This is a genomic window from Ruegeria sp. CJ3, from assembly GCF_056536725.1.
This window is the reverse complement of the sequence record NZ_JBQFQE010000001.1, coordinates 279,859-620,765: the sequence shown is the minus strand read 5'-3', so window position 1 is coordinate 620,765 and position 340,907 is coordinate 279,859. Positions and strand designations below refer to the sequence as shown.

The 340,907-nt window shown below is 60.3% G+C and carries 333 protein-coding genes, 7 tRNA genes, 1 other RNA gene and 2 pseudogenes (1 of these 343 running past the window's edge); 169 read left to right on the top strand and 174 right to left on the bottom strand.

The window, feature by feature from the left end; genetic code table 11:
• Positions 1 to 87: pseudogene (locus ACR0J1_RS03095) on the top strand (universal stress protein); the annotation flags it as partial.
• 10 nt (positions 88 to 97) lie between these two features.
• On the opposite strand, the gene ACR0J1_RS03090 reads toward ACR0J1_RS03095, so the two are convergent.
• From ACR0J1_RS03090 to ACR0J1_RS03080, 3 genes are read right to left on the bottom strand one after another with little or no spacing between them, the layout of a single operon-like run.
• A complete protein-coding gene (locus ACR0J1_RS03090; protein ID WP_480729500.1) occupies positions 98 to 1,132 on the bottom strand; it encodes a lipocalin-like domain-containing protein in 1,035 nt (344 codons plus the stop codon).
• Positions 1,122 to 3,536, bottom strand: coding sequence for an FtsX-like permease family protein (locus tag ACR0J1_RS03085; RefSeq protein ID WP_480729501.1), 2,415 nt, complete (start codon positions 3,534 to 3,536; stop codon positions 1,122 to 1,124). The genes ACR0J1_RS03090 and ACR0J1_RS03085 overlap by 11 nt, the downstream gene beginning before the upstream one ends.
• Positions 3,533 to 4,180 (bottom strand): ABC transporter ATP-binding protein, encoded by a 648-nt coding sequence (locus ACR0J1_RS03080; protein WP_480729502.1) that lies wholly within the window; start codon positions 4,178 to 4,180, stop codon positions 3,533 to 3,535. The genes ACR0J1_RS03085 and ACR0J1_RS03080 overlap by 4 nt, the downstream gene beginning before the upstream one ends.
• A 174-nt stretch (positions 4,181 to 4,354) precedes the next feature.
• Between ACR0J1_RS03080 and ACR0J1_RS03075 the strand changes: the two genes are divergently transcribed.
• Positions 4,355 to 4,789, top strand: a complete 435-nt coding sequence (locus ACR0J1_RS03075) for an ion channel (protein WP_480729503.1) — start codon at positions 4,355 to 4,357, stop codon at positions 4,787 to 4,789.
• Here the strand turns inward: ACR0J1_RS03075 and cls are convergent.
• Together cls and ACR0J1_RS03065 are read right to left on the bottom strand one after the other, a co-directional pair.
• Entirely contained in the window at positions 4,786 to 6,198 is a 1,413-nt protein-coding gene (cls, locus tag ACR0J1_RS03070; protein ID WP_480729505.1) for a cardiolipin synthase, read from the bottom strand. The two genes, ACR0J1_RS03075 and cls, sit on opposite strands and share 4 nt — an antisense overlap.
• Before the next feature lie 76 nt (positions 6,199 to 6,274).
• On the bottom strand, positions 6,275 to 7,345 hold the full coding sequence (locus tag ACR0J1_RS03065) for an AI-2E family transporter (protein ID WP_480729506.1): 1,071 nt from the start codon (positions 7,343 to 7,345) through the stop codon (positions 6,275 to 6,277).
• A 159-nt stretch (positions 7,346 to 7,504) separates the two neighbouring features.
• Here ACR0J1_RS03065 and ACR0J1_RS03060 point away from each other — a divergent pair, with 159 nt between their 5' ends.
• Together ACR0J1_RS03060 and ACR0J1_RS03055 are read left to right on the top strand one after the other, a co-directional pair.
• Positions 7,505 to 8,365: a YihY/virulence factor BrkB family protein gene (locus ACR0J1_RS03060; RefSeq protein WP_480729507.1), complete on the top strand. Its 861-nt coding sequence runs from the start codon at positions 7,505 to 7,507 to the stop codon at positions 8,363 to 8,365.
• Positions 8,366 to 8,461: 96 nt separating this feature from the next.
• A complete protein-coding gene (locus ACR0J1_RS03055) occupies positions 8,462 to 8,656 on the top strand; it encodes a hypothetical protein (protein WP_480729509.1) in 195 nt (64 codons plus the stop codon).
• 3 nt (positions 8,657 to 8,659) lie between these two features.
• On the opposite strand, the gene ACR0J1_RS03050 is transcribed toward ACR0J1_RS03055, so the two are convergent.
• The 3 genes from ACR0J1_RS03050 to ACR0J1_RS03040 are packed head-to-tail and all read right to left on the bottom strand — an operon-like array spanning position 8,660 to position 10,891.
• The gene (locus ACR0J1_RS03050; protein WP_480729511.1) at positions 8,660 to 9,376 is read right to left on the bottom strand and encodes an RlmE family RNA methyltransferase; all 717 of its coding nucleotides are present in this window, start codon (positions 9,374 to 9,376) and stop codon (positions 8,660 to 8,662) included.
• A gap of 52 nt (positions 9,377 to 9,428) precedes the next feature.
• Entirely contained in the window at positions 9,429 to 9,764 is a 336-nt protein-coding gene (locus tag ACR0J1_RS03045; RefSeq protein ID WP_480729512.1) for a hypothetical protein, read from the bottom strand.
• Between the two features lie 14 nt (positions 9,765 to 9,778).
• Positions 9,779 to 10,891: a Ppx/GppA phosphatase family protein gene (locus tag ACR0J1_RS03040; protein WP_480729514.1), complete on the bottom strand. Its 1,113-nt coding sequence runs from the start codon at positions 10,889 to 10,891 to the stop codon at positions 9,779 to 9,781.
• Between the two features lie 241 nt (positions 10,892 to 11,132).
• Here ACR0J1_RS03040 and ACR0J1_RS03035 point away from each other — a divergent pair, with 241 nt between their 5' ends.
• From ACR0J1_RS03035 to ACR0J1_RS03015, 5 genes are all read left to right on the top strand, one after another.
• Positions 11,133 to 11,429, top strand: a complete 297-nt coding sequence (locus ACR0J1_RS03035) for a virulence factor (RefSeq protein ID WP_480729515.1) — start codon at positions 11,133 to 11,135, stop codon at positions 11,427 to 11,429.
• A 26-nt stretch (positions 11,430 to 11,455) separates the two neighbouring features.
• The gene (locus ACR0J1_RS03030; RefSeq protein WP_480729516.1) at positions 11,456 to 12,382 is read left to right on the top strand and encodes a methylenetetrahydrofolate reductase; all 927 of its coding nucleotides are present in this window, start codon (positions 11,456 to 11,458) and stop codon (positions 12,380 to 12,382) included.
• Between the two features lie 9 nt (positions 12,383 to 12,391).
• Entirely contained in the window at positions 12,392 to 13,453 is a 1,062-nt protein-coding gene (locus ACR0J1_RS03025) for a methyltetrahydrofolate cobalamin methyltransferase (RefSeq protein ID WP_480729517.1), read from the top strand.
• A gap of 128 nt (positions 13,454 to 13,581) precedes the next feature.
• Positions 13,582 to 14,406: a polyphosphate kinase 2 family protein gene (locus ACR0J1_RS03020; protein WP_480729519.1), complete on the top strand. Its 825-nt coding sequence runs from the start codon at positions 13,582 to 13,584 to the stop codon at positions 14,404 to 14,406.
• Positions 14,407 to 14,463: 57 nt separating this feature from the next.
• Positions 14,464 to 14,537 (top strand) — tRNA-Gly (locus ACR0J1_RS03015).
• Position 14,538: 1 nt separating this feature from the next.
• On the opposite strand, the gene ACR0J1_RS03010 is transcribed toward ACR0J1_RS03015, so the two are convergent.
• Positions 14,539 to 15,393 (bottom strand): class I SAM-dependent methyltransferase, encoded by an 855-nt coding sequence (locus ACR0J1_RS03010; protein WP_480729520.1) that lies wholly within the window; start codon positions 15,391 to 15,393, stop codon positions 14,539 to 14,541.
• A 24-nt stretch (positions 15,394 to 15,417) separates the two neighbouring features.
• Complete coding sequence (locus ACR0J1_RS03005) at positions 15,418 to 17,463, bottom strand: ASKHA domain-containing protein (RefSeq protein ID WP_480729522.1); 2,046 nt, start codon at positions 17,461 to 17,463, stop codon at positions 15,418 to 15,420.
• A 215-nt stretch (positions 17,464 to 17,678) separates the two neighbouring features.
• On the opposite strand from ACR0J1_RS03005, the gene guaB reads away from it, so the two are divergent.
• The 3 genes from guaB (at position 17,679) to ACR0J1_RS02990 (ending at position 22,704) form a co-directional block, all read left to right on the top strand.
• A complete protein-coding gene (guaB, locus tag ACR0J1_RS03000) occupies positions 17,679 to 19,127 on the top strand; it encodes an IMP dehydrogenase (RefSeq protein ID WP_480729524.1) in 1,449 nt (482 codons plus the stop codon).
• Positions 19,128 to 19,149: 22 nt separating this feature from the next.
• Entirely contained in the window at positions 19,150 to 20,313 is a 1,164-nt protein-coding gene (locus ACR0J1_RS02995; RefSeq protein WP_480729525.1) for an RsmB/NOP family class I SAM-dependent RNA methyltransferase, read from the top strand.
• Positions 20,314 to 20,418: 105 nt separating this feature from the next.
• Positions 20,419 to 22,704, top strand: a complete 2,286-nt coding sequence (locus ACR0J1_RS02990) for an ATP-binding protein (protein WP_480729526.1) — start codon at positions 20,419 to 20,421, stop codon at positions 22,702 to 22,704.
• A 5-nt stretch (positions 22,705 to 22,709) separates the two neighbouring features.
• Here the strand turns inward: ACR0J1_RS02990 and ACR0J1_RS02985 are convergent, their stop codons facing one another.
• Positions 22,710 to 23,303 (bottom strand): gamma-glutamyl kinase, encoded by a 594-nt coding sequence (locus tag ACR0J1_RS02985; RefSeq protein WP_480729527.1) that lies wholly within the window; start codon positions 23,301 to 23,303, stop codon positions 22,710 to 22,712.
• A gap of 190 nt (positions 23,304 to 23,493) precedes the next feature.
• Here ACR0J1_RS02985 and recA point away from each other — a divergent pair, with 190 nt between their 5' ends.
• From recA to ACR0J1_RS02965, 4 genes are all read left to right on the top strand, one after another.
• Positions 23,494 to 24,561: a recombinase RecA gene (gene recA / locus ACR0J1_RS02980; RefSeq protein ID WP_480729528.1), complete on the top strand. Its 1,068-nt coding sequence runs from the start codon at positions 23,494 to 23,496 to the stop codon at positions 24,559 to 24,561.
• A gap of 178 nt (positions 24,562 to 24,739) precedes the next feature.
• Positions 24,740 to 27,412 carry an alanine--tRNA ligase gene (gene alaS / locus ACR0J1_RS02975; protein ID WP_480729530.1) on the top strand — a complete coding sequence of 891 codons (2,673 nt, stop codon included), beginning with the start codon at positions 24,740 to 24,742 and terminating at the stop codon, positions 27,410 to 27,412.
• Position 27,413: 1 nt separating this feature from the next.
• Positions 27,414 to 27,701 carry a DUF1330 domain-containing protein gene (locus ACR0J1_RS02970; RefSeq protein WP_480729531.1) on the top strand — a complete coding sequence of 96 codons (288 nt, stop codon included), beginning with the start codon at positions 27,414 to 27,416 and terminating at the stop codon, positions 27,699 to 27,701.
• A gap of 356 nt (positions 27,702 to 28,057) precedes the next feature.
• Positions 28,058 to 28,675 (top strand): transglutaminase-like cysteine peptidase, encoded by a 618-nt coding sequence (locus ACR0J1_RS02965; protein WP_480729533.1) that lies wholly within the window; start codon positions 28,058 to 28,060, stop codon positions 28,673 to 28,675.
• 96 nt (positions 28,676 to 28,771) lie between these two features.
• Here ACR0J1_RS02965 and ACR0J1_RS02960 read toward each other — a convergent pair whose 3' ends face one another.
• The 5 genes from ACR0J1_RS02960 to ACR0J1_RS02940 all read right to left on the bottom strand — a co-directional run bounded on the left by ACR0J1_RS02960 (position 28,772) and on the right by ACR0J1_RS02940 (position 33,020).
• Positions 28,772 to 29,257: a hypothetical protein gene (locus ACR0J1_RS02960; RefSeq protein ID WP_480734474.1), complete on the bottom strand. Its 486-nt coding sequence runs from the start codon at positions 29,255 to 29,257 to the stop codon at positions 28,772 to 28,774.
• Positions 29,258 to 29,536: 279 nt separating this feature from the next.
• Positions 29,537 to 31,354 (bottom strand): translational GTPase TypA, encoded by a 1,818-nt coding sequence (gene typA / locus ACR0J1_RS02955; RefSeq protein ID WP_480729536.1) that lies wholly within the window; start codon positions 31,352 to 31,354, stop codon positions 29,537 to 29,539.
• Between the two features lie 67 nt (positions 31,355 to 31,421).
• Positions 31,422 to 31,757, bottom strand: a complete 336-nt coding sequence (locus ACR0J1_RS02950; protein WP_480729538.1) for an SMR family transporter — start codon at positions 31,755 to 31,757, stop codon at positions 31,422 to 31,424.
• A 364-nt stretch (positions 31,758 to 32,121) separates the two neighbouring features.
• Positions 32,122 to 32,367: a hypothetical protein gene (locus ACR0J1_RS02945; protein WP_480529229.1), complete on the bottom strand. Its 246-nt coding sequence runs from the start codon at positions 32,365 to 32,367 to the stop codon at positions 32,122 to 32,124.
• Positions 32,367 to 33,020 (bottom strand): alpha/beta hydrolase, encoded by a 654-nt coding sequence (locus ACR0J1_RS02940; protein WP_480729540.1) that lies wholly within the window; start codon positions 33,018 to 33,020, stop codon positions 32,367 to 32,369. The genes ACR0J1_RS02945 and ACR0J1_RS02940 overlap by 1 nt, the downstream gene beginning before the upstream one ends.
• Positions 33,021 to 33,199: 179 nt before the next feature.
• Here ACR0J1_RS02940 and iscR point away from each other — a divergent pair, with 179 nt between their 5' ends.
• From iscR to ACR0J1_RS02890, 10 genes are all read left to right on the top strand, one after another.
• Positions 33,200 to 33,658: a Fe-S cluster assembly transcriptional regulator IscR gene (gene iscR / locus ACR0J1_RS02935; protein ID WP_480729541.1), complete on the top strand. Its 459-nt coding sequence runs from the start codon at positions 33,200 to 33,202 to the stop codon at positions 33,656 to 33,658.
• Positions 33,659 to 33,712: 54 nt separating this feature from the next.
• Entirely contained in the window at positions 33,713 to 34,792 is a 1,080-nt protein-coding gene (locus tag ACR0J1_RS02930) for a cysteine desulfurase family protein (protein WP_480729543.1), read from the top strand.
• An 18-nt stretch (positions 34,793 to 34,810) separates the two neighbouring features.
• On the top strand, positions 34,811 to 36,331 hold the full coding sequence (gene sufB / locus ACR0J1_RS02925) for a Fe-S cluster assembly protein SufB (protein WP_480729545.1): 1,521 nt from the start codon (positions 34,811 to 34,813) through the stop codon (positions 36,329 to 36,331).
• Positions 36,331 to 36,534: a hypothetical protein gene (locus ACR0J1_RS02920; RefSeq protein WP_480729546.1), complete on the top strand. Its 204-nt coding sequence runs from the start codon at positions 36,331 to 36,333 to the stop codon at positions 36,532 to 36,534. Before sufB ends, ACR0J1_RS02920 begins: the two co-directional genes overlap by 1 nt.
• Before the next feature lie 49 nt (positions 36,535 to 36,583).
• Positions 36,584 to 37,339, top strand: a complete 756-nt coding sequence (gene sufC / locus ACR0J1_RS02915; RefSeq protein ID WP_480529222.1) for a Fe-S cluster assembly ATPase SufC — start codon at positions 36,584 to 36,586, stop codon at positions 37,337 to 37,339.
• Positions 37,339 to 38,619, top strand: a complete 1,281-nt coding sequence (gene sufD / locus ACR0J1_RS02910; RefSeq protein ID WP_480729548.1) for a Fe-S cluster assembly protein SufD — start codon at positions 37,339 to 37,341, stop codon at positions 38,617 to 38,619. Before sufC ends, sufD begins: the two co-directional genes overlap by 1 nt.
• A complete protein-coding gene (locus ACR0J1_RS02905; protein ID WP_480729550.1) occupies positions 38,619 to 39,104 on the top strand; it encodes a YIP1 family protein in 486 nt (161 codons plus the stop codon). The genes sufD and ACR0J1_RS02905 overlap by 1 nt, the downstream gene beginning before the upstream one ends.
• Complete coding sequence (locus ACR0J1_RS02900) at positions 39,101 to 39,667, top strand: Yip1 family protein (protein ID WP_480729552.1); 567 nt, start codon at positions 39,101 to 39,103, stop codon at positions 39,665 to 39,667. The genes ACR0J1_RS02905 and ACR0J1_RS02900 overlap by 4 nt, the downstream gene beginning before the upstream one ends.
• 13 nt (positions 39,668 to 39,680) lie before the next feature.
• Positions 39,681 to 40,901: a cysteine desulfurase gene (locus tag ACR0J1_RS02895; RefSeq protein WP_480729553.1), complete on the top strand. Its 1,221-nt coding sequence runs from the start codon at positions 39,681 to 39,683 to the stop codon at positions 40,899 to 40,901.
• 57 nt (positions 40,902 to 40,958) lie between these two features.
• Positions 40,959 to 41,035, top strand: a tRNA-Arg gene (locus ACR0J1_RS02890).
• 97 nt (positions 41,036 to 41,132) lie between these two features.
• Here ACR0J1_RS02890 and mepK read toward each other — a convergent pair.
• Entirely contained in the window at positions 41,133 to 41,702 is a 570-nt protein-coding gene (gene mepK / locus ACR0J1_RS02885; RefSeq protein ID WP_480729555.1) for a peptidoglycan L,D-endopeptidase MepK, read from the bottom strand.
• A 347-nt stretch (positions 41,703 to 42,049) separates the two neighbouring features.
• Between mepK and ACR0J1_RS02880 the strand changes: the two genes are divergently transcribed.
• From ACR0J1_RS02880 to ACR0J1_RS02865, 4 genes are read left to right on the top strand one after another with little or no spacing between them, the layout of a single operon-like run.
• Positions 42,050 to 43,645, top strand: coding sequence for a L,D-transpeptidase family protein (locus ACR0J1_RS02880; RefSeq protein ID WP_480729557.1), 1,596 nt, complete (start codon positions 42,050 to 42,052; stop codon positions 43,643 to 43,645).
• A 36-nt stretch (positions 43,646 to 43,681) separates the two neighbouring features.
• On the top strand, positions 43,682 to 44,773 hold the full coding sequence (lpxD, locus tag ACR0J1_RS02875) for a UDP-3-O-(3-hydroxymyristoyl)glucosamine N-acyltransferase (protein WP_480729558.1): 1,092 nt from the start codon (positions 43,682 to 43,684) through the stop codon (positions 44,771 to 44,773).
• Positions 44,774 to 44,805: 32 nt separating this feature from the next.
• On the top strand, positions 44,806 to 45,063 hold the full coding sequence (locus ACR0J1_RS02870) for an acyl carrier protein (RefSeq protein WP_480529173.1): 258 nt from the start codon (positions 44,806 to 44,808) through the stop codon (positions 45,061 to 45,063).
• A gap of 9 nt (positions 45,064 to 45,072) precedes the next feature.
• On the top strand, positions 45,073 to 46,281 hold the full coding sequence (locus ACR0J1_RS02865) for a beta-ketoacyl-[acyl-carrier-protein] synthase family protein (protein ID WP_480729559.1): 1,209 nt from the start codon (positions 45,073 to 45,075) through the stop codon (positions 46,279 to 46,281).
• A 55-nt stretch (positions 46,282 to 46,336) separates the two neighbouring features.
• Here ACR0J1_RS02865 and ACR0J1_RS02860 read toward each other — a convergent pair whose 3' ends face one another.
• Positions 46,337 to 46,918 (bottom strand): invasion associated locus B family protein, encoded by a 582-nt coding sequence (locus tag ACR0J1_RS02860; protein ID WP_480729561.1) that lies wholly within the window; start codon positions 46,916 to 46,918, stop codon positions 46,337 to 46,339.
• 449 nt (positions 46,919 to 47,367) lie between these two features.
• Here ACR0J1_RS02860 and ACR0J1_RS02855 point away from each other — a divergent pair, with 449 nt between their 5' ends.
• Positions 47,368 to 48,915: a helicase HerA-like domain-containing protein gene (locus ACR0J1_RS02855; RefSeq protein ID WP_480729562.1), complete on the top strand. Its 1,548-nt coding sequence runs from the start codon at positions 47,368 to 47,370 to the stop codon at positions 48,913 to 48,915.
• A 37-nt stretch (positions 48,916 to 48,952) separates the two neighbouring features.
• Here the strand turns inward: ACR0J1_RS02855 and ACR0J1_RS02850 are convergent, their stop codons facing one another.
• The 7 genes from ACR0J1_RS02850 to ACR0J1_RS02820 all read right to left on the bottom strand — a co-directional run bounded on the left by ACR0J1_RS02850 (position 48,953) and on the right by ACR0J1_RS02820 (position 55,085).
• A complete protein-coding gene (locus ACR0J1_RS02850) occupies positions 48,953 to 49,165 on the bottom strand; it encodes a hypothetical protein (protein WP_480729563.1) in 213 nt (70 codons plus the stop codon).
• A 229-nt stretch (positions 49,166 to 49,394) separates the two neighbouring features.
• Positions 49,395 to 50,708, bottom strand: a complete 1,314-nt coding sequence (locus tag ACR0J1_RS02845; RefSeq protein WP_480729565.1) for a branched-chain amino acid ABC transporter permease — start codon at positions 50,706 to 50,708, stop codon at positions 49,395 to 49,397.
• Positions 50,705 to 51,715, bottom strand: a complete 1,011-nt coding sequence (locus ACR0J1_RS02840) for a branched-chain amino acid ABC transporter permease (protein ID WP_480729567.1) — start codon at positions 51,713 to 51,715, stop codon at positions 50,705 to 50,707. The genes ACR0J1_RS02845 and ACR0J1_RS02840 overlap by 4 nt, the downstream gene beginning before the upstream one ends.
• Positions 51,715 to 52,158, bottom strand: a complete 444-nt coding sequence (locus ACR0J1_RS02835; RefSeq protein WP_480729568.1) for a hypothetical protein — start codon at positions 52,156 to 52,158, stop codon at positions 51,715 to 51,717. Before ACR0J1_RS02835 ends, ACR0J1_RS02840 begins: the two co-directional genes overlap by 1 nt.
• A 2-nt stretch (positions 52,159 to 52,160) precedes the next feature.
• Positions 52,161 to 52,991, bottom strand: coding sequence for an ABC transporter ATP-binding protein (locus ACR0J1_RS02830; RefSeq protein WP_480729569.1), 831 nt, complete (start codon positions 52,989 to 52,991; stop codon positions 52,161 to 52,163).
• A complete protein-coding gene (locus ACR0J1_RS02825; RefSeq protein ID WP_480729570.1) occupies positions 52,988 to 53,776 on the bottom strand; it encodes an ABC transporter ATP-binding protein in 789 nt (262 codons plus the stop codon). Before ACR0J1_RS02825 ends, ACR0J1_RS02830 begins: the two co-directional genes overlap by 4 nt.
• Positions 53,777 to 53,903: 127 nt before the next feature.
• A complete protein-coding gene (locus tag ACR0J1_RS02820; protein ID WP_480729571.1) occupies positions 53,904 to 55,085 on the bottom strand; it encodes an ABC transporter substrate-binding protein in 1,182 nt (393 codons plus the stop codon).
• A gap of 172 nt (positions 55,086 to 55,257) precedes the next feature.
• Between ACR0J1_RS02820 and ACR0J1_RS02815 the strand changes: the two genes are divergently transcribed.
• Positions 55,258 to 56,352 carry a PQQ-dependent sugar dehydrogenase gene (locus tag ACR0J1_RS02815; protein ID WP_480729572.1) on the top strand — a complete coding sequence of 365 codons (1,095 nt, stop codon included), beginning with the start codon at positions 55,258 to 55,260 and terminating at the stop codon, positions 56,350 to 56,352.
• On the opposite strand, the gene ACR0J1_RS02810 is transcribed toward ACR0J1_RS02815, so the two are convergent.
• The gene (locus ACR0J1_RS02810; protein ID WP_480729574.1) at positions 56,349 to 57,353 is read right to left on the bottom strand and encodes a GlxA family transcriptional regulator; all 1,005 of its coding nucleotides are present in this window, start codon (positions 57,351 to 57,353) and stop codon (positions 56,349 to 56,351) included. The genes ACR0J1_RS02815 and ACR0J1_RS02810 overlap by 4 nt on opposite strands.
• A gap of 169 nt (positions 57,354 to 57,522) precedes the next feature.
• Between ACR0J1_RS02810 and ACR0J1_RS02805 the strand changes: the two genes are divergently transcribed.
• Positions 57,523 to 58,893 carry a class II 3-deoxy-7-phosphoheptulonate synthase gene (locus ACR0J1_RS02805; protein WP_480729576.1) on the top strand — a complete coding sequence of 457 codons (1,371 nt, stop codon included), beginning with the start codon at positions 57,523 to 57,525 and terminating at the stop codon, positions 58,891 to 58,893.
• Between the two features lie 55 nt (positions 58,894 to 58,948).
• Here the strand turns inward: ACR0J1_RS02805 and ACR0J1_RS02800 are convergent, their stop codons facing one another.
• A complete protein-coding gene (locus tag ACR0J1_RS02800) occupies positions 58,949 to 59,569 on the bottom strand; it encodes a PAS domain-containing protein (RefSeq protein ID WP_480729577.1) in 621 nt (206 codons plus the stop codon).
• 286 nt (positions 59,570 to 59,855) lie between these two features.
• Here ACR0J1_RS02800 and ACR0J1_RS02795 point away from each other — a divergent pair, with 286 nt between their 5' ends.
• The 10 genes from ACR0J1_RS02795 to phoB all read left to right on the top strand — a co-directional run bounded on the left by ACR0J1_RS02795 (position 59,856) and on the right by phoB (position 69,309).
• The gene (locus tag ACR0J1_RS02795; protein ID WP_480729579.1) at positions 59,856 to 60,746 is read left to right on the top strand and encodes a YicC/YloC family endoribonuclease; all 891 of its coding nucleotides are present in this window, start codon (positions 59,856 to 59,858) and stop codon (positions 60,744 to 60,746) included.
• A 15-nt stretch (positions 60,747 to 60,761) separates the two neighbouring features.
• Positions 60,762 to 61,403 (top strand): guanylate kinase, encoded by a 642-nt coding sequence (gene gmk / locus ACR0J1_RS02790; RefSeq protein ID WP_480729580.1) that lies wholly within the window; start codon positions 60,762 to 60,764, stop codon positions 61,401 to 61,403.
• The gene (locus tag ACR0J1_RS02785) at positions 61,400 to 61,921 is read left to right on the top strand and encodes a gamma carbonic anhydrase family protein (protein ID WP_480729582.1); all 522 of its coding nucleotides are present in this window, start codon (positions 61,400 to 61,402) and stop codon (positions 61,919 to 61,921) included. Before gmk ends, ACR0J1_RS02785 begins: the two co-directional genes overlap by 4 nt.
• 6 nt (positions 61,922 to 61,927) lie before the next feature.
• Positions 61,928 to 62,959 carry a sensor histidine kinase gene (locus ACR0J1_RS02780; protein WP_480729584.1) on the top strand — a complete coding sequence of 344 codons (1,032 nt, stop codon included), beginning with the start codon at positions 61,928 to 61,930 and terminating at the stop codon, positions 62,957 to 62,959.
• Positions 62,960 to 63,137: 178 nt separating this feature from the next.
• Positions 63,138 to 64,178: a substrate-binding domain-containing protein gene (locus ACR0J1_RS02775; protein WP_480729585.1), complete on the top strand. Its 1,041-nt coding sequence runs from the start codon at positions 63,138 to 63,140 to the stop codon at positions 64,176 to 64,178.
• Between the two features lie 81 nt (positions 64,179 to 64,259).
• Positions 64,260 to 65,732 (top strand): phosphate ABC transporter permease subunit PstC, encoded by a 1,473-nt coding sequence (gene pstC, locus ACR0J1_RS02770; RefSeq protein WP_480729587.1) that lies wholly within the window; start codon positions 64,260 to 64,262, stop codon positions 65,730 to 65,732.
• Entirely contained in the window at positions 65,729 to 67,078 is a 1,350-nt protein-coding gene (gene pstA, locus ACR0J1_RS02765) for a phosphate ABC transporter permease PstA (protein WP_480729588.1), read from the top strand. The genes pstC and pstA overlap by 4 nt, the downstream gene beginning before the upstream one ends.
• 12 nt (positions 67,079 to 67,090) lie before the next feature.
• Positions 67,091 to 67,888 (top strand): phosphate ABC transporter ATP-binding protein PstB, encoded by a 798-nt coding sequence (pstB, locus tag ACR0J1_RS02760; protein WP_480729590.1) that lies wholly within the window; start codon positions 67,091 to 67,093, stop codon positions 67,886 to 67,888.
• A gap of 16 nt (positions 67,889 to 67,904) precedes the next feature.
• The gene (gene phoU / locus ACR0J1_RS02755; protein WP_480529148.1) at positions 67,905 to 68,606 is read left to right on the top strand and encodes a phosphate signaling complex protein PhoU; all 702 of its coding nucleotides are present in this window, start codon (positions 67,905 to 67,907) and stop codon (positions 68,604 to 68,606) included.
• A gap of 13 nt (positions 68,607 to 68,619) precedes the next feature.
• The gene (gene phoB, locus ACR0J1_RS02750) at positions 68,620 to 69,309 is read left to right on the top strand and encodes a phosphate regulon transcriptional regulator PhoB (protein WP_480529147.1); all 690 of its coding nucleotides are present in this window, start codon (positions 68,620 to 68,622) and stop codon (positions 69,307 to 69,309) included.
• A gap of 2 nt (positions 69,310 to 69,311) precedes the next feature.
• Here the strand turns inward: phoB and ACR0J1_RS02745 are convergent, their stop codons facing one another.
• Positions 69,312 to 70,223 (bottom strand): LysR substrate-binding domain-containing protein, encoded by a 912-nt coding sequence (locus ACR0J1_RS02745; RefSeq protein ID WP_480752336.1) that lies wholly within the window; start codon positions 70,221 to 70,223, stop codon positions 69,312 to 69,314.
• 97 nt (positions 70,224 to 70,320) lie between these two features.
• Between ACR0J1_RS02745 and ACR0J1_RS02740 the strand changes: the two genes are divergently transcribed.
• Both ACR0J1_RS02740 and ACR0J1_RS02735 read left to right on the top strand, forming a co-directional pair.
• On the top strand, positions 70,321 to 71,550 hold the full coding sequence (locus ACR0J1_RS02740; RefSeq protein ID WP_480729593.1) for an acyl-CoA dehydrogenase: 1,230 nt from the start codon (positions 70,321 to 70,323) through the stop codon (positions 71,548 to 71,550).
• Positions 71,551 to 71,673: 123 nt separating this feature from the next.
• Positions 71,674 to 72,441 carry an SDR family oxidoreductase gene (locus ACR0J1_RS02735; protein WP_480729594.1) on the top strand — a complete coding sequence of 256 codons (768 nt, stop codon included), beginning with the start codon at positions 71,674 to 71,676 and terminating at the stop codon, positions 72,439 to 72,441.
• On the opposite strand, the gene ACR0J1_RS02730 is transcribed toward ACR0J1_RS02735, so the two are convergent.
• The 4 genes from ACR0J1_RS02730 to ACR0J1_RS02715 are packed head-to-tail and all read right to left on the bottom strand — an operon-like array spanning position 72,438 to position 76,451.
• Positions 72,438 to 73,304 (bottom strand): acyl-CoA thioesterase, encoded by an 867-nt coding sequence (locus ACR0J1_RS02730; RefSeq protein WP_480729596.1) that lies wholly within the window; start codon positions 73,302 to 73,304, stop codon positions 72,438 to 72,440. The two genes, ACR0J1_RS02735 and ACR0J1_RS02730, sit on opposite strands and share 4 nt — an antisense overlap.
• Before the next feature lie 26 nt (positions 73,305 to 73,330).
• Positions 73,331 to 74,548: a serine hydrolase domain-containing protein gene (locus ACR0J1_RS02725; protein ID WP_480729597.1), complete on the bottom strand. Its 1,218-nt coding sequence runs from the start codon at positions 74,546 to 74,548 to the stop codon at positions 73,331 to 73,333.
• 37 nt (positions 74,549 to 74,585) lie between these two features.
• The gene (locus ACR0J1_RS02720) at positions 74,586 to 75,620 is read right to left on the bottom strand and encodes a phosphotransferase family protein (protein ID WP_480729598.1); all 1,035 of its coding nucleotides are present in this window, start codon (positions 75,618 to 75,620) and stop codon (positions 74,586 to 74,588) included.
• A 12-nt stretch (positions 75,621 to 75,632) separates the two neighbouring features.
• Positions 75,633 to 76,451, bottom strand: coding sequence for an SDR family NAD(P)-dependent oxidoreductase (locus tag ACR0J1_RS02715; protein WP_480729599.1), 819 nt, complete (start codon positions 76,449 to 76,451; stop codon positions 75,633 to 75,635).
• Positions 76,452 to 76,580: 129 nt separating this feature from the next.
• Between ACR0J1_RS02715 and ACR0J1_RS02710 the strand changes: the two genes are divergently transcribed.
• The 3 genes from ACR0J1_RS02710 (at position 76,581) to ACR0J1_RS02700 (ending at position 78,911) form a co-directional block, all read left to right on the top strand.
• Positions 76,581 to 77,582: an NADPH:quinone oxidoreductase family protein gene (locus tag ACR0J1_RS02710; protein ID WP_480729601.1), complete on the top strand. Its 1,002-nt coding sequence runs from the start codon at positions 76,581 to 76,583 to the stop codon at positions 77,580 to 77,582.
• Between the two features lie 130 nt (positions 77,583 to 77,712).
• Entirely contained in the window at positions 77,713 to 78,162 is a 450-nt protein-coding gene (gene aroQ / locus ACR0J1_RS02705; RefSeq protein WP_480729603.1) for a type II 3-dehydroquinate dehydratase, read from the top strand.
• Complete coding sequence (locus tag ACR0J1_RS02700) at positions 78,159 to 78,911, top strand: autoinducer binding domain-containing protein (protein WP_480729604.1); 753 nt, start codon at positions 78,159 to 78,161, stop codon at positions 78,909 to 78,911. Before aroQ ends, ACR0J1_RS02700 begins: the two co-directional genes overlap by 4 nt.
• Positions 78,912 to 79,276: 365 nt before the next feature.
• Here the strand turns inward: ACR0J1_RS02700 and tsf are convergent, their stop codons facing one another.
• The 5 genes from tsf to ACR0J1_RS02675 all read right to left on the bottom strand — a co-directional run bounded on the left by tsf (position 79,277) and on the right by ACR0J1_RS02675 (position 83,082).
• Positions 79,277 to 80,152, bottom strand: coding sequence for a translation elongation factor Ts (gene tsf / locus ACR0J1_RS02695; RefSeq protein WP_480729606.1), 876 nt, complete (start codon positions 80,150 to 80,152; stop codon positions 79,277 to 79,279).
• Positions 80,153 to 80,228: 76 nt separating this feature from the next.
• A complete protein-coding gene (rpsB, locus tag ACR0J1_RS02690; RefSeq protein ID WP_480729607.1) occupies positions 80,229 to 81,029 on the bottom strand; it encodes a 30S ribosomal protein S2 in 801 nt (266 codons plus the stop codon).
• 168 nt (positions 81,030 to 81,197) lie between these two features.
• The gene (gene olsA, locus ACR0J1_RS02685; protein WP_480734475.1) at positions 81,198 to 82,034 is read right to left on the bottom strand and encodes a lyso-ornithine lipid O-acyltransferase; all 837 of its coding nucleotides are present in this window, start codon (positions 82,032 to 82,034) and stop codon (positions 81,198 to 81,200) included.
• Between the two features lie 4 nt (positions 82,035 to 82,038).
• Positions 82,039 to 82,794 (bottom strand): L-ornithine N(alpha)-acyltransferase, encoded by a 756-nt coding sequence (gene olsB / locus ACR0J1_RS02680; RefSeq protein ID WP_480729611.1) that lies wholly within the window; start codon positions 82,792 to 82,794, stop codon positions 82,039 to 82,041.
• Positions 82,795 to 82,899: 105 nt separating this feature from the next.
• Positions 82,900 to 83,082 (bottom strand): DUF3553 domain-containing protein, encoded by a 183-nt coding sequence (locus ACR0J1_RS02675; RefSeq protein WP_010440107.1) that lies wholly within the window; start codon positions 83,080 to 83,082, stop codon positions 82,900 to 82,902.
• Between the two features lie 43 nt (positions 83,083 to 83,125).
• Between ACR0J1_RS02675 and ACR0J1_RS02670 the strand changes: the two genes are divergently transcribed.
• Positions 83,126 to 83,722 (top strand): histidine phosphotransferase family protein, encoded by a 597-nt coding sequence (locus tag ACR0J1_RS02670; RefSeq protein WP_480729613.1) that lies wholly within the window; start codon positions 83,126 to 83,128, stop codon positions 83,720 to 83,722.
• Here ACR0J1_RS02670 and ACR0J1_RS02665 read toward each other — a convergent pair.
• From ACR0J1_RS02665 to ACR0J1_RS02620, 10 genes are all read right to left on the bottom strand, one after another.
• Positions 83,719 to 84,981 (bottom strand): glutamate-5-semialdehyde dehydrogenase, encoded by a 1,263-nt coding sequence (locus tag ACR0J1_RS02665; protein ID WP_480729615.1) that lies wholly within the window; start codon positions 84,979 to 84,981, stop codon positions 83,719 to 83,721. The two genes, ACR0J1_RS02670 and ACR0J1_RS02665, sit on opposite strands and share 4 nt — an antisense overlap.
• A 39-nt stretch (positions 84,982 to 85,020) precedes the next feature.
• The gene (gene proB / locus ACR0J1_RS02660; RefSeq protein ID WP_480729617.1) at positions 85,021 to 86,127 is read right to left on the bottom strand and encodes a glutamate 5-kinase; all 1,107 of its coding nucleotides are present in this window, start codon (positions 86,125 to 86,127) and stop codon (positions 85,021 to 85,023) included.
• Positions 86,115 to 87,149 carry a GTPase ObgE gene (gene obgE, locus ACR0J1_RS02655; protein WP_480729618.1) on the bottom strand — a complete coding sequence of 345 codons (1,035 nt, stop codon included), beginning with the start codon at positions 87,147 to 87,149 and terminating at the stop codon, positions 86,115 to 86,117. Before obgE ends, proB begins: the two co-directional genes overlap by 13 nt.
• 38 nt (positions 87,150 to 87,187) lie before the next feature.
• On the bottom strand, positions 87,188 to 87,724 hold the full coding sequence (locus tag ACR0J1_RS02650; protein WP_480729620.1) for a GNAT family N-acetyltransferase: 537 nt from the start codon (positions 87,722 to 87,724) through the stop codon (positions 87,188 to 87,190).
• Positions 87,721 to 88,329, bottom strand: coding sequence for a LysE family translocator (locus ACR0J1_RS02645; protein WP_480729621.1), 609 nt, complete (start codon positions 88,327 to 88,329; stop codon positions 87,721 to 87,723). The genes ACR0J1_RS02650 and ACR0J1_RS02645 overlap by 4 nt, the downstream gene beginning before the upstream one ends.
• On the bottom strand, positions 88,326 to 88,829 hold the full coding sequence (locus tag ACR0J1_RS02640) for a GNAT family N-acetyltransferase (protein ID WP_480729623.1): 504 nt from the start codon (positions 88,827 to 88,829) through the stop codon (positions 88,326 to 88,328). The genes ACR0J1_RS02645 and ACR0J1_RS02640 overlap by 4 nt, the downstream gene beginning before the upstream one ends.
• An 84-nt stretch (positions 88,830 to 88,913) precedes the next feature.
• Positions 88,914 to 89,183: a 50S ribosomal protein L27 gene (gene rpmA / locus ACR0J1_RS02635; protein ID WP_039535512.1), complete on the bottom strand. Its 270-nt coding sequence runs from the start codon at positions 89,181 to 89,183 to the stop codon at positions 88,914 to 88,916.
• A gap of 11 nt (positions 89,184 to 89,194) precedes the next feature.
• Positions 89,195 to 89,812 carry a 50S ribosomal protein L21 gene (locus tag ACR0J1_RS02630; RefSeq protein WP_480729625.1) on the bottom strand — a complete coding sequence of 206 codons (618 nt, stop codon included), beginning with the start codon at positions 89,810 to 89,812 and terminating at the stop codon, positions 89,195 to 89,197.
• Positions 89,813 to 90,033: 221 nt separating this feature from the next.
• Positions 90,034 to 90,840 (bottom strand): DUF2059 domain-containing protein, encoded by an 807-nt coding sequence (locus ACR0J1_RS02625; protein WP_480729627.1) that lies wholly within the window; start codon positions 90,838 to 90,840, stop codon positions 90,034 to 90,036.
• Positions 90,840 to 91,673, bottom strand: coding sequence for a DUF2059 domain-containing protein (locus ACR0J1_RS02620; RefSeq protein ID WP_480729628.1), 834 nt, complete (start codon positions 91,671 to 91,673; stop codon positions 90,840 to 90,842). Before ACR0J1_RS02620 ends, ACR0J1_RS02625 begins: the two co-directional genes overlap by 1 nt.
• Before the next feature lie 124 nt (positions 91,674 to 91,797).
• On the opposite strand from ACR0J1_RS02620, the gene ACR0J1_RS02615 reads away from it, so the two are divergent.
• From ACR0J1_RS02615 to ACR0J1_RS02570, 10 genes are all read left to right on the top strand, one after another.
• Positions 91,798 to 91,887: transfer RNA gene (locus ACR0J1_RS02615), tRNA-Ser, on the top strand.
• Positions 91,888 to 91,925: 38 nt separating this feature from the next.
• Positions 91,926 to 92,849, top strand: coding sequence for an SAM-dependent methyltransferase (locus tag ACR0J1_RS02610; protein ID WP_480729630.1), 924 nt, complete (start codon positions 91,926 to 91,928; stop codon positions 92,847 to 92,849).
• A gap of 236 nt (positions 92,850 to 93,085) precedes the next feature.
• Entirely contained in the window at positions 93,086 to 93,607 is a 522-nt protein-coding gene (locus tag ACR0J1_RS02605) for a hypothetical protein (RefSeq protein ID WP_480729631.1), read from the top strand.
• 187 nt (positions 93,608 to 93,794) lie between these two features.
• Complete coding sequence (locus ACR0J1_RS02600; protein WP_480729633.1) at positions 93,795 to 94,823, top strand: zinc-binding dehydrogenase; 1,029 nt, start codon at positions 93,795 to 93,797, stop codon at positions 94,821 to 94,823.
• A 42-nt stretch (positions 94,824 to 94,865) separates the two neighbouring features.
• Complete coding sequence (locus ACR0J1_RS02595; RefSeq protein ID WP_480729634.1) at positions 94,866 to 95,741, top strand: branched-chain amino acid ABC transporter permease; 876 nt, start codon at positions 94,866 to 94,868, stop codon at positions 95,739 to 95,741.
• 5 nt (positions 95,742 to 95,746) lie between these two features.
• Complete coding sequence (locus tag ACR0J1_RS02590) at positions 95,747 to 96,844, top strand: branched-chain amino acid ABC transporter permease (RefSeq protein ID WP_480729635.1); 1,098 nt, start codon at positions 95,747 to 95,749, stop codon at positions 96,842 to 96,844.
• A complete protein-coding gene (locus tag ACR0J1_RS02585) occupies positions 96,841 to 97,605 on the top strand; it encodes an ABC transporter ATP-binding protein (RefSeq protein ID WP_480729637.1) in 765 nt (254 codons plus the stop codon). Before ACR0J1_RS02590 ends, ACR0J1_RS02585 begins: the two co-directional genes overlap by 4 nt.
• Positions 97,602 to 98,375 (top strand): ABC transporter ATP-binding protein, encoded by a 774-nt coding sequence (locus ACR0J1_RS02580; RefSeq protein WP_480729639.1) that lies wholly within the window; start codon positions 97,602 to 97,604, stop codon positions 98,373 to 98,375. Before ACR0J1_RS02585 ends, ACR0J1_RS02580 begins: the two co-directional genes overlap by 4 nt.
• 5 nt (positions 98,376 to 98,380) lie before the next feature.
• The gene (locus ACR0J1_RS02575) at positions 98,381 to 100,261 is read left to right on the top strand and encodes an AMP-dependent synthetase/ligase (protein WP_480729641.1); all 1,881 of its coding nucleotides are present in this window, start codon (positions 98,381 to 98,383) and stop codon (positions 100,259 to 100,261) included.
• Between the two features lie 30 nt (positions 100,262 to 100,291).
• Positions 100,292 to 101,452, top strand: a complete 1,161-nt coding sequence (locus tag ACR0J1_RS02570; RefSeq protein WP_480729642.1) for an ABC transporter substrate-binding protein — start codon at positions 100,292 to 100,294, stop codon at positions 101,450 to 101,452.
• Between the two features lie 57 nt (positions 101,453 to 101,509).
• Here the strand turns inward: ACR0J1_RS02570 and rpsI are convergent, their stop codons facing one another.
• The 4 genes from rpsI to ACR0J1_RS02550 form a co-directional block, all read right to left on the bottom strand.
• Complete coding sequence (rpsI, locus tag ACR0J1_RS02565; protein WP_480729643.1) at positions 101,510 to 101,995, bottom strand: 30S ribosomal protein S9; 486 nt, start codon at positions 101,993 to 101,995, stop codon at positions 101,510 to 101,512.
• Between the two features lie 6 nt (positions 101,996 to 102,001).
• Positions 102,002 to 102,460 (bottom strand): 50S ribosomal protein L13, encoded by a 459-nt coding sequence (gene rplM / locus ACR0J1_RS02560; RefSeq protein WP_480729645.1) that lies wholly within the window; start codon positions 102,458 to 102,460, stop codon positions 102,002 to 102,004.
• Between the two features lie 147 nt (positions 102,461 to 102,607).
• Positions 102,608 to 103,135, bottom strand: coding sequence for a GNAT family N-acetyltransferase (locus ACR0J1_RS02555; RefSeq protein ID WP_480729647.1), 528 nt, complete (start codon positions 103,133 to 103,135; stop codon positions 102,608 to 102,610).
• Between the two features lie 12 nt (positions 103,136 to 103,147).
• On the bottom strand, positions 103,148 to 104,551 hold the full coding sequence (locus ACR0J1_RS02550) for an aminotransferase-like domain-containing protein (RefSeq protein WP_480729648.1): 1,404 nt from the start codon (positions 104,549 to 104,551) through the stop codon (positions 103,148 to 103,150).
• 99 nt (positions 104,552 to 104,650) lie between these two features.
• Between ACR0J1_RS02550 and ACR0J1_RS02545 the strand changes: the two genes are divergently transcribed.
• A complete protein-coding gene (locus ACR0J1_RS02545) occupies positions 104,651 to 104,878 on the top strand; it encodes a DUF1127 domain-containing protein (protein ID WP_480729650.1) in 228 nt (75 codons plus the stop codon).
• A gap of 60 nt (positions 104,879 to 104,938) precedes the next feature.
• On the opposite strand, the gene ACR0J1_RS02540 is transcribed toward ACR0J1_RS02545, so the two are convergent.
• Positions 104,939 to 105,382, bottom strand: a complete 444-nt coding sequence (locus tag ACR0J1_RS02540; protein ID WP_480729652.1) for a PaaI family thioesterase — start codon at positions 105,380 to 105,382, stop codon at positions 104,939 to 104,941.
• A gap of 49 nt (positions 105,383 to 105,431) precedes the next feature.
• Here ACR0J1_RS02540 and ACR0J1_RS02535 point away from each other — a divergent pair.
• From ACR0J1_RS02535 to gluQRS, 4 genes and pseudogenes are all read left to right on the top strand, one after another.
• Positions 105,432 to 106,226: pseudogene (locus tag ACR0J1_RS02535) on the top strand (enoyl-CoA hydratase); the annotation flags it as partial.
• A gap of 251 nt (positions 106,227 to 106,477) precedes the next feature.
• Positions 106,478 to 107,818 (top strand): methylenetetrahydrofolate--tRNA-(uracil(54)-C(5))-methyltransferase (FADH(2)-oxidizing) TrmFO, encoded by a 1,341-nt coding sequence (trmFO, locus tag ACR0J1_RS02530; RefSeq protein ID WP_480729654.1) that lies wholly within the window; start codon positions 106,478 to 106,480, stop codon positions 107,816 to 107,818.
• 37 nt (positions 107,819 to 107,855) lie between these two features.
• Entirely contained in the window at positions 107,856 to 108,470 is a 615-nt protein-coding gene (locus ACR0J1_RS02525; RefSeq protein ID WP_480729656.1) for a class I SAM-dependent DNA methyltransferase, read from the top strand.
• Entirely contained in the window at positions 108,467 to 109,312 is an 846-nt protein-coding gene (gene gluQRS, locus ACR0J1_RS02520; RefSeq protein ID WP_480729658.1) for a tRNA glutamyl-Q(34) synthetase GluQRS, read from the top strand. Before ACR0J1_RS02525 ends, gluQRS begins: the two co-directional genes overlap by 4 nt.
• Positions 109,313 to 109,371: 59 nt before the next feature.
• On the opposite strand, the gene hisI is transcribed toward gluQRS, so the two are convergent.
• Positions 109,372 to 109,761 (bottom strand): phosphoribosyl-AMP cyclohydrolase, encoded by a 390-nt coding sequence (gene hisI, locus ACR0J1_RS02515; protein WP_480729659.1) that lies wholly within the window; start codon positions 109,759 to 109,761, stop codon positions 109,372 to 109,374.
• Between the two features lie 48 nt (positions 109,762 to 109,809).
• Between hisI and ACR0J1_RS02510 the strand changes: the two genes are divergently transcribed.
• Both ACR0J1_RS02510 and ACR0J1_RS02505 read left to right on the top strand, forming a co-directional pair.
• Positions 109,810 to 110,262 (top strand): iron-sulfur cluster assembly scaffold protein, encoded by a 453-nt coding sequence (locus ACR0J1_RS02510; RefSeq protein WP_480729661.1) that lies wholly within the window; start codon positions 109,810 to 109,812, stop codon positions 110,260 to 110,262.
• Positions 110,263 to 110,321: 59 nt separating this feature from the next.
• A complete protein-coding gene (locus ACR0J1_RS02505; RefSeq protein ID WP_480729663.1) occupies positions 110,322 to 110,960 on the top strand; it encodes a MarC family protein in 639 nt (212 codons plus the stop codon).
• A gap of 185 nt (positions 110,961 to 111,145) precedes the next feature.
• Here the strand turns inward: ACR0J1_RS02505 and ACR0J1_RS02500 are convergent, their stop codons facing one another.
• From ACR0J1_RS02500 to sciP, 5 genes are all read right to left on the bottom strand, one after another.
• On the bottom strand, positions 111,146 to 111,268 hold the full coding sequence (locus ACR0J1_RS02500) for a hypothetical protein (RefSeq protein ID WP_480529074.1): 123 nt from the start codon (positions 111,266 to 111,268) through the stop codon (positions 111,146 to 111,148).
• 111 nt (positions 111,269 to 111,379) lie between these two features.
• Entirely contained in the window at positions 111,380 to 113,470 is a 2,091-nt protein-coding gene (gene recG / locus ACR0J1_RS02495) for an ATP-dependent DNA helicase RecG (RefSeq protein WP_480729664.1), read from the bottom strand.
• Positions 113,467 to 115,719 carry an NAD-dependent DNA ligase LigA gene (ligA, locus tag ACR0J1_RS02490; RefSeq protein ID WP_480729665.1) on the bottom strand — a complete coding sequence of 751 codons (2,253 nt, stop codon included), beginning with the start codon at positions 115,717 to 115,719 and terminating at the stop codon, positions 113,467 to 113,469. The genes recG and ligA overlap by 4 nt, the downstream gene beginning before the upstream one ends.
• 125 nt (positions 115,720 to 115,844) lie before the next feature.
• On the bottom strand, positions 115,845 to 116,561 hold the full coding sequence (gene ctrA / locus ACR0J1_RS02485; protein ID WP_480729667.1) for a response regulator transcription factor CtrA: 717 nt from the start codon (positions 116,559 to 116,561) through the stop codon (positions 115,845 to 115,847).
• Between the two features lie 84 nt (positions 116,562 to 116,645).
• Entirely contained in the window at positions 116,646 to 116,939 is a 294-nt protein-coding gene (gene sciP / locus ACR0J1_RS02480; RefSeq protein ID WP_480729669.1) for a CtrA inhibitor SciP, read from the bottom strand.
• Between the two features lie 129 nt (positions 116,940 to 117,068).
• Between sciP and mnmA the strand changes: the two genes are divergently transcribed.
• Entirely contained in the window at positions 117,069 to 118,214 is a 1,146-nt protein-coding gene (mnmA, locus tag ACR0J1_RS02475; protein ID WP_480729670.1) for a tRNA 2-thiouridine(34) synthase MnmA, read from the top strand.
• On the opposite strand, the gene ACR0J1_RS02470 is transcribed toward mnmA, so the two are convergent.
• From ACR0J1_RS02470 to ACR0J1_RS02390, 17 genes are all read right to left on the bottom strand, one after another.
• Positions 118,211 to 118,792 carry a hypothetical protein gene (locus tag ACR0J1_RS02470; protein ID WP_480729671.1) on the bottom strand — a complete coding sequence of 194 codons (582 nt, stop codon included), beginning with the start codon at positions 118,790 to 118,792 and terminating at the stop codon, positions 118,211 to 118,213. The two genes, mnmA and ACR0J1_RS02470, sit on opposite strands and share 4 nt — an antisense overlap.
• On the bottom strand, positions 118,792 to 119,949 hold the full coding sequence (gene lpxB, locus ACR0J1_RS02465) for a lipid-A-disaccharide synthase (protein WP_480729673.1): 1,158 nt from the start codon (positions 119,947 to 119,949) through the stop codon (positions 118,792 to 118,794). Before lpxB ends, ACR0J1_RS02470 begins: the two co-directional genes overlap by 1 nt.
• Complete coding sequence (locus ACR0J1_RS02460; RefSeq protein ID WP_480729674.1) at positions 119,949 to 120,743, bottom strand: LpxI family protein; 795 nt, start codon at positions 120,741 to 120,743, stop codon at positions 119,949 to 119,951. Before ACR0J1_RS02460 ends, lpxB begins: the two co-directional genes overlap by 1 nt.
• A 3-nt stretch (positions 120,744 to 120,746) precedes the next feature.
• Positions 120,747 to 121,532 carry an acyl-ACP--UDP-N-acetylglucosamine O-acyltransferase gene (lpxA, locus tag ACR0J1_RS02455; protein ID WP_480729676.1) on the bottom strand — a complete coding sequence of 262 codons (786 nt, stop codon included), beginning with the start codon at positions 121,530 to 121,532 and terminating at the stop codon, positions 120,747 to 120,749.
• Complete coding sequence (fabZ, locus tag ACR0J1_RS02450) at positions 121,529 to 122,002, bottom strand: 3-hydroxyacyl-ACP dehydratase FabZ (RefSeq protein WP_480469859.1); 474 nt, start codon at positions 122,000 to 122,002, stop codon at positions 121,529 to 121,531. The genes lpxA and fabZ overlap by 4 nt, the downstream gene beginning before the upstream one ends.
• A 72-nt stretch (positions 122,003 to 122,074) precedes the next feature.
• Entirely contained in the window at positions 122,075 to 122,656 is a 582-nt protein-coding gene (locus ACR0J1_RS02445; protein ID WP_480729678.1) for an OmpH/Skp family outer membrane protein, read from the bottom strand.
• A 6-nt stretch (positions 122,657 to 122,662) separates the two neighbouring features.
• Positions 122,663 to 125,023 (bottom strand): outer membrane protein assembly factor BamA, encoded by a 2,361-nt coding sequence (bamA, locus tag ACR0J1_RS02440; RefSeq protein WP_480729679.1) that lies wholly within the window; start codon positions 125,021 to 125,023, stop codon positions 122,663 to 122,665.
• A gap of 128 nt (positions 125,024 to 125,151) precedes the next feature.
• Complete coding sequence (locus tag ACR0J1_RS02435) at positions 125,152 to 125,280, bottom strand: hypothetical protein (RefSeq protein WP_480529052.1); 129 nt, start codon at positions 125,278 to 125,280, stop codon at positions 125,152 to 125,154.
• Positions 125,281 to 125,370: 90 nt separating this feature from the next.
• Complete coding sequence (gene rseP / locus ACR0J1_RS02430; protein WP_480729681.1) at positions 125,371 to 126,723, bottom strand: RIP metalloprotease RseP; 1,353 nt, start codon at positions 126,721 to 126,723, stop codon at positions 125,371 to 125,373.
• Positions 126,724 to 126,729: 6 nt separating this feature from the next.
• The gene (gene dxr, locus ACR0J1_RS02425) at positions 126,730 to 127,902 is read right to left on the bottom strand and encodes a 1-deoxy-D-xylulose-5-phosphate reductoisomerase (RefSeq protein ID WP_480729682.1); all 1,173 of its coding nucleotides are present in this window, start codon (positions 127,900 to 127,902) and stop codon (positions 126,730 to 126,732) included.
• Complete coding sequence (locus tag ACR0J1_RS02420) at positions 127,902 to 128,684, bottom strand: phosphatidate cytidylyltransferase (RefSeq protein ID WP_480729684.1); 783 nt, start codon at positions 128,682 to 128,684, stop codon at positions 127,902 to 127,904. The genes dxr and ACR0J1_RS02420 overlap by 1 nt, the downstream gene beginning before the upstream one ends.
• Positions 128,681 to 129,412, bottom strand: a complete 732-nt coding sequence (locus ACR0J1_RS02415) for an isoprenyl transferase (RefSeq protein WP_480729685.1) — start codon at positions 129,410 to 129,412, stop codon at positions 128,681 to 128,683. The genes ACR0J1_RS02420 and ACR0J1_RS02415 overlap by 4 nt, the downstream gene beginning before the upstream one ends.
• Before the next feature lie 9 nt (positions 129,413 to 129,421).
• The gene (gene frr, locus ACR0J1_RS02410) at positions 129,422 to 129,985 is read right to left on the bottom strand and encodes a ribosome recycling factor (RefSeq protein ID WP_480729687.1); all 564 of its coding nucleotides are present in this window, start codon (positions 129,983 to 129,985) and stop codon (positions 129,422 to 129,424) included.
• Positions 129,986 to 130,170: 185 nt separating this feature from the next.
• A complete protein-coding gene (gene acuI, locus ACR0J1_RS02405) occupies positions 130,171 to 131,166 on the bottom strand; it encodes an acryloyl-CoA reductase (RefSeq protein ID WP_480729689.1) in 996 nt (331 codons plus the stop codon).
• Between the two features lie 30 nt (positions 131,167 to 131,196).
• Positions 131,197 to 132,291, bottom strand: a complete 1,095-nt coding sequence (locus tag ACR0J1_RS02400; protein WP_480729691.1) for a dimethylsulfoniopropionate demethylase — start codon at positions 132,289 to 132,291, stop codon at positions 131,197 to 131,199.
• Positions 132,292 to 132,411: 120 nt separating this feature from the next.
• The gene (locus ACR0J1_RS02395; protein WP_480729692.1) at positions 132,412 to 133,116 is read right to left on the bottom strand and encodes a DUF1326 domain-containing protein; all 705 of its coding nucleotides are present in this window, start codon (positions 133,114 to 133,116) and stop codon (positions 132,412 to 132,414) included.
• A gap of 4 nt (positions 133,117 to 133,120) precedes the next feature.
• Positions 133,121 to 133,912, bottom strand: a complete 792-nt coding sequence (locus ACR0J1_RS02390) for a DUF2182 domain-containing protein (RefSeq protein WP_480729694.1) — start codon at positions 133,910 to 133,912, stop codon at positions 133,121 to 133,123.
• Positions 133,913 to 134,000: 88 nt separating this feature from the next.
• Here ACR0J1_RS02390 and ACR0J1_RS02385 point away from each other — a divergent pair, with 88 nt between their 5' ends.
• The 8 genes from ACR0J1_RS02385 to ACR0J1_RS02350 all read left to right on the top strand — a co-directional run bounded on the left by ACR0J1_RS02385 (position 134,001) and on the right by ACR0J1_RS02350 (position 139,558).
• Positions 134,001 to 134,732, top strand: a complete 732-nt coding sequence (locus ACR0J1_RS02385; protein WP_480729695.1) for a FadR/GntR family transcriptional regulator — start codon at positions 134,001 to 134,003, stop codon at positions 134,730 to 134,732.
• Positions 134,733 to 134,877: 145 nt separating this feature from the next.
• Positions 134,878 to 135,528, top strand: coding sequence for a TenA family protein (locus tag ACR0J1_RS02380; RefSeq protein ID WP_480729697.1), 651 nt, complete (start codon positions 134,878 to 134,880; stop codon positions 135,526 to 135,528).
• A gap of 17 nt (positions 135,529 to 135,545) precedes the next feature.
• The gene (locus ACR0J1_RS02375; RefSeq protein ID WP_480729699.1) at positions 135,546 to 135,908 is read left to right on the top strand and encodes a DUF4345 family protein; all 363 of its coding nucleotides are present in this window, start codon (positions 135,546 to 135,548) and stop codon (positions 135,906 to 135,908) included.
• 36 nt (positions 135,909 to 135,944) lie between these two features.
• Positions 135,945 to 136,292, top strand: a transfer-messenger RNA (tmRNA) gene (gene ssrA, locus ACR0J1_RS02370).
• A gap of 98 nt (positions 136,293 to 136,390) precedes the next feature.
• The gene (locus ACR0J1_RS02365) at positions 136,391 to 136,822 is read left to right on the top strand and encodes an ester cyclase (protein WP_480729700.1); all 432 of its coding nucleotides are present in this window, start codon (positions 136,391 to 136,393) and stop codon (positions 136,820 to 136,822) included.
• A gap of 129 nt (positions 136,823 to 136,951) precedes the next feature.
• Positions 136,952 to 137,767, top strand: a complete 816-nt coding sequence (locus tag ACR0J1_RS02360) for a chromate resistance protein ChrB domain-containing protein (RefSeq protein WP_480729702.1) — start codon at positions 136,952 to 136,954, stop codon at positions 137,765 to 137,767.
• A complete protein-coding gene (gene chrA, locus ACR0J1_RS02355; protein WP_480729704.1) occupies positions 137,764 to 139,014 on the top strand; it encodes a chromate efflux transporter in 1,251 nt (416 codons plus the stop codon). The genes ACR0J1_RS02360 and chrA overlap by 4 nt, the downstream gene beginning before the upstream one ends.
• A gap of 76 nt (positions 139,015 to 139,090) precedes the next feature.
• The gene (locus ACR0J1_RS02350; RefSeq protein WP_480729706.1) at positions 139,091 to 139,558 is read left to right on the top strand and encodes an SspB family protein; all 468 of its coding nucleotides are present in this window, start codon (positions 139,091 to 139,093) and stop codon (positions 139,556 to 139,558) included.
• A gap of 29 nt (positions 139,559 to 139,587) precedes the next feature.
• On the opposite strand, the gene ACR0J1_RS02345 is transcribed toward ACR0J1_RS02350, so the two are convergent.
• On the bottom strand, positions 139,588 to 140,145 hold the full coding sequence (locus ACR0J1_RS02345) for a hypothetical protein (protein WP_480729708.1): 558 nt from the start codon (positions 140,143 to 140,145) through the stop codon (positions 139,588 to 139,590).
• 206 nt (positions 140,146 to 140,351) lie between these two features.
• Between ACR0J1_RS02345 and fumC the strand changes: the two genes are divergently transcribed.
• The 4 genes from fumC to ACR0J1_RS02325 are packed head-to-tail and all read left to right on the top strand — an operon-like array spanning position 140,352 to position 142,802.
• Positions 140,352 to 141,746, top strand: coding sequence for a class II fumarate hydratase (gene fumC, locus ACR0J1_RS02340; protein ID WP_480729709.1), 1,395 nt, complete (start codon positions 140,352 to 140,354; stop codon positions 141,744 to 141,746).
• A complete protein-coding gene (locus tag ACR0J1_RS02335) occupies positions 141,746 to 141,922 on the top strand; it encodes a DUF4169 family protein (RefSeq protein ID WP_480729711.1) in 177 nt (58 codons plus the stop codon). The genes fumC and ACR0J1_RS02335 overlap by 1 nt, the downstream gene beginning before the upstream one ends.
• A complete protein-coding gene (locus ACR0J1_RS02330) occupies positions 141,919 to 142,140 on the top strand; it encodes a ribbon-helix-helix domain-containing protein (RefSeq protein WP_480729712.1) in 222 nt (73 codons plus the stop codon). Before ACR0J1_RS02335 ends, ACR0J1_RS02330 begins: the two co-directional genes overlap by 4 nt.
• A gap of 59 nt (positions 142,141 to 142,199) precedes the next feature.
• A complete protein-coding gene (locus ACR0J1_RS02325) occupies positions 142,200 to 142,802 on the top strand; it encodes a DNA-3-methyladenine glycosylase I (RefSeq protein ID WP_480729714.1) in 603 nt (200 codons plus the stop codon).
• Between the two features lie 3 nt (positions 142,803 to 142,805).
• On the opposite strand, the gene ACR0J1_RS02320 is transcribed toward ACR0J1_RS02325, so the two are convergent.
• The 4 genes from ACR0J1_RS02320 to ACR0J1_RS02305 all read right to left on the bottom strand — a co-directional run bounded on the left by ACR0J1_RS02320 (position 142,806) and on the right by ACR0J1_RS02305 (position 147,161).
• Complete coding sequence (locus tag ACR0J1_RS02320) at positions 142,806 to 143,687, bottom strand: fructose bisphosphate aldolase (RefSeq protein WP_480729716.1); 882 nt, start codon at positions 143,685 to 143,687, stop codon at positions 142,806 to 142,808.
• A gap of 72 nt (positions 143,688 to 143,759) precedes the next feature.
• The gene (locus tag ACR0J1_RS02315) at positions 143,760 to 145,109 is read right to left on the bottom strand and encodes a cytochrome P450 (RefSeq protein ID WP_480729717.1); all 1,350 of its coding nucleotides are present in this window, start codon (positions 145,107 to 145,109) and stop codon (positions 143,760 to 143,762) included.
• Positions 145,106 to 146,320: a hypothetical protein gene (locus ACR0J1_RS02310; RefSeq protein WP_480729719.1), complete on the bottom strand. Its 1,215-nt coding sequence runs from the start codon at positions 146,318 to 146,320 to the stop codon at positions 145,106 to 145,108. The genes ACR0J1_RS02315 and ACR0J1_RS02310 overlap by 4 nt, the downstream gene beginning before the upstream one ends.
• Positions 146,321 to 146,408: 88 nt before the next feature.
• On the bottom strand, positions 146,409 to 147,161 hold the full coding sequence (locus ACR0J1_RS02305; protein WP_480469888.1) for a cytochrome c biogenesis CcdA family protein: 753 nt from the start codon (positions 147,159 to 147,161) through the stop codon (positions 146,409 to 146,411).
• Between the two features lie 105 nt (positions 147,162 to 147,266).
• On the opposite strand from ACR0J1_RS02305, the gene ACR0J1_RS02300 reads away from it, so the two are divergent.
• Positions 147,267 to 147,500 (top strand): sulfurtransferase TusA family protein, encoded by a 234-nt coding sequence (locus ACR0J1_RS02300; protein WP_480729721.1) that lies wholly within the window; start codon positions 147,267 to 147,269, stop codon positions 147,498 to 147,500.
• Positions 147,501 to 147,532: 32 nt separating this feature from the next.
• On the opposite strand, the gene ACR0J1_RS02295 is transcribed toward ACR0J1_RS02300, so the two are convergent.
• The 7 genes from ACR0J1_RS02295 to purC form a co-directional block, all read right to left on the bottom strand.
• The gene (locus ACR0J1_RS02295; protein WP_480729723.1) at positions 147,533 to 150,259 is read right to left on the bottom strand and encodes an Rne/Rng family ribonuclease; all 2,727 of its coding nucleotides are present in this window, start codon (positions 150,257 to 150,259) and stop codon (positions 147,533 to 147,535) included.
• A gap of 501 nt (positions 150,260 to 150,760) precedes the next feature.
• Complete coding sequence (locus tag ACR0J1_RS02290; protein ID WP_480729724.1) at positions 150,761 to 152,095, bottom strand: sigma-54-dependent transcriptional regulator; 1,335 nt, start codon at positions 152,093 to 152,095, stop codon at positions 150,761 to 150,763.
• An 11-nt stretch (positions 152,096 to 152,106) separates the two neighbouring features.
• Positions 152,107 to 153,885 (bottom strand): sensor histidine kinase, encoded by a 1,779-nt coding sequence (locus ACR0J1_RS02285; protein ID WP_480729725.1) that lies wholly within the window; start codon positions 153,883 to 153,885, stop codon positions 152,107 to 152,109.
• A gap of 36 nt (positions 153,886 to 153,921) precedes the next feature.
• Positions 153,922 to 154,590, bottom strand: coding sequence for a phosphoribosylformylglycinamidine synthase subunit PurQ (purQ, locus tag ACR0J1_RS02280; protein ID WP_480729727.1), 669 nt, complete (start codon positions 154,588 to 154,590; stop codon positions 153,922 to 153,924).
• An 11-nt stretch (positions 154,591 to 154,601) separates the two neighbouring features.
• Complete coding sequence (locus ACR0J1_RS02275) at positions 154,602 to 155,645, bottom strand: zinc-dependent alcohol dehydrogenase family protein (RefSeq protein ID WP_480729728.1); 1,044 nt, start codon at positions 155,643 to 155,645, stop codon at positions 154,602 to 154,604.
• A gap of 5 nt (positions 155,646 to 155,650) precedes the next feature.
• A complete protein-coding gene (gene purS, locus ACR0J1_RS02270; protein WP_480529020.1) occupies positions 155,651 to 155,881 on the bottom strand; it encodes a phosphoribosylformylglycinamidine synthase subunit PurS in 231 nt (76 codons plus the stop codon).
• Between the two features lie 99 nt (positions 155,882 to 155,980).
• On the bottom strand, positions 155,981 to 156,736 hold the full coding sequence (gene purC / locus ACR0J1_RS02265; protein ID WP_480729730.1) for a phosphoribosylaminoimidazolesuccinocarboxamide synthase: 756 nt from the start codon (positions 156,734 to 156,736) through the stop codon (positions 155,981 to 155,983).
• A gap of 186 nt (positions 156,737 to 156,922) precedes the next feature.
• Here purC and ACR0J1_RS02260 point away from each other — a divergent pair, with 186 nt between their 5' ends.
• Together ACR0J1_RS02260 and bmt are read left to right on the top strand one after the other, a co-directional pair.
• Positions 156,923 to 157,243: a DUF1476 domain-containing protein gene (locus tag ACR0J1_RS02260; protein WP_480729732.1), complete on the top strand. Its 321-nt coding sequence runs from the start codon at positions 156,923 to 156,925 to the stop codon at positions 157,241 to 157,243.
• A gap of 121 nt (positions 157,244 to 157,364) precedes the next feature.
• Positions 157,365 to 158,378, top strand: a complete 1,014-nt coding sequence (gene bmt / locus ACR0J1_RS02255; protein ID WP_480729733.1) for a betaine--homocysteine S-methyltransferase — start codon at positions 157,365 to 157,367, stop codon at positions 158,376 to 158,378.
• Between the two features lie 8 nt (positions 158,379 to 158,386).
• On the opposite strand, the gene ACR0J1_RS02250 is transcribed toward bmt, so the two are convergent.
• The 10 genes from ACR0J1_RS02250 to ACR0J1_RS02205 form a co-directional block, all read right to left on the bottom strand.
• Complete coding sequence (locus ACR0J1_RS02250; RefSeq protein WP_480729735.1) at positions 158,387 to 159,163, bottom strand: enoyl-CoA hydratase-related protein; 777 nt, start codon at positions 159,161 to 159,163, stop codon at positions 158,387 to 158,389.
• 74 nt (positions 159,164 to 159,237) lie between these two features.
• Complete coding sequence (locus ACR0J1_RS02245) at positions 159,238 to 159,693, bottom strand: cytochrome c-type biogenesis protein (RefSeq protein WP_480729737.1); 456 nt, start codon at positions 159,691 to 159,693, stop codon at positions 159,238 to 159,240.
• Positions 159,690 to 161,654 (bottom strand): heme lyase CcmF/NrfE family subunit, encoded by a 1,965-nt coding sequence (locus tag ACR0J1_RS02240; RefSeq protein WP_480529294.1) that lies wholly within the window; start codon positions 161,652 to 161,654, stop codon positions 159,690 to 159,692. Before ACR0J1_RS02240 ends, ACR0J1_RS02245 begins: the two co-directional genes overlap by 4 nt.
• A 74-nt stretch (positions 161,655 to 161,728) precedes the next feature.
• Entirely contained in the window at positions 161,729 to 162,268 is a 540-nt protein-coding gene (locus ACR0J1_RS02235) for a holin family protein (protein WP_480729739.1), read from the bottom strand.
• Positions 162,259 to 162,870, bottom strand: a complete 612-nt coding sequence (locus ACR0J1_RS02230) for a holin-associated N-acetylmuramidase (protein ID WP_480729741.1) — start codon at positions 162,868 to 162,870, stop codon at positions 162,259 to 162,261. The genes ACR0J1_RS02235 and ACR0J1_RS02230 overlap by 10 nt, the downstream gene beginning before the upstream one ends.
• A gap of 149 nt (positions 162,871 to 163,019) precedes the next feature.
• The gene (gene ccmE / locus ACR0J1_RS02225) at positions 163,020 to 163,466 is read right to left on the bottom strand and encodes a cytochrome c maturation protein CcmE (protein ID WP_480729743.1); all 447 of its coding nucleotides are present in this window, start codon (positions 163,464 to 163,466) and stop codon (positions 163,020 to 163,022) included.
• A gap of 7 nt (positions 163,467 to 163,473) precedes the next feature.
• A complete protein-coding gene (argC, locus tag ACR0J1_RS02220; protein ID WP_480729745.1) occupies positions 163,474 to 164,502 on the bottom strand; it encodes an N-acetyl-gamma-glutamyl-phosphate reductase in 1,029 nt (342 codons plus the stop codon).
• A 94-nt stretch (positions 164,503 to 164,596) separates the two neighbouring features.
• Positions 164,597 to 165,406, bottom strand: coding sequence for a glutamate racemase (locus ACR0J1_RS02215; RefSeq protein ID WP_480729746.1), 810 nt, complete (start codon positions 165,404 to 165,406; stop codon positions 164,597 to 164,599).
• An 8-nt stretch (positions 165,407 to 165,414) separates the two neighbouring features.
• Positions 165,415 to 166,293, bottom strand: a complete 879-nt coding sequence (locus ACR0J1_RS02210) for a lysophospholipid acyltransferase family protein (RefSeq protein WP_480729748.1) — start codon at positions 166,291 to 166,293, stop codon at positions 165,415 to 165,417.
• Positions 166,294 to 166,371: 78 nt separating this feature from the next.
• Positions 166,372 to 169,791, bottom strand: coding sequence for an indolepyruvate ferredoxin oxidoreductase family protein (locus ACR0J1_RS02205; RefSeq protein ID WP_480729750.1), 3,420 nt, complete (start codon positions 169,789 to 169,791; stop codon positions 166,372 to 166,374).
• 170 nt (positions 169,792 to 169,961) lie between these two features.
• On the opposite strand from ACR0J1_RS02205, the gene ACR0J1_RS02200 reads away from it, so the two are divergent.
• The 5 genes from ACR0J1_RS02200 (at position 169,962) to grxD (ending at position 176,624) form a co-directional block, all read left to right on the top strand.
• A complete protein-coding gene (locus tag ACR0J1_RS02200) occupies positions 169,962 to 170,870 on the top strand; it encodes a LysR family transcriptional regulator (RefSeq protein WP_480729752.1) in 909 nt (302 codons plus the stop codon).
• A 271-nt stretch (positions 170,871 to 171,141) separates the two neighbouring features.
• A complete protein-coding gene (locus ACR0J1_RS02195) occupies positions 171,142 to 173,385 on the top strand; it encodes a mechanosensitive ion channel family protein (RefSeq protein ID WP_480729754.1) in 2,244 nt (747 codons plus the stop codon).
• A 155-nt stretch (positions 173,386 to 173,540) separates the two neighbouring features.
• Positions 173,541 to 175,700 (top strand): phosphoribosylformylglycinamidine synthase subunit PurL, encoded by a 2,160-nt coding sequence (gene purL, locus ACR0J1_RS02190; RefSeq protein ID WP_480729755.1) that lies wholly within the window; start codon positions 173,541 to 173,543, stop codon positions 175,698 to 175,700.
• A 142-nt stretch (positions 175,701 to 175,842) separates the two neighbouring features.
• Entirely contained in the window at positions 175,843 to 176,079 is a 237-nt protein-coding gene (locus tag ACR0J1_RS02185) for a BolA/IbaG family iron-sulfur metabolism protein (protein ID WP_170354080.1), read from the top strand.
• A gap of 182 nt (positions 176,080 to 176,261) precedes the next feature.
• A complete protein-coding gene (grxD, locus tag ACR0J1_RS02180) occupies positions 176,262 to 176,624 on the top strand; it encodes a Grx4 family monothiol glutaredoxin (protein WP_480729757.1) in 363 nt (120 codons plus the stop codon).
• A 1-nt stretch (position 176,625) separates the two neighbouring features.
• Here the strand turns inward: grxD and ACR0J1_RS02175 are convergent, their stop codons facing one another.
• The 3 genes from ACR0J1_RS02175 to ACR0J1_RS02165 are packed head-to-tail and all read right to left on the bottom strand — an operon-like array spanning position 176,626 to position 178,201.
• Entirely contained in the window at positions 176,626 to 176,976 is a 351-nt protein-coding gene (locus tag ACR0J1_RS02175) for an MliC family protein (protein ID WP_480729759.1), read from the bottom strand.
• A complete protein-coding gene (locus ACR0J1_RS02170; RefSeq protein WP_480729761.1) occupies positions 176,976 to 177,368 on the bottom strand; it encodes a cell division protein ZapA in 393 nt (130 codons plus the stop codon). Before ACR0J1_RS02170 ends, ACR0J1_RS02175 begins: the two co-directional genes overlap by 1 nt.
• Positions 177,368 to 178,201 carry a hypothetical protein gene (locus tag ACR0J1_RS02165; protein WP_480729763.1) on the bottom strand — a complete coding sequence of 278 codons (834 nt, stop codon included), beginning with the start codon at positions 178,199 to 178,201 and terminating at the stop codon, positions 177,368 to 177,370. The genes ACR0J1_RS02170 and ACR0J1_RS02165 overlap by 1 nt, the downstream gene beginning before the upstream one ends.
• A gap of 234 nt (positions 178,202 to 178,435) precedes the next feature.
• On the opposite strand from ACR0J1_RS02165, the gene tkt reads away from it, so the two are divergent.
• Positions 178,436 to 180,457, top strand: coding sequence for a transketolase (tkt, locus tag ACR0J1_RS02160; protein ID WP_480729765.1), 2,022 nt, complete (start codon positions 178,436 to 178,438; stop codon positions 180,455 to 180,457).
• 158 nt (positions 180,458 to 180,615) lie between these two features.
• Entirely contained in the window at positions 180,616 to 180,963 is a 348-nt protein-coding gene (locus ACR0J1_RS02155) for a hypothetical protein (protein ID WP_480729767.1), read from the top strand.
• A 61-nt stretch (positions 180,964 to 181,024) separates the two neighbouring features.
• Here the strand turns inward: ACR0J1_RS02155 and ACR0J1_RS02150 are convergent, their stop codons facing one another.
• Together ACR0J1_RS02150 and ACR0J1_RS02145 are read right to left on the bottom strand one after the other, a co-directional pair.
• Entirely contained in the window at positions 181,025 to 181,282 is a 258-nt protein-coding gene (locus ACR0J1_RS02150) for a hypothetical protein (RefSeq protein ID WP_480729768.1), read from the bottom strand.
• A 19-nt stretch (positions 181,283 to 181,301) separates the two neighbouring features.
• Entirely contained in the window at positions 181,302 to 182,273 is a 972-nt protein-coding gene (locus ACR0J1_RS02145; RefSeq protein ID WP_480729770.1) for a DUF808 domain-containing protein, read from the bottom strand.
• A gap of 179 nt (positions 182,274 to 182,452) precedes the next feature.
• Between ACR0J1_RS02145 and gap (ACR0J1_RS02140) the strand changes: the two genes are divergently transcribed.
• The 3 genes from gap (ACR0J1_RS02140) (at position 182,453) to gap (ACR0J1_RS02130) (ending at position 184,759) form a co-directional block, all read left to right on the top strand.
• Entirely contained in the window at positions 182,453 to 183,454 is a 1,002-nt protein-coding gene (gene gap, locus ACR0J1_RS02140) for a type I glyceraldehyde-3-phosphate dehydrogenase (RefSeq protein ID WP_480729771.1), read from the top strand.
• A gap of 74 nt (positions 183,455 to 183,528) precedes the next feature.
• Positions 183,529 to 183,672, top strand: coding sequence for a hypothetical protein (locus ACR0J1_RS02135; protein WP_480729772.1), 144 nt, complete (start codon positions 183,529 to 183,531; stop codon positions 183,670 to 183,672).
• An 82-nt stretch (positions 183,673 to 183,754) separates the two neighbouring features.
• Positions 183,755 to 184,759 carry a type I glyceraldehyde-3-phosphate dehydrogenase gene (gene gap, locus ACR0J1_RS02130; RefSeq protein WP_480729774.1) on the top strand — a complete coding sequence of 335 codons (1,005 nt, stop codon included), beginning with the start codon at positions 183,755 to 183,757 and terminating at the stop codon, positions 184,757 to 184,759.
• Here the strand turns inward: gap (ACR0J1_RS02130) and coaD are convergent.
• The 3 genes from coaD to ACR0J1_RS02115 all read right to left on the bottom strand — a co-directional run bounded on the left by coaD (position 184,751) and on the right by ACR0J1_RS02115 (position 186,726).
• Entirely contained in the window at positions 184,751 to 185,242 is a 492-nt protein-coding gene (gene coaD / locus ACR0J1_RS02125) for a pantetheine-phosphate adenylyltransferase (RefSeq protein ID WP_480729776.1), read from the bottom strand. The genes gap (ACR0J1_RS02130) and coaD overlap by 9 nt on opposite strands.
• A gap of 82 nt (positions 185,243 to 185,324) precedes the next feature.
• Positions 185,325 to 185,762 carry a CBS domain-containing protein gene (locus ACR0J1_RS02120; protein ID WP_480528990.1) on the bottom strand — a complete coding sequence of 146 codons (438 nt, stop codon included), beginning with the start codon at positions 185,760 to 185,762 and terminating at the stop codon, positions 185,325 to 185,327.
• Between the two features lie 61 nt (positions 185,763 to 185,823).
• Positions 185,824 to 186,726, bottom strand: a complete 903-nt coding sequence (locus tag ACR0J1_RS02115) for a LysR family transcriptional regulator (protein ID WP_480729778.1) — start codon at positions 186,724 to 186,726, stop codon at positions 185,824 to 185,826.
• Positions 186,727 to 186,830: 104 nt separating this feature from the next.
• Here ACR0J1_RS02115 and ACR0J1_RS02110 point away from each other — a divergent pair, with 104 nt between their 5' ends.
• Together ACR0J1_RS02110 and ACR0J1_RS02105 are read left to right on the top strand one after the other, a co-directional pair.
• Positions 186,831 to 188,330 carry a CoA-acylating methylmalonate-semialdehyde dehydrogenase gene (locus tag ACR0J1_RS02110; protein WP_480729780.1) on the top strand — a complete coding sequence of 500 codons (1,500 nt, stop codon included), beginning with the start codon at positions 186,831 to 186,833 and terminating at the stop codon, positions 188,328 to 188,330.
• Between the two features lie 198 nt (positions 188,331 to 188,528).
• A complete protein-coding gene (locus ACR0J1_RS02105; protein WP_480730404.1) occupies positions 188,529 to 189,113 on the top strand; it encodes a L,D-transpeptidase in 585 nt (194 codons plus the stop codon).
• 75 nt (positions 189,114 to 189,188) lie between these two features.
• Here ACR0J1_RS02105 and ACR0J1_RS02100 read toward each other — a convergent pair whose 3' ends face one another.
• Entirely contained in the window at positions 189,189 to 189,665 is a 477-nt protein-coding gene (locus ACR0J1_RS02100; RefSeq protein WP_008757666.1) for a fasciclin domain-containing protein, read from the bottom strand.
• 71 nt (positions 189,666 to 189,736) lie between these two features.
• Complete coding sequence (locus ACR0J1_RS02095; protein ID WP_480729782.1) at positions 189,737 to 190,588, bottom strand: class I SAM-dependent methyltransferase; 852 nt, start codon at positions 190,586 to 190,588, stop codon at positions 189,737 to 189,739.
• A gap of 134 nt (positions 190,589 to 190,722) precedes the next feature.
• On the opposite strand from ACR0J1_RS02095, the gene ACR0J1_RS02090 reads away from it, so the two are divergent.
• Positions 190,723 to 191,838, top strand: coding sequence for a carboxylate-amine ligase (locus ACR0J1_RS02090; protein ID WP_480729784.1), 1,116 nt, complete (start codon positions 190,723 to 190,725; stop codon positions 191,836 to 191,838).
• Positions 191,839 to 191,841: 3 nt separating this feature from the next.
• On the opposite strand, the gene ACR0J1_RS02085 is transcribed toward ACR0J1_RS02090, so the two are convergent.
• On the bottom strand, positions 191,842 to 192,702 hold the full coding sequence (locus tag ACR0J1_RS02085) for a hypothetical protein (protein WP_480729785.1): 861 nt from the start codon (positions 192,700 to 192,702) through the stop codon (positions 191,842 to 191,844).
• A gap of 163 nt (positions 192,703 to 192,865) precedes the next feature.
• Here ACR0J1_RS02085 and ACR0J1_RS02080 point away from each other — a divergent pair, with 163 nt between their 5' ends.
• From ACR0J1_RS02080 to mmsB, 3 genes are read left to right on the top strand one after another with little or no spacing between them, the layout of a single operon-like run.
• Positions 192,866 to 194,008: an acyl-CoA dehydrogenase family protein gene (locus ACR0J1_RS02080; protein WP_480729786.1), complete on the top strand. Its 1,143-nt coding sequence runs from the start codon at positions 192,866 to 192,868 to the stop codon at positions 194,006 to 194,008.
• 7 nt (positions 194,009 to 194,015) lie between these two features.
• A complete protein-coding gene (locus ACR0J1_RS02075) occupies positions 194,016 to 195,056 on the top strand; it encodes an enoyl-CoA hydratase/isomerase family protein (RefSeq protein ID WP_480729788.1) in 1,041 nt (346 codons plus the stop codon).
• Positions 195,057 to 195,059: 3 nt separating this feature from the next.
• Positions 195,060 to 195,932 carry a 3-hydroxyisobutyrate dehydrogenase gene (gene mmsB, locus ACR0J1_RS02070; protein ID WP_480729789.1) on the top strand — a complete coding sequence of 291 codons (873 nt, stop codon included), beginning with the start codon at positions 195,060 to 195,062 and terminating at the stop codon, positions 195,930 to 195,932.
• A gap of 368 nt (positions 195,933 to 196,300) precedes the next feature.
• Here the strand turns inward: mmsB and uvrA are convergent, their stop codons facing one another.
• The 4 genes from uvrA to ACR0J1_RS02050 form a co-directional block, all read right to left on the bottom strand.
• Positions 196,301 to 199,159, bottom strand: coding sequence for an excinuclease ABC subunit UvrA (gene uvrA, locus ACR0J1_RS02065; RefSeq protein WP_480729791.1), 2,859 nt, complete (start codon positions 199,157 to 199,159; stop codon positions 196,301 to 196,303).
• A 286-nt stretch (positions 199,160 to 199,445) separates the two neighbouring features.
• Positions 199,446 to 199,832, bottom strand: coding sequence for a methyltransferase (locus tag ACR0J1_RS02060; protein WP_480729793.1), 387 nt, complete (start codon positions 199,830 to 199,832; stop codon positions 199,446 to 199,448).
• Between the two features lie 105 nt (positions 199,833 to 199,937).
• Positions 199,938 to 200,014 (bottom strand) — tRNA-Asp (locus ACR0J1_RS02055).
• 52 nt (positions 200,015 to 200,066) lie between these two features.
• Positions 200,067 to 200,143 (bottom strand) — tRNA-Asp (locus ACR0J1_RS02050).
• 216 nt (positions 200,144 to 200,359) lie between these two features.
• Between ACR0J1_RS02050 and ACR0J1_RS02045 the strand changes: the two genes are divergently transcribed.
• Positions 200,360 to 200,434, top strand: a tRNA-Val gene (locus ACR0J1_RS02045).
• A 76-nt stretch (positions 200,435 to 200,510) separates the two neighbouring features.
• On the opposite strand, the gene ACR0J1_RS02040 is transcribed toward ACR0J1_RS02045, so the two are convergent.
• Positions 200,511 to 200,738: a hypothetical protein gene (locus ACR0J1_RS02040; RefSeq protein ID WP_480729795.1), complete on the bottom strand. Its 228-nt coding sequence runs from the start codon at positions 200,736 to 200,738 to the stop codon at positions 200,511 to 200,513.
• Between the two features lie 202 nt (positions 200,739 to 200,940).
• Between ACR0J1_RS02040 and ACR0J1_RS02035 the strand changes: the two genes are divergently transcribed.
• A complete protein-coding gene (locus tag ACR0J1_RS02035) occupies positions 200,941 to 202,527 on the top strand; it encodes an APC family permease (protein WP_480729797.1) in 1,587 nt (528 codons plus the stop codon).
• A 49-nt stretch (positions 202,528 to 202,576) separates the two neighbouring features.
• Here ACR0J1_RS02035 and lon read toward each other — a convergent pair whose 3' ends face one another.
• Positions 202,577 to 204,985 carry an endopeptidase La gene (lon, locus tag ACR0J1_RS02030; RefSeq protein ID WP_480729799.1) on the bottom strand — a complete coding sequence of 803 codons (2,409 nt, stop codon included), beginning with the start codon at positions 204,983 to 204,985 and terminating at the stop codon, positions 202,577 to 202,579.
• Positions 204,986 to 205,189: 204 nt separating this feature from the next.
• Positions 205,190 to 206,320, bottom strand: coding sequence for a tRNA guanosine(34) transglycosylase Tgt (gene tgt, locus ACR0J1_RS02025; protein ID WP_480729800.1), 1,131 nt, complete (start codon positions 206,318 to 206,320; stop codon positions 205,190 to 205,192).
• Between the two features lie 212 nt (positions 206,321 to 206,532).
• On the opposite strand from tgt, the gene ACR0J1_RS02020 reads away from it, so the two are divergent.
• The 3 genes from ACR0J1_RS02020 (at position 206,533) to ACR0J1_RS02010 (ending at position 208,159) form a co-directional block, all read left to right on the top strand.
• Positions 206,533 to 207,423 (top strand): SPFH domain-containing protein, encoded by an 891-nt coding sequence (locus ACR0J1_RS02020; RefSeq protein ID WP_480729802.1) that lies wholly within the window; start codon positions 206,533 to 206,535, stop codon positions 207,421 to 207,423.
• Positions 207,423 to 207,701: an NfeD family protein gene (locus tag ACR0J1_RS02015; RefSeq protein ID WP_480729803.1), complete on the top strand. Its 279-nt coding sequence runs from the start codon at positions 207,423 to 207,425 to the stop codon at positions 207,699 to 207,701. Before ACR0J1_RS02020 ends, ACR0J1_RS02015 begins: the two co-directional genes overlap by 1 nt.
• Positions 207,702 to 207,796: 95 nt before the next feature.
• Entirely contained in the window at positions 207,797 to 208,159 is a 363-nt protein-coding gene (locus tag ACR0J1_RS02010) for an SUF system Fe-S cluster assembly protein (RefSeq protein WP_480528971.1), read from the top strand.
• Positions 208,160 to 208,375: 216 nt separating this feature from the next.
• On the opposite strand, the gene ACR0J1_RS02005 is transcribed toward ACR0J1_RS02010, so the two are convergent.
• Positions 208,376 to 208,699, bottom strand: coding sequence for a hypothetical protein (locus ACR0J1_RS02005; RefSeq protein ID WP_480729805.1), 324 nt, complete (start codon positions 208,697 to 208,699; stop codon positions 208,376 to 208,378).
• 147 nt (positions 208,700 to 208,846) lie between these two features.
• Here ACR0J1_RS02005 and ACR0J1_RS02000 point away from each other — a divergent pair, with 147 nt between their 5' ends.
• Positions 208,847 to 209,209 carry a HesB/IscA family protein gene (locus ACR0J1_RS02000; RefSeq protein WP_480729807.1) on the top strand — a complete coding sequence of 121 codons (363 nt, stop codon included), beginning with the start codon at positions 208,847 to 208,849 and terminating at the stop codon, positions 209,207 to 209,209.
• On the opposite strand, the gene ACR0J1_RS01995 is transcribed toward ACR0J1_RS02000, so the two are convergent.
• Entirely contained in the window at positions 209,206 to 210,120 is a 915-nt protein-coding gene (locus ACR0J1_RS01995) for an isopenicillin N synthase family dioxygenase (protein ID WP_480729808.1), read from the bottom strand. The genes ACR0J1_RS02000 and ACR0J1_RS01995 overlap by 4 nt on opposite strands.
• A 120-nt stretch (positions 210,121 to 210,240) precedes the next feature.
• On the opposite strand from ACR0J1_RS01995, the gene tpiA reads away from it, so the two are divergent.
• Positions 210,241 to 210,981: a triose-phosphate isomerase gene (gene tpiA, locus ACR0J1_RS01990; RefSeq protein WP_480729810.1), complete on the top strand. Its 741-nt coding sequence runs from the start codon at positions 210,241 to 210,243 to the stop codon at positions 210,979 to 210,981.
• Positions 210,982 to 210,984: 3 nt separating this feature from the next.
• On the opposite strand, the gene ACR0J1_RS01985 is transcribed toward tpiA, so the two are convergent.
• From ACR0J1_RS01985 to ACR0J1_RS01955, 7 genes are all read right to left on the bottom strand, one after another.
• Positions 210,985 to 211,431: a nucleoside deaminase gene (locus ACR0J1_RS01985; RefSeq protein ID WP_480729812.1), complete on the bottom strand. Its 447-nt coding sequence runs from the start codon at positions 211,429 to 211,431 to the stop codon at positions 210,985 to 210,987.
• A gap of 62 nt (positions 211,432 to 211,493) precedes the next feature.
• Positions 211,494 to 211,805, bottom strand: a complete 312-nt coding sequence (locus tag ACR0J1_RS01980) for a DMT family transporter (protein WP_480729814.1) — start codon at positions 211,803 to 211,805, stop codon at positions 211,494 to 211,496.
• Between the two features lie 143 nt (positions 211,806 to 211,948).
• Positions 211,949 to 213,325 carry a TRAP transporter large permease gene (locus ACR0J1_RS01975; RefSeq protein WP_480729816.1) on the bottom strand — a complete coding sequence of 459 codons (1,377 nt, stop codon included), beginning with the start codon at positions 213,323 to 213,325 and terminating at the stop codon, positions 211,949 to 211,951.
• The gene (locus ACR0J1_RS01970) at positions 213,325 to 214,002 is read right to left on the bottom strand and encodes a TRAP transporter small permease (protein ID WP_480729817.1); all 678 of its coding nucleotides are present in this window, start codon (positions 214,000 to 214,002) and stop codon (positions 213,325 to 213,327) included. The genes ACR0J1_RS01975 and ACR0J1_RS01970 overlap by 1 nt, the downstream gene beginning before the upstream one ends.
• Positions 214,003 to 214,116: 114 nt before the next feature.
• Positions 214,117 to 215,118: a DctP family TRAP transporter solute-binding subunit gene (locus tag ACR0J1_RS01965; RefSeq protein WP_480729819.1), complete on the bottom strand. Its 1,002-nt coding sequence runs from the start codon at positions 215,116 to 215,118 to the stop codon at positions 214,117 to 214,119.
• Positions 215,119 to 215,474: 356 nt separating this feature from the next.
• Positions 215,475 to 216,704 carry a sigma-54-dependent transcriptional regulator gene (locus tag ACR0J1_RS01960; RefSeq protein ID WP_480729821.1) on the bottom strand — a complete coding sequence of 410 codons (1,230 nt, stop codon included), beginning with the start codon at positions 216,702 to 216,704 and terminating at the stop codon, positions 215,475 to 215,477.
• Entirely contained in the window at positions 216,701 to 218,434 is a 1,734-nt protein-coding gene (locus ACR0J1_RS01955; protein WP_480729823.1) for a sensor histidine kinase, read from the bottom strand. The genes ACR0J1_RS01960 and ACR0J1_RS01955 overlap by 4 nt, the downstream gene beginning before the upstream one ends.
• A 47-nt stretch (positions 218,435 to 218,481) precedes the next feature.
• Between ACR0J1_RS01955 and ACR0J1_RS01950 the strand changes: the two genes are divergently transcribed.
• A complete protein-coding gene (locus ACR0J1_RS01950) occupies positions 218,482 to 219,663 on the top strand; it encodes a cytochrome P450 (RefSeq protein WP_480729825.1) in 1,182 nt (393 codons plus the stop codon).
• Between the two features lie 150 nt (positions 219,664 to 219,813).
• On the opposite strand, the gene ACR0J1_RS01945 is transcribed toward ACR0J1_RS01950, so the two are convergent.
• Positions 219,814 to 220,293 carry an Lrp/AsnC family transcriptional regulator gene (locus ACR0J1_RS01945; RefSeq protein WP_480729827.1) on the bottom strand — a complete coding sequence of 160 codons (480 nt, stop codon included), beginning with the start codon at positions 220,291 to 220,293 and terminating at the stop codon, positions 219,814 to 219,816.
• Between the two features lie 176 nt (positions 220,294 to 220,469).
• Between ACR0J1_RS01945 and ACR0J1_RS01940 the strand changes: the two genes are divergently transcribed.
• From ACR0J1_RS01940 to infC, 6 genes are all read left to right on the top strand, one after another.
• On the top strand, positions 220,470 to 220,784 hold the full coding sequence (locus ACR0J1_RS01940) for a DUF2849 domain-containing protein (RefSeq protein ID WP_480729828.1): 315 nt from the start codon (positions 220,470 to 220,472) through the stop codon (positions 220,782 to 220,784).
• 63 nt (positions 220,785 to 220,847) lie between these two features.
• Positions 220,848 to 222,512: a nitrite/sulfite reductase gene (locus tag ACR0J1_RS01935; RefSeq protein WP_480729830.1), complete on the top strand. Its 1,665-nt coding sequence runs from the start codon at positions 220,848 to 220,850 to the stop codon at positions 222,510 to 222,512.
• Positions 222,502 to 223,263: a phosphoadenylyl-sulfate reductase gene (locus ACR0J1_RS01930; RefSeq protein WP_480729831.1), complete on the top strand. Its 762-nt coding sequence runs from the start codon at positions 222,502 to 222,504 to the stop codon at positions 223,261 to 223,263. The genes ACR0J1_RS01935 and ACR0J1_RS01930 overlap by 11 nt, the downstream gene beginning before the upstream one ends.
• Entirely contained in the window at positions 223,260 to 223,667 is a 408-nt protein-coding gene (locus ACR0J1_RS01925) for a DUF934 domain-containing protein (RefSeq protein WP_480729833.1), read from the top strand. Before ACR0J1_RS01930 ends, ACR0J1_RS01925 begins: the two co-directional genes overlap by 4 nt.
• Positions 223,668 to 223,774: 107 nt before the next feature.
• The gene (locus ACR0J1_RS01920) at positions 223,775 to 224,608 is read left to right on the top strand and encodes a ferredoxin--NADP reductase (protein WP_480729834.1); all 834 of its coding nucleotides are present in this window, start codon (positions 223,775 to 223,777) and stop codon (positions 224,606 to 224,608) included.
• Between the two features lie 115 nt (positions 224,609 to 224,723).
• On the top strand, positions 224,724 to 225,314 hold the full coding sequence (gene infC / locus ACR0J1_RS01915; protein WP_480752339.1) for a translation initiation factor IF-3: 591 nt from the start codon (positions 224,724 to 224,726) through the stop codon (positions 225,312 to 225,314).
• A 51-nt stretch (positions 225,315 to 225,365) separates the two neighbouring features.
• Here infC and ACR0J1_RS01910 read toward each other — a convergent pair whose 3' ends face one another.
• The 3 genes from ACR0J1_RS01910 to ACR0J1_RS01900 all read right to left on the bottom strand — a co-directional run bounded on the left by ACR0J1_RS01910 (position 225,366) and on the right by ACR0J1_RS01900 (position 227,917).
• Positions 225,366 to 225,752 carry a hypothetical protein gene (locus ACR0J1_RS01910; protein ID WP_480729836.1) on the bottom strand — a complete coding sequence of 129 codons (387 nt, stop codon included), beginning with the start codon at positions 225,750 to 225,752 and terminating at the stop codon, positions 225,366 to 225,368.
• Between the two features lie 78 nt (positions 225,753 to 225,830).
• Positions 225,831 to 227,147: an aspartate aminotransferase family protein gene (locus ACR0J1_RS01905; RefSeq protein ID WP_480729838.1), complete on the bottom strand. Its 1,317-nt coding sequence runs from the start codon at positions 227,145 to 227,147 to the stop codon at positions 225,831 to 225,833.
• On the bottom strand, positions 227,144 to 227,917 hold the full coding sequence (locus ACR0J1_RS01900) for a beta-keto acid cleavage family enzyme (protein WP_480734476.1): 774 nt from the start codon (positions 227,915 to 227,917) through the stop codon (positions 227,144 to 227,146). The genes ACR0J1_RS01905 and ACR0J1_RS01900 overlap by 4 nt, the downstream gene beginning before the upstream one ends.
• Before the next feature lie 89 nt (positions 227,918 to 228,006).
• Between ACR0J1_RS01900 and ACR0J1_RS01895 the strand changes: the two genes are divergently transcribed.
• The gene (locus ACR0J1_RS01895) at positions 228,007 to 228,906 is read left to right on the top strand and encodes a MurR/RpiR family transcriptional regulator (RefSeq protein WP_480729842.1); all 900 of its coding nucleotides are present in this window, start codon (positions 228,007 to 228,009) and stop codon (positions 228,904 to 228,906) included.
• Between the two features lie 48 nt (positions 228,907 to 228,954).
• Here ACR0J1_RS01895 and ACR0J1_RS01890 read toward each other — a convergent pair whose 3' ends face one another.
• The 5 genes from ACR0J1_RS01890 to ACR0J1_RS01870 all read right to left on the bottom strand — a co-directional run bounded on the left by ACR0J1_RS01890 (position 228,955) and on the right by ACR0J1_RS01870 (position 234,862).
• Entirely contained in the window at positions 228,955 to 229,746 is a 792-nt protein-coding gene (locus ACR0J1_RS01890; RefSeq protein ID WP_480729843.1) for an FAD binding domain-containing protein, read from the bottom strand.
• 96 nt (positions 229,747 to 229,842) lie between these two features.
• Positions 229,843 to 232,203: a xanthine dehydrogenase family protein molybdopterin-binding subunit gene (locus tag ACR0J1_RS01885; protein WP_480729845.1), complete on the bottom strand. Its 2,361-nt coding sequence runs from the start codon at positions 232,201 to 232,203 to the stop codon at positions 229,843 to 229,845.
• Between the two features lie 54 nt (positions 232,204 to 232,257).
• On the bottom strand, positions 232,258 to 232,743 hold the full coding sequence (locus ACR0J1_RS01880) for a (2Fe-2S)-binding protein (RefSeq protein WP_480528945.1): 486 nt from the start codon (positions 232,741 to 232,743) through the stop codon (positions 232,258 to 232,260).
• Between the two features lie 152 nt (positions 232,744 to 232,895).
• A complete protein-coding gene (locus tag ACR0J1_RS01875) occupies positions 232,896 to 233,897 on the bottom strand; it encodes a molybdopterin-binding protein (RefSeq protein ID WP_480729846.1) in 1,002 nt (333 codons plus the stop codon).
• Entirely contained in the window at positions 233,894 to 234,862 is a 969-nt protein-coding gene (locus tag ACR0J1_RS01870) for an XdhC family protein (protein WP_480729848.1), read from the bottom strand. Before ACR0J1_RS01870 ends, ACR0J1_RS01875 begins: the two co-directional genes overlap by 4 nt.
• Positions 234,863 to 235,069: 207 nt before the next feature.
• Here ACR0J1_RS01870 and ACR0J1_RS01865 point away from each other — a divergent pair, with 207 nt between their 5' ends.
• Positions 235,070 to 235,570: a hypothetical protein gene (locus ACR0J1_RS01865; RefSeq protein WP_480528942.1), complete on the top strand. Its 501-nt coding sequence runs from the start codon at positions 235,070 to 235,072 to the stop codon at positions 235,568 to 235,570.
• A gap of 3 nt (positions 235,571 to 235,573) precedes the next feature.
• Here ACR0J1_RS01865 and ACR0J1_RS01860 read toward each other — a convergent pair whose 3' ends face one another.
• Positions 235,574 to 236,830, bottom strand: a complete 1,257-nt coding sequence (locus ACR0J1_RS01860; protein ID WP_480729850.1) for a vWA domain-containing protein — start codon at positions 236,828 to 236,830, stop codon at positions 235,574 to 235,576.
• A 58-nt stretch (positions 236,831 to 236,888) separates the two neighbouring features.
• The gene (locus ACR0J1_RS01855; RefSeq protein WP_480729852.1) at positions 236,889 to 237,797 is read right to left on the bottom strand and encodes an AAA family ATPase; all 909 of its coding nucleotides are present in this window, start codon (positions 237,795 to 237,797) and stop codon (positions 236,889 to 236,891) included.
• A 135-nt stretch (positions 237,798 to 237,932) separates the two neighbouring features.
• Between ACR0J1_RS01855 and pyrC the strand changes: the two genes are divergently transcribed.
• Positions 237,933 to 238,970, top strand: coding sequence for a dihydroorotase (pyrC, locus tag ACR0J1_RS01850; RefSeq protein WP_480729853.1), 1,038 nt, complete (start codon positions 237,933 to 237,935; stop codon positions 238,968 to 238,970).
• Here pyrC and ACR0J1_RS01845 read toward each other — a convergent pair.
• Both ACR0J1_RS01845 and ACR0J1_RS01840 read right to left on the bottom strand, forming a co-directional pair.
• Positions 238,967 to 240,262 (bottom strand): MmgE/PrpD family protein, encoded by a 1,296-nt coding sequence (locus ACR0J1_RS01845; protein ID WP_480729855.1) that lies wholly within the window; start codon positions 240,260 to 240,262, stop codon positions 238,967 to 238,969. The two genes, pyrC and ACR0J1_RS01845, sit on opposite strands and share 4 nt — an antisense overlap.
• 38 nt (positions 240,263 to 240,300) lie before the next feature.
• The gene (locus ACR0J1_RS01840) at positions 240,301 to 240,744 is read right to left on the bottom strand and encodes a type II toxin-antitoxin system RatA family toxin (protein WP_480729856.1); all 444 of its coding nucleotides are present in this window, start codon (positions 240,742 to 240,744) and stop codon (positions 240,301 to 240,303) included.
• Positions 240,745 to 240,817: 73 nt separating this feature from the next.
• On the opposite strand from ACR0J1_RS01840, the gene hpt reads away from it, so the two are divergent.
• Together hpt and ACR0J1_RS01830 are read left to right on the top strand one after the other, a co-directional pair.
• A complete protein-coding gene (gene hpt, locus ACR0J1_RS01835; protein WP_480729858.1) occupies positions 240,818 to 241,360 on the top strand; it encodes a hypoxanthine phosphoribosyltransferase in 543 nt (180 codons plus the stop codon).
• A gap of 6 nt (positions 241,361 to 241,366) precedes the next feature.
• Positions 241,367 to 241,540 (top strand): hypothetical protein, encoded by a 174-nt coding sequence (locus ACR0J1_RS01830; RefSeq protein ID WP_480729860.1) that lies wholly within the window; start codon positions 241,367 to 241,369, stop codon positions 241,538 to 241,540.
• Here the strand turns inward: ACR0J1_RS01830 and ACR0J1_RS01825 are convergent.
• Both ACR0J1_RS01825 and lipA read right to left on the bottom strand, forming a co-directional pair.
• Entirely contained in the window at positions 241,530 to 242,681 is a 1,152-nt protein-coding gene (locus ACR0J1_RS01825; protein ID WP_480729861.1) for an amidohydrolase, read from the bottom strand. The two genes, ACR0J1_RS01830 and ACR0J1_RS01825, sit on opposite strands and share 11 nt — an antisense overlap.
• Positions 242,678 to 243,628: a lipoyl synthase gene (gene lipA / locus ACR0J1_RS01820; RefSeq protein WP_480729863.1), complete on the bottom strand. Its 951-nt coding sequence runs from the start codon at positions 243,626 to 243,628 to the stop codon at positions 242,678 to 242,680. Before lipA ends, ACR0J1_RS01825 begins: the two co-directional genes overlap by 4 nt.
• Positions 243,629 to 243,893: 265 nt before the next feature.
• On the opposite strand from lipA, the gene ACR0J1_RS01815 reads away from it, so the two are divergent.
• Entirely contained in the window at positions 243,894 to 244,442 is a 549-nt protein-coding gene (locus ACR0J1_RS01815) for a redoxin family protein (protein ID WP_480729865.1), read from the top strand.
• 53 nt (positions 244,443 to 244,495) lie between these two features.
• On the opposite strand, the gene ACR0J1_RS01810 is transcribed toward ACR0J1_RS01815, so the two are convergent.
• Together ACR0J1_RS01810 and ACR0J1_RS01805 are read right to left on the bottom strand one after the other, a co-directional pair.
• The gene (locus ACR0J1_RS01810) at positions 244,496 to 245,419 is read right to left on the bottom strand and encodes a hydrogen peroxide-inducible genes activator (RefSeq protein ID WP_480729866.1); all 924 of its coding nucleotides are present in this window, start codon (positions 245,417 to 245,419) and stop codon (positions 244,496 to 244,498) included.
• A gap of 36 nt (positions 245,420 to 245,455) precedes the next feature.
• On the bottom strand, positions 245,456 to 246,550 hold the full coding sequence (locus ACR0J1_RS01805; protein WP_480729868.1) for a DUF6456 domain-containing protein: 1,095 nt from the start codon (positions 246,548 to 246,550) through the stop codon (positions 245,456 to 245,458).
• A 240-nt stretch (positions 246,551 to 246,790) separates the two neighbouring features.
• On the opposite strand from ACR0J1_RS01805, the gene ACR0J1_RS01800 reads away from it, so the two are divergent.
• The gene (locus ACR0J1_RS01800) at positions 246,791 to 247,090 is read left to right on the top strand and encodes a DUF6477 family protein (RefSeq protein WP_480729870.1); all 300 of its coding nucleotides are present in this window, start codon (positions 246,791 to 246,793) and stop codon (positions 247,088 to 247,090) included.
• Here the strand turns inward: ACR0J1_RS01800 and ACR0J1_RS01795 are convergent, their stop codons facing one another.
• Entirely contained in the window at positions 247,091 to 248,635 is a 1,545-nt protein-coding gene (locus ACR0J1_RS01795) for a trimethylamine methyltransferase family protein (RefSeq protein WP_480729871.1), read from the bottom strand. It abuts the gene before it with no gap.
• Between the two features lie 135 nt (positions 248,636 to 248,770).
• The gene (locus ACR0J1_RS01790; protein WP_480729873.1) at positions 248,771 to 249,211 is read right to left on the bottom strand and encodes a GNAT family N-acetyltransferase; all 441 of its coding nucleotides are present in this window, start codon (positions 249,209 to 249,211) and stop codon (positions 248,771 to 248,773) included.
• Positions 249,212 to 249,281: 70 nt separating this feature from the next.
• Here ACR0J1_RS01790 and guaA point away from each other — a divergent pair, with 70 nt between their 5' ends.
• The 9 genes from guaA (at position 249,282) to ACR0J1_RS01745 (ending at position 258,504) form a co-directional block, all read left to right on the top strand.
• Positions 249,282 to 250,841: a glutamine-hydrolyzing GMP synthase gene (guaA, locus tag ACR0J1_RS01785; protein WP_480729875.1), complete on the top strand. Its 1,560-nt coding sequence runs from the start codon at positions 249,282 to 249,284 to the stop codon at positions 250,839 to 250,841.
• A gap of 95 nt (positions 250,842 to 250,936) precedes the next feature.
• Positions 250,937 to 251,842 carry a DMT family transporter gene (locus ACR0J1_RS01780; protein ID WP_480729877.1) on the top strand — a complete coding sequence of 302 codons (906 nt, stop codon included), beginning with the start codon at positions 250,937 to 250,939 and terminating at the stop codon, positions 251,840 to 251,842.
• Between the two features lie 117 nt (positions 251,843 to 251,959).
• The gene (locus ACR0J1_RS01775) at positions 251,960 to 253,096 is read left to right on the top strand and encodes an OmpP1/FadL family transporter (protein WP_480729879.1); all 1,137 of its coding nucleotides are present in this window, start codon (positions 251,960 to 251,962) and stop codon (positions 253,094 to 253,096) included.
• Between the two features lie 97 nt (positions 253,097 to 253,193).
• Positions 253,194 to 254,090, top strand: a complete 897-nt coding sequence (locus ACR0J1_RS01770; protein WP_480729881.1) for a DMT family transporter — start codon at positions 253,194 to 253,196, stop codon at positions 254,088 to 254,090.
• A 49-nt stretch (positions 254,091 to 254,139) separates the two neighbouring features.
• Positions 254,140 to 255,012, top strand: coding sequence for an ATPase (locus ACR0J1_RS01765; protein ID WP_480729882.1), 873 nt, complete (start codon positions 254,140 to 254,142; stop codon positions 255,010 to 255,012).
• Positions 255,013 to 255,050: 38 nt separating this feature from the next.
• Complete coding sequence (gene metA / locus ACR0J1_RS01760; RefSeq protein WP_480729884.1) at positions 255,051 to 255,968, top strand: homoserine O-acetyltransferase MetA; 918 nt, start codon at positions 255,051 to 255,053, stop codon at positions 255,966 to 255,968.
• On the top strand, positions 255,958 to 256,911 hold the full coding sequence (locus tag ACR0J1_RS01755; RefSeq protein ID WP_480729885.1) for an alpha/beta fold hydrolase: 954 nt from the start codon (positions 255,958 to 255,960) through the stop codon (positions 256,909 to 256,911). Before metA ends, ACR0J1_RS01755 begins: the two co-directional genes overlap by 11 nt.
• A 49-nt stretch (positions 256,912 to 256,960) precedes the next feature.
• Positions 256,961 to 257,830 carry a polyphosphate kinase 2 gene (gene ppk2, locus ACR0J1_RS01750; protein WP_480729887.1) on the top strand — a complete coding sequence of 290 codons (870 nt, stop codon included), beginning with the start codon at positions 256,961 to 256,963 and terminating at the stop codon, positions 257,828 to 257,830.
• Positions 257,831 to 257,889: 59 nt separating this feature from the next.
• On the top strand, positions 257,890 to 258,504 hold the full coding sequence (locus tag ACR0J1_RS01745) for a TetR/AcrR family transcriptional regulator (protein WP_480729890.1): 615 nt from the start codon (positions 257,890 to 257,892) through the stop codon (positions 258,502 to 258,504).
• A gap of 4 nt (positions 258,505 to 258,508) precedes the next feature.
• Here ACR0J1_RS01745 and ACR0J1_RS01740 read toward each other — a convergent pair whose 3' ends face one another.
• The 15 genes from ACR0J1_RS01740 to pyrH form a co-directional block, all read right to left on the bottom strand.
• Positions 258,509 to 259,567: an adenylate/guanylate cyclase domain-containing protein gene (locus ACR0J1_RS01740; protein ID WP_480729892.1), complete on the bottom strand. Its 1,059-nt coding sequence runs from the start codon at positions 259,565 to 259,567 to the stop codon at positions 258,509 to 258,511.
• Positions 259,564 to 259,932, bottom strand: coding sequence for a group I truncated hemoglobin (locus ACR0J1_RS01735; RefSeq protein WP_480729894.1), 369 nt, complete (start codon positions 259,930 to 259,932; stop codon positions 259,564 to 259,566). The genes ACR0J1_RS01740 and ACR0J1_RS01735 overlap by 4 nt, the downstream gene beginning before the upstream one ends.
• A gap of 194 nt (positions 259,933 to 260,126) precedes the next feature.
• Positions 260,127 to 260,540, bottom strand: a complete 414-nt coding sequence (locus ACR0J1_RS01730; protein WP_480729896.1) for a hypothetical protein — start codon at positions 260,538 to 260,540, stop codon at positions 260,127 to 260,129.
• Complete coding sequence (locus ACR0J1_RS01725; protein WP_480734478.1) at positions 260,540 to 261,928, bottom strand: GMC oxidoreductase; 1,389 nt, start codon at positions 261,926 to 261,928, stop codon at positions 260,540 to 260,542. The genes ACR0J1_RS01730 and ACR0J1_RS01725 overlap by 1 nt, the downstream gene beginning before the upstream one ends.
• Positions 261,929 to 262,006: 78 nt before the next feature.
• A complete protein-coding gene (locus tag ACR0J1_RS01720) occupies positions 262,007 to 262,951 on the bottom strand; it encodes a hypothetical protein (RefSeq protein ID WP_480729900.1) in 945 nt (314 codons plus the stop codon).
• A 151-nt stretch (positions 262,952 to 263,102) separates the two neighbouring features.
• Positions 263,103 to 263,192: transfer RNA gene (locus ACR0J1_RS01715), tRNA-Ser, on the bottom strand.
• A gap of 46 nt (positions 263,193 to 263,238) precedes the next feature.
• Positions 263,239 to 265,662, bottom strand: coding sequence for a DUF3772 domain-containing protein (locus tag ACR0J1_RS01710; RefSeq protein ID WP_480734627.1), 2,424 nt, complete (start codon positions 265,660 to 265,662; stop codon positions 263,239 to 263,241).
• On the bottom strand, positions 265,659 to 266,693 hold the full coding sequence (locus tag ACR0J1_RS01705; RefSeq protein WP_480729904.1) for a cysteine synthase A: 1,035 nt from the start codon (positions 266,691 to 266,693) through the stop codon (positions 265,659 to 265,661). Before ACR0J1_RS01705 ends, ACR0J1_RS01710 begins: the two co-directional genes overlap by 4 nt.
• A 69-nt stretch (positions 266,694 to 266,762) precedes the next feature.
• Positions 266,763 to 267,878, bottom strand: coding sequence for an NUDIX domain-containing protein (locus ACR0J1_RS01700; protein WP_480729905.1), 1,116 nt, complete (start codon positions 267,876 to 267,878; stop codon positions 266,763 to 266,765).
• 18 nt (positions 267,879 to 267,896) lie between these two features.
• On the bottom strand, positions 267,897 to 268,337 hold the full coding sequence (locus ACR0J1_RS01695) for a TrgA family protein (RefSeq protein ID WP_480729907.1): 441 nt from the start codon (positions 268,335 to 268,337) through the stop codon (positions 267,897 to 267,899).
• A 16-nt stretch (positions 268,338 to 268,353) separates the two neighbouring features.
• Complete coding sequence (locus ACR0J1_RS01690) at positions 268,354 to 269,562, bottom strand: class I SAM-dependent methyltransferase (protein WP_480752335.1); 1,209 nt, start codon at positions 269,560 to 269,562, stop codon at positions 268,354 to 268,356.
• A 61-nt stretch (positions 269,563 to 269,623) separates the two neighbouring features.
• Complete coding sequence (locus tag ACR0J1_RS01685) at positions 269,624 to 271,057, bottom strand: cryptochrome/photolyase family protein (protein WP_480729910.1); 1,434 nt, start codon at positions 271,055 to 271,057, stop codon at positions 269,624 to 269,626.
• Between the two features lie 47 nt (positions 271,058 to 271,104).
• Entirely contained in the window at positions 271,105 to 272,331 is a 1,227-nt protein-coding gene (locus ACR0J1_RS01680; protein ID WP_480729912.1) for an aminotransferase class V-fold PLP-dependent enzyme, read from the bottom strand.
• Between the two features lie 155 nt (positions 272,332 to 272,486).
• Entirely contained in the window at positions 272,487 to 274,073 is a 1,587-nt protein-coding gene (locus ACR0J1_RS01675) for a BCCT family transporter (protein WP_480729914.1), read from the bottom strand.
• A gap of 216 nt (positions 274,074 to 274,289) precedes the next feature.
• The gene (gene pyrH / locus ACR0J1_RS01670; RefSeq protein WP_480729915.1) at positions 274,290 to 275,033 is read right to left on the bottom strand and encodes a UMP kinase; all 744 of its coding nucleotides are present in this window, start codon (positions 275,031 to 275,033) and stop codon (positions 274,290 to 274,292) included.
• An 82-nt stretch (positions 275,034 to 275,115) separates the two neighbouring features.
• On the opposite strand from pyrH, the gene miaA reads away from it, so the two are divergent.
• From miaA to ACR0J1_RS01640, 6 genes are all read left to right on the top strand, one after another.
• On the top strand, positions 275,116 to 276,024 hold the full coding sequence (miaA, locus tag ACR0J1_RS01665) for a tRNA (adenosine(37)-N6)-dimethylallyltransferase MiaA (RefSeq protein WP_480729916.1): 909 nt from the start codon (positions 275,116 to 275,118) through the stop codon (positions 276,022 to 276,024).
• 329 nt (positions 276,025 to 276,353) lie between these two features.
• Complete coding sequence (locus tag ACR0J1_RS01660) at positions 276,354 to 278,024, top strand: ABC transporter substrate-binding protein (RefSeq protein ID WP_480729917.1); 1,671 nt, start codon at positions 276,354 to 276,356, stop codon at positions 278,022 to 278,024.
• A 120-nt stretch (positions 278,025 to 278,144) separates the two neighbouring features.
• Entirely contained in the window at positions 278,145 to 279,191 is a 1,047-nt protein-coding gene (locus ACR0J1_RS01655; protein WP_480729919.1) for an ABC transporter permease, read from the top strand.
• A 14-nt stretch (positions 279,192 to 279,205) separates the two neighbouring features.
• Positions 279,206 to 280,669: an ABC transporter permease gene (locus ACR0J1_RS01650; protein WP_480729920.1), complete on the top strand. Its 1,464-nt coding sequence runs from the start codon at positions 279,206 to 279,208 to the stop codon at positions 280,667 to 280,669.
• Positions 280,670 to 280,763: 94 nt separating this feature from the next.
• Complete coding sequence (locus ACR0J1_RS01645; protein WP_480729922.1) at positions 280,764 to 282,851, top strand: dipeptide ABC transporter ATP-binding protein; 2,088 nt, start codon at positions 280,764 to 280,766, stop codon at positions 282,849 to 282,851.
• Between the two features lie 283 nt (positions 282,852 to 283,134).
• Positions 283,135 to 284,424: an MFS transporter gene (locus tag ACR0J1_RS01640; protein ID WP_480729924.1), complete on the top strand. Its 1,290-nt coding sequence runs from the start codon at positions 283,135 to 283,137 to the stop codon at positions 284,422 to 284,424.
• A 19-nt stretch (positions 284,425 to 284,443) separates the two neighbouring features.
• Here the strand turns inward: ACR0J1_RS01640 and ACR0J1_RS01635 are convergent, their stop codons facing one another.
• Complete coding sequence (locus ACR0J1_RS01635) at positions 284,444 to 285,022, bottom strand: lytic transglycosylase domain-containing protein (RefSeq protein ID WP_480729926.1); 579 nt, start codon at positions 285,020 to 285,022, stop codon at positions 284,444 to 284,446.
• 206 nt (positions 285,023 to 285,228) lie between these two features.
• Between ACR0J1_RS01635 and ssb the strand changes: the two genes are divergently transcribed.
• Together ssb and ACR0J1_RS01625 are read left to right on the top strand one after the other, a co-directional pair.
• Positions 285,229 to 285,714: a single-stranded DNA-binding protein gene (gene ssb / locus ACR0J1_RS01630; protein ID WP_480729927.1), complete on the top strand. Its 486-nt coding sequence runs from the start codon at positions 285,229 to 285,231 to the stop codon at positions 285,712 to 285,714.
• Between the two features lie 18 nt (positions 285,715 to 285,732).
• Positions 285,733 to 286,803, top strand: coding sequence for a site-2 protease family protein (locus ACR0J1_RS01625; RefSeq protein ID WP_480729928.1), 1,071 nt, complete (start codon positions 285,733 to 285,735; stop codon positions 286,801 to 286,803).
• 9 nt (positions 286,804 to 286,812) lie between these two features.
• On the opposite strand, the gene aroB is transcribed toward ACR0J1_RS01625, so the two are convergent.
• Complete coding sequence (aroB, locus tag ACR0J1_RS01620; protein ID WP_480729930.1) at positions 286,813 to 287,925, bottom strand: 3-dehydroquinate synthase; 1,113 nt, start codon at positions 287,923 to 287,925, stop codon at positions 286,813 to 286,815.
• Positions 287,925 to 288,512, bottom strand: coding sequence for a shikimate kinase (locus ACR0J1_RS01615; RefSeq protein WP_480729931.1), 588 nt, complete (start codon positions 288,510 to 288,512; stop codon positions 287,925 to 287,927). The genes aroB and ACR0J1_RS01615 overlap by 1 nt, the downstream gene beginning before the upstream one ends.
• Before the next feature lie 79 nt (positions 288,513 to 288,591).
• On the opposite strand from ACR0J1_RS01615, the gene ACR0J1_RS01610 reads away from it, so the two are divergent.
• The 9 genes from ACR0J1_RS01610 to ACR0J1_RS01570 all read left to right on the top strand — a co-directional run bounded on the left by ACR0J1_RS01610 (position 288,592) and on the right by ACR0J1_RS01570 (position 300,154).
• Positions 288,592 to 288,741, top strand: coding sequence for a hypothetical protein (locus tag ACR0J1_RS01610; RefSeq protein WP_480729933.1), 150 nt, complete (start codon positions 288,592 to 288,594; stop codon positions 288,739 to 288,741).
• Complete coding sequence (locus ACR0J1_RS01605) at positions 288,731 to 290,257, top strand: hypothetical protein (protein ID WP_480729934.1); 1,527 nt, start codon at positions 288,731 to 288,733, stop codon at positions 290,255 to 290,257. The genes ACR0J1_RS01610 and ACR0J1_RS01605 overlap by 11 nt, the downstream gene beginning before the upstream one ends.
• A 2-nt stretch (positions 290,258 to 290,259) precedes the next feature.
• Positions 290,260 to 291,216 carry a site-specific tyrosine recombinase XerD gene (locus tag ACR0J1_RS01600; RefSeq protein ID WP_480729936.1) on the top strand — a complete coding sequence of 319 codons (957 nt, stop codon included), beginning with the start codon at positions 290,260 to 290,262 and terminating at the stop codon, positions 291,214 to 291,216.
• Positions 291,217 to 291,279: 63 nt separating this feature from the next.
• Complete coding sequence (locus ACR0J1_RS01595; RefSeq protein ID WP_480729938.1) at positions 291,280 to 292,587, top strand: HlyC/CorC family transporter; 1,308 nt, start codon at positions 291,280 to 291,282, stop codon at positions 292,585 to 292,587.
• A 90-nt stretch (positions 292,588 to 292,677) separates the two neighbouring features.
• Positions 292,678 to 295,086: a GcvT family protein gene (locus ACR0J1_RS01590; RefSeq protein WP_480729939.1), complete on the top strand. Its 2,409-nt coding sequence runs from the start codon at positions 292,678 to 292,680 to the stop codon at positions 295,084 to 295,086.
• A gap of 31 nt (positions 295,087 to 295,117) precedes the next feature.
• Positions 295,118 to 295,720, top strand: coding sequence for a nucleotidyltransferase family protein (locus tag ACR0J1_RS01585; RefSeq protein ID WP_480729941.1), 603 nt, complete (start codon positions 295,118 to 295,120; stop codon positions 295,718 to 295,720).
• 749 nt (positions 295,721 to 296,469) lie between these two features.
• Positions 296,470 to 297,906, top strand: a complete 1,437-nt coding sequence (locus ACR0J1_RS01580) for a DegQ family serine endoprotease (protein WP_480729943.1) — start codon at positions 296,470 to 296,472, stop codon at positions 297,904 to 297,906.
• Positions 297,907 to 298,071: 165 nt separating this feature from the next.
• The gene (locus tag ACR0J1_RS01575) at positions 298,072 to 298,752 is read left to right on the top strand and encodes a response regulator transcription factor (RefSeq protein ID WP_480528879.1); all 681 of its coding nucleotides are present in this window, start codon (positions 298,072 to 298,074) and stop codon (positions 298,750 to 298,752) included.
• Complete coding sequence (locus ACR0J1_RS01570; protein ID WP_480729945.1) at positions 298,745 to 300,154, top strand: sensor histidine kinase; 1,410 nt, start codon at positions 298,745 to 298,747, stop codon at positions 300,152 to 300,154. Before ACR0J1_RS01575 ends, ACR0J1_RS01570 begins: the two co-directional genes overlap by 8 nt.
• Here ACR0J1_RS01570 and ACR0J1_RS01565 read toward each other — a convergent pair.
• Complete coding sequence (locus ACR0J1_RS01565; RefSeq protein WP_480729947.1) at positions 300,127 to 301,350, bottom strand: cytochrome P450; 1,224 nt, start codon at positions 301,348 to 301,350, stop codon at positions 300,127 to 300,129. The two genes, ACR0J1_RS01570 and ACR0J1_RS01565, sit on opposite strands and share 28 nt — an antisense overlap.
• 98 nt (positions 301,351 to 301,448) lie before the next feature.
• Here ACR0J1_RS01565 and ACR0J1_RS01560 point away from each other — a divergent pair, with 98 nt between their 5' ends.
• Positions 301,449 to 301,796 carry a TfoX/Sxy family protein gene (locus tag ACR0J1_RS01560; protein ID WP_480729949.1) on the top strand — a complete coding sequence of 116 codons (348 nt, stop codon included), beginning with the start codon at positions 301,449 to 301,451 and terminating at the stop codon, positions 301,794 to 301,796.
• Positions 301,797 to 301,853: 57 nt separating this feature from the next.
• Here ACR0J1_RS01560 and ndk read toward each other — a convergent pair whose 3' ends face one another.
• Together ndk and ACR0J1_RS01550 are read right to left on the bottom strand one after the other, a co-directional pair.
• Complete coding sequence (gene ndk, locus ACR0J1_RS01555) at positions 301,854 to 302,276, bottom strand: nucleoside-diphosphate kinase (RefSeq protein ID WP_008757405.1); 423 nt, start codon at positions 302,274 to 302,276, stop codon at positions 301,854 to 301,856.
• A 99-nt stretch (positions 302,277 to 302,375) separates the two neighbouring features.
• Positions 302,376 to 303,578 carry a multidrug effflux MFS transporter gene (locus ACR0J1_RS01550; RefSeq protein ID WP_480729951.1) on the bottom strand — a complete coding sequence of 401 codons (1,203 nt, stop codon included), beginning with the start codon at positions 303,576 to 303,578 and terminating at the stop codon, positions 302,376 to 302,378.
• A 129-nt stretch (positions 303,579 to 303,707) separates the two neighbouring features.
• Between ACR0J1_RS01550 and ACR0J1_RS01545 the strand changes: the two genes are divergently transcribed.
• The 9 genes from ACR0J1_RS01545 to ACR0J1_RS01505 all read left to right on the top strand — a co-directional run bounded on the left by ACR0J1_RS01545 (position 303,708) and on the right by ACR0J1_RS01505 (position 316,564).
• Positions 303,708 to 305,558 (top strand): ABC-F family ATP-binding cassette domain-containing protein, encoded by a 1,851-nt coding sequence (locus tag ACR0J1_RS01545; protein ID WP_480729952.1) that lies wholly within the window; start codon positions 303,708 to 303,710, stop codon positions 305,556 to 305,558.
• Positions 305,555 to 306,175, top strand: coding sequence for a MarC family protein (locus ACR0J1_RS01540; RefSeq protein ID WP_480528872.1), 621 nt, complete (start codon positions 305,555 to 305,557; stop codon positions 306,173 to 306,175). The genes ACR0J1_RS01545 and ACR0J1_RS01540 overlap by 4 nt, the downstream gene beginning before the upstream one ends.
• 42 nt (positions 306,176 to 306,217) lie before the next feature.
• On the top strand, positions 306,218 to 306,799 hold the full coding sequence (locus tag ACR0J1_RS01535) for a retropepsin-like aspartic protease family protein (RefSeq protein ID WP_480730406.1): 582 nt from the start codon (positions 306,218 to 306,220) through the stop codon (positions 306,797 to 306,799).
• Between the two features lie 87 nt (positions 306,800 to 306,886).
• Positions 306,887 to 308,101, top strand: a complete 1,215-nt coding sequence (locus tag ACR0J1_RS01530) for an MFS transporter (protein ID WP_480729953.1) — start codon at positions 306,887 to 306,889, stop codon at positions 308,099 to 308,101.
• Positions 308,098 to 308,694, top strand: a complete 597-nt coding sequence (locus tag ACR0J1_RS01525; RefSeq protein WP_480729955.1) for a YceI family protein — start codon at positions 308,098 to 308,100, stop codon at positions 308,692 to 308,694. Before ACR0J1_RS01530 ends, ACR0J1_RS01525 begins: the two co-directional genes overlap by 4 nt.
• Positions 308,695 to 308,773: 79 nt before the next feature.
• A complete protein-coding gene (locus tag ACR0J1_RS01520) occupies positions 308,774 to 309,994 on the top strand; it encodes an MFS transporter (protein WP_480729957.1) in 1,221 nt (406 codons plus the stop codon).
• Positions 309,995 to 310,289: 295 nt separating this feature from the next.
• Positions 310,290 to 312,008: a methionine--tRNA ligase gene (gene metG / locus ACR0J1_RS01515; RefSeq protein WP_480729958.1), complete on the top strand. Its 1,719-nt coding sequence runs from the start codon at positions 310,290 to 310,292 to the stop codon at positions 312,006 to 312,008.
• 254 nt (positions 312,009 to 312,262) lie between these two features.
• Entirely contained in the window at positions 312,263 to 313,420 is a 1,158-nt protein-coding gene (locus tag ACR0J1_RS01510; protein ID WP_480729960.1) for an efflux RND transporter periplasmic adaptor subunit, read from the top strand.
• A 3-nt stretch (positions 313,421 to 313,423) separates the two neighbouring features.
• Positions 313,424 to 316,564: an efflux RND transporter permease subunit gene (locus ACR0J1_RS01505; protein ID WP_480729961.1), complete on the top strand. Its 3,141-nt coding sequence runs from the start codon at positions 313,424 to 313,426 to the stop codon at positions 316,562 to 316,564.
• Between the two features lie 33 nt (positions 316,565 to 316,597).
• Here ACR0J1_RS01505 and glpD read toward each other — a convergent pair whose 3' ends face one another.
• Positions 316,598 to 318,214, bottom strand: coding sequence for a glycerol-3-phosphate dehydrogenase (gene glpD / locus ACR0J1_RS01500; protein ID WP_480729963.1), 1,617 nt, complete (start codon positions 318,212 to 318,214; stop codon positions 316,598 to 316,600).
• A gap of 155 nt (positions 318,215 to 318,369) precedes the next feature.
• On the opposite strand from glpD, the gene ACR0J1_RS01495 reads away from it, so the two are divergent.
• The 4 genes from ACR0J1_RS01495 to ACR0J1_RS01480 are packed head-to-tail and all read left to right on the top strand — an operon-like array spanning position 318,370 to position 322,308.
• Complete coding sequence (locus ACR0J1_RS01495; RefSeq protein ID WP_480729965.1) at positions 318,370 to 319,161, top strand: DeoR/GlpR family DNA-binding transcription regulator; 792 nt, start codon at positions 318,370 to 318,372, stop codon at positions 319,159 to 319,161.
• Between the two features lie 55 nt (positions 319,162 to 319,216).
• The gene (locus ACR0J1_RS01490) at positions 319,217 to 319,579 is read left to right on the top strand and encodes a DUF3302 domain-containing protein (protein ID WP_480729966.1); all 363 of its coding nucleotides are present in this window, start codon (positions 319,217 to 319,219) and stop codon (positions 319,577 to 319,579) included.
• A 21-nt stretch (positions 319,580 to 319,600) separates the two neighbouring features.
• On the top strand, positions 319,601 to 320,746 hold the full coding sequence (locus ACR0J1_RS01485; RefSeq protein WP_480729968.1) for an HlyD family secretion protein: 1,146 nt from the start codon (positions 319,601 to 319,603) through the stop codon (positions 320,744 to 320,746).
• An 11-nt stretch (positions 320,747 to 320,757) separates the two neighbouring features.
• Positions 320,758 to 322,308 (top strand): efflux transporter outer membrane subunit, encoded by a 1,551-nt coding sequence (locus tag ACR0J1_RS01480; RefSeq protein WP_480729970.1) that lies wholly within the window; start codon positions 320,758 to 320,760, stop codon positions 322,306 to 322,308.
• Positions 322,309 to 322,311: 3 nt separating this feature from the next.
• On the opposite strand, the gene mprF is transcribed toward ACR0J1_RS01480, so the two are convergent.
• Positions 322,312 to 324,918 carry a bifunctional lysylphosphatidylglycerol flippase/synthetase MprF gene (gene mprF / locus ACR0J1_RS01475; RefSeq protein ID WP_480729972.1) on the bottom strand — a complete coding sequence of 869 codons (2,607 nt, stop codon included), beginning with the start codon at positions 324,916 to 324,918 and terminating at the stop codon, positions 322,312 to 322,314.
• Positions 324,919 to 325,008: 90 nt separating this feature from the next.
• Positions 325,009 to 325,437 (bottom strand): Lrp/AsnC family transcriptional regulator, encoded by a 429-nt coding sequence (locus ACR0J1_RS01470; RefSeq protein WP_480528855.1) that lies wholly within the window; start codon positions 325,435 to 325,437, stop codon positions 325,009 to 325,011.
• A gap of 86 nt (positions 325,438 to 325,523) precedes the next feature.
• Between ACR0J1_RS01470 and rocF the strand changes: the two genes are divergently transcribed.
• The 3 genes from rocF to xth all read left to right on the top strand — a co-directional run bounded on the left by rocF (position 325,524) and on the right by xth (position 328,570).
• Positions 325,524 to 326,444: an arginase gene (gene rocF, locus ACR0J1_RS01465; protein WP_480729974.1), complete on the top strand. Its 921-nt coding sequence runs from the start codon at positions 325,524 to 325,526 to the stop codon at positions 326,442 to 326,444.
• Complete coding sequence (locus tag ACR0J1_RS01460; protein WP_480729976.1) at positions 326,445 to 327,488, top strand: ornithine cyclodeaminase; 1,044 nt, start codon at positions 326,445 to 326,447, stop codon at positions 327,486 to 327,488.
• A gap of 302 nt (positions 327,489 to 327,790) precedes the next feature.
• Positions 327,791 to 328,570 (top strand): exodeoxyribonuclease III, encoded by a 780-nt coding sequence (gene xth / locus ACR0J1_RS01455; RefSeq protein ID WP_480729977.1) that lies wholly within the window; start codon positions 327,791 to 327,793, stop codon positions 328,568 to 328,570.
• A 4-nt stretch (positions 328,571 to 328,574) separates the two neighbouring features.
• Here the strand turns inward: xth and ACR0J1_RS01450 are convergent, their stop codons facing one another.
• Both ACR0J1_RS01450 and dksA read right to left on the bottom strand, forming a co-directional pair.
• A complete protein-coding gene (locus ACR0J1_RS01450; RefSeq protein ID WP_480729979.1) occupies positions 328,575 to 329,726 on the bottom strand; it encodes an FAD-dependent monooxygenase in 1,152 nt (383 codons plus the stop codon).
• Positions 329,727 to 329,797: 71 nt separating this feature from the next.
• On the bottom strand, positions 329,798 to 330,220 hold the full coding sequence (gene dksA, locus ACR0J1_RS01445) for an RNA polymerase-binding protein DksA (RefSeq protein ID WP_480729980.1): 423 nt from the start codon (positions 330,218 to 330,220) through the stop codon (positions 329,798 to 329,800).
• A gap of 369 nt (positions 330,221 to 330,589) precedes the next feature.
• On the opposite strand from dksA, the gene ACR0J1_RS01440 reads away from it, so the two are divergent.
• The 7 genes from ACR0J1_RS01440 to ACR0J1_RS01410 all read left to right on the top strand — a co-directional run bounded on the left by ACR0J1_RS01440 (position 330,590) and on the right by ACR0J1_RS01410 (position 335,724).
• Positions 330,590 to 331,438: an AAA family ATPase gene (locus ACR0J1_RS01440; protein ID WP_480729981.1), complete on the top strand. Its 849-nt coding sequence runs from the start codon at positions 330,590 to 330,592 to the stop codon at positions 331,436 to 331,438.
• A gap of 105 nt (positions 331,439 to 331,543) precedes the next feature.
• Positions 331,544 to 331,993: an N-acetyltransferase family protein gene (locus tag ACR0J1_RS01435; RefSeq protein ID WP_480729983.1), complete on the top strand. Its 450-nt coding sequence runs from the start codon at positions 331,544 to 331,546 to the stop codon at positions 331,991 to 331,993.
• A complete protein-coding gene (locus tag ACR0J1_RS01430; protein WP_480729985.1) occupies positions 331,990 to 333,354 on the top strand; it encodes a DUF2927 domain-containing protein in 1,365 nt (454 codons plus the stop codon). The genes ACR0J1_RS01435 and ACR0J1_RS01430 overlap by 4 nt, the downstream gene beginning before the upstream one ends.
• Positions 333,355 to 333,360: 6 nt before the next feature.
• Positions 333,361 to 333,528: a hypothetical protein gene (locus ACR0J1_RS01425; RefSeq protein ID WP_480729986.1), complete on the top strand. Its 168-nt coding sequence runs from the start codon at positions 333,361 to 333,363 to the stop codon at positions 333,526 to 333,528.
• A gap of 4 nt (positions 333,529 to 333,532) precedes the next feature.
• A complete protein-coding gene (locus tag ACR0J1_RS01420) occupies positions 333,533 to 334,717 on the top strand; it encodes a vWA domain-containing protein (RefSeq protein ID WP_480729988.1) in 1,185 nt (394 codons plus the stop codon).
• Positions 334,718 to 334,758: 41 nt separating this feature from the next.
• Positions 334,759 to 334,989: a hypothetical protein gene (locus ACR0J1_RS01415; protein WP_480528844.1), complete on the top strand. Its 231-nt coding sequence runs from the start codon at positions 334,759 to 334,761 to the stop codon at positions 334,987 to 334,989.
• Positions 334,990 to 335,034: 45 nt separating this feature from the next.
• Positions 335,035 to 335,724: a M48 family metallopeptidase gene (locus ACR0J1_RS01410; protein ID WP_480729990.1), complete on the top strand. Its 690-nt coding sequence runs from the start codon at positions 335,035 to 335,037 to the stop codon at positions 335,722 to 335,724.
• A gap of 71 nt (positions 335,725 to 335,795) precedes the next feature.
• Here the strand turns inward: ACR0J1_RS01410 and ACR0J1_RS01405 are convergent, their stop codons facing one another.
• The 5 genes in view from ACR0J1_RS01405 to ACR0J1_RS01385 are tightly spaced (at most 41 nt apart) and all read right to left on the bottom strand, a layout consistent with a single transcriptional unit that may run on beyond the window.
• Positions 335,796 to 336,338, bottom strand: a complete 543-nt coding sequence (locus tag ACR0J1_RS01405) for an RSP_2648 family PIN domain-containing protein (protein ID WP_480729992.1) — start codon at positions 336,336 to 336,338, stop codon at positions 335,796 to 335,798.
• A complete protein-coding gene (locus tag ACR0J1_RS01400; protein ID WP_480729993.1) occupies positions 336,335 to 337,537 on the bottom strand; it encodes an RSP_2647 family RNA methyltransferase in 1,203 nt (400 codons plus the stop codon). Before ACR0J1_RS01400 ends, ACR0J1_RS01405 begins: the two co-directional genes overlap by 4 nt.
• A 41-nt stretch (positions 337,538 to 337,578) precedes the next feature.
• Positions 337,579 to 337,851 (bottom strand): hypothetical protein, encoded by a 273-nt coding sequence (locus tag ACR0J1_RS01395; RefSeq protein ID WP_480729995.1) that lies wholly within the window; start codon positions 337,849 to 337,851, stop codon positions 337,579 to 337,581.
• Entirely contained in the window at positions 337,838 to 340,627 is a 2,790-nt protein-coding gene (locus ACR0J1_RS01390; RefSeq protein ID WP_480729997.1) for a [protein-PII] uridylyltransferase family protein, read from the bottom strand. The genes ACR0J1_RS01395 and ACR0J1_RS01390 overlap by 14 nt, the downstream gene beginning before the upstream one ends.
• Positions 340,624 to 340,907: the 3' portion of a DUF4440 domain-containing protein gene (locus ACR0J1_RS01385; RefSeq protein WP_480729999.1), read on the bottom strand. Its footprint extends 133 nt past the window's final position; the window shows 284 of its 417 coding nt (coding positions 134-417); its start codon lies beyond the right edge, outside the window; it ends in the stop codon at positions 340,624 to 340,626. The genes ACR0J1_RS01390 and ACR0J1_RS01385 overlap by 4 nt, the downstream gene beginning before the upstream one ends.

Genomic DNA, 340,907 nt, shown 5'->3' with positions numbered 1-340,907 from the left:
AAACCAGACCTCAAAGACTACCTCCTCGGCCCAAACGCCGCCAGAGTCGTCAGACACTCGGAAGTGTCGGTCTACGTCGTCAGATAGGGGCTGAGACTCAATACCCGGTCATTTCCAGATAGCCGCGCCCCGTGTGGCTACCCGCCATGGCGACCGGGCCTTCCCAGTATTCGAAGCTTGTTCCCATCCACGATTTTGGAGTCAGAGCGTTGATCACTACGTCAACGCCGCGCTGGGGCAATCTCACTTGCCATTTGACCGGGATGTCCCGCTGCGCGACATGCTCGGTTTCGAGCGGGGTCAGGATGACAGAGCCATCGGGCAAAGCTTCGGTCCGGCCATCGGACCCGATCCACGTGGCGGCAGTGAAATCTCCACGATCGCCGCGCAGACGAAAGGCCATCAGCTTGTCACCACCGTCGAAGCTGAGCGAGAACCAATCCCAGCCGCTCTGATCCTCTGCCAGTGGTTGCGAGGACCACTCGCGGTCCAACCAGCCGCGGCCGGTTACAGCAACGTCACCCTCCGGCAGGTGCAGGGTTCCATCGACGGTGTAGAAGGGCTGCGAATAATAATAGCTGGCTTGCCCGTCGGCGGATTTCACAGAATACCCGCTGTCCCCGTGAAACACCAACGGACCCTGCGCCTGCAGCGATAGCGAATAGCCGAAGTCGGTGCCGTTGGCGGACAGGCTCAGCGTATCCGAGATGTCGCCCTGCATGTGCCATTCGTCGATCCAAGCCTCAAACGGCTGTGCCCGAACTCCTGCCTGACCAACGCCGCCACGAGAGAGGCGCTCGGCGAAGAAATGGGTATCGGGGGTTGTGAGCGCCGCGTGACCCATCCAGATCTGCGGGCTTTGCCATCCGTCACTTTCAGAGGGCTTAAGGGCGGAGCGGAACAGGGTCCATTGTACGCCATAGTCCAGCCCGTCCGAACCCTTGAGGTTGGCGGTCAGGTACCACCATTCTATTCGGTAGGTCGGGTGCGGGCCATGATCCCTGGGGAACTGGAAGGTATATCCGCGCTTGGGTCGGTCAAAGCCGTCGGCGGTGCTGCCCAGACCGGCATAGCCTTGCGCACAACCCGCGATCGGAAGCAGCAGAAATAGGATCAGGGCCCTAACGTTCATTGGCAAACACTCTCAGCAGTGCCGCCGGCGGCAAGCGCAGCAAGCGCCATGCGGGCAGCGCAGCAGCCACGGTAGCGGCCAGCAGGGTCAGCAGGAACAGGACGGCCCATTGGCCAGGAAATAGATGCATCGGCAATTGCCAGCCAAAGGCCTGCACGTTGATCACACTCAGCAGAACCCAGGCCAGCACCAGCCCGAGCGGAAGCGCCAGACAGGCGGTCAGGGCGGCCAGCAGAACGCTGCGCAAAAGCTCGAGCCGGGCCAGTTGCACGCGCGTCAGCCCCAGCGCCCAAACCGGCGCGACCTGCGGCAGGCGTTGGGTCCAGAGGGTCAGCAAGCTGGTCAGGATCGCAAAACCCGCCACCCCAAGCGTCAGCAGGTTCAGTGCTGAGGTGACGACGAAAGTTTTCTCGAAGACGCTGAGGGATTGCGCCTTCATCGCTGTCTGCAGGACGACCGCGCCGGGTCGCAGGCCGAACTGGTCCCGCAGGGACTGCGCAAGATCGGCGGCGCGATCTGGGGCAAGGCGGATGCCGAACCGTCGCGCCTCGGCCCCTGGAGCGATTTCGGCGAACAGCGGCATGGCGACAATGGCTTGCCCTGTGGGGTTGCCGTAGTCCGAATAGACACCTGCGATGGGCAATCGGCGTCCCGGAGTCAGCGCAAGCGTGTCACCAGGCCAGAGGTCGGCCCGACGGGCCAGTTGCTCGTTAATCAAAACCACATCGCCCTGTTGAACCCCGTCCCAAACGTCCGGCGTACTGGCAATCAGGGGCCAGTGCTGGCGATAGGTTTCATCGTCCACGATGCCGTACAGGAACAGCGGGCCGGTGTCGTGAGTCAGTTCGATGCTGCGAATGGGTAGGATGGCCTCGACCTGCGGGGCCAGCCATTTGGTGATCTCGTCGGCCTGCGTTTCATCTTCGGCGGTTACATAGAGTTCCGACGTCAGGCGCTGATCGAGCCAGCCGGTGAAGGTCAGGCGAAAGCTGGACACCATGGTTCCCACGCCGATATTGGCGGCCAGCGCCAGCAAAAGCGCCATCAGCGCCAGTGACAGGCCCGGCAACTGGCCTCGCATATCCGCCCAAACCCACTGACTGATCGGAGAGCTCGCCTTTCGCCTGAAGAAATCCAGTGCCGTTGACAGCAACAACGGCAACAGCAATGCCGCGCCGGTCAGCAGCCCGGCCAGCAGGGTGAAACCAGAGAGCAGGCCGCCGGTTGTCAGAAACACCGCTACGCCACCGACAATCAAGACCAATCCAAGTATCCCGGTGATCCGTGCGGAGGTCTTGCCGCCGCCCCAGGCCTGCAAGCCTGGACCCGCCAGCAGGGGCAGCCGTGACAGCCGCCACAGCGCTTGCGCGCTGGCGATCAGCGTTCCTCCGGCCGCCATGGCGAGGCCTGCCATCACCCAATCTAGCCGCAATGACATCTGCCCATCGACCGGCGCGCCATAAAGACCGCGCAGCGTCGCGGCGACGTCCGGCAGCAGCGCTCCGGCAAGGAAGAAGCCGAGGACAAGCCCCAGCGCGCCGCCGAGCAGCGCCAGCAGAAGCAATTCGGCCAGAATGACGCGCACCAGCCGCCGCATCGGTAGGCCCAGTGCGCGCAGGGTTCTGATCGTGCCGCGCCTTTGCGCGAAGGCCAGCCCGACCGTGCCGTTCACGATAAAGAGGCCCACGGCAAAAGACAGCAGTCCGAAGGCTGAAAGGTTCAGGTGAAAACTGTCCGTCAGTTGCGCAGCATCGAGCCGGGATGCCGGGCTGGTGCGCTGCAGCCCGGGCGCGACGTCAGACAGGGGCAATTGTGCACGGGGCTGATCGGGCAGGACAACGAGGCGCGAGATCTGGCCGGGCTGGTTGAGCAGGCGTTCGGCCACACCGATATCGGTCAGTACCAGATCGGGCGGCAAGGCGGTGCTGGCGATGACCGGCGGAAAGCCGTCTGCGGATCGGAACACCGGGGCAAGTTGCGGTGCCATCAGCAATCGCCCCGGCGCGCCGAGCACTTGGGCGGGATCGGGCGGCGCGGCACCCTCCTCGGCTTCGGTCACGGCGGGCAGGGCGGGGTAGGTCAGCATGTCGACCCCCATCACACGCACCCGACGGTCCCCAACGCGCAGTGACCCGTCCAGTATCGCGGCAACCTGCCAGCCTGCTCGCCTGAGGGCGGCATATTGCTCGACCGGGATGAAATCGCCGGGCTTGTGCAGCTCATCAAACTGCCCGAGTGCGAGCTGCGTGCTGGCCCGGTCATAGCTGGCGCGGGCTTCGGCGTTGATGGCCTGAACGGCGGACCACAGGCAGGTCGCAAGAGCGATGCCTGTCAGCAGCGTTGCCAGTTGCAGCGGATGCGCGCGCCAATGCGACAGCAGGGCCTGCATCGCCGGGCCGGTCATGTGATCCGGCCGCCGGACAGATGGGCGCGCCGATCGAGCCGCGCGGCGATGTCTTGTGAATGCGTGACCAATAACAAGGCGGCCCCGGTGTCAACCACCAGCCCCAGCATCAGGTCCAGCACGACGGCGCTGGCGGTTTCATCCAGATTGCCAGTCGGCTCATCCGCCAGAAGAAGTTTTGGCCGCGTCGCCATAGCGCGCCCGATGGCGACGCGCTGTTGCTGCCCGCCCGACAGGCTTTCGGGGTAGCGCGCGACCAGATCATCCAGGCCCAGCCGTCGGGTCAGTTCTGCGGTCCAATCGGGGTCGTCACGCCCTGCAAGGCGGGCATGGAGTGACAGGTTCTGCGCAACGGTCAGCGAGGGGACCAGGTTGAACTGCTGAAACACAAGCGACAAGTTGGTCCGGCGCAGCGCGGCGCGCCCGGCGTCATCCAAGGGCGAAAGGGGCTGCCCATCAAGCGTGATCTCGCCGCCGTCGAAACCGTCCAGGGCAGCCACCAGATGCAGCAGCGTGCTTTTACCACTGCCGCTTTCGCCGGTCAGCGCCAGCGTCTCTCCCCGCGCGAGCGTCAGCGAGACGTCGTTCAGCACGGGCCGCCCGCCAGGGTAGGATTTCCGAAGATGATCAACTGTTAGCAACATGCGCCGTCTCTTGGGGTTCCGAGACAATGTGCAGCGCAGCGCGGCGGTGTCCAGCGCCTTGCACGGTCCGGTTCCATTCGCCGCAGCGCAGGCCCGCGCCTCTGGGGGTTGTCCACCGCCGCGCAACAGACCATTCTGGCGCGGCATGAGGGATGGAAGTAAAGGGCTGTTTTCATGACACTGTCGCAGCAGATTCTATGGGGAAGCCTTTATCTGGGCATCTGCTTCCTGTTTGAGATCGCCATGCTGACCTGGTGCGTTCTAGCCATCAGACGGCTGACCGCCAGATGGCCAACCAGCAGTACCATCATCGCCACAGCTGGCCCGATCACCGTGGCCCTCTTGTTCATCGTGCTGACGCATACGGTGCAGGTCTGGATCTGGGCCGTCGTTTGGGTGCTGGGGGACGTGCTGCCCGACTGGAACTCGGCGCTTTATTTCTCGCTGGTGACATTCACGACGCTGGGATACGGCGACATCGTGTTGGGTGAGGGGTTGCGCATTTTCGGAGCGTTCGCCTCGGTCACCGGCCTGCTGGCTTTCGGCCTTTCAACGGCGTTTCTGGTGGCGTTGATGACGCGGGTGTTTCAGGAACGCTTCCTGGTCTAGAGGATCGGGGCGAACAGCCGCGCCAGCGGTGCACCAAATCGTATATGCATCGGCTGCTGGGGCAGGCTGCGAGTCAGTTCATAGCTGGCCTCGAAGTCGGTTTCCATCATCGCAGCGACGGCCCCGGCTGCGCGAGGATCAAAAAACAGGGCCATCGCCTCGAAATTCAGGCGGAATGAACGGTTGTCCAGATTTGTCGTGCCGACGGCGGCAAGCGTGTCGTCCACCACGAACGCCTTTTGGTGCATGAAGCCATCGGTGTAGCGAAACACCCGCGCGCCGCAGCTGCGGATCTCGTCGAAGTAGGCGAATGCGGCCAGCCAAGGCAGTCGATGGTCAATCGTATCGGGCACCAGAATGCGCACATCGACCCCCCGCAGGGCGGCGTGTTGCAGGGCAGTCATGATGTCGATGTCCGGTACAAAATAGGGCGAGGCGATCCATAGGCGATGCCGGGCCTCGGCGATGGCGGCGAAAAACATCATCGCGCCGGTTTCGGTCTCATCCCCGGGGCCGGTGGCCACCAGCAGCGCATTCATGTCCTGCTCAGATTCGCTGCCGGCCCAGTCGAGCTTGTCGATCAGATCCTCGCCCCGAGCCCAGTGCCAGTCCTCGGTGAAAATCAGTTGCAGTTGCCGAACCACATGACCGGCCATCCTGATATGCGTATCGCGCCAACGCCCGAAGCGGGGGCTTTGGCCCAGATATTCGACCCCGATATTGTGGCCGCCAATGAACCCAGTCTCGCCATCGATGATCACCGTTTTGCGATGGTTCCGATAGTTGAGCTGAAAGCGGAAATTCGGGCCGCGCTGCTGTCGGGGGTCGGCGACGTCGATCCCCGCTGTGCGCAGGGTTTCAAGGTAGCTGGACGGCAGGCCGTAGCTACCGACGGCATCGGTCATGAACCGCACATGCACACCGCGTCCGACTGCGGCGATCAGCCTGTCCCGCAGGTCCTGGCCAAGCGCGTCGTCGCGGACGATGTAGAACTGGATCAATATGTAGCTGCGGGCTGCGTCGATGGCCTCGAAAATGGCCTTGAACGTGGCCTCTCCGTCGATCAGCAGTTCGGCGCCGTTCCCGCGCGAGACGGGCAGATGTGCCAGTGCCTCGAACGGGCGGGGATTGATCCGCATCGTCTCGGGGTCGGGTTTCGAGAAATCGGCGAAGGTCTTGATCCCTTCGACCACACGCTCGCTTTCCTGCCGTGCGATGCGGTAGCCGCGAAAGCGGTGGTGGCCCAGAAACAGGTAGGATGGCACGCCGAACATCGGGGCCGATAGCAGAAACACCACCCAGCCGACTGCGCCCTGAGGCGTGCGGGCCGTCTGCGCCGCCCGCACGGCAAAGACGATGGCAACGCAATAGAGCGCAAACAGAAAAAGTGAAACGAGCAATGTCCACATCGGTGCGTCAACATCCGTTCATGACTGGTTTTTTCAGTCTAGAGGGGCAGGGCGGGCTTGGCCATATCAGACGGCTTTAGCTGTTGTCCTCGTCCAACCGACCATCCAAAGACATCAGGATGGCAACCGGGCGCAGGGCCGGAATATGGCTGAAGATGATCAGGATGCAGACGGTCAGCGGCACGCTCAGGAACGCGCCGATCAGGCCCCAGACCGTTGTCCAGAAGGTCAGCGCAAGGATGACCAGAAAGGTTGACATATTCAGCGAACGTCCCAGCATCGCCGGGTCCAGAAAGTTCCCGATCAGGAACTGAAGCGTACCGCAGCCCAGCACGATGATCAAAAACGGGCCGATACTGTCGAATTGGACCAGAGCGATCATGGCCGGAAAAATCACAGCGATGATCGACCCGATCGAGGGGATGAAGTTCAGCGCGAAGGTCAGTACGGCCCAGGTTTCAGCATATTCCAACCCCAGGACCTTGAAAACCGAATAGCTGATCAAGGCCGTGATCAGGCTGATGAATGTCTTGACGCCGACATAGCGCTGCAGGCTGTGCGAGATCGCATCCAGAACTGTGGCCAGATCGGCCCCCAGCTTCGGGTTGCCCGCCGCAAGCTGGATTTTGCGGCGAAAGGCCAGACGTTCGGCCATCAGGAACGCCACGTAGAGGCTGATCAGAAAGAACTGATTCAACAATGAGGTTGCGCTGCCCAACAGAACCCGTGCGACATAGGACATATCGATGCTGACGAGATTGTCGCGGATAAAGGTCGTCACATCATTGCCGACCAGCCCAGTGATGCGGTTCACCGCGCCGTCGAACTGGCTTTCATAGGTGTTGATCGAGCGGGCAAATTGCGTGGCCTGACTGCCGAGAATATACATGATCATGAACAACCCCGCCAGAACGACGGTCACCCCGGCGATATTCGCCAGCCAAATCGGCGCGCGAGTTATGGCGATAACCCGGTCGCTGAGCGCGATGATCAGCACGTTTACCAGCAACGCCATGGTCAGCGGCACCAGAAACGTGGACCCTGCATAAAGACCCAGCACCACCAGAGTCGCCACGATCACCACATCCCGCAACACGCTAAGTTGTAGGCTGGGGCGGAGTTCGCTGTTTTGCTGATCTGGATTCATACGCGGGCCCTTGGGACGGATCGCCCGGATGGGCTTGCCCTTTGATCCTGCACAGGCTTGCGGGTTTATGCAATCCACACAGACGCTTATACCACGGAATTGGTGGCATTTGTCCGATTGACGGTTCTGCGGTAGGGCAAGGCAGGCTAGGCTAAACCCATGTCACGCGTTGCGATTCCCTCGTCTGGCCAGATGATCCGAGGCCTTTGGCTTGCGCTGCGGCGGTTCAATGACAAGAACGGCTTTGTCATGAGCAGCCACGTCGCCATGTCGCTGATGATGGCGCTGTTTCCCTTTGTCCTGTTCACCGTGGCGCTGGCGGGGGCGCTGTCGCAGGGCTATGTCACCGATGAACTGATCGAGCTGATCTTCGGTGCCTGGCCCAAGGATGTCGCCGATCCGATCGTATCCGAATTGCGCGCCGTTTTGGCCGGCGCGGGGTCCGGTGTGATCACGCTGGGCGGTTTGCTGGCCATCTATTTTGCCTCGAACGGCGTGGCCGCGGTGCGCAAGGCCATGACGCAGGCCTATCACGATAAGGACGTCTGGCCGTTCTGGAAAACCCGGCTGCTGTGTTTTGCGCTGGTCATCATGGGCGGGGCCGTCATTCTGGCCATCGCCGCGTTCGAGCTTGTGCTGCCTGTCTATACCCGTCTGGTGTCCGAAAAGACGGCGGTCGATGTGGCAGACTGGCTGTCGGTCGACCGGCTGCGTTGGACCTTCACCGTGGCGGTTCCGGCAGGGACAGTTCTGCTGGCACATCTAATCCTGCCGACGCGGCGGCACAGCCTGTTGCAGATCCTGCCTGGCGTGGTGCTGACTCTGGCCCTGTGGGCTGCCGGAGGATGGGGTTTTTCGGTCTATATCGCCCAGTTCGCCACCTATAGCGCCACATATGCCGGACTGGCGGGGGCCATGGCAGCGTTGATTTTCCTGTATCTCTGCTCGGCCATGCTGATCCTCGGGGCCGAATATAATGGGGCGCTGATAGACCTGCAAAACGCCGAACGTTCGCAATGACGGCAGCTATCCGGCATCGAACCGGCTGATTTGCGCCACGTTCCGGTCCAAATCCCGCGATAGGCCTTTTGCGCATAAGCAAACAAAGGGTCCGCCATGTCAGAGCGTTCAGCAACATCTGCACCGTCGTTAAACACGGCCCGAAAAGCCACGCTAGACCAGCGCATCGAAGAACTGCGCGCGCGCGAGCCGGTCGATCTCAACCACGGAGAGGCGCTGTTGCTGCAGGGCATTGCTAAAGCGTCGCTGCGCGAACAGCAGTTGGCGCAGGGGCGGATCGACCTCGACTGACGCTCAGCCCCGAAAGCCGGTCGCGACGACGAATTTCTCGGAACTGTCCGACCGGGATGCAGGGGGTTTGACGTTGGCCACCTTGTTGAACTTCTGTTTCAGAAGCTTTTGCAGATCACCTTCGGCCCCACCTGCCAGAACCTTGGCAACAAAGGTGCCACCTTCCTCAAGAACATCGAAGGCAAAATAAGCGGCCGTTTCACACAGCGCCATGATGCGTAAATGGTCTGTCTGTTTGTGACCCGATGAGGCGGCGGCCATGTCAGACATCACCACATCGGCTTTGCCACCCAGCCAATCCTTGACCTTCTGGTCGGCGTCATCCTCCATGAAATCCAGCACATGGGCGGTGGAACCTGCAACCGGCTCGACCTCTTGCAGGTCGATGCCCAGAACCGTTCCGATCCGTTTGCCGCTTTTCTCGCCCAGCGCGTTAACCCGCTGAACTGCGACTTGCAGCCAGCCACCCGGAGCACAGCCCAGATCAACCACGCGCGCGCCTGGTACCAGAAACCGAAACTTATCGTCCAACTCCAGTATCTTAAAGGCCGCGCGGCCGCGATACCCTTCGGCATTCGCGCGTTTTACATAGGGGTCGTTCAACTGCCGCTCAAGCCACCTGGTCGAGCTGAGCTTGCGCCCACGCGCGGTCTTGACCTTGACCTTCAAGTCGCGCTGCCCGCGACCCGATGAGTTTTTTCCGCTCGGTTTCTTGGTCATGAAAGTGGTCTCCTGACGACTGCGAGGCGTCTATCGGTTCGCTTTCTGGGTATCAAGCAGATGATATCGGCAAGTCTTTCAATAGCAGATCGGGCCATGGGGACGAAACACCAAAGGCCAGCCAACCGACGCCATTCATGACCTTTGCCAGACGCGTCTCTGATTTCGCATCGGATGGCGCAAAGCTGTGAAGCAAAGTCAGAGCGTCGTCGGCCTGATCGTTGCGAACAGCTATTGCGACCCCGCCGATGGCAAGCGCGAAATGCGGCACGTTGTTTGCAATGGTGAACCCGGGGCAGAACACATCGAAACTGGCTGCCTCTAGCGCGCAGATCGTGGTTGCCGCCGTGGACGTGCGATAGGCGATAGCTATGGTCGAAAATGGCATGCCGTACGGGACAGTCAGAACGGTCCGTCTTCCAATACGCCGTCCGCGCTCATTTGCGCATAGAGTAGACCCTCACGCAGGCCCCGGTCCGCGACCGAAAGGCGGTCAGTGGGCCAGCATCTGAGAAGCGCCTGCAAAATGGCCGAGCCGGACATGATCAGGGCCTGCCGGTCATCCCCGATACGCGGATCACGGCGCCGACCCTGAGGGCCGAGTTCCAGATAGCCGCGGATCACTTTGTCGATCTGATCGCTGGTCATGCGCAACCCGTCGACCTTGGTCCGGTCATAGCGCTTCAGCCCCAGATGAGAGGCCGCCACGGTCGTCACGGTTCCGCTGGTGCCGACGATCTGAAACCCCTCACGCGTTTGCTCGTCCTTGTAGGGGGCGAAATCAGCCAGGTTTTCTTCGAAAAACCAGCTCATCAACGCAAACCGCGCAGCATCGTCTTCAACATCGTTGAACTGATCACGCAGCGTCGCAACGCCAAGCGGAACGCTGATCCAATCCACTACTTTTGCCGCAGGAAACGGGCTGTCGGCGGTATGGAATCCGTTGTGCAGCCGCATGATGGCTGCAGGGCGGTCCCGACGTGGCACGGATGAGATGTCGATCCAGACCAGCTCGGTCGAGCCGCCGCCGATATCGACCACCAGCAACTGTTCGGTCTTGGTCGACACAAGCGGCGCGCAAGAGATGACGGCGAGACGCGCCTCTTCCTCGGGCTGGATGATTTCCAACGTCAGACCCGTTTCGCGCTTCACTTGCCGGATGAAATCGCGCGAGTTCTTGGCGCGGCGGCACGCCTCGGTTGCGATCAGACGCATGCGCCGGACCTTGTTGCGTTTCAGTTTTTGCTGACAGATTCGCAGAGCTTGAACGGTACGGGACATCGACGCCCGGGACAGCCGTCCAGTTCGCTCCAGACCGGCACCCAATTGCACCGATTTGGAAAAGCTGTCTACCACATGGAACCCACTGCCCTTGGGCTGGGCGATCAACATGCGGCAGCTATTGGTCCCCAGATCCAGTGCCGCATATAATGCATCCGGATCGGGTCTTGCCGGCGCGGGGCTTTCGACCGCTTTCGGGAACGCGCCCGCACCTTTGGGACGCTTGGGCGCCATTCGTCACGCCCTCCGATTTTCGAGTTACCCCGACCATAGGTCGGGCGGTTCGATCACGCAAGACGCTCATTAAAGTCATGAGTATTTTGATGGGCGGCCACACGAAATTGTCAGGTACAAACCCGGTATCCCATCGTGGGCAAAAACGTCGCTGTGAATGCGTCGTGTGTCGAAATTCGACCGACCCGTGCCCACATACGCGTTTAGAACCGGTCCATCTGGTTAGGAGGAATCATAGGCGATGCCTGACGTCACCATCGTATACTGGCGCGACATTCCCGCCCAAGTCATTGTCGGCAAGGGTCGGCGCGGGGCGAAGCGGCAACTGGAGGAACGGTTCGAACAAGCCATCGACCGGGCGGCCATGAAGGTGAACGCCAAGGACAGCGATGCCTATCTGGCCGAGTGGCGCAAGGCTGCCCCGTTTGTGGTCGAAGGCGATGCCGCTGAGATCGCCGAGGCCGAGGCCGTGCGTCTGGAAACGGAATACGATCAGGACCGCGTGAAAGCGCTGATTGCGAATGACGGTTGGGCATGAGCCCGAAATCTTTATGGGAGGCCGCGATGGCTTTGCTGAACTTCAAAAAACGTGACGCGGTCGAAAACGGCCCGGTGAACCCCACCGTCGAAGCCTTCCTGCAAGGCTATTCGATCGAGGTGATGCCTCGGACAGCTGAAAAGGTTGAGGATTTCCGCGCGCTGCTGCCCGAAGGCACCCGCGTCTACATCGCGCATATCGAGGGCACCCCCATCGAGGATATGGTGAAGACCGCCAAGCGCATCGCCGCCGAAGGCTATCCGGTCATGCCGCACTTCCCTGCGCGGATCATCAAGGATGCAGCCACGCTGGAAAACTGGATCTCGATGTATCAGGGCGAGGCGGGCGTTGAGCAGGCGCTTCTGCTGGCTGGTGGTGTCGAAAAGCCTCATGGTGATTTTCACAGCTCGATGCAGTTGTTGGAGACCGGTCTGTTCGACAAGGCAGGCTTCAAGCGTTTGCACGTTGCAGGCCACCCCGAGGGCAACAAAGACATCGATCCGGACGGTTCGACCAAGAATGTCGATGACGCGCTGCGCTGGAAGCAAAAATTCAGCGAAACCACAGATGCCGAAATGGCGCTGGCGACGCAGTTCGCCTTTGACGCCAAGCCGATCATCGCCTGGGCCGACAGCCTGAAAGAGGCCGGGATCGACCTGCCGATCCATATCGGTATCGCTGGCCCTGCCAAGCTGCAGACGCTGATCAAGTTCGCCATCGCGTGTGGTGTTGGCCCGTCGCTGAAGGTTCTGCAGAAACGTGCGATGGATGTCTCCAAGCTGTTGCTGCCCTATGAGCCGACCGATGTGATTACCGAACTGGCCAACCACAAGGCGGCCAATCCGGACTTCAACATCACCAACGTGCATTTCTTCCCGCTTGGCGGTATTAAGACCAACGCCAATTGGGCGATCAATAACGGCGGCGCTTCGGCAAAGCCTGTAAACTCCTAAGGAACGGACATGACCCGTACAGTCGTAGAATCAAAAACAAAAACCGCCGTTCTGGGCTTTGATGAACCCTTCTGCGTGATCGGTGAGCGGATCAACCCCACCGGCCGCAAAAAGCTCGCGGCCGAGCTGGAAGCGGGCGATTTCTCGACCGTCGAGAAAGACGCCGTCGCGCAGGTCGCCGCCGGAGCAACCGTTCTGGATATCAACGCGGGCGTTGTCTACAACTCGAACCCCAACCCGAACGAGACCGAACCGCCGCTGATGACCAAGATCGTCGAGCTGGTGCAGGGTCTGGTTGATGTGCCGCTGTGCATCGACTCGTCGGTCCCTGGCGCGCTAGAGGCAGGTCTTGAGGCGGCTGAAGGCCGTCCGCTGTTGAACTCGGTCACCGGCGAAGAGGATCGTCTGGAGCTGGTTCTGCCGCTGGTCAAGAAATACAATGTTCCAGTCGTTGCGATCTCGAACGACGACACCGGTATTTCGGAAGATCCCGATGTGCGTTTCGACGTGGCCAAGAAGATCGTTGAGCGTGCAGCCGATTTCGGCATCCCCGCGCATGACATCGTGGTTGACCCACTGGTGATGCCCATCGGCGCGATGGCAACCGCTGGCAATCAGGTGTTCGCTCTGGTCCGTCGCCTGCGCGAGGAACTGGGTGTGAACACCACCTGTGGCGCGTCCAACATCTCGTTCGGTCTGCCCAACCGTCATGGCATCAACAATGCGTTCCTGCCGATGGCCATGGGCGCAGGCATGACCTCGGCGATCATGAATCCGGTCGCTCTGCCGGTTGGCCCGAAGAAGCTGGCCGAGAAAAAGGCCGAGGTCGAAGCCAAGGGTATCGTTCTGCCTGCCGATATGGATGACGAAACCTTCTGCCAGCTGTTCGGTCTGGGCTCGACTCTGCCCCGCGCGGGTAAGGAAATGGAGGCCATCCGTGCCGCCAACCTGCTGACCAACAACGACCCGCATGGCGGGGCCTGGATCAAGTTCAACAAACCACCCTCCGAGGCCGGAGAGGCCGGGACTGCAGGTGGTCGTCGTGGCGGAGGCCGCCGCCGCCGCGCGTGATCCTGACAAAACTGAACCAAAAGGCCGGGCCCGACGCCCGGCCTTTTTCGTTTTGACAAGGATCAAGGCTTTTTGCTCCTCAGCCCGAAAGACTGCAGGCATCGCGCAAAGACGAACAGGTGTATCCTATGGCTCATCACCCTCCGAAACTCTCAGACGTGGACCTGTCCAAACGACTGGGCAAGAAAGAGTATCTGGTTCGGCTGATCGACCTGCAGGCAAAGCTGGCGCGGATCCAGCAGGCCTATCTGTTTCACGGACATAAGGGCGTCATCGTTTTCGAAGGCTGGGACGCTGCGGGCAAGGGGGGCACGATCCGGCGTATCAGCCAAGCGCTTGACCCGCGTAGCTTCAAGGTCTGGCCCATCGGTGCGCCGCGCAATTACTATCTGAACCGGCACTATCTATTGCGGTTTTGGGAACGGCTGCCGCCTGCCGGGGCCATATCCGCCTTTGATCGCAGCTGGTACGGTCGCGTGCTGGTCGAACGACTTGAACAGATCACGCCCAAAGAACGCTGGCAGGCCGCGTATCAGGAGATCAACGATTTCGAACGGATGCTAGTCGATGACGGCACCCGGATCGTGAAGCTCTATTTCCACATATCTCCAGAGACGCAGATGGAGCGATTTGCAGAACGGCTGCGTAACCCTCTGAAACGCTGGAAACTGACCTATGAGGATTTCAGGAACCGCGAGAAATGGTCCGAGACCGAACTGGCGGTCGAAGAGATGCTGGCCCGCACCTCGACCGAGGTGGCACCCTGGCATGTCGTTCCCGCCAATAACAAGAAATTTGCCCGGATCGCCGCGATGTCGGCGATCGTTCGGGCGTTTTCGGATGGGGTCGATCTCAGCCCTCAGCATCTGGACCGAAAGACGCTGGACGCCGCAGGCGAAGTGCTTGAGGACGACCGGGACCTGATCGCCTCGCTGCGGGCAAGAACCGACTGACCCTGTGTCGCTATCGCCTTGAACCCCGCAGCGGGGCGGGGTATCCACGCAATCGCGGCGGGTATGATGTAATGGTAGCCTGTCAGCTTCCCAAGCTGAACGCGCGGGTTCGATTCCCGCTACCCGCTCCAATCATCCGGCGAGTCTGGCCTGATACAAGTTGATCGTCGCCGGGATAAGGACATCCGAACTCGATTGATACTGCCGGAACTCGGCCGCGACTGCCTCTTGAATCGCCATCGTATCGGTTCCATCCCCCTCGAAATGCGCAACGACGCGACCTGCTGGGCCAATGCGCGTCACAAGGTTCGCCGTGCTTTCGACGCCGCCAAAACCTGTCAGGTTTACCGTCACCGCTTCGCCGCTCACATCGGACAGCCCGGCTTGTGTCATAAGGCCTTTGACGTGGTCGAGATCGTGGAATGCCAGAGGCCCGGGCGCATAGCGATCCACTCGGGGCGGTTGGCCCATCCGCTGAACGGCGGCGACATGGGGTATCTTGAACCACGGGTTGACGTCCAGCGGACCCCAAGAGGCAAAGGTCATTTGCCCACCTGGTTTCAGGGCCGAGGCGATGTTTCGGAATGCTGCGACCGAGTCGCTAAAGAACATGACCCCGAACCGAGAGATCGCGGCATCCATCCGACCTGGTTCAAACGCGTAGGTCTGAGCATCCGCCTGCTGAAAAGTGATGGTCTGAATCCCATGCCTTTCGGCGCGTTCGGCCGCGCGATCCAGAAAAGGCTGCGATATGTCGGCGGCCAATACGTGCCCTTCGGCCCCAACCGCGCGGGCGGCGGCCATCGCGCTGACGCCGGTGCCACAACCGATATCCAGAACCCGCATGCCCCACGACAGCGCAGCCCGGTTCAGAACCAGATCGAGAACAGGCGCAAAGGCGTGATCGAGCTGATCTTCAAAAGTCAGCCACTTGGCGCCTTGCTCGGACTTACCCCAGAATTCCGCCTGTTCTTCGTTTTCTGTCATGTCCGCCTCCTGTGGATGAGGCGACTATGACCTCCTGCGGCGGCGGCGGCCAGTGTTTTCGGCGTCGCCACCACCGGTGTTGAAGGACGGCGCGGGCAGGGTGACCACCGAGGCCAGTTCCGGAAACGGATCAGTCTTGTGCGGGATCGCGTTGGCGGCGACGAAATGGTCCTGAAACTTGGGCTCGATGGCGGTTTCGACCTTGGTGATTTCGCGCACGACGCGTTCGATTTCGGCTCGTGCACCGATGTTGCACAGCGCGATCCGTGCGCCGGTGCCGGCGGCGTTGCCTGCGCTGGACACCTTGTCCAGCGGCGCGTCGGGGATCATGCCCAGAACCATCGCGTGCTTGGTCGAGATATGCGCTCCGAAAGCTCCTGCCAACACAACGCGATCCACGCGGTCGACCTCCATCTCATCCATCAGCAGGCGGGCACCGGCATAGAGCGCGGATTTAGCCAGTTGGATGGCGCGGATATCGCCTTGGGTGACGGTGATGCGCGGGCCGCCTTCGGCGCTGGCATCGTGGATCAGATAAGCGTGGGTGCGTCCCTCGGGTACGCAGCGTGGGGTGCCGGTTTGTTCAGCCGATCCGATCAGCCCGCTTTCATCCAGCAACCCGGCGATGCGCATCTCGGCCACGGCTTCGATGATGCCTGAACCACATATGCCAGTGATGCCGGTGGTGGCGATGTCCTGATCAAAACTTTCCTCATCGGACCATTTCTCGGACCCGATGATTCGGAAGCGGGGTTCTTTGGTGGCGGGATCAATCTCGATCCGTTCAATCGCGCCGGGTGCTGCACGCTGGCCCGAGCTGATCTGAGCACCCTCGAAGGCGGGGCCCGTAGGTGAGGAGCAGGCCAGAACGCGTTGGGTGTTGCCCAGAAGGATTTCGGCGTTGGTGCCCACATCGACGATCAGCACGAGATCCTCGGATTTGCCGGGTTCTTCGGACAGCGCAACGGCGGCGCAATCTGCGCCCACATGCCCCGCGATACAGGGCAGGATATAGACCTGCGCGCGGGGGTTCATGGTGGTCAGGTCCATCTCACGCGCGGGCAGGGACATGCTTTCAGAGGTGGCGAGCGCGAAGGGGGCCTGACCCAGTTCGACCGGGTCCAGACCCAGCAGCAAGTGATGCATGACCGGGTTGCACACGAACACCGTCTCCACGATCAGCGCAGCATCAATCCCGGCCTCATCAGCGATTGATGTGGTCAGATCATTGATCGCCTCGCGCACGGCCTTGGTCATTTCCTTGTCACCGCCAGGGTTCATCATGGCATAGGAAACACGGCTCATCAGGTCTTCGCCAAAGCGGATTTGGGGGTTCATCAGGCCCGACGAGGCCTTGACCTCACCGGTTTCCAGATCGGTCAAATGAGCTGCAATTGTGGTCGAGCCAAGGTCGATGGCCAGCCCGTAAAGCCCCTGTTCATGCAATCCGGGCCAGATTTCCACGACCCGCGCGACCTCGTCCTTGTGGCCTTTGTGGACGGCCACAGTGACCTCCCACTTGCCCTTGCGCAGAACGGGCTGAAGTTTGGACATCAGCGAAAGATCGGCGGTGACGGCTTCGATCTTCCACTGCTCGCGTAGGGCGCGTTCCAGTCGTTCCAGATCGCCGGTGGGCGAGTGCATGTCGGGTTCTTCCACCACCACGAAATACAGACGTGTGGCCGGGTCCATGGTGATCGCACGCGCAGCGGCGGCCTTGCGGACGACTTGCCGGTGCACCTGACTTTCGGGCGGCACGTCGATCACCACATCGCCCTGAACCGAGGCCTGGCAGCCCAGACGCCGCCCCGGTTTCAGCCCGCGTTTGTCGTCATAACGCTGCTCGACCGCGTTCCATTCGCTCAGCGCGTCTTCGGATACGGTCACGCCATGCTTGGGAAACTCGCCGTAGCTAGGTGTGATCTGGCATTTCGAGCAAATCCCACGCCCGCCACAGACCGAATCCAGATCGACGCCCAACTGACGGGCAGCGGTCAGAATCGGCGTGCCAACGGGAAAGTGCCCGCGTTTGCCGGAGGGGGTGAAGACGACAAGAGGGTCGGTGGTCATGAAAGGCCTGCCTTTGTATTCGCGCGTATGCCGCGCAAGATATGAGTTTGAGCGCAAAGGGAAAGGGCATTCAGCGGCAGGTTTTGCACAGCTTGCGTCGTTTTTGAGTGCAGCTTGGCCCTGAACAGGAAAACAACTATGGAACGGGGCTTTCCCTTGGGGGAAATCCATGTAATAGGGTCACCGTCAAACGGGCTTTTGCATGGGGTTATCAGATGCAGATTCGTGAGGCACTCACCTTCGACGACGTTCTTCTTGTTCCGGGCGCATCTTCTGTGCTGCCGGCGACCGCGGATACGACCACACGCGTGACGCGCGAGATCACCATGAACATCCCTCTGCTGAGTTCAGCGATGGACACGGTGACCGAGGCGCGCATGGCGATAGCGATGGCACAGGCCGGGGGCATCGGTGTGGTCCACAAGAATCTCTCGGTCGAGGAACAAGCCCGCGAGGTACGCCGGGTTAAGCGCTTCGAATCCGGTATCGTTTATAACCCCGTGACCCTGCGTGCGGATCAGACGCTGGCCGATGCGCAGGCGCTGGTCGAGCGGTACAACTTTACCGGTTTCCCGGTCGTTGATGAAAGCGGCCGGGTCGTGGGTATCGTGACCAATCGGGATATGCGCTTTGCCACCTCGGACGATACGCCGATCCACGCGATGATGACCTCGGACAATCTGGCGATGCTGCAGGAACCAGCGGATCTGGAGGAGGCCAAAAGCCTGATGCGAGCCCGCCGGATCGAAAAACTTCTGGTTGTCGATGCTGATGGCAAGCTGACCGGCTTGCTGACCTTGAAAGACACCGAACAGGCCGTGCTGAACCCCACAGCCTGTAAGGACCGTCTGGGCCGTTTGCGTGTTGCTGCGGCAACTTCGGTGGGGGACGCCGGGTTCGAGCGGTCCGAGCAACTGGTGGACTCTCAGGTTGATATTATCGTCGTGGATACCGCGCACGGCCACTCGCAGGGGGTTCTGGATGCAGTGCGTCGGGTCAAGACGCTGTCGAATGAGGTTCAGATCATTGCAGGGAACGTGGCTACTGCCGACGCAACCAAGGCGCTGATCGATGCGGGTGCGGATGCCATCAAAGTGGGCATCGGGCCGGGCTCGATCTGTACGACGCGGATGGTCGCGGGGGTCGGTGTGCCTCAGCTGACCGCAATCATGGATTGCGCGGCGGCGGCAGGTGACGTGCCGGTCATCGCGGATGGCGGCATAAAGTTCTCGGGTGATTTTGCCAAAGCGATCGCCGCCGGCGCGTCCTGTGCCATGGTCGGCTCGATGATCGCGGGCACGGATGAAAGCCCGGGCGAGGTCATTTTGTACCAAGGCCGCTCGTTCAAGTCCTATCGCGGCATGGGCAGTCTGGGCGCGATGGCGCGGGGCTCGGCGGATCGGTACTTCCAGAAGGACGCAGCCAACGATAAGCTGGTGCCCGAAGGGATCGAGGGTCAGGTGCCCTATAAGGGCTCGGCCAGTGCAGTGGTGCATCAACTGGTCGGCGGTCTGCGCGCGGCGATGGGGTATACCGGCTGCGCCACGGTGGATGAGATGCGCAGGAACTGCAATTTCGTCAAGATCACTGGCGCGGGGCTGAAAGAAAGCCATGTGCATGACGTGCAGATTACCCGCGAAAGCCCGAACTATCGCATAATGTGATCGGCCAAGATCGGAGGTCGCGATGATCCCCGCAGCACGTGTTCAGGCGGCAATCGAGATACTCGATGACATCCTGGCCGGAGCGCCCGTTGAAAAGGCGCTGACCGGCTGGGCGCGGCGCAGCCGGTTTGCGGGCTCGAAGGATCGCGCGGCAATCCGCGACCATGTGTTCGGCGCGCTGCGGTGCAAGCGCTCGTTTGCGGCGCTTGGCGGCTTGGATACAGGGCGCGGCCTTATGATCGGTGCAATTCGCGCAGAGGGTGGCGATCCGGCGCACCTGTTCAGCGGGACGCGTCACGCGCCCGCACCTGTGGCCAAAACCGAGCAGGGCCGGGCGTTCGGGACAGATGCCGAGCGGCTCGATATCCCCGAATGGCTCTGGCCCGCTTTCCATACGTCGTTAGGGGACGAGGCGGAGGCCGCAGCGACCGCTTTGCAAGCACGTGCGCCGGTACACCTGCGCGTCAACCTGCTGCGGTCGGATGTGCCAGACGCCATTAGACTGCTTGCAGAGGATGGGATTCAGGCCCACCCCCATCCGGCCTGCGACACCGCATTGGAAGTCACGAATGGCGCGCGCAAGATCGCGCAAAGCGCCGCCTACAAAAGCGGGATTGTCGAGCTGCAAGACGCTGCAAGCCAAGCCGTCATCGCCAAGCTGGACCTGCACCCCGGCATGCGGATACTGGACTATTGCGCAGGTGGCGGTGGTAAGGCTTTGGCATTGGCTGCGCGGGCAAAGAAGGCAGACATCTTTGCGCATGACGCCAATCCGAAACGCATGCAGGACCTACCCGAGCGCGCGCGCAGGGCAGGGGCCGACATTACGATCCTGTCACCCGATGATGTTGCCGGATGCGCTCCGTTCGATGTTGTGCTTACGGATGCGCCCTGTTCCGGCAGCGGATCCTGGCGGCGCGCGCCCGCCGGGAAATGGGTGCTGACTCCTGCGCGGCTGGACGAGTTGACGCAGCTTCAGGCCAGCATCCTTCGCAGCGTTGCGCCTTTGGTCACCCCGGATGGGATGCTCGCCTATGCGACCTGCTCGATGCTGCAGGCAGAAAACGATCAGGTCGTGGACAGTTTTCTTCACGACCGCCCCGAGTGGCAATCCGTGCTGCGCAAGACGTGGCTGGTTTCCCACGGTGCTGATGGTTTCTACACGGCACACTTGACGCGAACATAAGTATCAATACACCACCCTAGGTAGTTGGAGGCCATCTGTTTTATTAAGCAGCGGTTAACCAATCGTGGTCGATATTGGCCAAAATTGACTTGATACGAGCTCCCTATGTCCGGTTTTTCCGAAGCTTCCCCCTTTCACGCCGCCCGGTGGGAGGCGGGGCGTGGCCGGCTCCTTTTGGTCGTGTCAGCGGCTGTGGTCTTGTGCCTATTGGCAGCTTTGGGCGTTCTTCCGCCACGATGGGGCGCTGGTGCCACGGCTGTCGGGGTATCGTTTCTTGCAGTCGGCATTCTGGTTGCCGCCCGTCTCTGGGTCGTCGGACGGATCGAAGCGCGCAGCGACGCGTTCATCTTGGCGGCTCTGGAAACCGATAATGCCGCTTGTGTCATCGCAGACCCGGACGGGAAGATTCTGCTGGCCAACACGCGGGCAAACCTGATGTTTCGCGCAGCTGTCGGAGAGCGGTTGGACCGTAACTTGCGCTCTTTACTAGCAAATCCTCAGGCTATTCTGCTACGGCTTCAGGCCCGCGCGCGCGCGCAGGGGCGAGGCGGGGACAAGATCGTGGCCCGCGGGCGGGTGATGCAGATTTCAGTGCGTGCGGTCGGCTCTGATCGCTATTTCTGGCGCTTCGACACAGACGCACGGCACCCTTGGGAAGATGCGGATATACCTGTTGTAACGCTTGGGCGTAACAATGTGGTCCTGAACGCGAACCAGGCTGCAACGATGCTTTTCGGCGCGGAACCAACAAGTCTTGCACCTCTGTTTCCCGACGGTGTGGATGCCCCCGTTGTGCGGGCTGTGACAAGTGGTGGCGAGGCGCAGTTGGCCGTCTCACGTCTGAGGCAAAACGGGGCTGTTCGTGATCTTCTTTTCACACCAGTCAGCGATCCCGGGTCCGGCAGCGATGCGACGTCCTTTGCAGACTTACCGGTACCGATCATGCAGCTTTCACCGGGCGGAGATGTCCTTGAAGCCAACCGCCTGGCCATCGAGTTGGTGGGTGACGTCGAACCCGGACAGACCAACATCGAAGGCATGATGCAGGGGCTTGGCTATCCGATCCGCGACTGGCTGGCCCGAGCCGCCGAGCAGGATCAGGCACCACGATCAGAATTCCTGCGCCTGACCCGCAGGGACAAAGAAATCTTCGTTCAGGTCACTCTGTCGCGGATATGTCGAAACGGTCAGGTCGCGCTGATTGCGGTGCTGAGCGACGCGACCGAGCTCAAAACGCTTGAGGCGCAGTTTGTGCAGGGGCAGAAGATGCAGGCCGTGGGGCAGCTGGCCGGCGGGGTGGCTCATGACTTTAACAATTTGCTCACCGCGATTTCGGGGCATTGCGACCTGCTGCTGCTACGCCACGATCAGAATGACCCGAATTACGGCGATCTGGTACAGATCAACCAGAATGCCAACCGTGCCGCAGCGCTCGTCAGCCAGCTGCTGGCGTTCTCCCGCAAACAGACGCTGCGGCCCGAGGTGCTGGACCTGCGTGACACGATCTCGGACCTGATCCACCTGCTGAGCCGGCTTGTCGGGGAAAAGGTGCGGCTGACCCTCAGCCATGATCCGGTGCTGAAACCGGTTCGTGCTGATAAACGGCAGCTGGAACAGGTGTTGATGAACTTGGTCGTCAACGCCCGTGATGCGATGCCCGACGGTGGCGAGATTCGCATCGAAACCGAGGTTTTGGCGCTGGATCAGCCCTTGTCGCGTGACCGGGCGACCGTGCCGCCCGGGGAATATGTGACCGTCAAGGTCATAGACAGCGGGGTCGGAATACCGGCGGACAAGCTGCAAAAGGTATTCGAGCCGTTTTATACCACCAAGCGCACCGGTGAGGGTACCGGGCTGGGCCTGTCGACGGCCTATGGCATCGTCAAGCAAACCGGGGGCTTCATCTTTGTCGACAGCGTTCCGGACCGGGGCACGGAATTCACGGTCCTTCTGCCCGTCAGCCCCGCTGCTGAGACACCCGAGCCCGATACGCCCGAGGCCCCGGAAGTGCGGGGGCCCTATCAGGGCGAAGGCGTCGTGCTGCTGGTCGAGGATGAAGCCCCCGTACGCGCATTTGCAACCCGGGCTTTGAGGCTGAAAGGCTACACGGTACTTGAGGCTGAGTCGGCTGAAGCGGCTTTGGACCTGTTAGAAGACCCGAATCTGTCGGTCGATGTCTTCGTGACGGATGTTGTGATGCCGGGAATGGACGGCCCGACCTGGGTCCGTCAGGCAATGCAGACCCGCCCCGATGTAAGGGTCGTGTTCATGTCGGGCTATACCGAAGGCGCGTTCGGCGAATCCGGCCCCGAGGTTGAACATGCGACCTTCCTGCCCAAGCCGTTTTCATTGACGCAGCTTACTGAGGCCGTCTACCAGCAACTCGGCTAATCTGATCACCGGGCTGATCGATGCAGTGCGAATTCAGCCGAGTATTCGGCGCGGAACTGCCGTTCTGTGTCCGCCGAAAGATCCATCGGACGGATCGGAGAGACGTTCTCGCGCGCGAGGCCGATCTCCTGGTTCAACCGGTTTTGTAGGAAATCCAGTATCGTGTCTTGGTTTTCGTACTTGAACAGATGGGTCACGGTCGTCCCGTTGCGACGCGGCTGCAGGAAATCGCTTTGGCAGCCCACTTCGGCAAAGGCTGGGCGCGGTTGCTCTAGATAGCCGGTAAGGAACTCGTCAAAACTCAGACCCTGTGTAGAGTGGGGGTGGTCCGCGCGCTCCGGTCGCGTGCGATACCGGTACCAGCTGCCTAGCCAGTCAACGGGCTCGCGGACGATGGCCATCACCTCCATCTCGGCGTCGAACACCTTGCGGAACATGGTTTGAAAGAACCGATCATACCGGCGCAGGTTCGCGTGTTTCAGGTCGGTCGGACCCGCGATGACTATATCGGCGCGGCCGCGCAACGCGGTTTGATAGGCGGTGCTACCGGTCTTGGGAACGGACAAAAGCGCGAGGCGTTCTTTGTAAAAAACCAGCATTTCCCTTTTCTCTTCAACGCTTTTCGTGTCGCAGATTGTCGTAAACGACTCTTTAACACAATTGCTGAACATTGGGTTTCATAAGTTTTAGTTGAAATGTTCTCTTTTTGGTCTCATAAGGAACAAGAGGCGAACAAAGCAGCGATTGCCGCCCGTCAAAGGGTGTGACAAAAGGGATAGTGACAGGACAATGGCGGATCTTCTGACAATGAGCGACAAGAAAAACGCAGACAAGCAAAAGGCGCTCGACAGCGCCTTGGCCCAGATTGAACGGCAGTTCGGCAAGGGCTCGATCATGAAGCTGGGCGAGGATTCCAAGCAGGATATCGAGGCCAGTTCGACCGGATCGCTGGGCTTGGATATTGCGCTGGGAATCGGTGGATTGCCGATGGGGCGTATCGTTGAGATTTACGGGCCTGAAAGTTCGGGTAAAACCACGCTGACATTGCATTGCATTGCGGAACAGCAAAAGCGCGGCGGTGTGTGCGCGTTCGTTGACGCGGAACATGCGCTGGATCCGCAATATGCTCGCAAGCTGGGCGTTGATCTGGACGAACTGCTGATCTCGCAGCCTGACACCGGCGAACAGGCATTAGAGATTACAGATACGCTGGTGCGGTCGGGTGCGGTGAACATGGTCGTGGTCGACTCGGTGGCGGCCCTGACGCCGAAATCAGAGCTGGAAGGCGACATGGGCGACAGCAGCGTGGGCGTACAGGCCCGGCTGATGAGCCAGGCGATGCGGAAGCTGACCGGTTCGATCAACCGCTCGAACTGTATGGTGATTTTCATCAACCAGATCCGGATGAAGATCGGTGTGATGTTCGGCAGCCCGGAGACGACAACCGGCGGTAACGCGCTGAAATTCTACAGCTCGGTCCGCCTGGATATCCGTCGCATCGGCGCGATCAAGGACCGCGACGAGGTGGTCGGCAACCAGACCCGTGTGAAGGTTGTGAAGAACAAGGTCGCGCCGCCGTTCAAGCAGGTGGAATTCGACATCATGTATGGCGAAGGCATCAGCAAAATGGGTGAACTGCTGGATCTGGGCGTCAAAGCTGGGGTGGTCGAGAAATCGGGCTCGTGGTTCAGCTATGGCGACGAACGGATCGGGCAGGGGCGTGAGAACGCCAAGCAATATCTGCGCGACAACACCCGCGCCGCGTTGGAGATCGAGGACAAGATTCGCGCCGCGCACGGGTTGGATTTCGAGATGCCGCCGAACATGGCGGAGGATGACGATATCCTTGAAGCCTGAGAGACGCTGACGGGAACAGCAGAAATCCCCCGGCATCCCGATAGTGCTGAGAATACTCGGAACAAGGCTGTCCAACAGGGCGGCCTTGCTTCGTTTCGGGTGCGTCGCCTGTGGACAGTCCGCAGGTGCGCGGCTAAACCATTGCGAACCAGAATGATAGCGCGCCGAGAGAGCCCACATGCCCACGCTGAACGATATCCGATCGACCTTTCTGAACTATTTCGCCAAGCAGGGGCACGAGGTGGTTGCATCCAGTCCACTGGTGCCGCGCAACGACCCGACGCTGATGTTCGTGAACTCGGGCATGGTGCAGTTCAAAAACCTGTTTACCGGCGTTGAGACGCGCGATTACCGCCGCGCCACAACTGCGCAGAAATGTGTGCGCGCGGGCGGCAAGCACAACGATCTGGACAATGTCGGCTATACCGCACGCCATCATACTTTCTTTGAAATGCTGGGGAATTTCTCGTTCGGGGATTACTTCAAACCCGACGCCATTCCTTTTGCGTGGGAGTTGATCACCAAGGAATTCGGCATCGACAAGAACCGCTTGCTGACGACCGTCTACCATACCGACGACGAAGCGTTTGAAATCTGGAAGAAGGTTGGCGTTCCGGAAGATCGCATTATCCGCATCGCCACCAATGACAATTTCTGGCAGATGGGTCCGACCGGCCCCTGCGGTCCTTGCACCGAAATCTTCTACGACCATGGCGATCACATCTGGGGTGGCCCACCGGGATCGGCCGAGGAAGACGGTGACCGGTTTATCGAAATCTGGAACATCGTTTTCATGCAGAACGAGCAGTTCGAAGACGGCACGATGGTCGAACTCGATATGCAGTCGATTGACACCGGCATGGGGCTGGAACGGATCGGCGCGCTGCTGCAGGGCAGTCATGACAACTATGACACCGATCTGTTCAAGACACTGATCGAGGCGTCAGCGACTGCGACAAATGTCGATCCCTATGGTGACAAGAACGTGCATCATCGCGTGATTGCGGATCACCTGCGGTCGACCTCGTTCCTGATTGCCGATGGGGTGATGCCCAGCAATGACGGACGCGGTTATGTGCTGCGTCGGATTATGCGCCGCGCCATGCGGCACGCGCATCTGCTGGGCGCAAAGGACCCGGTCATGCATCAGCTTGTTCCGACCCTCGTGCAGTTGATGGGCGCGCAGTATTCCGAACTGGGGCAGGCGCAACCGCTGATCGAAGAGACTCTGCTGCTGGAAGAAACCCGGTTCAAGCAGACGCTGGATCGCGGCCTGAAACTGCTGGACGACGAAGTTGCGGGTTTGGCCGACGGCGATCCCTTGTCCGGCGCTGCGGCGTTCAAGCTGTATGACACTTACGGCTTCCCGCTGGACCTTACGCAGGATGCGCTGCGTGAAAAGGGGCGGACCGTGGACACCGACGGGTTCGACGCGGCCATGGCCGAACAAAAGGCCAAGGCCCGTGCCGCCTGGGCCGGTTCGGGCGAGGCGGCGGATCAGGTTGTCTGGTTCGATGTTCTGGATACCGCTGGCGCGACCGATTTCCTGGGTTATGACACCGAAAAGGCCGAGGGTCAGGTAGCTGCATTGGTGGTTGATGGAGCCTTGGTCGACCGGATCGAGCAGGGTGGCAGCGGCTGGGTTGTTGCCAATCAGACCCCGTTCTATGGCGAGGCCGGTGGTCAGATCGGTGACACCGGAGAAATCCGTCGTCTGGACGAGCGCGACGATGTCGCCCGTGTCGAAGACACCCGGAAGTTCGCCGACGGCAAGGTCTATGCCCATAAAGTTACTGTCGATCACGGCACGATCTCGAAAGGCGACGCGGTCGAGCTTGAGGTTGATCACGCCCGCCGCACGGCGATCCGGGCAAACCACTCGGCCACCCACCTGCTGCACGAAGCGCTGCGCGAAACGCTGGGCGATCACGTGGCACAGCGCGGATCTCTCAATGCGGCAGACCGTCTGCGGTTTGACTTCAGCCATTCCAAGGCCCTCACCCCGGACGAGATTCGGACAGTCGAGCGTGAGGTGAATGAGTTCATCCGTCAGAACTCGTCCGTCGAGACCCGCATCATGACGCCCGACGACGCGCGTGCGTTGGGTGCTCAGGCACTGTTCGGCGAGAAATACGGGGACGAGGTGCGCGTGGTATCCATGGGGAGGGCACCCACCGGCAAAGGTCAGGATGGCGAGACGTGGTCGATTGAGCTGTGCGGCGGTACCCATGTGCGTCAGACCGGTGATATTGGCACCTTCGTCGTGCTGGGTGACAGTGCCAGCAGCGCGGGCGTGAGGCGGATCGAAGCGCTGACCGGGGACGAAGCGTTCAGCTACCTGTCCGCGCAGGATCACCGTTTGGGCGCAATCGCTCTGGAGTTGAAGGCGCAGCCGGATGATGTCGTGGCGCGCGTTCGGTCGCTGTTGGATGAACGCAAGGCACTGCAGAACGAGGTTGCGCAGTTGCGCCGCGATCTGGCGATGGCCGGTGGCGCAGGGCAGGGCGGTGGTGCCGAGGCCAAGGATGTCAACGGCGTTGCCTTTCTCGCGCAGGTGCTGACCGGCGTGTCGGGCAAAGACTTGCCGACCCTGATCGACGAACACAAAGGTCGGCTGGGTTCAGGCGCAGTACTGCTGATCGCGGATACGGGTGGCAAGGCCGCTGTCGCCGCAGGTGTGACGCAGGACCTTGTTGGTAGGGTCTCGGCGGTCGATCTGGTACGTGCTGCCGTGGGCGAGTTGGGCGGCAAGGGGGGTGGTGGTCGCCCCGACATGGCCCAGGGTGGAGGTAAGGACGCATCAAACGCCGATGCCGCCATTCAGGCCGCGGAACAAGTCTTGGGAGGATAACATGCCTGCACTCTGGATCGCGCATGTCACGGTTACCGACGACGAGGCCTACGGAAAATATGCAGAACTGGCGGGGCCGGCGATTGCAGCCCATGGTGGCGAGTTCATCGCCCGTGCTGCCCGCTATGTTCAGCTGGAGGGCAAAGACCGCCCCCGCAATGTGGTGGCCCGGTTCCCGTCGGTCGAAGCTGCTGTCGACTGTTATCACTCCGCGCAGTACCAGAAGGCGCTGGATCACGCCCGGGGTGCAAGCGAGCGCGAGCTGGTTGTGGTCGAGATCATGGACTGAGAATCGCCGGGTCGTCAGAGCTCGCACAGGTCAACCAGCTCTTGGGCATTGCTTTTGCCCGATTGCCAGCATGGCAGTCGGGCTTTTTCCAAATTTGTTATATTTTGAAGCAATAACAAAGCATTAAACCAGATATTGCACAGGTTTTGACGCTCCGATCCGCCGGGATTGTGGCATCGACGCCATGATCTGGCGCGGAAATGGTCATGAAAAGTGACGAATTTCCGCCGCTTTTCCCCCTCAGCTTGACCAAAGATTGCGTGCAGACCCGCGTTAACGGATATTTCAAGCCGGGCAGATAGGGTTCTGAACCACGCCAATCGCTGGGATCGAACAGGACTCGAGGGACAGGCATGATGACCGTTGGCACCACTGGAAATGCCTTCAGACGACATGCGGCAAAGCTCCGCAATCTTTGCGGTGCCGTTGCCCTGATCGGCGGCGCGCTATTGGTTGGCACCGTGGCCGAGGCCAAGGATGGCGCGTTTATCTACGGCGTAGCAGCCTCGCCCCCACCGACCGGTGCGCGGCAGTTGTGCAGGCAGTATTCGTGGGCCTGCGCACAAAAAGGATCGGCATCGCTGTCCAGCAGCCAGGAACTGACCTTGGTCAAACAGATCAACCGCCGTGTGAATGCATCGACCCGGGAAGTGACAGATCAGTCTCAGTACAAAACCCGCGAGCTTTGGGCGCTGCCCACGTCGCTGGGCGGAGATTGTGAGGATTTCGCCCTTCTGAAGAAGCGCGACCTTATCAAGGCCGGGATTGATCCGCGCAAGCTGCTGATCGCCACGGTATTGGACACGCGCCGGAATGCTCATGCGGTTTTGGTGTACCGGTCAAGCCAGGGCGACCTGGTTCTTGATAATTTGACGAACCGGATCAAGCCGTGGACCGCAACGCGTTACCTTTTTCTGCGAATGCAGGATCCTAAGCAGCCACGAAACTGGGTTGGTGTATACGGACGGAGTTAGAGGGCCTGCGACTTAGTGCAATTCATGAATGGGATGGGGTGGTACTCCCATCCCTTTCCTTTTTTAGTCAGTCGCTCGAGGGCTATCTCAGCCAAGTCACTTCTTCGGTGGTGTTGTTGTGGTGGCCGGTGGATCCTTCTTCGGATCATCATCATCATCATCATCATCGGCCGGTGGGCCTTTCGGATCGGGATCCGGATCTTTGGGCTCCGGGTCGCTCGGATCGGGGTCCGAAGGCGTATCTGAATCTGGCGGCTCGTTCGAACCGGCCGTCTCATCGTCCGGACCATCGCCTGATCTTTGTTCGGCAAAGCCGATGGAGGCGGTGGGAAGGTCGGTCAGGATGGCTGCGAATGCCGGGCAGTCCAGCAATGTCTGCTCGAGGATCGCTTCAAAATCCGCCCGCCGCTGAATGTAACGTACCATCCGCGAACTCACGACATCGCAGGCACACAGCGCCTTGGACGATACGGATTGTTTGGCCGTTTTGACCGTGCACATTTCGGAGGCCTGAGCCGCCCCGACTGAGACGAATGGCATCGTTGCCGAAACAAATACAATAGATAACAGTTGAGATCTCATGCGCATCGCATCCACTCCTTGGAACTCATTAACTATGCCGTCGTATACAAAATTGACGCCATACTTTGAACACAAATACATCCGCATCCCGCCGTATTTTCAACCGAGAACTTGGTGATCGGGCGGAAATTGACTCTACCTATAGGCGATTTCGTTTAAAAAACAGAAAGAAGGCCCGACGTTGTGACAGGCCTTCTTCTTTCAGCTTAACCTTGCATTGACGCAAAAATGCCACGATTGCGCGATTGTTTCCAATCTGTGAACCAGTTTACATCGCGATCACGCCGATTTGGACATCCGTTTACGCTCATGCGGGTCGAGATAGCGTTTGCGCAGGCGGATCACGTTCGGTGTCACCTCGACCAGCTCATCATCGTCGATATAGGCGATCGCCTCTTCCAGCGAGAACTGCACATGCGGCGTCAGGCGGACCGCGTCATCGGACCCGCTGGCGCGTACGTTTGTCAGTTTCTTACCCTTGAGCGGGTTCACCTCAAGATCATTGTCGCGCGAATGCTCACCGATCACCATGCCCTGATAGACATCCGTCTGCGGGCCCACGAACATGCGGCCGCGTTCTTCCAGGTTCCAAAGCGCATAAGCGACGGCCTGACCTTTTTCCATCGAGATCAACACACCCGCGCGCCGCCCCGGGATCGCGCCCTTGTGGGCCGCCCAGCCGTGGAACACGCGGTTCAGCACGCCGGTGCCGCGGGTGTCGGTCAGGAACTCTCCGTGATAGCCGATCAACCCGCGCGAGGGGACATGGGCGATGATCCGGGTCTTGCCCACGCCTGCGGGGCGCATCTCGACCAACTCGCCCTTGCGCGCGCCGGTGACCTTTTCGATCACCGCGCCCGAGAATTCATCATCCACGTCGATGGTGACTTCTTCGATGGGCTCCATACGCTGGCCGTCTTCCTCGCGGAACAGAACCTGCGGGCGTGAGATGCTGAGCTCGAACCCCTCGCGGCGCATGTTCTCGATCAAAACGCCCATCTGCAGTTCGCCCCGACCTGCGACCTCGAAGGCTTCGCCACCCGGTGTATCGCTGATGCGGATGGCGACGTTCGATTCGGCCTCTTTCATCAGGCGGTCGCGGATCACGCGGGATTGGACCTTTTTGCCGTCACGGCCCGCCAGCGGCGAGTCGTTGATGCCAAAGGTGACCGTGATGGTCGGCGGGTCGATGGGCTGCGCGGGCAGGGCTTCATCAACCTGCGGGGCAACCAGTGAATCTGCCACTGTGGCCTTGCTCATGCCAGCGATGGTGACAATGTCGCCCGCCTCGGCCACATCGATGGGCTGCTGGCTGAGGCCGCGGAAGGCGAGGATCTTGGACGCACGAAAGTTTTCGATAAGGCTGCCATCGCGGCTGAGCGCCTTGAGGCTGTCGCCCGCTTTCAGCGTGCCGCTTTCGACGCGGCCGGTCAGGATACGCCCGATGAACGGATCGCTGCCCAGCGTGGTGGCCAGCATCCGGAACGGCTCGGCCTTGCGCTCTGCTTGTTTGGGCGCGGGGACGTGGTCGACAATCAGGTCGAACAGGGCGGTCAGGTCCTGACGGGGCCCGTCCAGTTCCATATCCGCCCAGCCCGAGCGGCCCGAGGCGTACATGGCCGGGAAATCCAACTGGTCATCATCGGCACCCAGGTTGGCGAACAGGTCGAAACATTCGTCCAGCGCGCGGTCAGGCTCGGCGTCGGGTTTGTCGACTTTATTCAGCACCACAATGGGGCGCAGGCCCAGTGCCAGCGCCTTCGAGGTCACGAACTTGGTCTGCGGCATCGGGCCTTCGGCTGCATCGACCAGCAGGACCACGCCGTCAACCATGCTGAGAATCCGTTCAACCTCGCCTCCGAAATCTGCGTGGCCGGGGGTGTCGACGATATTGATCCGGGTCCCTTTCCATTCAACGCTGGTGGCCTTGGCAAGGATGGTGATGCCACGCTCCCGCTCCAGGTCGTTGCTGTCCATGGCGCGCTCGGCCACGGCCTGATTTTCCCGGAACGCCCCGGATTGTTTGAGCAGCTCGTCGACCAGAGTCGTCTTGCCGTGGTCCACGTGAGCGATGATTGCGATGTTGCGCAGGTCCATGAGAGGTCAGCCTTTGAACAGGAAGTTGGCCCGGCGCATAACGCGGCGCGACAAAATATGCCAGCCCCTAGTGGCCCGCGGTCTCGGAAAACAGGTGAATGATGAGGATTCCCGCCAGTATCAGCGTCAGTCCCAGTATCGCGGGCCAGTCCAGACGCTGGCCAAACACCAGAAAGCCGATCAGGGCGATCAGGAAAATGCCCAAGCCTGACCAGATGGCGTAGACAATGCCCACGGGCATGACCTTCAGCGTCAGCGCCATCAGATAGAAGGCGCACCCGTATCCAAGTACGACCAAAACGGAAGGCCACAGGCGCGTGAACTGCTGGCTGGCTTGCAGCGCAGTTGTTCCGATGGTTTCAGCCACCACCGCCAGCAAGAGGATCAGATAGGTCTTGGGCACGAGGGGTACTTTCGGGCAAATCGCAGGTTGATTGAGCATAAATGCCAGAGTTCGGGCAAGAGAATTCACGCCGGATGAGCTTTGGGCAAGGGATTTCGGAAGGTCAGGTAAACCCGACTATCGCGAGGCGGCCATGACGTGTTAAATTGATAGTTGTTTTTAGTGTGTTTTTAATGAGTTTGATAAAATGACGACTTTCGCTAAATCCGTCATTATCGTTTCGGTACTGATCGTGGCGCTCGGGTGGCTTGCAGACGGGGGGTCCGTCGACATTGATGCAGCCCAAAATGTTGAAGGTGCAATAGGGGTTCCAGTTTAAGCGCCCACCGAACGATTATTAAAAGGAGCTCTCGAGCTCCTTTTTTTAGTGCTTTTCAATCGCCTTCAGCTTGGACCGATGCTCTGACAGCCTTTTGACCACGAACTGGCGCGCCTTGCGTTCGGCCAGCCGGACACGAATTTCGGTCAAAAAGGCTTCTTCCAGCGATTGCGAGGCTGCACCCAGCACTTCGCCGACCTCCACAAAGAAACGGTCATCGCCGGTTTCGTCCATGACCTTCATCGTGTCCTCGGCCAGTCGGGCCGCAAGGGTCGTGATGGTGTCGGACATCAGCGTGTGGTCTCGGTCAGGCGGCGTTTGACGTAATCGGTGACGTCGCCCATCAGCGTATCCATGTGGCGATCCTGAAAGAAGTGATCCGCACCATCAACCTCGTTATGGGTGATGGTGATCCCCTTCTGCTCGTGCAGCTTACCCACCAGCGAGGCAGTATCGGCAGGCGGCGCGACCCGGTCAGCCGAGCCGTTGATGATCAGGCCGGAGGACGGGCAGGGGGCCAGGAACGAGAAATCGTACATATTCGCAGGCGGTGATACGCTGATGAAGCCGGTGATCTCGGGGCGGCGCATCAGCAGCTGCATCCCGATCCACGCGCCAAACGAAAAGCCCGCGACCCAGCAATGCTTGGAATTGTTGTTCATCGACTGCAGGTAATCCAGCGCCGAGGCCGCATCGCTCAGTTCACCAATGCCCTGATCGTATTCGCCCTGGCTGCGGCCGACGCCGCGAAAGTTAAAGCGCAACACGGTAAAGCCCATGTTGTAGAAGGCATAGTGCAGATTATAGACCACCTTGTTGTTCATGGTCCCGCCGAACTGTGGATGCGGGTGCAGGACGATGGCGATCGGTGCGTCTTTTTCCTTTTGCGGGTGGTAGCGGCCTTCCAGGCGGCCTTCGGGTCCGGGAAAAATCACCTCGGGCATGTGTGCTTTGGTCCTGTTTTTTTACCGTGTCGGGCCCGGGACTATCTTGACGGTAATCGTCGGGTACTTTAGAACGGTTCTAATTGCATTTATGGCGCGAAAAACGCTGTCAGTGGGAGATACGCACTGGCCGCAGCGACGTCAATGTTTTCGCGCGGTTCTTGCCGAGAGGGAATGATATGAAACTGTCGACCAAGGGCCGTTACGCGATGGTTGCGCTGGCGGATATCGCGCTGCAGTCCACCGACAAGCTGGTGACGCTGGGCGAGATTTCCGAGCGTCAGGATATCTCGCTGCCCTATCTCGAACAGCTGTTTGTCAAACTGCGACGGGCCGAGCTGGTCAGTTCGGTGCGCGGCCCGGGTGGTGGGTACCGTCTGGCGCGCCCCGCGTCCGATATCCGCGTGGTCGAAGTGCTGGCCGCGGTGGATGAAACCGTCGATGCGATGCACAAGGGGGCAGGGGCATCCGGTGGCTCGTCCGGCAGCCGTGCGCAATCTCTGACCAACCGGCTGTGGGAAGGCCTCAGCGCGAATGTCTACGTGTTCCTGCATCAAACGCGCCTGTCCGACGTGATCACAAATGATCTGGCCCCGTGTCCGGCGGTGCCGAATCTGTTTGCGGTCGTGGACGATTAATCGGATGAAAGCGCTGGCCATTCAGACGATTCCAATATGGAAAAAGATGCATCCATGAAGCGTGTTTATATGGATCACAACGCGACAGCTCCTTTGCGGCCCGAGGCGCGCGCCGCAATGATGGCGGCGATGGACGTGGCTGGAAACCCGTCCTCGGTCCACGCTGAAGGACGTGCAGCCAAAGCCGTGGTCGAACGCGCAAGGGCGCAAGTGGCCGAAGCCGTCGGCTGCCGCCCGCAGGAGGTCACCTTTACCTCAGGCGCGACCGAGGCTGCCCGGGTTTTGCAAAACCGCCCGGATGGCTGCGACGTGTTTGTCGAGCCCACGGCCCACGATGCGCTCTGGTCATATTTAGACCAGTCCAACTGTGACACGCGTCCCTTTGGCCCTGGCCATACATTGGCGATGGGGCTGGCGAATTCGGAAACCGGGATTGTCACCCGACCTCCCCAGAAGGTGGATGGTCAATGGCCCTATGGCGCGCGCCGCGCAGATTGGCTGTTGCTGGACATCACGCAGGCCGTCGGGCGCATCCCGTTCTCGTTCGCTTGGAGCGGTGCAGACATGGCGATCCTGTCAGCACACAAGATTGGCGGGCCGAAAGGCGTTGGCGCACTGATCCTCCGGCAAGGGGTCGATATCACGCCTTTGGCCAGCGGCGGCGGGCAAGAGATGGGGCGCCGGTCCGGTACCGAAAACATCGTAGGGATCGCAGGGTTCGGGGCCGCAGCGGAAGCGGCCGCGCGTGATCTGGCTGACGGTGTATGGGAAAAAGTCACCAAACTTAGAAATATTCTAGAAAACGCTCTTGAGGCTGCCTCTAAAGCTACTATTTTTGTCGGAAAAGGTCAGGAGCGACTCCCGAACACCGCTTGTTTTGCGACGCCCGGCTGGAAGGGCGAAACGCAGGTCATGCAAATGGACTTGTCCGGCTTTGCCATCAGCGCGGGTTCTGCCTGTTCCAGCGGCAAGGTAAAGACAAGCCGGGTTATGACCGCGATGGGTTTTGACGAGGCGGTCGCCGCAAGCGCAATACGCGTGTCGCTGGGGCCTGAGACGACGGAAGAAGACGTGCTGCGTTTCGCTGAGACGTGGCTGGAAAAAGAGAAAAAGCATCGCGCACGTGCAGCGTGATCTGACGGAGGGTGTCACATGGCCGCTTTGGACCAGACCCAGGTAAAAGAAGGTGTCGATCAGGAAACCGTGGATGCGGTGCGCGAGGTTGGCACTTATAAATACGGCTGGGAAACCGAGATCGAGATGGAATATGCGCCCAAGGGCGTGAACCCGGATATCGTCCGGCTGATCTCAAGCAAGAATGACGAACCCGAATGGATGACCGAATGGCGTCTGGCCGCGTTTGATCGCTGGACCCAGATGGAAGAGCCCAAATGGGCGATGGTCAGCTATCCCGAGATCGATTTTCAGGATCAGTACTATTACGCCCGTCCAAAATCGATGGAGGAAAAGCCCAAGTCGCTGGATGAGGTCGATCCCAAGTTGTTGGCGACATACGAAAAGCTGGGCATCCCTCTGAAAGAACAGATGATTCTGGCAGGCGTTGAGGGGGCCGAGGACGCCCCCGCTGAGGGCCGTAAGGTTGCCGTGGACGCTGTGTTCGACTCGGTTTCGGTTGGCACCACTTTTCAGGAAGAACTAAAGAAGGCAGGCGTGATCTTCTGTTCGATCTCCGAGGCGATCAAAGAGCACCCGGAGTTGGTGAAGAAGTATCTGGGCACCGTGGTACCACCGTCGGACAATTTCTATGCGACGCTGAACTCGGCGGTCTTCTCGGACGGGTCCTTTGTTTATGTCCCGCCGGGCGTCCGCTGCCCGATGGAACTGAGCACCTATTTCCGCATCAATGCGGAAAACACCGGTCAGTTCGAACGCACCCTGATCATTGCCGACAAGGGATCTTATGTCTCGTACCTCGAAGGCTGCACCGCACCTCAGCGAGATACGGCGCAGTTGCATGCCGCCGTGGTCGAGATCATCATCGAGGAAGACGCCGAGGTAAAATACTCGACCGTTCAGAACTGGTTCCCCGGGGATGAGAACGGCAAGGGTGGCATCTATAATTTCGTAACCAAACGCGCCGATTGCCGCGGAGACCGAGCCAAGGTGATGTGGACTCAGGTCGAGACCGGCTCGGCTGTGACGTGGAAGTACCCGTCCTGCATCCTGCGCGGAGATGACAGCCAAGGCGAGTTCTACTCGATCGCGATCGCCAACAACTATCAGCAGGCCGACACCGGCACGAAGATGGTGCATCTGGGCAAGAACACCAAGTCGCGGATCGTCTCGAAGGGGATCAGCGCGGGCAAAGCGCAGAATACATATCGGGGGCTGGTATCGATGCACCCCAAGGCGAAGGACAGCCGGAATTATACCCAGTGCGACAGCCTGCTGATTGGCGATAAATGCGGTGCGCATACGGTGCCATATATCGAGGTCAAGAATAACTCATCCCGCGTTGAACACGAGGCGACAACCTCCAAGGTCGACGACGATCAGCTGTTCTATTGTCGCCAGCGTGGCATGGATGAGGAAGAGGCCGTAGCGCTGGTGGTCAACGGGTTCTGCAAGGATGTGCTGCAGGCGCTGCCTATGGAGTTCGCCATGGAAGCGCAGCAGCTTGTGGCGATCTCGCTTGAGGGCTCGGTCGGTTGATGGCGCGCAGGCCCCGGAACCGCATCCACAAGGATGATGTGCTGACCTGGCTTGGGTACGCTCTGCCGGTTCTGGGTGGTTTGCTCGGCGTGGCTTATGTCAACATCAACTATTTCGAATTCATCAACCCAGTCTGGGCAATAGGTGGTGGGGCAATCCTGGGTTGGATTGCAGCACGCCTGATCCGCATGGCGCTGGGATAAAGGTTATCTGGGGCGACGAGCCCGTTGCGATACGCAAAAGGACAAAGAAATGCTGGAAATCAAGAACCTGCACGTGAAGCTTGAGGAAGAAGACAAGCAGATCCTCAAAGGTGTCGATCTGACCGTGGATGCCGGCAAGGTGCACGCGATCATGGGGCCGAATGGCTCGGGCAAGTCGACGCTCAGCTATGTGCTTTCGGGGCGTGATGGCTATGAGGTGACCGACGGGTCGGCCACGCTGGATGGTGAGGACCTGCTAGAGATGGAGCCGGAAGAGCGCGCCGCCGCAGGTGTGTTTCTTGCGTTCCAGTATCCGGTGGAAATCCCCGGCGTGGGCAACATGACCTTCCTGCGCACCGCCGTGAACGCGCAGCGCAAGGCGCGCGGGCAAGAGGAGCTGTCGGCCACCGATTTCCTGAAAGAGGTGCGCGCCAAAGCCAAGGCTTTGAAGATCGACGCCGATATGTTGAAGCGTCCGGTCAATGTTGGCTTCTCGGGCGGCGAGAAAAAACGCAATGAAATCCTGCAGATGGCAATGCTTGAGCCTAAGATGTGCATCCTCGACGAGACTGACTCGGGTCTTGATGTGGATGCGATGAAGCTGGTGGCCGAAGGTGTGAACGCTCTGCGTGATGAGGGGCGCGGGTTTCTGGTGATCACCCACTATCAGCGTCTGCTGGACCACATCAAACCGGACGTGGTTCACATCATGGCGGACGGTCGGATCGTCAAATCCGGCGGACCCGAGCTGGCGCTGGAAGTGGAACATAACGGCTATGCCGACATTCTGGCCGAGGTGAACTGATGGCGTTGCCCCAAGCAAAACAAACCGCGACCGAGGAGCGGCTGGCCGCCCTGACGATGCCTGACGCCGGTTGCACCCGTAAGGCGCGCGAGGCCGCTTTGGCCCGCGTGTGCGAGATGGGTCTGCCCGGTCGTCGCGACGAATATTGGAAATACACCCGTCCGGACACACTGATTTCTGCCGAGGCCCCGGCGGCGGCTTTGTTCGAATCCGATGAACCGATGATGTTCCATGAATTTGATCGTCTGAAGATCGTGTTCATCGACGGGGTTTTCAGCCCCGAGGAGTCGGATGATCTGACGATGGAAGGGGTCTCGATCGACCGGCTGGAAGATATCTGCTGCAAAGATATTCATTGGGCCAAAGAGTTATATGGCGTCCTTGAAGCCCGCGGTCAGGTCCCGGTGCAGCGTCCGCTGGCGGCGTTGAATACGGCTTTCGCCTCGGATGGGGTGGCGATTCATGTCACGGGCAGGCCGTCGAAGCCAATCAGCCTGATCTATCGCCACGCGTCCGAGACCTCGGACGCGACCCTGCACCACATCGTTCGGGTGGAAAGTGGTGCCGAGGTGACGATCCTTGAAAATGGCCCCGCCGCTTCGCGCTTTAACAAGTGCATGGAGATCGATATCGCTGATGGCGGTACACTGCATCACATCCGCGCGCAGGGGCGCGATCACCAGCGCCGAGCCGCCACGCATATGTTCACTCGCATGGGGCAGGAGTCGGTTTACAAATCCTTCACCCTGACTGTGAATGGCGTTTTGACCCGCAATGAACAGGTGGTTGAACTGACCGGCGACGATGCGGTGGCGCATGTGGCTGGGGCCTGTGTTGGTGATGGGGAATTCCACCATGACGATACGGTTTTTGTCACCCATGACGCGGTGAATTGCGAAAGCCGTCAGGTGTTCAAGAAGGTGCTGCGTAACGGCGCGACCGGTGTGTTTCAGGGCAAAATCCTTGTCAAGGAAGGTGCCCAGAAAACAGATGGTTACCAGATCAGCCAGTCGCTTCTGCTGGATGAGGACAGCCAGTTTCTGGCCAAGCCTGAACTGGAAATCTACGCCGATGATGTGGCCTGTTCGCATGGCTCGACCTCGGGTGCGATTGACGACACGGCGCTTTTCTACCTGCGCTCGCGTGGGGTTCCGACCCGTGAAGCGACAGATATGCTGACGCTCGCCTTCCTTGCCGAAGCGGTGCAGGAAATCGAGGATGAGGCGCTGGCCGAGGTCATCGTGTCCCGTCTGCAAGATTGGCTGGCACGCCGCCGCTGATGCCTGTCACAACGGATATCGTGGCCACGTATCGCGGACCGGGGCGCGTTGTGCGCCGCCTGATGGACATGGGGCCGCGCGAAGATCGCGCCTTGGCATTTGTCATGGCGTTCTGCGTGATCGGCTTTATCGCGCAACTGCCCAGCCTTGCACGACAAGCCCATCTGGACGGGTCCGAGCTGAACATGCTGATGGGCGGTGCCTTGCTGGGCTCGGTCTTCATCCTGCCGTTGCTGTTTTACGGTCTGGCCTGGATCTCGCATCTCGCCGCGCGGGCGTTTGGCGGCAGGGGTACAAGCTATGGCGCGCGGCTGGCGTTGTTCTGGGCGCTTCTGGCATCCGCCCCGCTGGTGTTACTGAACGGTCTGGTCGCCGGATTCATCGGCCCGGGGGGGGCGCAGACGCTGGTCGGGCTATTATGGGTTGCGGTTTTCGTCTGGTTCTGGTTCTCGGGACTGAGGCAAACGCAAAGGGCGTCTGAATGAGCTCTGCCACCTTGATGAATATGGTCGTTCTGACCCTGTCAAACCCGGCCGAGGCCGCGCGTCGTCTGCTGGCGATGCGGCTGGGTGGGGATGTGCTGTGGCTGGCCTTTTTCCTGGCAGTAATCCTGAATGCGCTCGTGCAGTCTGCCTCGGGCTTTGTTTTGCCGCTGGTTTCATCCGACATCCAGCAAGTGGTCGAACCGGTATCTCGGACCTTATTCGTCTCGGTCGGTGCCATCCTGATCAGCGTCGTTACCTTTCTGTTTGTCGGGCGGATGCTGGGTGGAACTGCTTCGCTTTTTGGGATCATGACGTTGGTGGTCTGGCTGCAAATTCTACAGATCGCGGGGCAGGCGATCGTGCTATTGGCCGTGTCAGTCGCGCCGTTCCTATTCCTGCCTGCCAGCCTCGTGATGCTGGGCCTGAGTCTCTATATCACCCTGCATTTCCTGAACGAGGCGCACCGGTTCGCCTCGCTCGGCAAGTCGTTTCTGGTGATGCTCATCTCGGGTGTTCTGGCCATCCCCTTTGTTCTTTGGTTGACCCCCAGCGGGCCTGTATAGGGAATCTCTGTCCATGTATGACGTGCAGAAAATCCGCGCTGACTTTCCGATACTGTCGCGAGAGGTGAACGGTAAGCCGCTGACCTATCTGGACAATGGCGCCTCGGCACAGAAGCCGCAGGTGGTCATTGATGCGATTACGCAGGCCTATGCGCATGAATATTCAAATGTTCACAGAGGCTTGCATTACCTTTCAAACCTTGCGACCGAAAAGTACGAATCCGTCCGTGGCACTGTTGCGCGGTTTCTCGGCGTCGCGGATGAGGATGAGATTGTTCTGAATTCGGGCACGACCGAAGGGATCAATCTAGTCGCCTATGGCTGGGCCATGCCATGTCTGCAGGCCGGGGACGAGATCGTTCTGAGCGTCATGGAGCATCACGCCAATATCGTACCCTGGCATTTTCTGCGCGAACGACAGGGCGTAGTGCTGAAATGGGTTGATGTGGACGCGTCGGGCCATTTGGACCCGCAGGCGGTGATTGATGCGATCGGTCCCAAGACCAAGCTGGTTGCGGTCACCCATTGCTCTAACGTGCTGGGCACCGTGGTCGATGTAAAGGCGATTACGCAAGGGGCCCACGCCAAAGGCGTGCCGGTGCTGGTCGATGGCAGCCAAGGTGCGGTCCATATGCCCGTCGATGTGCCGGATATCGGCTGTGATTTCTACGCGATCACGGGGCACAAGCTTTATGGCCCTTCTGGGTCGGGCGCGATCTACATCAAATCCGACCGTATGGCCGAGATGCGCCCGTTCATCGGCGGCGGCGACATGATCAAAGAAGTCTCGAAGGATGAGGTGATCTATAACGATCCGCCGATGAAGTTCGAGGCCGGAACCCCCGGAATCGTCCAGACCATCGGGATGGGCGTTGCGCTGGACTATATGATGGATCTGGGCATGGAGTGCATCGCCGCGCATGAGGCCGGGCTGCGCGACTATGCCATGCAGCGCCTGACCGGGCTGAACTGGCTGCAGGTGCAGGGCACAACTGCTGACAAGGCCGCGATCTTCAGCTTTACGCTGGATGGGGCGGGGCACGCGCACGACGTCTCGACCATTCTGGACAAGAAGGGCGTCGCCGTGCGCGCCGGCCACCATTGCGCCGGGCCGCTGATGGACCATCTTGGCGTCACCGCCACCTGTCGCGCCAGCTTTGGGCTTTATAACACCACGGATGAGGTAGACACACTGATTGACGCGCTGGAACTGGCGCATGATCTGTTTGCCTGATCGGTGCACAGATTTGCAGTTGCACCTGGATCGGAACGAGGGTAGCTAACAGCCAACGCACCTGTAGCTCAGCTGGATAGAGCGCTGCCCTCCGAAGGCAGAGGCCAGAGGTTCGAATCCTCTCAGGTGCGCCATCTCCCCATACCTGAACACATCCAATCGAGACAAAACAAAACCCCCGTCAGAGGCCTGAGGGGGTCAAAAAACTCAACAGAACGAAAAGGGTATTACTTAGCCGCGCCAGGTGCGGATGTCTCCGCAATCCATGTGAACGAAGTTCGACCGGTAATACTGCCCGACACCACCAGCGCGACAGGACATGGCAGCCTTGGCCATCTGCGAGACCGAGCGAGATGACAGACGCAGATCGGCAGCCTGACCCTTCATATGCAGGGAATTCTTCGCGACGCCGCGCGATCTGGACCGTAGCATCGCGTTGGTTTTGGGCGAGCGATAGCCCGAAAGCAGCATATAAGGTTCGCTGACATCCAGCATGTTGTGCGAGGCGGCCATGATGTCGATGGTGCGCAGGTCCATGGTTTTGACCTGATCATTGCGCCAATCGCGCATGAAGTAGTTCACTTCTTTGACGGCATCTTTGATGTATTTGCCATCGACCCAATAAACCATGTCGATACGCTCGCCCGTGCGGCCTGAATACATGCGAATGCGGCGAATATCACCGCCTCCGCGAAGAAACCCTGCTGCTTTGGAATAGGTAGGTGCCGCAACGACTGCCGTTGCTGCGAATGCGCCCAATAGGGCACGCCGGGTCATGCCCGATGCACTGCTCTTGGTCATTTTCTGTCTCGTCCCGTACTGTTCCTGCCTGCGCACGATGTTACGCGCGCGGTATTAATTTTTTCCCATCCCAGATGCGGGTTTTATGGCACAGTCGGAATCAACAGCCAAGAATTCTTTGGTCGCAGCCATATCAAGGGGGAATTTTCGGCAGTTTTTTGCGCAACTGATGCAAGTATGCTTGCATTTGCTGCAGTTAGGCCGCCGCCGATGCAAACACGCACCACGGACAGAAAGATGCGCTTTGGTGATGTATTTGTGAATGGACAACTGCGAGGTGGCCAAACATTATCGACAGACGCGTTCGAGCGGTGCGCGTCAAGTTATTGAATAACCAAGGTCATATCATGTCGTTTGTTTCCCGGTCCCGCGTTCTGCTGATTGCCCTTCTGGCGACGTCATCCTCTTTTGCTCAGGCGGACACGACTGGCACCGCTTTTCAGATGGCAGTCGCCGAGACGACGGCCTCGACCCCTGCGCTGGCGGAGTTCTACCGCGACAGCGGCTTCGATCCGGTTTGGGTAGGTGAGTCTCCTGAGCATGAAGCCCGGCGCGCGGCGTTGATCAGGGCGCTGTCGACAACCGACCTGCACGGCTTGCCCGCCGCGCGGTATGACGTGCAGGCGCTGCTGACGCAGATGCAAGAGGCCCGTACAACCCGTGATCTGGGTATGGTCGAAGCCCAGATGAGCCGCGTCTTCATCAAATACGCCCGTGATCTGCAGGCGGGCACCGTCACACCATCGCAGATTGACGACGGGTTGGTCCGGAAAGTCGAGCGGCGCTCGGCCAGCGAACATCTGGAGCGTCTTACGGCGTCGGAGGGCGCGGGCTATTTCCAGGCCTTGATGCCGCAAACATCCCAGTACCGTGCATTGATGAAGCAAAAACGTGTGCTGGAGGACCTGATTGCTCAGGGTGGCTGGGGCGTGACCGTTCCGGTGGCCAAACTTGAACGTGGCGACGCCGGCCCGACTGTCATCAAGCTGCGGAATCGGCTGGTGGCTATGGGATATCTCAAACCCACCGCTAGCCCGACCTATGACGATGCGCTGATCGCAGCGGTGCAAGCGTTTCAGACAGCTCATGGGCTGGAGCCCGACGGTGTTGCAGGCAAAGGCACGATTACCGAGGTCAATCGATCCGCCTCGCATCGCCTCAAGGCGGTTCTTGTTGCGCTTGAGCGCGAACGCTGGCTGCCCGAAGAACGGGGAGAGCGGCACATTCTGGTGAATCAGGCTGATTTCTCGGCCAAGATCGTCGATGACGGGCTGGTCACTTTTGAGACGCGCGCCGTGATCGGCAAGAACACACATGACCGCCGCAGCCCCGAATTCTCGGACGAGATGGAGCATATGGTGATCAATCCCAGCTGGTATGTTCCACGCTCGATCATCACCAAGGAATATCTGCCGCAGCTGCAGTCCAACCCGAACGCGGTTGGTCATATCCAGATCACCGACCGCAGCGGACGTCAGGTGAATCGCGGCGCCGTGGATTTCAGTCAGTTCACCGCGCGGAACTTCCCATTTTCGATGCGCCAACCGCCGAGTCAGAGCAACGCTCTGGGCTTGGTGAAGTTCATGTTCCCGAATAAGTACAACATCTATCTACATGATACACCTCAGAAATCTCTGTTCGCACGTGAGGTTCGGGCGTTCTCACACGGCTGTATCCGCTTGGCGCAACCGTTCGAATTCGCCTATGCGCTGCTGGCCAAGCAGGAAGAAGACCCAAAGGCGTTTTTCCATCGCGTGCTGAACACCGGCAAAGAGACCACCGTGAAGCTGGACAAGAAGGTGCCGGTGCATCTGATCTATCGCACCGCCTATATTGGCCCGAAGGGCGAGGTTCAGTACCGCCGCGACGTCTATAACCGTGACGCCAAGATTTGGGAGGCGTTGCAAAAGGCAGGGGTGGTCCTGCCGGACGTTCAGGGGTAATCACGGGGGCAAGTCCTGCCACCAAGGAAGCCCGACATGCAATTCACCGTTGAGCAAATCGCCGAAGCCATCGGGGCCGAGGCCGCCGGTCAAACCGGCCTGACCATCCTGCGCGCCGCCGAGCCGGGCGATGCCGGACCGACCGATCTGGCGATGGCGATGTCTCCGAAATACGCCGAAGCGCTGACCGGCGGGGGTGCGCGGGCTGCAGTTCTGTGGGACGGGGCCGATTGGCGGGCGCTGGGGCTTGAGGCCGCGATCTTCGTGCAGCGTCCACGGATGGCCATGGCCGGGATCACCGCGATGTTGGACCGCGGGCAGGGGATTGAGTCGGGGATTCACCCCTCGGCAGTCGTTGACCCGACCGCCGAAATCGGCGCTGATGTGTCCATCGGCCCGCTGGCCGTCATCGGTGCACGGGCCCGGATCGGCGCGCGTTCGGTGATTGGGGCGCACTGCGTGGTCGGCATGGACGTGGTGCTGGGCGAAAATGCTCTGCTGCGCGAAATGGTCAGCATCGGTGCGCGGGCCCAGATCGGAGACCGCTTTACCGCTCAGCCCGGTGCTCGTATCGGCGGTGACGGGTTCAGCTATGTCACACCCGAGATTTCGGGTGCGGAAAACGCCCGCAAAACGCTGGGTGATCAGGGAGATGCCAAGGCGCAAAGCTGGCTGCGCATCCACTCGTTGGGCGCGGTTGAGATCGGTGATGACGTTGAGGTTGGGTCGAACTGTACCGTCGACAATGGTACCATCCGCAATACCGTGATCGGCAGCGGATCCAAACTGGATAACCTTGTGCATGTGGGCCACAACACCCGTGTTGGGCAGGATTGCCTGTTGTGCGGGCTGACCGGCGTGTCGGGCTCGGTCGAAATTGGCAACAATGTCGTCCTTGGCGGGCAGACCGGTGTGGTCGACAACATCTTCATCGGTGACGGCGTCATTTCTGGCGGTGGCACCAAGATCTTGTCGAATGTACCCGCTGGCCGGGTGATCATGGGCTATCCCGGCATCAAGATGGAAAGCCACACCGAGATATATAAGTCGCAACGCCGTCTACCCCGCATAGCTCGTGACGTCGAGGCGTTGAAAAAGGCTGTTTTCAAACAGCCCCCGAGCGATTAAATCATCCCCAACGCGAAAATCAGGGGATCGACATGAGCATCAGCGACCGCGTCATTGCAATCATTGCCGAGCAGGCCGTGCTGGAGCCTTCGGATGTGACGCCCGACAGCACGCTCGAAGATCTGGGCATCGACAGCCTAGGTCTGGTCGAGAGCATATTTGCCATCGAAGAAGAATTCGACATCACCGTACCCTTCAATGCCAACGAGCCAACGGCGAGCGATTTCGACATTACCAATGTCGCAGCGATCATCGCGGGTATCGAAAAGCTTGTGGCGGAAAAGGTCTGACGGCGGGTTATGAAACGCGTTGTCATTACGGGTGCGGGCACCATCAACTCGCTGGGTCACTCGGTGCCCGATACGCTGGACGCAATGCGCGAAGGCCGTTGCGGGATTTCTGACCTTGAATTTCGGGACGTCGACCGCCTGTCGATCAAGATCGGCGGTCAGGTGCGCGGGTTCGAGGCCGAGGGCCGGTTTAATCGCCAGCAGATGACACTGTACGATCGGTTTACCCAATTCACTCTGACCGCAGCGAAAGAAGCCGTCGAGCAGTCGGGTATCGTGTTTTCGGGCGATACGGCTGCACGTTCGGGCGTCGTTCTGGGCACAGCGGGCGGCGGCGTGTCGACCTGGGACGACAATTATCGCTCGGTCTATGAGGACGGCAAAAACCGCGTACACCCGTTTGTCGTGCCAAAGCTGATGAACAACGCGGCGGCCAGCCATGTCTCGATGGAGCATAACCTCAAAGGCCCCAGCTTTACGGTATCGACCGCCTGCGCGTCCTCCAACCACGCGATGGCGCAGGCGTTCCAGCTGGTACGCAGCGGGGCCGCGCCTGCGATGGTCACCGGTGGTTCGGAATCCATGCTGTGCTTCGGCGGCGTCAAGGCGTGGGAAGGGCTGCGGGTCATGTCGAAGGACGCCTGTCGTCCATTCAGCGCCAACCGCAATGGCATGGTGCAGGGTGAAGGTGCCGGTATCTTCGTCTTCGAGGAATACGAACACGCACGCGCGCGCGGTGCCGATATCCTGTGCGAGGTTGTGGGCTTCGCGATGTCGTCGGATGCCGCAGATATCGTGATGCCGAGCAAGCAGGGGGCGTCTCGCGCGATGGCTGGCGCTTTGAAGGACGCCCGGCTGAACGCCAGCGATGTGGGCTATATCAACGCACACGGGACCGGCACGGCAGCCAACGACAAGACAGAATGCGCCGCAGTCGCGGATGTCTTTGGCCCACATGCGGATGAGCTTATGATCTCGTCCACCAAGTCGATGCACGGCCATCTGATTGGCGGCACCGGCGCGGTCGAGTTGCTGGCCTGCATCATGGCCCTGCGTGACGGGGTGATCGCGCCCACCATCGGCTATGAAGAACCCGACCCCGAATGCGCGCTGGACGTTGTGCCCAACACGGCGCGTGAGGCCAAGGTGGACGTGGTGCTGAGTAACGCGTTTGCCTTTGGCGGGCTGAACGCGGTGCTGGCGCTGAAACGGGTCTGAAAACAACAAAGCCGCCGGGCGGACGCGGCGGCTTTGATCTTCATTGTAAGCTATCTTAGTTCACGGAAACCTTGAGCCCGTCAAACGCCGAGGTGAAACCGCTCAGCGACATTTCCATGTTCAGGATCTGGTCGGGCACACGTGCCGGCACAATCGACATAACCGCCTTTGAGCCCGACTTCATCGCATCGATATCCCCTTGCGTCAGCCCCAGCTGGGCGACACAACCGACGGGAACACAGTGGTGATAGTTATACAGTTTGCGTGGCGCACCATCGACCGAAACGGCAAGCTGCGCCTGCAGCAGCGTTTCCAGCGGAACCACCACATTCGCCCAGGCCACGGCTGCGCCACCTTCCGGCAGCTTGCCAATGGAAATCTCGGCAATTGGATCACCCTGCTGGTTGTTTAGAATCTGAACCATCGCGCAGGGATCTTCATCCCCGTTGGATTTGATGCACGAGATGTTCCAGTCACCGGTTTCTTCCTTGATGTACTGTTCACCAACGCGCGGGCCTGCCTGGCCCAGATCCAGGCCGGTTCCGGCCTCGGGGGTCTGTTCGGCCTCTTGCGCATAAACGGCACCGCACAAGGCGGCGGCCGCCACCACGGTGAGGGGGACAAGTTTCCTGATCATGAATGCCTCATCTTGCTGATCCAGCTTTTTGTTCCCTCTATCATCGCAAATCGACGGTGTCAGGGTCAAACCGGTCATCAGGCGGGAAATTGAACGAAATTCCGCCCAATACTGGCGCAGAGAATACGGTCACCCCCAATAAGCAAAGGGAGCCGGTGGAGCGGCTCCCTTCGTGAATTTTTTCTCCCCGTCGGACTGGCCGACTTAGTTATGCGCAGACGTTACGAAAGGGGAACCCGGGGGTCAACTCCTAACCGGCAGAAAGTGATCCATTGAACCCGGATTTTCGCCATAATCCTAAAAAGAGCCGTGCCCGAAGGCACGGCCAGTCAACAGGGAGGAAGTTTGCCCCTTCCGGCTGCACCGAAAAGAGACAAGATTTAGTCTCGCAGGCAAAGGTTAACTTTGTATGCTGGCAGCAGATCGGTAGAATTTGGGACGGGTTTTCAATGGACAACAAGATATTCATCGGCGGTGGCGGGGAAGACTATGGCGAGCCGCAGGGGCTGTCGCTGAAATACGCAAACCGCCATGGCCTGATCGCCGGCGCGACCGGCACGGGCAAAACCGTAACCCTGCAGATACTGGCCGAAGGGTTTTCGCAGGCCGGTGTTCCGGTCTTTCTGTCCGATGTCAAAGGTGATCTGTCCGGGCTTGCGAAGGCAGGCAGCGCCGATCACAAACTCCATCAGGCGTTTCAGGACCGAGCGACCCGGATCGGGTTCGATACATTCTCATACGCGGCGTGTCCGGTGACTTTCTGGGACCTGTTCGGCGAACAGGGCCATCCCGTGCGCACCACCGTAACCGAGATGGGGCCGCTCTTGCTGTCGCGTCTGCTGGAGCTCAGCGAGGCGCAGGAAGGTATCCTGAACATCGCCTTCCGGGTGGCCGATGAAGAGGGGATGCCGCTGCTGGACCTCAAGGACCTGCAAGCCCTGCTGGTGTGGATCGGCGAGAACCGCGCGCAGCTGTCGCTGCGCTATGGCAATGTTTCGACCGCCTCGATCGGCGCGATTCAGCGGCGCTTGCTGGTGCTCGAGAATCAGGGCGGTACGAACCTTTTCGGTGAACCGGCGTTGGAACTGTCGGACCTGATGCGAACCGATGAGGCCGGGCAGGGGATGGTAAACATCCTTGCCTCGGACAAGCTGATGGGCGCGCCACGCCTCTATGCAACCTTCCTGTTGTGGCTGCTGAGCGAGCTGTTCGAGGAACTGCCCGAGGTCGGCGATCCCGAAAAACCCAAGCTGGTTTTCTTCTTCGACGAGGCGCATTTGCTGTTCGAAGACGCGCCCAAAGTTCTGGTGGACAAGGTCGAACAGGTGGCGCGGCTGATCCGCTCGAAAGGGGTTGGTGTCTACTTCATCACCCAGAACCCGGCGGATATTCCCGAAGACATCCTCGGCCAGCTGGGCAATCGCGTGCAACACGCCCTGCGGGCCTTTACCGCACGCGACCGCAAAAACCTGCGCATGGCTGCCGAGACCTATCGTGAAAACCCCGCCTTCAACACCGAAACCGCCATCCGTGAGGTCGGCGTGGGCGAGGCGGTTACATCCATGCTGCAGAAGAAGGGGGTGCCGGGTATAGTCGAGCGGACGTTGATCCGGCCTCCAGGCTCTCAGCTTGGACCGATCACGGATGCGCAGCGGAAATCGGTGATGGATGCCTCGGCGATGCAGGCCAAATACGGCACGCGGGTCGATCGGAAATCAGCATTCGAGATATTGCAGGCACGGGCGAACGCAGCCGCGCAGGCTGCAGCCGAGGCTGAATCGGACGACATGCTGGAACAGCAAAGCCCGATGGAACGCGAATACGCCTCGGCCCGTAGATATTCTGGCAGCCGCGTCGGGCGTTCATCGTCCCACGTGACACGCAAGAAGGATACCTTTGCCACCGCGATGAGCGAGGCTGTTATCAAAGAACTTAAAGGCACAACCGGCCGTCGCATCGTGCGCGGCATTCTGGGTGGCCTGTTCCGCAACCGCTAAACGGATTGCCGGCACCCTTCAAAGGGTGCCAAAGCTATCAGCGTTTCAGGCGGCGCTGGCCTTCCTGACGGCAGTAATTGTCAGCCTCAGGCACGGACATCTTGGTCGCCGGGAAGTCGATTGCACGATCCCACGTCACACGGTCATGCCGGTAAAGCTGACAGGTCACCACGCCCTTGGGTGTCTGGACCTTGACCGGTGTGGTCTCAAGGTCTTCGGGCGACGGGACACACGCGCTGAGCGTGACCATCAGCGGAACTGCGACTGCAAAAAATCTGAGTGGTTTCTTCATTGCGATTACGATGCTCTCATCCTGATAAACTGGCCGATCGATAAAACGCCGCGCCACGCCTGTCTTGTATAGCTGCACGGTTGCGATGTGGTGAATCGCGGTACCCGGGTTTAGACGGTTCCGAACCCACCGACAATAAACCGCGCCGATTTACGGCGCGGCAGGGGAATTTTTCCCGAGTTTTAGCCTATTTCTCGGGGATCAGGCCCCTTGGGCTGAATCTGAGAACAATCAGCAGAATCAGGCCCATGGTAAACAGCCGCATATGGGCCGCGCTGTCGATCAGATGTGTCTTGAGCGCGCTGCCGTCGGGCATCCCGGACGTGATCAGGTTCATCATCCACAACCCAATTGGTTCGACCTGAACCCACAGGAACCAGATCAGGAACGCACCCAGGACGGCTCCGAAATTGTTGCCCGATCCACCGACGATCACCATCACCCAGACGAGGAAGGTAAAGCGCAGTGGGTTGTAAGTGCCCGGCGTCAGCTGCCCGTCCAGCGTGGTCATCATCGCGCCTGCTATGCCGCAAATGGCCGAGCCCAGAACGAAGATCTGCAAGTGGCGGCGGGTGACATCCTTGCCCATCGCCTCGGCCGCGACTTCATTGTCGCGAATGGCGCGCATCATGCGGCCCCATGGGCTTTTCAGTGCCATCTGCGCCATCCACAGCAGCAGAAGCAGCACGATCAGGAACAGCAGCGAATAGCCCAGCTTGACCGACAGCGTCGAGGCCGTAACCGGATCAATCCCGAACCATTCCGCACGGGCGAGGAAGGATGGGTCTTGCTGCAATTCGACTTCATAACCGACCACGGGCGAGGGGCGCGGAATGCCGTAGACATTCTTGACCCCGCGGGCCAGCCAGTCTTCGTTCTTCATGATGGCGATGATGATCTCTGCAATTCCCAGCGTGGCAATCGCGAGATAATCCGAGCGCAAACCCAACGCGGTTTTGCCGATCAGCCACGCGGCCCCGGCGGCCAGTAGACCTCCGGCAGGCCATGCCAGCAGAACGGGCAGGTTCAGGCCGCCGATATTGCCTGCGATGGCGGGATCGATTTCCTCGATCGCCGCGATGCTGGGATCAAAGATCGCGCGGTAGACAAAGAACCCGACGACGAGGATGCCGATGATCGCCAGGGTCTGCACGCGCCCTTTGGGCATCTTCTGCGCCACCATCACCGCCGCAACAACCGTTGCAGCCCCCAGCAGCAGGGCCAGCACGACGCCATAGCCGCCCGCCGACCAAGCTCCAGGTGTTGGCGGGGTCGAGACCAGAACAACCGCCAGTCCGCCAAGCGCGACAAAGCCCATGACGCCGACGTTGAACAGGCCCGCAAAGCCCCATTGCAGGTTCACCCCGATCGACATGATAGCCGAGATCAGCCCCATGTTCAGGATCAGGATCGCGGCATTCCAGCTTTGCGTGAAACCGGTCAACAAGATCAGCCCGCCGACGACGACGAAAAGCAGCGTATTTCTGACGGGCTCGCTCATATCACTTTCCCCTTGAACAGGCCCGTGGGCTTGAACAGCAGCACGATCAGCAGGATCACAAAGCTGACGGCGAATTTGTAGTCGGTGGACAAGAACTGAACCAAGCCAGATGGCTCAAGGCTTTCGGGTGCCAGATAGATCAGCACCTTTTTCCAAGCATAAGTGATCGTGACCTCGGAAAACGCGATGATGAACCCGCCCGCAATGGCTCCAATCGGATTGCCAAGGCCGCCTACGATAGCAGAGGCGAAGATCGGTAGTAGAAGCTGGAAATAGACGAAGGGTTTGAAGCTTTTGTCGAGGCCATAGAGCACGCCGGCGGTCGTAGCCAGCGCGGCGACAATTATCCATGTGATCATCACCACACGCTCGGGATTGATGCCCGACAGCAGCGCCAGATCCTCATTGTCCGAATAGGCCCGCATCGACTTGCCGGTGCGCGTTTTGTTCAGGAACCAGAACAGCAGCACCACAGCAACGACGGCCACAATCACGGTAATGCCCTGAGAGGTCTTGATCGCCAGCCCCTCACGCAGCCCGGTCATCGCCTTGAAATCCCGCGCCGAAATGATGAACCGCGCGCCGTCCGAGAACCGTTGATCATCCGGCCCGATGATGAACCGCACGAGGCCGTTCATGATGAACATCACACCCATCGACACAATCACCAGAATGACCGGTTTGGCCTTTTGTTCCCGGTAGAACCTATAGACCAGCCGGTCGGTGATCAGCACCAGAACGATACAGCCCAAGATAGCAAAAGGCAGGGCCAGCAGAGCGGTCGGCAGCGGCCCGAAACTGACCCCTGCCGCTTGCAGGCCCCACGTGACCAGCACGGCGATCATCGCGCCAAAGGCCATCGTATCGCCATGGGCAAAGTTCGAGAACCGCAGGATGCCGTAAATCAGCGTCACCCCCAGAGCGCCCAGCGCCAACTGGCTTCCATAGGCGATTGCGGGAACTAGGACGAAGTTGGAGAGCGCCACTAGGGCGTTGAGGAAGTCCATTAATACAACCCGTCGGATAGTGAACTGCAACGAATTAATGTGGCGTTGCTGGAGAGTTCACGCGTGTTTGTGTGCAAGGAAACTTCGTGAACGATAAAGCCGATACCGTCTGCAATGTCCTTACGAGGAATTGCAACAGCATCAATTGCAGCGTCGGCGTTAATGGCTGCTATGTGAGATTTCGCCTTACTAACGTCGTCAAAGAGCAAAGCCTTTGTTGCGTCTCCCCCATATCCTTCAAAAAGGTATGAGTCGCCGTGAAAGCTGGGCACTCGAACAGCAAGAAATTTCGTCGGAACGCCTGAAGGGGTCAAGCAATTACCTTCACCGTCGCAAACTGCCGAGACAAAGCAGTGGTATGGTTGAGGTCCAGCCGCAGTAACTGCGTATATAGCTGATGGTGCGAACAGCGCGGTCAAAAAGAGCCATACGAACTTGAACATCCTCACCCCCCCAAGAAGCTCTTGCGCACTTCGGGATCGGCCAGCAGTTCCTTGCCCGTGCCGGTATAGGCGTTGCGCCCCTGAACCAGCACATATCCCTTATCCGCGATCTCCAGAGCCTGACGGGCGTTCTGTTCGACCATCAGGATCGGCAACCCGGTGCGGGAAACCTCGATGATCCGGTCGAACAGCTCATCCATCACGATGGGCGAGACACCGGCGGTCGGCTCGTCCAGCATCAGCACCTTCGGTTGGGTCATCAGCGCACGGCCCACGGCGACCTGTTGGCGTTGACCGCCTGATAGCTCTCCGGCGGCTTGGTTGCGCTTGTCGCGCAGGATGGGGAAGAGGTCATAGACCTGCTCCATCGTATCCGAGAAATCATCGCGGCGGATAAAGGCACCCATCTCAAGGTTCTCTTCCACCGTCATCGAGGTAAAGATGTTCGAGGTCTGCGGCACAAAGCCCATCCCGCGCATCACGCGATCCTGCGGGGTGAGCGCGGTGATATCCTCACCATCCAGCCGTACCGCGCCTGAGCGGACGTCGAGCATTCCGAATACGGCTTTCATCGCGGTTGATTTACCCGCGCCGTTGGGGCCAACGATGACGGCGATCTCGCCCTTGTCGACGGCGATGGTGCAATCGTGCAGGATGTCCGGCCCCTTGCCATAGCCGCCGGTCATCGTGTCGCCGATCAGGAAGGGCCCCCCGCCGACATAATGCGTCTCGCCGCTGGTGCGGCGGGCCGGGGTCATAGTGCCGATACCGGCCGTGTTGGTGATCGAGGCGTCCTTGTTGCCTTTGTCGTCCTGATAAGGATTGTCGCTCACGCGTCGGCCTCCAGCTTGTCTTTGTTCTTGAGGCCGGTGCCCAGATAGGCCTCGATCACGTGCTCATTGGCCTTGATCTCGTCCAGAGTGCCTTCAGCCAGCACCTTACCCTCGGCCATGCAGATGACCGGGTCGCAGATTTTGCCGATGAAATCCATGTCATGCTCGATGACCACGAAAGTATAGCCGCGTTCCTTGTTCAGGCGCAGGATGGTGTCCGCGATGGTCATCAACAGGGTGCGGTTTACGCCCGCGCCGACCTCGTCCAGAAACACGATTTTGGCATCCACCATCATCGTGCGGCCTAGCTCCAGCAGTTTCTTTTGCCCGCCCGAGACCTGACCGGCCTTGTGATCGGCCAGATGTTCGATGGTCAGGAATTCCAGCACCTCGTCGGCCTTAGCCCTCAACGCGCGTTCCTCATCCGCGATACGCTTGCGTCCGAACCACGTATTCCACAGCGATTCACCAGATTGTGCGCCGGGCACCATCATCAGGTTCTCGCGACACGACATCGAGGAGAACTCATGCGCGATCTGGAAGGTGCGCAGCAGGCCCTTGTGAAACAGCTCATGCGGGGGCAGGCCGGTGATGTCCTCACCATCCATCAAAACCTTGCCGCTGGTCGGCGGCAGAACGCCCGCAATCACGTTGAACAGAGTGGTTTTTCCGGCCCCGTTCGGTCCGATCAGACCGGTGATCGAGCCCTTTTGGATTTCCAGCGATGCCCCGTCCACCGCATGAAACCCGCCGAAATGCTTGTGCACGTCTTCGACGACGATCATCTTTTCCCCTAGCCGCCGTTTGTCGGCGTTGTTGTCCCATCCCTGTATGAAGGGTGCGGCCTTCTCTCATTGAAACAGCCCGGACACAAGGCCCGGGCTGTTTGTTCTTATGACGTCTTGCCGTGGATCACCGGAAGTTGACGGTCTTGTTCTCGCCGTCGGTGACCTCGATCTCACGATACGAACCCGCGCTTTCGCCGGGGCCGATCAGCTCAACACCCGATGCGCCGACATAGTCGATGTCCTGACCTGCAGCGAGCAGTTCCAGACCTTTGGCCAGCTCGCCCGGATAGATCTTTTCACCCGGAGCGTTGGCGACGTCCATGATCTTGGCGCCATACTCTGCCGGGCTGGTCGACCCTGCGGCCTGCATCGCCAGCATGAACAGCGCAGCGGCGTCATAGCTTTCCGGCGAGTAGGGCGACGAACCGTCGAAACCGGCAGCTTCGGCCATGGCGAAATACTTCTCGGCACCTTCACCACCCGAACCGGCGATCTGACCGAACGAGCCGTTCAGATCGGGGCCCACATTGTTGGGCAGCGAGTCACCGATCATGCCGCCGGGCAGGCCGAAGGTGTCAAACGCGCCGCTGTCCAGTGCCGACTGGATGATGCCCAGACCGCCTTGGTCCAAATAGCCTGCGACAACCAGAATATCGCCACCGGCCGAAGCCAATGCGCCGACTTCAGCCGAATAGTCAGCCTTCCCGTCTTCGTGCGCTGCGACGATGGTCACTTCACCGCCCGCTGCTTCAAACGAGGACTGGATCGCGTCTGCCAGGCCCTTGCCGTAGTCGTTGTTGGTGTAGGTCAGAGCAATCGAGCTGATGCCACGATCGTTCAGGATGTCTGCCATTACCTGACCTTCGCGCGCATCCGACGGGGCGGTGCGGAAGAACAGGCCGTTGTCTTCCATGGTCGACAGGCCGGGCGAGGTGGCCGACGGTGAAATCATCACCATGCCGTTCGGGATCGCGACGTTCTGCAGGATCGCACCGGTGACGCCCGAGCAATCTCCGCCGACGATGCCGGCAACGCCATCCGCGATCATGCGCTCACCGTTCGAGGTGGCCAGACCGTTGTCGATACAGCCCGTGTCGGCGCGGGTTCCGGTGACAGACGCGCCATCCAGCAGCTTGCCGGATTCGGTGACCTCGGCCATCGCCATCTCGGCACCCGAACCCATCGCAGGTGCCAGTGATTCAATCGGGCCGGTGAAGCCGAACAGCACGCCCAGCTTCACATCTTCGGCCATTGCTGTGCCCGCCAGCAAGGCGGTGGCTGCAGTAGCAGTCAGCAGCTTTTTCATATGGTTACTCCCTGTTTATTTTATGAACGTCTTCGTTCTGGGCATGACCCTAGGCAAGCTATTCGAAAAAGAAAAGTCCTAACGCAAACGTGTTTTTGCACGAAGCAATTCTATTTATTCTGATAGGGTTGGCCCCTGTCGGGTCATCGTGACCCGGGGTGGGAGGTTGGACATGCTCAGAACACTGGCGATTCTCATTGTGTCATTCTGGTCCGCAACGGCCCTGGCGGATGTGTTACAGACATCTTCCGGACCGGTGCGGGTGACCCAGATGGTCAGCGGCTTGGATACGCCGTGGGCGGTCGGAGTATTGCCGGATGGCAGCTTTGTCGTGACCGAACGTGACGGCGCGCTTTTGCTTGTCGATGACAGCGGGGCCAAGAAGATCAAGGGCACCCCCAAAGTTCAGGCGAACGGGCAGGGCGGATTGCTGGATGTTACGATCGCGCGGGATTTTCAGCAAAGCCGAGAGATTTTCCTGACCTTCGCCAAACCGCAAAGCGGCGGTGCGGGAACAGCCGTCGCCGTCGCGCGTCTGGCCCAAGGTGCCGACCGCCTAAGCGATCTGCGAGTGATCTTCGAAGCGGTTCCGGGTGGTTCAACCGGGCGGCACTTTGGCTCGCGCGTGGTGGAGGCCGATGATGGAACGCTGTTTGTCACGATAGGCGATCGGGGTGATCGGCCATCGGCTCAGGACCGCTCGAATCACATGGGAACGGTCATCCGGATCAACCGGGACGGCTCGGTTCCCGGGGATAACCCGTTTATCGGCGACGCGGCCATCCGGCCCGAAATCTGGTCCTATGGCCACCGCAACCCGCAGGGCGCGGGGCTTGACCTGCAGGGGCAGCTTTGGGTGTCGGAACATGGGGCCCGTGGCGGCGATGAGGTCAATCTGATCAAGCCCGGCGCGAACTATGGCTGGCCGGTGATTTCCTACGGCACGCATTATTCCGGCCAGAAGATCGGCGAGGGGACCTCGAAACCCGGCATGGAGCAGCCTGCGCATTACTGGGACCCGTCCATCGCGCCTTCGGGGCTGATGGTCTATTCCGGCAAGCTGTGGCCCCAGTGGAAGGGCGACGTCTTCGTCGGCTCTCTGAAATTCGACTACATCGCCCGGCTCGCCGGATCGCCGCTGCGCGAGGCAGAACAGATCAAAGGCCCCGAGACCGAACGCGTCCGCGACATCGTCGAGGCCCCGGACGGGTCGATCTGGTTCATCTCGGTCGGGCAGGGGGCGGTTTACAAGATGACGCCCGGCTAGACCGACAACCGCCCACCTTGCGCACCACGCTCGCGATAGGGCGTGGTGTTGTAGTGCGCCCGGTAGCATTTCGAGAAATGGCTGGGCGACGCAAAACCGCAGGCCAGCGCCACGTTGATGACACTCATGTCGGTCTGCATCAGCAGGTTGCGCGCCTTGTGGAGGCGCAGTTCCATGTAATACCGCTTTGGCGAACGGCTGAGGTAGCGGCGGAACAGGCGTTCCAACTGTCGGGTCGACATGCCCACATCCTTGGCCAGAACCGATGGTGAGATCGGTTCCTCGATGTTTTTCTCCATCATCAGAATGACCTGGCTCAGCTTGGGGTGCCTGACCCCGATGCGGGTGGGCGTCGACAGGCGTTGCGTGTCCTGATCGGTGCGGATCGAGGAATAGATCATCTGATCTGCGACCGCATTGGCCAGATCCTCGCCATAGTCATCGGCAATCAGCTTGAGCATCAGGTCGATGGACGAGGTGCCGCCGGCCGTGGTCATCCGATTCCCATCCACCTGAAACACGGATTTCGTCAGTTCGACCGTATCGAATTCTTCGGCGAAACTGTCCGAGTTTTCCCAGTGGATCGTAGCGCGCTTGCCTTCAAGCAGCCCTGCCTTAGCCAGTGTATAGGCTGCGGTACACAGGCCGCCGATCTTAAGACCTTTGCGGGCCTCACGCCGCAGCCAGTTCAACACTCGTTTCGTGGTCGCGGCCTGAACGTCGACACCGCCGCAGATCATGATCACTTCGTCGCGCTGCAACTCGGATAGATCCGCGTCAAGCTTGAACGTGGTTCCTGCCGAACAATGAACCATTTCCCCGCCTTCGCCGGCCAACGTCCACGTATAAAGGTCGCGGTTGGCCATGCGGTTGGCGATGCGCAGGCTGTCGAGCGCCGAGGCGAAAGACAGCAGCGAGAACTTGTCCAGCAAGACAAAGACGAAGTTATTCGGCTTGGCTGTGTCGTTTTCCACTGTGACAACTTGGCGTTGCTCTTGCATGGCGATGTGTCCTTGATTCGGTGCACGCCGGGATTTCCCCAGCGGCGGGTATTCTGGTCACCATGCTCAAAGCTTGTTTACGGCGTCAAGAGGCGCAAATGGGATATGGTCTCTCATTAATGCTTTTTGTATAGAGACCACCTGAAATACCTCAGCGGAGATCCAAGCTATGACCGAATGGCAAAAAACGAACTGGCGCAACAAGCCCCGGGTTCAGATGCCAGACTATACCGACGCGGCCGCGCTGGCCAAAGTCGAGGCGCAGCTTTCGCAGTATCCCCCGCTGGTTTTTGCGGGCGAAGCGCGCCGGCTCAAACAGCATCTGGGGGCCGCCGGTCGTGGCGAGGCGTTCCTGCTGCAGGGCGGCGATTGCGCCGAAAGCTTTGAACAATTCAGCGCCGATGCGATCCGCGACACGTTCAAGGTGATGTTGCAGATGGCGATGGTTCTGACCTTTGGTGCCAAGGTGCCCGTGGTCAAGGTTGGCCGCATGGCGGGCCAATTCGCCAAACCGCGCAGCGCTCCGACCGAAGTGATTGATGGCGTGGAACTGCCCAGCTATCGCGGCGATATCATCAACGAACTGGCCTTCACGCCCGAGGCGCGCATTCCCAACCCGAGCAAGATGCTGCAGGCCTATACTCAGGCCGCCGCGACGCTGAACCTGTTGCGCGCATTCTCGACAGGTGGTTTCGCGGATATGAGCCAGGTGCATTCCTGGACGCTGGGTTTTGCGGGCGGGCAGGATGTCCGGAAATACTCGGAAATCGCCGACCGGATTCAGGACACGATTGATTTCATGGGGGCCGCCGGGATCACCGCGGACACCACCCATGAGTTCTCGACCGTCGAGTTCTACACCAGCCACGAAAGCCTGCTGCTGGAATACGAAGAGGCACTGACCCGGCTGGATTCGACTTCGGGCAACTGGCTGGCGGGTTCCGGGCACATGATCTGGATCGGCGACCGGACCCGTCAACCCGACGGTGCGCATGTGGAATTCGCGCGCGGCGTTCTGAACCCGATCGGCATGAAATGTGGCCCGACCACCAGCGCCGAGGACCTCAAGGTTCTTATGTCCAAACTGAACCCCGACAATGAAGAGGGCCGCATGACCCTGATCGCACGGTTCGGAGCAGGCAAAGCGGCAGAGCACCTGCCGCGTCTGATCAAGGCGGTCAAGGAAGAAGGGGCCAAAGTGACATGGGTCTGCGACCCGATGCATGGCAACACGATCAAGTCGGCCACCGGCTACAAGACCCGGCCCTTTGAATCCGTGCTGCGAGAGGTGCGCGACTTCTTTGGCGTGCATCAGGCTGAAGGTACCATCCCCGGCGGCGTCCATTTCGAGATGACCGGTCTGGACGTGACCGAATGCACCGGCGGCGTGCGGGCGGTGACGGAAGAGAACCTGTCAGACCGCTACCACACAGCCTGTGACCCGCGCCTGAACGCATCGCAGGCGTTGGAACTGGCGTTTCTTGTTGCTGAAGAACTCACCAATCTGCGCAACGACCGGAACAAGCGGGCCGCAAGCTGATTTTCCGCATCTGGAAAACAAAGGAAACGGCGGGTCTAAGGCCCGCCGTTTTTCTTTAGTCGTCGCGTGAGGACACCAATCTCAGATGGGGTGGCGGGCCGTCGAACCCGCTCGGGCTTTCGGCGAACCCCGCGACCTCTTGCCGGGCGGGCTTCGGCGGTTCCTGCAGGTCTGACACCTCGCGCACCCTTTGGTCGGCGACCGTAAACCGGCGCGGTGTGGCACCGATGGTGCCATCACTGACCATCACACCCAGAACCCGGCTGACATCCCCAAGATCACTTTTCAGCGGCAGCAGGATCATGCGGGCCTGCAGATTGGCACGCCCCAGCTTACCTTTCGAGGTCAGTCCAAGTTCGGCCACTGCGGGCGCCGTCAGGACCCGGTCCAGCAGCGATTTGATCTCGTCCCGCGCATCCGGTTCGAAAAAGGCGGTGACGGGCATCCCGCGCACTTCCATCCCCGCCAGCTTGTTCAGATGGCTTCCGGCCAGCCGAAACCGCGCCAGCCCGGGCGCGATGCTTTCAAGGATGAAGGTATATTCCAGCACATTTTCCAAACCGCGCGGATCAACCTGCGACCGCAGGGGCACGTCGTCGCCGGTCAAAAGCGCGGTCCAATAGGCTTCGGCCTGACGGATAGGGGACAGGCTGCGCCCGCTGTCAAATCGGTCCATTGCGACGATCTTTCCAAATTCTGAGCCAGAGCCGGTCCCGAAAAAACTTTTCATATCATCACCCTACCGTCAATCGGCCGCGATTTTCATAAAATGCCGTCTAATGGGCAAATCTGAAATCCGCCAGCGTTTCCGACTGTTAAATTGGCATGGGTTAATACAATTTTGGAGCAATTCTTTAACGAATGGTTAACTTCTGAGAATTCTCCAGACAATGAGCAAGGTCTTGCCCCCCGCCGCCCAATGGCATTAGGTGCGGCGAGCGGTTTTGATGGAAAGGGCAGGCATGATCAGATCCATGACCGGTTTCGCCTCAGGCAAGGGGGCGTTTGGCCCTCATAGCTGGAGCTGGGAACTGCGCAGCGTGAACGGCAAGGGACTGGACATGCGGCTGCGCGTGCCGGACTGGCTGACCGGGCTTGAGGCTGCGTTGCGCGGCGATCTGTCGAAACAGGTCAGTCGAGGCAATGTCACGCTGTCGCTGCGGCTGAGCCGGGATGAGAGCACCGCTGACATCAAGCTGAACATAACCGCGATGGAGGCCGCTCTGGATGCGCTTACTCAGACCGAGGCTATGGCGGGTAAGCGAGGCATCGAACTGGCCGGGTCAAGAGCCAGTGATCTGCTGGCCCTGAAGGGTATGCTTGAGGCCGGCAGCGAAGATGACGATCCCGGGCCATTGGTCGCGCAACTGAAGTCCGAGTTCGGCGGTCTGCTGGCCGCTTTCCTTGACATGCGAAAGGCCGAAGGTCAGGCGCTGGCCGGGATTCTGGACGGCCAACTGGATCAGATTGCACAACTGACCGAGACAGCGGCTGATCTGGCCGAGCAGCGGCGGGCCGAGATGGCGCAATCGCTCAAGGACAATCTGGCGCGCGTCGTAGACAATGCGCAGGGTGTGGATGCGGACCGCGTCGCGCAGGAACTGGCGCTGATCGCGGTCAAGGCCGACATCACCGAAGAAATTGATCGGCTGGCCGCGCATGTCACTGCAGCGCGCACGCTTCTGGAACAGGATGGCCCGGTGGGGCGCAAACTGGATTTCCTGATGCAGGAGTTCAACCGCGAGGCCAATACGCTCTGTTCCAAATCACAGAATGCAGAGCTGACGGCTGTTGGGCTTGAGTTGAAGGCGGTGATCGATCAGATGCGCGAACAAGTTCAGAACGTGGAATAGGAACGGGGGAAACACATGGCAGATCGCCGGGGTCTATTGGTCATCCTGTCCTCGCCATCAGGCGCGGGCAAATCCACGCTGGCACGCCGCTTGATGCAGTGGGACAGCGATCTGGAGTTCTCGATCTCGGCCACCACCCGCGCGCCGCGCCCGGGCGAGGAGCACGGTCGGGAGTATTATTTCCTGTCCGAGGACGCGTTCAAACAGCAAGTGGCCGACGGCCAGATGCTGGAACACGCCCACGTCTTCGGCAATTTCTACGGCTCGCCCGCCGAGCCGGTTCGCGAGTCGATCAATAAGGGCCGTGATGTGCTGTTCGACGTCGACTGGCAGGGCGAGGTGCAGATTCGGAACTCGGATTTGGGCAAGCACGCGCTGTCGATCTTCATCCTGCCGCCCTCGATCCCCGAACTGCGGCGCAGGCTGGAAAGCCGGGGTCAGGACAGTGAAGAGGTAATCGCCAAGCGGATGCTGAAAAGCTGGGACGAGATCAGCCACTGGGGCTATTATGACTATGTCCTGATCAACGATGATCTGGACGCGACCGAGGAAAAGCTGAAAACCATCGTCGCTGCCGAGCGGATGCGCCGCATCCAGCAGCCGCGTCTGCAAAACCACATCCGCACTCTACAGACGGAATTCGAGGGGCAGTCATGACGATCTACGCCTTGGGCGAACACCGGCCGCAAATCCACGAAGACACATGGATCGCGCCGGATGCCAACCTGATCGGACAGGTTGTGGTCGAGCAGGGGGCCTCGGTCTGGTTCGGCTGCACGATCCGCGCCGATCACGAAGAGATTCGCGTGGGCGCGGGCAGTAATGTGCAGGAAAATTGCGTGATGCATATCGACGCCGGATATCCGCTGACCATCGGTGCCAATTGCACCATCGGGCATAAGGTGATGCTGCATGGCTGCACGATCGGAGACAACTCTCTGATCGGGATGGGGGCGATTGTTCTGAACGGCGCCAAGATCGGTAAGAACTGTCTGATCGGGGCAGGGGCGCTGATCACCGAGAATAAGGAAATCCCCGACAATTCGCTGGTCATGGGATCGCCCGGCAAAGTGGTTCGGCAGGTGGATGAGGATACCGCCAACCGCCTGACCCTCAGCGCGCTGCATTATCAGGACAATATGCGAAAGTTCCGCGAAAAGCTGCGTCCGGTCTGAGATCGCATGACCGAAACCTCTTTCGCCGAGCTTGTAGCAGCCATCCCGATGCCCGCACTGCTGGTGGATCAGTCCGAACGGATTACCGCCGCGAATACCGAAGCGCGAACCCTGCTGGGCCCCATGATCGAAGGTCGGCATTTCGCCACCATCCTGCGGCAACCGCAGGTGATCGAGGCAATCGAACAATGCTTGCAAACGGGCGATGCTCGGACGGCGCGGCACCTGTCCAATGACGGCGCGCAGGATACGACCTTTGAGGTCCAATGCCGGTACATGAGCAGCGCAGGTGCGGTGTTGGCGGTGTTTCAAGACGTCACCCATCTGGAGCAGGCAAGCCAGATGCGCCGCGATTTCGTGGCCAATGTCAGTCACGAATTGCGCACGCCGCTGACCGCGCTGATGGGATTCATCGAGACCTTGCGTGGCCCTGCCCGCGATGACACCGCCGCGCGCGAGCGGTTTCTGCAGATCATGGCGGACGAGGCCAACCGGATGAACCGGCTTGTCGGCGATCTTCTGTCGCTGAACCGTGTCGAGACCGACGAACGGGTCAGACCAAAGGAACCCATCGAATTGACCGGCCTGCTTCGGTCGACATTAAACACCCTCAGGCCGCTGGCCGACGATGCCAACGTGGAACTGGCGCTCGACGTGCAGGACGATCCGGTTGAGATGGTCGGTGACAGCGATCAGTTGCGTCAGGTCTTTACCAACCTTGTCGAAAACGCGATCAAATATGGCGGCAGCGGTGGCCGTGTCGATGTGGTGGTGGCCTTACACGAGCGGGACGCAGCCATGCGAGGCCCCGCCGTTCGGATCAGGATCGTCGACCAGGGGCCCGGCATCGACGCCAAGCATCTGCCCAGACTGACCGAGCGGTTCTATCGCGCGGATAGCCACCGCTCGCGCGAGCTGGGCGGAACCGGGTTGGGGCTGGCCATCGTCAAGCATATCGTGAATCGCCATCGGGGCCGCTTGCGGGTCGAAAGCGAGCTGGGGCAGGGCGCGACCTTCACCGTGATCCTGCCGCGCTGAACGCGATGTCGCTCCACCCCACAGCCTGACGCGGGGTCAAGTTAAGAGTTTCTGAGAAATTCGTTAGTTGTCATGAAACTGTTACATGGCTGTCACAAAAGACTTACGCGCGACTCATAGGGGTGCGCCCAGGATCACCATGGGGGTGATCAACGCAAATTCTCTCAAGGAGACTGAGATGTCCTTTGTAAAACTGTCGGCCTCTGCGCTTGCAATCGCTGCCGTATCCGCAACCGCAGCCGCCGCGCGCGATCAGGTGCAAGTCGCTGGTTCTTCGACCGTTCTGCCGTATGCTTCGATTGTGGCCGAAGCCTTCGGTGAAAACTTTGATTTCCCGACACCGGTCGTGGAATCGGGCGGCTCGTCGGCTGGCCTCAAGCGTTTCTGTGAAGGCGTTGGCGAAAACACCATCGACGTGGCCAACGCGTCGCGCAAGATCCGCGAAAAAGAGATCAAAGCCTGTGCTGATGCCGGTGTGACTGACATCATCGAAGTCCAGATCGGTTATGACGGCATCGTGTTCGCCTCCGACATCAACGGTAACTCTTTCGAGTTCACGCCGGAAGATTGGTACAAGGCCCTGTCCGCCCAGATCGTCGTGGACGGTGAACTGGTCGACAACCCAAACAAAACCTGGGCCGACGTGAACCCCGCTTTCCCGGCGCAACCGATCGCGGCCTTCATCCCGGGTACCAAACACGGCACCCGCGAAGTGTTCGAAGACAAGGTGATCCTGGCCGGGTGTGAGCATCTGGGCGATTTCGATGTCTACAAAGCCGCCAACGGCGACGACAAGAAAGCGGCCGAGAAAGCCTGTATCGCCCTGCGCACCGACGGCGTATCGGTCGATATCGACGGCGACTACACCGAAACTCTGGCCCGTATCGACAGCAACAAGGACGGCATTGGCGTCTTTGGTCTGGCCTTCTACGAGAACAACACCGACAAGTTGCAGGTTGCGACCATGTCAGACGTCGTTCCTTCGACCGAGTCGATTGCGACCGGTGAATATCCGGTTTCGCGCCCGCTGTTCTTCTACGTCAAGAAAGCACATATCGGCGTGATCCCCGGCCTGAAAGAATATGCCGAGTTCTTCGTCGCGGACGAGATCGCAGGCCCCGATGGCCCGCTGGCCGAATATGGTCTGGTCTCGGATCCTGAACTGGTCAAGGTTCAGGAAGCTGTTGCGAACGAAACCGTTCTGGGCGGCGGCTCCTAAACACCCTTGCTCGTCGAACCGGGGCGTTCTATGCGCCCCGGTTCTTTTGACTCTGTCATCGCCATCCCAAATGGGGCCCTCATGTCATTATCCTGGCTACTGCTCATCCTGCTTGCCCTGGCAGCGATTGGTTATTTCACCGGACGGTCGCGGGCGCTGGCCAGTGCCGGAGGGGATGCGCGCGATCTGCACTCGCTGCCGTCATACTACGGCTATAACGTTGCGCTGACCGCGCTGGTTCCCGCCCTTGCCGTGCTGATCGTCTGGCTGTTGGCGCAACCGATGATCGTGAACAACACGGTCTCGGGGATGATCCCGGATCAGGCCATTGCCGAAGGATCGGATCGCGGGCTGGTGCTGAGCGAGGTACGCCGCGTGGCCGATGGGCTGGACGGTGCCGTCGCTGCAGGTGTCCTAACCGAGGCGCAGGCGCGCGATTCAGAGGCCGATATTGAAGCGTTGACCCAACAGTTGAAAGATGCCGGTCAGGTTCTGACACAGGACATCACAAAGCCCATCCTGCTGGCGGCGCAAAAATATCGCAGCATGTCGGCAACCGGGACTGTCACCATGCAAATTCTAGTGCTGCTGGTGGCTCTGATCGGGGCTGCGTTTGCCTATGTGCGGACGCACAAGGAATTCCGCGCCCGCAATGTGGTCGAGCAGGGCGTGCTGGCGCTGCTGCTGCTGGCCGCGTCGATTGCCATTCTGACCACCATCGGCATCGTCCTGTCGATGTTCTTTGAAACACTGAACTTCTTCCAGCTGCATTCGTGGAAAGATTTCTTCTTCGGCAGCACCTGGGCCCCGAACTTTCGCGGTGGGTCGGAGCTGTCGATCCTGCCGTTGCTGTGGGGCACGTTGTATATCTCGGTGATCGCGCTGCTGGTTGCGGTGCCGATTGGCCTGTTTGCAGCGATCTACTTGTCCGAATATGCCTCGGGCACGACCCGCTCGGTCGCCAAACCCCTGCTGGAAATCCTCGCCGGTATCCCGACGATCGTTTATGGTCTGTTTGCCCTGCTGACGGTCGGCCCGGCGCTTGTCTCGTTGTTCGGCGATGGCGGCACGCTGGGAGTAGGCTGGATGGCCAGTTCCAACGCAGTTCTTACCGCCGGGTTGGTAATGGGGATCATGCTGATTCCGTTTGTGTCGTCGCTGTCCGATGACATCATCAACGCGGTGCCACAATCGATGCGTGATGGCTCGCTGGGATTGGGGGCGACGCATTCGGAAACCGTCCGTCAGGTGGTTCTGCCCGCCGCGCTACCCGGGATCGTTGGCGCGATCCTGCTCGCTGCCAGCCGCGCCATCGGCGAGACGATGATCGTTGTGATGGCCGCCGGAGCGATCGCCAAGTTCTCGGGTAACCCGTTCGAGGCGATGACGACGATCACAACCCGGATTGTCAGCCAGTTGACCGGCGACACTGACTTTGCCAGCCCCGAGACGCTTGTCGCCTTTGCGCTGGGTCTGACCCTGTTCGTGATCACACTGGGGCTGAACATCTTCGCCCTCTATATCGTACGCAAATACCGGGAGCAGTACGAATGACCGATTTGTCCCAAACGCCCGCTGCAAAACCCAAGGGCGGATCGCTGTTCGAACAGGACGCACGCACCAAGCGACGCAACGCGGCCGAAAGCCGATTCAAGATGTACGGCATCGCAGCCATTGGCGTCGGTCTGGTGATGCTTGTCGTTCTGGTGACCAACATCGTGACCGCCGGAACTGGTGCCTTCCAGCAGAGCTTTGTTGAGCTGGATGTCGAACTGAAAGCCGACAAGCTGGACAAGAAGGGCAACCGCGATATCGAAGATATCAAGAAAGTCTCAACCTTCGGCTATGCGCCGTTGATTGCGTCAGCGCTGGAAAACGAAGTTCAGAAACTGGGCATCCAGACGGATCTGAAGCCCAAGGATCTGGGCAAAATCCTGTCCAAGGCCGCGCAAGCTGATCTGCGGAACTATGTCATCGCCAATCCCGATGAGATCGGCAAGACGGTCAGCTTCCGCTTTCTGACGAACAGCCGCGTCGATGGCTATATGAAAGGCCGTGTGACGCGCGACTCTATTGCAAATGACAAAAGCATCTCGGTTGCGCAACTGGATGTCGTGGATCAACTGCGCGACGCGGGTGTGCTGTACAAAGCCTTTAATCCCGATTTCATCTTCGGCGCCGACGCCTCTGACCAACGCCCCGAGGCTGCGGGGATAGGTGTATCCATGCTGGGCTCGCTGTTCATGATGCTGGTGGTTCTGGCGCTGGCGCTTCCGATTGGCGTGGCCGCATCGATCTATCTCGAGGAATTCGCGCCGCAGAACCGGCTGACCGACATCATCGAGGTGAATATCTCGAACCTGGCCGCCGTGCCATCCATCGTGTTCGGTATTCTGGGCCTCGCCGTGTTCATCAACTACATGCATCTGCCCACGTCGGCACCTCTGGTGGGTGGTCTGGTGCTGACGCTGATGACGCTGCCGACGATCATCATCTCGACCCGCGCGTCGCTGAAAGCGGTTCCGCCGTCGATCCGGGATGCCGCACTTGGGGTAGGGGCCTCGAAAATGCAGGCGGTGTTCCACCATGTTCTGCCGCTCGCCGCACCCGGTATCCTGACCGGCACGATCATCGGTCTGGCGCAGGCGCTGGGGGAAACCGCGCCGCTGCTGCTGATCGGGATGGTGGGCTTTATTGCGTCGAACCCGCCGGACGGGATCGTTGCGGGGTTCCTGTCGCCCAACTCGGCCATGCCCGCGCAGATCTATGAATGGTCCAAACGCGCCGACCCGGCCTTTTACGAACGCGCATGGGGAGGGATCATCATCCTGTTGATCTTCCTCGTGACAATGAACACCATCGCGGTCATCCTACGCCGCCGCTTTGAACGCCGCTGGTAAATGGGGGCACCTATGAACGATATGACACGATTGGGGAAAGCCGTGGACTCCAAAAACATCAAGATCGCCGCGAAGAACGTACAGGTCCACTACGGTGACACCCACGCCATCAAGGACGTGGATGTCGAGATCGAAGACAAGACCGTCACCGCCTTCATCGGCCCGTCGGGCTGCGGCAAGTCCACCTTTCTGCGCTGCCTGAACCGGATGAACGACACGATCGATATCTGCCGGGTGACCGGAGATATCCTGCTGGATGGCGAGGATATCTATGACAAACGCGTCGACCCCGTTCAGTTGCGCGCCAAGGTGGGCATGGTATTCCAGAAGCCGAACCCGTTCCCCAAGTCGATCTATGATAACGTGGCTTACGGCCCGCGCATCCATGGCCTTGCCAAGAACAAGGCCGAGCTGGATGAGATCGTCGAGAAATCCCTGCGCCGAGGTGCGATCTGGGATGAGGTCAAGGACCGGCTCGACGCGCCCGGCACCGGTCTGTCGGGCGGTCAGCAGCAGCGTCTTTGCATCGCCCGTGCCGTGGCGACGCAGCCCGAGGTCTTGCTGATGGATGAGCCGTGCTCGGCGCTGGACCCGATTGCTACCGCGCAGGTCGAGGAACTGATCGACGAGCTGCGCCGGCGCTATTCGGTGGTGATCGTGACGCACTCGATGCAGCAGGCAGCGCGGGTCAGTCAGAAAACCGCGTTCTTCCATCTCGGTAATCTGGTCGAGTTCGGAGAAACCGGCCAGATCTTCACCAACCCCGAGGACCCCCGAACCGAAAGTTACATTACCGGTCGTATCGGCTGAGCACAGGACTATTGCCATGAGCGAACAACATATTGCATCCGCCTTCGACCGCGATCTCGAAGCCATTCAGGCCCATATCATGAAGATGGGCGGGCTGGTCGAGGCCGCCATCATGGGCGCGGCCCGGTCACTGGAAACCCGCGACGAGGAACTGGCCAAGGAAGTCCGGCAGGGCGACAAGGCCATCGACGCGCTGGAGGAACTGATCGACGAGGAAACTGCACGCCTGATTGCGTTGCGGGCACCCACCGCCGGTGACCTGCGTCTGGTGCTGTCGGTGCTGAAAGTGGCGACCAACCTTGAACGGATCGGCGATTACTCCAAGAACATCGCCAAGCGGACCACCGTTCTGGTCAACGCGGGCGAAATCAACGGCAGCGCTGCCGCCCTGCGCCGGATGGCGCGCGAGGTTGAACTGATGCTGCGCGACGCGCTGGATGCCTATATTCAACGCGACGCCGAACTGGCCAGCGACGTGATCGAGCGCGACCTTGAGGTGGACCAGATGTATAACGGGCTGTTCCGCGAGTTCCTGACCTTCATGGCCGAAGATCCGCGCAACATCTCGTCCTGTATGCACCTGCATTTCATCGCCAAGAACATCGAACGCATGGGCGACCATGTCACGGCGATTGCCGAACAGGTGGTCTATCTGGTCACGGGCGAGCGCCCCGCTGAGGCCCGGCCCAAAGCCGACAACACCTCGCAAACGATTTAGGAGCTTGCGCGCCATGTCCGCCGATCAGCCGACCGTTCTGGTGGTCGAAGATGAACTGGCCCAACGCGAGGTGCTGTCCTACAACCTCGAGGCTGAGGGCTTTCGCGTCATCAAGGCCGCCAATGGCGACGAAGGGTTGTTGCTGGTCGAAGAAGACCGGCCCGACATTATCGTTCTGGACTGGATGATGCCCAATCTCAGCGGGATAGAGGTCTGCCGTCGCCTGAAAACCCGCCCCGACACGCGCGCGATTCCGATCATCATGCTGTCTGCGCGATCAGAAGAGGTCGACAAGGTGCGTGGGCTCGAAACCGGTGCGGATGACTATGTGATCAAGCCCTACTCGGTTGTTGAGCTGATGGCCCGTGTGCGTACTCAGCTGCGGCGGGTCCGTCCGGCGACGGTGGGTATTCGGCTGGAATTCGACGACATCATCCTCGATTCCGAAACCCACAAAGTCAGCCGCGATAATAAACCCCTGAAACTGGGCCCGACCGAGTTCCGGCTGCTCAGCACGTTCATGGAAAAGCCCGGCCGGGTCTGGAGCCGCGAGCAACTGCTGGACCGCGTCTGGGGCCGCGACATCTATGTCGACACTCGCACCGTCGATGTTCATATCGGCCGCCTGCGCAAGGCGTTGACCCAACATGGCGGTGCTGACCCAGTGCGGACCGTCCGCGGGGCCGGATACGCTTTGGGCTGATCTCAGCGGGGCAAGGTCTCTTCTACCTGCGCTTGCGAGGCCAGCCAGTGCCGGAACTGCCTCAGTGACGCATCCTGCGACTTGTCACGCGGCCAGACCAAATAATAGGCCCCAAGGGTTTCGACGGCATCAGGAAAGGCCGCTACCAACTTGCCAGTGGCGAGGTCTTGTTCGACCAGATAATTCGGCAGCAGCGCCACGCCCAACCCATGCAGCGCGGCCTGATTGATGGTGGTGAACTGATCATGAACCGTGCCGGGCAGGGGGTGCGGATGATCCACGCCCATCTGCCGGAACCAATCCTGCCAGGCGCGCGGGCGCGTCTGAATGTGCAGCAACGGAAGCCTGAGCAGATCTTGCGGCGACGCCGGGGCACCCTGCGGCAGAAGATCAGGCGCGCAGACCGGCAACATCCGCTCGACCCGCAGCAGCAGGCGATCGGTACCGGGCCAGTCCGGTTCGCCGAAATGCAATGCGGCATCAAAGGGTTCCGTCGCAAAGTTGAACGGCCTCAGGCGTGTCGTCATGTTGATCGTGATATCGGGATGTCCACGCGCAAAATCGGGCAGCCGCGGCACCAGCCAACCCATTCCGAACGTCGGCAGGATGGCGAGGTTCAGCGTACCACCAACGGGCGAGACATGCAGCTTCAGCGCCGCCTGCGCGATCTGCGACAGCGCTGGCCGGATTTCCCGTACATAATCCTGCCCGGCCTTGGTCAAGGACAGCCGCTTGCGATCCCGGCTGACAAGCTCCGCGCCCAGATGAGCCTCGAGCGTTTGCAACTGCCGGCTCACCGCGCTTTGCGTCAGAACCATCTCATCCGCCACGGCCGAGGCCGAACCCAACCGATCCAGCGCCTCAAGAGCTCTGAGCGCGGAAATGGGGGGCAGGGCGGGGCTACGACTGTTCATGTATGCGTTTTAGTCATGCAAGCGTGCAAATGTCTCGCTGTTTTTTGCGGATATCTCAGGCTATGATGTGCAAAACCCACTCTGACGGAGACACCTGATGAACGCCCCCGATACAAAACCCGTCCTCCGAGCCAAGGATGCCCCCGAGCTCGGTGCATTTGCATGGGATGACCCGTTTCGTCTGAACGACCAGTTGGAAGAAGATGAACGCCTGATCGCCGACAGCGCCCGGGCCTATGCGCAGGAAAAGCTGCAGCCACGCGTAACTCAGGCCTTTCAGAACGAAGAAACCGATCCCGAGATCTTCCGCGAAATGGGCCAGATGGGCTTGTTAGGCACGACGATCCCCGAAGAATACGGCGGGATCGGCGCAGGGTACGTGTCATACGGCCTTGTCGCGCGCGAGGTCGAGCGGGTGGATTCCGGATACCGGTCGATGATGTCGGTGCAAAGCTCGCTGGTGATGTACCCGATCTATGCCTATGGCAGCGAAGACCAGCGCCGCAAATACCTGCCGAAACTGGCCAGCGGCGAGTGGATCGGCTGCTTCGGCCTGACCGAGGCGGATGCCGGATCGGACCCGGCGGCGATGAAAACGCGGGCCGAAAAGATCGACGGCGGATATCGTCTGACGGGCAGCAAAATGTGGATCTCGAACGCACCGATCGCGGATGTTTTCGTTGTCTGGGCCAAGTCGGATGCGCATGACGGCAAGATCCGCGGGTTCGTTCTGGACAAAGGTACAAAGGGCCTGAGCGCGCCCAAGATCGAGAACAAGCTGAGCCTGCGGACCTCGATCACTGGTGAAATCGTGATGGACGGGGTCGAGGTCGGCGAGGACGCCTTGCTGCCGCATGTGCAGGGTCTGAAGGGGCCGTTCGGCTGTCTTAACCGCGCGCGTTATGGCATCAGCTGGGGTGTGATGGGCGCGGCTGAATGCTGCTGGCATGCCGCGCGTCAATATGGGCTGGACCGCAAACAGTTCAATCGGCCGCTGGCTCAGACGCAGTTGTTTCAGCGCAAGCTGGCCGAGATGCAAACCGAGATCGCTCTGGGCCTGCAGGCCAGCCTGAGAGTCGGTCGTCTGATGGATCAGGCCGAAGCCGCGCCCGAGATGATCTCAATCATCAAGCGCAACAACTGCGGCAAGGCGCTGGATCTCTCGCGGATGGCGCGCGACATGCACGGTGGCAACGGGATCTCGCTGGAGTTCCAAGTTGTGCGGCACATGATCAATCTTGAGACGGTCAACACTTATGAGGGTACTCATGACGTTCATGCGCTGATCCTGGGGCGGGCGCAGACCGGGTTACAGGCGTTCTTTTGAGGGCATCCACTAATTGCATAATGATAATTATGTTAAAATAATGATCTGGAAAACCAGCGCGGAGCCAACCCGTGCTGGTTTTTCAACATCTTACGTCTCCATACGCATCCAAAGGACAAAGACATGCACCTGCGCGATAAGATCGTTGTCATCACCGGCGCGGCCCAAGGCATTGGTAAAGGTCTTGCAGAACGGTTTGCGCACGAAGGCGCGCTGGTCATCTGTGCGGACATTGATTTCGACGGTGCCCAACAGGTCGCTCAGGAAATCAGCGGCCATGCGGTGGAATGCGATGTTTCGCGTGAAGACGACACCCGCCAACTGATCGAGACGGTTGAAGAACGGTTCGGCCCCATCGACCTGTTCTGTGCCAATGCAGGCATTTTGACGTTGGGCGGACCTGAGGTCGTCGACGAGGAATGGGAGCGTATCTGGCGGATCAATGTCATGTCCCATGTCTGGGCCGCCCGGCATCTGATGCCGCGCATGGTGGCACGCGGTAGCGGCTACTTTCTGATCACGGCCTCGGCGGCTGGGTTGCTCAATCAGCCCGGTGCCGCCCCGTATGGCGTGACCAAACACGCTGCTGTCGGGTTTGCTGAATGGTTGGCGCTGACATATGGCAGTCAAGGCATCAAAGTCTCGGTTCTGTGCCCACAGGCCGTGCGGTCCGAGATGATGCGCGGGCACGAGGAATCGGTGGCCGCCATCGACGGGATGCTTGAACCCGAGGATGTCGCACAGGCCTGTGTCGAGGCGCTGGCCAAGGAACATTTTCTGATCCTACCACACCCTCAGGTACTGGACTACATGCGTTTGAAATCAACGGATTATGACCGCTGGATCGACGGAATGCAGAAACTAAATCAGAGATTTATCCAAGACACCTAACGCGGTTTTCGTCGCCGCAACAAGCCTTCCTGCGCCACAGACGCAACCAGAGCGCCGTCCTGCGCGTAGATCGAGCCGCGATTGAAACTGCGCCCCTGCCCTGTCCACGGCGCCTCCATCGAATAAAGGTGCCAGTTCTGGAACTGCACCGGTCCGTGAAACCAGATCGCGTGATCCAGACTGGCACCATCGATCTCGCCGGTAAACCAGCTTAGCCCATGCGGGCGCATCCCGGATCCCAGAAGGCTCATATCCGAGGCATAGGCCAACAGCAGATGCTGAGTTATCGCATCAGCCTGCGCGGCGGCCCCCATTCGGAACCAGATATGGTTCCTGTCATCCGCTCTGGCTGGCTCAAACAGGTCCAGGGGCGCAACGTCGCGCACCTCAATGGGGCGTTCGCGCAGCAGCTCCGTTCTCAGCTTGTCGGGCACCCGGGTCAGATATCGCTGCCGCAGCTCGTCGCGCGAGGGGTGCTGTTCCGGCGGCTCAACATCGGGCATCGTATGCTGATGATCCCAGCCGTCATCCTGCGTGTGAAACGAGGCCGACAGATTCAGGATTTGCTTCCCGTGTTGGATCGCAACCACACGGCGGGTCGTGAAGGACCCTCCATCCCGGGCGCGATCCACTTGATAAATAACGGGAATCGAGGGGTCTCCGGGGCGGATGAAATAGGCGTGCAGCGAGTGGCACAAGCGATCTGCGACGGTTCGGTACGCCGCCGCAAGGGCCTGCGCAATCACGTGACCGCCGAAAATCCGGGTCGGCGTCTCGCCGCCCGTGCCGGTTCCGCGAAACAGATCGACCTCAAGCGGTTCGATATCCAACAGGTCAAGTAGTACCCGTTCAGCGTCGGTCATAGCTGGCACTCCGGCTTTTGGGTCATTCATTTCGACAGCGCCCCCATCACCAGCGCTTTGAGCTCGGGGCGCGCGGGGTAAGAGCTGGACGGCGACAGCTGGGTGAAGAACACTGCCGAGAAATCACTGACCTGATCGACCCAGAAATAGGTTGAAGCCATGCCACCCCAACCAAAATCACCCACAGACCCCGGGCTGCGGACCCGCGCCGGGTTCAGAACCACCGCGCCACCAATGCCGAAGCCGGTGCCCTCCATCGGTTGTTCGGCAAAACTCTGCGGCCCCATGGATGCAATGTCGCCTGGTAAGTGGTTGGACATCATGAGTTCCACGGTTTTTGGCCCCAGTAATCGGGCACCATTACCGGACCCCTTGTTCCGCAGCATTTCGGCAAATCGACTGTAATCGTCAATGGTGCTGATCAGACCGCCGCCGCCAGAGAAGGTTGTGGCGGTCTCGAAGGAAGAATTGCCCGCGCTGTCGACAAGGCGCAGGGTCTCACCGCCGGATTTGGCGGCATTCAATGCCATAGCGTCACCCTCAAGCGGGGTATAGAGCGAGGCAAACCGGTCCCCTGCCCCTTTGGGTACCGAAAACCCAGTCTCGTCCATGCTCAAAGGATGCAGGATATTCTCGGTCAGGAACTGGTCCAGCGGCTGCCCCGACGCGACCTCGATCACGCGGCCGATGACGTCGATCCCGACCGAGTATTCCCATCGGCTGCCCGGCTGAAACGCCAGCGGCAGGTCTGCCAGAACCCGGACCCGGTCCGCCAACGGCCCCTGATCGGGCGCGAAAATCAGGTCCAGCTCGTCCATCGCCTGCGGCAGCAGCCCGGGATTGAACGGATAGCTGAGTCCGCCGGTGTGCGTCAGCAGCTGGTGCAGGCTTGGGGTTGGTGCCGGTTCGGTCTGGTCCAGCTGCGTTGCGCCGGGGATCAGCGCTTGCATCGACTGAAACTCGGGCAAAAACTCCGAGACCGGCGCGTCCAGATGAAACTGCCCGCGCTCGACCAGCATCATCAGCGCAACCGACGCAATCGGCTTGGTCATCGAATAGATGCGGACAAGAGTATCGCGCTGAAACGGCAAATCTTTTTCGATATTCCGATGACCACAGGCATGAAAAAACACCTCTTGCCCGTGATGCTGGATCAGCAGAGCGCTGCCCGGATATTTTCGTTGATCCACATAGCGCTGCATCCATGTGCGGATGTGGTTCAGAGACGATGGCTCGAACATCATGTGACGGCTCCGTTCTGGTCGGGTCGATCCTGCGGTTTTACGGGCCAGCGTCGAGCGCCTGCAACCCGTGCTGTGCGAAAACCGGGACATAGGCCCCAAAGACGCGCGCCCGCGCTGGATCGGAGGCATTGCCGTCCAGCGCCCGTTTGTAGACGCCCTGAAGTATTCCGGCCATCCGGAAGAAATTAAACGCCAGATAAAAGCCGAAATTATCGATCCCAGTCAGGCCACGTCGGGCGCAATAGTCGGCGACAAAGGTCCGATCCGACGGCAACCCGAGTGCTGTACGGTCAACCCCGGCCAAGCCGCGCCCTTCCCGGCCCGGAGGCAACTGCCACTGCATGATCACGGCAGCCAGATCAGCATATGGGTGGCCGATGGTCGACAATTCCCAATCCAGCACCCCGATACATCCGGTGCCGTCACGCTGAAACATCAGATTGTCGATGCGGTAGTCGCCATGCACCAGCGTGCGCTGACCGTCATCCTCAGGGAGCCGTTGCTGCAGTTCTAAGATCAGCCGGTCCATGTCGGCAATCCCATCGGTCTCGGACGCGCGGTATTGTTTGGTCCAGCGGGCAATCTGGCGCTCGAAGTAGTTCCCGGGCGGCCCGTAGTCCGCCAGCCCAGCAGCCTCGATATCGACCATATGCAGTTCGGCCAGAACCCGGTTCATCTCATCCAGAATGCCAGTGCGGGTCGCGTTATCCTCGCCCTCCAGCAACGGATCAACGAAAGAGCGACCCTGCAGATGCTCCATAATGTAGAAGGCCGAGCCGATCACGCTGTCATCCTCGCACAGCAGGTACATTTCGGGCACCGGCACCTTGCTGCCCGCCAAAGCGCGCTGAACGCGGAATTCGCGGTCCACGGCATGGGCGGATTTCAGCAGGACGCCCGGCGGCTTGCGACGCAGAACATAGCTTTGCGTGGGGGTTCTGAGCAGATAGGTCGGGTTGGACTGCCCCATGGCAAACTTCGTTGCCTCGATCGGGCCTTCATAGCCGTCAAGATTCGCACGAAGATAGGCGTCTATCGCCTTGACGCTCAGTATGTTTTCGCCGTCCGTCACATCGACCTCCGCTCACAAAGCGTCACCAAAGATATTGCCGCCACTTTGTACATTGATCCCGCCCGACACAGGCAACACCGCGCCGGTCACATAACCTCCGCCCTGACCGCAGAGGAACAAAAGGCAGCCTGCAATATCCTCGGGTCGCCCGACACGGCCCAGCGGGACGGCCTTGCCCACCCGCGCGCGTTTGTCTGCATCTTCGGTGGCAAAGGCCGTCATGCGCGACACGAACGGACCGGGGGCCAGCGCATTCACCGTGACCCGATGCGCGGCCAGTTCCTTGGCCATGATCTTGGTCAGATGCAACACCGCAGCCTTCGACGCGGCGTAGCTATACGCCCCGTCACCCATCGGCACCTCACCCATCACCGAGCCCACATTGACCACCCGCGCAGGATCGTCATCGGTGGCGGATTTCATCAGCAGCGGCAGCAGCTTTTGCGTCAGGTCGAAAATCCCTGCCACGTTGACGCCCATCACCTTCTCCCACGCCGCATGGGGGAACTGCCCCAGCGGCGCGCCCCAAGTGACGCCTGCGTTATTCATCAGGATCTCAAGCGATTGCGTCCGTTGACGCACCTGCTCGACCAGTGCATCGATGCCTTCCTCGCTGCTGAGGTCGCCGGCAAAGCCGTCAGCCGAGCCCGGCGCGTCCAGCGCGTTCAATTCTGCCGCCACGGCCTCGCACGCGTCGCCCTTTCGTGATGCGATCAGAACATGCGCCCCGGCACGGACCAAAGCCTCGGCGGCCATTCGGCCAATACCGGTCGCTCCGCCCGTCACGAGGGCTGTTTTTCCATCTAGCGAGAACAGGGCTTCGGGCGTCATGCGGTCTCCTTTGCTGCTTTCATGAGCACCAGCGCTGCCGTGGAGGCAGCGGTCCGGTCATCATCTTGACAACACCTGTCTGTGATCCAACGATTTCACTGCAACCGAAGCAAGGGGCAAGGCAGGTATATGCGAGCATTACTCAGCGTCAGACCGGGTGGCCCCGAGACTCTGGAACTGACAACCCTGCCCGATCCGGCCCCGAAACGCGGTGAGATTGTTGTGCGCATCCGCGCCGCAGGGGTCAATTTTCCCGATACGCTGATGATCCGGGACCTGTATCAGATGAAACCGTCCCGCCCCTTCGCCCCGGGCGGCGAGGTCGCGGGCGAGGTTGTCGCGGTGGGCGATGGTGTCACCGATTTCGCGGTCAATGACCGCGTTCTGGCCCTGACCGGGCATGGCGGGTTTGCTACGCATGCTGCGCTGAGGGCCGCAACGGTAGTCAAGATTCCCGAAACAATGCCCTACGATCATGCGGCTTGTTTCGTTTTCACTTACGGCACCTCGTATCACGCCTTAAAAAACCGTGCGCAGTTACAACCCGGTGAGACGCTGCTGGTGCTCGGCGCCGCCGGGGGTGTCGGGTCTGCTGCGATCGAACTGGCCAAGGCGATGGGAAGTCGGGTCATCGCGGCTGTATCGTCCGAGGAAAAGGCGGCCTTCTGCAAGAACCTCGGAGCTGATGCAACGCTGATCTATCCCCGCGATCCGGACCGTGACGCACAAAAGGCGCTGTCGGCTGAGATCAAGTCGCTGGCCGGTGGTGGCGGTGTCGATGTGGTTTATGACGCGGTTGGAGGGGGTTACGCCGAACCGGCCCTGCGCGGAATGGCTTGGGGTGGGCGGTATCTGGTCGTTGGATTCCCTGCAGGTATCCCCCGCATTCCGCTGAACCTGACGCTGCTCAAGGGCTGTCAGATCGTCGGAGTGTTCTGGGGTGCGTCCGTGCTGCGGGATCCCAAGGGACACGCGGAAAACATGGCCGAACTGTTCGAGATGTATGGCAGCGGCCAAATCGCCCCCCGCATTAGCAAAACGCTGCCTCTGGCCCGCGCAGCTGAGGCACTCAACTTGCTGGAACAACGCGCGGTTCTCGGAAAAGTTGTGATCGCGATGGAGGATATGTGACCCGCGTTACATCGCAACAGGCAAAGATACGCCAATATGGCAGACAACGGCCCAACCCAAGCGGGTGAAGGCTGCTGGACGCCCCTGAAATTCAGGTTTATGAAAATAAGGAATTGGGGACAGTTTGAAGATGCACAATATTCTGGTTCTGAATGGCCCGAACCTTAACCTGCTGGGCACCCGGCAGCCCGAGGTCTATGGCCATACGACATTGCAGATGATCGAGGACCTGTGCGTCTCACACGGGCAGACGCTGGGGCTGGCCGTTAAGCACGTTCAGTCGAACCACGAAGGCGCGCTGATCGACGCCATTCACGCCGCACGCGGCACGCAGGATGGTATCGTCCTGAACGCCGGTGCCTATACCCACAGTTCGGTTGCACTGATGGACGCGATCTCATCGGCCCAAGTTCCGGTGGTCGAGGTTCATCTGTCCAACATCCACGCGCGCGAGCCGTTCCGGCACACCTCGTATATCGCGCCGGTGGCTCTGGGTCAGATTTGCGGGTTTGGCGCCCAGGGATATGTTCTGGCGCTGGATGCCCTCACCGCGCATCTCGCAGAGAGGGGTGCGGGATGAACCTGAAGGATTACCTCAACTTTCTGAGCTATACGAAGACGCTTGAAGAGCTTTGGGATGCCCATTGCCGCCAGATGGCGCAGTATGGTTTTGACCGGTTGTTGTACGGGTATACCCAATACCGGACGGCGACCTCACTGGGTGACCCCGAAGATTTCGTCATCCTGACGAACCACTGCACCGATTATCTGGACGGGTTCCTTCGGTCTGGCCTTTATTTCCACGCGCCGATGCTGAAATGGGCGCTGAACAATGAAGGGGCCGCCAGTTGGAGCATGATCCGCGATATGATGTCCAGCGGCGTGATGACGGCGGAAGAACTCAAGGTCTTTGAGTTCAACAAGTCCCGCGGCATAACCGTCGGCTATACGGTCAGCTTCAATTCGGTTTCGATGCGCTCGAAAGGTGCGATTTCGTTGGCCGCGCGGGAGCGCAGCCAGCAAGAGATGGACGAGATCTGGCAAGAACACGGCGACGACATCCTGCTGATGAACAACATCGCGCACCTGAAGATCCTGACCCTGCCCTATAACGCCCCGAACCGCGCGCTGACCAAGCGCCAGCGCGAAGCGCTGCAATGGGTCGGTGACGGCAAGACCACGCAGGACATTGCGGTGCTGATGGGGTTGACCTCGGCCACCGTCGAAAAACACCTGCGTCTGGCGCGTGAGGCACTGTCGGTCGAGACCACGGCACAGGCCGTCCTGAAAGCGGCGCTGCAGAACCAGATGTTCGTCATGGAAGTCTGAGGCCGATTTGACGCCGGTTCGCGTCAGATTGACCTAAGGTAAGGAAATCATGACTTCCGAATCTGTTCACGAAATTGCACATTGATATAGTTCCGTGAGTGGTGGCTTTAGCCAGGGAACGTTTTGATCGGACCTTTGCAATATCAAAGCTCTCTGATCGCTCTGACTGAATGGCGCCTATTCGTCCGCGTCGATCTGTTGGAATTTTTGAGGGGCCCTGTCCATCCCCATCATGCGGGGCCCCTCAATCCCCCCCAAATCCAGATGATCTAGAACCAAGTGCGCACAGACGCGTTGTCGCATAAAAAAACCCGGCTGCCTGCGGCAACCGGGTCTCTCGATTTCAACGGCCATCGCCTGTCGGATCAGCCCTGAGCGGCTTTTGCCACTTCAGCTGCGAAGTCTTCTTTTTCGACCACGATGCCTTCACCAACTTCCATGCGGATGAAACCGGTGATGGTTGCGCCCGCTTCTTTGGCCGCGGCTTCGACCGTCAGGTCGGGGTTCACAACAAACTGCTGGTTCAGCAGGGTCGATTCGGCGACGAATTTCTTCATGCGGCCTTCGATCATCTTCTCGATTACCTGCTCCGGCTTGCCGGATTCCCGAGCGATGTCCATTTGGACCTGCTTTTCTTTCTCGACAACTGCCGGGTCCATGTCCGCCTCGGACAGGGCCGCCGGGTTTACAGCGGCGATGTGCATTGCAACCTGCTTGCCGATCGCTTCGTCGCCACCGGACAGAGCGACCAGAACGCCGATCTTGCCCATGCCGTTGGTGGCGGCGTTGTGGACGTAGGACACAACAGTGTCGCCGGACAGTTTGGCCATGCGGCGCACCGACATATTTTCGCCGATGGTAGCTATCTTGTCAGTCAGGGTATCGGCTACGTTTTTGCCGCCGAGATCCGCCGCCAGAAGCGCTTCGACGTTGTCGACGCCTTCTGCCGCATAGGCGATCTTGCCGACCATCTCCTGAAAATCAGCGTTCTTCGCAACAAAGTCGGTTTCCGAGTTCACTTCAACAGCAACACCGTTGCCACCGTTGACGTGCACGGCCACCAGACCTTCGGCCGCGGTACGGCCTGATTTCTTGGCCGCCTTGGCCAGACCTTTGGTCCGCAGCCAGTCAACGGCTTCGTCCATGTTGCCGCCGGTTTCGGTCAGCGCTTTTTTTGCGTCCATCATGCCTGCGCCGGTCGAGTCGCGCAGTTCTTTCACCATTGCTGCTGTGATTGCCATCTCTTGGCTCTCCTCAATTCAAACGGATTAGGGGCAGGTCTACCCTGCCCCATATGTCATTAACGTAACGGGCAGCTTACGCTTCGGCTTTGGCTTCCGGCGCGGCTTCTTCTGCGGGGGCGTCCTCAGCAACCACTTCCTCAACCGGCGCTTCTTCGAAAGCACCCAGGTCGACGCCTGCAGCACCCATCTGAGCGGTCATGCCGTCCAGAGCGGCGCGTGCGGCCAGATCGCAGTACAGAGCAATTGCGCGGGCCGCGTCGTCGTTGCCGGGGATGATGTAATCTACACCATCGGGCGAGCAGTTGGTGTCGACAACAGCCACAACCGGGATACCCAGTTTGTTGGCTTCGGCGATAGCCAGCGCTTCTTTCTTGACGTCGATGACGAACAGCAGGTCAGGAACGCCACCCATTTCGCGGATACCGCCCAGCGATGCCTGCAGTTTGGTCTGGTCACGCTCCATGCCCAGACGCTCTTTCTTGGTCAGGCCTTCTGCGCCCGATTCCATCGCTTCGTCGATCTGGTTCAGACGGTTGATCGACTGGGAAACAGTTTTCCAGTTGGTCAACGTACCGCCCAGCCAGCGGTGGTTCATGAAGTACTGAGCCGACTTTTCAGCCGCTTCTGCGATCGGCTGTGCCGCCTGACGCTTAGTACCAACGAACAGAACGCGGCCACCTTTTGCGACGGTGTCACGAACGGCCTGCAGCGCCTGATCCAGCATCGGAACGGTCTGGGTCAGGTCCATGATGTGGATACCATTGCGCGAGCCGTAGATGAACGGGCCCATGCGGGGATTCCAACGCTGTGTCTGGTGACCAAAGTGAACGCCAGCTTCCAACAGCTGACGCATGGTGAACTCGGGAAGAGCCATGCTATACTTTCCTTTTCCGGTTTACGCCTCGGCGGGGGTGAAAGAAGCGGATGCTCCAACCGGCGGGCCAGATAAGGATTTCTCCCCTATACAGCCCAAACCCCGCCTGCGGGTTTGAATGGCGCGCGTATACGGCAGGTTTGACGACGGTGCAAGGGCCAATCGCCCTTATTTTTCAAGCCGCGCCAAGGAATGTGCGTGGCGCACCGCCTGTTCGCAATGGGCCGCCAGCGCCTTGCGGTTTGCAAAGTCGCTGACCTTGGCCGGGGCGTGATAGATCAACTCGACCCACCCCTGTTTTCGCGCGCCAAGAGTTTTTAGCAAATGCGGCCCGAACTCCATATCACCCCACCAGCCGTAAAAGCGATCCGGTTGACCTTTGGGCGCATGAAAAACCGCCGAGACCGGCTGAACATACATGAATTCACGCAGCTCGTCAGTGAAGAACGCAGCAAAAAGTGTTGTTTTAAATGGCAAAACGCGCAAGCCGTCGGTCGATGTGCCTTCTGGGAAAAACAGCAGCTTGTGTCCCGCTTTCAGGCGGGTCTCGAAAATCCGCGTCTGCTCGCGCGCCTTCTTGGGATTACGTTCGATAAACACAGTCCCCGTCGCCCGAGCCAGCCACCCGATCCCCGGCCATTTCGCCACTTCGGCTTTCGAGACGAAATACACCCGCTTGCGCGCGTTCAGCGCAAATATGTCCAGCCACGAGGTATGGTTGGCCACGACAGCCCCGCGTTGCTGCATCAACTCGCCCGACGTGCGAAAGCCGATCCCAAGGATTCGGAACGCATTGCGGCAGACGAACTGAGTGATGAACGGCGTGACCGGGCGCTGCACCCCGAACACAGGCCGCTCGATCAGGCGGATGGTCAGCAGAATGATCAGCCCGCCAAAGACTAGAATGGCCAGAGGCACACCGCGCAGCACTACCAGCAACCAGCCGATCAGGCCCAGCGTGATCGGATCGGGCGTATCATCGCTTTGCCACGAAGGGTCGGCCACGGGATTACGTCCCACTATAGATACGCCGCTGGCGTTCGTTCATGCGGGTGGTGTCGAGGATCAGGCACACATCGGTCGTGTTGAAGTTATGATCTATAAAGGCCCCCTCGCCCACGAAACCACCCAGCCGCAAGTAGGCTTTGATCAGCGATGGCACCTGCACCATAGCCGCACGCCGGTCCAGTGCGTTCGGTTCCAACAGGTCCATGGGTTGAAAAACACCCGGCTGCGCACGTACTCTCAGATCGGGTGGGGCCAAATAGTTGTGATGCAGCATCGACAGCGGCTGCGCCAAGGCCTGCACGTCGGTTCCGTGAAAACTGGCGACGCCAAATAGAACCTCGATCTCGCGCTCGGTCACATAGGCCGCGAGCCCGTTCCACAGGTGGTACATCGCGGTGCCGCCACGGTAATTCGGGTGCACGCAGGAACGGCCAAGTTCCAGCAACTTACGACCGCTTTGCTTCAGAACGGTCAGATCGTATTCGTCTTCGGAATAGAACTGCCCCACGTCAGCCGCCCGATCGCCGGGCAGCAACCGATAGACGCCAATTACCTCATCCGTCGCGTTATCGCGCGCGATCATATGGTCGAAATAGGGATCAAACCGGTCTTTTTCGAGCCCGGCCTCGTGGTCCACCATCGCGCCGCCACCGCCCAGCTCACGCACGAAGACATCGTACCGCAGCCGCTGAGCGGCGTGCAATTCCGCCTCGGTCTCGACGAGTTTTACGGTGAATGAGCGGCCTGCGTTCGGCATCAGAACTGTGTCCGTTGTTCCTGTTGCGCGCTGATAGCGCGTTTGCGCGGCGAAAGGCAACAAGCGCGCATTTCGCCCCAGTTGTTAACCATTCCTAAACCAGTTTCACGGATCAAAGACCGGCATCAGGGCTATGCGTGTCCCGTCGATCACCACTTTCCCCTGCTCGCGGAAGTTAACGGTGATCTTGCCGCCGATATTGGACTGCACCTGTCCAACGCCCCAATCGGGGAAATCGGGGTGGCGGACATACATGCCCGGTGCAAGAATGGCATTCAGATCTGTCATATCGGGGCTCCGGGTCCTGCGGCAGATGCAGCAGGAGGTACGCATGGGTGCAACAGACGTCAACCTGGCCGAGTTGATCGGGTCGCGGATCTGTCACGATCTGATCAGCCCGATCGGGGCCATCACCAACGGGCTGGAACTGCTGGAAATGGTGGGCGCTGCGCAGGGTCCCGAGATGGAGTTGATCTCCGGCAGCGTCGGCAGCGCGGGTGCGCGCATACGGTTCTTTCGTGTGGCCTTTGGCTCGGCCAGCGACCAGCCCTTGGGACGGGCCGAGGTCAGCGAGCTTTTGCGCGATGTTGAGCGCGCGGGTCGGGTCCGGGTCAACTGGAACCTGACCGAGGCGGTGCCGCGCAATCAGGTCAAGCTGGCCTTTTTGGCGATGATGTGCTGCGAAAGCGCGATGCCCTTGGGTGGTGAGGTCGAGATCAGCACACAAGGCGGCGGCTGGACCGTGACGGGCGTGGCCGACAGGCTGAATGTCGACAGCAACCTGTGGAAAGGTGTCGCGACCGGGCGTTTCAGCGACAAACTGAGCCCGGCGCAGGTGCAGTTTGCGCTGCTGCCTGAAACGGCGACAGCGATGGGGCGAAGGGTCGCGGCAGAAACCACCGCAACCCGCGTTACCCTGCGGTTTTAGGTGCGGGTCGTACCGTTGCCGCGCACCAAATATTTGAAACTGGTCAACTGAGCAGCCCCGACCGGGCCGCGCGCATGCATCTTGCCGGTGGCGATGCCGATCTCGGCGCCCATGCCGAACTCGCCGCCATCGGCGAACTGGGTCGAGGCGTTGTGCATCAGGATCGCACTGTCCAGCCGTTCAAAGAACCGCGCGGCGGCAGCAGCATCTTCGGTCATGATGCAATCGGTGTGGTTGGAACCATATTTGCGAATATGGGCAATCGCGGCGTCGATATCGGCAACTGGCTTGGCGGCAATGATGCTGTCCAGAAACTCTTTGCCCCAATCCTCGGCCGTGGCTGCAGTCGTTCCGTCGAGGGCCAGTACACCCTCGGCATGTACTTCAACACCAGCGGTCTGAAGCGAGGAGATCAGATCGCGGCCAAGGGTTTCGGCAACGTCCTGATGGATCAGCAAGCATTCCGCCGCGCCACAGATTCCGGTGCGCCGGGTCTTGGCGTTCAGCACCACATCCAGCGTTTTCTGGGGATCAGCGGCCTTGTCGACGTAGATGTGAACGATGCCTTCCAGATGCGCGAAGACCGGCACGCGGGCTTCGCGCTGCACCAGCCCCACCAGACCTTTGCCGCCACGGGGGACGATGACGTCGACAAATTCAGTCATCGTCAGCAATTCCTGCACCGCCTCGCGATCACGGGTCGGCACCAGTTGAATGGAGTCCTCGGGCAGGTTGGCGGCCTTCAGCCCCTCAACCAGACAGGCATGGATCGCGGTTGAGGAGTGAAAGCTCTCTGACCCGCCACGCAGGATCACCGCGTTGCCGGATTTCAGGCACAGCGCGCCCGCATCCGCGGTCACGTTGGGACGGCTTTCATAGATCACGCCGATCACACCCAGCGGCGTGCAAACACGCTGGATATTGAGGCCCGAGGGCATATCCCATTCCGTGATGACCTCGCCCACAGGATCGGCCTGATCGGCGACGGTGCGCAGCCCGTCCACCATACCTTGAACGCGCGCCTCATCCAACATCAGGCGATCCATCATCGCGGGGCTCAGACCCTTTCCACGCCCGAACTCAAGGTCTTTTTTGTTGGCCTCAATGATGTCCGCACGGTTGTTCCAGACGGCGTCGGCGGCAGCGATCAGCGCCGCGTGTTTGCGCTCGGCACTGGCAAAGGCAAGCTCGGCCGAGGCTGCTTTGGCGCGTTCACCAAGGTCGGCCATCATTGCGGGAATGTTGTCGAAATCCTTCATCTCATGCGCCTTTCGGTCTCAGTATATCAGGTCGCGCCCTCACAGCGCCAGATCGTCCCGGTGGATCAAGGCCGCGCGGCCCGGATAGCCCAGTGTCGCCTCGATCTCGGACGATTTCCGCCCTTTGATCGCGTCCGCCTCTTGCGCAGTATAGCGGCTGAGGCCTTGCGCCAGCCGTCGCGCTTGCGGGTCCAGAATGGCCACCGGATCGCCGCGGCCAAAATCACCCGTGACCTCGACTATCCCCGCAGGCAGCAGGCTTTTACCATTGGAAAGCGCCTTCGCTGCGCCATCATCGATCACAATTTCTCCACGCGGTTTCATTGCCGAGATCCAGCGTTTGCGAGCCGCATGCGGATCAAGTGTTGCCGTGAACCAAGTACAATTCGCACCGTTTTCAAGCATTTTCAGCGGGTTCAAAGGCGACCCTTCGGTGATCGCCATGTCACATCCCGCAGCCGTCGCCATCTTCGCCGCCAATAGTTTGGTCTTCATCCCGCCCTTGGACAGCCCCGAGCCGGCATCGCCTGCCATCGCCTCGATCTCGGGTGTGATCTGTTCGATCACTCCGTACCGGGTGGCGGTTGCGTCCTCGTTGGGGTTGCCGGAATAGAACCCATCCACGTCGGACAACAGGATCAATTGATCCGCCCCAATGGTCACCGCGATCTGAGCCGCCAGCCTGTCATTGTCTCCATATCGGATCTCATCCGTGGCAACTGTATCGTTTTCGTTGACAATCGGAACAACGCCCAGCCCTAGCAGGGTTTCCAGCGTCGCTCGTGAGTTCAGATACCGTCGCCGATCTGCGCTGTCTTCCAGCGTCACCAACACCTGAGCGGTCTTGATCTGATGCGGGGTCAGCGCCTCTTCGTAGGCGCGCGCCAGGCGGATTTGCCCGACCGCCGCGGCTGCCTGAGACTGTTCCAGCGGCAGGTTCTGCATCGGCAGGCCCAATACACCTCGGCCCAAGGCGATTGACCCGGATGAGACCAGAACGACATCCGTTCCATGTTCTTTCAACCATGCCACATCCTGCGCCAGAGATTTCAGCCAGTCCGATCTGAGCAAACCCGTATCCCGGTCGACCAGCAAGGCCGAGCCGATCTTGACCACCAGACGGCGGGCATGGGTTAGGGTTGCCAAGGCGTGGCCTCCTCGGTGGGTTTTTGGCGCAGACGGTTTTCGTCGATCTGCGCGCGCAAGGCGCGCAGCACCTCGGTCACGCCCAGATGCGCAACGCCGGACATGGTCATGACGGGGCCGCCGACGGCTTCCTCCAGTTCGGTTTTGGCCAGTTCGCGTTCATCATCATCCAGCGCATCGACCTTGTTCAGAACGGTGATGCGCGGCTTTTCCGCCAGTTCTCCGCCGTAGGCTTCGAGTTCATGGATGATGGTGCGATAGTCTTCGGCCACCGTGTCCGAGGTACCATCGACCAGATGCAGCAACACCGCACAGCGCTCAACGTGACCGAGGAACCGGTCTCCGATGCCGCGCCCTTCGTGCGCGCCTTCGATCAGGCCGGGAATGTCGGCCACGACGAATTCCACGTTGTCGACGCCGACGACGCCCAGATTTGGGTGCAGCGTGGTGAACGGGTAGTCGGCGATCTTGGGTCTTGCATTCGACGTGGCCGCCAGAAAGGTCGACTTGCCCGCGTTGGGCATACCCAACAGGCCCACATCGGCGATTAGTTTCAGCCGCAGCCAGATGGTCCGATCAATACCCGCCTGCCCCGGATTGGCGCGACGCGGGGCCTGATTGGTGGCCGATTTGAAATGCAGGTTGCCGAAGCCACCGTTGCCGCCTTTGGCCAGCAAGACCCGCTGACCAACCTTGGTCAGGTCGCAGATGACGGTCTCTTCGTCTTCGTCCAGTATCTCGGTGCCCACGGGGACGCGCAGGATGATGTCGTCACCATCCTTACCGGTGCGCTGCTGACCACGCCCGGGTTGGCCGTTCTTGGCGAAGAAATGCTGCTGATAGCGGAAGTCGATCAGGGTGTTCAGCCCATCCACGACCTCGGCCCAGACAGACCCGCCTTTGCCGCCGTCCCCGCCATCGGGTCCGCCGTATTCGATGTATTTTTCGCGTCGGAAGCTGACGCAGCCGCCACCTCCGGCCCCGGACCGGATGTAGACCTTTGCAAGATCGAGAAATTTCATGGTCTGTCCCCTACTGCAAAGGCCCCATCGGCCACAAGTCAGAGTTTCTTTGTATAGGTCCAGGTGGGCACATTCGCATCGCGCGCCACCGAATATGTCTCGGCATCGCCAAGATACTGAAACCCGCAATGGGTCAGCACCCGGGCCGAGGCCGGGTTGTCCTGAAAGACACTTGCGAACATGGTCGCATTCTCAAGCGGGTTTACGTTTACCAGCGTCTCAACCGCAAGCGACGCGATGCCGGTATTCCAGTAGACCGGAGCCACCCAATAGCCGACCTCAGACTGATTGCGATCCAGCCGGGTCAGCGAGATCAGACCAATCAATTCGGGCCCGCCTTCCTTTGTGGCATCCATAGCCCAGACATCCTCGTCCCGGTCTTCGGCCATCGAGCGGGTCACGAACGCGTCGATCGAGCCGGGTGGCAACGGGTGTGGAATCCGAGTGGTCATCCGCGCCACGCGCTCATTGCCTGCATAATGTTCGATGAGACCCATATCCGACCGGCGCAGGGGGCGCAGATCGAACCGCTCGGTTTCGATGACCGGCTGATTGATTATCGTCTCAAGTTTCATAAGTGCGTTCCTCCTCCGAACAACACGAAAAATACGGACGCGACGGTCAGACCCGCCAAAGTCCACATCAGATATTTTTCAATAGGGCGACCTTCAACCGCATGGGCGATCCGGTCCCCGGCAAACGTCCAGATCGGGTGCAACACCATCTGGCAAAACAACAAACAGAGAGCGATCGTGAGCGTCGCCTCAAAACTCGACGTCCCAACCGCGACAAAGCCGGTAAATCCGGCAATGATCATGGCCCAGGCCTTGGGGTTCAGCGGGTGAACGATCAGACCGGCCCAGAACCCGGGCGCATCGCCTTCAACCGTGCCGCGCGACAAACGCAGATTGGCGATCTTCCACGCCAACCAGCATATATACACGGCCGAGGCGTATTTCAGCACCTCAAACGCCAACGGAACCTGCTCGGCCACCTGCATCAGCCCGAACCCAACGGGCCAGATGATCAGTTGCTTGCCCAACACCACGCCCGCCACAAAGGGCAGCGCCGCCCGAAAGCCATAGCGCGCACCGGTGCCCAGCAGGACCATGTTGGCCGGTCCCGGCGTGCCGACCTGTGAGGCGGCAAATATCAGGAAGCTGGTGGTTGCGACGGTCATTGCCCGACCTCCCAGCACCTGCGCGTCAGGTACATTCTTCTGAGCGAATGGGTTTTGCCGGTTGCCCGGCACCGAACGTTTCCCAAGTTTCCTTCTGCGAATCCCAGCTTTCTCAGAACATGGCGGGAGGCTTGATTCTCGATGAAATAGCCGCTCTTCAGCCGTCTGCTATGGCGCAGGAAGTAACGGTAGATCACAGCTTTCGCCGCCTCCGACGCAACTCCCATCCCCCAGAAGTCGCGCCCCAGCCAATAGCCAAGCTCACGTTCGGCACCGACACAGCCGGCCAGCCTGGTATCTAGGAACACAAGAAACGCGTTGCCCGCGCTGTGCTTGTTACGCTGAATGAACGAAACGGCATCCTTGCGCATGTAGGGAAACGGCGCGCGGGTCAGCCAGCGCGATACCTCGCGATCGTTGATGACCTCGACCACAGCCGCCGCATCCCGCATTTGCGGGCGGCGCAGAACAAGCCGTTCTGTTGTGATCACCTCGGTCATCAGACCTCTCCTGAAAACGAAAAAGGGACCGGCATTTTCTGCCGGTCCCCCATGAATTTTTTATTAAACCTTCTGGGTCTCGGCTTACTCTGCGGCCTCCGCCACTGGCAGGACCGAAATAAAGGTGCGGTTTTTAAGTCCCTTGTGGAACTTCACGGCGCCATCGGTGGTTGCAAAGATGGTGTGATCTTTGCCCATGCCTACGCCTTCGCCCGGCCAGAACTTGGTGCCGCGCTGACGCACGATGATGTTGCCTGCAATGGCGGCCTGGCCACCATACAGCTTCACGCCAAGGCGACGACCCGCTGAGTCGCGACCGTTACGGGAGGAACCGCCAGCTTTTTTATGTGCCATTCTCTCTCTCCTTAGCCCTGAGCCAGCTCTTTAGCTTGCTCAACCCATTCGGGTTTCACTTTGATGGTGTCGATAGCAGCAATCTGCTCGTCCGACAAGGCGGCCAGAGCGGCAAAGCTTTCGATACCTGCGTCGTTCAGCTTTTTGGCAGCGGCAGGGCCGACACCGTTCAGCTTGGTCAGATCGTCAGCGGCAGCAGCGGCGGGTGCTTCTGCTTTAGCTTCTGTTTTCTTAGCAGCAGGCTTTTTCGCCGCCGGAGCAGCTTCGCCAGCCGACGCGGAACCGGTTGCAGCTTTGATGCCCGACTTGTCAGCGCCCGACGACAGGATGTCGGTGATCTTGACCAGAGTCAGCTTCTGACGGTGGCCAACGGTACGCTTCGAGCTGTGCTTACGACGGCGCTTGACGAATTTGATGACCTTGTCACCTTTGATCTGTTCGATCACTTCGGCCTGAACGCCTGCGCCTTCAACGAAAGGTGCACCAACAACCGGAGCGTCACCGCCCAGCATCAGAACATCGTTGAATTGAACTTTTTCACCTGCGTCGGCAGCCAGTTTTTCAACACGGAGCACGTCGCCCGCCTGAACCTTGTACTGCTTGCCGCCAGTCTTGAGGACCGCAAACATGCGTCTTTCCTTTTCCAAACCGCGTTCTGTGGTCCCCTTTCGGGTGTTTTTGGCCCCAAGAAACTTGAAAGCCACCTCGAACTGCGCGCCCTTTTCGGGCTGTGTGAAGACCCCCGGACATCTGTCCTATGGGTCAATAATAACGAGACCCGGCGCGGAGATTCCGGCCGGGATGCGCGCTTATCCAAACATTCGGGGGTAAAGTCAACCCAATTCGGCGGTCAGAGATCAGAGGCTCGCATCGCCTGCGCGACGGCGGCGCCCAGTTGGAACGAAATGCCGTCTATGACCTCATCAAACCCCTCGAACAGCGCGTTGTTCAGTGCCCGACCCGCGTCGGTGCGCGAAAATGCGATGTTCTCACGCATCTGCGAGTCCGTCAGAGGTTGATAAGCCATCAACAGAAAGGAATACATCCATTCTGTCGTCTCGGCCCGTGTCTCATCGCGTTGCGACAACAGTTCCTCAAGCAGCGCTTGTTCGTCCGCGAATTCGCCCTGCCCCGATGCAAGCCCGCGATAGAAGTTGAAATCGGCACTCAGCGAGCCCTCAACGTTCTTGTCGATCAGATCATTGACCTGAACGTATTCGTCCACCAGCCGAAAGAACGGCGTCTCCCGGTCGGCCTGCGCGTATGATGCGCGCGCGATTTCCTCTATCGCCTCGTCCGACAATGCCTGACGGGCCGAGTTTTCCAGCGACACAATCGTCTGCCCCAATGTGCTTTCGAAAAAGATTGCAGCCTGCTCCAACTGAGCTTCGGTCATGTTGCTTTCAACCGATCGGGACAACTGCGCCTGCATCGTTTCGGGATCATACAAGGCCTCGACCTGCGCCTGAAAATACAAACCACCTGCCCCACCAAGCAGCGTGTCATTCATTCCGCGCGCCTGTGCCAGCCCTTCTTCGCTGAGGATGCCCATGAAGTCCGACACCTGCATGGCCCGCATCAGGCGCTCGACCTGCTCGCCCGCCGCCAGCGGGCCGACCCATAGCAGCAGCGCCGCCGCGGCGGCCAGCATACGCATCAGATATCCTGCGCCGGGCGCAGTTCGGCCATCCGCGTGGCCAGAACCTCAAAGCGCATGGCCATGATCTCGTACTGAATGGCATTCAGCAATTCGTAGACCTCCTGCATCAGCGGCTGTTCCAGCGCTTCGGCATAGGCCGTGACCTCTTCGTCAGAGAAGTCCTGATAGGTAAAAGCTGACCCGGCCAGCGCCGAGAGTTGTAGCGACCGGCGCATATCGCCTTCATTCCGCCGCATCATCTCGCGCAGCTCGTCGCCGTTCATTTGCAGTTCGATAACCCCTGACGCGCTCGCGGCCAGCAGAAACCGGACCTGGATTTCCTGCAGAGCCCGCAGCGAGGTGTCGCTTGCATCCACCGCACGGTTCATCCGCTTGAGGCTTTCAACGCGCGCCGAGCCATCCTTGATCAGCTCGGAGACAATCGCCTGCCCCTGCTGCTGCTTGGCCGCGTCATCCTCGTCCATATGCGCCGCGTTTTCAGCAACGACCAGCCTTTGACCAAGGTCCGAGGCATAGAACTCGACCGCGTGCGTCAGCGCTTCGTCGCTGAGGGTCTGTTCCAGTATCGAAACTGCCGTTTCGTGCATCTCTTCGGTATCGAACACCTCTTCGGTCAGACGCGCCCAGTCCGATCCGAACCCGTCCGCGTCGATCCCCAGCATGCCGGGTGCCGAAGCCGAAGCCAGCGCAATGCTCTCCAGCGCGACATCGAAGCCGGTCGTGGTCAGAAAGGCTTCGATCCGATCCCGGCTTGCGGCCTCGGACGGCGGGGCAAGAGCGATTAGCGGCAGAACAAGACAAAGGGCGAAGCGGCGCAGATGATAGGTCATACCTATCAGCCTAGGTGTTTTCCGCGCACTGGCAATGGAAAATCCCGGCAACGTCGAATTCAGGAATTTTCTGCTTGCACCCCTGCGCGTTCCCCACTAAATCCCCCCCTCACCAGACCCCCGCGGAGAGGTGCCGGAGTGGTCGAACGGGGCGGTCTCGAAAACCGTTGTGGGTGCAAGCCCACCCAGGGTTCGAATCCCTGTCTCTCCGCCACTTTGCCGCTGTGTCGATCTTTAGGCGGTCTGCTAGACTTGATCCACTCTATCCAGCATATGAACGCGTCGAAGCGGCTTGTCCTGTTTCGCGAGAACACCTTGAAGGAGGTTAGGTTTATGTTTCAGCAGCTTCAGACGGCAAACGAAAGGCCAGCGGTTTTTGGCTATAACACTGTTGATGCGCTTTGGGCTGATGCCTATCGCGCGCGGCATATGTTGGCGTTTCATCTGAACGAAACACTGGATCTTGCATCCCGCAACCATGAGTTCATCGACAGATCCGCCAATTGGTTCGCCGAACGCTTTCAGTTGGACGCAGGCAAGGCCGTCTGTGATTTCGGTTGCGGGCCGGCGCTCTATACTTCTCGCTTCGCCGCGACGGGTGCACGAGTGACCGGAGTAGATATTTCGCACAGCTCTTTACGTCATGCACGGGATCATGCCGAACGTGACGGGCTGAGCATCAATTATGTGCAGGCGAATTACCTTGAGTTCGCGCCTGCGGAACGGTTCGATCTTGTCACGTTGATCATGTGTGATTTCTGCGCCCTCAGTCGACCTCAGCGGAGAACGCTTTTGGCCAAAGTGCACGAATGTCTTCGTGACGACGGTGCACTGGTGTTGGACGTGTATTCGATGGCGGCCTTCGAAGCCCGCGAAGAAGTCAGTTCTTACGAACGCAACCAACTCGACCACTTCTGGTGCGAGGAAGAATACTACTGCTTCGTGAACACATTCAAATACGATGCAGAGGCCGTCGTGCTGGACAAGTACTCGATCTTCACCGAAAGCGGCAGGCAGGAAACAGTCTATAACTGGCTGCAGTATTTCAGCCCGGACAGCCTGGCCAGCGAACTGGCCGAGAGCGGCTTTGCGGCGGCGAATAGCTATCAGGATGTTTGTGGGCAGCCGTTTTCGGCGCAGCATCCCGAATTTGCAGTTGTTGCGAAAAAACGCTGACCTGATTGCGCGGGCTGCGGCACACAATCAGCCGTGCTGAGCAATGGCGTTTTCAAGCCCCCCGGTCTGAAAACCGAAACCAAAGCCCAGTGGCGGCATGAACCCGCCACTTGAATCGCTCGTCATCAGCGTACAGCGGCTCAAACCCGGATTGTGCTGAAATTTCACGGGTTTTCCCCTTTGCGGCGGGCTATTTTCATCCCATCTCGGCGACAGATCATTTGAAGGAGACAGTCATGTCACGTCTATTGCTTATCGTTGCCATCGCCGCCATCGGCGGAGGCGCTTATTATTACGCAACCAAACCTGAACCCACCCCGGCAGAAAAGCTGCAGGCCGCCGCGGAAGACGCAAGTGACGCGCTGGGCGAGGCAGCCTCTGCCGCGCAGGAAGCGGCAAGCGAAGCCGTAAATGCCGCGACCGAGCAGGCGTCGGAGGCGGCATCTTCGCTTACAGATCAAGCCAGCGAGGCCGCCTCGTCGGTAGCTGATCAGGCCACAGACACCGCCTCGGAGGCCGGAGATCAGGTCGCAGCCCTTGCCGCACAGGGGCAGGAATTGCTGAATGGCTGGGTACAAGACGGGATGCTGACCGCACAGAACTTTGACTATGACGCGATGGTGCAGTCAGTGCAGGACAGCGCGCTGGCGCAGGGTGTCAAAACACAGGTCATTCAGATTCTCGATGACATCAAAGCCGCACCCGAGACCGTCGCGGTCAAGATACAGGAACTGCGGACGTTGCTGTCTCAGCAGTAAACAGACCACGGGGCTGACTTTCACTGGTCGGCCCTATTGCTTTGACGGGGTCCGTTCCGCCACGTTAGAGGTCTGTCCGATTGACGCCGTCGTCAGTTTTTGGTTGCCTCACGCCATGGGCGCTTTGGAATTCCAGCGCCTTGTCAGAGACTTCCTCAGCACAGTTCATATAACAAAGGATGGCACGATGACCTCTCTGCCCGATACCATGTTTGCCATAGTCCAGACCCATGAGGGATATTCGGGAACCGCGACAGGACCAACTTTGACCGATGCCTCGGATTGGTTGGCCGAGGCCGAGGTTCCGGTACCTGCGCCGGGTCCCGGGCAGGTTCTGATCCGGTTGCGGACATCGTCGGTCAACCCGTCGGATATTCACTTTATCAAGGGCGAATACGGCCAGCCCCGGGTCAAGGGCGCGGCTGCGGGGTTTGAAGGCTGCGGCGATGTGGTCGCAACAGGCGATGGTGCCGAAACCTTGCAGGATCAGCGCGTTGCATTCGTGGCGGCAGGGTCCGGAGCCTGGGCTGAATACGTGGTGACACAGGCGCAGATGTGTATCCCGCTGCGCCCCGACATCTCGGATGAAGACGGGGCCGCGCAGATCGTGAACCCCCTGACCGCAATGGCAATGGTCGATATCGCGCGCGATTCCGGAGAGGCTTTTGTCGTCTCAGCGGCAACCAGCCAGTTGGGCAAGCTGATGTGCAGCCTGGGGCGAGATCTGGGATTGAAACCGATCGCGCTGGTGCGGCGGGCGGAAACCGTTGATACTCTCAAACAGATGGGCGCGACCGAGGTTCTGGTGACGAGTGACCCGGACGTGGCGGCACAATTCTCGGCAATCAGCGGAACGCTGAAACCGCGTGTCTTTCTGGACGCTGTAGCAGATCAACTGTCTGAGCAGGTGTTCTGCGCCATGCCCAATGGCGCGCGCTGGGTGTGTTACGGCAAGCTCAGCACCGAGTTACCCCGGCTGACGCAGATGGGTCAGCTGATTTTCATGAGCAAGCGGATCGAAGGCTTTTGGCTGACCCGTTGGATGATGGACACACCACCTGCCGACCAGATGCGCGTTGTCGGCGAAGTTCAGGCCCGGTTTGCCGATGGCCGTTGGAAAACGGACGTCTCGGCGCGGCTGCCTCTGCGTGATGTGCTGCCAAATCTCGCGGATGCGCTGAAAAAGAGTGACGGAAAGGTGATCATCACGCCATAGTGGAACCAAGCGCCGGACAAAACCGGCTGAGGGAGGGTGAGATTGGATAACGCACAGCTGCTGATCAGCGGGCTGGCGAATGGCTGTGTCTACGGCCTGATCGCCCTTGGCTTTGTGTTGATTTACAAAGCGACCGAGGCAGTGAATTTCGCGCAGGGCGATTTCATGATGCTGGGCGCGTTCGTGACCATCGGCCTGACCAATACCGAATATATGGGGCTGCCCTTCTGGTTGGCGCTGCCGATCTCGCTTGGGATTATGGGGGGGCTTGGGTATCTCGTTGATCGGCTGATCATCCGCCGCCTGTTTGGTGAAAGTCAGACCGCCGTGGTTATCCTGACCATCGCCTTGGGCTTTGTCATCCGCTTTGTTGCCGGTCTGATCTGGGGGCATGAGCCGCACACGCTGCAGAACCCTCTGGCCGGGAAAGAGGTACGGTTTGGCGGCCTTGTACTGGGGATGGAGGATGTCGCCGTCATCGTCGTGACCATCCTGCTGACCTGGGGGCTTTACGCATTTTTCAGCAAGACCAAGCTGGGGCTTGCGATGCAGGGCGCGTCGCAGAACCAGTTGGCGGCCTATTACATGGGCATTCCGGTCAAGCGCGTGCAAGGTTTCATCTGGGCGTTGGCCGGCGTTGTCGCGGGGATCGCCGGGATACTGTTTGCCGCCAAAGGATCGGTAGATCCGACCACAGGCTTACTGGGCATCAAGGCCTTTGCCGCTGCCGTGATCGGAGGGTTCGGCAGCCTTCCGGGAGCACTGGCCGGAGGGCTAATCGTCGGTGTCATCGAACCCTTCGCCAGCCGCTATATCGCCGCCGGATACAGCCAGATCGCGCCTTACGCGTTGCTGCTGGCGGTACTGATCTTTCGACCGCACGGGCTGTTTAGCCAGGTGCGGGTCAAGAAGGTCTGACGCCCATGCGGATTGTGTTCAAGACCAACTATATGCAGGACATCCGCCCTTGGAAGGACGGCTATCAGCTTAGCCTCTACCTGATCCTTGTGGCGGTGGTCGCAGCTGCGCCGTGGTGGTTGGATGACTTCTATCTTGGGGAACTGACCAATGTTCTGATCTGGGCCATCGCAGGGCTGGGCCTGATGATCCTGACTGGCCATACCGGACAGGCCAGCCTCGGCCACGCCGCGTTTCTGGCCGTCGGGTGCTATGCCAATGTCATCCTGATCGAGGCTGGGGTACCCTTTCTGCTGGCCTTCCCTTTGGCAGGCCTCGTGACCGGCATCGTCGGAGCCACCGTTGCGATCCCCGCCCTCCGCCTGCATGGCATCTATCTGGCGATCTTCACTCTGGCTCTGTCCGTTCTGATGGATGACATAATCGTTCTGGCAGAGCCCATAACGGGGGGCGTCGCGGGCAAGTATCTGGGTGGGGTCGAAATCTTCGGTCACTTGGTCGATCGCTGGGCCACCCCTGATGAGTTCTTCTGGCTGGTGCTGGCTGTCGCTGTCATCGTGACGTTGGGTTACATCAACCTGCTGCGCGCGCCCTTGGGTCGCAGCTTTATCGCCGTGCGCGATTCCGAAGTTTCGGCGCAGGCAATGGGCGTGGATATTGCGCGCACCAAGACGGTCTCGTTTGCTCTGTCTTGTGCGGTCACCGGGTTGGCAGGCGCGCTGATGGGGATGTTTTCAGGGGCGTTTAACAACGAGACTTTCAGCGTCGTGATCTCGATCCAGCTGCTGATGATGATCGTGATTGGCGGGCTAGGCTCGATCCATGGCGCATTTCTGGGGGCCATCGTGATCGGGTTCCTGCCGCAGTTCCTGTCGATCTCAAAGGAATACGCTGGTGCCCTTTTTGGCGGTAATACCGTCGCCATACCGGGCCTGGAGTTCGGCATCTTCGGCATGATCCTGATCGCCTTCATCCTGTTCGAACCGATGGGCCTTTACGGTCGTTGGTTGAAAATCCGAACATGGTTCGAGCTGTTCCCCTTCTACCGCAAGGATATGTTCAAACGGCAGAAATCCTATCTCAAGACGGAGCGTCTGAGATGAGCCTGCTGGAGTTCGAAAACGTCACCCTGAAATTCGGTGGCCTGACCGCGGTGGATAACCTGTCATTCGATGTGCAGCAGGGAGAGGTGTTCGCCATTGTCGGGCCCAATGGTGCGGGCAAATCGACGGTCTTTAACCTGATCTCGCGCTTCTACGATCCTTACGCCGGGGCGATCCGGTTCGACGGGCATGACCTGCTGCGGGTCAAACCCTCAGGCGTGGCAGCCTTTGGTGTCGCGCGCACCTTCCAGAATATCGAATTGTTCGAACACGCGACCGTTCTGCAGAACCTGTTAGTCGGGCGACATCGGCATCGCAAAACCAACCTGATCTCGGAGATCCTGTTCACGCCTGCGGCCCGCAGGCAGGAGATCGAAAACCGTGAAAAGGTTGAAGAGATCATCGATTTCCTCGACCTGCAGGCCTTCCGCGACAAGCTGATCTCGGGCCTGCCGTATGGCGTGCGCAAGGTGGTCGAAGTTGCGCGCGCGCTGGCCACTGATCCGAAACTGCTGTTGCTGGATGAACCCGCCTCGGGTCTCTCGGTAGAAGAGACCACAGATATGCGCTGGTGGATCGACGACATCCGGCGGCAGATGGGGATCACCGTGCTGATGGTGGAACATGACATGGGTCTTGTATCGGGCGTTTCCGACCGGGTGCTGGCGATGGCTGATGGCGCGAAGCTAGCGCTGGGAACCCCGCCTGAGGTGCAATCCCACCCGGCGGTGGTCGAGGCATATCTGGGCAAAGCCTCATGAATCAGCCAATCCTCACCATCCGCAATATCGAAAGCTTCTATGGCCCGATCATGGCCATTCGCGGCGTGTCGCTGGACGTGCATCCCGGGCAGATCGTTTCAATTCTGGGTGCAAATGGCGCGGGCAAGACAACGCTGATGAAGACCGTCTCGGGCGTGATGGACCCCGAGAAAGGGTCGATAACCTTCGACGGTCAGCAAATACAGGGATCAGAACCCCATAAGGTCGTGCAGAAAGGCATCGTCCATGTCCCGGAAGGGCGCGAGGTGTTTCCGCTGCTGACCGTTGATGAAAACCTTAGCCTCGGGGCCTATACCCTGTCGGACAAAGGCCAGATCGACCATGATCGCGATCTCGTGTTTTCCTACTTCCCGGTGCTGAAAGAGCGCCGCGCGCAAGAAGCAGGAACCCTATCCGGCGGGCAGCAACAGATGCTGGCCATCGGGCGGGGCCTGATGGCCAACCCACGCATCATGCTGCTGGATGAGCCTTCGCTGGGTCTGTCCCCGCTGCTGGTGCAGGAGATTTTCGGTATCCTTAAACGCCTCAACGATGAACAGAACATGACGATGATGCTGGTTGAGCAGAACGCAAACGCGGCGCTGGAACTCGCCCATCATGGCTATGTGATGGAGATCGGGCGGATTGTCATGGATGGTGCGGCGGAAACCCTGCTGCAATCTGAAGACATCCAGAATTTCTATCTGGGCGTTCAGGAAGAAGGCGCGCGGGAAAACCGCCGCTGGAAACGTAAGAAGACGTGGAGGTGAGCCGAATGGACGCGACGCCCCTGCCCCCTCAGACCACGATCAACGGCGTGCAGTTTAACGCAACGCCCGGACAGCGGCCCCTGCGCGTCGATGGCTGCACCACGATTTGCGAGCTGTTCCAGAAACGCTGCGCCGCGTTGGGGCCGCGCACTGCGCATCGCGAAAAGGATTTCGGCATCTGGAAATCCTACTCGTGGGCCGACTACTGGCAGCACGCCAAATGGATCGGGCTCGCCTTGCGTAAGCTGGGTTTGCAGCGTGGCGAGGTCGTCTCGGTCCTGTCCGAGGACCGCAAGGAATGGGCGTGGTTCGATATGGGCATCCAATGCGTCGGGGGGATTGCCTCGGGCGTTTATACCACGGACTCGGCCAATCAGTTGAAATACCTCATTAATGACAGCGACAGCCGCTTCCTGATCGTTGAAGATGAAGAACAACTGGACAAGTTCCTTGAGGTCGAAGCCGACATGCCCGATCTGCTCAGGGTCATCATCCTTGAGGACGAAGGGCTGCACGACCTCGACCACCCCCGCTGCATGATGATCGGGGACCTCTATGCCCTGGGCCAGCAAGCCGACGATCCCGGCGTGTTCGAGGCCGAGATTGCCGTTGCCACCCCGCAGGATACCGCCCTGCTGGTCTATACCTCTGGCACGACCGGGAACCCCAAAGGCGCGATGCTGAGCCATGAAAACATCATGGCTGCCATCGAAAGCGGCGCGCATTCGCTACCCTCGCTGGCGACGGACGAACAGTTATGCTTCCTGCCGCTCTGTCATATCCTCGAACGCGATGTGTCGATCTATTACCCACTGGCGACGAAAAGCACCGTGAATTTCGCCGAGAGCCCCGAGACCGTATTTGCCAACCTGCAAGAGGTCTCACCCGCCACCTTCACCGCCGTCCCGCGCGTGTGGGAGAAGATTTATTCCCATGTCATGTATATGGCGAAAGAAGCGACACCGACCGGACGCTTCGCTTTTGCGCAGGCGCTGAAGGCGGGCATGGCACGGGCCGACTATATCCTTGCGGGCAAGCATGTGCCTGCGTTGGTCAGGCTGCGGTTCTGGCTGTGGGACCGGCTGGTCCTGCGCAATCTACGCCGCATGCTGGGGTTGGACCGGATGCGGCGCGGCGGCTCGGGGGCGGCCCCGATCTCACCAGACTTGCTACGGTGGTATTGGGCGATCGGTGTGCCCATCGTCGAAGGGTTTGGCATGACCGAAACCGCCGGGATTGCTGCGCTGAACACGCTTGAGGCCAACAAGGTCGGGACAATTGGAAAACCCGTGCCGGGCAATGACATTCGCATCTCGGAGGACGGCGAGATTCAGGTCAAAGGTCTGAACGTCTTTCAGGGCTATTGGCGCAACAATGCCAAAACGGCGGAAAGCTTCACCTGCGACGGCTGGCTGCGCACCGGGGATATGGGACATATTGACGAAGATGGCTTCGTCACCATCACGGGCCGCCTGAAAGACATCATCATCACCGCAGGCGGCAAGAACATCACGCCTGCGGAAATCGAAAGCGGGCTGAAATTCAGTCAATATATCTCGGACGCGGTGATCATCGGGGATCGCCGCAAGTATCTGACTGCGCTGGTGATGATCGATCAGGAAAACGTCGAGAAATTCGCGCAGGAACGCAAGATTCCCTTCTCGAACTTCGCATCCCTCTGCGCCGCACCGGAAGTGACCGACCTGATCGGCGCGGAAATTAACAGCGTGAACAAAGAGTTCGCGCGGGTTGAGCAAATCAAGGATTTCCGCCTGATCGATGTATTGCTGACCGCCGAAGATGAAGAACTGACCGCGACTATGAAGCTCAAGCGCGGTCCGGTGGAAAAGAAACACGCACATCTGATCGAGGATATGTACACTTAGCTAAGGGGCGACCCAAAAGGGAGGAGAATTATGAAACAATTGATTAGAGGTCTTGCCGCAGTGACGGCCGTGACGGCATCCGCCACAATCGGCTGGGCACAAACCCAGGGCGTGAGCGATGATGAGATTGTCATCGGCTCGGTCAACGACCTCAGCGGTATTTTCGCCGCCGTGGGTGTTCCGGCTACCAAGGGTGCGAACGTGGTTTTCGACCGCGTCAACGCCGAGGGCGGCGTGCACGGTCGGCAAATCCGCTTTGTCGTCGAGGACAACGGCTATCAGATGCCGCGCGCGATGCAGGGCTATAACAAGCTGCTGAACCGCGACAAGGTGTTTGCCATGATGCAATCCCTGGGCACGCCGATGAACCTTGCCGGGTTCAAGCTGCTCGACCCGAAGGGGATTCCGAATGTTGCCCCTCTGACCGCCGCGCGGCAAATGCTGCAAGAGCCGGTGAAGAACAAGTTTACCTCATTCTCGACCTATTACGATCAGGCACGTATCGGGGTGAAATATCTGAACGGTGAATTTGGCTCGCAAACCGTCTGTACCATGTATCTGCCCACCGATTTCGGTGAGGAGATTTTGGAAGGCAGCAAAGCCGGAGCCGAAGAGGCCGGCATTTCTTTTGGCACCGAGACGACCCATAAGCCCGATGAGACCGACTTCGTGGGCTCCCTGAGCAAGCTCAAGGAAGAAGGTTGTGATATTGTGACCATGGCTTTGGGCGTGCGTCAGGCGATCACGGTGGTTGGCACGGCCAAGAAAATGGGGCTGGAGGATATGAAATTCCTCGGCACTTCGGCCAGCTTCCTGACGGTCGTCGCGCAGGTGCCCGGCGGCGTCACCGACGGCTTTTACGCAGCCGCGTCTTGGCTGGACCTGTGGGCCCGCGCCGAAGAGCCGGCCCCGGCAGCGTTCATTGCGGAATACAAAGAAGCCACAGGCGAAGACCCGGTCGGTTTCTCGATGCTGGGCTATTCCGCTGCCGAGATGATGGTCAAAGCGCTTGAGGCCGCAGGCCCCGACCTGACCCATGACAGTTTCATCGCCGCGATGGAGTCGCTGGATTACATGGATGAGTTGGTCGGCAACCACATCACCTATGGACCGGACGACCATCAAGGCGCGGATACCGTGTTCGTCAGCGTGGTCGACAACGGTGCTTGGAAACTGGTCTACGAAGAATAGGCCAAAGAAAAAGGGCTCGCAGATGCGAGCCCTTTCCAATTCGGTTGTCCGTAGCGATTAACGCTTCGAGAACTGGAACGAACGACGCGCTTTGCGCTTACCGTATTTCTTACGTTCCACAACGCGGCTGTCACGGGTCAGGAAGCCAGCGGCTTTAAGCGCGCCACGCAGATTCGGATCGTACAGCTGCAGCGCTTTTGAGATGCCGTGCTTGACCGCACCGGCCTGACCGGTCAGGCCACCGCCTTTGACGGTCGCAACAACGTCGAACTCGCCTTCCACACCAGCAACCTGAAACGGCTGGCGCAGGATTAGCTGCAGAACGGGACGTGCGAAATAGGTGTCCTGATCCTTGCCGTTCACGGTGACCTTGCCGGAACCCGGCTTGATCCAAACGCGGGCAACGGCGTCTTTACGCTTGCCGGTGGCGTAGGAACGGCCCAGTTCGTCACGTACGGGTTCACGTACGATGACTTCTTCGGCCACGGTTTCAACGCCTGCGACGGCGCTCAGCTCTTCGAGAGTATTGATCTGATCAGCCATCGGTCATTAGCTCCGGGTGTTTTTCTTGTTCATGGACTTCACGTCCAGAACTTCGGGCGCTTGCGCCTCATGGGGATGCTCGTCACCGGCGTAAACGCGCAGGTTGGTCATCTGCTTGCGCGCAAGACGGTTGCCCGGCAGCATGCGCTTGACGGCCTGAACGACAACGCGCTCGGGGTGTGCGCCTTCCAGGATCTGCTGTTTGGTGCGCGACTTGATGCCGCCCGGGTGGCCTGTGTGCCAGTAGTAGTTCTCTTCGCGCTTCTTGCCGGTCATCTGGATTTTGTCAGCGTTGATCACGATGACATTGTCGCCCATGTCCATGTTCGGGGTGAACGACGCTTTGTGCTTGCCACGCAGACGCATGGCGACGATCGAGGCAAGACGGCCCAGAACAACGCCCTCAGCGTCGATCAGGATCCATTTCTTGTCGATGTCTGCAGGTGTTGCAGAAAAGGTTTTCATGGCAGGATAGTCCTGTTTGATGTGAAAGACCGCCCCCTTACGGAGCGGCCCGAATTCGATGGACGGGTTTTATGAGGTGCGCACGCGCAGGTCAAGCACGCAAATATACATTTATATCCGCAATAACAATTGGTTATAAAATAGGTATTATTTTACCCCAATCTTTTCCCACTCTGTTTTCGGCAAAACCCACCGCATCCACATCGCATCGCCATTCCCCAGATCGCGCGGTCGGGTGTCAACATGGTGGGCGCCCAGCTTCGCGGTGGCCTTCTGCGAGCGGATATTCGACGGGTCGATGTGAAACCAGACCTCATCCCGGTCCTGAAACGCATGGTTCAGCATCAAGGTCTTCACGGCCTTGTTGCTGGCCCCGCCCCAGTGGTCCCGAACAAGGAAACTGTAGCCGATCGCGATCCCGCCGGGCGTCTCGGGCGGTTCATAAAACCTTGAACATCCAACCACCCGACCGCCTGTTTCGCGGATGGTGACGGCACCCCCGGCCCCTAACAGGAACTCAAAATACGGACCAAAGACCGCCCTTTCATGTCGCGTCTTCGCTGGGTGCCCGGCCCAGATCAAAGGATCGCTGGCGGCCGCGTAAAGCGGCTCAAAATCGGCCTCGGCCATGGGCACGATCACAAACCCATCGCCGCGCAATTCGGGAATATGCATCGGGAACTCCTCTCAGACCGAAATCTGTTCCGGCGGATTGTCCAGCAACCCGCGCAACCGTAACATCGCATCCTCGAACTGCGACAGCGAGATATGCCCGTTCACAGCAATGCGCACCGCGTTCGGTGCGCGACCGTCGCGCAGGGCGAACTCGTCGGCCGAGCGCAGTTGAATCCCCTCCCGCTCAGCCGCGCGGCTAAAGGCGGCGGCGCGCCAGCCCGATGGCAGGCTGAGCCAAAGAAAGGGGATCTCGGCGTCCCAGTTCAGTTCGAACCCGCCCAGAGCGTTCACAGCCACGCGGACATATTCGCTCATCTTTGCGCGCACGTCCGAGGCCAGTTGCCGAGCCGACGGGTGGCTCAGCATTAGCCGGGTCAACTCCGCCAGCGGCTGCGCCAGCCCGAAGTAGCCATATTCGGCAGACCGGCGCAGATCGACGCTGCGCTCTTTCGGGGCGATGGCAAAGCCCACGCGCAATGCAGGCGTCAGCGTTTTCGAGATCGAGGACACGTGCCAGCCCCTCTCGGGCGCCAGCGCGCGATAGCTGGGGGCGCGGGCGTCGCCCATGCGATAACAATCATCCTCGATAATCTGCAGATCGTATCTTCGCGCGACCTCGACCACTTCCTTGCGGCGCTCTAGCGGCGTATGCCCTCCGGTGGGATTCTGCACCTCGGGCGAGACGCAGATGGCTTGCGCCTGCGTCTGCCGCAAGATGTGATCCAACGCCTCGGCACTGATCCCCCATTTGTCCATCTTAACGCCCACAACGTCGGCCCGCATCAACTCTCCGGCCCGGCGGAAGCCGGCATAGGACAGGTCCTCGACCAGAACCACAGGTTTGACGCCGCTGAGGATGGTTTGAAACACGACACACAGCCCGCTCTGTCCGCCATGGGTCAGCACGACGTCGTCTGCCGTGACCGCGCCCAGAGGCAGGTCGGACAGCCAGTCCACCACAACCTGTCGAACGGGTTGATAGGCGTCGCGGGTCGGATAGTTCATAAACATCCGCGGATCGCCCTGTGCGATCTGCTTCAGACATTCGCGGATCAGCGCGACCTGCCCCACATCCGGCAGGCGTGGGCTGAACAGGCTGACATTGGTGTCGTATTTGTCGTCCCGCAGATGCAATTGTCGCGACCAGACATCATCCAGTAGCGGTGACCGGGGCGGCGCGACGAATGTACCACGCCCTACCTCGGCTTGTAGCAAGCCTTCATCCGTCAGAATCGTATAGGCCCGCGCGACGGTTCCGGGCGTAATCTGTAACCGATACGCAAGTTCCCGCACCGGAGGCAGCTTCACCCCGACCTCCAGCGTTTTGTTTTCTATCGCTTTTCGGATTGTGTCAGCAACCAGAGTGTATTTCGGCCCCTTCGCTTTGGGTAAGGACTCCGGCCAAATTGTATCCATTACAATTCTTCCTTTGATTTCGACACAATGATAAATGTATCAACTCAATATACCGAGCATTATTACTTTGTGTCAATACAATTTGAAAGGATACCCACGATGACACGCGCAATGCACACCCCCGCCCTTATGCTGCTGAACGACAGCCCCCGGCTGCCGCTGATCGCCGCGCTGGCCGTGCGGTTTGCGGCCGTGATCACACAATGGGAGCGCCGCCGCCGCAGCCGCGTCAACCTGGGCAAGCTGGATGACCGGCTGCTGCGGGATGTTGGCCTGACGCGCCATCAGGCGGACACCGAAACCAGCCGCTATTTCTGGATGAACTAGGTTATCCCCAGTCCCGCTTCACGGGACCTCTTCCTGGCCGGGGCTTGTCCCCGGCCTTTTTTATCCAAATGATGCCGCGGCCGACCCTTCGGGAGGTATGGAATAGGTAAGGCTGGCCCGTGCGACGGGCTTGTCCGAGCCTTCCGAATACATCAGCACATCGCCTACCGCCAGACTCCGACCCAGCTTCAGCAACCTGCATTCCGCAATCATATCCCTGTCGCCCTCGGGTTTGCGCAGAAAGTCCATCGAGCTGCTTGTGGTGACTGCAAGCGATTGCCGCCCCTTGCGGGCCAGAACCATCGCATAGACGCACACATCGGCCAGCCCGAACATGGACGGCCCCGAGACCGTTCCGCCGGGCCGCAGATGCCGATCCGCGACCCGCAATCGCATTGTAATACCGGTGTCTGAAAGACCCTCAATCACGAAATCTTCGTGAACCTGCGGAAACACCTGCGCCAGATAATCCGTCAGCTCATCTTTGTTGAGTGCTAATGACATGCTTCCCCTCTTTGCCCTGCGCCCCTAGAGTTGGCCCAACAGCCAGCAGGAGGGCAAGATGGCAATTCTGGAACGTAACGACACAGGCGCCATCGCGCGGCTAACCATGAACGCCCCCGAGCGCCTGAATGCGCTCAGCGACGAGATGCTGGCGGCTTTGCAGACCGAACTGGATGCGCTGCGCGAGGATCGGTCGATTCGGGTTGTTATCCTGTCCGGCGCGGGCAAGGCGTTTTGCGCCGGGCACGATCTGAAGCAGATGACGCAAGGGCGGCAATCTGAGGATGGTGGTTTGGGCTATTTTCAAGACCTGTTCGACCGCTGCGCCAGAATGATGATGTCTATTCAATCCCTGCCCCAGCCGGTGATCGCACAAGCCCACGGAATTGCCACCGCCGCGGGCTGTCAGTTGGTTGCCACCTGCGATCTGGCTGTGGCCGCCGAGGGCACCCGGTTTGGCGTGAACGGCGTGAATATCGGTCTGTTCTGTTCAACCCCCATGGTGGCGCTCAGCCGAAACATCCCGCGCAAACAAGCGTTTGAGATGCTCACGACAGGTGACTTCATAAGCGCCGACCGCGCGGCCGAGCTGGGCCTGATCAACCGCGTTGTGCCCGCGGATCAGTTGGATCGGGAAACAGACGCCTTGGCCGAGAAGCTGGCGGCCAAGCTGGGGGCGGCGGTGAAGATCGGGAAAGAGGCCTTCTATCAACAGCTTCCGATGTCCACCGAACAGGCTTATGCCTATGCCGCCGACGCAATGGCACAGAATATGATGCATCGTGATACCGAAGAAGGCATAACCGCATTTATCGAGAAACGTCCGCCCAATTGGCAGCAGTAACGCGATTATTTTATGCATTTTTGCCTACTGTTCGCATTTTTGCACTTTTCAAAAGGGCAACACTGTGGCAATGCTGGGTCAAGGCTAAGGCCTGGATACACTTTTGGGTCGCCGTGGGCGGAAGGTCCCTCCAAGCTGGTTTCTCTCACCGGCGTTGACATTCCCGCAGCGGCGACCCCAAGACTCCCCTGAATATCCGCATATGATACTGTGCATTGCGCAGGGCGTCGCTGTGCCCTATGTGGCAGCCCATGACAGAGACATTGCATATCGTGGGCGGCGGCATGGCCGGGTCCGAGGCCGCATGGCAGGCGGCAGAGATGGGTGTGGACGTGGTGATCCACGAAATGCGCCCTCAGGTCGGGACGTTTGCGCATCAAACCGGCAATCTGGCCGAGATGGTGTGCTCGAACTCGTTCCGCTCGGACGATGATGAGCAGAACGCGGTGGGCCTGCTGCATTGGGAAATGCGCGCGGCGGGCGGGCTGATCATGACCACGGCCGATGCGCATCGTCTGCCCGCTGGAGGGGCGCTGGCGGTAGACCGTGATCCGTTTGCGGAAACGGTGACGGCTAGGCTGCACGCCCATCCACGTGTTTCGGTCACCGGGGAAGAGGTTACAACTCTGCCCACCGCTGGCCACTGGATTTTCGCCACCGGCCCCCTGACTTCGGCCGCGTTGGGCGACGCCATCCGAGCGGAAACCGGGGCTGAGGCGCTGGCCTTCTTCGACGCCATTGCCCCGATCGTCTATGCCGACAGCATCGACATGAGCCAAGCTTGGATGCAGTCCCGCTATGACAAGGGCGAGACCGAGGAAGAACGCACCGCCTACCTGAACTGCCCCATGGACCGCGATCAGTATGAGGCATTCATCGACGCCCTGTTGGCCGCTGACAAGACCGAGTTCCACAAGGGCGAGACCGCCGGGTATTTCGACGGCTGCCTGCCGATCGAGGTTATGGCCGAGCGTGGCCGCGAAACCTTGCGCCATGGCCCGATGAAGCCTGTGGGTCTAACCAACCCGCATCAGCCGGACGTAAAACCTCATGCGGTGGTCCAGTTGCGCCGCGACAACGCTCTGGGCACGTTGTTCAACATCGTGGGCTTTCAGACCAAGATGAAATACGGCGCGCAAACCGATGTTTTCCGTATGATTCCGGGATTGGAGAATGCCAGCTTTGCACGACTTGGCGGCATTCATCGCAACACGTTCATCAATTCTCCGACCCTGCTGGATGCGCAAATGCGACTGAAGTCCCGACCCAATACCCGTTTTGCCGGTCAGATCACCGGCGTTGAGGGCTATGTGGAAAGCGCCGCGATGGGGTTGCTCGCAGGCCGCCTGGCTGCCGCCGAGATCCTCGGTCGCACCCTGCCCGATGTTCCGCAGGACAGCGCCATGGGCGCGCTGATTCACCACATCACCGGCGGGGCCGAGGCAAAGACCTTTCAGCCGATGAACGTAAATTTCGGCCTGTTTCGCCCCGTTGACGGCCTCAAGGGCGGTCGTCGGGGCCGCAAGGATCGTTATAAAGCCTATACCGACCGCGCCAAGGCTGCGTGGTCGGACTGGCTGACGCATTGCTGACTGGACGCCGCCCCACACCTCTGCCTAACATGGCTCCATGAGCGACAAGTTTCTTAAAAACACCTACGATCTGAACACGCCGCAGGAAACCCGCGATCACTATCAGAAATGGGCCGCCTCATACGAGGCAGAGGTTGCCGAGCACGGATACGTCACCCCGGGCCGCGTTGCGGCCGCGCTCAGGTCGTTTGTCTTGAACGAGCAGGAGCCCATTCTGGACTATGGTTGCGGCACCGAGCTGTCGGGTCTGGCCCTGCATCAAGCAGGGTTTCAGGTGATTGACGGCATGGACCCTACACCCAAGATGCTGGAAGAAGCCCGTGCCAAGGGGGTCTATCGCACTCTCATCAGTTTTGAGATCACCGACCCCAACCCCATCGAACCTGAAAGCTACAGCGCGATCGCTGCGATTGGCGTCATCGGAGCTGGTGCCGCACCGCCGGAAACCTTCGACATGCTGATGAAAGTCCTGCCGCGCGGCGGCTACCTTGCGTTTTCCTTCAACGACCACACGCTTGCCGATCCTGCCTATACCGGACGGCTCAACGACTGGCTGGACATGGGTCACGCCAGACTGCTGCTCCGCGAATATGGGCCGCATCTGCCTGGCATGAACATGAACTCCGACGTTTATGTCGTTGAAAAAACGTGACCCTCACAACCCGATTTGCACCATCCCCAACTGGCCCGCTGCACCTTGGACATGCCTATTCCGCCCTGCTCGCCCATGACATGACCCGCGCTGCAGGCGGGCTGTTCCTGCTGCGCATCGAGGATATCGACCAGTCCCGATCGCGCCCGAAATGGGAGGACCAGATCTACGACGATCTCAGCTGGCTGGGCCTGAGATGGCCGCAACCCGTGCTGCGCCAATCCGCCAGGCTGCCCAATTACCGCGAAGCGCTGGACAAGCTGGCCCAGATGGGGCTGGTCTACCCATGTAAATGCAACCGGGCCGATATCGAAGCCGCCGCCGGAGCCCCGCAGGAAGGCGTGCCGCAGTTCGGCCCCGACGGTCGCATCTACCCCGGAACCTGCCGCCAACGGCCGCTCTCTGACGCGGGACCGCAAGATGTTCTGCGCCTGAATATGCTCAAGGCCATCGACACTACTGCGCTGAGGGCGTTTCACGAGACTGGCCCAGGCCAGTCCGGCTCCCACCAGCTCTGCCCTGAAAACCTGCGCGACTCTGTCGGGGATATCATCCTTGCACGTCGGAACATGGGCAGTTCCTATCACCTTTCGGTGGTTGTCGACGATGCCGATCAGAACATCACCCACGTCGTCCGGGGCGAGGACCTGTTCGACGCCACTCAGATCCACGTTCTGCTTCAGGGATTGCTCGGCCTCCCCACCCCGACGTATCACCACCATGCGCTGATCCGCGACGAGACCGGCAAACGACTGGCCAAACGCGATGATGCCCGCGCCATCGCGCTCTACCGCCAACAGGGCGCTTCGGCAAAGGACATCAGAATGCTGGTTGGTCTATGACCCAGGGCTTCATCTTTTCACAAATACTCTCGCCGAAGGCATGGCGCCGCAGGCGGCATTCACGCCATTGGCGACATTAGCTCGACCTCGGCCCCATCACGCACCGCCGTATAGAAACAGCTGCGCCGGTTGGTGTGACACGCTGGCCCGGTCTGTCGCACGACCACCAACAGACAATCCCGATCACAGTCGACACGGAAATCCACCAGCTCCTGCACATGACCCGAACTTTCGCCCTTGACCCAGAACGCCTGGCGCGACCGGGACCAATAGGTCACGCGACCAGTTTCCAGCGTACGCGCGACGGCCTCGGCGTTCATCCACGCCATCATCAGAACCTCGCCCGAGCCCTCATCCTGTGCAATCGCCGGCACCAGCCCCGCATCGTTGAATTTCAGCGTCGACGGATCGAACGAGACTGTCTGTGTCATGGCAAAAACCTTTTGCATCCCGGAACATGGCCACTATGTATGGGGAACAGTCCAAGAGGGAAAGCCATGAGCGGCGAAACCGACCTGATCAAGCTTTATTCGGGGCGCATTCTGGCGCTGGCCGCTGATATTCCCCATCTCGACCGGCTGGAGAAGCCGGACGCCACCGTCAAGAAACGCGCGCCGCTCTGCGGATCGACCGTCACCGTCGATGTCAGGCTCGAGGACGGGCGGGTCGCTGCGTTCGGGCAGGATGTGAAGGCCTGCGCACTGGGCCAGGCCTCGGCCTCGGTGGTCGGCAGCGCTGTTATTGGTGCAACCCGGGCGCAGGTCGAAACCGCCCGCGATCAACTGTCGACGATGCTGAAGAAAGACGGCCCCGCCCCGGACGCACCGTTTGACGGGCTTGAAGTGCTGATGCCCGCGCGCGAGTACAAAAACCGGCACGCGTCGATCCTGCTGGCGCTTGAGGCGACGGCCGAGGCGATGGAGCAGGCCGAACAGGCCAACTGCGCCTGAGCGTGGCGTTTTTCCACAAAGCCGTGTAATCTCTGCCGAAATCAGGGGGAGAGACCGGCGTGGACAAGTTGCTCGAACATTTCGTGACGCTTTGGGTTGTCATCGACCCGATCGGTACGATCCCCGTTTTTATCGCCGTCACTGCCGGTATCGCTGCCACGGCCCGCCGCCGTACTGCCTTGCTGGCAGCGCTGGTCAGCGCGGGCATTCTGCTGTTCTTCCTCGTCTGCGGACAGCTGGTGATCGAGGCACTGGACATCGGCCTCAACTCTTTCCAGGTCGCGGGCGGGATAATTCTTTTCCTTTTCGCGCTGACCATGATCTTTGGCGAAAGCAAACAAGAGATCGAACAGCGCGAGGCGCAGGACGATCTGCACGACAAGATGCACAAAACCAACCCCGCGATTTTTCCGCTGGCGGTGCCGTCGCTGGCCTCGCCCGGGGCGATGCTGGCAATTGTCGTGTTGACAGACAATAACCGTTACAGCGTGGTGGATCAGGGCATAACAGCGCTGGTCATGCTGGTTGTTGTCGCTATCGCCTTCGTGCTGATGCTGTTGGCCGAACCCATCATTCGTCTGATCGGCCATTCAGGCGCCGCGATCATTAGTCGTATCATGGGCATGATCCTAGCCTCAGTCGCGGTGAATTCGGTGCTGTCTGCGATGCTTGAAATTATCAAAACCGGGCAACTATAAAAAAAGCCGCCGCTCCTTCCGGGCGGAAAGGGCGGCGGCAGGTTGTGCGTGTCTCATGTAGGGTCCGGATTTCCGCGCGGGGCCGAGGCTGGCCCCTTCAAGGGGTTTGGGACAGGCAGGTCACCCTTGACTAAGATGGGGAAACAAGCGCGGCTTTATCGGCATGAGATCGCAGGCAGAAAAGCTTAAAATCCTGTCGGCAGGTGAAGGGCAACCACCAGCATGACCACCAACGAAACCGCACCCACAGCATCCTGCAAAATCGTTGCTTGCGAACGGCTGAAAGCGGTCTTGATCTGGGTCAGCATGGTCTTACCTCCGGTCAGGGTTTAATCTTTTGTTGACCTTTTGTTCTCATATTTACGTGAGTCGGTAAAGAACTTTTTAAGAACATTTGCGAACTTTTAGCGACTTCCGGTCTAACCCACTGAAATCAAACGGATCGCCTGATCCTGCTTCATCAGCCACAGAAGAACACGGGCTGCCCTGCCCCGATCTGAGGTGAGCGCAGGATCTGCATTCAGCAATGTCCGCGCGTCCGATTGGGCGACGGCCATCAACCCGGCCTGCCGTTCCAGATCGGCGATGCGGAATTGGGGCAATCCAGATTGCGCCGTGCCGATCAGGTCCCCGGCCCCGCGCATCTGCAGGTCGGTCTCGGCGATGCGAAAACCGTCCTCGGTCTCGCGCAGAACCTCAAGTCGCTTGCGGCCTCCATCGCTGAGCGGCGGCTGATACATAAGCAGACAAGTCGAGGCATCTTCGCCTCGCCCAACCCGACCCCGCAGTTGGTGCAACTGGGCCAGCCCAAAGAACTCGGCCCGCTCGATCACCATGATCGTCGCGTTGGGCACGTTCACGCCCACCTCGATCACAGTTGTCGCAACCAGCACCTTGGTCTGCCCGGCCTGAAACGCCGCCATCGCCGCATCTTTTTCGGTGGGGGGCATCTGTCCATGCACCAAACCCACCACATCATCGCCCAGCAAGGCACGCAGCCGTTTGAACCGTTCCTCAGCCGCAGTCAGGTCCGACACTTCGGACTCGTCAACCAACGGGCACACCCAATAGCATTGCTTGCCCGCCTCAATCGCGCCGCGCAGATGGGCCACAACCTCATCCATGCGCTGGGTGCTGACGATGGCCGTCTTGATCGGCTTCCGGCCCGGAGGTTTTTCGTCCAGCACCGAGACATCCATGTCACCATACTGTGCCAGCGCAAGGCTGCGCGGAATCGGCGTTGCGGTCATCACCAGCACATCCGCCCGCTGGCCTTTCTCGGACAATTCCATACGCTGGCGGACACCAAAACGATGCTGCTCATCCACGATGGCAAGCCGCAGGGCGTTGAATTCGACATCGCTCTGGAAAACGGCATGGGTACCGACAAGGATCTGAATATCGCCCTGCTTCAGCGCTGCCAGCTTAGCGCTCCGTTCGGCCCCTTTGTCGCGTCCCGTCAGAATTTCGAGGACAACACCTGCCTCCTCGGCCAGCGGGCGCAGACCTTCCAGATGCTGCCGCGCCAATATCTCGGTCGGGGCCATCATCACACCCTGTCCACCCGCCTCGACCGCGATCAAAAGGGCCATGAATGCCACCAGCGTTTTCCCTGCGCCCACATCGCCCTGAAGCAGTCGGTTCATGCGAATATCCGACGCCATATCCGCCGAGACTTCTTCAATCGCCCGCGTCTGCGCCCCGGTCGGACGATATGGAAGGTTGCCCAGCACCTTCGACTGCAGCGCGCCCGTCCCGACACTGGCGATCCCGCGCGTCTTGCGCTCTCGTTGCCGCGCAATCGCCAGGGTGAGTTGGTGCGCCAGAAGTTCATCATAAGCCAGCCGCTCCCGCGCCGGCGCAAACGGGGCGACATCGTCCGCGCCCCTGGGGTGATGCGCGGCCTGAATCGCGGTCTGCCAGTCTGGCCATGCCTGCTGCGCAACCTGCGCTGGATCGGACCACTCGGCCAAAGCGGGTGCGCGGGTCAGTGCGCTTTGCGCAGCCTTGTAGGCAGTCTTTTGAGTCACGCCTTGGGTCAGGTGATAGACCGGCTCGAACTCGGGTAACTCTCCTGCATTTTCCGGTGCCACGATATGGTCCGGATGCACCATCTGCGCCATTCCGTCGAACAGCTCAAGTTTGCCCGACACCACGCGGCGCGCGCCCTGCGGCAGAATTTTCTTCAGGTAATCCCCGCGTGCATGGAAGAACACCAGCTGGAAGTCGACCTGCGCGTCCTCGACATGAATGCGATACGCGCCGCCCTTGTTGCGCGGTGGGCGATGCGGGCCGACCGTCACCTCGACCGTCAGCGTGGTGGGCAGGTCCGCGCCCTGTATCGTGTCCCGCCGTCGACGGTCGATCACCGCGTAAGGCAGCGCAAACAGCACATCGCGGGGCGATTCAATCCCTAACTGCCCCATCAACTGCGCTGTCTTGGGGCCAACACCGTCCAGCGTTTCGAGCCCCGCGAACAGCGGAAAGAGTTGTTCCGGCCTGCCGCTCATGCATCCCCGATCAGCTGCAGCCAGCCGTCTTCATCCAGCGTCTCAATGCCCAGATCAGCAGCCTTTTTCGCCTTCGACCCCGCCCCCGGCCCGGCAACCAGCAAGTCGGTCTTCTGACTAACCGAACCCGAAACTTTCGCACCCAATGCCTCGGCGCGGGCCTTGGCCTCGGCCCGGGTCATCTTTTCCAACGTGCCGGTGAACACGACCGTCTTCCCCGCCACCGGACTCTCCGACGCAGGTGCCTCGGGCGGGACAATCGTCAGGTGGCTTCGCAGATCTTCGAAGGCTTCGCGTTCGTCAGCGTTAGCGAAGGCATCGGACAAGGATAGACCCAGGGTCGCCCCAATTCCGTCGATACCGATCAGATCCGCCCAAGCGTTTGCCGCCGCCGAAGGCACATCCAACCGCGCAACCGCGGCGTCGCGCGCCTCCTTGAGCTTTGCCCGCCGCCGTTCGGTGCTGGCGGCAATCCGTTCAGACTCCTCGGCATCATCCGCAACCCGTTGCGCCAGGGCCGCGGGACGCGCGGCATCAATCGCTGCAGCCATGGCATCCCAATCGCGATAGAACAGCGCCAGATCACGCGCGCCAACCTCGCCGACATGGCGGATCCCCAGAGCGAACAGAAGCCGCGCAAAGGCAATGGTGCGCTTATCTTCGATCGCCGCGAACAGATTGCTGGCCGAGGTCTCGCCCCACCCCTCCCGGTTCTTCAGCCGCGCCAGATTGCCCGCGTCGCGATCCCGCAGCGTGAAGATATCGGCAGGCGTGTTGATCGGCAGAGATGGGTCGCCATAGAACATCTCGATCTGCTTCGCGCCCAGACCTTCGATGTCGAACGCCTTACGCGAGACAAAATGCTTGAGCTTCTCGACCGCCTGTGCCGGACAGATCAGCCCACCGGTGCAACGGCGCACCGCATCGCCCTCTTCCCGGATCGCGTCACTGCCGCATTCGGGGCATTTCGTCGGAAAATCATAGGGTTTCGTATCATCTAACCGCTTCGTCAGATCAACATCCGACAGCTTCGGGATCACATCGCCCGCACGATAGACCTGAACCCAATCGCCGACGCGGATATCCTTGCCATCCCGGATCACGCCGCCTTTGGCGTCCCGTCCGGCGATATAGTCCTCATTGTGCAAGGTCGCGTTCGACACCACCACACCACCAACCGTCACCGGATGCAGCCGCGCCACAGGGCTGAGCGCGCCGGTCCGGCCGACCTGAATGTCGATAGCCTCTAGCCGCGTCCAGGCGAGTTCGGCCGGAAATTTATGCGCAATAGCCCAGCGAGGCGTCGTTGAGCGAAAGCCCAAACGGGCCTGCAAGCCGAGGTCATCGACCTTGTAGACCACGCCGTCGATATCATAGCCTAGGGTCGCGCGCTGCGCTTCGATCTGGCGATAATGGTCCAGCATTTCCGCCGTGCTCGCGCAGCGACGTGTCAGATCGTTGACCTGAAACCCGAATTCCTTCAACCGCTGGATGGCCGCCATCTGCGTATCCGCCAGTGTCGCCGAGAGTTCGCCCCAAGCATAGGCAAAGAACCGGAGAGGCCTGGCGCGGGTAATCTCAGAATCAAGCTGCCTGAGCGAGCCTGCAGCCGCATTGCGCGGGTTTGCGAAGGTTTTGCCTCCCGTCTCGATCTGCCGCACGTTCAGAGCGTCGAAGTCCTGATGAGACATATAGACCTCACCTCGCACTTCGAGAATTTCTGGCGCGCCCTCAATGCGATGCGGGATATCTGCGACCGTTCGGGCGTTTGCGGTGACATTCTCGCCAACCTCGCCGTCGCCGCGGGTCGCAGCCTGAACCAGTACTCCATTCTCATACCGCAAGGACAGAGACAGCCCATCGATCTTGGGCTCGGCCGTATAGGCCAAGGCTGCGTCATCACTCAACCCCAGATATTTGCGGATCGAACGATCGAAATCCGCAACATCCCCGTCATCAAACGCATTACCCAAGGACATCATGCGCAAGGCGTGACTTACCTTGGCGAACCCGTCGGCGGGCCGTGCGCCTACCTGATCGGTTGGACTGTCTGCGCGTTTCAGGTCCGGAAAGCGGGCTTCGATCTCGGCGTTTCGACGCTTGAGCGCATCGTAGTCCGCATCCGATATCTCGGGTGCATCTTTGCCGTGATAAAGCTCATTGGCACGCAGCAAAGCTGTGGCGAGACGGGCAAGTTCCGCCCGTGCTTCATCTTCGGTCAAATCAGCCACCGCAATCGTCTTGCTCATGTCCCCGCCCTGTCACGTCGTCTTGGACCCCAGTGATAGGGCGAGGCCATGGTCAGGTCCAGTGCTGTGCTGAGCTGTGAGTAGGATTGCCGCCCCGGACCAGCGACGGCATGAATTTGATGAAATCAGGCGCTGACTGCCATACGGGTTTCGTCCGCCCGGCCTGATTGCGGATCGCGCAGGACATATCCGCGCCCCCAGACCGTCTCGATATAGTTTTCGCCGCCCGTTGCATTGCTGAGCTTCTTACGCAGCTTGCAGATGAAAACGTCGATGATCTTCAGTTCCGGTTCATCCATGCCGCCATAGAGATGGTTCAGGAACATCTCTTTGGTCAGGGTTGTGCCCTTGCGCAGGCTCAGCAGTTCCAGCATTTGGTACTCCTTGCCGGTCAGATGCACGGTTTTACCGTCGACCTCGACCGTTTTCGCATCCAGATTCACTGCCACGCGACCTGTATGGATCACCGATTGCGAATGCCCTTTCGAACGCCGGATGATCGCATGAATACGCGCCACGAGCTCTTCACGATGGAAAGGTTTGGTCAGGTAATCATCCGCACCGAAACCAAAGCCCTTGATTTTGCTTTCCGTATCATCCGCACCCGAAAGGATCAGGATAGGTGTCTCAACCCGTGAAATGCGTAGTTGCCGCAATACCTCATGTCCGTTCATGTCCGGCAGGTTCAGGTCCAGGAGGATCAGATCATAGTCATAAAGCTTGGCCAGATCGATCCCTTCTTCACCCAGGTCCGTCGCATACACATTCAGGTTGGCATGTGTCAGCATCAGCTCGATGCTTTTGGACGTGGTGGGATCATCCTCGACAAGAAGTATACGCATTCAACTGCTCCAATTCGGTTAAATATCTTCGGTTCGAAATGAGACTGGCCAAAAATGGTTAACCTGTCGTTACCGTTGATTCACTTATTCACTTTCTCCTTTAGGTTGTCGATATTTTTTTAGCGCTGTGACCTTCAGTGCGTCTGTTCCATGCTCGGCAACCGCCGACACCCAGGTATTGAATTCCTCATCGCTCAGCCCGTATCGCTTTTTCGCATCCGACAGCGAAATCAGCCCGTACAGCACCCCTCGCACGACGATAACCTTACGCGACGCCACCCAGCGTCGAGTGTCTGCGGGGGGCAGGTCCGCGCGGGTCAGAACGCTTCCATCCGGCAAGGTGACAGACCTTGGCCCTTCCACTTTGTGCAAATACATCTCTCATACCTTTTCTTGCTGCGACAAAGCTGCACCCAGCCTACTTAAAAGGGCGTGAAACCGCCCCTTGAGAGTGTGTAGAATTTTCCTATATTCTGCCGGTCTTTCTTAACCCGGACTGGAATCGCCATGGCCCTCGCCGCCGAGACCCAAATCAATTCGCTTGGCTTTGCCAAACCGCCCTCGGAAACGCGGGTGGTGGTGGCCATGTCGGGCGGTGTCGACAGCTCGGTCGTGGCCGCTTATCTGGCGGATCAGGGCTATGACGTGGTTGGGGTGACGCTGCAGCTATATGACCACGGGGCGGCACTGGCCAAGAAGGGCGCGTGCTGTGCCGGGATCGACATTCACGATGCGCGGCGTGTGGCTGAGGAGCGTGGGTTTCCACACTACGTGCTGGATTATGAGAACATCTTCAAGGACGCGGTAATCGACGAGTTCGCCGACAGCTATCTGGCGGGCGCGACCCCGGTGCCGTGCATCCGCTGCAATGAGCGGGTAAAGTTCAAGGACCTGCTGGAAACGGCCAAGGACCTTGAAGCTGATTGCATGGCCACCGGCCACTACATACAGCGCAAGATGGGCGCGAACGGCCCGGAACTGCACAGCGCGGAGGATGCCAACCGCGATCAGTCTTACTTCCTGTTCTCGACCACGCCCGAGCAGCTGGACTTTCTGCGTTTCCCTCTGGGCCACCTGCCCTCAAAGGATGCCACGCGTGAGATGGCGGCGCAGTATGGGCTGGCCGTGGCGGACAAGCCCGACAGTCAGGACATCTGTTTCGTGCCTGATGGCAACTATGCCAGCGTGATCGAAAAGCTGCGCCCCGGTGCTGCCGAACCCGGCGAGATCGTGCATGCCGATGGCCGCGTGCTGGCACAGCATGACGGCGTGATCCACTACACCATCGGTCAGCGCCGCGGTCTTGGCATCGGCGGCCTCAGCGAGCCGCTTTATGTGGTCAAGCTGGACGTGGACAAGAAACAGGTCGTCGTCGGCCCCAAAGAGTTGCTGGCCACCCGCACCATTCCGGTGCGTGAGATTAACTGGCTGGGGGATGAACCGTTCACGTCTCGTGACGAATGGCATCTGTCAGTGAAAGTCCGCTCAACCCGCCCCCCGCGCGAGGCGATCGTCCGGCCTCTGTCCGACACCACGGCCGAGGTTGAATTGCTGACGCCCGAGGAAGGGATATCGCCGGGTCAGGCTTGTGTGTTCTATGCCAATGAAGGCAGTCGCATCTTTGGCGGAGGCTGGATCTGGCGTGGCTATTAGATCGCGTCGGTCCACGAGTTGCTGAGGATGTAAAGCCCCGCGCAGATCATCACATACGGCACAAGGGTTTCCAGCCGACGCGCGAACCCTCCGGTCATGATCGGCGCGCGCCCACCGAAGAGGCCCAGAATGGTCAGCGTCAGCGCGGCGAAGATGGCCCCGGTCGCGCCTGCGATCCGATAGCTCGGGGCTGAATCCGCAAGCAAAGGTGCAAGCACAGCGAAGGTGTCCATCGAGAGACTGATGAACAGCATCATGGTGACGAGCGTCGATGCGCCGGATGACAGCCGTGGGGCCTCGTCGTTTTGCGACCCTTTGAACTGGCGGAAGACGCCAAACAGGCCGAGGCCCAGCGGGATCGCCCCCAGATACCCGGCCCAGTGTGGAATGACATCATCCACGCCGATTGCCAGCAACAGCGCGGCGGTGATCACCAATAGCTGCGCCAGCAAGAACCCGGCCACGGTCCGGCGCGGGCCTGACACCATCATCAGCGCCACAAGCGCGGCAAGATTGTCGAGATTGGTCAGAACCTGCGCCATGAAGGCCGAGGCGGCAAAGACCAGATGATCCAGCATCAGCGCGCCATCCGCTGCAGAACCGCCTTGGCCGCGCGCAGGCCTGGCGCCTCGCCCCCGCGACCCAACCGGTCCATGGTCAGGCGCATGGCCTCTTGCTGTGCCCCTGGCGTCGCGGCGACTTGTTGTAGCGCGGCGGCAATCTTGTCTGCCGCGCAATCGTCCAGAAGGCATTCAGGGACTGCGCGAGTTTCCGAGACGAGATTGACCAGAGTCACCGTGTCCAGTTTCACCATCCGCTTCGCAATCAGCGTCGTCAGCCAGTTCAGGTTGTAAGCGATCACCATCGGCGTCGCCTGTGCAGCCAGTTCCAGAGACACCGTTCCCGACGCCGCCAGCGCGATCTCGGCGGCCGCGAAAGCGGCCCGTTTCTGGGCCTGCGCCTGATCCGAGGGTAAGCTGCGCGGGTCAACCACCACCGGCCGACCCGGCCAGTCGCTGACCTGCTGGGTCACGGCATCAACCATATGCGCGACCGCCGGAACCACCACGCGCGCATCGGGGCGATCTTGCAGATACCGCTGCAGCGCCGCACCAAAGATCGGAGCGAGGCGCTCAACCTCTCCCCTTCGGGAGCCGGGTAAGGCAAGTACAAGCGGCGCGTCACCCAGATCATGATCTGCCCGAAACTGTGCAATGTCCTGCTCGGTGGCCACCGGTTCGTTCACAACCGGGTGGCCAACGAAATCACACTCCATCCCGGCGCGTTCCATATAGGGTGGCTCGAACGGCAACAGGGCGAGGACATGGTCGATCACCTTCGCCATCTTGTCTGCCCGGCCCGGTCGCCACGCCCAGACACTGGGGGCGACGTAGTGGACGGTGCGGATATCGCTGTCGGCCTTGACCAGCTTGGCGACACGCAGCGAGAAATCCGGGCTATCGACTGTGATCAACACATCCGGTTGCGTCTCAAGCACCGCCTGTGCGGTCTCGGCGATACGACGTTTGAGGTGGAAGAACTTCGGCAGAACCTCGACCAGCCCCATGACGCTGAGCTCTGACATGGGAAAACGACTGGTCATCCCTTGTGCCTGCATCAAGGGCCCGCCGACGCCATCGAATTCAATTTCAGGGACCAGCGTACGCAAGCCCTCCATCAACGCCGCCCCTAAACGGTCGCCCGAAGGTTCCCCGGCGACCAGAAAGACGCGCATCAAACCGCGCGCTCACGGACCAACAGGAACAGGCCCAGACGGTTGCATTCCTCGATCACGCGGTCACGTTGAAGTACGATGACGCCGCCCTTTTCGATCACGATGCCCGACAGCCCAGCGGCCACAGCGCCGGATACCGTGTCAGGCCCGATGGCAGGCATATCCGCGCGCCGGTCCTGATCGGGTTTGGGACCCTTGAACAGAACGCCACCGCCCGCATCCGGGCGTTGCGTCAGCGACTGTAGCATCCAGGCGGTGCCAAAGATGCTCTCGACGGCCAGCGCCTGACCTTTCAGAACCGCGCAGGCCTGACCGATATCCGCCGCCCCCATTGCGCGCAGAATACCCGCTGCGCGGTCCGCATCCGCAAGATCGGCCTCAGAGGGCTGCGCCTCGGTCAGACAGCCAAGCGGAGGCAGCAGGTCCGGCGCGATCTCGTGCGCCGCCCGCACGGTCAGCCCGGCCTCTTCAAAGATGCCAATGACGGCCCTTAATGCACCGTCATCGCCAGAGGCAATCGCCTGCTGCAGGATCGGGACCAGAGGGATCGTGGCGGCATCAATCCGCGCAGGGTTCACGACCGGACGACGCACGGCTCCGGCCATGCAAATCTCGGTCACGCCGCGCGCTTTGAGATCAGCGATGAAACTGCCCAGATGTTCCAGCGGAAAGACCACATCCGCGTTCAGCGTGTCCGGTTCGAACCCTTCCATCGCGCAGATGAGCGGACGTTCGGGCAGGCAATTCACCACCGCGTCCGGCAACACTCCTGTCCCCGCGATCAGAGCCAGCATGGGTTACTTCCTCGGCGTCAGGAAAGAGCGGTCGGTCTCACCCGTCACGAAATCGACGATCTGACGCACATACTCGCTTTCGGCATCGTCACCCAGACGCTTGGCGCGATCCATGAAGGTGCCCTCACCTTCGGACAATTCGCGGAAGGCCGCGCGCAGGGCCGAGATATCCGCCCGCGTCACGCCCCGCCGCTTGAGGCCAACAAGGTTAAGCCCATCCAGCTCTCCCCGAGGGGCCTGCACGAGGCCGTAGGGAATGACGTCATTGGCCACCATGGTCAGCGCTCCGATGATTGCGCCGCGACCCACGCGGACCCATTGATGCAGGCCCGAGATGCCGCCGACGATGACGTCATCCTCGATAATGCAATGACCCGCCGCGCCGGCATGGTTGACCATGATCACGCGATTGCCGATCTGCACATCATGGGCCACATGAACCCCGGCCATCAGCAGGCAATCGTCGCCGATCCGCGTCACACCGCCGCCGCCCTCGGTGCCGGTGTTGACCGTAACATGCTCGCGGATGCGGTTGCGTTTGCCGATTTCCAGGCGCGTATTCTCTCCGCCGAATTTCAGATCTTGCGGAATTTCCCCGATCACCGAGAAATTGAAGATGACCGTATCTTCGCCAACGCTGGTATCGCCGGTAACCACCACATGAGATTTCAGCTCGACCCGATCACCCAGCCGCACCTGCGACCCGACATAACAAAACGGACCAATGACACAGCCCTGCCCGATCTGGGCCCCGTCTTCGATTATGGCGCTGGGATGGATACCGCTCATGTTGTCTTTTCCATGTCCCAATCGACATAGGCCGAGAATTCGGCTTCGGCCGCCACCTCGCCCTCGACCGTGGCGCGGCCGCTGAACTTGAAGATCTTGCCGCCCTTCTTGCCGCGCACCGTTTCGACGTGCATTTCCAGCACGTCACCGGGCACGACCTTACGGCGGAATTTGCACTTGTCGATATTCATGAAATAGATCAGCAACTCGCTGTCGATAACATCCATGCCGACGCCCAGCATAACACCAGCAGTCTGGGCCATCGCCTCGACAATCGTGACGCCGGGCATAATTGGCGTGCCCGGGAAATGGCCCTGAAAATGCGGCTCGTTCATGGTGACGTTCTTGATACCGACCGCCGATTGATAGCCCTGAATGTCCACCACCTTGTCGACCAGCAGGAACGGATAGCGGTGCGGCAATATCCGCTGAATCAGCTGAATGTCGGCGCTCTTGGTTTCCGTGGTCATGGTTTGGATGTCCCGTCCTGGATGTCTCTTTCAAGCGTGGTTAGCAATACAGGTACCCGAGGGCAAGCCGGCCTAGTCGTCGCTTTGCGTTTGAAGCGCGGCACCGTCGCCAATCGCGGCATCAATCCGGGCAATCGCCGCATCAGTAATGTCGGAGGCATCCGAGCTGAGCACAACCGTCGCCCGTTCGATCACCACCGATGCGCGAGACTCGCGCAGAAGATCAATGAGGACGGGTTGGGCCAGTTCAAAAAACTGGCCGCGCGCCTCTTCGCCGCGCCGTGCCAACGCGTCCAGCTTAGCGCGTTGCCCGTCGCGATGCGATTGTACCTTTTCATCAAACGCTTCGGCCAGAGGGCGAAACTCTTCTGCCGACAGAGTCGCGCGCTTTTCAGTCAAATCTTTCTCTTCGCGGCTCAGTTCAGCCACGATCCGTTCGTTTTCCTGCGCCAGCAGCGCGCCTTCCGCCTCAATCTCTCGGAAAATTCTTTGGCCAAACGCGGAATCCGCAAACAATCGCTCGCTCGAGATCGTCAGAACGCTGGATTGCGGCACGCCAAGCTGCTGCGCCCCGACCGGAACCCCCGTCAGCAGCCCCAAAACACACAGGGCCCGAATGGGGCCCTGCAGTATTTTCACGAAACGAAAGGTCATTCGCGATCAGAACCGGGCCTGAATGGTCAGGTCAAAGTTCCGCTCGTTGTCGAATTCCTCTTTCTTCAACGCCTTCGAGAAGTTGAACCGCAGCGGGCCGAATGGCGTCGTCCACAGGACCGAGACACCCAGCACGTGCCGGATCGACCCGCCCGCCCCGACAATATCTGCACCTGCGGTGTCTACATTGTCGATGTTGTAGAGGTTGCCGACATCATAGAATACGCCACCTCGCAGGCCCAGTTCTTCGGGCAGGCCCAGCGGGAAGTCCGACTCGAACCGGGCAACCCAGTAATAGTTGCCGCCAATGGCGTCGTCCTGCCCGTTCGACAAGTCGCGCGGGCCTATACCGGCGGGTTCAAACCCGCGGAACTGGCTGGGGCCCAGAACAAAGCGATCGACGGTCCGGCTGAAGTCATCGCCAGTCCAGTTGAAGGCCCCCAGTTCCAGAGTAGCCCGCAGCACCACTTCCTCGTTCAGCACCCGTTTCTGGGCAATGGCGCGCGCGGTCGAGCTGATAAACTCGTTGTCGCCCCCCAATCCAGCGGCGTCCACGCCCACCTCGAACAGAACGCCCGCGTTGGGGTTCAGACCACCGAGGCGGCTGTCATAGACATATGACACGCCGATTGAGCTGGATGTGCGTTTGCCCTGCGCGATTTCCGATGCGATCACAGCGCCGTTGGTTTCGTTGCTCTGCTGTGTCATTTCGCTACGATCCCAGCCATAGCGCAGGCGCAGAGACGACAACTCGCCGATGGCATAGCTGATCTGCGGGTTGAAGAACAACGTCTCAGTATCGAAGCTCGCAAAGCTGGAATTGGTGGTTGCCAGCCCCAGACCCAGATCAAAGCGCAGTTTGCGGCCCAACAGATAGGGTTCGGTGAAGTTAATCGAGTATTGCTCGGAATCCTGAGCGGTGGACAGGGTCACACCCAGATTTTGCCCCCGACCCAAAAAGTTCGATTCGTTCAGGCCGATTGCAATCCCGAAACCGTCCGATGCCGAGAAGCTACCGCCGAGGCTCAGCGAACCGGTAGGCTGCTCTTCCACGTCGACATCCACGATCACCTGACTGGGCGAAGAGCCTTCGCGCGTCTCGACATCCGCCACCGAGAAGAAGCCGAGCGCACGGATACGTTCGGCGCTTTGGCGAATTTCACGCGGGTTGAACGGGTCGCCTTCGACCGTGTCGAACTGTCGCCGGATCACACGGTCCAGAGTGGTGGTGTTGCCTTCGATGTCGATCCGTTCGACAAAGATGCGCGGGCCGCGGGTCAGGACGAACTGCACATCCAGCGTCAGATCGCGCGGATTGCGCGTCACGCGTGGCTCGACCCGCAGGAAGTCGACGCCGTTCTTCAGCCCCAGACGTTCCATCCGGGCAATCGAGTTTTCAACGAGGCTGGGCGAGTAGATCACCCCCGGCTTGATCTTCAGCGCCGCCTGATAGGCCGCCGGTTCCACGCCCGGAATCTCGCTGACCGTCGAAATCTGGCCAAACGCGAACCGCTGGCCTTCGGTGATGTTCATCACCAGAAAGAACGCGTCCCGTTCGCGGGTGAATTCCACATTTGTGCTGTTGACCCGGAAATCGACATAGCCCCGCGACAGGTAGAAATCGCGGATCACCTGTTTATCGAATTCAATCCGGTCGGCGATGAACGTGTCACCGCGCAGGAATGTGCGCAGGACGTTCGCCTGTTTGGTTTCAAGTACCCGGCGCAGGCGGCGGTCAGAGTAAGCTCGGTTCCCGACAAAGCTGACGCGCTCGACCTCGATTGTAGTGCCTTCGGCAACTTCAAACACCAGATCGACGCGATTATCGCTGCGGCGGATGATGCGTGGGATTACAGTCGCCGACACCCGGCCCTGCGCGGAATAGATCTGCGCAATCAGATCGGCATCCGCTTCGGCCATCTGAGGCGTAAAGACCCGGCGCGACTGAGAGGAAATGGCCTCAAGCAGCACATCGTCCTTGACCCGGCGATTCCCCTCGACGCTGATCTGGTTGATGGTCGGGTATTCAGCGACCTCAATGACCAGAGTGCTGCCACGCGGCGTCAGTTCGACTGTCTCAAAAACACCACTGTCAAGCAAACGCTGAAAGGCATCGTTCAATTGTCCGGCACTCACCGTCTGCCCAGGCTCGATTCCCGTCCGTGCGATGATGGTCGACGTTTCGATGCGTCGATTGCCCTCAACTTCGAAGCTGTTGATGGTGTAAGATTGCGCTTGTGCGGGGTGCGGCAAAACCAGCAAACCCGGCATAGCAAAGAAGAAAAAGAATGTTAGTGCCTGCCACAAAATATTGCTTTGCCGCCCGCGAGAGCCGCAGAATGTGCCCGTGCCTCTGTTGTTAGTCATTTTTTTCACTACCCAGAATTTTCAGACTTTAGCTGCTGAGTAGCCCGATTGCGGCACCATGTCAAAAGCGCAAAATGCAAAAAACGGCCCGTGGGCCGTTGCAGGTCGTCACACCATCGCGCCGAGAATCACAGACCGACGAAATAGCCCCCCAAAGCCAGCGCCAGTGCGGTCACACCAAAGCTCAGCAAGACGTCCCAGTTCAGAAGAAACAGGAAGCTGAAGCTCTGGTAAGATTTCTGCAACGCCTTGGTCATCGCCCTCGGGTCCATTCATAAGAAAGCACCCAAGAGCATAGGTTCGAATTGCGGCAATTTTGCGTCGAAACGGTGCAGCGACCGCCTTAATCAGCAGAACAGATCATTGCTGACCGAGAACAGCATCAGCGACAGGATCAGCGCCACACCGATCCCCATCAGCACCCGCAGCGCCTTGTCGCTGGGCGGTTTGCCCGACACCGCCTCGTAGGCATAAAATACCAGATGCCCGCCATCCAACGCCGGGATCGGGAACAAGTTCAAAAGTCCGACTGCGGTGGACAGGACAGCAATGAAGAAGATGAAGCTTTGAGGCCCCTGGCTTGCCATCGCGCCCGAGACCTCGGCGATTCCGATCGGCCCCGAGATGTTGCAGGTGCTGATCGCCCCCGTGACCATATGCCAAAGCCCCGAAAGTGACCCCTCGGCGATCCGCCACGTCTGCGCCATGCCGCCTTGCAGCGAGTCCCACAGCCCGGCAGGAACCGTTTTAGGCTCAAGCATCATGCCGCCCACGATGCCGATGCGCCAATGGGTGACAAAGCCCCCATCGGGCTGCGGTTCATCCGTGCGGCGCGGCGCCAGCGCGAATTCCAGATCGGCCCCATTGCGCCAGACATTCAACAGCAAGGCGCGCCCGTCCGATCCTTCGACATGCTCTTTGAGCTGCTCGAAGGCAAAAATCGGCTCTCCGTCAACGGCGGTGATCACGTCACCACTTTCGAGCTGGATGTCCATCGCCGCACTCCGCGGCGCAACTTGCTGAATCAGCGGCGGGAATAGCCACGGCCCGGCTACGTCAACGGTCTCGTCGTTGCGGATCACGGTATAGTCCAACTCGGGCTGGACCGGTAGCGTGTCGATGAAGTCTGACCACGTGTTCTCGTCATCGAAGTCCGGGGTCGGTAGCCCGGCGATGGCGATGATCTCATCCCCCTCCTGCAGGCCCTGCACCGTACCTGGCAGCGGCTGTAAAGATCCAACCGTCAACGGCTCGCGCGAGACGCCTTGGGACCAGAAGACCAGACCAAACACCAGAATAGACATAATGAAGTTAAAGATCGGCCCCGCCGCCACAGTCGCGGCGCGCGCCCACAAAGGGGCCCCATGCATCGTGCGGCGCAGTTCTTCGGGGCTTTGTTGGGCAATCTCGCCCATCGCGTCTTCGTCCTTGCCGGACGCGGCGTTGGCATCACCCAGAAACTTCACATAGCCGCCGAACGGCAACAAGGCGATCTGCCAGCGGGTGCCGCGCTTGTCGATGCGGCTCCAGAGAACGGGGCCGAACCCGATGGAAAAGACCTCAGCGTGGATGCCGGACCAGCGACCGACAATGTAGTGCCCGTATTCATGCACCGCGACGATCGCGGAAAGTGCTATAACAAAGGCCACTATCGTATAGATAAGATTGCCGAATTGCGGAATCAGAGAGAGTAAGTCCAAAGGTATTTATCCTGCTCGTTGCAATACGGTTTCATCGACCCACTGCCGAGTCAGATGGTCCGTTTGCTGCACATTATCAAGTGTCAAAGGGGCATCAATAAGGCCGTCCGAGGCCTCAAACCGTTCAAGTACCGCAGCCACCGCATCGGCCATGTCCAGAAACCCGATCCGGCGTTCAATGAAGTGATCCAAGGCGCGCTCTTTGGCGGCATTGAAGATCGCCCCCGACAGGCCGCCGCGTCCCATAACCTCGCGCGCGAGCCGCAGCGCGGGATAGCGCGCCTCGTCCGGGGTTTGGAACCGCAGTTGACCGAGTCTTGCAAGGTCCAACCGCTCGATGGGCAGATCGCGCCGTTCGGGCCAGTGCAAAGCGTATCCGATCGCGTGGCGCATATCCGGTGCACCCAGATGCGCCATCAATGCCCCGTCCCGAAACCCGACCGCTGCGTGAACGATGGATTCGGGATGAACCAGTACTTCGATCTGCGCCGGAGAGATGCCAAAATATTCTTTTGTTTCTATGACTTCCAGTGCCTTATTGAACATAGATGCGCTGTCGATCGTGATCCGCTGCCCCATGTTCCAGTTCGGGTGGCTCGACGCCTGCTCGACCGTCGCGCGGGCCAGATCGGCCAGCGGCCAATCGCGGAAAGCACCACCGCTGGCGGTGATTATGATCCGTTCGACGGTGGCCATATCCTCGCCCACCAACGCCTGAAACACCGCCGAATGCTCACTGTCGACCGGCAGAAGACGCGCGCCATGCGTCTGCGCCGTTTCCAATACAAGCGCTCCTGCGCAGACCAACGTCTCTTTGTTGGCCAGCGCCAGCGTAGCCCCCTGTTTTAATGCCTCTAACCCCGGGGCCAATCCCGCAGCTCCGACAATCGCTGACATCACCCAGTCCGCCGGGCGCGCGCCCACTTCAATCAGGGCCGTCTGCCCCGCTGCCGCCTGAACGCCGCTGCCCGCAAGCGCCGCGCGCAAATCGTCCAACCGGTCGTCAAACGCCGTGACGGCAATATCCGCACCCAGACGCTTTGCGTCCTTGGCCAACTGATCGATATTACCCCCACCGGTCAGCGCAACGACGTCATAGGCCTCGGGGTGCCGCGCAATCAGGTCGATCGTGCTTTGCCCGACCGAGCCCGTCGCCCCGAAAATTGAGACCTTCCGCATCACATGCCTCCGGGCGCGTAGATCAGTCCTGCTATCAAGACAAAAACCGCAGCCCCCATCATGCCGTCAAAGCGGTCCAGAAACCCGCCATGGCCGGGGATCAGGTTCGAACTGTCCTTGACGCCGAACTTGCGTTTTGTGGCGCTTTCGACAATGTCGCCGGCCTGACTGGCCATGGACGCCAGAACCGAGATCAGAACAAACGCAAGCCCGAACCCCGCATGGATGGCAAAGACGCCGCCGACCACAGCGGCAGCAACCCAGCCGCCCGCCGTGCCGGACCATGTTTTCTTGGGACTGACCTTGGGCCAGAATTTCGGGCCGCCCAGCGTTTTGCCGACGAAATAGCCCGCAACATCGGTGGCGACGACGACGAGGATCAGCCAGACCATCCAACCAAACCCCATGTTTTCACGGATCGAGATGAACCCCAGCCCCGACGCGGCGATCCAGAAGGCAAACAGCACATAATGACCACGCGCGCGGCTGATCTGCCCCGCCCCGACCAGCGCCGGGGCCAGCAGGAAGGGCAGCTTGTAAAGCGGCGGCAAATGAAAGCTTAGAACGACTGCAAAACCTGTCAGGACCGCCAATTGAACGGCAACACCCTGACGCGCGGGCTCGACCATGCGCACAAGTTCCCAAGTCATCAGACCGCAGGCCGCTGCAATGAAAGCTTCGAACCAGAGCCCGCCCAGCCAGACCTCAATCGCGCCGACGATCACCAGAACCGCAGCAGACAGAACCCGGGCTGTCAGGTCTGACCATCGGCCATCGCTCATGCCGGAACCGCTCCGAACCGCCGCTCGCGCGCGCCGTAGCTGCGGCACAGGCGCTCCAGTTCGGCAGCAGTGAAATCCGGCCACAGGGTATCGATGAATTCGTATTCGGAATAGGCTGACTGCCAGAGCAGGAAGTTCGAGATCCGCGCCTCACCACTGGTGCGGATGACCAGATCCGGATCCGGAAGAACCCGCGTATCCAAATACTTAGGCAGCGTCTCTTCATCCACATCTTCGGGCCGCAAACGCCCCTCGGCCACATCACGCGCCAGCCGCTTGGTCGCGCGTGCCACCTCATCCCGACCGCCATAGTTCAGCGCCACGGTCAGGTGAACCAGATCATTGTCCTGCGTTTCCCGTTCAAGGGTATCCATCAGCTCGGTCAGTTTTGCATCCAGGCGTACGCGATCACCAATGAACCGCACGCGGATGCCGTTATCCTTCAACGTCCTGGTTTCTTTGATGATGTAGCGCCGGAACAGGTTCATCAACCCAGCCACCTCGACCTGAGTACGCTTCCAGTTTTCGGTCGAAAACGCAAAGACGGTCAGATACTTGACCCCAAGCCCCGGACAGGCCTCGACCACCTCGCGCACGCGGCGGGCGCCGGCGTGGTGGCCGAACAGCCGGGGTCGCCCGCGCGCCTGGGCCCAGCGGCCATTGCCGTCCATGATGATGGCGACATGGCGCGGCCCCGAGTGCGGCGGGTTATGAGGATCCTTTGGCATCTGCGGCACTCAGACCTGCATGATCTCGGCTTGTTTGGTCTCAAGCGCCTCGTCAACAGCCTTGATCATCGTATCAGTCAGATCCTGAACCTCGGATTCCCACAGTTTCTGGTCATCTTCGGACAGGCCATCGGCCTTGCCCTTCTTGATCTGGTCCATGCCATCGCGCCGCACGTTGCGGATCGAGACCCGGGCGCTTTCCGCGTACTGACCGGCGACCTTGCCTAGCTCGCGACGGCGTTCTTCGTTCAGCTCGGGGATCGGAAGCATGATGATGGTCCCGTTCAGCTGAGGATTGATCCCCAGCCCACTTTCGCGGATCGCCTTTTCGACCTTGCCGACCAGGCCCTTGTCCCAGACATTGACAGTGACCATGCGTGGTTCGGGCACGTTCACGGTGCCGACCTGATTGATTGGCGTCATTGATCCATAGGCATCAACCATCACAGGCTCAAGCATCGACGCCGAGGCACGCCCGGTCCGCAGCGAGGCAAATTCGGTCTTGAGGTTGGCCATCGCGCCATCCATGCGGCGTTTCAGGTCGTCGGTGTCCAGGTCAAATTCATCAGACATGCTGCTCACTCCCCGTCTTCAGGTGTTGTCGGGATGGGTCTTAAGCCATCGCTAATAGGATGTATAGCAATCATGGTCAGGAATTGTGGCAATGACCAGAACTGTTTCCGGCATTCCGGCCTCATTGCCAACGAAGAATGCGGTCGGACAAAGCGTCCGACCGGCATCTGGCTTTAGTTGCGCCGTCAGGCATTCACGTCGACAACGACCCGACCCTTGATCTGCCCCTGCAGAATATCGGCTCCTAGCTGGGGTAAATCCGACAGCGTTGCCGGATGAACCATCGCCTCAAGCTTGTCCATCGGCAAGTCCGTGGCGATGCGCTGCCAGGCGCGAACCCGGTTGTCATAGGGCTGCATCACACTGTCGATGCCCAGCAGATTCACTCCTCTCAGCAAGAAGGGAATCACCGTCGCGGGCAGCGCTGCACCGCCAGCTAGCCCCACGGCAGCGACCGATGCGCCATATTTCATCTGCCCCAGAACCCGGGCCAGCATCGCGCCACCGACTGCATCCACACAGCCGGACCACATTTCACTTTCCAGCGGGCGCTTGGTGGTCTCGTTCAATTCGTCCCGCGGAACAATCGTCGTGGCCCCCAGCGATTTGAGGTAGTCCGCCGTTTCGGGACGCCCCGTGACTGCCGCCACCTCATAACCAAGATGCGCCAGAATGGCGGTCGCCACGGACCCGACACCGCCTGCCGCACCGGTCACCAAGACCGGGCCATGGCCCGGTTGCAGCCCATGATCTTCAAGCGCCATGACCGCCAGCATCGCGGTAAAGCCGGCGGTTCCCACCGCCATCGCCTGTCGTGTCGTCAGCCCGTCGGGCAGCGGTACAAGCCAATCCGCGCGCGCGTTCGCCTTTTGCGTATACCCACCCCAATGGGCCTCACCCACGCGCCAGCCCGTCAGCACGACCTTGTCCCCCGGGCTGTAGCGGTCGTCCGACGACCGTTCGACCGTCCCAGCGTAGTCGATCCCCGGGATATGGGGATAGGTACGAACCAGCCCGCCCCCCTTGGGCGACATGCAAAGGCCGTCCTTGTAATTCACGGTCGAATACTCGACTGCAACCGTTACGTCACCATCCGGCAGAGCGTCTTGTGAAATCTGTCGAACGGCAGCACTCGCCAAACCGCTTTCTTCATCTTTTTCAACAATAAGTGCGTTAAACATCATCTTACTCCCTTGTATGCAATCAGGCGCTCAGCGCCAGAATTTCTCCTGCACTTCTGCCCACCGCATCCCGTGTTCGGTGATCACCTCGACCCGCGTTCCTGCGGTCCAGTGGGATCGGTCGACCATGCCAATGGCTACATTCACCCCAAACTCGGGCGAGAATGCCGCCGAAGTGATCTGGCCAATCTGCTGACCCTGCGCAGCCAACGGCCAGGCTTCGGTGCAAGGGCCGATCTCGCCCTCGATCACCAACGGTCGAATCATCCGCGGAGGTCCGTTCCGGGCCTGATCCGCCAATGCGGCCTTGCCGATATGATCCAGAGGCGAGTTGCAGAACCGCGCCAACCCACATTCATAAGGCGTATTTTCGCGCCGCATGTCCGAGCCAAAGCTCAGCAGGCCACTTTCAACCCGCTCGATACCGTTGGGGCACCCGGCCCTGACGTGCAGATCGCGCCCATTGGCAAAAAGCGCATTCCACAGCGGCATTCCGTAGTCCCGGCCTTCGACGTATATCTCGAATCCACCTTGCTTGGACCAGCCCGAGCGTGCCACCAGAAACGCTTTATCTTCAAAGCGTAACCACTTGTATCTAAAAAACTTGATGTCACGGACCTCATCACCGAAGACTCGCGCCATCAGTTCTTCGGCCTTGGGTCCCTGGACGGCCAGCGGAGAGATGTCCGGCTCTGTCACCTCGACATCAAGCCCCAGCGCAATCACCAGACCCAAAGCAAATTGCCACAGATCACCATCCGCCACCGACAACCAATAGTGATCGTCAGCCAGCTTGATCGCCACCGGGTCGTTCAGCATTCCGCCCCGGTGGTCCACGATCGGAGCGTAGTAGCATTGATCCGCCTGCATCCGGTCCATGTCACGAGGGCTAAGCATCTTCATCAATCGCAGCGCATCGGGTCCCTTGATCCGGACCTGCCGCTCGCATGAGACATCCCAGACCTGAACATGCTGTTTCAGATGCGCCGCGTCTGCCTGTACGCTTTCGAACACGGTCGGAAGCAGCGTGTGGTTATAAACGGTGTAGCCCTTGACCCCTTCGGCCTCGACACCTGCGGTGAACGGCGTTTTGCGGACGCGTCGATTTGGAGTGATAACTGCCATCTCAGAACTCCCAAGGCAGAAACACAGGGTCGCCGGACGGTTCATGCAGCCGCTGACCCTGACCATCGGAAAAGACGCTGTGGTCGCGCGAAATGGCGCGCACATCAGCGCCGGTCATCATCACTTGGGCCCGTGCCAATCGATCGGGCAGATCTCGGCGGATTTGCCGCCAAAATCCCAGACCCGCCCGTAATCACGCACCCGCGACTTGGTCCCCCGCGCCACGATGATGTCAGGGCCCATCCAGTATTTCGAGTTAGACACCATCACCGGATGTTCGGGGTCCTTGCCGGCCAGCATCTCGATCTCGCCTTGTATTTTGCGGCCAATCACGATGCGGCGTTTGTTGCCGTCCCGCTCAATCTGCACCGGAGCCCGCTCGGCCCCGATGATCTCGCTGACCAGCATGGTAAACAGGCTGGTCGTGCCACCCGCCTGCCCGCTGAAAATCTGCAACAGGCCGTTATAGGCTTTGCCGCTGGCGCGTTCGTCGACATAGGCGGCAACCTTCCATTGCCCCTCGCCCATCCGTCCCGGGATATCGACCAGCAGACCGACATTGAGGCCGGACAAATCCTCACCCTCGTAATGCCCCTCGTCGATGATTACCCCCATCCACGCGTGGCAATGCCCTTCGGTCGGAGGATGCGCACCCAGCGAGACGACGCAGGGGCAGAACACATCGCACGAGCAGTTCAGGATCAGTTCGCCCTTGATGGCCCAGTCTGTCGGGCTCATCTCGCGGCGTTTGGGATTGGGCATCCGGCTGTCAATCCGTTGACTGATCGGCAGCTTGTCCGAATCCGGTTTTCTGTTTTTTGCCATCGGCTTATCCTCCGTATGCAATGTGATATGCCAGCAGTCCAAAACCGCCCGCAATCAGCGCGAACCCCATCGGGCGCGTGACTGCGTGCCCGATCTGCGGCAGCTTCTCCAACACCATGAACAAGGTCGCCAGACCCATCCACAACAGGTTCATGACCCCGCCAACAAACCCCAGCGCCATGAAGCCCCAGCAACAGCCGACGCAGAACGCACCCAGCCCCAGCCCCATACGCAGACCGCCTGAGAACCCGGTCTTCCAATGGCCCAGGAAATAGCTCATCGGGGCGTGACAGACACCATGACAAACTTCTTTGGTGCGACTGAACTGGAATGCGCCGACAGCGATCAACAACGTGCCGGTCAGGTATGGTGACTTGGCGATTCCCAGCATATCGACCGCGCCGCCGAACAGCAGGCCCAACTGGACGCCCGTTATTACGGCAGCGAATCCAACCCAGACCAGAAAGTAGCCCGCCAGTACACCCAGCCACCCCGCGCGGGTGCCATTGGCGCTGTGGATCAGGTCATCATAGCTGCGCAGGGTCGGGATCAGCGTCGGCAGCATCATCGCCGCCATCATGATCGCCCACATCCAGAACAATGGCCCAAATTCAGCCATCGGCATGTACATATCCATTCGGGGATCCATCGCGGCCATCGCCCGGCCCATTGGGCCTGGCCTGCCGATCCAGTCCAGATCCATGTCGCGGCTCATCCGGAACATCACCCACCACGCCCAAAGGATCGTGACGTAGAAGCCCAACCAGAACGCGTTGCGGAAAAGTGAACGACTCACTTGCCCCTCCCGAATCAACTCCCTTGCTTTTCAAATGTCAGACTTTTAATTGTCAGACAAATAAAATGTCACAAACGGCCGCTGCAAAATGAAAATCGATCCCAGGAACCCTGCCGATCTGTCGGCGCAAATCGCTCAGGCAATTCGGGACGCGATTGTCTCGGGCCGCCTGATCGTCGACGAACGCCTGCCGTCCGAGGCCGAGTTGGCCGATCAATTCGACGTCTCGCGGCCGACCGTGCGCGAGGCGCTGAAACGGCTTGCTGCGCAATCGCTGATCCGGACGCAGCGCGGCGCGACCGGCGGCGCATTCGTGAACCGGCTGAACTACGAAGACGCCTATTCGCAGCAGATCACGACCTCGACCCTACTTCTGTCGATGAACGCCGTCAGCTTCGATACCGCGTGCGAGGCGCGCTATGCGCTCGAGCGGGCCTGTGCCGCGCTCTCGGCGCAGCGCCGCACCGCAGATCAACTGGCCACCATGCGGGCCGAGATTTTCCGGCAGGCGCAGCCCGGTCTGACAGATGAGGCGTTTTGCGCCTCGGACGTGGCGTTTCACCGGGCGCTGGTCGACGGGGCAGGCAACCCGGTATTGTCCTACCAACTGGCAGGCGCGGTCGAGGCGATGCAACCGCTGATGAACATGATCACTTTCACAGCCCGCTCACGGGAAGAGATCATCGGCCTGCACAGCAACATCGCCGACGCCTTGGAGGCGCGGGATGCCCCCACCGTGGATGCCGCACTGGTCAAGCTGGAAAGCTACACGCGCAAGCTGGCGCAGGACGTAGCCGAGCAGCGACGCAGGCCCGGCTGAGCGCGACTAGGCAAGGCCCGCCGATCGGGCCAGAGCCCCCTGGAAACCTTATGAAATGACGAACGGTCCGTTCGACCTCGGGTCCGTGCTTGCGCTTTGATCCGAAACGGGTTTTGTCTGCATCCGGGAAATCAAGGAGACCCCGATGCCGAACAGCCCCCGACCGACCGAGTTGCTGCGCGATGGCAGAACAGAGGACTGGCAAGCTGCGACCCGCCACGCCTTTACCCGCGAACTGGCCGATGGCACCCTGCCCGTCCACAAGATGCGTTGGTATCTGCAGCAAGATTATCAGTTCGTCGACGGTTTTGTCCGCCTGCTGGCTAGTGCCATCGCCCATACGCCCTCGCTGGCCGACAGTGTCCCTGCCGCGCAGTTCCTTGCGGTCATTACGGGGCCTGAGAACACCTATTTCCTGCGCGCTATGGACGCGCTGGGCACCGAGCCCATCTCGGACCCCGCCCCGGCGACCCAGGCCTTTCAGAACCTGATGGCCGAGGCCGCCGCCTCGGGCCGTTACGAGAACATGCTGGCCGTGCTGGTGGTCGCTGAATGGGTCTATCTGACGTGGGCCACCCCGGAAAACCCGCCAAAGGAAGGTTTGCCTTTCTGGTTTGCCGAATGGATCACGCTACATGCGGGCGAAGGGTTCGAGGGCGTGGTAGAGTATCTGCGCACTCAACTGGATCAAGCGTGGGTCGCACTGGATGATACAGCGCGTGCCGAAGTGACGCGACTGTTCCACCGGGCCGTCGAACTTGAACGTAATTTCTTCGATGCCGCCTATGCGGTCTGAAACTGGAAAGGTCTGAAATGGTTACGTTTCTGAATGTCATCGCAGCCCTGCTGACCATCGGCTTCGGCCTGTTCGGATTTCTGGCCCCGGCGTGGACAGCAAACGCGCTGGACCTTGCGCCCACCAACAGCACGATGGGCCTCAGCGAGATGCGCGCCTCGGTCGGCGGATTGTTCGTCGTGACCGGCGCTGCGGTTCTGTGGCTGAACAGCCCGATGGCCTATGCCATGCTGGGCGTCGTCTATGCAGGCGCGGCGCTGGGTCGGTTCGTGTCGGTGGCACTGGATCACCCGCCGCTCGTCAAAGCACTTACATTTGGGGGGATTGAGTTGGTTCTGGCCGTATGGCTGATCGCGGCAAACATCAACAGAACGTCGTAGGCAACTGTTATTTAATTCATTTCAATAAATCAATCTGCGTTTGCATCCCCCCCAATCCTCACCTATATATGGAGTGTCTTTCGGGACTATGGACATAAACGCGCTCGTAATAAGCGGATCGGACCCGGGGGCGGTACCCGGCGGCTCCACCAACCATCCTTCGTTTGGGGATTTTGGGGCCGAAACAGGATCGACGAACGTCTAAAGGGGTTAGCTTTGTCTCGGCTGTCTGCCACCGTTACCGGCGAAAATAGTACAATTGCAAACGACAATCGTGCTCCGGTTGCAGTTGCTGCGTAAGCAGTAACAAGACCGAAATCTAAGCCCTTGCGCCTAGCCGCGTAAGGCGGGGTTCGCAGGTACCTGGCAACAGAAACCTGCATTTCCCCGCTTATGTCTGCATTTGTGCCCATAACTCATCCGGGATTCAGAGTTTATTCACTTCTCTGCGCCATCTTTTCCCCGAACTACAGGAGGGGAAGATGTCGAACTCAGACAGGTTAAAAGCCTGGTATTCGGAAGTCTGGGAAAAGGGTAACACGGACGCGATTGATCAGTTCTTTGCCCCTGAAACACTGGCCGAAGGTCTAATCCCCGAAATGCAGGTCGGAGCCGATGATTTCCGCGATCTCGTCATGGCCTTCCGGCACGTGTTGGGCGAGATCTCGGTCGATTTGCCGAAGATCATCGAAAACGGCGACTGGGTGTCCGGCATCCTGCATGTCCGAACCTGCCGCGCTGACAACGGCGCACCGCTGGAAGTCACCGGTCAGGTCATGGCGCGCTTCAAAGGCGATAAGATGGTCGAGGCGTATAACCAGTTCGATTTCATCTCGTTCTTCGAGCAACTGGGCCAGTTTCCGCAGGACACCTTGCCGGTTTGCATGACCGGGCAAAGGCTCGACTGGGCCTGACGCCGCAGGCTGCACGCTTGACCCCTGCCGGTGATCTGAGCTAGCAAAACCGCAAGGGGCTGGCTTGCGAACGCCCCGTGAGGCGGCAGCCCAAGTTCGCATGTATCCGAAGCGACAAGGAAACATGCTATGGCTGCCCCCAATGCAATCACACCAAAACAGCTTGCCAGGCTGCTCGGAACACCTCAGGCCCCAGTTCTGATCGATGTGCGAACCGATCCGGATTTCGACGAGGATCCATATCTGATCCCCGGAGCCATTCGGCACCCCTATGCAGATATCGACGGGATCGCAGCCCTGACCGCGTGCACGCCCTGCGTTGTGATCTGCCAGAAAGGCCGGAAACTCAGTCAGGGGGTTGTGTCCTGGCTGCAGGCCGACGGGCATCGCGCGGAATATCTTGAGGGCGGGATGTTAGCATGGCGTGACATGGCCGGGGCGCAATGCGTGCCGGTCTCGGCCCTGCCCGCGCTGCTTGGCGATGGCACGCTCTGGGTGACGCGCCACCGGCCCAAGATCGACCGGATCGCTTGCCCCTGGCTGATCCGCAGGTTCGTAGACACCCGCGCCCGGTTTCTGTTCGTGGCCCCGTCCGAGGTTCAGGGCGTTGCCCAACATTTCGGTGCCGTAGCCTTCGACACGGAAGGCGGCGACTGGGGTCATCATGGCGACGACTGCAGCTTTGACGCGATGTTGGACGCGTTCAATCTGCACTCGCCCCCGCTGGACCGTATGGCGACGGTCATCCGCGCCGCAGACACCAACCGGCACGACCTTGCGCCCGAAGCGGCTGGCCTGCTTGCGCTTTCCGTCGGCCTTTCACGCCAGTATCGCGACGATCAGCAACAGGTAGAGGCCGGGCTGCACCTCTATGATGCGCTTTACCGCTGGGCGCGCGACGGGTTTGACGAAACTCATAACTGGCCTGCGGGTCACGGGCAATGACCCCTTCACTCCCCGACCTTGTCCGGGTTTTCGGGCGGATCGGCCTGCTCTCTTTTGGCGGACCTGCGGCGCAAATATCGCTAATGCATCGCGAACTGGTCGAGCGACGATCCTGGCTGGACGAACAAACCTATCTGCGCGCCCTGTCCTTGTGCATGTTGCTGCCGGGTCCCGAGGCGATGCAGCTTGCCACCTATGCCGGCTGGCGGCTGCGTGGCGTGGCCGGAGGGTTGATTGCCGGGACGTTGTTCGTCCTGCCCGGCGCGCTGGTGATTGGTGTTTTGGTCGCGCTTTATGCGGCTTACGGCACGCTGCCGCTGGTGCAGGCCGCATTTCTGGGCATCAAGGCCACGGTGATCATCATCGTCCTGCAGGCCCTGCGGAACCTGTCGCGCAAGGCGCTGACGGATACCGAGCACCGGATCATAGCCGGGCTCGGCTTTCTGGGTATCTTCCTGATCAACTTACCTTTTCCGTTGATCATCCTGTGCGCCGCCCTATGGGGCTATATCACATCGAAAGGCAGCGCGCCGACCACATCCAGCGTCGAGCCGACACTGGCGCACCCGTTACGAACAGCGCTAATCTGGCTGGCGTTATGGCTGGGGCCGCTGGTCCTGCTGGACCTGAGCGGTCAGGACCTGCTCAGCGATCTGGGCTGGTTCTTTGCCCGCCTTGCGGTCGTGACCTTTGGCGGGGCCTACGCGGTGCTGGCCTACATGACGCAAACCGTGGTCGACACGTATGGCTGGATCAGCACAGGCCAGATGATCGACGCGCTGGGGCTGGCCGAGACTACGCCCGGGCCGCTGATATTGGTGACGCAATTTGTCGCCATGCTGAGCGGCCAGATTGCAGGCGGCATGGCGCTTGCATTGGCCGCCGGGGCCGTTGCGCTATGGGCCACTTTCGTACCCTGCTTCCTGTGGATCTTCCTGGCTGCGCCGCATCTGGACCGGATCGCAGCGCGCCCCCGGCTTGGCGCAGCCATGCGTGGCATCACCGCAGCCGTCGTCGGAGTGATTCTCAACCTGTCCGTGTGGTTTGGCCTGAACGTTCTGTTCGGCAACCTGCCGGGATGGACCTGGGGTCCGGTCTCGGTACCCCTGCCCGATCCGGCATCGCTCAACATCCGGGCATTGGTCCTGACACTGATCGCAGCCCTGTTGATTTTTCGACTGAAATCCGGTTTAGGGGCCACATTGGTCATCATGGGACTGACCGGATTGGCGCTGCAGGTTTTGTGATCAATGCTGCCCTGCATGGCCTTTCGTTTCCGTCCGAATCCCCTATGCTTGGATCAACCACTTTCGAGGATCAACCATGTCGCAAGACATCGACTACGGGAACCTGATGCACACGGCCATGCGTGGCCTGATCAAGACCGTCCTGACCGGCGTGTCCGAAACCGGCCTGCCCGGTGCGCATCATTTCTTTATTACATTCGATACACGATACGAAGGCGTCGAACTGGCCGACTGGCTGCGCCAGCGCTATCCCGACGAGATGACGATCGTCATGCAACACTGGTTCGAAAACCTTGAGGTCGGCAATGACGGCTTCTCGATCACGTTGAATTTCGGCGACGCGCCCGAACCACTCTATATCCCGTATCTGGCGATCAAGACCTTCGTGGATCCATCGGTCGAGTTTGGCCTGCGCTTTGAAAGCCCCGAGGATGACGAGGATGAAGATCACCTCGTGACCGAGGCCCCGATGGAAACAGATGCTGAAGAAGAGGAACCCCATCACGACGCTGATGTGGTCTCACTCGACAGCTTCCGCAAGTAACGCGTGTCAGGCCCCGCCAGTTGCGGGGTCTATTCTTTTTTCAGGAATGTATCGACCGACCGGGATTTCTCGCCATTGCGAAAGCGCGAGAATGACAGGTTCAGGCCGCCATCGGCCAGTGTTCTGTCGAATTGCTGCAGTTCATAACCACCATTTTCGTCGATAAACAACGAAAAGACGGTCAGCGTATCCCCGTCAATTCGGCCCCAGACAAAGGGTTCGCCCTTCATCGGGTCCAGCGGAACCTCGTGCCCGAAGACGTTGCGTCGCATCGCAGCGGAATACACATGCGGCCGGTCCGACGTCTGGAAATCGACCGAGTATTTCTCGTCCTTGACCCGACCGTCGGATTTGTAGGTCGTCGTGGTCCAGCTCACGTTGAACCCACCCCGGGCTTCATGAATCGAAACGCTCATATCCCGCGGCGTTGCCGTGCCGTCGGCATCCACCACCTCGGCCGAGCCGGTATAGTCGCCGACAAAGGGTTCGATCCCCGAAGCCAGCGCCTGCTGCGCCAGCGCACCGGCCCAGAGACACACGGCCAGCGCGACCATGTGAAGGGGATGCCTAAAGAAAGCTACGCGCATGACTGTCTCCGTCCTGATTGCATGTCCATCTTAACTCTAGCCCGCCGCTGCACAATGGCACTGTTTTCGCTAACGCGGGTTATTTGTGGCGACCCCTCGTCTATACCTTTGAACCGGCGGAGTTTAAGGTGCGCCCAACTGGCCGATTGCACCACAGCCTCGCTGCGGGTAAACGGCATACGACTGCATACCAGACGGAGTGACAGATGTCTCAGACCCGCACCGAATCCGACAGCTTTGGCCCGCTTGAGGTCCCCGCCGACAAGTATTGGGGCGCACAGACCCAGCGTTCGATCATGAATTTTCCCATCGGCTGGGAAAAGCAGCCCGTCGCCATTGTGCGCGCGCTGGGCGTGATCAAAAAGGCCTGCGCGATGGAGAACAAAGCCATCGGCAAGCTGGACGCCCGGATCGCCGACGCGATCATTCAGGCCGCGGGTGAGGTGATTGACGGCAAGTTTGACGACAACTTCCCACTGGTCGTGTGGCAGACCGGGTCCGGCACCCAGTCGAATATGAACTCGAACGAGGTCATCGCGAACCGGGCGATCGAGATTCTGGGCGGCGAAATCGGCTCGAAAGATCCAGTCCACCCCAATGATCACTGCAATATGGGCCAGTCGTCGAACGACACCTTTCCCACCGCCATGCACATCGCCACCGCCATGAGCGTGCGCGACGTGCTGCTGCCGGGGCTTGAGAAATTCGCCGCAGCGCTTGAAACCAAGGCCAACGAGTTCGCGGGCATCATCAAGATCGGCCGCACCCATACGCAGGACGCGACACCGCTGACGCTGGAACAGGAATTCGGCGGATATGCTCACCAGATCCGCCAGGGCATCGCACGTGTCAAAGCCTCGATGCCCGGCATTTACGAACTGGCGCAAGGCGGGACCGCCGTGGGCACCGGCCTCAACACCCATAACGGCTGGGACGAGGCGGTTGCCAAGAACATGGCCGATATCACCGGCCTGCCCTTCATTACCGCTCCGAACAAGTTCGAGGCACTTGCCGCGCACGACGCCATGGTCTTTCTGTCTGGGGCTTTGGCCACGGTTGCGGGCAGCTGCTACAAAATCGCCAATGACATCCGGTTCCTTGGCTCGGGCCCCCGCTCGGGTCTGGGAGAACTGATCCTGCCCGAAAATGAGCCCGGATCGTCGATCATGCCCGGCAAGGTCAACCCAACTCAGGCAGAGGCGCTGACGCAGGTGGCGGCTCATGTGATGGGCAACGATGCGGCGATCAAGTTTGCCGGGTCGCAGGGGCATTTCCAACTGAACGTCTATAACCCGATGATGTCCTACAACCTGCTGCAGTCGATCCAGTTGCTGGGCGATGCCACCGACAGCTTTACCGAGCGGATGCTGCTGGGCATCAAGGCCAACGAGCCGCGCATCGACAAGCTGATGAAGGAATCGCTGATGCTGGTCACCGCGCTGGCCCCGACCATTGGCTATGACAACGCCACCACGGTCGCCAAGACCGCGCACAAGAACGGCACCACCCTCAAGGAAGAGGCCATCGCGCTGGGCTTTGTGGACGAGGATACCTTTGATGCGGTTGTCCGTCCCGAACAGATGATTGGCCCGAAAGACTGATGGGCAAGCCGGCCAATCTGAACCGGTATCGAAAAGAAAAAGCGCGGGCCGACAAGAAGGCCCGCGCAGACCAGAACGCTGTGGCATTCGGACGGTCCAAGGCCGAAAAAGAGGTCGTCAAACTACAGCATGACAAGCAGAATCGCGATCTCGACGGTCATAAGGTCGACGAATGAGCGGCCGCCCAGTCAAACGCTCGCTGACCCTCAAAGGGCACCGCACATCGGTGTCGCTGGAAGACGAATTCTGGCGAGCCTTCCGCGATATTGCAGAAGAAAAAGGACAGGCAATCAATGTATTGGCTGCCGAAATTGATGTCGCGCGCGACCCGGAAACCGGCCTTGCCTCGGCCATGCGGGTCTTTATCCTGAACTGGTACCGCGACCGCGATTGATCCTTGCTAGCCGTATCCTTGTATGTATAGCCTGAACTGGAACAAAAAGGGTACGTCTCATGAGCAAAACCGTTATCGGACCCGACGGTCGACCGCGCTGCGCCTGGTGTCAGGCCGCGCCCGAGTTCTTTGACTATCACGACCAGGAATGGGGCTATCCAGTCGCCGACGATCAGCGATTGTTCGAAAAGCTGTGCCTTGAGAGCTTTCAGTCCGGCCTCAGCTGGCGGACGATCCTGAACAAGCGTGAGAACTTTAGAAACGCCTTTTGTGGATTTGATTTCAATAAGATGGCTGTGTTTACTGATGCGGACGTCGAACGCCTGTTACAAGATACAGGAATCATCCGGCACCGCGGCAAGATCGAAGCGGTGATCAACAACGCCCGCCGCGCGCAGGAGTTGATTGCGGCCGAGGGCTCTCTGGCCGCTTATGTCTGGCGCTACGAGGCTGAAACGCCTCCACCCCCGCAAACGACGTCAACTTCGCCAGAATCCATCGCCATGTCGAAGGATTTGAAGAAACGGGGGTGGAAATTCGTCGGCCCCACCACGGTCTTTGCCTTCATGCAGGCCATGGGTTTGGTCAACGATCACGCCGAGGGTTGTATCGGACGTGAAAAAGCGGCGCAGTTGCGCCGCTCGTTCACCAAACCTGTCTGAGGATCAGATCGAGGCGCGGTAAATCTTATCGATATTGCTGCCCAACGCAGCATTGAAATCCGCATCCGACTGCTGCTTGGACAGACCTTCGGTCAGCGCGCGCGAGAATGAAGCAATCATCTTGCCGTTCTGGTTCAGCAGATCGCAGGCTTGTTCAGTCGAGTATCCCCCCGACAAGGCCACAACGCGCAGAACGCGCGGGTGGTCAGCCAGTTCGTCATATAGATTCGCCTGACTCGGAATCGTCAGTTTCAGCATGACCTCCTGCCCCTCGGCCAGTTGATCGAGGTTTTTCAGGATCTCGGCCTTTAGAATACCTTCGGCCTCGGCCTTGCTGTCCGAGTGGATGTTGACCTCGGGCTCGACGATCGGGACCATGCCTGCGTCGGTCACCACGCGCGCGACTTCGAATTGCTGTGCCACGACGGCGGAGATACCTTCGGCGTTGGCCTCATGAATGACCGAGCGTTCCTTAGTGCCAAAAACGCCATCCGCATTTGCCAGCGTTTCGGCCAGACCGGGGATCGGTTTCATCATCTGAACGCCGTTGGCTTGATCCTCAAGACCCTTGTCGATCTTCAGGAACGGCACAATGCGCTTGGCCGACCAGAGGTAATCTGCAACCTTCTTGCCGTCGATTTCCTCGCCCAGCGTCCGTTCGAACAGGATCGCGCCGATCACTTTCTCGCTGGTGAAATCATCCGCCAGAATGATGCGCGCGCGCATTTTCTGGATCTCGCCAAACATCTCAGCGTCCGAGCCATAGTCCGATGCCTCAACACCGTAGAGCGCCAGCGCCTTCGGCGTCGACCCGCCGCTTTGGTCCAGTGCTGCGATAAATCCTGCGCCGTCGGACATCTGCGCGCGCTGTTCTGCCTTGGACATAACTCTTTCCCGTTCAATATGATTCCAGCTTTCTTCACCGCATACAGCAAGCCGCAGAACGATGGTAGTTTGTTAGCGCTCAACCAGCCGCAACCAGATGCCGTCCTTTGAACGGACGGTCAGATGGGCCACCGGTACGGGCGTTTTGCCTTCGATTGTTTCGAAACGATAGCGCCGCAGCAGCATCGACAGGATCAACGGCCCCTCGATCATGGCGAAGCCTGCGCCGGTGCAAACGCGCGGGCCTGCCGAGAAGGGAATATACGCTTCGCGCTGGCAGGTCCGGCCGTTTTCCGTCGCCCAGCGGCTCGGGTCGAAATCATCCGGATCGTCCCACAGACGCTCTTGCCGATGCAGGTGCCATGGGCTGATGACGATCTGCGACCCTTTTGGAATATCGCGGTTGCGGAACTGTTCCGGGCAGGTCGTTTCCCGTACCATCATCGGCACCGGCGGATAGAGCCGCAGCGCCTCACGAAACACATCCCGGCTGATTTTAAGGCGCGACATCACCGAGAACTCTACCTCGTCCAAAGCCTGCGCTTCCGCCGCGACCCTGTCCTGCCAGTCGGGATAAAGCGCCATCAGATACAGCGTCCACGCCAAGGCCGAGGCGCTGGTTTCGTGTCCAGCGAGAAAGAAGATGGCGACCTGATCGATCATCTCGTCGGCATCGAAACACGCGCCGGTCTGGGGATCACGCGTCGTCATGATCTTGGTCGCCAGATCGTTCGGAGCGGTCCCCGCGGCAATCGCTTCGGCCCGTTCGGCCGTCAGGCGACCGATCAGGTCGCGGATCTGCCGGGCAGTCTGGCGCGTCCGGCGGGCATGAACGCGCGGTATCCAGCGCGGCATGGGGATGAAGGCCGCAAGGTTCAGTAAGGGCTGCGCGCGTTGATAGGCGCGAAACTTGTCGAACACCTGCGCGGCGACCTCATGGCCTATTGGCACCGAGAACAGCGTGCGAAAGATCACATCAGCGGCCACGTGGCTTGTGATCTCTTCGCATTCCACTACCTGCCCGGACTGCGCGCGCAGCCGGTCGACGCAGGCCCGCGCCGCGTTGGCCATCGCGGGAAAGCTGTCTTTCAGCCGCCCGCCCGCGAACGCCGGATCGATGATGCGCCGCTGACGCTTCCAGGTCTCACCATTGGTCAGAAAGACCGACTGCCCCAGCAACGGGCGCAGGCCCTCGCTGATGCGGTTGGATTTGGGGAAGGTGTCGGGCCGCTCCTTCAGCACAGTGCGGATCAGATCGGGCTGATTGATCATGTACGACCGAAAGAACGGCGTTCGGAATTCGGCCATCCACGCGCGGTACAGGCGCTGTGGCTGCGCCGATAGAAGGTCCTGCCGGAACAGGCGCAGGTATCGCCAAAGCGATACCTTGTCTCGGCGCGCCTGTGGCTTTGGTGGTCTCATGGCCGCACCGACCGGTATTTTGAGACCGGCTGTTCGATCCGTGACCGCGACGGCGCGCGCGCCTCAAAACGCTGCGCCAGGGTTTGGGGGCCAGCGGTGATGCGGAAATAGTCATAATCCCGGACCCGGTCGAAGGCGCAGAGATACTGAAAGTGCAGACGAAAGAAGCGCCAGCGTAGGTGCGCCCAGCGTTCGGCCGAGAGGGTTTGCGTAAAGGCGGCGGACAGCACCAGCGGGTTGCGCTTGTCCGCCGTGGCAACACCGCTGACAGCAACCGGATCGCACAGCGCGAAGGCACAGCCGTCGCCCGGGGCCGACACATCGACCCATGTCAGATCGGGATGAACAGACAGGTATCTAAGATCATCACGCAGCCCATCGGCACGCGGCAGGAATGAGACCATGGGAACGACCTGCCCCAATGTCAGGAACGACAGTTCGGGGCCAGCCTGTGGGACCTCTCGCTGCCGCAACAGGTTTGACAGAACCGACACCCCCAAATGCGCGCCCGAGCTGTGGCCGACCACCAGAACCTCATCCACATCGCTTTCAAGCGCCTCAGAAATCAGATCAGAGAATTGGTGCAGACGCTCTGTCATCTCGGGTGCATAAGCCCCCGACAGGCGAGCGGAATGCGCATAATCGTGCATCAGATAATAGGCAAACAACCGGTTATCGAGCTTTCGAAACCAATGAAGTAGCGCGTAGGCTACCCCAAGCGCGGGCAGCAGGCCCCACCCTCCGACAAGCGGAGACAGCAAAGCGGACACCCCCCAGACCACACCCAGCGCCGCAACCAGTTGCAGCAGCAGCATGCCCACCGGGTAAAGCGCCGCAATCACCGGCCCCTTGCGCAGCCGCATCAGACGCGAGAGCGTTCCGGTCGCAATGTATATCCACGCCGTGCGGGCCAGTTGCAGATAGGTCGCAGGGATCGAGCGCGCCATGCTCTCTCGCACGATATCGGACCAGACGAGCACATTGACCTCAGCCTCAACCAGCGTGCCGTCCTGTCGAGACCGCACATGCCAGCCATACAGCGCCTGCCCGGCTCGGCCGCTGATTGAGATGTCATAGCCGGATATCTCGGCCTGCGCGCGGCCTTCCTTGCGGTAAAGTTCACGATACCGGCGGGGGTGAATCGGGTCATAGCCGGGGATGTAGAACACCCGGCGCCTGCGCACCTGTGGATGGGATTTTCGACTGCTCATATACCCGGCCCTCTGCCCCGCAGACTAGCGCAGAGCGGCGACCAGCGTAAGACCCGCCATCGCCACATCCACGTTTACCGCCAGAGGGTTAACCGAACGTCGCCAGAACCGGGAAAGTTTCCAACAGCCACCAGCTGAATTCGGTGAACAGCCCAGTGATCAGCATGATGCCAACGAACAACAGCAGCCCGCCCATCACCTTTTCGATCGTCGCCATATGCGGCTTGATCCGGTTCATCACCGCCATCGAACGGTTCAGGAACATCGCCGCCAGCAGGAAGGGAATGCCCAGACCCGCCGCGTATACACCCAGCAGCAGGGTACCGCGCGCGACCGAGGCCTCGGACGCGGCCAGCGACAGGATTGCACCCAGTTGGGGGCCGATACACGGCGTCCAGCCAAAGGCGAATGCAAGGCCCAGAATATAGGCCCCAAAAACCGAGCCCCCGGAATCGCCAGTTTCGACACGCGCTTCACGATCCAACAGCGGAATGCGAAAGACGTTCAGGAAATGCAGACCGAATACGATGACGACCGCACCTGAAAGCTTGGCGAAAAGTACCTGATTCTGAAGAACAAATGCCCCGAACGCCGAGGCGGTAAAACCCAGCAGCAGGAACACCGTTGAAAGTCCCAGCACGAAGAACAGTGCCGACAGCGTCGCCTTGCGCCGCGCCCGGGCCTCGTCCTTCATCTCATTGATCGAAACGCCGCTCATATAAGCAAGATAGGGCGGCACAATTGGCAGCACGCAAGGTGACAGAAAACTGATCAGCCCGCCCAGCATGGCGATGAACATGGCGGGCAGAAGCCCTGCGTCGATGATATCTATTCCGAACATACGTCAGCACATATGGTATCATATCGCCCACGTCACGGGGCCATTCGGTCACATCCTCGTGGTTGAATGCTGGACAGTGTTACAAGTTGGAAATATCTCAACCCCATGACTGATGAGACCGAAACCTTGGACGCTTTGGGCCTTCTATGCCCGTTACCCGTCCTGAAAGCCCGAAAGCGGCTGAAATCCCTGCCCGCCGGAGGGCTGCTGCGCGTGCTCGCCGACGACCCGGCAGCCATCATAGACGTGCCGCATTTCTGCACCGAGGCCGGACATACCCTGGTCTCGCAGGATACAGCGGACGGGCATCAGATCTATCTGATCCGAAAGGCCGGATGAGAAAGGGCGGACCTAGTGGCCCGCCCCTTTGATTACTGACCCAGCGACCACCAACCGCGCCGTTTAGGCTTGGCTGGCGCGGGCTCGGGCTCTTCCGTAACCGTTTCGAGAACCGGTTCGGGCGTTGTGTCCTGAGTGACCTCAGGTTCGGCTGCACCTCCTGCGGCAGCTTCCGGTTCCACCTCGGGTTCCGGCGCAGTTTCTGCCTCGGCCTCTGCTTCGACTTCTGGGGCAGGCTCTGCCTCAGGCTCCGCAACAACCGGTTCGTCCTGTTCAGCCACAGTTTCCGCAGGCTCTGCCTGAACCGACTCTGACTCCGCTGCAGCTTCCTCGGTGGCAGGTTGAGCCTCTTCCGAAGCCTCGGCTTCGGCCTCGACAACTTTCTTACGGCGACGCGGCGCCCGGCGTTTCTTGGGCTTTTCCGCCTTTTCAGCCGCCTCGGCGGCCTCTGGTTCCGCAGTCTTCTCCTCAACGGTCTCGGCTTCGGCGGCTTTGTCTTCAGTCACCTCTGCATCACCAGCTGCCTCGGACCCATCCTCGGCCTCGGCACCTCCGGCATTTTTCTTCCGCCGACGCCGACGCCGCTTGCGCTTGGGCTTGGCGTCCTCGTCCGTCTGAACCGGAGTCTCCTCGGTGGTCTCTTCCTCTTCCGAGGCATCGACCATATCCATCAACGAAGCATCCACGGACACCACCGGCGCGGTTGCCTCGGGCACAACGCGGCTGGCGGTCTTGAATTTCTCCATCGAGAAATCGGGGCTGACCAGATGTACATCACCTTCGATCCGTACCGATAGGCCATAGCGCGCCTCGATCTGCGCGATGTGTTCGCGCTTCTGGTTCATCAGGAAGTTGGCAATACTGACCGGGCAACGCACCAGAACCTCGCGCGAGCGGCGGCGGGTGCCTTCCTCTTCGATCTGACGCAGGATCGACAACGCCATGTTGTCGTCCGAGCGGATCAGGCCGGTGCCATGACAGGCCGGGCATGGCTGCGTCGTGGCTTCGATCATGCCGGGACGCAGACGCTGACGGCTCATCTCAAGCAGACCAAAACCGGAAATCCGACCAACCTGAATACGGGCACGATCAGTTTTCAGCTTGTCCTTCAGGCGCTTCTCAACCGCAGTGTTGTTCTTGCGCTCGTCCATGTCGATGAAATCGATAACGATCAGACCGGCGAGGTCCCGCAAACGCAACTGGCGCGCTACCTCTTCAGCGGCCTCCAGATTGGTCTTCAGCGCCGTTTCCTCAATCGAGCCTTCCTTGGTCGCCCGACCCGAGTTCACATCAATTGCCACCAGCGCCTCGGTCACACCGATCACGATGTAGCCACCAGATTTCAGCTGAACGGTCGGGTTGAACATCCCGCCCAAATAACTTTCGACCTGATACCGCGCGAACAGAGGCAACGCGTCCTCGTACCGTTTCACGTTCTTGGCGTGGGACGGCATGATCATCTTCATGAAGTCCTTGGCGATACGATAACCGCCCTCGCCTTCGACCAGAACCTCGTCGATATCGCGGTTATAGAGATCGCGGATCGACCGTTTGATCAGGTCGCCTTCTTCGTAAATCTTCGCGGGCGCGATGGATTGCAGAGTCAGTTCGCGAATCTGCTCCCACATGCGCTGCAGATATTCATAGTCGCGCTTGATCTCAGATTTCGTCCGCTTTGCTCCGGCGGTGCGCACAATCAGGCCAGCACCCGTCGGCACATCGATCTCCGAAGCGATATCCTTCAATTTCTTACGGTCGGCCGCATTGGTGATCTTGCGGCTGATCCCACCACCACGCGCGGTATTTGGCATCAGCACGCAGTAACGACCCGCCAGCGACAGATAGGTGGTCAGCGCCGCACCCTTGTTGCCGCGCTCTTCCTTAACGACCTGCACCAGCAGGACCTGACGCACCTTGATGACTTCCTGAATCTTGTACCGACGCGGGCGCGGTTTGCGCGGAGGGCGAATATCCTCGCTGTCATCCTCATCCGCCACGGACTCGATCGAGGCATCCTTTGCCGCCGCATCGGCGCCCTTGTCCTTGGCGTTGTCATCATCGGACTCTTGCGCATCGTCCGCAGGCTCGGCCTCAGCGTCATCGGACGCTTCTTCCGCCTCAGCGTCCGGTGTTTCAGCGGCCTCATCATCCGAGGCCTCTGCTTCCGGCGCCGCCTCTTCGGAAACTATTTCCTCAGCAGGCGTTTCTGCAACGGGCGCATCACCCTCTTCGGGTTCTTCCACTGGCGTCTCGGCAACGCCTTCGATCGGAGAGGTCCCCTCGGGCACCTCCACGTCCGCTTCATCGCTCTCATCCAGATCGATGGTCTCCATGCCGGTCGGTTCCGACGAGACCTCCAGCGTCTCAACCGGGTCGTCGGACTTGACATCGGCGGCCTTCGACCTCGACCGCGACCGGCGCTTCTTGGGCTTTGCTTCCTCGGCCTCATCGCGCGCCTTCATCGCCTCGGCATAGGCGCGCTCTTCCTCCATCAGCGCCTCACGGTCGGCGACCGGGATCTGATAATAGTCGGGGTGAATTTCGGAAAATGCCAGAAACCCGTGCCGGTTCCCGCCATAATCCACAAAGGCCGCCTGCAGTGACGGCTCGACCCGTGTTACTTTTGCAAGATAGATGTTGCCAGCAAGTTGGCGTTTGTTTTCGGATTCAAAGTCAAATTCCTCAACCTTGTTTCCGTCGACCACCACGACGCGGGTTTCCTCCGCGTGGGTGGCATCGATAAGCATTTTCTTAGCCATGTGTCCTTGATGCACCGCGCCAAACGCGTTGTCCTGCCCGGTCCGGGGGGACGGGCGCTTTTGGGGTGGTGTCTTGTCAGGGCGATTTCAGACGGCGCGCGGCAAGGTCCGGCGCTAGCGCCCCCTGCCCGTATGTTCAATCGTTGCGCGCGCGTCATCGCGGTTCTTCTCCGACGGGTGCGATCTGCGTCGCTACCCGCCCACTTATTCCTTTTGCCCGTTGACCGGGCTCAGGCGCTCTATTGCCCCGAAGGGGCATAATCGGTCTGCCTGACGTCATGGGAACGTTCCTCAACGATCATCCGGCAGCGAAACTCAATAAACGGGACGTTCAGGCGCAAAAGCCCAGCCCGTTGGGGCACAATAAAGGCAGTCCTGTGGAAAAGACAATGGGCAAACTGCATCGCACAGCCCTCAGATCACACCGGATCCCTTCATCTGGCCATAAATATCCCGGGGGTGAATTGAGCCGCAGGCTCAAGAGGGGGCTGGCCCCCTCCCCTAAAGGTAATCGGAACGCTGCAGCCCGTACTTGGCCATCTTCTCATTCAACGTCCGGCGCGGCAGGCATAGCTCATCCATCACCGATGCGATCGAGCCCTTGTGGCGACGCATCGTATTGTCGATCAGCATCCGCTCGAACGCCTCGACATATTCTTTCAGGGGCTTGCCCTCGGTGGTCATCACCGGCTGCATTTCCTCGTGATCCGACATCAACAGCGAAGCAATCGTACCCGACCCGCGCCGAGACTGCAGCACCGCGCGTTCTGCAATGTTGATCAACTGCCGTACATTCCCCGGCCACGGGGCCTGCAACAACTGCGCCGCCTCTTGCGCACTGACCTGCGGCGCATCACAGCCGTACTCCTCGGCAAACTGCTCGCTCAGGCGGGTGAACAAAGTCAGGATGTCCTCACCCCGCTGGCGCAGCGGAGGCATTGTGATCCGTAACGCCGCCAGCCGGTAGAACAGATCGGGGCGCAGTACGTCCTCGGACGTCTTGCCCGCCTCCTGCAGGTTCGAGATTGCAACGATCCGTGTCTCGGCCGGCGTCCCCTGTTCATTCATCACGCTCAGCAGACGGGCCTGTAACGTATCGCTCAGGGCTTCGACATCTTCCAGCACCAGTGTACCGCCCCGGGCCTCTTCAATGGCGGGCAGTTGCGTGTCCTCGGGCAACATCGGGCCGAACAGGCGCTTCGACAGCGCGTCCTCTTCCAGGGCCGCGCAAGAGACCAGAACAAACTTCTTCCCGGCCCGGCTGCCAACGGCGTGCAAGGCATGCGCCACCAGAGTCTTGCCTGTGCCTGTTTCACCATCGATCAGGACATGACCATCCGCCTGCCCCAGATCCAGAATGTCCTCGCGCAGACGCTCCATGACCGGGCTGGCCCCGATCAGCTTGTTCATGATCTGGGTGCCGCCGGACAATTCACGGCGCAAAGCACGGTTGTCCAGCGTCAAACGCCGCGCGTTGCTGGCGCGCTTTGCAAGCTCGGACATACGGTCGGGGTTGAACGGCTTCTCAAGGAAATCAAACGCCCCGACCCGCATCGCCTCAACCGCCATAGGCACATCGCCGTGGCCAGTGATCATAATGACAGGCAGAGTGCTGTCTGCGCCCATCAGCTTTTTCAGAAGCTGAATACCATCCATACCCGGCATCTTGATGTCCGAGATCACGATCCCCGGATAATCCGGCCCCAGCACCTTCAGCGCGTCCTCGGCGCTGGCGAAGGTCTCGGTGTCATATCCCGACAGGGCGAGCCATTGGCTGATCGACTGGCGCATGTCCTGTTCATCATCCACGATGGCGATTTTCATGGCCTGTGCCATAGTCATTCCCTTTATTCCGCGGCCTCAAGGCCGTCGCTGCCCAATATGGGCAATTGCATCTCAAACACCGCGCCGCCCTGTTGGCCGTTGCGCGCAGTCAGCCGTCCGCCATGGTCGTTCACGATCCCGGACGAGATGGCAAGCCCCAGACCAACCCCATCGCCCGGACGTTTGGTCGTGTAGAACGGTTCAAACAGGTTTTCGATATTCTCGATCCCGTGTCCGTTGTCGCGCACGGTCAGGATCGCGGTCTCACCCGCCGCCAGGATAATCTCTACATCCGGCTCATCGACAGATTTGGTAGCATCCAGTGCGTTGCGCAAGAGATTGACCATAACCTGTTCAATTCGCATCCGATCTCCCATCACTATAACAGGTTCTTCGGGCAAAATCTGAGTAATCTTTACATGACGTTGCCGCAACTGCGGCTCCATCATCGACAGGCTCGACGCCAGCGCCTCGCCCAGATTTACAGGCGAAAACGCATCCGCGCCCTTGCGCGCATAGGATTTCAGCTGGCGGGTGATCGCCCCCATGCGCTCGATCAGCCCGTCGATGCGGCCAAAGCTGGCCAGCGCCTCTTCGGGCCGGTTCCGACGCAGCAGCAGGCGCGCGCCCGCCAGATAGGTTTTCATCGCGGCCAGCGGCTGGTTCAGCTCATGGCTGACCGCTGCAGACATCTCACCCAGCGCAGCCAGCTTCGAGCTTTGGGCAAGGGTTTGCTCGGCAACTTCCAGCGTCTTTTCGACCCGTTCCCGCTCAGCAATTTCCCGCTGCAGCCTTGAGTTCAATGCGCGGAGCTCTGCCGACTCGCGCTGGAACAGGGTCATACGCGACGTCGCCCTGCGGCTGAGTGCATAGAAGGCCAGCGCCAGAAGAATCGCGAATCCCATGATTTCCAGCGCCAAAACACCGTTCACCCGTTCGCGGATCGACGAATAGGTCGTGAACGATGTCATCTGCCATCCCCGGAATGGAATGCGCGTCTCCATCCGCATCACAGCCTCGCCCTGCAGATAGGCGTCAGGCGGCAGCGCGTTCCAGTCGGTGGTCGCCCGGATGGCGCGCTGAATCGCGCCCTGTGGCGGCTGGCGCAGAACCGCGCCATCTTCGTCCAGCCCGCGCCAGCGCGGCTCGGTCGACAGGATGATTGTACCGGTGCTGTCCGTCACCATTACCGCGTCGGATATACCTGCCCAAGCACGCTCGAATTTCTGTAGATCAACCTCGACGACGATGACGCCGAGGATTTCGGAATTGGCCTCGATCCGCCGCGAATAGGTAAAACTGTATCCGCCTGCCTCGCGGGGAATAACCGAGAATATCGTGGCGTTGGACCGCATCGCGTCGATAAAATACGGCGAGCTGCGATGCCCCTCGCCCAGCCGGTTGCGGTTCGTTGCAGCGACCGTCAGCCCATCACCGTCCAGCAGCACAAGCGAAGCGGCGCCGATTTCCTCGACAAAGGAAATCAGACGCTGGGTCGACAGCGTATAGTCGCTGGATTGCAGCGCCGAGATGAGCGTGGGATCGCGGGCCAGCAATTGCGGCACGATCGAATTTCGGCGCAGCTCGCTCAGTAAGTTGCCCGAATACAGCGCCAGACGCAGTTCGGCCCGATTGCGGGTGGATTCGGTGAACCGGCTGGTCAGCAGGCTGTTTGTAACCCAGACCGTCGCAACAGCGGCCAGCAGCAGCGCAAACACGGCCAGCCGCAAGCGCCAGTCCATGGGTGCGCCACGAAATCGGCTGAGGAACCCGCCGCTGTGTGTCTGGTTTTCGGAACTCATGCGCAGACGCTACGCGTCCCGCCCGATGACCTCAAGTCACGCTGGCGCCAGCACCCCGGCCAATGCGCGGAAGAGCGCCGTCCCATCGGTGCCCCCATGGCCTGAATCCGCCGCCCGTTCGGGATGCGGCATCATACCTAACACGCGACGGTTGTGTGATAAAATGCCTGCAACATCATCGCGCGAACCGTTGGGATTGTCGGCATAGGTGAAGGCGATCCGGTCCTGATCCTTGAGCGCGGCGAGCGTCTCGTCATCGGCGAAGTAATTGCCGTCGTGATGGGCGATCGGGATGTCGATCACGTCCCCGGCATTGTAGCCTTCGGTAAAAGCGCTGTCGCTTGTTTCCACCTTCAGGCCCACGGTGCGGCAGATATATTTCAGCCCCGCATTACGCAGCAGCGCGCCCGGTAGGATTCCCGTCTCGGTCAGGACCTGAAAACCGTTGCAGATCCCGACGGCATAGCCGCCGCGCTCGGTATGGGCGGATAGCGCCTTGCAGATCGGCGACTGCGCGGCAATCGCACCGCAGCGCAGGTAATCGCCATAAGAAAACCCGCCCGGCACGCCGACGATGTCGACACCATCCGGCAGCGCGACATCCTTGTGCCAGACCATATCGACCGAGAACCCGGCCTGTTCAAATGCAACGGCAAGATCACGGTCACAGTTGGACCCGGGGAATACGATGACGGCTGCGCGCATGGCGGACCCTCCTACGAGCTAAAGTCGGTGATAACGGCAACACCCGGAGGCGTTGGATTGTCAAAGGCGGCAAGCTCGGCGCTTGCCTGGTTCAGTGTGATTTTTCGCGTCACAAGCGGGCTCAGATCGACACCGCCACCCGCAATCAGCGATAGCAGCGACGGATAGCGCCAGCTTGGCATCCCGCGCGTGCCGAATACGGAAAGCTGTCCGGAATATAGCGCATCCATCGGCAGCGACATGGTGGTGTGATCTCCCGCAGGCATCCCGATCTGGACCATACGGCCCAGCTTGCGCAGCGATTTCATCGCCGAGACCGTCGTGACCTCGATCCCCAGCGCCTCGATCGCCACATGCGCGCCGCCGCCGGTCAGGTCGCGGACGGCCTGAGGCGCATCGCAGGTGGCCGCGTTGACCACCGCGTCTGCCCCAAGGCTTTTGGCATAGGCCAGCTTGTCATCGGCAATATCCACGACAACAACCCGCGCACCAAGAGCCTTGCCCAGCAGCAAGGTCGAGATGCCGACACCGCCGCCGCCGAACACCGCCAGCCATTCTCCGCCCTGCACCTGCGCCCGCCCGACCAGAGCCTGCCACGCCGTCGTCACCCGGCATCCCAAAGCCGCGGCGATTTCCGGGGCCAGAGTATCGGGCAGAGCGGTCAGGTTCGCATCCGCATGGGCAACTGCAATGAACTCGGCAAAGGCACCGTCGCAGGTGAAGCCCGGCACCACCTGATCGGCGCAGATGGTCTGATGCCCCTGCGCGCAATCCGGGCAATGACCGCAGGCCAGAATAAACGGAGCGATCACCCGGTCTCCGACCCGCCAGCGTCTGACGCGGCTGCCAACGGCTACCACTTCGCCGCAATATTCATGGCCGGGTGTCATGGGCAGAACCACGTCCGGGTCCGAACCGGACCATGCGTGCCAGTCTGATCGGCATACTCCGCACGCCAGAACCCGGACGACGACGCCGTCCTCTGCCGGTTCCGGATCGGGAATGGTCGCCACCTCAAGTGGCTGACGATAGGTGATCAGACGTGCAGCCCGCATCAAACTCAGACCAGTTCGATCTCGTAGCGTTCGATGACAGTGTTTGCCAGCAGCTTTTCACACATCGCGGTCACGTCGGCCTCGGTCGCGCCGTCGGCCAGTTCCAGATCAATCACCTTGCCCTGGCGCACGCCTTCAACCTGATCGAACCCCATCGCACCCAACGCGTGACGCACCGCCTCGCCCTGCGGATCCAGAACCCCGTTCTTGAGCATCACATGCACACGTGCCTTCATGGTCGAAAACTCCAGTCATGGACCGCCTGCGGCCCGTTTCGTTGCGCGCGGGATACCCCGCTTGCGCGTGTCGGACAACCCCGCCGGGCAGCGGCAAGGTCAGTTGATCAGCGTCGGCTTGGTCACATTGCTTTTGGGCAGAACGCCAAGCCGGCGGGCGACCTCGGAATAGGCGTCGGTCAGACTGCCCAGATCGCGGCGGAACACGTCCTTGTCCAGCTTCTGGCCAGTTTCGATATCCCACAGGCGGCAGCTGTCGGGGCTGATTTCGTCGGCCACGATCAGGCGCTGATAGTCGCCGTCGAAAACACGGCCGATCTCGATCTTGAAATCGACCAGACGGATGCCGACAGCCAGCATCACGCCGCTCATGAAATCATTGACGCGCAGCGCAAGGCTGAGGATATCGTCCATGTCCTGCTGGCTGGCCCAGCCAAAGGCCGCGATGTGTTCCTCAGTCACCAGCGGGTCACCCAGAGCGTCGTCCTTGTAGCAGTATTCGACGATCGGGCGCGGCAGTTGCGTGCCTTCGGCAATGCCCAGACGTTTCGACATCGACCCGGCGGCATAGTTGCGCACGATCACTTCCAGCGGCACGATCTCGCAGTTGCGGACCAGTTGCTCGCGCATGTTCAGGCGGCGGATGAAGTGGTTCGGGACGCCGATCTGGGTCAGGCCGTTCATGAAGAACTCGCTCAGGCGGTTGTTGAGCACGCCCTTGCCGTCGATCACGTCTTTCTTCTCGGCGTTGAACGCGGTGGCGTCATCCTTGAAATACTGCACGATGGTGCCCGGCTCAGGGCCTTCATACAGAATCTTGGCCTTACCTTCGTAAATCTTCTTGCGACGCGCCATGAGCGACCCTTCCAGACTGGCGAAAGGGAATGAGTCCCTTCACGTTGGCGCCCTCATAGTGCAAGCCCCGCCTTCCCGCAAGTTCAGCGACCCCAAGCCGCAGGCGCAGCGCAAATACCTTGCACCCGGCGCGTGCTATGGTCATACCATCAGGAAAAGAATGACTATCCAAGGGGTCTGTGACCGATGACCACATTTGACGAACGTGAAGCCGCGTTTGAAAGCAAATTTGCCCATGACGAAAAGATGCAGTTCATCGCACGTATGCGCCGCAACCGTTTCATGGCCGTCTGGGCCTCGGCGCTGAAAGGCGAAACCGTGGAACAGGCGCGGCGATACGGCAAGCAACTGATCCATACCGATCTGCAGAATGTCAGCGAGGACGATGTGGTCGAGGCGGTCAAAAGCTATCTTGGCGACCTGGCCGACGAGGCCAAGATCCGCGAAAAAATGACAGAATTGCTGACCGAAGCCAAAGAGCAGGTCATGGCAGAGGCCGAAGAATAACGGCCCAACGGTCAGCCTCATGATCTTCATGAGTTTTATGAGTTTGATTTGACGTCCCGGTCATGAGACACGGGGCGTCTCATATTTTTTCGGGCTTCGGCCCTTATTTTGGAATACCCCAATGACAAATGCGCTCAGCAAGCTTCTGGAAACCGTCGATGTCATCCTTGCGGATGGCGCGACCGGGACCAACCTGTTCAACATGGGCCTGCAATCGGGGGATGCGCCCGAATTGTGGAATTTCGATGCGCCGGACAAGATTCGCGCATTGTATCAGGGCTCGGTCGAGGCCGGCAGCGATCTGTTTCTGACCAACACCTTCGGCGGCACCGCCGCGCGGCTGAAACTGCATGACGCACAGAATCGCGTGGCCGAGTTGAACCGCATCGGGGCCGAGTTGGGTCGTGAGGTCGCTGACAAAGCGGGCCGCACGGTCGTCGTGGCCGGTTCGGTTGGTCCGACCGGTGAGATCATGGAGCCGGTCGGCAGCCTGTCGCATTCCGAAGCCGTCGAGATGTTCCACGAACAGGCCGACGCCTTGAAAGCGGGCGGTGCCGATGTGCTGTGGCTTGAAACCATCAGCGCACCCGAGGAATTCCGCGCCGCGGCCGAGGCCTTTGCGTTGGCCGATATGCCCTGGTGTGGCACCATGAGCTTTGACACCGCCGGGCGCACCATGATGGGTGTGACCTCAGCTGATCTGGCGATGATCGTGGAAACTCTGCCGAACCCGCCCGTTGCCTTCGGGGCCAATTGCGGAACCGGGGCCTCGGATATCCTGCGCACGGTTCTGGGGTTCGCTGCGCAAGGCACCGAACGCCCGCTGATTTCCAAGGGCAATGCCGGTATCCCGAAATATGTTGATGGTCATATCCATTATGACGGCACACCCGAACTGATGGGGCAGTATGCCGCCATGGCCCGCGATGCGGGTGCGACCATCATCGGCGGCTGCTGCGGCACGATGCCAGCGCATCTGCGCGAGATGCGCAAGGCGCTGGACACACGAGCCCGGGGCAACCGCCCGACACTGGATGAGATCACGCTGGCGCTTGGCCCCTTCTCTTCGGCCTCGGACGGCACCGGAGACGAGGCCGTGCCCGAGCGGCGCACGCGCCGTCGTCGCCGGGCTTGAGGTGACGATCAGCGCCCCTCGAACTTCGCGGGGCGCTTTTCCAGAAAGGCCACGACGCCTTCGGCAAAATCGTGTGTGCGGCCGCATTCCCCCTGCAAGTGTGCTTCGGCCACCAGTTGTTGCGGCAAGGTCCGGTCATACGTCCCCCGAATGGCCTGTTTGATGGCACGGAAGCCAGCGGTTGGGCCATTGGCCAGATATGCCGCGCGTTTGCGCCAATGCGCGTCGAACTGATCATCCGCAACCGCTTCCCAGATCAGACCCCATTCATCAGCCTGCCGCGCACTGATCTTGTCGGCAAACAGCGCCGCGCCCATCGCCTTGGCAAATCCCATCTGGCGCGGCATGAACCATGTCCCCCCGGCATCGGGCAAAAGCCCGATCCGCGCGAAGGCCTGCAGGAAGTAGGCGCTTTCGGTTGCAATCACCACATCCGCGCAGAGCGCCAGATTCGCCCCTGCCCCTGCTGCTGGTCCGTTGACGGCCGCGATGGTCGGAACCGGGCAGTCATAGACCGCCTCGAGCATCGGTTCATATTCATCCCGCAGCGCACGTTCTAGATCGATGGACCCCGTACTCGACGCATCCCCCAGATCCTGACCCGAGCAGAATGCAGGCCCCGCACCGGTCAGCACAATCGCCCGGGCCTGCCGGGCGGCGTCTTTCATGGCATAGGTAACCTCGGCCCGCATCTGCGTGGTCAGCGCGTTCATCTTGTCGGGTCGGTTTAGCATCAGAACCGCCAGACCATCCGCAATCTCAAGTTGGACCGCTTCGTATTCCATTGAAAAACCTCACCAGTGCCGCGTTTCGCAGAACCCTGACGCAATTGTGAGGGAAGGAAAAGAAGAACCGCGCGTCAGTCTTCCAGAATTCGGCGCAGGCGCTCCTGTTCTTCATCGCTGAGTGTGTCGGTATGCCCTGCCGGGTGCGGTTGCGACCGCTTGCGCAGGAAGTTCCAGCCCATTGCAGCCGCGATCAGCAACATGATCGGGCCAGCCAGCCACAACATCAGGTTCGCTCCGGTCGTGGTGGGTTTCAGCAGGACGTATTCGCCATAGCGGTCAACGATGAATTCGACCGCTTCCCTGTCGGAATCCCCGGCCACCAGCCGTTCGCGCAGCAATATCCGCAGATCGCGCGCAAGTTCAGCGTTGCTTTCATCAATGCTCTCGTTGCGGCAGACCAGACAGCGCAGGCCGGTGCTGATCTCTCGCGCGCGCGCTTCCAGCGCCGGGTCGTCCAGCACCTCGTCAGGCTGCACCGCCATCAGCGGGCTTGCCAGCAACATCAGGATAATAACAAGGCGTTTCATTCTGCAGGCACCCCGCCAGCCGGTGTCTTACGTGCGCCTGCTGCCACCCGGAACCGGCGGTCCGACAGGCTGAGCAGGCCACCCAGCGACATCAGGATACAGCCGCCCCAGATCCAGTTGGCCAGAGGTTTGATATAGGTGCGCATCACCCAACCACCGTCAGCCTGCTGATCTCCGATCACCACGTAAAGATCTCGCAGCAAGCGGTAGTCAATCGCCGCCTCGGTCGTGGGCATCCGCGCCACCGGGTAATCGCGTTTCTCGGGGTGCAGCGTGGTGATCTGTCGCCCGTTCTTTTCAACCGCGACATCTGCGGTTGTCGAGAAATAGTTCGGCCCCTGAACACGCCGCACATCCTGCAAGGTCAGCGTGAACTGCCCTACTTCAAACGGCTGGCCCGGCTGTGCCACGCGGATATCCTCGACCTCCCACGCGGTCAGGCCAGCGATGGCGAACATCGTGACGCCCAACCCGGTATGAGCCACAGCCTTACCCCAATCGGCACCCGGCAACCGGAACAACCGCGACAGATTTCCCTTTCGGCCCGTACGACTCCAAAGGTCGATAACTGCACCAAAGGTAATCCATGCCCCCAGGAACAGACCAATCGGCCCCAGCGCGCTGCGCCCCGTCTGCAGAACCCAGACCAGTATCGCCAGCGCCACAGCCAAAACAAAGGCATAACGCAGCGACCATGCGACCTTGCCCAGTCTGCCTCGTTTCCATGGCAACATTGATCCCAGCGGTAGCACGATCCCCAACACCACCATGAAGGGCGTAAAGGCAGCGTTAAAGAACGGCGCCCCGACCGAGAGCTTTCGATCAAAGGCCATCTCGGCCACCATCGGCCAGAGCGTACCGAAGAACACCACAAAGCAACTGACCGCCAGCAGAATATTGTTCAGAACCAGCGCACTTTCACGGCTGACCATGCCAAAGACACCCTTTGCCTCCATCGCCTGCGCGCGCGCGGCAAACAGGGTCAAAGCACCCCCGATGAAGATCACCAGAATGAACAGGATAAAGACCCCGCGTTCAGGATCATTGGCAAAGGCATGGACCGAGGTGAGCAGGCCCGAGCGCACAATGAAGGTCCCAATCAGCGAGAACCCGAAGGCGATGATGGCCAACAGGATGGTCCAGCTTTTCAGGGCTTCCCGCTTTTCAACCACAATGGCCGAATGCAATAGCGCAGCGGCCAGCAGCCATGGCATGAAGCTGGCATTCTCAACCGGGTCCCAGAACCAGAACCCGCCCCAGCCCAGCTCATAATAGGCCCACCAGGAACCCAGAGCGATGCCGATGGTCAGGAATATCCACGCCGCCAGCGTCCAGGGCCGGACCCAGCGCCCCCACGCGGCATCCACACGACCCTCGATCAGGGCCGCAACGGCAAAGCTGAACGCCATGCTCAGGCCCACATAGCCCAGATACAGGAACGGCGGATGGAAAGCCAAGCCGGGGTCCTGCAGGAGCGGGTTGAGGTCACGCCCGTCGAACGGAGGCACCGGCAACCGGTCAAACGGGTTGGACGTGAACAGGATAAAGGCGAAAAACGCGACCGCGATGGCGGCCTGCACCGACAGCACGCGGGCTTTCAGCGTGGGCGGAAGACCGGCCCCGAACATCGCCGCCATCGCACCAAAGATGGTCACGATCAAGACCCACAGCAGCATCGAGCCTTCGTGGTTCCCCCACGTCCCACTGATCTTATACAACATCGGCTTGGCCGAATGGCTGTTCTCAACCACGATCCGCAACGAGAAGTCGGACGCCATGAACGCCCAGACCAGCGCGCCGAATGAAAACGCCGTCAGCAGAAACTGCGTGATGGCGGCGGGTTCGGCAAAACCCATCCACCCGGTCCATCGTTTTGCAGCCCCCACAAGCGGCACCACCGTCTGAACGATGGCAACCAGAAAGGCTAGGATCAGTGCGAAATGGCCAAGCTCTGTAATCATGGGCCGCTTATACTGCGGCAGCCGGGCATGTGCCATTAACATTCGTCAAGGATCTTCGCACATAGTGTCGCGCCTCAACCGGCGCGCAGCTGTTTCCACCGATCCAGTGCCGGGTTTTGATCCGTCTCAGCCATGTCGGGGCTTTTACGGTCCATCACGTCCAGCGTTTCGAGATTGGCCAGAACCTCAGGCACATGGCGCAAGGTTCCCCTGATCTCCCGTTGAAAATCCTGTGCCTTGGCCTGATGGCGTGCGCCAAAATAGAATGAGACAATCACGCCCAGAAGCCACCACAGCGGCTCGGGCACAAGCGCCACACCCTGCATCCGTTCTGCAAACCAGACCGGATCGACCATGGCCGCAACAAACAACCCCAACGTACCCAGCGCCAAAGCCGGACGCGGCAGTCGGTTCAGCCCGTCCATGAACCGGTCAAAGACACCTTGCTCCGGGCCCTGAAACTCGGCCCCGAACTGTGCCATTGCAGCAGCGCGCAGGGTCAGGGCCCGCTCTGCCCCGCTCTCGGCATTTTCGCGAAAAACTTCGGTCGTCTCGCGCACCACATTTCGACCACCCCCAAACAACAGACCAAGAATTCCCGAAATCAATCCCATTGCGAAACCCTCTTCTGAAACTCTGGATCATCAAGGTGATAGACGGGCGACAAGAATTCCTCGGCGCGCCGGATCCAGCCCCCCTTGCCGCCGCCTCGGGTGCGAGCATATTTCCGTAAGCTCGGTCTGCGGTCTGCCAATCGAAAATAGTAGTTCCGCCGCGCGACGCCATATGCGTCCCGCAATGCACCCGGCTCGGGCTCGGCTGCATCCCGACTGGATCGGGCGGTCCGCGGACCAATCACGCCATCAACGACCAAATCATACCCCATCTGACACAGCAGGGCCTGCAGAATGCACACAGCCTGCGCACCCGCATTCACATACATATCGAAAACCGACGCCCGCAGCGCTTCGGGCAAAAACGCGATGCGCGGCTTTTCAAAATAATGCTCCAGAAATATCTCAATCGCCTGCACCCGGCTCAGCGCCCGCACATCCTTGCGCGTCACGGTACCATCACGGTCCAGATCCAGCCCCAACCGCCGCATGGTGTGGATCGTCACCCCATATTTCGTCGCCCCGCCTGGATCGTCCGGGTCGTCCACAAACCCACCCTCCCGCGCTACGATCCCTTCCGCAATCTGCCGAACCGTCTGCATCACACCATCCCTTGCTCAGATGGCACAAACGGTCAGACAAAGACATTAACACCCCGCCAAAGCAAAGGGCGCTGCCCGCCTTCCACGCGCAACGCCGCTCTTCTTCTGTTCAAAAATACTTCCGCCGGAGGCATGCAGCAAAGCTGCATTCAACTATCGCCAGCCTCCTGGTAAACACCCTGCTCCTTCAACGCGTCCACCACCTCTTTCGGCATGTAAGTTTCGTCGTGTTTCGCAAGAATTTCAGTGGCTTCAAAGACACCGTTCACATAACTTCCGGTCCCGACCATGCCCTGGTTTTCCGAGAACAGATCAGGCAGCACACCAGTGAACGCCACCGGCACACTCTCACCCCCGTCGGTCACGACGAAATGCACCGTCTCGCCCTGACCTCGGATGATCGAGCCCTCTTCGACCAGCCCGCCGATCCGAAAGACTTCGGTTGGTTTGGGCGGCTCGGCGATCACCTGACTGGGCGACCGGAAGAAGTTGATACCGTCGCGCATTGCATAACCGATCAGCCCTGTGGCCAGAACCAAAGCCACGGCAGCCAACAGAATGACCTGAACGCGACGTCGTTTCTTGAGCGTTTTCATAGCGTCCTCATGGGAACAGAGGGGCCATCATCAGCCCCGTGGTTTCATCTTCACCTAACATCAGGTTAGCGTTCTGCAAGGCCTGCCCGCTGCTGCCCTTCGTCAGATTATCCAGTGCCGCCGCCACAATGGCCCGACGTTCAATCCGATCCCCGGTCACACCGATATGGCAGAAGTTCGAGCCGCGCACATGATGGGTCGAGGGTGTTTCGCCAAACGGCAACATCTCAATGAAAGGCTCGGCCTCATAGGCACTGCACAGCGTTTCATAAACGCTCTGCGGGTCGCCTTTCACATAGGACGTCGCCAGAATCCCCCGGTTGGCGGGGATCAGATGCGGCGTGAACTGAACATGCACGGTGCGGCCCGCAAGTTCCGAGAATTCCTGATCGAACTCGCCCAGATGCCGGTGGGTGCCACCAACGGCATAGGCGTTGGTCCCCTCACTCAGTTCGGCGTGCAGCAGATTTTCCTTCAAAGCCCGCCCCGCACCCGAGACTGCGCATTTCAGGTCCAGAATGATGTCATCCAGATCAATCGCACCCGCCGCGATCAGCGGCCGTAGCACATATTGCCCGGTCGCCGCATTGCACCCGGTCCCCGCGACCAGCCGCGCGGCACGGATGTCGTCACGGTAGAATTCGGTCAGGCCATACACCGCCTCTTGCTGATGGGTCAGCGCGGCATGCGGATTGCCATACCACTTCTCATACGCGGCACCGTCACGCAGCCGGAAATCTGCCGACAGATCCACGATCTTCAGGGATTTCGGCAACTCCCGGATGACCTCCTGACTAGTCTTATGCGGCAAGGCGCAAAAACACAGGTCGATCTGAGAAAAGTCGATCTCGGATATCTTACACAGAACGGGCAGATCCATGTGACGCAGATGCGGAAACACCTGCGCCATGGTTTGCCCGGCCTTCCGCTCGGCGGCCAGAGCGACAATTTCCATATTCGGATGCCCGGCAATTAACCGCACCAGTTCAGCGCCGGTATAACCAGAAGCACCCAGAATTGCGATCTTATGGGTCATGTCAGACCTCTTTCGTTCATATGTCACATGGGTCAACCGCCAATGCGACGGTCAACGAAGTAAGGAATTGGAAAGGTGCCGTCCTTGACCTAGGTCAGGCGGCCTCAAAGGCGATTTTTCGTCGCAAGAACTGGGTCGCGCGATCGCTGACAACGCCGGGCTTGCCGGTGGTCAGGAACCCGCCCTCACCTTCGCCCAGCATATTGGGGTGACGATCCAGATAATCCGCAAGACTGGCGGCCACCAGATCACCCTGGCTGTAAACCTTTACATCCGAGCCCAGAGCCGTCTGGAATGCCTCGGCCATCAAAGGGTAATGAGTGCAGCCCAGAATCGCAGCCTGAGGCTCCGGCATCTTGCGCCGAAGCGCGTCGACATGGCTGCGCACCAGCGCCTCGGCCAGAATCATGTCGCCGTCCTCGATGGCATCAACCACGCCACCACAGGCCTGCGCCTCAACATCGACTCCGATGGCGCGGAAGGCCAGTTCCCGCTGGAACGCACGGCTTGAGACGGTAGCGGGCGTAGCGAACAGCGCCACGTGCTGAACCTCAACCTCGCGCGGAGGAGAGTTGTCGCCCCATTGCCGCTCGGTCAGCGCCTCGATCAGAGGTACGAAAACGCCCAGCACGCGCTTGCCGCTGGGTACGCCCGCCTCCTGCATCCGGCGCAGGGCGGCAGCGCTGGCGGTGTTGCAGGCCAGAATCACCAGGTTGCAGCCCCGCGACCACAGATCGCCGACCGCCTGACAGGTCAGATCATAGATGTCGTCCGGGTCACGCACCCCATAAGGCGCGTGTGCATTGTCCGCGTAATACAGAAAATCCACATCCGGCAAACGTTTTTGCGCGGCGTTCAGGACGGTCAGGCCGCCCAATCCCGAATCAAAGATACCTACTGCCATTTGACCCTTCAGGCGCGATGCCGTTCCTCAAATTCATAGCCATAGTCATAAGACTTCAGTGGCTTCGGGGACAGCTCATACGTCGCTTTGCGCAGGAAATCCATCATCTTGCGCGTATCCTTGCCCAACGGGTCCAGAATGTCGCGCCCGATGGGATCGCCAATGACCACTTTTACCGGCGTATCGACGCGCTTTTTGAACTCTTTGATCAGCAAGCCCATCCGCAGAGTGTTGTGCAAATGGCTGGCGATCTGAAACAGGCGCGAGGTATGCCCGTCAAAGAAAACCGGCACCACGGTCGCGTTCGATTTCGCCACCATCCGCGCGGTGAACCCGCGCCAGCCGGGGTCCATCGGGTGTGCAAAAGGTTTGACTGCGGTACTAACCGTCCCGCCCGGGAAAATCCCGATCGCACCGCCATCGCCAAGATAGTTCAGCGCCGTCTTGCGGGTTTCGAGGTTCAGCTTCATGGCCTCCCTCGTGCCGTCGAACGAGATCGGCAGAACGATCCGATTCAGGTCTTCGGCCTTGCGAAACACGTGATTTGCCAAAATGCGAAAATCACCGCGCGTCTGCGACAGGATATGGCCCATCATCAGCCCGTCCAGAATGCCATACGGGTGGTTCGCAATCAGGATCAGCGGCCCATCGGCGGGGATGTTCGACAGCGCGCCACCAACGACCTCCAGCGACAGCCCATAGCGTTCCACCATGACGGACCAGAAATCGCGCCCCTGCGCCACCTCCTGCTCGTAGCCGTCCGCGCGGCGGATCAGGCGCAGGCGGCCCGTCGTGTTCTCCATCAGCTTGATCACCATCCGCCCGCCCCGCGTTTCCGCGGAATGGGCGTACGAGATGTCACGGGCGACATGATGGCGCGAGGGCATCGGTTCCTCCGGTTGGCTGCCGTCTAAATAAGGCCGGGGACCCATTTTGCAAAGTTTGCGTGACAGGCTTGTGAAGCTTCACTCTGCCGCAGCGCGCAACTCCGGTCCGCCGTCGCGGATGACGGCCAGCAGTTCCTCGCGCCGTTTCGCAGCCTTGGCCTCGTTGGCCACCAGAACCGGACCAAAGCCCCGAATGTCCAAAGGCAGCGCCGCAAGGGCCGCAATCGCATCGCGAGTGTCCGCCGTCAGCTGGGGCAGAACCTCTTTCATGTCCTTCTCATACTGACGGATCAGCCCGCGCTCCATCTTGCGCTCTGCCGTGTAGCCGAACACATCCAGGGGGGTGCCCCGCAGAACCTTGAGCTTTGCCATCAGCTTCAATGGTCCCAGAAACCATTCGCCAAATGCCTTCTTGGTCGGACGGCCATTCGCGCCCTTCGTGCCCAGAACCGGTGGCGCAAGGTAGAAGGTCATCTTGAAATCGCCGTCAAACTCGGCCGAGACCTTGTCGCGGCTGTCCAACAGCAGCCGCGCGACCTCATATTCATCCTTGTAGGACAACAGCTTATGATAGCCTTTCGCCACCGCCTCCTTGACCGCCGGATCCTCGATGGGTTCGACCAGTTTCAGATAACGCTTGGCCAGCCGCTTGCTTTGATAAGCGGTCAGGTGGTTGGCGCGGAAGTCGATGGTCTGTTCCGGCGTCCGGGGCATCTCGGTGACGCCGGGGGCAAGGATCTTGTCGACCTCGCGCGGATACAGCACCGCCCACCGACCGATGGCAAAGGCGCGCTTGTTGCGCTCAATCGCGGTGCCGTTCAGTTCGATGGCCTGCATCAGAGCCTCATGGCTGACCGGTACCAGCCCGCGTTGCCACGCAGCCCCAAAGACCATCATGTTGGAATAGATCGAATCTCCCATCACCGCGCGTGCCAGATCAGAGGCATCGAACAGATCGACACCCTCCTTAAGCCGCGCCCGCAGCGCCAGTTCAAGCTGATCGCTGGGAATCTGGAAATCGGTATCGCGGGTGAAATCACCGGTGATGATCTCGTGGCTGTTAACCACCGCCCCGGTCTGACCGCCCTGCGTCAGCCCCAGGGTCTTCGCCCCCGCCGACACAACCAGATCACCGCCGATCAGGGCATGAGCTTCGCCCGTGGCGACCCGGATCGCGCTGATGTCCTCGGGTCGGTTGGCCAGGCGGCAATGGATGTGGACCGCGCCGCCCTTCTGGGCCAGCCCTGCCATCTCCATCATACCGGCGCCCTTGCCGTCGATCTGCGCCGCCTGTGCCAGAATCGCACCGATGGTGACAACGCCGGTGCCGCCGACGCCGGTGATGACCACGTTATGCGTACCGTTGATCTGCGGCAGGTCAGGGTCCGGCAGGTCGGGCAGTTCGATATCGGTGGTAGCCTCTTTGCGCAGCTTCGCGCCCTCAAGCGTGATGAAGGACGGGCAGAACCCGTTCACACAGGAATAATCCTTGTTGCAGCTTGACTGGTCGATGGCGCGTTTGCGGCCCAGTTCAGTCTCTTTTGGCACGATTGAGACGCAGTTCGACTGCACCCCGCAATCGCCGCAGCCCTCGCAGACATCCGTATTGATGAACACCCGCTTGTCGGGGTCCGGGAACAGCCCCCGCTTGCGCCGCCGACGCTTTTCCGCAGCACAAGTCTGGACGTAAACGATGACCGATACGCCCTTGATCTCGCGAAACTTCTCTTGCACGCGCATCAGCTCGGCGCGTTCGTGAGTTTCCACGCCAGACGGCAGAGCCTTGAAGTTCACATCTTCCTTTTCGTCATAGACGACGGCCACGTCCTTGACGCCCATCGCCTTGACCTCGTCGACGATGCGTTCCGCCGTCAGACCGCCTTCGTTGTCCTGCCCGCCGGTCATGGCGACCGCATCATTAAACAGTATCTTGAAGGTGATATTCGTCCCCGCCGCCAGCGCCGCGCGGATCGCCTGCGCGCCCGAGTGGTTATACGTCCCGTCGCCGAGGTTCTGGAACACATGCTCGGTGGTCGAAAACGGAGCTTCGCCGACCCAGTTCACGCCTTCGCCGCCCATCTGGGTGAAGCCTGTGGTCTCGCGGTCCATCCACTGAACCATGTAGTGACAGCCGATCCCGGCATAGGCCCGGCTGCCATCAGGCAAACGGGTCGAGCTGTTATGCGGGCAGCCCGAGCAGAAATACGGCAGGCGCGCCGCGATTTCCTGCGCGTTGTCAGCCCGGCGCGCATCAGACAGCTTGGTCAGACCGGCGCGGATGCCATCGGTCTCACGACCCTCTTCGATCATGATCTCGCCCAGCTTTTCCGCAATCATGATCGGGTCCAGCGCGCCACGGGTCGGGAACAGCTCCTCGCGGTGCAGCGTGCCCGCGCCGCCCTTGTACCAGCCATAGACACGGCGACCGCGACGGTCGTCAAAGATCGCCTCTTTGACCTGCACCTCTATCAGCTTGCGCTTTTCCTCGACGATGATGATCAGGTCCAGCCCTTCAGCCCAGTCGTGGAAGCCTTTCATATCCAAAGGAAATGTCTGACCGATCTTGTAGGTCGTGATGCCCAGCCGCTCGGCCTCGTCAGCGTCGATATTCAGCAGCGACATGGCGTGCGTCAGGTCCAGCCAGTTCTTGCCCGCCGCCGCGATGCCGATCTTTGCACCGGGCTTGCCCCAGACCCGCTTGTCCAGCTTGTTGGCGTGCGAGAAAACCTCGGCGGCAAAACGTTTATGGTCGATAACACGCGCTTCCTGCAGGTGCGGCGTGTCCCCCAGACGGATGTTCAACCCGCCTTCGGGCATGTCGAACTGAGGCATCACCAGTTGCATCCGGTCCGGGCGACCATCCACGACGGATGTGACCTCGATCGTGTCCTTCATCGTCTTCAACCCGACCCAGACACCCGCAAATCGGCTCAGCGCGAAGCCGTAGATGCCGTAGTCGAGAATTTCCTGCACACCCGCCGGGCTGACCACCGGCATATACATATCGACCAGAGACCACTCGGACTGGTGCAGTACGGTCGAGCTTTCGCCGGTATGATCATCGCCCAAAGCCATCAACACACCGCCATGCTGCGCCGTTCCTGCCATGTTGGCGTGGCGCATCACGTCGCCCGAGCGATCCACACCCGGGCCCTTGCCGTACCACAGGCCAAACACGCCGTCGAACTTGCCATCGCCGCGCAGCCCGGCCTGCTGACTGCCCCACAGCGCGGTCGCAGCCAAATCTTCATTCAGACCGTACTGAAAAGTGACATCGCTCTCGGTCAGTTGCTTTTCAGCCCGCGACATCTGCAGATCGACCGCCCCCAGCGGCGAACCGCGATATCCTGTCACCAGACCCGCCGTGTTCAGACCCGCCGCAGTATCGCGCGCCTTCTGAATCATCATCAGGCGCACCAGCGCCTGCGTGCCGTTCAGCAGAACGGGACTTTTGGACAGATCGAACCGGTCATTCAGTGATATTTTTGGCTGACTCATCGGACGTCTCCCATCGTCGGATTAGTGTGCTGTATTGAGGTGCATTTTAGGTCATGATTGCTGACCTGTATAGCAGATTTCTTTTTCTCCCGTAACGATTTCCTCGTTTGAATGTGGAATTTGTTACGTGTTTCATATAGGTCAGCCGAAGGATAACGAAAGTTGCGACGATGGATTGGGACAAGCTCAGAATATTTCACGCGGTCGCAGATGCGGGCAGCCTCACACATGCTGGGGATAAGCTGAACCTGTCTCAATCTGCCGTGAGCCGACAGATACGTGCGCTCGAAGAATCACTGGATGCGACGCTGTTTCACCGCCACGCCCGGGGGCTGATTCTCACCGAGCAGGGAGAGTTGCTGTTCGACGCCACCTCGGCCATGTCCAAACGTCTGGACGCCGCCGCGGCCCGCATCCGCGACAGCGAGGATGAGGTCTTTGGCGTCCTGCGTGTAACTACAACCTTTGGCTTCGGCACACTCTGGCTGGCTCCGCGCCTGCCGAAACTCTATGAGCGATATCCAGACCTCAACATCGATCTTATGCTCGAGGAGCGGGTTTTGGACCTGCCCATGCGCGAAGCCGACGTCGCCATCCGCATGAAAGAGCCCAGCCAGGCGGATCTGGTGCGCAAGCGGTTGATGACGGTGCAGATGCTGCTCTATGCGACCCGCAGTTATCTCGATAGTCATGGCGGGGTTCCGTCCAAGCTGGAGGACATCTCGAAACACAGGCTGATCTGCCAGACGCCTTCGGCCCCCCAGGTTGGCGCCAGTGCGTCGATGGTCCGCCATCTGATGACGTATAATCCCGGCTCGCTGATGACGGTGAACAATTATTTCGGCGTTTTACAGGGCGTACTTCACGATCTCGGCATCGGCGTTCTGCCCGACTACGTGACCGAGGACTTTCCGGATCTGGTGCCTGTTCTGTCAGATATCGAAAGCGCGGATGTCCCGGTTTACCTCGCCTATCCCGAAGAATTGCGTCATTCCAAACGGATAGCGGCTTTCCGTGACTTTGTTCAGGATGAGATCATCGCCCATCGCAAGCAGCTGCGGCAGCTGGGCAAGCTCTAGCTATGCACGGGTGGCATAGCGGACATGACGCCAGCGCCCCCTAATAAACCTTGATCGTTCACAAACCGATCCCTAAATGAGCACTCGAAGGCGGTGATGCTGAAACGCTCATCATCTTCATACCTCCCTGTTGGACTATGGCCGAGCTTAGTGCTCGGCCTTTTTTTTGGCCCTGCGGTTGCGTTAACCCGTCGAAAGCTCTGGGAAAAATGCGCGCATCGGCATATGATCCCGAAAAAATGATACAAACTTCGTTTCCGAGGGCAAATCCATGTTCCAACCACTCCGCCTTTTGCTGGCGCTGGTCACCGCTCTTATTCTGGCGGCCCCACTCCATGCGCAGGATGCAGGCACTGCAGCCGTCAGCATCCCCGAAGACCTGACGCCCGAACAGGTCGATGACCTTGTCGCCCGCATGTCCGACGATCAGGTCCGCGCGATCCTGTTGGAGCGCCTTGACGCCGTGGCGGAAGAACAGGCCGCAGCCAAGGAAGGGGTCGAGGACCCGCTGACTGAAATCGGCGAAATCTGGGCCGAGATGGTTTCGTCCTGGACCCATGTTCTGACGACGCTTCCCAATATCGTCACCGCGCAGATCACGGCATTCAGCAATTTCTCGGAAAAACTTGGCACCACCGGCGTGTATACGCTTTTTGGTTTGGTTCTTTCAGTACTTCTCGTGGGCCTTGCCGCAGAAAAACTGTTCATTTTCCTGACCCGCCGCTGGCACGAAGCAACTGAGGTTGGTGACGAGGCTGACCTGAGGGGAGCCATCCGCTATCTCTTCCGCCGCTTCTGCCGCGAAATTGCCGGTTTGATCGTGTTCTATGTCCTGGTCCGAGCTGTGGGGCGTGGTCTGCTGACGCCCGAGCAAATGACTTACGCGGCACCTTTTGTATTCTTCCTGATCTGGATTCCACGGCTGGGCGCTGCAGCGTCTCGCTTTGTACTTGCGCCGCAAAAGCCGAAATACCGTCTGGTTAATATCGATGACCACTGGGCCAAGTACCTGCACCGCAACCTGATCGGTTTGCTAATCCTGATCGGGTTCACGATGTTTGTCCTGCGGTTCAACGCGCTCAACGGAATTACGCCCAACGACACCCGTATAGCCTTCTGGCTGAACGCCTCAATCCACGTCTATATCGGCGTCATAGCCTGGACTGCGCGCGAGGGCCTGTCTCAGATGATGCTGGGCACCGACCCCGATCACACCAATTTCGACAAAGAGGTGTCCCGCTATTATCCCTATTTTGCCATTGGCGTTTCTGTTGCGACGTGGTTGTTGGTTGAATTCCTGGTGGCGCAACGTGATCCGGCGGTCATGCGTGCCCTGGGAACTGGCGCGCATTTCACAACAATGTTCTGGCTGCTGATCGCGCCTGCGCTTGATACCCTGATCCGGGGGCTGGTGCGCCATCTGCAACCGCCGATGTCGGGCGAAGGGCCGCTGGCCGAACGCGCTTATCGCTCGGCCAAGCGCAGCTATATCCGCATCGGTCGCGTCATCGCAGGTCTGTTTGTCGTATTTATGATCGCCAATGCCTGGCAACTTGACCTACGCAACATCGCCTCGGCCGGTGTTAGCGCCGAAGTCGGCGGCGCAGTGATCGAGTTCCTGCTGATCATCGCTATCGGCTATATCATGAACGAGGTCGTCTCACTGTGGATCAACCGCCGTCTGGCCAAGGAACAGACCGCAGCCGAAGCCTTGGACGAGGAAGCAGGCGGCGAAGGCGGTGGCGCGGGCGGTTCACGTCTGGCGACGGTTCTGCCGCTGCTGCGGATCACCGCTCAGATCACCATCGCGGTCATCTTCGGTCTGCTGGCACTTGGCGCTTTGGGCATCAACATCACGCCCCTGCTGGCAGGTGCCGGTGTTCTGGGTCTGGCCATCGGCTTTGGTGCGCAGAAACTGGTGGCGGATATCGTTGGCGGCGTCTTCTTCCTGATCGACGACGCCTTCCGTGTGGGCGAATATGTCGATGTGGGCGGCACCATGGGCACGGTCGAGAAGATCTCGATCCGTTCTATGCAACTGCGCCATCATCGCGGCCCGGTACACACCATTCCCTATGGTGAGATTCAGAAGCTGACCAATTTCAGCCGCGACTGGGTGATCATGAAGCTGAAGTTCACCGTGCCGTTCGACACCGACCCCAACAAGGTCAAGAAGATCTTCAAAAAGATCGGTGCCGAGATGATGGCAGACGAGGTGCACAAGGACGGGTTCCTGCAGCCCTTCAAGTCTCAGGGTGTGTTCGACTTTGACGATGTCGGCATGATCATCCGCGGCAAGTTTATGGCCAAGCCTGGCAAGCAATTCACCTTGCGAAAGGAAATCTTCAACCGCGTGAAGGCCGAGTTCAACGCCAACGGCATCGACTTTGCCCGCCGCGAGGTGCGAGTCGCCATCCCCGGATTGGAAGAAGCCGAGAACCTGACAGAAGAACAGAAAGCAGCTGTCGGAGCGGCCGCGGCAGACTCGATCAACAAAGGGGAAGCCCCGGCCTGATCATTTGATCTGCAAAATGATTTACGGGCCCGGTACTCTCGCCGGGCCCGTTTTTTCTTTAGCTGTTTAAGCCTGCGCTGACTTGACCCTTCCCACGGACGCCCCCTTGCCCTAAAAGGCGCGCAATCTCGGCCACCCTTGAACAAGGACAGACGATGCAAGAGCCTGCCATCACACCCGATCTGATCGCCGCACACGGGCTCAAGCCCGAAGAATACGACATGATCCTTGAGATCATCGGGCGTGAACCCACCTTTACCGAGCTGGGCATCTTCTCGGCCATGTGGAACGAGCATTGCTCATACAAATCCTCGAAGAAATGGCTGCGCACCCTGCCCACCTCTGGCCCGCAAGTGATTTGCGGCCCGGGTGAGAATGCGGGTGTGGTCGATATCGGCGACGGTCAGGCGGTGGTCTTCAAGATGGAAAGCCACAACCACCCCTCGTACATCGAACCCTATCAGGGCGCGGCGACCGGTGTGGGCGGCATTCTGCGCGACGTCTTCACCATGGGCGCGCGTCCCATCGCCTCGATGAACGCGCTGTCGTTTGGTGAGCCCGGCCACCACAAAACGCGGCAACTGGTCAACGGCGTGGTCGAGGGCATCGGCGGTTACGGCAACTGTTTCGGCGTTCCTTGTGTCGGTGGCGAAGTGCGTTTTCACCCCGCCTATAACGGCAACTGCCTTGTGAATGCCTTTGCTGCAGGTCTGGCCGACAGTGACAAGATTTTCTATTCCGCCGCGTCTGGCGTCGGTATGCCAGTCGTCTATCTGGGTGCCAAAACCGGCCGCGACGGTGTGGGCGGTGCGACCATGGCCTCGGCCGAGTTCGACGACACCATTGAGGAAAAGCGTCCCACTGTTCAGGTCGGTGACCCCTTCACCGAAAAGCGCCTGATGGAGGCGACGCTGGAGCTGATGCAGACCGGGGCCGTGATCTCAATTCAAGACATGGGCGCAGCAGGTCTGACCTGCTCCGCCGTCGAAATGGGCGACAAGGGTGGTCTGGGTGTTCGTCTGGACCTCGAAAACGTGCCTCAGCGCGAAGAGAACATGACGGCCTATGAAATGATGCTGTCAGAATCTCAGGAACGCATGCTGATGGTCCTGAAACCCGAGCTTGAGGCCGAGGCGCGCGCTGTGTTTGAAAAATGGGACCTCGATTTCGCCATCGTGGGCGAGACAATCGCCGAAGACCGTTTCTTGATCATGCACAATGGTGAGGTCAAAGCCGATCTGGTCCTGTCCAAACTTTCGTCAACCGCACCGGAATATGACCGCCCGTGGGAACCGACACCGGAAGCCGAGGCGCTGGAAGATGTGCCTCAGATAGACCCAATCGACGGCCTGCGCGCCCTGCTCGCATCTCCGAACTATGCGGGCAAGCAGTGGGTCTACGAGCAATACGACACCATGGTCATGGCCGACAGCACTCGCACACCGGGTCTGGGAGCCGGTATGGTGCGCGTCCACGGTACCGACAAGGTACTGGCCTTCACCAGCGATGTGACCCCGCGCTATGTCCGCGCCAACCCGGTCGAAGGCGGCAAGCAAGCGGTGGCCGAGGCCTATCGCAACCTGACCGCCGTTGGGGCCACGCCACTGGCCACCACCGACAACCTGAACTTCGGCAACCCCGAAAAGCCTGAGATAATGGGCCAGTTCGTCGGGGCCATCCAGGGTATCGGTGCAGCCGTCGACGCGTTGGACATGCCCATCGTTTCGGGCAACGTCTCGCTTTACAATGAAACCGACGGTCAGGCGATCTTGCCGACGCCGACCATCGGCGCGGTTGGCCTGCTGTCGCACTCGGATGAGATCATCGGCAACGAGGTCCGCGAAGGCCATGTTGCGCTGGTCATCGGCGAAACCACGGGCCATCTGGGTCAATCTGCCCTTCTGGCCGAGGTGTTCAACCGCGAAGACGGCGACGCCCCCCATGTTGATCTGGATGCCGAGAATCGAAACGGCAATTTCATCCGCGCCAACCGCGAGATGATCAAGGCCTGTACCGACCTGGGCGACGGTGGCCTTGCACTCGCTGCGTTCGAACTGGCCGAAGCCGCAGGCGTCGGCGTTTGCCTTGACGATGCCTCGACCGAAATCCTGTTCGGTGAAGATCAGGCCCGCTATCTGGTCGCTTGCAACTTTGATCAAGCCGAGGCACTGATGATCGCCGCAGGTCAGGCCGGTGTTCCACTGATCTCAGTCGGTCGTTTCACGGGCGACTGTGTGAAAATCGGCAATTCCGAGGCCCCGCTGGCCGAATTGACCGACACGTTCCGCAGCAGCTTTGCCGAGGCCGTCGCCTAAGCACCTCCCTGCCTGTCGTTTCGAATGCCAAAACCCTGCTCCCGCTTCGGGGTGCGGGGTTTCGGGCATTTGCCACCGTCCCACCTTGCGCCCCCCTGCGCATCGCTCTAAATCTTTCCAAAGATCTTCAGGAGAACCCCACATGCCTATGAGCGCCCACGAAATCGAACACCTGCTGCGCGAAGCCTTCCCCGATGCAGAGATCCAGGTCGGCGGCAGCGACGGCGTGCATATGTCCGCCATGGTCGTGGACGAAAGCTTTCGCGGCAAAAACCGGGTCCAGCAGCAGCGCGCCGTTTACGCGGCCTTGAAAGGAAAGATGGACGGTCCAGATGGAGAGTTACACGCGCTGGCACTGACCACCAAAGTGCCGGAATGAAGGCTTCGTTTTGGGATCTGCTGTCGTCCTTGGTACGTTGGCGCGTTCCCAAAACCGATGGTAAGCCTCCACTTGGCATGGAAGCGACAAATGTCGACCTTGTGAACAAGGTGCAGGCTGACAACGAGCGATTAGAACGGATGAATGGGCGCAACTAAGCGCTGATGACAAGGAAACGCGAAATGACCGACGTTAAGACCCAGATCGACGAAACCGTCAAAGCCAACGACGTGGTGCTGTATATGAAGGGCACCAAAGAGATGCCGCAATGCGGGTTTTCGTCCCGCGTGGCCGGTGTGCTGAACTATATGGGCGTCGACTATGCCGACGTGAACGTTCTGGCCGATGAAGCGGTTCGTCAGGGCATCAAGGACTATTCTGACTGGCCGACCGTGCCGCAGCTTTTTGTCAAAGGCGAGTTCGTCGGTGGTTGCGACATCATAACCGAGATGACCTTGTCGGGCGAGTTGGACACGCTGTTTGACGAAAACGGCGTCGGCTACAACAAAGACGCCGCTGACAAAATCCGCGAAGCGAACGCCTGATTTATCGGCTAACGCAGTCCCTGAACAGCACGCGTTCAGGGGCTGTGTCACCATTGGCTTGGTGGCTGATCGTAGCCTCCCAGCCTTTTGAGCGCAGCGTGTAGGTGCCCGTCGTCCCAACGGACTCATAGCGGATGCCTGACCCGCTCTGGACTTGTTGCATCGCGATCAGTTGGCCGTCGACCAGCATTGCGGCTGCCCCCGTCCCATCGGTCGCGTTGAAATATGACACCGGTATCTGCGTCGCGTTCTCGCAGTTGAAGGTCACCGACAAGATATCGATCTGCGCTTCAGCTGCAACGGCCCATAGCGACAGGGCAGCCGCGCAGAGCGAGGTATAAGCCCCCTGCATCAGGCCGACTTTTCTTCGATGGCTGCGGCCAGCGCTTCGGCCCGCGCGGCCATTTCCGCCAGCGTATCTGTCACCGACGGCGGCACCACCGCAACCTCAATCCGCTCAGGTTCGGGTCGGGGTGCGTTGCTCAGGCGTTTGAGCTCGGTTTCAGCTTCGGCCAGACGGGCCTCGGCCATTTTCACCCGGTCTTCGTGCGCGGCGGCCTTGTCGGCCAGCATCAGCCCGGCCATCAGCAGCATCCGCGATTCCGGCATCCGTCCGATCTGGTCCGACAGAACCTGGGCTTCGTCATCCAGCAACCGAGCGGCTGCCTGCAAGAAACCCTCTTCGCCGTCCTGACAAGAGACTTCAAAGCCACGACCGCCGATATGAATAGTCACTTCGGGCATTATTCCACCTCTCCTTCGGCCAGATTGGCATGGGTCAACAAGGGTTCAAGACGGGCCAGCACCGCATGAGCTTCAGCCGCATCCGAGGCGCGCGCGGCCCGGGTGGCCTCCAGTTCGGCGGCGGTGGCGCGGTTCAGCATGTCTGCATCTGCAACGCCTTTTTCGGCAGCAGTGCGCAATTCGTCGACCGTGCTGCGCAGCTGTTCGTTAGCTCCGCGCAGGCGTTGTAGATCATCGTCCAGCCGCGACATGGCCGCCCCGTGGCTGGCCCGTTCGGCGCGCAGCATTTCAAGCTCGGAACTCAACTCGGCCACACGCTCACTATCAGCGAGTTCCGCTCGCAATTGCGCCAGTTCGGCTTCTGTCTCCTCGACCCGGTCGGCGATGGGGGTTAGTTGTTCGACCTCGATCCGCAGCGATTCCGCCTCTTCTGCGGCCCCCCGATAGGATCGCAACGTCTCGATTTCAGCTTTCAGCGCTGCAACCTCATCGCTGTTCTCAAGCGCCGCCTTGGCATCTGCCAATTCGGCCCGCGCCGCCTCGACCGTCGCAAGCTGCGATACAGCCTCGGCCAACTGCTCGCGCAGCGCATCTGCTTCGGCGTTGGCCGCAGGTTGGGCCCGCAGCGTGTCGACCTCTTGCGCGTGGCGTTCGACCAGCGTTTTCAGCCGTTCTTCCAGCTGTGCATTGGCGACCCGCTCATCCTCAAGTGCCGCGCGCAGGGCCGCGTCCCCCCCGCCTGCGGGTGCTGCATCCTGCAATGCCTCGACACCGCTGCCGATCCGCTCCATCGCGGCAATGATACGGCGTTGTAAATCTTCGATCTGGCTCATGCCCCTGTCACCTCTTTACCAAGGTTCGTTCTGTCGCGCCCGGCCCGAATCAAGGCTGGCCGCTCTGATCTACAGTCTAACGGAATGTGACAGAAAATACCCACTGTTTGGTTTCAACTACTTGCGCACCACAGTTCAAGCGCGAAACAAGCGCAAGGCCCGGTTCTGCTTGCACTTTGACAAGCGGATGGTATTCAGCGCCTCATCTGCCCGTAACCCAAAGGAATAACGCCCGTGGACCTGACTGCGCTGCGCACCGCCAACCCCGAACACTGGGACAAGGCTGCGGCCATCCGTACCCTGACCCTCGACGCTGTCGCCGCCGCCAATTCCGGCCATTCCGGAATGCCCATGGGCATGGCCGACGTTGCGACCGTGTTGTTCGAAAAGCACCTGAAATTTGACGCCTCGGCCCCCAACTGGCCGGATCGCGACCGTTTCATCCTATCGGCGGGCCATGGCTCGATGCTGATCTATTCGCTGCTGTACCTCACCGGTCATGCGGATGTGACCCTGGACGAGATCAAGAACTTCCGCCAGTTGGGCGCGAAAACCGCGGGCCACCCCGAGAACTTCCTGGTCGACGGGATCGAGACAACCACAGGCCCCTTGGGTCAGGGCATCTCGAACGCTGTAGGCTTCGCCATGGCCGAGGAAATCCAGCGCGCGCATTACGGCAAGAAGGTCGTGGACCACTATACCTACGTCATCGCGGGCGACGGCTGTCTGATGGAGGGCGTCAGCCAAGAGGCGATCACGCTGGCCGGTCGTCATGAGCTGAGCAAGCTGGTGGTCTTCTGGGATAACAACAACATTACCATCGACGGTACTGTCGATATTGCCGACCGCACCGATCAGGTTCGCCGGTTTGCCGCCTCGGGCTGGCATGTGATTGAGATCGATGGTCACGATCCTAAAGCTATCGACGCTGCGATCACGCAGGCGAAGAAATCGCATAAACCCACCATGATCGCCTGCGAAAGCCACATCGCACTGGGTCACGCCGCGCAGGATACTTCGAAAGGTCACGGCGCGCTGACCGATCAGGATCAGTTGAAAGCTGCCAAAGACGGCTATGGCTGGCCTCATGACGCGTTCGAAATCCCCGCCGACGTGAAATCCGCGTGGGAAGCCATCGGTGCCCGCGGTGCAGCCGAGCGCGCCGCGTGGGAGGAGCGTTTCGCGCAGATATCCGAGCGCAAACAGGCCGAGTTTAACCGCGCGTACGCGTTTGAGGCCCCGAAAAAGCTAGCGGGTGCGATCCGCGCGTTCAAGAAACAGATGTCCGAGGATCAGCCCAAGCTGGCCACCCGCGCCTCGTCTGAAAAGGTTCTGAACGTCGTGAACCCGATCATGACCGAAACCGTGGGCGGTTCGGCTGACCTGACCGGCTCGAACAACACTAAATCCGCCGATATGGGCGTGTTCCTGCCGGAGAACCGCAAGGGCCGCTATATCCACTACGGGATCCGTGAACACGGCATGGCCGCTGCGATGAACGGCATGGCGCTGCACGGCGGCATCCGCCCTTATGGCGGCACGTTCATGGCCTTCACCGACTATGCCCGCCCGTCCATGCGTCTGGCGGCGCTGATGAAAATCCCGTCGGTTTTCGTGATGACCCACGACTCGATCGGCCTGGGCGAAGACGGCCCGACGCACCAGCCGGTCGAACATCTGGCAATCTCGCGCGCGACGCCCAACACCTATGTGTTCCGCCCCGCCGATGCGGTTGAAACCGCCGAGGCATGGGAATTGGCGCTGACCTTCAAAGACAGCCCCTCGGTCCTGTCGCTGACCCGTCAGGGCGTGCCGACCGTGCGCAAAGATCACAAGACCAAGAACCTGTCAGCCCAAGGCGCTTATGTTCTGGCCGAGGCCGAGGGCAAGCGTCAGGCTATCCTGATCGCCACCGGATCCGAGGTGTCGCTGGCGATGGAGGCCAAAGCGATGCTTGAGGCTGACGGAATCGGCACCCGCGTTGTCTCCATGCCCTGCATGGAACTCTTCGCACAACAGGACGAGGCTTATCGCAAGCGCGTCCTGCCGGGTGGCGCTGTCCGCGTCGGTATCGAGGCCGCCGTCCGCGCCGGAGGCTGGGATCGCTGGCTGCTGGGCGAACGTGGCCGCGAAGCCAAGGCGGGTTTCATCGGCATGTCGAGCTTTGGCGCATCGGCCCCTGCCGGCGAGCTGTACAAGCATTTCGGCATCACCGCCGAGGCCACAGTTGCCAAGGTCAAAGAGCTGCTGGGCTAAGACCTGCGAAATCCAAACAAAAGGCGGCCTTCCAGGTCGCCTTTTTTGTCCGGCCAGACTGTCACAAACAGGTGAGTGACCGTGATGGCACCCGCCCTATCCTCGATCTCAATTCGCCTTACCTGCGGTCGCACCAGCCAGACGAAAGGAATTGAGACATGAGACTCGGCGCCGCAGCCATTGTAGCAATCGCAACAGCCTCATCCGCCGCAGCCGGAGGTTTCGCAACTAAAGACGAGATCCTGCAAGCCATGAGCGATCACACCTATCAGGGCGGAATGCTGTCGGGTGCCTTCACTGAATACTATGCCCCGGACGGTACCATCAAAGGCGACGGCTATACCGGTAGCTGGGAGGCAACCGACAATGGCATGTGCTTTCAGTATGGCGCAGACCCGAAGAACTGCTGGAACCTGAAAATCGACGGGGCCGCCGTAACCCTGTTCAAGGACGGCGAAGTGGACGGCTCGGGCGTTGTCGTCAAAGGCAATTCCAACAATTTCTGAACCGCGCCTTGAAACGCTATGTCATGGCCCGTGGCCTCAATGGCAACTGTTTTACGCAGGTCTACTGCCATACATCAGTTTGATTTTTGAAGGCTGCGTGAGCCCGCTTCGCATAGTCCAGCCGCAGTTCGTATTCGCCGCTGGGGTGGATGCCGTCGGGTGTTTGGCCAAGTATGGCGTGCAAAACCTGCCTCAAATGCGTGCCGTACAGAGGCACGTATTTCCCCGATTGACCAGTCAGGGCGTTGTACAACCGCCCGCGCAACTCAATCCTGAAACGCTTTGAAACTGTCCTATAAATTGACAAATCGTCACTCATAACGTCCGATTTCCAACCCTCAATGCGCTGATGTCTTGCCTCTAAACTGTGCAAGTGCTGGGGCGATCAGTCTTGTCGCCACAGGGATCAAAACCATGCCCCATGCCAAGCCAAAGACTCCGTCCATCGTCGCTTTTGATGCCCATTCGACAACACCGGTCCATGACGCTGAAACTGAATGTCCCAGAGCGTGGGCCCAGTCATGAATATGGTGGCCCAGCCAGCCGAAGCCCAAGACCTCCATCCCGTGGATCATGATTGAGCCGCCGACCCACAGCATCGCGGCTGTGCCGACGATCGACAGCACTTTCATCACGACAGGCATGGCTTTGACTAACCCCCTACCCGTCCCGCGACCAATCGGCGTCGGAGCATTCTGGGCTAGGAACAGACCTACATCATCCATCTTCACGATCAGCGCGACCGAGCCATAAACCGCCACCGTCACCCCGATTCCAACCACACCCAGCGTGGCAGCTTGCATCCAGACATTCGGAGCTTCGATCGCTGCCAGCGCGATGGTCATGATTTCTGCCGACAGAATGAAATCGGTCTTGATCGCCCCCTTTACCTTCTGTTCTTCCAGATGGCCCGGATCGCGGTTTTTCATATCCGCATCAATCACCTTGCTTCCGTGCGGGAAAAGGACGTGAAAGATCTTCTCGGCCCCCTCAAAACACAAATAAGACCCGCCCAGCATCAGCAGCGGCGTGATCAGCCACGGTGCAAAATTGGCCAGCAGCAAGGCCACCGGCAGCAATAGAATGATCTTGTTGAAAATCGACCCACGCGCAATGCGCCAGATGATCGGCAATTCACGCGCAGGGGCAAAGCCTTGCACATATTTCGGCGTCACCGCCGCGTCATCGATGATCACACCCGCCGTCTTGGCCCCAGCCTTGCCCGCCGCCGCCATCACATCATCGACCGAGGCCGCCGCGACCTTCGCTATGCCTGCCACATCGTCCAACAGGGCCAACAGACCACTCATTGCGCATCCTCTTGTTTCACTGCTGCTGCCGACACTACCTGATCCAACCCTTAGCGCAAGCGTTAGCGCAATCGGCTCAGGTTTGCGCTAACACCTTAAAAATATGCTATTTTTGCCCTTTTGAGATTCCGTTTTCGCGGCTATATGGCCTGCAACGCAAGCGGATTTGGAGACGTCATATGACCATCAAGGTCGGTATCAATGGTTTTGGCCGCATTGGCCGCTGCACCCTGTCGCACATCGCGGCCTCGGCCCGCAACGACATCGAAGTGATCAAGGTCAACGCGACCGGCCCGCTGGAAACCTCGGCGCATCTGCTGAAATATGACAGCATTCACGGGCGGTTCCCGCGCGACATCTCGATCGAAGGCAAGACCATGGATCTGGGCCGCGGCCCGATGGAGATGTTCTCGACCTACGACATGAATGAACTGGACTGGGACGGCTGCGACGTCGTTCTGGAATGCACCGGCAAATTCAACGACGGGCTGAAAGCCAAGACTCACCTGGATCGCGGCGCGCAGAAGGTGCTGTTGTCGGCGCCCGGCAAGAACGTCGACAAGACCATCGTGTTTGGCGTGAACCACAACAGCCTGACCACCGAAGACAAGATGGTCTCGAACGGGTCCTGCACCACCAACTGCCTTGCTCCGCTTGCCAAGGTTCTGGACGAAGGTGTCGGCATCGAGCATGGCATCATGACCACGATCCACGCCTATACCGGCGACCAGCCGACGCTGGACCGCCGCCATTCCGACCTCTACCGCGCGCGCGCAGCAGCCATGTCGATGATCCCGACCTCGACCGGTGCCGCGGCGGCGCTGGGTGAGGTTCTGCCTAATCTCAAAGGTCGCCTGGACGGTTCAGCCATCCGCGTGCCGACCCCGAACGTCTCGGCCGTGGACCTGTCATTCCGCGCCTCGCGCGATGTGACCGTCGAAGAGGTCAACGCCATCGTTGAAGAAGCCGCCAAAGGCCCGATGCAGCGCGTTCTGGGCTTTGAGCCCGCGCCGCTGGTCTCGACCGATTTCAACCACACCGAGGAAAGCTCGATCTTCGCGCCGGATCAGACCCGTGTGGTCGACAACCGCATGGTGCGCGTGCTGGCGTGGTATGACAATGAATGGGGCTTCTCGGTGCGCATGGCCGATGTGGCCGTTGCGATGGGCCGCCTTAACTGACCCTTTGCACATCGCTTGTACCCTTATGCCCGCTCAGGTTATCTGGGCGGGCATTTTTGTTTAGGGCGCACCCCATGACCAATCAAATCGCCATCTGGCTTGGTGTTCTCATTCTTGGTGCACTGATGCTGGACGTGGCCTTGTATGGCGCCGAACACCTGCTGTTCCTCGGGAAAAAGCTCTATGATCTTCTCGACTGGCTCGCCTTCTGGCGCTGACCGAGGTTTTGCTTGACTTTCCCCGCAATCTGTCATTGTTAGCGCTAACCAATTCTCGACCGCATTTTTGACGGAGCGCACCATGACACTCAAGCTGGCAATCAACGGATTTGGACGGATCGGGCGCGGCGTGTTGCGTGCAGTTATCGAATCGGACCGCACGGATGTGGAAATCGTGGCGATCAACGATCTCTCTGACCCCAAGATCAACGCGCATTTGTTCGAGTTCGACAGCGTCCATGGCCGTTACCCCCATCCCGTCACCCTAAGCGATGCGGGTCTGGACATCGGTCGGGGCCCCATCCGCCTGAGCAGCGAGCGCGATCCCGAAGCGTTGAACTGGTCCGATGTTGATGTTGTTCTCGAATGTACCGGCGTCTTCCGCACGCGTGAAGCGGCAGCACGCCACCTTAAGAACGGATCAAAGAAGGTTCTGATTTCGGCCCCCGCCCGGGGGGATGACGCCGTCAGAACCGTTGTGTTCGGTGTGAACGATCATGAACTGACCGCCGAGGACACTGTTGTCTCGAACGCGTCCTGCACAACAAACTGTCTGGCCCCGGTTGCTGCCGCGTTGGATGCTGGTCTGGGCATCAAACACGGCAATATGACAACGGTTCACGCCTACACGGCCAGCCAACCGGTGCATGACACGGCGGGCAAGAACCCCTATTTGTCGCGCGCGGCGGCCCTGTCGATGATCCCGACCACCACGGGCGCAGCGTCGGCTGTAGGCCTCGTCTTGCCGCAGCTGGCTGGTAAATTGACCGGACAAGCTATCCGGGTTCCCACCCCCAATGTCTCGGTCGTCGATCTGGTGGCCGAGGTTTCGCGCCCAACGACCGAAGAAGAGGTGAATGCACTATTCACCGAAGCTGCCGCGAAGATCCCGGGTGTTCTGGCCGCAGAACAGCGCCCGTTGATCTCAATCGACTTCAATCACGATTCCCACAGCTCGACTGTTTCGTTAGTCGAAACAAAGGTGACCGACGGCACGCTGGTCCGCGTGCTTGCGTGGTACGATAACGAATGGGGTTTCTCAAACCGGATGCTGGATACGGCCGCAGCGATGGGCGCGCTATCCTAAGCGTTCACGCAGGGCGGCATTCACACGGGGCGTGACGAATTTCGATACGTCCCCGTTCAGCCGGGCGATTTCTTTCACCAGTTTCGAAGCGATCGCCTGATGCCGGGCCTCGGCCATCAGGAATACCGTCTCGATCGAGTCGTCCAACGCACGGTTCATCCCGACCATCTGAAATTCATACTCGAAATCCGCAACCGCCCGAAGGCCTCTTACAATGATCTGCGCCCCGACATCCCGGGCGCAATCGATCAACAGGTTTTCAAACGGATGTGCGACGATCTCGGTGCCTGTCTGTTCGGTCAGATGAGCGCATTCTGCCTCGATCATCGCGACGCGTTCCTCTAGCGAGAACAGAGGCCCTTTATCCCGATTGATCGCAACTCCGATCACCAGCTTGTCCACAAGGGCCGAGGCCCGACGGATGATGTCGATATGACCCAAGGTGATGGGATCGAAGGTTCCCGGATATAATCCAACCCGCATCAGGGCCTCCTGCGCAACAATATTTCTGCGCTAGCAAACACATCTTTGCTGCAGGCGCAAGGGTCAGGCATGGCCCCGGCCCTCAATGCCCCATAATCATGCCTTCCAGCGCGTCTTTTTCCATCGCCAGTTCCGCCAGTTGCGCCTTCACCGCATCCCCCAGCGTCACAATCCCGATCAGCTTGCCCTCTTCCACGACCGGCATGTGGCGAAAGCGGCCTTCGGTCATGCGGGACAGGATCGCCTCGACCGTGTCCTGCTGCGTGGCCGTCACAAGGTCCTTGGTCATATAAGCGCTGACGGGCTTTTCCAGACAACCGCTGCCGCTTGAGGCAAGCTCGCGCACGATGTCGCGCTCGGACAAAATCCCGGCCGCCGTTTGGCCGCCATCTTCCGAGATGATCACAGTACCGATCCGTTTACTGGCCAGAATCTCGGCCGCCTGAGAGACGGTTGCCGATGGTTCCACCGTCACCACCCCGTCATTGGCCTTGGATTTAAGAATGGCCTGAACAAGCATAAGCAAAAACCTCCGGAATAACGTACTGTTTTCCAAAGCGTTGCCGGAATGCCTGAATGTGTCAAGGTGAAGCTTCGTGCTCAAGCCGCGCCACTTCGTCCCGCATGCCGCGCGTCAGGGCCTCGGCAAAGCGGTTCAACCGCTCGTTGCGCTGATCCCCCTGATGCCGCACCAGATAGAACCCGCGCGTCAGACTGACCTGATCCGTCACGATTTTCCGCAGGCCGGGGTGAAACGGCAGTGTGAAATCATGTGCCACGCAGACACCCGAGCCCAGCGAGACCTGACGCAACTGCACCGACACCGAGTTTGATGCAAGCGCGACACGGTCAACCCCGATATCGTTGAGGTAATCCAGCTCTCGGTCAAAGATCATATCGGGGATATAACCGATCATGCGATGAGCGTTCAGATCACCGATGGTCCGGATCGGTGGGTGATCGTTCAGGTATTTTTGACTGGCCACAAGATGCAGGCGATAGTCGGTAATTTTCTGAACCAACAACTGCCCCGCTGTCGGCGCACTGACGGTGATCGCCATATCGGCCTCGCGCCGGGACAGGTTGATGATGCGTGGCAGGGCCAAGATTTGTATATCGAGATCCGGGTTCGCATCGCTGATCTGCGCGCAAACCTGCGGCAGCAGGTAGTTGGCACAGCCATCCGGCGCGCCGATCCTGATCTGACCACTCAACGATTTGGCCGAGCCGGACATGACCCCTGCCGCCGCGCGCATGGCCTCTTCGGCCTGCAGCCCGTGCTCCATCAACCGTTGGCCTGCCGTGGTCAGCACATATCCCTGCTGCGATTTCGTGAACAGGGCAGCATCCAGCGCAGCCTCAAGCCGCGCGATCCGACGCCCGACCGTAGCCGGGTCAATCATCAGAACCCGACCCGCTGCCGACAGGCTTTCCTCACGCGCGACAGCAAGGAAGATGCGCAGGTCATCCCAGTTTGGTGCCATTCTTCAGCCTTTGCATTTTTGCAAAACAGATTTGAAACATTGCCTCTGTTCAGGGGATTTTCGCAAGCCTATTCTGCGCGCAACGCAATTCGGAGGAGTTTGCCATGAACGACCTGACCCATTTCATCAACGGTGAAAACGTCGCCGGCACATCGGGCCGTTTCGACGATGTGTTCAACCCGGCCACCGGCGAGGCACAGTATAAATGCCCGATGGCCAGCGCCGCCGAGACCACCGCCGCCATCGAAGACGCCGCTGCGGCTCAGGTCGCATGGGGGGCCACCAACCCGCAGAAGCGCGCGCGGGTGATGATGGCGATGGTTGGCCTGATGAACCGCGACATGGATAAGCTGGCCGAAGCGCTCAGCCGCGAACACGGCAAGACCCTGCCCGACGCCAAGGGCGATCTGCAGCGCGGGCTTGAGGTGATCGAGTATTGCATCGGCGCGCCCCAGATGCTGAAGGGTGAATTCACCGATAGCGCGGGCCCCGGCATCGATATGTATTCGATGCGTCAGCCGCTGGGTGTTGTCGCCTCGATCATGCCGTTCAACTTTCCGGCCATGATGCCGCTTTGGCATGTTGGCCCGGCGCTGGCCTGCGGCAATGCGGTGGTGCTGAAACCGTCCGAGCGTGACCCCTCGGTCCCGCTGATGTTGGCCGAGTTGTTCATTGAGGCCGGTCTGCCCAAGGGCGTCTTTCAGGTCGTCAACGGCGACAAAGAGGCCGTGGATACCCTGCTGGACAGCGAGATCATTCAGGGCGTCAGCTTTGTCGGCTCGACCCCGATTGCGCAATATATCTATGCCCGCGCGACCGCGAACGGCAAACGTGCCCAGTGCTTTGGCGGTGCCAAAAACCACATGATCGTCATGCCCGACGCCGATATGGATCAGGCCGCTGACGCTCTGGTCGGTGCCGGTTTCGGTGCGGCGGGCGAACGCTGCATGGCGATCTCGGTCGCCGTCCCTGTGGGCGAGGAAACCGCTGATGCTCTGATCGAAAAGTTGATCCCGCGCGTCGAAAAGCTGAAAGTTGGCCCCTATACCGCTGGCGATGATGTGGACATGGGCCCGGTCGTGACCGGAGCTGCCAAGGAACGCATTCTGGGCCTGATCAACTCGGGCGTGGAACAGGGCGCGAAGCTGGTTGTCGACAACCGTGACTTCAGCCTGCAGGGCTATCAAGACGGCTTTTTCGTCGGCCCGCATCTGTTCGACCATGTCACCCCGGATATGGATATCTACAAGCAGGAGATCTTTGGCCCGGTTCTGTCCACCGTTCGCGCCGGATCGTACGAAGAGGCTCTGAAGCTGGCGATGGATCATGAGTACGGCAACGGTACTGCCATCTTCACCCGTGACGGTGATACGGCACGCGACTTTGCCAGCCGGGTGAACATCGGCATGGTCGGCATCAACGTGCCTATCCCGGTGCCGCTGGCCTATCACACCTTTGGTGGCTGGAAGAAATCCATGTTCGGTGACCTGAACCAGCACGGCCCGGACAGCTTCAAGTTCTATACACGCACCAAAACCGTCACCTCGCGCTGGCCCTCGGGCATCAAGGAAGGTGGCGAGTTCAACTTCAAAGCGATGGACTGATCAGCCTCACACGGCAGAATCGAAGCCCGGCCCGACGCGGCCGGGTTTTTCTGTCTGGGGCAGAACTGGCGCCAAAACGCACCTCACAAGAAATTCAGCACGGCCCCTCTGGAAAATTCGAACAATCACCAATATTTTACCGACAATTCGGACGACCGAGCAGTTGATACCCCGGAGGCACCCTTGTCCCAGAACCGTATGACCCGCCGCCGCGCCCTGATCGGGGCGGCATCCCTGATCGCGACGCCCGCCTTGGTGCGCGCGCAAAGCATCGATGCTTTCCCTCAGGATGAAGAGGCGATCAGCACCCAGTTGCCGGTGCGTCGCAACGTGTCCTCGTTCTCGCAGCAGAACTGGCAGGACCACTTTGATGAGCTGGGTGCCGGCGCCCTGTTGGCCGATATCACCAGCCGCGCGGTGCATTATTGGGGTCCAGACGGCACCTATAAGCTGTTCCCCAGTTCCGTGCCGATGAGCGAAGAACTAACCAAGCGCGGCTATACCAAAGTCGTCCGCAAGGCCGAAAACCCCAGCTGGACACCAACCGCGTCCATGCGCGAACGTGACCCCACACTGCCGGTACGGATGGAGGGCGGAGACCCGGGTAACCCGCTGGGCACCCGAGCGATGTATCTGGGCTGGCCTGCCTATCTGGTGCACGGCACCCACGACACCCGCAAGATCGGGCGGCAGAGCTCGTCGGGTTGTATCGGTCTGTATAACCAGCATGTCGAAGAGCTCTATCCGCTGGTTCAGGTCGGCACGCAGGTGCGTCTGCTTTGATCCGCCAATCCTTGGAAACACAAAAGCCCCGGCCAGTTGGACCGGGGCTTTGCATTTCTGAGGGGGTGCGCGGGGTTATTCAGGAAGAATGACGGTATCGACCACGTGGATCACACCGTTGCTGGCCTCGATATCGGCCTGCACGACCTTGGCGTCATTCACTTTGACCCCGTTCTTGGCGTTAACGCTCAGGCGATCGCCTTGCACGGTCAGAACCTTCGCCCGTTTGCCCGCGATGTCACCGGACATAACCTTGGCGGGAACCACGTGATAAGTCAGGATCGAGACGAGCTGATCCTTGTTTTCGGGCAGCAGCAGCGTTTCCACCGTGCCCTCGGGCAGAGCGGCGAAGGCCTCATCCGTGGGGGCAAATACTGTGAACGGGCCGTCGCCCTTCAGCGTATCGACCAAACCTGCGGCCTGCACAGCGGCGACCAGAGTGTTGAACGACCCGGCAGAGACGGCGGTATCGACAATATCGGCGGCCTGCGCCTTGACGGGAAGTGCAAGGGCAAGTGCGGCGGCAGCGCCCATGAATGTGCGGCGGAACATGGCTGTTAACTCCTCTCCAGCTTGTTATGGAAAGGGGTACGGAGCCATGCGCAAACCGGATCACATCGGGATCAATTTTCTTTGAGCTGCACCCAGATGCTCTGCGCCCGCCCGTCTTGCAGAAACGGCAAGGCAGCGACCGCATCCGGGCGGTCCTGCTGCAGGTAATATCCCGGCCAAAGCATTGAATAAAAACCAGATTGCAGCAATGCGTGCAGCATGTACTGCTCACCCCAGCCCGGGCAGTCATAAAAGAACCGCTTGGGGTATTCATAGGGCAGAAAAACATCGTGGACATGGATCACCACGCCCGGTTTCAACGCAGGAATGATCCGGCAGAACAGATGGGCCACGTCATTGCTCATGCGCACGACGTGGCTGGAATCGATGAAAAGGACATCGCCCGCCTCAAGCTGCTCAAAGAGGGCGGGGTCGACCTCTTCCAGTCGTTTCTGTTCGAAGTGGTCGACCACATGAGCGATATCGGCTCGGGGGTATGGGTCGATCGCGGTGATCTGGGTCTGCAGCCCGCCATCAATGATCGCCTGCCGCGTGACACGGGTCGAGTTCCCGCAGCCGACCTCGACCACGCGTTTGGGCTGAAATCTGCGGACCATCAGGTACAAGGCATCCGCATCCGGGCTGTCGTAATAGCCGTTGCCCGCGCAATAGCCGGTCTGATTGCGCGCCGGGTCCTTCAGCGCCTCAAGCGCCACCCGATGCTGCTCATACTCGGCAACCAAAGGCGCGATGTCGAACCCCTCCATCCCCGGAGACAAGGCATAGGCAGGCCGGGTCAGGCCCCCTGCCCGCTCAAAGGCTTCAAGCCGCGCGCGCTCGTCCTGCTCGATAGCCTTGTCGACCAGTTTCACACCCAGCTCATCAAGAGCGGCGTTGATCTGAGGGAATTTTCTGGGTTTCACGGGCGGGCTCCACATTCCGGTTTGCCCGTTCCTTACCTTCGCTTGTGCCGTCTCCGCAAGAACCGCAACGTCAAACCCTTGGCAAAAAGGAAATTTCCGTATTCACTGATATGAATTGAACGGCGAGGCGTACCATGCAGCAGGAATTCACACTGGGAATTGAAGAAGAGTACCTGCTGGTTGACCGCGACAGCCTTCAACCTGCGCACGCGCCCGACGCGCTGATCGCCGCCTGTCAGGCCGATTTCGAGGGTCAGGTCAGCCCGGAATTCCTGCAATGCCAGATCGAGGTCGGGACCCGCCCGCATACCAGTATCCAGTCCGCGCGCGAAGACCTGAAACGCCTACGGTCCGGCGTGTCGAAACGGGCGGCCGACTATAACCTGACGCCCATCGCGGTCTCGTGCCACCCGTTCGCCAACTGGAAGGATCAGCATCATACTCGGAAAGAACGGTATGACGCGCTGCACCACGCATTGGGCGGCGTCGCCCGCCGGATGCTGATATGCGGAATGCACGTGCATGTCGGGGTTGAGGAGCCCGCCCTGCGCTCTGATCTGATGCCGCAGCTGGCGTATTTTCTGCCGCATCTTCTGGCACTGTCGACCTCCTCCCCCTACTGGAACGGCGAGGATACGGGCCTGTCGTCCTATCGTCTGACGGTATTCGATAACCTGCCCCGTACCGGCCTACCTCCGGTCTTCAGCAGTTGGGGCGAATATGAACGTACGACCGGGGTGCTGGTCGAACTGGGCGTGATCGAGGATACCTCGAAAATCTGGTGGGACCTGCGCCCGTCGCACCGCTTTCCCACGCTCGAGACACGGATCATGGATGTGCAGCCCCGGCTGGAACATGCGCTGTCGCTGGCCGCACTGGTGCAGGCGCTGACCCGAATGTTGTGCCGCCTGAAAGACCGCAACCTGCGCTGGCGGCAATACGACAAGTTCCTGATCGGCGAGAACCGCTGGCGGGCGCTGCGATATGGCGTGGGCGAAGGTCTGATTGATTTCGGCGACCGCTCGATCAAACCAATGCCCGAACTGATCGGAGAGCTTATGGGGATGTTGGCCGAGGACACCGAGGCGCTGGGAACCATGGCCGAACTGGCCCATCTGCGCCAGATTGCCGAAACCGGTACCTCGGCCACGCGCCAGCGCCGTGCCCATGCCGAGGCGACCGCGCGTGGCGAAAACCCGGGCATGGCGGTTGTCAAACACCTGATCGAAGAATTCCACGCCGATCTATAGCGGTCAGACAGCGGCGAGAATCTCTTTGATCTTGTCGGCGACCGGTTCGTATAGGTCGCGGTCTTTCCAATAGCCGTTGTGGGATAACGGGTTCCACGAGGTAAAGATCTTGCCCGCATTGATGGGCTTGTCCCGAAGCGCCCGATCCTGCTCCAGTTGCGCATAGCTCGGGGCGCTTTTGCCCAGCGGGAACCCCAGAACATCATGGCGGTCATAGTAGTTGTACCACCAGGTCCGAAAGCGCAGCGCAGGCGGTAATTCCCGGTTCGGCGCCATGATGGGGAAGATCTCATTCTCAGGATAGGCGAACAGGAAAATCGGGATGTTGCAGCCAAAGGTGACGATGCCTGCGACGGTCTTCATGTTCTCGACATTAGTCTGATGCACCGGTGTGCCGCCCTGTCGCAGATGCCGCTGCATGTCATAGATATAGTTCGACATGATGTGCCCACCCAACGAATGCGCGAGGATCAGAACCGGGCCATCCGGCCCGACCTGATGCCTGACGACGCCCATGACGTTTTCGACCTTTTGATGAATGGCATCGTAAATCTTGTCATTGTCGTCCGGCGTGGGCCGGTAGGATGCGGCATCCGACAGATTGCACACCACGAACTCGCGCAGCTTGTCATAGCCCAAACTGCGGTTGATCTTCTTCAGATAGTCCTTCTGCCGCCCCTGCAGCACCTGCGCCCAGACAACCTCGTGCCAGATAACGTCGCTCATATCCGCGCCAACGCGGCGCGCCACCCTTTGCTTCAGCCCCTTGGAAAAGGTCGGTGTTGTCGACGCAGGTTGGCCCTGCGGCTTGTATTGGCTGCCCATTCCGTGAATCGCAACTACGGCCAGTTTATGTGTCGCCATTGGGATGCTCCGTAATATCTGCTGGTAAAATACCGTCATCATACCGCAGCCGCCGAAATCCCCCAAATGGCGGCACAGCGTTTGCCGTTGCTGCAAAATTTCTGTAAGGATTGGGGCATAAAGAAACGACCGTTCAATTCTACAGAAACAGGGGCCAGACACCATGGATTTCGCGCTGACCGAGGAACAGACAGCCATCTTCGACATGACCTACGCTTTTGGCCAGGATCACGTCGCCCCCTTTGCACGCCAGTGGGAAGCCGACGGCACCATCCCCAAAGACCTTTGGCCCAAGATCGGAGAGCTTGGTTTTGGCGGCCTCTACGTCTCGGAAGACAGCGGCGGGTCAGGCCTGAGCCGGCTGGACGCAACACTTGTGTTCGAGGCCCTGTCGATGGCCTGCCCCTCGGTCGCGGCCTTCCTGTCGATCCACAATATGTGCGCCAAGATGCTGGACAGTTTCGCCAGCGATGATCTGAAATCGCGGATCATGCCGGATATCCTCAGCCTCCAGACCGTCCTCAGCTATTGCCTGACGGAACCCGGCTCGGGCTCGGACGCCGCCGCGCTGAAAACCCGGGCCGAGCGGACCAACGAAGGCTATACCCTGAACGGCTCCAAAGCTTTCATTTCGGGCGGCGGCTATTCGGATGCCTATGTCTGCATGGTCCGCACTGGCGAGGCAGGCCCCCGGGGGATTTCGACAGTCTATGTCGAAGACGGCACCCCCGGCCTCAGCTTCGGCGCTCTGGAACAGAAGATGGGTTGGAAAAGCCAGCCTACCGCACAGGTTCAGTTCGACGATTGCAAAATCCCCGCTGGCAATCTGGTCGGCACCGAGGGCGACGGCTTCAAATACGCGATGATGGGGCTGGACGGCGGGCGTCTGAACATCGCCTCGTGCTCTCTGGGGGCGGCGCAGAACGGGCTGGATATGACGTTGCAGTATATGTCCGAGCGCAAGGCTTTTGGTCAGTCCATCGACCAGTTTCAGGCCTTGCAGTTCCGCCTCGCGGATATGGAGATCGAATTGCAGGCCGCACGCACCTTCCTGCGTCAGGCGGCATGGAAGCTCGATCAGGGCGCGCCCGATGCCACCAAATTCTGCGCCATGGCCAAGAAATTCGTGACCGAGACGGGATCAAAAGTGGTCGACCAGTGCCTGCAATTGCACGGCGGCTACGGCTACCTGGCCGATTACGGCATCGAAAAGCTCGTGCGCGATCTGCGGGTGCATCAAATTCTCGAAGGCACCAACGAGATCATGCGCGTCATCGTCGCGCGCCAAATGCTCACAAACCGCTGAGGGCTGAATGGCTGACATCGACATCCGAACCGCCGGGCGCGCCGGGCGCATCACCCTGACCCGTCCCAAAGCCCTGAATGCGCTGAGCTATGAGATGTGCATGGCCATCGATACCGCCCTGCGCAACTGGCGCGAGGATGATGCGGTTGATCTGATCATTTTTGACGGCCAAGGTGACAAGGCCTTCTGTGCCGGCGGCGACATAGCAGAGTTATACGCCACCGGCACCAGTGGCGATTTCGACTATGGCCGGACATTCTGGCGGGACGAATACCGCCTGAACGCTTTGATCTTCGAATACCCCAAACCTGTGATCAGCTTGCTGCAGGGTTTCACCATGGGCGGTGGTGTGGGCATAGGATGCCATGGCAGTCATCGGGTCGTTGGCGAAAGCTCGAAAATCTCGATGCCCGAATGCTCGATCGGCCTCATCCCGGATGTGGGTGGATCATTGATGCTGGCGCAGGCCCCCGGGCGCTTGGGGGAATACCTGGGCACAACCGGCCATCGCATGGGCCCAGCAGACGCGATCTACGCGGGCTTTGCCGATCATTTCATTCCACAGGAACGTTGGCCCGAACTCGTTGAACTGCTCGAGGCCTCGGGGCGCGCAGACGTAGTCGCGGATCACGCCGAAACGCCGCCGAAAGGCGATCTACCCGATCTGCAACCGCAGATCGACGCGCTGTTTGCCGGTGAGACACTGACTGCCATCCTGAACAACCTACGCAACCGAGACCAAGAATTTTCGACGAAAATTCTCGACGGACTGCAGCGGAATGCGCCGATCTCGATGGCCTGCACGATTGAAATGCTGCACCGCCTGCGCGGGCCAAACCTGACCCTGCGCACGGCGCTTGATATGGAATATCGCTTTACCTATCGCGCGATGGAGCATGGGGACTTTCTGGAAGGCATCCGCGCCCTGATCATCGACAAGGATCGCAATCCGAAATGGCAATTTGCCAACATGGACGTGCCTGCGACCGCCGTTTCAAAAATGCTGCAACCGCTTGGGGCGGATGCGTTGAGTTTTGCAGAGGAGTAAGGGATGAAAATCGGATTCATTGGACTGGGCAACATGGGTGCCCCGATGGCTGCCAATCTGGTCAAGGCAGGGCATGATGTCATCGGCTTCGACCGCGCCGATATCGCGGTCGAAGGTGTTGCAATGGCCTCTGCCGCCACCGAGGCCGTGGCCAACGCGTATGCCGTCATCACGATGCTGCCCAACGGCCAGATCCTGCGCGCGGTGGCGGACGAGGTCATTCCGGCCATGCAGTCCGGCGCCGTGTTCATCGACTGCTCGACGGTTGACGTCGACAGCGCCCGCACCGTGGCCCAGCAAGCGCTGGACGCCGGACTTCTGACGGTCGATGCACCCGTCTCAGGCGGTATCGGCGGGGCTGCGGCGGGCACGCTGACCTTCATGGCAGGCGGATCCGAAGCCGCGTTCGCCAAGGCCGTGCCTCTGTTCGACATTATGGGTCAGAAGGCCGTACATTGCGGCGAAGCGGGCGCCGGTCAGGCCGCCAAGATCTGCAACAACATGATTCTCGGCGTCACCATGATTGCCACCTGCGAAGCGTTTGCGCTGGCCGACAAGCTGGGTCTGGACCGGCAAAAGATGTTTGACGTCGTCAGCACATCCTCAGGCTATAGCTGGACGATGAACGCTTACTGCCCGGCTCCTGGGGTCGGACCGCAAAGCCCTGCTGATAACGGCTATGAGCCCGGTTTCGCTGCCGAGTTGATGCTGAAAGACCTGCGCCTCAGCCAGCAGGCCGCCGAAAGCGCCGATGCGGACACCCCGATGGGGCAGATCGCCACCGCGCTCTATGAGCAGTTCGTCGAAGGCGAGGACGGGCTGGGCCGCGACTTCTCCGCGATGCTGCCTCGTTTCGAAAAGCGTGGGCGAGAGTAGATCAGACCCCTACGGCGTGATCAACATAGCGGGCGGCTTAACGTCGCCCTACAAATAATGCTCACACCGTGCGAGTGCTTTGGCCAGCTTGATCGAACCATCGTGATCAGCTTTGGTGTCTCGCCATTGCGTAATTAAATGATCTATGTAAGCGTCGACCGGTTGCATGCCGTTCCCCGGATAGGCACCCTCCCGGAGGGTTTTCGCAATCTCTCGCAGTCTCAGATCAAACTTGGGATCATCTGTTTCGATGACGGAAAACAAGGCACTGCAGTCGCAGTGGCTCCGCGACAACGAGCACGGACCTGCATGCAAACAGGTTCCAAAAACAGCAAGGCCGGCAGTGAGCGCACTTCTCCGTGCGAGCATCACTCTGCAGCTACCTTTTGACCATCCAGCATCGGTTTAAGGTATTGCCCGGTATGGCTGCGCTCGCACGTGGCCACGTCCTCGGGCGTACCTGCTGCAACGATCTGACCGCCGCCATCGCCGCCTTCGGGGCCGATGTCGATGATCCAGTCGGCGGTCTTGACCACATCCAGATTGTGTTCGATCACCACGACCGTATTGCCCTGATCCACCAGTTCATGCAGCACTTCCAAAAGCTTACGCACGTCTTCGAAATGCAGCCCCGTCGTCGGCTCGTCAAGGATATAGAGCGTCCGTCCCGTAGATCGCTTGCTCAGCTCCTTTGACAGCTTGACCCGTTGCGCCTCGCCGCCGGACAGCGTGGTCGCCTGCTGGCCAACCTTGATATAGCCCAACCCAACGCGGGCCAGCGCATCCATCTTATCGCGGATCGAGGGGACGGCCTTGAAGAACTCCTGCGCATCTTCCACTGTCATATCAAGTACATCCGCAATGGACTTGCCCTTGAACTTGATCTCCAACGTCTCGCGGTTGTAACGCGCGCCCTTGCAGGTTTCACAAGTCACATAGACATCGGACAGGAAGTGCATCTCGATCTTGATGACACCGTCGCCCTGACAGGCCTCGCACCGCCCGCCCTTGACGTTAAAGCTGAACCGGCCCGGCTTGTACCCGCGCGCCTTGGCCTCGGGCAGACCGGCGAACCAGTCGCGGATCGGGGTGAAGGCACCTGTGTAAGTCGCTGGATTCGAACGCGGAGTCCGCCCGATAGGACGCTGATCGATGTCGATCACCTTATCCAGATGTTCGAGCCCCTTGATCGTTTCACAAGGCGCAGGCGTCTGCCGCGCGCCGTTCAGGCGCATCGAGGCCGTCTTGAACAACGTCTCGATCGTCAGCGTGGATTTACCGCCGCCCGACACGCCCGTGACGCAAACGAACTTGCCCAGCGGAAATTCGGCCGTCACGTTCCTGAGGTTGTTGCCGGTCGCCTTGACCACCGTCACCTTCTGCTTTTTCCCCTTACGCCGCTCGGCCGGCACCGCAATCTCGCTTGTGCCCGACAAATATTGACCCGTGATCGAGGCCGCATCCCCCGCGATCTGATCCGGTGTGCCGTGACTTACCACCTGTCCGCCATGTACGCCCGCGCCGGGGCCGATATCGAAGACATAGTCCGCCTCGCGGATCGCCTCTTCATCATGTTCGACGACGATTACGGTGTTACCTTGGTCGCGCAGGTTCTTGAGCGTGCCCAGCAGACGGTCATTGTCACGCTGGTGCAAGCCAATCGACGGCTCGTCCAACACGTAAAGCACTCCTGTCAGGCCAGAACCGATCTGGCTGGCAAGCCGAATGCGCTGGCTTTCACCACCTGACAGAGTGCCACTTGAACGTGACAGCGTAAGGTACTCCAAACCCACATTATTCAAGAATCCAAGCCGCTCACGGATTTCCTTGAGAATGGCCCGCGCAATCTCGTTCTTCTGCACGCTCAGATGGTTCGGCGCATCCTCGACCCAAGCCAGCGCTTCGCGGATCGACATCTGCACCACCTGCCCCACATGCAGTCCGGCGATCTTGACGGCCAAGGCTTCGGCACGCAGACGGTAGCCGGTGCAGGTGCCGCAGGGGCGATTGTTCTGATAGCGCTCGAACTCTTCCCGAATCCAGGCGCTGTCAGTCTCGCGATAGCGGCGCTCCATATTAGGGATTACGCCTTCGAAACTGCGGGTAACCTGATAGACACGGCCCCCCTCGTCATAGCGGAACTGGATTTCCTCGTCGCCCGAGCCGCGCAGAAACACCTGCTGCACCTTCTTGGGCAGGTCCTTCCACGGCGTGTTCTTGTCGAATTCATAATGGCGCGCGATGGCTTCGATGGTCTGCAGGAAATATGGCGACTTCCCCTTGCGCCAAGGGGCAAGCGCGCCGTCATACAGTTTCAGCGTCTGGTCGGGCACCACCAGCCTTTCGTCAAAGAACAGCTCAACCCCCAACCCGTCGCAGTCCGGACAGGCCCCAAAGGGCGCGTTGAACGAGAACAGGCGCGGTTCGATCTCGGGGATGGTGAAGCCACTGACTGGACAGGCAAAATTCTCGCTGAAGGTGATCCGTTCCGGGTCGCCTTCCTTTGGCGCGGTCTCAAGAATGGCGATGCCGTCGGCCAGATCCAGAGCGGTGCGCAGACTGTCGGCCAGCCGCGTCTCCATCCCTTCACGGACGACCAGGCGGTCGACAACCACGTCGATGTCATGACGGAACTTCTTGTCCAGCGTCGGCGGCTCGTCCAGCTCGTAGAATTCGCCATCTACCTTGACGCGCTGAAAGCCTTGCTTGCGCAGCTCCAGAAATTCTTTCTTATACTCCCCCTTCCGGTCCCGCACGATAGGGGCCAACAGGTAACCGCGCGTCCCCTCGTCCATGGTCATGATCCGGTCAACCATGTCCTGCACCTGCTGCGCCTCAATCGGCAGGCCGGTTGCTGGGCTAAAAGGCGTTCCAGCGCGTGCGAACAGCAGACGCAGATAGTCGTAGATCTCGGTCACGGTGCCCACGGTCGAACGCGGGTTCTTCGAGGTCGTCTTCTGCTCAATCGAGATTGCCGGGCTCAGACCGCTGATATGGTCGACATCCGGCTTTTCCATCATGTCCAGGAACTGCCGCGCATAGGCCGACAGGCTCTCGACATAGCGCCGCTGCCCCTCGGCATAGATCGTGTCAAACGCCAGCGAGGACTTGCCCGAACCGGACAGGCCGGTGATCACCACCAGCTGATCCCGCGGGATGTCGACATCGATACTCTTGAGGTTATGCTCGCGCGCGCCGCGCACCTCGATATTCTTCAGCTCAGCCATTCTGGCCCCCAACACACACGTCCCCTAGACATAGGCGAGCGGCGCTGAGTCTCCAACCAAAAAATGAGAACAAAGTATGAACGAGCTGATTTTCGACGGCGCCCGCCCTAACCCACCGATTTACGTGCCAATGCCCACGCGCAAATCGGAAATGCCGGATCATTGTCCAGATCGTCGGTTTGGGGATCATAGACCGGAGGCCAGTCCGGTTCGAGGTTCCGCAGCGCCGCCTGCCGGTTGCCCCACTGTTCCGCCCGGATATACGCCGGATGGAATCCGCATTCGGTCAGCAGGTTCCTGAGCCGCGGGCAGACCAGCGCGAACAATCATGTGGGGCCGCGTGGAACGGGATAAAGAACGGCACCGCCAGCCAGAAATAACCACCCGGGCGCAGCATCTCTTGCACGTTCAAGGTCGCCTCGAACGGACGGTCGAGATGTTCCCAAACCTGATTGGCAAGCACCAGATCGAATTGCCGGACCCTTCTCTGTTCGTCCAGCAACGGTCCGCTGCAGATATCATGCTGGTTGAGCCCGACCTGCTGGTAGCTGCGAAACCCGAACTGATTGCCCCATGTGCCAGAAATCTCAACCACATCCAGCGCAGACGGATTAAGATCGCGGATCCACTGGCGGCTGCGTCGGGCCATGATCACACGGTTCAGACTGGTCACGCGGGGCCCTCCGACTGCGTTTCGGGCAATAGATCACGACGGGATCCGGCTGTCGTCAGAAAACGCGTCCGACCAATGTCTTCATATCCAATCTGAGCGGGAAAATGGCGCGGTTGACGGGGCTCGAACCCGCGACCCCCGGCGTGACAGGCCGGTACTCTAACCAACTGAGCTACAACCGCGCATTTAGGGTCTCTGTGCGATCCGTTTGCCCGGATCAAAGGCTGGCAGCGATGGCGCGGTTGACGGGGCTCGAACCCGCGACCCCCGGCGTGACAGGCCGGTACTCTAACCAACTGAGCTACAACCGCCCACTGCCCGTTCATTGCTGAACGTTGGGGTGTATTATGGCCCCGGTCGGGCAGCGTCAAGCGGCGTTTTCAAGTTTTTTGTCCGATACCGATTTTTTCGTAAAGCGTCGAGTTTTCCACCTGCCCACACCGATCAGGCAAACGCTGACCGCCACCGGCAGAATGCAAGCTTTCGCCTTGCGAACGGCGCAAAGCCGATGTATGAGCCCCGGCTATGGGTGATTAGCTCAGTGGTAGAGCGCTTCGTTCACATCGAAGATGTCAGGAGTTCAAATCTCTTATCACCCACCACTCCTCCTTTAGTTCAGTGCGTTATGACGTGTTCGCCGAGTGCTTTTCTGGCAGGCTTCAGCCAGCCCGCCGTCGATTAACCGCTGACATAAACGCCTGCTCTGGGTCGATAGAATATCTTCTGGTCATGAAGTCGACCCAAGAGATCATGCATCTTGTGCAGGAAATCTTCGCGTGCGGCTTTGTCCTCGACGGACTCTTGAGCCGGTTCACCCGATTTCGACGCGATAGCCTGGCGCATTGCCTTTTCGATCAGATCCATATCTTCAACGGAAAGCTCAAACAGATCGTTATACTGGGGCACTCCGATTTCTCCCTCCGTGGCGCAGGAATTCAACGTGCCTGAACTTTGTCCGTTTTTCCACCATTAACGTCCGCGCTCAGCGTTCGGGCTGCATAGCTTAGGGCCACCCCATAGAAGCCCGGGGATTTTCGTCTGTTTCTCAACGCTTGCCAGAAATCTGCTTGACTGATTATGCTGATCTTGCGGACGGACGGGATATGACATGGCGGATCTGAAACGGGAAATCGGCCTTGTCGGCCTGACCTTCATCTCGGTCGGCGGCATCATCGGGTCCGGCTGGCTGTTCGGTCCGCTACTGGCGGTGCAGCACGCCGGGCCAGCGGCGATCCTGTCTTGGATCATCGGTGCCGTGGCCATGTTCATTCTGGCGATTACCTTTGCCGAGATCTCGGCCATGCTGCCGATCCCCGGCGGTATCGCGCGTGTGCCGCAGTTTTCGCACGGCAATATCGTGTCGATGGCGATGGGATGGACCGCCTGGATCGGCTACAACACCACCGCACCGATCGAGGTTGAGGCGATGTTGAAATACCTCGCCCCCTATGCACCTTGGCTACACGCCGCAGATACCGGTGACCTGACGGGCGCTGGCATTTCGGTGGCTTTGTTGTTCATGTTACTGTTCGTGGCCGTGAACGCCTTAGGAGTGAAGTTCTTTGCTCAGGTGAACGCGGTGCTGACCTGGGCCAAAATCGCAATCCCGGTTTTTCTGTCTATCTTGTTGATCCTCACCCGTTTTGACGCGCAGAACCTGACAACGCCTGACGGATTTGCACCCTACGGGCTCAAGGGGATCATGGCAGCCGTGTCGACCGGAGGCGTGATCTTTTCCTTTATCGGATTCCGGCATGTGGTTGATATGGCGGGCGAAGTGCGCAATCCGAAATTCGCAATCCCGGCGGCTCTGGTTCTGTCGATTGCACTGTGCGCGCTGATCTATGTCGGCCTGCAGATCGCGTTCATCGGTGCGCTTGACCCGACGATGATCAGCAGAGGCTGGGCTAGCCTTGATTTCGGAGGACAAGGACCGCTTGACGGTATCATTATGTCTGTCGGCATTTTGTGGTTTCTGAGCCTGTTGAACATCGGCTCGGTCATCGGGCCCTTTGGCAATGGTTTGGTTGCAACCGGTTCGAATGCCAGGATTGCGTTGGCGCTTTCGCAGAATGGGTTCCTGCCGAAACGCCTGCAACTCCTGTCGAGGTTCGGCGTGCCGCTGTGGGCGTTGGCGTTGAACTTCCTGATCGGAATGGTCTTTCTTCTGACCGTGCCCTTTACGACGGTCATCGCTCTGAACGGGGCTGCGATTGTGCTGTCGTTCGCCGTGGGGCCGATCGCGGTGGTCTGCCTCAGGGAACTGCTACCGGATCACCCCCGATCTATCCGTGTTCCCGCCGTCAAACTTGTGGGCGCTACCGCATTCGCGATTTCCACGCTCATCGTCTATTGGAGCGGTTGGGATACCGTCTGGAGGCTGGGTATCGCTCTGCTGGTTGGAATGGTGCTGCTTCTGATCCGCTTCCACAACCGGCTCGACGAGATGGACGCCACCGAGGCGCTGTGGCTGCTGCCTTATCTTGGGGGACTGGGACTAATCTCGTACATGGGTCAGTTCGGAGATGGAGCCCAAAAGCAAATTCCGTTTGGCTGGGACATCCTGCTATGTGCGGTGTTCGCCGTGGTGATCTTTGCACTTGCGGTGCGATCGTCCCTGTCGGATGAAAAGTTTCAGGCCTATGTCGCCGAAGAGGAACTATTGGGCCCGGCAGAGCCCGTAATCGGGCTCTGAACGAAAAAAGGCGGGGCCGCGCCCCGCCTTTCGTTCATTTTTCTGAGCTTTAGTGCGCAGTCGCAGAGGTGCCTGTGCTTTCAGCAGCTTTCGCGGCCGCTGCAGCGGCCTCCTCAGCGGCTTCATCCCACTCTACGGGCTCAGGCTTGCGTACCAGAGCTTGCTCGAGGACTTCGGATACATGCTTGACCGCAATGATATCCAAGCCTTCCTTCACGTTGTCCGGGATGTCGGCCAGATCTTTTTCGTTCTCTTCGGGGATCAGAACGGTCTTGATGCCGCCCCGCAGCGCCGCCAGCAGTTTTTCCTTCAAACCCCCGATCGGCATCGCGTTACCACGCAATGACACCTCACCGGTCATGGCGATGTCTTTGCGCACGGGAATGCCGGTCAGGACCGAGACAATCGACGTCACCATCGCCAGACCCGCCGACGGGCCATCCTTGGGCGTGGCCCCATCAGGCACGTGCACGTGGATGTCGATCTTGTCGAACTGCGGCGGCTTAACCCCGATCTGAGGCGAAATCGACCGCACATAAGACGACGCCGCATCGATGGATTCCTTCATCACATCGCCCAGCTTACCGGTGGTCTTCATGCGCCCCTTACCGGGCAGCTTCAGCGCCTCGATATGCAGCAGATCACCGCCGACAGAGGTCCAGGCCAGACCGGTCACCACGCCCACTTGATCGTCCTGTTCGGCCAGACCATAGCGGAACTTGGGCACGCCGAGGAAATCATCCAGATTGTCGGGCGTCACCGTGATGGCTTCGGCCTCTTTCTTGATAATCTTGGTCAGCGATTTCCGCGCAACCTTGGCAATCTCGCGCTCAAGGTTCCGCACACCCGCCTCACGGGTATAGGTGCGGATGATCGACTGCAGCGCCTCATCGGTCAGTTCGAACTCTTTGTCTTTCAGGCCGTGGTTCTTGACCTGCTTCTCGATCAGGTGCTGCTTGGCGATCTCGCTCTTTTCGTCCTCGGTGTAACCGGCCAGCGGAATGATCTCCATCCGATCCAGCAGAGGCCCGGGCATGTTGTAGCTGTTGGACGTGGTCAGGAACATCACGTTGGACAGGTCATATTCGACCTCCAGGTAATGATCCATGAACGTGCTGTTCTGTTCAGGGTCGAGCACTTCCAGCATCGCCGAGGCTGGATCGCCACGGAAATCCTGACCCATCTTGTCAATCTCATCCAACAAGATCAGCGGGTTCGTGGTTTTTGCCTTCTTCAGCGCCTGAATGATCTTACCAGGCATCGACCCGATATAAGTCCGACGGTGACCACGAATTTCGGATTCGTCGCGCACACCGCCCAAGCTAATGCGAATGAACTCGCGCCCCGTGGCCCGTGCGACCGACTTACCCAGCGAGGTCTTACCCACACCCGGAGGGCCGACAAGGCACATGATCGGGCCTTTCAGCTTTTTCGACCGTTGCTGCACCGCCAGATATTCGACGATCCGTTCCTTGACCTTCTCAAGGCCATAGTGATCGGCATCCAGAATATCCTGCGCGCGACCCAAATCCTTTTTGACGCGGGATTTGGTGCCCCAAGGCAGCGCCAGAATCCAATCCAGATAGTTGCGCACAACGGTGGCTTCGGCCGACATCGGCGACATATTCTTGAGCTTCTTCAGCTCACCTTCCGCCTTTTCCCGCGCCTCTTTCGACAGTTTGGTCTCGGCGATCTTTTCTTCCAGTTCGGCAACTTCGTTGCTGCCGTCCTCGCCATCGCCCAGTTCCTTCTGAATGGCCTTCATCTGTTCATTCAGGTAATACTCACGCTGCGTCTTCTCCATCTGGGATTTGACACGGGTCTTGATCTTTTTCTCGACCTGCAGGACCGACATCTCACCCTGCATCAGGCCATAGACCTTCTCAAGCCGCTCACTGACCGAGAGCGTCTCAAGCAGTTCCTGCTTTTGCTCGACCTCGATGCCCAGATGGCCCGAGACCAGATCGGCCAGTTTCGCCGGCTCGGTCGTGTCGCCAACAGCGGTCAGCGCCTCTTCGGGGATGTTCTTGCGCACCTTGGCGTAGCGCTCGAACTCATCCGCGACGGTGCGCAGCAGCGCCTCGGTCGTGGTCATGTCACCGGGGATTTCGGTCAGATATTCGGCGCGGGCTTCAAAAAAGTTGTCGTTATCCAGAAACTCGGTGATCTGCACGCGCGCCTGCCCTTCGACCAACACCTTGACGGTGCCATCGGGCAGTTTCAGCAGTTGCAGCACATTGGCCAGCACACCCGAGCGGTAGATGCCGTCAATATCCGGGTCATCGTCGCCGGGGTCCATCTGGCTGGACAACAGAATTTGCTTGTCATCCTGCATTACCTCTTCCAGCGCGCGGACCGATTTGTCACGGCCCACGAACAGCGGCACGATCATGTGTGGGAACACCACGATATCGCGCAGCGGAAGGACGGGGTATGAGGAATTCAGAGGTTCTTGCATGCTCTATCCTTATCGTTGGCAAGACGGCACCGGTCCCTTGTCAAGGCAACGCTTGGCCGTCTCCTATCTTGGACGATAAACGTGGGGCTCCTGTCTGCCCGTTTCAAGCTTATCGCCGTGTCTCGTGATGCAGCATGACCCGAGGTTCTGGCGACTGCAAGACGTCGCGCAGACATATCCACCGAAATAAGACGACAAAGCCTGTCAGATAGGTTCAATATCGCCCTGCGCGCGCTGCGCGTGGAACTCGGCCTGCCATGCGCTGAACGTGCCCGCGGCAATCGCCATGCGCATCCCCTGCATGATTTCCTGAAAATAATGCAGGTTGTGCCAGGTCAGCAGCATGCCCGAGATCATCTCGTTCGCGCGGAACACGTGATGCAGATAGCCGCGGGAATAGTGGGAACAGGCCGGGCAACCACACGCCTCGTCCAGTGGGCGCGGGTCATCGGCGTGGCGGGCGTTCTTGATGTTGACCACACCATAACGGGTAAACACCTGCCCGGTGCGCCCCGACCGCGACGGCAGAACGCAATCCATCATATCCACCCCCCGAGCCACCGCGCCGACGATATCGTCGGGCTTGCCGACGCCCATCAGATAGCGCGGCTTGTCCGTCGGCAGGAAATCCGGCGCATAATCGAGGCAGTCAAACATAGCCTCCTGCCCCTCACCCACGGCCAAACCGCCGATGGCATAGCCCTCGAACCCGATCTGTTTCAGCGCCTCGGCGCTTTCCTCGCGCAGATCACGCTCCAGCCCGCCCTGTATGATGCCGAACAGGGCGTGCCCCGGACGGTCACCAAAGGCGGCGCGAGACCGCTCGGCCCACCGCATCGACAGGCGCATCGACTGCGCGATCCGGTCACGGTCGGCAGGCAAGGCCGGACATTCGTCGAAACACATCACGATGTCCGACCCCAGCAGGCGTTGAATCTCCATCGAACGCTCGGGCGACAGTTCGTGTTTCGAGCCGTCGATATGAGATTTGAAGGTCACGCCCTTTTCGGTCAGCTTGCGCAGCCCGGCCAGCGACATCACCTGAAACCCACCCGAATCCGTAAGGATCGGCCGGTCCCAGTTCATGAACTTGTGCAGCCCGCCCAGCCGGTCGATCCGCTCGGCCGTGGGGCGTAGCATCAGGTGATAGGTGTTGCCCAGCAGAATATCGGCCCCCGTGGCGCGCACGCTTTCGGGCATCATCGCCTTGACCGTCGCCGCCGTGCCCACGGGCATGAAGGCGGGTGTCCGCACCTCTCCCCGAGGGGTGTGGATCACGCCGGTCCGGGCCTTGCCATCGGTGGCTTTCAAATCAAACGAGAAACGGTCGGTCATCCTGACACCCTACGATCACGGGAACCGGGCCGCGTTTGCCCGATCTGCCCCGGTTTTGCAACCCGGACAGGCGGCGATGCAAAGCCGTCACAGATCATGGTACAGTTGCATTCGCAGATTTGCATTCCTGGCGGCTCAATCCATACCAGAGTTGAAATCGGGCGACTCAATCCCCAAATGTATACTATAGTACACAATAAAAGAGGACAGATATGATCGAAGACCAGATTATCGGACTGCTTTCATCGAACATTATTTACCTTGTCGCTGCGGCCCTTGTTGTCGTCGTCATTCTGAAGGGCATCAAGATCGTCCCTCAATCCGAGAAATACGTGGTTGAACGGTTCGGCCGCCTGCATTCGGTCCTTGGGCCGGGGATCAACTTTATCGTTCCGTTTCTGGATGTTGCACGCCACAAGATATCCATTCTGGAACGCCAGTTGCCCAATGCGACGCAAGACGCGATCACCAAGGATAACGTTCTGGTGCAGATTGATACATCGGTGTTCTACCGTATTCTGGAGCCTGAAAAGACCGTCTACCGCATCCGCGACGTGGATGGCGCCATTGCCACCACCGTCGCCGGGATCGTCCGCGCCGAGATCGGCAAGATGGACCTTGATGAGGTCCAGTCGAACCGCGCGCAACTGATTGAACGCATTCAGGAAAGCGTTGAAACTGCAGTCGATGACTGGGGCATCGAAGTGACGCGCGCCGAGATTCTGGACGTAAACCTCGATCAGGCCACCCGCGACGCGATGCTGCAGCAGCTGAACGCCGAACGCGCCCGCCGCGCGCAGGTGACTGAGGCCGAGGGCCAGAAACGCGCCGTCGAGCTGCAGGCCGATGCCGAATTGTACGCCGCCGAGCAAACCGCAAAGGCCCGCCGCATTCAGGCCGAAGCCGAGGCCTACGCCACCGGCGTCGTGGCCAAGGCCATCCAGGATAACGGCATCGAAGCCGCGCAGTACCAGGTCGCCCTGAAACAGGTCGAGGCGCTGAACACACTGGGCAACGGCACCGGTTCGCAAACCATCGTTGTGCCCGCCAATGCGCTTGAGGCATTCGGCAACGCCTTCAACATGCTGAAAGGAGGAAAATGATGGCCGACCCCTTCTGGCTGACATGGTGGATCTGGCTGGCCGGGGCGCTGACGCTGGGCATTCTCGAGATCCTTTTGCCCGGCTTCATCTTCCTTGGGTTTGCCATCGGCGCGGCCATTACCGGCCTGCTGTTGCTGATCCCCGGCCTGACCCCGACGCTGGCGGTTCTGGCGCTGATTTTTGCGGTCCTGTCTCTGGTCTCGTGGCTGGTGCTGCGGCGCATGTTTGCCCTGCCCCATGGTCAGGTCAAAACCTTCAACCACGACATCAACGACTAATCCGCTGTGGCGTCTTTCGCAGGCGCCACGGCCCCTCTGGACGCTGCCCAGCTCTTTCCCTATATAATTCGTCAGGTAACAGACCCGAGGCTTGAATGACCCACCCCAGCGAACAGTTCGAAGGCAGCCCGCTGATTGCGCCTTCGACCATTGATCACCCGCTTTATGAACCCGTGGTCGACGCCTGCCGGACCGTTTTTGACCCTGAGATTCCGGTCAATATCTACGACCTCGGCCTGATCTATACGATCGACATCAACAGCGAGAACGCGGTCAAAGTCATCATGACGCTAACCGCCCCCGGTTGCCCGGTCGCAGGCGAGATGCCCGGCTGGATCATGGAAGCCATCGAACCCGTGGCTGGCGTCAAAGAGGTCGATGTTGAACTGACCTGGGAGCCCCCCTGGGGCATGGAGATGATGTCGGACGAAGCCCGGCTTGAACTGGGCTTTATGTAAACCGCTAAGCGATCCACCGGTTTTTGCCGTTTGTCATGAAACGGTTATGAGCCTGTTACGATTCTGTTGATCTATTGACACAAAGAGTCGGCACGTTTGCCGCGCACTCCCTGCAGTGCAGGCGTTCCGGGGCAAAAGACCTGATTGCCGTCCCCAACAAAGACCTGACCCGGATGTTGAGACCGCCCTTGCCCGAGGGCGGTCTTTTTTCATCCCCTACTCGATCCCGCAGGTCGATTTGATCTCGGCCGACCGGGCATCCAGCTGTTTGATGTAGTCACCCGACAGCATCTTCAGGTGCTTGTTCTCGGTCCCCGTTATCAAGCCCAACAAGGCACCGGCGGGCAGGACCGAGACCACGCTTTCGACCTGCTGATCCTCGGCATGTTTCTTTTCGGCTGCAATGGCGCGCAGATCACCCGGCGCGGTGGCGCAGTTGACCGGATGTCGTTTGTCCGTGTCGGCCGCGATGGCCGTATTTGCCAGCAGAAGCCCAGTCAGAACGCCCGCACCGATCCGTTGCAGTAAGGGTTGTGCCATTATCCAGCCTCTCTCAGAAATCTACTCTTGCCTGTCACGCTACGGTCATCCAACGCCGCAAAGCAATCGGTTTTGCGTCCGCAATCCCTTGAGCCCGGCGCGTCCTGGCCCTAAATTAGATGCAACGCGCGAAAACGGAGCCCCCCAATGTTTGGCATTCCCGGCAAGCAGGCCGTGACCATGACACCCAAAGCCGCCGAGCAGATTGTTCGGCTGATGCAATCCGGCGGCCATGCAGGCCTGCGGATCGGCGTCAAGAAAGGCGGCTGCGCGGGCATGGAATACACCATGGACTATGTCGATCAGGCCGACCCGAATGACGAAGTGGTCGAACAGGACGACGCGCGCGTGATGATCGCGCCCATGGCCCAGATGTTCCTGTTCGGGACCGAGATCGACTATGAGGTCTCGTTGCTGGAATCCGGCTTCAAGTTCCGCAACCCCAACGTCGTCGATGCCTGCGGCTGTGGCGAATCGATCAAGTTCGACGAAAGCCTTGCTGAGCGTTAAGACGCAGATTTCAGGTGCACGTAGGTCTCATTGAAGCGCCGCGTCAGGTGATCGCCCGCCCGTATGGTCTGCCCCGATTCCGGCGGCGCCACATTCGTGTCGTATGACGGGTTGAAGAACAGCGGCACCGAAATCCGCTCATTCGCACCGCCCCGGACACGATGCAACGTGGCCTTGACCTCTCCGCCGGTCCAGAGTTCAAGCATCTCGCCGAAATTGATGACAAACCGGCCGGGCTCGACCTGAACGCCCTGCCATTTACCATCGGGCATCTGCACCTCAAGCCCCGGCGCGCCATCAGTGGCCAGCAGGGTCAAACAGCCATAGTCGGTATGCGCGGCGATGCCGAAGTCGTTTTCGCCCGCCCAATCCGGGCGTTGCGGATAGAAGTTGCCACGCAGTAACGCCATCGGTGTGTCAAACGCCGCATCGAAACTGCGCGGGTCCCGGCCAAGCGCGGCAGCAATCGCGTGCAGGACCCTCATGGCGACCGCGCAAGCATCGGCATAGTAATCCTGAATCGTGTCGCGGAACTCATCGGCGCCTTCAGGCCACAGGTTCGGCGCGTAAACGGACAGATTCCGTGCTGCATAGGGATCGCCCGGGGGCAGTTCGTAACCGCAATCGAACACCTCTTTGTAGTCGGGGTTGGCGTTGGGATCGACCTGCTCGGATTTCGACGCACCCCAGCCCCGGTTCGCGCCGGTGGTCGCCATGTTCACGGTTTGCTTGACCGGCTCGGGCAACCCGAAGAAGGCCCGATAGGCCTCCAGAACCCGACATACACGATCCGCATCCAGACCTGTTTCGGACACTGTCAGAAACCCGACCTGCCCGACAGCGCGCCGCAGCCGCGCCAATTCATCCGCATCGCGCCGGTCCAGCTTTTCAAGGTTGAGATTGTCGATCATGAACGCCCCCGTGGTTCCCGCGCGCACTCTGTCGATTGTGCGATACCTCCGCAACCGGAATTGTCAGTTGCCCCCACGGGTGTTATCGGTTCCCAACACACCCGGGACGGAGGAACGGCAATGCGGCGCAAGCTTGCGGCAGGCAACTGGAAAATGAACGGCACCAGTGCCGACCTGACCGAGATCGAGGCATTGGCCCGCGCACACCCTGCCCCCTCGGTCGATATCCTGATCTGCCCTCCGGCGACCCTGGTACATCGGGCCGCACAAGCTGGTGGTATTGCCATCGGAGGCCAGGATTGCCACGCCAACGCGTCCGGCGCGCATACCGGCGACCTGAGTGCAGGAATGCTGGTCGATGCGGGTGCAACGGCGGTCATTCTGGGCCATTCCGAGCGCCGCGAGGATCACGACGAAAGCAACGAAGACATCCGCGCCAAGGCCAATGCTGCAATGGATGCGGGGCTGATGGCGATCATTTGCGTCGGCGAAAGCCTTGAACAACGCGAGGCCGCCAACACATTGGACATCATCGGCGGGCAGATGTCGGGCTCGATCCCCGATCAGTCAACCGGCGAGAATCTGGTTGTGGCCTATGAACCGATCTGGGCCATCGGCACCGGCAAGGTTCCCACGCTGGACGAAATCGGTGAGGTGCACGACTTCATCCGCGCCCGTCTGGAACGCCGCTTTGGTGAGGGTGTGGGGCGCTCGGTCCGATTGCTCTATGGCGGGTCGGTCAAACCGGGCAATGCGGCGGACATCTTCGGCGTGCCGAATGTCGATGGTGCACTGGTCGGCGGGGCCAGCCTGAAGGCACAGGATTTTTCGGGCATCATCAGCGCGCTTGAAGGCGCCTGAGCGCTATTCGGCGATATCCTCGGCCCAAAGCTCGGGCTTTTCCGCGATAAACCGCTTCATCAGCGCGATGCAGTCGGGATCATCGGCGATGACAACCTCGACCCCGCGCTCACGCAGAAAGGTTTCGTTGCCGCCGAAATTCAGGGTGTCGCCAATGACGACGCGCGGGATACCGAACTGAACGATGGTGCCCGCGCACATCATGCAGGGCGACAGAGAGGTATAGAGCACCGTATCGCGGTAGCTGCGCTGCCGCCCGGCCTTGCGCAGCGCGTCCATCTCACCATGGGCGATGGGATCGCCGCGCTGGACACGCTGGTTGCGGCCCTGCGCAACCACCTCGCCACCACGGGCCAGAACCGACCCGATCGGACAGCCGCCTTCGTCAAAGCCCGCACTTGCCTCGTCATAAGCAATACGCAGCAGTCGGATGTCAGTGTCGGTCAGCATGGTCAGGGGCCCCAGTTGTTGTCGGCAAGCTTGGCGCGCAGCAACAGGCCCGTCAACCACGCTCAGGCCAGCTTCATGGCGATCATGCCCGAGATGATAAGCACCGCTGCCATCATCCGCATCGGCGTCAGCGCCTCGCCCAGCAACATCACGCCCACCAGAAACGCGCCAACCGCGCCGATGCCGGTCCAGATCACATAGGCCGTGCCCAGCGGCAGCGTCCGCATGGCCAGCGCAAGCAGGCCAAAGGACCCCACCATCGACACACCCATGATCGCCGTGGGCCAAAGCCGCGTGAACCCAGCCGATTGCTTCATCGCAACCGCCCAGACGATTTCCAGCAGACCAGCAAAAAGAAGAAAAATCCAAGCCATGACAGACCCTCCGAGAATTCGGGTCGTCCCGAAAAAGGTATCCATGACGGAGAGGTCGTCCTCAGCCCCCTATCTATGAACGCCACCCGACGTTTCAAGAGGGCAGGAACCGGGCGGAAAAGCTCCGCCCGGTTCTTGAACATCTAGTTCGTTATGATTTCCGGCCCCATGAAGGTATTGGGCAGGAAGGTCGATATCCACGGGATGTATGTGACCATGATCAGGAACACGAACAGCACGGCCAGGAAGGGCAGCGCGGCGCGCACAACCGCCATCATCGGCATCCCCGCCACGCCCGAGGTCACGAACAGGTTCAGACCGACCGGAGGCGTGATCATCCCGATCTCCATGTTCACCACCATGATGATGCCCAGATGGATCGGGTCGATGCCCAGCTCGATGGCAATCGGGAACACCAGCGGGGCCACGATAACCAGCAGGCCCGAGGGCTCCATGAACTGACCGCCGATCAGCAGGATCACGTTCACCACGATCAGGAACGTCACCGGTCCCAGACCTGCCGACAGCATGGCGCTGGCGATGGTCTGCGGCACCTGCTCATCCGTCAGAACGTGCTTCAGGATCAGCGCGTTGGCGATCACGAACAGCAGCGTCACGGTCAGCTTGCCCGCCTCAAACAGCGTGTGCTTGGTGTCGGGATGCACGAACGCGGTCAGCAGCGCATAAGGTTTCTTGATCAGCGGCAAGTTCTGATCATCACCTTTGACATGCAGCGGGCCCATGTCTTTGTAGATGAAGCTGGCGATCAGGAAGGCATAGACAGCGGCCACCGCAGCGGCCTCGGTCGGAGTAAAGATACCACCATATATGCCACCCAGAATGATGACGATCAGGAACAGCCCCCAAGCAGCCTCGCGCGCCGAGGCGAATATCTCGCCCCAACCAAGCCATTCCCCTTTGGGCAGGTTCTTGACCTTGGCCATGACATAAATGGTGATCATCAGCATCAGGCCGGCCATCAGGCCCGGAATGACACCCGCAAGGAACATGCGCCCGACCGAAACCTCGACCGCAGCCGCATACACAACCATCACGATCGACGGCGGGATCAGAATGCCCAGCGTACCCGCGTTACAGATCACACCAGCGGCGAATTCCTTGGAATAGCCCACCTGCCGCATCCCGGCGATCACGATGGAACCAATTGCCACAACGGTTGCCGGAGAAGATCCCGAAAGCGCGGCAAACAGCATACAGGCAAAGACGCCCGCAATCGCCAGACCACCCGGCAGGTGCCCCACACAGGCGATCGAGAACCGGATAATTCGCCGCGCCACCCCGCCCGTCGTCATGAAGGACGACGCGAGGATGAAGAACGGGATCGCCAGCAGGGTAAAGTGGCCCTCGAACGCCTCGAACAGCGTACCCGCGACCGAGGCCAGCGAACTGTCGGAATAAATCAGCAGGAACAGGGTCGAGCTAAGGCCAAGCGCCACCGCAATCGGCACGCCGATCAGCAACAGGCCAATGACCATCGAGAAAAGAAGTACGACGTCCATCAGTCATGTTCTCCTTGCAGGGCGCGGACTTCTTCGATCTCGTCCTCGACTTCGTGGCTGGCGACGATGCGGTCGGTCTGACCGCGCAGGATCTCGATACCGGCCTGCGTGAACCGGATCACCAGCAGCAGCATCGACACCGGCAGTACCAGATAGGGCACAACCTTGGGCAGCTTCTCGTACCCCTCGCCATAGTTGATCAGGCCTTCCAGAAAGCGCAGCGGCGCGACCATTGGGATGTCGTCGACCTCATAGAAGCTCTGACTGCGGGCACTGGTGTCGAACCCCGTGGGGAACCAGCGACCCGAGGTCGGCGGCAGGTCGGCAAAAACCGCCCAATAGTCATACGCCCCCTTCAACAGCAGCAGCGAGAACACAAGGCAGCACGCGACAGCGATCAGCGCCAGTACCCGGCGCGCGCCCGGCGCCAGCATGTTCAGGATCGCATCCACCCCCAGATGGGCGTGTTTCTTGACCGCATATGATGCGCCCAGCAGCACCAGCCAGCCAAAGGTGAACACCGTCAGCTCCAACGCCCACAGGATGTTGGAATTAAACACAAACCGCGCGATTACGTTGGCGAATGTGACAACCGTCATCAGGCCCAGCAGACACGCGATCAGGGTTTCTTCGATATGGTCGACCAGCCCGTGTTGGCCGGGTTTCGCACCAGACATCTCTTCAGTCCCCGCATTTTATGGTGAGAGTAAGGTTTGGCGGGCCCGATCCGGCCCGCCCGGCCTGCGCGTCGATAACTCCCCAGTCCCCCGACGCGCAGCCTCTGTCCGGGATCAGAACCCGGCGTTGATCGCCTGTGCCGCGTCGATCTTGTCCTGACCTACGTCATCGGCGAACTTGTCCCAAACGGGCTTCATCGCATCGACCCAGGCCTGACGTTGCTCGGGGTTCAGCTCACGAATGATGCCGCCCGCATCGGTGATCGATGCTTTGGCCGCCTCGTTCACAGTAAAGGCTTCCTTGTTCCGGGTCTCGGTCACTTCGGCCAGAATGGTCAGGAACTGATCGCGGACTTCAGGGTCAAGGCTGTCCAGCCAGTCAACCGAGGTCACAACCAGATAGTCGATGATGCCGTGGTTGGTCTCGGTGATGCCGTCCTGCACCTCAAAGAACTTCTTGCCGTAGATGTTCGACCAGGTGTTCTCTTGCCCGTCCACAACGCCCTGTTGAAGCGCGCCGTACACTTCCGAGAACGCCATTTTCTGCGGGCTGCCACCGATCGCTTCCATCTGCGCCACCAGCACGTCCGACGACTGAACGCGGAATTTCAGGCCATCTGCATCCGTGGGCGCAACCAAAGGCTGGTTCGCCGACATCTGCTTCATGCCATTGTGCCAGAAGGCCAGCCCCTGCAGGCCGCGGCGCTGCATGCTGTCCTTCATCGCCTGACCTTCAGCCGAGGCCTGGAACGCATCCACGGCATCGATGTTCTTAAACATGAACGGCAGGTCGAACAGGCGGAACTGCTTGGTGAATTTCTCGAATTTCGACAGCGAGGGCGCGGCCAGTTGCACGTCGCCTTGCAGCATCGCCTCAAGCACCTTGTCGTCATTGTAGAGGGTCGAGTTCGGGAACACCTCGACGCACATCACGCCGTTCATCTCGTCGTTGACACGCTGTTCCAGCAGCGATGCGGCGATCCCCTTGGGGTGCTTGTCGGTGTTGGTCACATGCGCGAACTTGACGACGATCTCGCCATCGTCACAGGCGGCGATGCCTGCAGTTGCGGTGACGGACAGGGCCAGAGCGGTTGCAGCCGTTGTCAGGAATTTCATCAGTCTTTTCCTCCCAGACTTCCATAAGACGTTCGTCCGACGCCATCCGGGCGCCGTATGGGGCGAAGTGAACCGAATCGCCGGGCCTCTCTCAACATTTTGTTGAAACGATGAGCAGTTCATAATTTTCTGTTGATATTCAGGGAGCTATTCGTCGTACCGCCGCGTCTCTGAACTGATCCGAAAACAGGATGTGCGGGATTTCACACAGGGGCGCCACGCCCTGTGCGGATTTCCGCACAGATTCCGAATCAAACCCGCGAATCGGACCATGTCCAACCGCAGCCCGCCCCGGCGGGCTGCTCGGCCCAACGGTCTTGATGGCATGACAATGCCGGCAAAACCGGCGGGAGCCCCTACCTGCGGTAATCCTCGGGCCGGATCTGATAGCGCGCCAGCTTGTCATAGAAGGTCTTGCGCGGAAGCTTCAGCGCCTTGGCCGCCTCAGAGGCGCGGCCATTGTGCCGCCCCAGCGCCGCGATCAAAAGGGATCGTTCGACCCGGGCCATCTGCTCAGTCAGGCCCTGATCCGCCGCTTGCCCCACCTCTTCCGGCATCCCCAGCACGAACCGCATCGCCGCCGACATCAGCGACCGCGCATTTCCCGGCCAGTCCTGCGCCATCAACGCCGCCAGATGCTCGGGCGTGATCTGCGGCTCGGCAATCCCCGCCTGCTCGGCCGCCTGCGCCACGTAGTGCCGGAAGATCACCGGAATATCCTCGGGTCGTTCGGCCAGCGACGGGATGCGCACACGCATCACATCCAGACGATAGAACAGATCGGCGTTGAACCGTCCCTGCGCGCAAAGCTCCGACAGGTCTGCCGTCGTCCCGGCGACAATACGCGCGTCCGAGCCCTGCTCGATCAGTTCCAGTGCTGCATATTGCGTGGCGTCAGACATGGCCGAGACCTCATCCAGAAACAGCGACCCGCCCGAGGCGTCCTCGCACCCCCGGCGCAACTCCTCCGCCGTCAGCCCGGACGCCGGCCGTTTGACAAACGGCCCTTGCCCGACCGGCGACATCAGATGCACAACCTCCGCCACTTTCGAGATTCCGCTGCCCGCGGGTCCGGTCACCAATACCTCGGCCCGGGTCGGGGCCACGGCGCGCACCCGTTCTCGCAGGGTTTCGGCCTGTTCGGACAACCCAAACAGCATCCGCGCCGCAGGGTCACCGCGCTCAAGCTCGCTTTTCTGTCTACGCAGTTGCAGAACCTCGGCGCGGGCCGAGAAGGCGCGTTCCAGGACCGACAGAAGATCGGCAGCCGCGCAGGGTTTTTCCAGAAAATCAAACGCACCCTGCCCCATGGCCTGCACAGCCATCGGGATATCGCCTTCGCCCGTCAACAGGATCACCGGCAAGTCCGGATCGACCTCGCGCGCATAGTTCAGCAGATGAAACCCGTCCCGCCCCGGCATCCGGATGTCCGAGACAATCACCCCGTCAAAGTCATGCCGGATGTGATCCTTCGCCGCCACAAAAGACCCCGCAGGCACGGGTTCATAGTCAGCCAGTTCCAGCGTCTGCGCCAAGGCCTCGCGCACCGCCGCATCATCATCCACCAAAAGAACCTTACGGATCATGTCGACCTGTCCTCATCCCACGGTTCAAGTTCCACGGTGAACTCGGCCCCGTCTTCGGTGTTCGCGCCACGGATATCGCCCCCGAAACTCTGCACCAGCCCGTAGGAAATGGACAGGCCCAGCCCCATGCCCTCCGATGTACCGACGGTCTTTGTGGTATAGAAGGGCTCGAAGACCCGATCCGGGTCCTCGATACCGGGACCCGTATCCCGGACCGAGACCCGGATACGCGCGCCATCCTCCAACAAGATCGAAATCCGCCGCGTCTGCTGATCGGCCATGGCGTCGGCGGCGTTGTTGATCAGGTTGACGAAAACCTGCCCCAGACGCACCTCGCCGCCCCATGCATAGACCTCGGCCTCGGGCGGCGACCAGTCCAGCGTGACACCTTCGTCCCGCAGCCGGGCCCCGGTCAGTTCCACCGCCGCGTTCAGCACCTGCACCAGATCGACCCGCCCCATCGGCTCGCTTTCGTTGCGGGCAAAGGCGCGCAGGTTCTTGATGATCCGGGCCATGCGGGCCGCCATGTCCGAGATGCGACCCAAATTTTCACCCGCCTTCTCACCCTTGCCCCGCTGCAAAAAGGCCGAGCCGTTATCCGCAAACTGCCGGATCGCCATCAGCGGCTGGTTCAGTTCATGGCTTATCCCTGCAGACATCTTGCCCAACGCGCTCAGCTTTCCGGCCTGCACCAGATCAGCCTGCGCCTGTTTCAGTGCCGCCTCAGCTTCCTGCCGTTCCGTAACCTCGCGCCGCAAGGCAGAGTTTGCCGCCGTCAGCGCCCGTGTGCGCTGCGCGACACGGCTTTCCAGCACGGCATTGGCCTGCGCCAACGTTCGGCGACGTTCTGAGGCCAGAAACAACAGCGCACCAAAGGCAAAGCAAATCGCCGCCACCGCTGCCGCCTGCAACCCGGCCAGGCGCCGCGCCGGGGCGACGTCCACCAGAACTTCGGCGGTCATGTCGATCACCGGCAATGCCAGCGTCAGATGCAGCGCCCGGCGCGGAAAATAGCGACCCCACCCCAGCCGCCACAACTCGTGCTCGCCCACACGGGTCGAGGCGAAATCGACCACCTGCCCGTCCGGCGGCGTCAAACCCAACTGCCCGTCGACGCGCTGCCAGAACAGCAGATCCGACCGGTTCGAGATAAAGACGATCCCATCGGGATCGACGAAAAACACCGCCTCGGTGCTGCCGCGCCAGGTCTGTTCCACATCCTGCACATCAGCAACAACCATCATCGCGCCCCTGACCTGACCGGCAGCGCCAAAGGCCGGGGCGACATAAGAATAAATCCGATCCCCACTATCCTGCAGCACCCCATGCGCGCTGCCCAACGCGCCCTGCAAGGCCCGCTCGAACGCGGGATGCCCGGCCATGTCGAGTTGCCCGGCGGGCTGCGCCGAAACCAGGACCTGCCCCTGGGCATCTAGATAGATCGCGTTGACCGCGGCAGTCTTATCGGCCACGTCCAGAAGCACTGCTTGCGCTGCCTGACGTTGCGCCGGGGTCTCAAGCACCCGCAGGGTCGGATGATCCGCCAACAGCACCGCGACCTCCTGATAGACCTGCATCTGCGTACTCAACCGGTCGGCGGCCAGCTCGAGATCGGCCTCAGCCTGCTGGCTCAGCTGCGTCAGGGCCTGACGATAGCCATAGGTCCAGACGGCAGATGACAGTAAACCTACCGCGCAAAGGAATCCGACAATGATCCAAACCCGTTGCATATGTTAGGGTCTTGCATTCAGAACGACTCGTGGCAAGTCTGCACCGCATGAAGATGCTGACCCAATCCCCCACCGATCCCGCCTTCGTGCAAAACCCCTATCCTTTCTACGACAGCGCCCGCCAGTTCGGGGATCTCGTCTTTTGGCAGGACTACGACATGGTCGCCGCCGTCTCGCACCGCGCCGTTCACGCCTTGCTGCGCGACCGCCGCTTCGGGCGCGAGGTCCCGCCCGAGCTTGCGCAACCCGGCCCCGATCACCTGGCACCCTGGCTCGATGTCGAGGCGCATTCGATGCTCGAACTTGAGCCGCCCCGGCACACCCGCCTGCGTGCGCTGGTGGTCCGCGCCTTCACGTCCCGCGCCATCGCCGCGCTCGCCCCTTCTATCGAAACCCTATGCCACGAATTGGTCGGCCGGTTTCCCAGCGACCCTTTCGACCTTCTGCAGGCCTATTGCACACAGGTGCCCGTGATCACCATCTGCCGGCTACTGGGCGTGCCGACAGACATGGCACCGCAACTTCTGAACTGGTCGCACGCAATGGTCGCCATGTATCAGGCCAGCCGAACGCGTCAGACCGAAGACGCTGCCGCCATCGCCTCGACCGAGTTCACTCGCTTTCTCGAAGGCTACATCGAAACCCGCAGGAAAGACCCGCGCGACGATCTGATCACCCGCCTGATCGCCGCCGAGGAGGATGGCGACAGGCTGACACGTGAGGAACTCATCACAACGTGCATCCTGCTGCTGAACGCCGGCCATGAGGCAACCGTTCATGCCATCGGCAACGGCGTGAAGACCATCCTGACCACCGCAGCGCAGGATCGGATCACATCTCCCGAGACAATCGACACCGCAATCGAAGAGATCCTGCGCTTTGACCCGCCCCTGCATATGTTCACGCGCTACGCCTATGAGGATGTCGAACTGTTCGGGCACCGGTTCACGCGTGGCCAAGAGGTCGCCCTGCTTCTGGGCGCGGCCAATCGTGATCCAAATATCTGGCCATCACCCAACACCTTTGACCCAGCCCGCCCGGTCAGCGCCAACACCAGCTTCGGCGGAGGGCTGCATTTCTGCGTAGGTGCCCCCCTTGCGCGCCTCGAAATGCGGATAGCCCTGCCCATTCTGTTCAGCAGATGCCCCGGCCTGCACCTCGCGGAAAGACCCCGCTATTCCAACAGCTATCATTTTCACGGCCTGACCGAGCTGAGAGTCTGCACCTGAGACAACCAAATCGCGCGTGCCGCGCGATGCCTCCGGCGGGGATATTTGTAGCCAGATGAAGACTGGATCCCCTGCTTCATCTGGCTATAAATATCCCGGGGGAGCCGCCCAACGGGTGGCGGGGGCAGGGCCCCCTCTCCAATCGACGGGTCAGGCCACACTTGCCGAATTCAGGGGCAACATCGTAGTGGATTTGATTTCTTCCATCGATAGGAGTGCGGTGACATTGTGTACGCGGACTTCGGATATCAATGTCTGGTAGAACGCATCATAGGCCCGGGCGTTCCGGACGCGTACTTTGAGAATGTAGTCGATGTCCCCTGCCAACCGGTGCGCCTCCTGTACCTCAGGACGGTCTCGCAGGGCTTTGAGAAACTTTTTTTGCCATTCCGCCTCATGCTCAGATGTACGGATCAGCACAAAGAACGTCGCCTCGAATCCCAGCGCCTCGGCATCGAGAAGGACGGTCTGCTGACCGATCACCCCGGCTCCTCTCAGCTTGCGAATGCGATTCCAGACCGGGGTCTTGGAACTGCCGACGCGGGCGGCGATTTCGTCGAGTGACTGGCTTGCATCCCGCTGCAACTCGGTCAGAATTTTCCGATCCGTCTCGTCGATACGCACCGACATTCCACATTCTCCTTCAATTCAGAACATGGGTTCCACCGTGGCCACGTGATGGAACATACGTTCTTATTTTCCAAGACATATAGCGTCTAGTCGGGATAATTTCCTATATTGAGCAACAAGTCAAACGACCGAAATCACACGGCAGCGACGCCTGCAAATAACGAGGACCTTGCCTGATGCCCCGCGCTTTTACACCCAAAGTGGTCACAGCCAACGACCTGCTGGAAGGCGACGTGATCTATCTGACCGATGATGACCGGTGGTCGCGTGAGCTTTCGGAGGCTGAATTGATCACCGACGAGGCCCACGCACAACTTCGCCTGCTGGATGCCGAGCGTCAGGTCAACCGTATTGTCGGTGCCTACCTCGCCGATGCCGTCGCCGGGGACAACGGCCCTGAGCCCACCCATTTCCGGGAAGACTTCCGCCGCACTGGTCCGTCCAACTATGCCCATGGCAAACAGGAAACTTCCCCGCAGCCCCGGGCCTGATCACAGGCTCTCTCCCCTCTTCAATGCCCCAAGGTTCGGGGCTGCAACTAAGGACAGCTAATCATGTATCGCTACTCCGAGTTCGACACAGCATTTTTGGCAGAACGTAACGCGCAGTTCCGGGCACAGGTCGAGCGCCGCATTGACGGCTCGTTGACCGAGGATGAATTCAAGCCGCTGCGCCTGATGAACGGCCTGTATCTGCAGTTGCACGCGTACATGCTGCGGGTTGCCATTCCCTATGGCACGCTCTCCAGCGCGCAGATGCGCCAACTGGCCCTTTTGGCCGAGAAGTGGGACAAGGGCTATGGCCATTTCACCACCCGCCAGAACATCCAGTACAACTGGCCCAAGCTGAACGACGTGCCGGATATGCTGGACGCGCTGGCCGAGGTCGGCATGCACGCCATTCAGACCAGTGGCAACACTATCCGCAACGTGACCGCAGACCATTTCGCCGGTGCTGCTGCCGATGAGGTCGCCGATCCCCGCCCCTATGCCGAGTTGCTGCGCCAGTGGTCGACCGATCACCCGGAATTCCAGTTCATGCCGCGCAAGTTCAAGATCGCCATCACCGGCTCAGAAAACGACCGTGCTGTGATCAAGGCGCACGACATCGGCCTGCAACTGGTCGAGCGTGATGGTATCCTAGGTGCCCGCGTTATTGTCGGTGGCGGTCTGGGCCGCACCCCGATGATCGGCAAGGAGCTGTCCGAATTCGTCGCCTTTGACGACCTGCTGGCTTATCTCGAAGCCACCGTCTCGGTGTGGAATCAAATCGGCCGCCGCGACAATAAGTATAAGGCGCGCATCAAGATCACCGTGCACGAGCACGGCATCGACGCAATCCGCGCCAAGGTCAATGAGCGCTTCTTGCAAGTCCGCCCGCAATTCAAAGGCGCGGACATGAACCTGTTGGAAGAGATCAAGGGCCACTTTGCCGCCCCCGCCTTCCGCGAAGGTTCTGTTGCGTCGTTCGAAAGCGCCTATACCAACGATCCGGTGTTCCGTTCGTGGGTCGACATCAACATCGCGCCGCACAAGAACGCGGACCACGCGATCGTGACGATCTCGATCAAGAAGCACGGCGCGACGCCGGGCGATGCGACCGCTGAACAGATGCGCGTCATGGCTGATCTGGCCGAAGAGTTCGCCTATGACGAGTTGCGCATCAGCCATGAGCAGAACGTGATCCTGCCGCATGTCCACAAATCAGACCTGCCCGCGATCCATGCCAAGCTGAAGGAATACGAACTGGCCACCGCTAATATCGGCCTGATCAGCGACATCATCGCCTGCCCCGGCATGGATTACTGCGCGCTGGCCACTGCGCGTTCGATCCCGGTTGCGCAGGAAATCGCGACCCGGTTTGAAGACCTGAAGCTTGAGCATGATATCGGCCACCTGAAGATCAAGATCTCAGGCTGCATCAACGCGTGCGGGCACCACCACGTTGGTCACATCGGCATTCTGGGTCTGGATCGTGCAGGCGTTGAAAACTACCAGATCACTCTGGGCGGCGATGGCACCGAGACTGCAGCCATTGGCGACCGCACCGGTCCGGGCTTTGCCTATGATGAGATTGTTCCCGCCGTGGAACGCATCGTCGACACCTATCTGGAGCAACGCGAAAGCGCCGAAGAAGAATTCCTGCAGACCTATCGCCGTGTCGGCATGGCCCCGTTCAAAGCAGCCCTCTACCCCGAGGCGCAGGCGAATGCCGCTTGATCTGATCCAGACCGAACTGGGCAAGGACCGCAGCGAACTGACCGAAAGGGTCGAGGCGCTGAACACCCGGTTCCGGCACCACTCGGCGCATGACGTCATGCACGGTGCCCTTGAGGAGATCGACGCGCTTGCGCTGGTCTCAAGCTTTGGCGCGGAATCAGTAGTGTTGCTGCATATGGCCGCCGTGGTCGACAAGATGACGCCGGTGCTGTTCGTCGATACTCAGATGCTGTTCACTGAAACGCTGGAATACCAGCAAGAGGTCAGTGAGCGCCTGGGCCTGAAAAACGTCCAGATCATCCGCGCCGAGGATGACGACGTGCAGCGCGAAGACCCCTATGGCGCATTGCGCCTGCAGGATACGGATGCCTGCTGCAACCTGCGCAAGACCTTTCCGCTGCAAAAGGCGCTATCGGGCTATTGCGGCTGGATTACCGGGCGCAAGCGATTTCAGGCGGGCACCCGCGCGGCGCTTGAGTTCTTTGAAGTCGAGGACGGCACGGGCCGCATCAAGGTCAATCCGCTGGCTCATTGGGCCCCCGAGGACGTCCGCGCCTATATGGAAGAAAACAACTTGCCCCGGCATCCACTGGTGGCGAAAGGTTATCCTTCGATTGGCTGTGCGCCCTGCACCTCGCCGGTCAAGGAAGGCGAAGACCCCCGCGCCGGACGCTGGCGCGATCAAAACAAGGAAGAGTGCGGCATCCATTTTGTCGATGGCAAGATGGTGCGCGCCGGAGAGAAAACATGAACGTAATCGTATCTGATGCGGGTTTTGCGCCCGATGACTGGACCGACGGCTATGTCACCCTTGAGGACGCAGCCAATGACGTGGTCGCGCTGGATGTCGCCTCGGACACTGACCCAGATGAGCTTGTCGAACGTCTGGGCAGTGCCAAGATGGTGCGCGTGAACTTTCCGTCTTCGGCAGATGGGCGCGGCTTTACCATCGCGCGCATCTTGCGTCTGAAAGGCTATACCGGCCGTTTGCGCGCCAAGGGTCATGTGCTGGCTGACCAGTACGCCATGGCCCGGCGCAGCGGTTTTGACGAGGTTGAAATCGACGACGTCTTGGCCGCGCGGCAACCGGAAGATCAGTGGCTGGCCCGTGCGAACTGGAAAGATCATAGCTATCAGGCCCGCCTGCGCGGCTAACGCCGTCGTCGCCAGCTTTTGAAACGCAAGGGGCAATCTGTCCCTTTTCCTGACTTGGATCAAAGATTAAACGGAGATGTCGGTTTACCCAACCGACAGGTACAACGATGACAGAGATGAAGCCCGTGAGTGAAGCCACCGCCGTAAAGGCCCCCGTCCTGCCCGACGCCCAGACCGTCACAGACGTAAAGCACTGGACCGACCGGCTGTTCTCGTTCAAGGTCACGCGCCCGCAAACGCTGCGGTTCCGTTCGGGTGAGTTTGTGATGATCGGTCTGTTGGGCGACAATGGAAAACCGCTGCTGCGGGCTTATTCGATCGCGTCGCCCTCGTGGGACGAGGAACTGGAGTTCTACTCGATCAAGGTGCAGGACGGCCCTCTGACCTCGAAGCTGCAGCACATCCAGCCCGGCGATCAGATCATCCTGCGCCCCAAACCGGTCGGCACTTTGGTCCATGACGCCCTGCTGCCCGGCAAGCGCATCTGGTTCTTTGCCACTGGCACCGGCTTTGCGCCCTTCGCCTCGCTGCTGCGCGAGCCGCAGACCTATGAGGATTACGACGAGGTGATCATCACCCACACCTGCCGCGATGTGGCCGAGTTGGACTATGGCCGTGAATTGATCGAAAACGTCCGTAACGACGAATTGCTGGCCGAACTGATCGGTGAAGGATTTGCCGACAAGATCCGCTATTACCCCACCACCACGCGGGAACAGAGCCCCAAGATGGGCCGTATCACCACCCTGCTGCAGGACGGCACGGTCTTTGCCGATCTGGGCATCGAAGGCGGCATATGCCCCCAAAATGACCGCGCCATGGTCTGCGGCAGCCTGGCCTTCAACCACGATATCAAGGCGATCCTCGAAGAGTTCGGCTTGCGCGAAGGCGCAAATTCCGAGCCCAAAGAGTTCGTGATCGAGAAGGCCTTTGTCGGCTGAACCGGTTTGCCGGTCGCGTCTTTGGGCGTCGAACCGGCAAAAACGCCGGTAATTCATGGAAATTTTCATGCGGCTGCGATTTATGCCGCTTGAAACACCTGCCAGCCCGGTCTAAATTCCGGGCTCGAAATTCTGCAATCATCAAAGGAATGAACCCATAGCCCGCAGACCTCACAACGCGCCGCCGCAGCGAGACACCGGACCGCGCGTCAACGACAAGATCCGTGCCCCCGAAATTCGCCTGATTGGCGCCGAAGGTGAAAATGTCGGGGTGGTTCATCCCGCCAAAGCCATGCAGATGGCCGCCGATGTCGGCCTCGATCTGGTCGAGATTTCGCCAAACGCGAACCCGCCTGTCTGCAAAATCATGGATTTCGGCAAGTTCAAGTACGAACAGCAGAAACGCGAAAGCGAAGCCCGCAAGAAACAAAAGATCATCGAGGTGAAAGAGGTCAAGTTCCGGCCCAACACCGACACGCATGATTATGACGTCAAGATGCGCAACGTGTTCAAGTTTCTCGAGAACGGCGACAAGGTCAAAGTCACTCTGCGTTTCCGTGGGCGCGAGATGGCGCACCAAAACCTAGGGCGTGAGTTGCTGGAACGCGTGGCCGAAGACGTCAAAGAACTGGGCAAGATCGAGAACATGCCCAAGATGGAAGGCCGCCAGATGATCATGATGATCGGACCTCTTCCGCAGAAATAAGCGCTTATCTCAGCGTTTACGAAGGCTCCGCCGCTCTGGCCGGGGCCTTTTTCATGCCTTGTCGCGTTTCAACCAAAGTACCGCATCGCGCAGGTCGAACGCCAGCGAGATCACGTCGACCACAACCAGCAGCATCAGCGCCGAGGCATAAGCCGGGGACAGATCGCCCCCATCTTGAAGCACATAGGCCACCAGCACGACGAGCGGCACCCAGCACAGGAGATGCGGCAAGGCCATCGCCCGCGACATGCCCCGTGCAACCAGCATGATCGGAATGTTCAACGCCATGCCCATCACCGCCAGCGCCGCAATCGGCCAACCATAAGGCTGATCAACAAAAGCCAGCGGCATCAGGTTCACCGGCACCAAAATGAGCGCGACCCAGACTTGAACCCAAAGCGGCAGGTCCCGGAAACTCGACCAGATATCTCGCACCATACGCGGGGACCTTTCGACGTGTTCAATGCACCAACCCTACAGGGTTAGCCCCGCACCGGCAGACCTGTCACGGCATTGTCAGATCACACTAGCCATCGCGCGCGCCAGCTTGGCGACCAATTCGTCGATCTGCGCGTCTTCGATGATGAACGGAGGTGCCAGAAGGATATGATCGCCCTGCCGCCCGTCGCGCGTGCCGGACATCGGATAACAGATCAGCCCCTCGTTGAAAGCAGCCTTCTTGATCTTGCCCGCAACTCCAAGCGCCGGGTCGAACGGAGCCTTCGTCTCGCGATCTGCCACCAGTTCCAGGCCCCGGAACAGGCCGCGCCCGCGAATATCCCCGACATTTGGATGCTGGCCGAAGGTCGCGGTCAACGCCGATCGCAGATTCTCACCCATCCGCGCCGCGCGCGCGGGCAGGTCTTTCCCGGTCAGTTCGGTCACAACGGCCAAAGCCGCCGCCGTTGCAACCGGATGTCCGACATAGGTATGACCGTGCTGGAAGAACCCCGTTCCATCCCGGATCGCATCATAGATCCGGCCCGAGCACATCATCGCCCCAATCGGCTGATACCCGGCACCCAAGCCTTTGGCGATGCACAAAATATCCGGCACCACATCATCAAAGTCGCAGGCAAACAGGTGCCCGGTGCGCCCCATGCCACACATCACCTCATCCAGAATCAGCAGCACCCCGTACTGGTCGCAAATCTCGCGAATCCGCTTGAAATACCCCTCGACCGCCGGAACCGCGCCCAGCGTTGCACCGACCACCGGCTCGGCCATGAACGCCATGACCGTCTCGGGACCCAGACGCAAAATCTCGGCCTCCAACTCATTGGCGACGCGCTGGCCATAGTCAAAGCTGCTCTCACTCTCTGACTTCTCGGCATACTCATAGCAGGGCGCGATATGCGTCATCTCGATCAGCATCGGCGCAAATTGCGCCCGCCGCCACGCATTACCCCCAGCGGACAAGGCCCCCAGCGTGTTGCCATGATAGCTCTGCCGTCGCGCGATGACATGGCGGCGCGCGGGCTGTCCGGTCTCCAGAAAAAACTGCCGGGCCAGCTTGATCGCCGCCTCGGTCGCCTCGGAGCCGCCCGAAACAAAGTACACCCGATCCAGATCGCCCGGAGCGTGCCTGACCAGCAAATCCGCCAGCGCCTCGGCCGGTTCGGACGTCATGAAACCGGTATGGGCAAAGGCGATCTGTCCAACCTGATCCTGCACGGCCTTGATCACCGCCGCATTAGAATGCCCCAGACAAGACACCGCCGCATCACCGCAATCGAGATAGCGCCGCCCTTCGGCATCGATCAGGTAACAGCCATCACCCCCAACGGCGACCGGCAGGTCCGATTTCGTGTGGCGTGGAAAGACGTGGCTCATGTTTCCGTCCCTTTCAGAAGATCAATCAAAGCGGAAACCGACGCAGCATTATCGGTCCACGCGTCCCCGTTTGCGCTGGTCAGGCTGTTCTCGAACCCCACCCGAACGTCACCGCCGCGTAGCGCGGCGCGCTGAAGACACATATGTTCCTGCGCACCAAAGGCACAGACCATCCACGGGTCCACGCTGCTTGGGAATGCATCCAGATCGTCGGGCACTGACTCCTGCGCGGTCGCATAGCGGCCAAGCACCAACAGACGATCCAGTTGATCGCTATCAACCACACCGCTGTTCTGCCAACGCGTCAAAAGCTCGGCATCCGCCGCGTCGTATAGGATGTGCTGAACCCGCGTCCCCTGATCGGCGCACAGGGCATAGACCCGAGGGGCCAGCTTGGGCGACCGCGCAATTTCTCGCACGGAAATCGAGGCCCATTCCGGATGCACCAGTTGCAGACAGTCGAGCTGCGCCTGAACATCGAAAACACCGGCAGATTCGGTCGTGATCTGAATATCCATCTGCGGCGCGACCTGCCGCAATTCCGCAATCGCCTCACGGTAAAGGCCTGCATCCAACGTATGAGCCCCGGATCGATTCCGCACATGCAGATGAATACCGTCCGCACCTGCGGCATGGCAGGCCCGCGCGGTCTCGACGATTTCAACAATACTGATCGGCAGCGCTGGATGGTCCCCCTGTCCATGCCGCGCCCCGTTTGGCGCGACCAGCACATATGGCAGCGTGTCATATTTGGAAGACGTGTCGGGCATTTTCATTTTCCGCTCTGGTTTCCTCCGATCTATCGCCGACGCGATCGTTTTTAATTTGCTTTCATCAAAACATATGTTTTTCTTGGTCCATGCAGATCAGTCCAAACCTTCTGACCCAGCGCCTGCGTCGGGACATCGACACCCTGCCCCCGCAAATGCAGGCCGCGGCCAAATACGTCATCGACCACCCCGGAGATTTTGGGCTCGACCCCATCCGTGTCACAGCCAGCAAGATCGGGGTCAGCTCAAACGTGCTGGTGCGGTTGGCTGAACGTCTGGGGTTCCACAGCTATGATGCCTTCCGCAAACCCTTCCGCCAGACCCTTGTGACCGACCGCGAGGACCGGCTGGGGCAGGATTGGCTCAACCGGCTGCAGACTCAGGGCCCCTTCGGCGCAGCCCAGGCCGGTTTCGCCCAGAATGAGCTGAACGTGGTCTCTCGTTCGCTGCGCCTGATGGAGCCCGGTTTGGTCGAACGCGCAATCGACTATATGCGATCAGCCAATCGCTGCTTTATCACTGCGACCCGCGCCAGCTATGCGCTGGCTTATTACTTCCACTATGCCGGGCGAATGGCGCATCCGGGATTTCAACTGATCCCACGGCACATGGGCACTGCCATCGACGACCTGCTGGACGCCGATCAGAACGACTGCCTATTCGCGCTGACGGTCCACCCCTATTCATCGGACACTATCCAATCGATTCGATTCGCCCGCGACCGGGGCACCCGGATCATCTTGCTGTCCGACAGCGAGGTCATCGCCCCCGGCGTCGATCCCGATATCATCCTGCCCATCAGCACACGAACCCAACATCACCTCTCAAGCTTTACCGGAGCGATGGCGGTGCTCGAATGCCTGCTGGGTCACCTCTTCGCCGCAGGCGGCCACGCAGCGCGCGACAGGGTCGACCGTTATCAGAAGGCCCGGGAAGATACCGGGGCCTACTGGCAGCCAGCCAAACCACCCAGAATCAGAAACACATGAAAAAGCCCCGGCGAACCGGGGCCTTTGATCGCTCAGGTCGGGGCGCCCTCACATACAGGCTTCGACGGCCCTCTTGGTCATGACGCCAACCAGGTGGGCGCGATACGCCTTGCTGCCATGCAGATCGCCGATCATGTTCGCCGGATTGATCTGCAGATCCATCAACGCATCCGCGCGGAATTCCTTGTCCAACGCCGCCTCGGCCTCGGACCAGCGGAAAACACCGTCTTCGCTGGCGCCAGTGACGGCCACGCGGACACCATCCGCGAACCGCGCCACGTAAACGCCCACCAAAGCAAAGCGCGATGCGGGCTGCAGGAACTTCTGATAGCTCGCCGACTGCGGCACCGGGAAGCGGACCCAGGTGATGATCTCGCCCTCATCCAAAGCCGTCGAGAACATGCCCTGGAAATACTCATCCGCCGCAATCTCGCGCTTGTTGGTCACGATGGTCGCGCCCGAACCCAGAACGCTTGCCGGATAACAGGCCGCCGGATCATTATTGGCCACCGACCCACCAATCGTGCCGCGATTGCGCACCGCTGGATCACCGATCTGCCCCGCCAACGCTGCCAACGCCGGATAAGTCTCCGCCGCCTCGCGCGCGACCGTGGCATGGGTCGTCGCCCCACCAACAGCGACCGAGCCATCATCCTCGACACAAACCCCCTTCATCTCAGCGATCCCACTCAGCGAGACCAGCGCTGACGGCGATGCCAACCGCTGTTTCAGCGTTGGGATCAGCGTCTGCCCCCCGCCCAACGCCTGCGCATCCTCAGCCCCCAACGCGGTAACCGCATCGGCAATGCTCGAGGGCTTCTCAAACTCGAAACTATACATTTCGCATTTTCCTTTCCGAAGAACACGGATCCGTTCTTCATCTGGCTATAAATATCCCGGGGAGCGCGAGGGGCTGGCCCCTCGCACCCCAACCTCTCAGCTGTTCATCGCCGCCCAGACGCGCGACGGGCTCACCGGCATGTCGATGTGATCCACCGCCTTGCCGCCAGAGTTCATCGCATCCAGCACCGCATTGACCACCGCAGGCGGCGAGCCAATGGCCCCGGCCTCGCCACAGCCCTTCACCCCCAAGGGGTTATGCGTGCACGGCGTCTGGCTGGAATGATCCACCCCATAGAAGGGCACATCATCGGCGCGCGGCATGGCGTAATCCATGAACGACGCGCTCAGTAGCTGGCCATTCTCGTCATAAGCGCAGTTCTCCAACATTGCCTGACCGATGCCCTGACCGATACCACCATGCACCTGGCCGTCCACGATCATGGGGTTGACGATGTTGCCGAAGTCATCCGCTGCCGTGAAGGCTTCGATACTGACCTGACCGGTTTCGGGGTCCAGTTCGACCTCGCAGGCATAAGCCCCAGCCGGGAAGGTAAAGTTGGCCGGGTCGTAAAAAGCGGTCTCCTCCAGCCCCGGTTCCACCTCCAGCGGGTAGTTATGGGGCACATAGGCCGTCAGGGTCACATCGCCCCAGGCCACCGATTTGTCGGTGCCCGCCACGCTGAACTGACCATCCTTCAGCTCGATATCGGCCTCTGACGCCTCTAGCAGGTGGGCCGCGATCTTCTTGGCCTTGTCGATCACCTTCTCGGTGGCCTTGACCATGGCCGAGCCACAGACCGCCAGCGAGCGCGAGCCATAGGTGCCCATGCCAAACGGGATCTTCGAGGTGTCGCCATGCACGATCTCGACCATCGACTCGTCGATGCCGATCATGTCGGCCACAACCTGCGGAAAGGCGGTCTCATGCCCCTGCCCGTGGCTATGTGCCCCCACCATGACGCTGATCGAACCGGTGGCGTTCACCCGCACGGTCGCCGCATCATACAGACCCGCACGCGCGCCCAGCATCCCCACGATGTTCGAGGGCGCAATACCGCAGGCCTCGATGTAGCAGTTGATGCCCAGACCGCGCAGCTTGCCATTGGCCTCGCTTTGCGCACGCCGCGCGGCAAAACCGGCCAGATCGGCGGCGGCCTCAAGCTTGTCCATCGTCCCGTTGTAATCGCCAGTGTCATAGGTCAGCGCCACCGGCGTGTCATAGGGAAACTGAGTGACAAAATTCTGACGGCGCAGGGCAATCGGATCGACCCCCAGCTCGCGCGCGGCTTTGTCGACGACACGCTCCAGCTGGTACGTCGCCTCAGGCCGGCCCGCGCCGCGATAAGCATCCACGGGCACCGTGTTGGTGAACATCGCCTTCACATTCACCTGAATGACCGGCGTCTTGTAATTGCCCGCCATCAGTGTGCCGTGCAGCCATGTTGGCACCGAGCTGGAGAAGGTCGACAGATACGCCCCCAGATTGGCAAAGGTATTGGTGCGCAGACCGACAAAGTTATTGTCCGCATCCAGCGCCAGCTCAATCGTGCTGACATGATCCCGGCCATGGGCATCGGACATGAACGCCTCGGACCGGCTGGCCGACCACTTCACAGGCCGGTTGCAGGCCTTGGCGGCAAAGGTCACGAACGCTTCTTCCGCATAATGGAAGATTTTAGTGCCAAAGCCACCACCCACATCCGGGGCCACCACGCGCACCTTATGTTCGGGCAGGCCCAGCACAAAGGCGCACATCAGCAGGCGGATCACATGCGGGTTCTGCGAGGTGGTATAGAGCGTATACTCCTCGGTCCCGCGGCTGTATTCCGCCACCGCCACACGCGGCTCCATCGGGTTAGCGACCAGACGGTTGTTCACCAGATCCAGCGTGGTCACATGGGCCGCATTGGCGAAGACCTCACTGACCTTGGCGTCATCGGCCTCGCCCAGCTGCCAGTCATAGCAGATGTTGTTCTTCAGATCGTCATGGACCAGCGTCGCGCCCTCTTGCGCGGCGGCTTTCATGTCGATCACGGCGGGCAGTTCCGCGATGTCGAGGTCAATCGCCTCGGCCGCGTCACGCGCCTGTTCCAGGCTGTCGGCCACAACGGCGGCAATGGGATCGCCCACATGGCGCACCTTGCCCTGCGCCAGAATGGGATGCGCCGGTTCCTGCATGGGCGCGCCGTGCTTGTCGGTTACCTCCCAGCCGCAGGGGATGCCGCCCACCCCTTCGAAATCCTTGCCGGTGAACACTTTGACCACACCAGGCATGGCCTCGGCTGCCGCAGTGTCGATGCTGGTGATCCGGCCATGCGCGATATCCGAGCGCAGGAAATACACATAGGCCTGTCCGGCCACGTTGATGTCGTCGGTGTAATTGCCCGCTCCGGTTAAAAAGCGCACGTCCTCGCGCCGCTTGGAACTGGCTCCGATGCCACTGTCTTTGGGCATTGCTTGTTCTCCTCCCTGGAAAAGAATTTTCGTCGAAAATTCTCGCCCGCCGCCTTATTCGGCAGCGATGTTGGAAACGTCCTGACCGGATGCGGCCATGATCGATTTGACGATGTTATGATAGCCGGTACAGCGGCACAGATTGCCTTCAAGATACTTGCGTATCTCGGCTTCGGTCGGGCGCGGGTTCTCTTTCAACAAGGCCGCAGCGCTCATCACCATGCCCGGCGTGCAAAAGCCACACTGAAGACCGTGATGATCCTGAAACGCCTGCTGGATCACGTTCAACGAGCCATCCGCGTTTGCCTGCCCCTCGATGGTGCCCACCTCGGCCCCATCAGCCTCGAGCGCTAACATATTGCACGATTTCACCGCTTCGCCATTCACATGCACCACGCAGGCGCCACATTGCGCCGTATCGCAACCGACATGCGTTCCGGTCAGCGACAGGTGATCGCGCAGAAAGCTGGACAGCAGCGTCCGGCCCTCGACATCACCGCTCACGGATTTTCCGTTCACGGTCATTGAGACCTGTGTCATCAGTTCCTCCCATTTCGATTTTTTCTTACCCCGGAGTTAAACACGGGAAATTTTGTTTGAGAACAAAAATATTTACTGCGTTTCGCGGCCCACCCGGCGGTCAACATTCAGGACATAAGCCGGGACCCACAAAGGGCCAAAGTGCCGCCACGTCACTTCTTCCGGGCCGCCCGTGGCTGCGGTCTGGTCGGGATTTCCTTGAGCAAGCCGCCCACACCCATCGCGGCAATATCGGCCCCCGTGGTTTCGATCCCGCAGGCCACCCGGGACAGCACCCAGTCCGCCCCGTTCAGCGCGGGTGAGCGCGCGCAGCCCGGCAGTCCGATCACCGGGCGCGCGCCCAAAGTGCCAAGAAACAGAAGGTTGCCCGGGTCAACCGGCATCCCGAAACGATCAACAACGCCGCCCGCCTGCCGCACCGCGCCTGGGGCAACATCATCCGCATCGGATGTGGCCGAGCCGGTCAGGATCATCACGACATCTCCCCTGATCTCAGACACCGCCCCGGCAAGACCTACGGTTTCGTGCGGAACCACGCGCACGTCCGTTAGATCCATCCCCAGCGCCTCGACCCGTCCGCGAATCGCGGCGACGCCCTTTTCGTTCGGGGGCCCTCCGGGAATGTCAGTCACGACCAGACCAGCGGTCCGGTGGACGGGCGCAACCAGGCGAACCGCGTCCTGCGCCAGACCCGCCGCTCGGTCGACATCCGATCCCGGTACGGCGTATGAGATCACCTTGATCGTTGCCACCATGCCGCCTTCGGTCATCTGTTGATATTGGGGCACGGTGGCCACCGTGATCATCGGGTTCACAAGGTTAAATCGCTCCAGCGCCTCTACATCAAGAACCGCAACCCCCGGCCCGTTCGCCAGCAGATTGACGCGGCCTGTGAACGCCTCGGTGAAGCGCAGGTTCGCGCGAGCCGGATCGGGCGCGAGTGCCGCCGCCAGCATCCGGGCGGCCTCGTCCTCGTGACAATCTCCGGGATCCAGCCGGGCGACGGTGACCTCTGAATACCCGACCTCCTGCAGCTGAGACAGGTGATCCACGGTCAACACCAAGCCCTTGCGCAGCTTGGTATCGCCCGCCTTTACAGAATGGGCGAGGATCGCACCCGTGGCGTCGGCCAGCGGAACGGGGCCGAACCTCATGCCTTGCCCCGCAACACAGCGGTCATTTGCGCCAGTATTGCCACCGCAATCTCGGACGGGCCTGCAGCGCCGATATCCAGCCCGATGGGGCCATGTATCCGCGCGATCTCGTCCGGGGTGAAACCTGATTGCTGCATCCGATCCACGCGCTTGGCATGGGTCCGGGTCGACCCCAGCGCACCGATATAGAAGGCATCGGCCCGCAGCGCGGCCTCGAGCGCGGGATCGTCCAGCTTGGGGTCGTGAGTCAGCAGCACAACCGCCGTGCGCGCGTCGAGCCCCAGTTTGGCGACCGCCTCGTCGGGCCAGTCGGTCAGGATGGTCTCACCCGGAAAGCGCGCGTCCGAGGCGAAGGCCTCACGCGGGTCGATGATGACCGGATCGTATCCCGCAATCCGCGCCATCGGCACCAGCGCCTGCGCAATATGGACCGCGCCCACGACGATCAGCCGCAAGGGCGGATTATGCACGGCGACAAATGTCTGGCCATCCCCTTCGAACCCGGACCGGTCCATCCGCAGCCGCTCGGGGTAGGCATTGCGCCGCAACTCTCGATGGCCTGTTTCGATGTTCACCTCATAGGCCAGCGGCTCGCGCCGCGCGCGGGCGGCGACCAGTTCGGCCAGCATCGCCTCGGGCAGAACCGCGCCCACCGGCTCGACCAGCACCCGGATCGTGCCACCACAGGCGAGCCCCACGGCAAAGGCATCTTCGTCGCTGACACCGAATTCCAGCAGGCGGGCGTCACCTTCGTCAATGGCCTCCAGCGCCTCGACAATCACCGCACCTTCGACGCAGCCGCCCGAGACCGAGCCCTCGATCCGCCCGTCCGCGCCGATCACTAGCTGCGCCCCCACGCGTCGCGGCGCGCTGCCCCATGTCTCGACCACGGTGGCAAGCGCCGCCCCCTTGCCGTCGCGGTACCAGTCCAGCGCGGTTTCTGGGCTGTTATCGAATCGTTCCATTGAGACCTCCGTCCCTGTCCGGGTCCAACATAAGCAGCTTTGCCGTGATGAAAAGACGCCAGCAAACTCACCTTTGGCGTCAACGCGCCGTTTTCACATTCAGAAAAGTGAAGCATTGATTGCCTGCGAAACTGCCCCTAGCCTGCAGGCGCGGTCTGCATCCCAACCGGTGCGACCCACAGGACATTTCATAACGGAGACAACGATTTGAAACGCATTCTTGCACTCGGCACAGCCCTGACCCTTGCTACCGCGACCTCTGGCTGGGCCGACACCTTCCTGCGCTATGGCGAGGTCGAAGGTTGGAAGGTCTTTATCGACCAGGACAAGAAATCCTGCCTGATCGAGGCCGTGGATGACGACGAAAACGTGGTTCAGATGGGCCTGACCGAAGATCGCGGCGTAGGCTATGTGGGCGTGTTCACAAAGGCCAAGACCGATATCAAAGCCGGTGAGACCGAAGGCGTGGCCATTCTGCTGGGTGACAACATCTACGTGGGTGAGGCCACCGGGATGAAAGGCAACATCACCAAGGGCTATTCCGGCGGCTATGTCCTGTCGGACGATCCCCAGTTCGCCGAGGACATCGCCAAAAAGCATGTCATGGTGGTGTTCCCGGAAAAGGAATTTGCGTTCACCGTCGATCTGACCGGTACTTACAAAGCCATGGAAATGGCGCGCAAGTGCAACGCGGAACAGGTGTCATAGAAGTTATTCAGAAAGCGCGGCCATCAGCCGTGCTTTCTGCCCCTGATCGTCGGGCGCAGAAATCACTTTGGCCAGATCTTCAAGCGAGGCAATCGAATGCCCCGCACGGAAACTGTCGACATGGGGCAGCATTGTCCTGACCCCTTGCGCCCTGGGCGCAAACCCGTCCCAGCGCAGCAGCGGGTTCAGCCAGATCAGACGGCGCGCGGACAGGTGCAGGCGCTCGGTTTCCTTGTTCAGCAGGTCGGGATCACCCCGTTCCAGACCATCAGTGATCAGCAACACCACCGCGCCCTGCCCCATCACCCGCCGCGACCAGTCGCGGTTGAACTGGTGCAGGCACTCTCCGATCCGTGTGCCACCTTCCCAGTCCTGCGCCTCGGCCCCGGCGGCGGCCAGAGCGGCGTCGACATCGCGCTGATGCAGATGTCGGGTAATATTGGTCAGCCGTGTGCCGAAGGTGAAGGCGTGCACCTTGGCCCAGCCTGCCCCCTTTGCGTTCGAGACCGTGTGAAGGAAGTGCAGGATGATCCGGCTGTATTGGCTCATCGACCCTGAGATATCGCAGAGCGCCACAAGGTTCGGCCAGCGAGGTTTTGGCTTCAGATGGGCGATGTGGTGCAACTCGCCCCCCTGTCGCATCGCGGCGCGCAAGGTGCGGGCGCGGTCGATGCGGTGGGCCAGATGGCTGGGCTGACCCCGGCGCGATGCGATGGGTTGGACCGGCAGCGTCAGCCGCGCCAGCAGGCGTTTGGCCTCAGCTATTTCGGCGGTGCTCATCTGTTCGAAGTCGAGGCTGCGCAGACGTTCTTCGGACGAGGCTGTCTGGGTGGCATCAATCTCGATTTCGGTTTCTTCCTCCTGCGGCGTCGGTTCGGGCAGGTCTCGGTCGACGCCGTCCAGCAGCGCCTCGGCGGCGCGCTTTTCAGCTGCATCGGCTTTGTGCTCTTCCTGCACACCCCGGATGGCGGGCAGCATCATCGACATCATGTGTTCCAGATAGCGCGGGTCGCGCCAGTAAAGGCGAAAGACCTGAGCGAACACGGTGCGGTGTTCGGGGCGGTTCACGAAACAGGCATGTAGCGTCCAGTAGAAATCGCGCCGTTCGGTGAAGCCTGCGGCCTGAACGGCGCGGATTGCATCGACCACGCGGCCCGTGCCGATGGGCAGGCCGGCCTTGCGTAGCGCGCGGGCGAAATGGGTGATGTTCTGCGCCAGTTTGGGGGTGTCGGGGATGTCCAGCGGGATGTGTTCGGCCATCAGTTGTCATGGGGGCGCTGCCCCCATACCCCCGAAGTATTTTTGAACAGAAGAAGCATCAGGCGGGCTCGAGGTCGGCTTTGGCCTGATCGAGGATACGCTTGGCCTCGGACCCCTGAAGTTTCTGGATATCGTCCTGGTATTTGAGGATGGCACCCAACGTATCGCCGATCACCTCGGGGCTGAGATTGATCACATCCAGCGCCAGGAGGCATTTGGCCCAATCGATTGTTTCGGCAACGCCGGGTCTTTTGAACAGGTCCTCGGTGCGCAGGCGTTGGACGAAGGCGACCACTTCGCGGCTGAGCGCTTGCGCTGCTTCGGGGGCGCGGGCGTTGAGGATTTCGATCTCGCGGTCGAAACCGGGATAGTCAACCCAGTGGTAAAGACAGCGGCGTTTCAGCGCGTCATGCACCTCGCGCGTGCGGTTCGAGGTGACGATCACGATGGGCGGCTCGGGGGCGTTGACCGTGCCCAGTTCGGGGATCGTGACCTGAAAGTCGCTGAGCGCTTCCAACAGGAAAGCCTCGAAGGGTTCATCCGTGCGATCAAGCTCGTCGATCAGCAGGACGGGCGCGCCATTAGCGTCGGGGCGCATGGCTTGCAGCAGCGGGCGTTCGATCAGATAGTCGTCCGAAAAAAGCTCGGTCTGGAGCGTGTCGCGGTTGGCCCCGCCCGAGGCTTCCGCAGTGCGGATCGCCACCATCTGCGCCGGGAAGTTCCACTCATACACCGCCGACGAGGCATCTAGCCCTTCGTAGCATTGCAGCCGGATCAGGCGGCGGTTCAGCCCGGCAGCCAGTGCCTTGGCGATCTCGGTCTTGCCGACGCCGGCCTCGCCTTCCAGAAACAGCGGCCTGCCCAGCTTCAGCGACAGGAACACCACCGTCGCCAGTGCCCGGCCACAGACATAGCCCTGAGAGCCCAGCATGGTCTGAACCGCGTCGATCGTGTCTGGCTGCGTCATGTGCGTCAATCTCCCTTGCCGACAACAGGTCATGGCTGGACGCGGGCGTCAAGACCGGGCCTGTCCGGTGATCTGCGGCAATCGGGGCGGCCGGCAAGGGTTTTCCCGCCGCAGCGGCTGTGCTAGCCGGAGCGCATGACCGATACCCTGACCCTCCGCCGCCCCGACGACTGGCATCTGCACCTGCGCGATGGCGCCATGTTGCAGGCCGTCTTGCCCGAAACTGCCCGCCATTTCGCACGCGCGATCATCATGCCGAACCTTGTGCCTCCCGTTGTGACCGGGGATCAGGCCGCCGCGTATCGCGGGCGCATTCTGGCCGCCCTGCCTGCGGGCATGACGTTTGAGCCGCTGATGACGCTTTATCTGACCGAAGACTCCGACGCTGTCGATGTGGCCGCAGCCCATGCCAGCGGGTTGATCAAGGCGGTGAAGCTGTATCCGGCGGGGGCGACGACAAACTCGGCCTCGGGCGTGCGTGACTTTGACAAAGTGCGCCCGGTGCTCGAGAAGATGGCCGAGATCGGTCTGCCGCTGTGCGTGCATGGTGAAGTGACCGATTCCGAGATCGACATTTTCGACCGTGAGGCGGTGTTCATCGATCGCGTGCTTGACCCGATCCGCCGGGCCACGCCCGGGCTGCGCGTGGTGATGGAGCATATTACCACCGCCAACGGGGTCGATTACGTCACGGCCAACGACAGCGATCTGGGCGCGACGATTACCGCGCATCACCTGATCATCAATCGCAATCACATTCTGGTGGGCGGCATCAAACCGCACTATTACTGCCTGCCCGTCGCCAAGCGCGAGGAACATCGGCTGGCCCTGCTAGGGGCCGCAACCTCAGGTGATTCCCGGTTCTTCCTCGGCACCGACAGTGCACCTCACACCGACGCGAATAAAGAGATGGCCTGTGGTTGTGCAGGCTGTTTCACCGCGACCAACACCATGTCTCTGGTGGCCGAGATGTTCGACCGCGCAGGCGCACTGGACAATCTGGAAGGCTTTGTGTCGCTGAACGGCCCGGACTTCTATGGCCTGCCGGTTAACGAGGACACGATCACCCTGACCAAAGGCGCGCCAGTGGATTATCCCGCCAGGATCGACACCGCCGACGGGCCCGTCACGGTGTTTGATCCGGGCTTTCCGCTGCACTGGCGCGTGGCCTAGCCGGCCAGCCTGTCCGACAGATCGGCTGCGCGCCCGCCGGTGCGCAACATTGACCAGATCGCATCGGCTTCGTCTCCGCCGATCAGTTTCGCGGCTTTCTGGCGCACCCGGTCTTCGCGGTCGGGCAGAGACATGGGTGTCAGCAGATCATGACCAGCCTCAAGCCGCGCACCATCGCGGCGCAGCAGCGCCACATGGGCCTGCGTTTCCGAAAGGCTTTCGTCCGCCTCGACCGTAATCCGCTGCCGCAGCGCCTGCAGGCGTGGGTCTGCACAGGTCTGGTCGGAATAGCTGTCGGGCACCGCGGTGTCATAGCCAAGCGCCAGCATCGCAAGAACGGTGCGATAAGAGAACTTCGCCCCCAACCCGGTCGACGGTTCAGTCTGGTTGCAGACACTCATCCAGCGGGGATGGGTCTTGACCTTGATTTCGGCCACTTCGGGTTCGGCGATGTCCAGTTCGCGGGCAGCCTCAAGCGCGGCATGCAGGCCATGGCAGCAGGCGTGGAACTTGTGACTAACCGCCTCGAACAGCCATTCATCGCCCAAGCCATCGAGCGCCGCCAAGGTGTCATCCGCGCCCTTATGTGTCGCGCCGAAACCATGCGGACCCTGCAAGGCGTCTTCGCTGGGCTGGAAACCGCGATGGATCAGAAGGGCTGTCTCGACCCCCGTCGAGGCCGCAAGCCCGGCATTATAGGGTTTGCCCATCGTTCCGAATTGCGCCTTGAGTCCCGCCGCGCGGGTGGCGGTCAGGCCCAGGGCACGCCGCATCTGCGCCGGATCAAAACCCATCAGGCGGCCCACCGCGGCCGCAGCGCCGAACGCGCCTGCGGTGGCGGTCTGGTGGAAGCCGGCCTGATAATGCCCGCGCCCCAGCCAAAGCCCTACGCGGATGGATAGTTCCATACCGACCAGCGCGGCCTCAAGCAGATCAACGACGGGCTTGTCCTCATGCGCCGCAATGGCCAGCGCCGCCGGGAACACGGCGACCGACGGATGGCCGATATGGGCGAAATGCGTGTCGTCATAGTCCAGCGCGTGGGAAATGGTGCCGTTCGCCAACGCCGCCCCTCGCAAAGGAGCCCCGCCGCCGCCAAACAGCTGCGCCTGAGGCGCTCCGCCTTCGGCCAAAACCATGTCGCGGATGATGTGCGAGACGGGCTCGTCAGCGCCCGCACGGCCAACGGCCAGCCAGTCCAGCGCGGACAGAGAGGTCACGATCCGCGCCTGCGTCGTGGTCGAAACGGGGCCTGCAGCGAACTGCGCAAGCGTTGAGGTCAGTTCTGTCATAAGGCGCAGTCTAGCGCGCGGCGGGCCCGGGTAAAGGCTCAGCCGTACAGGTCTGCGGCGCGCTGCTCGAAGGCGCGGACGATGCGGTGCATCGCCTCGTTGAAAACCACGCCAATGATGCCTTGCAGGACGGCGTTCTTGAACTCGAAATCCACATGGAACGAGACGTTGCAGCCCTGATCCGTATCCTCGAACTGCCAGTCCGAGCGCATGTATTTGAACGGGCCGTCCAGATATTCGGTGTCGATCTTCTTTTGCGCCGGAAACAACGTTACCCGGCTGCCGAAGCGTTCGCGGAACACCTTGAACGAAATCACCAGATCGGCCTCCATCACTTGCCCCTCACCCGCGGCGGAGGTCCGGCGGATACGGGAGGCAGCACACCACGGCAGGAACTCGGGGTATTTGGCCACGTCGCCGACCAGATCGTACATCTGTTGGGCGGTATAGGGCAGCGGTCGGGTTTCCGAATGGATGGGCATGACGTTCCGGCATTTGCAGGTGACAATGGCGCGTCATGTCGTATGTTGCGCGCCAAAGATCAAGGGGGCAGCGATGAGCGACCGCGCATATGTGATAGATGAGATGATCTCGGCCAAGGCCATCGCCGCGCGGATCGAGGAATTGTGCCGCGAGATCGCGGATGAGTTCGGCGGCACCGACAAGCTGGTGGTTGTGGGCCTGCTGCGCGGCAGTTTCGTGTTTATCGCCGATCTGGTGCGCGAACTGGACCTGCCGATCGAGGTGGATTTCCTTGAGGCATCCTCGTATGGCGACTCGATGGAAAGCAGCCGGGAAGTTCGCATTCTCAAGGACTTGCGCGGCGCAATTGAAGGGCGCGACGTGCTGGTGGTCGAGGATATCGTCGACACCGGTCACACGCTGAACCATGTCACCAAGCTGTTGCTGAACCGCAAGCCTGCGCGACTGAAATCCATTGCGCTGCTCGACAAGCCTATCCGGCGCGAGGTCGATTTCCGCGCCGACTGGATCGGGTTCGAGATTCCGGATGAATTTGTCGTGGGTTATGGCATCGACTACGCGCAGCGCAACCGCAACCTGCCGTTCATCGGCAAAGTGCGGTTCGTCGAGGACTGACCCGAGATGAGCCTGCGCCACTTTCTACGGATGTCGCGATGGGCGCGGAACCCGCCGTCTGAACGCCGCGTGGTGCTGGTGTTTGCCATCATCGCAATTTGCCTGCTGATCGCAGGGATCGAGATGATGGGCTGGTGGCCCGACTGGGCCGGAAGCGAGCCGGGCAAGCTCAGGCCCTGAGGTTCAGAACCTCGTTGATCGCCGCCAGAAAGATGCCGGTGCCGATGGGAATCAGCGCATCGGGAAAGTCGTAATCCGGGTTATGCAACTGCGGATGATCCTGCCCAGCCCCCAGCCAGAACATCGCGGTTTTTGCCCCCTTGCCAAATTGCCCGAAATCCTCGGAGAACTTTTGCGGCTCGGGAGTCAGGCCAAACTGCACGTTCTGCGCCTGACAGACCGTCGACAAGATACGGACAGCCTCGGGGTCGTTCGTGCAGGCCTCGAACACGTCATCATAGGTGATGTCGACCTCCAGCTTTTCAGCCTGAGCGATCTCGCGGGCCAGTGCCTCAGCCTGTTCGGTCAGGCGTGCCATGCGAGCGTCAGAGACCGTGCGCAACGTCACCCACAACTCGGCAATGCCGGGCGCGATGCCAAAGGTCGGCTCGCCCAGACGCGCGTGTGTGACCGTCGTCAGCGCATAATCCGCATCCAGCGCACCGCCTGCGCCCATCGCCGCATAGGCCGGGATCAGCGCGCTCAGCGCCCCTGCCGGAGACACCCCGTCCTGCGGCGCCGCCGCGTGCGAGGTCTTGCCCGTCAGCGCAATCCGCATCCCGCGCGAGGCGCAGTTGGTTGGGCCCTCGCACAGCTCAACCGCACCAAGTTCCAGCCCCGGCAGGTTGTGCAGCGCGAACACATAGTCCGGCGCGATATCGGCAAATTGCGGGTCGGCTCGAAAGGCCTGTGCGCCCTGCCCAGTTTCTTCGGCGGGCTGAAAAATCAGAACAACGCGCCCGGTATCAGGGCGGGTCTGGCCCAGCACAAATGCCACGCCCAGCACCATCGCCATATGGCCATCATGCCCGCACAGGTGCCCCGATCCGGAGTTTTGCGAGGCATAAGCCGTGTCCGAAAGCTCCTGTATCGGCAAGCCGTCCAGCTCGCACCGGATGCCAACGGTTGGGCCGGGCTGACCACTGTCATAGATGGCGGCGACGCCATGCCCTCCGATCCCGGTCAGAACCGTGTCGGGGTCGCAGGTCTGCAGCAGATTGGCGATGCTTGCGGCGGTTCCGCGTTCCTGGCCCGAGACCTCGGGCACCTGATGCAATTCGTGGCGCTTTTCGGTCAGCCAGTTCTGAAGCTCGGGCTTCACCCCTGCTCCAGCTTCTGTTGCCGGGCCTCGCGCAGACGCGCGAAATCGTCGCCCGCGTGATACGAAGATCGGGTCAGCGGAGTGGCCGATACCATCAGAAACCCTTTGCCAAAGGCCGCTTTTTCATACGAAGCGAACTCTTCGGGCGTGACGAACCGGTCGATACCGTGATGTTTCGGTGTCGGCTGCAGGTACTGGCCGATGGTTAGAAAGTCGATATCGGCAGCGCGCATGTCATCCATGACCTGCCGGACCTGCTGTTCGTCCTCGCCCAGACCGACCATGATGCCCGATTTGGTGAAGATCGACGGGTCCATCTCTTTCACCCGCTGCAACAGCCGCAGCGAATGGAAATAGCGCGCACCGGGGCGCACCTGCGGATAGAGGCCCGGCACGGTTTCAAGGTTGTGATTGAACACATCCGGCTTCGCCTCGACCACCACCTCAAGCACCGCGGGGTCGCATTTCAGAAAGTCAGGCGTCAGAATTTCGATCGTCGTGGTGGGGGAGCGGTGCCGCACGGCGCGGATGGTCTGGGCAAAATGCTCGGCCCCGCCATCCTGCAGGTCGTCGCGGTCGACCGAGGTGATCACCACATGCTTCAGCCCCAGTTTCTGAACTGCATGAGCCACCCGGCCCGGCTCGAACGCGTCCAGTTCGTCGGGGCGGCCTGTGGCGATGTTGCAGAAGGTGCAGCCACGGGTGCAGATCTCGCCCATGATCATCATGGTGGCGTGGCCCTGGCTCCAGCATTCGCCGACATTGGGGCATCCGGCCTCTTCGCAGACGGTGACCAGGTTGTTCTCGCGCATGATCTTGTGCGTATCGGCATACCCTGCCCCGCCGGGGGCTTTCACGCGAATCCACTTGGGCTTGCGCGGGGCGGCGTTGTCGGGCCTGTGCGCCTTTTCCGGGTGTCTTTGTTCGGGAATTTTCAGATCGCGCACGGTTTGCTTTCCTGACTTTGGGTCAATTTGCATCGCGCATAACATAAACCGACTGCCCCCGTTACGCCAGCGACGCATAGCCGCTATGCGGCACGGTTCTGCGCAAGCAGCATTCATTCAGGCGCCCAGAGGTCTTTTTGCCTTTATTTCAAGGATATCCGTGACCGAGAAGATATTTTGTACCTGCAGCACATCTATTGTTGAAGCTCATGTGCAAACATCATACCCCTCGGGCCAAACAGAGGTGAATCACAGGAGTCCACCAATGAAAACCGGTGCAAAACTGCCCGATGTGACCTTCCACACCCGTGTCCGCGACGACTCGGTCGAAGGTCCCAACCCGTTCCGCTGGCAGGACACGACCACGGCTGATTATTTTGCAGGCAAACGTGTCATCCTGTTCTCGCTGCCGGGCGCATTCACACCCACCTGCTCGACCTATCAACTGCCGGGGTTCGAGAACGGGTATGCCGATTTCGTTGCCAAGGGAATCAACGCGATCTATTGCATGTCCGTGAATGACAGTTTTGTCATGAACAAATGGGCCGCTGATCAGGGACTTGAGAAGGTTCAGGTTATCCCGGACGGCTCTGGCGAATTCACCCGCAAGATGGGGATGCTGGTCGACAAGGACAATCTGGGTTTTGGGATGCGTTCGTGGCGCTATGCGGCCATCGTTAATGACGGCGTGGTTGAGGCATGGTTCGAAGAACCCGGCCTGATGGACAACTGCCCCGAAGACCCTTACGGCGTCTCGTCGCCGGAAAGCCTGATGAAACATCTGGATGAGGTTCGCGCGCCCGCGCTGGCGTAACGTCGCTGCTAAGACCGGATCAAAGGCCCGTCGGTTCCGGCGGGCCTTTCATGTTAGGCGCGGGTCTGCGCCACGACCTCTTCACCCACAAGCCTGATCACCTGTGCCAGCCGTTCGAACCAATCTTCGGCCCCGGTCGCCGCGCGACGCACCAACCCTATCGTGCGCGCCGGTTGCGGCGCGCCGAATCGCAGTAGCCGCAGCCCCGGTACCGCATCGGTCTCGGCCCGTGCGGCAAGTTCGGGCATCAGGGTCAGGCCGAACCCTTCGGCCACCAGCCGCGACAAGGTCGCCAGCGAGGATGCGCCCATGTTGATCTGGCCGCTGGCCCGATCCTGCCCGCACACCTCAAGCGCCTGATCGGTCAGGCAATGCCCGTCCTCCAGAAGCATTAGCTGCGCCGCCTTCAGGTCAACCGGGCGTAGCGCCTCGGGGCTGACGGTGAGCCGGTCAAGTCGGGCCTGGCTGCCCGCCAGCAAGAACCGGTCGTCAAATAACGCCTCTTCGTACAGCCCCGCCCCGCCCGAGGGTAGCGCCAGAACCGCTGCGTCGATCTCGCCCGCCCGCAGCATGGACAGCAGGCGTTCGGTTCTGGCCTCGCGGATCTGGACCCGCAGCGAAACATCCCCGGCACGCAACCCAGCCAGAACCCCCGGCAGAAGGTACGGCGCAACGGTGGGAATGATGCCGATCGACAAAGAGCGATGTCCGCCGGAATGATCCCGGGCGAACCGATCCAACTGATCCGCTGCCTTCAGGACCCTGTGGGCATGATCCAGAACATCCCGTCCCAGCGGCGTCAGCAGGATATCGCGGGCCTGCCGTTCGAACAGAGCTCCACCCATCAAATCCTCCAGCGCCTTGATCTGAACCGACAGCGCAGGTTGCGACACGTGGCAGACTTGCGCCGCGCGGCCAAAGTTGCGCTGCTCGGCAACCGCGCGGAAATATTGCAACTGGCGGAGTGTGAAATTCATAACCTCTGATTATCACTTACCGCCAGATCCACAAGATCAGCCGATCATTCGGTCGCGCTCAGTCTGTTCTTCGTAATGCCGCTTTAGCCGCTGCAATGCGATCCGCAGGACGATCTTGCCGGACCGGGCCGACCAGCCCATGCGCTTTTCGGCCTGCTCCAGCCCCTCAAGATAGCAGCAGCAGCGCAGGGCGACATCGCTGAGCCCCGGCCCGAGGTCCGCCAGCGCCCGCGCCACGCGGTCCCGCGCCCCCGACGAGCCGTGCCCGACATGCGCATCCGCAGCGAAATCAGCGCGACCGCCCCCGGTCAGGAACCGATCCCAGTTCTGCGTGACCTGCGGCCCGATCTGCGCCAGCTCAAAGTCCTCGCGCAGCCGTTCGCCGGCACCCACCAGCGTTTCGTCAAGAAAGGGCTTGCCGTCACGGTCCCGCCGACGCGACAGCGCGATCAACGGGCTTTCGGTGGTGCTGTAGCGAATGCGGATCGGTCCTTTCGCGCGACCGGGCTGACCTGCAGAGGGCTGAAACGGTGCCTGTGCCTCGGCCATCCCGAACTCGTTCTGCGCTCGGGCACGGTTCTCGGCCTCGGCCAGCAGATGGCTCAGCGCCGACCGGCCCGCGGTCGAGAGACGATAGCGCGAGATCCGTCCGGGATTGTCGCAGGATATCCAATCTTTCAGTGCCAGCGCCTGCGCCGTCTTGCAATCGACCACGGCGGTTCGGGTGGTCCCGCCCTCGCCATTGTCGCGGACCACGACGGCCTTATCCATATCCTCAGCCACGGCCAGCACCGCACCGGATTCGCACAGGCGGCGCAGGACGCGCAGGGCTTCGCGCTCGAACAAGTCATCCTCGGTCTCGCCTGACGGGTGATCGGACGCTTGATACGAAGTTGCACCGCCTATTCCAGGCGCAAAATGCGTCCGTGCAAGTGATTGCAGCGCGGCATCTACCAGCGGATCGTCGCGGCGCATCTCGACGCGGCGGATTTGTCGCAGAATGGTCGAGGCGTGGCATCCCGCGGCACGTGCTATGTCCCGGATCGACCGACCCGACTCGGTATGATCAAGATATCGCTGCGCCCCCTCGGGAACCCAAGCCGGTACGCTGAAAGCCACGCTGTTTTCCATATTTCAATGCCCTCATCGACAAACAAACTGACAGTTCTCGTCGTCGGATTCTTAGTTAACCAAATCTAACTAGAGCCGGTTTCGTTACCCGTTCGTTAACCGCGGACGACACAGAGCAGAATTGATTCAAATTGATAAACAGTCGTGAAACCATCGTTCGGGGTGAGAGATTACGAGGCAACACCCGCATAAGTTGTGTCACATGATGGGCATCGGAATTGAAAAAGAAGGAAAGCCATCGTGCAGGACCTGATGACCATGATCACCACACTCCGCCGCCCGCGGCTGCTGACCCGCGCCGCGAAGATCGGCGCAAAGGATTACAACCGGGATCGGCACCTGCAGCGGGTGCTGGGCTATGGGGCGATACCGGGAACAGGGTCGGCGCTGATACGGCTGATGGAAGCCGAGCGCGAGCTTGACCTGCAGAGGCAGGAAGATGACGCCGCCTATTCTCTGGTGCGTCATCTGGATATTTTGATCGCCCTGATCGGCGAGGCGCAGCTGTATCAGACCAGCCGCGCCACGCGCTATACGTGATCAGGTGAAGGCATCGGGCATGGATGCCTTTTTCTCGGCCACATAGGCGTCCAGCGCGGCCTTTACATCCGGGTCGATCTGCGGCTGCTGGTAATTGGCCAGTAGATGCTCGACCCGGTTGGTTGCCAGCGTCCGTGTATCGCGGCCGCCTTCCTCTTCCCAGGTCTCGAACGGCTTGTAATCCAGCAGGTCGGTCTTCCAGAACGCTTCCTTAAAGTTCGCCTGCGTGTGGGCGCAGCCCAGATAGTGGCCACCCGGACCAACCTCGCGGATTGCGTCCATCGCCTGCGCGTTCTCGTCATAGGCGACGCCTTTGGCCAGACCGTGCAGCACGCCCAACTGATCGGCATCCATGACGAATTTCTCGAAATCCGCCACCAGACCGCCTTCGAGCCAGCCGCAGGAGTGCAGCATGAAATTCACGCCCGACAGCAGCCCCATATTCAGCGAGTTCGCGGTTTCATAGGCTGCCTGCGCGTCCGGAATCTTCGAACCACAGAATGAACCAGCAGACCGGAATGGCAGACCCAAACGCCGAGCCAACTGCCCCGCACCATAGGTGATGTGCGACGCTTCGGGAGTACCAAAGGTCGGCGCGCCCGAGTTCATGTCGATCGAAGTCACCATCGCGCCAAAGATCGCCGGAGCACCCGGACGGATGATCTGGCTGTAGGCGACGCCTGCCAGAACCTCAGCCAAAACCTGAGTCAGCGTCCCCGCCACCGAAACGGGTGCCATTGCTCCACCCACGATGAAAGGCGAGATGATGCAGGCCTGATTGTTCTTCGCATAGACTTCCAGCGACCCCATCATCACATCGTCGAAGGTCATCGGCGAGTTGATGTTGGTCAGCGAGGTCATCACGGTGTTGTTCTGTACGAACTCTTTGCCGAACAGAATCTCGCACATCTCGACCGAATCCTGCGCTCGGCTGGGATCGGTGACCGAGCCCATGAACGGCTTGTCCGACAGGGTCATGTGCGCCATCAGCATGTCCAGGTGACGCTTGTTCACCGGGATATCAGTCGGTTCGCACACCGTGCCGCCCGAGTGGTGCAGCCACTTGGACATATAGGCCAGTTTCACGAACTTGTTGAAATCATCCATGGTCGCATAGCGGCGACCACCATGCGCGTCCCGCACGAACGGAGGGCCGTAGACCGGCGCAAGAACCAGATTGCGGCCACCGATCACCACCGATTTCTCGGGGTTGCGGGCGTGTTGGGTGAATTCGCTGGGGGCGGTCTTGATCAACTCGCGCGCCAGCCCCCGCGGCAAGCGGACACGTTCGTCGTCGATATCCGCCCCGACCTCGCGCCAGCGTTCCAACGCGGCGGGGTTGTCGACGAAATTGACGCCGATTTCCTCAAGCACGGTTTCCGCGTTGGTCTCGATGATCTCCAACGCTTCTTCGTTGAGCACTTCGAAATTGGGAATATTGCGTTCGATATACTTCGCGGTTTCGATCTTGACCGCCGTGCGCTCGGCCCGGCGGGCGGCGCCACCGCCCCCTCGCGCTCTGCGCCGGGTGTTTGCCTCTGCCATTGAGAAAATCCCGTCTGAATGGTTGGTTTGATAAGTGTGTTACATGAACCGCCAACAGCGCCACCGGTAGTTTACGGCGCAATAGGGGTAAAAGCGACATGAGCAGCGACACATTTGAACAGCGCGGCTAAGACGTTACGTTACCGTTTTCTGCATCAGAACAGAGTTTCCGGCGACCTCGAGCTCTTGCCAGCCCAAATATCGGTACAGGGCACGAGTCTCCGTCATCAGCCGATGGGTCCGCAAGCGGAGAGTGCTTAGCCCCGCCTCGGATGCGCGGGTTTCAGCCCTACCCAACAGCTGCCGCGCAATGCCCTGCCCCTGCGCGTCCGGAGAAACGGCAAGATTCAGGATCATCATGGCGTCTGCTTGCCGGTCGAATATGATGACGCCCAGAAGCGTCCCTTCTTGTTCGGCCACGACAACCTGACGCCCCCCGATATCCTCGGCGACCCCGCTTGTCACATCCGGCAAATCCGCAATCTCGCGCATCACGTCCGCATAGGCGCGGGCGATACAGGTTTCTATCGCCTCGGTGTCGCGGTGGTTCGCGGTCCTGAGTTTCAGCGTCGTCATCTGTCAGCCTCCGCCCTTAATTGACGTCATTGCGCTTGCACAAGCAAGGCTTGCGACCTAATAGCCCTGCATGACCCAAACATCCCACGACCGCCTTCTGATCATCGACTTCGGCAGCCAGGTAACACAGCTGATCGCCCGCCGCCTGCGCGAGCTGAACGTCTACTGCGAAATCCACCCCTATCAGAACGTCACGATGGAGTTTGTCCGAGAGATGGCCCCCAAGGCCGTGATTTTCTCGGGCGGCCCCGACAGCGTGACGCGCGACGGCTCGCCCCGCGCCCCGCAGGAGATTTTTGACTACGGCGTGCCGATTCTGGGCATCTGCTACGGTCAGCAAGTCATGATGCACCAGTTGGGCGGCAAGGTCGAAAGCGGCCATGGCACCGCCGAGTTCGGCCGCGCCTTCGTGACACCGAATAGCCAGCTGGATATCCTCGAAGGCTGGTTCACCGACGGCGATGAACAGGTCTGGATGAGCCACGGCGACCACGTCAGCGAAATCGCCCCGGGGTTTGAGGTGTTCGGCACCTCGCCCAACGCGCCTTACGCGATCACCGCTGATCCCAGCCGCCATTTCTACGCCGTGCAGTTCCATCCCGAAGTGCACCACACCCCCAAGGGTGCGAAGCTGTATGAGAACTTCGTCAAACTGGCCGGGTTCTCGGGCGACTGGACCATGGGGGCCTATCGCGACGAAATGATCCGCAAAATCCGCGAGCAAGTGGGCGACAAAAAGGTCATCTGCGGTCTCTCGGGCGGTGTCGACAGTTCCGTCGCGGCGATCCTGATTCACGAAGCCATCGGCGATCAACTGACCTGTGTCTTTGTCGATCATGGCTTGCTGCGCAAGAACGAGGCCGCCGAGGTGGTCGGCATGTTCCGCGACAACTACAACATCCAGCTGATCCATGCGGATGAAAGCGAGTTGTTCCTTGGCGAACTCGACGGCCAGAGTGACCCCGAGACCAAACGCAAGATCATCGGCAAGCTGTTCATCGACGTGTTCCAGAAACACGCCGACACCATCGACGGAGCCGAGTTCCTGGCGCAGGGCACCCTCTACCCCGACGTGATCGAATCCGTCTCGTTCTCGGGCGGCCCCTCGGTCACGATCAAATCGCACCATAATGTGGGCGGTCTGCCCGAGAAGATGGGCCTGAAACTGGTCGAACCTCTGCGCGAGCTTTTCAAAGACGAAGTGCGTGCGCTGGGCCGCGAACTGGGCCTGCCGCAAAGCTTCATCGGTCGCCACCCCTTCCCCGGCCCCGGCCTTGCCATCCGCTGCCCCGGCGAAATCACCCGCGCAAAGCTGGAAATCCTGCGCGAAGCGGACGCGGTGTATATCGACCAGATTCGTAAACACGGTCTCTATGACGAGATCTGGCAGGCCTTCGTGGCCATCCTGCCTGTCCGTACCGTCGGAGTGATGGGTGATGGTCGTACCTACGACTACGCCTGCGCGCTGCGCGCGGTGACCTCCGTTGATGGCATGACCGCGGATTACTACCCGTTCAGTCATGAGTTCCTCGGCGAAACCGCGACCCGCATCATCAACGAGGTCAAAGGCATCAACCGATGCACCTATGACATCACCTCGAAACCCCCCGGAACCATCGAGTGGGAATGATCGAGAAGCCGGGTCTCAGCCCGGCTTTTTGCTTTACATTCCAAGGCGAAACGCCCTTTAGTCGGCGCGGCACACTCTGATACAGCGTTGGCTCTATGGATGAAAGCAAATCACAGGTCGGCAAAGCCGCGCTCTGGATGACCGGAGCGATTGCGTCGTTTTCCTCGATGGCCGTTGCCGGGCGCGAGCTGAGTGTGACCCATGATACGTTCGAGATCATGTTCTACCGTAGCCTCGTCGGCATTTGCGTGGTTGCGCTGGTCCTGTCGTTTACACGAAACTGGGATCAGGTCACGACGCAGCGGCTGGGTTTGCACGGTGTGCGAAACGTCCTGCATTTCACCGGGCAGAATCTTTGGTTCTACGCGGTGACAGTCATCCCGCTGGCGCAGGTCTTTGCGCTGGAGTTCACCAACCCCATTTGGGTCATCCTGCTGTCGCCCTTGTTTTTGGGGGAACGGCTGACTGCCATTCGCCTGACCGCTGCGATGATCGGTTTTGCAGGCATCCTGATCGTAGCGCGCCCCGGCGCCGCATCCATCAGCCCCGGCGTGATCGCCGCAGCCCTGTCGGCAATCTTCTTTGCGTTGACAAACATCTCGACCAAATCCCTGACGCGCACGGCCAGCATCGGTTGCATAATGTTCTGGTTAACTGTGATGCAGGCCGTACTTGGCCTGATCGCTTCCGGCATTGACGGCGACATAACCCTGCCCTCGTTGGGCACGGCCCCGTTTCTTCTGCTCATCGGTCTGGCCGGGTTGCTGGCGCATTTCTGTATCACAAACGCTCTGGCCATCGCGCCGGCCACGGTGGTGGTCCCGTTCGACTTCGCGCGCCTGCCGACCATCGCAATTGTGGGCATGATCTTTTATCAGGAACCGCTGGATCACTGGACCCTTCTGGGAGCGGTCGTGATCTTCTGCGGCATCTTTCTGAACGTCTGGTCCGAGAATCGTAACAATTTGGCAACACAGACTCGCCACGCTGACTCAGACTAACGCTCCGTCACGGGTTGACCTTATTTTAAGGATTAAGAGAGTAACAACCGGTAACGAAGCCGGGTGTGTACGTGAGGGTGCACATTGCAGGCAATTGGACAGTTTAGGGAGGACGAAATGAAAAAAGCGCTGCTTCAGGCGTGTGCGGTGTGTGTCGGGGCGACCACCGCGCAGGCGGGCGGACTTGACCGGAGTGGTCAGGGTGTGAACATCTTGTTTGAGGAAGGATCTGTTGTACAGTTCAGGCTTGGATACACCAGCCCCGATGTAAGCGGATCACAGGACGGTGTCGATTCCGGGAACGTCACTAATAACTTCTTCACACCGCATCTTGCCTACAAAAGCGCGCTGACGGAGCAACTGGATTTTGCTCTTGTCTATGACGAACCGTTTGGTGCCGACATCCGATATCCGTCAAACTATCCGCTGTCGGTCAATCCGACTGCGGCATTTGGCGGGCGTTCGGATGTGTTGCGTGCTGAAGCAGATGTCGATGCAATCACGGCATTGCTCCGTTACAAATTTGACAATGGTTTCAGCGCCATTGGCGGTGTACGCGGGCAACGCCTCAAGGCCAACGTGGCAGTCCCTGCAGCAGCAGGCTATGAGCTTGATACGGACTCGGATATCGCCTTCGGCTATGTGGTCGGCGTCGCATGGGAGCGGCCGGACATCGCGGCACGCGTCGCTCTGACCTACAATTCGAAGATCACTCACGATATCTCGCAGACCGAGTCTTTTAATACCGTCATCGCACCGCCGATCCCGCCGGTTGCTGTCCTTGTGACGCAGGATACGGAAACCGAAGTCGAGTCGCCGCAATCGGTCAACCTTGACTTCCAAACCGGCGTCGCGCCGAAAACGCTTCTGTTTGGATCGGTCCGCTGGGTTGATTGGCCGCAAACTGTTCTCGCGCCGCCGGTTTATGTCGGAATAACCGACGACAATCTCGTCGACTACGAGGACGACACTTTCACCTATACTCTGGGTCTGGGTTATCAGTTTTCAGAAGAATTCTCCGGAGCCGTAACCGTCGGCTATGAAACCTCAACCGGATCGGAGGTCACCAACCTAGGCCCTACAGATGGCTTCTGGAGCGTTGGACTTGGCGGCACCTATTCGTTTGAAAAAGCGCAGATTTCCGGTGGCGTGCGCTACACAGACATCGGCGACGCGACGACGACCACCGGTGGTGAATTCACCGGCAACAGCGCATGGAGTGTTGGTTTTCAGATCACCTACGCTCTGGACTGATCCTGTTTCAACACCAGACATCAAGCCCCGTCGATCAGGCGGGGCTTTTTCGCATGTTCCGGGTCGATTGACGCCCACAGTAATGCGACAACACGCCATGGCTGCTCAGAAAACCCTTTCCGCCCGTGCGTGGGCCGAACTGATCCTGCTCGGAGTGATCTGGGGCGCGTCCTTTCTGTCAATCCGCATCGCATTGGACACAATCCCATTCGTAACCTCGGTCTTCCACCGGGTCTTCTGGGCCTCGCTGGCCCTGTGGACCCTTATCGCGCTCCAACGGCAGCCCCTGCCCCGCGACCCGCGCATCTGGGGCGCGTTCCTTGTCATGGGGTTGCTGAACAATGCCCTCCCGTTCTCATTGATGGCTTGGGGACAGTTGCATGTGGAAACAGGCTTGACCTCGATCCTGAACGCCAGCACCGCAGTCTTTGGCGTCCTACTGGCCGCCGTTTTCTTCCGCGATGAACGCCTGACCAAGCCGCGCATGCTGGGCGTAGCATTGGGGTTCACCGGTGTGTCGATCACCATCGGTCTCAATCAATTCGACAGCTTCAGCCCAGCAAACCTGGGACAACTGGCCATTCTCGCTGGCGCGTTATCCTATGCCTTCGCGGCAATCTGGGCTCGGGCGCATCTTGGTGATCTCGCCCCTCCGGTTGCCGCTGCCGGAATGCTAACGGCCTCGACGGTGATCATGATCCCGATAACGCTGGTGGTGGACGGGGTGCCATCGCTCAACCTACCGGCCGAGACGCTGATGGCCATGGCCTACTATGCGCTGGTTGCGACTGCTGGCGCTTATCTGCTGTACTACCGCGTCCTGCAACAAGGCGGCAGCGGCAATGTCCTGTTGGTGACACTGATCATCCCTCCGGTCGCCATTCTGCTGGGCGCGCTGGTCCGGGATGAGGCACTGCCCCCACGCGCCTTCGTCGGCTTTGCCATTCTGGCGCTGGGGCTCTTAATCCTCAGCCGATCCCGCAGACGCGATTGACGCCGCCAACCGCCCGTTTTAGCTAGGACAAAACAAGGGACGGCGGACGATGATCTACAACTCGGCAAAGGACTGGCGCGACGCGGCGCGCAAGAAGGTGCTGTTCTTCGGCATGTCCGGGCTGGGAAAATCCTATGTCTCGAACACGCTGCGCGATGCGGGCGATTGGTTTCACTATTCCATCGACTACCGCATTGGCACCCGTTACATGGGCGAATACATCACCGACAACGCCAAGGCCGAGGCGATGAAGGTCCCGTTTCTGCGTGACTTGCTGCTGTCGGACTCGATCTATATCGGATCGAACATCACCTTTCAGAACCTGACCCCGGTCGCAGCCTATTTGGGCAAGCCCGGCAACCGGGATCGGGGTGGTCTGGAAATATCTGAATACCAGATGCGACAGGAACAGTTCCGCCGGGCCGAGATCCACGCGCTGCTGGACACCAGGTACTTCATCGACCGGGCGCAGCGCCTCTATCACTATCCGCATTTCATTTGCGACACGGGCGGGTCAATCTGTGAATGGGTCGAGCCCGACGACCCCAACGATCAAATCCTGACCGAGCTCTCTGCCCAAACGCTAATGATCTGGATCAAGGGCGACGAGGCCCATACCGAAGAACTGATCTGCCGTTTCGACAAGGCCCCTAAGCCGATGTCCTATCAGGCCGAGTTTCTGGGGCGTGTCTGGGCAGACTATCTGGCGCTTAATGATTGCACTGCCGAACAGGTTGACCCCAACGCCTTTATCCGCTGGACTTATGCCAAAGCGCTGGCGCACCGGCAGCCCCGGTATGAAGCCATGGCGCGCAACTGGGGGGTTACGATCAACGCTGATGACATCGCGAAGGTGCGCGACAGCGGCGATTTCGACGAGTTGATCGAACGCACCCTTGAGACCCGGCCCAACCCCGCCTAAGTTCCAGACTTCATTCGCAGTTTCAACAGCGTGACGTGATGCCGATCAAGATACCCTCAGACCTGCCCGCCTTTGATGTCCTGACCAATGAGGGCGTCATGGTCATGGCCGAGGATCAGGCCGCACGTCAGGACATCCGGCCCCTGCGGATCGGGCTATTGAACCTGATGCCCAAGAAGATCCAGACCGAGAACCAGTTCGCCCGCCTGATCGGGGCCACGCCCTTGCAGATCGAACTGTCGCTGATCCGCATGACCGAGCATCAGACCAAGAACACCGCCGCCGAGCATATGGCCGAGTTCTATCATCCTTTTCAGGAGGTGAAGGATCAGAAATTCGACGGCCTGATCATCACCGGCGCTCCGATCGAGCATCTGGACTTTACCGACGTCACCTATTGGGACGAGATGCGCGAAGTGTTCGAGTGGACGCAGACCAACGTGCATTCCACCTTTGGCGTATGCTGGGGCGGCATGGCGATGATCAACCACTTCCACGATGTGAAAAAGCACATGCTGGACGCCAAGGCGTTCGGCTGTTTCCGGCACCGGAATCTGGCCCCGGCCTCGCCGTTTTTGCGTGGTTTTTCCGACGATTGCGTCATTCCTGTCAGCCGTTGGACCGAGATGCGGCAATACGAAATCGACGCGGTCCCCGATCTGATTACCCTGTTGGGCAGCGACGATGTGGGGCCATGTCTGGTTGAGGATCCAGCGCATCGGGCGCTCTATATCTTCAACCACTTCGAATATGACAGCGACACGCTCAAACAGGAATATGACCGCGACGTCGCCAGCGGTGCGCCGATCAACGTGCCGATCAACTATTACCCCGACGACGATCCCGGCCAGCACCCGCAGAACCGCTGGCGTAGCCATGCGCATCTGCTTTATGGCAACTGGATCAACTCGATTTATCAGACCACTCCTTTCGATTTGAATAAGATTGGCCAGTAAGATCCTGATATCCCTTTGTCTTGTCGCGGCAGGCATCACCGCCGCGACGGCGTGGCGCAGTGCTCAACGCGAAGCCCAGGCCGAGGCCGCGTTCCCGCCCGAGGGGCAGATTCTGGATGTCGACGGCATCGCAGTCCATGCGGTCGTGATGGGTGAAGGCCCGGATGTGGTGTTGATCCACGGCTCCAGCGGCAATACGCGCGACATGACCTTTGCGCTGGCGCCGATCCTGGCCGAAAACTACCGTGTCATCGTGTTCGACCGACCCGGGCTTGGCTATTCGGAGAGCTTTAACTCCGACGGCGAGACCATTGTTGAACAAGCGGATATTCTGCAACGCGCTGCTGCGCAGCTGGGTGCCGAGAAGCCCATCGTCGCGGGCCAAAGCTATGGCGGGTCGGTGTCGCTGGCCTGGGCTGTGACGCGGCCCGACAACATCTCGGCCCTTGTGCTGATCGCCGCCGCGGCAATCCCGTGGGAAACGCCATTGGATGCGTTCAACACGATCGGCGCAACCTCGGCTGGGAATGCACTGGCCCTGCCCCTGATTTCTGCCTTTGTGCCCGACTGGTACGTGACGAAAGCGCTGGATAACGTATTCGCGCCGCAGAAAGCGCCCGCAGGGTATGCAGAGCATTTCGGCCCCGGCCTGACCATGCGCCGCGCGTCGATGCACGCCAACGCAAAACAGCGCGCCAACCTGCTGGACGAGGTGACGGAACTGCAGCCGCGCTATGGCGAAATCTCGGTTCCGACCGAAATCGTCCACGGCACCGCCGATGATACCGTTGGGCTCAGCTGGCATTCCGAACGCCTGATCGAACAAATCCCGGGCTCGGAACTGGTCGAACTGGATGGCATCGGCCACATGCCGCAGGTGGTCGCCGCACCCGAGGTCGCAGCCGCCATCGACCGCGCCGCCGAACGGGCGGGTTTGCGTTAAGACGATCCGTAATCCATAGTGCGAACTGGATTTTATGGCGAGGCCGCAGATGACCGGATCACAACAGGGCGCAATCGAAAGTTACTTCCGCAACGATGCCCCGAAGGCCGTTCGATCCGCCATTGAAGACGCCAAGAAAGGCGACATTCTGAACCCGTCCTACCCGTATTCCGAAAAGATTAAGGGCAAGGATTATGATGCGCAAATGGATGCGCTGCAGATCGAACTGGTCAAGATGCAATCCTGGGTCAAGGCAACAAACCAGCGCGTCGCAATCCTTTTCGAAGGTCGGGACGCCGCTGGAAAAGGCGGAACAATCAAACGGTTTCGGGAAAACCTTAATCCGCGGGGCGCGCGAAACGTGGCACTCAGCAAACCGTCGGATGCCGAACGCAGCCAGTGGTATTTTCAACGCTATATCTCCCATCTGCCATCCGCCGGTGAGATCGTGTTCTTCGACCGCAGCTGGTATAACCGGGGCGTGGTCGAAAATGTCTTCGGCTTTTGCACCAGAGACGAGCGCGAAAGGTTCTTCCGGCAGGTCTTGCCCCTGGAGATGGGGTTTCGGAATGACGGCATCCACCTGTTCAAGTTCTGGCTGAATGTCGGACGCGCCGAGCAACTGAACCGTTTCCTCGCCCGTGAGACCGACCCGCTGAAACAGTGGAAGCTCAGCCCTATCGACGTCGCGGGCTTGGGCAAATGGAACGAATACAGCCAGTCAATCTCGGAAACCCTCACCCGCAGCCATTCCGACAACTGTCCCTGGACCATCATCCGCTCGGATGACAAGAAACGCGCGCGCCTTGCGGCCATTCGCACCGTTCTCAGCGGGTTGGACTATGATGGCAAGGACACCGAAATCGTCGGCACGCCCGACGCAAAGATCAGCGGTGGGCCGGATATCTGGGATGCGTGAACGCGCTGGTTTCGGACACAGACCCTGCATATATAAGAACAAATGCGCCTGAGGCCGGGATGACGAAACGCGGATATCACCACGGAAACCTGAAACAAGCCCTGATCGAGGCTGCGCTTGTGCTGATCGAACAGAAGGGCCCGACCGGCTTTACCCTGTCCGAAGCGGCCAAGACCGCAGGGGTCACCCCGGCTGCGGTTTACCGCCATTATGAGGGGCGCGAGGACCTGATCGCCGAGGCCGCGCGGCAGGGTTATGAAATGTTCGCCGACCTGATGCAGTTTGCCTATGACAAGGGTCAGCCTTCGGCGCTGGCCGCGTTCGAGGCCACAGGCCGCGCCTATCTGGCCTTTGCCCGCAAACATCCCGGGCATTACATCGCCATGTTCGAAAGCGGTATTTCGATCAACCGTACACCTGAACTCGCGCTGGCTGCCAACCGCGCCAAGGGGGTTCTGGAAAAGGCCGCCAGCGACCTGTCACAGCATATCCCGCCCGAAAAACGCCCGCCCGCCTTGATGTTCAGCGCCCATATCTGGGCCATGAGCCACGGGGTTGTCGAACTCTTTGCGCGCAATACCGGTGCCAGTTCCCCCTTCCCGCCCGAAGACCTGCTGGAATCCGGGATCGGCATCTATCTGCGCGGTCTGGGTCTGGTCGCACAGGACGACTGAGCAATCAGAACGCCCGGCTAGGTTTGGCCGTGGTCAGCCGCGAGGTCACATTGATCAGGTCCATTTGCCCCATGCCTTTGATATCCACCGGGCCAATATCGGTGATCTGAAACTCGTCGATCAGGGCATATTTCATCTCTTCCGGCGCGACGATCCGCATCGGGTTTGCAAAGACCTGCAGGCGCGAGGCGATGTTCACCGCAGGGCCAAACACGTCATAAACGTATTTCTGAATCCCAACGACCGAGCCAACTGCTGGGCCCATCCCCAACCCGATCCGCGCCTGCCATTTATGCGGATGGCTTTCATTGCGTCGTTCGAGATACCGCAGGAACCGGACCGCGCAATGAGCAACTGCCGTAGCATGATCAGGCGTCTCGTCGGGCATCCCCGAAACAGCCAGATAGGCATCGCCGATGGTCTTGATCCTTTCGCAGCCGAACTGCTCGACAATGCGGTCAAAGGCGGTGAATATGTCGTTCAACTCGCTCAGCGTCACCGTCGGGTCGGTCTTGGCGGCAAAATCGGTGAAGCCTACGAAATCCAGCATGACCACCGACACCTGATCGAACAGTTGCGGCGTAACCACGCCGAATGTCTTGAACTCTTCGTACACCGCCTTGGGCATCAGGTTCAGCAGAAGGCGTTCGACGCGCTCTTTCTCGCGCTCAAGCTCGCGCGTATTGCGTTCCACCATGGTCGAGTAGCTGTCGATCATGCTTTCAAGCTCGCGAATGCGGGTGATATTCTGGCATTCGACCACCAGAACTTGCTCGTCAAGTCCGTTGGCCAGCGAAACCGTCGTGGCAAAGATCAGCGTGCGACGTTTTGGTTTGATCTGTAGTTCCACGGAATACCGCAGGCCCGACTGCTTGACGTCTTCAAGCTCTTTTGGGTCCAGATCGGGCAGCAGGTCCAGCAGGGTCTGACCCTCGGTCGGGGCCCCGAACCATTCGGCGAACGGGCCGTTATGGAACACAAAGGTCAGGTCTGACGCGCGCAGCACCGCCACACCCACGCCAATTGCGCGCAGCAGATGCTCGTTGATGGCCAGAATGCTCATGCAGCGTTCCGCGCCACGATGATCGAGCGCTTGCCCTCGATCGCGTCCAACGCGACGTTTATGTCCTTCTCGGCCATCCCATGAAGCGCCAGCGCCTCGCTAAACAGCGCCGCCATCTCGTCAAAATCAGAATGCGAGATGTTCAGATGACGATGCACCGCTTCGATCCGGTCATCGCTGAACGAGGCCGGCCCTCCGACCAGAGAAGACACAAACTTGGTCTGATGGTCGATCAGACGCGGCAAATCGATCTCATCAAAATAATCTCCGATTTCGTCGGATTCCAACGCCATCTCGTAGAATGACATCACGATACGGCTGATGGTTTTGAACCCGCCGTACTTTTCGTAGATCGTCTGACTCACAACACAAAACCGAATGATAATTGGAAACAACACCGCAACGTTATATCAAATTGAAAGTGTTGTTAACTTTTTTGAGCATAATCGGCTAGTTTGGACATCAAGCCTAGACAACCGGGCGCAACGCACAACATGGTAGCGCCCTGCCGATCGACGCGCTACTTGCGGCAACGGGGGTGAATCCCCGCGGGCGGAGATCAAAGAACGTGGCCGCCCAGTTGATTTGAACAAGGATAAACCTCGGGCAGAAACAGGCCCTCATATGCAAACGCATCGCCCCGTTCGACGGTCAATATGACGTTGGAGGACCTCAGGAAGACGCCGATCATGTGCCGCCGAATATCCGCCTCGGATCCCGCCATAAGGACCAGTGATTGCGGTTTGAGCCGAAAGTAGACGGACGCAAGAAGATAGTCCCTGAACCGCATCTGCCTGAGCGAAGCGAGATAATCATCGCCGAACCCCTCGGCCATAGCCTGAGCCGCAATTTCATCGCCAAATTCATCGGCCAGCTGGGCACGCAGCCAGCTTCTGAGGCCGCTCGACAGAGGGACCGCAGCGATCGCAGCTAGGACAGCGCCCGAAATCAGCAGTTTGCGACGGGTGATCATCAAATTGCCCTCGCTGCAAATATGGACAGGGCCGATAAGGTCAATGTCGGATTAGCCGGCGAACAGGACGGGAAAACGCCCGCCCCAAGGCTCAGGACATTCGGGATCTCATGTGTTTTTGACTCGCGATCCACCACGCCAGTCTCTTGCGATGGCCCCATCCTGGTCGTGCCAAGTATATGGGCTTCAGTGGCGACCACACCAAGCGACTCGATGCTCTCGACCTCAGTGGGGAATATTTTATCAATATTATCCAAAGCGTTGGACAAGCCGTCGACCGCGTATTGTGAATGGCCCTGCCAATCAACCATCACCTCATCATCGACAATTGTCACCCGGTTCTCGGGCTGGGGCAGGTCTTCGGCAATGAACTTGAGCGTCAGACGCTCAGTCCAGCGGTTCTTTTGCGGGCGCGTTGCGGCCGGCACGTTGAAGTTCTCGATTAATACGGCGGCAAAATCCGAGCGATCCATGTCGTGATAGAAATGATATCCGTGCCCGGTGATCGAACTTCCGCCGAAGAAATTCTTGATCGGCACGTCGATCTGCAGGTGATGCGCAAGCTGTTCATTCAGATAGCGCCCAAGCGCCGGGGCCGAAAAACCACTTCGCAACAGGATGGCGGCGTTGAATATTGCATTCGTTCCCAGCGCAATCAAATCCGCCCCGATCTCGGATTCTCCGTTCGCGCCTCTGATCAGCAGAGATTTGGCAATCCCCGCTTCAGTTCGAATCTCGCGCGCTTCCTGGCCGGTCAGCAGAAAGACACCATTGCGCTCAAAATGCGGTAACCCGTTTAGAATGGTGAATTTTGCATCCACGGGGCAGCTGTGACAGATACCGTTAGAACAGCAAAATCCGCGACTTCCCCCGTTGCTGCGCGCGGTGGGAACAGGAACCCAGAGATCGCTTGCCTCCTGCAACACCTTGTCGGACCGCGACGGAAGGTGCGGCGGGAAGGGAAACGGTTGGCTGCGGGGCAGTATATGGTCGCTACCGCCGCCCGCAATCTCCATCACGGCTTCAACTTCATTGTAGTAGGGCTCAAGCTCGTCATATCCAACCAGCCAGTCTTCGGCTCTACCGAACAGATCCTTGGTCCGAAAATCAGTCGGGTGAAACCTAGGAGTCTGCCCCCACCAACAATTTGAGTTTCCTCCGAACGCTGTCCGCGCGATCCAAGGCTTTTCGCTGTTGGACTTGAAGGGCTCATACGGCAACGGCGAGGCGATCAGATCCTGATGGCTGACCACATCGCCCTTTTCGACAATCAGCACCGACAGATGTTCGGGCAGCCCGTACAGGAAGAACATCGATGCAAAGCTGCTTCCAGCAATGATGACGTCCCAGCGCCTGCTTTGCGCGTCTTCCAAAGATACTCTGTCCATCGTACCGCCGCTTACAAATAACTGGTCAGATATTCCTGGTTAGGAACATCACAAATAAATACGGCAATTACCGGGCAGTTATTTCGGAACTCCCGATCTTTCGTAGTTTCTGGCGACATCCATAGCTGTGGCCTTGAAATACTCGGCCAGTTCGAATGGCACCTCAACCACATCCCCATTCCCGATATCATAGCGGTTCGGAAGGGACGCCGGATCCCGTTGATAGATAACGGCGAAAATCAGACAGGTGACAGCGTATGCACCTGCCTGATTCAGGTGAATCGTATCCAGAAAGAGATCGCCGATACTGTCTACCCCAGGCACCTTACCCGCTTCGATATCGTCGTAGATTCGCATCATCAGGCGATGCCCGGGGATCATGTAAATCCGCGGCATCCCCGAGGGGCGCACGGCGTTGGCGTGGTCCTGAATTTGCTCCCAACGCTGCTCCTCAATCTCCAGTCGTTCGCGGAAAGGAATATGGCCCTCGCCGCCCGGTCGCAGATCGTCTGGGTTCTCCCACCAAACCCAGGTGCTGTAGAGCATGAGTTCGGCACCTTGCCCGCGATTGCCATTTTTCCAACTGTTGTCCACCCATTTTTCGATGAAATCGAGTGTGTTCTCTTTGAAATAGTCGGCATCCGGGCTCAGCGGTACGGCTTCGGTGGTCACCAGCAACTCATAGTGCTGGATGTCATTGCGCGCATCCGGAGCACCATACTTCGCCTCGTTGTTCCAGCGCCATCTTAGGTTCGAGCCGGGTATCGAAGAGTGGCCAATTGTTTGAAAATTGGTGCCCCGGATCGAGTTAAGAGGCCCCGCGCCACGAATAGTATCTGTCGCCAGGATCAACTGCCCCGGCCAGGGCCCTGACATATAAGCGTCAGTCAGGCTGTGACCGCTGTGTATCTGGCGGACATTGACCGGGCTTGGCGTTCGCGGCGGATAGTCCGAAGCCAAGGCCAACTGCACCGAACTCAGCACAAAAATCGAAGAAATAAACGACAGAAAAACACGCTTCATAGTCAATACCATCCCCAGTAATATCTCTGTTCTGATGCCTAGGTTCACTCGTAAACAAGCCGATCCTAGAGGAACGGTTTTTTCGAGTCTACCCACCAGTTAAGTAGGTCATTAGATGCCGGAAACCAGCGCGCTATCGATCCTTGGGGGATGGCGGAGAGACAGGGATTCGAACCCTGGAGACGGTTTCCCGCCTACACACTTTCCAGGCGTGCGCCTTCGACCACTCGGCCACCTCTCCGTGCGGGCGATATGTGGACCATCGAAACCGGATTTGCAAGGCCCGATTACAGCTCATCTCCGTCGCCGGAATCCAAATCTGTTTCAGTCATTTCGACAGCGCCCGAGGGGCGCTTTGCCTCAGCACTAGGGGGCGTCTCGGCGGGGTTGGGCTGCGCTTGAACATCGGCGTGTAGAACCTCGGCATTGCGCAGCCAGACATCGCGCTGAGCAAAGGGAATCTCGATGCCTTCCTCGACGAAGCGGCGATTGATCTCGTGGTTCATGTCCGACTTCACAGACAGAACCCAGTTCACATCCCGCAGGATGGCACGGATCTCGAAGTCCAGCGAATCCGCGCCGAAACCCTGGAACACAACGCTTGGGGCCGGGTTGGCCAGCACCATGGGGTGAGCGTTGGCGATTTCGTCCAGAATGATCTCGACCCGGCGGGTGTCGGTGCCGTACGCCACACCAACGGGTACAATCACCCGGCCAATCGTGTTGCCACGTGTATAGTTCGTCACCACGCCGCTGATCAGGTCCGAGTTCGGCACAATCACATCCGTGCGATCAAAGGTCTCGATCCGCGTGGACCGGACCGAGATATCGCGGACATAGCCCATCATCCCGTTCACATCGATCCAGTCACCCTTTGAAATGGGTCGTTCGACCAGCAGGATGATGCCCGAAACGAAGTTCGAAACGATGGTCTGCAGCCCGAAGCCGATCCCGACCGAAAGTGCGCCGGCCACAATCGCAAGTGACGACAGGTCAAACCCGGCCACCATGATCGCAATCAGCGCGGCCAGAAAAATCCCCACGTAACCGGTGCCCGAAACGATCGCATTCTGTCCGCCCGGATCAATGCTGGTCTTGGGCAAAAGCGAGTTGCGCAACCCGCTCTGCAGCAGGCGAGTCAGCGTGTATCCGATAGCGAAAACGGCCACAAAGGTCAGGAAATTGCTGGGCGAGATCGTGACCCCGCCGATATCGAACCCCAGCAGAAGCCGCGACCATGCCTCAAGCAGATCGGTCTGCCGTGCGCCCCAATAGATCGCCAGAATAGGCAGCGCCGCAATCGCCAGCGCAAACCCCACCAGAACGGAAAACAGCGAATCCCGCGCCGCCTCGCCCTGCCCCGACAACCAGCCGTAGACCATGGCGAAAAAGCGCTGAACGATCACCAGCGCGGCGATCAGGATCAGGGTCTTGACCGCAGGGAAGACAATCGCCTCGGCCGCGTTGATGTAACCGATTGCCGCCAGAACCGGTGTTGCGATCCCTAGCAGGAACAGCGCGCGGCGAATGAACTCGACCAGTTGACCGAGCCCTGCTGCGCGCGGAGAGGCCTCTTGCGCCGGCTCGGCGGGCGAAGACTGCCGGATCTGGCGCACCCGCAACAGCAACAGTGCCGTGGTCAGTATGATCGGGAACCCGACAACCGCGCGCGTTGCGTCCGAGATATTTTCGATATCCTCAAACAGCATCGCAAGATCATGCAGGATGAGCATGATCGCCAGAAGATCAATATAGACCCGTAACTCTTTGATCTTTTGTGCGGATAAGCGAGCAAAGCCGTTCGCCTCGCCCATCAGGTAGATCTGACGCCCGATCCAGTCGAAATAGAAGATGATGGCGGCCCAATAGGGAAGATTTTCGATCAACAGACTGCCACGAAGACCAAGAACGCCCGTCAACACAATGGCCATCGTCAGAGCCAATACGCCCAGCCAGGGCAACAGAATGCGCAGCAGCGAGACCACGAAGGTCCAGACACCGCTGCCCCGACCGCCCAGCAGCCGCAAATAGGCCCCGCCTTTTTCAGACCAGCGCCGCCCGTAAAGCAACAGAACCGAGGCGATGAACACCAGAATGACGATTTCCAACGCCCGCTCGCGCATCTGCTCACGTACGATGTCCGACCGCAGGTTCTCAGCCGTCTCGTTCACCAACCCACGCACCGCTTCGTCGATATCCGCCCAAGCCGGTGCCCAATAAACCGGATTGAACGGCGACGGTCCGCGCTCCAGCAGTTCTTTCTTCTGGCGATCGCGAATGATCTTGTCGATCTCGCTGATCAGGCCATTGGCGCGAGTATAGGCCTCCTGCGAGATGATCCGCGGCACCCGAAGGCTGTTGAGCTGGGTTTCCAGATGCTCGCGCAGGGTGGCGATGTCTTCGGGTTCGGTCGCGTCACCTTCGGGCTTGGGGCCAAGCGCCTTGATCTGATCTTGCAGCGTCTGAATCCGCTCGGTACTGGCCCCACGTGCGCGATTGAAGTCCTCGCGGTAACTATTTATTTCAGAACGCAAATTCTCGAGGGATGCATTCGATGCCCGGTTGGCCTCGATCACGGCCTCCGCCCGGTTCGCGGTGCTGAGCCAGCCCTGATAATACTCGCTCTGACGATCCGTCAGCTGCGCCGTGGCGGTCGCGCCCAGAACGATCAGAATGACCGTCAGAAACAGGCGGGCCCGCCAGATCATCATACGTCCTCGAACACGCCAGGTATGCTGCGCGGCGCTTCGGTCATCCAGTCAGGCACGGGAAGTTCCTTTTCGCGCAGGAATTCCGGGTTGAACAGTTTGGACTGATAGCGGGTGCCATAGTCGCACAGGATGGTGACGATCGTATGCCCCGGCCCCAGATCTTTCGCCAGCCGGACCGCGCCCGCCATGTTGATGGCGGTCGAACCGCCCATGACCAGGCCCTCGTCCCGTAGCAGATCAAAGATATAGGGCAGCGCCTCGTTATCAGTCATCTGATAACAATAATCCGGCGTAAACCCTTCAAGGTTCTTGGTAATCCGAACCTGACCGATGCCTTCCGCGATCGAACCGCCCTCCATCGCAATCTCGCCGGTGGTGTAATAGGAATACAGCCCCGCGCCCATCGGATCGACAAGGCCGATCTTCACGCCCTTGGGCTGCAGCGCGTCGGCCACACCCGCCAGCGTGCCGCCAGAACCCACCGCGCAGACAAAGCCATCGACCTTGCCGCCGGTCTGTTCCCAGATCTCGGGGCCGGTGGTTTCCACGTGCGCCTGACGGTTGGCCACATTGTCGAACTGGTTGGCCCAGATCGCGCCATTGGGTTCGGTCTGCGCCAGTTCCTCGGCCAGACGGCGCGAGTAGTGCACGAAGTTGTTGGCATTGCGATAAGGGGCCGCAGGCACCTGTACAAGCTGCGCGCCGGCCAGTCGCAGCATGTCCTTTTTCTCTTCCGACTGGGTTTCCGGGATCACGATCACCGTCTTGAACCCCATCGAGGCCCCGACCAGTGCCAGACCGATCCCGGTATTGCCGGCGGTACCTTCGACAATCGTGCCCCCAGGCTTCAGATCACCCCGCGCGATCGCGTCGCGGATTATATAGAGCGCCGCGCGATCCTTGACAGACTGCCCCGGGTTCATGAATTCGGCTTTGCCGAGAATTTCGCAGCCGGTCTGCTCGCTAATGCTGCGCAGCCGGATCAGGGGGGTGTGTCCGACCGCGTCGGCAAGGTCTCGTGCAATGCGCATGGCGCCCTCTTGTCATATGGTTTCGCAGAAGATTTACAGGTGCCCCGCCACAACCACAAGCCGCGATAGTCAGGCCCGCAGCCGTTCACGGTGCCGCGCCAGCCACTGAGCCAGCATCAGCAGCGGCAGGTCTTTGAAAACATGACTGTCCACACGCTTGATGAACGTCTCAAAGGGCAGGATGTCACTTCGGATATCTTCGCCCTCGGACGCCAGCCCACCGCCGCCCACAGTATGGGCCAGATCCGCCAGCCCGACATAGAGGTACAGATACTCGGTCGAAGACCCGCTGGAAGAATAGGCCCCGCCTGCATATTCCAGCGTACTCAGGGACACGTGCGCCTCTTCCATCACCTCGCGGCGGGCCGCCTGTTCGGGGGTTTCGCCCGGGTCGATCATGCCCGCAACGGGCTCCCACATCCAGGGTTCGGGGTCGTCGGCCAGAAAGACGGGCGGACGGAACTGCTCGACCAAAAGCACCGCATCCCGCACCGGGTCATATGGCAGCACAACCACGGCTGACCCCTGCATTAACCCATTGCGATGCAGCACCGGCCCCATCGAGCCGTCATGCTGCCGGTGCCGCAGTTCAACCTCTTCCATTCCGAAATAGTTGATATAGGCACGGGTGCGGCGGTGAACGATCACATCGCGCCCGACGTCGCGCTGATCGCCGGTGCCGCGCGCCCGTGCGGCTAGTCTGGCCCAGGCGCGGGTCCGAATGGCCTGAAAGTTGCGGGCAATTGTGCTGGGATCCACCTTACCGAAATGCGCCATGACCTCATCGGCGGCCAGCAGACTTAGATCGCCCCAACGCTCGGCCCAAGCTCGAAGGGACCACGGTTGATCGGGGGTCCAGAGGTCGGCTTCGGGGTAAAACACCTGCGCTTTGACCGCCGAGCCATCGGCAAGCTGCACGGTCTGAAAGCGAAGGTCGTAGTCAAAACCGCCTTCGTAGTAGGCCAGCCTGTTCAAGTCCTGGCGTTCCAGCCCGCGCACCAGCAGTCCATCGGCGCTGCTGCCTGCCTCTGCCACGATCATCGGAAACGGCTGGTCTTTGACGCCATAGACGGCGTGATCCGGCAATACAGCGGGGGTCGCAGACAGGTCCGAAGCCGGGCGACCCAGCACCGCTTCTAGCAGGGATTCATGCCGCAGGGTGCCGTAGAAAAACAGATCAGACAAAGCGCCGACCTTCTGGGCTCAGCGCCAACGCCGGAACGCGATCTCGGTCAACAGGCCGGTGACGACTGCGCCGATGGCCAACGTCCACAGGATCTCTGGTGCCAGCAGTTCTTCGCCATAGCCGACACCGAGTTGGAAGATGGCCAGCAGCGCCTCGAACGGGCCACCGAACCGGTGGCGCATGGCCTGGCTGAACATCTCGTAGGTGCCTTGAACGAACAGGCCCCAAAAGACCAAAGACACGACCCCGGTCAGCCCGTTATTCACACCCGCGGTCCACCCCCGGCCAGCGCGTTTGCCCATGATTACCCAGCCACAGATCACGCCCAACAGCATGTTCACATATGTGAAATAGCCGTAATCCTTCCCCTCTTCGCCGTTTTCGATAATCATGCTCGACACGAGGAACGCCACCACCAGAAGACACAGGGCAGCAACAAGGCGTGAAGCTGTAGGCATTCGGTTTTTCCGTCCTTTAACTGGGTTTAGCTACTGTGATCTGTGTCACATCACAATTGCCGGTGTCAAAGGCTGCGCCGCAGGCGGTCAAATAATAATTCCACATGCGGCGGAAACGCTCGTCAAAACCCAGTTCGGAGATCTGATCCCATTTCGCATTAAATGTCTCATACCAGCGGCGCAGGGTCAGATCGTAACTCTGGCCGAACTCTTTCGAACGCACCACATCCAGCCCCGCCAGCCCGATCTGTTCCCGCAAAACCGAAGGTGCGGGCAGCATTCCGCCCGGAAAGATATATTTCTGAATGAAATCAACGCCGTTCTTGTAAACATCCCAGCGATGATCCGCGACGGTGATGATTTGCAAGGTCGCCTGCGCGCCGGGCTTCAAACGATCCCGCACGGTGTCGAAATAGGCCGGCCAGTATTTCTGCCCAACCGCCTCGAACATCTCGATCGAGGCGATGCCGTCATATTGCCCCTGTTCATCGCGGTAATCCTGCAGCTTGAAATCTACCAGATCAGAAAGCCCTGCTTTTTCAATGCGCTCTTGCGCAAACTTCAACTGCTCTTGGCTGATGGTCAGGCCCGTTACGCGCAACCCGCGCTCTTTGGCAGCGTATTCGGCAAACCCGCCCCAACCACAGCCGATTTCAAGGATATGATCGCCGGGCTTGGCCCCCATTTCATCGACCAGACTGGCATATTTCGCGGTTTGCGCCTTTTCCAGACTTTCCTGCCCGGTTTCAAAAATGGCGCTGGAATAAGTCATGGTGTCGTCCAGCCACAGCCCATAGAACTCATTGCCCAGATCATAGTGGTACGAGATGTTCTTTTTTGCCTGCGACTTGTGGTTTCGGTTCAACCAGAACCTCAGACGCTCATAGGCGCGAACCAGAAACTGTCCAGTGAAATCATCATAGACTGTTTCCGTACCCAGATGCACCAAATCCATGAAACTGCGCAAATCGGGGGTGCTCCAATCGCCCTCCAGATAGGCATCCGAGAAGCCAAGCTCTCCCTCTCGTACCAGACGCGCGAACACGTCCGGGTCGTGGATGTCCACATGAGCCACAGGACCGGGATTGGGCGCGTCGGCACGGAAAACGCGACCGTCGGGCAGCGCGATGTCCAGCCGCCCGGACTCCATCCGGTTCAGCATCTTGAAGACCTGAGAAAAATACCTCGGCAGGTTTTCCTGCCCTTCCGTGGACGTTAGGACCATCCGCTCTCCCCTCTGCGGTTGTGGTTTAAGGCTAGGGCGGGATTCGGTTTCTGGCAAGTTTTCAGTTCCTTACTGGATTTTTTGTGTTCTCGTAGAGGCGCAGCGCCCGGCGGCGGCCCTCGGGCAGGTCCATGATCGGCGCGGGGTACGGATCCGTCGCCGAAAGGCCCCAGGATCGCGGCGCCGCGTCGAAATAGGCCAATGCGGTGGCCGAAGGGCAGCTCTGCCCCTCGGCGATCCATCGGCACATATAGTTGCTCTGCGGGTCAAATCGCTCGCGCTGTGTCTCTGGGTTAAAAATGCGGAAATAGGGGGCGGCGTCAGGCCCCGAACCTGCCACCCATTGCCATCCCATCGCATTGGCCGCGGGGTCCCAGTCGACAAGGCAATCTGCGAACCAGTCCATGCCGATTTTCCAATGGGTTGTCAGGTGTTTGGTCAGATAACTTGCAACGATCATCCGGGCGCGGTTGTGCATCCGGCCCGTGACGTACATCTGCCGCAGCCCCGCATCGACGAGCGGTATTCCGGTCTGCGCCCGTCGCCACGCCCGCACCTGAGAGGTGTCCGGGTCTGTGTTCCACGGAAACCCGTTCCATTCGGGTTTCCAGTTTTCAGTCAGCAGATGCGGCCAGTGATACATCAGGTGATAGGCAAACTCGCGCCAGACCAACTGGCGCAGATAGGCTTCGCCCCCTGTCGCGCCCACCTGCGATGCGGCCTGAACCCGGTGCCATACGGTACGTGGCCCGATCTCGCCCAGCGACAGATACTCTGACAGGCCCGACGTTCCCTCGGCGTCCAGCCGGTCCCTTTGATCCGGGTAGCGATCAACATGCTGCAGAAACGCATCCAACCGATCCATCGCCGCCGCCTCGCCGGGCTGTATGTGAGGCCGGACGATGGCAGCGCCGCGCTGCATGTCTCGATGCAGGTGCCAGGCCGCAAGAGCTTCTGAGCCGGGCCATTTGTCTGGCACAGCCAGCCGGGCGGGCGCCGGCGCGGGTGCCGGTACATCGCGCATCTGCACCGCGCGCCACATCGGCGTGAAGACGCGAAACGGCTGCCCCGCCTTCGTGGCCACGGTCCACGGTTCAAACAAAAGATGCCCCGCGAAGGATTGGGCGTCGATCCCCTGCGCTGTCAGCGCCGCCTTGATCCGGATATCGCGCTCGATTGAAGCCGGATCATAGGCGCGTGACCAATAGACCGCCTTGGCACCGATCTCGCTGATCAGCTTGCGCAGTACATCCCCCGCATCGCCGCTACGCAGGATCAGGCGGCTGCCTTTGTCCTCTAACGCGCGTGCAAAAGCTTCGAGCCCCAGCCCCAGGCGCCATTTGGGCGCGCTGCCCAGCGTATCGACCTGATTATCCCTGATGAACACGGGCACGACAGGCCGACCCGATCGAACGGCGGCATCAAGCGCGGGGTGGTCGCTCAGCCGCAGATCGCGCCTAAACCATATTATGATCGCTGACCGCTCGTCCGTCATTCACGGCCCCCTGTTTTTCGGGTTTACGCGGTGGCCCGGAAACCGGATCACAAAACGTCGTCAAGCGCCTGCAAAAGCTGATCTATTTCCTGTTGAGAGGTGTAATGCGTGAAGCTCAGCCGCAGCACGCCCTGCTCAGGGTCGATCCCCATCGCCTGCAGCGGGCGGCCTGCATAGAAATCGCCGCCACCTGCCATGATGCCGTGCCGGGCCAGTTCCGCGGCAACTGGACCAGCCGGACGGTTCAAAGCCAGCGCCACAGTCGGAGCCCGGCAGGCCGCATCCGAGGGTCCCAACAGGCGCACCGCATTCCGCGTGCTGACGGCATCGAGCACCGGCTGTAGCAACGCGACCTCATGCGCGCGCATCAAATCGTGGACAAAAGCGCCACGTTCGCTGGCACCGGCTGCTGGGCCGCCGTGGTGGTCACACAACTGATCGACATAATCCGCCATTCCGGCGCTGGCCGCGATCTGCGCATGATCGGGACCCGCCGGGGTGAACCGCTTGGTCAAATCCCCACCATTGAAATGGTGCGCCTGATTGGGCAGCAACGCGCCCAGACTGCGCCGGATGACCATACAGCCTTGATGCGGGCCATAGGTCTTGTAGGCCGAGAACAGGTAGATATCCGGCCCCAGATTGCCCACATCCGGGAAACCATGCGGCGCATACGACACCCCATCAACACAGACAAACGCCCCTGCCGCGTGGGCTATCGCAGTGATCTCGGTCACCGGATTGATCTCTCCCACCACGTTCGAGCAATGGGGGAAGCAGACCAGCCGAACGGTATCGTCCAGCAAATTCTCAAGATCGGCGGGGTTCAGCGAGCCGGTCGCGGGGTCGATCTGCCATTCCCGGATTTCAATCCCCTCATCCGCCAGCCGCCGCCAGGGGCCGGAGTTGGCCTCGTGATCCTGATCGGTCACCACGATTGCATCGCCCGGCTGCATCCACTGGCGGAAGGCCTGCGCCAGAACATAGGTGTTCTGCGTGGTCGACGGGCCAAAACTCAACTCATCCGTTTCGACACCAAGAAGAGCGGCAAGCCGGGTTCGGGCCTCGTCCATCTCGGCTCCGCCAAGGCGGCTGGCCTCGTAGGGGCCATAGGGCTGAACCTTGCGCTGGGTATAAAACCGGTGCAGCCGGTCAATCACCGGCTGACAAGTATATGACCCGCCTGCGTTTTCAAAGAAAACCTGCCCCTGCAGGCCAGGCTCGGCAAAGGCCGGGAACTGGGCGCGCACAAATTCGATATCTAGCCTGCTCATGCGCACTCCTCCCCGATCAACCACCCCGCCCGCGCTGACGGTGCCGCCAGTAAGCAGAGGTCGGGCTGGCCCGTCAAGCAGCCCCTCACGTCAAATGCAAAAGGCCCCGGTCATCGACCGGGGCCTTTCGGACTTTCAGGTTTCGAACCGGTCGGTCAGCGCCGACGCCGCTCGTTCATCAGCCCGATGAACAGCGAGATGCACATCAGCACCAGAACGATGGCGAACGGGAAACCGGTGGCAATAGCTGCCGCCTGAAGCGCCCCCAGACCGCCGCCCAGCAGCAGCACGATTGCAATCGCACCTTCCAGTATGCACCAGAACACACGCTGCGCGGTCGGCGCATCGGTCTTGCCGCCTGCAGTGATCGTATCGATCACCAGCGAGCCCGAGTCAGAGCTGGTTACGAAGAACACGACCACCAGGATGATGCCGACGAACGACAGCAGCGAGGTCATCGGGAACTGTTCGAACATGGTGAACATCTTCAGCTCCAGCGCCGCGTCCGACAGGGCCTGACCGGAACCGGACAGAACCTGATCCAGTGCGGCACCGCCAAAGACGGCCATCCACAGGGCACCGACAACGGTCGGGATCAGGATGACGCAGGTCACGAATTCGCGGATGGTCCGGCCACGCGAGATACGCGCGATGAACATACCGACGAAAGGTGACCAGGAAATCCACCACGCCCAGTAGAAGGTGGTCCAGCCCTGCATGAAGTTGACGTCTTCACGACCGACCCAGTTGGACAGGGCAGGCAACGCAACCACGTATGCGATCAAGCTGTCGAAGAACCCGGTCAGGATCGCGATCGTCGGGCCAAGGATCAAAACCAGGAACAGCAGGGCTGCGGCCAGAATCATGTTCGCCTCGGACAGACGCTTCACACCTTTGTCCAAACCAGCCACAACCGAGACCAGCGCAAACGCGGTGATCAAACCGATCAGCAGTACCTTCATCCCATCGCTCACCGGCACGCCGAACAGATAGTTCAGACCGGCCAGCGCCTGCGTCGCCCCCAGACCCAGCGAGGTTGCCAGACCAAAGATGGTCGCGAAAACCGCAAGAACATCAATGATGTGACCCAGCGGACCCCAGGTTGCTTCGCCAAAGATCGGATAGAACACCGACCGCATGGTCAGCGGCAGGCCACGGTTGAAGCTGAAGAAGGCCAGCGCCAGAGCGACAACCGCATAAACCGCCCAAGGATGCATCCCCCAGTGGAAGATGGTTGCAGCCATGGCCAGCTTTTTCGACGCCTCAGGGTCCTCCAGACCGGCACCCAACGGGGCCCAGTCCGTGCGTACACCGTCTTCACCGACAGCGATACCGCCGACGGACGAACCGTAGTGCGAAATCGGTTCTGCAACACCCCAGAACACCAGGCCGATCCCCATGCCTGCCGCAAACAGCATCGCAAACCAACCTGCGTAGGAATAATCAGGTTTTGCGTCATCACCACCCAGTCGGATCGACCCAAATGGTGTGACGATCAGCATGAGCGAGAACAACACAAAGATGTTAGCGGCAATCATGAACACCCAGTCGAACTGGCTGGTCAATGCCGGACGAAGCCAACCGAAGAACTCCGACGCCTGCTCGCGGAAGACAAGCGAGAAGAACACGAAAGCAATGACGGTCAGACCCGAAACAGCAAAAACCGGATTGTGGACGTCCAGACCGAAGATCTGAACATTGTCCTGACCGACTTCATAGTCGGAATCCGTATTATCGGACATTTTTCTTCCTCTCTGTTTTAGTGCCCCAAGTCTTCGTGGAACGACAGTATTTTAGGCAAGACTATTAAGACTGTCCGAGGACCGAAAACGACATTTTCAGATTTTTTTAGCCAAAAACGACATTGTGTAGAAAGCGTGACTCAAGGCCCAGCGCTTCGAACTTCAATACGTCGATTCCTGGTCAGTGACGGTTCTTTGGAACCGTCTGCCGCAGGCCTAGCCCTGCACTTTGGTATACGTGCCCTCGCCCGCCAGAATCCCACGGAATCCGCCGGGTTCATCCAGCCCGAAGACGATCAGCGGTAGGTTGTTGTCGCGCGCCAGCGCAATGGCCGAGGCATCCATCACCCGCAACCGCTTGGCCAGTACGTCGTCATAGCTGACCGTGTCATACCGGACCGCATCGGCGTTGGTCTTGGGGTCCTTGTCATACACACCATCAACACCGTTCTTACCCATGAAGATGGCCTGACATGCCATCTCGTTGGCGCGCAGCGTGGCCGCTGTATCGGTGGTGAAATAGGGGTTCCCGGTTCCCGCGGCGAAGATGCAGACCCGCTTCTTTTCAAGATGGCGTACAGCACGGCGACGAATATAGGGCTCGCACACCTCATCCATGCGAATGGCCGAGATCACGCGGGTAAAGACCCCGACCCCTTCCAGTGCCGATTGCATCGCCAGCGCGTTCATCACAGTAGCCAGCATTCCCATGTAGTCCGCCGTCGTACGCTCCATCCCTTGCGCCGAGCCACTGAGGCCCCGGAAGATATTGCCGCCGCCGATGACCATGCAGATCTCGACGCCGAGATCGTGTACTGATTTGACCTCTTGCGCGATGCGCTGAACGGTTGGCGGGTGCAGACCGAATCCTTGGTCACCCATCAAAGCCTCGCCGGAAATCTTCAGCATGACGCGGTCATACTTGGTTTTTCGGGTCTCTGCGGTCGAGGAAAGGGTCATGTTGCACTCCGGGCTGGCACGGGGTTATTTTCCGGCGCAAAATGAAGCAAAACCTCCGCGGGTTCAATGCGGATAGTCAGGAATGAGGCAACCGCTGATGGTCGATACCCCCGCCGACCGGCTCTGGAACCGCCTGCCCCCGATCCCCGACGACAAACCGGTGCTGATCGCCGGGCCCACGGCCTCGGGTAAATCGGCGCTGGCGTTGCTGATTGCCGAGCGCTGCGGCGGCGTGATCGTGAACGCGGATGCCAGTCAGGTCTATGACTGCTGGCGCGTCATCTCTGCCCGCCCCTCGGCCGACGAGGAAGCCCGCGCGCCGCATCGCCTGTATGGGCATGTCGGATACGATCAGGCCTATTCGACCGGTCACTGGCTGCGGGAGGTAACACCGCTGCTGTCGCAGGCCCCGCGCCCGATCATCGTTGGGGGCACCGGGTTGTATTTCGCTGCACTGACTGAAGGAATGGCCGATATTCCCGCCACACCGCCCGAGATCCGGGCGCAAGCCGATAGCTTATCGCTGGAGGAACTGACCGAGGGTGTCGACGCGCAAACCCGCGCCGGTCTCGACCTCCGCAACCGCGCCCGCGTCCAGCGCGCGTGGGAAGTGCAGCGAGCCACCGGCCGGTCTCTGGCCCAATGGCAGGCCGACACACGGCCGCCGATCCTTGACCTCGACCACTCGGTTCCGATTGTGTTCGACGCCGAAAAGGCATGGCTTTTGGAACGCATCAACCGCCGGTTTGACCAGATGCTTGATCACGGCGCGATGGACGAGGTCGCCCAGATGCGCGACCGCTATGATCCAGCCCTGCCCGCCTGCAAGGCCATCGGTGTGCCGGAACTGATGGCTTGCCTGAACGGAGAGATGACACTGGACACCGCGCGCGAGCGGGCCACCATTGCGACCCGGCAATACGCCAAACGCCAACGCACGTGGTTTCGCGCCCGGATGGGTGCTTGGCACCGCATTGACGCGGCGCTGTAGGACCAGCGCACCCGCACCCCAAAAAGAGGGAAACGACGACGGCCTGATATGCGAGCTTCGGGGCCTGAACGCCGCATTTTTCGCGGCACATGCCGGGTTTCAGATTGAAACAACCGGCATCTGACTTTCTACAGATATGTCGTTTTTAGGCATTCCATGACGATTTCGAACATTGACGTTAATCCAAAACTGGTGCGGAATGCGGACATGGGGATGTTTGGAACTCAGAAAATCAAGCCCACGGTCCTGCGGCCCGACATGGATCGGCCCCGGCAGCGCCAAGCCTAATCAAAAAGAAATACAATATTCAGTGTCACAGGGAGACATCTATGGAAAACCAGACAATCAATGGAAAGCCGATGCACTGGGCAGCGGAAATGCACGCCAAGGAATATCGTGAGGGCAATCTAAGTCGCCGCGAATTCATGGCCCGTGTCACCGCCCTGGGCGTTGCCGTTCCGACCGCCTATGGCATGATCGGTCTGCAATCACCCGCAGCCGCAGCTGAGCCACAACAAGGCGGCACCATTCGCTATCAGATGGAAGTCCGCGCGCTCAAAGACCCGCGTACTTATGACTGGACGCAGATCGCAACCTTCACCGCGGGCTGGCTGGAATATCTGGTCGAGTACAACAACGACGGTACGTTCAAGCCAATGTTGCTGGAAAGCTGGGAAGCCAATGAAGACGCCACCGAATACACTCTGAACGTTCGCAAAGGCGTCAAGTGGAACAACGGTGATGACTTCACCGCCGAAGACGTGGCCCGCAACATCGAAGGCTGGTGCGACTCTTCGCTGGAAGGCAACTCGATGGCGTCCCGCATGGCGTCGCTGGTGGATGAGAGCACTCAGAAAGCCGCCGATGGCGCGATCACCGTGGTTGATTCGCACACCGTCAAACTGAAGTGCAGCGCACCGGACATCACCATCATCCCGGGCATGGCGGACTATCCGGGCGCCATCGTCCACAGCAGCTTTGACGCAAACGACATGCTTTCGAACCCGGTTGGCACGGGCTTCATGATCCCCGAAAGCCATGAGGTCGGCGTGAAGGGCGTTTTGGTCCGCAACGAAGGCTTCGACTGGTGGGGCTATGAAGCTGGCAAAGGCGGCTATGTCGACCGAATCGAGTTCATCGACTACGGCACCGACCCTGCCGCCTTCCTGGCCGCCTATGAGGCCGAAGAGATCGACATGAACTGGGAATCGGTCGGTGAATTCGTCGACATCTTCGACAGCATCGGCCTTGTCCGCTCGGAAATCCCGTCCGGCTTTACCATCGTCATCCGCCCGAACCAGCTGGCCGAAGACGCCGATGGCAACAAGATCTACGGCGACAAGCGGGTCCGTCAGGCCCTTGCGATGGCCGTCGACAACAACGTCTGCCTCGAACTTGGCATGTCGGGCTACGGCATCCCTGCCGACAACTGCCACGTGGGCCCGATGCACCCTGAGTATGACTCGGCCGTGACCCGCCTGCCCTACGATCCGGCTGGCGCGAAGGCGCTGATGGACGAAGCGGGCATGGGTGACTTCGAGCACGAAGTACAGTCCATCGACGATGACTGGCGTCGGAACACGACCGCTGCGGTTGTTGCTCAGCTGAACGACGCGGGCATCAAGGCCAAGCATACGGTTCTGCCCGGCTCGACCTTTTGGAATGACTGGACGAAATACGCCTTCTCGTCGACCAACTGGAACCACCGCCCGCTGGGCACACAGGTTCTGGCACTGGCCTACAAATCGGGTGTTGCATGGAACGAATCCGGATTTGCCAATGAAGAGTTTGACAAGCTACTGGCCGAGGCGAACTCAATCGCCGACGTGGACAAACGCCGCGAGGTGATGGCCAAATTGCAGGCGATCATGATCGAAGAAGGCGTCACCATCCAGCCCTATTGGCGGACGGCAATGCGCCACCATCGCGACAATATGGTCGGTGTTGAAAAGCACATCGCAGACCTGCCGCAGCTTTATAAGTTCGGTCTGACCTCCTGACCCAAACCACAAGAAGGGCCGCGCCGCACTGGTGCGGCCCTTCGTCCTCAATACGGCGACCAGAAGAATAGCAACGCGTGAGGCGAAGCCTGTCACGCCAGCCGACCAACAGGGGCTAACATGGGACTTTTCATTCTAAGGCGTGTGGGGATTATGCTGCTGACAGCATTGTGCCTGACATTCCTGGTCTTCTTCCTCACCAATCTTTACCCGAACCTGGAAAAGCTTGCGAAAACGCAGGGCAATTTCCGGATGTCAGATGAACAGGTCGAGAGCTTTTTGGAGAAAGGCGGGTATCTTCAGTCGACACCCGTCAAATATGGCGAATGGCTCGGTGTTTTACCCTCGTACCGGCACACGAATGAGGACGGTACTGTTCAAGGCCGTTGCATTCTACCGGGTAAAACAGCCGAAGAGTCGCCCAATTTCTGCGGTATCCTGCAGGGGTACTGGGGCTATTCAACCGTCTTCAAGGAAGAGGTCGGGACCGTTGTAGGAACCCGTCTAGCTCTGACCGGGCGGCTGATGTTCTGGGTGATGCTGCTGATGGTCCCCTCGGCGCTGATATTGGGTATTCTGGCGGGGATGAAAGAAGGCTCGGCCACGGACCGCACCCTGTCGACCTTTGCCATTACAACAACGGCGACGCCGGAATACGTATCAGGCGTGATCTTCATCGCGATCTTCACGTCCTCTGCCGTGGGCCTGAAATGGTTCAAAGGCACCGCCACGCAGGCGATGGAGAACCCGACGTTTGAGAACTTCTTCTTACCGGTGCTGACCATCGCGCTTTATGGGATGGGCTATATCGCCCGGATGACCCGCGCCTCGATGACCGAGGTGATGACGGCGCAGTATATCCGCACTGCGCGTCTGAAGGGTGTCTCGTTCCCGAATATCGTTATGAAACATGCGCTGCGCAACGCGCTGATCGCGCCGTTCACCGTCATCATGCTGCAGTTCCCATGGCTGCTGAATGGCGTTGTGATCGTCGAAACCCTGTTCAACTACAAGGGCTTTGGCTGGGCGCTGGTTCAGGCGGCGGGCAATAATGACATTCAGCTCTTGCTGGCGATTTCGGTCGTGTCGGTCTTTGTGGTGCTGGTGACGCAGCTGATCTCGGATATCGGCTATGTCTACCTCAACCCGCGTATTCGCATTTCTTAAGGGAGGGTCAGATCATGGAACCACTTACCTGGACCGGCTCTATCGCCTTCCTCAACCCGCTACTCGCGCTGGCACTGGGGGTCATGGCCCTGTCCATCGTCGTCTGGATGCTGGCCAGCATTGTGCTGCCCGAAGATCAGATGACGGTGAACCCTGATGGCACGTTAACTTCAAGCTCGGGCCTGCGGAACATGATACAGGCCGCGCTGCGCTATAGCTTTCTGGCCAGCGTTGGGATTGCCGTTGCCTATATCGTGCTTGGCATTCTGATGGGCACCGGCGCCGGGATCATTGGTGCGATTTCGCAACAATTTCTTCCCGTCTGGCTATCGCTGATCATCCTCTATGCCATGTCGATCGCGTTCAAACGCAAGCTGGGCCTTTACGGCAAGCTGTTCGACAGCCCCATCGGTATGATCGGCTTTGGCCTTGTGATGTTCTGGGTCTTTACCGGCATCTTTGGTGCGCTTGATCTGATCGTGACCCATGACCCGCTGTCACAGGTCTCGGGCATGAAGAACAAGGTGCCCGGCACACCGCTGGCGGGCGCGGAAGAAGGCGTCTACTCGTGGTATCTGCTAGGTGGTGATAACCTTGCCCGCGACGTGTTCAGCCGCATGGTAAAGGGCGCGTGGATCGTGGTTCAGATCGCGCCTCTGGCGACAATGTTCGCCTTCATGGTCGGGATCACTTTGGGTCTGCCCGCCGGGTACTATGGCGGTCGTCTGGATACGCTGTTGTCGTTCCTGGCGAACCTGATCCTGGCATTCCCGGTAATCCTGCTGTTCTACCTGCTGGTGACGCCTGAAATCGTGGCGACCGGCGTGCCGAACTATATGGCGGCGATCCTGTTCATCTTCCCGATCATCTTCCTCGGTGTCCTGCTGAATTCACGCTACTATACCCGGCCGAACTTTAGGACGCCCCTGCTGATCGGGGTTCTGGGCGTCGCGCTGTGGTTCTATCTTTCACTGATTTCGACCGGTGGTTACATCATCAACACCGACAGTTACCGGATCTGGGGTCTGCCGACCTATCTGGACCTGTTCGATATTCCCGGCGGTATTCTGGTGGTGTTTGTCTCGGTCGTCTTCGTGAATTCGCCCACGGTGTTCCGCATCGTGCGCGGTTTGGCGCTGGACATCAAAACCCGCGACTACGTGGCCGCGGCCCAGACCCGAGGCGAGGGTCCGTGGTACATCATGCTGTGGGAAATCCTGCCCAACGCGCGGGGTCCGCTGATCGTCGATTTCTGTCTGCGCATCGGCTATACGACCATCCTTCTGGGGACTTTGGGTTTCTTCGGGTTGGGCCTGCCGCCGGAAAGCCCGGATTGGGGGTCGACGATCAACGAAGGCCGTAAGCTGCTGTCGATCTACCTGCACCCTGCCCTTCCGCCTGCTTTGGCCCTGTTGTCGCTGGTTCTTGGTTTGAACCTACTGGCAGACGGTCTGCGCGAAGAAAGTCTGAAGGACTGATTGAGATCGAAGGCCGGGGGCTCTGCCCCCGGACCCCCGGGATATTTTTAGCCAGATGAAGGGGATCCCCCGGACTCTCGCGAGGAGTAACAAGATGAGCAAAATGGCGGATTATGACGGGCCGATTCTGGAGATCGATAAGCTTTCGATTTCGTTCTTTACCCGGCTGAGGGAAATTCCCGCCGTTATGGATTTCTCGGTCAGCGTGCAGCCCGGTGAGGCTGTGGGTCTGGTGGGCGAATCCGGGTGCGGAAAGTCTACGGTGGCGCTGGGTGTCATGCAGGATCTGGGCAAGAACGGGCGCATCGTTGGCGGTTCGATCAAGTTTAAGGGCCGCGATCTGGGTGAGATGACCACCGAGGAGTTGCGCGATATTCGCGGCAACGAGATCGCTATGATCTATCAGGAGCCGATGGCTTCGTTGAACCCGGCGATGAAGATCGGCAAGCAGTTGATGGAAGTGCCGATGATCCACGAAAATGTGGGCGCGGAGGAGGCTTATGCGCGTGCGCTGGAAGTGGTGACGGATGTGCGCCTGCCCGACCCCGAGCGGATGCTGAATTCCTTCCCGCATCAACTGTCAGGTGGTCAGCAGCAGCGGATCGTGATTGCGATGGCGTTGATGTCGAAACCTGCCTTGTTGATTTTGGACGAGCCGACGACCGCTCTGGACGTGACCGTCGAGGCCGCCGTGGTTGAACTGGTTAAGGACCTTGGCAAGAAATACGGCACGTCGATGCTGTTTATCTCGCACAACCTCGGGCTGGTGTTGGAAACTTGCGACCGGCTTTGCGTGATGTATTCAGGTGAGGCGGTCGAACGCGGTTCGATCCATGATGTGTTCGATGAGATGCAGCACCCTTATACGCAGGCGCTGTTCCGGTCGATCCCCCTACCGGGGGCCGACAAGAACTCGCGCCCGCTGGTGGCGATTCCGGGGAACTTCCCGTTGCCGCATGAGCGGCCTCCGGGATGTAATTTTGGCCCGCGCTGCGACTATTTCGAAGAAGGTCGCTGCGACGCCAAGGACATTTTGATGGAGGCCGTGCCTGGAAATGACCGGCATCACACGCGTTGTCTGAAATTCCAGGAGATCGACTGGAATGCGCCGATTACCGTGGGCGAACAGAAAGAGAAGGCCGAGATTGGCCGAACGGTTCTGAAAATGGACAACCTCAAGAAATACTATGAGGTCGCGGCGAACGCCCTGTTCGGTGGTGGTGAGAAGAAGGTGGTGAAGGCCAACGAGACCCTGAGTTTCGAGGCGCATGAGTCCGAGACCTTGGCCATCGTCGGCGAATCTGGTTGCGGCAAGTCGACCTTCGCCAAGGTTCTTATGGGGCTTGAGACGGCGACCGATGGGCAGATCCTGCTGGACAACCGCAACATTGAGGATGTGCCGATCGAAGAACGCGATGCCAAGACCGTGGGCGAGGTTCAGATGGTGTTCCAGAACCCCTTTGACACGCTGAACCCATCCATGACCGTGGGTCGGCAGATCATCCGCGCGTTGGAGATCTTTGGCATCGGAAACTCCGAGGCCGACCGCAAAAAACGTATGCTGGAATTGCTGGATCTCGTGAAACTGCCCCGCGCCTTTGCCGACCGGATGCCGCGTCAGCTGTCGGGGGGGCAGAAACAGCGTGTCGGTATCGCCCGCGCCTTTGCCGGAGACGCTCGGATCGTGGTGGCCGACGAACCCGTTTCAGCCCTGGATGTGTCGGTTCAGGCCGCTGTGACCGATCTGCTGATGGAGATTCAGCGCGAGCAGAAAACCACGCTGCTGTTCATCAGCCACGACCTGTCCATCGTGCGTTACCTCAGCGACCGGGTAATGGTGATGTATCTGGGCCATGTTGTCGAACTGGGCACCACCGATCAGGTCTTCGCCCCGCCCTATCACCCCTATACCGAAGCACTGCTGAGCGCAGTACCAATCGCTGACACCTCGATTGAAAAGCAGCATATCGTGCTGGAAGGCGACATCCCCTCGGCCATGAATCCACCGCCGGGCTGCCCGTTCCAAACGCGCTGCCGCTGGAAGTCCGAGGTGCCGGACGGGCGTTGCGAGTCCCATATCCCGCCGGTGCAGACACTTGCGGACGGCCATCAGGTCAAATGCCATCTGGCCGAGGACATCCTCGCGCGTATGGAACCTGTGATCAAGGTCGCGGCGGAGTAAGCCGACCGAACCACAACTGGACCGGTTCAGCGCCCGCCCTTTCTGGAGGCCAATGCGCCAGCTTTTCGGACGACGTCGGGGCAATTCCAGACCTGTATCTGCTTTCGCAGCCGAAGGTCTTTTCCCCAACGATAATGTCTCAGGCTGATCGCGAGATTTCGTTCTGCGGAACAACTCCGGCTTTCGCTGCGTTTATGAGAACGACCGCGTGAGTGCACGTGGCATAGGCATTCCGTTGCGCCGGGGTATTGCGCATGTCACATGCAGAGCCGAAGGTGCGACCATGGCAACGGAAGTAGAATTCTCATTCGCTGCGCTGACCGGTCCGGCGCGACGGCACATCCGGGTGTTTCAGGTCCACCAGTTTCTCGATCGTTTTGCGATGGGTTTGACGGTTGCCGTTGTCGCACTTGCGTTGACCGACCGAGGCATGGATCTGTTCCAGATTTCGCTCCTCTTTGGGGTCTACTCACTTACAACCATGGCGATGGAACTCCCCTTCGGGGGATTGGCCGATAACATCGGACGCAAGCCGGTCTTTCTGGCCGCGGTGGTCGCCAGCTTGATCTCTCTCGTCCTCTTTCTTTCGACCAGCGACTTCTATGTTCTTGCGCTGTCATTTGCATTCATCGGTTTTGGGCGTGCCTTGCGGTCGGGCACCCTCGACGCCTGGTTCGTTGAAACCTTCAAAGCCGTTGCGCCTAATGTGGACGTTCAACCCGCACTTGCAAAAGCTCAATGGGCCAATGCCATGGGCTTGGCGGTGGGGGCTGTGTTGGGTGGCCTTCTACCCGATCTCTTTGGCTCGGCGGCGGCAAAACTGGGCGTCAGCGTCTATGATGTTTCTTATGTGGCGAGCTTGGCGGTGATGCTTGGGGTGTTCGCCTACACCGTGTTCTACATCGTGGAAGAACCGCGCCCGCAAAACCCACAAGCTCTGAAACAGGGGTTCGCTACTGTACCATTGGTGATCAAGAACGCAGGCCTTCTCGCCCTGCGGCATCCGGCGTTGTCGGTCCTTTTGTCCGCACTGGCGTTTTTCCTGATGGCGACCAATCCGGTCGAGGTGTTGTGGCCTACCTATGCAAAGCCCATGCTGGAGGAAGGCTATGCAAACACAGTCATTGGTACCCTGACTGCAACCTACTTCTTTTCAATCGCACTCGGCGCTTGGCTGTCACCGCACATCAGTCGCATTTTCAAGAGACGACACGCACTTGCGCTTGCGGCGGCCTTTGCTTGTTTGGCGGGCATTCAGACCGCGTTGGCTTTGCAGGGCAACATCGTCAGCTTTGTGACGGTATTCATCCTCTATTCCGTTGTCATCGGCATTTCCGAAACACCTGCCAGCAGTATTCTTCATCGCTGCGTAGAAAACCGCCAGCGATCCACCATCCTATCCCTGAGGTCGTTGATACAGCAACTTGGGGCAGCATTGGGCCTGATTTTGGCCGGAGCCATCGCCGAACTCTATTCCACTCCCACGGCTTGGATGGTCGGCGCGGTATTTTTGGTCATCGCCGCCGTCCTGATCGGCATTCTGGCCAAACGTCTTGCCGCAGAGATTGAGTAGCGGTCGGCTGGACTGGGACCTATCCGCCCCAGATCACCTTCACGTAGTTCTGTGTCTCTTTATAAGGAGGGATACCGCCGTGTTTCTCGACCGCTTTTGGGCCTGCATTATAGGCGGCCAGTGCAAGAGGCCAGGATTTGAACTTACGATACTGCCAGGACAGATAGCGCGCGCCGCCTTCGAGGTTCTGGATCGGATCGTAGGGATCGACCCCCAGCAGCCGCGCTGTCTGCGGCATCAACTGGGCCAGCCCCAGCGCCCCCTTATGAGACTTTGCGCCCGGATTCCAGCCGCTTTCCTGCTGAACCAACCTTAGAAACAGGTCTTCGGGCACATTGTGTTGACGCGCGACGCGACGCGCGTGCTCAAGGTATTGGCCCTTATAGCTTCCAGTGTAGCGTTTTTGGAATTTCCCGCGGTCGGTCTTGGGCTTGAGCCGCTCTGACCCGCGATATTGCGAGGCTGCGCGGTTATCCAGCACTTTCGATTGCTTCAGAAAAATATCCTTGCGGTTCTTCGAGGACAACGTCTGCGCCTGCGCCCCAAAGGACACAAGGCAAAGGCATAAAACCGAAATACCGCCAACCAGAAAACGCATCAAAGGCAATCCTGCACGCTTAACAACCATATGGAGTATAGTTAAAACGGCCAGAAATGAAAGCTTGGTAAAGGCGACCCTAAATTTTTACCTCAAGGGATGTGTCATCAATGATGTTTTAACCAAGACCCAGCCCGTATAGGGTCAGCAGCAGAGCAAAGCGCCAGATTCGGGCGCGATCCAGTCAGAAAAGAACGAGGGAATATATGGCGGGTTCAGTCAACAAGGTCATTCTGATCGGCAATCTTGGTGCCGACCCCGAGGTGCGGTCGTTCCAGAACGGTGGAAAGGTATGTAACCTGCGCATCGCCACCTCGGAATCATGGAAAGACCGCAACACCGGAGAGCGCCGGGACCGGACCCAGTGGCACACGGTCGCCATCTTTTCGGAACCTCTGGTCCGCGTGGCCGAGCAATATCTGCGCAAGGGCAGCAAGGTCTATGTCGAGGGCCAGTTGGAAACCCGCAAGTGGCAGGATCAATCTGGGCAGGACAGATATTCGACCGAGGTGGTTCTGCGCCCCTATCGCAGCGAACTGACGATGCTGGACAGCCGCGGTGAAGGCGGCGGCGGTGGTGGAGGCTATGGCGGCGGTCAGGGCGGCGGCAGCTATGGCGATCCTTATGGCAGCCAATCCAGCGCGCCAGCCCCGGCATCGGGCGGAATCGACGACGACGAGATTCCGTTCTAACCCAGACGGAGATAAAACATGGCATGGTCCTTCTCGCTCGGCCGGTTGCTCGGCTCGGAACTGAGGGTCCATGTCACCTTCTTCCTTTTGCTGGCATGGGTTGGGTTCGCCGCTTACTCGAACGGCGGCTGGCCCGCTGCCATCGACAACATTCTGTTTGTTCTGGCCCTATTTGCCTGCGTCGTGGCGCACGAGTTCGGTCACGCCCTGATGGCGCGGCGCTATGGCATCCGCACCCCCGATATCATCCTTTTGCCCATTGGCGGTCTGGCGCGGCTGGAGCGTATGCCCGAGAAGCCGATGCAGGAAATCTGGGTTGCGCTGGCCGGACCTGCCGTCAATGTGGCAATCTGGGGCCTTCTGGTCGTACTTGGCGCCGGTTTGCGGCTCGGATCCCTCGCGCAGCTTGAATCTCCACAGGCAGATCTGCTCAGCCGACTGGCCTATGTGAACCTGCTGCTGGCTGTTTTTAACCTGATACCGGCTTTTCCGATGGATGGTGGGCGCGTGTTTCGGGCCCTGCTGTGCCTCAGGATGGACCGGGTCAAGGCGACCCGCGTCGCTGCAATCGGCGGGCAAATCGTGGCCTTCGGGCTTGGGTTTTTCGGGCTGACCTCGGGCAATCCCATTCTGGTTCTGATCGCCGTCTTTGTCTTCGTCGCTGCCAATGCCGAAAGTCAGGACGTGGCCATGCGCTCGGTCGCGCGGCGGGTTCAGGCGCGGGATGCGATGATCACCGAATTCCGCGCGCTGTCGCCCGAAGATACGCTGGCCACAGCCGCACAGGCCGTCATCCACACCACGCAGCATGAGTTTCCGGTGCTGGATCATAACGGCGATCTGCTGGGTTTCGTCACCCGCGATCGCCTGTTTGCCGCGCTTGCCGGGGATCATCCGCGCTCGGAACCTGCCATCTCGATCATGGAGACCAACATTCCGCAAGTCCCCCTTACAAGCGGGTTGAACAAAGTTCTTGCCGGTCTACACCAAGGCGCACCGGCCGTTGCCGTCTGCACCAAAGCGGGCAAGATGGTGGGCTATATTACCCGTGAAAACATCGGCGAGCTGATGGTGATACAGGGGCGATGAGCCCCGATATCAGCAGGTTGCCAGAGCATCCTGAAGCACCGAGACCACGGCATCTTTCGGCACATCCGATGTGACAAAGGCCTGCCCGATCCCGCGCGCCAGAATAAAACGCAGCTGGCCGTCGACAACTTTTTTGTCCTGTGCCATCAGATCAACCAACGCCTGAGCGTCCGGCAACTCTCCAGGAATATCGGCCAGATCGGTTTTCATCCCCATGGCACGCAGATGCGCCCTCACACGGCTGGGGTCTTCCTGCGAGCAAAAGCCAAGGCGCGAGGACAGTTCGAACGCCAGAGCACATCCGATGGCAACGCCTTCGCCATGCAGAAGGCGGTCGGAATAGCCGGTCGCGGCCTCAAGCGCATGGCAGAAGGTGTGGCCGAGATTCAGCAGCGCGCGGTCGCCCTGCTCGGTCTCGTCACGGGCGACGATATCGGCCTTCATCTGAACCGATCGGGTGACCGCCTGAACCCGCGCAGCCATATCGCCCGAAGACAGGCGCGGGCCGTTCTGTTCAAGCCACTCAAAGAACTCCGCATCGCCCAGCAGGCCGTATTTCACCACCTCGCCATAGCCGGCCAGAAAATCGCGCGCGGTCAGCGTGCCCAGAACGGCAGTGTCGGCCAGCACCAGCGAGGGCTGATGGAACGCTCCGATCAAGTTCTTGCCCTGAGGCGCGTTGATCCCGGTCTTACCCCCCACCGAACTGTCAACCTGCGCCAGCAGCGAGGTCGGGATCTGCACAAACCGCACCCCTCGCCGCATGACCGCCGCTGCAAATCCGGCCAAGTCGCCAATCACGCCACCGCCGAACGCGACGACCACATCGCGGCGCTCGACCTTCTCGGCCAGAAGCCACTCAACCGCGCGTTCGAAATGGGGCCAACTTTTGGTGGCCTCACCTGCGGGCAGCGCCAGCGCGCTCATCTCGACACCCGATGCCGCCAACCCGTCGCGCAGCGTGTCCAGATGCAGATCGGCGACGGTCTCATCCGTCAGAACGGCAACCCGTGGGCGCGGCAGCAAGGGGGCGATACGCGCACCGGCCTGCGCCAGAAGGTTTGGGCCGATCTCGACATCATAGGAACGTTCGGCCAAGTCTACGTGTACGGTCTGATGCATTAAATCCGTTCCAAAACATCCGGGCGTGACAGCAATGCGGTAACAACCCGGCTTACCATATCCTCGATCGCGGTCTGACCGTCCGAGTCGGCCACCAGATCGGCCTGTTCATAGATGGGCACCCGCGCCAGATACAAATCGCGCAATGTCGCATATGGGTCCGCTGTGCGCAGCAAAGGCCGCGTGTCCTTGTGCTTGACCCGGTTCCACAGCACCGTCAGATCAGCCCGTAACCAGACCGACACCCCCCGGTCCGAGATCATCTGACGATTCCCCGCCGCCAGAAACGCGCCGCCGCCAGTCGACAGGATGCCTTTCTGTTCATCCAGCAACCGCCCGATAACCTGAGTTTCCTTGCCGCGAAAAAAGGCCTCGCCATCGCGCGCGAAGATTTCCGGGATGGTCATATTTGCCGCCGATTCGATCTCGGCATCGCTGTCCAGAAACGGCACACCCAGCCGCGCGGCCAGCGCCCGCCCCACGGCTGTCTTCCCTGCGCCCATCATCCCGACCAAAACAACGGTTTTGTGCAGTCGAAACCGTTCAGCGGTGCCCGGGCGTGACGCATTATGCTTAATTTCGCTCATTTCATCGTGAATGACGTGATCTTGGAAAAAATGCCAGTTATAACTTGGCCAAAAGCAAAATTTGAGGCAGCGTTCACCCATGGGCCGTTTGATCAAGTTCCTGATTTACATCATTTGCCTGAGCTTCATCGGGCTGATCGGGTATGCCTATATCGGGCCATTCTTTGGCGCAGACTTTTCTGCCCCGCAAAGCGAAGTCCGCGAACCGGTCACCCTGAATGCGGACTAAGGCCACCCTGCTGGCGCTTTTTCTGGCCGGAACCGCGCAAGCACAAACCTCCGAGCCGTTGTCGGCCATCGACTGGTTGACCGACCCGCCCGAGAACCTGCCGGGAACCGTTTTGCTGGAGCCTCCGGTGACCGAGACCGGGTTGCAGCCCGATGTGCAGGTCACCCCGCTTGAGGCGCTGTCGCCGCCGTTGGGCTTGGTTGCCTCGTCGGTCACCGGCCTGCCGGTGGACCTGTGGCAAGGCAGCGAACCGGACCGGCTTGCGGAACTGATCGCGCGGGTGCCGGTAAAGGCCAACCCGGCCATGCAGCGGCTGTTGTTCACCCTGCTTCTGACCGAGGCGCGCCCGCCCTCGGGCACGCAAACGACGGACGCTTTGTTGATGGCGCGGCTGGATCGCCTGATGCAACTGGGCGCATCGGACCCGGTGCAGTCGCTGGTGCAGCTTGCCGGGCCGACCGACACGCAAGAGCGGTTTCAGCGCTGGTTCGACGCCACACTGCTGACCGGGGACGAAGATCGCAGCTGCACCGCCTTGATCGCGCAGCCACATCTGTCGCGGGACTATGCGGCGCAGATATTCTGCAAGGCCCGGCGCGGCGACTGGGCTTCGGCGGCACTGACATTGGAAGCTGCCCACGCACTTCAGGTTTTGCCCGAAGATCAGCTTGCCCTGCTTGACCGGTTCCTCAGCCCCGAATTGTTTGAAGGTGCTGAATACCTGCCGCAACCCGAAGACCCCAACCCGCTGACCTTCCGCCTGTTCGAGGCCATCGGTGAACGCCTGCCCACCGCGTCCCTGCCCCGCGCCTTTGCCAATGCTGATCTGCGCGATGTGGCCGGTTGGAAGGCACAGGTCGAGGCCGCCGAGCGTCTGACCCGCATCGGAGCACTGACACCGAACCAACTACTTGGCCTTTATACCGAGCGTTCCCCTGCCGCATCCGGCGCGGTCTGGGATCGGGTTGCCGCGATTCAACGGTTCGAAGCCGCGCTGGACAGCGGCAAGCCCAAGACGATCGCAAAAACCCTTATCGCCGCGTGGACCCAGATGCAGACCGTGGGCCTAGAGGTCGCCTTTGCAGAGCTGTTCGCCCCGCGCCTCGGCCCGCTGACCCTGCCCGACCCCGCCGCCGAGAACTTGCGCTGGCGGATATTGCTGCTGTCCGAGCTTTACGAGGATGCTGCACGAAAAGCCCCGGCCGGGTCCGATGCAAATGCCTTTCTCGCCGCGCTTGCGATGGGTGATCCGGCCCGCGCAGATGCCCCCACGCCACTGGCCGATGCCATTTCCGAGGGCTTCGTATGGTCCGCTCCGATCCCGTCGGACATCAACGCCCTGCTCAGCAACGATCAACTGGGTGAGGCCATTCTGGAAACCATGCAACTGTTCGCCCATGGAGCGCGAGGCAATCTGGTGGACCTGACCGCCGCGATTGCCACATTGCGGCGCGTGGGCCTTGAGGACACCGCCCGCCGGGCTGCGCTGCAGTTGATGATCCTCAACGGGGCGTGACCATGGTTGCCCCCACCTCACCGGAATTGTGGATTTCCACCTTCCTTGAAGCACAGGCCGCCGAGCTTGGGGCCGCCACCAATACGCTGCTGGCCTATGGGCGCGACCTCAAGGATTTCGCGGCTTGGCTGGTGCGCCGCAAGGCCGATTTCGCAAATGCCGACCGCGACCGGATCGAGGCCTATCTGATCGACTGCGACGCCCAGGGCCTGTCCCGCTCAACCCGTGCCCGCCGGCTGTCTGCGATCAAGCAGCTCTATCGCTTCGCGTTCGAGGAAGGCTGGCGCGACACCAATCCAGCGATCCAGATCCAAGGCCCCGGCCGCGCCAAACGCCTGCCCAAAACGTTGGACGTGGCCGAGGTTGACAGACTGCTGGCCGCTGCCCGCCGCACCGGGCGCACGCAGGCCGACAAGGTGCGCAACACCTGCCTGATGGAACTGCTCTATGCCACAGGGATGCGGGTGACCGAGCTGATGTCGCTGCCGGTCGCATCGGCGCGTGGCAATCCGCAAATGCTGCTGGTGCAAGGCAAAGGTGGGAAAGAAAGGATGGTCCCTCTGTCCCCTGATGCCCGTGATGCGCTGACCGCGTGGCTTGATCAGCGTGATCAGACTGAGGAACAGGCGGCTGCCAAAGGCGGGCAGGCCTCGCGCTTTCTGTTCCCATCGCGCGGGAAATCCGGCCATCTGACGCGGCATATGTTCTTTCTGCTCATCAAGGACCTTGCGGTCGAGGGCGGTGTTTCGCCCGATAAGGTCACACCGCACACCCTGCGCCACGCCTTTGCCACGCATCTTCTGGCCAACGGGGCCGACCTGCGGTCAATACAGACGCTGCTGGGACATGCCGATGTGGCCACGACCGAGATTTACACCCATGTGCTGGACGAACGCCTGTCGGAACTGGTGCTGGAACACCACCCGCTGGCGAAAGACGACACCACCGATCAGGGCTAACCTCTTGATCGGACGGGGTCGCACCCCCATAACGGATGCAGCAACAGACATATTCAAGGACCGATGGAACCCACCTCTTCTCTGCTCGATAGTGCCTTCTGGATCACCTCGGGCTCTATTCTTCTTCTGCTCGTGCTGTCGGGCTTTTTCTCTGGCTCTGAAACGGCGCTGACGGCGTCCTCGCGCGGCAAGCTAAGGGCGCAGGCCGACAAAGGGTCGAAGGGGGCCCAGAAGGCGCTTGATATCACCGACGACAATGAACGGCTGATCGGCTCGGTCCTGCTGGGCAACAACCTTGTTAACATTCTGGCGGCCTCGCTGGCCACGGCCCTGTTCACCCGCCTGTTCGGCGAAAGCGGCGTTGCGCTGGCGACGCTGGTGATGACGTTGCTGGTTCTGATCTTTGCCGAGGTTCTGCCCAAGACCTATGCCATCACCAATGCCGAAAAGGCCGCCGCCTTGGTGGCCCCGGTCATCAGCGTTTTGGTCACGGTGTTTTCGCCAGTGGTGGCAGCCGTGCGCCTGCTGGTGCGCGGCGTGCTGCGTCTGTTCGGCGTGCAGATCGACCCCGACAGCAACATTCTGGCCGTGCGCGAGGAAATCGCGGGCGCGCTGCAGTTGGGCCATTCCGAAGGCGTGGTCGAAAAAGAAGACCGCGACCGTATCCTGGGCGCGCTCGACCTCGGCGACCGCGCCGTGGAAGAGATCATGCTGCACCGCTCGAACATCGAGATGATCGACGCCGACGATGAACCCGAGGCGATCCTCAAGCAATGTCTGGAAAGCCCGCATACCCGCCTGCCCGTCTTTCGGGGCGAGCATGAAAACATCGTGGGCGTCGTTCATGCCAAGGACCTGTTCCGCGCCATGTATGCGCAGGTGGGCGGCACACACGGAGATACCGAAAGGCTCAAGAGCTTCGATATCTCGAAGGTCGCCAACGATCCTTATTTCGTGCCTGAAACCACCACTCTGGACGACCAGATGCGCGAGTTTCTTCGGATGCACAGCCATTTTGCTTTGGTTGTCGACGAATACGGCTCGCTGCGCGGACTGATCACGCTTGAAGATATTCTCGAGGAAATCGTGGGCGAGATCGCCGACGAATTTGACATCGACGAAGAAGTGCCGGTGACCCGCACCGATGATGGCCAGTTCCTTGTCGAGGGCGCGATGACCATCCGCGACGCCAACCGCGCGCTTGATTGGTCGCTGCCGGATGAAGAGGCCAACACGCTGGCCGGTCTGGTCATACACGAGGCGCAGATGATCCCTATCGTGGGTCAGGTGTTCTCGTTCCACGGCTTCCGGTTCGAGGTCATCGCCCGCGAAGGCAATCGGATCACCGGGCTGAAAGTGCGCCCGCTGTAAGCTCAACCAGCGACGAGCCATGTCGCGAACGGAACAGTATTGCCCCGGCGACCCCTGCAGGCTTTGCCCAAAACCCAAGGGAGATCCGCCGTGAAAACCACCACACGCGTTGCAGTTATCGGCGGCGGCGTCGTCGGCTGTTCAGTCCTCTATCACCTGACCAAGCTGGGTTGGTCGGATGTGATGCTGCTGGAACGATCCGAACTAACCAGCGGCTCGACCTGGCACGCGGCGGGCGGGTTTCACACGCTGAACGGCGACACCAATATGGCCGCGCTGCAGGGCTATACGATCCGGCTGTACAAAGAGCTGGAAGAGATCACCGGCATGTCTTGCGGCTTGCATCATGTGGGCGGTGTGACCTTGGCCGACAATCAGGACCGTTTTGACATGCTGCTGGCCGAACGGGCCAAGCATCGGTTTATGGGATTGGAAACCGAGATCGTTGGTCCCGATGAGATCAAGAAGATCGCCCCGATCACCAACACCGACGGCATCCTCGGCGCGCTTTATGATCCGCTGGACGGGCATCTTGATCCGTCGGGTACCACTCATGCTTATGCCAAGGCCGCGCGGATGGGCGGTGCTACGATTGAAACCCACTGCATGGTGCGCGAAACCAACCAGCGTGCCGACGGGACTTGGGATGTGGTGACTGACAAGGGCACCATCCATGCCGAGCATGTGGTCAACGCAGGCGGCCTCTGGGCGCGCGAGGTCGGGGCCATGGCTGGCATCTACTTCCCCCTACACCCGATGGAGCATCAGTATCTGGTCACCGATGCCATCCCTCAGATTGAAGCGATCATTGATGCAGGCGGCGAGCACCCGCACGTGATGGACCCCGCTGGCGAAAGCTATCTGCGGCAGGAGGGGCGCGGATTGTGCATCGGCTTTTATGAACAGCCCTGCAAACCCTGGGCCGTCGATGGCACGCCGTGGGAGTTCGGCCATGAGCTGCTTCCGGACGACTATGACAAGATCACCGACAGCATCGAGTTTGCCTATCGCCGTTTCCCCGTTCTGGCCGAGGCCGGGGTGAAATCGGTCATTCACGGGCCGTTCACCTTTGCGCCCGACGGCAACCCTCTGGTCGGTCCGGTGCCGGGCGTGCGCAACTATTGGTCCGCTTGCGGGGTGATGGCCGGGTTCAGTCAGGGTGGCGGCGTTGGCCTGACGCTGGCGCAATGGATGATCGAAGGTGAGCCGGAACGCGACGTGTTTGCCATGGATGTCGCTCGGTTCGGTGACTGGATCAGCCCCGGCTACACCCGCCCCAAGGTGATCGAGAACTATCAGAAACGCTTCAGCGTCGCCTACCCGAACGAGGAATTGCCCGCCGCCCGGCCCAACCGGACGACGCCGATGTATGACATCTTCTCGGACCTCGGCGCGGTCTGGGGGCAGCAATATGGCTTGGAAGTGCCGAACTACTTCGCCCAGGGTGAAGAGCCCGGATATGAAACACCCTCGTTCCGCCGCTCAGACGCGTTCGACGCCACCGGACGCGAGGTCCGGGCCGTACGCGAAAGCGTCGGCATCAACGAGGTGCATAACTTCGGCAAATATTGCATCGCCGGACCCGGCGCACGAGATTGGCTGGATAAGATCATGGCCGGTCGCATCCCGAAGCCCGGGCGTCTATCGCTGACACCAATGCTGTCACCCAAGGGCAAACTGATCGGCGATTTCACCGTCTCATGCCTGAGCGAGACCGAGTTCCAACTGACCGCCTCCTACGGCAGTCAGGCGTTTCACATGCGCTGGTTCCAACAGAACGCGCAGGACGGCGTGGCGGTCGACAATATCAGCGACCGCCTGAACGGCTTCCAGATTGCCGGGCCAAAGGCGGCCGAGGTGCTGGCCAGTTGCACACGCGACGACGTCAGCGCGCTGCGATTCCTCGACCTGCGCCGCATGACGATCGGTATGACCGACTGCATCGTTCAGCGCGTCAGCTATACCGGCGATCTTGGCTATGAAGTCTACTGCGATCCGATGGCCCAGCTTCAGCTTTGGTGGACGCTCTGGCAGGCCGGGCAACCACACGGGATGGTACCCTTCGGCATGCGCGCGATGATGAGCTTGCGGCTGGACAAGTTCTTTGGCTCGTGGATGCGTGAATTCTCGCCTGACTATACTGCCGCCGAGACCGGGCTGGACCGGTTCATCTCCTTCGCCAAGCCCGCCAATTTCATCGGGCGCGCGGCTGCCGAGGCTGACCGTCCCACCCGCAAACTGGTCGCATTCGAGGTGGATGCCGATGACTCCGACGTCAACGCCTACGAGCCGATCTGGCTAAACGGCGAGGTCGTGGGTTTCTGCACCTCGGGCGGGTATTCACACTATGCCGGGAAATCCATCGCCATGGGGTTCCTGCCGGTCCAGCAGGCCACAGAAGGCAAGGAGGTCGAGATCGAAATCCTCGGCCAGATGCGCCGCGCGCGGGTGATCACCAAACCGCTGTTTGATGCGGATGGGGCGCGAATGCGGGGATGACTCGGGCCGTTGTAAGCGGCATGGTCACGGGATGAACGACATACCCATCATCCTTCTGGCCGCAGGACAATCCAGCCGAATGGGCGGCGCGGACAAGCTGATGCAGCCGGTCGACGGTATCCCGCTGCTGCGGCGCACGGCCCAAAGGGCACTGGTTGTTGGTCCCGTGATCGCCGCCTTGCCCCCAAGACCTCACCCGCGATACGCCGCGCTAGAGGGTCTCGATCTCATCAAGGCCGAGATCACCGATGCCGCTGAAGGCATGAATGCCAGCCTGCGTGGCGCGATGGAATGGGTTCCTGCTGACGCGCCTGCTGCCATGGTCCTGCTGGCGGATCTGCCCGATCTGACCTCTGACGATCTGCGCGCCGTGCTTGGGTCTATGACCGACCACCCCGATGCGCGTGTCTGGCGCGGGGCAACCGAGGATGGCGCGCCGGGGCATCCGGTGATTTTTGACCGCACGCTGTTCGGCGCGCTTGCGCAACTGACCGGAGACACTGGCGCACAGGAGGTGGTGAAGCGTTGCGAGGGCGAGGTACATCTACATGCGCTGCCTGCCCGGAACGCCTTGCTGGATCTGGATACGCCCGAAGACTGGAAGCGCTGGCACGAGAACCGGCCCCAAAAATGAACGCGGCCCGGTCGAAGAACGACCGGGCCGGTTGCCCAAAAACAGGACTACCACTTTCACCAATCCCTCTAGCGCGGTCAGATCACCAAACTGGCTGTCTGACTATCCGCTGCCGAACCTAAACAAGACCCCCTCGTTAACATGCCGCTCAGCGCTATGGAGACTGAGATGCGCCTTTGACACCCCCTAGTGTCTCAGGCCCCCCTCACTTGGGCATTTACATCGTCGCCTATCAGATGCTTTCAAACAACGTAAAATTGGAAGAATTGGTAAATTTCCGTAAAATCGGCTTGGTTTTTGCGCAACATTGCATCTCGTCGAAATCACCCTTGAGTTGCATCACGAACCAACCGCAACATGGCGCAAAGGTCGTCACGGCCCTGCCAACCTCAGGTTCCCGTTGGTTTCAAGGTATCTTCGCCAAAACACCGATTTCGTCCGACACATAAAACACAACCATAGCACGAAATTCGTCATGCCGTGCCAACTTCTCGTTCGTTTGTTAACGAAATTGAATCAATGTCGCCCTTTTGCGTGACTGTTGACTGCATCGGCAACAATCCACCGATTCGCCCGACGTCAGGCCGGCTGATTCCCGCCGATGCCCGATCGGTAAGCCGCTGCATAAAAGAGGCAGAAAATGGCAAAATTAAGGTTTCTTAACCTTTCTCTCAGGAACACCCCAGATTGATGCGGCATCTGCTGTCTCAAAGTGCGGACTCAACCGCCAAACACAGACAGGAGTCAAAATGAGCATCCGTAAATCCTCGCTGCTTTTGCCGCGCACGTCGAACTGGATGGGGGTCAGCGCACTGGGCGCGGCCATGCTGGCCACCACCGCCCTGCCCGCAATGGCGGATGAGGCGCTGGCCGATCTGGTCGAGAACGTGTCGCCGTCGGTCGTGACAATCATCGCCCGGCAGGACACTGTGCCGACCCCGGCACAGGGACAGGACTTCGATCTCGAAGGCCACCCATTTGGCGAATTTTTCAAGCGTTTCGGCGGTCCCGAAGGGTTCCAGATGCCGCAGCGCGGACCGGCTCAGGGTCTTGGCTCGGGCTTCGTGCTGGATGAGGCCGGGTATATCGTCACCAACCACCATGTCGTTGATAACGCAAGCGAAGTCACCGTTCGCCTGAGCGACGACCGCACCTTCGAGGCCGAGGTGATCGGCACCGACCCGCTGACCGACATCGCCGTTCTGAAGATCGACGCGGGCGAGAACCTGCAAGCGGTTCAGATGGGCGACAGTGACGCCATCCGCGTGGGTGAGGATGTGGTCGCCATCGGCAACCCATTCGGGCTCAGTTCGACCGTGACCACGGGCATCGTCTCGGCAAAGGGGCGCAATATCTCGGAAGGACCCTATGCCGAATTCATCCAGACCGACGCTGCCATCAACAAGGGCAACTCGGGCGGTCCGCTGTTCAACATGGAGGGCGAAGTGATCGGCGTGAACTCGGCCATCTATTCGCCCAGCGGCGGTTCGGTTGGCCTGGGTTTCGCGGTCACGTCGAACATCGTCGACCACATCTCGGCCGATCTGCGCGATGACGGTCAGGTCAGCCGCGGCTGGCTGGGCGTGTCGATCCAGAATATCAGCCCAGAGCTGGCCGCTGCGATGGGTGTCGATGCAACAGCGGGCGCCTTGGTCTCGGATGTAGTCGCCAACAGCCCTGCCGAGGGCATCCTGCAGCAGGGTGACGTAATCCTCAGCTTCAACGGAGAACCCGTTGAATCCAGTAGCGATCTGCCGATCCTGGTCGGAACCACAAAAGTCGGCACCGAGAGCGCCCTGACCGTTCTGCGCAATGGCAAAGAGCAGCAGATCGAACTGACCATTGGCCAGCATCAGTCGGCCTCGGCCGCGACCGACAGCGTGGTCGAGGACAAGTTCGAAGGCACCTCTCTGGGCGTGACGGTCGCGCCGCTGACCGAGGCTGCGCGCGCAGAGATGGGTGTGGCCGAGGCCGTGGACGGCGTGGTTGTCACTGACCTGAAGCCTGAAAGCCCTGCAGCCAAGGCCGGTCTGCAGCCCGGCGACGTGATCGTGCGGCTGGGCAACCAGGACACCGCCACCCCCGATGCGCTGAAAACCGCGCTGGAAAGCGAAAAGACCGACCCGGCGCTGGTGCTGATCAATCGTGGCGGCAACCAGATCTTCGTCGCGGTCGAAATCGCCTGACCCAAGACCCCAAAGCGCACCGCATGATGGGGAAATCTGGTGCGCTTACTCCCGGCGGCGCGGATTGTCCACGCGCCCCGGGGCAGCCGGGTGCGGCCCCCGCACCCGGCCTGTTTTTTTCAAAGAGTATCTGTGTTTATATCCTGATGGAAAGGAGCCCCGGCCATGAGCAGACGCCTGTTAATTGTTGAAGACGACCAGGAGACGCGGGATTTCGTCGCCAAAGGCTTCGGCGAAGAAGGTTATGTGGTCGAGGTCGCCTCGGATGGCCGCGAGGGCCTATATCATGCCACCGATGGCGGTTTCGATGCGGTGGTGCTGGACCGGATGTTGCCGGGGCTGGATGGTTTGTCGCTCATCAAGTCCATGCGGGCTGCCGGGCTGAAAACACCTGTCCTGATGCTGACCGCCATGAGCGCGGTTGACGAGCGGGTCAAGGGCCTGCGCGCCGGGGCGGATGACTATCTGGTCAAGCCCTTCTCGTTTCAGGAACTGCACGCCCGGATCGAGGCCCTGTTGCGCCGCCCGCAGGAATCGGAAGAGACCGCGACCCTCGCCTGCCGCGATCTTGAGATGGATCTGCTGACCCGCAAGGTCAGCCGCAATGGGCGCGAAATCACCCTGACCCCGCGCGAATTCCAGATCCTTGAATTCTTCCTGCGGCGGAAGAACCGCGTCATCTCACGCACTATGTTGCTGGAAGGCGTGTGGGATTATCACTTTGATCCCAATACCAATGTGGTCGATGTCCATATCTCGAAACTGCGCCGCCAACTGGACGAAGACGGGGCCGATCCGATGATCGAAACCGTCCGTGGCGCCGGATACATGGTCTCGGATGCCTGACCTGCCGCTGTCGCTGAACAACGCCCGCACCCGTCTGGTGGTGGCCAGCATGGTGCTGAGCACCCTGCTGACGGCGGCAGTTTTGACGACGGTCTATGTTACCGCCAACCGGACTATCTCGGGCGAGACACGCTCGGTCGTGTCAGCTGAACTCACGGGGTTGGCGGATGAATATGAACGGGGTGGGATGCTAGGGCTGATCACCGCAATCGAACGCCGCCTGCCATCGGCAGCCGAGCGTGACGCATTGTATCTGCTGACCGGACCGCGAGGCACCAAGCTGGCGGGCAATCTGACCCGCTGGCCCGACGGCATCGCCGCAGGCAGCGGCTGGGTCGAGCTGCAACTGCGCCGTGAAGGCAGCGAGCAACTGGTGCCGATCTCGGCCGCCTCCATCCGGCTGACCGGCGGCGAACGGCTTTTGGTCGGGCGCGACGCGCTGGCCCGCCAACAGTTCGACCGCGCCTTGTTCCGATCCGTTGCGCTGGCGCTTGTGACCGCATTGGCGCTCAGCCTGCTGACCGGCTGGCTGCTGACACGTCTGGTGTTTTCGCGCCTCAAGGACATTGCCGATACTGCCGACAATATCGTGTCCGGCGATCTGGCCCTGCGGATGCCCCTGCGCGGCACGGGGGACGAGTTCGATCAGGTCTCGGGCACGCTGAACAATATGCTGGACAAGATCGAAGAGCTGATCAGCAACCTGCGGACGACCTCGAACTCGATCGCGCATGATCTGCGCTCGCCCCTGTCCCGCTTGCGGCAGCGGGTCGAGGCGCTGGCCGAGCCCGGCAAGACCGAGCAGGAACGCGAGGTCGACATGGCCCGTGCCACGGCCGAGATCGACCACCTGCTGCGTGTTCTCAGCCAGCTAACCGAGATCTCGCGGGCCGAGGCCGGGCTGGGCCGGGAACAGTTTGAACCGATCAAGCTGCTGCAACTGGTCGGCGATGTGGTCGAGCTCTATGAACCTGTGGCCGCTGATCAGAACGTCCGGCTTGAGGTCAAGGGCAGTGCGGCACCCATTCAGGGCCACAGACCGTTGCTGTCACAGGCGCTGTCGAACCTGCTGGAAAACGCGATGCGCTATGCCCCAGCGGGCACCGCGATCACCATTGAAATCCGCGAAGAGGGTGATCACACCCTGCTCAGCGTCCGCGACCGGGGGCCGGGTGTGCCTGATGCCGATCTGCCGCGCTTGCAGATGCCTTTCGTGACACTTGATCCGGCCCGGACCGGGCGCAATGCGGGGCTGGGGTTGGCTTTGGTAGCCGCGATTTCACATATGCACGATGGCAAGTTTCTGGCGCAGAACCGGAAGCCGGGTCTTGAAACCACCCTGCAACTGGCCCGGGGGCCCAACCCGGCAACCGCTCAGAGTGTCGCAGGCAGCGCCGCATAGCCCCGAAACCGAATCCGCCCGCCTTTGACCCGCGGTCCGCTCAGGCGATAGTCAGGGTGTCGGTTCAGAAACCGGCCCAGCGCAACCCGCCCCTCCAGCCGCGCCAGCGTCAGCCCGACACAGACATGCGGCCCTCCGGCAAAGGCCAGATGGCGGTTGGGTTTGCGGGTGATGTCAAAGCGCGCAGGTTCCGCGAATACCGCCGGGTCGCGGTTCGCCGCACCGATACACAGATGCAGGTTGGTGCCTTTGGGAAGATACAGCCCATCCAGTTCCATATCCGCCGTGGTTTCCCGGTTGCCGAACTGGTTGGGCGAGCGAAACCGCAGCACTTCCTCAACCGTCGACGCGATCAGCGCCGGATCCTCGGACAACCGCTGGCGCTGCGCCGGGTGGTCATGCAACAGCGCCAGCCCATTGCCGATCAGGTTGGTCGTGGTCTCATGCCCGGCATTCAGGATGAAGATGCAGTTCTGCAGCAACTCGATCTCGCTAAGCTGCGCATCCGCCCCCTCGCCCCGGATCAGACGGGTCAGAACGTCTGTCTCTGGATCGCCAGGGCTGGCGCGGCGGCGGGCGACCAGGTCTTCCAGATATGCCTTGAAGTCGGTCACCGCCTGCTGCCCGGTTGCCAGTTGCGCGTCGGTCAACGCCGGTTCCAGCGCGCCCAGAATGGCCAGCGACCAGTCGCGCAGCGGCCCGCGTTCGGACATCGGCACGTCCAGCAGATTGCCGATGATCTGGATCGGAATGGTCGAGGCAAAATCCTCGATCAGATCGACCTTGTCCCGTCCCGCCATCGCGCCCAGCAGCGTATCGACGGTTTCGATCAGGCCCGGCTCCATCCGGGCGATGGCGCGCGGTGTCAGGGCCGAGGTCATGATCTTGCGCACCCGCGTGTGCAGCGGCGGGTCCGAGAACACCAGCGAGGTCGTATGATGTTCAAAAAGCGGCGAGCCCACCCCGAACTTGGGACCGAACGCTGCCTTCTTGTCCGACGAATAAAGCGTGGTATCGCGGTAGATACGGTCCAGATCGGCATGGCGCGCCAGCAGGACCGAGCCATCAGGCTGCGGCAAAACCGGCGCATGTTTCAGCAAGGCATCGTAGAACGGAAACGGGTCGTCGATGAAGCCATCCGGCGGATTCATCAGATCCAGATTTTGCACCAGATCTTCATGGCTTACGTTACTCATCGCATCCTCCCTGCCCCTGTCTCTTGCCTAGCGCATGAGGCAAAGCCAGACAACTCTGCGTGGGTGACAGCAGGCATTGGTCGGGCTATGTCAGGGGCATGTCTGATCCGGTCTCTTCCATCCGAAACCTTGGCCCCGCCTTCGAACAAGCCTGCACCCGCGCGGGCATCCATTCGGCGCAGCAGTTGCGGGATTTGGGCGCAGATGAGGCCTATGCCCGCCTGCTGCAATCCGGCTCACGCCCGCATTTCATCGGCTACTATGTGCTGGTGATGGGGTTGCAGGGTCGCCCATGGAACGATTGCAAGGGCGACGAGAAGAAGGCGCTGCGCAAGCGATTTGACGCCATCAAGGCCGGGGTCAACCGGGCACCGGAAAGCCGGATGATCTCGGACCTCGACGCCGTGGGCGTGCGGGTGACGCCGGCAGACCTCAAACCCATCTGAACACGAAAAAGGCCGCCCCGGTCAGGAGCGGCCCAATTATTTCATCGGAGCGTTGGCTTAGCCGACCAGTTCGATGCCCGAGAAGAAGTACGCGATCTCAACCGCAGCCGTTTCCGGAGCGTCCGAACCGTGGACCGAGTTTTCACCAACCGATTCAGCGAACTCGGCGCGGATGGTGCCGGGGGCTGCGTCTGCAGGGTTGGTTGCGCCCATCACTTCGCGGTTCTTGGCAATGGCACCTTCGCCTTCCAGAACCTGCACAACGACCGGAGCTGACGACATGAATTCGCACAGTTCGTCATAGAACGGACGCTCGGCGTGCACGTCATAGAACTTGCCTGCTTGTGCTTTGGTCATGTGGATGCGCTTTTGCGCGACGATGCGCAGACCGGCTTCTTCGAACTTGGCGTTGATCTTGCCAGTCAGGTTACGGCGGGTTGCATCGGGTTTGATGATCGAGAATGTGCGTTCCAGTGCCATGTCGGCCTCTCCTTCGTGTTTGGCGCAGCGCGCCGAAATCCATCGCGCGCCGCCTAACATGGTCTGGGGCGTATGAAAAGCACTATGATACGTGATGGCTCAGATCGTGTCGGGCAACGGGTCCTGCCGGTCGACCTGGCGCACGTAAAGCACCGCCAACAGGCCGATGAAACTGCTGACACACATCAGGCCCAGAACCAGAAAAGGCCCGTTTTCGGGGCTGACGAACGCCCCGGTCAACGATGTGATCACCGCGCCCAGCCCTACGATCATCGCCCCCGACAACCCCGCCGCGCTGCCTGCCAGTTTCGGGCGCACCGACATGACACCGGCCGAGGCATTGGCATTGGTCAGCCCGTTGCCGAACCCCACGCAGATGGCCGACCCGAAGAACACCCAGACCGAGCCCAGCCCCGCCGCAAACAGAAGCAGCCCGCAAAACGGCCCGGTCGAGGCCACGATGCGGCCCGCCAGAATCATCGTGGTCAGCGGCGTATGAGCAGCGATACGCCCGGTGATGAAATTGCCGAACATGAAGCCGCCGGTAATGATCCCGATGCCCAGACCCAACAGCGCCGGGCTCAGATCGAACCACGCTGCCGCCACCAGCGGCGCGCCGGTGATGAAGCTGAAGAAGGCTCCGATCGAGAAGGCCGCACAAAGCGCATAGCCCCAGAACCGGCGGGCGCGGAACAGGTGGGGATATTCGCGCAGTTGCGCCGAAAAGGTTGCCGCGCGGTTGGTATTGGTCTCGCCCATATCGGCCCAAAGCAGCGCCAGCATCCCTGCGCCCAGCGCCGCATACAGGACAAATCCCGCGCGCCAGCCGAACAGCATATCCAGCGCTCCGCCCAGCATCGGCCCCAGCATGGGGGCCAGTGCCATCGCCATGGCGACATAACCCAGCTTGCTGGCGGCCTCGTTCGGCGGGTAGAGATCGCGGATCGACGCGCTGGACAGGACCGGCCCGGCCACCACAGCCGCCTGCAGCAGGCGAAAGCCAAGGAAGGCCCAGATCGACTCGGCCAGTACACAGCCCAGCGACGCGGCAGCAAAGACAGCCATGCAGATCAGCAGAACCGGCCTGCGCCCGAACCGGTCGGACAGCGGCCCCATGATCAGCTGCAACACGGCAGAGACACCCAGATACCCTGCGACCGACAGATTTATCAGGCCGTAATCGACCTGAAAATCCGCGCTCATCCGCGCCAGCGATGGCAAAAACATATTCAGCGACAGCACCGACAGCGCCGTGGCGAATATAAGCGTAACCAGCGAAGGGGGCGATTGAGCCGCGCGCATGACAGGAACCAACGAAAATCCGAACCGGATCAGCGCTATCACATCCCCCGCGCGTTGAACATGCCACCTCTGCGCCGGGAACATACCGAGCCGCTGGCGGGCCGCCTCATGCTCTGTTAAGAGCGCCCCATGCTACGGATCGACGACATAACACACGCCGTTGAAGGCCGCCCCCTGTTTGACGGGGCCAGCGCCACGATTCCCGATGGCCACAAGGTTGGTCTGGTGGGTCGCAACGGTACGGGCAAGACCACGCTTTTCCGCCTGATCCGGGGCGAACTGGCGCTGGAATCAGGCAATATCTCGGTCCCGAAACGCGCGCGCATCGGCGGGGTGGCGCAAGAGGTGCCCTCGTCCGATGTCTCGCTGATCAACACCGTTCTGGCCGCCGATACCGAACGTGCCGCCCTGATGGCCGAGGCGGACGTTGCCGAAGACCCCGCGCGGATTGCCGAGATTCAGACGCGTCTGGCCGATATCGACGCCTGGTCTGCCGAGGCGCGCGCGGCATCGATCCTCAAGGGGTTGGGGTTCGATGATGAGGACCAGTTGAAACCCTGCTCGGATTTCTCGGGCGGCTGGCGGATGCGCGTGGCGCTGGCGGCGGTGCTGTTTGCCCAGCCCGACCTGCTGCTGCTGGACGAACCGACCAACTATCTGGACCTCGAAGGCGCGCTGTGGCTGGAAAGCTATCTGGCGAAGTACCCGCATACGGTCATCATCATCAGTCACGACCGCGGACTGTTGAACCGGGCCGTGGGCTCGATCCTGCATCTGGAAGATCGCAAGCTCACCTATTATGCCGTGCCTTACGACAAGTTCGCCGAACGCCGCGCCGAACGTCTGGCGCAGGCTGAATCCGAGAACGCCAAGGCCAAGGCCCGCATCGCGCATCTGCAAAGCTATGTGGACCGCTTCCGCTATAAGGCGTCCAAGGCGGTTCAGGCCCAGTCGCGTCTGAAGATGATCGAACGCATCCAACTGGTCTCAACCCCGCAAGAGGCCGCCCTGCGTGCCTTCACCTTCCCCACGCCCGAGGACCTGTCGCCGCCGATCATCCAGCTTGAGGGCGGCGTGACCGGTTATGGCGACACCGAGGTGCTGCGCCGCCTGAACTTGCGCATCGATCAGGACGACCGCATCGCCCTGCTGGGCAAGAACGGTCAGGGCAAGTCGACGCTGTCCAAGCTGCTGTCGGACCGCCTACCTCTGATGGCGGGCAAGATGAATCGCAGCAACAAACTGCGCATCGGCTACTTCGCGCAGCATCAGGTGGACGAGCTGTATGCAGACGAAACCCCGCTGGACCACCTGCGCCGCCTGCGCCCCGATGAGGCCCCTGGCAAATGGCGCTCGCGTTTGGCCGGGTTCGGGCTGAACGCCGATCAGGCCGAGACCGAGGTTGGGCGTCTGTCGGGCGGGCAAAAGGCGCGGTTGTCGCTGCTGATCGCCACTATCGACGCACCGCATATGCTGATCCTCGATGAACCGACCAACCATCTGGACATCGAAAGCCGCGAGGCGCTGGTCGAGGCGCTGACCGCATATTCCGGCGCGGTCATTCTGGTCAGCCACGACATGCACCTGCTGTCGCTTGTGGCGGACCGGCTGTGGCTGGTCTCGGATCGGACGGTCAAGCCGTTCGACGGAGACCTCGAGGCCTATCGCGCCATGCTGTTGGCCCGCGACAAGCCGGTGAAGGAAAAGCCGGCAGCCAAGCCCAAGCGCCCGTCACGCGATACTATTCTGGCCTTACGTGCTGACCTGCGCAAATGCGAAGAGCGCGTCAACAAACTGACGGACATGCACGAAAAGCTTTCGGCCCGGTTGGCTGACCCCGCACTTTATGAAGAAGACCGCGTTCAGGACCTTGAAACGTGGAACCGCAAATTTGCCGAAGTGGTTGAGGCCATGCAGCGCGCCGAGGCGCTGTGGGTGACCGCCGCTGAACGGCTGGAACAGGCAGAGGCTGCAGCATGATGGACATGGCGTTCCTGATTACGTCGTTTACCACGTTGTTCGTGGTGATCGACCCTCCGGCGCAAACGCCGATCTTCGTGGCACTGACACAAGGCATGGACAAAGAGACGCGCCGCGTGATCGCCCTGCGGGCTTGCATAACGGCGGCAGGTATCCTTGCGATGTTCGCCGCCTTTGGCGAGGCGGTTCTGGGCTTCATCGGCATCTCGATGGAGGCGTTCCGCGTCGCGGGTGGCGTGCTGCTGTTCCTGACCGCGCTCGACATGCTGTTCGAACGCCGCACCAAACGCCGTGAGCATAGCGCCGAGGAAGAAGAGCACCCCGACCCGTCTGTCTTCCCACTCGGCATCCCCCTGATCGCCGGCCCCGGCGCAATTGCCACAATGATCCTGTTGGCCGGGCAAACGCCGGGGATCGAAGGGCTCGCCGTGGTGATCGGCATGATGCTGATCGTGGTGGCTATGGTCTTTGTGACCTATCTGACCTCAGGCGCAGTGGCACGGTTGCTGGGCAAGACCGGATTGAACGTGCTGACCCGTCTGCTGGGTATGTTGCTGGCAGCGCTTTCGGTGCAGTTCATTCTGGACGGGCTCAAGGCCTTTGGGTTTGCGTCCTGAGGCCCCATATAGAGATCAGGAAACTGATTGCGGGTAAGCGGTATGGATGGCGATAGTCTTGGGTATCTGACCTATCTGGTCTTGCTGGGTGCGGCCCTGCTGATGTGGTTCATCACCCAGAACCGCCAGTCCCTTGGCAAGACAATGCAGCAAGCCGCTGCCTGGGTGTTCATCTTCATCGGCGTCATCGCGGTGATCGGCCTTTGGGACGATATCCGCTCGACCGTCAGCACCACCCCGCAGCTGACCGTGACCGACCACAGGATCGAAGTGCCCCGGTCCTTTGACGGGCATTATTACCTGCCGATGCTGGTGAATGGTCAGGCCGTCACCTTTTTAGTCGATACCGGCGCCAGCCAGATCGTCCTTAGCGCCAAAGACGCCGAGCGGGTCGGAATTGATCCTGATCAGCTGAACTATATCGGGCGCGCCGCCACCGCCAACGGGATCGTGCGTACAGCACCGGTGCGGCTGGACAGCCTTGCGCTGGGGCCGATCACGGATCGCAATGTTTCGGCCTCGATCACCGAAGGCGATCTGGGGCAGTCGCTGCTGGGCATGGCTTATCTGCACAAGTTTCCGAATATCCAATTCACCGATGGCCAACTGATCCTGTCACGCTAGCGGTCCATGCACCGTCTTGGGACCGGCACCCCGCGATCACGCAACTTGTGACTGGTCAAAACCGCAACCGCACCCTAGCGTTCCGGGATGACCCACGCGATCCACGATAGCCGCTATTCCTGGCTGCGCTTGCTGATCACTCTGGCCATTGCCACGGTGGTGAATGTCGGCATGTGGGCGGTGATCGTGGTGATGCCCGCCATCGAAACCCAGTTCGGGGCCGGACGCGCCGAGGCATCGCTGCCCTATGTCCTGACCATGATCGGCTTTGCTCTTGGCAATATGTGGCTGGGCCAGTTGGTCGATCGGCTGGGCGTAACCAAAGCGCTGATCGGGGCGGCAATTCTGAGCGCCTTCAGCTATCTGCTGGCCACGCTGGCCCCGAACATGGTGCTGCTGTCGCTGGCACATCTGTTGCTGGGGCTGGGCACAGCGGTCGGGTTCGGACCTCTGATTGCCGATATCTCGCACTGGTTCATGCGGCGGCGCGGGATCGCCGTAGCGCTGGTGGCCAGCGGAAATTACCTGTCTGGCGCAATCTGGCCCACACTGCTGTCGGGCATTCTGGCGCGTGAGGGCTGGCAACAGGTCTATCTGACTCTCGCACTGATCACTGTCGTGACCGTCATCCCTCTGTCCCTGCTGCTGCGCCGCCAGGTCCCGGTTGAGGCGCATAGCACCGCCGCAGCCGCCGCCCAGACCCGAGCGCAAAGCGTGGGCCTGTCGCCGCGCGCGTTGCAGTATATACTCGGGCTGGCCGGTATTGGCTGCTGCGTCGCGATGTCGATGCCGCAGGTTCATATCGTCTCGTATTGCGTCGGACTGGGCTACGGCCCGGCGGTCGGGGCCGAGATGCTGTCGCTGATGCTGCTGGGCGGTGTGGTCAGCCGCGTGATTTCGGGCCTTGTGGCAGACAAGCTGGGTGGGCTGACCACCTTGCTGATCGGGTCGATCCTACAATGCATCGCACTGTTTCTATTCCTGCCCTATGACGGGATGGTTTCGCTGTATGTCATCAGCATGTTGTTCGGTCTGGCGCAGGGCGGCATCGTCCCCAGCTATGCGTTGGTTGTGCGCGAATACATGCCCCCGCAAGAGGCCGGCGCGCGTGTGGGCTTTGTCATGATGATGACGATCATGGGCATGGCTTTGGGTGGCTGGATGTCGGGCTGGATTTACGACGTAACCGGAAATTATCAATTGGCCTTTATCAACGGCATCCTCTGGAACGGCCTGAACATCGTCATTCTACTGACTCTGATGAAACGATCCCGCCCCCGAGGAGGAGAGGTTTTGGCATGACCCACCTGACCCGACGCACCCTGATTGTGGGCCTGACCGCCCTGCCCCTGGCAAGTGCGGCACAAACCCCGCTGATACCGTATATGCTGGCCCCCAAGGGCACCTCGGTTGGGTTCACCTTTGATCTGTCTGGCGTGGCGCAGTCGGGGACGATACCGATCCGCTCCGCCGATATTCGCCTTGATACCAATCGCCTGCAAAACAGCCGGGTCGATGTGGTGCTGGACGTGGCAGATGCGCGGACCAAGCTGCCCTTTGCCCGGGGTCCGATGCTGGGTCAGAGCGTGCTGAACGCCAAGACCCACCCAACAATCCGCTTCACCTCGACCAGAATTCAGCTTGGTCCCACCGGTCGCATATCCGAGGGCGCCACCGTCACAGGTGATCTGACAGTCCGCGGTGTCACGCGCCCGGTGACCTTAAAGGCTGACCTCTACCGGATGCCGGGCACCGCGGTTGACGATCTGGACGCCTTGTCCATCCGCCTGACTGGCGCGCTGAACCGGCACGAGTTCGGGGCCTCGGGATATCCTGATCTGGTGCAGGACACAGTTGGGCTGAACATCCACGCGGAAATCGTCCGCGAGGGGTGAGACCAAAGGGCAAAAAACGACGCGCCAAGGTCGAATAGGCGCGCGCAAAGCCCGCGCATGACGTCAAGCTGAGGTTATCATGCGTACGATCATTTCCTTTGCCGCCTTGTTTCTTTCCGTCATCCTGCTGCAGCTTTCAACCGGCGGCGTTGGCCCGCTGGATGCGATCTCGGGCCTGACGTTGGACTTCTCGACGGAACAGATCGGCCTGCTGGGGTCTGCGCATTTTCTGGGCTTTTTCATCGGCTGCTGGTGGGCCCCGCGCCTGATGGGCAGCGTGGGCCATTCCCGCGCGTTTGCCGTCTGCACCGCGCTTGGCGCGATGGGCCTGCTGGGGCACACGCTGACCGAAGACCCGCGCATCTGGGCCATCCTGCGCATCGCCTCGGGCACCTGTGTTGCAGGATGTTACACCGTGATCGAGGCCTGGCTGAACGCAAAGGTCACAAATGACTCGCGCGGGCGCGTCATGGGTAGCTATCGCATTGCGGATCTGGGCGCGTCGCTTTGCGCACAGCTGATCATCGCAGTTCTGCCACCGGCCTCTTATGTCTCGTACAATCTGCTGGCGATCCTGTGCTGCGCCTCGCTGCTGCCGCTGACCCTGACGCGGGCCAGTCAGCCGAAAACACCAGACGCACCGCGCCTACGGCCCCGGATGGCTTGGCAAAACTCGCCACTTGCCGTGGCCGGAGTGATCGTCTCGGCGCTCAGTTCAGCCTCGTTCCGAATGGTGGGCCCGGTCTACGGGCAAGAGGTCGGTCTGGGCGTGGATCAGATCGCGTTCTTTCTGGCCTCTTTCGTTCTGGGTGGCGCGTTGGCGCAATATCCGCTGGGATGGCTCGCCGACAAATACGACCGGCGCTGGGTGCTGATCTGGCTGTCTGCGGCGGCGGTGCTGAGTTGCGGCATCACCATGGCCGCCAGCGGCGCAGGCACCTTGAGCGTGCTGCTGGCCGCCGGGTTCTTTGGCCTGACCACCTTTCCGATCTTCTCGGTATCCTCGGCCCATGCCAATGACTTTGCCACCACCGAACAACGTGTCGAGCTTTCGGCCGCGTTGATGTTCTGGTACGCGCTGGGGGCCATCGCGTCACCTTATGTCTCGTCGACGCTGATCCAACAGTTCGGGCCCGGCGCCCTGTTTGCCTTTGTCGCCGTCGGTCATCTGGGACTGATCGTGTTCGGTCTGGCCCGGATGCGGTCACGCCCGACGCCGGACGCGCGCACGCATTACGTTTATGCGCCGCGCACATCCTTCACCATCGGGCGCTTGCTGAAACGGTCCCGCGAAAGATAGCTACTGCTATTCCGAAGGCGGAGAGGACGGGATCATCTCATACAAGACAGCGCCTGCTTCATGCCCAGCAGATCGACCGCCTTCAGGGCCTGGTCCTGATCTGCCCAAACATTGGTGGATGGCTCGGATAAAAATCTTTCAGGAATGCCCCCAACGCGAAACTGCTTGCCCCGTCATAAGACACGGCCTGCACCCGTCACGAAGGCAGAGCAGATATGTTAATGGGGAAACCGGGCTTTTGCTGGCCGCCGACATAAGGTAGACGGGCGCGCAGACAGTTAGCTGGATACAGAAAATGGCTCGGATTCTCATCACCTCGGCGATCCCTTACATCAATGGGATCAAACACCTCGGCAACCTGATCGGCTCGCAACTGCCCGCCGATCTTTATGCACGTTACCAGCGTGGCCGGGGGAACGAGGTCATGTTCCTGTGCGCCACCGACGAACACGGTACGCCCGCCGAACTGGCCGCGGCCAAGGCCAACCAGCCCGTTGCGGAATACTGCGCCCAGATGCATGGCGTGCAGTCGGATATCGCCAAGCGGTTCGGGCTCAGCTTCGATCACTTTGGCCGGTCGTCCAGCGAGCAGAACAAGCGCCTGACCCAGCATTTCGCCGGAAAGCTGGATGAGGCTGGCCTGGTACGCGAGGTCAGCGAGAAGCAGGTCTATTCGAACGCCGATGGTCGCTTTTTGCCGGATCGTTATATCGAGGGCACCTGCCCCAATTGTGGCTATGACCGTGCGCGCGGTGACCAGTGTGAGAACTGCACCAAGCAGTTGGACCCGACTGATCTGATCGAACCCCGCAGCGCAATCAGCGGTTCGACCGATCTTGAGGTGCGCGAGACCAAGCACCTGTATCTGCGCCAGTCGGCGATGAAGGATCAGCTGGATGCTTGGATCGACAGCAAGACGGATTGGCCGATCCTGACAACCTCGATTGCCAAGAAGTGGCTACATGACGGCGACGGCCTGCAGGATCGCGGCATCACCCGCGATCTGGACTGGGGCGTTCCGGTCAAAAAAGGTGATCAGGACTGGCCCGGCATGGAGGGAAAGGTCTTCTATGTCTGGTTCGATGCCCCCATCGAATACATCGCCTGCGCCAAGGAATGGGCTGATTCCACAGGCAAATCGGATGCCGAGTGGGAACGCTGGTGGCGCACCGACAAAGGCGCGGATGACGTGCGTTACGTGCAGTTCATGGGCAAGGACAACGTGCCCTTCCACACGCTTTCTTTCCCGGCCACAATTCTGGGTTCGGGCGAACCGTGGAAGATGGTCGACCACCTGAAATCGTTCAACTACCTGAACTATGACGGCGGCCAGTTCTCGACCTCGCAAGGTCGCGGCGTGTTCATGGATCAGGCACTGGAAATTCTGCCTGCCGACTACTGGCGCTGGTGGCTGCTGAGCCATGCGCCCGAGAGCAGCGACAGTGAGTTTACCTGGGAGAACTTCCAGCAATCGGTGAACAAGGATCTCGCCGACGTGCTGGGCAACTTCGTCAGCCGGATCACCAAGTTCTGCCGCTCGAAGTTCGGAGAGGCCGTACCCGAGGGGGGTACCTTTGGCGAGCGCGAGCAGGCGCTGATTGCGGATTTGACTAAACGCATCCGCGCCTATGAAGGCCACATGGAAGCGATGGAAGTTCGCAAATCCGCGCAGGAACTGCGGGCAATCTGGGTGGCAGGCAACGAATACCTGCAGGCCGCGGCACCTTGGTCGACCTTCAAGGAAGACCCCGAACAGGCCGCCGCGCAGGTGCGTCTGGGCCTGAACTTGATCCGGCTTTATGCCGTGCTCAGCGCGCCGTTCATCCCCGAAACCTCGGCCCGGATGCTGAGCGCGATGAACACGCTGGATACCGGCTGGCCCGACGATGTGGAGGCCGCGCTGAGCGCCCTGCCCGCCGGTCACGAGTTCTCGGTGCCCGAGGTTCTGTTCGCCAAGATCGCGGACGAACAGCGTGAGGACTGGCAAGAGAAATTCGCCGGAACGCGCACCTGAACGCAGCGTTCAGACAACGCGGAAACGGGGGCCATTGCGGCCCCCGCTATTCTTTCGCACGCAGCCCTGAGCAGCGCCGTTGATCTAAGTCTGCCGAAAAAATAAGAAATCCTGCACGCTTTTGAGCGACCTCACATTCAACATGCTTGAGATGTCAGGGCAAAACGGCCATCCTGAACCGGAATTCTATCGACTCGTCCGGGTGCCCGTCCGCCTCGGGAACGAAAACTCATAGTTTGAACGAGGCATTCATCATGGTCCCTGCATCAAAACCCCTGACCTCTCGCCCCGGCGCGGCTTTTGCCCTTGTCACCTGCCTGACCTTCGCCCCGGCGGCTTGGGCGCAGGATCAGACCGACGCACCCGCGCCCAAGGTCTCGATCGCCGCGGCCTATTCCGAGGAAATCACCGACGAGGCCTCGTTCATCGGGCGCGCCGAGGCCATCAACAAGGTCGACATTATCGCCCGCGTCGGCGGTTTTCTGGAAAGTCAGGATGTAGAAGACGGTGCGCTGGTGACCGAAGGCGACCTGCTGTTCAAGATCGAGCCGGACCTCTACGAGGCCACGTTGCAGGCGCGCAAGGCCGATCTGGACCGGGCGCAGGCCAATCTGGAATTGGCCAAGGTCGATCTGGCCCGCAAGGAGGAACTCTATAAGCGCGACGCGACGCCGGAATCCGAACGCGACATCGCCCGCGCCAACGAACTGGTGGCCGAAGCCGAGGTCAAAGCCGCGAATGCCGCGATCCAGCAGGCAGAACTGGACCTTGGCTATACCGAGATTCATGCGCCCTTCACCGGGCGTCTGGGTCGGGTCGCCACCAGCGTCGGCGACGTGGTCGGGCCCAACAATCCTCCGCTGGTCAATCTGGTCAGCGAGGCCCCGATCTATGTCAATTTTTCGTTGAATGAAAAGCAGTTCACCACGGTACTGCAAACGGTTGGGGCAAACCCCGCTTCGCTGGCCGAAAGCGATCAGACGCCCGTGGTGAAGGTGACGTTGCCCAATGGCACTGCCCTGGATGAAACGGGCAAAATCATCTTCGTCGACAACCGGATCGACCCGCTGACCGGGGCGATCACAGTGCGGGCCGAGTTCGACAACACGGACCGCCTGATCGTCGACGGCGCTTTCCTGAACGTCCAGATCGAAGCGCTCGAGCCGACGTTGCAAGTGCTGGTCCCGCAGGCCGCCCTTCAGCGCGATCAGCGCGGTGAGTTCGTGTTGGTCGTGAATGACAAGCAGATGGTCGAACAGCGTTATATCACCACCGGAGACGTGGTCGGCACGGCCATCATCGTGCTGGACGGGTTGCGCGAAGGCGAAAGCGTCATCGTCGAGGGCCTGCAACGCGTGCGGCCGGGTGTGGCCGTGGACGCGGTTGTCGCCTCTGAGCAGCCGGGAGAATAACCGATGTTCTCAGCCCTGTTCATCAGCCGGCCCAAGCTGGCGCTTGTCATTTCGCTGGTCCTGACCATTCTCGGCGGGATCGGCTATATGGTTCTGCCCGTGGCGCAGTTCCCCGACATCACACCTCCGGTCGTCAGCGTCACCGCGACCTATACCGGCGCGAACGCAGAAACGGTTGAAAACACCGTTGCCGCGCCGATCGAGGCGCAGGTCAACGGTGTGGACGACATGATCTACATGACGTCGACCTCATCCGATAACGGATCCTATTCGCTGAACGTCACGTTTCAGGTGGGCACCGACCCCGATATCGCCTCAGTCAACGTGCAGAACCGGGTGGCGCAGGCCATGTCCTCGCTGCCGTCCGAGGTGACGTCTTCGGGCGTGGTTACTCAGAAATCTTCGACCAACATGCTGTTGCTGGTCACGCTGACCTCGCCGAATGAGACTTATGACAGCGTGTTTTTGTCGAACTATGCTTCGATCAACCTCAAGGACGCGCTGGCGCGGGTTCAGGGCGTGGGCAAGGCGGATGTTCTGACCAATCTGGAATACGCCATGCGTATCTGGATGGACCCCGACAAGATGGCGGCACTGGCGATGACGCCCGGAGATGTCATCAACGCGATCCGCGAGCAGAATATTGAGGTTTCGGCCGGGTCCATCGGTGCGCCCCCGGTGCCCGAGGGGCAGACGTTTCAATACACGATCAAGACCAAGGGCCGTCTGACCTCGGCGGCGGAATTCGGTGACATCGTGATCCGCACCGGCGATGCTGGCGCGATTGTGCGTGTCAAAGACATCGCGCGGGTCGAACTGGGCGCGCAGTTCTATGCGGCGTCGGGCTTTTTCGAAAGCGTCCCCGCAACCGTGATCGGCATCTATCAGGCCCCCGGCGCAAACGCGCTGGCAGTGTCGGAACGGGTTCAGGCCGAGTTGGAGCGTCTGTCGCGATCCTTCCCCACCGATGTCGAATACGCCGTTCCCTTCAACACCACAGACTTCGTGGAACAGTCGCTGAACGACGTCGTCTCGACCCTGATGCTGACCTTCGTGCTGGTGATTTCGGTCGTGTTCATCTTCCTCGGCAGTTGGCGCGCGACGATCATTCCAGCGGTGGCGATCCCCGTGTCCCTGATCGGGACATTTGCCTTTCTGCTGGCCTTTGGCATGTCGCTCAACACGATCTCGCTGTTCGCGCTGGTGCTGGCCATCGGCATCGTGGTGGATGACGCCATCGTTGTGGTTGAAAACGTCGAACGCATCATCGCGGATGAGGGCCTGCCCCCCGCCGAGGCAACCCGTAAGGCGATGGGCCAGATCACCGGGCCAGTGATTGCCACCACGCTGGTTCTGCTGGCGGTGTTCGTACCGGTGACCTTCATGCCCGGCATCTCGGGGCGGCTGTATTCGCAGTTCGCGGTGACGATCTCGACCGCTGTGGTGATTTCGTCAATCAACGCGCTGACGCTGTCCCCGGCCTTGTGCGGGCTGGTGCTGCGGGCGCGGTCCGGCCCGCCCAAAGGGCTGCTGGCGGTGTTCGAAGGCTTCATCGGCTCGATGCGCAATGGTTATACCGCGATTGTGCGCAAGCTGCTGATCCTGCCGGTCATTTCACTGGGCATCATCGCGGCCTTTGCGACGGGGGCCGGGACGATCATGGGCAACACGTCCAAGGGGTTCATCCCGCTTGAGGATAACGGTTACCTGTTCGTTGACATCCAGCTGCCCGACGCGGCCACGCTGGAACGGACCGAAACCGTGACCGCCCGCGTCGATGCGCAGATTCAGGAAATCCCCGGCGTGGCCAGCACGGTTCTGGTTAATGGGTTCTCGCTGCTGAACGGGACCACGACCAACGGTGCGGCGATCTTCGTCAACCTCACCAACTGGGAGGAACGGCAGGAACCCGAGCTGAGCGCCGATGCCATTCTGGGTCAGGTGCTGGCCATCGCCAACGGCGAATCCGCAGCCTCGATCGTGGCCTTCAACCCGCCGCCCATTCAGGGCCTCGGCATGTCTGCCGGGGTTGAGATGGAAGTGCAGCAGACCGGTGGTGGCTCACCGCAGGATCTGGCGGCGGCGGTTGGTTCTTACGTCTATGCGGCCAACCAGCGGCCCGAGATTGCGCAGGCCTATACCACTTTCCGCGCAAACGTGCCGCAGCTGTTCGTTGATCTGGACCGGGAAAAGGCCAAGACCCTGCAGGTCTCGGTCGCCGAGATTTTCCAGACCATGCAAGCTCAGCTCGGGTCCTATTACGTGAATGACTTCAACCTCTTTGGCCGGGTCTATCGCGTAATGATTCAGGCCGAAGGGTCCTACCGGAACAAGGTCGAGGATATCTCGGACCTCTATGTCCGTTCGACCAAGGGCGAGATGGTGCCTCTGGGCACGCTGATCGATGTAGAGAACGTGCTGGGGCCGGTTCTGTTGAAACGACACAACCTATTCCGGTCAGCCACGGTGACAGCGGTGCCTGCGCCAGGTCTGTCCACCGGTGACGCCATCAATGTCATGACCGAGGAATCAGCAACCGCCCTGCCCCCCGGCTATGCGTTCGAATGGACCGGTACCGCGCAGCAACAGCTGGCCTCGGGCGGGCTGGTGGTCGTGATCCTGGGGCTGGCGATCCTATTCGGCTATCTGTTCCTTGTGGGGCAATACGAAAGCTGGTCGATGCCCGTGTCGATCCTGCTGTCCGTGGTCGTGGCGCTGTTTGGCGCGGTGGCGGCGGTGGCCATCGTGGGCAGCGACATCAACCTCTATACGCAGATCGGGATGATCATGCTTGTGGGGCTTGCCTCGAAAAACGGCATCCTGATCGTCGAATTCGCGATGGAGCAGCGCGCCAAGGGCCTGTCGATCAAGGAAGCCGCTGCCGAGGCCGCGCATCAGCGGTTCCGGGCGGTGATGATGACCGCCCTGTCCTTCCTGCTGGGCGTTGTGCCACTGCTGGCCGCAAACGGTGCGGGGGCTGCCAGCCAGAAGGCTATTGGTGTCGCCGTCTTTGGCGGGATGCTGGCCGCAACGCTGTTCGGTGTCATTCTGGTGCCGGTCCTCTACGCGGTCATGCAGGGGCTGCGCGAGAGGATAAAGGGCGGCAAGGACGATCCCGAGCCCTCTGCTGAGGAAGCGGCATAAGAAATCAAGCAAAACGCCCCCTCGCGGGGCGTTTTACCTTTGGATAGTGCCCGAGACGCGGTCGGCCATCCACCCATCGATCCGCTCGATCTGCTCGGGGCTCAGCCGCAAACCCAGCCGGTTGCGCCGCCAGACAACATCCTCGGCGGTGCGGGCGTATTCCTTGTCCATCAGCCAAGTCAGCTCAGCTGCGGTCAGGGTCGCCCCGAAATCCTCGCCCAAATCCCCGGCGGCGGCAGCATCGCCCAGAATATCCCGCGCCTCGGTCCCATAGGCGCGCACCAGACGGCGCGCCCAGGCCGCATCCAAAAAGGCATAGCCCGCGCGCAGGTCACGCACCAGGTCGTCAAACCCATCGACAGGGAAATCTCCGCCCGGTAGAGGAACCCCCGCCGTCCACGGCCCCGGCAGGTTTGGGAAGTGCTCGGCCACCTTATCCAGCGCGCTTTCAGCCAGACGGCGATAGGTGGTGATCTTGCCGCCAAAGACGTTCAGTACCGGCGCGCCCTCGGCATCGACCCGAAGCGTATAGTCCCGTGTTGCCGCTGTGGCGCTGCTGGCCCCGTCGTCATAAAGCGGCCGCACGCCGGAATAGGTCCAGACGATATCGTCCCGCGTGACCGGCTGCGCGAAATACTTCGAGGCGAAATTGCACAGATAGTCCTGTTCAGCCTCGGTGCAGACGGGCGGTTCCGACGGGTCCGCGTGATCCTGATCGGTGGTGCCGATCAGGGTGAAATCCTGCTCATAGGGAATGGCAAAGATGATCCGCCCATCCTCGCCCTGAAAGAAGTAGCACTTGTCGTGGTCGTACAGCTTGCGCGTCACGATATGGCTACCGCGCACCAGACGGACCCCTTCGCGCGTGTTGGTGTGGATTTTGGTGTGGATGATATCGCCGACCCATGGTCCACCCGCATTGATCAGCATCCGCGCATGAATGACGCGGGTCCCTTCGTCATCGCGGATTGTAACGTGCCACAGATCGCCGCTGCGCTTCGCGGACACGACCTGTGTCCGGGTCAGGATCGTCGCACCGCGCGCCTCGGCGTCGCGGGCGTTGAGGATCACCAGCCGCGAATCCTCGACCCAGCAATCCGAATACTCATAGGCCGTTTCGAACTTGCCCTGCAGCAGCCCGCCCTCGGGCGCATCGGTCAAATTCAAAGACCGCGTTCCCGGCAGGATCTTACGCCCGCCCATGTGGTCGTACAGAAACAACCCCAACCGGATCAGCCAGGCCGGACGCCGCCCCTTCATCCACGGCATCACCACCCCCAACAGCCGCGAGGTCGGTGTTTCGGTATCGAACCGCATGTCCCGGTGATAGGGCAGTACGAACCGCATCGGCCAACTGATATGAGGCATGGCGCGCAGCAGGGTCTCACGCTCGATCAGGGCCTCGCGGACCAGACGGAATTCAAAGAATTCCAGATACCGCAAACCGCCGTGAAACAGCTTGGTCGAGGCCGAGGACGTGGCCGAGGCCAGATCGTTCATCTCGGCCAGCGTGACCGAAAGACCGCGGCCTGCGGCGTCACGGGCGATACCGCATCCGTTGATGCCGCCTCCGATCACGAAGAGGTCGGTAATCTGGCTGTCCTGAGGCTGCATATCCGGTCGATTCCCTGATTGGGTGGTCGTCCGCATTAACCGTATCATGGTTCGGATCGTCAATGCATATCTTCGTCAAAGTTCGTTTTGGCGCTTTTATCGTGATAAAACGAGCCGTATTGCCATTTATCCTTGCCTTACCCTTTAAAAAGAACAAAAACGAAATCACTTATCCCACCCCGGAGCCCGCTATGTCATTGTCCTTTCGCCAATCGGACATCCTTGAGATCGCAAAAACCGAAGGCCGTGTGGCCGTCGACGATCTGGCCGACCGCTTTAACGTCACGGTCCAGACCATCCGCCGCGACCTGTCCGATTTGTCGGATGCCGGCAAACTGGACCGGGTGCATGGCGGCGCGGTGCTGCGGTCAGGTGTGTCAAATATCGGCTACGAAGACCGCCGTGCCCTGCACGAAGACGCCAAGACCCGCATCGCCGAACGCTGCGCCCGCGACATCCCCGAGGGCAGCTCGGTCTTCCTGAACATCGGCACCTCGACCGAAGCCGTTGCCGCGCAGTTGCTGGCCTACAAGAACCTGATGGTGGTGACCAACAACATGAACGTTGCCAACATTCTGGTGGCCAACCCCGAGTGCGAGATCGTGGTGGCGGGTGGTGTCCTACGCCGCTCGGACGGGGGGCTGGTGGGCAACCTGACCGTCTCGACCATCCGGCAGTTTAAGTTTGACGTGGCCGTCATCGGGTGTTCAGCACTGGATGCCGATGGCGATCTGCTGGATTTTGACCTGCAGGAAGTGCTGGTCAGCCAGACCATCATCGCGCAGGCACGGCAGACCTTTCTGGTGGCTGACCAGTCCAAATTTCATCGCTCGGCCCCGGCGCGTATCACCTCGCTGGCTGACATTGATACGATCTATACCGACGCCCCCTTGCCCGGCGACCTGCCGCAGGCCTGCCGCGATTGGCAGACTCGGGTGGCAATAAGCGCCCTTTCTGACCACAACCCGCCACAAACCGATTGACGATTTACCCCCCTCGCCCGAGGATAGGACAACCTTCCCGACACGAGGCGCGAGCATGGGACTTTTGGGGCAACCACTAGGCTACTACGACTACCTGACGTTTGTGGCGCTGATTCTTCTGCTGGCTGCGGTGATGGCGCTGTTTCTGTTCCTGATGGGCCTGCCCGGGCGCATCGCCATCAAGCGCAACCACCCCCATGCCGAGGCTGTCAAGATCATGGGCTGGATGGGGTTTCTGGCTATCGTCCCATGGGTCCACGCCTTTATCTGGGCCTTCCATGACGGCGTCACCGTCGACATGCGCCGCGGACCGGACGAAGAGCGCAAAGCCATCCGGGATGAGATCAAGCGGCTGGGCGGGACGGTCAAACCGGAATACCAGGACCCGCTGGACACCGACGAAACCCAAAAGAGCTAAGGCCAGAGGAAATCAGTACCAATGTTCGTCGCCCTCGGCATCACGCTGTTTTACATCATTTTCGTATGGTTCGTGTTCTTCAAGGCCCAATGGCTGAAGTTCAACATTATGTGGGGCATCGTCTCGTTCTGGGTCGGGGCGCATCTGCTGCTGATCTTTCTTGTGGCGCTGCGGTTCTTTCAGCCCTTCTCGATCGACGGCCATGTGGTGCGCTCGACCATCCAGATCCTGCCGCGGCTGACCCAGCCCACGCTGCTGACCGAGGTACTGGTCGAGCCGAACACATGGGTCACAAAGGGTGAGCCGCTGTATCGCTTTGACGACACCGTGTTTTCGCTGGCCGTCGACAAGGCCAACGCGCAGTTGGTTGCGGCACAGCAGAATGCCAAGATTCTGGAACAGGACGTCATCGCCGCGACCGAGGCCATCGAGCGCGCAAATGCCAAGCTGGCCTATGCCCTGACCGAGCAGGCGCGGTATGAAAACCTTGTCCCCGCCGGAGGGGCGCGACAGGACGAACTGGATCGCTGGAACGAACAGGTGGCCGAGGATCAGGCGCTGGTGAACGAGGCCGAGGCCAATCTCGAGAAAGCCAAGCTGGCGCAGTCCTCGCAGATCGACGGCGTGAACACCGGCATCCTGCAGGCCGAGGCGCAATTGGCCGAGGCCGAGTACTTCCTGAACAACACCACGATCTACGCCCCCGAGAACGGCATGATCGTGTCGCAACAGGCTCGCCCCGGTCTGGTGGTCGGCGATCTGCGGCTGGGAGCCATCGCCAGTTTCGTGACCGAGGACAGCCCCTATATCCTCGCCACCTTCCGCCAGCAGAACCTGAAATTCGTCGAGGTCGGGCAGCCGGTCGAGGTCGCGCTGGATCTCTATCCCGGCGAGATTCTGACCGGCAAGGTCGAGGCGATCTGGTGGGCCACCCGTCAGGGTCAGTATCTGCCCTCGGGCCGCCTGCCCGGTTTCGAATTGCCCAAACTGCCCGGTCGCATTGCGGTGCAAATCTCGGTCGATGTGCCCGAGGGTCATACCTTCCCCGCCGGCGGTCACGGGGCGGTGGCAATCTATACCGGCATGGGCCAGAGTTTCGAGTTTCTGAGGCGCATCAACATCCGCCTCTATTCCTTTGCCAACTTCATCCGACCGCTGGATATCTGAGGATGCGCGCCATGACACTCCGCCGGTTGTTAGGCACCGCCCTCTGCGCCGCCACCCTTGCGGCCTGTACGCCGGTCGGGCCTGATTTCGTGCGCCCGAACTCTCCGGTCGTGAAACAATGGATCGAGGTAAACAGCCCCAGCGCCGGTCAAAGCGGCCTGACCTCGCGCAGCGCGCCCGTCGTGCGCTGGTGGGAGACGTTCAACGACCCCACCCTGAACAAGCTGATCGCCGAGGCCTATGCCCAGAACCTGACCCTGCAGGTCGCCGGGGCCCGCGTACTGCAGGCCCGCGCGCAGCTTGGCATCGCTTTCGGAGAGCTCTACCCCCAATCACAAGCAGTCGGAGGGTCGCTGCAGCGCCGCCAGATCAGCGACAATCTGGGGCCCATCGCGGATATCCGGCGCATCGTGCCGCTGGACACTGAATTCTCGACCTCGCAGGTTGGTTTCGATGCCCAGTGGGAGCTGGATGTTTGGGGCGCCCAACGGCGTGGCGTGCAGGCGGCGCGGTCCAATCTGGCGCTGCAGGTGGCCAACTACGACGACGCGCTTGTGACGCTGACCGGCGATGTGGCGGCGCTTTATATCAACATCCGCTCCTTGCAAGAGGCCTTGGCCGTCGCACGTGAGAATATCGAGATCCAGCAGGTCTCGGCGGATCTGACGCAGTTGCGGTTCGACAATGGCGTGACCACCGAACTGGACGTGCAGGAATCCACGGCGCTGCTGAACAACACCAAGGCGCTGGTGCCGCAGTTGGAAAGCGACCTGCAACAAGCCAAAAACGCGCTGGCGGTGTTGCTGGGGAAAACCCCATCGCAAATGGCGGGCTTGCTGGGTAATTCAGGTCGCATCCCTTCGGCGCGTTCCAACGTCGCTGTGGGCGTCCCCGCCGAACTGCTGCGCCGCCGCCCCGACGTGCGCGCCGCCGAACTGGCCGCCGCGACGCAATCGGCGCAGGTGGGCATTGCGCTGGCTGATCTGTATCCCCAATTCATCCTGTCGGGCTCGATCGGACTGCAGGCCTCAGGCGGGCGCGATCTGTTCAGCACCAACAGCGCGACGGGTCTGGCCAATGCAGGCGTGGTCTGGAACGTGTTGAACTATGGCCGCATCAAGAACAACGTGCGCGCGCAGGACGCCGCTTATCAGGCGCTGATCGCAAATTATCGGAACACCGTTCTGACCGCCTATTCCGAGGTTGAAAGCGCCATGGTCGCGTACACCGAGGCGCGCAAACAAGTCACCTTCTACCAACGCAGCGTCGAGGCCTCGCGCAAGGCCGCCGATATCGCGGTCGACCAGTACCGCGACGGCATCGCCAGCTATTCGCGTATCCTGAACACGCAGACCGCTTTGCTGCGTTCGCAGGCCAATCTGATCGAAGCGCGGCAGGAGGTCTCGTCCAATCTGGTCGCGATCTACAAAGGTCTGGGCGGCGGCTGGCAGATTCGCCAAAATCAGGAATTCCTGCCCGAAACGGTGCTGGCCGAGATGGCCTACCGTACCGATTGGGGCGATCTGCTTGAGAAAACACCAACCGGTGTCAGCCTGAACTAACCACTACTTCGTCAGCCCGCGCAAGCCGCCCGAGATCAGGATATTCACCTCGTAGAGAATACGCGGCGCCGCCAACCCGCCGGGGCTGGCGAGGTAGTTCGGGCTCCATTCTGGGTCGAACTTCTGCTTGAAACTGCGCAGACCCTCGAAGTGGTAAAACTGCTCGCCATGCTCATAGACGAACCCGCCGATACGATTCCACAGTGAGGCCAGTTGTCGGTTTTCGATCCCGGAGAACGGCGCGGCGCCCAGCGAAAACCAGTGGAACCCCTGTTCTGCCCCCCAAGACATCATCTCGGCAAACAGCGCATCCATGACAAAGCTGGGGCTGTCGGGCTCATAGCGCATCAGGTCCAGCGACAGCTCAGATTTGTGGCCGCCTTGAAACAGGTTCGCGAAAGCCATGATCTTGCCGGTCTCGTCCCGCAGAACGGCGTGGTCGAAATAAGACAGGTACTTTTCGTCAAAGCCGCCCAGAGCGAAACCTTTCTCCTCGCCCGCCTTCTTGGCCAGCCAGTCGTCCGAGATTTTGCGCAACTCGGGCAAGACCGGTGCCAGTTCCTCTTTGGGAATGATCTCGAACACATAGCCCTCACGCTCGGCCCGGTTCTTGGCCTGCCGGAACCGTTTGCGCGGCTTGCCGTCCAGCGAGAAATCGGTCAGCGGCACCCGCGCGACCTCACCGATTTTCAGGATCGACAGGCCGAGGTCCAGAAACGTCGGCAGGTATTTGGTGGACACGCTATAGAACGCGCACAGCTTGCCTTCGCGATCCGCCATTTCGCGCAGTTGCCAGATCAACTGCTGGCCTGCTGTCTCGTCCCCCACCGGCTCCCCCTTCGTGATCAGGGCATTGCCCGTATCGGCATAGGCCAGAAAGGCGGTTTCATCGTCCGAGATCAGGAATTGCTTGTCGCCAGTCAGCGAGATTTGGGATTCGGTGTCCTCGCATTCCATCACCAGCCGCTCGACCACTTCGGGGATTTCGGTGCGGGTCGGGGTCGGTATCTCGCGGCCAAACAGCGAGTTCACGGCTACCACGCCAAGGATCACCGCCACCACGAGGCTGGAGCGCAGGAAACGTGATGCATCGCCATTCCACGCGAATTCCCACCACAGCGCGTTTTGGTATTCGACATGGGAATAGGCAAACAGCCCGACCCAGAAGATCACCAGCAGCAGCGCCATCACGCTGACCAGCCATGGAATGTTTAACCGGAAAATCGACGCGCCGCTGACACGGTAGAACGCGCCCCGGAACATCGCCAACAGAGCAATCGTGCCCAGCAGCGAGACGGCCTCATGCGTATCCAACCCCTTGGCCAGCGATGCAAAGAATCCCGCAACCATCAGCAGCATCGCCACAACCCACGCGCGGTAGAGCTTCCGGAACAGCCCCCGCGACACCAACAGCAGGAGCACACCCACAGCGCTGCCCGCCAGATGCGAGGCTTCGACAAAAGACAGCGGCAGCACCTCGCGCAAGACGCTCAGGTTCTGCGACCCGGCAGGCAGCGCCCCCGAGACCAGCAGGATCACCCCTGCCACCGCCGCAACCCCTGCAGCGACCATTGGCACGATGGGGCGGATGGCGCGGTAGACCCATGTCGCCGCGCCGCCAATCTTGTGCCGCTGTGTCAGCACCGAAGCCCCGGCGATGGACAGGCTGGCAATGCCAAACGGGCAGAACGTGTAGACGATGCGATAAAGCAGCAGCGCAGCAATTACATCCGAACGCCCCGAAGCTCCGAGACCAGCGATCAACGTCGCCTCGAACACCCCGATCCCACCCGGCGCGTGGCTAAGGATACCGACCGCAATCGCCGCAATGTAGATGGTGAAAAAATAGGGAAACCCGACGCCCAGATCGTCCGGCATCAGCACGTACAGCGCCATGGATGCGCCAAACAGGTCCCCGACCGCAGCGACCGTCAGCAGGCTGGCAAGCTTGCCGCCCGGAAGGTTGAAACCAAAGCCGCCATAGCCCAGCCGTCGCCCTCCGCTGGACAACCAGATGAACAGCGCGGCAAGGCCCGCAAGCAGGCAAAGGCCGATCACCGTTTCAGTGGTCTCACCAATGGGCAGCACCTGCGAGACACCATCGGGATGCAAGGTCAGCAGGATGCCCAGCAGTAAGATCAGCCCCATCCAAAACGCCACCCACGAGGTCGCGATCACCCCGGCTACACGCCCCAAATCCAGCCCCAGAGACGCATAGATGCGATAGCGGATTGCGGTGCCGGTGATGTAGGAAAAACCAAGACAGTTCGAAACCGCATAGCCACTGGCCCCCGCCATACCCGCGATGGGCAGCGGAACCTTGCCGTCAGCGACGCTCTGAACGGCAAGAACATCGTAGAAGGACAGCGATAAAAAGCTGACCGCGGTCCAGCACAGCGCAAAGAACATCACCTTCCACGAAGTGGCGGAAATGTCGGTCTTCACGTCCGCCCACTTCACATGCGCCGACAGATCATGCAGTACAAACAGCGCAATAAACGTGATCAGAACTGGCACCGCTACCCGGACCAGAGGCTTTTCCAGCAGTCCAGTCACGCGCACGGCCAGCTTTTCGACCCGCGACTCGTCGTTTGTCGCCTCTGAAGTCATTGTGAATTGTCCCTGCCCTGCTGCCTGCTCCGGCGTCAGATCAAAGCTTTGCACATATTTGCAAGCGATCAAAGCATGTTGCGTCCGGTCTTAGGTCCGGCCCTTGCGCGTTGACAGCAGCAAATTGGTCTCGGACCGGGTGACCCCCTCGAGCCGGCGGATGTTGAACAGGACCGTGTCGAACTCAGCCAGCGTATCGGTCCCGATCTCGACGATCAAATCCCAGCTGCCGTTGGTGGAATGCACGGCGCCGACCTCGGGCATGGCGGCGATGCGGGACCTGATCCGTTCGGTCCCGCGCCCTTCGATCTCAAGCATCATCAGCCCACGCACCGGGCTTTCCGACACCCCCTGCCGGGTCACGACCGTGAACCCCACGATCTCGCCCGATTGCTTGAGGCGCTGCAGCCGGCTGCGCACCGTGGTTCTGGTAACACCCAGCAGTTCCGCCAGCTCTGACAACGAGGCGCGGGCGTCACGGTGAAGCGCGTTCAGAAGACGGCTGTCCAATTCGTCCATAGATGATCACCAAATCGAATTTCCATAGTCCAGTTTGATCATTTTGGCCTCTTCTCTCAACCCATATCGCGTCCTTATACACACGCATGGACAAAAAATCTCTCATTCTGGCCGGTGTCCCGATGGATTCCGGCAAACGCCGTCAGGGCTGCCGTATGGGGCCCGACGGCTATCGCGTGGCCGGTCTTGCCGAGGCTCTGACCGATCTTGGACATAGCGTTACGGATATCGGCAACGTCCAGCCAGATAAGGTCGACATGGCCGAAGATGCGCACCTGTTTGCCCTGCCCGAATGCGTGGGCTGGACCAGCGCGCTTAGCCGGACGGCGCAAGAGATCGCGCATCAGGGCCTGCCGATCTTCATGGGTGGCGACCACGCGCTGGCCATGGGCACCGTTTCGGGCATGGCCGCCCATGCGCAAAGCGTCGGACGGCCCCTATTTGTCCTGTGGCTGGACGCGCACAGCGATTTCCACACCCCCGCCAGCACCGACAGCGGCAACCTGCACGGCACGCCCGTCGCTTATGTCACCGGTCGCGCGGGCTTTGAGGCGTTCCCCCCCCTCGCCGCGCCGGTCCCCACGGATCGCGTCGGCATGATTGGCCTGCGCTCGGTCGACCCCGCCGAACGCGCCGCGTTAGAAAAAGACAAGGCCATGCTGGCCGACATGCGCAGCATTGACGAACACGGCATCAAGGCCCCGCTGATGGCCTTCCTCGACAAGGTGCGCGCGGCGGACGGGCTTTTGCATGTCTCGCTGGATGTCGACTTCCTCGACCCCTCAATTGCCCCGGCGGTCGGCACCACCGTCCCCGGCGGTGCGACCGAGCGCGAAGCGCATCTGGTCATGGAACTGCTGCATGAAAGCGGCCTCGTCAGCTCGCTGGATCTGGTCGAGCTGAACCCGTTCCTGGACGAACGTGGCCGAACCGCAAAACTGATGGTCGATCTGGCCGCCTCGCTGTTGGGGCGCCGCATCTTCGACCGCCCGACCCGGAGCTTCTAGATGACACAACCTTCTGACAAGGCACTCGTGCCCTTCGTATCCGTCGACAACATGATGCGTCTGATCCACCATATCGGGGTCGAGCAGATGATCACCCAGATCGCCGCACAGATCGAATCCGATTTCAAACGGTGGGAGAGCTTTGACAAAACGCCCCGCATCCCGGCCCACTCGCCCCATGGCGTCATCGAACTGATGCCCACCTCGGACGGCGAGGCTTACGGATTCAAATACGTCAACGGCCACCCCAAAAACACGTCCGAGGGCCTGCAGACCGTCACCGCCTTCGGTCTTCTGGCCGATGTCTATACCGGATACCCCACCCTGCTGACCGAGATGACCATGCTGACCGCGCTGCGCACGGCGGCAACCTCGGCGCTTGTGGGCAAATATCTGGCGCCGAAATCGGCGACCGTGATGGCCATGATCGGAAACGGCGCACAGTCCGAATTCCAGTGCCTTGCGTTCAAGGCCCTGTGCGGCATCGACACCGTTCGCCTGTATGACACCGACCCCAATGCCACGGCCAAATGCGCGGCCAACCTGCAGGGTAAAGGGCTGACGGTGATCCCCTGCAAAACGCCCGAAGATGCTATCGAAGGCGCGCAGATCATCACCACCTGCACCGCGGACAAGAAATACGCCACCATCCTGACGGACAACATGGTCGGCCCCGGTGTTCACATCAACGCCATCGGCGGCGACTGCCCGGGCAAGACCGAACTGCATCGGGACATCCTGCTGCGGTCAAATATCTTCGTGGAATACCCCGAGCAAACCCGGATCGAAGGCGAGATTCAGGCGCTTGACGCCGACCACCCGGTCACCGAAATCTGGCAGGTCATGACCGGTCAGGTCCAGGGCCGTACGGATGACCGCCAGATCACCCTGTTCGACAGCGTCGGCTTCGCCATCGAGGATTTCTCGGCACTGCGCTACGTCAAGCGCGCCATCGGCGAGACTGACTTCTTCGAACCTCTGGACATGCTGGCAGACCCGGACGACCCGCGCGACCTGTTTGGCATGTTGATGCGCGCCCAATAATCACGCGTATCGCAGCCGCTGAAAAGGGGGCTCTGCCCCCGTCCAGCCCCATATGGGGCTGGACTCCCCCGGGATATTTATAGCCAGATGAAGATGGGATCCGTTCTGTTACCGGGGCTGAGATGCTCGTCCCTTTCTCAATCCCGCATATGCGAAACCTCCGTTGGGTCCATCAGGATCCAATTCTTCATCTGGCTATAAATATCCCGGAGCGCGACGCAGAGCCTCGCAAACATGCTCTGTATCTTGCCGCCGTGTGTATTCTGGGCGATAGGTGAGCCAAAGGCACCGGAGGAGCGCGCATGAAAATCGCCACGTTCAACATCAACGGCATAAAAGCCCGCGCCGAGGCCTTACCCCGCTGGCTAGATGAAGCGCAGCCCGACATCGTTCTGCTGCAAGAAATCAAATCCATCGATGAGAACTTCCCGCGCGAGATGTTCGAGGACCGCGGGTATCACGTCGAAACCCACGGACAGAAGAGTTTCAACGGTGTGGCGATCCTGTCCAAGCTGCCGCTCGAAGACGTTTCGCGCGGGCTGCCCGGGGATAGCGATGACGTACAGGCGCGCTGGATCGAGGCCACTGTCGTCGGAAAGCAGGCCCTGCGCATCTGCGGTCTGTATCTGCCTAACGGGAATCCTGCACCCGGGCCCAAATATGATTACAAGCTTGCCTGGATGGAGCGGCTATATGATCGGGCCCGCGATCTAATGGCCTCTGAAGAACCTGCGCTGATGGCCGGGGATTACAATATCATCCCGCAAGCCGAGGATGCCAAGCGCCCCGAGGTCTGGCGCGAAGATGCTCTGTTTCGCCCTGAAAGTCGCGCGGCATTTCGCAAAATCCTTAATCTGGGCTTTACCGAGGCCTTCCGTGTCCGCACGCAGGGGGGCGGGCATTATTCATTCTGGGACTATCAGGCCGGTGCTTGGAACCGCAATGACGGCATTCGTATCGACCATTTCCTGCTGACGCCGCAAGCCGCGGACCTGCTGCGCGACTGCCGTATCGACTCGGAGATACGGGGGCATGAAAAACCTTCAGACCACGTGCCAGTCTGGGTCGATCTCGATTTGTAACGCGTCAGGCCGTCGGATCGTAACTGTAGATCCAGTCGTATTTACCAGCCAGACGCGGCCCGATTGCCATCAGCGCGGCTTGCGCCGCCAGCCGCATCGGCCCACCCAAGTGAAAATTCCGAGCATTGGCGGCGGCGGCGGCGACCACCTTCTCCGCCCTTGATCGCCGAGCAGCCTCATATGCTGCTAGGGCCGTGGTTGCGCCGGATTGTTCCTCAAAGGCCCGTCCCAGCACCCAAGCGTCTTCCAATGCGAGGCACCCGCCTTGCGCCATGAAGGGCAGCGTTGGGTGCGCGGCGTCGCCAAGCAGCGCTAGCCGCCCGTTCTGCCAGGTGCGCGCCACCGGGCGGAGAAACAGCGCCCACAGATGGAGCGCCTGCACCTGTGCGAGAATATCGCCGACATCCCCTCCGAAATCCGCAAATCTCTGTTTGAAATCCTGTGGATCGCCCTCGCGCATCCATCCCTCATCGCGCCAGTCCGATCGTTCTTCGACGGCGACGATATTCATCAGGGCATGATCCCTAAGCGGATAGGTCACAACATGGCGCCCCGGTCCCATTGTCAGAACGGCGCGCGGAGCGTCCACCCGGCGGGTCCAAGGGATCGTGGCGCGCCAGGCGACCTGACGCGAGAATTTCGGATCTTCGCGGCCGTTCAGGATCGGGCGGGTGATGCTGCGCCCGCCATCCGCCGCAATGGCACATTCCGCGCTCAGACGTTCGCCAGTATCCAGCACGATCTCGACATCCGACGGGTGCTTACGCACCGCCGTCACCCGCGCCCCCAGACGAATATCAACGCCTGCTTGCAGCGCGGCGCTGTGCAGCAGGTCAATCAGGTCCGCCCGGTGGAAATAATATGTCGGCCCCGCCGATGGCGCGGGCACTTCGCTGATCAGCCGCCCGCGTCGACAGTCTCGCAGCTCGGTTCCATAGGATTTCAGCCCACCGGGGGTCTTTTCTCCGACCACTTTCAGGGCGCGCAGCACGGCCATTCCGTTGGCGCTGATCTGTAGGCCCGCACCTACTTCGGTCAGCTCCGGTGCCTGTTCCAGCAAGGTAACGTGGCCGCCCTTCCGGCTCAGGACCAGTGCCGCAGCCAAGCCACCGATGCCGCCGCCGATGATATGGAATTTCAGACCCTTGATATTCATGCCACCGCCATAACGCAAAAACGCCGGAGTGGAAGACCCCGGCGTTCGATGTTTTCATCAATCTCCAGCGATCAATCGTCGCGGTGAACCTTTTCCCGGCGCTCGTGACGTTCCTGCGCCTCAAGCGTCATGGTCGCGATCGGGCGCGCATCCAGACGTTTCAGCGAGATCGGATCACCGGTTTTTTCGCAGTACCCGTATTCGCCTTCATCGATCCGGCGCAGGGCCGAGTCGATCTTGGCAACCAGCTTGCGCTGGCGATCCCGGGTGCGCAGTTCCAATGCACGGTCAGTCTCCTCGCTGGCGCGATCGGCGACATCCGGAATGTTGCGGGTGTTATCCTGCAGCCCTTCGATCGTGTCGCGGCTGCCTGCCAAAAGTTCGTTCTTCCAATCCAGCAGCTTGCGACGAAAATACTCGAGCTGGTTTTCATTCATAAAAGGCTCATCTTCGGCCGGGCGGTAATCCTCCGGCAGAAAAACTTCCTGCTTCATTTCTGCTCCCTCAGTATGGGCTGAAACGTCGGTTGCATTTGTGTCACCAGACATTCGGCACCCCCTTCTGCCGAGCGTGTATCTGACCAAGCGGGGAATGTCACTATGCAAACTTGTCCCGCCCCGACGGCGCTGCTGCGGCATGTCTAAATATGAGACCACTAACAACAAAACCTAATTTCTTTATGGAATTATGCGGGCTTTTTTCGGGCAGACTTCAACCTTCGGCATAACTCTGCGGCAACGAATCACGCAGGAAGGCGCCGCGGCACGGCAAAGCGCGGGCGTCACGACGCAGCGATCCGGGTTGTCAAAAATGCCGCCTCTCTGTAACCCGGGCTGCAACCGTTCAACTCAGATGAGAGTCCAATGACCGCACGTTTTCAAGGCACCGCCGAATATGTCGCCACCGACGACCTGACCATTGCCGTGAACGCTGCTGTGACGCTCGAGCGCCCTCTGCTTGTCAAGGGCGAGCCCGGCACAGGAAAAACCGAGCTGGCCAAGCAGGTGGCCGGCGCGCTTGGGCTGACGATGATCGAGTGGAACGTGAAATCCACCACCCGCGCACAGCAGGGTCTATATGAATATGACGCCGTCAGCCGCCTGCGCGACAGCCAGTTGGGGGACGAGCGGGTCCATGATGTCTCGAACTACATCCGCAAAGGTAAACTTTGGCAGGCCTTTGACGCCGACGAAAAGGTCGTTCTGCTGATCGACGAGATCGACAAGGCCGATATCGAGTTTCCAAACGACCTGCTGCAGGAGCTCGATAAGATGGAGTTCCACGTCTACGAGACGGGCGAGACGATCCGGGCCAAGCACCGCCCCATCGTGATCATCACGTCGAACAACGAAAAGGAACTGCCTGACGCCTTCCTGCGTCGCTGTTTCTTCCACTATATCCGCTTCCCGGATGAGGCCACGATGCGCCGCATCGTCGAGGTGCATCACCCCGGCATCAAGGACGCGCTGCTGACCACCGCGCTAACCCAGTTCTATGAAATCCGCGAGACGCAGGGGCTGAAGAAAAAGCCTTCCACTTCGGAAGTGCTGGACTGGCTCAAGCTGTTGCTGGCCGAGGACCTGACTTCCGAGGACCTCAAACGCGACGGGGCCAATGCCCTGCCCAAGCTGCACGGCGCGCTGTTGAAGAACGAACAGGACGTGCATCTGTTCGAACGCCTTGCCTTTATGGCGCGCAGCAAGCGTCAGTGACTTGAACATCCAGTGATCACGGCTTGCCTTCTGGCGGGCCGGATGCCAGCATTGCACCAATCAAAGCCCGATGCAGAAACGGGCCTTCTGAGCAGGAAAATCCACATGCCGACCGCCGTTACAATCCGCCCCTTGCGCCCCGATGATCGGGCCCAGTGGGAGGAGATGTGGTGCGACTATCTCGGGTTCTACAAATCCGAGGTCTCGGACGAGGTCTATGACAGCACGTTCGCGCGCCTCTTAGGCGATGATCCACAAGACTTTTCCTGCTTTGTGGCCGAACAGGACAGCGCGCTTGTCGGGCTGACGCATTACCTGTTTCACCGCCACGCGTGGAAGGTGGAACGCGTCTGCTACCTGCAAGACCTCTATGCCCGCCCTCAGGCGCGCGGTACCGGCGTGGGGCGCGCGCTGATTCAGGCTGTTTATGACGAGGCCGACAGGCAAGAGGCGCCGAACGTCTACTGGCTGACGCAGGAATCCAATCACACCGCCCGCCAGCTTTACGACCGCATCGGCAAGTTAACGCCGTTTCTGAAGTATCAGCGCCCATGATGCGTCTGGGTGCAGCCCTTGTGCTGGCGACGCTGTCCGCCTGTACCTCGGTCGATAGGGTCGAGCTGCCGACGCGCATCAAGGTGATCGAAGAAGCGCTTCCGCCTTCGAAAACCTTCGGCACCGCCCGGCCCAGCGCCCCGACCCGATCCAACAAGAATATCGCGGCAGATTTCGTGTCGCTGCATTTCGCGTTGGAGAGCGGAGCGGAACTGCCGGTCTTTACCCGGTTCGAAGGCCCGGTCACGGTGCGGTTGACTGGAATGCCTCCACCGTCGATGCAGACCGATCTGACGCGCCTTCTGACCCGTCTGCAGCGCGAGGCGCGGATCGACATTCGTCAGATTTCCGAGGGCCAGGCGAATATCACCATCCAAGCTGTCAGCCAGAAACAAATCCGCCGCATCCTGCCGCAAGCTGCCTGTTTCGTGGTCCCCAATGCCTCAAGCCTTGAGGAATACCGCCGCGACCGTCGCAAAAGCAAAAGCAACTGGACCGAGCTGCGCAGCCGCGAGCGGATCGGCATTTTCATCCCCTATGACGCCAGCCCGCAGGAAGTCCGCGATTGCCTGCACGAGGAGCTGGCCCAGGCGCTGGGGCCGTTGAATGACCTCTATCGCCTGCCGGATTCGGTGTTCAACGACGACAATTTCCACACCGTCCTGACCGGGTTCGACATGCTGATCCTGCGCACCGCCTACGCGCCGGAACTGCAAAGCGGCATGACCCAAGAGCAGGTCGCGGCGGTCCTGCCAGGGGTGCTGACCCGACTGAACCCACGAGGCGACCGGATCACCCCGCAACCGGTTTCTGAGACGCCGCGCGCGTGGATCAACGCGGTGCAGCGGGCCTTGGGGTCGGGCTCTGGCTCTGCCAAACGGGTTCGGGCCGCGCAAGAGGCCGCGCGGATCGGCAAACAGCAAGGCTTGACCGACCACCGCCGCGCCTACCCGCATTATCTGCTGGGCCGGATGGGTCAGTTTGATGACCCCCAAGCGGCACAGCAGCAATATGCGTTGGCGCAGAAGTACCTCAACGCCACACCGGGAACCGAGGTGCAACGCGCCCATGTGACCGCCCAGACCGCCGCTTTTGCGCTGGCGCAGGGACAGGGCCCGGACGCTCTGCCAGAGCTGAACAACGCCATCAAGGTCATGACTCGGGCCGAGAACGCCGCCCTTCTGGCCACCCTGCTGCTGCTGAAATCCGAAGCATTGCGGCAGGCTGGCCAGCCCGAACAGGCACGCACCGTCAGGCTGGACAGTATCGGATGGGCGCGCTACGGCTTCGGCTCGGATTTGGTGGTGCGTTCGGTGTCAGAAGGGCTTGCACAGGCGTCCGCCGCAAACACAAGTGGGTAACGGCAGATGGTAGTGGTTCTGGGCATGGCGATTCTAGGCGCCTTTCTTGGCGTTCGGACGGCACGCAAACGCAATGGCAGCGGCGCGGATATGGCCCAATATGCCGCCGGGTATGGCATCGCTTTTGCCCTGCTGGGTCTGATCCTGTCACTGGTTCTGGTCCGTATGGTCTAAGCCCATGTTCTTGCCCTTCTTCGAAAACCTCCGCAAAGCTGGCATTCCCGTATCTCTGCGCGAATACCTGACCTTTCTGGAAGGCATGAAGAAAGGGCTGGCAACCTATGATGTCGAAGCCTTCTACTACCTTGCCCGGGTCTCGATGGTGAAGGACGAACGCAACATCGACAAGTTCGACCGCGCCTTTGCCGCCAGTTTCGAGGGCCTGAACGAGATCAGCTTTGATCAGGTGCTTGAGGCGGTTGATATTCCCGCCGAATGGCTTGAGAAGATGGCCGAAAAGCACCTGAGCGCAGAAGAAAAGGCCGAAATCGAGGCTTTGGGGGGCTTTGACAAGCTGATGGACACGCTGCGCGAGCGGCTGAAGGATCAGCAAGGCCGCCATCAGGGTGGCAACAAATGGATCGGCACCGCCGGGACCAGCCCCTTCGGGGCCTACGGCTATAACCCCGAAGGCGTTCGTATTGGCCAGAAGGAAAGCCGTCACCAGCGCGCGGTCAAGGTCTGGGATAAGCGCGAGTTTCGCAATCTCGATGACACGGTGGAATTGGGCACACGCAACATCAAGGTCGCCTTGAAACGCTTGCGCCGCTGGGCTCGAGAGGGCGCTGCCGAAGAACTGGATTTGGACGGCACCATCCGCGCCACCGCCGAGCATGGCTATCTGGACGTCAAAACCCGCCCCGAGCGCCACAACGCGATCAAGGTGCTGCTGTTTCTGGACGTAGGCGGTTCAATGGACCCACATATCAAGGTTGTGGAAGAACTGTTCTCGGCGGCACGAAGCGAGTTCAAGCATCTGGAATACTACTACTTCCACAATTGCCTCTATGAAGGTGTCTGGCGCGACAACCACCGTCGCTGGGACCAGCAAACGCCGACCCACGAGGTGCTGCGCACCTATGGGCCCGACTATAAGTGCATATTCGTCGGCGACGCCTCAATGAGCCCCTATGAGATCGCCTATCCCGGAGGCGCCAATGAGCACTGGAACCAGGAGGCCGGTCAGGTCTGGCTGCAGAGGGCGCGGGATCAGTGGGCCTCGAACCTGTGGATCAATCCGGTGCCCGAAAAGTACTGGGAATACACCCATTCGGTTGGCATGATCCGCGAGATTTTCGAGGACCGCATGGTGCCCATGACTCTGGCCGGACTGGAACAAGGGATGCGAGAACTTACGCGGTAACGCCGCCGAGGCAACTACAGATGAGTACAGGAAACCAACTTATGACCGAAGACGATCTGGGTTTTATATTCAAACAAGTGTCGGGCGGGGACGTCCTGATCACCCATCGCGGCAAGCGCGCCGCGACCTTGCGCAAGGACAAGGCGCGGTGGTTTCTTGAGGATATGGACGGTCTGGATTTCGCGTCCCAGCAGCAGGAGATGGCACGGCTGACCGGAAACTATCGCCGCGGGAACGAACGGATGGCCAAGAACCACCCCCGCAATCGTTAGCGGACGGTGCTTGCCCCGGCGCGCCTCTGACCTCATATCTGGGTTATGATCAGATTCACCCCGATCTTACTGGCCGTTCTCTATGGCCTTGCGATGTACCGCATCTCGGTCTGGCGCACGCACCGGGAACTGGACGCGAAGTCGACCGAACTGGCTGACCCGGCGCTCAAACGCATGACCGATCGGCTGGCGGCAGCGTTGGAGATCGAGCGGGTACCTGTATATATTTACGAGATCGATCCGGTGAACGGTTTGGCCGCGCCGGATGGTCGGATATTCATCACGCGTGGGTTCTATCGCAAGTTCGCCAACGGCGAGGTCACGGCCGAAGAAATGGCCAGCGTGATTGCGCATGAGCTGGGGCATGTGGCTTTGGGTCACGCGCGGCGGCGGATGATCGATTTTTCAGGGCAGAACGCCATGCGGACAGCGCTTATCATGGTTCTGAACCGGTTCATTCCCTTCATTGGTGCAATGATTGCCAATGCGTTGACATCATTGCTGGCATCACGCCTGTCGCGGGGGGATGAGTATGAGGCGGATGAATATGCCGCTGCCCTGCTGACCAAGGCCGGGATCGGGATCGGCGCGCAGAAATCGCTGTTTCACAAGCTTGAAGAGTTGACCGAGCAACGCGCCGGGGTGGTTCCGGCGTGGTTGATGAGTCATCCGAAAACGGATGAGCGGATCGCGGCGTTGGAGGTGTTGGAGCAGCGTTGGGGAGCGGACGGCTAGGTTTGGAAGCGAGGGGCGCTGCCCCTCGCGCTCCCAGGGATATTTTTGGCCAGATGAAGGGTGGATCCGCGTCAGGCGGTGAGTGCTTTGCCCAGTCTGGGCAGGCGGGCCTTTTTCATCAGCGGGCGAAGGGTCCATTTGTCGCCCGAAAGGTGGTTGGCCTGAGCGAGGGTCTCGCCAGCGACTTGCGCCATGCCTTCGGGGTCAGTCAGCCAGAAGCTGTGCAGCAGGCTGTCGGGATCGCGGCGTTCTATGCCCTCTTCGGCAAGGATGTTTTTCGGGAAATCCTTGGCGTTGACTGTGACAATCAGGTCTGACGATGAGACGACTGCGGTGGCCAGGACGTGGATATCCGCTTTGTCTGGCAGCCAGAGGCGTTGTTCCATGCCGGGCGTGGCGGGATGTTCAGCCTTGGGCCAGCTTGCTTGTGTCAGGGCGATTTCTGCGCGGGCCTGCGCCTCGCCAGTGGGGCCCAGCTTGCGGGCGGCGCGGGCCCATTCTTCGAGGATACGCGCGGACCAGACCGGAGTGAAAAAACCGCGATTGGCTGCACCCAGCAGCATCTCGCGCATCACCGTAGGGTAGATGACGCAGGTATCGAGGACCGCTTTCACAGACGGTAGAACACAGCTTTGAGATAGCCACTTTCGGCCAGTTGCGGCAGCTGCGGATGGTCTGGTCCGGCAAAGCCTGTATGGATCAACTGTGCCTGCCGCCCTGCCCGGCCAATCCCACGCGAGGAAGCGTCGCGGAACCGAGCCAGATCGGCGGCGTGCGAACAAGAGCAGAGGCCCAGATAGCCCCCCGGTTTGACCAGCGGCGCGGCAAGGCGCGCGATGCGTTCGTATGCGCGCAGGCCTGCGTCCAGCGCTTGTTTCGAAGGGGCAAAGGCCGGTGGGTCGCAGATCACCACGTCGAATGAAGCCCCTTCTCCGCCCAGTTGCGTCAACACGTCGAACGCGTCGCCTTGGCGGGTCTGCAACCGGTCGGTAACGCCTGCGGCCTCGGCCCCTTGTTCGGCCAGCGCCAGTGCGGCGGCGGAGCCGTCAACCGCCAGCGCTTGCGCTGCACCACCGGCCAGCATGGCCAGACCGAAGCCGCCGACATGGCTGAACACATCAAGAACCTGTGCTTCGGGATGCACCAGACGCGCGGCAAAGGCGTGGTTGGGGCGTTGATCGTAGAACAGGCCCGTCTTCTGACCGCCGGTCAGGTCGGCCATATAGGTTGCACCGTTCATGGGCACGGGCAGCGGTGCCTCGGGCGTCGTTCCGCGCAGGGTTTGGTTAAGGTCGTCGAGACCCTCCAGCCCTCGGGTGCGACCGGAGGCGTTTTTCAGAACCGTGGTCACGCCGGTCACGTTGACCAGAGCATCGGTCAGGGTGTCCAGATGCGCCTCAGCCCACGCAGCGTTGGGTTGAATGACGCAGGCATCTGCGAAGCGGTCGATGATAACGCCGGGAAAGCCATCAGCTTCGGCATGGATCAGGCGGTAATAGGGCGCGTCGAACAGGCGTTCGCGCATCTGCAACGCACGGCGCAGGCGGGTTTCGAACCAGTCGGCATTCAGGTCCGCGTCAATGTCCCGGTCAAGCACCCGGCACATGATCTTTGATGCGGGGTTCACCGCGACCAGCGCGATGGGCTGACGTTTGTCATCTTCCAGCACCGCCAGTGCTCCGGCTGCGATCTTGCGGGTACGGCGATCGGTGACGATGTCATTGGCGTAGACCCATGGAAAGCCATGGCGCAGCCCGCGCGCATTGGCTTTGGGTTTCAGGCGGATGCGGGGGCGGTCGGATGAGGCGGTCATGGCGCCCTCATAGCTTTGAACCGGTTGGGGTGAAAGCCCTGTTAACGGTTCCGGCTGCGCCAGCCGCCGCGACGCTTGGGGGCCTGCGCCGCCTGCAGCCCTTCGGCCAGAACCTGTGTCATCGGGTGAGCACCCGCTTGCGCCGCGTAGTGCGCGTGCAGTTCGGTCAGCGCCTGTTTCTGATCCCTGTTCTCGGGCAGGCTGAGTGCCCAGTCGAGGAAGATGCTGCGGCATTCGGGCATGGTGATGCCATCGATGCGATAGGCCTCGCGTATCAGGCCCTTGTGGTCGTTCGGATCGTCACTGCGCGCCATTTTCTCCTCCATCAACCACGGTACCAATCAAGGCAGCGGCGGTGGCGTAGCTGTCCTGCAGCGCGGCCTGCAGCCTGTCGACCTGATCGAACCCGGTGGCCCGGCAGAGGAAGGCCGTACCGCCCTCGCCGATCTTGTCCGCCTCGATCGCTTTGCCCGAAAGCAGCCGCGCCGCGCATTGTACGGACCAGCATAGGTCGTAACAGTCCTTGAGCGTCTGCGCCTGCGCGACCTCCAGAAGTCCGGCAGCGACCGCGCCATCCAGACCCGCGCGCACATCGCGTTGGGCAGAACCCGACAACAGCGCCCCACTCTGGGCCAGCAATTCGATATCCATCATCCGTCCGGGGCCATTCTTGGCATCCCAGACCCCCGCCGGGGCCTTGGCCGCCGCCAGCCGGGAGCGCATTTCGGCGACATCGGTCAGAACCTTTCCGCGGTCGCGGGGGCGCGAGATGAATTCAGCGCGGAAGCCTTCGATATCCGTGGCCAGCCCGGCATCCCCGGCGATTACGCGCGCGCGGGTCAAGGCGAGGTGTTCCCACACCCACGCCTCGTTCTGCTGGTAATTGGTAAAGCTGCTCCAACTGGTGGCCACCGGCCCCTGATTGCCCGAAGGGCGCAGGCGCATGTCGACCTCATAGAGCCGTCCCTGCGACATCGGTGCTGTCAGCGCGGTGATCAGGGCTTGCGTGAACCGCGCATAGTAGGTGCGCGTGGCCAGAGGGCGCGGGCCGTCCGACATTTCCTGATCCTGCGGGTCGTAGATCACGATCATATCCAGATCGGACTGCGAATTGATCCGCCCGGCCCCAAGCGAGCCCATGCCCAGAACCGCCGCCCCGCGCCCCGGGGCAGGTCCGTGCTTTCTGGCAAACTGGGTTTCGACGCAGGGCAGAACCGAGGCGATGACCGCCCCCGCCAGTTCCGCATATTGCTGCCCGGCCTGCGCCCCGTCTATGAGGCCGCGCAGATGGTGGACACCGATGCGGAAGTGCCATTCCTTGCACCAGCGCCGGGCCAGATCCAGCTGGGTTTCATAGTCGTCTTCTGTTGACAGGGCTTGCTGCAAATCGGATTGCAGCGCCGCCTGCCCCGGCCAGTCGTCAAAGAAACTGCCGCCGATAACCGCATCAAACACCGCCGCGTTGCGTGACAGATGCGTGGCCAGCGCGTGCGAGGTGCCGACGATGTCGACCAACAGGTCGATCAGTTGCGGGTTCGCCTCGAAGAGGGAAAACAGTTGCACACCGGCGGGAAGGCCCGCCAGAAAACCATCGAGCGCCAGCAGAGCCTCATCGGGTTTTGCGGTTTTGGAGAGGCGCGAGAGCAGTTCGGGACGCAAGCGTTCAAAAATGCGCGCGCCACGTTGCGACCGCAGAGCCGGGTATGTGGTCCACCGAGCCAGCACACCCTTGTCGAATTCAACCTCTGGCGTCGCTGGGCGTGGGCTGGCACCGGGAGCAAAGAACCCCTCGGTCAACTCGTGCACCTCGGTTAGACGGCGGGTAAGATCATCTGTCAGTTCGGCGCTGCCAAGGCCCATCAGGCAAGCCACCCGTTCGATACCATCCTCAGATTGTGGCACTTTGTGAGTCTGTGCGTCGTGCACCATCTGGATGCGATGCTCGACCTCGCGATGGGTACGGTAGTGGTCGGTGAGCTTTGCCGCCACGTCCTCAGGCACCCAGCCCTTTGCAGCCAACGCCGCCAGCCCCGGAACCGTGCCACGCACACGCAGATCGGGGTCGCGCCCCCCGGCGATCAACTGGCGGGTCTGGGTGAAGAACTCGATCTCGCGAATGCCGCCCTGCCCCAGCTTCATATCATGACCGGGGATCGAAAGACTGCCCCCGGTCCCCTTATTCTCGCGTATGCGCAGGCGCATGTCGTGGGCGTCCTGAATGGCGGCAAAGTCCAGATGACGCCGCCAGACAAAGGGGCGCAGCGCATCCAGAAACCGCTGCCCAGCGACAAGGTCTCCGGCGCAGGCGCGCGCTTTGATATAGGCCGCGCGCTCCCAAGTGCGGCCAAGGCTTTCGTAGTACCGCTCCGCCGCTTCCATCGCCATGCACACAGGCGTCACCGCCGGATCAGGGCGCAAGCGCAGGTCGGTGCGAAAGACATAGCCATCCGCTGTCTTGTCGCTGAGCGTGGCGCAGAAATTCCGTGTCGCCCGAACCATGCCGTGCCGGGCATCGTAAAAATCATCCGGCTCAAACCGCGTCTCGTCGAACAGCACGATCAGGTCGATATCCGAGCTGTAGTTCAGCTCATACGCGCCCATCTTGCCCATCGCCAGAATGACCATCCCTGCGGCCGTCTCAGCATCCTCTTCGGTCATCCCCGGCAGCTTACCGCGCCGGATCAACGCGGCGATTTCCGCCTTCGCGGCCACATCCGCGGCCAGTGCGCCAAAATCGGTCAGGGCTCCGGTCACCTTTTCTAATGGCCATGCCCCAGCCAGATCGGCCAACGCGGTCAACAGCGCGACGCGCCGCTTGGCCTGCCGCAACCCCGGCTTCAACTGATCCGCAGGCAGGAGGCGCGCTGCCTCCATCACTTCGGCCAGAGCGCGATCCGGAGCGGACAGAGCTCGCGGGAGCCAATCCCGTTCGTGATCAATAAGCCCTTTTAGATAGGGGCTCGAACCCGCCGTACCTGCAATCAGATCCCCTTGTTCACCGGGCAAATCTGGCAGCGCCGCGCGCGTCTCGTCGCCCAAAGCGGCGTCAAAGGCGCGTGGCAGACGCTGAATGGGAAGGGGATCGCTCATGTGCGCTCCAACGGCGTGTCCTGGCTGAAGCTATTAATCCAGACGTCGTGGCGCCGTTCCCAGAGCGATGAAATCAGCATCGCCTCGGCCTGCCCTGCACCGGGGCGCGTGTAATCCGCGCGATATGTAAGCAGAACGATGTCTGATGTCAGGACACGCAATTTCGCCTCAGACAGTTCATACGCGGCCATTGTCGGCGCATCGGCGAACTGTCCCACATGATCGTCGCGATTGGCAAAGCCCGTCGGGTAGACTCCCAGAAAATCCGAGCTCAGTAACG

Bases quoted from the DNA above. Each gene is read 5' to 3' on its own strand.
- ACR0J1_RS01955 (WP_480729823.1), bottom strand. From the start codon at position 218,434: ATGCAACGGGTTTGGATCATTGTCGGATTCCTTTGCGCGGTAGGTTTA.
- ACR0J1_RS02345 (WP_480729708.1), bottom strand. From the start codon at position 140,145: ATGCGCGTAGCTTTCTTTAGGCATCCCCTTCACATGGTCGCGCTGGCC.
- ACR0J1_RS02845 (WP_480729565.1), bottom strand. From the start codon at position 50,708: ATGAGCGAGCCCGTCAGAAATACGCTGCTTTTCGTCGTCGTCGGCGGG.
- ligA (WP_480729665.1), bottom strand. From the start codon at position 115,719: ATGAGCAAGACGATTGCGGTGGCTGATTTGACCGAAGATGAAGCACGG.
- ACR0J1_RS01440 (WP_480729981.1), top strand. From the start codon at position 330,590: ATGACCGCACGTTTTCAAGGCACCGCCGAATATGTCGCCACCGACGAC.
- ACR0J1_RS02970 (WP_480729531.1), top strand. From the start codon at position 27,414: ATGCCTGCACTCTGGATCGCGCATGTCACGGTTACCGACGACGAGGCC.
- ACR0J1_RS02435 (WP_480529052.1), bottom strand. From the start codon at position 125,280: ATGACCAAGGCGTTGCAGAAATCTTACCAGAGCTTCAGCTTCCTGTTT.
- ACR0J1_RS01685 (WP_480729910.1), bottom strand. From the start codon at position 271,057: ATGACGGACGAGCGGTCAGCGATCATAATATGGTTTAGGCGCGATCTG.
- ACR0J1_RS02810 (WP_480729574.1), bottom strand. From the start codon at position 57,353: ATGCAAGAGCAACGCCAAGTTGTCACAGTGGAAAACGACACAGCCAAG.
- grxD (WP_480729757.1), top strand. From the start codon at position 176,262: ATGACCGACGTTAAGACCCAGATCGACGAAACCGTCAAAGCCAACGAC.
- olsB (WP_480729611.1), bottom strand. From the start codon at position 82,794: ATGCCGAACGCAGGCCGCTCATTCACCGTAAAACTCGTCGAGACCGAG.
- ACR0J1_RS01550 (WP_480729951.1), bottom strand. From the start codon at position 303,578: ATGCGCGCGGCTCAATCGCCCCCTTCGCTGGTTACGCTTATATTCGCC.
- ACR0J1_RS02960 (WP_480734474.1), bottom strand. From the start codon at position 29,257: ATGAGATCTCAACTGTTATCTATTGTATTTGTTTCGGCAACGATGCCA.
- ACR0J1_RS01420 (WP_480729988.1), top strand. From the start codon at position 333,533: ATGTTCTTGCCCTTCTTCGAAAACCTCCGCAAAGCTGGCATTCCCGTA.
- mmsB (WP_480729789.1), top strand. From the start codon at position 195,060: ATGAAAATCGGATTCATTGGACTGGGCAACATGGGTGCCCCGATGGCT.
- ACR0J1_RS02585 (WP_480729637.1), top strand. From the start codon at position 96,841: ATGAGCCTGCTGGAGTTCGAAAACGTCACCCTGAAATTCGGTGGCCTG.
- ACR0J1_RS02650 (WP_480729620.1), bottom strand. From the start codon at position 87,724: ATGAAACTTGAGACGATAATCAATCAGCCGGTCATCGAAACCGAGCGG.
- ssb (WP_480729927.1), top strand. From the start codon at position 285,229: ATGGCGGGTTCAGTCAACAAGGTCATTCTGATCGGCAATCTTGGTGCC.
- ACR0J1_RS03035 (WP_480729515.1), top strand. From the start codon at position 11,133: ATGCCTGACGTCACCATCGTATACTGGCGCGACATTCCCGCCCAAGTC.
- ACR0J1_RS02350 (WP_480729706.1), top strand. From the start codon at position 139,091: ATGTCGCAAGACATCGACTACGGGAACCTGATGCACACGGCCATGCGT.
- glpD (WP_480729963.1), bottom strand. From the start codon at position 318,214: ATGCGGACGACCACCCAATCAGGGAATCGACCGGATATGCAGCCTCAG.
- ACR0J1_RS02630 (WP_480729625.1), bottom strand. From the start codon at position 89,812: ATGTTTGCGGTCCTCAAGACTGGCGGCAAGCAGTACAAGGTTCAGGCG.
- ACR0J1_RS02420 (WP_480729684.1), bottom strand. From the start codon at position 128,684: ATGAGCGATGGCCGATGGTCAGACCTGACAGCCCGGGTTCTGTCTGCT.
- ACR0J1_RS02605 (WP_480729631.1), top strand. From the start codon at position 93,086: ATGTCACGTCTATTGCTTATCGTTGCCATCGCCGCCATCGGCGGAGGC.
- ACR0J1_RS02735 (WP_480729594.1), top strand. From the start codon at position 71,674: ATGCACCTGCGCGATAAGATCGTTGTCATCACCGGCGCGGCCCAAGGC.
- ACR0J1_RS01780 (WP_480729877.1), top strand. From the start codon at position 250,937: ATGGATGAAAGCAAATCACAGGTCGGCAAAGCCGCGCTCTGGATGACC.
- xth (WP_480729977.1), top strand. From the start codon at position 327,791: ATGAAAATCGCCACGTTCAACATCAACGGCATAAAAGCCCGCGCCGAG.
- ACR0J1_RS01925 (WP_480729833.1), top strand. From the start codon at position 223,260: ATGAACGTAATCGTATCTGATGCGGGTTTTGCGCCCGATGACTGGACC.
- ppk2 (WP_480729887.1), top strand. From the start codon at position 256,961: ATGACCGGATCACAACAGGGCGCAATCGAAAGTTACTTCCGCAACGAT.
- ACR0J1_RS03005 (WP_480729522.1), bottom strand. From the start codon at position 17,463: ATGACCACCGACCCTCTTGTCGTCTTCACCCCCTCCGGCAAACGCGGG.
- ACR0J1_RS02000 (WP_480729807.1), top strand. From the start codon at position 208,847: ATGTTTGGCATTCCCGGCAAGCAGGCCGTGACCATGACACCCAAAGCC.
- ACR0J1_RS01875 (WP_480729846.1), bottom strand. From the start codon at position 233,897: ATGAGGTTCGGCCCCGTTCCGCTGGCCGACGCCACGGGTGCGATCCTC.
- ACR0J1_RS01810 (WP_480729866.1), bottom strand. From the start codon at position 245,419: ATGAATTTCACACTCCGCCAGTTGCAATATTTCCGCGCGGTTGCCGAG.
- ACR0J1_RS02010 (WP_480528971.1), top strand. From the start codon at position 207,797: ATGACCCACCCCAGCGAACAGTTCGAAGGCAGCCCGCTGATTGCGCCT.
- ACR0J1_RS02110 (WP_480729780.1), top strand. From the start codon at position 186,831: ATGAACGACCTGACCCATTTCATCAACGGTGAAAACGTCGCCGGCACA.
- purL (WP_480729755.1), top strand. From the start codon at position 173,541: ATGCAAGAGCCTGCCATCACACCCGATCTGATCGCCGCACACGGGCTC.
- gap (WP_480729774.1), top strand. From the start codon at position 183,755: ATGACACTCAAGCTGGCAATCAACGGATTTGGACGGATCGGGCGCGGC.
- ACR0J1_RS02165 (WP_480729763.1), bottom strand. From the start codon at position 178,201: ATGAGCCAGATCGAAGATTTACAACGCCGTATCATTGCCGCGATGGAG.
- lpxD (WP_480729558.1), top strand. From the start codon at position 43,682: ATGCAATTCACCGTTGAGCAAATCGCCGAAGCCATCGGGGCCGAGGCC.
- ACR0J1_RS01400 (WP_480729993.1), bottom strand. From the start codon at position 337,537: ATGACCGCCTCATCCGACCGCCCCCGCATCCGCCTGAAACCCAAAGCC.
- ACR0J1_RS01910 (WP_480729836.1), bottom strand. From the start codon at position 225,752: ATGGTGCGAGATATCTGGTCGAGTTTCCGGGACCTGCCGCTTTGGGTT.
- ACR0J1_RS02730 (WP_480729596.1), bottom strand. From the start codon at position 73,304: ATGACCGACGCTGAACGGGTACTACTTGACCTGTTGGATATCGAACCG.
- ACR0J1_RS02470 (WP_480729671.1), bottom strand. From the start codon at position 118,792: ATGCTGGATCATCTGGTCTTTGCCGCCTCGGCCTTCATGGCGCAGGTT.
- ACR0J1_RS01880 (WP_480528945.1), bottom strand. From the start codon at position 232,743: ATGACACAGGTCTCAATGACCGTGAACGGAAAATCCGTGAGCGGTGAT.
- ACR0J1_RS02360 (WP_480729702.1), top strand. From the start codon at position 136,952: ATGGCTGCCCCCAATGCAATCACACCAAAACAGCTTGCCAGGCTGCTC.
- ACR0J1_RS02375 (WP_480729699.1), top strand. From the start codon at position 135,546: ATGGTTACGTTTCTGAATGTCATCGCAGCCCTGCTGACCATCGGCTTC.
- ACR0J1_RS01545 (WP_480729952.1), top strand. From the start codon at position 303,708: ATGCTACGGATCGACGACATAACACACGCCGTTGAAGGCCGCCCCCTG.
- ACR0J1_RS01830 (WP_480729860.1), top strand. From the start codon at position 241,367: ATGAGCCTGCGCCACTTTCTACGGATGTCGCGATGGGCGCGGAACCCG.
- ACR0J1_RS01985 (WP_480729812.1), bottom strand. From the start codon at position 211,431: ATGCTGACCGACACTGACATCCGACTGCTGCGTATTGCTTATGACGAG.
- ACR0J1_RS01560 (WP_480729949.1), top strand. From the start codon at position 301,449: ATGTCTGATCCGGTCTCTTCCATCCGAAACCTTGGCCCCGCCTTCGAA.
- ACR0J1_RS02145 (WP_480729770.1), bottom strand. From the start codon at position 182,273: ATGAGTGGTCTGTTGGCCCTGTTGGACGATGTGGCAGGCATAGCGAAG.
- aroQ (WP_480729603.1), top strand. From the start codon at position 77,713: ATGCACAATATTCTGGTTCTGAATGGCCCGAACCTTAACCTGCTGGGC.
- ACR0J1_RS01525 (WP_480729955.1), top strand. From the start codon at position 308,098: ATGACCCACCTGACCCGACGCACCCTGATTGTGGGCCTGACCGCCCTG.
- gmk (WP_480729580.1), top strand. From the start codon at position 60,762: ATGGCAGATCGCCGGGGTCTATTGGTCATCCTGTCCTCGCCATCAGGC.
- ACR0J1_RS03065 (WP_480729506.1), bottom strand. From the start codon at position 7,345: ATGAATCCAGATCAGCAAAACAGCGAACTCCGCCCCAGCCTACAACTT.
- ACR0J1_RS02380 (WP_480729697.1), top strand. From the start codon at position 134,878: ATGCCGAACAGCCCCCGACCGACCGAGTTGCTGCGCGATGGCAGAACA.
- ACR0J1_RS02805 (WP_480729576.1), top strand. From the start codon at position 57,523: ATGACCGAATGGCAAAAAACGAACTGGCGCAACAAGCCCCGGGTTCAG.
- ACR0J1_RS01900 (WP_480734476.1), bottom strand. From the start codon at position 227,917: ATGCCCGACACGTCTTCCAAATATGACACGCTGCCATATGTGCTGGTC.
- trmFO (WP_480729654.1), top strand. From the start codon at position 106,478: ATGACAGAGACATTGCATATCGTGGGCGGCGGCATGGCCGGGTCCGAG.
- ACR0J1_RS02670 (WP_480729613.1), top strand. From the start codon at position 83,126: ATGGGTGCAACAGACGTCAACCTGGCCGAGTTGATCGGGTCGCGGATC.
- rplM (WP_480729645.1), bottom strand. From the start codon at position 102,460: ATGAAAACCTTTTCTGCAACACCTGCAGACATCGACAAGAAATGGATC.
- ACR0J1_RS02855 (WP_480729562.1), top strand. From the start codon at position 47,368: ATGGACAACAAGATATTCATCGGCGGTGGCGGGGAAGACTATGGCGAG.
- ACR0J1_RS02880 (WP_480729557.1), top strand. From the start codon at position 42,050: ATGTCGTTTGTTTCCCGGTCCCGCGTTCTGCTGATTGCCCTTCTGGCG.
- ccmE (WP_480729743.1), bottom strand. From the start codon at position 163,466: ATGAAAACGCTCAAGAAACGACGTCGCGTTCAGGTCATTCTGTTGGCT.
- ACR0J1_RS01640 (WP_480729924.1), top strand. From the start codon at position 283,135: ATGGCAACGGAAGTAGAATTCTCATTCGCTGCGCTGACCGGTCCGGCG.
- ACR0J1_RS01415 (WP_480528844.1), top strand. From the start codon at position 334,759: ATGACCGAAGACGATCTGGGTTTTATATTCAAACAAGTGTCGGGCGGG.
- tsf (WP_480729606.1), bottom strand. From the start codon at position 80,152: ATGGCAATCACAGCAGCAATGGTGAAAGAACTGCGCGACTCGACCGGC.
- ACR0J1_RS01520 (WP_480729957.1), top strand. From the start codon at position 308,774: ATGCGTACGATCATTTCCTTTGCCGCCTTGTTTCTTTCCGTCATCCTG.
- ACR0J1_RS02185 (WP_170354080.1), top strand. From the start codon at position 175,843: ATGCCTATGAGCGCCCACGAAATCGAACACCTGCTGCGCGAAGCCTTC.
- argC (WP_480729745.1), bottom strand. From the start codon at position 164,502: ATGACCCATAAGATCGCAATTCTGGGTGCTTCTGGTTATACCGGCGCT.
- ACR0J1_RS03090 (WP_480729500.1), bottom strand. From the start codon at position 1,132: ATGAACGTTAGGGCCCTGATCCTATTTCTGCTGCTTCCGATCGCGGGT.
- ACR0J1_RS01890 (WP_480729843.1), bottom strand. From the start codon at position 229,746: ATGTATAGTTTCGAGTTTGAGAAGCCCTCGAGCATTGCCGATGCGGTT.
- ACR0J1_RS02320 (WP_480729716.1), bottom strand. From the start codon at position 143,687: ATGTCCAAGGCAGAACAGCGCGCGCAGATGTCCGACGGCGCAGGATTT.
- ctrA (WP_480729667.1), bottom strand. From the start codon at position 116,561: ATGCGTATACTTCTTGTCGAGGATGATCCCACCACGTCCAAAAGCATC.
- ACR0J1_RS01565 (WP_480729947.1), bottom strand. From the start codon at position 301,350: ATGAGTAACGTAAGCCATGAAGATCTGGTGCAAAATCTGGATCTGATG.
- ACR0J1_RS01570 (WP_480729945.1), top strand. From the start codon at position 298,745: ATGCCTGACCTGCCGCTGTCGCTGAACAACGCCCGCACCCGTCTGGTG.
- ACR0J1_RS02840 (WP_480729567.1), bottom strand. From the start codon at position 51,715: ATGGACTTCCTCAACGCCCTAGTGGCGCTCTCCAACTTCGTCCTAGTT.
- ACR0J1_RS02860 (WP_480729561.1), bottom strand. From the start codon at position 46,918: ATGATCAGGAAACTTGTCCCCCTCACCGTGGTGGCGGCCGCCGCCTTG.
- metG (WP_480729958.1), top strand. From the start codon at position 310,290: ATGGCTCGGATTCTCATCACCTCGGCGATCCCTTACATCAATGGGATC.
- guaA (WP_480729875.1), top strand. From the start codon at position 249,282: ATGACCCAAACATCCCACGACCGCCTTCTGATCATCGACTTCGGCAGC.
- ACR0J1_RS02235 (WP_480729739.1), bottom strand. From the start codon at position 162,268: ATGGGATTGATTTCGGGAATTCTTGGTCTGTTGTTTGGGGGTGGTCGA.
- ACR0J1_RS01695 (WP_480729907.1), bottom strand. From the start codon at position 268,337: ATGCCTACAGCTTCACGCCTTGTTGCTGCCCTGTGTCTTCTGGTGGTG.
- ACR0J1_RS01980 (WP_480729814.1), bottom strand. From the start codon at position 211,805: ATGGCTTGGATTTTTCTTCTTTTTGCTGGTCTGCTGGAAATCGTCTGG.
- ACR0J1_RS01845 (WP_480729855.1), bottom strand. From the start codon at position 240,262: ATGACAGAACTGACCTCAACGCTTGCGCAGTTCGCTGCAGGCCCCGTT.
- ACR0J1_RS01460 (WP_480729976.1), top strand. From the start codon at position 326,445: ATGACACAACCTTCTGACAAGGCACTCGTGCCCTTCGTATCCGTCGAC.
- pyrH (WP_480729915.1), bottom strand. From the start codon at position 275,033: ATGACCCTTTCCTCGACCGCAGAGACCCGAAAAACCAAGTATGACCGC.
- ACR0J1_RS02365 (WP_480729700.1), top strand. From the start codon at position 136,391: ATGTCGAACTCAGACAGGTTAAAAGCCTGGTATTCGGAAGTCTGGGAA.
- ACR0J1_RS03030 (WP_480729516.1), top strand. From the start codon at position 11,456: ATGGCTTTGCTGAACTTCAAAAAACGTGACGCGGTCGAAAACGGCCCG.
- ACR0J1_RS01860 (WP_480729850.1), bottom strand. From the start codon at position 236,830: ATGGCCGAACACATCCCGCTGGACATCCCCGACACCCCCAAACTGGCG.
- ACR0J1_RS02250 (WP_480729735.1), bottom strand. From the start codon at position 159,163: ATGGAATACGAAGCGGTCCAACTTGAGATTGCGGATGGTCTGGCGGTT.
- ACR0J1_RS01815 (WP_480729865.1), top strand. From the start codon at position 243,894: ATGAAAACCGGTGCAAAACTGCCCGATGTGACCTTCCACACCCGTGTC.
- ACR0J1_RS02785 (WP_480729582.1), top strand. From the start codon at position 61,400: ATGACGATCTACGCCTTGGGCGAACACCGGCCGCAAATCCACGAAGAC.
- ACR0J1_RS02795 (WP_480729579.1), top strand. From the start codon at position 59,856: ATGATCAGATCCATGACCGGTTTCGCCTCAGGCAAGGGGGCGTTTGGC.
- ACR0J1_RS02900 (WP_480729552.1), top strand. From the start codon at position 39,101: ATGAGCTCTGCCACCTTGATGAATATGGTCGTTCTGACCCTGTCAAAC.
- ACR0J1_RS02600 (WP_480729633.1), top strand. From the start codon at position 93,795: ATGACCTCTCTGCCCGATACCATGTTTGCCATAGTCCAGACCCATGAG.
- tpiA (WP_480729810.1), top strand. From the start codon at position 210,241: ATGCGGCGCAAGCTTGCGGCAGGCAACTGGAAAATGAACGGCACCAGT.
- ACR0J1_RS01615 (WP_480729931.1), bottom strand. From the start codon at position 288,512: ATGAGCGAAATTAAGCATAATGCGTCACGCCCGGGCACCGCTGAACGG.
- lon (WP_480729799.1), bottom strand. From the start codon at position 204,985: ATGCAAGAACCTCTGAATTCCTCATACCCCGTCCTTCCGCTGCGCGAT.
- mnmA (WP_480729670.1), top strand. From the start codon at position 117,069: ATGGCCCTCGCCGCCGAGACCCAAATCAATTCGCTTGGCTTTGCCAAA.
- ACR0J1_RS01435 (WP_480729983.1), top strand. From the start codon at position 331,544: ATGCCGACCGCCGTTACAATCCGCCCCTTGCGCCCCGATGATCGGGCC.
- alaS (WP_480729530.1), top strand. From the start codon at position 24,740: ATGCCCACGCTGAACGATATCCGATCGACCTTTCTGAACTATTTCGCC.
- ACR0J1_RS01660 (WP_480729917.1), top strand. From the start codon at position 276,354: ATGGAAAACCAGACAATCAATGGAAAGCCGATGCACTGGGCAGCGGAA.
- ACR0J1_RS02385 (WP_480729695.1), top strand. From the start codon at position 134,001: ATGAAAATCGATCCCAGGAACCCTGCCGATCTGTCGGCGCAAATCGCT.
- ACR0J1_RS01940 (WP_480729828.1), top strand. From the start codon at position 220,470: ATGCCCCGCGCTTTTACACCCAAAGTGGTCACAGCCAACGACCTGCTG.
- lpxA (WP_480729676.1), bottom strand. From the start codon at position 121,532: ATGAGCGGTATCCATCCCAGCGCCATAATCGAAGACGGGGCCCAGATC.
- ACR0J1_RS01490 (WP_480729966.1), top strand. From the start codon at position 319,217: ATGGGACTTTTGGGGCAACCACTAGGCTACTACGACTACCTGACGTTT.
- ACR0J1_RS01390 (WP_480729997.1), bottom strand. From the start codon at position 340,627: ATGAGCGATCCCCTTCCCATTCAGCGTCTGCCACGCGCCTTTGACGCC.
- ACR0J1_RS01610 (WP_480729933.1), top strand. From the start codon at position 288,592: ATGGGCCGTTTGATCAAGTTCCTGATTTACATCATTTGCCTGAGCTTC.
- ACR0J1_RS02170 (WP_480729761.1), bottom strand. From the start codon at position 177,368: ATGCCCGAAGTGACTATTCATATCGGCGGTCGTGGCTTTGAAGTCTCT.
- ACR0J1_RS03010 (WP_480729520.1), bottom strand. From the start codon at position 15,393: ATGACAGAAAACGAAGAACAGGCGGAATTCTGGGGTAAGTCCGAGCAA.
- ACR0J1_RS01505 (WP_480729961.1), top strand. From the start codon at position 313,424: ATGTTCTCAGCCCTGTTCATCAGCCGGCCCAAGCTGGCGCTTGTCATT.
- ACR0J1_RS02200 (WP_480729752.1), top strand. From the start codon at position 169,962: ATGGATTGGGACAAGCTCAGAATATTTCACGCGGTCGCAGATGCGGGC.
- ACR0J1_RS03085 (WP_480729501.1), bottom strand. From the start codon at position 3,536: ATGACCGGCCCGGCGATGCAGGCCCTGCTGTCGCATTGGCGCGCGCAT.
- ACR0J1_RS02295 (WP_480729723.1), bottom strand. From the start codon at position 150,259: ATGGCTAAGAAAATGCTTATCGATGCCACCCACGCGGAGGAAACCCGC.
- ACR0J1_RS02085 (WP_480729785.1), bottom strand. From the start codon at position 192,702: ATGGCGACACATAAACTGGCCGTAGTTGCGATTCACGGAATGGGCAGC.
- ACR0J1_RS02645 (WP_480729621.1), bottom strand. From the start codon at position 88,329: ATGACCGTCGCAACCACCAGCTTCCTGATATTTGCCGCCTCACAGGTC.
- rpsB (WP_480729607.1), bottom strand. From the start codon at position 81,029: ATGGCTCTTCCCGAGTTCACCATGCGTCAGCTGTTGGAAGCTGGCGTT.
- rpmA (WP_039535512.1), bottom strand. From the start codon at position 89,183: ATGGCACATAAAAAAGCTGGCGGTTCCTCCCGTAACGGTCGCGACTCA.
- ACR0J1_RS02990 (WP_480729526.1), top strand. From the start codon at position 20,419: ATGTCCGGTTTTTCCGAAGCTTCCCCCTTTCACGCCGCCCGGTGGGAG.
- ACR0J1_RS01710 (WP_480734627.1), bottom strand. From the start codon at position 265,662: ATGATGATCTGGCGGGCCCGCCTGTTTCTGACGGTCATTCTGATCGTT.
- ACR0J1_RS02135 (WP_480729772.1), top strand. From the start codon at position 183,529: ATGACCAATCAAATCGCCATCTGGCTTGGTGTTCTCATTCTTGGTGCA.
- ACR0J1_RS02640 (WP_480729623.1), bottom strand. From the start codon at position 88,829: ATGACCGAGGTGATCACAACAGAACGGCTTGTTCTGCGCCGCCCGCAA.
- ACR0J1_RS02175 (WP_480729759.1), bottom strand. From the start codon at position 176,976: ATGCAGGGGGCTTATACCTCGCTCTGCGCGGCTGCCCTGTCGCTATGG.
- ACR0J1_RS01495 (WP_480729965.1), top strand. From the start codon at position 318,370: ATGTCATTGTCCTTTCGCCAATCGGACATCCTTGAGATCGCAAAAACC.
- ACR0J1_RS02930 (WP_480729543.1), top strand. From the start codon at position 33,713: ATGAAGCGTGTTTATATGGATCACAACGCGACAGCTCCTTTGCGGCCC.
- ACR0J1_RS02400 (WP_480729691.1), bottom strand. From the start codon at position 132,291: ATGGCAGTTATCACTCCAAATCGACGCGTCCGCAAAACGCCGTTCACC.
- ACR0J1_RS02395 (WP_480729692.1), bottom strand. From the start codon at position 133,116: ATGGCAAAAAACAGAAAACCGGATTCGGACAAGCTGCCGATCAGTCAA.
- ACR0J1_RS01510 (WP_480729960.1), top strand. From the start codon at position 312,263: ATGGTCCCTGCATCAAAACCCCTGACCTCTCGCCCCGGCGCGGCTTTT.
- ACR0J1_RS02710 (WP_480729601.1), top strand. From the start codon at position 76,581: ATGCGAGCATTACTCAGCGTCAGACCGGGTGGCCCCGAGACTCTGGAA.
- ACR0J1_RS02460 (WP_480729674.1), bottom strand. From the start codon at position 120,743: ATGCTGGCTCTGATCGCGGGGACAGGAGTGTTGCCGGACGCGGTGGTG.
- ACR0J1_RS02905 (WP_480729550.1), top strand. From the start codon at position 38,619: ATGCCTGTCACAACGGATATCGTGGCCACGTATCGCGGACCGGGGCGC.
- pstB (WP_480729590.1), top strand. From the start codon at position 67,091: ATGAACGATATGACACGATTGGGGAAAGCCGTGGACTCCAAAAACATC.
- ACR0J1_RS02105 (WP_480730404.1), top strand. From the start codon at position 188,529: ATGACCCGCCGCCGCGCCCTGATCGGGGCGGCATCCCTGATCGCGACG.
- ACR0J1_RS02545 (WP_480729650.1), top strand. From the start codon at position 104,651: ATGACACGCGCAATGCACACCCCCGCCCTTATGCTGCTGAACGACAGC.
- ACR0J1_RS02210 (WP_480729748.1), bottom strand. From the start codon at position 166,293: ATGCCCTCGCGCCATCATGTCGCCCGTGACATCTCGTACGCCCATTCC.
- ACR0J1_RS02300 (WP_480729721.1), top strand. From the start codon at position 147,267: ATGACTGATGAGACCGAAACCTTGGACGCTTTGGGCCTTCTATGCCCG.
- ACR0J1_RS02115 (WP_480729778.1), bottom strand. From the start codon at position 186,726: ATGGCACCAAACTGGGATGACCTGCGCATCTTCCTTGCTGTCGCGCGT.
- fabZ (WP_480469859.1), bottom strand. From the start codon at position 122,002: ATGACCACGGAAACCAAGAGCGCCGACATTCAGCTGATTCAGCGGATA.
- ACR0J1_RS02325 (WP_480729714.1), top strand. From the start codon at position 142,200: ATGAGCAAAACCGTTATCGGACCCGACGGTCGACCGCGCTGCGCCTGG.
- ACR0J1_RS01905 (WP_480729838.1), bottom strand. From the start codon at position 227,147: ATGAGCCACGTCTTTCCACGCCACACGAAATCGGACCTGCCGGTCGCC.
- ACR0J1_RS01425 (WP_480729986.1), top strand. From the start codon at position 333,361: ATGGTAGTGGTTCTGGGCATGGCGATTCTAGGCGCCTTTCTTGGCGTT.
- purS (WP_480529020.1), bottom strand. From the start codon at position 155,881: ATGAAGGCACGTGTGCATGTGATGCTCAAGAACGGGGTTCTGGATCCG.
- ACR0J1_RS01740 (WP_480729892.1), bottom strand. From the start codon at position 259,567: ATGAGCATTCTGGCCATCAACGAGCATCTGCTGCGCGCAATTGGCGTG.
- purQ (WP_480729727.1), bottom strand. From the start codon at position 154,590: ATGCGCGCAGCCGTCATCGTATTCCCCGGGTCCAACTGTGACCGTGAT.
- dxr (WP_480729682.1), bottom strand. From the start codon at position 127,902: ATGCGGAAGGTCTCAATTTTCGGGGCGACGGGCTCGGTCGGGCAAAGC.
- ACR0J1_RS01720 (WP_480729900.1), bottom strand. From the start codon at position 262,951: ATGAAGCGTGTTTTTCTGTCGTTTATTTCTTCGATTTTTGTGCTGAGT.
- ACR0J1_RS01655 (WP_480729919.1), top strand. From the start codon at position 278,145: ATGGGACTTTTCATTCTAAGGCGTGTGGGGATTATGCTGCTGACAGCA.
- dksA (WP_480729980.1), bottom strand. From the start codon at position 330,220: ATGAAGCAGGAAGTTTTTCTGCCGGAGGATTACCGCCCGGCCGAAGAT.
- ACR0J1_RS01765 (WP_480729882.1), top strand. From the start codon at position 254,140: ATGATCTACAACTCGGCAAAGGACTGGCGCGACGCGGCGCGCAAGAAG.
- ACR0J1_RS02625 (WP_480729627.1), bottom strand. From the start codon at position 90,840: ATGCGTATGCTGGCCGCCGCGGCGGCGCTGCTGCTATGGGTCGGCCCG.
- gap (WP_480729771.1), top strand. From the start codon at position 182,453: ATGACCATCAAGGTCGGTATCAATGGTTTTGGCCGCATTGGCCGCTGC.
- mprF (WP_480729972.1), bottom strand. From the start codon at position 324,918: ATGACTTCAGAGGCGACAAACGACGAGTCGCGGGTCGAAAAGCTGGCC.
- ACR0J1_RS02285 (WP_480729725.1), bottom strand. From the start codon at position 153,885: ATGAGTTCCGAAAACCAGACACACAGCGGCGGGTTCCTCAGCCGATTT.
- ACR0J1_RS01770 (WP_480729881.1), top strand. From the start codon at position 253,194: ATGGCTGCTCAGAAAACCCTTTCCGCCCGTGCGTGGGCCGAACTGATC.
- pstA (WP_480729588.1), top strand. From the start codon at position 65,729: ATGACCGATTTGTCCCAAACGCCCGCTGCAAAACCCAAGGGCGGATCG.
- ACR0J1_RS02725 (WP_480729597.1), bottom strand. From the start codon at position 74,548: ATGATGTTCGAGCCATCGTCTCTGAACCACATCCGCACATGGATGCAG.
- ACR0J1_RS02825 (WP_480729570.1), bottom strand. From the start codon at position 53,776: ATGATCGTCGTCGAAGACGTGCACAAGCATTTCGGCGGGTTTCATGCG.
- ACR0J1_RS01895 (WP_480729842.1), top strand. From the start codon at position 228,007: ATGCAGATCAGTCCAAACCTTCTGACCCAGCGCCTGCGTCGGGACATC.
- ACR0J1_RS02800 (WP_480729577.1), bottom strand. From the start codon at position 59,569: ATGGACCGATTTGACAGCGGGCGCAGCCTGTCCCCTATCCGTCAGGCC.
- ACR0J1_RS01790 (WP_480729873.1), bottom strand. From the start codon at position 249,211: ATGACGACGCTGAAACTCAGGACCGCGAACCACCGCGACACCGAGGCG.
- ACR0J1_RS01680 (WP_480729912.1), bottom strand. From the start codon at position 272,331: ATGAGCAGGCTAGATATCGAATTTGTGCGCGCCCAGTTCCCGGCCTTT.
- rpsI (WP_480729643.1), bottom strand. From the start codon at position 101,995: ATGGCTGATCAGATCAATACTCTCGAAGAGCTGAGCGCCGTCGCAGGC.
- ACR0J1_RS02715 (WP_480729599.1), bottom strand. From the start codon at position 76,451: ATGACGCCCGAAGCCCTGTTCTCGCTAGATGGAAAAACAGCCCTCGTG.
- obgE (WP_480729618.1), bottom strand. From the start codon at position 87,149: ATGAAATTTCTCGATCTTGCAAAGGTCTACATCCGGTCCGGGGCCGGA.
- pstC (WP_480729587.1), top strand. From the start codon at position 64,260: ATGTCATTATCCTGGCTACTGCTCATCCTGCTTGCCCTGGCAGCGATT.
- ACR0J1_RS01410 (WP_480729990.1), top strand. From the start codon at position 335,035: ATGATCAGATTCACCCCGATCTTACTGGCCGTTCTCTATGGCCTTGCG.
- ACR0J1_RS03060 (WP_480729507.1), top strand. From the start codon at position 7,505: ATGTCACGCGTTGCGATTCCCTCGTCTGGCCAGATGATCCGAGGCCTT.
- ACR0J1_RS02500 (WP_480529074.1), bottom strand. From the start codon at position 111,268: ATGCTGACCCAGATCAAGACCGCTTTCAGCCGTTCGCAAGCAACGATT.
- ACR0J1_RS01600 (WP_480729936.1), top strand. From the start codon at position 290,260: ATGGTTGCCCCCACCTCACCGGAATTGTGGATTTCCACCTTCCTTGAA.
- ACR0J1_RS01485 (WP_480729968.1), top strand. From the start codon at position 319,601: ATGTTCGTCGCCCTCGGCATCACGCTGTTTTACATCATTTTCGTATGG.
- sciP (WP_480729669.1), bottom strand. From the start codon at position 116,939: ATGTATTTGCACAAAGTGGAAGGGCCAAGGTCTGTCACCTTGCCGGAT.
- lpxB (WP_480729673.1), bottom strand. From the start codon at position 119,949: ATGCGCGTCTTTCTGGTCGCCGGGGAACCTTCGGGCGACCGTTTAGGG.
- ACR0J1_RS03020 (WP_480729519.1), top strand. From the start codon at position 13,582: ATGGCTCATCACCCTCCGAAACTCTCAGACGTGGACCTGTCCAAACGA.
- ACR0J1_RS02230 (WP_480729741.1), bottom strand. From the start codon at position 162,870: ATGCAGACGGTTCGGCAGATTGCGGAAGGGATCGTAGCGCGGGAGGGT.
- metA (WP_480729884.1), top strand. From the start codon at position 255,051: ATGCCGATCAAGATACCCTCAGACCTGCCCGCCTTTGATGTCCTGACC.
- purC (WP_480729730.1), bottom strand. From the start codon at position 156,736: ATGGCGCGTCGCAAGAAGATTTACGAAGGTAAGGCCAAGATTCTGTAT.
- ACR0J1_RS02570 (WP_480729642.1), top strand. From the start codon at position 100,292: ATGAAACAATTGATTAGAGGTCTTGCCGCAGTGACGGCCGTGACGGCA.
- ACR0J1_RS03055 (WP_480729509.1), top strand. From the start codon at position 8,462: ATGTCAGAGCGTTCAGCAACATCTGCACCGTCGTTAAACACGGCCCGA.
- acuI (WP_480729689.1), bottom strand. From the start codon at position 131,166: ATGTTTAACGCACTTATTGTTGAAAAAGATGAAGAAAGCGGTTTGGCG.
- ACR0J1_RS02590 (WP_480729635.1), top strand. From the start codon at position 95,747: ATGCGGATTGTGTTCAAGACCAACTATATGCAGGACATCCGCCCTTGG.
- ACR0J1_RS02740 (WP_480729593.1), top strand. From the start codon at position 70,321: ATGAACGCCCCCGATACAAAACCCGTCCTCCGAGCCAAGGATGCCCCC.
- ACR0J1_RS02580 (WP_480729639.1), top strand. From the start codon at position 97,602: ATGAATCAGCCAATCCTCACCATCCGCAATATCGAAAGCTTCTATGGC.
- ACR0J1_RS02945 (WP_480529229.1), bottom strand. From the start codon at position 32,367: ATGTCCGACACCATCACGACCCTTGCGGCCCGACTGGCCGAGGACACG.
- ACR0J1_RS02700 (WP_480729604.1), top strand. From the start codon at position 78,159: ATGAACCTGAAGGATTACCTCAACTTTCTGAGCTATACGAAGACGCTT.
- ACR0J1_RS01730 (WP_480729896.1), bottom strand. From the start codon at position 260,540: ATGATCACCCGTCGCAAACTGCTGATTTCGGGCGCTGTCCTAGCTGCG.
- pyrC (WP_480729853.1), top strand. From the start codon at position 237,933: ATGACCGATACCCTGACCCTCCGCCGCCCCGACGACTGGCATCTGCAC.
- mepK (WP_480729555.1), bottom strand. From the start codon at position 41,702: ATGACCAAGAGCAGTGCATCGGGCATGACCCGGCGTGCCCTATTGGGC.
- ACR0J1_RS01395 (WP_480729995.1), bottom strand. From the start codon at position 337,851: ATGGCGCGCAGTGACGATCCGAACGACCACAAGGGCCTGATACGCGAG.
- ACR0J1_RS01595 (WP_480729938.1), top strand. From the start codon at position 291,280: ATGGAACCCACCTCTTCTCTGCTCGATAGTGCCTTCTGGATCACCTCG.
- ACR0J1_RS02575 (WP_480729641.1), top strand. From the start codon at position 98,381: ATGGACGCGACGCCCCTGCCCCCTCAGACCACGATCAACGGCGTGCAG.
- ACR0J1_RS01585 (WP_480729941.1), top strand. From the start codon at position 295,118: ATGAACGACATACCCATCATCCTTCTGGCCGCAGGACAATCCAGCCGA.
- rocF (WP_480729974.1), top strand. From the start codon at position 325,524: ATGGACAAAAAATCTCTCATTCTGGCCGGTGTCCCGATGGATTCCGGC.
- ACR0J1_RS01635 (WP_480729926.1), bottom strand. From the start codon at position 285,022: ATGCGTTTTCTGGTTGGCGGTATTTCGGTTTTATGCCTTTGCCTTGTG.
- ACR0J1_RS03045 (WP_480729512.1), bottom strand. From the start codon at position 9,764: ATGCCATTTTCGACCATAGCTATCGCCTATCGCACGTCCACGGCGGCA.
- ACR0J1_RS02850 (WP_480729563.1), bottom strand. From the start codon at position 49,165: ATGGTCACGCTCAGCGCGTGTGTCCCGTCGCCCGAAGACCTTGAGACC.
- ACR0J1_RS01690 (WP_480752335.1), bottom strand. From the start codon at position 269,562: ATGGTCCTAACGTCCACGGAAGGGCAGGAAAACCTGCCGAGGTATTTT.
- ACR0J1_RS02675 (WP_010440107.1), bottom strand. From the start codon at position 83,082: ATGACAGATCTGAATGCCATTCTTGCACCGGGCATGTATGTCCGCCAC.
- ACR0J1_RS01650 (WP_480729920.1), top strand. From the start codon at position 279,206: ATGGAACCACTTACCTGGACCGGCTCTATCGCCTTCCTCAACCCGCTA.
- ACR0J1_RS01840 (WP_480729856.1), bottom strand. From the start codon at position 240,744: ATGCCCATCCATTCGGAAACCCGACCGCTGCCCTATACCGCCCAACAG.
- ACR0J1_RS01805 (WP_480729868.1), bottom strand. From the start codon at position 246,550: ATGGAAAACAGCGTGGCTTTCAGCGTACCGGCTTGGGTTCCCGAGGGG.
- ACR0J1_RS01450 (WP_480729979.1), bottom strand. From the start codon at position 329,726: ATGAATATCAAGGGTCTGAAATTCCATATCATCGGCGGCGGCATCGGT.
- ACR0J1_RS01540 (WP_480528872.1), top strand. From the start codon at position 305,555: ATGATGGACATGGCGTTCCTGATTACGTCGTTTACCACGTTGTTCGTG.
- iscR (WP_480729541.1), top strand. From the start codon at position 33,200: ATGAAACTGTCGACCAAGGGCCGTTACGCGATGGTTGCGCTGGCGGAT.
- ACR0J1_RS01870 (WP_480729848.1), bottom strand. From the start codon at position 234,862: ATGGAACGATTCGATAACAGCCCAGAAACCGCGCTGGACTGGTACCGC.
- ACR0J1_RS02780 (WP_480729584.1), top strand. From the start codon at position 61,928: ATGACCGAAACCTCTTTCGCCGAGCTTGTAGCAGCCATCCCGATGCCC.
- ACR0J1_RS02275 (WP_480729728.1), bottom strand. From the start codon at position 155,645: ATGCGGGCTGCACGTCTGATCACCTATCGTCAGCCACTTGAGGTGGCG.
- ACR0J1_RS01970 (WP_480729817.1), bottom strand. From the start codon at position 214,002: ATGTCTGGTGCGAAACCCGGCCAACACGGGCTGGTCGACCATATCGAA.
- bamA (WP_480729679.1), bottom strand. From the start codon at position 125,023: ATGACTAACAACAGAGGCACGGGCACATTCTGCGGCTCTCGCGGGCGG.
- ACR0J1_RS01575 (WP_480528879.1), top strand. From the start codon at position 298,072: ATGAGCAGACGCCTGTTAATTGTTGAAGACGACCAGGAGACGCGGGAT.
- recA (WP_480729528.1), top strand. From the start codon at position 23,494: ATGGCGGATCTTCTGACAATGAGCGACAAGAAAAACGCAGACAAGCAA.
- ACR0J1_RS02080 (WP_480729786.1), top strand. From the start codon at position 192,866: ATGGATTTCGCGCTGACCGAGGAACAGACAGCCATCTTCGACATGACC.
- ACR0J1_RS02835 (WP_480729568.1), bottom strand. From the start codon at position 52,158: ATGTTCAAGTTCGTATGGCTCTTTTTGACCGCGCTGTTCGCACCATCA.
- ACR0J1_RS02995 (WP_480729525.1), top strand. From the start codon at position 19,150: ATGATCCCCGCAGCACGTGTTCAGGCGGCAATCGAGATACTCGATGAC.
- typA (WP_480729536.1), bottom strand. From the start codon at position 31,354: ATGGACCTGCGCAACATCGCAATCATCGCTCACGTGGACCACGGCAAG.
- guaB (WP_480729524.1), top strand. From the start codon at position 17,679: ATGCAGATTCGTGAGGCACTCACCTTCGACGACGTTCTTCTTGTTCCG.
- ACR0J1_RS01530 (WP_480729953.1), top strand. From the start codon at position 306,887: ATGACCCACGCGATCCACGATAGCCGCTATTCCTGGCTGCGCTTGCTG.
- ACR0J1_RS01745 (WP_480729890.1), top strand. From the start codon at position 257,890: ATGACGAAACGCGGATATCACCACGGAAACCTGAAACAAGCCCTGATC.
- ACR0J1_RS02745 (WP_480752336.1), bottom strand. From the start codon at position 70,223: ATGAACAGTCGTAGCCCCGCCCTGCCCCCCATTTCCGCGCTCAGAGCT.
- ACR0J1_RS01535 (WP_480730406.1), top strand. From the start codon at position 306,218: ATGGATGGCGATAGTCTTGGGTATCTGACCTATCTGGTCTTGCTGGGT.
- ACR0J1_RS02035 (WP_480729797.1), top strand. From the start codon at position 200,941: ATGGCGGATCTGAAACGGGAAATCGGCCTTGTCGGCCTGACCTTCATC.
- ACR0J1_RS01960 (WP_480729821.1), bottom strand. From the start codon at position 216,704: ATGATCCGTAAGGTTCTTTTGGTGGATGATGATGCGGCGGTGCGCGAG.
- ACR0J1_RS02120 (WP_480528990.1), bottom strand. From the start codon at position 185,762: ATGCTTGTTCAGGCCATTCTTAAATCCAAGGCCAATGACGGGGTGGTG.
- ACR0J1_RS02940 (WP_480729540.1), bottom strand. From the start codon at position 33,020: ATGCCCGAGGTGATTTTTCCCGGACCCGAAGGCCGCCTGGAAGGCCGC.
- ACR0J1_RS01675 (WP_480729914.1), bottom strand. From the start codon at position 274,073: ATGTCCGATAATACGGATTCCGACTATGAAGTCGGTCAGGACAATGTT.
- phoB (WP_480529147.1), top strand. From the start codon at position 68,620: ATGTCCGCCGATCAGCCGACCGTTCTGGTGGTCGAAGATGAACTGGCC.
- sufB (WP_480729545.1), top strand. From the start codon at position 34,811: ATGGCCGCTTTGGACCAGACCCAGGTAAAAGAAGGTGTCGATCAGGAA.
- chrA (WP_480729704.1), top strand. From the start codon at position 137,764: ATGACCCCTTCACTCCCCGACCTTGTCCGGGTTTTCGGGCGGATCGGC.
- ACR0J1_RS02330 (WP_480729712.1), top strand. From the start codon at position 141,919: ATGAGCGGCCGCCCAGTCAAACGCTCGCTGACCCTCAAAGGGCACCGC.
- ACR0J1_RS01795 (WP_480729871.1), bottom strand. From the start codon at position 248,635: ATGGCAGAGGCAAACACCCGGCGCAGAGCGCGAGGGGGCGGTGGCGCC.
- ACR0J1_RS03050 (WP_480729511.1), bottom strand. From the start codon at position 9,376: ATGACCAAGAAACCGAGCGGAAAAAACTCATCGGGTCGCGGGCAGCGC.
- ACR0J1_RS01965 (WP_480729819.1), bottom strand. From the start codon at position 215,118: ATGAAATTCCTGACAACGGCTGCAACCGCTCTGGCCCTGTCCGTCACC.
- ACR0J1_RS01950 (WP_480729825.1), top strand. From the start codon at position 218,482: ATGAAGATGCTGACCCAATCCCCCACCGATCCCGCCTTCGTGCAAAAC.
- ACR0J1_RS02965 (WP_480729533.1), top strand. From the start codon at position 28,058: ATGACCGTTGGCACCACTGGAAATGCCTTCAGACGACATGCGGCAAAG.
- ACR0J1_RS02100 (WP_008757666.1), bottom strand. From the start codon at position 189,665: ATGTTCCGCCGCACATTCATGGGCGCTGCCGCCGCACTTGCCCTTGCA.
- recG (WP_480729664.1), bottom strand. From the start codon at position 113,470: ATGAGCGGCAGGCCGGAACAACTCTTTCCGCTGTTCGCGGGGCTCGAA.
- ACR0J1_RS03080 (WP_480729502.1), bottom strand. From the start codon at position 4,180: ATGTTGCTAACAGTTGATCATCTTCGGAAATCCTACCCTGGCGGGCGG.
- aroB (WP_480729930.1), bottom strand. From the start codon at position 287,925: ATGCATCAGACCGTACACGTAGACTTGGCCGAACGTTCCTATGATGTC.
- bmt (WP_480729733.1), top strand. From the start codon at position 157,365: ATGACAAATGCGCTCAGCAAGCTTCTGGAAACCGTCGATGTCATCCTT.
- ACR0J1_RS02820 (WP_480729571.1), bottom strand. From the start codon at position 55,085: ATGAAAAAGCTGCTGACTGCTACTGCAGCCACCGCCTTGCTGGCGGGC.
- fumC (WP_480729709.1), top strand. From the start codon at position 140,352: ATGTCTCAGACCCGCACCGAATCCGACAGCTTTGGCCCGCTTGAGGTC.
- ACR0J1_RS02020 (WP_480729802.1), top strand. From the start codon at position 206,533: ATGATCGAAGACCAGATTATCGGACTGCTTTCATCGAACATTATTTAC.
- uvrA (WP_480729791.1), bottom strand. From the start codon at position 199,159: ATGGCTGAGCTGAAGAATATCGAGGTGCGCGGCGCGCGCGAGCATAAC.
- ACR0J1_RS01775 (WP_480729879.1), top strand. From the start codon at position 251,960: ATGAAAAAAGCGCTGCTTCAGGCGTGTGCGGTGTGTGTCGGGGCGACC.
- ACR0J1_RS01725 (WP_480734478.1), bottom strand. From the start codon at position 261,928: ATGGACAGAGTATCTTTGGAAGACGCGCAAAGCAGGCGCTGGGACGTC.
- ACR0J1_RS01975 (WP_480729816.1), bottom strand. From the start codon at position 213,325: ATGGACGTCGTACTTCTTTTCTCGATGGTCATTGGCCTGTTGCTGATC.
- ACR0J1_RS03040 (WP_480729514.1), bottom strand. From the start codon at position 10,891: ATGGCGCCCAAGCGTCCCAAAGGTGCGGGCGCGTTCCCGAAAGCGGTC.
- miaA (WP_480729916.1), top strand. From the start codon at position 275,116: ATGAGGCAACCGCTGATGGTCGATACCCCCGCCGACCGGCTCTGGAAC.
- ACR0J1_RS02315 (WP_480729717.1), bottom strand. From the start codon at position 145,109: ATGAGACCACCAAAGCCACAGGCGCGCCGAGACAAGGTATCGCTTTGG.
- ACR0J1_RS01920 (WP_480729834.1), top strand. From the start codon at position 223,775: ATGACAGAGATGAAGCCCGTGAGTGAAGCCACCGCCGTAAAGGCCCCC.
- ACR0J1_RS02665 (WP_480729615.1), bottom strand. From the start codon at position 84,981: ATGAAGGATTTCGACAACATTCCCGCAATGATGGCCGACCTTGGTGAA.
- ACR0J1_RS02525 (WP_480729656.1), top strand. From the start codon at position 107,856: ATGAGCGACAAGTTTCTTAAAAACACCTACGATCTGAACACGCCGCAG.
- ACR0J1_RS02555 (WP_480729647.1), bottom strand. From the start codon at position 103,135: ATGCATATTCCCGAATTGCGCGGCGATGGGTTTGTGATCGTGCCCATG.
- ACR0J1_RS02005 (WP_480729805.1), bottom strand. From the start codon at position 208,699: ATGGCACAACCCTTACTGCAACGGATCGGTGCGGGCGTTCTGACTGGG.
- hpt (WP_480729858.1), top strand. From the start codon at position 240,818: ATGAGCGACCGCGCATATGTGATAGATGAGATGATCTCGGCCAAGGCC.
- ACR0J1_RS02260 (WP_480729732.1), top strand. From the start codon at position 156,923: ATGACCACATTTGACGAACGTGAAGCCGCGTTTGAAAGCAAATTTGCC.
- ACR0J1_RS02445 (WP_480729678.1), bottom strand. From the start codon at position 122,656: ATGACCTTTCGTTTCGTGAAAATACTGCAGGGCCCCATTCGGGCCCTG.
- ACR0J1_RS01945 (WP_480729827.1), bottom strand. From the start codon at position 220,293: ATGTCGGTGCGTATCGACGAGACGGATCGGAAAATTCTGACCGAGTTG.
- ACR0J1_RS02015 (WP_480729803.1), top strand. From the start codon at position 207,423: ATGGCCGACCCCTTCTGGCTGACATGGTGGATCTGGCTGGCCGGGGCG.
- ACR0J1_RS01645 (WP_480729922.1), top strand. From the start codon at position 280,764: ATGAGCAAAATGGCGGATTATGACGGGCCGATTCTGGAGATCGATAAG.
- cls (WP_480729505.1), bottom strand. From the start codon at position 6,198: ATGTGGACATTGCTCGTTTCACTTTTTCTGTTTGCGCTCTATTGCGTT.
- ACR0J1_RS02090 (WP_480729784.1), top strand. From the start codon at position 190,723: ATGCAGCAGGAATTCACACTGGGAATTGAAGAAGAGTACCTGCTGGTT.
- ACR0J1_RS03025 (WP_480729517.1), top strand. From the start codon at position 12,392: ATGACCCGTACAGTCGTAGAATCAAAAACAAAAACCGCCGTTCTGGGC.
- ACR0J1_RS02215 (WP_480729746.1), bottom strand. From the start codon at position 165,406: ATGGCAGTAGGTATCTTTGATTCGGGATTGGGCGGCCTGACCGTCCTG.
- ACR0J1_RS02290 (WP_480729724.1), bottom strand. From the start codon at position 152,095: ATGGCACAGGCCATGAAAATCGCCATCGTGGATGATGAACAGGACATG.
- hisI (WP_480729659.1), bottom strand. From the start codon at position 109,761: ATGCAAAAGGTTTTTGCCATGACACAGACAGTCTCGTTCGATCCGTCG.
- ACR0J1_RS02415 (WP_480729685.1), bottom strand. From the start codon at position 129,412: ATGCCAAAGGATCCTCATAACCCGCCGCACTCGGGGCCGCGCCATGTC.
- ACR0J1_RS01605 (WP_480729934.1), top strand. From the start codon at position 288,731: ATGCGGACTAAGGCCACCCTGCTGGCGCTTTTTCTGGCCGGAACCGCG.
- ACR0J1_RS02920 (WP_480729546.1), top strand. From the start codon at position 36,331: ATGGCGCGCAGGCCCCGGAACCGCATCCACAAGGATGATGTGCTGACC.
- sufC (WP_480529222.1), top strand. From the start codon at position 36,584: ATGCTGGAAATCAAGAACCTGCACGTGAAGCTTGAGGAAGAAGACAAG.
- ACR0J1_RS02150 (WP_480729768.1), bottom strand. From the start codon at position 181,282: ATGAGTGACGATTTGTCAATTTATAGGACAGTTTCAAAGCGTTTCAGG.
- ACR0J1_RS02075 (WP_480729788.1), top strand. From the start codon at position 194,016: ATGGCTGACATCGACATCCGAACCGCCGGGCGCGCCGGGCGCATCACC.
- ACR0J1_RS02865 (WP_480729559.1), top strand. From the start codon at position 45,073: ATGAAACGCGTTGTCATTACGGGTGCGGGCACCATCAACTCGCTGGGT.
- ACR0J1_RS01885 (WP_480729845.1), bottom strand. From the start codon at position 232,203: ATGCCCAAAGACAGTGGCATCGGAGCCAGTTCCAAGCGGCGCGAGGAC.
- ACR0J1_RS02815 (WP_480729572.1), top strand. From the start codon at position 55,258: ATGCTCAGAACACTGGCGATTCTCATTGTGTCATTCTGGTCCGCAACG.
- sufD (WP_480729548.1), top strand. From the start codon at position 37,339: ATGGCGTTGCCCCAAGCAAAACAAACCGCGACCGAGGAGCGGCTGGCC.
- ACR0J1_RS02205 (WP_480729750.1), bottom strand. From the start codon at position 169,791: ATGAGTCAGCCAAAAATATCACTGAATGACCGGTTCGATCTGTCCAAA.
- ACR0J1_RS01430 (WP_480729985.1), top strand. From the start codon at position 331,990: ATGATGCGTCTGGGTGCAGCCCTTGTGCTGGCGACGCTGTCCGCCTGT.
- ACR0J1_RS02155 (WP_480729767.1), top strand. From the start codon at position 180,616: ATGAGACTCGGCGCCGCAGCCATTGTAGCAATCGCAACAGCCTCATCC.
- ACR0J1_RS02985 (WP_480729527.1), bottom strand. From the start codon at position 23,303: ATGCTGGTTTTTTACAAAGAACGCCTCGCGCTTTTGTCCGTTCCCAAG.
- ACR0J1_RS02335 (WP_480729711.1), top strand. From the start codon at position 141,746: ATGGGCAAGCCGGCCAATCTGAACCGGTATCGAAAAGAAAAAGCGCGG.
- phoU (WP_480529148.1), top strand. From the start codon at position 67,905: ATGAGCGAACAACATATTGCATCCGCCTTCGACCGCGATCTCGAAGCC.
- ACR0J1_RS02195 (WP_480729754.1), top strand. From the start codon at position 171,142: ATGTTCCAACCACTCCGCCTTTTGCTGGCGCTGGTCACCGCTCTTATT.
- ACR0J1_RS02620 (WP_480729628.1), bottom strand. From the start codon at position 91,673: ATGACCTATCATCTGCGCCGCTTCGCCCTTTGTCTTGTTCTGCCGCTA.
- ACR0J1_RS01470 (WP_480528855.1), bottom strand. From the start codon at position 325,437: ATGGACGAATTGGACAGCCGTCTTCTGAACGCGCTTCACCGTGACGCC.
- ACR0J1_RS01480 (WP_480729970.1), top strand. From the start codon at position 320,758: ATGACACTCCGCCGGTTGTTAGGCACCGCCCTCTGCGCCGCCACCCTT.
- ACR0J1_RS02550 (WP_480729648.1), bottom strand. From the start codon at position 104,551: ATGGATACAATTTGGCCGGAGTCCTTACCCAAAGCGAAGGGGCCGAAA.
- ACR0J1_RS02310 (WP_480729719.1), bottom strand. From the start codon at position 146,320: ATGAGCAGTCGAAAATCCCATCCACAGGTGCGCAGGCGCCGGGTGTTC.
- ACR0J1_RS02895 (WP_480729553.1), top strand. From the start codon at position 39,681: ATGTATGACGTGCAGAAAATCCGCGCTGACTTTCCGATACTGTCGCGA.
- ACR0J1_RS02245 (WP_480729737.1), bottom strand. From the start codon at position 159,693: ATGAAACGCCTTGTTATTATCCTGATGTTGCTGGCAAGCCCGCTGATG.
- ndk (WP_008757405.1), bottom strand. From the start codon at position 302,276: ATGGCACTGGAACGCACATTCTCGATCATCAAACCCGATGCAACCCGC.
- ACR0J1_RS01580 (WP_480729943.1), top strand. From the start codon at position 296,470: ATGAGCATCCGTAAATCCTCGCTGCTTTTGCCGCGCACGTCGAACTGG.
- coaD (WP_480729776.1), bottom strand. From the start codon at position 185,242: ATGCGGGTTGGATTATATCCGGGAACCTTCGATCCCATCACCTTGGGT.
- ACR0J1_RS02775 (WP_480729585.1), top strand. From the start codon at position 63,138: ATGTCCTTTGTAAAACTGTCGGCCTCTGCGCTTGCAATCGCTGCCGTA.
- ACR0J1_RS02540 (WP_480729652.1), bottom strand. From the start codon at position 105,382: ATGTCATTAGCACTCAACAAAGATGAGCTGACGGATTATCTGGCGCAG.
- ACR0J1_RS01625 (WP_480729928.1), top strand. From the start codon at position 285,733: ATGGCATGGTCCTTCTCGCTCGGCCGGTTGCTCGGCTCGGAACTGAGG.
- ACR0J1_RS02305 (WP_480469888.1), bottom strand. From the start codon at position 147,161: ATGTTCGGAATAGATATCATCGACGCAGGGCTTCTGCCCGCCATGTTC.
- ACR0J1_RS02510 (WP_480729661.1), top strand. From the start codon at position 109,810: ATGAGCGGCGAAACCGACCTGATCAAGCTTTATTCGGGGCGCATTCTG.
- ACR0J1_RS01855 (WP_480729852.1), bottom strand. From the start codon at position 237,797: ATGACGCAGCCAGACACGATCGACGCGGTTCAGACCATGCTGGGCTCT.
- ACR0J1_RS01995 (WP_480729808.1), bottom strand. From the start codon at position 210,120: ATGATCGACAATCTCAACCTTGAAAAGCTGGACCGGCGCGATGCGGAT.
- ACR0J1_RS01935 (WP_480729830.1), top strand. From the start codon at position 220,848: ATGTATCGCTACTCCGAGTTCGACACAGCATTTTTGGCAGAACGTAAC.
- ACR0J1_RS03075 (WP_480729503.1), top strand. From the start codon at position 4,355: ATGACACTGTCGCAGCAGATTCTATGGGGAAGCCTTTATCTGGGCATC.
- frr (WP_480729687.1), bottom strand. From the start codon at position 129,985: ATGTCTGATGAATTTGACCTGGACACCGACGACCTGAAACGCCGCATG.
- ACR0J1_RS02240 (WP_480529294.1), bottom strand. From the start codon at position 161,654: ATGATTACAGAGCTTGGCCATTTCGCACTGATCCTAGCCTTTCTGGTT.
- ACR0J1_RS01930 (WP_480729831.1), top strand. From the start codon at position 222,502: ATGCCGCTTGATCTGATCCAGACCGAACTGGGCAAGGACCGCAGCGAA.
- ACR0J1_RS01705 (WP_480729904.1), bottom strand. From the start codon at position 266,693: ATGCGCATTGCACGAGACCTTGCCGACGCGGTCGGACACACCCCCCTG.
- ACR0J1_RS02870 (WP_480529173.1), top strand. From the start codon at position 44,806: ATGAGCATCAGCGACCGCGTCATTGCAATCATTGCCGAGCAGGCCGTG.
- tgt (WP_480729800.1), bottom strand. From the start codon at position 206,320: ATGACCGACCGTTTCTCGTTTGATTTGAAAGCCACCGATGGCAAGGCC.